We start from the raw sequence: 461,373 nt of genomic DNA, 5'->3' as shown, positions 1-461,373 counted from the left end.
ACGGTCTGGTCGTGTACCTCGATCTGCCAGGCGCCGTTGTTGGCGACGACGATCAGCACCGGCGCCTTGTGGCGGACGGCGGTATCCACCTCGATCGCATTGAAGCCGAACGCGCCGTCGCCGGTCGCGACCACCACCGGCTTATCGGGATAAGCGAGGCTCGCGGCGATGCCATAGGGCACGCCGACGCCGATGCATCCGAACGGGCCGGGGTCGAGCATCAAGGGCGCGCTCAAGCCGACACGGGCGAAGGACAGGAAGTCGCCGCCGTCAGTGATGACGACGGCATCATTGCCGATCGCGTCCTGGATGGCCGAGAGCACACGATTTGGATGCAGCCTTGCGTCTGAGCCGGAAGGCGCCGCCGCCATGCTCTGCTTCAGCTTGGCGGCACGCTCCTGATGGCTGGCGCGCAGCTTCGCCGCCCATGATTTGTCGACAGCCGATTCGCGGTTGCCAGCCAGCGCGACGATCGCACGGAGCGTTTCCGCGGGTGCGGCGAGAATCTCGGCCGCGCCGCGGCGGTTGTCGCGCAGCTCGCTCGCGGTGTCGCTGATGCGGACGAACTTGGCATCCTTGAACACGGCAGGCGAACCATAGGCGAGCTGGAAGTCGAGCTTCCGGCCGACCGTCAGCACCACGTCGGCATCGCCCATCACGGCGCCGCGCATCGCGCCAACCACCGATAGATGATCGTCGGGCACGAGACCCCTGCTCTCGCCTGTGTCGAGATAGACGGCGCCGAGGCGGTCGAGCAGGCCGATCAGCTCGGGCCCTGCGCCGCGCGCGCCGCGGCCGGAGATGACGAGTACGCGGCGCGCCGACCACAAGAGCTCGACCGCCCTCTCGACCTCGGCCGGATCGGGCCGCGTCGCCGTACGCGGCTTCGGCGCGAGATGCTCCTCGAGCTGCAGCGCCTTCGGAACGATGCCGCGCAAGGTGTCGACCGGGAAGTCGATGAAGACGGGACCGGGCTCGCCGCCATCGCCGAAGGCGCGTGCGATCGCCTCATCCAGCTCCTGCAGCACGAGCGACGGCTCGCGCACGGTGCGCGCGTAGCGCGTGATCGAGCGCACCAGCTGGGTGTGGTCCATGTCCTGCAGCCCACCGCGGTTCTCCTGCGGCCGTGGATTGCCGCCGGACAGCACCAGCACCGGCGCGCGCGAGACGTGGGCATTCGCAATGCCGGTGATCGCATTGGTCATGCCGGGTCCTGCCGTGACCAGCGCGACGCCGAGCTCGCCGGTCAGCTCTGCATGCGCTTGCGCCATGTGGACCGCGGCGCGTTCGTCGCGGACGTCGATGATCTGGATCCCCGCCGCGTCGAGCCGCATCCAGATCGGCATGATGTGGCCGCCGCACAGCGCGAACACGCGGTTGACGCCCCGGCGCTTGAGCAGGCGAGCGATCAGGTCGGCGGCACTGTCGGGCGAGACTTTCATCGGACCACTCCGGAAGAGAACGCGATCAGCCCGGCGCGAGCCAGGCTACGAGCAGCGAGACGGTGAGGACGGCGAAGATGTGCGAGACCAGGATCGAGCCGGAGGTGACGCCGGCTTCGAGGCCGTGGAGCTTGGCGATCGTGAACGGCCCCGAGCCGATCGGCAACGCGCTGAGGATGACCGCCGAATGCGACCACAGCGGCGGCATGGAGAAGACGTGAAACGCCAGCAGCGCCGTCACCGCCGGCTGCATCACGAGCTTCAGCGAGACGAGAATCGCAATCGACGTCGCATCGTGCGTCACCACGCGCTCCTGCGCCAGGAACAAGCCGATGCAGACCAGCGCCGCCGGCGAGGCGGCGCCGCCGAGCAAGCTTGTGAAGCTCATGAACGGCGCCGGCAGCGCGAAGCCGCTGAGGCCCACCGCGAGGCCGGCGACGGGCGCGATGAACAGCGGGCTCGTCAGCAGCGAGCGTGCGACCTTCACGACCGTCGCACCCAGAGTGGCGCCCTTCTGCAGATCCATCTCGACCACGACGATCGCGAACAGGAACAGCACGCAGGCCGTGAACAAGGTCGCGATGATCGAGGCCGGCGCGCTGTCCGGGCCGAACACCAGGAGGCACATCGGAATGCCCATGAAGCCGACATTGCTGTAACCCGCATCGAGTCCCTCGATGCTGGCGTTGGCGATGCGGCGGCCGCGCAGCCGGCTGATGACGAAGCCGGTGGCAAAGGTCGCGGCGATGCCGCCGCAGAAGGCACCGATGAAGCCGAACTGGCTGACCTGCTCGACGCCGATCTTGGACATCGCCGTGAAGATCAGTGCCGGCAGCGCCAGATAGACCGCGAAGCGGTTGAGATTGTCGGTCGCGGTGCGATCGAACACACCGAACCTGCCGCACAGGAACCCCGTGAGGATCAGCGCGAAGATGGGAAGAGCGGAGTTGAGAACGGCCTGCATCGCAGCTATCTATCAGACCGCACCACATCGCAACCACTCACCTTACGAAAACCGCTTCTTCAGCTCGCGGTGCAGGATCTTGCCGGTGGCATTGCGCGGCATCTCGCTGTCGGTGATGAATGCGTAGCTGCGCGGCCGCTTGAAGCCGGCGAGACGCTCCTTGGCCCAGTCGACCAGCTCGCACTCCTTCACCGTCGTGCCGTCGCGCGGCACGATCACGGCATGAACGCGCTCGCCCCATTTGTCGTCGGGCAGGCCGACCACCGCGATGTCCTTCACGCCGGGATGCGCGCCGACCAGCGCCTCGACCTCTGACGGATAAATGTTCTCGCCGCCGGAGATGATCATGTTGCTCTTGCGGTCGGCGAGGTGGATGTAGCCGTCGGCGTCGCGGCGCGCCATGTCGCCGACCGAGCAATAGTCGCCGCGGAACGCCTCCTTGGTCTTTTCAGGCAGGCGCCAGTAGCAGTCGAAGGTGTGCGCGTTGGAGGAATAGAGCTCGCCCGCCTCGCCGTCCGGCACCTCGTTGCCGGCTTCATCGAGGATGCGGATCGGCGCGGCGCCGACGCATTCGCGCCCCACGGAGCCGAGCTTGGTGAACTGCTCATGCGGATGCAGCATGGTCACCCAGCCTGTCTCGGTTGCGCCGTAGAGCTCGTAGAGGCCCGACTTCGGGAACATCTCCATCACCTCGCGCTTGGTCTCCGGGCGTGCCGGGGCCGAGGAGATCATCAGCTTGGTGACCGCGCTGAAATCGTGCTGCGTCCGGATCGCGCGCGGCAGATCGAGCATCATGATGTAGTGCGTCGGCACCAGCGAGGTGAAGGTCGAGCCGCCGTCGGCGAGCGTCGTCACCGCGTGCTCGGGATCAAAACTCTTGCGCGAATAGATCGAGTTGACCCCGCCGACATAGCCGAAGGCACCGAAGAAGTTCAGCGAGTTGGCATGGCACATCGGCATCACCAGGAGCGCGCCGTCATTGCGGCTCAGTTTCAGCTCGATCTCGGTGACCATCGACAGCAGCACGGCGCTGCGATGGCTGCGCAGCACGCCCTTCGGCTTGCCGGTCGTGCCCGAGGTGTACATCAAGGTCCAGGGATCGGACAGCGCAACCTGCTGGTCCGGCTCGCGCGACGCCGCCTGTGCGATGATGTCCTCATAGCCGCGATAACCCGCTGGACGCGGCTTGGTGCCGAAATGGATGAAGCGATCGGCCGCAATGCCGAGATCCTTGCGCGCCTCCTCGACGAGGCCGATGAGATCGTCCTGCACGATGATGGCAGACGCTTCGGCGTTCTGGACGATGAACTGCACCTCCGGCGCAGTGAGGCGGAAATTGATCGGCAGCGCGACGAGGCCGGCCTTGGCCGTGGCCGCATAGATCTCGCACCACTCGACGCAGTTGTAGGCCAGGATCGCGACGCGGTCGCCCTTGGCGAGGCCAAGTCCGAGCAGCGCGTTGGCGAGCCGGCAGGCGCGATCGTTCCAGAGCGAAAAGCTCATCGCGCGCTCGAGGTCGCGGGCGCCGGTGCGCTCCGGCGACATGCGCGCGTGAGCCGATAGCATCTGGCCGAAATTCAAGAGATCCCTCATGGTCGTTCCCCTCACCTCTTGATATGCCGAAGGATCAGTGCAAAAGGCCGATCGAGAACCACGGCACCGCCGCGATCACGATCGTGCCGATCAGCAGCGCCAGAGTGTAGCCGAGCATCGGCCTGATCCCCATATCCGGATGAATCCGGCTGATCGCGCACGCGGCGTAGTAGCCGACACCGAACGGCGGCGCGAACAGGCCGATGCCCATCGCCAGGATCACCACCATCGCGTAATGCACCTCGTGGATGCCGATCTGCTTGGCGATCGGAAACAGCAGCGGGCCGAACAGCACGATCGCCGGGATGCCTTCGAGCACGCTGCCGAGCACGATGAAGGCCGCGATGGTGACAGCCAGGAACATCGGCGCGCCACCCGGCAGATTGGTCATGAAGCGCGCCAGCGCGGTGGAAAAGCCGGACTGCGTCAGCGCCCAGGCCATGCCGGTGGCGGCGCCGATGATCAGCAGGATCGCGCCTGACAGCGCCGCGGTCTCGATCAGCATCGATGCCAGCCGGCGCCAGTCGAAGCGGCGATACAGCAGGAGGCCACACAGTGCGGAGTAGACGATGCCGATGGTCGAGACTTCGGTCGCGGTCGCGACGCCGCCGACCACGGCAGCGCGGATGATGAAAGGCAGCGCCACAGCCGGGAGCGCGATGACGAAGCTCTTCGCGATCATGCCCAGGCTGGCCTTGCTGACATGCGACAGGTCCTCGCCGCGATAGCGCTGCCAGACCACGACGCACAGCATGAAGGCGAGCACCAGGCCAGGCAGCAGGCCGCCGGTGAACAGCGCCGCGATCGACACGCCGGTGACCGAGCCGATCGTGATGAGCACGAGACTCGGCGGGATGGTCTCGGTCTGCGCACCGGTCGCCGACAACAGCGCCACGAGATCGCCGGGCTTGGCGCCGCGCTTGACCATTTCCGGAAACAGCACCGGCGCGACCGCGGCCATGTCGGCGGCCTTGGAGCCGGAAATGCCGGAGACGAGATACATCGCTGCGACCAGCACATATTGCAGGCCGCCGCGGACATGGCCGAGCAGGCTCGCGAGGAAGCCGACCATCGCCCGCGCCATGCCGGTCATCTCGATCAGGAGGCCGAGGAAGACGAACAGCGGCACAGAGAGCAGAATGAGATGGCTCATGCCCTCGTCCATGCGGCCGATCACCACCGTCGACGGCGTGTTCGTGGTCAAGGTGATGTAGGCGAAGGTGGCGAGGCCGAAGGCGAAGGCGATCGGCACGGCGGCGAACACCAGGAGCGCGACAAGGCCGACGAAGAAGATCAGGAGATTGAGGTTGCCGAGCGGGATCAGCGCCGGCCCAAGGAGATACAAGCCAATGCCGATCGCGCCGATCAGCAGCGCGGCGCCGCCGACCAGCTTCCATTCGCCGAGCGTGCACAGCCGCAGCACGGCCATGACCAGCATGATGCCGAGCCCGGTCGGCAGCGCCGCCGCGCGCCAAAGGTTGGACAATTCCAGCGCCGGCGTGGTGATGATCGCTTCGTCGGCGGCGAACTCATAGGCGGGATCGATGACGAGGATGAGGAAGGCGAGCGGGGCGGCGATCGCGAGCACATCGAGGAACGACTGCATCTGGCTCGACAGCCGTCCAACAGCCGCCGTCATGCGCATGTGCTCGCCGCGCTGGAACGCGACGGCGGCCCCGAGCATGGCGAGCCACAGAAAGAGGATGCCGGCGAGCTCGTCCGACCAGATCAGCGGCTTGTGGAAGACGTAGCGGGCGCAGACGCCCGCGAACAGCACGCCGATCTCGGCGACGACGAGCAGCGCCGCCGCGGTCGAGACGACCGCGCCGAGCGCCCGCTCGAGCACGCGTGCGATGGACGCGTGCCCGGTTGCGGGAAGGACGGCTGCACTGGAGTGGTCAACGAGCTGCATGGTCATGGCCCGACATCCGCAACCGGGGTTGAGGTCAGCTGATATTGCCAGCGTAGCGCTGCAGCAGCGACCACGCCTCGTCGCCGAACTTGGCCTTGGCGTCCTTGTAGAAGCTGGTCTTGGCGAGCGTCGCCTGGAACAGCTCGGCATCGGTCCTGTTGAAGGTCAGGCCCTTGCCTTCCAGGCTCTTCTGCAGGTCGGCATTGGCCTGGACGATGTCGGCGCGTTGCTTCTTGGCGGCCGCATTGAACGTCGTCTGCAACAGCTTCTGCACGTCCTGCGGGATCGTCTTCCAGATCTTGCCGCTCGACAGCAGCCAGAAGCCGTCCCAGCTGTGATTGGTCAGCGAGCAGAACTTCTGCACCTCGTAGAACTTGGCCGACTCGATCAATGCCAGCGGGTTCTCCTGGCCATCGGCGATCTTGGTCTGCAGTGCAGAATAGGCCTCACTCAAGGGCACGCTGATCGGCGAGGCGCCAAAGGCGGAGAACATGGAGACCCACAGCGGCACGACCGGCACACGGATCTTGAAGTTGGCGAGATCGGCCGGCGTGTTGATCGGCTTGGTGCTGGTTGTGATCTGCCGAAAGCCGTTGTCCCAGACGCTCTCGAAGGGGACCAGCCCGACCTTCTCGATGTTGCGTCGGATGAAGCCGCCGACCTCGCCGTCCATCGCCGCCCACACCTTGTCGTAGCTGGTGAAGGCGAAGCCGACGCCGGTGAGCGATGCGGTCGGGATCAAGGTCGACATCACGGTGCCCGGCATGGTTGCGAGCTCGAGCGCGCCGGAGCGCAACTGAGTCATCATGTCGCTGTCGCTGCCGAGTTGATTGTTCGGAAACAGGCTGATCTCGACCTGCCCCTTGGTCTCCGCGGTGATCGTGTCGACCGCCTCGCGCAGCCGCACATTGACCGAGTGGGCGGCCGGCAGATCGTTGCCGAATTTCAGCTTGAGTGGCGCGGACTGCGCCAGAACGGCGGGGGTTTTCAAGACATAGCCAGCGGCGGCGGCGCCGGCAGCAATGGTCAACAACGCGCGACGGCTGACCTTGAGCATGGCCTCTCTCCCATATGGATCGCATTCTCGCGACTTCTGATGAATTCGTATTCGGAATTCGAATTCAAAGCAAGTGGATTTTCTCGAGGACCTAAAACGTGAGAGGACGGCCCGAAAACGGTCCAAATACCTAACCGTCACACCAGATGTGTCGTCCCGGGCAAGCCGCCAACGCGTCAGTTGTTAGCGAGCGCCGACCCAGGACCTACTCCGCGGCCGTCGTGGCATCGGGAAGTCGGTCGACCATCGTGCCACGCGCATCCTCCTGGGGTTATGGGTCGCGGATCGGCGCGCGCGTTGCGCGCTCGTCCGGGACGACTGCGGAGGGTGGCGGAGCAATCAACGAGTTAGGCTCATCCCACTAATAAGCCTAGATTCAAGGCAGGTAATTCGTGTGTAATGCCAAGCAGAAGTGGTGGCAGCGCAAACGAAGAGCTCTGAATAGAACCATGGAGGGGTGGAGCGGCGGACCGCCCCACCCTGCTTGTGTGTGCTAGGCCTTCATCGCCGCCTTCACCGCCTCCGCCGTGATCGGCAGCGACCGCAGCCGGGCGCCGCAGGCGTTGTAGATGGCGTTGCCGAGCGCAGGCGCGACCACGGTCACCGCGGGCTCGCCGACGCCGGTCGCCTTCTCGCCATTGGCGATCACGGCGATCGCGACCTCCGGCACCTGACTCATGCGCAGCGGCGTGTAGCTGTCGAAGTTGGTCTGCTCGATGCCGCCGTCCTTCAGCGTCGCCTTCTCGTACATCGCCAGCGACAGGCCCCACAGCGCCGCGCCCTCGACCTGGGCGCGGATGTTGTCGGGATGCACCTGCGTGCCGACATCGGTCGCCACGGTGAGCTTCTTCACCGTGACCGCGCCGTTGTCGGCGACCGCGACATGGGCGACGCACGCCGTCCAGCTCGCGGTCGCGCGCTCCTGCGACGACACGCAGGCGACGCCCATGCCCTCGCCCTTCGGCAGCTTCTTGGCGCCATAGCCTGACAGGCCCATCGCCGCGAGCAGCGTGTTGCACAGCCGCTGCGCGCCGCCATCGTTCTTGCCCTTGCCGTCGAGCAGCGCGATGCGGAACTGGGCCGGGTCCTGACCCGACGCGGCCGCGATCTCGTCGATCATGCTCTCGACCGCCCAGAACGTCCAACCCGGCGCCACCGAGCGGAGCTGCCCCGACGGCGTCGCATTATGCGCGAGCTCGTTCTTGATCGCGCGCACATGATGGTTGGGCACGGTGTAGAAGAAGTCGGCGCCGTTGACCGTGAACGAGTCCAGCGGGCCCTTCTTGTCGACCGAGGGCGTCAGGAAGTCCGGGATGCCCCAGCGCGCCGTCGGCCAGGCCGAGACGACGTCGTGGCTGAGCGCGATCAGCTTGCCGTCGCTGTCGAGCCCCGCCTTGACCTTCTGGTAGGTGAGCGGCCGCGAGTAGTCCATCGTCATGTCGTTCTCGCGGGAGTAGATCACCTTGACCGGCTTGCCGACGGCCTTGGCCGCCTGCACCGCCGGCACCATCATGTCGGCATCGAGCCTGCGGCCGAAGCCGCCGCCGAGCCAGGCCTGGTGCATCACGACATATTTCGGGTCGATCCCGGCGGCACCGGCCGCGATCGCGCCGGAGCGGGTCGCGAACTGGTTGCCGGAGTAGATGTGCAGGATGTCGCCCTTGAACTCGGCGGTCGCGTTCATCGGCTCCAGCGGCGCGTGGATGTTGATGCTGGTGGTGTACTCCGCCTCCAGCACCTTGGCCGCACCGGACAGCGCGGCCGTGGCATCGCCGTCCTTGACGAAGAACTGTCCGGAGTCATCCTGGGCCTGAAGCGTCTTGGCCTCGGCGAGGATGCTCGCGGTGCTGACATTGGCGTACGGGCCGTTGTCGTAGCTGATCTTCAGCGCATCCGCCGCCTTCCTGGCATTGGCATAGGTGTTGGCAACTGCGACCACCCACCCTGACGTGGAGCCGGTCTTGTCATCGAGCGTGACCGCCTTGATGAAGCCCGGGACCTTCTTGGCCTCCGAGTCATCCACCGACTTCACTGTCGCGCCGAAACGGACCGGTGGCGTGACCACCTTGCCGTAGACCATGCCCGGCAGCATCGTATCGATGCCGTACTTCGCGGTGCCGTTGGTCTTCGACGGGATGTCGAGCTGCGGCACCGAGACGCCGATCATGGTGTATTGATCGGGCGTCTTCAGCGTGATCGCCTTGAGCTCGTCGGGCGTGAAGCTCTTGGTGATCTTGCCGCTCTTGACGATCTCGGCATAGCTCATCTGCTTCTTGGTCTTCGGATGCATCACGACGCCGTCGCGCACCACGAGCTCCTTGGCCGGCACGCCCATCGCGGTCGCAGCGGCTTCGGTGAGCGCGATGCGTCCGGCAGCGCCGGCGCGGCTCATGGCGTCGAAGTTCATCATCGTGCTCCAGCTGCCGCCGGTGATCTGGGCGCCGAGCACGGGGTCGTTGAACTTCGGATCGTTGGAGGCGAGCTGGACGCGCATGTCCTTCCAGGCCGCCCCGAGCTCCTCGCAGATGATCTGCGCCATGGTGGAGGCAATGTGCTGGCCCATGTCGGCCTTGCCGCAGGTCACGGTGACCAGACCATCGGGTGCGATCGAGTACCACACGGTCGGCTCGAAGGCCGAGGGCGTGGTCGCGGCGAGCGCGGAATCGGCGAGGCCGGCATAGCCGAGCACGAGGCCGGTGGCGGCGGTGCCGACCAGGAAGGAGCGGCGGCTGAGATCAGGGCTGTGGCTGGCGATGCGCTCGCCCGCGGCGTTCTTCACATGTGTATTCATGTGGGGCTCCGCTCGTTCGAGGTGGTGTTGGACGCGGTGCGCATTTCTGCCGCCGCGCGCGAAATGGCCTTCTGGATCCGCGAATAGGTCATGCAGCGGCAGAGATTGCCGTCCATATGCGCTGTGATCTCCTCCTTGCTCGGGCTCGTCGTCTTGGCGAGCAGCGAGGCCGCCTGCATGATCTGTCCCGATTGGCAGTAGCCGCATTGCGGCACCTGCTCGGCGATCCACGCCTTCTGCAAGGGATGATCGCCCTTGTCCGAAAGGCCCTCGATGGTGGTGATCTTCTTGTTCGTGACGTCGCCGAGCATGGTCTGGCACGACCGCACCGCTTCGCCCTCGACGTGAACAGTGCAGGCGCCGCACAGTCCGGCACCGCAGCCGAACTTGGTGCCGGTCATCTGCAAGTCCTCGCGGATGACCCACAACAGCGGCGTGTCGTTCGCCGCGTCGACAGAGACATCTCTGCCGTTGATACTGAGTTTCGCCATTGCCAAGAACCTCCTTACGGGACGGATTTGCTCTGCAGCGAACGCCCATCGGCGTTCCGGCTGATCTCGGCCGCGCGGCGCCCCATTGCCCGCGCGCTGTCCGAACGGTGAATGTCCAGCTCAGTTCGTGGCAGCGACAACAAGGGTTGCGATCGCTGCCACGGCCATCTGGGATCGGCTCTTATCAGCTCCTGCGCTCGGCCTTCCGGCTCGCGCAGGCATACATGTTGATTTCCATGCCGACGGGGACTTCGACGATCTTGGGGGCAGTCCAGCTCATGCTCGTTCTCCCGGAGAGGATGATCATCGCCGCAACCGACGGCCACCTGCGTCTCCGGCAACTCTCCGCACCCGGCGATGGCAGGCTCGACCCACATGTGCCTCGCCCGCGGAGCGAGACATGATTTCGATTAGTTCGTCTGCTTCGTGATCCGGACCAGCGTCTGGTCGACGAAGCTCTTGGCATCCTGGTCCGGCCTGCGGAACAGCTCGCGCTCGACCGTCAGGGTCCGTCCAGGCACGGCCTTCTTGCAGACCTCGCGCAGGAACACGCCGCCCACCGGCTGTTCGTTCGCGGTCGGCTGCTGCTCCTTGCAATCCCAGCCCTCGGCCCCGTAGCGAGACTTCACCTGGTTGCCGAGCAGGAACGCCTTCTTGCGGATATAAAGTCGCGCCTTCGGATCGGTCTCGATATTGAGCCCGAATACCGTGGCCTTGTCGTCGATGACGGCCGTGAGCAGCACGGGATGGCCGGCCACTTTGGTGCCGTCCTGGCTGGTGTCCGGATCGAACTCGAAGTGGACCGCGCGACGCCCCTGTTCATCGGCGGGACAGTCGCGCCAGCCCGACCACGCATCGAGCTTGCGATCGGGATCCTTCACGCAGCTCAGATTGACGTAGCCCTCGTTCGGCAGATCCCCGACAGGCATGCCGACGGTGATGTCGCGCAGATCGTAGTTCGGCACGGCCTGCGCGGAGGCCGCAGGCATCACGGCTGTCAGCAGGAACGTGACGCAGAATGCAGTGCAGGTTGAGCGTTTCATTTCGATGGCTCGCTTGCAGGCTGGGTCGCATTGGCCTTGTAGATGTCGCAGACCCGCGACGTGTTGCCGAAGAAGGTCGTGCACTCATCATAATTGGGCTCGCCGCGACCCTTGATGTGCGCGAGCACGTAGTCTGCGACCGCCTCGATATCGTTGGGGCGCAGGAAGGTGCCGCCCTCGGGCGGCATGCGCTCACCGACCTCCTGGCGGCTCATGCCGTAGCACTTGGTCGTGTCATAGGAGCCGCGCGCAAAGTACGGCATGCCCGTGCCGGGCCGCCCGCAGGTCACGGTTTCGATGATGTGCTCGCGGCTCAGCTCGGTCTTGCGCAGCGACAGCGCGTCGCCGCCATAGCCGCCACCGCCATTGCCGTGCCATTTGTGGCAGCCGACGCAGTTCGCGCGCTTGAACACCGCCTTGCCGGCGTCAGTCGGATCGGACGGAGCCGCGGACTGCGCCGACGCGACCGACGCCGAGACGAGAACGAAGCCCAAGGCCAAGGCGGACGTGATCGCACTGAATTTCATCTGATCTACTTGCCGAATGGGGAAAAGGAAGGAGCGGAGGCAACGCCTCCGCTCCTTGATCTGCTTACAACGAGAAGACGTAGAGCATCGAGCCGGGCTGGATCTTCTTCAGCTCGGGCGTGGATTCGATGAACCACTTGTCCCAGGCACCACCGAGACCGACGAGGATCGCGATGTACTGCTTGCCGTCGACCGAGAAGGTCACGGGAGGCGCGTTGACGCCGCCGCCGGTGTTGAACTCCCACAGCTTCTGCAGCGTCTTGGCATCGAGCGCCATCACCTCGCCCGAGGGCTGGCCGGTGAAGACGAGATCAGGCGTCGACAGCATGCCGCCGAGGTTCGGGAACGGCGTCTCCATCTTGCCGGCGATCTTGCCGGTGGTGACGTCGATCGCGGTCACGCTGCCCGTGATCTTGAACGGCTGGCTCGGTCCGCCGCCGGTCCAGAACTCGCGCGCCTTGAGCTTGTCCTTGGTGGCTTCCTCGACGGTGATCCGGTTGCAGCTCTCGATCACCGGGATGTACCAGAGCTTCAGGTCCGGATTGTACGAGGTTGGCGGCCAGTTCTTGCCGCCCATGTTGCCGGGGCAGATGTCCGCGATCTTGTTCTCGCGATGCGGCGTGACCGATGCATTGTAGCGCTGCACCGGGTTCTTCGGATCGTACTCGATCGGCTTGCCGGTCTCGGGATCGAGTCCCTTGGTCCAGGTCACCTTCTTGACGAACGGAAGGCCCCACAGGAACTTGCCGTTGGTGCGGTCGATCGCATAGGCGAAGCCGTTGCGGTCGGCCTCGAGTGCGAGCTTCTGGGTCTGGCCGTTCGGCGTGGGGACATCGACAAGAACGTTCTCCGCGACGCTGTCATAGTCGTAGGGATCGTTCGGCGTGTGCTGATAGTGCCACTTGATCTTGCCGGTGTTGGCATCGAGCGCCAGCGAGCTGTCGGTGTAGAGGTTGTCGCCCGGACGATAGGCGTTGTCCCAGTCCGGACCGGGGTTGCCGACGCCCCAGATGATGGTGTCGGTTGCCGGATCGTAGGTGCCGGTCACCCAGGTCGAGCCGCCGCCGGCAGCGGCCGCGTCGTTGCTGTCCTTCCAGGTCTCGCTGCCTGGCTCGCCCTTCGCCGGAATGGTGTGGGTGCGCCAGACCTCCTTCTGCGTGGTGAGATCGGTCGCGGCGATCCAGCCGCGGATACCATATTCGGCACCGGCGACACCGGACACCGCCATGTTCTTCACGATCAGCGGCGCGCCGGTGATGACCTCGCCCTTGTCGGGATCGGCGACCTGGCGCTGCCAGGCGACCTGCCCGGTTTCCTTGTTGGTTGCGATCAGGCGGCCGTCGAGCGTGTGCGAGATGACGAGATTGCCCCACAGCGCGACGCCGCGATTGTCGACGCCGCAGCAGGCGATCGCGCCGGCCCAGTCGTGATCCGTCTTCGGATCCATCTTCCAGACCAGCTGGCCTTTGCCACCGCGCGCGTCGATCTTGTACACCGAGCCCCAGCCGTCGGTGACATAGATCATGCCGTTCTCGACGATCGGCGTGCCCTCGAGACCGCCATGGCTCCAGATGCCGCCGCCCTCGACGCCGCCGAGATGCATCGTCCAGGCAACCTTGAGGTTCTTGACGGTGTCCTTGTTGATCTCCTTCAGCGTGGAGAAACGCGTGCCGGAATAGTTCTTGTGGTGATGAAGCCAGTTGCCGGCTTCCTTCTCGGCATTGAGCAGCCGCTCCGGCGTCATCTCGTCAGCGGCGCGCGCCGGCGATGCGAGGTTGAGGCATGCAAAGGCGGCGCTGGCGAGCAGCACCGTACGCAAGGCGGTCCTGACGTGTTTCCTCATCGTTTCCTTCTCCCATCTTTGATTATGAGTACGAACGAACACCGCTCCGCCGGTCAGCGAAGGGTAGCAGGCGACAAACAGGCTTTACGGGGACTTGCGAACCTCGACCTCCGTTTCGATGGATCCTGCCTTCTGGAAAACGATCGTGCAGGTGAAGCGCTTGCCCGGCTCGAGCGGCTCGCGGGTCTGCAGCAGCATCACGTGATAGGCGGTCGGCAGCAGCACCAGCGTGCCGCCCGCGGCGATCGGAATGTTGGGAATGGAGCGCATCGCCGGTGCACCTTCGCCGCGATCCACCGTGTGACGCTCGGAAAAATTGGCGATCGGACAGCGCACGCGCATCAGCGCCTCGGGCGATGACGTCTCGTTCCTGATCGTGAGCAACAGCGGAATGTCACGACCCACCTCGGGCGCCGCGGGAACCCAGGCGTCGGACAAGGTCAGCCCCTCGCCGGCCACCACGGGCCGCGACATCATCGCGATGGACAGGACCGAAAACGCCGCGAACAATAAGCGCGCTACAATCGGCAGACCGCCGAAGAGCGCGCTGCCCTCCGAGGGCGCCGAGCAAGACTGATCATGCTTCGAACGAGCCGGTTGATCCGACACGGACGCCCTCCCCAATATCGGAAGCCGTTTTTAGCTTGGCTTCTCATTTTTGAATTCGTACTCTGAATTCGAATTCGTCGCAAATGGATTTTTGCGCTTGGCGTGCTATTCTTCTCTAAAATGTGATGGCCCATGCGAATCGTGTCTCCCGCCCCCTCCCTGGTCGAGCAGGTCGTCGAAGCGATCACTGACGAGATCGTCAGCGGCGTGCTGACGTCCGGCTCACGGCTGATCCAGGATGATCTCGCCCAGGCTTACGGGGTTTCACGCCAGCCCGTTCAACAAGCCCTGATGCTGTTGCGCGGCTGCGGACTGGTGCAGAGCGCGCCAGGACGCGGACTGATCGTGGCACCGCTCGACCCCAGCTTCGTTCGTGATCTCTACGAGATGCGCGCCGTGCTCGAAGGTCTTGCAGCGCGGCTCGCCGCCGAGCGCGCCGGCGATCGCGCCGGACGCGAAGGGCCCGCCTACATCGCCGCAGGTCACGAAGCGCTCAAGAGCGGGTTGGTGAGCCGCAAGATCGAGACCGACATCGCCTTCCACCGGTTCTTGAGCGGACTCTCCGGCAATCCGCTGATCGACGAGACGATGGCGCCGCATTGGCCCTATCTGAAGCGTGTGATGTCCGATGTGCTGCAGAAGGAAGAAAGCATGTCGCAGACCGTCTGGGACGAGCATGAGGACATTCTGGCCGCGGTGATCGAGGGGCGCAGCGCCGATGCCGAACGCCTGAGCCGCGAGCACATCTCGCGCGCGGCGGGCGTTTTCATTCACCACCTCGAAGCGCAGCAGGGAGACCGGCCGAGGCAGCGGCGCATGCTCTCGGCACGCAAGATGCCGCTATGAGCAGACGAGCCCGCCCAGCCGAGGCAAGAGTGCAGCGCTCAGGATGCCAGCCTCACATGACGGATGAGACATGAGATCCGATTTGCTGCAGGAGGCTCCGTGCCGCCGCTGAAAACACAGCCGAACCTGACCGAACGCGTCTACCAGCAGATCCTCTCGGACATCGTCGAAGGCGAACTGCCGGAATCCGCGCGGCTGATCCAGGACGATCTTGCTCGCGACCTCGGCGTCTCGCGCCAGCCGGTGCAGCAGGCGCTTCTGCTGTTGCGCAATCAGGGCTTTGTCCGCGACGCGCCGGGGCGGGGCCTGGAAGTCGCGCCGATCGACACCGACTTCATCCGCAACCTCTACGAAATTCGCGCCGTGGCCGAGGGCCTCGCCTGCCGGCTTGCGGCGAGCCGCGGCGCCGAGCGCGCGGCCGAGCAAGGCCCCAGGCTGATCGCGGAAGGCCGCCGCGCCGAGCGCGAGCATTCGGTCGAGCAACTGATCGAGGCCGACGTCAAGTTTCACGAGTTTCTCTACCAGGTCTCCGGCAACTCGGTCATCCAGGACACGACCCAGCCGCATTGGCTGCATCTACGCCGGCTGATGGGCGAGGTGCTGATGCGCGACGAGACGCCGCGGCGGATCTGGGATCAGCATGAGGACATCCTGAACGCCGTGATCGCGGGCGATGCGCAGAGGGCCGAGGACCTCGCGCGGCAGCACATCACGCGAACAGCCACGGTGCTGCTCGCGCGGCTGTCGAAGCAGCGCGACCGCGTGCCGGTCGCGACGCCGTCCTGACCGACCGCCGGCGACGTCTCTGTCGCAGCCAGGAACTTTGCCGGCCGCTTGCACGTTCAGGCCGCAGAGAGAGCCCGGCTCTTTTGTCAGCGTCGGCAACCGCCCGCGCCAGCCGACGGATCACCCGACGTGAGCAGCAAGGCCACCGCGCCGACATTCAGCCCCGCCGCTGACATCGAGGGCGTTTCCGACCAGCAGCGGCGCGAAATCCAGGCGCAGAGCCGGCCCAACGCCGCGCTGATTCACGAGACCATTCGCGCCGAAGGCGAGAGCGAACTTGAGCGGCGCTGGTGGGCGATCCTGCTGTCGGGTTTCGCCGCAGGCCTCTCCATCAGCCTGTCGTTGATCGTGCAGGGCGAATTCCACGCCTTCGTATCCGACGAGGCGGCACGACGCCTGTTCGCGCCGCTCGGCTATACCGCAGGCTTCCTGGTGGTGGTACTCGGCCGGCAGCAGCTCTTCACCGAGAATACGCTGACGCCGATCCTGCCCCTGCTGCATCATCGCGACTTGAGGACTCTCGGCAATGTCGCTCGGCTATGGAGCCTCGTGTTGATTGCAAACGTCGCGGGGACTTGGGCCGCGGCGGCGGCGCTGGTCCATACCGATGTGTTCGAGCCGCGCATCATCGACGCCTTCGCCGAGATCAGCCGCCACACCGTCGAGGGGCCGTTCTTGACGACATTCATGCGTGCGATCTTTGCAGGCTGGCTGATCGCGCTGATGGCCTGGCTGTTGCCTGCCGTCCGCGGCGCCCGCGCCCATATCGTGATCATCATGACCTATCTGGTCGCGCTGGGACAATTCGCGCACATCGTTGCCGGGTCGGTCGAATGTGCCTTCCTGGTGATGAAGGGCCAGGCCTCGCTCGGCGACTACGCCGGAGCCTTCTTCCTCCCCACGCTGCTTGGTAATGTCGTTGGAGGCACGACGCTGGTCGCGCTGCTCAACTATGGACAGGTTGCAGCCGAGCTCGATCAGGAGTCCTGAGGCGCGGAGCGTCAGGCTGCGGGCAGAGTGAACGAGAACGTCGCGCCGCCTTCTGACTCGTTGCTGGCAGCGAGTTCGCCACCATGCTCGCGTACGATTCCGTAGCTGATCCAAAGGCCGAGGCCGGTCCCCTCGCCGACGCGTTTGGTCGTGAAGAACGGCTCGAAGATGCGACTGAGATGATCCTTGTCGATCCCCGGACCGTTGTCGGTGACCCGGAACGCGATCTCGTTGCCCTGTCGCGACGCCGCAACGACGAGGCGCGGCTGCTCGGTTATGCGCATCGCGTCGATCGCATTCTCGACCAGATTGACGATCACCTGATGCAGCTGACCTTCATTGCCGGAGATCCACAGATCCGGCTCGACCTCGATCTGAATATCGACGCGGTGCTGCTTGGTGCGGCCAGCCCACAGCACCGCCGTGTTGATCAGCCGCTCGATATTGACGCGCTGGACCTCGCCGAGCTTGGAGAACGACAGGCGGCGCAAGTTCTTGACGATTTCGCTGATGCGCACCGCGCCTTCCAGCGTTCCCTCGATCAGCGGCCCGAAATCCTCGACGATGGCATCGATGCGCAGCTCCTTGCGGAGCGCTGCGACCTCGTCGGAGACTGGCTGCTCGTGGACCGCTTCCAGATAGCCGACCAGGGCGGTCCGGTAGCGCATCAACGTGTGAACATTGCCATAGACGAAGCTGATCGGATTGTTCAATTCGTGCGCGACGCCGGCGACGAGGCGGCCGAGGCTCGCCATCTTCTCCTGCTCGACCAGCTGCCGCTGCGCCCGCTGTAGTTCCTGGTGGGCCTTGTGCAGGGCCTCGTAGGCGCGGCGCAGCTCGCCGATCGGACGTCCCGTCAGCACGACGCCGATGAAGCGGCCGCGATGGTCGTGCCGCGGCGAGCTGTTGATCGCGAACAGGTCGGAGCTCGATCCGCCGGCGGCAAAGCGCAGCTCGCCATCGACCACCTCGGCACCGCTGCGCGGCTTCAGCAGCGCCGCGAGCTTGCCGTGGTGATCGTGATCTATCATCTCGGCGATATTGCGCCCCGCGATGTCCTCGAGCGTGCGGCCCGAGGTGCGCTGAAAGGCCGAGTTGGCTTGTTGCACCGTTCCCCTGGCGTCGCACACAACGAGAATGTCCGAGACCGACTCGATGACGTTGGTGACGAAGGCCTGGGCTTCCTCGAGCTCGGCATTCTTGTGCTCAAGATCGACCTCGTAGCGCAGGAGGTCGGAATAGACCTCGTCCATCTTGCGGATGACTTCGATCCAGACGCCCTCGCGCTCGCTGTCGAATTCAAGCGCGCTACTGCTCGCGATCAGCTTCAGCAGCGTGTCCGCGCCCGATTCAGGAGAGTGCGTGGCCTTTGCCATTTTTTTTCAGATCGTATCTCGATAGTTTGTTGCGCAGTCCGACCCGGGACAGGCCAAGCTCGCTGGCCACGCGGCTGATGTTACCCTCGTATTTTTCGAGGCAGCTGACAATGATCGTCTTTTCGAGATCCTCAACCCTGTCCTTCAGGCTGCCGCTGCCGTTCAGCTTGCCGTTGACGGCGGCGGGGGCCGCGCGGCGCGCGCTGCGGCGTCCGGCGAAGGGCGGACAGCGCAGCTCGTCGGCATCGGCGAGCACGGCCATGCGCTGGATCTCGTTCTGCAGCTCGCGGACATTGCCCGGCCAATGATATTTCGAGAATTCGTCGAGCGCTGCCGGCACGAAGCGCAGATGAGGCCGGTTGAATGAGCTCTTCACCGCGGCCAGCACGCCCTCGGCGATCAGGGGAATGTCCATCGGCCGCTCGCGCAGCGATGGCATGTGCACCGGGAACGCGGCGAGCCGGTAATAGAGATCGCGGCGGAAGCGGCCGGCCTCGACCTCGGCCTCGAGATCCCTGTTGGTGGCGGCAACGACGCGGACGTCGACCTTGCGGACGCGCTGAGCACCGAGCGGCCGGATCTCGCTCTCCTGCAGAACGCGCAGCAGCTTGACCTGGAACGCCGGCGACGTCTCGCCGATCTCGTCGAGAAAGATGGTGCCGCCGTCGGCGACCTCGAACAGGCCGATCCGGTCCTGATAGGCGCCGGTGAAGGCGCCCTTCTTGCAGCCGAACAGCTCGCTCTCCAGCAGCTCGTCAGGCAGCGCGCCGCAGTTCTCGACCACGAAGGCCTTGTTGGCGCGCCCCGAGCCGTAATGAATGGCACGCGCCAGCAGCTCCTTGCCGGTGCCGGACTCGCCGGTGATCAGCACAGAGATGTCGTAGTCGGCGGCGCGACGGCCGAGCTCGATCACGTTGCGCATCGGGCTTGCGGCGGAGTGAACGATGCGGTCGAAATCGTACAGCTTCTTCGCCGCGCCGCGCTTGACGGAGACGACCTGCTTGATGTGCGCCGGCGTCGCCTTGACGTCGACGCCCGCGGTCTCCGTCTCCTTCTGCAGCCGGTAGAGCTGCACGGCCTCGCGCACGATCTCGATCAGACGGTCCGGCTGCCAGGGCTTTGTGATGTACTGATAGATGCCGGCTTCGTTGAGCCCGGCGATGATGTCCTCGGAGTCCGAGTAGCCCGAGATGATCATCCTCACGGGATCAGGCCACCGCTCGCGCACGCGCTTGAGGAAGCTGACGCCGGATTCCTGCGGCATGCGCTGGTCGCAGATCACAGCATGGACGATCTCGCCTTCGAGCAGCCTCTCGGCATCGGCCGTATTACCGGCGCACAAAACCTCGAAGTCCTGGTTAAGGACGCGGCGCAGCGCCTCCTGCGACCGGATCTCGTCGTCCACGACCAATATGGTTCCCTGGATTCCCATCACCCGTCTCAGCAGATCCGCGGCAACTGCTCGCCCGACAGCCAGTCGACGATGCGCCCGCCGCCGAAGCTCGTAGCCATCTGGACGAAGCGATGATCGTCGGCGACCGCCTCGCCGATGTCAGCCGCCTCCCCTCCCAGCGGATGCGCCTTCATCGCCGCGAGCACGGCATTGGCGACGTCAGGAGCGACCACGGCGACGAGCTTGCCTTCATTGGCAACATGCAGCGGATCGAGCCCGAGCAACTCGCAGGCAGCGGCCACGGCCGGCTTCACTGGAATAGACTCCTCTTGCAGACGGAAGCCGAGATTGGACTGCTGGGCGATCTCGTTCATCGTCGCAGCAAGCCCGCCGCGTGTCGGATCGCGCATCAGCCGGATGCCCTGGCCGCCGGCTACGACCATGGCGGCGACGAGTCCGTGCAGCGAGGCCGAGTCGGAGACGATCTCGGTATCGAAGGTCAGGTTCTGCCGCTTCGACATGATCGCCACGCCGTGATCGCCGAGGCTGCCCGATAGCAGCACGCGATCGCCCGGCCGCGCTTTGTCCGCAGAGAGGTCGAGCCCGTCAGGCAGTACGCCGACGCCAGCGGTCGAAATGAAGACGCCATCGGCCTTGCCGCGCTCGACCACTTTCGTGTCGCCCGTGATAATCGCGATGCCGGCCTCGCGTGCCGCCGCCCCCATCGCGTCAGCTATTCGTTTCAGGTCGTCGAAGCGGAAGCCCTCCTCGATGATGAAGCTCGCCGACAGGTACAGCGGCTTCGCGCCGGCCATGGCGATATCGTTGACCGTGCCGTGCACCGCGAGGGAGCCGATATTGCCGCCGGGAAAAAACAGCGGCGACACGACATAGCCATCGGTCGTCATCACCATCCGCCCGGCCGCGACATCGAAGGCGGACTGATCGTTGCCACGCGCCAGAAATTCGTTGCCGAAGGCCTCGTGGAACAGACCGGCAATCAGCTGCGCCATCGCGCGGCCACCGGCGCCGTGCGAGAGGTCGACGCAGCCGTTCTTCAGGTCGAGCCGGCGCTGATGCATGCTCATGAGGCAAGCCTCCGCTGATGGTCGCGGAAGCGGCCATAAGTCCAATGCGCCGCGCAGGCGCCTTCCGACGACACCATGCAGGAGCCGATCGGCGTCTCAGGCGTGCAAGCCGTGCCGAACAGCTTGCAGTCCACCGGTTTCTTCAGCCCACGCAGGATGGCGGGGCATTCGCAGGCCGGATTGTCGGCCACCACCAGCTCGCGCATTGCAAAGCGCAGCTCGGCATCGAAATGCGCAAAGGCAGGCCGCAGCTTCAAGGCACTCGCGGGAATACTGCCGAGACCACGCCACTCGAACTGGTCGCGCAACTCGAAGATCTCTGCCATTTGCTTCATCGCACGCTGATTGCCGCTGCCCGTGACGGCGCGGCGGTACTGGTTCTCGACCTCGTGGCGGCCGTCATTGACCTGCTCGATCAGCATCAGGATGGCCTGCATCATGTCGAGCGGCTCGAAGCCGGCAATCACCACCGGCTTGCCATCGTCGCGCGCGAACGGCGCGTAGGGCTCGGTGCCGATCACGGTCGAGACATGCGCCGGGCCGACGAACCCGCCGATCTCGATCGGCACGTCGCTGTCGAGAATTGCGCGCATCGCCGGGGGCGTCAGCACGTGATTGCAGAACACGCTGAAATTCGCGAGCTCCTTCTTCTCCGCGGCGCGGATCATCACCGCCGTCGGCGGCGTCGTGGTCTCGAAGCCGATGGCGAAGAACACGATCTGGCGGCCGGGGTTCTGCTCGGCCAGCGCAATGGCGTCGAGCGTGGAATAGACCATGCGGATGTCGGCGCCGCGCGCCTTGGCCTTCAGCAGCGACGCGCCGCGCGAGCCCGGTACGCGCATCAGGTCGCCATAGACGCACAGAATGACCTCTGGCCGTTCCGCGAGCGCGATCGCCATGTCGATGCGGCCAGCCGGCAGCACGCAGACCGGGCAGCCCGGTCCGTGGATCATGCGGACATTGCCCGGCAGCATGTCTTCAAGGCCATAGCGTGCGATCGCGTGCGTATGACCGCCGCAGAACTCCATGAAGCGATAGGCGCGCGCAGGGTCCGCCTTGGCGCGGATGGCGCGCGCGAGCCCCAGTGCCAGCTCCTTGTCGCGAAACTCGTCGGCATATTTCATGGTGCGGCCTCCGCGGCTGCTGCCCCCATCTGGCGGAGCAGATCGAGCGTTTCGCGCGCCTCCTCCGGATCGATCTTCGTCAGCGCATGGCCGACATGGAGGATGACGTAGTCGCCGACGGCGATCTCCTCGATCAGCGCGACCGAGACCTCCTTGCTGACACCGTCGATCGACACGATCGCCATGTCGTCGGGTAGCAGCTTGATCACCTCGGCAGGAATAGCCAGGCACATCAGACGATCCCTCCAGCTGCGTTGTCTTGCTTGATCAATTGGAGCCCGGCGACCCAGGCCTGCCCTAAACTCAGTCCGCCATCGTTGGGCGGCAGCCGGCGCGGCAGCCACGCATCGACGCCGGCGGCTCTGCAGCCGCGGACGATCAGCTCCGCCAGATGCGCATTGAGGAAGCAGCCGCCACTCAGCACGAGCATGGTCACGCCGGTTGCGCGCGACGCAGATACGATCCAGTCCACGCAGGCGGCAGCGAGTGTGCCGTGGAATAGGCCGGCGGCTTCAGCGGGGTCCAAGTCGCAGGCGAGCAGTTGAGCGAGGAGCGGACGAAGCGAAAGAATGCCATCGGCGATCGTCCAGCCCTGTTCGAGGACTGCAGTGGTGCGAACCAGCGCCTCGAGCTTCATGGCAGCTTCGCCTTCATAGCTCTGAACCGTGCTGACCCCGAGCAATCCCGCCACAGCATCGAACAGCCGGCCTGCGCTGGTCGTCACGGCCGCATCGGTGCGATCGAGCAACGTCGGCAGATGGCGCGCCTGCGGCTGACTCCTGAAGCGTGCAGCGATCTCGGCGTCATGTCCGAGGTCGTGGAGCACGGCGGCCGCCATGCGCCACGGTTCCCGCGCGGCGCGGTCGCCGCCCGGCATCTTCAGCGGCGCGAGATGCCCGAGGCGCCGGAACATCGCTCCGTCACACAGCAGCAGTTCGCCGCCCCAGGCGTCGCCATCGGTGCCGTAGCCATAGCCATCAAGCACGAGTGCAAGCACAGGCGCGCGCAAGCCATGCTCCGCGATGACCGCGGCGGCATGCGCATGATGATGCTGCACGCCGAATGTCGGCAGTCCCCGAGCCTGCGCGAACCGCGTCGACGCCATGTCCGGATGCAGGTCGTGCGCGATCGCCAGCGGCGCGACGTCGAGGATGGAGGTGAGATGCGCGATCGTCTCCTCGAAGAAGCGGATCGCTGCGGCCGTGTCGAGGTCGCCGAGATGCTGCGACACGAAGGCCTCGTCGCCACGGATCACCGTCACCGTCGACTTGAGGTGAGCCCCGACCGCGAGGAGCGGCGGGAGAGCGCGCGGCAGCCGGATCGGTTCCGGAACGTAGCCGCGGGCCCGACGGATGAAGCGTGGGGAGTCCGCCATCATGGCGACAACGGAATCATCGGCACGAATGACAATGTCGCGGTCATGCGTGACGATCAGATCCGCGATGCCGGCGAGATCGATCAGAGCCTCGTCGTTGTCGGTCAGCAGCGGCTGACCGCTGGGATTGGCGCTGGTGCAGACCAGCGCCTCGTTCCGTTTGCCACCATGCGCACGCAGCGCGTCAAAGACCAGATGATGCAGCGGCGCGACCGGGAGCATCACGCCGATCTTGGCGAGACCGGGCGCTACCGAGGGCGCCAGACGACCGCGCGAGCGCAGCAGAACGATCGGCCGGGCCACCTGCTCCAGCAATCCGCGCTCGGCGGCATCGAGATCGGCAATTTCCCCAGCGGCTTCGACCGAGGCCAGCATCACAGCGAACGGCTTGCCGTCGCGCTGCTTGCGCGCGCGCAGCCGCTGCACCGCAGGCTCATCGCGCGCATCACACAGCATCTGATAGCCGCCGAGTCCCTTGATCGCGACAATCTTTCCCTCCGCAAGCGCCGCCGCGATCTCACCGACGTCGTGGCTGAGCCGGGGCCCGCAATCCGGACAGGAGATCGCCTCGGCATGGAAGCGGCGGCCGCTTGGATCCTCATAGTCCGAGCGGCAGGCCTCGCACATCGGGAAGCTCTTCATTGCCGTCGTCGCGCGGTCGTAAGGCAGGCGCTCGGCGATGGTGAAGCGCGGGCCGCAATGGGTGCAGTTGACGAAAGGATAGCGATGAAATCGACTGCCCGGATCGAACAACTCGGCAAGGCAGGCCGGACAGGTTGCCGCATCCGGACCGATGCGGGTGGTCACCCGGCCGCCCACGCTCTCGCCGATGCGGAAGTCTGCACTCGCCTGCGCGGCGACAGGTTCCACGGCGATGTCGTCGATACGCGCCAGAGGCGGCGCCTGTCGCGGCAGCGCTTCGACAAACGACATGACACTCTCGCCCTCGACCTCGATGACGACACCATCAGCGTCGTTGGCGACGAAGCCGCCAAGGCGATAGCGTGTGGCCAGGCCATGGACATAGGGACGGAAGCCCACGCCCTGCACGGCACCGCGCACGCGGAGCCTGAGACGCGCGCGATCCGCTGCAAATGTCGGGCCCGCCGTGCTCATCCCTGCACCGCGCCCAGCGCGCTCGCTCTGACGCGGTCGGCCTGCTTTCTGATCCAGGCATAGAAGGCGGAAAAACCTTCGCCGGTCTTGGCCGAGATTGTCAGCACTTCGATTTTCGGATTGACGCGGCGAGCATATTCGATGGTCTGAGCAAGATCGAAGTCGAGCACCGGCGCGAGATCGATCTTGTTGATCAGCATCAGCGCCGACGCCGCGAACATATCGGGATATTTGAGCGGCTTGTCCTCGCCCTCGGTGGTCGAGAAAACCACGATCTTGCAGGCCTCGCCGAGATCGAACGCGGCCGGACAGACGAGATTTCCGACATTCTCGATGAACAGCAATCCGCCGCGCAGCGGCGGCAGCCGGCGATAGGCCTCGTCGACCATCGCCGCGTCGAGATGGCAGCCCTTGCCGGTGTTGATCTGGATCGCCGGCACGCCAGTAGCGCGGATTCTCTCGGCATCGTTTGAGGTCTGCTGATCGCCCTCGATCACCGCGACCGGCCGGCTCTGCTTCAGCTCCGAGACGGCGCGGACCAGCAGCGACGTCTTGCCGGCGCCGGGACTGGAGACGAAGTTGAACGCCAGCACGTCATGGGCTGCGAAACGCGCGCGGTTCTCGGCGGCAAGGCGGTTGTTCTTGCCGAGTATGTCGCGCTCGATCTGGATGATGCGTCCGCTCGACAGGCCGGCGATTTCCTGCCCCGCCGGATTGGCCGCGCAGTCGATATGATCGGCAGCGCCATGCGCGTGACGATGATCATGCGCATGCTCATCCTGGTGGTGATGATGGTGGCCGTGATCATGGTGATGATGGCCGTGATGGTGATGATGCCCGGCATGATCATGGCTGTGATCATGTCTATGCGCATGATGATGATCGTGATCGCCGTGATCGTGATGATGATCACCCGCCTCGATCGCGGATTGGCCGTCGCCGCAGCCGCACACCGTACACATCACTCGACCTCCAGCTCCTTGACCCGCATGTCCTCGCCGCCCGTGACCTGCAGCTGATGGCTGCCGCATTCGGAACAGGCATCGTAGCGCCGGCTGATCTCGACGCTGCGCGAGCAGCCGAGGCACCAGGCCGAGCCCTTCTGCTCGATGATTTCCAGCGCCGCGCCGCGCGCGATCGTATGCGCCGTGACCGCCTCGAAGCAGAACCGCAGCGCCTCGGGCGCCACATGGCTGAGCGCGCCGATTTCGAGCCACACCGTCTTCACCTTGGAGAACGCGCCCTTGCGCGCCTCGGCCTCGACGATCTCGACGATGCCCTCGCACAGCGCCATCTCATGCATCGGCCATCTCCCGGACCGTCAGGCCGACGCCGACGCAGGGATCGAACGAGCCGATCATGCCAGAAATGGCATCGCGATCCCTGCCATCGCGAAGCAGCGCGCCCATCAAGCTGGTCACGACTGGTCCTCGCCGATGAAAATTCCACTCCGTCGGGGCGAGATATTCGAAGCGCGAGATGTGGCCTTGCGCATTCAGCTCGACCACGTGATACAGCCGGCCCCGCGCACATTCGACCGCGCCGGCGCCACAGCCGAGGCCAAGCGCATAGCCGGCGACAAGCTGCTCTTCGCAGGAGTCCTCGGTCTCACCGTCTTCGAGCGAGCGCACCAGCCCGGCCAGCTCTGCGATCCGGGCGGACAGCCGTTCGGCGGGCCCCGCCTGCAGGTCGGCGCGCGCCCGACGCGCCCAGACTCCCGTCTCGGGTACACAGCCGTCGAGATCCGGCATCTCGGCAAACGCGGCTCCTTCATTCATCAGCCGGGCGGCAACGGCGCGATCGTCCGCGGCCGACAGCACACCATGCACCGACGGCATGTGCCTCCATCCTCCATTTTCGGCCGCCTTGCGGGCCGCTGCCATCAGCCTTGCGAGTGGAGTTTCCGGCGCCACGATCTCCGGTGCGGAGCCTATCCCCAGATCCTTCAGGGCCGTCTTGATCTGTGACAAGGTTTCCGAGCGGACCTGCGCCGGTGTGCCGACACGGGCGGGCTCCTGCAGCACGGCCGTGGCCTGCAGCAGCCGCTGCAGCAGCGGCTGAGTGCCGGGTTCGTTGGCCATCGGTCCGAGCAAGAGGCCGCGCAGCAGCTCGGCGAACCGCTCGGCCAGCACGGCCTTGATGCGACGATGCCGCGTCAGTGGCACCGCCTGCTCGCCGCGCGCGGCTTCGACCGCGGTGAGCACCGCAACCTGATGCGCGTTGGCGCAGAACGCGAACAACCGTGGCAATGCCGCAAGCAGCATCTCGGCCGGCTTTCCCGCCGCCAGCCGGCCCAGCGGCGGCCGCGTGCGCGGCTGGATCTCGACCGCCGTGATCCGCCGATCGGCAACCGACAGCGTCACATCGATCCGGTTGCGGAAGGCGAGCGTCATGCGCGGCTCTCCGAGAGCGTGCCGCGCAGGAACGCGCGGCGCTCGATGCCGCGCGATACCCGCGCGGTGTCGGCCTCGTCTTCGGGCGCCGTGAGTAGCGCCGCCAGCGCGGCCTCCGCCGCGACACGCGCGGCCGCCATGTCCTCGAACTCCGACATCGGCGAGAACAGCGAGCAGCTGGCGATCCGCCCGACGCCGGCAACATCGCTGATCGCAAATCCGAACGAACCGGCCGGCAGCGCCACGTCGATCGTCGATCCCACATCGCCTTCGGCTGGCGTGACCACGTTCATGAACCACGGCGTGACGAGGATGCCGATCGTGCGCCCAACAACGCTGGTGAAGCCAATGGCGTCGACCGCGAGTGCATCGTGATAGATCGGCAGCTCGCGCATTGCCCGGTCGCCGATCTCGCGATAAATGCCGGCAAGGCGCTCGCCCCATGCAGCCGGCGTGAGCTGATCGGTCCCCTGCCCGGCCGCGACGGCGCTCATGACTCGACCACCATGAACTTGGCCTTCGGCGCGTCGCAGTTCGGGCAGTGCCAGTCGTCCGGCAGTGCCGAGAACGGCGTCCCCGGCGCGATCTGCGCGACGCCATCGCCTTCGGCGGGGTCATAGCGCGTCCAGCAGATGCCGCACTCCAGCAGCATCTCGTCGGCGAGATCGCTGCGTACGCCAAGATTCTCGAACCCGGTGCTCATGTGAAATACGCCTCGATGATCTGCTTGAGGCGTTCGGCCGAGTCCTCGAAATCCTCCGGGGCCGCAAGCGCTACGACCGGCACGCCACCGACTTCCAGCGTGTCGAGAATGATCGTGTCCATCGCGTTGAAGAACTGCACCGACCAGACATGGCGCACGCCGGTTGCGAGCACGCGGCAGGTGCCGTAGCCACGCGACACCAGCTGGATCGGGCCGTTGCCGAGCGTCTCCTGCAGGAAGCTCATGTCGACCGGGCTCATCGGCAGCAGCGTGAAGTTGATGGTCTGCGAGCGCTGGCCCGGCCGCCAGGCGAGCGCGCGCTCGCGGATCTCGGCGAGCACCGGCAGCGCATTCATCGTGCCCTCGGGTGCGGGCCCGATGACGACGTCGTCCGCCGTCAGATCGATCGCGGCGCGCGCGACGATCTCCGGCACCGCGCCGATCTCGATGTAGTCGTGGCTCTCGTCGCGCTCCAGCCGAACGCGCCAAATGCCGGCGAGCACCGACTCCTGGATCTGCGCCAGCGAGCCGTCGGGCAGCGCGACCACGCCGGCGACCTCGCCCTCGCCGAGCACGTCGTCGATCAGCCGGCGTTCGAGGTCGTTGAGGCCGGCCAGCCGAAACAACTGCGTCGGCGCGTCGGCAGTCTGCGCAGCAACGGCCGCGGCAATCGTCGACAACAACTCGACGGCGCGCGGACAGCTCCGCGCCAACTCCTCCGAATCCAGCGTCGCGAGCTTCGCCAGCGCGCCGGATGCGGTCAGCCCCTTGTACTGCGCGTCGAGCGCCTCCTCGCCGATCGGAAACACGCTGACCGGCTGCTCGGCGCCTTCGGGCGCAATCCAGAATCCGGGCTTCATCGGTCAACTCCTGAAGGCTGATGCGCGGGAATGATGCTGGCAACGACTGTCGCCGTCGTGCCGGCCGGGCGATCGATCAGTCGCGAGATCCGATCGACATAGACCGACCAGTCCTGGATCTTGGCGATCACGCCGAGCGTCTCGCTGCCGCGGCAGAAGATCAGCGACGGCTGCACCCGCACGCCAAAGCGCGCGCCAAGCTCGGCCTCGGCATCGCGTTCGATCACCGCGCCCTGCAGCCGGCCGTGAAACGCCGTGATCAGCTCCGGCAGGACGATGGCGACGTCCATCGCCTCCGGAAAGCGCGCGGGATCGCCGGCCGACAACAGCACGGCAATAGCTCCGGCGCGGCTTACGTCGTCGAGGAACGCATCGACCGTTACGGTATCGACCTCCGGCAACTCGCCTCGCGTGCGCGTGGCATCACGCTGCAGCCTCTCCATGGGTGTTCCTCCCTGACCAGTTCTCGTTGTCTGGCTCTGAATGGACAGCAATCGACGTGCCAGACGACCGCCGGCGCGGTGATCACCTCAAGCCGATGATCTCTCTCACCAATTTATCAGCGTTCAGAGTTACGTAAGACATCTGCAAAGCAGTTTTGCAGACGATGTCCGACAACTTTCCTTCCAATTGGATATTTTGTTGTCGGCTACCGGACAGAGGCCGGTGCGCAAGGCTCAGCGCAAATGCTCCGGCAACTGCGGCTCGCGGCCGATCAGGTCGGCGAAGAAATCGTCGCAATTCTCGCCGCTCATCGCGGCTTGCAAGCCGCGAAGGGCGTCGCCGATCAGCCGCGCCTCCTCGTCATCGAGCAGGCGCACCGCGTTGTCGAGATAGACCAGGACTTTTGCGCCGACCGGCGGATTCGACAACAGCAGCACCGAGACGCGGCGCTGCTCGCCGTCGAAGCTGCACAGCGCCGAGACGCCATCGGTCGCCATGATCGTCATCGGCAGGCCCAGGCACATGGTGAACTCCCTCGCAGCAACCAGCTATTCGGCCGGTTCCGCGCGCATCTCATAACTTTGATGATCGATGTCGTTGGTCAGCAGCCGTGCCTCGCCGGCCAGTGGTTCGGGCCGCAACACCGCCGAGACGCCCCACTCGGCCAGCACAGCACATGCTAGCTCGATGGCAGGCTCGATCTGCGCGCGCACCGGCGCCGTCAGCGGCCCGCCCCAATCCTCGAGGTCGAGCGGCTGGCACCCGATCAGCGCGAGACGCTGCGGATATCGGCCGAGCAGATCGGCCGCGCTTAACACCTCCTGGAAGCCTGTCTGGTGCAGGCTCATCTTCTTCGCGCCGGTGAAGCGCGGCACCTCCTCGTCACGGACGAGCTTGAGCTCGCCCGGGGCGAGACCGTAGTCGATGGCGTCGAAAACGATCAGGCCGTCGGCCTCCTCGACATAGTTGACGAGATACAGCCCCTGCGTGCCGCCATCGAGAATGGTGACGTTGTCTGGAACTGCATAGCGGCGGTGGAACTCCTCCACCACGCGCACGCCAAACCCCTCGTCCGCCCACAGGATGTTGCCGATCCCGAGCACCAGGATGCGATCGAGCTTCTTCTCGGCCATCGCGTGGCTCCCCTACTCGCGAAACTGCCGCTCGCCCGAGACCATCGAGGAGATGATGCTCTGGCGCGACATGATGTCTTCGCGGATGGCCGCGTAGACGTGCACCATCACGAACATCACCAGCGCCCACATGCCGAGGTGATGATATGTGTGCACATCCTGGCTGTTCGGCCAGATCGAGAACACCCAGCCGAACAGTTTGTGCTGCCAGCTGTCGATGCCCTCGCCTTCCGAATAGAGCGCAAATCCCGTGACGATCATGAAGGCGACGAATACCGTGAACCCGGTGAACATCGCCGTCTGCGCCAGCGGGTTGTGACCGACATACATTTTCGGCTCACGCTCGATGAACGCATACCAGCGGATCTCGTGCAGCACCTCCTTCCAGAACTGCTTGCGATGCACCGGAATGTAGAAGATCTGCCGCGAGTGGTGGTTGCCGACGAAGGCCCAAAGGATGCGGGCGAGGAAGAACACCGCCAGCACCTGCCCGGCCGCGAAATGCGTGAACCGGATATAGCCCATCACGAAGCTGCCCGATGCCTCGCCTTCCACCGTCGGCAACGGCGTGCCGATCAGATAGCCGGTGACCATCAGCACGACGATCGCGAGCGCGTTGACCCAGTGGCAGATGCGCACCGGGGCTTCGTAGACGTAGACCGTGGGCCGGCCGACGGCGTGCTCGCCGGCGGCATCGGCCGCGATCGCGGCGAGGTTCGTCTCGGTCTCCGCGGGACGTGCGACGGCATCCATCATCGTGCTGCTCCCATTACCTGACCTTGACCGTCGCCATTTCCTGGCCGTCCGGGCTAATCACGTGCGTCGAGCACGCCAGGCATGGATCGAACGAATGGATCGTGCGCAGGATCTCGAGCGGCTTCTCCGGATCCGCCATCGGCGTGTCCATCAACGAGGCCTCGAACGCGCCGATATTGCCCTTGGGATCCCGCGGCGAACCGTTCCAGGTGGTCGGCACGACGCACTGGTAATTATCGATCTTGGTGTCCTTGATCTTGATCCAGTGCGCGAGCGCGCCGCGCGGCGCCTCGGTGAAGCCGTAGCCCTTGGCTTCCTTGGGCCAGCTCTCCGGCTTCCATTTCTCGACATTGGCGGTCGAGGAATCGCCGGCCTTGATGCGCGCGACCAGCTTGTCCTGGAAGTAGCGCATCTGCCCCGCGGCCCAGTCGCACTCCAGCGCACGCGCCGCGGTGCGGCCGAGCGTCGAGAACAGCGCCGTGACCGGCAGGTTCAGCGTCTTCAGGAGCTTATCCGTGGGCTCCTTGAACTCCGGCCGGTTCTGCGCGTAGCCGATGATGTAGCGCGCCAGCGGCCCGACCTCGACCGCGTTGCCGCGCCAGCGCGGCGCCTTGATCCAGGAATATTTGCCGCCCTCGTCGAGCTCCTTGATGTCGGTCTTCGTGCCCTTGGCGTTGGGGCCGAGCTGATAGTTCGGCTCGGTGACGCCGTCCCAGGGATGCAGACCCTTGCTCTCGTCGGGATATTTGTACCAGGAATGCGTCACGAACTCCTGGATCTGCTCGGGATCGCCATGATCGATCGGCAGCACCTCGTTGAGATTGCCGTTGAGGATCACGCCACGCGGCAGCTTCAGGTTCTTGGCCGAATAGTCGTTGGCGTTCTCCGGAATGTCGCCATACGACATCACGCTCTTGCCGGAGAGGCCGCCACCATAGAGCCAATCCTTGTAGAACGAGCCGATGGCGACCACGTCCGGCAGATAGACCTTCTGCACGAACTCGATCGAGCGATCGATGATCGAGGAGACGAGGTTGAGCCGCTCCATGTTGATGGCACCGACCGCCCCGGTGCCGTCGACATTGACGGCGCACGGCACGCCGCCGACCAGCCAGTTCGGATGCGGGTTCTTGCCGCCATAGATGGTATGGATCTTGACGATCTCCTTCTGGAAATCGAGCGCCTCCAGATAATGCGCAACCGCCATGAGGTTCGCCTCCGGCGGCAGCTTGTAGGCGGCGTGGCCCCAATAGGCGTTCTTGAACGGGCCAAGCTGGCCTGACTCGACGAACTTGGTGAGCCGGATCTGCAGATCCTTGAAGTAGCCCGGCGAGGACAGCGGCCAGTCCGACACGGACTGCGCCAGCGCCGAGGTCGCCTTCGGATCGGCCTTCAGCGCCGAGACGACGTCGACCCAGTCCAGCGCATGCAGATGATAGAAATGCACGAGATGGTCGTGCACCTGCAGGCAGAGCTGCATGATGTTGCGGATCGAGTTGGCGTTGTCGGGAATCATGATCCCCAGCGCATTCTCGACCGCGCGGACTGAGGTCAGCGCATGCGTGCCGGTGCAGACGCCGCAGATCCGCTCGGTGAAAGCCCAGGCGTCGCGCGGGTCGCGGTTGCGCAGGATGGTCTCGATGCCGCGCCACATCGTGCCGGTCGAGACCGCGTTGCGGATGACATTGTTGGAGTCGACATTCACCTCGACGCGCAGATGTCCCTCGATGCGCGTGAGCGGATCGACGACGACGCGCTTACCGGAATTGTCGAGATTGAAGCCGTTGGGAGTCTGGATGCCCATCGTTGCCTGCCCTGAACTGAATTAATGATCTTGCTTGGCGCTGGCGTCGTCGCGCTTGGTCGCGAGCCGCTTGACGGCGGTGACCGCGGCATGCGCCGCGACCGCGACGCCCACCGTTCCCGCGGCGGCCATGCCGACCTCGTCCGCGTTGCGCTCGATGCCGAACTGCTTGATCGTGGTGAGCCGGTCGTAGAACGAGCCCTTGTCCCAGAAGCCATCCTCGGAGCAGCCGATGCAGCCATGGCCCGACTGGATCGGGAACGACACGCCACCGTTCCAGCGCACGGTCGAACAGGCATTGTAGGTGGTCGGGCCCTTGCAGCCCATCTTGTACAGGCAGTAGCCCTTGCGCGCGGCCTCGTCGTCCCACTCCTCGACGAACTGGCCGGCGTCGAAATGCGGCCGGCGATAGCATTTGTCGTGGATGCGCTGCGAGTAGAACATCTTCGGCCGGCCCTGGCGGTCGAGCTCGGGCAATTTTCCGAAGGTGGTGATGAAGGTGACGACGCCGGTCATCACTTCCGCGATCGGCGGGCAGCCGGGCACCTTGATGATCGGCTTGTTGGTGATGACCTTGTCGATCGGCGTCGCCTGCGTCGGATTGGGCTTCGCCGCCTGCACGCAGCCCCAGGACGCGCACGCGCCCCAGGCGATGATCGCCATCGCATCCTCGGCCATCACCTTCAACTTCTCGACGAACGGCTTGCCGCCGTCGATGCAGAACATGCCGCCTTCATTCAGCGGCGGATTGCCTTCGACGGCGAGGATGTACTGGCCTTTGTACTTCGCGCGGGTCTCTTCGAGGATCTCCTCGGCCTGCTGTCCAGCCGCCGCCATGATCGTGTCGTCATAGTCGAGCGAGATCATCGACAGCACGGCATCCTTCACCAGCGGATGCGCCGAGCGGATGAAGCTCTCCGAGCAGCAGGTGCATTCCAGCCCATGCATCCAGATGACCGGCGTGCGCGGCTTGGTTTCCAGCGCATTGGCAATGCGCGCCGACGCCAGCGGCCCGAGCCCGAGGCTCGTCGCAGTGAGACTGCAGAACTTATGGAAGCTGCGCCGCGTGATGCCCTGGCGCCGGATCACGCTGTAAAAGGTTTCCGTCGTCGCGCCCATGAGTCCTCCCCCTGCTATCGCGTTGGCGATCATCCGATCGCGATCTGGCGAGAGGGGACAGCAAGATGTGGGCCAGCATCAAAGCCGGATTCGAATCTTAATGATTCCAGATGGTTGGAATGACGGTTGGAGATCGACAAGCAGTTCAGGATCGTTGATCGGCCGAATATCGGAAATCACGCGCTTTGCACCCGACAAGCTTGTTTCCGCCCTTTGCAGCGGGGTCAATGCGCGGTGCAGACCATGCAGGGATCGAACGACCGTACGACATGCTGGATGCTGACGGCACGCGCGCCAGCCTCGCCGACCTCCGTGCCGACCAGCGCCTGTTCGAGTGGACCCGCGACGCCCCGGGCGTCGCGTGGCGAAAAGTTCCAGCTGGTCGGCGCGATGATCTGATAGCGCGCGATCCTGCCGGAGCGCACTGCGAGCCAATGGCCGAGGCTGCCGCGTGCGGCCTCAACGAGGCCGACGTAGTTGCCATCGGCCGCCTCGCGGCTCGTTTCGCAGAACGGCTCGTTGAGCCGCAGTGCCTTGATCCAAGCTTCAATCGAGACTGCAAGCTCGGCTGTCTCGATCAGGCGGGCAATGACGCGGTTGCGGACATTGCTGCCGCTTTCGGAAAGCAGTGCCGTGATCAGCTGTTGTCCGTGCACCGCTTGACGTGCCAACGCGCCAACCTCGACCGGCTCACCCGCAAGCCGCGGTGCTTTGCACCAGCTGTAGGCATCGGGCTTGTCGGCGTCCGGCTCGGTGCGGCTTTCCGCGGGATCGCGCGACGTCTCTCGCATCCACGCATGTGACACGTCCTCGGTGATCTGGCCCGACGGCAGCGCTTCGATCTTTCCATCAGGCGTTCGAAGCCCGGCGCGGAAGCGCGCGCCATCGGCATCGCGATACGCACCGAAGCTCATCAGCAGGCCGGGCCCCGCACCGAGATACGCCAGATCGAGCGCGTCTGCGATGCGCAGGAACTGCGCGAAGTCGCCGCTACGGCCGTCACGCCAGCGATCGAGCTCGTCCGGCGTCGACAACGCCAGCACGTGTTCGAGCTTGTCGGCAAATACGACACGCTCGAGAAAGCCGCGAAACGAAGCCACGATCGCGTTCAGCCGGACGCGCTCACCGAGCTCGATGGCGCGCGTCGTACCGCCCGGCTGGAACGCGAGGCTGTGCGGCCATTTCCCGGCGATCACACCCATGATTTCCAGCAGCCGAGCCCGCGCCGGCAGCGCCTCGCGCGCGGCCGAGCCCTTCGTCGCGGTGAAGCGTTCGGCCGCCGCACCGTGCCAAGAGTGAGACGCGTAGGCCTCGCGGGCGAAGTCGGGCATGAAGAAGATGTAGAAGTGCGTGAGGTGATCCGCGGCATTCTCAGCCGCGTGGGCGATGTTGGTCGCCAGGACGCCATTCGGCGCCACGACCACGCCCATCGCCTGACGCAGGGCGGCTGCGGCAGCGATCGACTGCGACACCGAGCAGATGCCGCAGATGCGCGGGGCGATCACGAGGGCGTCGAGCGGCGGACGTCCTTCCAGGATCTGCTCGAAGCCGCGATAGAGCGGCGCCGTCACCTCGGCGCGCGCGACGCGGCCGCTCTCGATGTCGAGACGGACCTCGAGATCCCCCTCGACGCGATTGAACGGGCCGACCGTGATCCGCGTCATGAGCGATGCTTGTCGCCGGACCGGCTCGGCGGCACCACGACATGATCGGCGGTCGCGTTGACGCGGACGCGGCGCGGTGTCGCCGATTTCGACAGCGCGGCCAACGCGACGAACCAGGCCTTGGGCATGTCGGTGGGGAGGCCCACGGGAATGCCCGCGAGCTTCGCCGTCTGCAGATAGTTCTGCTGGCTCTCGAAGCCCGGCGACGTGCAGGCGATGCAGGCATAGCCGCCCTTGGTGCAGGAGCCGCCGCCGTTCCACGAACGCTGATTGCAGTCGCCGACGGCCTGGGTCGCGCGGCAGCCGAGATGCTCCATCAGGCAGCCGCGCTCCGACATCGTTTCCGCGCTCGCCTTGAACTCGTAGAACTCGTTGCGCGAGCAGCCGTGATGCGCGAGGTGATTGGCGATGAAAGTCGGACGTCCCACCGCGTCGAGGCCATCGGCGGTGAGATCGCCTGCTGTGAGCGCCAGCAACGTTTCCATCATCCAGCCCGGATGCGGCGCGCAGCCGGCGACATTGATCACAGGTAGCCCGCGCTTCGATCGGAACCCCGCGCCCAGCGCACCGCCCGCATCGCTGCCCTCGAACTGCAAGCCGACGGCATCGGTCGGATTGATCCCGGCCGCGGGAATGCCGCCATAGGCGGCACAACTCCCGACCGCGACGACGTAGTTGGCAAGCGGCGCGAGATCGAGCAGCCAATGGTAGATCGAGCGGTTGGTGCCGGCGAGCATGTTGAAGCGGCCGCTCAGACGCGGCCCGCGTGCGACAGAGCCTTCGAGCACCAGGAGATCCAGTTGCTCGCGGCCGTCGCGGATCGCTTCGAGCAGGTCGACCACCTCGTCACCGGTCTGCTCGCTGACCGAGGGATGCCAGATCACGTCGATGCCCGATTGCCGCAGTTCGTCGAACCAGCCGGACGCGCCGCTCTCCAGGATGGACATGGTGCAGCCGCCGCAACTCGCGCCCTGCAACCACAGCATCCTGATCCCGCCCTCCGCGCCGGCCATCGTGGGTCGCTCCGTCCCGTGCGTTCCGCCTTATTTCGCCGTCGGGTTTAGCGTCCTGGCGCGAACACTGGCAAGCGCCTCGACTGATGCATGTGAGGTGCCGCGGCAGCGGCTGATCAGCACGGCGCCGGCCCAGGTCAGGCCAAACAGCCCGATGGCGATGATGCCGAGATAGCCGAGATCGTCGCCCAACGCCGCCACGACATCGTTCCATCCGCCGGTCAGACCCAGCCGCGGCGCCAGCAGCGTGACCGCCTCTACGCCGCCGATCACCAGCGCGATTGCGACGGAGGCTCCTGTGATCACGAGATTATAGCGCCGCTTGCGGGCAGGATCGGTGAGCGCCCAGCGATAGGCGCCGACCATCAGCATGCTGTCGGCGGTATCGACGGTCGCCATCGCTGCTGCGAACAGCGCCGGGAACACCAGCACATGGGCCAGGCTCGCGCCGCGCGCCGCCTCTGTCGCCGACAGGCTGAGCAGTCCGATCTCGCTGGCGGTGTCGAAGCCGAGACCGAACAGGAAGCCCAGCGGATACATCTGCCAGGCGCGCGAGATGACGCGGAGCACCGGACGCAGCAGCCGAACCAGGATGCCGCGTCCCACATCGCCGGCCGATTCCCCGTCAGGCGGGACCGACGGGGAGCGCCAGAGGTTCAGGAACAGAACCAGATTGGCGACGGCAATCAGCAGCAGAAAGCCGGCCGAAACGGAGGTGCCGATGATCCCGCCGATCGCCCGGATGGTGCTGTCCTCGCTCAAGAGGTCAGCGCCGGCCACGAGGCTCACCACGATCGTGGCGATCACGACGACGCTGGAATGGCCCAGCGCGAAGTAGAGTCCCGCGGCGCGCGGCCTGTCGCCCTCCTGCACCAGCTTGCGCACGACGTTGTCGATCGCGGCGATATGGTCCGCATCGACGGCGTGCCGCAGGCCGAGCAGCCAGGCCAACAGCGCGGTGCCGACAATGGCCGGGCGATCGGCGTAAAGCAGAAACGCCCAGGCCCAGGCCAGCGCATTGGCGAGCACGAGGCCGGCCATAAGCACGGCATTTCGTGCGCCGTCCCCGCGGAGCCGAACCGGGATCGAGGCGGCCGGCCGAGGATGATCAATTGGCAAAATCGTCATACTCGGACAGGAGAGCAAGACCCGCGCCAAAAGGCAAGGCTTGCGTCGCCGCGCTCAAATCACTTGCAAATCACCCCCCCGGGGTCCGCGCGGCCGAGGTTCACCGCATTCCCTTGGCAATCCGCTATCCGGTCACGCACAAACATTGACCAGCCCATGTCCAACTCTTTCCCTCCCCGCCCTCCTCTCACCGCGCCGAGGCGCTCTGCGCCGCGATCTCGCGCCGCACGGTCGCCTCGAACTGGCTTGCAGGCGCGGCGAACATCAGCCTCGTCTCTTCGTGGAACGCCGAGAAGATGCCGACCACGACCGGTTCGCCGTTGATCTCGGCGAGAATCGGGGAGCCCGAATAGCCGAAATTGGCGAGGCAATGGACGGTCAGCAGCTTCGCATCCTTGGTCATGCCGGCGCTGCAATTGCGCTGGCCGGTCGGCGAATAGCGCCGCTCCTGGCCGTAGCCGATCTCGGAGATCGTGCCCGCCTGGGTCGCGGCCGCAAGCTCGTCGCGGCTCACGGCCCTTACCGCCACCGGCCTGGACGGCAGCGCATCCTTCAGGATGATCAGCGCCCAATCCGCCGGCGAACGGTCGGCCGACCATTGGTCGTGCTGAGTCGGGATGAAGTCCGGCGCGACAATCAGCTTGTCGGCGACTGAGGAGGCGGCGGGGGTGCCTTTGTTCAGGCCCGCCAGAAAATGGACATTGCCCGGACTCACCTGAGCCAGACCGTTGAAGACGCAGTGCGCCGCCGTCAGCACGACGCGGGGAGCCACCAAGGTGCCGGTACACGAGCCTCCCGTGCTGTATTGCGCCTGGGTCACGACACCGATCGACGATGCCGGCCAGGAGGTGGGATCGACGACATCACCGAAGTGCCGGTCGAGGCCGAGCAGCTGCTCGGGGCGCGGATTGGCAATGCCGGCATCCGCCGCTTCCGGCTTCGGCCTCCACGCCGCGATGATCTGCTCGGCCTGACGCCGCTGTGCGTCGCTAAGCTTGATACGCTGGATCTCGCGGCCGGCCGACCTTACGCCGTTGCGGCCGGCCATCACCAGCCAGGCATAACCCTGCACGACATCCTGGGACATGACCCGGCCGTCGAGCATCATCAGGCCGAGCATGTATTGCGATTGGGCGAAGCCTTGGGCGGCGGCGCGGTTGAACCAGCGCGCGGCTTCGCCGTGATCGCGAGCGGCGCCTTCGCCGTTGAAATAGGCGATGCCCAGATAATGCTGGGCGATGGCGAGCCCCTGATCGGCGGCCTTGCGGTACCAGACCAGCGCCTCCGTCTGGTTGCGCGCGACGCCGACGCCGAAGGCCTGCATGAAGCCGACATCGAATTGTGCCCGCGCGTCGCCCTTGACGGCGAGCGGCTGGAGCCTTCGCAACGCCACCGCGGGCTGTCCATTCGCCGCCGCGGCGACGGCCTCCTCGAGCTCGGCGGCCGCGGCGCTAGTCGCAGCCGCGAGCAACAACGTCAAAAAGATGGCGAGCGTCTTGATCATTGTGTCTGCCGAGGCCCGACCATGATGATGGGAACGCCATCACACATGATCAAGACGGCAGCGGCGTGACCGCGCAGACCGCGCGATCAGGCCTGCTCAGACTTGGCGAACCGGTCGTCGAGCGCATAGCCGGCGCCGCGGACGGTGCGGATCGGATCCTGCTCGCGGCCGGGATTGAGCAGCTTGCGCAGCCGGCCGATGTGGACGTCGACCGTGCGCTCGTCGATATAGATGTCGCGGCCCCAGACGCTGTCGAGCAGCTGCTCGCGGCTGAACACGCGGCCGGGATGCTCCAGGAAGAACTCGAGCAGGCGATATTCGGTCGGGCCGAGATCGATCGGCCGGCCCGACCGCGCCACGCGGCGCTTCTCGCGATCGAGCTCGATGTCGCCATAGGACAGCACGGTCGCCAGCCGCTCCGGGCTGGCGCGCCGCAGCAGGCCCTTCACACGCGCCAAGAGCTCCGGCACCGAGAACGGCTTGACGATGTAGTCATCGGCGCCGGTCGCAAGACCGCGCACGCGCTCGCTCTCCTCGCCGCGCGCCGTCAGCATGATGATCGGCAGCTGCTTGGTCTCGGACCGCGCCCGCAGCCGCCGGCACAGCTCGATCCCTGAGAGGCCCGGCAGCATCCAGTCGAGCACGACCAGATCGGGAATGCGCTCCTTCAGCCGCGTGTCGGCCTCGTCGCCGCGCGCCACGGTCTCGACCTCGTAGCCTTCGGCTTCGAGGTTGTAGCGCAGCAGCGTCGTCAGCGCCTCCTCGTCCTCAACCACCAGAATTCGCGCGCCCATGTCGGAATCGTCTTTCTCAGTTGCCGGGGATCGTGGTCGCAAAACTGGTCATGTCGCCCTTGGGGCGCTTGTCCATGATCTGCTGGCCCTCGATCATATAGAACACCGTCTCGGCGATGTTGGTGGCGTGATCGCCCATCCGCTCGATGTTCTTGGCGCAGAACATCAGATGGATGCAGAACGAGATGTTGCGCGGGTCTTCCATCATGTAGGTGAGGAGCTCGCGGAACAGCGAGGTGCAGATCGCGTCGACCTCCTCGTCGCCTTTCCACACCGTCATAGCCGCCGGCAAATCGTGCGCCGCATAGGCATCCAGCACCGTCTTGACCTGCGACTGAACGAGGTCGGTCATGTGCTCCAGGCCGCGGATCAGCTTCAGCGGATGAAAGTCGCTCTCCAGCGCGGCGACGCGCTTGCCGATGTTCTTGGCGAGGTCGCCGATCCGCTCCAGATCGGTGGCGACGCGCATCGCACCGACGATCTCGCGCAGGTCGACGGCCATCGGCTGGCGGCGGGCGATCGTGAGCACCGCGCGCTCCTCGATGACGCGCTGCAGCTTGTCGACCTCCGCGTCACCGGCGACCACCTTCTGGCCGAGCGCCACGTCGCGCCGCACCAGCGCGTCGACGGAATCGACGATCAGCCGTTCGGCAAGGCCGCCCATCTCCGCCACCAGGCGGGTCAGATCCTGCAGATCGCTGTCGAACGCCTTGGCGGTATGTTCACTGGCCATGATGATCTCCTGAGGGCATTGCTGTCGGCGTCAGCCGAACCGGCCGGTGATGTAATCCTGGGTCCGCCGATCGCTCGGCGAGGTGAATATCTTGCTGGTGTCGTCGAACTCGATCAACTCGCCGAGATACATGAAGGCGGTCTTGTCGGAGACGCGCGCCGCCTGCTGCATGTTATGAGTCACGATCGCGATCGTATAGTTCTCCGAGAGCTCCTGGATCAGCTCCTCGACCTTGGCGGTGGAAATCGGGTCGAGCGCCGAGCACGGCTCGTCGAACAGGATGACCTCTGGACGCACGGCGACCGTGCGGGCGATGCACAGGCGCTGCTGCTGGCCGCCGGACAACGACAGGCCGGAGGCGTTCAGCTTGTCCTTGACCTCGTTCCACAATGCGCCGCCGCGCAGCGCCTTCTCGACGCGGTCGTCCATCTCGGACTTCGAGATCTTCTCATAGAGGCGGATGCCGAAGGCGATGTTCTCGTAGATCGTCATCGGGAACGGCGTCGGCTTCTGGAACACCATGCCGACCCGCGCGCGCAGCAGGTTGAGGTCGAGCTTGGGGTCGAGAATGTTGGTGTTGTCCAGCATCAGCTGGCCGACCGCGCGCTGGCCCGGATAGAGGTCGTACATCCGGTTGAAGATGCGCAGCAGGGTCGACTTGCCGCAGCCGGACGGGCCGATGAACGCTGTGACCCGATTGGTGCCGAGCGCGAGGTTGATGTTCTTCAGCGCGTGGTGGTCGCCGTAGTAGAAGTTGAGGTTGCGCGCGGTCACTTTGGCCGGCGCCTCCGGCAGCGACTTCGGAGGAATGGCGGCCGTCGGGCTGCTCACGGAGACGGACATGTCGGTCATTTCGAGCTCCTCTCGGCGCCAAGGATGCGCGCGCCGATGTTCAGGGCCAGGACGGTCAAGGTGATGAGAAGAGCGCCGCTCCAGGCCAGCTGCTTCCAGTAGGCATAGGGGCTCTGGACGAAGTTGTTGATGGTCACTGGCAGGTTGGCCATCGTCTTGTTGAGGCTCAGGCTCCAGAACTGGTTCGACAGCGCGGTGAACAGGAGCGGCGCGGTCTCGCCGGCGACGCGGGCGGTCGCCAGCAGCACACCGGTGATCAGGCCGGAGCGCGCGGCGCGATAGGCGATGCGGCGGATAACCAGCGAGCGCGGCAGGCCGAGCGCGGACGCCGCCTCGCGCAAGGGATTGGGAACCAGCAGCAGCATGTCCTCGGTGGTACGCAGCACGACCGGGATCACGATCACCGCGAGCGCGAGCGAGCCGGCAAGGGCGGAGAAGCCGCCCATCGGTACGACAACGGCGCCATAGATGAACAGGCCGATGATGATCGAAGGCGCCGACAGCAGGATGTCGTTGATGAAACGGATGACCGAGGTCAGCTTGTCGTTGCGGCCGTACTCGGCAAGATAGGTGCCGGCGAACAGGCCGAGCGGCGCGCCAATGCCGACGCCGATGATGGTCATGATGACCGAGCCGACGATGGCATTGCGCAGACCACCATCGCTGGATCCCGGCGGCGGGGTGTCGGCGGTAAAAACCTGCAGGCTGAGGCCGGCGAGGCCGTTGTAGAACAGCGTGAACAGGATCAGAGCCAGCCAGGTCACGCCGAACGCGGCGGCCGCGAAACACAGGCCGCGGACCATGATGTCCGTACGGCGCCGACGGGTGTAGATCGGATTGACGGGTGCGGGCTGAACGTCGACGGCAGTCATGGGCTTATTTCCCCGCCTTGGTCTCGAGCCGCATCAGCATCAGGCGGGCTGCCGCGAGCACGAAGAAGGTCAGAACGAACAGCAGGAGACCGAGCAGGATCAGGCTCGACTGATGCAGCCCGTCGCTTTCCTGGAACTCGGAGGCGATCGCGGCCGAGATCGTCGTGCCCGGCGCGAAGATCGAGGACGAGATCCGGAACGAGTTGCCGATGATGAAGGTCACCGCCATGGTCTCGCCGAGCGCCCGGCCGAGCGCCAGCATGACGCCGCCGATGACACCGACGCGGGTGTAGGGGATCACGACGCTGCGAACGACCTCCCAGGTCGTGCAACCGACACCGTAGGCGGCTTCCTTCAACACCGGCGGCACCGTCTTGAAGACGTCGACCGAGATCGCCGTGATGAAGGGCAGCACCATGATCGCCAGGATCAGCGAGGCATTGAAAAGGCTGAGATAGGACGGCGGACCGGCGAAGATGTCCTGCAGCACCGGGATGTTGGCGCAGAGGCTGATCATGAACGGCTGGAACGTGTAGGCCAGGAACGGGCCCAGCACGAAGAAGCCCCACATGCCGTAGATGATCGAAGGGATGCCGGCGAGCAGCTCGATGGCGATGCCGATCGGGCGGCGCAGCCATTGCGGGCAGAGCTCGGTCAGAAAGATTGCAACGCCGAGACCCACCGGAATGGCGATCAGCATGGCGATGAAAGACGTGACCAGCGTGCCGTAGATCGGACCGAGCGCGCCGAGCACCGGCGGATCAGCCGAGGGCGCCCATCGCTTGGTGACGAGGAATTCGAAGCCGTAGGTCTTCATCGCCGGCCAAGCGCCGATGATGAGCGAGATGATGATGCCACCGAGGATCAGCAGCACCGAGATCGCCGACAGGCGGGTGATCCAGTAGAACGTCACGTCGCCGAGCTTGAAGGCGCTGAGCGCGCGCGCCCGGTCATAGGGCCCGGCAGCGGCCGCGATATCGCTGACTTCGGTCTGAACCGCCATCTCTGCCAATTCTGCCCCCTGTTGTTTTGACACGCCTGACCCCGGTAGCGTCCCCTCCCCCGGCGACCGGGAGAGGGGAATGGTGTTCGTCGACGATCAGCTCTTGATGTCCGACGACCAGGTCTTCTCGATCAGCTTCACGACGCTGTCGGGCATCGGGATGTAGTCGAGCTCCTCGGCCATCTTGTCGCCCTTTTCGAACGACCACTTGAAGAACTTGAGCGCTTCGGCGGAGGCTGCCTTGTCGGTCGGCTCCTTGTGCATCAGGATGAAGGTCGCGGCCGTCATCGGCCAGGACTTGTCGCCGGCCTGGTTGGCCAGGATCACGTAATAGCCGGGAGCCTTGGCCCAGTCGGCGTTGGCAGCGGCAGCCTGGAAGGCCTCGACGGTCGGCTGCACGGTCTTGCCGGCCTTGTTGACCATCGCGGTGTAGGTCAGCTTGTTCTGCTTGGCATAGGCGTACTCGACATAGCCGATCGAGTTCTTGGTCTGGCTGATGTTGCCCGACACACCCTCGTTACCTTTCGCGCCGACGCCGACCGGCCACTCGACGGCGGTGTTGGAGCCGACCTTGCTCTTCCAGTCGGCGCTGGCCTCGGAGAGATAATAGGTGAAGTTGAAGGTCGTGCCCGAGCCGTCGGAACGGCGGACCACGGCGATCGCATCGCTCGGCAGCTTGACGCTGGGGTTCAGCTTCTTGATCGCGGCGTCATCCCACTTGGTGATCTTGCCGAGATAGATGTTGGCGAGCGTCTCGCCGTCCAGCACCATCTCGCCCGGCTTCACGCCCTCGAGGTTGACGACCGGCACGATGCCGCCCATCACCTGCGGCCACTGCACCAGGCCGTCCTTCTCGAGCTGCTCGGCCTTGAGCGGCGCGTCGGTGGCGCCGAATGTCACGGTCTTGGCCTGGATCTGCTTGATGCCGCCGCCGGAACCGATCGACTGGTAGTTCAGACCGTTGCCGGTCTCCTTCTTGTAGGCGTCAGCCCACTTCGAATAGATCGGGAACGGGAACGTCGCGCCCGCGCCGGTGATGTCGGCAGCGAATGCCGACGTCGATGCGGCGACCAAGCCGGCAGCGACGATAGCTTTGACGAAATTCATAGCTGGTCTCCATGCTTGGGAAGCGAAGCGCCATTTGCACCCGATTGCGCTTCCCGGGCCGCTTTACGGGGCCTCAGTGTGGCTTTTATAAAGGTTCAATGACAGCTGGATGACAGACACAAAGCATTGATAAATATTGAAAATTCGATTCCGACCCGAACTTCTACGGTCAATCTGGCGGTGTTCCATGACGCTCCTGCACGCGGCTTGGGAGAGCGGTGCTCACGCCGGATGCGGCCGGGGCGGGTCACGGTCGGCCGTCATCAATTCGTGTCTCGTTGGTCCAGCCCACGCGTCAGATTCAGTGTCGTCCCGGCCTTGAGCCGGGACCCATAGCCACTGGCCGGTGTGGCCGGGTGAGATTCGTCCAAGCGCGTGCCCCGAACAACTCCCTGGGGTTATGGGTCCCGGCTCAAGGCCGGGACGACAGCGGAGAGCGTGGCTCACAGTTTCCATCTCACCGCTAGGCCTCAGACAAATCATTGCCTTCCCGCGGCACATCGTGCCCGGGTGATGCATCGATCATGTCCCCCTTGAAACACGAGAGGGCGCGGAGAAGGCCGGGAGCCTGCCGCCCCCATGGCCCGCCTGCAGAAGAAAAAAGCAGGCGGCAGTCACCACAGGTTTGGCCGGAACATCCCGGCCTTCCCCGCGCGATGGTTTTACGGTGTCCTTCGTGCTCTCCCTGGGGATCGGCGTTCTTGCCCCCATCGCCCGCGCGTGCCGTCAAGCAACGATCACGGACTTGACCTCAGCGTCGAGAGGCCAGGACCACACGACTTGGCCGTCCGTGCCGACATGCGCTCGTCCAGCGCAGCCGTCACGTCCATCGCAGCCCACCTCCACGTTCGTGACGACGCGTACGTCCCTCTGCTCGAGGCGGGTCGGGCCTACATAAGCACAACTTCTGAAATTTGGCAATATATTTTTATTTTATCGAACAAATTGGCTGACATCAGCCGGTCTGAGGGTGACCCGCCCTATCCTTCAGGATCTCGCGCGCCGCGGCCGCGATGCGCCGGCACAGAGACAGCGCGGTCTCTCTGTCCCTGACATGGAAGATCTCGTCGCTGATCAGGCGGTCGTCGAGCCAGGCGCGAAAGGCCTGCTCGCTGTCGGGCGTGAACGTGCCCTCCTCGTAGATGAAGCCGCAAAGCGGGCCCTCGATCACGTAGTCGGTCTCGGCCGCGAGCTGCGAAGGCCGCGCGCATTGCGCCCAGACGCGGCCAGCGTCGTCGACGAAGGCGAGAACGCCGTCGTCGCGCTGTTCTAATCGCATCTTAATTCCCCACGCAGTTACATAGGAGCGAACTCTCTCCGCGTCATTGCGAGCGCCGCGAAGCAATCCAGAGTCCCACCCACGCCCCTGGATTGCTTCGCTGCGCTCGCAATGACGGAGGAGAGATCGTGGATGTGACTGCCAGACTCGTGGCGGGAGGAAAGGTGACCCGGGATCGCGCTCCTATCCCGGACACTTGATCTCCTTGTACACCGCATCCGCAAACGCCTTGATGCCGGTGTTGATGCGCAAGGGGGAGGTCAGCGTCTGGTAGGTGACGATGCCGCGGGTGATCGACAGCACCTTGTAGCTCTCGGCGATCTTCGTCTTGTAGCATTTGCCGACCTGGATGGCGTCCTCAGTCAGTGGCATGGTCTCTCTCGTGGCTTGTCCAGTTGCTCGTCCCGTTCATTGGGGCGTCGGCTCATCGAATCATGCGTGGCGCGGACGGCGCCCCGGCGCGCGCTGCGCCGGGAAGCGGCGGCTCGCGGTCGACGGCCTTGAGCGCGTCGAGGGCGGCAAACAGTGCCTGCTGTCCATCGCTGACGGCCTGCTCCGTCGTTTCGCCGACGCCGATGACGCCCGGACAATCGGGGAAGGTGACGAGGAAGCCGCCGCCGTCCTCGGCGCCGAGCACGCTCACCTCATAGCCATAGGCGCCGGGATTGCTCATCGCGCCGCCTCGTCCATGCGGTCGATCATCGCGACGAAAGCACGGACATGCGGGGCCCTGATCGGAGCCTTCAGCGGAATGGTCACGCAATGCGGCACCGAGGGATGCAGGAAGACCTCATGCGTGCCGGTGATCTTGCGAAACTTCATCGCGTAATGCGAGGCGATGATCTCGAGATGGACCGGCTTCCAGTCGCCCTGCGGATTGGCGCGCAGCGCTTTGAGACGCTGGTTGTGCGCCCGGCCCTGTCGGGTTTCCGACACACCTGCAGGAGACGACCCGCCATTGTCGGCCTTGACGGGGGCGTCGGGCAGCACCAGGCGAAGGAAGGCTGCGATGAAATCGCCGACGCTGTCGTTGCGATGCGCGAGCCGCCAGTTCTGCGACAGCACGACCTTCACGCCGCTCCGGGCATTGTGGAGCGCGACGAGCTCGTCCATCATCGTCAGCACCCTGACGGCGCTGAGATTATACGGCTCCTGCGTGAACTTGCGGGTGAGGTCGATGCGCTCCCTGCGCAGGCTGGCGTTCCTGATCAGCCAATCGACGATCGTTTCGCCCCAGAACGCCTCGGTGTTGACAGCCTCAGACATGACCGATCTCCGGACCGCGCACGATCGACGCGCAGCCGCTCACCGGAGATCGATACAAGAGCCATGCCACCGCCTGGAGGCGCCAGGGCGAACGGTTCAGCACGGAGGCCGTCAGCGATCGTCCGCCTGCGCGATGGCTCGCGCAGGCGGGATCACGTGATCGATCGGCAGAGGCTCACCAGATCGGGCCGCCCCACGGTCCGCCACCCCAGCCGCCATAGTAACGGCGCGCGTAATAGGGACGACCGTAATACGGCGCGTAGCCGACGCCGGCATAACCATACGGATAGCCACCGTCGTAATAATAGGGATCGTCATAGTAGTAGGGCGTTGCCGCGGCCGCGATGCCAGCGCCGAGCAGTGCGCCGGCGGCCAGCGCGCCGCCGCCCCAGCCCCATCCGCCACCACGCCATCCACCTCCACGCCATCCACCGCCGTGCCAGCCGCCACCGTGCCAGCCGCCGCCGAACCCGCGGCCGCCCCAGCGCACCTGCGTCGTGCTGAGCGGCGCAATTTCGGGCTTTGCGGCGGCCGACAACGCCGTCATCGGGGCCGACATCGCCGGCGCATTCGCACCGGCCAGCAGCGCCCCCGACAGGGCCAGCGCCGCCACGACATTCAAGCTTCGCATCACCAGGACTCCTCGACAGAGATCATCACGCATGACGGCTCCCCGTTTCGATGGGGCGCCGTCGCCCGCCGCGGCTGCGACGGCTTGGAGCACGTGAGTTGCTCGAGGCTGTGAACCGCCAGTCCGCGCGCGCGTTCCACGCAAAAACGCCAGTCGTGGCATGACCAAAGAGCCAGTCGTGGCACGAACATTGGCGCTGTTTCCAGGTCCCTTCGGCACGGCCGGTTAGCTCCCCTCCCCCTTGCGGAGAAGGGTCGGGGTTGGGGGTCTCCGGGCGCTGAACTTCGTAATGAGCAAAGTCGCCTTTGTTGATACAGCACGGATCGCGAGTTACCGAAGAGTTGGGTGATCACCGCTGAGAGCACGTTCCGTGGACCCCCACCCCCGCCCCCTCCCCGCAAGGGGGAGGGGAGCGCACCGCGGTCGCGGCGGGCGCCTGAAGCCCGACTGGGATGAAATGATGGGCTTCAGCCGGACGCTCCTGGCTGCTCAGCCGCGCCGCTTCCTGCCCTGCCCCGCCGCGGCCTGCTTGCGCAGGCTCTCCGCCGCGCCGCCGACGATCTCGGAAATCTGCATCAGCTGCTTGGCGAGGGGGCTGGTCTTGCGCCAGACCATGCCGATGGTGCGCTGGGGCTGCGGCTCGGCGAAGCGCGCCAGCGACACCGACGCCGAGCGCGTCTCGACGGCGACCGCCATCTCCGGGATCAGGGTCACCCCCATGCCGGCGCCGACCATCTGCACCAGGGTCGACAGCGAGGAGGCATCGAGCATCTCGCGCGGCGCCTGCATGTTGCAGAACGACAGCGCCTGGTCGCGGAAGCAGTGCCCCTCCTCCAGCAGCAGCAGCCGCATCTCGCGCAGGCTCTCGCTGCTCGGCACCGCAGCGCCTTCATATTCAGGTGGACGGACCAGAAGGAAGTTTTCCGAGAACAGCGCGACCTCGGTCAGCGACGGTTCCGACACCGGCAGCGCGACGATCGCGGCATCCAGCCGGCCCTCGACCAGCTCCTCGATCAGCTTCGGCGTCTTGGATTCGCGGACATGGATGTCGATCTCGGGATGCTTGCGGGTGAGGTCGCCGATCACTTTCGGAAGGAGATACGGCGCGACCGTGGGGATCATGCCGAGCCGCAGCCGTCCGGTCAGCGTGTCGCGCGAGGCGCGGGCGAAGTCGCCGAGCTCGTCCACCGAGCGAAGGATCTCGCGGACGCGCGCGGCGAGCTGCTCGCCGAACCGCGTCAGCACCACCTGGCGCGCGTTGCGCTCCAGGAGAACGCCGCCGAGCGCGTCCTCCATCTCCTTGATCTGCATCGACAGCGCCGGCTGCGAGATCGCGCAGGCCTCCGCGGCGCGGCCGAAATGGCCGAGACGCGCCAGCGCGTCGAAATAGCGAAGCTGCCGCATCGTCAGGTGGATCATCAGATTATCTTATCGTTGGTCGACATGGAGTCAATTTTGACCCGCCGCAATCTCAGGGTGTACCGACAACGCGTGATTGCTGCCGGCGGTGGGCCCGCGTCACATCATCTTCATCAGATAATCTTATCGTTACGATCATCAATCTCAATTTCCCCTGATCGAAGCAGCCGCGTAGGGTCCCGCCACCCACCCCAGGGGGAACAATGCCGTTCAGGTCAGGAGGCAAACATGGATGACGTCAGCAAGTGCCCGTTTTCGGGCGGCTTGAAGGGATTCAAGAACAAGGACTGGTGGCCGAACCAGCTCGATCTGTCGGTGCTGCATCAGCATTCGAACCTTTCCGATCCGCTCGGCGAGGCGTTCGATTACGCCAAGGAATTCAAGAGCCTCGATCTCGACGCGCTGGTCAAGGACTTGCACGCGCTGATGACCGATTCGCAGGAATGGTGGCCGGCGGATTTCGGCCATTATGGCCCGCTGTTCATCCGCATGGCGTGGCATGCCGCCGGCACCTATCGCATCGGCGACGGCCGCGGCGGCGCCGGCACGGGTCAGCAGCGCTTTGCGCCGCTGAACAGCTGGCCTGACAATGCCAACCTCGACAAGGCCCGCCGGCTGCTGTGGCCGATCAAGCAGAAATACGGCCAGAAGATCTCCTGGGCCGATCTGTTCGTGCTGACCGGCAACGTTGCGCTGGAATCGATGGGCTTCAAGACCTTCGGCTTCGGCGGCGGTCGCGCCGACACCTGGGAGCCGGAGCAGGACATCTATTGGGGTCCGGAAGGCAAGTGGCTCGCCGACGAGCGCTACAGCGGCGATCGCGAGCTCGCGGGCTCTCTCGCCGCCGTGCAGATGGGCCTGATCTACGTCAATCCGGAAGGCCCGAACGGCAAGCCGGATCCGGCGGCCGCTGCCCGCGACATCCGCGAGACCTTCGCCCGCATGGCGATGAACGACGAGGAGACGGTCGCGCTGATCGCCGGCGGTCACACCTTCGGCAAGACCCATGGCGCCGGTGACGCCTCGCTGGTCGGTGTCGAGCCGGAAGGCGCCGACATCGCGCAGCAGGGCCTGGGCTGGGCGAGCAAATACGCCTCGGGCAAGGCCGGCGACACCATCACCTCCGGCCTCGAGGTGATCTGGACCACCACGCCGACGAAGTGGAGCAACAACTACTTCGAGAACCTGTTCAACTACGAATGGGAGCTGACGAAGAGCCCGGCGGGCGCGCATCAGTGGACGCCGAAGGGCGGTGCCGGCGCCGGCACCGTGCCGGATGCGCACGATCCGTCCAAGCGCCACGCGCCGTCGATGCTGACCACAGACATCGCGCTGCGCGTCGACCCGGCCTATGAGAAGATCTCGCGCCGCTTCCTGGAGCATCCGGATCAGTTCGCCGACGCGTTCGCCCGCGCCTGGTTCAAGCTGACCCATCGCGACATGGGCCCGAAGGCGCGCTATCTCGGCCCGCTGGTGCCGAAGGAGGAGCTGATCTGGCAAGATCCGGTGCCGGCGCTCGATCATCCCGTCGTCGACGACAAGGACGTCGCCGCTCTCAAGGCGAAGATCCTTGCCGCGGGCCTCTCGGTGTCGCAGCTGGTCTCGACCGCCTGGGCCTCGGCCTCGACCTTCCGCGGCTCGGACAAGCGCGGCGGCGCCAATGGCGCGCGCATCCGCCTCGCTCCGCAGAAGGACTGGGCGATCAACAACCCGGCTGAACTGTCGAAGGTGCTCGCCAAGCTCGAGGGCATCCAGAAGGAGTTCAACGGTTCAGCCACCGGCGGCAAGAAGGTCTCGCTCGCCGACCTGATCGTGCTGGCCGGCAATGCCGGCGTCGAGGCGGCGGCCAAGAAGGCCGGCGTCGAGGTGACGGTGCCGTTCGCACCGGGCCGCACCGACGCCTCTCAGGAGCAGACCGACGTCGAGTCGTTCGCGGTGCTGGAGCCGACGCATGACGGCTTCCGCAACTATCTCTCCGGCAAGCAGTGGCTGTCGGGCGAGGAGCTGCTGGTCGACAAGGCGCAGCTGCTGACGCTGACCGCGCCGGAGACGACCGTGCTGGTCGGCGGCCTGCGCGTGCTCGGCGCCAATGCCGCCGGCTCCAAGCACGGCGTGTTCACGACGCAGCCGGAGGTGCTCTCCAACGACTTCTTCGTCAACCTGCTCGACATGGGCATCGCGTGGACGCCGGTCGATCAGGGCGAGCACACCTTCGAGGGCCGCGACCGCAAGTCCGGCGCCGTGAAGTGGACCGCGACCCGCGCCGACCTGATCTTCGGTTCGCACTCGCAGCTGCGCGCGCTCGCCGAGGTCTATGCCAGCTCGGACGCCAAGCAGAAGTTCGTCAAGGACTTCGTCGCCGCGTGGACCAAGGTGATGAACCTCGACCGGTTCGAGCTGAAGGCGTGATGCCGAAGCCTGACTGACTAACGAGAAGCGGCGCTTCAGTGATGAAGCGCCGCTTTCTTGTTTGCAGATGTTCTATCGGTTTCGCGTCTCACCGCTCCGCGGCCGAGCCGCCGCCGTCGATCTGGCGGCCCATCAGGGCGATCGCCTTCTGGTAGACGCCGGCGGCGTTCCAGGCTTCGATGGCGGCGAAGTTCGGTTCGCCGGGCTGGTAGCCGGCGCCGGCCTTCCAGCCATTGGCGCGGAGGAAGTTGGCGGTCGAGGCCAGCGCGTTGGCGGCGACGTCGAGATTGCCGACGCCGTAGGCCAGGATGTTCTTGGGCATGAACTGGGTCTGCCCGACCTCGCCATGCATCGAGCCGCGCGTCGCGCCCGACAGCACGCCGCGGTCGATCAGCTTCAGCGCGGCATAGAGCTGCTCGGTGAAGAATTCGGGACGGCGGCAGTCATAGGCAAGCGTCGCGATCGACGACAGCATGTGTTGATTGCCGCGCTGGCTGCCGAAGCCGCTCTCCATGCCCCAGATCGCGATCAAGGGCCCCGGCGGCACGCCGTAGCGCTGCTCGATGGAGGCGAACATCGCCGCCTGCGACTGCTTGAGCTGGCGGCCGCGCGCGACGATTGCCGCCGCCCCGCGCTTGGCCAGGAACTGATCGAGCGACAGCTGGAAGCTGCGCTGGCCGCGATCGGCAGCGATCGTCGCGGACGCGTAGTTGGTCTGCATCAGCGCCGACAGCGCGGTGCCTCCGATACCCTTGGCGCGCGCCTCCTCGCTGAAATCGCGCTTCCACGCCTCGAAGCCGGCCGGCGACGTGCCGCACTGCGCCGCCTGGGCTCCGCTGAAGGCCGCGAACAAGGTCGCGGCGGTCAGGGTGATCGTGATGATGGCCCGGCGCTTGATCATTGATGCTCCTCTGGTGGCGTCGTCACGCGTGCCGCATGACAGCCGCGTGACATCCGGTGACGCCAACGCGGCCCTCTCGACTGGTGCGGTGAAACACCGATAACCTAACTCAGTTGTCGACAAACGCGAAGCGCAGTGCGAGTGAGGTTCCCCGGAGGTTCCTCTCACGCATGTGATCGCGTCGGAGCCTCGCCGGCGAAAGCCCGCATTGACAACCTCTCGGTGCCGGATCTAAAGAAACGAAACGGTTTAGTTCTTAACTTTTGATTCGGACATCGCGCCCACACTGGCCGTGCCCTTTCACGGAGCAGCCCATGACACGCAAGGTCGTTTTCGCGCTGATGCTGTCGTGCTGGACGGCCATGTCACCGGGCGCCGTCTGGGCGACAGCCAATGAAGCGCCGGGCTCCGCAGCGGGCACGACCACCGCGCCCTCGACGGATCCGGCCCTCAGCCAGGAGACGATCGACCGCGAGCTCGACCGGTTCCGCCGCTCGGGAGTATCGCTGCACCAGGCGCTGCGGATCGCCGAGAAGATGCATCCGGGCTCGCGGACCGCCGACATCAGCTTCGAGGGCGGCCTCGATGTCCCCGTCTACAAAGTCCGCACGCTGCGGAGCGGCCAGATCTGGGAGTTCGACATCGATTGCTCGACCGCCAAGGTGCTGAACAGCGTGCTGTTCTCGACGGTGGACCGTCTGAACGAAACCGATCGCAACAGCCTGGCCGCGCTCAATGGGGTCACGCTCAAGATGTCCGATGCGATCCGGATCGCGGAGCGCTCGGCCGCCGGGCGGGCCATCAGTGGCGGTCTCATCAACAAGGACGGCAAGCTGGCCTTCATTGTCGTCGTGGTCAGCGGCAAGGACCTGAAGCAGGTCACGCTGGAGCCGACATCGCTGCGGCGACGCTGACCCCGCGGACGCTCAGCCGCATCGAACGGGCGGCAGACGTGGCCGCCTGCGACATCATGTCTCTGTAAGATGTCTGGTCGCTTCAGCGCTTCAGGTCACAGTTTGGCGTGCAGCGCGAGAAAAATCTTGACGCGCTCGCGCACGAAGCCGGGCATCTCCTTGCGGATGGTCCTCTCCTTCATGCCCATCAGCGCGCGCATCAGGAGCGGCAGCACGATCAGGTCGATGAAGATCTCCGCCGCGGCCTCATACGTCTTTGAAGGCGGGCGCTTCGGAGCGGCAGAGCCGATGGTGTCGGCGAGCAGTCCCGCGACCACCTGGGTGGTACGCTTGCGCGAGACCTCGTGGAATTGGCAGCTGAGATCAGGAAAGCGGTAGGCCTCGCCGATCGTGACGCGCAGCAGGCCGATCGATTCCTTCATCGCTCGGTCGACGATCGCCGTCGCAAGCCCGGCCAGCTTCTCCTGAACCGTCCCGGCCGGCGGCGTGTAGGTCGAGCGCAGCGCCGTCAGCTCGCCGATCGAACGTTCGACGATGGCGGCGAACAGGGCGGGCTTGCCGGCATAGCGCGCGTAGATGGTGGGTTTGGAAGCCGGCGCCCGCTCGGCGATTTCATCGATGCTGGTCCCGTCGAACCCGCGCTCGAGAAACACCTCGCGCGCCGCATCCAGGATCCGCTCCTCGATGTTGCCGGCGAGGGCCTTTGGCGGCCGCCCGACCCGGCCGCGCAGACCGACCGTGCGCGCGACGTCACCACGTTTCACCTTGGCCTGCGTACGGGCCATACTCCAAGACCTCGACTCGACATGTCAGTCCGTCGGCAAGGGATTACACGTTCTCAGCTCTGCAGCAATAGAACGCCAGACGCGAGGCAGCTATGCGCGCGGAGGTGTACATAATTGGACATGCAGAACACGATCGAACATCGACCGACATCAAACTATCAGCTCGCTGAGATCGTCAAGCACGGCCAGCGCGCCGTCGAACGTGTCATCGTGAAAATACAGGCTGCGGGTGATCAGCACGGGAACGCCCGCGCGGACCGCCGCCATCAGCCCATTGCCGGAGTCCTCGACGGCAAGGCAACTCGCCGCCGGCAGATCGAGCTGAGACAACACCTCGAGGTAGACATCGGGGGCGGGCTTCTTGCGTGCCACATCATCGGCGGCGACGACAGCAGCGAACTTGGTTTCCCAGTCCGCCCCCAGCACGGGCGCGAGCAGCGCATCGATGTTGACGCGGGTGGTCGTCGTCGCGATCGCCACCCGCTGCTCGCGCGCCCAGGCCGCGTCGAGCAACTCCCTCACGCCCGGGCGCAGCGGACACCCTTTGTCGGCCATGAGAGCGGCGAACCGCTCCGTCTTGATGCGATGGAGCTTCGCGATGACCGCGTCGCTCAGGGGCGGCCCGGACCGACGCATCTGATCGAAGGCCCGGATCCGCTCCTTGCCGCCGGCGACCCGCAGCAGCTCCTTGTAGATCCGCCGGCCCCAGTGCCAGTCGATGCCGCCGGCAACGAACGCCTCATTGAACGCTTCGCGATGGATTTCCTCGGTTTCAGCCAGCGTGCCGTCGACGTCGAGGATCAGCGCGCCGGCGTCGGCGATGCGGCGCCGCAGATCGTCCAACGGTGAGTTCTTCACCAACGCGAGACTCATCACTTCGACTCCGCTTTGACGTCGCCCTGGCTGTCAGCTTTGGCAAACACGCGGCTCGCCAGCACATCGCTGGCTTCAATGGACATCACGTCGTCGGATGTTAGCACACGGTCGAGCCGCGACACCAGCCGGTTGGCCTGCCTCAACCGGACACGATCCAAGGCATTACGGATCGAGCGGGCATTGGAGAACAGGGGCTGGGTCCTGCGCACGGCGATGTACTTTTCGAACGCGACTCGCGCATCGGGGGTAAACCGGTAGTTCTGGCCGTCCAGCATCATCTCGGCGATGGTCAGGAGCTCGCCTTCCGAATAATCGGGAAAGTCGATGTGATGGGCGATGCGCGAGCGGAACCCGGGATTGCTCTGGAAGAACTTCTCCATCCGGTCGGCGTAGCCGGCCAGAATGACCACGAGGTCCTCGCGCTGCGACTCCATGATCTGCAGCAGGATCTCGATCGATTCCTGACCGTAGTCGCGCTCGTTCTCGGGCCGGTAGAGATAATAGGCCTCATCGATGAACAGCACGCCGCCCATCGCCTTCTTGAGCACCTCTTTCGTCTTCGGCGCCGTGTGGCCGATATATTGACCGACCAGATCGTCGCGTGTGACGCTGATCACATGACCGCGGCGAACGAAGCCGAGCCGGTGCAGGATGCCGGCCATGCGCAGCGCCACGGTGGTCTTGCCGGTGCCGGGATTGCCGGTGAACGACATGTGCAAGGTCGGGAACGTCGTCGCCAGGCCCATCTTCTGGCGGATGCGCTCCATCAGCAGCAGCGAGGCGATCTCGCGGATCCGCGTCTTGACCGGGACCAGGCCGACCAGCTCACGGTCGAGCTGCTCCAGCACGGGCGCGATATCGACGCTCTCGAACTCGCGGCGCAGATCGATGGTGTCGACCGGCGTCGCCTGATCGGCGTCCGCCTGCGTGGCCTGCATCATGGGCTCGTCCTCCGCTTGCCGAAGTTCGCACGGGCTGGCGGCAGATTCTCCCCGCGAACTCCGGCAAGCAGGGGTCGCCGTCTCATTGAATTTTATTGTTGCGGCGGAGCCGGCGCTGAAGTCCCACCGCGCTGGCGGGGACTTCAGCACCGGCTGACGTTATGAGTAGCGCTCGCCCTCAGGGCGCTCGGCCGCGTAGGACCGCGTCGAGTAACGCAGATTGCGGCCGACGGTTTCCTGGCGATCGAGCCGGAAACCCGGCTCAGTCTTCGGCCGGTTCACGATGAAGGACAGCCGCGTCGATTCCCAGCCATGGCTGGAGTCGAACGCCGAGATGCGGATGTAGCGGTCGCCATAGATCTTCCGGCATTCGGCGAGCTCACGCATGATGCCGGCGGCATCGCGCAGGTCGAACATCGGCAGGCCCCACATCTCCCAATAGGTGTTGCGGGGATGCGGATCGTCGGTGAACTCGATGTTCACTGCCCAGCCTTTTTCGAGGCAGTACTGGATCTGGGCCGCGATCTGATCATCGGTCAGATCGGGCAGGAAGGAAAAGCAGCCTTGGGTCACGCGCATGGGAATGTCTCCTGATTTCGCTGCGACACGCGAGCCGGTCTCCGGCCCGCCCAGCGACGAATCGAATGGGGTTTAGGCCGCGGGGGTGACGGTCGGGACGAAGTCCGGAGAGTCCGTCGATTCGTAGTTGAAGGTGACGTCCTTCCAGATCTCTAGCGCCTCGCGCAGCGGCGTGCAGGTCATCGCCGCCTTGGCGAGAATCTCCGGACCCTCGTGGACGTAGTCGCGGCCCTCGTTGCGGGCGAGGATCATCGCTTCCAGCGCGACGCGGTTGGCGGTCGCGCCGGCGGCGATGCCGCGGGGATGGCCGATGGTGCCGCCGCCGAACTGCAGCACGACGTCCTCGCCGAGCAGGTCGAGCAGCTGGTGCATCTGGCCGGCATGGATGCCGCCCGAGGCCACCGGCATCAGCTTGTTGAGGCTCGCCCAGTGCTGGTCGAAGAACACGCCGTGCTCGAGCCGCATCGGGTTGAAGTCCTCGCGGCAGATGTCGTAATAGCCGCGCGTGGTGTTCGGATCGCCTTCGAGTTTGCCGACCACGGTGCCGGCATGGATGTGGTCGACGCCGGCGAGCCGCATCCATTTGGCGATGACGCGGAACGAGACACCGTGCGCGCGCTGCCGCGTGTAGGTCGAATGTCCCGCGCGATGCAGATGCAGGATCATGTCGTTCTTGCGGGACCATTTCGCCATCGACTGGATCGCGGTGTAGCCGATAACGAGGTCGATCATGATGATGTTCGAGCCGAGCTCCTTGGCGAACTCGGCGCGCTCATACATGTCCTCCATCGTCGCTGCGGTGACGTTGAGATAGGTGCCCTTGATCTCGCCGGTCGCCGCCTGCGCCTTGTTGACCGCTTCCATACAGTACAGGAAGCGCTCGCGCCAATGCATGAAGGGCTGCGAGTTGATGTTCTCGTCATCCTTGGTGAAGTCGAGACCGCCCTTCAGCGCCTCATAGACGACGCGGCCGTAGTTGCGTCCCGAGAGACCGAGCTTCGGCTTGACGGTGGCGCCGAGCAGCGGACGGCCGAACTTGTCGAGCCGCTCGCGCTCGACGACGATGCCGGTCGCCGGGCCCTGGAAGGTCTTCACATAGGCCACCGGCAGCCGCATGTCCTCCAGCCGCAGCGCTTTCAGCGGCTTGAAACCGAACACGTTGCCGATGATCGAGGCCGTGAGGTTGGCGATCGAACCGGGCTCGAACAGATCGAGATCGTAGGCGATATAGGCGAAGTAGCTGCCCGGCGAGCCCGGCACCGGCTCGACGCGGTAGCACTTGGCGCGATACTTCTCGGCGGCGGTCAGTCGGTCGGTCCACACCACGGTCCAGGTCGCGGTCGAGGATTCACCGGCAACCGCGGCACAGGCCTCGACCGGGTCGACTCCGTCCTGCGGAGTGACGCGGAACAGCGCGATCACGTCGGTGTCATTGGGCTGATAGGACGGTTCCCAATAGCCCATCTTCTTGTATTCCATCACGCCGGACTTGTAGCGATCCTTGCCGCGGACGGTGATCGATTGGTCGTTCATGTGTTCCTCCTGATGTTCGTTATCGACGTTGACGTCACGCAGCTTCGGTCATTCCCCCGACGCGCGGATCGAGCGCGCCGGAGCGATAGCGCTTGGCCATCTCCGACAGCGGCAGCACCTTGATCTTCGACGCGTTGCCGGCGGCGCCGAATTGCTCGAACCGCTCGCGGCACAGCTCGCGCATGGAATCCATCGCCGGCTTGAGGAACTTGCGCGGATCGAACTCGCTCTTCGACGAGGCGCCGACTTTCCGGAAGATCGCGGTCATCGCCAGCCGGCAGTCGGTATCGATGTTGACCTTGCGGACGCCGTGGCGGATTCCGCGCACGATCTCCTCGACCGGCACGCCCCAGGTCTGCGGCATCTCGCCACCGAACTGATTGAACATGTCCTGCAGCGACTGCGGCACGGAGGAGGAGCCGTGCATCACCAGGTGCGTGTTGGGCAGCCGGCGATGGATCTCCTCGATGACGTTCATGGCGAGGATCTCGCCATCGGGCTGACGCGAGAACTTGTAGGCGCCATGCGAGGTGCCCATCGCGATCGCCAGCGCGTCCACCTTGGTGGCGCGGACGAAATCGACGGCCTGGTCGGGATCGGTGAGCAATTGGTCGCGGCTGACCTTGCCTTCCAGGCCGTGGCCGTCTTCCTGTTCGCCGCCACCGTGCTCGAGCGAGCCGAGCACGCCGAGCTCGCCCTCGACGGAGGCGCCGACCCAATGCGCCATGTCGGTGACGCGGCGGGTGATGTCAACGTTGTACTCATAGTCCGCTGCGGTCTTGGCGTCGGCCTTCAGCGAGCCGTCCATCATCACCGAGGTGAAGCCGTATTTGATCGCGGTCGCGCAGGTCGCCTCGTCATTGCCGTGGTCCTGGTGCAGGCACAGCGGAATCTGCGGATACATCTCCTCCAGCGCGTCGATCATCTTCGACAGCATGATGTCGCCGGCATAGGAGCGCGCGCCGCGCGAGGCCTGGATGATCACGGGCGCGTCGACCGCGGCCGCCGCCTCCATGATCGCGAGCCCCTGCTCCATGTTGTTGATGTTGAACGCCGGCACGCCGTAGCCCCGCTCGGCGGCATGGTCCAGCAATTGTCTGAGCGTGATCCGCGCCATGTTCGTCTCCGTCCCTGTTCGATGTGATGTCGTATGGCGCGGCTCAGGACGCGCGCGACCGGGTGATGTTGCGCTTGGCGGCGTCCACGACGGCTGCCGGCGTGATGCCGAACTCGCGGTACAGCACATCGGCCGGCGCGGAGGCGCCGAAGCCGTGCATGCCGACGAACTCACCGGCATCGCCGAGCCAGCGCGCCCACTCGCCCTCGATGGCGGCCTCGACGCCGATCCGCGGCGCGCTGCCGAGCACGTCCGCGCGATACTCCGCGCTTTGCTTGCGGAACAGTTCGAAGCAAGGTGCCGACACCACGGCCGCGCGGACATTCTCCGCCGCCAGCAGCTTTGCCGCCTCCAGTGCAATCGCCACTTCCGACCCGGTCGCGATCAACGTGACGTTACGGCCGCCATCCGGCTCGACCACAACATAGGCGCCGAGCGCCACCTTGTTGTGATCCGAGGCCTCGGTGCGGAAGGCCGGCAGCGCCTGACGTGACAGGCACAGCACGGATGGCGACGTCTCGGCCCGGAGCGCACAATCCCAGGCTTCCGCGGTCTCGACGGCATCGGCCGGACGAAACACCAGGAGATTGGGAATGGCGCGCAGGCTCGGGACATGCTCGACTGGCTGGTGCGTCGGGCCATCCTCGCCGAGACCAATGGAGTCGTGCGTCATCACGTGAATGACGCGGATGCCCATCAGCGCGGCGAGACGGATGGCCGGCCGGTTGTAGTCGGCAAACGCCAGGAAGGTGCCGCCATAGGGAATGAAGCCGCCATGCAGCGCGACGCCGTTCATGGCCGCGGCCATCGCGTGCTCGCGCACACCGTAATGGACGTAGTTGCCGTCCATGCTCGACGGCGTCACTGATTTGTGCGTCTTCGCCTTGGTCAGGTTGGAGTGGGTCAGGTCCGCCGAGCCGCCGAGCAAATTCGGCAGCACCGTCGCGATCACGTCGATGACGTTCTGCGACGCCTGACGCGTGGCGATCTTCGGCTTCTCAACCGTCAACTGCGCGATGAATTGCGCCATGCGCTCGATGTAGGCCGCCGGCAGTTTCTTGTTCAGCGCATCGTGACAGGGCGAGCGGTCGGCCGTGCCGAGCTTGCGCGCGCGCTCCTTCCAGGCCTGGCGGACGCTGCGGCCACGCGCGCCGATCTCGCGCCAGCTGACCAGAACATCGGCCGGAACTTCGAACGGCCGGTGCGGCCAGTGCAGCGCGGCGCGGGTCTTGTCGACCTCCTCCGGCCCGAGCGGCGCGCCATGCGCCTTCTCCGAGCCCTGCCGTCCCGGCGAGCCGAAGCCGATCGTGGTGCGGCACGCGATCATGCTCGGGCGGTCGCTCTGCCGCGCGGCGGCGATGGCGGCTTCGATCGCCTGGGGATCATGGCCGTCGATGCGGCTGGTCGCCCAGCCCGAGGCGGCGAAACGCGCGGGCTGATCGTCGGAACACGCGAGCCCGGTCGAGCCGTCGATCGAGATGCCGTTGTCGTCGAACAGCACGATCAGTCGGTTGAGCCGGAGATGGCCGGCAAGCGAGATCGCCTCATGGCTGATGCCCTCCATCAGGCAACCATCGCCGGCGATGACATAAGTGTAGTGATCGACCAATTCGTCGCCATAGCGCGCGTTCATCAGGCGCTCGGCGAGCGCCATGCCAACGGCTGTCGCGATGCCCTGCCCCAGCGGCCCCGTGGTCGTTTCGACGCCCGGCGTGTGACCATATTCCGGATGCCCCGGCGTCTTGGCGCCCCATTGCCGGAACGCCTTGATTTCGTCGATCGTGACCGCCTCATAGCCCGTGAGATGCAGCAGCGCGTAGAGCAGCATCGATCCGTGGCCGGCCGACAGCACGAAGCGGTCGCGATCGGGCCAGGCGGGGTCGGCCGGATCGAACTTCATGAAGCGGGAGAACAGCACGGTCGCGACGTCGGCCATGCCCATCGGCATGCCGGGGTGACCCGACTTCGCCTTCTCCACGGCATCGATGGCCAGGAAGCGGATCGCGTTCGCCATTTCGGCGTGGGCCGGATCAACTTTGGCGGCTGCCTTTTGCACGGCGGTGGCGGTCATAGCGTGCGCCTCTTTCGGTCCATCAGTTGCATGATCATCGGGGTGAGAATGAGCTGCATGGCGAGGTCGAGCTTCGAGCCATGGATCACGATCGAATTGGCGCGCGACATGAAGCTGCCGTGGATCATCGACAGCAGATAGGGAAAGTCGATGCCGCGGGGGTTCTTGAGGCGGATGACGACCATCGACTCGTCGGGCGTCGGGATCCAGCGCGCGATGAACGGGTTCGACGTGTCGACTGTCGGCACGCGCTGGAAGTTGATGTCGGTCTCGGAGAATTGCGGGATGATGTAGTTCACATAGTCCGGCATGCGCCGCAGGATGGTGTCGGTGACCGCCTCGGTGGTGTAGCCGCGCGACGCACGGTCGCGATGCAGCTTCTGGATCCATTCGAGATTGATGACCGGGACGACGCCGATCTTCAGGTCGGCATGCTGGGCGATGTTGACCATCTCGGTGACGACGGCGCCGTGCAGGCCTTCATAGAACAGAAGATCGGAATCCGCCGGCAGCTGCGTCCACTCCGTGAAGGTGCCGGGCCTCGCGTCGTAGAGCCGCGCCTCCTCATCATCATGCACGTAGTGGCGCGTGGTACCCGTGCCCGTTTCCGAATAGTCGCGGAAGGTCTTCTCGAGCTCCTCGAACAGATTGGTGTCGGGGCTGAAATGGCTGAAGTGCTTGTTGCCCCGCTCGGCCTCCTCGACCATCTTGCGGCGCATCTCCTCGCGATTGTAGCGGTGAAAGGCATCGCCCTCGATATAGGCGGCCTTGACGTTCTCGCGGCGGAAGATGTTCTCGAAGGTCTTCTTGACCGACGTGGTGCCGGCGCCCGACGAGCCCGTGATCGAAATGATGGGATGACGACGTGACATGACTATATCTCCGGAAGTCTCGCCGAGCGGTGCCGGCTCGACAGCGCGCTCAGCGGAACAGGCCGCGGCGGGCGAACAGGGGCGCATCGCTGGTTTCGAACAGCGGCTCGACGCCCTCGTGCAGCATGTCGACATCCCGTACGAGACGGACATCGCCCATGATCAGGGGCGCCCGCTGATGCGGCGAGCGCGCCGACAATTCGAGGATGCGGGCGCGGCCGCTCGAGGCGGAGCCGCCGGCCCATTCCATGATCAGCGCCATCGGGTGCGCCTCGTACACCAGCCGCAGCCGGCCCTCGCGATAGCCCGGCCTGGAATCGGCGGGATACAGAAACACACCGCCGCGCATCAGGATGCGATAGGCTTCCGCCACCAGCGAGGCGATCCAGCGCATGTTGAAGTCGCGGCCGCGAGGGCCGGCGGCGCCCGACAGGCACTCGTCGACATAGTTGCGGACCGCGCCGCTCCAGTGCCGGCGGTTGGAGGCGTTGATCGCGAACTCCGGCGTGTCCTGCGGAATGCGGATGCCGGACTTGGCCAGAATGAACTCGTGCAGCGTCGGGTGCAGGACGTAGAGGTCGACTCGACGGTCGATTGCCAGCACGAGGCAGGTCTGCGGGCCGTAGACGAAGAAGCCGGCGGCACGCTGCGCGGTGCCGGGCTCGAAGAAACTGGAGAGCACGTCGCGGCCGCGCGGCCGGATCGAGAAGATGGTGCCGACCGAGATATTGTTCTGAAGGTTGGATGAGCCGTCGAGCGGATCGATCGCCACGCAAAGTGGGGCAGCCTCATTGACCGTTTCCGGCCGATCGCCCTCTTCCGACAGGATGCCGGCGACCGGCGCGCGGCGCAGGGCCTCGCGCATCAGATTGTCGGCGACGATATCGAGCGCCTTCTGGATATCGCCGTCGGTGTTGACGGTCGCCGCGCCTTCGTCGATGCCGGACAGCGGCGCGATGGCGATCTGCCGCGCGAGCTCGCGCGCGGCGTCGGCGAGGGCTTCGATGACCGCGGCACAATCGGCATCCGCCCCTTGGGATGCCAGATGGGCCTGCAGTGTCTGATGATGATGATCCATCGGGTGATTGGACGGATGAGTCATGGGCCACTCCCTCGCCATCAGCTCCTCTGCCGGGAACTTTGATGAAGCCGCACGAATGCGTCGTGCCGCGCTGCTATCAACACTCGATTTGCGTGATTAGGGAAATTTCAATATCTTTGGATTGACCAAAGTTTTCCTTATGCGATCGATCTCACCGAGGGTTCCATGAGCCGTCATTTCGCGCGCGACCTCACCATCCGGCAGCTTCGGGCGCTCGTGGCCGTGCAGAACTCGGGTTCGGTGACGTCCGCGGCCGGCCGCCTGAACCTCACGCAGCCTGCCGTCACGCTGCAGATCCGCAATCTCCAGGAGCTCGCCGGGCTGCCGCTGATCCAGCGCACCACCGACGGCATGATCCTGACGGAAGCAGGCCGCAGCGTGCTGGCGCTCGCCGAGCGAGTCGAGGCCGCGCTGCAGGATTGCGAGCAGGCGCTGGACATTCTTGCCGGGCGCAGCGGCGGCCGGGTGGCAATCGGCGCGGTCTCGACCGCAAAATATTTCGTGCCGTTTGCGATTGCGGAATTTTCGCGGCGGTTTCCGAAGATCGACGTGACATTGCGGATCGGCAACCGCGATAGCCTGCGCGAGGCCTTGCGCGGCTACGATCTCGACATCGCCATCATGGGCCGGCCGCCGGCCGACATTCCCGTCGACATGCGCCCGTTCGGCAAGCATCCGCACATCATCATCGCGCCCGCCAACCACAAATTCGCGCGCCGCAAGCGCATCGCGGCGGAGGACCTCGCCGAAGAGGTGTTCATCACCCGCGAGCCGGGCTCGGGAACCCGGCTGCTGATGGAGTCCTTCTTCGACAGGCATGGGCTGCAGCCGAAGACCAGCATGGAGATGGACAGCAACGAGACCATCAAGCAGGCGGTCATCGCCGGCCTCGGCATCGCCTTCATTTCGCAGCACACGGTGGCGCATGAGCTCGGCGAGGGGCGGCTGGTGACGCTGAAGGTGGTGGGCCTGCCGATCATCCGGCAATGGCACGCGGTGCGGCGCGCCGACAAGCTGCTGCTGCCGCCGGCGCAGGCGATGCTGGACTTTCTGGGCAAGGAGGGCGCGCGGTTTCTGCCCCGCTGAGCGCGACACCCGAAGCCGTGACGGTGTCGCCTCTCGCATCGCGGCGCCCTACCAATCGATCTCGAATCGACAGGCGGAGGCGCCGGTGGCTTCGCAACCGATCTCCCGCGCCCGCGCATTCGGATGCACGAGCCTGGCAAATAGCGTCTCGAAGGTTGCGGCGTAGAAGTCGCAGATCGCGTGGTCGCCGTTTTGGCCGCGACACAGCGGGCAATGGCTGATCTCGTAGATGGTCGGGCGGCCCGGCCGCGCTGTGAACGTCCCGGTGCCTGCGAATGTCCACGCATGCGCCGCGATCGCGCGCGACAGCGCCCGGGCAGCCAGCCGCGCCGGCAGCAGCCGAAGCAGGCGCTGCGCCGCCGAGGGGATGCGGTGCGCGAGCAGGTAGGCGCCGGTCAGATGCCCTGCCCTGGTGGCGACGGCGCGGGCCGTGTCGTCATCGAGCGTCCTGCGCAACGCCAGATGCAGCCGGATGACCTCGGCTTCATCGACCATGTCGGCCGGCGGCGCGCTGAGATAGGCATCGAGCCGCGCGGCCGCGAACACGCGGCGCGCGATGTCCTCGCCCAGCAGCAGACGCAAGGCCTCCGCCGTCTGAATGATGGCATTCGGGCCGATGCGCCCGGCCGCATGATCGGAGGCGGCGGCCGCGCGCGACAGCGGAGCATGCTGGGCGCGCGTGCCGTGCATCTCAATGCACTCCCGTCTCGGCCTCTTCGCTCATCTGCTCGGTGCCGCCGCCGCAGGCCATCACCTGCGCCTGCTGCGGTCCGCTCAGCTTGCGATTATGGCTCGTCTTCCATTCCACCTTGCCGGGCTCGGCGCGCTTGCGCGAGGTGTCGAAGCCGAAATCGACCTTGCCCTTGGATTGCGGCCCCCAATAGTTAACGCGGCCGAGATCGTAGAACTTGCGCTCGAAGCCGGACTTCAGAAACGCCTTCAGGCAGCCAAGCAGATACCGCCTGCGTTCGCCGGAGCCGGCCCAGGGGTACGAGAACAGCGCCTTGCGCATGTAGAAGCGGCGGTAATTGTTCATCACGCCGTCGAGCAGCTCACCGCGGTCCATCGCGTCGGGCTTCATGATGGGGGTGACGAAATTGTACTTCTCGTAGTCGAAGATCTCGACCTTGTCGCCGAGGTCGCGGAACAGGTCGGAGAACGGCCACGGCGTGTACATCGCCCAGTTGGCGAGATCCGGCTTCCAATCCCGCGCCATCTGGTAGGTCTCTTCCAGCGTCTCGCGGGTCTCGTTCTCGAGGCCGACGATGAACTGCGCCTCGACCACGATGCCGGCATCGCGCAACAGCTGGATCGCCTTCTTGTTCTGCGCGACCGTGGTCTCCTTGTTGAAGCGGTCGAGCTTCATCTGCGCGGCGGCTTCCGTGCCCAGCGAGACGTGGATCAGGCCGGCCTTGCGGTACAGCGGCAGCAGCGCCTCGTCGCGCAGGATGTCGGTGACGCGGGTGTTGATGCCCCAGAGGATCTTGAGGTCGCGGCGGATCAGCTCCTCGCAGAACGCCACGAACTTCTTCTTGTTGATGGTCGGCTCCTCGTCGGCGAGGATGAAGAAACCGACATCGTGCTCGCGCATCAGGGTCTCGATCTCGTCGACCACCTTCTTCGGGTCGCGGATGCGGTAATCGCGCCAGAACTTCCACTGCGAGCAGAAGCTGCAGGTGAACGGGCAGCCGCGCGCCATGTTGGGGATGGCGACGCGCTTGTTCATCGGGATGTAGATGTATTTGCTCCATTCGAGCACGCTCCAGTCGGGCGTGATCGCATCGAGATTCTTCACCGTCGGCGCCGCCACGGTCGCCACGACCTCGCCGCCGTCGCGATAGGCGATGCCCTTGATGCTGCGGCGGTCGTTCTGCCAGCGGCCGTCCTCGCGGGCGCGCATCAGGTCGACGATGATCTCCTCGCCCTCGCCGCGCACGATCGCGTCGATCCAGGGCGCTTCGGTCAGCACCTGCTGATACATGAAGGTGGCATGGATGCCGCCGAGCACGGTCAGCGCGTCCGGGTGCTCCTCCTTGGCGATCTCCAGCAGCCGCTCGGCCTTGTAGATCGACGGCGTGATCGCGGTGCAGCCGATCACATCCGGCTTCTCAGAGCGCAGGATGCTGCGGACCTGCTCCTCGGAGAGATCGTTGGTCATCGCGTCGATGAAGCGGAGGTCTGTGAAGCCGGCCGCCTTCAGCGCGCCGGAAATATACGCCGCCCAGGCGGGGGGCCAGTTGCCGGCGATCTCGGCGCCGCCGGAGTGATAATTGGGATGCAGCAACAAGATCCGCACGGCGTTCTCCCCCGGTTATCAATTTGTCCTGACATCCTAACGTCAAGCTGGATTGACAAATTGATCTGGCGCAAACGCCGCGCGGATCGCGCTGAATCAGGCCGCCTGCGCCAAGCCCATCTCCGCCCAGATCTCGGACAGCGCCGAGACCAGATGCTCGATGTCCTCGTCGGAGTGATAGGGCGACGGGGTGATGCGCAGCCGCTCGGTGCCACGCGGCACCGTCGGATAGTTGATCGGCTGCACATAGACGCCGTAGCGGTCGAGCAGGATGTCGCTGATCCGCTTGCACAGCACAGGGTCGCGCACCATCACCGGCACGATGTGGCTGGGATTGTCGAGATGGCTGACGCCCGCCTCGTCGAGCCGGCGCCGCAGCCGCGCGACGCGATCCTGATGCCGGGCGCGCTCATGATTGCTGGCCTTGAGGTGGCGGATGCTGGTCAGCGCGCCGGCGGCCACGGCCGGCGGCAGCGAGCTCGAGAAGATGAAGCCGGAGGCGAAGCTGCGGACGAAGTCGCAGACCGTGTTGGACGCCGTGATGTAGCCGCCGATCACGCCGAACGCCTTGGCGAGCGTGCCCTCGATGACGGTCAGCCGGTCGGCGACGCCGTCGCGCTCGGAGATGCCGCCGCCGCGCGGGCCGTACAGGCCGACGGCATGGACCTCATCGAGATAGGTCATCGCGTTGTATTCGTCGGCGACGTCGCAGATGTCGGAGATCGGCGAGATGTCGCCATCCATTGAATAGACGCTCTCGAAGGCGATCAGCTTCGGCACCTTGGGGTCGAGATCCGACAGCTTGTCACGGAGATCGGCGACGTCGTTGTGGCGCCAGATCCGGGTCTCGCAGCGGCTGTGGCGGATGCCCTCGATCATCGAGGCGTGGTTGAGCTCGTCGGAGAGGATGACGCAGCCGGGCATGCGCCCCGCGAGCGTCGACAGCGAGGTCCAGTTCGAGACGTAGCCGGAGTTGAACAAGAGCGCGGCCTGCTTGCCGTGGAGGTCGGCGAGCTCTTCTTCCAGCAGAATATGATAGTGGTTGGTACCGCTGATGTTGCGGGTGCCGCCGGCGCCGGCGCCGCAGCGGTCGAGCGCCTCGTGCATCACCTCCAGCACCTTCGGATGCTGGCCCATGCCGAGATAATCGTTGGAGCACCACACCGAGACCTCGCGCTCGCCATGCGGACCGCGGTAGGTCGCGCGCGGGAAGGCGCCGGCCTTGCGCTCGAGGTCGGCGAAGACGCGGTAGCGTCCCTCGCGCCGGAGGCCGTCGAGCTGGCGGCGGAAATAGTCTTCGTAGTTCATGGTACTCCCCCCTGTGCTGTCGTGTTCGGATCGACCGGCGGCGTGACCGACACCGCGGCCAGTCCGGTGATGGTTTGCGCCTGCGCATCAGCGCGGGCCTGGCGATAGGCCTGGCGGAACTGCTCCTCGAGCCGCTGCCGCGCCAAGGCGGCCGCAGTCTTCTGCGCCGACATCGACGGCTTGGGCGCAGGCACGTGACGCTCGGCCTCGGGCGCCGGCGGCACGACGGCCAGCACCGGCCGCGTCATCGGCGTAATCGGGGCCGGGGCCGGGAGCGCGGCGACGGCCGCCATCGCCGGCTCGACCGGCGCGCCCCAGCGCCAGAGATTGATGACCGGCATCGGCAGCGCCATGAAGCCATGTTCGAGCAGGCCAAGCGCGATCAGCGACGCCAGCAGCGACAGCGCCACGCCGTCGAACGAGGATTTGGCCCCGAGCGCGGCGGCGGCGACCAGCACGGTCGCCGTGGTCGCCGCCGCGATCGAGAACGGAAACAGCAGGTTCGTGGATTTCTTGGCGAAATAGCTGCGCATGAAGCGGACCTGCTGCGGAAGCAGCTCGTCATTCAGGGTGCGTACGCCAAGAAAAAGGTTGATCTTCGCGCTCTGTCTGAGCACCAGCAGTGCCGCGAAGGTCCACCAGCTCAGGCGGTTGGGCGCGCCCGACGTGACCGCGAACACGAGTCCGGCAGTCGCAATCAGCGCCAGCTCATGATAGGCGATCGCCTGCAGCGCGAAGCCGACGCGCGAGGCCGGCGTGCAGTCGCGCGGACATGGCTCGGGCCGCGGGCCGGTGATCCAGCCGGCGAGCAGCGACATCTCCACCGTGCCCCACAGCAGGATCGCGCAGGTAAAGGCGCAATAGGCATTGGCGTCCTCGGCGGCCTGGCTCGACACCGCGACGCCAGACAGGGCCGCGACGAAGGCCGCGGCCGTGCCCCATTTGAACGCGGCCGGAAAGCGGGCGGCGAGCCCGACCAGCGCCAGCACGGCGCCGGTCGAGAACCACCAGACGAACACGACATAGGGTATGGCAATCGCGGTCGCGCCCATGGCCGGCTCCTTGTCACCAGGCGGGTTGCAGCCTGATCTCCCGTGGCAGCTCGTTGTTCTTGGCCGGCAGCATGTACAGCCGGCCGAAGGTCAGCGCAGCCTTGAGCGGCAGCACGGCCCGCTTGAGCGTGCCCATGATACCGCCCTGCGCCTTCGCCTCGGCAATCGCCTCCGAGATCTCGCGCAGCCGCTTCAAGCCTTCCCAGAAGCGCGGATTGTCGATGTCGAGCATCACCGGGAAGACCTGGCGCGAGATCTCCGAGGTGATGCGGAACACCCGCATGTCGTACTCGTCCGGCGGCATGCCCAACGCCTCGTAGAAGGCGGGGCGCATGTGGTCGCGGACATGCATGGTGGCGAACACCGCCAGCAGGAAGAACTTGATCCAGAGCTTGTTGTAGCCGCTCAATAGCTTCGGGTCGGCGCGCATCAGCAGCGCGAACGCCTCGCCGTGCCGGAACTCGTCGTTGCACCACCGCTCGAACCACTTGAAGATCGGGTGGAACTGGCGCTCCGGATGCCGCTCCATCTGGCGATAGATCGTGATGTAGCGGGCATAGCCGATCTTCTCCGACAGATAGGTCGCGTAGAAGATGAACTTCGGCTTGAAGTAGGTGTACTTCTTCGTCTTGGTGAGGAAGCCGAGATCGACGCCGATGCCATGATCCTTGAGGATCTCGTTGATGAAGCCGGCATGGCGCGCCTCGTCGCGGCTCATGAACTGGAACAGCTCGCGGATGTCGGGATTGGTGATCCGCTTCTTGATCTCGGCATAGAGCACGCAGCCGGAGAATTCGGCCGTGAGCGACGACACCAGGAAGTCCTTGAACTCGGCGCGAAGAGCCTCCGGCAGCTCGTTCAGATCCTTGTCGAATTCCGGCGTACGCACGAAGTGCTTGCGGTTGTGGTCGGCGCGCAGCTCGGCCATGACCGCATCCCATTCGCGGCGCACCAGGTCGACGTTCAGTCGGTCCATGGCCGCGAAATCGGTGGTGTAGAAGCGCGGCGTGAGGATCGTGTCCTCCAGCGCCATCTTGGTGGAGATATTGCCGGATCCGCCTTCCATTGCGATCATCTGACCCTCCCGTCCGAAAAGCTGACGTCGTACAATTCCGTGAGTTCGAGATAGCCCGCGACATGCATCATCATGCGCTTGACCGGACCGGCGCGAACGACCGTGGCGGTGCGGCGCAGGTTGAGCTGCTCGCCGAACTTGACCGTGATCGGCTCGCCGTGGATGACCACCTCGTCGCCCGGGCGGATGTTGACGTCACGGTCGAGCGTGACATGGGCATGCAGGGACTCGGAGGTCTGCTCGACCTCGATGCTGCAGCCGATGTCGAAGCTGCGGGGCTCGTTGGCCCATAATCCTCTCATCGCGTTTCTCCCATCGTCATCAGCTCCGTGAACCGGCGCTTGCTGTCGTTACCGAACGGCCCGAGATCGACGCGGCGTCCGGTCGACGGATCGTCAAGGCTCATGCGGCCGTCGGCCCAGCGGTTGATCGTAAAGGCCGGCCCCGAGCCGATCGCGTGACGCTGGCGGTCGAACGCCATGCTGCGCAGAACCGTGCGCAGCAGGCCGTCGCCACCGGCCTCGACGACTCCAACCACCTTGCCGCTGTCGGGCGCCACGACGGAGATGCCACCATCGGGACGGTCCACGAACCGGAGCGCGACGGTCTGCACCGCGGCAACGTGATCGGTGTGGACGGCGCCTACGCCCGTCCAGCGGCCGACGCCGGCCGCGACCAGGGAGAAAAGCACCAGAGCGATGGCCGCGCGGAGCGCGCCCTTCGGAATGACGATGTCGGGTTCGGCGTGATGCTCGACTTGAAGTCCGGCATGGCCCTCGGCTTGGCTCATGGCATCCTCCTCGTCACGCCGCGCTGGCGACCGCGCCGGCCGGCGACGCACCTTGCGGCTGGTCGTTGCCTGCGGCGATCGGCTGCGCCGTCACAGCACCATCCGACGCCGCGACCAGCGCCTTCGCGAGGATCTCGGCCACCTCGCAGGCTTTCGGTACGCCGCGCAGCATCGGCTCGACCTCGTTCAGCCGCCAGGGACGCGCATGCGGCCACAGCAAGAGGTACGACAGCCGCTGCTGCGCGGTCACGCCGAGCGGCAGATCACCGGAGCCATCGGAGAACAGCTTCACGTCGGCGCGCGAGACCTGCTTGAACGGCACGTTCAAGGTCATCGGCAGCACGGCGCCGAACTGCAGCAGCACGCGCCTGGAGGTGATGGTGTAGCGGGTGGTGCGGCTGTAGAGCACCGCGAGGCCGGTGAGCAGCGCGGTCGCGATCGCCAGTGGTACGACCAGCGACGACGCGCTGGCCAGTGACAGAGAGAGCGGCTGGTGATCCAACGCACCCGTCACCACGCGGGCACCGAACAGTGCCGCGAAATAAGCGAGCACCAGGCGCAGGTGGAAGACGCGCAGCAGCAGCGCCTTCACCTTCGGCTGTCCCTGCCACAACAGGCGCTCGCCTGCCGGCAGCATCAGCTGATCATTCCGGCGCGTGCTCACAGCAGCGGCTCCTGGCGCGCGGCGGTCGCATAAAGGTAGCCGGCACCGTAGTAGCCGACGATCTTGTCCTCCTCGAGCTTCGTGACCTGGTCGGCATTGGCGAGGCCGGGCACGTTGGCAAATTGCGAGCCGAGGATGGAATCGACCAGCACCGCCTTCCGCGACCGGTCGACGACGCACATGGTCATCGGCAGCAGCACGTGACGTCCGACGATGCTGTCGACTTCAACCTCGAGATAGCGGATCAGCATCTCGGCGCGATCGACCCACACTTCACGCACCTTGCCGCCGAGCTTGCCGTCGAACCCGAACACCGGCATGCCGCGCGGATCGGGATCCTCCGTTGCGATGAAGATGCTGCCGTCGACGCGCAGCGGCACGATCGCCGGGATGTTGTCCATGGTCAGTTCCGGTTCGTCCTTTCGCGCCGCGTAGGAGCCCGGGCCGACGCCATCGAGCATCGGATTGCCGGCCGGCAGATAGGGCGTGCCCGGCCAGGGGTACATCGGGGTCACCGGTGCATCGGCGCGGTCATTCGCAAAGTTCGGCAAGGTGGCGGTGCGGCCGCCATGCATATGGTAGGTCTTCGGCGATGGCGGCGACGGGAAGCCGTGACCGGTCGACGGGACTTGCCGGCCGGTTCGGCCCTCGGACACCAAGGGATAGCCTTCGCGCTTGTCCTCGCCATGCAGGTAGAAGATCAGGGCTGCGAAGAATATCCAGAATCCGTAAAGCACCACCTGTGCGACATCGATGTAGCTCGTGAAAGACGTCATGGCTTCCTCCCCGACTGGGCTAACCTGGAAATTCCGCGATTCCGAATTGTAATTGCTGCGGCTCCGCCGCCCGCCGCCGCACCAGCGGCCCGATAACCGCCAGCGTGACGAAGAGCAGCGCGATCTCGACGTGGTAGACGATGCTGTAGCCGGTCGCCGGCCCCGCGAGCGCAACGCCAAGGCGGCCGTCCATCGCGAGTTGTGACATCACATCGCGAATGGCACCGCCGCCAGCGATGGCAACTCCTGCCGCCGTCGCCTGCACCGCGCCCCAGGCGCCGAGCGCAAGGCCGCTCTCGCCGTTCTGCACCAAAGCCATCGCAGCCGTCAGCGTGCCCACCGCGAACAGACCGCCGCCGAAGCCGATGAGCGTCGTGCCGATCCTGAACACCAGCGGCGAGGCCAACGGGGCCGAGAAGATGACGGCTGAGAAGGCGAACAGGCCCACGAGCCCGCCGAGCGCGGCGATGCGGTAGGGATCGGAGCCCTTGCCCAGACGGCGCGCGGAGAGGCCGAAGCCGGCGAGCGTGCCCGCCGCGAACAAGGCCGTCAGCGCGGTCGTTTCGCCGACGGTGAGATGCAGGATCTCCGCGCCATATGGCTCGAGCAGGATGTCCTGCATCGTGAAGCCGGCGGTGCCGAGCCCGACCGCGACCAGCACGCGCATCGAGCCGCCGGCCTCGCGGAACTGCCGCCAGGAATCGCCGAAGCGCGGCCGCTCGCGGCTCGCCGATGTGCGCGAGGGATCACGCGCCTCCTGCTTCCACAGCGCGATGACGTTGAGCACCATCTCGGTCAGCGCCGCGCCCTGGATCACCTGGATCAGCCGCATCTCGCTGAAATCGGCCAGGACGCCGCCGAAAGTCAGCGCGCTCGCCATCATGCCGAACATCAGCATCACATAGAGGAAGGCGACAACGCGTGGGCGCGAGTGCTCCGGCGCGATGTCGGTCGCAAGTGACAGGCCGGCGGTCTGCGTCGTGTGCAGGCCGGCACCAACCAAGAGGAAGGCCAGCGCTGCGCCGATGCGCCCGGCAATCACTTGTCCTGGCGAGTCGCTGGCCGACAGCACCAGCAGCGCGAACGGCATGATGGCGAGGCCGCCGAACTGCAGCAGGGTACCCATCCAGATATACGGTACACGGCGCCAGCCGAGCACGGAGCGGTGATGGTCGGACTTGAAGCCGATCAGCACGCGCAGCGGTGCGAACACCAGCGGCAGCGCCACCATCGTCGCGACCAGCCAGGAGGGCACGCCGAGCTCGACGATCATGACGCGGTTGAGCGTGCCGTTGAGCAGCACTACAGAAATGCCGATCGACACCTGGAACAGCGACAGCCGCATCAGGCGCGACAGCGGCAGCTCGGTCGAGGCGGCATCCGCAAACGGCAGATAGCGCGACGACAGCCGCGTCCACAGTTGCAGGAACGATGGCGCGCGCGTGCTCATGACGGGCGGAGCTCCAGCGCCTGGGAGATGTAGAAGCCGTTGGCGATGCGGCAGCTGCGGGCGCAGCGCCAATCGGCGAGATCGTGATTTTCAGCGATCAACCGAGACAGCTTCTGCTCCGCGACCGGCTCGATCGACGGCGCGCGGTTGCCGCGTGGGAACAGACCGCCGACCGCATGCATGACCGCCAGCAGCGGCGTGCGCGGCGCGTAGGTCATGAGAATCGCATCGGAGGTGCGGCCCGAAAGGCCGGCGACGATGCGCACGGCATCCTCGGCGCGGTAATGGATGAAGGAATCCATCGCGACGACGAAGTTGAAGCCGCCGTGCTTGGGATCGAGCATGTCGCCGGCGACGAAGCGGATCGCATTGCGGCTGATGTCGTCGGGCAGCCGGCGCTGCGCGATCTCGATCAGGGTCGGCGAGATGTCGACGGCGACGACGTCGGCGCCGCGCCGCGCGGCTTCGATGGAGAAGCTACCCGTACCACAACCGGCATCGAGGATGCGCGCGCCGCGCAGATCGAGCGGCAGCCACGACAGCAGCGTCCGCCGCATCTCGTCGCGGCCGGCGCGCACGGTGGCGCGGATGCGGCCGACCGGCGCATCCGAGGTCAGCCGCGTCCAGGCTGCGACCGCGGTGCGGTCGAAATAGGTCTCCACTTCACTGCGGCGGGCGAGATATTCCGCTGTCGTCATCGGCCAGCCCCACTCAATCGAAGCCCAGGAGATCGAAAATGTCGCGGTCCTTGAGCGGCACCGCGTGGATCGGCTCGACGCCGGCGAGCAGCGAGGCGGCGAGGCGCAGATATTCGTTCTGGGCGCGCTCGACGTCCGGCGACGGCTCCATCTCGAATAGCGTGCACTTCTTCAGCCGGCTCTTGCGGATGACGTCGAGGTCCGGGAAATGCGCCAGCGTCTTCATCCCGATGCGCTCGTTGAACTTGTCGATCTGGTCGGTCGCCGCGCTGCGGTTGGCGATGACGCCCCCTAACCGCACCGGATAGTTGCGCGACTTGGCCTGGATCGCCGCGACGATGCGATTCATGGCGAAGATCGAGTCGAAATCATTGGCCGCCACGATCAGCGCGCGGTCCGCGTGCTGCAGGGGCGATGCGAACCCGCCGCAGACGACGTCGCCGAGCACGTCGAAGATCACGACGTCGGTGTCGTCGAGCAGATGATGCTCCTTGAGCAGCTTCACGGTCTGGCCGACGACATAGCCGCCGCAGCCGGTGCCGGCCGGCGGCCCGCCCGCCTCGACGCACATCACGCCGTTGTAGCCCTGGTAGACGAAGTCGTCGGGGCGCAGCTCCTCGGAGTGGAAGTTCACCTGCTCCAGGATGTCGATGACGGTCGGGACGAGACGCTTGGTGAGCGTGAACGTCGAGTCGTGCTTGGGATCGCAGCCGATCTGCAGCACGCGCTTGCCGAGCTTCGACAGCGCCACCGACAGGTTCGACGAGGTCGTGCTCTTGCCGATGCCGCCCTTGCCATAGACCGAGAACACCCTGGCAGTGCCGATCACGAGGTTCGGGTCCATCTGCACCTGGACGCTGCCGGCGCCGTCAGGGCGGCGCGGGGCTGCCGCCAGCGGCGGTCTCAAGGTCACGTTCATGCGGCTACTCCCACGCCTTCGAGGCGATCTTCGAGCTCTTCCCCGGCCTTGCGCAGCACGTCGAGCATGTCAGCATCCGGGGTCCAGTAGTTGCGCTCATGCGCCTCGATCAGACGGTTGGCGATCTTCGCGGACGCGGCCGGATTGAGCGAGGCAAGGCGCTCGCGCATCGCGGGGTCGAGCACGAAGGTCGTGGTGATCTGCTGATAGACCCAGGGCGCCACCTGCCCCGTGGTCGCCGACCAGCCGACGGTGTTGGTGACGTGCGACTCGATCTGGCGCACGCCTTCGTAGCCGTGCGCGAGCAGCGCCTCGTACCATTTCGGATTGAGCGTGCGGGTGCGCGTCTCCAGCGCGACCTGCTCGGACAGCGTCCGCACGGTGCCTTCGCCGCGGGTCTGGTCGCCGATATAGACCGGCGCCGCCTCGCCCTTGGCGCGCTTCACCGCGCGGCTGATGCCGCCGAGCGTGTCGAAATAATGATCGATGGTGGTGACGCCGAGCTCGACCGAGTCGACGTTCTGATAGGCGGCGTCGACGCCGGCGAGCACATGGCCGAGCAGCGCGTCGCGGCGGACCGGGCGGCCGTCGGTGCCATAGGCAAAGCCCTTGCGCCGCGTGTAGACGTCGGCGAGCTCGTCCTCGTCGGTCCAGGCGCCGCAATCGATCAGCTGGTTGACGTTGGCGCCATAGGCACCCTCGGCATTGCCGAACACGCGCAGCGCCGCATCGGCGATCTCGCCGCCATGGGCGGCTTGGAACGCCAGCGCGTGCTTGCGCACGTAGTTGAATTCAGCCGATTCATCTGCGGAAGCGGCAAGCAGCGCAGCCTCGGCGAGCAGCTTGGTCTGCAGTGGCATCAGATCGCGGAAGATGCCGGACAGCGTGATCACGACGTCGATGCGCGGGCGTCCGAGCTGTTCCAGCGGGATCAGCCTGGCGCCGCAGAGCCGGCCATAGCTGTCGTGGCGCGGCGCGGCGCCGATCAGCCACAGCGCCTGCGCGATCGGGCCGCCCTCGGTCTTGAGATTGTCGGTGCCCCACAGCACCAGCGCGATCGTCTCCGGCAGCTTGTGGCCCTCGCCGGCATGGCGATCGAGCAGCCGCGCCACCTGGCGCTCGGCATCCTTGAGCGCGAAGGCGCTGGGAATGCGGAACGGATCGAAGCCATGCAGGTTGCGGCCGGTCGGCAGCACGTCGGTGTTGCGCAGCAGATCGCCGCCCGGCACCGGCCGGATGTAGCCGCCATCGAGCGCATGCAGGATCGCAGGCGTCTCACTGTCGGTGGCGAGCAGCCGGTCGAGCTCGACGCGCTTGGCGGCGTCGGTGATGCCGGCGAGGTCGAGCAGCTCGGCCCGCTGCTCCGCCGGCGGCGGCGAACCGACAACGTGCAGGCCGTGCGGGATCAGCGAATATTCCAGCTCCAGCACGTTGGCCGAGAGCGCGGCGATCCTGGCGTTGCGCTCATCGCCCCAGGCCGGCTCGGCGGCTGCGAGATCGACGGTCGCCGCCTGCGCCTGGATCAGCGCGGCGCTATCCGCCCTCACCTGCTCCGTCGCGTCCGGCGACAGATTGCGCCAGGCGTCGAGCGAGGATTTCAGCTCGGCAAGGCCCTTGTAGAGACCGGCGCTGGTGATCGAAGGCGTGAGATAGCTGATCAGGGTCGCGCCGCCGCGGCGCTTGGCGAGCGCGCCCTCGGACGGGTTATTCGAGGCGTAGATGTAGAAGTTCGGCAGGTCGCCGATCAGCCGCTCCGGCCAGCATTCGGCGGAGAGCCCGGCCTGCTTGCCCGGCATGAATTCGAGCGCGCCATGGGTGCCGAAATGCAGCACGGCGTGGGCGCGATACTCCTCGCGCAGCCAGCGATAGAACGCGGCGAAGGCGTGCGTCGGCGCGAAGCTGCGCTCGAACAAGAGCCGCATCGGATCGCCCTCGTAGCCGAAGGCGGGCTGCAGGCCGACGAACAGATTGCCGAACTGCTCGCCCAGCACCATCAGGCTGGCGCCGTCGGTCTGGTGACGGCCGGGCGCCGGACCCCACTGCTTCTCGATCTCGGCGAGATGGCGCTCGCGGCGGACATGCTGATCGACCGGAATGCGCACCGCGACATTGGCGGCGGTGCCGAAGCGCTCGGCATTGCCCTTGAGCACGCGGGCGCGCAACTCGTCGACCGTGGCGGGCACGTCGATCGTGTAGCCGGCGGCGCGCAGCGATGTCATCACATTGTGCAGCGACTCAAACACCGAGAGATAGGCCGCGGTGCCGGCGCTGCCGCCATTCGGCGGGAAGTTGAACAGCACCGCCGCGATCTTGCGCTCCGCCCGCGCCGAGCGGCGCAGTTCGACCAGGCGGGCAACTCGCGCAGAAAGCTGGGCGGCGCGCTCCGGCAGCGAGGCCATGTCACGGCCGGCATCGGCCATCGCCGAGCGGCCGCCGAACACGGTCGGACCGACAGCGCCGTCGAGCTCGGGGATCGCGACCATCATGGTGGCTTCGACCGGCGTCAGGCCGCGCGCATCGTCATGCCACTGCTCGACAGTCTGGAATTCGAGGGGATGCGCAGCGATCAGGGGCACGTCCAGCCCGGCCATCACCTCTTCCGCCGCGCGGGCGTCGTTGTAGGCGGGACCGCCGACCAGCGAGAAGCCGGTGAGCGAGATCACCGCATCCACGGTGGCGACGCCGTCCTTCTGGAAATAGCGTTCGATCGCCGGACGCGAGTCGAGGCCGCAGGCGAACACGGGAACGACCGCGAGGCCGCGCGCCTCCAGCGCCGCGATCACGCCGTCGTAGTGCGCGGTGTTGGCGGCGAGCAGATAGGAGCGCATCAGGATGACGCCGACGCGGCCGGCTGGCTTCGCCAGCGCCGGCAACTGATCGGCGCGCTCAATGATGCGCTGCGGCAGCCGCGGATGATAGAGGCCGACATCCGGATAGGTCACCGGCTCGGCGGCGTTGGTCTTGCCGCGCAGCGCGGCCCGCGGGCCGTCGGCGTAGCGGCCGACGAGAAAGCGCACCATGTTCGCAAAATTCTGCTCGGAGCCGGCGAGCCAGTATTGCAGAGTCAGGAAATAGGCGCGCAGGTCCTGCGCGGTGCCGGGGATGTAGCGCAGCAGACGCGGCATCCGCTGCAGCATCTTCATCTGGCCCTGGCCGCTCGAATTGCCGGAGCGGTTGCTGCCGCGCAGCCGCTTCAACAGGCCGAGCACGCCGGTGGCCGAGCCCGACATTGTCAGCTTGCCGAGCCGCGTCAGTCGCACCACCTCGCCGGCCGACAGGCAGCCGATCATCGCATCGCACTGATCACGGCGCGCCTGCAACGCAGGCAGCACAGGCTGGATGTGGTCCTCCATGAACAGCATCGTTGCGACCACGATGTCGCCGGTCGCGATATCGGCGAGGCAATGCTCGAGCGCGTTCGGATTACAGCCCCATTCGTCGGCCGCGTGCACCTTGAGATCGAGGCCGGGCAGTTCGGCCTGCAGGGCCGCGCGGGCACGCAGGGCAGCCGAGGCGAGATGGCTGTCCATCGTCACGATCACCACCCGGATGGGTGTGACGTCAGCGACCGAAATGCGCTTTGGCATCGTACAAGGTCTCGAGCGTGATCAGGTTGACGTTGCGCTCGCGCGCGAAGCGTTCGGTGTTGCGGCGCGCCTTGCCGCGCACGAAGAAGGGAATCTTGGTCAGCTCGCGCTCGGCGTCGGATGCCCAGGCGAGCTCGGTGGAGGTGACGGTCTCGACCACGCGCAGCTGCGGCTGCTGGGGTGGCGCAGCAGGAGCTGCGCCGAGATGCGACGGGGCGTGATCAGCAAACTCATGATCCTCGCGGAACATGCCGAGCAGATGCTCCTCCAGGCCCATCATCAACGGATGCACCCAGGTGTCGAAAAGCACGTTCGCGCCTTCGAACCCCATCTGCGGCGAGTAGCGCGCGGGGAAATCCTGAACGTGAGTCGGCGATGAAATCACGGCGCAGGGAATGCCAAGCCGCTTGGCGATGTGGCGCTCCATCTGCGTGCCGAGCACAAGTTCAGGGCGCAGTTCGCTGACGCGGGCCTCGACCTGCAGATAGTCATCGGTGATCAGAGGCTCGATGCCGTAGAGCGCGGCGGCCTCGCGGATCTCGCGGGCGAATTCGCGCGCATAGGTGCCAAGGCCAACGACCTCGAAGCCGAGCTCCTGCGTGGCCACGCGCGCGGCGGCAACGGCGTGAGTGGCATCGCCGAAGATGAAGACGCGCTTGCCGGTGAGATAGGTCGAGTCGACCGAGCGCGAGTACCACGGCAAGCGGCTCTCGGCGCGTGACAGAACGGGCTCTGCATCGACGCCGGCAAGGCCTGCGACCTCCCTGATGAAGTCGCGCGTCGCGCCGACGCCGATCGGGATCGTCTTCGTATAGGGCTGGCCGAACTGGCGGTTCAGCCATTGCGCCGCGGTCAGCGCGATCTCCGGATAGAGCACGATGTTGAAATCCGCCTGCGGCAGGCGGGCGAGATCGGCCGGCGTCGCGTTCCACGGCGCCACCACGTTGATCTCGATGCCGAGCTCCACAACCTGCCTGGTCACTTCCGCGAGGTCGTCGCGGTGACGGAAGCCGAGAGCCGTCGGACCAAGCAGGTTGCAGACTGGACGGGCGCCCGCCTTCCGTTCATGGCGGGGGGAGCCATCAGCGGAAGACGCAGCCAACGCCCGTACAATCCGGTAGAAGGTTTCCGAAGCGCCCCAATTCTCCTTGCGCTGATAGGCCGGCAGCTCGAGCGGGATCACGGGAATCGGAAGCCGGAGCGCCTGCGCGAGCCCGCCGGGATCGTCCTGGATCAGCTCGGCGGTGCAGGACGCGCCGACCAGCATCGCCTGCGGCTGAAAGCGCTCGTAGGCAGCGCGGGCCGCGCTCTGCAGCAGGTCAGCAGTGTCGCCGCCGAGATCGCGCGCCTGGAAGGTGGTGTAAGTGACCGGCGGCCGGCGGTCGCGGCGCTCGATCATGGTGAATAGCAGATCGGCGTAGGTGTCGCCCTGCGGGGCGTGCAGCACGTAGTGCACGTCGCGCATCGCGGTGGCGATGCGCATCGCGCCGATGTGCGGGGGGCCTTCATATGTCCAGACCGACAGCTGCATCTCACACCGCCAGTCTGGTTTGCCGCAGCAGCGGCCGGGCGAACAGCTCGGCGAGATCGCCGGCCTGCTCGAAGCCCTGGATGGGCGTGAAGATCAGCTCGATCGACCATTTGGTCGTGAGGCCCTCGGCCTCCAGCGGATTGGCGAGGCCGAGACCGCAGACGACGAGATCGGGACGCGCCTCGCGGCAGCGGTCGAGCTGGCGCTCCACGTCCTGGCCTTCGCTGAGCAGCGTACCCGCAGGCAGCATGGGAAGCTCGGCTGCGAGATGATCGCGATGCAGATAGGGCGTGCCCACCTCGACCAGCTCCATGCCGATCTCGCGCGCCAGGAAGCGCGCCAGCGGAATCTCGATCTGCGAGTCCGGGAACAGGAAGACGCGCTTGCCGGCGAGCTGCGCGCGATAGCGCGCCAGCGCCTTTTCCGCGCGCGCCTTGAGCGGCGCGAGGGTGCGTTCGACATGCGCGCGCGACACGCCGAAGGCGTCAGCCGCCGCGGCGAGCCACAATGCCGTGCCTTCGCCGCCAAGCGGGAACGGCGCTGAGATGCGACGGCAACCGCGCTCTTCCAATGCGCGCGCGGTGTCGCCGAGGAACGGCTGCGCCAGCAGCACGCGCGTCTCCGGCCCGATCGCCGGCAGCTCCGACGAGCGCCGCGGCGGCAGGAAAGCGACATTGTCGATGCCGAGCGCCGCAAACGTCCGCTTGAACTGATCCTCGACAACGTCGGCGAGCGCGCCGACGACGAGCAATGACGGCCGCGCGTTGCGATCAGCGGACGGCAGCACCGGCACCAGCGCGGCGAGGCAGGCATCCTCGCCTTGCGTGAACGTGGTCTCGATGCCGCTGCCGGAATAGTTGAGCACGCGGACGCCTGGCGAGAAACGCTGCGACAGCCGCAGAGCGGCGCGCGACAGGTCGAGCTTGATCACCTCCGACGGACAGGAGCCAACCAGGAACAGGAGCTTGATATCAGGCCGGCGCGCCAGCAGCTGCGCGACGATGCGGTCGAGCTCGTCATTGGCATCGACGAGACCGGCGAGATCGCGCTCCTCCATGATGGCGGTGGCGAAGCGCGGCTCGGCGAAGATCATGACGCCGGCGGCCGACTGGATCAGATGCGCGCAGGTGCGCGAGCCGACGACGAGGAAGAAGGCGTCCTGAATTTTCCTGTGGAGCCAAACGATGCCGGTGAGGCCGCAGAACACCTCGCGCTGGCCGCGCTCGCGCAGCACGCCGTCCGGCGATGATGAGGTCACGGCACAGGCCTGCGCGTGAGCATTCATGACGCGCGCTCCGCACCGGCTTGCGCCATCGCCTGCTCCTGCAGCCGCGCGGCGCGCAGCTTGAGCAGGAATTGCGTGGCGTTGATCGCGTAGGCCGCATAGGCCGCGAGCACCAGCAGCATCTGCTGCTGTGCTGATCCGATATGTCCGATGATCGCGGCGAGATAGGCCGTATGCAGCGCGATCACCAGCATCGAGAACACGTCCTCCCAGAAGAAGGCCGGCGCGAACAGATAGCGCCCGAACACGACCCGTTCCCAGATCGAGCCGGTGATCATGATGGTGTAGAGCAGCGCCGTCTTGAGAACGACCGACGCGGTCGCGAGCCACAGGTCCTCCCCGGTCGCGAGATAGCGCGCCACCAGTCCGAGACTGATCAGGAAGACCAGAAATTGCAGCGGCGCCAGAATGCCCTGCACCAAGGTCCATGGCGTGGTGTCGCGCCGGCGCTTTTCCTCAGGCGTATAAAGCGCTTGCCGCTTTGCACGCGGCGCTGCCTCGGGTGTGAAGCAGAGTTGACTCCACAGCGACGGATCAGTGGCGGACGTGAATTGGGCGTCACACGATGTGTAAAGATGATTTGACAACACCAATTCCGGGTGCTGCGATGACGGCAACCACAGGGACATTATTGGTGCACCGCACTCGGTTTGGTCAGCGCTACGTTGTGCAGTTCGCAGGTGGCGCATCGCAAATCCCCGAGTGCGTGCCCGATGGGGAAACGCTAGACCTGGGCAGGAAGAGTGTCAATCAAAATTGACGTCAAATAATATTGACGCAACGAGTGACGTGCGCTCATATGGAGGGGAGGCGCTGATGACCGAACTCAATGAGACAGCCCGATTTCCGCGAGCACGCTTTCGGACGAAGCGTGGGCAGTCCGGCTTTCACCCGCCGGCGGCATCCCGCGTCAACGTGCCTTTACACAGCACCCGTCATCCCCAGCTCAATGGAGCGATCGAGGCCGAGATCATTCCGCGGCTGGTGATGGCGCATGCCTCCGCGCTCGAGCGCGTGCCGGCGATCATCACGGCGTCGGCGCAGGAAGCGGCCGACTTTGCCGAGCTGGTGCTCGACGCCGACGATGATCGCGCGGTTGCCTGCATCCAGGCGCATCGCGATCACGGCGAGACGCTGGAGCGGATCTATCTCGATCTCCTGGTGCCGACCGCCAACCATCTGCGCCATCTATGGGCCGACGACGAGCGCGACTTTGCCGACGTCACGCTCGCGCTGTGGCGGCTGCAGCAACTGCTGCGTCATTTCAGCTCGGCCTTCTGCGCTGAACTGGCCGTCGCGCCGACCGGATTGCGGGTGCTGCTGACGACGGCCCCCGGCGATCGGCGCGAGATCGGCCACATGATGTTCGGCGTCGTGCTCGCCGGCGAATTCTTTCGCCGCGACGGCTGGGACACATGGATCGAACCTGATACGGCGGATCGTGGTTTCATTGAGACGATTCGCACGCAATGGTTCAACGTCGTCGAGTTCTTCGCCACGAGCGACAAGAAGCTTGACGATCTTGCCTCAAACATAAGGATGGTCCGGCGCGAGTCCTCCAACCAGGACATCGGCGTGCTGGTCTGCGGTCCTGCGTTTATTGAACGGCCTGAACTCGTTCTCCTGGTCGGCGGCGACGGTGTCGTCTCCGACATGAGCAGAGAGGCTTCGCAAGCCCGGCACGTCGTCAGTCTGCTGACCGAACGGCGATAGCTTTAGGGTGCAGTGAAGATGAATGCTGGAACGAGACTTGCCGCGCGAAGGCTCCTTGATTGGGAGGACAACGGCGTTGGTGAGGGCGTTCAGAGCTCCGAAAGAGTCGCTTGGCGATCTCAATGCGGATGTTGCGGCCATGCTGGTGGCTGCAGCCTCCGACATTGCGCTCGCGCTCGACGCCGACGGCAACATCCAGGATCTGGCCTTTCAGCAGGCCGGTCTCCCGCTTGAATTGAAAAACACAGACGAGTGGATCGGCCGATCCTGGCAAGCAACAGTGTCCGAGGAAAGCCAGACCAAGCCAGAGCTGCTGCTTGCCGAAGCCTCGGAGCGCAAGGTGTCGCGCTGGCGCGAGGTGCGCTACCCGGCCGCGCGCGGGCCTGACATCCCGATCCTGTTCGCGGTCGTCGCGATCAAGGGCGCGGCCCGCTACATCGCGGTCGGCCGCGATGTGCGCGCCACCGCAGCCCTCCAGCAGAAGCTGATCGAGGCGCAGGTTGCGATCGAGCGCGACTACTCGCGCATGCGCAATGCCGAATCGCGCTACCGTATCCTGTTTCAGATCACCGCCGAGCCGGTCCTGATCATCGATGCGGCGAGCCATCGCATCGTCGAGGCCAATCCGGCCGCCGCCGCTTTGCTCGACCACGGCGCCGCCAACCTGATCGGCAAGCTGTTTCCCGACGCGCTGCTGATCGACGATCTGGCGATGTCACAATCGCTGTCGCTGGCGATCCGCTCGCAGGGCAAGATCGAGCGCGCCAAGGTGACGCTCGACGGTGGCCGCGACTATCTGCTCGACGGCACCTTCTTCCGGCAGGACACCTCCTCGTTCTTCCTGCTGCGGTTCTCGCCGCAATACGGCCAGCCGGCGCTGCCGAAGGCGTCCGACGTCAACACCCAGCTGGTGCAGTTCGTCGAATCGGCGCCCGACGGCTTCGTCATCACCGACATGGATGGCCGCCTGCTGCACGCCAACGCCACCTTCCTGCAGCTCGCCCAGATCGAGAACATGCACCAGATCATGGGCGAGACGATCGACCGCTGGATCGGCAAGTCGGCGGTCGACTTCTCGGTGATGCTGACCAATCTGCGCCAGCACGGCACCTTGAAGCTGTTCTCCAGCGTGGTCCGGGGCGAGCACGGCTCGCCGGTCGATGTCGAGATCTCGGCGACCACGGTCGGCGCGCCCGGCCAGGCCCGGCTCGGCTTCACCATTCGCAATGTCGGCCCGCGCATCTCCCCCGACGGCGCCGATCACGCCTTCATTCCGCGCTCGCGCGAGCAGCTCGCCGAACTGATTGGCCGCGTGCCGCTGAAGGAGCTGGTGCGCGAGACCACCGACGTGATCGAGCGGATGTGCATCGAGACCGCGCTCAAGCTGACCGGAGACAACCGCGCCACCGCAGCCGAAATGCTCGGCCTCAGCCGCCAGAGCCTCTACGTCAAGCTCAGACGCTACGGCATGGCCGAGCCAAGCGAAGAAGACAGTCAGTTGGAATAGTGGGAAGAGTTCTGCAATGACCGAGATCGCGCCCGTCCCGCTCGCCCCGGAGCTTCGTTCAAGGGGTCCTTCAAGGCTCCAGCCTTCGGCCGTTCTCGAATTGCTCAAGCCGATCACCTGGTTTCCGCCGATCTGGGCGTTCGGCTGCGGCGTGGTGTCGTCGGGAGCGCCGCTGGCGCCGCGCTGGCCAATCGTGATCGCAGGCCTCGTGCTCGCCGGGCCGATGGTGTGCGCCACCAGCCAGGCGGTCAACGACTGGTTCGATCGCCATGTCGACGCGATCAACGAGCCGGACCGGCCGATTCCGTCCGGCCGTATTCCCGGGCGTTGGGGTCTCTACATCGCGCTGATCTGGACCGTGCTGTCGCTCGGCGTCGCCACCTTGCTCGGCACCTGGGGCTTTGCCGCCGCAGCGCTCGGGCTCGCGCTCGCCTGGGCCTATAGCGCGCCGCCGATCCGGCTGAAGCAGAACGGCTGGTGGGGCAACAGCGCCGTCGGCCTCTGCTATGAGGGCCTGCCCTGGATCACCGCTGCGGCGATCATGAGCGGAACGGCGCCGTCCTGGCCAGTGCTCGCGATCGCGCTGCTGTACAGCGCCGGCGCGCACGGCATCATGACCCTGAACGACTTCAAGTCGATCGGCGGCGACCGCGTCAGCGGCGTGAACTCGCTGCCGGTGCTGCTCGGGCCAGAGCGCGCCGCGCGCCTCGCCTGCGTCACCATGGCTCTGGCGCAGGCCGCCGTGCTCGGGCTTCTCATTGTGTGGGGCCGTCCGGCGCATGGCTTGATCGTGGCTGCGCTGATCGCCGCCCAGCTGGTGCTGATGCGGCGACTGATGACGAATCCGCGCGAGCTCGCGCCCTGGTACAACGGGACCGGCGTGCTGCTCTATGTGCTGGGCATGCTGGCGTCGGCCTTCGCGCTGGCGGGGATGGCGGCATGACGACGGCCTCTGCTCCGCTCTCCTGGTTCGGCATCGTCAGGCTCGGCCTGGTGCAGACCGCGCTCGGCGCCGTCGTGGTGCTGACGACCTCGACCTTGAACCGCGTGATGGTGATCGAGCTGGCGCTGCCGGCGATGATCCCTGGCCTTCTGGTCGCGATGCACTATGCGATGCAGGTGCTCAGGCCCTGGCTCGGCCACGGCTCCGATGTCGGCGGGCGACGCTTCGCCTGGATCGTCGGCGGCATGGCCGCGCTTGCCGCGGGCGGCCTGCTCGCGGCGGTCGCCACCGCGTTGATGGCGAGCCAGCTGGTGCTCGGCCTCGTGGTCGCGGTGATCGCCTTCATCATGATCGGCATCGGCGTCGGCGCCGCCGGCACCTCGCTCTTGGTGCTGCTCGCCAAGCGCACCGCGCCGCAGCGGCGCAGCGCCGCCGCCTCGATCGCCTGGATCATGATGATCGCCGGCTTCATCGTCACGACCGCGGTCGCCGGCAAAGCGCTCGATCCGTTCTCCGGCGAGCGGCTGATGCTGGTGTCCGGCACGGTGTCGGCGATCGCCATGATGCTGACCTTGATCGGCGTCTGGGGCATCGAGCAGCCGGAGCTGTCCGTCGAACGGGCCGCGGCGACCGCCGAGCGCGGCGGCTTCATGGAGGACTTCCGCGAGATCTGCCGCGAGCCGCAGGCGCGGCGCTTCGCGATCTTCATCTTCGTCTCGATGCTGGCCTACAGCGCCCAGGACCTGATTCTCGAGCCGTTCGCCGGCAGCGTGTTCAGCATGACTCCGGGCCAGACCACGCAGCTCTCCTCGGTGCAGCACATGGGCGCGCTGATCGGCATGATCCTGATGCCGGCAATGGCCAGCCTGCATGCCGACTGGCGCACCAAGCCGCAGCCCTGGATCATCGGCGGCTGCCTTGCCTCCGCACTGGCCCTTCTCAGCCTCGTCGCCGCCGCCACAGTCGGCCCGGCCTGGCCACTGCGCGGCTCGGTGCTGCTGCTCGGCATCACCAACGGCGTCTATGCCATCGCGGCGATCGGCGCGATGATGAACATGGTCAGCGAAGGCCGCGACAATCGCGAGGGAACGCGGATGGGCCTGTGGGGCGCGTCGCAGGCAATCTCGTTCGGCATCGGAGGCTTCGTCGGCACCGCGGCGGCGGATGCTGCGCGGGCCTTCATGCCCACGACCGCCTCCGCCTATGCGGCGGTGTTCGCCGCCGAGGCAGCACTGTTCGTCCTTTCCGCCTGGCTCGCGATCTGGATCAAGCGCCCACGCGAGCAGACCTCGGCGCTGCAGGCGCAGCCGGCCAATCAGGGAGCCTAGCGATGAGCACCTCGTCCGAGACGTTCGATGTCGTAGTCGTCGGCGGCGGTCCCGCCGGCGCCACCGCCGCCAATGATCTGGCCCGTCAGGGCCATCACGTGCTGCTGCTCGACAAAGCGGGCCGCATCAAGCCATGCGGCGGCGCCATCCCGCCGCGGCTCATCAGCGAGTTCGAAATTCCCGACCATCTGCTGGTGGCGCGGATTTCCTCGGCGCGCATGGTGTCGCCAAGCAACCGCGACGTCGACATGCCGATCGACGGCGGCTTCGTCGGCATGGTCGATCGCGAGCATTATGACGAATGGCTGCGGGCCCGCGCGGCCGAGGGCGGCGCGGTCCGCCGCACCGGGACATTCAGCCACATCGCCCGCGATGCCGATGGCACGGCGGTGGTGCATTACGAGCGCCGCATGGATGATGGCAGCGTGCGCGAGGACAGCGTCCGCGCCCGTGCCGTGATCGGCGCCGACGGCGCGGTGTCGGCGGTGGCACGGCAATGCATCCCGGAGGGCGCCGAGATCCGCTACGTGTTCGCCTATCACGAGATCGTCCGCTCGCCGGAGCGTGGCCATCCGCTGTTCGACGCCACGCGCTGCGACGTCGTCTATCGCGGACAACTCTCGCCGGACTTCTACAGCTGGGTCTTCCCGCACGGCGCGACGACCAGCATCGGCACCGGCAGCGCGCATAAGGGATTCTCGCTGCGCGGCTCGGTGGCCCAGTTCCGGAAAGTCGCGGGGCTCGACGATCTCGAGACGATCCGCCGCGAGGGCGCGCCGATCCCGTTGAGGCCGCTGTCGCGCTGGGACAACGGCCGCGACGTCGTGCTCGCCGGTGATGCCGCCGGCGTGGTCGCACCCGCCTCCGGCGAGGGCATCTATTACGCGATGGCCGGCGGCCGCGCCGCGGCGGATGCCGTCGCGCTGTTCCTCAAGACCGGCGATGCTGCAGCCCTCGCCACCGCCCGCAAGGCTTTCATGCGCAAGCACGGCGCGGTGTTCTTCATCCTCGGCATGATGCAGCGCTACTGGTACACGAACGACGCCCGCCGCGAGCGTTTCGTCGCCATCTGCCGTGACAAGGACGTCCAGCAGCTGACCTGGGACGCCTACATGAACAAGGAACTGGTGAAGGCGAAGCCGCTGTCGCATGTCCGCATCTTCTTCAAGAACATCGCCCACCTCACCGGACTTGCGAAGGCGGCTTAGCAGTTCACGTGATGGATGAGTTGTACCGCAGCCCGCATCTGATCGATGCGATCCTCGCGATCGTAGCGGTGGAATTCGCGGTCATCACCTGGATCTGGCGGCGTACCCGCCGCGGCATCAACCCGGGGGCACTGCTGACCAATCTGCTCGCCGGCGTCTTCCTGCTGCTAGCGCTACGCTGCGCGCTCGCCGATGCGCCCTGGTTCTGGCTGGCCGGCTGCCTCGCCGCGTCCGGCGTCGCCAACGCGGCGGACCTCAGGCAACGATGGCGATAGATCTCCTCGGAGCAGCGGGTGGGGCTCCCAGCTTGCGGCCGCGGGTTCCCGGCGGCTGACCACGCCAACGGTGTCATCCCGGCGAAAGCCGGGATCCATAACCACCGCCGCCTGTGATGATAAAACCGGCAACGCAGACCTTCTCCGCCAACATACATCACGCGGTATGGGTCCCGGCTTTCGCCGGGACGACACTGGTGCGTGTAGATGGTGCGGTGATCGGCGCTCAAGCCTGAGCGTCGGTCCGCCTCCCCTCACTTCTTCTCCGAGAAGGTCTTAAGATAAGCGACGACGTCCTTGCGCTGCTGCTCGTTGGCGAGCTTGAACACCATCTTGGTCGAGCCGGTGGCTTGGTCCGCCTTGCCCTTCTCGGTGAGATATTTCTTCAGGAAGGCGTTGGGGTCGGCGAGGTATTCGAAGATGTTGTCATCGGTCCAGACCAGCCCGGCCTCGCCGGCGTGCTTGTTGAGCTCGGAATAGGCAAATCCCGGAGCGGTCCCCGTCGGGCGGCCGACCACACCGGTCAGAACCGGACCCACAGCATTCTTCGCATCGGGTCCGATGCGGTGGCAGGTCATGCATTGCTTGAAGACCTGCTCGCCTTTCGCAGCGTCGCCGCCGTCCAGCGCGAATGCGGCGCCTGCCGACGTTGCAATCACGACCGCCGCAACCAAACCCGATTTCAGCATCTGCATCCTCCTGATGTGCCGTCTTGTTAGTCCATGTGACTGGCTCCTTACAGGTAACAATGTCATGTGCTCTTGTCATGCCCGCTTCATTCAAATGTGAGCGAATAAGTCGCAGTTCGAACATGCATTGAGCGCAGGAATACCAACCAAAGTCGGATGCTCGGAAATAAGCCTTGACACCGAAGGCGCTGCGTGGACTAACGACATTCTCAAGACTCTCAATACGTTAGCGGGATGCGGCGCAATACCTTCAAAATGTGCGCCAAATCGAGTGACCGCGTTCCCGTGAGCGTCTGTCGAGGGTGCCAAGATAGCGGGTGCCAAGACCATGGCCGAGTTTCACGGTCCACGACCCGACGTGACATTGCTGCTCGACATGGACGGCGTGATCCGCGAGGCGACGCTGTCTCCGAACATGTCGGCGGAGAACGTTGACGCCTGGCTCGGCCGCGCGTGGTCCGAGATCGTCGATGATGCGAGCGAAAAGATCGAGCGCATCATGCAGGACACCAAGCGCACCGGCATTTCCGCGTTCCGCCAGATCACGCAAAGGTTCCCGAGCGGCCTCGAGCTGCCGATGGAATTCACCACCGTGCTGCTCGGCGGCCGCGCCGGCATGCTGGCGATCGGCAAGAACCTGCAGGCGGTCGCCGAGTTGCAGGCGCGGCTGATCTCGGCGCAGCAGACCATCGAACGCGACTATTGGCGTCTGCGCGAGATCGAGACCCGCTACCGCCTGGTGATCGAGGATTCCAACGAGGCGGTGCTGCTGACCAAGGTCTCGGATCTGCGCATCGTCGAGGCCAACCGCACGGCCGCCGCCGCGCTCGGCGTCTCGAACCGGCGCCGCGACAATCTGGTCGGCCGCGAGTTCCTGCACGAGATTCCCGAGAAAGACCGCGAGCCGGTCGAGCTGATGCTCCGGCGGGTGCGCGACCAGGGCAAGGCCCCGGGCATCGTGATCCATCTCGGCGAGGACGCCGCGCCCTGGATGCTCCGGGGCTCGCTGATGACCAGCGATAACGCGCCGATGTTCCTGCTGCAGATGGCGCCGATCGGCAAGTCGATCCAGCCGGGCCCCGTGACCGACGATCCGGAGGGGCTAATCGACAATCTCCCCGATGCCGTCCTGAGCATCGACGCCACCGGCACGATCAAGCGCGCCAACCGGGCCTTCCTGGACCTTGTCGAGATCGGCTCGAAAGAGGCGCTCATCGGCGAGAAGCTGAGCCGCTGGCTGACGCGGCCCGGCGCCGACCTGGCGGTGCTGCTCTCCAATGTCGAGCGCCACGGCATGGTCCGGCTGCTGTCGACCACCATCCAGGGCGAGCTCGGAACCGAGACGGAGGTCGAGATTTCGGCCGCGGCGCATGGGCAAGATGGCCAGCGCCGGATCGGCCTCGTCCTGCGCAACATCGCGCGGCGGTTGTCGCCCACAGCCGAGCATGACAATCTCAGGTCGGCGCTCGCCGGTCTCAACGAGTCGGTCGGCAAGACGCCGCTGCGCGATCTGGTGCGGAGCACCGTGGAGGTCGTCGAGCAGCATTATGTCCGCGCCGCGCTGGAACTCGCCAATGGGAACCGCACCTCGGCGGCCGAAATTCTGGGCCTGAGCCGCCAGAGCCTTTACGCCAAGCTTGATCGGTATAATCTGAGCCAACTCGAAGAAAACGGCGAGGAAACCGAAAAGGGGAGCTAGTTGCCCGTTCCGCTGACGACGCCAGCCTTCGGCCACGCTACTCTTGCGAATTGCGAGCGCGAACAAATTCATCTCGCAGGCTCGATTCAGCCGCATGGCATTCTCCTGGCAGTGAAGGAGCCGGACAATGTCGTCATCCAGGCCAGCATCAATGCAGCCGAGTTTCTCAACACGAACTCGGTGGTCGGGCGGCCGTTGCGCGATCTCGGTGGCGATCTGGCGCTGCAGATCCTGCCGCATCTCAATGGTCCGCTGCATCTGGCGCCGATGACCCTGCGCTGCACCGTCGGCTCGCCGCCACGCCGGGTGGATTGCACGGTCCATCGCCCCTCGAATGGCGGACTGATCGTCGAGTTGGAGCCGGCGACCAAGACCACCAACGTCGCGCCCGCACTCGACGGCGCCTTCCACCGCATCACCTCGTCCTCGTCGCTCATCGGCCTGTGCGACGAGACGGCGACGATCTTCCGGGAGATCACCGGCTACGATCGCGTCATGGTCTATCGCTTCGACGAAGAAGGGCACGGCGAGGTGCTGTCGGAGCGGCGGCGGCCGGACCTCGAGGCCTTCCTCGGTAACCGCTACCCGGCCTCGGACATTCCGCAGATCGCGCGGCGGCTCTATGAGCGCAACCGCGTCCGCCTGCTCGTCGATGTCAACTACACGCCGGTGCCACTGCAGCCGCGGATATCCCCGCTCAACGGCCGCGACCTCGACATGTCCCTGAGTTGCCTGCGCAGCATGTCGCCGATCCATCAGAAATATCTGCAGAACATGGGCGTCGGCGCGACGCTGGTGTGCTCGCTGATGGTCAGCGGCCGTCTCTGGGGCCTGATCGCCTGCCACCATTACGAGCCGCGCTTCGTGCCGTTCGACATCCGCGCCGCCGGCGAGGCGCTGGCCGAGACCTGCGCGATCCGCATCGCGGCGCTGGAGAGCTTTGCCCAGAGCCAGTCGGAGCTGGTGGTGCGACGGCTGGAGCAGCGGCTGGTCGAGGCGGTGTCGCGCGACGGCGAGTGGCAGGCGGCCTTGTTTGATGGCTCGCAATCGCTGCTGCAGCCGCTCGGCGCCAGCGGCGCGGCCCTGCTGTTCGAGGGCCAGGTGATGACCGCCGGCGACGTGCCGTCGACGCAACGCATCCGCGACCTCGCCACCTGGCTCGATCGACGCCGCAAGGCGCCGGACGCGCCGCCGCAGGGCCTGACGGTGACGGCCTCGCTGACGCTCGACGACCCGTCCTTCGCCGACATCCGCTCGATCGCCTCGGGCCTCATCGCCGCGCCGCTGTCGGCGAGCGAGGGCGAGTATCTGTTGTGGTTCCGGCCGGAGCAGGTGCGGACGGTGACCTGGGGCGGCGATCCGCTCAAGGCGGTCATTATCGGCGACGATCCGTCGGATCTGTCGCCGCGGCGCTCCTTCGCGCAATGGCATCAGCTCGTCGAGGGCAAGTCCGAGCCGTGGTCGCCGGCGGAGCTCGCCTCCGCGCGGCTGGTCAGCGAGACCGTCGCGGATGTCGCGCTGCAGCTGCGCTCAGTGCGGATGGTGATTGCTCAGGATCAGCTCGCGACCATCAGCGCGCAGGTGCTGCGCTCGGAACAACCGGTCATCATCGCCGACGTCGAGGGCCGGATCCTGCTGCTGAACGAGGCGTTCGAGCAGCAGCTGCGGGCGTCGCATCCGCACATCCCGCACCTGCGCGACCTCGGCGCCTATTGCACGGCGCCCGCGGAGTTCCGCGCCAATCTCGACGACCTCATGCGCAACAAGCGCAGCTGGCGCGGCGAGCTGACCTTGACCGGCGGCGCCACACCGCAGCGGCCCCTGATGGTGCGCGCCGATCCGGTGATCGCACCGCACGACCGCGTGCTCGGCTTCGTGCTGATCTTCTCAGATCTCACCGAGCGCAAGACGGCAGAGGCCGCCCGCGCCCGTTTCCAGGAGGAGATCGACGGCGCCCGCCGCCCAAGCCTGCGGCTCGATCAGAGCGCCAGCCTGATCTACAAAGAACTCGCCGCGTCGACCGTCGAGAACGCCCAGCTCGCCGCGCTGGAAGTGACGCACGGAGCCGAGGCCGGCAGCATGCCGGAAATGCTGGAGAGCATCCGCAATTCAACCGCGCGGACGCTTGGGATTCTCGAGCACCTGGTGTGGTATCGCTCGCAGAGCGAGGAGTGAGATGGGCGTTTCGCCCGCCCGTCCTGCAGTCTGTAGGGTGGGCAAAGGCGCGAGGCACACGCCTCGTTTGGGCCCCGCTGCTGCGCGCCGTGCCCACCATCTGGCGGCGACGGGGATGCAAGACGGTGGGCACGTCGCGCGCCATCGTGCCACAAACGCCGGATGTGCCCTGCGCATTTGCCCACCCTACGAGGCTGTGAATCTTTCGATGCCTATTCTCGCTGACTATGATTCTCTGAGCGGAGCGGTTTGCTGGAGGTCATGATGGCTAAGGACGAGCTTTTCGATGGATTGCCGGAGCAGTCGGGTCCCAAAGCGCGGGAGCTTCCGAAGGGTGCGCCTCGTCTGCGGGTTCCGGAGCGCAACCAGGTCGAGCTGCGCGCGGTCGATATCGACAGCCTGATCGGGCAGGATCATCCGGCGCGGATGATCTGGACCTATGTCGAGACGCTCGACCTGAGCGAGTTGGAAGACCGAGTGAAGGCGCGGGAGAACAGGCCTGGTCATCCGGCACCGTCGCCACGCCTTTTGCTGGCGCTCTGGCTCTATGCCACCAGCGACGGCGTCGGCAGTGCTCGGGCGCTGGATCGCCTGTGCGAGAGCCATGATGCCTATCGCTGGCTGTGTGGCGGGGTATCGCTGAACTATCACACGCTATCGGACTTCCGCGTCGGCTGTGCCGATGTGCTCGACCGCCTGATGAGCGAACATCTGGCGGCGTTGAGCGAGGCCGGGCTGGTCGATCTCGATACGCTGGCACAGGACGGGGTGCGGATCCGCGCCAATGCGGGGGCCAGCTCGTTCCGGCGCGAAGCGAGGCTGCAGCAGAAGCTGGCGGAAGCAACGGAGGTGGTGGAAGAGCTCAAGCGGGAAGTCGATGCAGATCCAGAAGCCAGCAACCGGCGCATCCGCGCGGCGCGTGAGCGCGCCGCACGCGAGCATAAACAGAAGGTCGAAGCGGCGCAGGCGGCGCTGGAGGAGATCAAGCGCAAGCGCCAGAAGCTCGAGGAAAAAGGCGGTAACGGCAAGAAGCCGAAGGAGCCTCGGGCCTCCACCACCGATCCGCAGGCGCGGCGGATGAAGATGGCCGATGCCGGCTTCCGTCCCGCCTACAACGTGCAGGTCGTCAGCGCTGCAGCTGCGATGATCGTGGTCGCAATCGACATCGACAACAACGGATCAGACGGCGGCCTGATGCGACCGATGCTGGAGCGGCTGCGCGACAAGCTGCAACGCCTGCCCAGGCGCTACCTCGTCGATGGCGGATACTGCCGTGGCGACGACATCGAATGGGCGCATGGCCAGAACATCGAGATCTACTGTCCGCCGCGCTCGCAAAAAAGCGGTGTTGATCCTTATCTGCCCCGAGATACCGATGGCCCTGGTGTGGCGGCCTGGCGAGCGCGCATGGCGAGCGAAGCCGGCAAGGCTCAGTATCAGCTCCGCTCGCTATGCGAATGCATCCACGCCCGCTGGCGCAACTGGGACCTCCGGCAAGTGACGGTACGCGGCATCGACAAGGTTCGCGCCGTCGTGAGCTGGTACGCGTTCACCAACAACCTTCTGCAAGGATTGCACCTCATCGCCTGTCAAAAAGCAGCATCATAGTCGCCGGGAGCGGCATCCGAGGGATCCTCCGGGACAATCCGCCGCACAGAGCCGCCCACAACGGCTATCCCGCGGCGACAGCCCCCTCGTCGCAAACTCAGCCCTGAACTCAAATTGGCTCACAAGCTCTACCGCTCTGGTCGAGCGCGGTAGCTAGGATCCGAGCTATCATGCGAGCCAAGAAACAGCGCGTCCAGAGGACGCGGCCAACTTTCAGCGGCCGAGCCCCGCGGCCGACTGCAGCGCCTGCGACAGCGTGATGTTCAGCTGGAAAGCCGTGGCCGCTTCCTCGACGACGGAGTCATGCTCTGTCATCGCCGAGCCGGCCTGCTCCAGCGCCTCGCGGTACTCGGTCTTGAAGCGCGGAATGTCGGTGATCGCCGGAAACTCGTAGAACGACAGCGCCTCGGGCTGCAGTTCGAGCGAGCGGGCGAGGATCTTCTTGATGATCTGGCCGCCGCTGAGATCACCGAGATAGCGTGTATAGGCGTGCGCCAGCAGCGGATGACCGGAGCCGGATCCCGCCTCCTGGATGGCGCGAACATAGGCGATGGCCTCGGGCAGCAACGGCAGATCGCTCGCGTCGAGCGCGGCGAGATCGGCCTTGATCGCTGGACACCGATGCAGCTCCGGCCGCACCGTCAGTCCGACCACCGGTGACGCCTGATGACGAACGAGCTCCGCTTCGAGCGCCTCATAGACCGGCAGCAGATTGCGCAGCAGCAGCGCATAGGCGCGCACCGTGCCGCGGCCGCGCAACAGCTCGGCGACGACGCCGGTCCGCTCCGCCGTCACGTGCAGCGTCTTGGTCCGCTCGCGCATGGCTTCCAAAAGACCGGCCGGACGCGTGGTGCGCCCGGCCGTTTCGACGTGATTGGAATCAACTCGGTCCAACATCTCTCAACCCGCAGAGCTTCAGCGCGGCGGCGCCAGCCCGTGTTTCACGCCCCAGTCGAACCAATTGTCGACGACGGTGCCCGACAGTAGGATACCGATGCCGCCGGTCAAGGTGCAAAGCACGGCGAACCACCAGGCCCAGCGATGGATCGATTCGGCCGTCGCATTGAAGCCCATCGTCCAGCGCCAGAACAGCGCACCGCGTTCGAAGGCCGTGCCACGGTCGACGATCTGCTCCAGCTCACGCTCGCCGCCGTAACGGCTGATCGCCAGCACCGTTGCGCCATGCATCGCGAACAGCAGCGCCGACCCGTACAGGAAGGCGATCGAGAGCATGTGGAACGGATTGTAGAACAGGTTGCCGTGGGTGATGGAGAAGTTGTTGGTCCAGTCGAGGTGCGGGAAGATGCCGAAAGGCACCGCTTCGCTCCAGCTGCCCATGAAGATCGGCCGGATGAAGCCGAGCACCAGATACAGCCAGATCGCCGACGCGAACGCCCACGACACATGCGTGCCGAGACCGAGCGCCCGAGCGCGGCGATAGGTGCGCGCCCACCACAACAGGATCGATGTCGTCAGGAAGAAACCGGCCATCAGCCACCAGCCGCCCTCCTGCAGCGGCGGGAAGATCTGCAGGCCGTATTCCGGCGCCGGCGGCTGCAAGGACAGCCAGAAGAACTGACGGATGAACTCGAGCGGACTCCAGTTCACCGAGGCCAGCATGTTGAGACCGATGATCTCGATCGCGACGAAGCCGGACATCAGCGAGGCCAGTCCAAGGAAGCCGAGATAGACCGGGCCGACCTGGGCGTCGCCGAGCTTGCCGAACCAGTAGTTGAAGCTGCCCTTGCCGAGCCGCTCCCACACCCCGGGCTCGATCGGGATGCCCGGGTAGATTTTGCTACGAACTTGGATCTGCGTGAAGATGTTCTGGTATTGGGCCATGACGACCTCTCCCTCAACTCATTGCGGCGACCAGATCGGGATCTTACGCCACCATTCCCACCAATCCGACCAGGCGTTGCCTTCCGGCATCAGCCAGGCGGGGCCGGAGATGACGATGCAGACGGCGCTGAAGAACACCGCCGACAGCGCCAGGAACAGGCCCAGGCGATGAATGCCGAGCGTGCCGATGGAGTAGCCGATGAGGTCGCGGAACATGGTGTTCTCATGCTCCGGCGACTTCATCTCCTGGCCCTTGCCCGGATTGGCGGCCGACAGGATCAGCGAGCCGTGCAGCGCGAGCGCGAGGCACGTCGTGAAGAAGAACGTGATCGCGATCATGTGCGCGGGATTGTAGTGGAAGTTGCCGAACTGATAGCCGGTGTTCGACACCCAGTCGAGATGGGTGATGATGCCGTAGGGGAAGGCATAGCTCCACGAGCCCATCAGCACCGGACGGATCACCTCCAGCGTGAAATAGGCGAAGATCGCAAAGCCGAAGGCGAACGGCACGTGATAGCCGATCGCGAGCTTGCGGCAGATCTCGACCTCGCGCAGCGCCCAGGAGACGAACGCGCCGTGCGCGCACACCGTGATGAGCTGCCAGAAGCCGCCCTCCGTCAGTGGCGCGAAGGAGAGCCCGTATTTGGCGTCGGGCGGGTTGATGCTGATCTGCCAGAGATTCCACGTCGGTCCGAGCGCCGTGGCGTAGAGGATCAGCGCCACGCCGACAAAAGTGAAGAAGATCGTCGTCACGCCGAAGAAGCCGACGTAGAACGGTCCGATCCAGAAATCGAAGAGGTCACCGCCGATCAACGTGCCGCCGCGGACGCGGTATTTTCGTTCAAAGCTGAGCATTGCCATCGGTCCTGCCTCCGCTGCCCGTCGCTCGATATGTGACGTGTCGTATCGCGAGGTCGTGAACTCGTAGAGCTCCAGATGATTTTGGAGCTCTAGAGATTGAATTGCGTGGAGATTTGGGAAGCGGGCGAGCAGGGTCTGCCGCCGAGCCTACGCCCGCTTCCCATTGTTGGAGCCGAAGCTCTAGGTGAGTTTCACCGGCGTGACTGGAGCGGAGATCGACGACGTCTTCGCCGCGCGAGGTCCTTCCAGCCAGTTGAAGCGGTTCGTGCTGAGCAGGATGAAGTGAATCACCAATGCCAGCCCGAACAGGAACACGCCGAGAGCCACGAGAACCCTGCGGGGATCGAACAGCAACCACAAGCGCCACATAGTTTTCTCCTTTCGATCAGGTCAGGTAGGAGAGCGCGAGCGTGGCGTAGTGGGTTGCCCCATCCAGCGCCGCCTTGTAGCCCGTCGGCCCCGGCAGCCAGGGACGCCACATCCAGGCGAGAATGTGGGCGACGATCGCAACCGCCGTGAAGACCACAAAGCTCGTCATGAAGATGCTATGGAATTCCCTAGCCTCCGATTCGGTCAGCCCCGACAGAGAGCCTCCCTTATTTGGTTCCACCATAGTAGTACCTCCTGGTGTTGGCCTTTCGGCCGGATGCCGCCCACCGAGATGAGCGGCGTCGAAGCGCCATCCCGTTGCCGGGATGGCATCCGCGCGGCGAGCCGCGCGAATTCCGTGCAAGACTTGCGGGGCCGAACTCATGACCCCGACGCTCGAAACCTGTCGGGACCTCACAGCCCCATGAACGACGACGTCGCGCAGTTCGCGGCCTTGATCCGCGCCTCGCCGACGATCGCGCCGAGCGGCGCCGGCCGGTGGCCGGTGATGACGGAGCCGATCCGGCGCAGCACGCCCTCGACCATCAGCACGGCGAAGCACACCGCGTAGACCAGGAGATAGTCGAGCCGCTCGCGCGATTTCGGCGCGACGTCACGATCCATGCGTTCGTATAACGACATCGTCGTCTCCCTCTCCGCCTCGTCCCTTTGCCTACGCCGCCTGGCCCGTTGCGAGCCGTGACCGCGCCTGCGCGAGAACGTCCTCCGTCACAATGTCGAGCCCGGCCTGGCGCGCGCCGCGCTCGGCGGCGTCGCGCAGCCGCTTGGCTGCGGAAATCCGCACCAGCACGGGCTGGGTCTCGATGATCTGATCCAGCGCGAGCTTCGCGCCGTCGTCCCATGGCAGCTCGCGCTCGAGCCGCGCCGGCGTTGCCGCGATCTGGTCCAGCTGCGTGGCGAGCGGCAGGATGTTGAACAACGCATCGAACAGCGCGTTGCAGACCTCCTGCACGACATAGGTCGCGCCGGCATAGCCCATGAAGGGCGTGCCGGTGTGGCGGCGGATCACCGTGCCCGGGAACGAGGCCGGGATGTAGATCGCGCGGTTTCCCGCTTCCGCCGCGTACATGCGCTCATTGTAGCTGCCGAACAGCACCAGCGGCGGCCGCTCGTGGATGAGCTTGCGGATGGCCTCATTGTCGGTCTTGGCGCCGGCGCAGCGCGATATCGCGAAATGGCAGGGCAGACCGAGCTCGGTCTCCAGAAAATTGCGCAGACCTCGCGCGTAAGTCTCGGAGGCGACGATGCCGAAGCTCGCAGTGCCGAAGAAGTCCTGCGTCACCGAGCGCCAGAGATCCCACACTGGCTTGATCGTGGTGTGCTTCTCACGTGCGATGAACGGCTCGGGATCTAGGCCGGTCAGCTCGCCGAGCGAGCGCAGGAATTTCGTCGTCGAGTGCAGCCCGATCGGCGCCTGCAGATAAGGCCGTTCCAAGGTCTCGCACAACAGACGGCCGAACTCGCGGTACATGCAGATGTTGACGTCGGCATTGACCAGCTTCGCCACATCGGCGACGTGGCTGCCGAGCGGAAACACCATGTTGATCTCGGCGCCGATGCCCTCGACCAGGCGGCGGATCTCGGCGAGATCCGAGGGCATGTTGAAGGTGCCATAGATCGGGCCGATGATGTTGACCCGGGGCTTCTCGCCCTCGGCGCGCGGCTTGCGCTCGGGTATCTTGCGCGAGCCGTATTCGCTCCACAGCCAGCTCAGCGCGCGGTTGGCGCTCTGCCACTGATCCTCGTCGATGGTGCGCGGCAGGAAGCGCTTGATGTTGGAGCCTTCCGGCGTGACCCCGCCGCCGATCATCTCGGCGATCGATCCGGTGACGACCACGGCCGGCAGGTCCGGATCGAGCGCGGCGCGGGCGCGCTTCATCGCCTGCTCGGTGCCCTTCTGGCCGAGCTCGTCCTCGCCCAGGCCCGTCACGACGATCGGCAGCTCGTGCGGCGGCAGGCCGTCAGTGTAGTGCAGCACCGAGGTGACCGGCAGGTTCTCGCAGCCGACCGGGCCATCGATGATGACCTGCAGGCCCTTGATCGCGGTGAACGCGTAGACCGAGCCCCAATAGCCGCCGGCGCGATCGTGGTCGAGGATCAGCATTACACCAACTCCTCTGACTTGCGCTTCTTGGCCTGCGCCGCGACCGTCTTGCGGTACTTGTCGCGGAAATCAGGACGCGCAACGGGGGTGCCCTGCCACACGCCCGCGGCGTCGCCCTCGCCGACGCCTTCGAAGAAGTCGCGCATCTCGTCGAACCGGGCCTTGCCGCCGATGGCGGCATTGATGACCTGCGCCAGCGAGCCGGCGCCGGAGACGCCGAACAGCGGCCGCGCCGAGATCAGATTGGTGAAGTACAGCGACGGGATCGCGCGCGCCTTGGCCTTCTGCACGACGGGAGTCGTGCCGATGGCGAGATCGGGCGCGAACTCGTCGACCGCAGCGAGATCCTGCTCCAGCGAGGCGCGATATTGCACGCGCACGCCGCGGCTCTCCAGCCAGGCGCAGTCGGCCTCCGACCAGCGCGTGCGCGGGCACGCGGTGCCGACGTAGCGCAGGTCGGCGCCGCTCTCGACCAGCAGACGGCCGACCAGCAGCTCAGAGCCCTCATAGCCCGACAGCGTGATGCGGCCGCGGATCGGCGTCGCCGCCAGCGCGCCACGAATCGCCGGTAGCACCGCGTTCTTGGCCGCATCGATCTGCGCACGGCCGACGCCACATGCTTGGCCGATCGCTTCGAGCCAATCCGCCGTGCCGTCGCAGCCGACCGGCGCAGAACCGATGATCGGCCGGCCGGCCGACTCAAATTCGCGGATCGAGGCCGTGTAGAACGGATGGATTGCCGCCACCGCCGCACAGTCCAGCGCGCCATAGAGCTCGCGCCATTCGCGCGTCGGCACGGTGGGTCCGGCGGCGAGGCCGAGCGGCGCCAGCAGCATGCCGATGCCAACGGGATCGGCCGGGAACATCTCGCCGAGCAGGGTGATGGTCGGCTTGTCGCCGCGCGGCGCGCGCGGCGCCTGCACCGGACCCTGCTCCGCCTCGCGCCGCGCATAGTTCAGCATCGCGCCCGCGAGCACGTCCTTGGCCTCGGCATGGGTGGGCACGCCGAAGCCGGGGACGTCGATGCCGATGATGCGGACGCCGTTGATCTCCTTCGGCAGAATCTGCAGCGGCACGCCCGACGCGGTGGGGACGCAGAGATTGATGATGACGACGCAGTCGTAGTTGGCGGGATCGGCGAGCTTGAACACCGCGTCGCGGATGTCCTCGAACAGCTTTCCGGTGACCAGCGTCTCCGAGTTGAACGGGACGTAGCCGACGCTCCGCCGCGCGCCATAGAAGTGCGAGGTGAAGGTGAGGCCGTAGACGCAGCAGGCCGAGCCTGACAGCACGGTCGCGGTGCGGCGCATGCGCAGGCCCACGCGCAGCGAGCCGAAGGCCGGACACATGCTCTGCGGCTGATCGTGCGGGCCGGCCGGATAGTCGGCCGCGTAGCGCGCCAGCACCTCGCTCTTGCCGGCGGCATCGGCCGCCTTCCTGAGCTCGGCCTTGCCGGCGTGGCAGCCGAGCGCCTCCGGCTGCGCCTGCATGCCTGCCGCCGCGCTGCTTTCCGCGCTCACCGCCTGATGGACCACTGCATCGCTCATTGCACGAGATTCCACTACATTCCGCTGCTCAGCACGCACCCGTCACACATTGTCGTAGATCACTTCGAGCGACGGCTTCGCGACCGCCGTGCTGCCGCACATGTCCTCGAGCGTCGCCTGCTCCAGCACCACGTCGCGGCCGACCTCCGAAGCCTTGAACAGGCCGAGCAGGCCGTCCTGCGTCAGGGGATGCGGATGCTGCGGCGGCGCCTCGGCGACGTTGGTCGCGAGCAGCTCGAACAGCGGCGCCCAGGCCGTGCCGGGCCGGCCGATGATCTGATAGCTGGCGCTCTTGCGCCGGATGTCGTCGTCGGCGGGGATGGAGGCCAGCACCGGAATGCCGACCGCATTGGCAAAAGCCTGCGCCTCGCCGGTGCCGTCATCCTTGTTGATGACGATGCCGGCGACGCCGACATTGCCGCCGAGTTTGCGGAAATACTCCACCGCCGAGCAGACATTGTTGGCGACGTAGAGCGACTGCAGATCGTTGGAGCCGACGATGATCACCTTCTGGCACATGTCGCGCGCGATCGGCAGGCCGAAGCCGCCGCAGACGACGTCGCCCAGGAAGTCGAGCAGCACGTAGTCGAAGCCCCAATCGTGGAAGCCGAGCTTCTCGATCAGCTCGAAGCCGTGGATGATGCCGCGTCCGCCACAACCGCGGCCCACTTCGGGACCGCCGAGCTCCATCGCGAACACGCCGTCGCGCTTGAAGCAGACGTCGCCGATCTTGACCTCCTCGCCGGCGAGCTTCTTCTTCGACGAGGTTTCCAGGATGGTCGGGCAGGCGCGGCCGCCGAACAGCAGCGAGGTCGTGTCGCTCTTCGGGTCGCAACCGATCAGCAGCACCTTCTTGCCTTGCTGCGCCATCATGTAGGACAGATTGGCGAGCGTGAAACTCTTGCCGATGCCGCCCTTGCCGTAGATGGCGATGATCTGCGTGGCCTTCTTCGGCGCAGCGGTCACCGGCGCATCCGGCTCGATCGCGGCCTCGGCACGCAAAGCATCGGTCATTGCAGCCAAGTTGGCGCTGATCTTGGTCGGGGCGTTCATGCGGCAGCTCTCCAGTCCAGGACCATCTTGAGACATGACGGATCGTCGAACGCGGTCCGGTAGGCGCTCTCCGCGGATGACGCCGCGGCGCGGTGCGTGATCAGCCCGTCCAGCGACAGCCGGCCGGTGTCGATCAGGTTGCGCACAGCGACCAGATCGTCGTGCTTCCATTCGGCGGCGACGCGGATCGCCGCCTCGCACATGAAGGCCGGCGGGTAGGAGAATGTCAGCGGCGCGCTGTAGAAGCCGGCAAGGATGATCTCGCCCCGTGGAGCCAGGCGCGCGATGAGAGTATCGAGCAGCCCCGCATCGCCGCTGGCATCGAAGATCAGCCGGTAATCGCGCCTCGTGTCCTGAGCGGGATCGATGACGCGATACCCCATCGCGCCATCGGCGCGCTCCGGATTGCTCTCCCACACCACGGGCGGATCGCCGCCCATCGCGATGATCAGCCGGGCCAAGAGACGCCCGAGCACGCCATGGCCAACGACGCATTCAGCCTGGCCATCGCCGCCGATCGACAGCGCGTGGTACGCGGTCGCCGCCAGCGCCAGCAGCACGCCGCGCTCGCCGGTCACCTCGTCGATGGCGACAACGCGCTGCGGGGGAACGTTGAGCCGCGAAGCGGCGGCGCCGAACAGGCTCTTGACCTCGCCGAAGCAGCGCGCGGCGCCCGGCACAAACACGCGCTCGCCTTTCCGGAAACCGGAATGAGCAGCGGCCTGCGCAACGCGGCCTACGGCCTCGTAGCCCGGCACGAGCGGATAGCCCATGCCCGGAAACTGCGGCATGCGGCCCTCGTACAGCAACCGCTCGGTGCCGGTGCTGATCGCGCTCCATTCGATGTCGACGGTCAGGCAGTCCAGGGCATCCGCCAACAGCAGGTGCTGCAGCGACAACTCCCTCGGCCTCCCCAGCACAACGGCGATCGCGTCCATAGCCCAAACTCCCCGGCGACGCCCGCTCTCTTACGGGTGTCAGGTTAGTCCGCCTGCGCAGAGTGTCAACATATATTTACAGATGGAGTGTCAGCTTTCCGCGACAATCACACCGGCGATCAATGGGATGCGGGTGCGAAGCGCTCGCACCTGCGAAAACCCTGCCATGTGGAGAAGCTCGCGCAGGCGAGCCGCGCTGCGCGGCCGTCCCTGCCCCATCGCACGGAGATAGATCTCGAAATAGGCGCTTACCCCATCGCTGCCGGCCGCAGCATCGCTCATCGGCTCGCCGAGCAACAGCACGCCATCGGCGGGCAGCGCCGCGCGCACTTTGGCCAGCAGGCGCGCCACCGCCTCGTCGTCGTGATCGTGCACGACGCGAATCAGCGAGATCACATCGGCGCCCGTAGGCAGCGGGTCGTCGTAGAAGCTGCCCGGCGTGATCGTCGCACGGTCGGCCAAGCCGGCTGTCCCCAGACGCTCCCGGGCGATCGCGGCGACCTCCGGCAGATCGAACAGCTGCAGCCGCAGCTGCGGCGCCGCTCGCGCGGCGGCAGCGAGGAAGGAACCGTCACCGCCGCCGACGTCGAGCAGGCAGCGATGGCCCGTGAGCGGATAGGCGGACAGCACCACGTCGGCGATCATCGGCTGCGTGGCCGCCATCAGCGCGGTATAGGGCGCGACATCGTCGCGCGTCAGCGTCGCCCCTGTGTGATCGAGCGCATAGGGCCAATATTGAGCGAGACGGCGTTCGCGCTCGTGCCCGCGCAGGAGCGCCAAGGGATCGCCCAGATCGGCGTACAACGCGGCGTGATGCCGGACCATGGCGGCAATGCCGGGATTGCCGAGCAGCGCGGCGCCCAGCGGTCCAAGGCCATAACGCGCCGTGCCGCGGCGCTCGAGCAGTTGCAGCGCGCAGGCCGCTTCGCACAGGCTTTCCATCGCCGACTCGGGCATCGCGGCGCGAGAGGCGAGCACCGGGAGGTCGCGCGGCCCGGCACGCAAACCCTCGAACAGATCGAGCTGCACGCAAGCCGCCAAGGTCTGCGAATAGACGAAGCCGGCGCAGAGATCGAACAGCTCCGCCGCCCGCTTGCGCGCGATCGGCCGCGTCAGCGGAAAGGCTGCCGCCCAGCGCTGGAACGAAGCACTGGCCAGCAGCGCGTCGCGCCAGCCGCGCCAGCGATCACCGAAGCTGACCGGCGCCGGCGTGTCGTGGCGAAGGGCGGCGGGCATGGCGGTCAGCGCTCCGGTCGTATCGGGCGCTTGAGAATCCCGACGGCGCAGAGGGCGTTCTGGCGCTGTTCAAACACAGCGATCAGCTCTCGTCATGGCCGGGCTTGACCCGGCCATCCACGCTTGGTGCTGACGGAAAGGGCGTCAAGGATGCCCGGGTCAAGCCCGGCCATGAGGAGCAACTGATGAGCAGACGTTCTCGTCTCACGGAACACGCCTCCCGATGACTTCAAATCACGCCGCCGACGCCGCCAGGCGGCGCGGCACCAGGCGCTTGGCTTCCTGCTCCATCAGGGCGCGCAGCTCGTGCGCATGGGCGCAGGGCGGCATGGTGCGGATGCCGTCGGCGACCAGATCGTGGAGATAGCTCACGGCGCCCGCGAGGCCGTAGCGCAGCACGGCGTTCGGACGTCCCAGGGCGGCATCCTGCCCGACCGGCTTGCCGGCCTCCTCCTCATCACTCGCCGCATCGCGGATATCGTCGGCGACCTGATAGGCCTCGCCGATCTTCTCGCCCAGGCTGCGCCAGGCCTCCGGATCGGCATGCCCCGCTGCCGCGGCGCCAGAGATCGTGGCGGCCGCGAACAACGCACCGGTCTTGGAGCGGTGATAATGCGACAGATCGATCTCCGGCTCGCATTCCCAGGCTTGCCCAGCCGCAATGCCATGCGGCACGCCGACGGCGTCGCCGATCGTCTCGATCAGTCGCGCCAGCCGCAGCGGCGAGCAGCGCGACTTGGCGAGCGTCTGGAAGGCGAGCACGATCAGCGCATCGCCGGCGAGCACCGCAAGCGGCTCACCGAACGCGGCATGCACCGACGGTCGGCCGCGCCGCAGCTTGGCATTGTCGAAGCACGGCAGATCGTCATGGACCAGCGAGGCGCAGTGCAACAGCTCGATGGCCGATCCCGCGGCATCGGTCGCCGCCGGCTCGTCGTCGCCACACGCCGCCGCCACCGCATGACAGAGCCTTGGCCGCACCCGCGCGCCCTTGGGGAAGACAGCCGCCTGCATGGCCGCCGAAAGCCGTGGCGGACATCCGGGCCGGCCGGCCAGCGCGACCGCAGCGACGAGGGATTTTTCGATCCGGGCCATCACGTCCATGCGAGCCTCCCTGCCGCGAGGCCATTCGGGTCCTCGCCTATGTAAATTCTAACTTACACTCATACTGTAAATCATGCTAGACATTTCCTGCAGCAGGTCCAGCGGACGGGAGTGCGAGCAATGGCCGATCACCGCGTGATCGTGGTTGGCGCCGGCATCGCCGGCCTCAGCGCCGCGCTCAGCCTCGCCGCGAGCGGAGTCCAGGTGACGGTGCTCGAGCGCGCGGCCGCCCCGGGCGGCAAGATGCGCCAGATCGCAATCGGCCCGGCCCGCATCGACTCTGGTCCGACCGTGTTCACGATGCGCTGGGTGTTCGACGAGCTGTTTGCGGAGCTTGGCACGACGCTCGAGGATCATCTCACGCTGACGCCGCTCGATATCCTCGCCCGCCATGCCTGGACCGATCGCCGCACGCTCGACCTGTTCGCCGACGAAGACAGATCGACCGACGCGATCGGCCATTTCGCCGGACGCAGCGAGGCCGAGGGCTACCGCGCCTTTTGCCGCGATGCGAGGCGCATCTTCGAGACGCTCAGGGACCCCTTCATCCGTACGCCGGCGCCGAGCATGACGCATCTCCTGCGCAATGCCGGCTTCCGCGATCTCACCGCGATCCGACCGTTCCAGACCCTGTGGAAGGCGCTCGGCGGCTATTTTCGCGACGCCCGCCTGCAGCAACTGTTCGGGCGCTACGCCACCTATTGCGGCTCGTCGCCCTTCCATGCGCCGGCGACGCTGATGCTGGTTGCCCATGTCGAGCAGGCCGGCGTCTGGCTGATCGACGGCGGCATGCATGAGCTCGCCGCCGGCCTGGCCGCGCTGGCGCGGCGCCACGGCGTCGATATCCGCTACGAGAGTGAGGTCGCCCGCGTCGTCACGAACAGCGGCCGCGCCGCGGGCGTGCGCCTCGCGGACGGCGAGCAGCTCGACGCCGACGCCGTCATCGCAACGGCCGATGTTGCCGCGCTGGCGCAGGGCCTGCTCGGCGGCGATGCCGCGCGGTCGCTTCCCGCGATCCCTCACTCCGCACGCTCCCTCTCAGCGATGACCTGGAGCTGCATGGCGCGCGCCGACGGCTTCCCGCTCGTCAGGCACAACGTGTTCTTCTCGCGCGACTACAGCACCGAGTTCGATCAGCTGATCGAGCGCCGCGCGATGCCGGCCGAGCCCACGGTCTATGTCTGCGCCCAGGACCGCGACGACCAGCCGCACGAGGCCGGGGTGAACGAGCCGCTGTTCGTTCTGATCAACGCGCCGGCCACCGGCGACCATCATCGCTTCCCGCCTTCGGAGATCAGCCAATGTGCCCGCCAGACCTTCGACCTGCTGCAGCGCTGCGGCCTGAGCATCGCGACGACGCCGGAATTGACCCGCGTGACGACGCCGGCGGATTTCAACCGGATGTTTCCGGGCACGGGGGGCGCGTTGTACGGCCGCAGCTCGCACGGCTGGATGGCATCATTCCAGCGGCCGGGCGCGCAGACGAAGCTGCCAGGGCTCTACGTGGCGGGGGGCAGCGCCCATCCGGGACCGGGCGTCCCGATGGCGGCCTTGTCGGGCCGGATGGCCGCCGGCAAGGCGATCTCCGACCTCGCTTCGATCGCGCGGTCCCAAAGGACGGCTATGCGTGGTGGTATGTCGACGCGCTGAGCGACGACGGCCGCTTCGGCATCACCGTGATCGCCTTCGTCGGCAGCGTGTTCTCGCCCTATTATGCCTGGGCGCGGCGGCGCGGACCAGCCGATGCCGAAAATCATTGCGCGCTCAACGTGGCGCTGTATGGCGAACGTGCGCGGCGATGGGCGATGACCGAGCGCGGCCGCGGCGCCATCGCGCGGGACGAGGCGAGCTTTGCGATCGGGCCGAGCAGCCTTGCCTGGAATGGCCGCGAGCTCACGATCGACATTTGCGAGGTCACGGTGCCCTGGCCGCTGCCGCTGCGCGGCAAGGTGCGCGTGGTGCCGTCAGCCCTGAACGAGGTCGCGTTCGCGCTCGATGGGCAACAGCGCCACCGCTGGCAGCCGATCGCGCCGTGCTGTCGCGTCTCGGTCGATTTCGATCATCCGGACCTGCACTGGCGCGGCGACGGCTATTTCGACATCAACCACGGCGATGCGCCGCTCGAGCACGATTTCCAGAGCTGGCAGTGGTCGCGCGCCGCGACCCGGAGCGGCGCGGTGATCTCCTATGACGCGATCGCACGCGATCATGCCATTTCCCCGCTGGCGCTGCACGTCGATCACACCGGCCGCCTCGAGCCGATCGCCCCGCTCGTGGACTGCCGCCTGCCAAAGACGTTGTGGCGCGTCGAGCGCAGTGCCCGAGCCGATGCCGGCGCCCCGGTTCGCGTCGTCAGCACATTGGAGGACGCGCCCTTCTATGCGCGCTCCCACCTCGCCGCGCGCGTCCACGGCGAGGACGTCGCCGTCATGCACGAGAGCCTCTCGCTCGACCGCTTCCAAATGCCGATCGTCCAGGCCATGCTGCCGTTCCGCATGCCCCGGTGGTGAAGGTCACGCGGCAAAATCCGCTTCGCCTATCGCCGCACGGATCATCCGCGCAGCGCGCACCAACAGTCGCGCGCGCACCACAGTAGCGCGTGCAACAACAGCAGCGCACGCAACAACAAAGCTGTCGTCCCGAACAAGCCGCGACGCGCGAAGCGCGGCGCGTCGCCGATCCGGGACCCATACTCCGCGGCGGTCGTGATGGGCAAAAAGCCAATCGCTAGCCTGCCTCAATCCGCTCCCTGGCGGTATGGGTCCCGGCTCAAGGCCGGGACGACGGCGGAGTGCGGCGATGCAAGCCACGAATACAAGACGATAGCGACGTGCGAAGCTGCCGTAGTAGGGTGGGCAAAGCAGACGCCCGAAGGGCGGCAGCGTGCCCACCGTCTCTCCGCGAGCGCGGTGTGGGAATGGTGGGCACGGCGCGCGAGAGAGCGAGCCGAACTGATAGATCGTGGCGCGCCATTGCCCGCCCTACTTCTTCTCCACCTCGCGCTCCCGGGCCTCGCGTTCGGCGCGCTGGCGATCGAGGCGGCGGCCCTGCCATTCGAGCACGAGCCAGCCGAGCACGCAGAGCGCGACGACGACGAATTCGAGCAGGCCGCCCATCTCGCTCATGTCGCCTCGCTTGTCGTGCCTGTCAGGACGTCCGCGCCGAGCGCGACAGCTGGTCGCGCCGCTCCAGCCGCTCGAACAGATCGATCACCCAGAGCGCGCGGTCGTGCATAGTCCGCCGGGGCGGCGCCAGCGCGTGCGGGCGATGCGCATCAGCGGCGATGACGGCGTCGATCAGCACCCGCGCCTCGGGGCGCGCGGGCGCCAGCGACGGTTGCGGCTGGGCGAACGACACCAGCGCCGCCTTGCCGAGCAGCCGCAGCTTGCGCGGCATCGACACCACGGCACGCCGCGACAACGAATCGAACTCGGCGCGTGCGACCTCCCGGCCGATCTCGGCATAGATCAGGCGCGCGGCGTGAATGCCGGGCCGGCAGTTCCACGGCAGATCGGCGATGCCGGCTGCGGCGCGCGCATAGAACACGTCGGCGACCGCCAGCAGCCGCGCGGTGACGCGCGCGATCCGGTCGTCGAAGAACGGGGCAGCCCGCCATGTCTCGACATCGAGCCCAGTCTCCCGCAGCCATTGCCTTGGCAGGTACAGCCGGCCATTGCGCGCATCCTCGCCGACGTCGCGGGCGATGTTGGTGAGCTGCATGGCGATGCCGAGATCGCAGGCCCGGCCGACGGTCTCGGCATCGCGCCGGTGCATCAGCAGCGACATCATCACGCCCACGGTGCCGGCGACGCGCACGGCATAGGCGAGCACATCGCTCAATGTGTCGTAGCGGCGGCCCTGCGCGTCCCAGGCGAGACCTTCGAGCAGCGCCTCTGGCAGCGCGCGCGGAATGGCGAACGCGGCGACGGCACCGGCAAGAGCGCGGTCGACGGGGCTGTCGTCCGGGCGCCCCTCGTAGATGCGCTCGAGCCGCTCATGCAGCATCTCCACCGCATCGACCTTGCGGCCCGGACCATCGATCGCGTCATCGGCCTCGCGGCAGAACGCGTAGAGCGCGATGGCGGGATCGCCGACCGCGCGGGGCAGCACCTTCGAGGCGGCGAAGAACGTCTTCGATCCGCCCCGCAACATCCGTCGACAGATCGCGATATCGTCTTCCCAGCTCATCGGCGCTCCAGCTCATGCGGCGCGGGTACGAGATCATCGAGCACGCGCGCGGAGGACAACACGCCCGGCAGACCGGCGCCGGGATGCGTGCCGGCCCCGACCAGATAGAGCCGCTCGACCTCTTCGCTCTTGTTGTGCGGACGGAACCAGGCGCTCTGCATCAGGACCGGCTCGAGCCCGAAGGCGGCGCCGCGATAGGACGACAGGCGCTGCTCGAAATCGTCAGGCGTCAGCAACCGCGAGGTGACGATCTGGCTTGCAAGGTCGGGCAGCAGTGTCTGGCTCAGCGCCGTCTCGATCCGCTTGCGGAACGGTTCGGCGGCGACGGTCCAATCGATGCCGCTCTCCTGATGCGGGACCGGAGACAGCACGTAGAATGCATCGCATCCGTTCGGCGCCAATGACGGATCGGTCGCGGTCGGCCGGTGTAGATAGAGGCTGAAATCATCCGCCAGCACCTTGCGGCGGAAGATGTCGTCGAGTAGCTCGCGATAGCGTGGGCCCAGAAGGATGGTGTGGTGCTCGACATCCTCATAGCGGCGCTTCGTGCCGAAGTACCAGACGAACAGACTCATCGAGTAGCGCGCGCGGTCGATCCGCGCATCGGTCCAGCGCCGGCGCCGGACGGATGGCAGCAGGTTCTTATAGGTCCAGGCGGCGCAGCCATTGGAGACGACAACATCGGCGGCGATGGTCTCGCCGGAAGTGAGCCGCACGCCGGTCGCAGCGCCGTTTGTCGTCGTGATCTCGGCCACGGGCGCCGAACAGCGCACCTCGCCGCCCTGCCCTTCGATCAGGCCGACGAGTCCGGACACCAGCGCGCTGGTGCCGCCCATCGCGAAATGCACGCCCCAGCGCCGCTCGAGATAGGCGATCAGGCAATAGATCGACGTGGTCGTGAACGGGTTGCCGCCGATCAGCAGCGGATGGAAGCTGAGGATGACGCGCAGCCGCTCGTCAAGCACATGCTGCGCCACGAGACCATAGACCGAGCGAAAGCTCTGCAGCTTGATCATCGCCGGCGCGATCTTTGCCATGTCGAAGAGCGACAGGAACGGCACGTCGCCGAGCTCCTCGAAGCCTTTCCTGAAGATCGCCTCGCTCGTCATCATGAAGCGCTCGTAGCCGTCGACATCACGCGGCGAAATCCTCGCCACCTCCGCGCGCATCGCCGCCGGGTCGGCCGAGCAGTCGAAGATAGTGCCATCGTCGAACCGGATGCGATAGAATGGCGAGATCGGCTTGAGCGTCACATCGTCGGACATCCGCCGCCCGCACAGCTGCCAGAGCTCCTCGAACAGGAACGGCGCGGTGACGATGGTCGGCCCGGCATCGAGGGTGAAGCCGTCCTGCCGATGCACATAGGCGCGCCCGCCGGGCGCATCGAGCTGCTCGAACACTGTGACCCGATAGCCCCGCGCGCCGAGCCGGACCGCCGCCGCGAGGCCGCCGAAGCCGGAGCCGATCACAACCGCATGCGGCCGGTCTCCGAGCGCAGCCGGAACAGCGGCTTTGAGGGGGGAGACATCGAGCATGGCAGAAAGCGTAAATTGAAATTGACGCTTTCGCCAGCCAAAACGTCAATCTAGTTTGACATTTCCTGCTGCGCTGCAAGCACTCGGGCCCGCTCGGCGGCCGCGACGATCAGCTCAGCGATCCGCGCCGGCTTCTCCTCATGAGCCAAATGACCTAGCCCATCAATGAGTTCGAGTTGAGCCTGCGGGACCAATTGGCGCACGCGCCGGGCGACGTCGGGGGTGATGGCATGGTCGCGGGTGGCCGCGATCAGCAGCAGCGCCGTCGTCAGCTTCGGCAGATCGCGCACCAGGGGATTGAGGTCCCAGTTCGCCATCATCTCAAGCGCGGCGCCGACATGGCCGGGGCTTCCGACGAGACGGCCATATAGCCGCTCACCATTGGCATCGAGTGTCGACCCGGTCGCCTTGAGCAGCCGATGCACTGCCGCGGGATCCCGCCCGCGCCAGGCGAACAGCCGCGGCACCAGCGGGTTGAGCGCCATCATCTTGGCGAGCGGCGAGAGGAATTGCGCCGCGGCGCCGCCGAACGGCAGATAGGCGCCGTTGAGGCTGACGATCAGTTTGGGCGCGATCAGGCCGTCGAGCGCCATCCGGGTGAGGATCGCGGCGCCCGCCGAATGACCGATCGCGATCTCCGGCGCGATCGCAAGCTGCTCGCAAAGCGTGGCGAGATCGCGTGACATGCCCGGGAGCGACAACCGCTGCCAATTCGGCGTCGAAGTAAAGCCATGGCCCGAGAGATCGGGTGCGACGATCGTGAAGCGCCTGGCGAGCAGCGGCGCGAGATCGCGCCAGGAATGGGTCGCGGCGCCCGTGCCGTGCGCCAGCAGCGCGACGGGTCCCTGGCCCATGACCTGGACGTGCCAGCGGATGCCGCCAGCATCGACGAAGCGGCTGGCATCGCGGTTCGGCCAGGTGCGGCCGTCGATGCTCCAACTCGGCTTGTCACTCATGCCGACGCCCCGTTCGCACGGCGATCGAGGCCGCGCCGCTGCGGCTCACGCACCGGCGGCGCGCGCCAGGAAATCATCGTAGCCCGAGACGACTTTATCAAGCTGTTCAAAATGCGGCATCGCCCCGGTCTGCATCACCTGGATGGTCCAGTTCGGCAGTACCTCGACGGCGTGCTTGCCATTGTAGTCGACGAAATCGCCGCGTACGCCATGCACCATCCAGACCGGCATCGCCAAGGCCTGATACAGCTTCAGAGCATTGGCACTGAACAGATAGCCGGAGACGAAGGAATACGGCGCGTTCTCGGCGCCGGGCTGATGCGTGGTGATGTAGTCGTACTCCAGAAGGCCCTCGTCGATGTCCTTGCGGCCAAACGTCTTCTGCAGGAAGAACCGGATGCTGGCGCGCGACGTCAGCAGCGTGAAGAAGCCATGCTTCCACAGCGGCACGTTGAGGATGTTGCGCACCCACGGCATCGCGCGTGTCGCATCCTTGTGACCGGCCTTCCGAGCCGCGGCTTCGGCGCGGCGATCGAAGCCGGTCGGGCTGAGCAGCGCCAGCGTCCGGAACAGGTTCGGTGCCTCGGTCCCCGCTCGCGCGGCGAACTCGCAGCTGAGCGACAGCGCGATGGCATCGATGCCGGCGTCGCCATGGCGGCGGCGGATTTCGTGCACGGCGAGCAGGATCGCATCGGTCATGATGCGCGGCGTGTAGATGCGGTCAGCGCGATCCGACAGGCCGAAGCCCGGCAGGTCCAGCGCGTAGACCGGACGCGCCGAACGATAATGCTCGAACAGCGGCTTCATCTCGTAGGCGGTGGCTGCCGCATTGACGCTATGGATCAAGAGCAGCGGCCGGTCGGTGGAGCCGGCGGGACCATCGGCATAGCAGGTGATGCGGCCGGTTCGCGCATCGGCGAGCTCGAAGCGCGACGCCGCCAATGGCGGCGGCATCGTCGGGGCCCGCGCACCCGCCGCATGATCACTCTGGGCGGTCGAGGCGACCTGCATGGCGTGCTCCTGTATGACGATTTCGTGTCGACCGGCCGCGGTCAGTGCTGCCGAACGCTCGGGCAAGCATAGCGATGACGTGACGGCTTGTCAGTCGCCGTTGGGAACGCCGCTTGACGCCGGCGGTTCCAGCAACGTCAGCCGCGACCGGCCTGGGCCATGACAGCCTGCGACAGGCGTGTGGCGTCGGCGTGAGGCAGAGCGACATAGCGGGCCTGCATCGCCCCGGCGAGTTGCGCCGCCTTGTCTTGCGGGCGTGGCGAGGAGTCGACCAGCACGACAGGGATGCCGGTCAAGGCAAGCTGCCTGGCGGCCACCAGCGCCTCCGCCTCAGCCTCGCTGCGCCCGCCGCCATCGCGCGCGACATTGGCGCGGCCGTCGGTCATCAGCACGATCGTCGGCGCCTGGCCCTTGGCCTTCACCGCGAGCGCCAGCTCGGTCGCGGCGAAGATCGCGGCCGACAGCGGCGTGCCGCCGCCGCCGGGCAGGCCGGCGAGGCTGCGCTTGGCGCGCGTCAGCGAGCGGGTCGGCGGCAGCAGCAGCTCGGCTGTCCGGCCGCGAAACGCGATCAGCGCCACCTCGTCGCGGCGGATGTAGCACTCGGCGAGCAGCAGCTCGACCGCGCCCTTCACCTCCGCCAGCCGCTGCAGCGCCGACGAGCCGGACGCATCGACGACGAAGATCGTCGTGGTGCCGGATCGCTGCTTGAAGCGGGTGATGCGGATATCGTCCTTGTGGACGATGATGCGCCCGCTCTTGCCGGCGGGCTTCGCCCGCCGCCGCAACGGCTGCCACGGCGCCGCGGCACGTAACGTCTCGAGCACGTTGAGCCGCGCCCCGGCGCGCCATTCGCCCCGACGCGCGCCGATCGGCCGTCCGCGCTTCGGCGCCTTCTGCGCCTGGCCCTGCCGTCCTGCGCTGCTCGCCCGCGCTCGCATCGCGCGCTCGTCCTGCAGGCGCTTCAACAAATCGAAGGGAATGGCGGCCTGCGCTGCTTCGAGCACGCGATCCTCGAGCGGACCGCCATTGGCACGGTCGTCCTCGGCGTTCTCGGCCTGTTCGTTCTGCGGCTCCGGCGGCTCGGGGCTGTCGGCGTCGTCCTCATTGGCAGGCAGCCGCGTGGCCCGCGGCGCCAGCACCAGCCGCGCGGCGCAAGCAATGTGCTGCTCGGCAACGTCAGTCTCGCCGTCGAGCGCCGCTGCGATGCGCGCGATGCGGCAGGCCAGCAAGGGGGCGCGCAGCGAGTCGATGCCGAGCGCGACAGCCGTCGTGGTCAACGCGGCGATCGCCTCCTCTGACAGGCGAACCTGCGGCAGTAGCGCACGCGCCGCTGCAATGTCAGAGGATTTGAACAGGCTCTCACCGAGATCAGCGCGCGCGACCGTGCTGAGATCGACATGACAGGCCAAGCGATCGGCCAATGCAGGAGACACGCGCTCGTCATCGATGCCCTCGTCGAGCGCAATCAGGCCAACGCGAGCTGGCGCGCGGAGCGAGAGGCCATCCCTCTCGATACTGACAGCTCCGGTGTCGAGCGCAGCAGAGAGATGAGCAACAGCGGACGGCGCCATGCGCTCGGCCATCACGGCGATCAGCATGCCACCATTGGCTTCGGCGAGCAGCCCGCGCTGAATCACCGGATGTCTCGCCTGCAAGGTCGCGGCGAGATCGAGCCCCCCGAGCAGGCGGTCGTCGGAGATCGACGGCGGCAGCTTGCGCAGCGGTACCGACGCCGGCATCAGCTCGCGTAGCATCTCAAGCCATTGCTCGCGCACCGGACCTGCCCCGGCTCGCAGCAGTACCGACGAGGATGGATCGATCGCGGCCAGCGCGGCCGCGATGACTGCATCGGCCCAGATCGCGGCGCCGTCGGTCACGACGCGAACAGCTCATTGAGCGCGCGCTCGACCCGCACTGACGAGCCGGAATCGTCGAGCGGATTGCGCCGCAGTCTGTGCCGAAGTGCCATCGGCGCCACCGTCTTCAGATGGCCGTCATCGACCGCCTTGGCGCCGTCGAGCGCCGCCGCGGCGCGTGCCGCGCGCATCAGGGTGAGTTCACCGCGCAGACCGTCGGTGCCGAGCGCCATGCACAGCCGCGCCGCGTTCTCAAGCTCGCGATCGGCGACCTTGACCGAGCCGATATGCTCGCGCGCCGCAAGGATGCGCTTGCGCTGCTTGGCCTCCTCCTTCTCCCAATGCGCGACGAAGGCGGCATTGTCAGTCTCGAACGCATCGCGCCGCTTGATCACCTCGATGCGCGTCGGCAGATCGCTGGGCGTCTTCACCTCGACCGACAGCCCGAAACGGTCGAGTAGTTGCGGCCGCAGCTCGCCTTCCTCCGGATTGCCGGTGCCGACGAGCACGAGGCGCGCGGGATGGCGGATGCTGAGGCCGTCGCGCTCGACCACGTTCTCGCCCGATGCGGCGACGTCGAGCAGCAGGTCGACGAGATGATCCTCCAGCAGGTTGACCTCGTCGATATAGAGAAAGCCTCGGTTGGCGCGCGCCAGCAGTCCGGGCTCGAACGACTTTTCGCCATGCGCCAGCGCGCGCTCCAGATCGAGCGCACCGACAACGCGGTCCTCAGTGGCGCCGAGCGGCAGGTCGATGACGGGCACCGGCACCTGATGGGCCTTGAGCGGCGCCGGCGTCTTGCCCTTGCCGGCCGGCTTCGAACGCGCGCGGCATTCGGCACATTGTGCGGCCGCATCGGCCGGGTCGCATTGATAGGGGCAGCCGACCACGGCGCTCATCGGCGGCAGCAGGGCGGCGAGCGCGCGCACGGCGGTGGATTTGCCGGCGCCACGATCGCCAAAGGCCAGCACGCCGCCGACCTTGGGATCGACGGCGGCGATCATCAGCGCCAGCTTCATCTCGTCCTGGCCGACAATGGCCGAGAACGGAAAGGCAATTCCCATGAGCGTCCCCTGTTCGCGGCAGGTCTCCGCCGCGTTGGCGGCATGAGACCACAATCAGGGGCCGCTCTTCAACCCACTCAGGGATCAGCGAGCGAGGCTCGGCAGATCGAGCCCGTTGGCCTCGGCGCAACCGATGGCGTCGTCGTACCCGGCGTCGGCATGGCGCATCACGCCGGTCGCGGGATCATTCCACAGCACGCGCTCCAGCCGGCGCGCAGCATCGTCAGTGCCGTCGGCGACGATGACCATGCCGGCATGCTGCGAATAGCCGATGCCGACGCCACCGCCATGATGCAGCGACACCCAGGTCGCGCCACTGGCGCAATTCAACAGCGCGTTCAGCAGCGGCCAATCCGACACCGCATCCGAGCCGTCCTTCATCGCCTCGGTCTCGCGGTTCGGGCTTGCGACCGAGCCGGAGTCGAGATGGTCGCGACCGATCACGATCGGCGCCTTCAGCTCGCCGCGCGCCACCATCTCGTTGAAGGCGAGCCCGAGGCGATGCCGGTCGCCGAGCCCGACCCAGCAGATCCGCGCCGGCAGGCCCTGGAACTTGATGCGCTGCCTGGCCATGTCGAGCCAGTTATGCAGGTGCTTGTTGTCCGGCAGCAGCTCCTTGACCTTGGCGTCGGTCTTGTAGATGTCCTCAGGGTCGCCCGACAGCGCCGCCCAGCGGAACGGGCCGATGCCGCGGCAGAACAGCGGACGGATGTAAGCCGGCACAAAGCCCGGAAAATCGAAAGCGTTGGCGAGGCCCATGTCCTTGGCCATCTGGCGGATGTTGTTGCCGTAGTCGAGCGTTGGAATGCCCATGGCGTGAAAATCGAGCATCGCCTGGACGTGGCCGACCATCGAGGTCTTCGACGCCTGCTCCACCGCCTTCGGCTCCGACGCCCGCTTGGCCTCCCATTCGGCGAGCGTCCAGCCCTTCGGCAGATAGCCGTTGATCGGATCATGCGCGCTGGTCTGATCTGTCACGATATCGGGACGCACGCCGCGGCGCACCAGCTCAGGAAAGATCTCGGCGGCATTGCCGAGCAGGCCGACCGACACCGCCGTCTTGGTCCTCGCTGCCTCTTCCATCAACGCCAGCGCCTCGTCGAGCGAGGCCGCTTGGCGATCGAGATAGCCGGTGCGCAGCCGCATCTCGATGCGGCTCGGCTGGCACTCGACGGCGAGCATCGACGCGCCGGCCATGGTGGCCGCCAGCGGCTGCGCGCCGCCCATGCCGCCGAGGCCCGCGGTGAGAATCCACTTTCCTGAGAGATCACCATTGTAGTGGCGGCGGCCGACTTCGACGAAGGTCTCGTAAGTGCCCTGCACGATGCCCTGGCTGCCAATGTAAATCCAAGAGCCGGCCGTCATCTGGCCGTACATCATCAGGCCCATTTTATCGAGCGCGTTGAAATGGTCGAGCGTCGCCCAATGCGGCACGATGTTGGAGTTGGCGATCAGCACGCGCGGCGCATCGGGATGGGTGCGGAAGATGCCGACGGGTTTGCCGGACTGCACCACGAGAGTTTGATCAGCTTCGAGTTTGCGCAAGGACGCAACGATGCGATCAAAGCTGTCCCAGTCGCGCGCGGCGCGGCCGATGCCGCCATAGACGATCAGCTCGCTCGGCTTCTCCGCGACATCGGGGTCGAGGTTGTTCATCAGCATCCGCAGCGGCGCTTCGGTGAGCCAGCTCTTGGCGCTGATGTCGCTGCCATGAGGGGCGCGGATCACGCGTTGATTGTCGAGGCGTCGGTTCATGGGTCCCTCTCATCCAAGCCTGGGAAACGAATCGCGTCCGAGTGCAACGTTCGCCGCGCGGGCCAACGCGCCGCCGGCCACGAGCGCGGCGGCCTTGGCGAGATCGTCGGCCATGTAGCGGTCGCTCTCCAGCGCCGGCACATGCGAGCGCAGCGCGCCGATGACAGCGGAGAGCGCGGCGCTGGTGCCATGCGGCACGCGCAGCTCGATGCCCTGCGCTGCGACCAGCAGCTCGATGCCGATGATATGCGCGAGATTGTCGGCCATGTCGTGCAGCCGCCGCGCCGCATGCGCGGCCATCGAGACGTGATCTTCCTGATTGGCGCTGGTCGGCGTGGAGTCGATCGAGCATGGCAGCGCGCGCTGCTTGTTCTCGGCGAACAGCGCCGCCGCCGTGACCTCAGCGATCATGAAGCCGGAGTTCAAACCCGGCTGCGGCGTGAGGAACGGCGGCAGGCCGAAATTCAGCGCGGGATCGACCAGCGTCGCGATGCGCCGCTCGCTGATCGCGCCGAGTTCAGAGAGTGCCAGCGCGATCTGGTCGGCGGCGAACGCCACCGGCTCGGCGTGGAAGTTGCCGCCGGAGATGATCTCTCCGGTCTCGACCAGCACCAGCGGATTGTCGGTGACGGCATTGGCTTCGTTGACGAGCGTACGCGCCGCCTGCGTCAGCAGATCGAGCGCGGCACCAGCGACCTGGGGCTGGCAGCGCAGGCAATACGGATCCTGCACGCGCTCGTCACCTTCGAGATGCGACAGGCGAATGGCGCTTCCGTCGACCAACTCTGTCAGCACGCGACCGGCCGCGATCTGGCCGGGATGACCACGGAGCGCCTGGATCTCGGGACGGAATGGCGCGGTGGAGGCCATCGCGGCGTCGACCGACAACGCGCCGGTGACCAGCGCAGCGTTGAGCAGATCTCGCGCACGGAACAGACCGGCGAGCGCATAGGCCGTCGAGAACTGCGTGCCGTTGATCAACGCGAGCCCTTCCTTCGGCCCGAGCGTCACCGGATCAAGACCGACGTGCGCCAGCGCCTCGCGGCCCGGCACCAGACGCCCCTCGACGAACGCTTGGCCCTCGCCGATCATCACCGCCGTCATGTGCGCGAGCGGCGCGAGATCGCCGGAGGCACCGACCGAGCCTTGCTGCGGCACGAAGGGACAGACGCCCTGCGCCAGCATGGCCTGCAGTTGATCGACGATCTGTCGGCGCACGCCGGAAGCACCGCGGCCGAGCGAAATGATCTTCAGCGCGATCATCAGACGCACGATTGGCTCCGGCGTGGCGGGACCCACACCGCAGCAATGCGACAGAATCAGATTGCGCTGGAGCAGCGCGGTCTGGTCCGGCGGAATGCGCTTTGAAGCCAGCTTGCCGAAGCCGGTGTTGATGCCATAGACAGGCTCGGCGCCCTGCGCCGCCTTGGCGACGATCGCCGCCGCAGCCTCGACCCGCGGCCAATACGCCGGACCAAGGGCAATCGCCGCGCCCGCGTAAACGCGCGCAAGATCATCGAAGCTGACGTGGCCGGGCTCGGCAATGATCGCGTTCATCGGCCTCTCCACACGCGCTGATGCAAGGGATTGAAGCCCAGGCGGTACACCAGCTCCGCCGGGCGCCCGATATCCCAGATCGCAAGATTGCACCACTTGCCCGGTTCGAGCGTGCCGGTGTCAGCGAGCAGGCCGAGCGCGCGGGCGCCTTCGCGCGTGACACCTGCAATGCACTCGTCGACGGTCATCCGAAAAAGCGTCGCGGCCATGTTCATCGTCAGCAACAAGGATGTCAGCGGCGATGACCCGGGATTGCAGTCGGTGGCGAGCGCGAGCTTCACGCCATGCTTGCGGAACAGCTCGACCGGCGGCTTCTGCGTCTCGCGGATGAAGTAGTACGCGCCGGGCAACAGCACCGCGACGGTCCCGCTCCGCGCCATCGCAACGGCGCCAACTTCGTCAGTGTGCTCGAGATGGTCTGCCGACAGCGCGCCGAACCCGGCCGCGAGCGCGGCACCGCCGAGATTGGACAATTGATCGGCATGCAGCTTGACCGGCAGGCCCAGCGTCTTGGCCGCCGCGAAAACGCGCGAAGTCTGCTCCGGAGAGAAGGCGATGGTCTCCATGAACGCATCGACCGCATCAGCGGCGCCAGACTGCGCCACTGCCGGCAGCATCTCGTTGCAGACAAGATCGATATAGCGCTCCTTGTCGCCGCCGGCTTCGACCGGCAGCGCATGCGCGCCGAGAAAGCTGGTGCGAACGCTGACCGGCCGTTGTTCCCCGAGCGCACGCGCTGCAGACAATTGTCGCAGTTCGGTCGCGGTCTCCAGGCCGTAGCCGGACTTGATCTCGATCGTGGTGACGCCTTCGGCGAGCAGCGCATCGAGGCGCGGCAGCGCGCTGGCGATCAGCTCCGCCTCGCTGGCGGCGCGCGTCGCCGCTACCGTGGACACGATGCCGCCGCCGGCGCGCGCGATCTCCTCATAGCTCGCGCCGGCGAGGCGCAGTTCGAACTCGTGGGCGCGATCGCCGCCGTAGACGAGATGAGTGTGGCAATCGATGAGACCCGGCGTGATCCAGCGTCCCTCGCAATCGATGCGCTCGGGCGCATCGGCATCGGCGGCAAAGTCCGATTGCGGACCCGCAAAAGCGATGCGGCCGGCGCGCGAGGCGACGACGCCATGCTCGATGACACCGAGGCCCGGCCGCCCCTCGCCCAAGGTCGCGAGCCGCGCATTCTGCCAGATCCGGTCGAAACGCTGGGCCATGCGGCCTCCCACCTTCACGAAAGCTTGACGGGCGATATGTCTATACATAAACTCACCTCCGCCGTCCTGTCCAGCGGGCTGATCGATCATGGCGTCACTGCACTTCGCATCCGCGCTCCTGCCCAATGGCTGGGCAGAGGACGTGCAGGTCGTCATCAGCAACGGCGCGATCGCGTCGGTTTCCGCGGGAGTGCCGCCGACTCTCCACGACGAGCAGCATGAGGTTGCGATCCCCGGCATCGCCAGCCTGCACAGCCACGCCTTCCAGCGCGGCATGGCCGGACTTGCCGAGATCAGCGGCCCCTCGACGGATACGTTCTGGACTTGGCGCGAGACCATGTATCGTTTCGCGCTGTCGATGCGTCCCGAGGACGTCGAGGCGGTCGCAACCCTGCTCTATGTCGAGATGCTCGAACGCGGCTTCACGCGGGTCGGTGAATTCCATTATCTGCACCACGATCGCGACGGCACGCCTTATGCCGATGTCGCCGAGATGGCGGTGCGCATCGCCGCGGCCGCGCAGACCTCCGGCATCGGCCTGACCCTGCTGCCGAGCTTCTACGCGCATGGTGGCTTCGGCGGCGCGGCGGCGCATGATGGCCAGCGGCGCTTCATCTGCGACGTCGATCGGTTCGAAAAGCTGCTGACGGCCTCGCGCAAGGCAATCAGCTTCCTCCGCGGCGCCAATCTCGGCATCGCGCCACACAGCCTGCGCGCCGTGGCGCCAGATGAGTTGAATGCCTTGCTGGCGCTCGCTGACGGCGGCCCGATTCACATTCACGCCGCCGAGCAGGTCAAGGAGGTCGAGGATTGCCTCGCCTGGTCGAGCCGGCGTCCGGTGCAATGGCTGCTCGACCATCACGACCTCAATGATCGTTGGTGCCTGATCCACGCGACGCATATGACTGCGGACGAAACGGCGGCGCTCGCGAAGAGCGGCGCGACGGCCGGCCTGTGTCCAGTCACCGAAGCGAGCCTCGGCGACGGCATCTTCCCGGCACGCGACTATCTGCGCGCCAGCGGGCGGATCGGCATCGGCACCGACTCGAACGTGCTCGTCGGCGTGACCGATGAGTTGCGCCAGCTCGAATACGGCCAGCGGCTGACGCATCGCGAGCGCAACGTGCTGACGTCAGGCCCGGATGCGTCAACGGGCCGCACGCTGTTCGATGCCGCTCTTGCCGGCGGCGTACAGGCGCTGACGCAATCCGTCGCCGGGCTGCAGACTGGCGCGCGCGCCGATATCGTCACGCTCGATCTGTCACATCCGTCGCTCGCGGGGCGGACGCAGGATGCGCTGCTCGACGGCTGGATCTTCGCGACGTCGCACGATGCCATCGACTGCGTCTGGGCCGGGGGCGCGAAACTCGTCCAGGGGGGCCAGCACCGATCGCGCGAAGCGGCGCGGCGCGGCTTCAACACGGCGGTGCGGAGGCTGCTCGCATGAGCCTCGCGGAGGATCGCGCCAAGCCGAGCACGCTCTACAAGACGATCCGGCAGGACATCGAGCGCCGCATCCTCACGGGCGAATGGCCGCCCGGCCATCGCATCCCGTTCGAGCACGAGATCATGGAGCACTATGGCTGCTCGCGCATGACCGTGAACAAGGCGCTGTCCGAGCTTGCGCAGGCCGATCTGATCGAGCGGCGGCGCCGCGCCGGCACCTTCGTGCGGCGGCCGCAATTCCTGTCGGCGGTGCTGAAGATTCCGGACATCCGCGCCGAGATCGGCGCGCTCGGCCGCGCCTATGGCTATGAGTTGATCGCATCAGCGCGGCGCACCGCCAACGCGGCCGATCGCGAGCGCCTTGGTGTCAAGACGCCGTGCAAGGTGATCGCGATCCGTTGCCGCCACAGCGCCGACGGCCTGCCGTTCGCGATCGAAGACCGTTTGATTGATCTCGATGCCGTGCCGGATGCGGCGAAAGCGAATTTCAAGATCGATCCGCCGGGCTCATGGCTGCTGCATCACGTGCCCTGGACCGAGGCCGAGCATGCGATCAGCGCCATCGTCGCCGATGAGGCGATCGCAACCAGCCTCGACATCGAGACGGGCGCGCCGTGCCTCGTCATCGAGCGCCATACCTGGCGGCAAGGCCGACCGCTGACGGCTGTCAGGCTGGTCTATCCCGGTGAGCAGCATCGCCTCGTCGCGCGGTTCAGGGGCAGCGAATGACATGCGCGTGGACGCGGCCGAGCACGAGATTTGCAAGCAGGTGGGCAGCGCTTGCAGAGACATGTGGCCGTCGCAGTCCTCGCGGGCTGCGACCCGCACGAATGGTTTTCTTCAACAGCAAAGGACGATGACGATGCGCAAATTCGGGCTTCTTGCACTAACGGCCGCGCTGCTGGCCTCCACCTCGGCGTTTGCCGACGATGTCAAAGTGGGCATCGGCATTTCCGGCTGGACCGGCTTCGCGCCGCTGACGCTCGCAAAGGAGGCCGGCATCTTCAAGAAGAACGGCCTCGACGTCACCATCAAGAAGATCCCGCAGAAGGACCGCCACCTCGCGATCGCCGCTGGCGACGTGCAATGCGCGGCGACCACGGTCGAGACCTGGATTTCCTGGAACGCCAACGGCGTCGCCACCAAGCAGATCTTCCAGCTCGACAAGAGCTATGGCGCCGACGGCATGGCCGTGCGCAACGACATCGCCTCGATCAAGGATCTGAAGGGCAAGACGGTCGCGGCCTCCGCGCCGGGCACCTCCCCCTATTTCGGGCTGGCCTGGATGCTGAAGAAGAACGGCCTCACGGTGAAGGACGTCACCATCGTGAACCTGGAGCCGGCCGCTGCCGCGCAGGCCTTCGTCTCCGGCCAGAACGATGCGGCGATGACCTACGAGCCATATCTGTCGACGGTGCGCGCCGCGCCGGACAAGGGCAAGATCATCGCCACCACGCTCGATTATCCGATGGTGATGGATACGTTCGGCTGCACGCCGAAATTCCTGACCGAAAACCCCAAGGCCGCCAAGGCGCTCGCCGACAGCTATTACGAGGCGCTCGACTTGATCGGCAAGGATCAGGCCAAGGCCTATGAGATCATGGGCGCCGACGTCAAGCAGACTGGCGAGCAGTTCGGCAACTCGGCCAAGTACCTGCGCTGGCAGGACAAGGCGGCCAGCCAGAAGTTCTTCGAGACCGAGTTCAAGACGTTCAACAAGGACGCGGCCGATCTCCTGCTCGAAGTCGGCATCATCAAGCAGATTCCGAACGTCGAGGATCTGTATGATGCGAGCTTCATCAAGTAGCCGCGAAGCTTGCTCTTTGTAGATTCGTCATTGCGAGCGAAGCAATCCAGGGCTCAGTATGCGGCTCCGGATCGCTTCGTCGCGGAGCCTGTCATCGGGCCGCGCTTTGCGCGGACCCGTTGGCTCCTGGCAATGACGGTGATGATACGTTCTGCCCAAAGACGACGTCCATCTGCTCAGAAGCTGTCTCCTCGAACCGCCCGCACCACTCCACGAAAGCCTGCTCCGTGATCCGACCTCTCGATCCCGTCAGCGCCCGATCAAGAACAGCGCTCGGCCTCGCCTTCTTCGTGCTTTTCGTCGTCGCGTGGTCGCTGGCGACGTTCGGCGGCTATGTGTCGAAGACCTTCCTCGCCGATCCGCTGACGATGCTGCGCGAGGGCTGGGACCTGCTGGTCAAATTCGGCTTCCTCTACGACATCGGCATGACCGTCTGGCGCGTGGTCGGCGGGTTCGTGCTCGCGGCTGCGATCGCCGTGCCGCTCGGCCTCTTGATGGGCGCGTACAAGCCGGTCGAGGCGTTCCTTGAGCCGTTCGTCTCCTTCGCGCGCTACCTGCCTGCCTCCGCCTTCATCCCCTTGCTCATCCTGTGGGCCGGCATCGGCGAGCTGCAGAAGCTGCTGATCATCTTCATCGGCTCGGTGTTCCAGATCATCCTGATGATCACGGTGACCGTCGGCAACACGCGGCGCGACCTCGTCGAAGCCGCCTATACGCTCGGCGCCAGCGACCGCGGCATCATCGCCCGCGTACTGCTGCCATCGGCTGCGCCCGATATCGCCGAGGTGCTGCGGCTCGTGCTCGGCTGGGCCTGGACCTATGTCATCGTCGCCGAGCTGATCGGCTCCTCCTCCGGCATCGGCCACATGATCACCGACAGCCAGGCGCTGCTCAACACCGGGCAGATCATCTTCGGCATTATCATCATCGGCCTGATCGGGCTGATCTCGGATTTCCTGTTCAAGGCCTTCAACGCCTGGCTGTTCCCGTGGAAGCTCGCATGACCACGCTCGTCATCGATCAGGTCACCCGCATTTTCCCGGCCCGCCAGGGCCACGCGCCGACGCGGGCGCTGGAGCCGGTCGCGCTCACCATTGGCAACAACGACTTCGTCACCATCCTTGGCCCATCCGGCTGCGGCAAGTCGACTTTGCTGCGCATCGTCGCCGGGCTCGACCATCCGACCAGCGGCCAGGTGCTGCTCGACGGAAGCGAGGTCAGAGGACCCGGCGCCGACCGCGGCATGGTGTTCCAGTCCTACACGCTGTTTCCCTGGCTGACGGTGCGCGAAAACATCGCCTTCGGCCTGCGCGAGCGCGGGGTGCCGGAGGACAAGCGCAACGCTGTCGCCGACCGCTTCATCCAGCAGATCGGCCTGAAGGGCTTCGAGAACCACTGGCCGAAGCAGCTCTCCGGCGGCATGCAGCAGCGCTGCGCGATCGCGCGCGCGCTCGCCAATGATCCGAAAATCCTGCTGCTCGACGAGCCGTTCGGCGCACTCGACAACCAGACCCGCGTGCTGATGCAGGAGATGCTGCTCGGCATCTGGGAGCGCGACCAGAAGACGGTGCTGTTCGTCACCCACGACATCGAGGAGGCGATCTTCCTCGGCAGCCGCGTGCTGGTGATGAGCGCCCGCCCCGGCCGCATCAAGGCCGACATCAAGATCGACCTGCCGCATCCGCGGTCGTACAAGATCAAGACCTCGCCGGAGTTCGTCGCACTGAAGGAGCGCCTGGTGGAGGAGATTCGGGCAGAGGCGCTGAAGGTGGCGGCGGAGGCGTAACGCGCGCTGTTGGCTGGGTGTCGGTTCAGCGGAATGCTCTCTCGACAGCCAATGATGCGGAGACATACCCCTCACCCAAGCGCGCCTGCCGCTCTGTCCTACATGCCCTCTCCCACAAGGGGAGAGGGCGCAATAACAGCCATCGCGCTCCCTCAATCATAGGCCGCGCCTGCATAGCGCAGCAACAAGACTGCGCGATACAGCGCCCTCTCCCCTTGTGGGAGAGGGCATCGGCGGCCCGTCCGCGAACTCGCTTGGGTGAGGGGTCTCTCTCCGCAAGTTTGGCTCGTCGGCAACTAACTGCCATGCTGCCGCCCTTGCCCCAACGTCTCCCGTGTCCTTGGATCGCTCCGCCGCATCCGCTTCAACCACGGCGCCAGATGAAACACACTCATCAGTAGATACATCACGGTCATGTCGCTGAGCGGAGCCCCCGCCGGCATGGCCGAGCAGATCACGTCTGCTCGGCCATCCCTGGCCATGGCGTTCAGCACCGCCATCAGCGCGAAGGTCGGCGTCGCGGCGAGGCGCAGGGCTTCGGCGAGCTCCGGCATCACACGCCGCCTGCGGAGAAAGAACGCCATGGCTCACTCCACGCTCTCAGCGCGCGACGTATTCGTCGCGGCGGCGCCACCACACGCCCTGCTCGTTGCGGCCCTTCGGCGCGCGGTCGAGCCATTGATAGGCGCCCCACAGGCCATCGAGGCCGCGCGCGTAAGCCGAATAGGTGTGATAGACGACGCCGTCCTCGACGATGAACGCACTCATGCCCGGCCGATCACGCATGAAGGTCGCCCCGTCGGTGCCTGCGGTCGCGGCGATCTCGGACACCATGGCCGGCACATCCGATGCTCCCATCGGCGGGCTGGCACGGTAGTTGTACGCGGTGCCCCCCAGGCGCTGCTGCTCCTCGGTGATCGCCACGTCGAAGTCGAAGTTGAAGTCGCTGCTGGCCGAGGAGGCCCACGGGAAGCTCCAGCCCATGCGGCTCTTGTAGGCCTTCAGCTTCGCCAGCGGCGCGCGCGAGACGGCCCACAGCATCACGTCGTGGTTGGCGAGATGGACCTGGAAGCCGTTGAAGCCATCGGCGATCATCGAGCAGGACGGGCAGCCGGCCTGGAAGTCGGGCCCGAACATGAAGTGGTAGACGAGCAGCTGCGAGCGGCCTTTGAAGAGATCGGACAGCGTCGCGGGCCCATCGTCGGTGTCGAAACGATAGTCCTTGTCGACGCGCACCCATGGCAGCGCCTGCCGACGCTGCGCCAGATCGTCGCCGAGGCGCGTGTAGTCCTTTTCGGCTTGCAGCAGGTCGAGCCGTGCCTTGAGCCAGTCTTCGCGAGTTCCCGTGAGATGCATGGTCATGTCCGTCTCCTTTGCGTGTTGACCGCATCTGAGACTAGGATCGCAGCGGGAGGAGCCGGGAGTGACAAGTGTGGCGGGATTTGCATGGACTCGCTGATCTCCGCGGCGGCGCAGGCGCTCGCCGCGGGTGATCCGCTCGGCGCGCTGAATCGCGTTGCATTGCGCGACGATCCGCCGGCGCTCGCCGTGCGGGGCATTGCGATGGCGCGGCTGGGCGACTTTGCGCGCGCGAAGGCGCTGCTGCGGCGCGCGGCGCGCAGCTTCGGTCCGAAGGCGGCGATGGCGCGCGCCCGCTGCGCCGTTGCAGAAGCCGAGATCGCGCTCGCGGCGCGTGAGCTGTCGTGGCCGACGAAGGCACTGGCTGAAGCGCGTGACATCCTGGAGCAGCACGGCGACCGCACCAATGCCGCCTATGCGCGGAGCCTCGAAATCCGGCGGATGGTCCTCATTGGTCATCTCGATGCGGCCGAACGCGGCTTGGCCGATCTCGATCCGTCCCCTTTGCATCCGGCGGCGCGCACGATCTACGAGCTGATCGTCGCCGGCTTGGCCCTGCGCCGCCTGCAGATCAGGACCGCGCAAGCCGCGCTGGAGCGCGCCGCGCGCACGGCGCGGCAGACGCACAGTCCGGAGCTGCATGCCGAGGTGGAGCGGCTCGCTGCAACGCTGTCCGCGCCGGCCGCGCGCCTGATCCAGGTCCGGAACGAGCGGCTGCTGCGGCTCGACGAGGTCGAGGCGCTGTTCCGATCGGACAGCCTGATCATCGATGCCTGCCGGCTCGCGGTGCGGCAAGGCGACCGCATCGTACCGCTGGCGCGGCGTCCGGTCTTGTTTGCGCTTGCCCGCAGGCTGGCGGTGACGCCCGATGATGTCTCGCGGTCGGAGCTGATCACCGCGGCATTCCGCGGCAAGGAGGCCGACGAGTCGCATCGCGCGCGCTTGCGCGTCGAGATCGGGCGCCTGCGTCAGCTCTTGAAGGGCATGGCGGAGATCAATGCCACGCGTGACGGCTTTGCCATGGCCGCTTGCGAAGGCCGCGATGTCGTCGTGCTGGCGCAGCCGAGCGAGGACGAGAACGCTCCGGTGCTGGCCTGCCTCGCCGACGGCGAGGCATGGTCGAGCTCCGGCCTTGCGCTGGCGCTCGGCGCCAGCCAGCGCACGGTGCAGCGCGCGCTCGACGCTCTCGCTTTGTCAGGCAAGGTCCAATCGTTTGGTCACGGCCGCGCCCAGCGCTGGACCTGCCCGGTGGTGCCGGCATTCGCGACCAGCTTGTTACTCCCGGCCTGGTCGTCGCTCGACTAGCGTGCCACCGTCAGCAATGGATGGATCATCACATGGCAAGAGCACAGGCAGAGATCATTCGCGAATACGGCCCGTTCGACGGCGCCGAGCGCGTCAACGGCGTCAGTTATGATGGCGAACAGGTCTGGATCGCGACCGGTGGCAGCATCAAGGCGTTCGATCCAGCCGATGGCACGGTACGCAAATCGCTCGATGTACCATCGCATGCCGGAACGGCCTTCGATGGCCGGCATCTCTATCAGATCGCCGAGGATCGCATTCACAAGGTGGACCCGGACAACGGACGGGTGCTCGCGACGATCCCCGCGCCCTCCGGCGGCGGCGATTCAGGGCTTGCGTGGGCGGAGGGGTCGCTGTGGGTCGGCGCCTATCGCGATCGCAAGATTCACCAGATCGATCCGGCGACGGGGCAGATCCTGCGCAGCATCCCCTGCACGCGCTTCGTCACCGGCGTGACGTGGGTGGATGGCGAACTTTGGCATGGCACCTGGGAGGACGACGTCAGCGACATCAGGCATATCGATCCCGCCACGGGCGAGGTGCTCGATCAGCTCGACATGCCTGCCGGCGCCGGCGTCTCTGGCATGGAATCCGATGGCGGCGAGACGCTGTATTGCGGCGGCGGCGGCAGCGCCACGGTGCGGGCCATCAGGCGGCCGAAGCGGGCGCGCGGCTGAGGCGAAGGCCGCCCGCTTGGCGCGGCCTATTTCGCAATGGACGTGAACGCCGCCTTGCGGAAGTTGGCGTTCGCCTCCTCGCGCGTCTGCAACTGCTGACCACCGCCATGACCGACCGGCGTCGTCGGCGTGACGACCGAGAACAGCACGAAGCCGCCGGCCTTGCGCGGGAAGATGAAGTATTCGGCGACATCGGACTTCTCGCTGTCCTCGCACGACGACATGCCGCGAAACACGACGGCGCTGTCGACCAGTTCGCTGTTGCGCGCCGAGATGAACTTGCCTTTGCAGTCGCGCGCGTCGTTGCCGATGATCGTGGCGGCGACCTCGAGGCCATCGACATTGCGCTGCGGCGGGACGATGCGGACGAAGCCCGTGGCGTTGTCGGCCTTCCAGGCGACACCGCCTGCGGTGAGCCACACAGGCCGGTCGCCGCCGCCCAGAATGGCCGGATGCGACAGCGCCGAGCGCGAGCACGCCGAAATTGATCCCGCTCTTGTAGCTGGCCGACGCGATACAGCTCGAGAACTTGCCGGTGTTGTCATCGGTGTACGCGCCGCCCGACCAGCCAGCGACCGAAATCGTGCCGAAAGGGCCCTTCGCCTGTGCGGCCTTGATCAATGCGGCCGACATCAGCGCCAGGGCCGACATCATCGCCACCAAGAACGCCCTCCGCACCGTCATCATGCATCCCCCATTTTGCCGCATTGTTGCAATTCCGGCGCCTACGTCAAGTAGATGCCGGAAGCGATCATCTACCCCAGGGATAGAGGCCTGCGCACCGCCAAAGGCACAGCCACACAAGATGTCGAGGCTTTCATCCACAGCCCTTCATGGGGGCGTCATCGAATTCCGCTAGCGCTCGCGAGGTCTCAAGAAGGGATCTCACCGATGTCCGCCACGCTGCCCGTCCTGGGCGCCGCCCTCTCCGTCAAATCGATTCCTGCGCACACCGACTGGCTGCTTGAGCGCCAGCGTGATCTCGAGATCCAGGACTTCTTCCGCGCCGACCTGCTCGACAGCGACTGGCGCGGCACCGCCAAGGAGATCAAGTCGATGCTGGACGGGCACACCGGCCGGCTCGGCATCCATGGCCCGTTCTGGGGCTTCACCATCGCCAGCCACGACCCGATGATCCGCCGCGCGGTCACCAAGCGGCTGCTGCAGGGCCTCGAGGTCGCAGAGTTCCTCGGCGCAACGCAGATGGTGATCCACTCGCCCTACACGACCTGGGACTACAACAATATCGACATGCTGCCCGACAATCGCGAGGGGTTGATCGAGCGCGTCCGCGCGACGCTGTCGGATGTGATCGCCTCCGCCGAGCAGGCCAATTGCGAGCTCGTGATCGAAAACATCGAGGACAAGAATCCGCTGGATCGCGTCGGATTGGCGAAGGCGCTCGGCAGCAGCAAGGTGCGCGTGTCGCTCGACACCGGCCACGCCAACTACGCGCATCATTCCACCGGCGCACCGCCGGTCGACTACTACGTCGATGCCGCCGGCGACATGCTGGCGCATGTGCATCTGCAGGACACCGACGGCTACGCCGATCGCCATTGGGCGCCGGGCGAAGGCAACATCCGCTGGGTCGCCGTGTTCCGCGCGCTCGCGAAGCTCACCTCCAATCCGCGTCTGATCCTCGAGCTGCGCAACCACGATCACGTCAAGGCCGGCGCGGCGTACCTCGCCTCGCTCGAGCTCGCGCAATAACCAACGCCTTTCATTTCCTGACAACCTCACGAGAGATTGCCATGACCAAGCTCACCCGTCGCAGCCTGCTCGGCGCCGGCGCCGCCATCGGCGGCAGCTTCATCCTGCCGCGCGTGTCGATCGCGCAGAGCGACAACCGTCCCTCGGTCACCATCGCCGTGCAGAAGGTGACCAACTCCAACGTGCTCGACGTGCTGCGCGAGCAGTCCAATGTCGGCGAGCGCGTGTTCTACTCCTCGCTGTGGGAAAGCCTGATCTCGAAGAACTTCCGCGGCAATCTCGAAGCCGTGCCCGGGCTCGCCACCGAGTGGAAGCGCATCGACGACCAGACCGTCGAATTGAAGCTGCGCCAGGGCGTCAAGTTCCACAATGGCGACGAAATGACGTCGGAGGACGTCGTGTTCTCGTTCAGTCGCGAGCGCATGTTCGGCGACAGCGAGGCCAAGAGCCGCACCACCATCAAGGCGTTCGAGAAGATCCCGACGCCGCGCCCTGGCAAGGAGCTGCCGCCGGACGTCATCGGCGTCGCCCGCCGGATGTGGCCGGATCTCGTCCGCGTCGACGCGGTCGACAAATACACCGTGCGCTTCGTCAACGCGACGCCTGACGTGACCATCGAAGGCCGCCTGATGCGCTACGGCTCCGACATTATGAGCCGGCGCGGCTGGGAAGAGGCCGCGAGCTATCTCGACTGGGCGCGCAAGCCGATCACCACGGGCCCCTACAAGATCGTCGAGTTCAAGCCGGACGTGTCGCTGACGCTCGAAGCGCATGACGAATATTGGGGCGGCCGCCCGCCGCTGAAGCGGATCCGCTTCGTCGAGGTGCCGGAGGTCGCGAGCCGCATCAACGGTCTCTTGTCCGGTGAGTATCAATTCGCCTGCGACATCCCGCCGGACCAGATCGCCGGCATCGAGAAGAATTCGGCGTTCGAGGTCCAGGGCGGCACCATCCTCAATCACCGCCTGACCGTGTTCGACAAGAACCATCCGCAGCTCGCCAATCCCCTGGTGAGGCGCGCCTTCACCCATGCGATCGACCGCCAGGCGATCGTCGACAGCCTGTGGGCCGGCCGCACCCGCGTGCCGAAGGGTCTGCAGTGGGAGTTCTACGGCGACATGTTCATCGCCGACTGGAGCGTGCCGGCGTTCGACCCGAAGCTGGCGCAGGATCTTTTGAAGCAGGCCGGCTACAAGGGCGATCCGATCCCCTACCGCCTGCTCAACAACTACTACACCAATCAGGTCGCGACCGCCCAGGTGCTGGTCGAGATGTGGCAGGCGGTCGGCCTCAACGTCCAGATCGAGACCAAGGAGAACTGGTCGCAGATCCTGGAGCGCGCCCCCACCCGCGCGGTGCGCGACTGGTCGAACTCGGCGGCGTTCAACGATCCGGTGTCGTCGCTGGTCGCCCAGCACGGCCCCAACGGCCAGCAGCAGCAGGTCGGCGAATACACCAATGCCGAGTTGAACAAGCTGTCGGAGTTCCTGGAGACGTCGACGGACCGCGCCGCGCGCAAGAAGGCGTTCGGCCGCATGCTGGAGATCGCCGAGCGCGAGGACCCGGCCTACACCGTGCTGCACCAGAACGCGACCTTCACGGCGAAGCCGAAGTCGATCAAGTGGAAGGCCTCGCCGGCCTTCGCGATGGACTTCCGCAGCGGCAATTACGGAGCGTGACGCCGTGGCGCCGCTGGTCAGCATCTCCGGCTTGAAGGTCGCCTTCGACGGCACACAAGTGCTGCATGGCATCGATCTCGACATCGCCAAGGGCGAGGCCGTCGGCCTCGTCGGCGAGTCGGGATCCGGCAAGTCGGTGACCTGGCTCGCGGCGCTCGGGCTGTTGCCCGCCAAGGCGAGGGTCACGGGCTCCGCCACGCTGGATGGGCGCGAACTGATCGGCGCCGATGGCAAGGTGCTCGACCAGGTGCGCGGCCGGCGCATCGCGATGATCTTCCAGGATCCTGCCAGCGCGCTCAATCCCGTGCTGACCATCCGGCGCCAGTTGTGTGAAAGCCTCGCGCTGCATCGCGGCCTGCGCGGCGAGGCCGCACGGGTCGAGGCGCTGCGGCTGCTGGATCTCGTTGGCATTCCCGACGCGAACAGGCGCTTGTCAGCCTATCCGCACGAATTCTCCGGTGGGCAGGTCCAGCGCATCATGATCGCGATGGCGCTTGCCGGGCAGCCTGATCTGTTGATTGCCGATGAGCCGACCACCGCGCTCGATGCGACCATCCAGGCTCAGATCCTCGATCTCCTGGCCGCCGTGCGCCTCGAATTCAACATGGCGATGGTGCTGATCAGCCACGATCTCGGCGTCGTCGCGGAGAATTGCGACCGCGTCTGCGTGATGTATGCCGGCCGCATCGTCGAGCGCGCCCCCGCCACGCGTCTGTTCGATGATCCCTGGCATCCTTATGCACAAGGCCTGATCGGCGCGCTGCCGCCGCTCGATGGCGCGCGCAAGCGGCTGCAGGCGATACCCGGCACGGTGCCGGATCCGCGCGCGCTGCCGAGCGGCTGTGCCTTCGCGCCGCGTTGTGCCCACGTCGCCGACGGCTGTCATGCGAGCGTGCCGCCGCTGGCGCCGATCGAGCTGGATCGCGCGGTCGCCTGCCTGCGGCCGCAGCGGCTGCCGGTGGAGCTTGCCGCCGAATGACGTCGCCACTCGTCGAGGTCAACGCGATCTCGCGTACCTATCGGATGCGGTCCGGCCTGTTCGGGCGTTTCACCTCCGTCCATGCCGTCGACGGCCTCAGCTTCTCGATCCAGAAGGGCGAGACGCTCGGCATCGTCGGCGAATCCGGCTCCGGCAAATCCACCACCGGCCGCATGGTGCTCGGGCTCGAGCCGCCGGACCACGGCAGCGTGCGCTTCGATGGCGCGCCGATCGCGGCACCTGGCACGGCTGCGTGGCGCGCCCAGCGCGCGCGCATGCAGATGATCTTCCAGGATCCGCTCGGCGCGCTCGATCGCAGGCTACCCGTCGCCGAGCAGATCCGCGAGCCGCTCGACATCCACGACATCGGCACCAAAGCCGAGCGCGCGGCGCGCGTGCACGAGCTGCTGCATGCGGTCGATCTCAACGACAGCCATGGCCACCGTTATCCCGGCGCACTGTCGGGCGGACAGCGCCAGCGCATCGTGCTGGCGCGCGCGCTCGCGACCAGGCCGGACTTCCTGGTCTGCGACGAGCCGGTCAGCGCGCTGGATGTCTCGATCCAGGCGCAGGTGGTGAATCTGCTGGTCGATCTGCAGGCGCGACTCGGGCTGACCATGCTGTTCATCAGCCATGACCTGCGCGTGATCCGGCAGATCAGCCGCAAGGTCGCCGTGATGTATCTCGGCCGCATCGTCGAACATGGCGATGCCGACGATCTGTTCGCACGTCCGCAGCATCCTTACACCCAGGCGCTGGTGTCGGCCTCGCCTGCACCCGGCCGCCGCAGCACTGGTCGCATCGTGCTGACGGGCGATCCGCCCAATCCGGCGGCGCGTCCCTCGGGCTGCGCCTTTCATCCGCGCTGCCGTCATGCGACGGCGCGCTGCAAGACCGAGGTGCCTCAACTGATCGCGCTTGATCCGCAGCGCCAGGTGGCGTGCCATCTCGTGACCGGCGCGCCCTCGCAGAACCAGGACGCCGCGTGATGCTGCGCTTCTTCGCCATCCGCCTGTCGCGCGCGCTGTTGACCATCGCGCTCGTCGTCACCTTCGCCTTCATCGTGCTGCGGCTGTCAGGCGACCCCGCGCTGATGATCATGGGCCCGGAGGCGCCGCCCGAGGTGATCGAAGCTTTCCGCAAGGCTTGGGGCCTCGATCATCCGATCTGGGTCCAGTATCTCGACTACTTCAAGGCGATCGGCCAGGGCGAGCTGGGCCGCTCGATGCGCGACGGCCGGCCTGCGATTCAGCTCGTGATCGAGCGCATCCCGGCAACGCTCGCACTGACAATTCCGGCGTTCCTGGTGAAAGTTCTGCTCGGCATCCCCGCCGGCATCTACGCCGCGCTGCATCGGGGATCGGCGATCGACCGCGCGGTGATGATCACCGCGGTGGCCGGGTTCACCGTGCCGAGCTTCGTGCTGGCGCTGCTGCTGGTGCTGATCTTTGCCGTGCAGCTCGGCTGGCTGCCCTCGGGCGGACAGGAGTCGTGGCGACATGCCATCCTGCCGATCGTCACGCTGGGCTTCGGCGGCGCCGCCGTGCTGGCGCGCTTCACCCGCAGCGCGATGCTGGAGATCCTCGGCCAGCCCTACATCCGCACGGCATCAGCCAAGGGCGTGCCGTGGCGCCGCGTCATCACCGATCACGCGCTACCGAATGCCGCGATCCCGACCGTCACCATTCTCGGCTTCATGGTCGGCAGCCTGATCGCCGGCGCCGTCGTGGTCGAAAGCGTGTTCTCCTGGCCCGGCGTCGGCCGGCTCTTGGTCGTGGCCGTCGCCAATCGCGACCTCGCCGTCGTGCAATGCATCCTGCTGCTGGTGGCGATGACCATGGTGACCTCGAACCTGATCGTCGATTTCCTCTACGGCTTGCTCGATCCGCGGCTTCGCAGCAAGGGAGCCGCGGCATGACCGACGTCGCAATGAAGGCAGTGGCCGCAAGGCGGCTGCGCTGGCCCAATATTCCCCTCTCCGTCACCATCGCGATCGCCTGGATCGCGGCGATGCTGGTGGTCGCGATCTTCGCCGATCAGATCGCGCCCTACGGCTTCACCAAGTTCGACCTGCGCAACCGTCTGTCCCTGCCGGGCAACCCGGCGCATTGGCTCGGTACCGACGAGCTCGGCCGCGACGTGCTCTCGCGCCTCATTGTCTCGATCCGCATCTCGCTCCTGATCGCGTTCGGCGCCACCGCGATCTCGGCCGTCGCCGGCACCACACTCGGCTTTCTCGCCGCGCATTTCCGCGGCCTCGTCGAGCAGTTCGTGCTGATGCTCGCGGATTTCCAGGCCAGCATGCCGTTCCTGATCCTCGCGCTCGCGGTGCTTGCCTTCTTCGGCAACTCGCTGCCGCTCCTGATCGGCCTGATGGGCCTGTTCGGCTGGGAGCGCTACGCGCGCATCGCGCGCGGGCTGGCGATCTCCGCCAACGCGCAAGGCTATGCCGCCGCCGTGCGCCAGCTCGGCGCGACGCCGCAGCGCGTATATCTCAGGCACATCCTGCCGAACATCGCCTCGACACTGATCGTGTCGATGACGCTGGTGTTCCCGGAAGTCATCCTGCTGGAATCGGGCCTGTCGTTCCTCGGCCTCGGCGTGCAGCCGCCGATGACCAGCCTCGGCAACATGGTCGGCTACGGCCGCGAATATCTGACGCGCGCGCCATGGATCATGCTCGCACCGGCGGTCACCATCGTGGTGACCACGCTCGCGGTGTCCGTGATCGGCGACTGGCTGCGTGACAAGCTCGATCCGACGCTGCAGTGAGCGGACTCTAGCGGCGACCCTCCTGACTCGCAGCCGCCGGCTGGTCGCAGACGATCAAGGCATGCCCCGCCTGCTCGCCTGCGAGCGTCGTCCATTTCGAGGCTTGCTGCAGCCAGAGGTCACGCCGGGCGGGATCGCGTTCGGCTTCCTCACGGCAGCTGGATGCAGCCGCCAAACATGCCGATTTCCTGTCCATCCGCCATGGTCCGACACGTCAACGCCAGCGGCACTTACATAGGATATCGCGATTTCAGGTTGTGATCAATTTGTCCTGCGCCCCGGATGGTTCCGCATAGCGCATCGGAAGCGAATGATGTGCGTGGCATGCCGCGACTGCAGCATGGCCGAACGCCACCGCGATCTGGTGCAGGTCGGTGACGACGTCGCCAATGCCATAGAGGCGGTCGACGCCGCAGCGTTGCTTGCCATCGACCTCGAGAAACCCGTCGGACGTATGCCGCGCGCCGAGCGCGATCGCGAGCTCGGAACGAACATCGGCGCCCATGGCCGGATAGACGATCTCGAAGCGTTCGCAACTTCCATCCGCAAAAGTGGCCGACATGACGTCCTCCTCCCGTTGCAGCCCGCGCAGCGGCGGCGTCACGCGAACGCCGGCCCCGGCGAGCTCCCGCCGCTTCTCGTCGTTCTGCTCGTCTCCGACCGGGATCAGCGTGACGTCGGAACTATACACACGCATGAACAGCGCCTTGCCCGCGGCGTGTCCAAGCGGACCGATGATCGCGATCTTGCGGCCGATCGCCTCGAACGCGTCGCAGACCGGGCAATAGCGCAGCGCCCCTTCACGCACCGCCACAGTCCAATCGACCAGCGGCGTTTGCTTGTCGACGATGCCGGTCGCCAGCATGGCGCGTTGCGCCACAATCGGCTCTCCTTTGTGTGCGGCGAGGATTCGATCATCGCGGGTTTCCAGCGCGGTGACCGTGCCGCGAATGATCGGCACGCCAAGCTCCTCGACCTGCCGCTGCATGCGAGCCAACAGCTCGCTGCCAGGAAGGCCGTTCGGAAACCCGGGCAGATTGTGGCTGCGCGGGATAAGCGCCGCGCGCGATGCGCCGCTATCGACGACAACGACATGGCGCCTGAATCGCGCAAGATAGATCGCGGCCATCAGTCCTGCGGGGCCGCCGCCGATGACCAGAACTTCAGTGCGCATCGCCGTCCTCGTTTTGGATCGCGGAACCAAATGTCGAGCGACGGAAGGGTTCCTGTGAGTTGATGCGTCAACCGGCGAAGACAGGTTGGAACACAAACGGAACCATTTGCGGCGGGGGACGTTAACTTATGTCGCTGCTGCGGCGAAAAAGCCGTGCAAACTTGGCAGCGAGGGGGACTTGTTGCGAGGGCGCGTCAATGAGATTTGTGAATTCCACGGATGAGAGCTTGATGGCGTATTACGAAAGCGTCCGCAAGCAGGTGGCAGCTGACAGCCGGATCGGCGGACCCTACCGCCTGATCGGCGAACGGGCCAAGCAATATGCTCAGGAACTTCAGGCCGAGATGCGCCGCCGGCAATTGCGCTTCACGCCGATCGACTGGCCGAATTGAACTGATGAGTCACGTCGACGTCTATCGCAAGTCGGTCGTTGGTGAACTCGCCGGTGCCAATTAATGCGCCCTCTCCCCTTGCGGGAGAGGGCATGCAGGACAGAACGGCATACGAGATTGGGTGAGGGGTATGTCTCCACGGGCGTGACGTGCGGAGAGAGACCCCTCACCCGACCGAACAAGCTGATCAGCCGTCGATGCCCTCTCCCGCAAGGGGAGAGGGCACTGTATTGGGCAGCGTTGCTGCGGCGGTCGTACCAAGAACTCCGCCGCTCACTCCCAGCTCCAGCTCGCGAAATCATTCTCGAACTGCGGCACGTCCTTCCATACGCCCTTCAGCTTCTTGTTGATCACGGTGATCCATTGCGGCTGGAACAGAAAGCCGGCGGCGGCGTCGGTGGCCAGCAGGCGCTGGGCGTCGCCGAGCAGCTTGGCGCGATCGGCCTCGTTCGGCGTATCGACGATCTGCTGGTAGAGTTTGTTGAACGCTTCGGACTGATAGCCGAAATAATAGTTCGGCTCAGTGAACTTCACGAGATCGAACGGCTCGACATGCGAGACGATCGTGAGGTCGAAATCGTGCGGCCCGTTGAACACCTGCGACAGCCATGCCGCCCATTCGAGGTTTTCGATCTTGGCGGTGATGCCGACCTTGGCGAGCTGCGCCGCGATTACCTCGCCGCCCTGCCGTGCATAGGCCGGCGGGGGCAGCCGCAGCGATAGTTGCAGCGGCGTGGTGACGCCGGCTTCGGCCAGCAGCTTCTTCGCCTTCTCCGGATCATACGGGTTGATGTCGGTGGTGTCGACATAGCCGAGCGAGCCCGGCACATAGAAGCTTCCGATCGGCGTGCCCAGCCCGTCGACCGCGCCTTCGATCAGCGCCTTGCGGTCGATCGCGGCGAGGATGGCTCGGCGGACGCGGACGTCGTCGAGCGGCTTCTTCTTGTTGTTGATGGTGAGGATGGTCTTCGCCTTGGAGCCGCCGATCAGCACGGTGAAGCGCGGGTCGGACTTGAACTGCGCGATGGTGCGCGCCGTGGTGCCGCGCGGGAACGCTTCGACGTCGCCCGACAGCAGCGCCGCGACCTGCGCCGCCGGATCGGAGATAAAGCGGATCGTCACCTTGGACAGCTTGACGGCCGCGGCATTGCGATACTCAGGCCATTTGTTCAAGGTCAGCGACGAGCCCTTGGCCCAGCTGCCGAGCGTGTACGGGCCGGTGCCGACCGGCTGCGTCGCATCGGTCGGCGCGCTCTTCGGCTCGACGATCGATGCGGTGGCCTGGCCGAGCAGGAACGGCAGGTTCGGCTCGGAATACTTCAGCTTGATCTCGATCGTCTCGGCGTCGGGCGCATTGACCGCCTCCATCGCCTGGAACAGCGCCTTGTCCTTGTTGGTGCTGTTGGCGGCGCCGGCCTTCTCGAACGAGAACTTCACGGCCGCGGAATCGAACGCCTCGCCGTTCTGGAATTTGACGCCCTTGATGAGCTTGAACGTGTAGCTCTTCAGGTCGGACGAGGCCTGCCAGCTCGCGGCCAGCAGCGGCGACACCGAGCCGTCCTCGTTGATCTTGGTCAGCGTCTCATAGACGTTGTAGAGCGTGACCTCGGCGATAGCGGCGGCCGCCGCGCTGGTCGGGTCGAGCCCCGGCGGCTCCAGGGTCATGCCGACGACGACGCTGTCCTTCTTGCTCTGCGCCGAGGCCGGCACGGCAGCCGCCGCGGCGAGCGCGGTCAAAGCGATGGCGGTCAAAGCGATGATCGATAGTCTTTTCAACATTGTTTATCTCTCCCGGACGGAACCGATTATGCGTCAAAGCGACTTGGAGACAAGAGGCGGATCTTCCCGCGCGGCCAGCGCCGGCAGCGCCATCACGCTTTCCGCATGGTGGCAGGCAGCCGAATGCTGCGCCGCCAGTGCCCGCAGCGCGGGAGCGCTCTCGCGGCAATGGGCGTCGGCCAGCGGACAGCGCGGCGCATAAGCGCATCCTCGCGAGCCGAGGGATTGCGAGGCGATCGCAACGTTCTCGCGCTTACGCCTGACAGCGCCAGCCTGCGCCCGCGGCACGGCGTCCAGCAGCGCGCGCGTGTAGGGATGCGCGCATTGGCCGAACAGATCTTCCGGCCGCCCCCGCTCGACGATGCGGCCGAGATACATCACCGCGACCTCGTCACAGAGATAGTCGACCACCGCGAGGTCGTGACTGATCAGCACGTAGCTGAGGCCGAACTGCTCCTGCAGATCCTGCATCAGGTTCAGCACCTGCGCCTGCACCGATACGTCGAGCGCCGAGACCGGCTCGTCGGCGACGATCAGCTTCGGCTGGGTGATCAGCGCGCGCGCGATCGCAATGCGCTGGCGCTGGCCGCCGGAGAACTCGTGCGGATATTTGTCCATGTCGGCATCCCGCAGGCCCACCTGCCGCAACACGCTCGCGACGCGCGTCCGCAACGTGTCGCGATCCGGGCTCTCCAGCGCGGTCAGCGGCTCGGCGACGATGCGCGCGATGGTCTGGCGCGGATCGAGCGATCCATACGGGTCCTGGAACACCATCTGGAAATCGCGCCGGGCGCGGCGCAGCTCATCGGCCGGAAGATGGTGGAGATCGCGCCCGGACATCAGCACCGATCCCGACGACGGTCTCTCCAGCGCCATGATCAGGCGCGCGAGGGTCGACTTGCCGGACCCGGACTCGCCGACGATGCCGAGGCTCTTGCCCGGCATCAGCGAGAGCGAGACGCCGTTGAGCGCGAGCACTTGTCCCGGCGGCCGCAGCAGACTTTCACGCGGCAGCGTGTAGCGCTGGACGAGATCCCTGATCTCGAGCAGCGGCGCCTGCGACGCATCCCCGATGGCGGCACTCACGCGGTGACTCCCACCGGCTCGCGCGCGAGCGCGTCATCGGTTCGAATGCAGCGGACGCCATGTCCTGCGCCGATCTCGATCAGCGGCGGCAGCGCCGACCGACAGGCATCGATCACCAGCCCGCAGCGATCGGCGAATGGACAACCGGCAGGCAGATCGGCGAGCTCCGGCACCGTGCCGGCGATGGTCGCAAGCCGCGTGCCCTTGCGCGCGCCGAGCCGCGGGCGCGCCTGGAACAGGCCCTGCGTGTAGGGATGGCCCATGCGCGAGAACACCGCGTCGGTGCTTCCGCTTTCGACGACCGTGCCGCCATACATCACCATCATGCGCTGCACGTTCTCGGCGATGACGCCGAGATCATGCGAGATCAGGATCATCGCCATGCCCTGCTCGGCCACGAGGTCGGCGATGAGATCGAGGATCTGGCGCTGGATGGTGACGTCAAGCGCGGTGGTCGGCTCGTCGGCGATCAGCACGTCGGGCTTGCAGGCGAGCGCCATCGCGATGGTGATGCGCTGGCGCTGGCCGCCGGAGAACTGATGCGGGTAGGCGTCAAAACGTCTGGCGGGATCAGGCAGGCCGACCCGGTCGAGCAGCGCGATGGCCTCGCGTTTGGCCTCCGCCGCGGAGCAGCCGGTGTGCCGCAGCAGCGGCTCGGCGACCTGACGGCCGATGGTGTGCATCGGGTTCAGCGCCGTCATCGGCTCCTGGAAGATCATGCTGATGCGGTTGCCGCGCAGCTTGCAGTAATCGGCATCATCGAGTCCGACCAATTCGCGGCGATCGAGTCGGATGCTGCCGCTGACGACGGCGCTGTCGGGCGGCAGCCCGAGCAGCGCCAGCGCGGTGATCGACTTGCCGCAGCCGGACTCGCCGACGATGCCGAGCGTCTCGCCGCGCGTCAACGCTAAGGACACATCGCGCACGGCCTGCGCTGGGCCGCGGCTGGTATTGAGCCGGATGCCGAGGCCTGAGACCTCGAGCAGCGCCTGTTTGTCTGCGCTCATCGCTGCCTCGCCAGCCGCGGATCGAGCAGGTCGCGCAGACCGTCCCCGAGCAGATTGAGGCCGAGCACAGCGAGCGCGATCGCAGCACCCGGATAGACCGCGAGGCTCGGCGACTGGAACAGCAGCGTCTGTGCATCGTTCAGCATGCGCCCCCAGGACGGCTGCGGCGGCTGCGTGCCGAGGCCAAGATAGGACAGCGCGGCCTCCGCGAGAATCGCCAGCGCGAACTGGATCGTCGCCTGCACGATCAGGATCGACAGGATGTTCGGCAGCACGTGCTCGATGGTGATGCGGAAGCGACCCTTGCCGGCGGCGCTCGCCGCCAGGATGAACTCGCGCGCCCAGATCGCGCCGGCGGAGCCGCGGGTGACGCGCACGAACACCGGGATCTGGAAGATGCCGATCGCGGTGATCGACGTCACCATGCCCGGTCCGATCACCGCAGCCAGCATGATCGCCGACAGCACGGCGGGAAAGGCGAAGGTGAAATCGCTGAAGCGCATCACCAGCTCCTCGGTCCAGCCGCGCTGCGCGGCCGCGATCAGCCCGAGACAGACGCCGCAGGTCAGCCCGATGCCGACCGCGATGATGCCGACCAGAATAGTCGCGCGCGCGCCGACCAGCAGCAAGGAGACGATGTCGCGACCGAGCACGTCGGTGCCGAGCCAATGCGCCGCTGAGGGCGGCCGCAGCTTCGAGGCGACGTCGATCTCATAAGCCGACCACGGCGTCCACACCAGCGACAGCAGCGCGGCGCCGAGCACGACGAGGCAGAGCAGCGCACCGACCGTAAAGCTGCGATGGCGCAGCGCGCGGCGCCAGAACGTGTTCGTCGCAGGCGCGACAACGGGCTGGACGATCACGGACGAACTCACAGCTCGTGCACCTTGATGCGCGGATCGATGACCGCATAGAGCACGTCGACCACGAAGTTGACGATGATCACCATGGCGGCCAGCAGCATCACGCAGTTGCGGACGACGATGAGATCGCGGTTGGCGATCGACTGGAAAATGAGGCGGCCGAGCCCGGGCAGATAGAACACGTTCTCGATCACGATCGTGCCGGCGAGCAGATTGGCAAATTGCAAGCCCATCACGGTGAGCACCGGGATCATCGCGTTGCGCAGCACGTGCTGCCACAGCACCTCGCGTTTGGTCAGGCCCTTGGCGCGCGCCGTGCGCACGAAGTCCTCGCGCAGCACGTCGAGCACGGCGGAGCGCGTCACCCGCGCCAGGATCGCGGCCTGCACCACCGCCAGCGCCACCGCCGGCAGCAGCAGCGCGCGCAGCCCGGGCCAGATGCCGTCCTCCCAGCCGGGGAAGCCACCGGCCGACAGCCATTGCAGCTTCACCGCGAACAGCAGGATCAGGAGAATGGCGAACCAGAAGTTCGGCAGCGCGATGCCGATCTGGGTCAGCGACATCACGCCGACATCGCCAATGCGGTTGTGATGGGCCGCCGTGTAGATGCCGGCCGCGAGCGCCAGCACCGTCGTCAGCAGCATGGCCATGATCGCCAGGGGAATCGTCATCGCCAGGCGCTCGCCGATCAGCTCCGCCACCGGCGTGCCATAGGCATAGCTGTTGCCGAGATGGCCCGTGAGCAGGCCGCCGAGCCACTGCACATAGCGCACCGCCAGCGGCTGATCGAGCCCGAGCTTGATGGTCAGCGCCCTCACCGCGTCGGGCGAGGCGTCGGCGCCCATCAGCATCTGCGCCGCGTTGCCCGGCAGGGCATCGAGCACCAGGAAAATGATCAGCGAGGCCCCGACCAGGGTCGCAAGCAAGGTCAGGCATCGCCGCAGCAGAAACACGCTCATTCGAGCCGAAACTCCATTTCTCGGCGGCCGCACGTTCTACAGCTTTGACCCGGGATGCAAGCCCGTTGCCTGCATGATCCCCCCTCGCCGGCGCAGGACTCTCTCATACGGGCGCGGATTATTGGGCTCGTTTGCTTCCTCATCGTCATGGCCGGGCTCGTCCCGGCCATCCACGTCGTCCTTCGTCTGCGGAATGACGTGGATGCCCGGGACAAGCCCGGGCATAACGGAGCAACAAATTGGCGGCGGCTCGTGCCGCCTCGAAGGTCACGGCCCCTGCCCGGCGCAGGACACCGCCGGGCCGCTTGATCCCGGTCAACGGCCTGGCAGCGGCGATAGGCATCATGCGCGGGACCGCAGCAGCGCAGGCGCCCTTGCATATGACCGCACGTCCGAACTTCGTCTGGGGCGCGTCGACCTCGGCTTTCCAGATCGAAGGGGCCGCTCATCTCGACGGCCGCGCCGACAGCATCTGGGACGTCTATCTGCGCGCGCCTGGCCGCGTGAGCCATGGCGATACCGCCGAGGTGGCCTGCGACCACTACCATCGCTATGCAGAGGACGTCGCGCTGATGCGCGAGCTCGGCCTCGACGCCTACCGCTTCTCGATCGCCTGGCCGCGGGTGCTGCCGCACGGCCGCGGCGCCGTCAATGAGACCGGACTCGCCTTCTACGACCGGCTGATCGATGCGCTGCTCGCCGCCGAGATAGAGCCGTGGCTCTGTCTCTACCACTGGGACCTGCCGCAGGCGCTGGAGTCGCTCGGCGGCTGGCAGAACCGCGACATCGCCGGCTGGTTCGCCGACTATACCGCGCTGGTGGCAAGGCGCTATGGCGACCGCGTCAAGCGCTTCGCCACCTTCAATGAGCCCTGCGTATTCACGCTGTTCGGTTACGGCCTCGGCTGGCATGCGCCGGGTGTCGCGGACGAGGCCGCCCTGCACAAGGCGATCCACCACGTCAATCTCAGCCACGGCCGCGCCGTCGACGTGCTGCGCAAGGATGTCATCGGCGCCTCGATCGGCGCGATCCACAACCGGCAGCCTTGCTATCCCTGCACGGCCCACCCCGCTGACGCCGCGGCTGCGCTGCGGCTCGCCGCCTATTGGAACGACGCCTTCCCGTTCCCGCAGGCGTTCGCCAGCTATCCGCCAGAAATCGAGGAGGCCATCGCGCCGTACATCGCGCCCGGCGATCTGGCTGACATCGCGCGTCCCGTCGACTGGTTCGGGTTGAACCACTACTCGCCGCACTACGTCAAGGCGGACACCAACCTGATCGGCGCCAGCTTCGGTCCGGCTCCGGACAGCGTGCCGCGCAGCGCGATCGGCTGGCCCGTCGTGCCGGATGCGTTCCGCGAGACACTGATGGACATCCACCGGCGGTTCCGTCTGCCGATCTATGTGCTGGAGAACGGCACCGCGGCCGATGACGCCATCGATGCCGCGGGCCACATCCAGGACGAGGACCGGATCCGCTATCTCAGGGCTTACACAGCGGCGATGGAACAGGCGATCGTCGCGGGCGCCGACGTGCGCGGCTATTTCGTCTGGTCGCTCCTGGATAATTTTGAATGGGGGGCGGGCTATTCCCAGCGCTTCGGCATTGTCTACGTCGACCACGGCACCCTGCGCCGCATTCCCAAGGCATCGGCGCAGTGGTATGCGGAGAAGATTGCGGCCAAGCGGACGAACGATCCGGCCCGGCCGCACAACGGGCGGAAGATTGAGGGATGAGCGAGCGCGTTCTTCTGGGGGACATCGGCGGCACCAATGCGCGGTTCGCGCTGCTCGACGACGGAACGATCGGCCAGGTCGCCCATCTGAAGGTCGCGGATTTCCCGACCATCGCCGATGCCATCACCGACTTCCTGGCGCGACACGCTGCCGGCGGACCGCCGGCCTCCGCCGTGCTGGACATCGCAGGTCCCATCGAGCGCAACCGCGGCATGCTGACCAACTCTACCTGGGTCATCGACGGCGCCGAGCTGGCCGCGCACTTCAATCTGCGCTCGGCGAAGCTGTTGAACGATTTCGAAGCGGTCGGCTGGTCGCTGCCGGCGCTGCATCCCGACGATCTGTTTGCGCTCGGCGGCCATGCGGCGGTCGAGGGCGCGCCGATGCTGGTGATCGGCCCGGGCACCGGATTCGGCGCGGCCTGCTATCTCCCGAATGATGGCCGTCCGACCGTCGCGGTCACCGAGGCGGGCCACGCGACCCTGCCGGCGACCACGATGCGCGAGGCCACCGTGCTCGCCAAGATGCGCGAGCGCTTCGGCCATGTCTCGATCGAGCGCGCGCTGTCCGGCATGGGCCTCGAGAACGTCTATCAGGCGATCGCAGCGGTCGACGGCGTCGACGTGCCCAAGCGTGACGCAGCGGCGATCACCCACGCCGCGCTCGATGGCAGCTGCGCCACCAGCCGCGCCACGCTCGACATGTTCTGCGCCTGGCTCGGCGCCGTCGCCGGCAATCTGGCGCTGACCTTCTGCGCCCGCGGCGGCGTCTACATCGCCGGCGGCATCCCGCCGCGCTTCCCGGACTACTTCGCGAAGTCGGCGTTCCGCCGGCAGTTCGAGAGCAAGGGACGCTACGACAGCTATCTGCGGTCCATTCCCGTACATCTTGTCACCAAGCCCGACATCAGCTTTCTCGGCCTCAAGTCCTTCCACGAGTCCAGCGTCCCCTCGAGCGGCGGATCTCCCGCAACCTGATCGATGAGCGACATCGTCACGATCACGCCGAACCCGGCCGTCGATGTCTCGACGACCGTCGAGAGCATCGTGCCCGTGGCCAAGCTGCGCGGCACCACGCAGCGGCGCGATCCCGGCGGCGGCGGCATCAATGTCGCACGCGTCATCACGCGGCTCGGCGGCGACGTGACGGCGCTCTATCCAGTGGGCGGCCCAACCGGCCTCCTGCTGAAGCAATTGGTCGAGAGCGAAGGCGTGGCCAGCCGCACCTGGGCCACGCATGACGACACGCGCGAGGATTTCTTTGTCCAGGAGCGCGCCACCGGCCAGCCTTATCGCTTCATCCTGCCGGGACCGACGCTCAGCGAAGCCGAGTCGCAGGCCGGGCTCGCGCTGCTCAGCGGACTCGATCCGTTCCCGCGTTACGTCATCGGCAGCGGCAGCCTGCCGCGCGGCGTGCCGACGGACTACTACGCGCGCATCGCGAAGATCGCGCGCGCACGCGGCGCGCAGTTCATCCTCGATACATCCGGACCTGCGCTGGCCGCGGCGGTCGAAGGCGGCGTCGACCTGATCAAGCCGTCGCTGCGCGAGATGCACGAACTCGTCGGCGGCGAGCTGCCTGATGCGGTGGCGTGGGAAGCCGCCGCGCGAACGCTGGTTGCGACAGGCAAGGCCAGGATCGTCGCGCTGACCATGGGCCATCTCGGCGCGCTCGTGGTGACATCCGAGCGCGTGCTGCGTGCGCAGCCGCTGACGCTGGTGCCGGTCAACGCTGTCGGCGCCGGCGACAGTTTTCTCGGCGCCTTGATCGCCAAGCTCGCCGCCGGTGAGCCCATGGACGAGGCGTTCCGCTTCGCCGTCGCCGCCGGCGCGGCCGCACTGCTGCGCACGGGCACGGCGCTGTGCGACCCGGCTGATATCAACCGTCTGCTGGCTCACGTGCGGCTGCAGACGGCGTGACCGTCTCGACGCCATCGTCATTCAGCTCATCGAGCGACAGCAGCAATCCGCCGACGCGCTCCAGCGACGACATCCAGTCGGCGACGCGGCTGTAATTGTCGACCAGCCAGTTGAACGCGCCCTGCACCAGCGTGAACGCCGCCGCCGCCTGCGTCAGCTCGCCGAGCGTCATCTGGCCGTCGAGGAATTTTGGCGCGCACAGCACGAGTCCGATGATCGGCGCGAGCAGGCTGTTGGTATGCGACACCAGCGTCATGCGCATCAGCCGCCAGCACAGCCGCCGCCATTGCCGGATGACGCGGTCGAGCGCCTGCCACAGCGCGGCAATCACGCCACGTTTGTCCTCTTTCGGCGTCACGCCCTCGCCGATGTCGCGCAGCCGATGCGCGGCCGTGATCAGCTCCGACTCGGACTGGTTCTTGACCTGGATGACGTGGGTAAGCGGCGCACCGACCCACAGCATCGCGCCGGTGACGAGGCCTGAATAGGCGACGACGCTGATGACCAGGTAGCCGGGCAACCACAACTCAAGGCCGGAGATCGCAAAGCTGATCGGACCGCCGACCTGCCATAGCACCTGCAGGAAGATCACCGCCGTCAGCAGCGACGAGACCACGTTGACGGCGAAGTCGACCGGCGCATCGGTGGCGATGCGGACGTCCTCGGCGATGCGGTATTCGGGAATCTTCTGGTCCCCCTTGGTGGTCGCGAGCCGCGCATAGCGGTCGTTCTCGATCCAGTAGTCGATCACCTCCGCCGCCAGCCATTGCCGCCAATTGCGTTGAATGGTCATGCGGCCCCAGACCGAGGCGATCGCCAGCACGACGCTTGCCGCACATAGCGGCACGAGCAGCATGGCCTGCTGACGCAGCCGCGCCGGATCGCGTCCCTCGAGCGCATTGAAGAAATCCCGGGTCCAGGTGTTGAAGCGCAACTGGACATAAAGTTGCAGCGCGACGATGCCGACCAGCACGGCGCACAGCAGCCAGACCCGCCACGCCTTCGCTCCCCGCCAGAAGCCCCGCGCCGTCAGCCAGAACCGCGACCATTGCAGATCGCCATCCTCATTGTCGTCCTCGGCAGGGCCGGCAGAGCGGAGGTCGCCTGGCTCGGCGAATGGCTGGGGAACTTTGCTCATGAGCGCATCTAAGGAGCCACGCACATGCCCCGCTTGATCTTGCGCAAGCCGGCTGCCGTCCGGCGCGGCAAACTCGGCTCTCGCGCTGCGATGCGGGAGACACGCCATGAATGCATCCGGTTATATTCGCTGGTTCAAGGACCTTCGCATCGAGGACGTCCCCGACGTCGGCGGCAAGACCGCGTCGCTCGGGGAGCTGTATTCGGCGCTGGCGGCGCAGGGCGTACGCGTGCCGAACGGCTTCGCCTTGACCGCGGCAAGCTATCGCGATGCGCTGCGCGCCGACGGCGCCGACGATGCGTTGCGTGAGCTGCTCGCCGGACTCGACAAACGCCGCATCGCCGATCTCGCCAAGCGAGCGGCCAAGGCGCGCGCGATCGTGTTCGACGCCACCGATCGTGACGATCTCCGGCGCGAGGTGGCCATGGCGTACAAGCAGCTCGAGCAGGAATATGGCCGCAACGTCGCGGTGGCCGTGCGCAGTTCGGCGACCGCCGAGGACCTGCCCCATGCGAGCTTCGCCGGCCAGCACGAGAGCTTCCTCAACATCAGCGGCGCCAGGCAGCTGTTCGAGACCTGCCGCCGCTGCTTCGCCTCGCTCTACACCGATCGCGCGATCTCCTACCGCATCGACAATGGCTTCGCCCACGACAAGGTCGCGCTGTCGGTGGCCGTGATGAAGATGGTGCGCTCCGATCGCGGCGCCAGCGGCGTGATGTTCTCGCTGGACACCGAGAGCGGCTTTCGCGACGTCGCCTTCATCACCGGCGTCTACGGGCTCGGCGAGACCATCGTGCAGGGCGCGGTCGATCCCGACGAGTTCTACGTCCACAAGCCGACCTTCGCCGCCGGCTTCCGCAGCGTGCTGTCGCGGCGGCTCGGCGCCAAGAGCAAGCGTATGGTCTATGCGAAGCCGGGCGCGCGCGGCGCCACCACGCGCATCGAGCCGACCCCGCCGGCCGAGCGCGCCAGGTTCTGTATCGACGACTCCGACGTGCTGGAGCTGGCGCAGGCGACGATCACCGTCGAGCAGCACTACTCGCAGAAGGCCGGCCGGCCGACGCCGATGGACATCGAATGGGCCAAGGACGGCCGCGACGGCGCGCTCTACATCATCCAGGCCCGGCCCGAGACGGTGGCCTCGCAGCGGCGGCCGGAGTCGGTCGAGACCTATGTGCTGAAAAAGGCCGGCAAGCCGCTCGCGACCGGCCGCGCCGTCGGCGAGAAGATCGCCGCAGGCAAGGTCCGCCTGATCAGAACGGCAACGGACCTGCGCGCGTTCAAGCCCGGCGAGGTGCTAGTGGCCACCTCGACCAGCCCGGATTGGGAGCCCGTCATGAAGACCGCGGCGGCGATCGTCACGGATCATGGCGGCCGGACCTGCCATGCCGCGATCATCGCGCGCGAACTCGGCGTGCCCGCGGTGGTCGGCACCGAGGATTTCAGCAAGCGCGCCAGGACGGGCGCGAGCGTCACCGTGTGCTGCGCCGAGGGCGATGCCGGACATGTCTATGACGGCGCCCTGCCGTTCGACGTCCAGCGTCTGGCGATCGACAAGCTCGACAAGCCGCACACCCACATCATGGTCAATCTCGGCAATCCCGAGCTCGCCTTCAAGACCGCACTCTTGCCGAACGACGGCGTCGGCCTCGCACGCATGGAGTTCATCATCAACCAGTCGATCGGCATTCATCCGATGGCATTGGCTGCGCCGAACAAGGTGACCGCGCCAAAGGACCGCGCGACGATCAAGCAACTGACCGCCCGCTACAGGAAGCCCGCCGACTTCTTCGTGGAGCAGCTGTCGGAAGGGGTCGGCACCATCGCGGCCGCCTTCTATCCGCGCCCGGTCATCATCAGGCTGTCGGACTTCAAGACCAACGAATATGCCAGCCTGATTGGCGGCGCCGACTTCGAGCCCAGGGAGGAGAACCCGATGCTCGGCTTCCGCGGCGCCTCGCGCTATGCGCATCCGGCCTATGCCGCCGGCTTCGCGCTGGAATGCGCCGCCCTGAAGCGCGTCCGCGACGTCATGGGCCTCGCCAATCTGAAGATCATGATCCCGTTCTGCCGCCGCGTTGCGGAGGCGGAGAAGGTGATCGCGGCGATGGCCGGGCACGGGCTCGTCCGCGGCGAGCACGGATTGGAGATCTACATGATGTGCGAGATCCCCAACAACGTCATCCTGATCGACGAGTTCGCGAAACATTTCGACGGCTTCTCGATCGGCTCCAACGACCTGACCCAGCTCACGCTCGGCGTCGACCGCGATTCCGACATCGTCGCGTTCGATTTCGACGAGCGCGATCCCGGTCTCCTGACCATGCTCAAGCTCGCGGTGGAGGGCGCGCATCGCAACCACCGCCATGTCGGCATCTGCGGCGAGGCGCCGGCCAACTATCCGGAGGTGGCACGCTATCTGGCGAGCCTCGGCATCGATTCGATCAGCGTCAACCCGGCCAGCGTCATGCGGACGATGGAGATCGTGCGCGTCGCGGAGCGGGACGCCGCAGCCAGCGTGCCGCAGGCGCTGGCGAGCTAGTCCAGATCGTGGTCCCTGCCGGACGTGGCGCCGTGCTGGACCAGCGCGATGGCCCGTTCGGCGTCGGCGATCAGTTGCCGGATATGGCGCGACTGCTCGGCCAGAGGCCCGGTGCCGTCGCGCTCGGCCAGCCGGTCGAGCTGACGCAGGATCTGCTGCCAGGCGTCGAGCACGCTCTTGAGCTTTGCGAGCTGCATGTCGGCCGACCGCTCCGGTGTCGTATCGACCCGAGCGGCGCGACCGCCAGGAGAAACCGCCGGAAACTTGATGATGTTTGCCAACGGTTCACCCGTGAAAAGCCAGCATCCCCGGTCCGCGCCTTGCGTTCCGGGCGGGCTCAGGCCGCACGCACGGTGCTGAGGAACCTCGAGATCTCGCCGCGCAGCCGCTCGCTGTCGGTCGACAGAGTCTTCGCGGCTGACAGGACCTGCGACGACGCCGAGCCGGTTTCGGAGGCGCCGCGCTGGACGTCGACGATGTTGGTGGAGACGTCTTGCGTTCCGCGCGAGGCCTGCTGCACGTTGCGGGAGATTTCCTGAGTGGCCGCGCCCTGCTCCTCGACGGCGGCCGCGATCGTCGAGGCGATCTCCGCGAGACGCTCGATGGTGCCGGAGATCTCCTTGATGGCGCCGACCGACTCCTGCGTCGCCGTCTGAATGCCCGAGATCTGCTGGCCAATCTCGCCGGTTGCCTTGGCCGTCTGCTCGGCGAGCGCCTTGACCTCGGTGGCGACGACCGCGAAGCCGCGTCCCGCCTCGCCGGCCCGCGCCGCCTCGATCGTCGCATTGAGCGCCAGCAGATTGGTCTGGCCGGCGATGGTGTTGATCAGCTCGACGACGTCGCCGATCCGCGCCGCGGCCTTCGACAGCTCGCTGACACGATCGTTGGTCTTGCGGGCCTGGGTGACGGCCTCGCCCGCCATGCGCGCCGATTCCTGCACCTGGCGACTGATCTCGTTGACCGAGGACGACAGCTCCTCCGCGGCCGAGGCGACCGAATGGACGTTGGCCGATGCCTCCTCCGACGCCGAGGCCACGACGCTCGTCAACCGCTGCGCACGGTCGGCGGTGGTGTTCAGCGTGTTGGCGGAGGCCTCCAGCTCGGTCGACGCCGAGGAGACCGTCTGGACGATCTCGCCGACCGCCTGCTCGAACCGGTTGGCGAGGTCGTGCATGTCGCGGCGGCGCTGCTCGGCGCTCTGCCGCGCGGATTCCTCCTGCGCCTGTTTCAGCCGGGCGACCTCGAGGCCGTTCGTCTTGAACGTCTCGACCGTCTTGGCCATGTCGCCGATCTCGTCGCCGCGCCCGGTCTCGGGCACCGCAATGGCCAGATCATTTCCGGCAAGACGCTCCATCGCGATCTTCAGCCGCGCGATCGGCTGCGACAGCGACTTGACGCCGATGAACAGCGCAATCAACGTCCCGAGCACCACGCCGATGCCGCCTGCCATCATGACGAGCCGGATCGAGCCCCGTGCTTCGTATTTGATGGTTTCGCGCGCCTTCGCGACGCGATCGATGTTCCGGCGCGAGAACTTCTGGGTGTCCTCGAGAACCTTGTCGATGACGGGATCACACGCGCTGTGCGCGCGCTCGGCGACCTTGGCATTGTCCTCGGCCGTCGTCGCCTTCGCGCCGGCTTCAAGAACCGGATCACAAGCCGCGAAGGCGGACTTGAACCCGGCCGCGATCGCGTTGACATCGGCGCTGAGCGATGTGTTCTCCTTGAGCGCGCCGTCCAGCAGTCCTTGAATCTCATCACGTGATTGCGTGCCCGTCTTGAGTCGCCGAGCGTTGCCTTCTGCGGTGCTCTCGGTCAACGTCGCGTAGATCGCGGCATGATAGGTCTCGAGCCGGCGCTGCGAGCGCGAGACCGCGAGGTTGACGGATTGCTCCGCGGAAAGGCCGCTGAAGTCGTCGATCGTCTCGGAGAGTTGCTGGATCCCCAATGCGGCCACGCCGACGACGGTGATCGCCAGCACCGTAACAATGAGACCAATCTTCCACACGATCTTGAGATGATCGAGAAAACCCATTGCCCGTCCCCGCATTCGCCGTTGAAGCGGCCCCTTGGCCAGATGCGGGGACAATTGATGGGTGATGCTTAAGGAAGGCTCCATTTATGGAACCGTGGAACCCCGGGGTGGTGCCTGATTTCAGAGCAGATCCATTACTTTCGTCACGGCCGGCTTCGCGCGTCACCGCGCCTCCTCGAACCCCGCCAGCACCGCGGTCAGGTTCTGACCGAGGATGTCGGAGAGATAGCCGCCCTCCTGCACGAATACGGTGGGAAGGCCGAGCCGCGCGATCGCCGCTCCGATGCGGCGGAAGCCTGGCGTCGTCACCGACAGGCCCTTGAGCGGATCATGCTCGGACGCATCGAGTCCGAGCGCGACGACCAACGCGCCAGGCGCGAAGGCATGGATCGTCTTCGCCGCGGTCTCGAATGCCTTGAGATAGGTGTCGTCGCCGCTCTTCAAGGCGAGCGGAATGTTGAGGTTGGCGCCGAGGCCCGCACCCGCGCCGCGCTCATGCGCATAGCCCCAGACAAACGGATAGTAATGCGTCGGGTCAGCGTGGATCGAGATCGTCAGGACGTCCGGCCGCTCGTAGAAGATGCCCTGCGTGCCGTTGCCGTGATGGACGTCGACGTCGAGGATCGCCACCCGCTCGTGGCGCTGGCGCAGATGCGCCGCCGCGATCGCCGAATTGTTCATGAAGCAGAAGCCGGAGGCGATGTCGCGATAGGCATGGTGCCCCGGCGGCCGGCACAAGGCGTAGACCGCATCCTCGCCGTCGAGCAGCAGCTGCGCCGCCGAGGCCGCGACGTCGGTCGCGGCGCAGGCGCCGGCCCACGTCCCCGGCCCGATCGGCGCCGAGGTGTCGGTCGTGTGCCAGCCGAGCCGTCCGACGATGTGGGTCGGATAGGTCGCGGCGTTGCGCACCGGATGCATGTTCGGAATCATCTCGCTGCCGGCGTCGCTGAGCGCGGCCCATGCGTCCCAGGCCTCCTCCAGGAAATTGAGATATTCCGGACTGTGCACGCGCGCGCGCGCTTCCTGGCCGAACTGAATCGGCGCGACCAGCTCGTGATTGCCGGCCTTCAGGCCTGCCAGCAGTCGATCCGCCCGCTCCGGCTGCTCGGTGGTGCGCTTGATGACGCCGCGTACCAGATAGAATTGCGGATCGTGGCTGCGATGCAGCTCGGTGTAGACGGCCTTCACGCGGACTGGCTCCTTTTTCGCCGGCGCGAACGATTGTGCATGCAGCAACGGCCGAGACAAGCAGAGATGATGGAATGCACGCGGTCCCGTGCGGACCACTTCCAGCCAGCGGAACGAACCGGCTTGCAGACGATGTTGTCAGCGAGTTCACTGGCGCAAGGCGATGCGGCACGGAGGGTTTGAGGAGAGACGCTTTCGGCACCCCTGGATGGCATGAGAGAGCGGCGAAAGTGCGCCACACGAGGCGCAAAACCGTTGCGTGCAAGCCCGAGCAGCCCGGTGCTGCGGCCGCAGCGTTCGCGCCGGCGCCGGCAGACAACGTCCAGACTCTCCAGCATGCAGCACGCAGGATCGATCCAATATTGGCATTGATCGATACAGGCTTCGGCTTGGACCCCGGCCCTTCATCTCATCTAGGACAGTCCTTGAGGAACGTTTAAGAGAGGTGTGCGCATGAGCGCGATCGTAACTACGGCAGGATTGCGCCGCTCGCGCGTGCGGCTGTTCATCGTGACCATGCTGTTCCTGGTCACTACCGTGAACTACGCCGACCGCGCCACGCTCTCGATCGCGGGCCCCGCGCTCGCCAAGGATCTGCATCTCGATCCGGTTGCGATGGGCTACGTGTTCTCCGCCTTCGGCTGGTCCTATGTGCTCGCGCAGGTGCCGGGCGGCTGGCTGCTCGACCGCTTCGGCTCGCGCTGGGTCTATGCCTGCAGCATCGTGATCTGGTCGATCTTCACCATGATGCAGGGCTGGATCGGCTTCTTGTCCGGTGGCGCCGCGATCGTCGCGCTGTTCGCGCTGCGCTTCCTGGTCGGCCTTGCCGAGGCGCCGAGCTTCCCGGCGAATGCCCGCATCGTCGCCGCCTGGTTTCCGAGCAATGAGCGCGGCACCGCGTCGGCCTTCTTCAACTCCGGGCAATATTTCGCGACCGTGATCTTCGCGCCGCTGATGGGCTGGATCGCGCACGAATTCGGCTGGCGCCACGTCTTCACCGTGATGGGTGCGCTCGGCATCATCATGGGCCTGGTCTGGATCAGGACCATGTACGGGCCGAAGGAGCATCCTGGTATCAACGAGGCCGAACTCGACTATATCAAGCAGGGCGGCGCGCTGGTCGACATGGAAGGCGCCAAGGACGAGACGAGAGACGGCAAGACCTCCCAGGGCGGACCGACCTGGTCGCATATCGGCCAGCTGCTGTCGAACCGCATGATGCTCGGCGTCTATATCGGCCAGTACTGTATCAACACGCTGACCTACTTCTTCCTCACCTGGTTCCCGGTCTATCTCGTCAAGGAGCGCGGCCTGTCGATCCTGCAGGCGGGCTTCGTCGCCACCCTGCCGGCGCTGTGCGGCTTCATCGGCGGCGTGCTCGGCGGCTTCATCTCCGACGCCATCCTGCGCAAGACCGGCTCGCTGACCCTCGCCCGCAAGATCCCGATCGTCGGCGGCATGCTGCTGTCGATGGCGATCATCGGCTGCAACTATGTCGACGGCCAGGCGCTGGTGGTCGGCCTGATGGCGCTCGCCTTCTTCGGCAAGGGCATCGGCGCACTCGGCTGGGCCGTCGTCTCCGACACCTCGCCGAAGGAAGCCGGCGGCGTCTCCGGCGGCCTGTTCAACACCTTCGGCAACCTGTCCAGCATCACGACCCCGATCGTGATCGGCTACATCCTGTCGGCCACCGGCTCGTTCAACGGCGCGCTGGTGTTCGTCGGCCTCAATGCGCTGGTTGCGGCGTTCGCCTATCTGTTCATCGTCGGCCGCATCCAGCGCGTCCAGCTCCGAGCCTCCTGAGCACCACGCCCCCTTGCGTGGTCTCAAACTCGAACGGCGGCCTCGTGCCGCCGTTTTTTTGCGTTGTAATAGAACCCGTAAAGCCTGCCGCGAAGACGGTGCGCTCCCCTCCCCCTTGCGGGGAGGGGTCGGGGGTTGGGGGTCCTGGAGTCGCGCTTCAATTGATGCGCAATGATCCCGCAGAGCATCCTGAGCGAGTGCTTGAATACGTGTCGTTCAGCGCATCTCACCGAGGTCAGCGCCCGGAGACCCCCACCCCCAACCCCTCCCCGCAAGGGGGAGGGGAGCGCACCTTCGCTGGAGTTGCCTTCTCTCAATCAAAATCTTATTGCGATTTTTCAGCAATCATGTTTATCTCCTCCCATCCCGCCTCAAGCAGCAGGGGCGTAGCGCGCGATCGTCACGACACGCGAGGCGGGGATGCGATGGCCGCGAGAGATCGCAGCGCCCTCTCACGAGGGTGCGGACGAACGATCCATCGCGGACGTGAAGTCGCAGCGTCCTGATACCCCGAAGCTGGTATCAAACCGCGATGGCGCCGATGCGCCGCGTGGTGATGGTGGCCAACAAGCCGGCGCACCAGGGAGACTGCGTATAAGCGTGAAACCCATCGCGCAGGGAATGCCGGCGTGTTTCGGCTTTGCCTGTGGTACCTGCCGCCTGCACTTTCTTATGCAGGCGGGCCATGGGTGAGGCCCTCACCCGGCATTCCCTGCGCCCTCTGCATGTTTGCGAGGGACGGACTGATCGCAAAGCTCGGGCATGATGTGCCGCGAGATTGCGGTTGCGTGGCCCCACTCCTTTACTTTGCTCTTTGACCCGTAAATCCACCACACCCACCGCCGTCGTCCCGGACCAGCATCGACGCGCGTCAGCGCGGCGATGCGCCGATCCGGGATCCATACTCCGCAGCGGATGTGAGGAGCAAAGTGCCAACGGCCAGCCTGCCTCGAACCGCTCCCTGGGGGTATGGGTCCCGGCGTTCGCCGGGACGACGGTGGAGGGAGCCGATGCAGCCGGGCCATAACCAGACAGCCGGTCGCTGCCGTTCCCAACGCGTCAGATCGATGCTACCAACGCCGCAATCATCGCCCCATCCATACCCTGGAAGCATCAATGTTCGATCTCAACCAGCTGCGCTGCTTCGTCACCGTGGCCGAGGAGCTGCATTTCGGGCGCGCGGCCGTGCGGCTGAACATGACGCAGCCGCCGCTGTCGCGGCAGATCCAGGTGCTGGAGCACATCATCGATGCCGCGCTGCTGGAACGCACCAGCCGCTCGGTGAAGCTGACGCCGGCCGGGCGCAGCTTCCTGCCTGAGGCGCGGCGCATCCTGAAGATGGCGGAAAGCGCCGCGCAGGTGGCGCAGCGCATCGCCAGCGGCAAGAGCGGCTCGCTCAAGATCGGCTTCACCGCGGCCGCCGCCTATGGCTTCCTGCCCGACCTCGTCGCCGCCTGCCGCAGCGAGCTGCCCGAGGCCGACCTGTCGCTGAAGGAGATGGTGTCGGGCGACCAGATCGAGGCACTCGCCTCCGGCCAGATCGATGCCGGCCTGCTGCGGCCGCCGATCGCGCGGCCTGAATTCGCCACCCGGCGCGTCGTCGCCGAGCCGCTCTGCGCCGCCGTGCCGCGCCGGCATCGGCTGGCCTCCGCCGACGCCGTGTCGATCCGCGATTTCGACGGCCAGCCCTTCATCATGTATTCGCAGACCGAGGCGCGCTATTTTCATGATCTCCTGGTGTCGCAGTTCATGCGCGCCGAGGTGCTGCCGCGCTACGTGCAGCATCTCAGCCAGATCCATTCCATCCTCGCGATGGTACGCGCCGGCCTGGGGCTTGCAATCGTGCCGGCCGCTGCCGCGAGCCTCAAGATCGCCGACGTCCGGCTGCGGCCGCTCAAGCTGCGCAATCCAACGCCGGCCGAGCTGTTCCTGGTCTGGCGGCGCGAGCACGACAATCCGCTGCTGCCGGCGCTGGTCGAGCTGGCCGGCCGCCTTGCGGTGCAACAGACGGAAGATTGATACGCCATCCGTATCAATCGATACCGTCATTGGCTTGGACCGGCATCGAACTTGGTCCTACGACAGCGCCGTGAGGAATGCCCGCTGTGCAATCGCCGCGCTCATTCCAAAGGACATTCGTGAAGGACCCGCGCGATGAGCAAGATGACCCCTCAGGAAATGGCTGCGAAGATCGGCAGCGGCCTGCTCTCCTTCCCCGTGACGCCGTTCAAGGCCGACTACTCCTTCGACGAGACCACCTACCGTTCCAACATGGACTGGCTGTGCGGTTATGACGTGGCCGGCCTGTTCGCCGCCGGCGGCACCGGCGAGTTCTTCTCGCTGACGGCAGCCGAGGTGCCCGAAGTGGTGAAGGTCGCCGTCGACGAGACCAAGGGCCGCGTGCCCGTGCTTGCCGGCACCGGCTACGGCACCGCGATCGCGCGCGAGATCGCGATGTCAGCCGAGAAGGCCGGTGCCGACGGCCTGCTGCTGCTGCCGCCCTATCTGATGCACGCCGAGCAGGAGGGCCTTGCCGCCCATGTCGAGGCGGTCTGCAAATCGGTCAAGATCGGCGTCATCGTCTACAACCGCGACAACGCGATCCTGCAACCCGACACCCTGGCGCGGCTGTGCGAGCGCTGCCCGAACCTGGTCGGCTACAAGGACGGCATCGGCGACATCGAGCTGATGACCCGCGTCTACACCAAGATGGGCGACCGCCTGACCTATATCGGCGGCCTGCCGACTGCGGAAACCTTTGCGCTGCCCTATCTCGACATGGGCGTGACGACCTACTCCTCTGCCGTGTTCAACTTCGTGCCGGAGTTCGCCACCAACTTCTATGCCGCAGTGCGCAAGCGCGATCACGCCACGATCCATGCCGGATTGAAGGATTTCATTTTGCCGCTGATCGCGATACGCAACCGCAAGAAGGGCTACGCGGTCTCGATCATCAAGGCCGGCATGAAGGTGATCGGCCGCGACTCCGGCCCGGTCCGCCTGCCGCTGACTGACCTGACCGAGGCCGAGATGGCCGAGCTGACCGCGCTGGTGAAGGCGCTGCCAGTGGCCGCCTCGGCGCAGCAGGCGGCAGAGTAACTGCAAGGCTGCGCTGTGTCCCCTCATCCTGAGGAGCCTGCACAGCAGGCGTCTCGAAGGATGAGGCCACAGCCAGGGCCCCATGGTTCGAGACGGCGCTATGCGCCTCCTCACATGAGGGGAAGCGACGAGTAAGACGAGGCTAAGCTGCGTCCCCTCATCCTGAGGAGCCTGCGCAGCAGGCGTCTCGAAGGATGAGGCCACAGCCGGGGCCTCGTGGTTCGAGACGCCCGCCACGTGGCGGGCTCCTCACCATGAGGGGAAGACGAACGAGAGACGAAGGAGGAGCACATGAGTCACGAAGCCACCAGCACAGGAATCTCCGGCGCGCCGGTCGTCACCGGCATGGAGGTCGTTCCGGCCGCCGGGCGTGACAGCATGCTTCTCAATCTCTCGGGCGCGCATGGGCCGTTCTTCACGCGCAACCTCGTCATCCTGACCGACAATTCCGGCCATACCGGCGTCGGCGAGGTGCCCGGCGGCGAGAAGATCCGGCAGACGCTGGAGGATGCCAAGGGCTTGATCGTCGGCCAGAGCATCGGCGCCTGCAACACCATCCTCGCAAAGATGCGCAGCACGTTCGCCGACCGCGATGCCGGCGGCCGCGGCAAGCAGACGTTCGATCTGCGCGTGATGATCCACGCCGTCACGGCGGTCGAATCCGCTCTGCTCGACCTGCTCGGCCAGCATCTCGGCCTGCCGGTGGCGGCGCTGCTCGGCGAGGGCCAGCAGCGCAAATCCGTCGAGGCGCTCGGCTATCTGTTCTTCGTCGGCGACCGCAAGAAGACCGATCTTCCTTATGCCACTGGCGACGGCGAGCGTGAGGGCTGGTACACCTTGCGCCATCAGGAAGCGATGACGCCGGAGGCCGTGGTGCGCCTCGCCGAGGCTACCCATGACGCCTACGGCTTCGCCGACTTCAAGCTCAAGGGCGGCGTGCTCAAGGGCGAGGCCGAGATCGAGGCGGTGACCGCGATCGCCAAGCGCTTCCCGCAGGCGCGCGTGACGCTCGATCCCAACGGCGCCTGGTCGCTGGACGAGGCGATCCGGCTATGCAAGGACATGCACGGCATCCTCGCTTATGCCGAGGATCCCTGCGGCGCCGAGGCCGGCTTCTCCGGCCGTGAGATCATGGCCGAATTCCGCCGCGCCACGGGCCTGCCGACCGCGACCAACATGATCGCCACCGACTGGCGGCAGCTCAGCCATGCGCTGCGGCTCGGCGCGGTCGACATTCCGCTCGCCGATCCCCATTTCTGGACCATGCAGGGCTCGGTGCGCGTCGCGCAGACTTGCAAGGACAACGGCCTGACCTGGGGCTCGCACTCCAACAACCATTTCGACATTTCGCTCGCCATGTTCACCCATGTCGCCGCCGCCGCGCCCGGCAAGGTCACCGCGATCGACACCCATTGGATCTGGCAGGACGGCCAGGCGCTCACCAAACAGCCGCTGCAGATCAAGGGCGGCCGGATCGCAGTGCCCGAGCAACCCGGGCTCGGCGTCGAGATTGACCGCGGCGCCATCGAAAAGGCTCATGAACTTTACAAGAGCCACGGGCTCGGCGCACGAGACGACGCCGTCGCGATGCAGTATCTGATCCCCGGCTGGACCTTCGACGACAAGCGGCCCTGCCTCGTGCGGTGACGGATGTAATCGGCTAGATTGTGCCAGCACAGTCGCGCAAGCCTGGAGAGTTTTGAAATGAACGCGATCCTCAAGAATTTCATCGCCGGCGAGTGGGTCGACGGCAGCGGAGTGACCCGCAACATCAACCCGTCCAACACCAATGATGTCGTCGGCGAATACGCCAAGGCGGACAAGGCGCAGACCGAGAAGGCGATCGCCGCCGCCAAGGCCGCATTCCCCGCCTGGTCGCGCTCGACGCCGCAGGAGCGCTATGACGCGCTCAACAAGATCTCGGCGGAGATCCTGTCGCGCAAGGAAGAGCTCGGCCGCCTGCTCGCCCGCGAGGAAGGCAAGACGCTGCCGGAGGGCATCGGCGAGGTCGCCCGCGCCGGCCAGATTTTTGCGTTCTTCGCCGGCGAGGCGCTGCGCCTGACCGGTGAGAAGGGCGCCTCGGTGCGTCCGGGCCTCGACGTCGAGATCACCCGCGAGGCGGTCGGCGTCGTCGGCATGATCACGCCCTGGAATTTCCCGATCGCGATTCCCGCCTGGAAGATCGCTCCCGCGCTCTGCTACGGCAACACCGTGGTGTTCAAGCCGGCTGAGCTTGTTCCGGGCTCGGCCCACGCCCTCTCCGAGATCATCGCGCGCTCCGGCATTCCGGCGGGCGTATTCAACCTCGTCGTCGGCTCCGGCTCGGTGGTCGGCCAGACCCTGCTCGAACATCCGGACGTCGCCGCGATCTCCTTCACCGGCTCGGTCGGCACGGGGCGCAAGATCGCGCAGGCCTGCGTGCTGTCGAACCCGATGAAGAAGTTCCAGCTCGAAATGGGCGGCAAGAACCCGCTGGTCGTGCTCGATGACGCCGATGTCAAGGTCGCGGTCGAAGCCGCCGCCAACGGCGCCTACTTCTCGACCGGCCAGCGCTGCACCGCGTCCTCCCGCCTGATCGTGACCGAGGGCATCCACGACAAGTTCGTCGCGGCGCTCACCGAGCGATTGAAGGGCCTCGTGGTCGATGACGCCGTCAAGCAGGGCACGCATATCGGCCCGGTGGTCGACGGCAACCAGCTCGAGCAGGACCAGCGCTATCTCAAGATCGGCCAGGACGAAGGCGCCAAGCTGGCCTGGGGCGGCGAACTGCTCAACCGCGAGAGCCCGGGCTTCTACATGCAGCCGGCGCTGTTCACGGAAGCCAACAACAACATGCGCATCGCGCGTGAGGAGATTTTTGGCCCGGTGGCCTGCGTCATCCGCGCCAAGAACTACGACGAGGCGCTGGCGATCTCCAACGACACCGAGTTCGGCCTCGCCGCCGGCGTCTGCACCACTAGCCTGAAATACGCCTCGCACTTCAAGCGCAACAGCGAGGCCGGCATGGTGATGGTCAACCTGCCGACCGCGGGCGTCGACTACCACGTCCCGTTCGGCGGCCGGAAGGGCTCGAGCTACGGCGCCCGCGAGCAGGGCTCCTACGCGCGCGAGTTCTACACCACGGTGAAGACGGCCTACACCTTCCCGGTGTGAGCCGGTCGTCATTGCGAGCGAAGCGAAGCAATCCAGGAGCCAATCGAAGATTCTGGATGGCTTCGTCGCTTCGCTCCTTGCAATGACGGAAACGAAGACCCGTAGGGTGGGCAAAGGCGCGCAAGCGCCGTGCCCACCGACGGTCGACCAAGACGCTAGACGGTGGGCACGCTTCGCTTTGCCCACCCTACGGACTACGAAGCCGAACGCGAAACGGAGCCAGCATGAACCAGCAGGTCGTGAATCAGGAGCCGCGGATCATCAAGCTCAACGCGCGCGACAACGTCGCGATCGTGGTCAACGATTTCGGCCTGCCTGCCGGCACCAAGCTGCCCGACGGCCTGACGCTGAAGACCTTCGTCCCGCAGGGCCACAAGACCGCACTGGTCGACATCGCCGAGGGCGCGCCGATCATCCGCTACGGCGAGATCATCGGGTACGCGAAGTCGCTCATCGCCGCCGGCGAGTGGGTCGACGAGGCCCGCATCGACATGCCTGAGGCGCCTGCGCTCGACCAGCTCGAAATCTCCACCGCCGTCCCGGCACCGCTGCCGCCGCTCGACGGCTACACGTTCGAAGGCTATCGCAACGCCGACGGCTCGGTCGGCACCCGCAACGTGCTGGGCATCTCGACCTCGGTCCAGTGTGTGAAGGGGACGCTCGAATTCGCGATCAAGCGGATCAACAGCGAGCTCTTGCCGAAGTACCCCAACGTCGACGACGTCGTTGCACTGACCCACGCCTATGGCTGCGGCGTCGCGATCACGGCGCCCGACGCGGTGGTGCCGATCCGCACCTTGCAGAACCTCGCACTCAACCCGAATTTCGGCGGCGAGATCCTGGTCGTCGGCCTCGGCTGCGAGAAGCTCGCGCCGGAGCGGCTGCTGCCGGAAGGCACTGAAGACTCGATCGTGCGCATGCAGGACGAGGCCTTCGACGGCTTCGGCGCCATCGTCGACGCCATCATGACCCAGGCCGATAGACGCCTTGCCGAACTCAACAAGCGCACGCGTCAGACCTGCCCGGCCTCCGATCTCGTCATCGGCCTGCAATGCGGCGGCAGCGACGCGTTCTCCGGCGTCACCGCCAATCCGGCGGTCGGCTTCGCCGCGGATCTGTTGGTGCGCGCCGGCGCCACCGTGATGTTCTCGGAAGTCACTGAAGTCCGCGACGCCATCCAGCTTTTGACTCGCCGCGCCATCAACGAGGAGGTCGGCCGCGCGCTGATCCGCGAGATGGACTGGTATGACGCTTATCTCAAGCGCGGCGGCGCCGATCGCAGCGCCAACACCACGCCCGGCAACAAGAAGGGCGGCCTCGCCAACATCGTCGAAAAGTCGCTCGGCTCGATCGTGAAGTCGGGCTCGGGCCCGATCCATGGCGTGCTGGCGCCGGGCGAGAAGGCCAAGCAGAAGGGCATGCTGTTCGCGGCAACGCCGGCCTCCGACTTCATCTGCGGCACCTTGCAGCTCGCCTCCGGCATGACCTTGCAGGTGTTCACCACCGGCCGCGGCACGCCCTACGGCCTCGCGGCCGCGCCCGTCATCAAGGTCGCCACCCGCACCGAGCTGGCGCGGCGCTGGAAGGACCTGATCGACTTCGACGCCGGCCGCATCGCCACCGGCGAGATGACGATCGAGGAGACCGGCTGGGAGCTGTTCAAGCTGATCCTCGATGTCGCGAGCGGCCGTACCAAGCCGTGGTCGGACCGGTGGGGCATTCACAACGACCTGACGCTGTTCAATCCCGCGCCGGTGACTTGAGGAGGAGCTCGCTCACCCCGCCATGTTCGTTACGTCACGCAGACCCATCCCCGTCATTGCGAGCGAAGCGAAGCAATCCAGAGGCCCGTCCACCATCCTGGATTGCTTCGCTTCGCTCGCAATGACGCGTATGCTGAGGCAACGAGTCTCGACAACGAAGGCCGGGAGGAAGAGCCAGATGTCCAGCTTCAGCCGCTTCGCCGCGATCGTCATCACGGCCCTCCTTCTGTCGACAGGCCTTTCCCGCGCGCAAGACGCCATCCCCGGCGTCCCTCGCGAACTCCTCGAGGACATTGCCACTGGCAGCCGTGTGCTCGCGGATCTCGGCGTCGTCGACGCCTTCGGCCATGTCAGCGCGCGCAACCCAGCCAACCCGCACCACTTCCTGATGTCGCGGTCGATCGCACCGGCGCAGGTCACGGCCAATGACATCATGGAGTTCGACGAGAACGGCGAGCCGGTCGATGCGAGGAACCGCACCGTGTTCCTCGAACGCTTCATCCATGCCGAGGTCTACAAGGCGCGACCGGACGTCAAGGCCGTGGTGCACACGCATTCGCCCGGCGTCGTGCCCTTCAGCGTCAGCCGGACGCCGTTGCGGCCGCTCTACCACAACGCCGCCTTTCTCGGCGACGGCGCGCCAGTGTGGGACATCGGCAAGGAATTCGGCGCCACCGACATGCTGGTGCGCAACAACGCGATCGGCAAATCGCTCGCATCTGCGCTCGGCGACAAATCTGTCATCCTGATGCGCGGCCATGGCGATGTCATCGTCGGCCCCACCGTGCAGGCGGCCGTATTCCGCGCCTATTACACCGACGTGAATGCGAGGCTGCAGGCCCAGGCACTGGGCCTCGGTTCTGACGTGACCTATCTCAGCGCAGAGGAGGCGGCCAAGGCCGACGGCGTCAACATGGTGATCATGGACCGCGCCTGGGCGCTCTGGAAACAGAAGGTGCAGGCGCAGTCAGGCAAGTGATCGCCAGCCGGCTCCCACGATCGCGCGACCTGATTTTGCCGCAAAGTTGACACATGATTTGACTGAGTCGTTACCCCCTCCATCGTCATTTCCCGGACCGATCGCTGCGGATGTCCTTGTCATTGTTTCGCCTCGCCGCCATCGCGCTCGGTGTCAGCCTGAGCCTGCCGTGTCTCGCGCAGGAGCTTGCGAGCGCCCCGGAGGACCGGCCCGACATCGATCTCTACGCTCTGATGTCCGGCAGCTGCGGCGGGGTGAAGGTCGATGGTCGCGAGTTCCCGTGCAAGACGGTGGCCTTCTTCCACAGCGAAAAGGGCCGCGCCCACTTCACCGTCGCCCTCGACGACCCCAACGACGACAGTCACATCATTTCCTTCTCGGGGATCAATGGCCGCAGGTCGGTTCAGAACGTCTACGTGCTGCCGATCGACCGCATGCTCCTCAACTCGAAGCACCGCCCGAAGGTCGACGGCATCCCGGTGCCCGCGGCGCAGAGTTCGTCGGGGGTCTGCCGGCAGGTCGGCAATTTCGCGATGCTGAAGGTCACCAGCGTAACCTGCACGGCCAAGGACGATGCCGGCCGCGCCTATGAGCTGAAGTTCGTCTCCGACGGCACGCCCATCACCCTGCGCCGGGTGCGCCAGACCATGACGAACGCCGAGCACGACCCGTATCAATAGCCGGTCGCCGCGCTGCCCGGCGCGCTCCGCACCGGATGCGAAAATATTTCCGATCCCGTTGAACGTGTGCACGATCCTCCCGACCTATCGGCAAAGGGGAGGAGCGCCATGCCGATCGAGCCGACCGACCTTGATGAAGCCGATGGCCAGCATCAGGACGGCGTCACGCTGTCTCTCTCCGGCGGCGGCTACCGCGCCATGGTGTTTCACATCGGCGCGCTCTGGCGCCTCAATGAGGTCGGCCTGCTCAGCCGGCTCAAGCGAATTTCGAGCGTGTCCGGAGGCTCGATCACGTCGGCCTATCTCGGTCTGCGCTGGAAGGACCTTCACTTCGACGCCGCCGGCAAGGCCGACAACTTCGCGATCATCGTCGACGGGCTTCGCAAGATGGCCGACACCTCCGTCGATATCGGCGCCGTGATCGGAGGCATCTTCCTGCCCGGCACTATCAGCGACCGGGTCGCTGCGGCCTATGACGAGGTTCTGTTCAACGGCAGCAAGCTCGCGGACCTTCCCGACGACCGCACCGGCAGGGCGCCGCGCTTCGTCATCAACGCCACCAACATCCAGTCGGCGGTGCTGTGGCGGTTCTCGCGGCCCTACATGGGCGATTACCGCGTGGGGCTGGTCGATTCACCTGACGTGACGCTGGCGACCGCGGTCGCGGCGTCCTCCGCCTTTCCGCCGATCCTCTCGCCGCTGACCCTGCCGATCCATCAGCCGGTCCGCAAGGTCGACGGCGCCGACCTCAGTCACCCGCCCTACACCACGAGCGCCGTGCTCAGCGACGGCGGCGTCTACGACAATCTCGGCCTCGAGACCGTCAAGCGCTTCTCCACCTTACTCGTCAGCGATGCCGGCCAGCAGATCGCGCCGGAGGAGGATCCGCATCATGACTGGGCTCGCCACGCGGTTCGCGTCCTCGGCGTGATCGACAACCAGGTCCGAAGCCTGCGCAAGCGTCAGTTGATCGACGCCTACAATCGCGGCGACCACACCGGCACCTATTGGGGTATCCGTACCAGCTTTGCCGACTACAAGCTGAAAGAGGATCCGCTCGACTGTCTCCACCGCGATCCGGCACCACTCGCGGCCGTCCCGACCCGGCTGGAGAAGATGCCGCCGGAGGTGCAGAACCGGCTGATGAACTGGGGCTATGCGGTCTGCGACGCGGCGCTGCGGGGCCATATCGACGCGACATTGCAGCAGAAGCTCGGCATCCAGATCACCTCGCCGGCGGGCTTCCCGTTTGCCGGAGGCTACTAGCCGACGCCGGACGAGGCCAGGATGACGCATCGACAGCGCTTCACATGCGACGACGTCACGCCGGGGAGCGACGCCCCGGCGTCGCCGGCGCGCGAGATCCCGGATGATATCTTCTCGACGGCGGAAATCCCGTTTCCGTCGGAACGGCCACTCAACGTTTATGCCTTCGATCCAAGCCTCGGCAAGTTCGTCGGCAATCAGATGGTCACCCATGTGCGCTACGAGAGCCTCGAGCCCGGCCCGATCGGCGAACGTTTCGCGGTGATCGACTACGATGGCAGCCAGAAGACGTTCTATAAGCCGGTCAATCTCGACGATCCCAAGCTGCTGATGACCCATGGACTGCCGCCGTCGGAATCCGACCCGCGGTTTCATCAGCAGATGGTCTACGCCGTGGCGAGCGAGACCTTGCAGCGCTTCGAGTACGCGCTCGGGCGGCGCGTGCGCTGGCGGACGCGACTCGACCGCAGCCATCCGCCCGCACCGCGCGGCGCCTCGCGACGCCTGAGCCTGTTCCCGCATGCCATGTGCGAGGCCAACGCGTTCTACAGTCCGGAGGCGCACGGCATCCTGTTCGGCTATTTCAAGGCCAGCCGCACCAATCCCGGCCGCAACCTGCCGGGACAGACCGTGTTCACCTGCCTGTCGCACGACATCATCGTGCACGAGACCACGCATGCGATTGTCGATGGCATCCGCGAGCACTTCATGGAGCCGACCAACGTCGATGTGGCGGCCTTCCACGAGGCGTTCGCCGATCTCGCTGCGCTGTTCCTGCACTTCTCCCATGAGGAGGTGCTGGTTGATACGCTGCAGAAGACGGGCGGCAAGCTGTTCGAGTACAGGCTCAGGGGCGATGCCGAGCTTGCGCCCGGAGGCACACCCGCGATCCAGTCACAACTCAGCACGGAAAATCCGCTGATCGCGCTGGCCACTCAGTTCGGCGAAGCGGCCGGGCGGCAATCCAGCCTGCGCAGCGCGCTCATGACCCCGGCGACGCCCGACGGGGCGAAGGACATCGCGACCAAGATCGAACCCCACGAACGCGGCTCGATTCTGGTCGCTGCAGTCTTCGACGCCTATTTCACTGTGTACGGCCGCAGGACATTCGACCTGTTCAGGATCTTTCGCGCCGGCGGCGGAAGCGTCGACAAGGCCGACCTCCCGGCGCCGCTCGCGAACCGGCTGGCGATGGAGGCGAGCCGGACGGCGGAGGAATTCTTCACCATCTGCGCCCGCGCCCTGGATTATTGCCCGCCCGTCGACATTACCTTCGGCGATTTCCTGCGCGCACTGCTGACGGCGCATCTGGACTATACGCCCGACGATCCCGACGGCATTCGCGACGCGCTGATGCAGGCCTTCCGGCTGCGCGGCATCGTGGCCGAGAACGCGACGGCGTTCTCTGAAGATGCGCTGTTCTGGCCGAAAGTCGTGCGCGGCAGCCTGCGCGTGCCAGGGCTGACGTTCGGTGATCCGAACGGCCTCACCAAGGAGGAGAAGGATCACAATGGCGACGTGCTGCGCGCCTTCGCCGTGACGCATGCCGAAAAGCTCGGCTTCGATCCGAACGCCGGCGAGATCGAGGCCCCCTCCTTTCATCCGATGTTCTCGACCGGCAAGGACGGCAAGCTCTATGTCAGCATGGTCGTCGAGCTGGTGCAGACCATGCGGGTGCCGTTCGGTCATGGCATCACCGGCACGTTCCCGTTGCGCAATGGCGTTACGCTGCTGATCGCGCAGGATCCGCCCGAGCATGACAAGCGTCCCGACCCGCGCGTGCGCTTCGTCATTCCCAAACTCTACCGGCCGGAGCGCGAGGAACGGGTACGCAACTTCTACATCGCGAGCGGGCGCGCGACCACGCAGCCGAGCCGACATGATGGCGACAAGCGCTTCCGCCTGGACTTCGCGCTGCTCCATGCTGGAGTCTGACATGCCACGCAGCCGCACGACATTGGCGACGTCCAGCAACCCGCGGCCGCACAAGCCTGCCGGCCGAGCCGGAGCAACGCGCAAACGATCCGCGCCGGCAACGACCGTCGCTCCCTCGCCTGCTCTCCCCGTGAAGGCCGCCAGCGGGCTGCGCGTGCGCATGTACCGCATCGGGTTCGGCGACTTCTTCCTGCTGAGCGTTCCAGCGTCGGCCGGCATCAGCCACATCCTGATCGACTGCGGGGTTCACGCCAAAGACCTCGGCAGCATGCGCGCGGCCGTCACCCAGATGGCGAAAGACTGCGGCAACCGGCTTGCGCTGGTGATCATGACGCATCGCCATGCCGATCACATCTCCGGCTTCGGCAGCTGCGCCGACATCTTTGCTCAGATCGAGGTCGAGCGGGTTTGGATGCCCTGGTTCGAGAACCCCGCAAATCCGAAGGCCGCAGCGTTTCAGGCCAGCCTCGTCGCCATGGCCGGCGACCTCGGCCGGCAATTCCGGGCGCGGCTGGCGGCCGGGCCCGATCCCGCGGCCGAGCAGATGCTGAGCATGGCGGAGAACATCACGGGCGGCCTCGGGGTTGCGGGTATTGCCGCCAACCAGAAGGCGCTCGATGTGCTGCATGGCGGCTTCAAGGGGACGCAGCCGGCGCATGACTACTACAAGGCCGGCGATCAGCCGGTGCTGCCCCCCGATCTCATGGCGGCGGGTCTCACCGCGGAGATTCTCGGCCCTCCGATCGACGACGCCCTGATTGGTCAGATGACCAACAAGAATCAGCAATATCTGGCGGGGGCGACCGAGAGCAGCGATTCGCCGGACCGGCTGAAGCCGTTCGGGAGGGCCTTCTGCGGCAAGCGCGAGGACTACGACGACAAGGCCTTTGCGCCCTATGGCTATGACCGCATGCTGCGCATGCTCCAGGGGGCGCAGCCCGACGTGCTGGCCGCCCAGGCCCAGGCCGCCGACAAGACGCTGAACAATCAGAGCCTCGTCATCCTGTTCTCCTTCGGCGGCAAGACCCTCCTGTTCGCCGGCGATGCGCAATGGGGCAATTGGGAGAACTTCCTGTATGGCGGGGCCTATGGCACGCCGGGTCACACCCAGCTCACCACCAAGGCGCAGGAGATCCTGGGCAAGATCGACTTCTACAAGGTCGGTCATCACGGCAGCGCCAACGCGACGCCGAAGGATGCGGTGAAGGCGATGCGGATCGGCTGCGTGGGCATGTGCTCGACCCAGGAGCATGCCTACAACGAGGTGCCGCGCGAACCGCTTCTCGACGCCTTGCGCCAGCGCATGAACGACCAGCTTGCGCGCAGCGACCAGGTCGCGGCCGGCGCGGAGGCTCCGGCAAATCCGCAAGCGGGCCCGCTGCCGAAGGCGTTCAGCGCCCCGCAGCAGCAGCTCTTCATCGACTACATCTTCTGACCTCGCGGAGAGCTCGATTCCCGCAGCACCTCCTGCGTCGCGCGCCCGAGGCGCCGCGCGGCGTCGGAGAGATCCTTGGCGGCAAAGCCCGAATAGCCGAGGATGAAACCGTCCAGGCCGCGCTGCACGATCCGCGCGTCCGACAGCAGGCGGCATTCGACACCGGCGCGCTCGCGAATCAACCGCGCCGCGCCCTTCGCCGTTCCCGGCGGCAATGTCGCAAGCAGGTGCAGGCCCTGGGCCGGCGCGGATAACAGCAGAGATCCCTTGGCGTGCCTGGCGAGCGCCTCGGTGAGCACATCGCGGGCCTGCCTGTAACGCGGACGCATCCGCCGCATGTGGGCTGCAATCACACCGTCGGTCATCAGGTCGGCGAGTGCATCCTGCATGAAGGCTGGCGGAAACCGGTCCTGCGCCGCGCGCGCAGCGACCACGCGGGCCACCAGGGCGGGCGGCACCACGAGATAGCCGAGCCGCAATCCCGCGAACAGCGTCTTGCCGAACGTGCCGAGATAGATCACGCGCTCCCCGCCGATGCCGGCCAAGGCGGTCAGCGGCGGGCCGGCGAAGCGATACTCGCTGTCGTAATCGTCCTCGAAAATATAGGCGTCCGCCCGCCGTGCCCAGTCGAGCAGCGCGATGCGACGCGCCATGCTCATCGCAACTCCCGTGGGGAACTGATGCGAGGGCGTGACGTAGACGGCCTTCGCGCGTGCATCGGCCTTCTCCCCGGCGCTCACAACGAGGCCTTCGCCGTCGACCGGGACAGGCACCAGCTTCGTCCCCGTCGTGCTCAACGTATGGCGCGAGGCGACGTAGCCGGGATCCTCGAACCAGACTGCGTCTCCAGGCGTCAGCAATGCATCGATGCACAGCCGCAGGCCATGCTGGGTGCCGCTGACGATCAGGATGCAGCTCGGATCGCAGCGGACGCCGCGATTGGCGGCAAGGTAGTGCGCGACTTGCGTGCGCAGATGCAAGCTACCCCTCGGATCGGCGTAGCCGAGCGCAGCGGGCGCGGCCTGTGCAATCCGGCGACGGCTTGCCGCGGCCAGCCGCTTCAACAAGACCGGATCGACGAGCGTCACGCCGAGCGCGAACGGCCGGGTTTGCGGAATCCTGATCTCCAGCTCGGCGGCTGGAGCCGCCGTCTGCGGCGTCGGCAACCGAGCAGCGACATAGGTGCCCGCACCGTGCCGCGCCTCCACCAGACCGTCCGACAGCAGAGCCTCATAGGCTGCGACGATCGCGTTTCGCCGGACGCCGAGCTGCTCTGCGAGCGCGCGCGTCGACGGCAACCGCAGGCCAGAAGCCAGCAGACCGCCGACGATGCCGCTGCGCAACGCACCGTGCACCTGCAAAGATTGGCTGCGGATCGTACGGTCGAGTACGATGGGCAGCGCCAGCGCATCGTCGCGGCGCCGCGAAGTGGTTGCCTTATTTTGCATCGAAGTGGCACTCCCGGCAACCACTTTGCCATGGCATGACGTCGCCTGCAAACAGGAGACAAGCGATGACCGAGCGGGTGGCGAGCTATCCCATCGACGATACCAACCGGGTCAAGCGGCGGCATCAGCGCGCGCACTACGACCATGCCACGGTGCACGCACTGCTGGACTCGGCCGCCCTTTGCCACGTGTCCTACGTCATCGACGGCCAGCCTTACTGCACGCCCACACTGTATTGGCGCGAAGGCTCAACATTGTATTGGCATGGATCGAGCGCCAGCCGGATGCTGCGCAGCCTCTCCGAGGGACAACCGGCCTGCCTGACCGTCACGCATCTCGACAGCCTGGTGTTGGCGCGCAGCGCCTTTCATCACTCCGCCGATTATCGCTCGGTGATGGCGTTCGGCCATGCGCGACTGATCGAGGATCAGGATGAGAAGGCTCGCGCGCTGACAATGATGGTCGACCGCCTGTTTCCGGGCCGCACCGCGAGCCTGCGCCCGACCACCGATCAGGAGCTCAAGGCCACGTCGGTGGTCACCATGGAAATCGAGAAGGCATCAGCCAAGATCCGCGCCGCCGGCGTCATCGACGACGAGGAGGACTATGCGCTTCCGATCTACGCCGAGCGGATTCCGCTGCGCACCGTAATCGAGCCGCCGGAGCCCGACGGCCGATTGCTGGCGGGTGTCACGCGTCCCGAGACACTCTCGGTTTTCCGAACTGGGCAGCGGCTGGATGAGGCGCTGACGGAGACGTATGCGACGAGCTATCCGGCGGGGTAGCTCTGTTGGAGATGCCCAGCAAATCCCTCGACAATCACTGCCGTCGTCCCGGCGAAAGCCGGGACCCATAACCACAGGGAGTGGTTTGAGGCAGCCTCGTCTCGACGAATTCGCGTATCACAACCGCCGCGGCGTAGGGATCCCGGATCGGCGCCCCGACGCGCTCTCGCGCGCCGGGGTCCGGGACGACACCGGAGGGGATGATCCACACCTCCTTCAACCATCGCTGTCGTCACGGCGAACGCCAGGACCTCCAAGCACAGGGAGGAGTTCGAGGCACGCTGTTAGTTGCCCGCCCCGACGACCTCTCACCGCTCGATCATCCTGTTCCAGCGCGTATTCCACTCCGCGCGCTTGGTGTTGATGACGTCCCAATCCAGCGTGACGGCGCTCTTCATGTAGGTGTGGAAGGTGGCGAGCTTCTGCTCGGCCGCCGGCGTCGTCGCCTTGGCCATGGTGTTGGACGGAACGATGTTGCCGGCGGCGAGCGCCTTGGCCTGGGCGTCGGGCGACAGCAGATAGGCGGCGAGTTTCTGCGCCAGCTCGGCCTCGGAATTGTTGGCGATCACGCATTGCGCGACCATCAGGACGACCGAGCCTTCCTTCGGCTGCGCGTACTCCACTGCAATTCCCTTCTCCTTCAAGGTCGCCACCGCTGTCGGCGTCAGCGGGAAGATCGCGGCCTCGCCGGTCTGCACCATCTCGGAGATCTTGGCCGAGTTCGGGATGTATTCGAGCACGTTCTTGCCGATCGAGTCAGGAAACGCCTTGAAGCCGGGCTCGACGTTGGCCTCGCTGCCGCCCTGGATGCGGTTGAACATCAGGAAGGCGTGCAGGCCGAAGGTCGAGACCGAGGCCGACTGGAACACGACCTTGTCCTTGTATTTGGGGTCGGCAAGATCGAGCCAGGAGGTCGGCGCCGACCAGCCCTTCTCGTCGAACAGCTTCTTGTTGTAGGCCAAGCCCGTCATGCCGATGTCGATGCCGGCGGCGACGTCGTCCTTCAGCCGTGCGAACGGCTCGAGCTGGCCGAGCGCCTCGCTCGGCTTCAGCTTCTCGCACAGGCCGAGGCCGGCGGCGCGGATCATCACGCCGTCGTCGAGAAACATCACATGCATCTGCGGCTTGTCTTTCGCCGCGATCGCCTTGGCGAGGATCTCCGACGAGGTGCCGGGCACGACGACGATTTTGACGTCGTTCGCCTTCTCGAAATCCGGAAATACCGCCTGCGTATAGGTGCGCTCGAAATTGCCGCCGTTCATGCCGACATAGAGCGTCTTGGTCTCGGCGTGCGCGACGGATGTCGCGAGCATCAGCGCGAAGGCTGAGCCGAGCGCGGCACGGGCATGGATCATGGCGAGGTCTCCTTATCCTGTCTTCAGGGAGGGAGCATCGCCCGGCTGCGATGCGGGTGAGAAACGGCTGATCGTGAATGCGTCGATCGGCGTCGCGGTCCGGCCATCGCGCACCAGTTCGGCGAGGACCTCGCCTACGCCCGGCGCGATCTGGAAGCCGGCGCCGGAGAAGCCGAAGGCGTGGATGAGTCCCGGCGTCGTCGCGCTCGGGCCGATCACCGGATTGCGGTCGGACATCGTCGCCTCGGTGCCGCTCCAGAACCTGATCGCCTGCGCGTGGCGCAGTGGTTCGAACAGCTCGCTGGCGCGCCGCATGATCGCGAGGGCGCCGTCGCTGCGCGGGCGCGAATAATCCGGATCCGCGAGCGGCGCGGCGCGCTCGCCGCCGACCACGACATTGCCGCGCGTCACCTGGCGCGCATAGATGCCGCCGCCTTCGATGCCGATGTTGACGGACAGGAACGGATCAAGCGGCTCGGTCACGATCATCGACGGATAGGTGCGCTCCAGCGGCACCGGCTCGTTGAATGCAGCCGCAAAGCTGTCGGCCCAGGCGCCCGCGCTGTTGATCAGCGTGCGCGCGGTGATGGCGACGCCCTCGGCCTCCAGCGCAAAGCCGCCGTTCGCGGTGGTGGCACCAATGACCCTGGTGTTCTCCAGCACCTCCGCACCCGCGCGGCGCGCCGCCGCGGCAAACGCCGTCGAAACCAGCCGCGGATTGGCATGGCCGTCGCCAGCACAAAACGAGCCGCCGACGACGCCGCCGGCGATGCCGAAGCGCTCGCTGAGCTGATTGTGGCCGACCAGTTCGAGATCGAGTCCGAACGGCGCGACCTCGGCGGCATAGCGCTCCAGGCTCGCCATATCCTCGGGCGTCCGCGCCAGCTTGAGATGGCCGGAGCGCAGGAATTCACCGTCGATGCCGATGAGTTGTTTCAGCCGCGGCCAGATCGCGTGCGAGCGCTGCGACAGCGGCAATTGCTCGGGCGGACGGCCCTGACGGCGCACGCCGCCATAGTTCACGCCGCTCGCCTGCGCGCCGCAGAACCCCTTGTCGAGCAAGGTAACCGAGAAACCCATGCCGCGCAGCGCCAACGCCGCGGAGCTGCCGACGAGCCCGCCGCCGATGATCGCGACATCGCAGTCAATGCGCCGGGTCATGCTGCTTCTCGTCGGTGGACAGGCTGACGGCCAATGGAATCGGCTTGATCGGGGCCTGCGCGCGCAGCCGGCCAACCGCGCCGATGTTGCGGTTCGCCTGAGCGGCCAGCAGCTCCGCTGCAGCGGCGCCGCACATACGCCCCTGACAGCGGCCCATGCCGATGCGCGTGACGGCCTTCAGACGGTTCATCTCGGTGAGCGCGAAGTCATCGATCGCGCGCCGCGCCTCGCCGGCGCTGATCTCCTCGCAGCGACATAGCAGCGTGTCGTCGGCGATGTCGGCGACCCAATGCGCAGTAAACGGAAACGCGGCTTCGAGCGCGTCGCGCAGACGATCGATTGTCGCAAGCGTGCGTTCGAGCGTGGCGGCCCGCGCGGCGTCATGCGGCAGGCCGCGGTCTTCCAGCAGCGCCAGCGCGGCGCGTTCGCCCGCTGCTTTAGCCGCGTCCGCGCCGGCGATGCGCGCGCCGTCGCCGGCGAGATAGACTCCAGCAACGCTGCTGCGACCGCTGGAATCGCGCAGCGGCAGATGCGCGCGGTCGCGGGGGTCGAAGCGGAACGCACAGCCGGCGAGATCGGCGGCTTGCGTCTCGGAGCGCAGGTTGAGGCCATAGCCCACGCCATCGCAGGCGATCGCGTGCTCCCGTCCGCCGGCCCGATAGAGGATGCGTTCAACCCGGCGCTCGCCTTCGATGCGAAGATCGGAGACGCCGAGGTGCACGCGCGTGCCGCGCAGCGCCAGCTCCGCCGTCATGCGTATGCCGCGCAGCACGAGATCAGGCGCCAGTGGCAGCGCCCGCAGCAGATTGAATTTCGCCGACAGCGGCGCGGCGTCGAGCACAGCCACGATCTCGACGCCGGCCTTCATGTATTGCCAGGCGACGAGATAGAGCAGCGGGCCGGAGCCGGCGAACACCACCCGCCGGCCGATCGCGCAGCCCTGCGCCTTCAGCGCGATCTGCGCGCCACCCAGCGTGAACACGCCGGGCAAGGTCCAGCCGGGAATCGGCAGCACGCGATCGGTTGCGCCGGTGGCGAGGATCAGGCCGTCGTAGCTCACGCGATGATTGACGCCGTCGCGGAGAATGTCGGCGGCGCCGTCGCGCAGATTCCACAACAACGTGTTCGGCCGGTAGTCGACATCACGGCCGAGCGCCACGAAGTCGCGATGCAGCCGTACGGCCTTCGGAGCTTCCGAACCGTAGCGCGCGCGGTCATCACGCCCGTCGGGGATAAGCGGCTGGCGATAGATCTGGCCGCCGCAGGCGTGGTTCTCGTCGACCACGACGGGCCGCAAACCGGCGGCGGCGAGCCTGATCGCGGCGCGGATGCCGGCCGGGCCGGCGCCGAGGATCAACGGCGGTGCGCGCTCAGCCATGACTGCGCCTCCGCTGGGTAACGATGTGCATGCCTTCGCTCAGCGGCGTCGTGCAGGCGCGCACACGCTCGCCGGTGTCGAGTTGCACCCAGCAATCCTGGCAGGCCCCCATCTGGCAGAAGCCGGCGCGGGCCGAGCCTGAGAATTCGCTCTCGCGCAGGCGCTCGGCGTGACATAGCACGGCGGTCAGCACGGTATCGCCGTCGCGGCCTTCGCAAGGCACGCCGTTGAGGGTGAAGAAGATCACCGGGCTGTCGGTACGGACGAGGCGATGCAGCAGCGGCATGGTGTCAGCCCTGGCCCACGAGGATTTTGTCGAGTCCGAAGATGCGGTCGAGCAGCAGCATCGCCGCCGCCGTCACCGCGATCATCAGCGCCGACACCGCGGCCATCATCGGATCGATCGACTCGGTCGCGTACATGTACATGCGGACCGGCAGAGTGACGGTGGCCGGCGAGGTGATGAAGATCGACATCGTGAGCTCGTCGAAGGAATTGATGAAGGCGAGCAGCCAGCCTCCGGTGATGCCGGGCAGGATCATCGGCACGGTGATGCGTCGGAACACGATCCAGGCGGAGGCGCCGAGCGTCACCGCCGCCTGCTCGGCGCTGCGGTCGAGCCCGGACAGCGCGGCCAGCACGAGTCGCAGCACGTAAGGGGTGATGACGACGATGTGGCCCGCCGTCAGCCAGACCAAACTGCCGGTGGCGCCCAGCAGTGCGAACAGCCGCAGCAGCGCGACGCCGAGTACGAGATGCGGGATCATCAGCGGCGACAGAAACAGTGCGTTCAGCGCGGCGCTGCCGCGGAAATCGTAGCGGTCGAGCGCGAGGCCCGCGGCAACCGCGAGCACCACAGCAATCGTCGCCGCAATCGCTGCGACCCACAGGCTGTTGAGGAACGAGGCGACGAAGTCCGGATGCGCAAATACGGCCGTGAACCAACGCAACGAGAATTGCGTCGTCGGCAAGGTCAGCGTATTGGCGGGCGTGAACGCGACGAGGCAGATCACGATGAGCGGCGCCAGCACGAAGCCGACGACGAGCGTGTGGAACAGCAAGGCGATCGGGCCGTTGCGGTGCATGCCGCTCACCCCAATGTCCGGCGCGCGCGGGCTTCGACCACACGCTGATAGGCCAGCAAGATGACGAGGTTGATGACCAGCACCAGGATCGCGATCGCGGCGCCGAGCGGCCAGTTCAGCTCGTGCATGTATTCGTCATAGACCAGGGTCGCCGCCATCTTCAGCCGGCGGCCGCCGAGCAGCGCGGGAATCGCGAAGGCTGACGCCGAGAGGCCGAACACGACGAGGCTGCCCGACAGCAGACCCATCGTCACCTGCGGCAGCACCACCCGGCGCAACGCGGTGAAGCGGGAGGCGCCGAGCGTCCAGGCGGCGGCTTCCACCATCGGATCAAGCTTCTGCAGCGAGGTCCAGACCGGGATCACCATGAACGGCAGCATCACATGGACCAGCGCGATGACGATCGCGGTCTCGGTGTAGAGGATCTTGATGGCGCCCAGGCCGAGCGCGCGGAACGCCTCGTTGACGAGGCCTGTAGGACCGAGCAGCATGCTCCAGCCGAAGGTCCGCACCACGACCGAGACCAGCAGCGGCCCGATGATCGCGAGCAGGAAGATCGAACGCCAGGGCTCGCGCATGCGCGACAGGATGTAGGCCTCGGGCGCGCCGATGACGGCGCAGATCAGGGTCGTCAGCGCTGATAGCCGCAAGGTGCGCCAGAAGATGTTGAGGAAGTAGCTGTCGGTGAGGATGGTCGTGTAGTGAGTCAGCGTGGTCTCGTCTCTGACGCCAGTCGCCGTGTCGTAGACGTGGAACGACAGGATCAAGGTAAGTACGAGCGGCACGACCACGAGCGCGGTGAACAGTAGCGCGCCGGGGGCGGCCAACAGCCAGGGCGTCGTGCCGGCGCGTGCGCTGCTCATGCCGGCTGTTCTGCAGCGGGCTTGGCCGCCTTCGCGCTCGATCGGCTCCAGTCGAGGCCGATCGGATCGCCCCCGCGCGCGGGCTCCTTGCCGGCATTGGGCAGGGAGACGCCGATCAGTCCGGCATCGGTCTCGATGCTGAAGAACCAGGCGCTGCCGAGGAAGAAGCGCGCCTTGACGCGGCCGTCGAGCACGCCGCTGCCTGGCGATGTCAAAGTGATCTTCTCCGGCCGGATCGCCAGCACGGCGGCCGCGCCCTCAGCAAGACCGGCGCCGTCGCACGGCAGAAACCGGCCATTCGTCTCGAAGCCGCTGTGGCGCCAGACCCCGGGCAGCCGGTTCATCTTGCCGACGAAGGAGGAGATGAACGGCGTCGCCGGACTCTCATACAGCAGGTACGGCGCGTCGACCTGCATGATGCGGCCCTGCTCCATCACGACGACGCGGTCGCTCATCGACAGCGCCTCGCTCTGGTCGTGCGTCACCATGATGGTGGTGGTGCCGACGCGCTGCTGGATGCCGCGCAGCTCGAACTGCATCTCCTCGCGCAGCTTGGCATCGAGATTGGACAAGGGCTCGTCGAGCAGCAGCACCGGCGGATCGATCACCAGCGCGCGCGCCACCGCGACGCGCTGCCGCTGGCCGCCGGAGAGCTGGCGGGGATAGCGGTCGGCGAGCGCCGCGAGTTGCACCAGTGCGAGCGCTTGGCTGACGCGGGTGTCGCGCTCGGCCCGCGGCACCTTGCGCATCTCGAGTCCGAAGGACACGTTCTGCGCCACCGTCATGTGCGGAAACAGCGCATAGCTCTGGAAGACGATGCCGAGGCCGCGGCGGTCCGGCTTCTCATGGGTGATGTCGCGGCCGTCGAGGGTGATGCGGCCCGACGTCGGCTCGACCAGGCCGGCGATCATCTGGAGCGTCGTGGTCTTGCCGCAGCCGGATGGGCCGAGCAGCGAGATGAACTCGCCCTTGGCGACATTAAGAGTGACGTCGCTGACCGCAGCGGCCTCGCCGTAGCGCTTCGTCAGACCGTCCAGCGTCAGGAAACCCATGCGTCCTCGCGCGGGAGGCTCCCTGCCATTGCCCGGGAGTGGCCGCCCTGGACGGATTTCACGTCGGGCGGCGACCAACCGTCAATCATGAATTCCGATATCCTGAATTTATCTCGCCAGAATTCTGCTATATGAAATCTCCGATCGCTTACTCTCTCCTGCCTTTCGCCAATGCAGATGACGAACGCCGATAACGACTCCACATCCAGTCTGCGACGGGCTTTGAGACTGCTGCGCGTGCTCGCCGAGGGCGATCCCAAGGGGCTGCGGCTGAAGGACATCGCCGAGGCCGCCGGCTGCAGCCAGCCGACCGCGCATCGCATGCTGCAGGATCTCGCCGCCGAGGGCTTCGCCGAGCAGGCCGCGGGCAAGCGCTATCGCCTGGCGCTCGACTTCTATGTGATCGCGGCGCGCGCCGGCCAGGCCAGCGGACTGCGCGATGCCGCGCGACCGGCGCTGCTGCGGCTCTCCGCCACCCTGAGCGACACGATCTTCCTGCTGGTGCGCAACGGCTTCGATGCGGTGTGCCTCGATCGCGTCGAGGGCCCGTTTCCGATCCGCTCCTTCACCGGCGACATCGGCGGCAAGGTGCCGCTCGGCCTCGGCCAGGGCAGCCTCGCCATCCTCGCAAATCTGCCGGAGGACGAACAGGAGGCGGTGATCCGCTTCAACATCCCGCGCCTGCTCGACCGCGGCTTTCTCGACGAGGCCTCGCTGCGCAGCGCGATGGCGCTGGCCCGCGCGCAGGGCTGGGTCAACACCAGCACTGGACTCATTCCCGGCATGGCGGGCGTCGGCGTGCCCGTGCTCGATGCGCAGGGCCACGCGGTGGCGGCGCTGAGCGTCGGGACATTGGCGGAGCGGCTGAATGCGGATCGCCTGCCGCATGTCGTGAAGATCCTGCAGAGCGAGGCACACGCGCTGGCGGGCAAGCTCAACCCGTTCGATGTCGCCTTGCGCTATCCGTCGCGGAGCCTGAGCACGATCGGCGGGAGTTAGCTGCTTTGCATCCCCTAGCAACGTCATTCCGGGGCAAGGCCGGAGGCCTTGAACCCGGAATCCCGATATTGGCTTGCGTTGGTTGTCACCAACCTCGGGATTCCGGGTTCAATCGCGCGCACGCAAGCGTGTGCACGATTGCCCCGGACTGACGGCAGGTGGCTTGGGACGGCGCTACTGTTCGCAGCGTTCAGGTCACCCACTCGGCGCGAATGGCGCGCGGTGCTTCCCTGCTCTCCGGCTCGCGCCAGGAGAACTTGAACAGTCCCTTCGGCTCGACCTGCTCCAGCTCGGCGCAGTCGATGTCGCGCGCGATGACGACAATGAAGGGCGGCGGCGGATTGTTGGCCGTCAGTTGCCGCGGCGGCGAGAACATCGTGCCGACGCTTTCGACCAGCAGCGGCCGCGGCGCCTCGCAGACTTTGACGAGCCCCTTGATGCGTAGAAGACGCTCGCCGAGCCGGCCTGCGACATTGTCGAGCCAGCTCGCGAGATCGGCATAGGCGATGTCGGCGAGCGGGCGGACGACGCAGAGCGCAAGGCGCGGATGCGCGACGGCGAGAGCGGGCACGATCTCGCGCAGCGGCGGTACTGATGACAACGGCGCGAAGGCGGCGGATACGGCTGCGGCGCGATCCGCAACGACGACCGCCTCGGCCACCGGATTGAGCTGCGCGATCGCAACCGCCGCCTCGGCCAACGCGCCGGGTGCTAGATCCGCCTTGGTCGCGACGATGCGGTGCGCCGCGGCCCATTGCGCGGCCGCCTCCTCGAAGGTCGCGACGGCGAGGCCGCGCGTGAGATCGTAGGTCGCGATGACGGCGACGCGCATGCGGTGCTCGGCGAGCGTCGCGAGCTGGCGCAGCACCGGGCCGGGCATCGACAGGCCCGACGTCTCCAGGATGATCCGGCGCAGCAGCGGAACCCCTTCTGGGCGCGGCGCCATGATCAGGCGATCGATGGTGAAGGCGAGGTCGCTGCCGATTTGGCAGCAAACGCAGCCGTTCGACAGCATCGCCATCGGCACGTCGTCGCCGCTCTCGCGCAACAGGACGCCGTCGAGCCCGACCTCGCCGGCCTCGTTCACGATCACGGCGGTGTCCGACGCCGTCTCCGCGCTCAGCACGTCGCGCAGCAGCGTCGTCTTGCCGGAGCCGAGAAAGCCGGTAAGAACGAAGAAATCGATCGTCATGGCGCTCATGGCGCCGCGGCGTCCTTGGTCACATATTTCTCCGGCACGTCGCTCTCCCAGCTCGCCTTCACGAGCTCGCGCACGTCGGCGAGCAGCTCCTCGGTGTCGTAGATGATGCCGTCCTTGATGGTGTATTTCAGGCCCCGATGCCACTCGACCGCGTTGGTCGCATCGTTGAAGCGCATCGCGCCGGTGCCGTAGAGCAACTTGAAGTCGGTGAGCGGATTGTGGTCGTGAACCAGCAGGTCGGCGCGCATGCCGACGTCGACGGTGCCGATCTCGTTCTCCAGACCGCACAGCGCAGCCCCTTGCGAGGTCGCCGAGCGGATCACCTCGAGCGGATGGAAGCCGGCCTCCTGCAACAGCTCCAGTTCGCGAACATAGCCGAAGCCGAAGATCTGATAGATGAAGCCGGAATCCGAGCCGGTGCAGACGCGGCCGCCGCGGTTCTTGTACTCGTTGATGAAGGCCATCCAGAGCCGGTAGTTCTCCTTCCACTCGATCTCGTTCTGGGTCGACCAGCGATACCAGTACGAGCCGTGGCCGCCGCGCTGCGGCGTGAAGTAGTCCCACATCGACTTCCAGGTGTACTCCTTGTGCCAATAGGCCTGCCGCGCCCGCATCAGGTCGCGGTTGGCGTCGTAGATCGTGAACGTCGGCACGAAGGTGAAGCCGATCTCCAGGAACTGCTCCAGCACCTCGTTCCACTTGGCCGAGCCGGGCTCGGCGCCCTGCCGGAACATCTGGCCCGACACCGAGAAGCGGAAATATTCGTCGGTGTAGTTGTAGTCGAGCGGGAAGTTCTGGATGACGCGATCCTCGAACAGCGCCTCCGGCAGGCCGTAATAATGCTCGGCGCTGGTCAGGCCCCATTTCGCGGTCGTCAGCGCGTTCATTCGCGACACCGCCATCTGGGCGTGGTGGCAGCCGGTGCGCAGGCCGATCTGCTTGCATTCGTCGAGGGCGGCTTCCATGATCGCGGGCGGCGCGCCGAAGAACTTGATGCCGTCGGCGCCGCGCTGCTTGACCTGACGCAGCCACTCCCGCCCCTGCTCGGGCGTGTAGATCGTCTTGACCATGTCGTTGACGGCCGGAAAGTAGGCGTAGGCGAGCAGCCGCGGCGCGGCGATTGTATTGTCCTCGGCGCGCTGCTTCTGGTCGAGCATCCAGGACAGGCCGTTCATCGAGCCCATCTCGCGCACCGTGGTCACGCCGTGCGCCAGCCAGAGCTTGTAGACATAGTCGACCGGTGGCACCCAGCCATTGGCGGAGTGATAGGCGACGCCGGCATGGGCGTGGCAGTCGACGAAGCCGGGCGTCACCCATTTGCCGCGGCAGTCGATCTCGTGATCCGCCGGCTCGCCGGTTTTGCCGGCATAGCCGTAACCGACGACCTTCTTGATGCTGACGATGCGGCCATTCTCGACGATGATGTCGACAGGTCCGATCGGCGGCGCGCCGGTGCCGTCAATCACGGTGGCGCTGCGCAGCGCCAGCCGCTTGAACGGCCCGATGCCGCGATCCCTGCTCGTCGCCTTCGGCACGATCGGCGCCGCGCCCTTGTTCCGGATGACGGCGAGCTCATCGCCGGGCAGTGTGGCTTGGTCGGTCATGCCTGCGTATCCTCATCGTCGTCGTGTAGGGTGGGCAAAGCGCAGCGTGCCCACCACGCGTATTTTCCGTGCATCGCGGTGGGCACGGCGCTGCGCGCCTTTGCCCACCCTACGATCCGTCTTCTCGTCATTGCGAGCGCAGCGAAGCAATCCAGGGCTCCAAGGAAAGTCTGGATTGCTTCGTCGCTGCGTTCCTCGCAATGACGGCGTCTGCCGTCATTGCGTCCGATACTTCCGCGCGAACGCTAGGCTGCCGAACACCGTGAACGCCATGGTCACCGCGAGCAGCATGAAGGCGAGCGCGGCGCCCATTGGCCAGTTGTTACCGCGCACGAACTGATCGTACACCGCGGGCGCCATCATCTTGAATCGCGGGCCGCCGAGAAGCACCGCCGTTGCATAGGTGTTCATGCACAAAACGAACACCAGGATCGAGCCGGCGGCGACGCCGGGACCGGACAGCGGCAGAATCACGCGCCAGAACACCCGCGCGCCCGAGGCGCCGAGATTGGCGGCGGCATATTCCAGGTCGCGGGGTATGCTCTCGATGACGGCCGACAGCGTCAGGATCATGTAGGGCAGCACCACCGCGATGATGCCGATGATGACGGCCTTGGTCGTGAACATGATCTCGAGCGGCGTCGAGATCAGGCCGAGTTTCAAGAGACCCGTGTTGACGAGGCCGTCGCGCGCGAACAGCGCCATCCAGCCGGCGGAGCGCACGACGTTGCCGACCAGCAGCGGGAACAAGGTCGCGATCACGACCAGGCTCTTCCAGCGGCTCTCCATGCGGCCGATCCAGTAGGCCGCCGGAAACGCCAGGATCAGCGTCAGCAAGGTGCACAGCATGGAGATGCCGAGCGTCGCCAGGATGATCTGCTGGTAGTAGGGATCCGTCGCAGCCTTGATGTAGTTGTCCGGCGACAGCGCCTGCACCATCAGCTGGGTCGGGCTGAACTGGTTGAGCGAGATCCGGAACATCAGGATCAACGGCCCGATCAGGAGCGCCAGGACCAGAAGACAGGCAGGAACGACCAGCAGCGCCATCGCGCGAGCTCCGATTGCAGATGAGCGGCCGATCGGCCGCGTGCTCCTGCGGCCGAGGCCGCAGGAGCGATGAGGCAAGGCTCAGGCCTTGAACTCCTTGTTCCAGAAATCGAGCGTGCGCTGCGCGCGCCCGGCGGCATAGGCGTAGTCCGGTTTCAAGAGCCGCGCGCGCTCGGCCTCGGTCAGGCTGACCTGCTTGGCAAGATCTTCAGGCAGCGGCGCGTCGGTGACGGTCGGGACATAGCCCATCTTGTCGGCGAAGCCGCCTTGCGCCCTGGCGTCGAGCATCGCGTCGAGATAGGCGAAGCCGCCGGCCTTGTTCTTGGCGTTCTTCGGCACCGAGGCCTGGAACACGATCGCGGGCGTGCCTTCCTTCGGCACGACGTGGGCGAGCGGAATGCCGGACTTCTTCCACATGAAGCCGCGCGCGAGCCACATCGTGGTCAGCCACACCTCCTCCGACTTCAGCGCCGCCGCCAGCGCCTCGTTCGACGGATAGATCTTCACGTCGAGCGAGCGCCATTCCATCAGCTTCTTCTCGGCCGGATCGAGATTGCTGACGCCGCCGCCGCCGGCGAGCGCCGCGGCCAGCGTGTTGTTGGGATAGAGAATGTCGGCGAGACCGATCTTGCCGCGCCATTTCGGATCCCAGAGATCCGCGAAGGATTGCGGCGGCGTCTTCACCTGGTTGGTGTTGTAGAGGATGACCTGCGCCGAATAGATGTGCGGGATCGCGATCTCGCTCTTCAGCTCCGGGAACACCTTGTCGAGCCGCTTCACCTGGGCCGCGTCGATCTTCTCGAACACGTCGGACTGCGACACGATGTAGGCGTCGTTGTCGGACAGGCAGGAGACGTCCATCGAGCCGCGCCGGCTCTGCCGCTCGGCGAGCAGCTTGGTCTTGCGCGGATCGGCATTGCCGACGTCCTGCACGATCTCAAAACCCTTCGGCGTCATGATAGGCTTGTCGATGATATCCGACAGCAACTGGCCATAGTCGCCGCCCCAGGTGCCGACCACGACCTGTCCGCCCTCGGCGCGGGCCGTCGGCATGCCGGAAGCCAGCGCGGCCATGCCGGCGCTGGCGGAGAGAAAGTGACGTCGCGAAATCATGGGAGAACCTCTCGCTTGGGATGAATACTTCTACTTGGATGTTTGCGGCACGAGACGCGGGACCTTGCGGTCCCATTGCAGCGACACGGTATCGTCGGGCTTGAGCGCGGCCAGCGGTTCGCCGGCGTCCGGCGTCGGCCTGACGGCCACCAGCGTCTCGTCGCCCAGCGCCACGACATATTCGGTCTGCGCGCCCATATAGGTGATCGCCTGCACGCGGCCGCGCACCTCGCCCGCGTCGCCGGGCACGATGCCAATCCGTTCCGGGCGGAGCGCGAAGGCGTCGGCATCCTCGCGTTCGCCGCTGACGACATCGACCGGGAGCAGCAGGCCGCCGCCGGTGCGGAACTCGCGCTCATTCGCACGCCGGCCGGCCAGGATGTTGCAGCGTCCGACGAAGTCGGCCACGAACGCATCGACAGGCGAATCGTAGAGCTGCTGCGGCGTGCCGATCTGGCGCACGCGGCCGCCCTCTATCACCACGAGGCGATCGGCCATGGTGAGCGCCTCCTCGCGGTCATGCGTCACCATCAAGGTCGTCAGGCCGAGCCGTTGCTGCAGCGCGCGGATCTCCAGCCGCACCTCGGCGCGCAGCTTGGCGTCAAGATTCGACAGGGGCTCGTCGAGCAGGAAGATGCGCGGATTGATCACCAGCGCGCGCGCCAGCGCCACACGCTGCTGCTGGCCGCCGGACAATTGCCGCGGCAGCCGGTCGGCGAGATGCGACAGCCGCACCAGCTTCAGCGCCTCCGCGATCTTCGTCTTGCGCTCGGCCGCGTTGAGGCCGCGCATCTCCAGGCCGAAGCCGACATTGTCAGCCGCGCTCATATGCGGAAACAGCGCGTAGGACTGGAACACCATGCCGGTGGCCCGCTTGTAGGCCGGCAGAAGCGTGACGTCCTCGCGGTCGAACTTTACGCGGCCGCTGGTCGGCGGCAGGAAGCCGGCGACCATGCGCAAGGTCGTCGTCTTGCCGCAGCCGGACGGACCGAGCAGCGCAACGAGCTCGCCCTGGTTGACCGAGAGATCGAGGCTCTCGACGCCGATCGATGTGCCGAAGCGCTTGGTGAGCTTCTCGAGAGTGAGTTGCGCCATCACACCACCCGCGACAGCTTGACGAAGCGGTCGGTGATCACCATCAGCAGGCCGACCAGCGCGATCTGCACGGTGGCGACGGCGGCGAGCGTCGGATCGATGCGGAATTCGAGGTAGTTGAGCATGGCCACGGGAAGCGTGATCCGTCCGGGTCCGACCAGCAGCATCGACAGATCGAGATTCTCAAAACTCTGAATGAAGGAAAACATCGCGGCCGCCACGATCCCCGAGCGCATCATCGGCAGCGTGATGCGGCGGAACACCGTGAACGGGCTGGCGCCGAGATTGGCGGCGGCCTCCTCCGCGGCGCGGTCGAGGCCTTGCAGGCTGGCGACCACGAGGCGCACCGTCCATGGAATGGCCAACAGCGTATGCGCGGCGACGAGGCCCTCCGTCGTCGCCTTGATGTCGCGGTCGAGGAGATCCTCGGCCAGCACGTAAAACATGTAGAGCCCGGAACCGGCGACCACGCCGGGCACCGCGAGCGGCGCCAGCAGGAACGACGACAGCGCCTTCCGCCCGCGGAATTCGCCGCGCACGATGGCAAGCGCCGCGGCGGTGCCGAGCGGCACGCCGATGGCCGTCGCAAGCAGCGCCACCTGGAAGCTGGTGACAAGGCCGCGCAGGAATTCCGGCTTGCTGAGCGCGTTCGCGTACCATTTCAGTGACAGCGCCTGCGGCGGGAAGCTGACGATCTCCTGCGCGAAGAAGCTGGTCATCACGATCATCACGACCGGCGCGAAGATGATGGCATAGGCGACGACGATCAGGGTCCGCACTGCGAAAGAGCCGATAGACAGGTGTCCCGTAAAACGGAACAGCATCGCAGACACCTCAACAAACAAAGGACAGCTTGTGCGGCGGCATCGTAGTCGGCGGCTCCGCGCCCGCCAAGCCCGCGGGAGGGCTTATCGCGATGCACATGCGCATGGGCACGCGACATGCGGTGCCACGATCCTGGCGCGTGTGTCTCTGATCTCGCCATCTCGGCGCTAAACGAGCTCTTCCTAAAAGCCGGTTGTTCCCGTGTCGAGTTCTCGTCATCTCCACCGCTGTCATGCTCCGCGAAAGCGGGGCATCCAGTACGCCGCGGCAGAAGAAATTGGATCGAGATGTCACGGCGTACTGGATCGTCCGCTTTCGCGGACGATGACAGCCAGGGTCCCATCATCCATTTGCCAGGACATTGGACTCGGTCGTGTCCTGCACACGACTTCTGATTACAGGAATTTTTCTCGCACACCGGAGATCCCCCTTCCGAGCAGCAGCCCATCCGCAGAGGCGTCATTTTGGGCAATGGCTGCTCAATTCTTGCACCGCCGCGATCCAATTTTTTGTGCGTCCAGGGACAAGTCATCCGCGCGGGCGCGCACCTAAGCTTCGTCCGAGCTTGGACCGGGGCGTCGGCACCCATGCACCGCCGGACCAGCGCGACATCATCGTTCGAAGGAGCTGGCAACATGCAGACAAGGCTATTCACTGGAGCGCGGCGCGCGTGGCTTGCCGCACTCGGCGCCATCATCGCGGCAGGACTTCTCGCGCCGATCGACGCGCAGGCCGCAACGCCCGCGGGCTGTGCGGCCCTGGCGGAGAAATATCCGGATTGGAAGGGCAAGACTCTGGTCAACGCCATCAACCCGCACACGCCGGGCTATGAGTCGATCGACCCGAAGGATCCAAGCAAATATGTCGGCTTCGACATCGATCTCGGCGAAGCCATCGGCGACTGCCTCGGCTTCAAGCTCACCTACAAGCCGGTGACCTTCGCCGCGCTGCTGACCACGCTGGCGAGCGGCCAGGCCGACATCGTGATCTCCGATATCTACGCCACCAAGGAGCGCGCCAAGGCCGCCGACTTCATCACCTATTCCAAGGTGTTCGACGGCGTACTGGTCGCCAAGGGCAACCCGAAGGGCATCAATGGCATCAACATGTCGATGTGCGGCGCGGCCGCGGCCGAGAACACCGGCTATGTCGAGGTGCCGCTGATCCAGGAGCTCGGGCCCAAGTGCAAAGAGGCGGGCAAGCCGGAGCCGACACTTCAGCTCTACGACAACAACGCCAACTGCATTCAGGCCATCCTGGCCGGCCGCGCCGACACCTATGTCAACGACGTCAACACGGTCGACCAGGCGGTGAAGGCCTATCCGGACAAGCTGGAGAAGGCGATCGCCGTGACCATCCCCTATTCGGTCGGCATTGCCGTGCCCAAGGACAAGCCCAAGTTCCGCGATGCCGTGATGGCCGCACTGATCGAGGTGCAGAAGGCCGGCATCCACCAGGAGCTGTTGAAGAAGTGGGAGCTCGATCCGGCGAACTTCAAGGAGCCTGATATCCTGACGGCGGACTGATAGGCCTGCGGTTCCAAAAGCGAAGCTGCTGCCGCAGCGACGGTGCGCTCCCCTCCCCCTTGCGGGGAGGGGTCGGGGGTGGGGTCCACAGCGGCAGTCTTTCCTGGGCTACCCCCTCCCCAGCCCTCCCCCACAAGGGGGGAGGGAGCGCAGCATGTCCTGCGCGACCACATGCGTGAGCCGACTCTGATCAACTTCGTAGGGTGGGCAAAGCGCAGCGTGCCCACCATTGCTTCCACACGATGATCACGGTGGGCACGGCGCGTCGCGCCTTTGCCCACCCTACGCACTAAGCACCTCGCAGGCCGCCTCTCATGTCCCTTTTCCTGCACTATCTCAGCATGCCGTATCTGATCCAGGGCATCGAGCTGACCCTGCAGGTCACCGCGCTCGGCCTGATCGGCGGACTTGTTCTCGGTCTCATCCTCGCGGCGATGCAGCTCAGCCGGTTCTGGCTCTTGGCAGCGATCGCGCGCGGCTACACCGTGATCTTTCGCGGCACGCCGCTGATCCTGCAGATGGTGTTCGCCTACGATGCGCTGCCGCATATCGGCATCAAGCTGCCGGCGGTGCTGGCCGCAGGCCTTGCGCTCGCCTGCAACGAGGCGCCGTTCATCGCCGAGATGCTGCGCTCTGGCGTGCTCGGTGTCGATCGCGGCCAGCTGCTGGCAGGCCAGGCTCTCGGCATGACGCCGGGCGTCCTGATGCGCCGGATCATCGCGCCGCAGGCGATCCGCACCATGATCCCCGCTTTCGGCAACGAGGCGGTGAGCGCCCTGAAGAACTCCTCGCTCGCCTCCGTGATCGCCGTGCAGGAGCTGACCCTGCGCTCGACGCAGCTGGCGTCCTCCACCTTCGACTTCTTCTCGATCTTCTTCGCCTCCGGCTTGCTCTATCTCGGCCTGACCGGCGCCATCAGCGTCATCCAGCTCGCACTGGAGTGGATGCTTGATCTCGACCGCACGGCGAAACAGCGCAAGCTGGCGGACTACCTGCCATGGCGCCGCGTCGATCTCGCGACCAAGCTGGAGCTGGCAGAGAAGATCTCCCCGGCTATCGAGGCTGCACCACCCGAGCCTGCCGAGCTGAAGGAGACGCCCACGCTCGCGCTCTCGATCGAAGACCGCGCCCGTCGTGCCGCCACGATCGCCCGCAACAATGTCGCGGTCGAGGTGAAGGATTTGCGCAAGGCCTATGACGGCAACAAGGTGCTCGACGGGCTCGATCTGACCGTGCGCATCGGCGAGGTGATCGCGCTGCTTGGTCCTTCCGGCTCTGGAAAGAGCACGCTGCTCCGCTGCATCAATCATCTGGAGAACTGGGACTCCGGCGAGATCCGCGTCGGCGGCCGCAAGCTCGGCTTCGACGACAAGGGCCGCAAGCTGTCGCCGCGCGCGATCGCCAATGAGCGCGCTAACGTCGGCGTCGGCATGGTGTTCCAGCAGTTCAATCTGTTCGGCCATCTCACTGCCAAGGAGAACGTCGCCGGTCCCCTGCGCTGGGTGCACGGCATGGGCCGCTTCGAGGCCGAACGCCGCGCGCTCGAACTGCTCGAGCGCGTCGGGCTGTCGCACCGCGCCGATGCGCTGCCGCGGCATCTCTCCGGCGGCCAGCAGCAACGGGTCGCAATCGCCCGCGCGCTGGCGCCGAATCCGAGCGTGCTGCTGCTGGACGAGCCGACGTCGGCGCTCGATCCCGAGCTGGTCAACGAGGTGCTCGAGGTGATCCGCCGGCTCGCGATCGACGACGGGCTCACCATGATCATCTCGACGCATCAGATCCGCTTCGCCGACGAGGTCGCCGACCGCGTCGCCTTCCTCAATGGCGGCGTGATCCTCGAACAGGGACCGGCACATGAGGTGCTGACCAACCCGCGCCACCCGCTGACCGCCCGCTTCCTCTCGGTGATGGAGGCCGAGCGGCCGAAGGACGCGGTCGCATGAGCGCGCCCCACCGATTTCTCAACATCCTCGATCTCTGAGCAAAGAGGCCCTCGCATGAAGCACCATCTGCTGCCGGTGTCCAACAAGACCGTTCACTGGGGCTATTTCTCCAAGGTGGTGACACCCGCTCTCACCTTGCGCTCCGGCGACCGCGCCACGATCGAGACGCTGACGCATCACGCCAATGACGACTACGAGCGCATGATCAAGGACGATCCCGGTGCCGAGAGCGTGTTCAAGTGGACGAAGGAACACAAGGCCGTGGCGCGGCGCGGTTCGGGGCCGACCGAAGGCCCGTTCATCCGCGGCTCCGGCGAAGGAATCGGCGTGCATCTCCTGACCGGCCCGGTGGCGATCGAAGGGGCCGAGCCCGGCGACGTGCTGGAGGTGCGCATCCTCGACATCCGGCCCCGGCCGAGCCAATGCGGCTGCCACGCCGGCAAATGCTTCGGCTCCAACGCCGCCGCCAATTGGGGCTTCCACTATCATGATCTGATCGAGGAGCCGAAGCCGCGCGAGGTCGTCACCATCTTCGAGCTCGACACGGCAGGCGAGCCGTTCGCCAAGGCCGTCTACAACTACGTCTGGACGCCGCAGACCGATCCGGACGGCATCGTGCATCCGACCATCGACTATCCCGGCGTGCCGGTCGACCACACCACGATCAAGAAGCGCGAGAACATCCTGCCCGGCATCAAGGTGCCGGCGCGGCTGCATTTCGGCACCATGGGGCTGGCGCCGTCGGAAGCCGACTATGTCTCCTCGATCCCGCCGAGCTATACCGGCGGCAACATCGACGACTGGCGCATCGGCAAGGGCGCGCGGATGTATTATCCGGTCGCCGTGCCCGGCGCCTATTTCTCGGTCGGCGATCCCCATGCCGCACAGGGCGACAGCGAGCTCGGCGGCACGGCGATCGAAACCTCGCTGACCGGCGACTTCGAGTTCATCCTGCACAAGAAGAACGATCTCGGCGGCACCCAGCTCGAAGGCCTGACGCATCCGCTGCTCGAGACCAGCGAGGCCTGGTCGGTCTACGGCTTCACCTATCCGAACTATCTCGCCGAGCTCGGCGCCAACGCGCAGACCGAGATCGCCAACCACTCCAGCCTCGACCGCGCCATGCGCGACGCCTTCCGCAAGCTCCGCCGCTTCCTGATGACGGTGCATCATCTGAGCGAGGATGAGGCGATCTCGCTGATGTCGGTCGGCGCCGATTTCGGCGTGACGCAGGTCGTCGATGCAAATTGGGGCGTGCACGGGACGATCCGGAAGAACGTGTTCCGGTGTGATTGATGTCGACGTGACGCAAGCTCTCGCCCCATGGACCGTGCGCTCCCTCCCCCGCTTGCGGGGGAGGGCTGGGGTGGGGGAACCCCAAGCGACACTGCCGCCATGGCCCCCACCCCTGACCCTTCCCGCAAGGGGGAGGGGAACGCGCCGCGCATGAGGCGACAGCGTCGATTGCCAGAAGCACATGAGAAGAACACTGAGCATCACGGGCCCGCGACCGACAGTGGAGCTCATCTGGCACGGGGGTTGCTTCGACGTCCCGAACCCGGGGCGTGCCATGAGTTTCCGTCCGTTCACCAGCGAATCCTATGCGCAGGGCGAGCGCCCCGAGGCGTGGCGCGATGTGCTGAATGCGGCCGGGCTGCAGCCGGCCGCCAAATCGCCGTTCGATGACGGGCACGCGACCGCCTCGCATCGCAGCGCGCCGGGGATCGCGCTGTCGCGGCTGTCCGCGGGCGCGCAGGCTGTCGCGGCGGTTCCGCAGGTCCAGGAGGACCTGCCGATCGCGCTGCTTGCGATCGAGGATGGCGCCGTGCTCCGCTGCGGCGACACGCATCGCATCATTCCGTCCGGGCATCTCATCTTGCTGCCGCGCACGGCCGATTGGAGCCTCGCGTTCCAGCGGGACCTGCGCGCGATCGTGCTGTCGGTCACCTCAGCCGCCTTGCACGGCCGCATCAGTGGCAAGCTGAAATTCGCCAGGCCACAGGTAATCGCGCCGAGCGGGCTCGCCGACGTCGTCTGCCGCACCATCGAGGCGACCGCGCGGACGCTCGACATGTTGAGCGAAGCCGAATGGAGCACGGTGGCGCAAAGTCTGGTTGATCTCTTGCTCACGCTCGCGCATCAGCAGGCCGTGCCGACATCGGAGACCGGGAGCAGCGCGACCCAAGCGGCGATCCTGCACCGGATCTGCCAGGCGATCGAGCGAGAGCTCGACGATGCCGAGCTGACGCCGACGCGCGTCGCGCAAGCCGAGGGCATCTCCGAGCGATATCTGCAGAAACTGTTCGAGGGCGCCGGCGACAACTTCACGCACTACGTCAAGGAACGGCGTCTGCAGCGCGCCTGGACCGATCTCTCCAATCCGGCCGAGGCGCATCATTCGATCTCCGAAATCGCCTATCGCTACGGCTTCGCCGATTCGGCCCATTTCAGCCGCAGCTTTCGCGCCCGCTTCGGCCTGTCGCCGCGCGAGTTCCGCCAGCAGAAGGCCGAGCAGGCGGTGACATCAGCGGCGCCGCGGGGCCAACGCGGCTGGCCGCAGGACGCGCTGGCGCAACAGCGCGGCTGCCAGACGCAGGCCTCCCTGAAAAGCAGCACCGCCCTGCCCGCCCCGGCCAACGACCAGGACGCGCGGCAACGGCATCATCATCTCGCGGTGTCCGCGGAGCGCGTGCATTGGGGCTATTTCAGCCGCTCGCTGCCGCCACAGCTCGAGATCGCCTCCGGCGACACGATCACCGTGGAAACACTGACCCAGCATGCTTCCGATGATCCGGAGCTGATGATCGCGGGCGACGACGGCGCGCTCAGCGTGTTCGGCTGGAGCAAGACCAGGAAGAATGTCGATCGCCGTGGCGCCGGGCCGATGGATGCCAGCGTGTTCGGCCGCGGCGCCGGCGAAGGCTTTGGCGTGCACATCTGCACCGGCCCGGTGGCGATCAAGGATGCGCAGCCCGGCGACGTGCTCGAGGTCCGCATCCTCGACATCGTGCCGCGGCTGAGCCGCAGCCCGAAGCACCGGGGCCGGGTGTTCGGCTCCAGCGTCGCGGCATGGTGGGGCTATCATTACAACGAGCTGATCGCAGCCCCAGCGCCGCGCGAGGCCGTGACGATCTACGAGATCTTCGCCGGTGATCCCGAGCCGCATGCACGCGCGCTGTACTCCTATCGTTGGGAGCCGCAGACCGATCCGGCCGGCGTGGTGCATGCGACCTACGACTATCCCGGCGTGCCGGTCGCGCCCGGGAGCATCAAGCGCCGCCACGGCGTGCTCGACAACATCCGCATTCCCCTGCGACCCCATTTCGGCGTCATCGCGGTGGCGCCGCGCGAAGTCGATTTCGTCGATTCGATTCCGCCGTCCTATTTCGGCGGCAATCTCGACAATTGGCGACTCGGCAAGGGATCGACTGTCTATCTGCCGGTCGCGGTGCCCGGCGCCCTGCTGTCGGTCGGCGATCCCCATGCGACGCAAGGCGACGGCGAGCTCGGCGGCACCGCGATCGAATGCTCGATGACCGGCACCTTCCAGGTCATCCTCCACAAGAAGACGCAGCTCGCCGGCAAACCCTTTGCCGATCTCACCTATCCGCTGATCGAGACCGAAACCGACTGGGTGCTGACCGGCTTCAGCCATCCGAACTATCTGGCCGAGTTCGGCGCGCAGGGCCAGAGCGAGGTCTACGCCAAATCGTCGCTCGACCTCGCGATGAAGGACGCGTTCCGCAAGATGCGCCGCTTCCTCATGCACATCAAAGGGCTCAGCGAGGACGAGGCGGTGGCGCTGATGTCGGCGGCGGTCGATTTCGGCGTCACGCAGGTGGTCGACGGCAATTGGGGCGTCCACGCGATCCTGAGCAAGCGGCTGTTCGAGGATGCGGATTGACCTCACAAGATTAGTAGGGTGGGCAAAGGCGCGCCCGCTCTGCTGCCGTATCAGATGATTTGTCCCGCGCCGTGCCCACCGCCGCTCAGATGGTGGGCACGCGTCGCCTGCGGCGCCGCTTTGCCCACCCTACTCATTCACTGAAAGAAAGGACCCTTCATGCAGTTCCACATGATCCCTGGCGCCACAAAGCCCGTGGCGCCGTTCAGCCATGCCGTGGAGACCGACGGTTTCGTGTTCGTCACCGGACAGATGCCGGACTCACCGGAGGCGAAGGGTGTGCTGCCGGAGGGGATCGTGGATCAGACGAAGGCGGTGATGCAGAACTTGAAGTACATCCTCCAAGGTCTCAACCTCGGCCTCGAACACATTGTGATGTCTCGGATTTACCTGACCGAGTTCAAGCGCGATTACGCGGCAATGAATGAAACCTACCGTTCATTCTTCCCCGCGGATCGGCTGCCGGCCCGCACCTGCGTCGGCGTCACCGGCCTCGCCTATGACGCGCTGATCGAGATCGATCTGGTCTGCCGACGACCCTAGTTCCAAATGGTAAATTAATCCTCAATGCTTTCGAGGGCCTTCGATCTGAGCTGAGGAGGCAGGCGCCGTTGCCGATTGTGCGGCGGCGCCGGCCGGTGTCAATTTGCCCGACGAATGAGGTGGATCGAAGGGGAATCCCATGCCGTACCAGTTTTCCAATCGCCAGCAGATCCGCAAGCCGGCGGTGACCAGCAAGGGTGGCATCGTCGCGGCGCAGTCGCGGCGCGCGGCCGAGATCGGTGCCGAGGTGCTGGCCGCCGGCGGCGACTGCATCGATGCCGTCGTGGCGACCGGCTTCGCGCTCGGCGTCGTCGAGCCGTGGATGAGCGGGCTGGGCGGCGGCGGCGCCATGGTGCTGTACCGCGCCAAGGATAACAAGGTCGAGGTGATCGACTACGGCATGCGCGCGCCGGACAGTTTGCGCGTCGAGGACTACCCGCTGACCAATGACGGCAGCGTGTCCCCCGACATCTTCCCGTGGCCCCGCGTCAAGGACGACCGCAACCTGCACGGCCCTGGCGCGATCGCGGTGCCCGGCGTGGTGGCCGGCATGGACATGGCGTACCGCCGCTACGCCAGGCTGCCTTGGCAGGACCTCGTCGCGCCGAGCGTCGCGCTGGCCGCCGAGGGGCTGCTGGTGGACTGGTGGACCACCGTGATGATCTCAAGCTGCGCCGCCGACCTGCGCCGTTATGCGGGCAGCGCCGCGGCCTATCTGAAGGACGGCCTGCCGCCGAACCCGCAATGGGGCGCCAAGGCGATCACGCGGCTGCCGCAGGAGCAGCTCAAGGCGACCTTGGCGCATCTCGCCAGCACCGGCGCGCGCGACTTCTACCAGGGCGACATCGCGCGGTCGCTGACCCGCGACATCCAGGCCGCCGGCGGCGCACTCTCGGTCGAGGATCTCGCCGCGTTCGCCGCGCAGGTCCGTGATCCCTTGCGCATTCCCTATCGCGGCGGCGCGGTGTTCGCGACGCCGGAGCTCACCGCCGGACCAACCTTGGCGCATGCGCTTCGGCTGATGCAGACGAGCATCGAGCCTGCAGGCAAGGCTCCGGACGCAGGCGCCTTCATCGCCTATGCGGAAGCGATGCAGTCGGCCTATCGCGAGCGGCTCAACGACATGGGCGATGCGCCCGGCAAGCGTGCGCTCGGCGCCGAATATCTCGCGCCGGCCTGCACCACGCATTATTCGGTCGTCGACCGCGACGGCAACATGGCCGCGGTGACGCAGACCCTGCTGTCCGGCTTCGGCTCGAAGTTCCAGGCGCCGCAGAGCGGCATCATGATGAACAACGGCATCATGTGGTTCGACCCGACGCCGGGCACGACCAACTCGCTGGCGCCGGGCAAGCGCTGCCTCACCAACTACACGCCGGTCGTGGCCGAAACCGCCGACGGCCGTCGCCTCGCACTGGGCGCCTCTGGCGGCCGCCGCATTCTCCCGGCCGTGGCGCAGATGCTGTCCTTCGTGATGGACTATCGTATGGACTTGGACGCTGCGATCCATCAGCCCCGCATCGACGCAAGCGAGGGCGACGTGGTCGGCGCCGACACGCGGCTGCCGGCGGAGGTGATGAGTGCGCTCACGGCGAAGTTCGAAACCGTGCCGGCACCGGTGCAGACCATGCCGATGAAGTTCGCCTGCCCCAGCATCGTGCTGCGCGACGGCGTAACGAACAGCGGCGCGACGGAGATCGCGCATGCCTGGGGCGATGCGGTGGCGGAGGGGTGATTTCCGCGCGACCTGCGGCCATTACGCCGGCAGGCCCGCTCCCGCCAGCCTGTCGGCGAGGAACGTCGTCAACTCCCCCACCGTCCGGGAGTTGGTCCGCCCGCGGGCGTAGGCGAGCTCGACGGGAGGCAGGCGGGGAAGACCGAGATCCTGCCGGATGATGCGCAGCGGCGGCTGCACCAGTGCGCGTGCCAGAACCGTGATGCCCAACCCTTCGAGCGTCGCCGCCTTCAGGCACTCGAAACTCGGACTGACGAAGCTGAGGTGCCAGCGCCGGTCGTGCTGCTTCAGCGACGACAGCGCGAAGCGCCGGTAAGCGCAGCCTTCCGGGAACAGAACAAGCGGGATGGATGCATCATCCGGGCTGTAGTTCGGGCCGCTGACCCAAACCAGTTGCTCCGTCAGCATCGAGGTGCCGGCCCGGGCGCCGACGTCCTGTTTGAAGAACGCGAGATCGAACTCGCCGCGGGCGCTGCGCTTCATCAGGTTTTCTGACTGGTTGGCCTCCACCTCGATACCGACCATCGGATTCTTTCTCTTGAACCGCGCGAGCCAGGTCGTAAAGTCGCGTCCGAAGAAATCGAGCGGAACGCCGAGCCGGACGAATCCAACCAGGACGTCGTCGCGCATCGACGCATAGGCCTCGTCATTGAGCTGCAGGATGCGCCGTGCGTATTGCACGAAGCGGTCGCCCTCGGGTGTCAGCTCCAGCACCCGGCCCTTCCGCCGCGTCAGCAGCGGCTTGCCGACCTGCATTTCGAGCTTGGTCATCTGCTGGCTGATCGTCGATTGCGACCGGCCGACGGTCTCGGCTGCGCGCGAAAAGCTCATCGTGTCGGCGATGACGAGAAACGATCTGAGGCAGTCGATATCGAAGTTCACGACAATCCCCGCTATCGAAAAAGACGATACTCACATCGTCATTATTCACTTTGTCGGCCGGGCCACGCTTCGTAAAGACCAGACTTGCGCCATCGGCTGGCGGAACTCGTATCAGCCCTCCGGGCGCAGCCCGCTCCCGACACAAGGACAGGTCCCGTGGCGATCAACACCGTGGTCTTCGACGCTTACGGCACGCTCTACGACATCCAATCCGTGGCGGCGGTCACCGATGCGGCCTTTCCGGGCCATGGCGACATGATCACGCAGATCTGGCGCATGAAGCAGCTCGAATACACTTGGCTGCGCTCGCTGATGCGGCGCTACGAGGATTTCGAGACGGTCACCCGGCAGTCCCTGATCTACACGCTGCGGATTCTCGGACTTCGCTACGAAGAGGCGCTGCTCGGAACGATCATGGACAAATACGTCCACCTCGATCTCTACCCGGACGCGCTGCCGGCCCTGAACCATCTCCAGGGACGCAAGCTCGCGATCCTCTCGAACGGCGCGCCAGCGATGTTGAATGCCTTGATCCGAAACACCGGGCTCGATCGCCTGCTCGACAAGACCATCAGCGTCGATGCCAGGAGGATCTTCAAGCCCAGCCCCGAAGCCTATTCCTTGATCGAGTCCGAACTCGGCGCCATGCCCGCCGACGTCCTGTTCGTCAGCTCCAATCCGTGGGACGCAATCGGAGCTAAAGCCTTCGGGCTGAACGTCGCCTGGATCGAGCGGGTCACGCCCGAAGCGATGGCCGCGGCTTGCGAGCGCAGCACAGTCGTCCCTCCGCTGACGATGTTCAAGGCGATGCGAACGCAGATGGACGAGCTCGGGCTCGCGCCCGACCACCGGATCCGGGGATTGTCTGAGCTCGCTGGGCTGTTGCCACTGCTGCCGTAGACCGATCCGCAGCATCCCTACTGATAGCACGCCTCCAGCGCCGCGGCGGCGCGGTACAGCGTCATCTCGTCGAGATGACGCGCGATCAGCATCGCGCCGATCGGCCGGCCGTCGGAGGTCTTTCCGACGGGAACGGAAATCGCGGGATGGCCGGTGAGACAGGTCGGCGCGGTGTTGCCGACCATCTCGAAGGCACGGCCGATGATCTCCTCGCGCGACGCTCCGGCGGCAGGCAGCCGCGTCGCCGCCATCGGCGTGGTCGGCATCAGCAGCACGTCGGCCTGCCCGAGCGCGCGATCATAATCTGCCGTGAGCAGACGGTTGAGGTTCTGCGCCTTGCCGTAGTAGCGGCCACGGTTGCGCGACGACATGTAGTGGCCGGTCAGGATGCCGAGCTTCAGCGTGTCCGACAGCTCGCCCGCCCGATCGCGCCAGCGCGCATGGGCATCGAGCAGACTTTCGAGAAACACGCCTTTCATGTTGGTGCCATAGGCGTTGCCACGCATCATCAGATCGGTGGCGCCTTCGAGAAAGATTGGCGTCCAAATCGCCGCGCCGGCGGCATGGAGCGGGACGGAGACCTCGCGAATATCCGCCCCCTTCGCCTGGAGGCGGCCCGCCGCCTCGCGCACACGGTCGTCGACCTCGCTCTCGGCGCCGGCCGTGCCGAACCCTTCGGGCACGATGCCGATCCGCAACCCTGCCGCGCCTTGCGACAGTGCCTGTGTGTAGGGCTGCGCGGCCGCGCCACGCTGCCGCGGATCGAGGCCATCGGGCCCCGCCATGACTTCCAGCATCAGCGCATTGTCCGCCACGGTGCGGGTGATCGGCCCGGCGTGATCGACGGTGAGCTCGACTGCAAAAATTCCCGTATAAGGCACGAGGCCGTGCGTGGGCTTGAGACCGACCGCGCCACAATAAGACGCGGGAATTCGGATCGAGCCGCCCTGATCGCCTCCGGTCGCCATGTCGACGATATCAGCCATCACCAGGGCCGTGGATCCCGATGACGATCCGCCGGCATTGTAGCCGGGCACAACAGGATTTTCGACGACGCCATTGGCGGAGGTGTGACTGCCGCCGGAGGCGCAGTAATACTCGCAGACCGCCTTGCCGAGGATATCGGCGCCTGCGTCCAGCAGACGCGTGACGATGGTCGCATCCATCTCCGGCACGTAGCCTTCGAGAATGGTGGCGCCGTTCATCATCTGCACGCCGGCAACGCAGACATTGTCCTTGATGGCGACGCGCTTGCCCTTGAGCTTCCCCTCCGAAGCGCCACGAATATGTGTGGTGACCGCCCAGGCGCCGAACGGATTGGCCTCCGGCGCCGGACGGACGCCCGGAGGTCTTGGATATTTGACCTCAGGCAGCGGAGCGGTCATGCCATCGACGAGATCATAGGCGTCGAGCTGGCCCTGCATCAGCGCGAGAAACGACAGCGCATCGGCATCATCGAGATCGAGGCCGATCTCACGCGCAGCTTGCTGCAACTCGGGTGCCGTCGGACGGCGGACTGGCATCGATGCCTCTCGTCAAGGTGAGAACCGGTCCATCCGCAACGATGCGGGTGGACATCAGCGTTCATTGTGCGATGAGACTAGCCAGCCCTGAGGTCATTCCATAATGAGTTATGTCGATAGCAGTAATTGGTTTTGACGATTGTGTTCTCACGTGCAGTCGAGACGGCGATAGCTGCCGCCATCGCGGTCTCACATGACGAGTGCGCTGCTATCGTCCCAACAACGCCTTCACCAGCCCGCTCTCCGGATCTGCGAGCTCATCGATCACATCGAAATGATGCCGGTCCGGCGCCTCGACATAGGCCGTGGATGCACCGAGCCCCGTCCAGATATTGGCGAGCAGCTGGGCCTGGCGACGGAATTCGTTGCGCTCGGCGCCGCCGACCCAGGCGGTGACATCAACGCCATCGACGGGCACCAGCAGCGCGGGGCTCTCGCGCAACGCGGTGGCATCGTCGATATGCAGCGTCTCATTCATCGCGGTCCGCCGCAGCGGGCGCAGATCGTGCAGGCCGGAGATCGAGACCACGCTTGAGATGCGCGCCTGCCGCTCGGCGGATAACGGCGCGCCACGGCAGATCATGCGGCTGACGAGATGGCCGCCGGCGGAATGGCCGGTCAGCGCGACCGGGCCGTCGACCTCGTCCATCGCCTTCGCGATGGCCTGCGCGACATCGGCGGTGATGTCGGCGAGGCCGACCTCCGGACACAGCCGATACGACGGCATCGCGACCGCAAAGCCGTGCGCGTTGCCGCCCCGCGCAAGATGCGACCAGAAGCTCTTGTCGAGCCGCATCCAGTAGCCGCCATGCACGAACACGACGAGACCCTTGGGCGTCCCCGCGGGCAGGAACAGATCGAGCCGCTGCCGCTCGTGCGCACCATAGGCGATGTCGAGCTTCGCGCGGCCCTGTCCCGCGAGCTCTGCGCGGTAGGCGTCCGCCGGCGCGACCCACAGCCCTGGCCAGCGTTCGCCGCCGGGGATGTTCGGGCCGTTGGCGTAGGCGTTGTCCCAATCCTTGACGGAATGCAGCATGAGGATCTCCAGATCGAATGAGTGCGCGCGGCTCTACAGCCCGGTGCGCAATTTCCACAATTCGGGGAACAGCACGATCTCCAGCATCTTGCGGAGATAGTTCACGCCCGAGGTGCCGCCGGTGCCGGTCTTGAAGCCGATGATGCGCTCCACCGTGGTGACATGGTTGAAGCGCCAGCGGCGGAAATAGTCCTCGAAATCGACCAGCTTCTCGGCGAGCTCGTACAGCTCCCAATGCCGCTGCGGATCGCGATAGACGCTGGTCCAGGCCGCAGCCACCTCCGCGCTCTCCGCGCGCGTGCCCCGCCAGTCGGTGCGCTGGCCGTCGGCGCCGATGAAGAAGCCGCGCCGGGCCAACAGCCGCAGCGCCTCGTCGTAGAGGCTCGGCTTGGCGAGGATCGATTCCAGCTCGGCGGTCAGCTCGGGGTGATGCGCATGCGGACGCAGCATCGCGAGATTACGGTTGCCGAGCAGGAATTCGATCGAGCGATATTGGAACGACTGGAAGCCGGAGGACTCGCCGAGCTTGTCGCGGAACAGCGTATATTCGCTGGGCGTCATCGTGCGCAGCACGTCCCAGGCGCCGTTGAGCTGCTCGAAGATGCGCGACACGCGCGCCAGCATCTTGAACGCCGGCTGCACGTCGTCCCTCGCGATCGCCGCCATCGCCGCCTTGATCTCGTGGATCGCGAGCTTCATCCACAGCTCGGAGGTCTGGTGCTGAATGATGAACAGCAGTTCGTCATGCGCCGAGGACAGCGGCGCCTGCGCGTCGAGCAGGCGCTCCAGCATCAGGTAATCGCCGTAGGACATACGTCCCTTGAAGTTCATCCGCGCACCTTCGGTGGCGGGATCGTAGGGCGCGTTGCTCACGTCACGAGCTCCTTCTGGCGATATTCGGGCCTGTCCCACAGCTTCTTGGCCAGGACATCCTCGAGGATATCGACGGCACCGCGCACCTCGGCCTCGCCGATGTAGAGCGGCGTGAAGCCGAAGCGCAGCGCGTCCGGCGCGCGGAAATCGCCGATCACGCCGCGCGCGATCAGCGCACGCATGATCGCGTAGCCGTCGGTATGGCGGAAGGACACCTGGCTGCCGCGACGCGCCGCATCCCGCGGCGAAGCGAGCGTCAGCGACGGACAGCGCTTCTCGACCTCGGCGATGAACAGCTCCGACAGTGCGATCGAGGCCGCACGCACATCCTGCATCGACACGCCCTCCCAGGCATCGAGTGCCGCATCGAGGGCTGCGAGCGCGATGATCGGCGGCGTGCCGATGCGCATCCGCTCGATGCCGCCGCCGGGGCGATAGTCGAGATCGAAGGCGAACGGCGCCTCGTGACCCATCCAGCCGGACAGCGCCGGCGGCGCGATGTCGGCATGACCTGGCGCGACATAGATGAAGGCCGGCGCGCCGGGACCGCCATTGAGATATTTGTAGGTGCAGCCGACCGCGAAGTCGGCCTCCGCGCCGGCGAGATCGACCGGCACCGCGCCGGCGGAATGCGCGAGATCCCACACCGTGAGCGCGCCGGCGCCGTGCGCCTTCGTGGTGAGGGCCTTCATGTCGTGCATGCGGCCCGTGCGGTAGTCCACCTCGGTCAGCATCAGCACGGCGACGCTGTCGTCGATCGCGCCTTCGACCTCCTCGGGCTCGACAACTTTCAATGTGGCCCGATCGCCGAGCATGCGGATCAGGCCCTGCGCCATGTAGAGATCGGACGGGAAGTTGCCGCTGTCGGACAGGATCACGCCGCGCTTCGGATTGAGCGACAGCGCGGCGGCGAGCGCCTGATACACCTTGATCGAGAGCGTATCGCCCATCACGACCGTGCCGGGCGCGGCGCCGATCAGCCGGGCGATGCGGTCGCCGACGCGGCGGGGCTGCACCATCCAGCCGGCGCTGTTCCAGCCGCGGATCAGCTCCTGGCCCCATTCGGCCTCGATCATCCGGGCCACGCGCCCCGGCACCGCCAGGGGCAGCGCGCCGAGCGAATTGCCGTCGAGATAGATGACTCCCTCAGGAATCCTGAAAAGCGATCTTGTGTGAGAAAAATCCGCCATGCTGCCTTGCTCTGTTCGCCGTCCTGAATGCATGATTCGGGCCGCAAGAGACCAGATCGCCCCGGCGGGCTCGTCTGCGCCGGCGCGAGATCTGCCTCTGTCATGACCACCGCCATGGAGCAAGTGCGATGAGAGTGTCAGCCTGGCTCGTCTGCCTCGGCCTGATGTGGACGCCGGCCATCGCCGGCAACGACGTGACCGCCGCGCAGGGCGTGATCCGCGCCCAGGAGCAGGCGCTGGCCCGCGACGATGGGGCCACCGCCTATGCCCAGGCCGCGCCCGAGATTCAGGCGCTGTTTCCCAGCGTCGATATCTTCATGGCGATGGTGCGCCAGGGCTATGCCCCGGTCTATCGCCACCGCAGTTTCGAATTCGGCGCGGCGCAGGCTGAGGACGGCACTATCGCGCAGCGCGTCCACATCGTCGATGCCGACGGCCAGGTCTGGGAGGCGCTCTATACGCTGCAGACACAGCCCGACGGCAGCCTCAAGATCACCGGATGCTCCCTGCTGAAGGCCGGACAATCCGTCTGACCGCGGCGCGCGCCGTTACCGCGTCGGTGTCGGCGGGCCGCCGTGCTGCTGGCGCCATTGAAGGAATTGCCGGAACAACGCGCTGCGCTCGGCCGGATCATTCGAGACCTGCCCGCCGGTCTGGCGCACGAAGTTCTCGAACTGTTGCTGCTGGACGTCGGCGACCTGCGGCCGCGACACGTCGGCGGCCTGCGGCCGCGGCATCATGTTGCGCGCGAGCAGCCAGTCGTCCGCGGCCTTGAAGCGCTTCCAGCCTGGGATCGTGGCGACGATGCTCGACTCCTTCCATTTCGGATGTCGCGGAGGCTTCATGAACTCATCGTAGTTGGCGAAGAACGCCTCGACGAAGCGCGCGACCTTGCGATAGCGCTCGGTATTCTCAGGCCAGTTGTAGCTGACGAGCAGCATGCCGATCGCCACGGTCTCGATCGTCTCGCCGGGATTGAGCAGGTTCGGATATTCCTCCGACGATAAGGTCGTCGGCAGATAGAGATCCTGCAGCCTGCGGTCATAGGGGATCGTGACCAGATGCAGCGCGCGGTTCTCGTTGCGGATGTTGCGGGCGAGCTGGAACACCTTGCCGGTCGAGACGACGTACGCATCGGCCTCGCCGTCGATGAGCTTCTGGATCGACTTCGCATCATCGGTCGCGTAGTCGAACGACGCCGTCAGGCCGAGCCGGTTGAAGATCACGCGCGCCGAATAGAAGCCGACATCGGTGGGTGCGATGATGCGCTTGCCGTTGAGATCGAAGATCGAGCGGATCGACGACCGCGCGATGATGTGGACCTCGTTGTGATAGAGCCGCGCGATGTAGCGCAGCTGCGACGTGATATCGGGAATGCCGTATTGCAGGCGGTAGAATTCGGGCACGTCGGCCGCGACCGCGCCCATGTCGATGCTCTTCAAGAAGAGAATGTCGGAGACGTTGCGAACCGGTCCCTTGCCGAGCACCGGCAGCACGCGGACATTGGTCTGATCGTCGAGCACGCGCGCCATGTCCGAGCCGAACACCGAGGTCGCGCCGCCCGCCGGCGCGGTGATGATGGTGACGGTGCCGTCGTTGACGTCGTTCGGATTGGGCAGCCGCCACACGTCCGGACCGCTGCCGGGCATCGGGGACAGAGAGGCCGGCAAGCCCGCGGGACGCGGCGGCGCGGGCTGTGCTGCGGCGCCGTTCGGCTTGCCCGCGGATGGCGCCACCGGAACGATGATGGATCGGGTCGCGGCGGGACGCTGCGGCTGCGCCGGCTGCGGCTGGGCTTGCGGAAACAGCTGTGCCGACGCCTGGCTGGTCATGAGCCCGGCAACCAGCGCGGCCAATGTCAGCTGCGAAACGGCGCGTGAAACGATGGACATAGCGCAATGGCCTCCTGCACCATCGCGATGCCGCCGCAGCGATCCCGACCGGTCCGGAGCCTTCACCTCGCCGCCACCTTTGCATCAGGCCCGGGCGACGGGCGGCCGCGGCCTCGGCTGAGACCTCGCGACAATTCACTTCGCGATGCGAAGCCCAGGGCCCCACAAGCCCTGACCGGCCTCGATCGGGATCAGAGTTGCGTGATCGGATTCGATGGTTTTGCGGCGGAAGCCGGGATTTTGTACGACAGCGTGCATATGGCGCACGATAGGGTCCAACTGTTGCCGATGAGCAACGATTGTCCGGTCAGGCGGTCAGCCGGTGTGGCCGCCGGGCCAGGATCAGCAGCGTGACCACGATGGCGAGGTTGAGCGCATTCCAGGCGATGCCATTGGCGAACGCCGCGGCGTAGGATCCGGTGGCATCGAAGATCACGCCGGACACCCAGCCGCCGAATGACATGCCGAACACCGAGGCGAAGATGATGATGCCCACGCGGGTCGCCGCCTCGCGCGCGGGCATCGCCTCGCGCACGATGATCGCGTAGCTCGGAACGATGCCGCCCTGGAACAGGCCGAACATGCCGGAGATCAGGTACAGCGACGTCAGGCCATCGAAGAACAGATAGAACAGCAGCGCAAAGCCCTGCGCGAGCGAGCCGATCAGCAGCGTGCGCATGCCGCCGACGCGGTCGGCGAGGAAGCCGGAGCCGATGCGGCTGACGATGCCCAGCGCCATCATCAGCGACAGCATCTGCGCGCCGACGGCCACGCCGTAACCGAGATCGCCGCAATAGGCGACGATATGCACCTGCGGCATCGCCATCGCCACGCAGCAGGCGATCGCGGCGATGCTCAGCAGCACGGTCAGCGCGTTAGTGGAGATCGGCAGCGTCAATTGCGGTGGCGCCGCCTGGCTGTGATCATGCGCACCGGAGCCGCCCATCCGCGCCCGCAGCACCAGGAGCAGCGCTGACATCGTCACCGCGCAGAACACGCCGAGCGCGACATGAGTGGCGCGCCAGCCGATCTGCTGCACGCCGTAATTCACCAGCGGCGGCCACACCGTGCCGGCGACGTAATTGCCGGATGCGACGATGGTGACCGCAAGCCCGCGATAGCGCTCGAACCAATGCGAGGCTTCGGCCATCAGCGGCGCGAACGTGACGGACGAGCCGAGCCCGATCAGGAAGTACACCGCCTGGAACTGCCACAGCGTCACCGACGCGCCGGCGAGCAGATAGGCTGCAGCAGTCGTCGCGATGCTGAGCGCCATCGCGGTCACGATGCCGAAGCGGTCGGTGATGCGGCCGACGATCACGCCGCCGAGTCCGAAGCCGAACATCGTGAGCGTATAGGCCAGCGAGACCGCACCGCGGCTCGCGGCGTATTCCGCCTGCACGGTCGGCAGCACGACCACCACGGTCCACATTCCCGCGCCGCCGATGGAACCGATGACGAGCGCCAACGCCAGCCGCGCCCAGGCCTGGCGCGAGTCCGGTGTGAAGTGAGGCGCTTCCTCGAATCTTGTGGCGGGTCCGTGCACGATGGCCGCAACTTCGTCGCCACATGTCGCGCGGTCAAGCCGCAATGCTGCGGCAGACGCCATGCAGAAGCAGCGCAACAGAGGTGCTTCGGCCGATCGTGCGCAGGGCCTTTTATGATCTGCCCGTACAGTATGAGGTGATCAGCGATGCGAGACCAAGCGCACCGGCTCCGCGGAGAGCCCCCTGACCCGGATGGCATCCGGCGATGCCATCCAACCTCTCCCCGCAAGCGGGGCGAGGTGAGCATCGGGCGCGCGGCGGGATCTTTCACAACGCGAACGGCGCGAATTGTGGTCAAGCCGGCACCGGCTGCGTGGAGCGTGGATCAAGAGTCCCGCCCTCTTTGCCGCCGAGCGCCTCATGCGCTAGACTGGACGCCTAAACGGGGGGATCTGCACTGATGTCGCTGGGACTGACGCGGAACATGCTGATGGTGGCGGGGCGGCTGCTCGTGCTCGCTTACTTGATCTGCGTGCTCAGCCCCGGCGTCGCGCTTGCCTTCACCCGTGGCGCCGCGCCCTGTCTCGACGAAGCGTCCGTGGCGGTGGCTCATGATCCCATCGTCCACCATCGCGCCGCTCACGCCGAGATGAGCGATGGCACGATGACGTCGCAGATGCATGCGCATGCGCATGATCACCAGGCAGATGCCGGCGACGAAGCGCAGCCAGTCGCTCCCGCTCCGTCGCATCACGACCACGCCAAAATCCCCGGCCCCTGCTGCGCAATGATGTGCGCGGTCGGTCTTACCGCCTCGCTGCCGGCCGTGACGCTGCCCTCGCGCGTTGCTGTCGCGAGCGAAAGCGCCGGCGAGGTCCGTCTCCCCGGGCGGACGCCGCCGCGTCTGGATCGTCCCCCCATCGTCCTGATCTGAGCGAACCCGGCCGGCCGCGCGCCAAGCGCGCGGACCGATGCGCGTCATCGTCAGATCAAGGGACACCTCATGTTGTCGCAATCCCGGGCGACGCCCGCCGCACGCGCGGCGCGGCCGACACCGTCTTATCCGGTCCTGCCGAGCGCAATCGCGCTGCTCGCGGCCCTGAGCCTCGCCGGCTGCCAGCCGCGCACGATCGCGCTCGCCGGCGCCGATCCGGCCGATCCCGCCGCGCACGTCGCGCCTGTGAGAACATCCGCGGTCGTCACGCCCTACACGCCGCTGCGTCCAACGACCCCTGCGGCGTGGGGACCGCGCTCCGAACCGAGCCGCTAGGAGCCGCCATGAAGGTGATCATCAGGCTCGCGGCTCTGGTGGCCGCAACGGCGCTCGCAGGCTGCGCCTCGTTCTCGCCCGACAGCGGCATGAGCGTCGTCGCCGACATCACCGGTGGCGCGATCGGCAAGGAGGTCGCCTCGGTCAGAACCGATGAGGATGCGGGCCGCCTGCGCGACGCCACGCGAAAACTGCTGGCGCGGCCGCTGTCGGCGGACGCCGCGGTGCAGGTCGCGCTGTTCAACAACAAGGGTCTGCAGGCGGCCTATCATCAGCTGGCGCTGAGCGAGGCGGATGCCGTCGCGGCCAGCCTGCCACCGAACCCGACCGTCTCGCTGATGCGCATCAGCGGTGACGGTGCGTTCGAGGCCGAGCGCCAGGTCGCTGGCGACATCCTGGCGCTCGCCACCTTGCCGCTGCGCTCGGAGGTCGCGCGCGAGCGCTTCCGGCAGGCGCAGCTCAGGGCGGCGCTCGCGACCGTGCGCCTCGCGGCAGAGGTGCGCCGCGCGCATGTCCGCGTGGTCGCCGCCCATGAGTTGGTCGCGCTGCTGCTCGAAGCGCAGTCCGCCGCGGAGGCGACGGCCAAGCTCGCCGCAAAGCTCGGCGAGACCGGCGCGCTCAACCGGCTTGACCAGGCCCGCGAGCAGGTGTTCTACGCCGAAACCACCGCCGAGCTCGCCGGCGCCCGCCGCGTCGCCTCGAGCGCACGCGAGCGGCTGATCCGGCTGATGGGCCTGTGGGGCGACGACGCGAACTTCCGCCTGCCCAACCGTCTTCCCATGCTGCCGCGCCGGCCGCTGACGGAGCCCTTCATCGAGCGTGACGCCGTCGCGCACCGCATCGATCTGCAGATCGCGCGCCGGGAGCTGACGGCGCTCGCAACCGCGTTGCAGCTCACCGAGGCGACGCGCTTCGTCAGCCTGCTCGACCTCGCCGGCATCGATCGCAAGACCGGCGAGCCGGAAGGCCGCGTCATCCGCGAGCGCGGCTATGATGTGCAGTTCCAGATCCCGATCTTCGACGGCGGCGAGGTGCGCGTCAGGCAGGCGGCGGAGAGCTACAACATCGCCTTCAACCGCCTCGCAGAGCGTGCGGTCACGGTCCGATCGGAAGCGCGCGACGCCTATCGCAGCTATCGTGCAGCCTACGACATCGCCGGCCATTACGCCCGCGAGGTGCTGCCGCTGCGCCAGATCATCAGCGAGGAGATGCAGCTGCGCTATTCCAGCATGCAGGTCGATATCTTCGCGCTGCTGCTCGAGGCGCGCCAGCGCCTCGCCTCGCGCCGCGCCGCGATCGACGCGATCAGGGACTTCTTCCTCGCCGAGGCCGAGCTGTCGGCCGCCGTCAATGGCGGCGTCGCGGCCGGTGAGGACCCGGCGCCGCAGACCGCGCGCGCGCTCGCGCCGAACAACGACTGACACGCAACGATTGACAGGAGAGCATGCATGTTGTCACGCCGAACCCTGCTCGGCTCCGCGGCGCTGGCCGGCGCCTCCGCCGTATCCGGCCGCGTCCAGGCCGCCGCGATTCCCGAAGCGCCCACCATGGACAAGGCCGTGATGCAGCCGCCGCTGCATCCATCCGCCGGTGCGGACTATCAGCCGGTGGTGACGCTCAACGGCTGGTCGCTGCCGTTTCGCATGAACGGCGACTGGAAGGAATTCCATCTCGTCGCCGAGCCGGTCACGCGCGAGTTCGCGCCGGGCATGACGGCGCATCTGTGGGGCTACAACGGCCAGTCGCCGGGCCCGACCCTCGAGGCGGTCGAGGGCGACAAGGTCCGGATCTTCGTGACCAACAAGCTCCCGGAATACACCACCGTGCACTGGCACGGCGTGATCCTGCCCTGCGGCATGGACGGTGTCGGCGGACTGACGCAGCCGCACATCAAGCCCGGCAAGACCTTCGTCTACGAGTTCGAGATGAAGCACGCCGGCACCTTCATGTATCACCCGCACGCCGACGAGATGGTGCAGATGGCGATGGGCATGATGGGCATGATCGTCGTGCATCCGCGCGGTTCCGTGCCGCCGCCGGTCGACCGCGACTACGTGTTCGTGATGTCGAGCTACCGGGTCGAGCCCGGCAGCTATCTGCCGAAGGTCAACGAGATGATCGACTTCAACATGTGGACCTGGAACGCCCGCGTCTTCCCCGGCATCGATCCGATGCCGGCGCGGCTCGGCGACCGCGTGCGCATCCGCATCGGCAATCTCACCATGACCAACCATCCGATCCATCTGCACGGCCACAAGTTCAAGGTGACCGGCACCGATGGCGGCTGGCTGCCCGAGGCTGCGCAATTTCCCGAGACGACCACCGACGTGCCGGTCGGCGCGGTCCGCGTGCTCGACTTCACCGCCGACAATCCCGGCGACTGGGCATTCCACTGCCACAAATCGCATCACACGATGAACGCGATGGGCCACGACATGCGCAACCTGATCGGCGTGTCGCGCAAGGAGCTCGCCGCCGCCGTCGGCAAGCTCGCGCCCGAGGGCATGGTGATGGGACACACCGGCATGGCGATGGGTAGCATGGAGATGCCCGCGCCCGACAATACCTTGCCGATGATGACCGGCACCGGCCAGTTCGGCCCGATCGAGATGGGCGGCATGTTCACGACGTTGAAGGTGCGCGATGGACTCGCGCGCGACGACTATCGCGATCCCGGCCCGTATCAGTTCCCGCAAGGCTCCGTCGCCTACGAGGTCGCCGGCGCACCGCAGCCGGTGCGGCGCGGCTGAACGCCGAGCGGCAACACTCCCGCATTCCACCTCAGGAGGACGACACGATGACCAGGACAATCCCCTTGACGACTGCCGCGCTGCTCCTTGGCTTCATCGCCCCGGCCATCGCCGCCGACGCGATCAGCGGCGACGTCAAGAAGATCGACGAGGCCCAGGGCAAGATCACGCTGCATCACGGCCCGGCCAAAAGCCTCGGCATGGACGAGGCCATGACCATGGTCTACCGCGTCAAGGATGCCGCGATGCTGAAAGGCCTGAAGGCCGGCGACAAGGTCAGGTTCGAGGCGCAGGAGGACGCCGCGGGCTACACGGTGACCAGGATCGAGAAGGGCAAGTAGGCCTGCCGCCGCGGCGCCGACGACCTCACGCCGCCCGCACCGAATCCAGGAAGCGCGCGACCTCCTGCTTCAGGCGGCTGCTCTGGCCGCTCAGCGACTTGGCCGCGGCGAGCACGTTGGAGGACGCCGATCCGGTCTCGTTGGCGCCCTCGCGCACGCTGGAGATGTTGGCCGAGACCTCCTGGGTGCCATGCGCGGCCTGCTGCACGTTGCGGGAGATTTCGCGCGTGGCCGAGCTCTGCTCCTCGACCGACGAGGCGATCGCGGCGGCGATCTCCGACATGCGGGCGATGGTCTCGCCGATCTCCTTGATCGCGCCCACGGATTCCTGCGTGGCGCCCTGGATGCTGCCGATCTGCTGGCCGATCTCGCCGGTGGCCTTCGCGGTCTGTTCCGCCAGCGCCTTGACCTCGGAGGCGACGACCGCAAAGCCCTTGCCGGCCTCGCCGGCGCGCGCCGCCTCGATGGTGGCGTTGAGCGCCAGCAGATTGGTCTGCCCGGCAATCGCGTTGATCAGCTCGACGACGTCGCCGATCCGCGCCGCCGCCTTGGCGAGCTCGCCGACGCGGTCGTTCGTGCGCCGTGCCTGCTCCATCGCCTCGCTGGCGATCTGCGCGGAGACCTTCACCTGGCGGCTGATCTCATCGACCGAGGTCGTCATCTCCTCGGTCGCGGCGGCGACCGAATGCACGTTGGTCGTCGCTTCGCCGGAGGCGCTTGCCACCACGGTGGCGAGCTCCAGCGAGCGTCCGGCGGTCGTCGTGAGCGCGTCGGCCGCCTGCTCGAGATCCGAGGTCGCGGAGGAGACCACCTCGATCACCTCGCCGATCGCAGCCTCGAAGGCGCGGGTGAAGGTCTCGACGCGCTGGCCGCGCTCGATCTTGGCCTGCGCTTCCGCGGAAGCCGCGCGCTCGGCGGCCTTCTTCTCCAGCAGCGCCTCCTTGAAGGTCTGCAGCGAGCCCGCCATCGCGCTGATCTCGTCGTCGCGGCCGCTGGCGGGGATCGCGACCTCGTCGTTCCCCTTCGCCATCTCGCCGATCACGCCGGTGAGCGCGATCACCGGCGCGATGACGCGGCGGCGCAGCAGCATGGTGACGCCGATCAGCAGGGCGAGCAGCGCGACGACCACGGCGACGCCGATGATCAGCATCGTCAGAGCACTGTCGCGCGCCGTTCTGGCGCGGTCACGCGCTTCGGCGATCGTGGAGTCGCGCAGCACGAAGAATTTCTCGATCGCGGGCACGACGACCTCGGCCAGCTGATCGGCATTGATGGAGTAGTTGGCGTCGCCCTGCCCGACCGCCATCTCCTTGTCGACCACCGCATTGGCGCGGCCGAAATAGGCTTCGTTGGCCTCCTTCAGCGCGGCCGCCAGGCGCGGCGGATTGCCCAGCTGCTGCACGCCGGACTGCAGCCGGTCGCGGTTGGTCTCGATCCGGCCGAGCGCGCGATCCATGATGGCCTTCTCGGCCCCCGTGATCTGGCGGCGGGCGCTGATCGCCGGCGACAGTGTCGCCGCGCGGCCGCCGGCCGCGATGCGCAGGTCCTGCGCGGTGCGGGCGACGTTGAGCAGCGTGATCAATGACGCATCGGTCGCGGCCACCTGGTCCGCCAGGCCATCCAGAATCGGATCGATCATTCCGGCGACCTGGCCGACGCCCGGCAGGAAGCTCTTGACCACGCTCTGATCGCGCGCGCCGAGCGGGCGCGACAGGTTCGGATCGATCGCACCACGAATGTCGTTGAGCTTGGCACCCGCCTGCACCAGGCCATCGGCGATGGATTTGCCGTTGCTCAGATCGGCGGCCGCGATCTTGGCCTTCTCGAAGCTCGCATCCGACACCTGCCTGATTTTCGCGATCGCCGCCAGTTGCGTGTCCGATGCGGGCTGCTCCTGGAACAGCGGGCTGATATAGGGCGCACGGTGTCCGACCACCTGCTGCCCGAACGACAGCACGGCGCCATAGGCTTCGACCAGCTTGATCGCCTCGGTCCGGTCGACATAGGTCCGGTACTGCGCCGTCACGTTCTGCGCCGCCGGCACGACCGCCAGGACCGTGACCGACAGCATCGAGACAGCAAACAAGCGACCGATCTTCATCGTGGGCGTCCATCCAGATTGATTTTGGATAAATATGGCCGATCGGGCCTAAGCCTTGCTTAAGTGGAACCAACCCCGCAATCTTACGGGGCCGGGCGGGCCTGCGCGGACTTGGATCGTTGGAGAATGCAGCGAACAGCAAACATGCGGTATCTATGGGTTCGTCTCCCCGGCCTCCTCACGCTTGTCATCGTCGCGCTGATGCTGCTGACGCCGAGCCCGGCGGCGGCCGGTGCAGGCTTCTTCGACCTGCGCACGCTGTGCCAGCCGCTCGAGATCCACGGTGGGGTGCCGCAGGAGACCGCCTGTCTGAAGGAGCTGCCGGCCACGATCCGGCGCGATGGACGCAAGCTGACCCTGGGGCTTGCGGGCGGCAAGACCAAGGTCATCACCGACGCCCGGGAATGCGAGCCCGAGGGGCCGGAGGCCAGCTGCATCAGCTACCGGCTGATCGGACGCCTCGGCGACCGCCATTACATCGTGCTGGTCTCGCCCTATGAGTGCCCGTACGTGATGCTGGTCAACCGCAGGACCGGCGCCGAGCTCAACCTTGGCAGCGGCCCGTTCCTGTCCCCCAACGGCAAGCGCTTCATCGCCATCGACCCGCGCGACGACGGCAATTGCGGCATCGACTATCGCATCGGGATGTTCAGCTATGGCGACAGCCCGAAGCTGGAATGGAGCTACAAGCCCGAAGGCTACGAGCCGTACCAGGTCGACACCTGGATCGGCGACAGCCACGTGCGCCTGCAGGCCAACGACGAGTCCGGCAAGGAGGTGGCGACCGACCTGACGCGCACCGCGCAGGGCTGGCAGCTCAGGCGGCCGAACGGGGAAATGAGCCCGGGGGTGACGGCCGGCGCGCCGCCGCAGCCAAGGTGAGCGCAAGGCTAGGCGTGGAAGATCACGGTGAGGCTGGTCATTCTGACGGGAGCGTCGGGCTCGGGCACAACGACGATTGCAGACAGCATCGCGCAGCTCCACGCGGAGCGGACTCGCGTCTTCCGATTTGACAGCGTCGGCGTGCCATGAACCTTCGCCTCGCAACAGGGCTGCAAGCGCGGGACTAGGACGGGGAACAAGCGTCGGGGCTCAGATACTGGGCTCGAACATAGAACAGAAACGAGTGATCCCGCAGCCATATCTGGCGGGGTCTGATGTAACCCTTTTCCAGCAGCTGCTGCACGAAGTCTTCAATCTCGTGGTCTTTTGGCGTTGTCCATGCGGCCTTGATGAATTGGCTGGCGCGCGGGCCGCGGAAGTGGAATTCTGCGCTGAGATATCTTTTGGTTGCATAGTATTCCTGGATCGTCGCGATCAGTTGCTGACGCCGGTCGGGCTTGCAGAGGGCAGGACCGAAAGATCTGGCAAACTCCAGGACCGCATCTCGATTGCGCTCGATTGGACTGCTTGAAAAGCGCTGCTCGAACCCGCCGGGGTCGTCCAGATCAGGCGTGGCCCGTTCCGACGTCGGATCCAGGTCCGAAATCGTCAGCGCACGCCCGGCCTTGAGCGATCCGTCCGCCGCGATCGGATCGCGCGGCCCCAGCAGCGTCCTGGGCTCGTTGACGACCAGCAACGCCACAAGGATGATGATGGCCGCCAATGCGATGCGAATCACGACCGTCATTGCGACCGACAAACACCGCGTATGCCAGACCCAGCAATCCGCACGTGCCGAAAATGATCGCGCTCGGCCCCCTCGACCCCCACGGCACCATGCGACCATCGCCTGAAACAGCACGCCGCCAAAATGGACCAAGGTGGGCGTCATGAAGGCGTTGACCGCCTTCTTCGCGCGCGAGATCGGTATTGAAAGATTGGTCCCGAGCGTGACACCAACAAACATCAGACCGATCAAGGTCGCGGCTGATGTTCCAGCCATGATGTAGAAATTTTCCCAGCCCTGCAACATCGGGGGTTCTCGGCCGCGCCTTGCATCATGCGAAACGTGGCGGAGTGCGCCTTGATCGACATCAAGGGGCCTCGGCATAAGCGGGCTGACTCAGGAATGCGTCCACTGCCGAACTATCAGCGATGCACCTTCTCGCTCCTGACCCGCTCGATGATCGCATCGCGTGTCTCCTCCGGTGTCTTTCCCTTGGTGTAGACGATGATCTTCGCAAGAGCACCGTTCGAGGGATGACGGACGAAATGAGCATTGATGTCGAATTCGCCAGGCGGGCGGTCGTTCAGGTTTCTGGCGTTCAGGATCGCAATGGATTCATCCGGATCCGGAGACGGCAGCAGAAGAATGACATTTTGGTAGGGCGCAAGCGCCCTCCGAACCCGTGCGAGGAGTTCATCGTCCTCGAACACCGAGTGCCCGGCGCCGAAGTCGATGACGCAATCGGGATGCTCAGCCAAGGCCCGCTCGACCGCGTGAGCTTCGAACGGCTTCCAGTACCGATAGACGCCGCGGAGTCCTTCCTTCTCCATGATCCTGCGCTGGACGTCATCGTCGAACCCGATCTCGCGATAGTAATCCCATCGGACCTGATCCAGCGAGCACCGCCGAAGCTGCAACGCCTCCGCGAGAAGCTTTGCCTGCGTGCTCTTGCCGGCTCCCATCGGGCCGATCAGAATGATGTCTTTTCCCACAACGCCCCCGGTACCCTGCAAGACGACTTTATCAGTTCAGAAAGCAGTGCGGCAGCTACTGCTGCCTGGAGCCTGGCCAATTCGTGCAATCGAGAGAGCTTGCAACTTTAGATGTTGTGATGATTTCACGTCAAGTGAAGCCGCCAACGAACAGGGAAATGGACGATCTCACCTGGCTATCTTTCGTCTTCCGCAACTTCGATTTCGATGGCCGGGTGTCGTCCGCTCTGCATGAGAACGAAGTTTCGCGACCTTGCGGTGTGTGCAGGGAATTCCCGAGATCGGGCATGATAACGGTCGTGCGTGAGGGCCGACTTGACGGCCATCCGCCGAATTCCGCTTTTTGCCAAGAGAGACGACGCTGCGACTTGAGGCGGATCAGGAGAACGAGATGACAGCCATTCTCACCTACCGGTCGACGGCGACCTCGCGCTATCGGACGATCCTGGCTCTGGCGACGCTCAGTTTCTGTGGTGGCATCGGGGCCAGTCTGGCTTGGGCATATGTCCTCTATGCTCGAGACGTCTCCAATGTCGACTCGACGGTGACCCTCATCCTGATCTCGATGTTGGCCTTGGCCGGCGTCTCTTTCCTTCTGGCTTGGTTTGCGAAGAAGCGGCTGAGGGCAATCGCATCAGCGAACGCGGGCACGCCCGAGCAGAGGCGGTGAGGATGACGACGGTCTTCCCACCGCCGGCATATCGGTGAGAAGAACCAGTGACGAATGCCGGCGTTCCCTCGCACTGATCAGCTACACGCTCGCGCGCATGGTGATGCTGGTTGGTCGATCGAATCTCTCGTGTGCCGTCTCGGCGATCTTCACGAAGCCCATGCGGCCGAAGACCTCGTGATTTTCCGTCAGCTCGATTCGGGTCTGCAGCTCCAAGGCTTTCAGACCCAACCTGCGCGCCTCCTCGCCGGCTGCGTCCACCAAGCGTCGCCCGATCCCGACGCCTTGCAGACCCGGGCGAACGGCAAGCTTGCCCAGATAGAGCCCATCACCCTTGGGTCGCACAAACACACAGCCGACGAGATCGCCGGCACGATCGGCTAGCAGCAGCGCCCCCTTTTCAGCGTCGTCCTGCATCGACTGTAGCGTGAGCCGCAAGGCCGATGACGGAGGGTCGATTCGCGCGTCCATATAGGCGAATGCCTCGAGGATCAGCGCGCGGACCTGTTCCCACCCCTTGAAATCGGGCGGGGTGCGACGAATGATGATGACGCGCGTGTCGGGGTGTTCTGATGTCATGGCGGCACTAGAGCATATCCGGAATGGCGCGGGAATGGCAGGCGGCCTAAGGCGAGCGCGTGCTGCGGCTGCCAAGCACATTTGAAGCTCTCGCCGGAAAACGAAAGACGAGAGCCTGTCCGAAGCTATGTTCCGAGACTCACAATCTCGCGGTCGCCCTGAAATTTTTTCTTTCATTTTTTCCGAAATCATGTATATCTCTGCTCGTCCTGCTTCCGCCGGAGGGGCGTGTCGCGACCGTCACGAGACGTGGGAGGTGGGATGCGATGGGCGCAGCGGCTCGCAGCATGGCTTCGTGTCGCGCGGACGAACGAGCCGTTGCGCACGGCGAAATCGTGCGGTCCTGACACCCCGATGCTGGTGTCGCCGCGGCAGCGTTGCGCAAGCGCGCTGTCGCGCATGGTGGCCAGAAAGCCCGGCGCACCAGGGAGACTACGTATAAGCCGTTCCAACCGTCGCGCAGGGAAGGCCGGGCGTTCTCGGCCAGACCTGTGGTCACTGCCGCCTGCTTTATTTGCTGCAGGCGGGCCACGGGCGCGGCCGGCGCCCGGCCTTCCCTGCGCCCTCCCCGACTCGAGGGCGAAAGCTGATGCACAACTCGGGCGCAAGGCGTCGCGAGGCAGCCCGGCATGTCCCTGCGAGGCGTCGCCGCGTGGCGACCGATGTGAGCGGAGATGTCGTCATGCCGCACACGTTGCGGGTTTCCTCACGCCGCGTCGCGCCCACACGCCGTGTTAACCATTTGCTAACCATGGCGCGGGCAAGCTCCGCCGCGTCGCGTTGCGCGCGGCCGGCGACCGGACAACCACAGGATACAGCCTTGGTCCCCTTGGCCTTGCTGCCGACGGGCATGGCGGCGGCCCCGGCGACGGCGCGAAGCGCAGGCGACGGCGGCCGTTCGGCCGCAACGCTTGTCCTGCCCGTCCGGAGACATGATCCCTTGAGCACCGTCGGTTCGCGCGCCTTCCAGAAGGCACGGCAGGAAAAGAAGCAGAAGAAGCTGATCGAGACGCAGCTGACGGTGGCATTCAGGGCCTTCCAGGCGGGACGCCAGGCGGAAGCGCAGGCGCAATGCGCGAAGCTGCTGCAGGAAGTGCCGGACTGTTTCGACGCCATGCACCTGCTCGGCGTGTCCCTGGTGTCATCCGCCCGCTTCGCCGAGGCGGCGACCTTCCTGGCGCAGGCCGTGGCGCTCGAGCCGAACTCGGCGGACGCGCATTCCAATCTCGGCTGGGCGCTGGTGAATTGCGAACGCTACGAGGAGGCGCGCGCGTCGCTGGAGCGATCGCTGGCGCTGCGGCCCAACGCGCCGATCACGCTGCGCAACCTGACGATCGCCCTGCTGCGGCTCAAGAAGGGCGAGGCGGCTCTGGCGAACGCAGTGCGGGCGCTGGAGCTGAAGCCGGATGACGTCGACTCCTGGAGCAACCGTGCCGTCGCCGAATTGATGCTGCGGCACTGGGACGCCGCGGCGGCCAGCGCCGAGCAAGCGCTGACGTTCAACCCGACCCATTTCGAGGCCATGGTCAACAAGGGTCTCGCCCATCTCGAGCTGCATCATTTCGAGCTCGCGGAGGCGATCTTCAACGCAGCTCTCGCCGCGCGGCCGATGCATGCCGAACTGCTGGCGCATCGCGGCCGGCTCTACATGCTGTCGGGACACACCGACGCCGCGGAGGCCGATTTCGATGCCGCCGTGCGGCTGGATCCGCAGCTGCAACTGGGATGGCAGGGCAAGGCGCAGATCTCGATTCTCAAGGGCAACATCGCCGCGGCCATGGCGGCCTGCCGGCGCGTGCTCGACGCCAACCCCGCCGCCCAGACCGCCCTCACTCTGCTCGGCGCCTGCCTCGGCCGTCTCGGCGACGTCGCCGGTGCGGTCGCGCGATTCGATCAGGCGCTGGCCGTACAGCCGGACTATGACGAGGCGATCACCAAGAAGATCTTCTATCTCGACTTCCTCTCCGGCGCCGATTTCGCCGTGCAGCAGGCGACGCGGAAATATTGGTGGGTGGCGGTCGGCTCCAAATTCCCGCGCCGCACGCTCGCGCCGCGCTCGCTCGATCCCAACCGGCGCATCGTGGTCGGCTACGTCTCGGCCGATTTCCGCATGCACTCGGCGGCCTTCGCCTTCCTGCCGGTGCTGCGCGGGCACGACAAGTCGCAGCTGCAGGTCAACTGTTACTCGGCCTCGCCGCGGCACGACGATTTCACCGCGCAGTTCAAGGCGATCGCCGACGTCTGGGTCGAGGCCGCCAACCTCTCCGACGACGAGCTCGCCGACCGCATCCAGGCCGACGGCGTCGACATCCTCGTCGATCTCTCCGGCTACACCACCGGCACCCGCATGCCGGTGTTCGCGCGCAAGCCGGCGCCGATCCAGGTCACGGCCTGGGGCAGCGGCACCGGCACGGGCCTCGAGACGATGGACTACTTTTTCGCCGATCCGGTCACGGTGCCGGAGAACGTCCGGCCGCTGTTCGCCGAGCACGTCCACGATCTGCCCTCGGTGATCACGATCGATCCGCTGCTCGACATCCGGCCCTCGCCGCTGCCGATGCTGCAGAACGGCCATGTCACCTTCGGTGTCTACAACCGCATCGACAAGATTTCCGACGAGGCGATCGCGCTGTGGGCCCGGCTGCTGGCCGAGGTGCCGGATGCCGATCTCGTCATCAAGCATCTCGCGCTCAACGATCCCATGGTGCGCGACGGGTTGATCAGCCGCTTCGTCAGCCGCGGGGTGCCGGAGGCGCGCCTGGTCTGCCTCGGTGCCAGCGAGCGCAGCGAGCATCTGCGCTCGTATGACCGCATCGACATCTCGCTGGATCCGTTCCCGCAGAATGGCGGCATCTCGACGTTCGAGTCGCTGTATATGGGCGTGCCGGTGGTGGCGAAGCTCGGCCTCGGCGCGGCCTCGCGCGCGGCCGGCGGCATTCTCACCGCGGCCGGACTGCCCGACTGGGTCGCCGCTGATGATGACGGCTACATCCGCATCGCCAAGACCTTCGCTGCCCAGCCGGAGCTGCTGGCGAAGCTGCGCGCCGAACTGCCCGGCATGGTCGCACGCTCGCCGGCCGGCGACGTCGCCAACTACACGCGCTGCGTCGAGGCAGGCTATCGGCAGTTCTGGCAGACCTATTGCGCGACAGGGGGTAAACGCTGATCGCGTTGGGCCAAATCGTATCGGCGCATGAGCGAGGACGAGACCAAGGCGCTGTTCGAGCCGTTCCGCGACTGGATGAAACGGGAGGGCGGCCAGCCAGCGCGGTGATGACACAACGCCTTGCGGCGGACTTAAGATGCTACGGCTCCCCCGCGCAGCGCCTCCGGCGCATCCGGCTGCGCAAGCGGGTGAGCGGCGGCGAAGACAGGCAGCGCCATCGCGGCCTCGACGACACGACGCACCATCGGTGCCGCGCCAAGCGTTGCTTTCGCGGGACGATCGCGCGGGCTCGCTTGCTTTGCCTCACTCCGCGCCGGGCGCAAAGTCCTGGTCGGCGACGCTCGCGGTTTGCGGCACCTTGATCACGACCACGGCGCGGTTGAGCGCCTGATGGCAGGAATTGCAGGCGGCGGTGAGATCCGCATAGGACCGCTCGAACTGCGACAGATCCTTCTGCTTGATGGCCTGCGCCAGCGCGTCGAACGGCTGCTGCGTCACCGCCGCGTTCATGTCGGCGAACGAATTGCCATCGACCAGCGGCTGCGCACGGCTGACGCGATTGAAAGCGCCCTTGAGATTGCCGAGCTCGTAGGCGCTGAACGCCCAATTGCCGCTGTGCGCCGCGATCCACAGCCTGACGTGGCGCGGCTGGATGGTGGCGATCATCAGATCACTCACAGTGGGCACATAGGCCGGAGCCGGTGCCGGCCCGTCCGCGCGCAGATCAGCTATGGCCACAAACGAGGCAAGCCCGGCCAGGCCTGAGACGGCCAAGGTCAGCCGTACGCTACGGCGGAATGTTTCAAGGAGCATCTTTCACGTTCTCCGGAATCGATTTAGAATGTTTCTAAAGAACTCCGGTCACTGCCGCCAAAGGGTTTCGATGATCGCAGCGATCAGAAAAACTTGAAGCCGGCCGGCGCGCGACTCACACGATCCGGAAACTTGGTTCAGGCGCGCTCTGTTGGCGCGACATGGGACGCCCGATTGGGATGTCGCCGTGATGAAAGCGACGGACGGCGAAGGCGCCAGTCATGTCCTCGAATTCGGCGGACCCGGCACCTACGACCGATCGCTGCGCTCGGTCGCATCTGGCGGCAAGATCGTTCAGATCGGCGTGTTGACTGGGATCGGCCCGAAGCCCGACCTCGCCAGCCTGCAATGGGAGAATGCTGACATCATCGGCGTCACCGTGGGTTCGGTCGAACATTTCACGGCCAAGAATCGATTCCTGAGCGACCACGCGATTCCTCCGGTCGTCGATCGGGTCTATGACTTCGACGACGTCAGCGAGGCGTATGCCCATCTCCGGTCCGGCTCGCATTCCGGAAAGATCGTCGTGAAGCTTTAGGCACGCGCGCGGATCGCGTGGATCATCATCGCGATAGCAGATGTCTTCTCGCGATAACAGAAGCACTCTTGTCGTTCGCAGAGCGCTTCGCCATCAGCTTCATGAGCGATGTCACGTCGACCATAGGACGGGCGGCGCGGCGCCGCGTCCGGGCAGATGGTCCAGCGTCACCGTCGTGCCGTCAGGACGGCGGCGGCGCCGTGAATGTCACTTCGTGCCGATCATCTTGCGCAACCAGGCATCGACGATCGCGGTGGCCGGATAGTTGGGATCGCCGAGCTCGCGGTTGATCTCCATGTGGCCGCGCAGGCCGGTGCCGCCGACGCCCTGGACCTCGGCCGGCGTGCCCGCCTGCGCCAGGGCAGCGCCGAGCGCCTCGGACTGCGCCTTGCCGTCGGCGCGGTCGACATGGAGGATCAGGAACGCCGGCGCGTTCGGCTTTGCGGCCTGCAGCGTCGGCGACAGCGCCCGCTGGCGCGCGGGGTCGGTGCCGAACGCCTGGATGTAGGTGTCGATCATGAAGCGCCCGCTATCGGAGAGCTGGCGCGCCACGTCGTAGCATGCGCCATCCAGCGCGATGATGCCGCTGACGTCGCGCAACGACAGCCCGACCGCGCGCAAGTAGCGCGGATCGGTCCCGACCAGCGCCACGAGATGCGCGCCGGCGCTGTGCCCCATCAGCACGATGCGCGCCGGATTGATCCCCAACCGCTCCGAATTGGTACGCAACCACGCCACGGCCGCGGCAACGTCCGAGGCCTGCTGCTCCACGGTTGCTTCCGGAACGAGGCGATAGTCGATAGACGCGAAGGCATAGCCCTGCGCCAGGAGATGCGCGACCTTCTCAGCCCCGGTCGCGTTGCGCTTGTCACCGCGCTTCCAGCCACCGCCATGCACAAATACGATCAGCGGCGCGGCGACGCCCGCCCTCGCCTGCCAATAATCGAGCGTCTGTAGCGGATCGGCGCCATAGACATATTCTGCGGCCGGCGCGTTTTGACCGTCGACCTCGCGTGCGGCCATCCGCGCTTGCCAACGCTCCAGGAAAGCACCTGCATGCGCCGGTGAAAGCGAGATGGACTGCACGAGCCACAGGCTCGTCACCAGCAGAACGGCAAGTGTCGAACGAAACATCGCATGCTCCTTGGTCGCGTGACGATAGCAGCACGCGGTGTTTAATGGAGGCAGCAGCTAGCGCTGTTACAAATTGCTACGAACGGGCACGTCCGCGAAACTACGGATGACGTCGCTTGCCGTCACCGGGATGTTCATCGCGATCGAGCTCTCCATATCCTTGCCGCAGTGTGCTCGAGCAATGTGAAGCCGGGCGGCCGGAATTTTTATTTTCAGAAATTTCTCTATTTCATTTTTTCGGAAATCATGTATATCTCTCTCCGTCCTGCTTCCGCCGGAGGGGCGTGTCGCGACCGTCACGAGACGTGGGAGGTGGGATGCGATGGGCGCAGCGAATCGCAGCGTGGCCTTACGGTCGCGCGGACGAACGGTTCGTTGCGCACGGCGAAATCGTGCGGTCCTGATACCCCGACGCTGGTATCAACTCACGACGAAGCTTCGCTTCGCGTGGGGATGGTGGCCAACAAGCCCGGCGCACCAGGGAGACCACGTATAAGCCGTTCCAACCGTCGCGCAGGGAGGGCCGGGTGTGTTCGGCCAGACCTGTGGTGACTGCCGCCTGCTTTTTTTGCTGCAGGCGGGCCACGGGCGCGGCCAGCGCCCGGCCTTCCCTGCGCCCTCCTTGTGTCGAGGGCGGATCTGATTGCACAACTCGGGCGCGATGCGCTGCGGGAGATGATGTCGCATGCCTGCGAGACGCATGCCTTTGGACAGTCCCGGTGCGGAGCGGCAGCACGGGCCTCATGGTTCGAGACGCCGCTACGCGGCTCCTCACCATGAGGATTTGGTACGGAGACTGGTGCTGCACGTCATCCATGCGCGGCAGGCTCATGGCGGAGGGCGCGCAGCAGGCGACATGCTTCGAGCCGTCCAACGCAGCCCCTCCCCTCACCCTGAGGAGACCGCCGGAGGCGGTCGTCTCGAAGGGCGAGGCCCGAAAGAATTTCATCCGAACAGCGCGGCAGGAGCGCGCATCCCCGCTTCCCGCAACCTTTCGTTAACCGCCGTTAACCGAACGCTAACCATACACCGGGCAAAAATTGCCCAGTGGGAATGTGCGTGTCGTGATTGGGTGCAGTTGACGGGGGAGAGCTTCCGTGGACGCCAGCGCGGTACCTCAGTTTCGGAACGGTGGCCCTGTGGCCGCCGCGCAGTCGTTTGGGACCGGTAAACGCGGTCCGCGGGAAGGGGCGAAAGCCATGGTCGACGTCACGGCGGGTCAGGGGGCCGGTGCACCGGCCGGCGGTTTTTCGATCGGCGATCTCAAGACGCTGATCATGCGCGGCGACATCGCGCTGGCGCTCGGCATCCTCACCATCCTGGTGGTGCTGATCCTGCCGCTGCCTTCGCTGGTGCTCGACCTCTTCCTGGCGATCTCGATCACCCTGTCGATCCTGATTCTGATGACCGCCCTGTTCATCCAGGCGCCGCTGGAATTCTCGTCCTTCCCGACCATCCTGCTGATCTCGACGATGCTGCGGCTGTCGCTGAACCTGGCCTCGACAAGGCTGATCCTGTCGCGCGGCCATGAGGGCACCGATGCGGCCGGCCACGTCATCGAGGCGTTCGGCAATTTCGTGATGGGCGGCAACTTCGTCATCGGCATCATCGTGTTCGCGATCCTGGTGACGGTGAACTTCGTCGTCATCACCAAGGGTTCGGGCCGCATCGCCGAGGTCGCGGCGCGCTTCCATTTGGACTCCATGCCCGGCAAGCAGATGGCGATCGACGCCGATCTCTCCGCCGGCCTGATCGACGAGAAGGTCGCCAAGATCAGGCGCAAGGAACTGGAGGATGAAAGCGGCTTCTTCGGCGCCATGGACGGCGCCTCCAAATTCGTCCGCGGCGACGCGGTCGCAGGCCTGCTCGTCGTCTTCATCAACATCATCGGCGGCATCATCATCGGCGTCGCCCAGCAGGGCCTGGGCTTTGCCGAAGCCGCCCGCACCTACACGACGCTGACGGTCGGCGACGGCCTCGTCACCCAGGTGCCGGCGCTGATCGTCTCCACCGCGGCGGGCCTGCTCGTCTCCAAGGCCGGCGTCACCGGCGCGGCCGACAAGGCGCTGATCAAGCAGTTCTCCGGCTATCCGCAGGCGCTCGGCATGTCGGCCGCCGTCATGCTGGTGCTGGCCCTGCTGCCTGGCATCCCGACCGTCCCCTTCCTTGCGCTCGGCGGCGGCGCTGCCGCGCTCGCGCTGAAGGCCCGCCGGCATAAGGAAGTCGCCAAGGCCGAGGAGATCGCTGCAGCCGCTGCCGCGCCCGCCGCCGCGGCCAGCGCCGCGGCTGCCGAGGAGCCGATCTCCGCCGCGCTCAAGATCGACGACCTCAAGATCGAGCTCGGCTACGCGCTGCTGCCGCTGGTCAACGCGCCCGACGGCACCGACCGGCTGACCGACCAGATCAAGGCGCTCAGGCGGTCGCTGGCGATCGAGATGGGCTTCGTAATGCCGTCGGTGCGCATCCTCGACAACGTCCAGCTCGAGGCCAACACCTACATCATCAAGATCAAGGAGGTCGACGCCGGCTCCGGCAAGATCTGGCCGAGTCAGTTCATGGTCATGGACCCCGGCGGCAACCAGGTCGCGGTGCCCGGCATCCACACGACAGAGCCGACCTTCGGGCTGCCCGCCACCTGGGTCGACGCGGGACTGAAGGAGGAGGCGACGCTGAAGGGCTACACGGTGGTGGACGCGGCGACCGTGCTGTCGACGCATCTGACCGAGCTGCTCAAGGCGAATATGAGCGACCTGCTCTCCTACGGCGAGGTGCAGAAGCTTCTCAAGGAGCTGCCGAAGGAGCAGAGCGAGCTGGTCAAGGACATCGTGCCGACGCAGATCACGATCTCCGGCATTCAGCGCGTGCTGCAGCTACTGTTGTCGGAGCGCATCTCGATCCGCGACCTCTCGACCATCCTCGAAGGCGTCGCCGACGCGCTCGCCTTCTCGCGCAATCCGGCGTCGATCGTCGAGCATGTGCGCGCCCGGCTCGCACGCCAGATCTGCGCCCAGAACACCTCGCCGATGGGCTACCTGCCGCTGATCGCGTTGTCGGCGAAGTGGGAGCAGGCGTTTGCGGAATCGCTGATCGGCCAGGGCGAGGAGCGCAGTCTCGCGATGCAGCCGTCGAAACTGTCTGAGTTCATGACCGCGACCCGCGACGCCTTCGAGCGCGCCGCGCGCGAAGGCGAATCGCCGGTGCTGGTGACCTCGGCGGCGATCCGTCCGTTCGTTCGCTCGCTGGTGGAGCGCTTCCGCGCTCAGACGACGGTGCTGTCCCAGGCCGAGATCCATCCGCGGGCGCGGCTGAAGACGGTGGGAAGCGTTTAAGAAAGTGGCGCGGAACCTGCGAGTCAGTCCCAAGTTGTTGAATGCAGAACCGGGCCTTGGGACCGGTTTTGCCATTTTTCGAGGCAAACTCGTCTGTGCTTTACCGCCACAGGCAAATGATTTCTTAAATTTGCGTTAGGTGGCTGATTTTTCCGCCGCAGACCGAACTGCCACATAAGCCGTTGTTTATGATGAACTATATTCATTTTATCGACTTGCAATCGCGAAGCATCACGACTTGTCACACACTTGTGATGTTCACTACGAAACGGAATCGAGGTTTCCTACGTTCTTGAAGGCGAGACGATGAACCGGAAACGGCCCGGCTCACACGAATCGGCGAAGCACGGAAGGCAGTAGGAGGCCTCCATGAACCACTCGATTTACAGCGCGGACCGGACGACCCACCTCAAGATCGTGGTGGTTGCGCTCGTGGCTGGCATCGCGGTGGCCGGCCTCGGCATCTCAGCCCGCCTGAATGCAGAGCCGAACTACGCGCAGACAGCAAAGGTCATCAAGGCCGGCAAGCCGGTCGCGGTGACGAGTTCGGAAGCGTCGGTGGTTCGCTGACAGGAATTCCCGGAATTCACGCGGTTCTCACAGCCCCCCCCAACTGGCCGCGTGGATATGTAGTAGACCCAACCCCAAGTCGACTACCGAAAACGCCCGCTCCCCACGGGCGTTTTCTTTTTTGCCGTCGCACTCACTTCCCTGGTGGTACCGTCTCGATCAGCTTGCCTGTAAACACAATCGGCCCCGTCGCCTGCCCGGTCGGCGAGCCGCCCTCCGGCTCGACTGTCACCGCATAGGTGGCGCGGCTGACGACGTCCGGGTCGTAGGACGACAGAACCGGTCGACTGGTGAAATCGCTGCCGCCGATCACGCCGAGCGAACGCGGCTTCTGCAGCTTGTCGGAGACGATCCACAGTTCGAAGCTCTTGCCGGGCTCCGGCGCGGCCCCGACCCGGCGGACCGTGTAGCTGCGGGTCGCGGAGTCGACGGTCAGGATGAAGGCGGGCGACGCCGCATCCTTCTGCAACAGCGCAACGAATTGCGCGGCGGGCTCCGGCGTGGCCGGAACCTTGACCTGCGCCGTCTGAATCAGCGGCTTCGGCTGCAGGCGCAGCGGGAGCAGATCCGGCCGATAGAGCTGCACACCGACGAGCGCCAGCAGAGCCGCGGCAACCGCGGTCATCACATTGGCCACTGCGCGCCACTGCCGCACTCTGGAAGAGAGCCGCACCACGTTGGCATTGTCGTTCGCGCCCTCCCGCGCGCCGGACATATTCCGGCGCGGTGCCCGCAAGGGCGGCGCCCCGCTCGCGGCTCGAGACCGCGCGATCTCGATCGGCGGCGCCTCCGGTCCCTTCAGATCGACGATCGAAGGCTCCGTCTTTGTCGGCTCAATCTTGGGAGACTCCATCTTCGGAGGCTCCACCTCAGGCACTTCGGCGACGAGCGTCTCGAGCTTCGGCGGCTCGGCCTTTGGTCCAACCGGCACGACGTCCGGCGCAGGCCGCTCGGGCGGAGAGACGACGACCGGAGAAACAGCCGCCGGCACGGCCTGAACAGCAGCGGCCTCGGCAGCCACGGCCGGTTCCGACCGCGCGATCTCGGCCTTGATCCGCTGCCACAGCTCCGGGCGCGGTTCAACGAGGCCGACCATCTGGTTCAGCGAGCCGAGACGAAACTCCCATGTCTGGACCAGCGCCGCGAACCCCTGATCGGCGGTCATCATGGTCTCGACCTGTGCGCGCTCGACGGCATCGAGCGTGCCCAGCGCATACTCAGCCGCCAGCGCGATATGGTCTTCGCTATACGCCATCACAGGTCCAAGTCACGTCACCCACAAGGTCTATCGTCCACGTTCAGTCCAAGCCGCCTCTCATCCGATCCCCAGGCATTGGCGGATATCCATCATGCTCCGCCGCAGCCAGGTCTTCACCGTATTCACCGGCGCCTCGAACTTGGTCGCCAATTGCTCGCGGCTCCAGCCGTTATAGTAGGCAAGCAGCACGAGCTTCTGGCGGTCGGGCTCGAGCCGCCCGACGCATTCCAGGAGACGCTTGAGCTCCTCCGACATCTCGCGCCGCGCCAGCGGATCCGGCGTCTCGGCCGCGACTTCCAGCGCGGAGGGCTCATCCTCCAAAGACAGCTCGCCGCGCTTGCGCACCAGGTCGATGGCGCGGTTGCGGGCAATCGCGGCCATCCAGGTAATGGGGGAAGACACCGCCGGATCGAACTGGGCCGCGTTGTTCCAGACCTTCACATAGGTCTCCTGCACGACCTCCTCGGCGAGGTCCTGACGGTGCAAGATACGGAGCACGACGCCATAGAGTTTCGCGCGCGTCGCCGCGTAGAGGCGCTCGAACGCGGCCTCATCCCTCTTGGCAACTGCGGCAAGCAGCCAGACCAGCTCTGCCGGCGTCAGCATTCAGCGTCCCCGAAAATCGCCCCACTCCATCATTCGGACCAGACCTCCCGTAGCACACATCGCGCGCGGCGCTCCAGCCGGGCGGGCGCGACGAAAAACCCGGACCTTGCGGCCCGGGTTTTCGATAGTCTCCGACCATGACGGTCCGGCTCAGGCGATGACGCCGAGCCGGGCGCGCATCAGGCCGATACTGTCCATGTCGGCCTGCTCGCGGGCGCTCTCTTCGGCCTTTTCACGGGCCTGGTCGCGCTCGTCGAGCAGCTCGACCTTCTTCATCTCCTCGAACGCCTCGGACAGCGCGGCCTTGGCGTCCTCGAGCTGGGCGCGCAGCTCGTCGGCCGAGCGCGTCAGGTTCTCGCGGCGCTGGATCGCCGCCTTGGCATAGGTCGGATAAGCGAAATGGGTCGGGTCGTTGATGCCGGCCCGCTCCTGTTCGGTCTGGATTTCCCGCTCGAGCTCGGCCGACATGCGCTGGAAGTCAGCGATCATGCCCTCGATCTGCGTCACCCGGCGGCGTTTCTCATCCACCTGAAATTTCTTCAGACGGATCAGCGTTTCGCGCGACTTCATCGACTCATACTCCCCAGAAGTCCCGTGGACGGCGCGGGACACGGCCGGCCGCCCTTGCTGGGCCGACCGACTAGGCTCGTTACATGGAGGGGATGATTACCCGACAAAGTTAGCTTTCCGTTTCCAAGCGCCCCAGGATCTGCTCCAGCTCCCGATACCCTTGAGAAAGGGTACAGACCTCGTCCTTGCGCTGCCGCAGGAAGGTCTCCAGCGGCTCGTGCAGCCGGATCGCCTCGTCGACCTCCGGGCTCGAGCCCGCGCGATAGGCCCCGAGCCGGATCAGCTCCTCCATGTCGGCATAGGTCGCCATCACCTGGCGCGCCCGCATGATCGTCGGCAGGAATACGGGGTCGGCCGATTTCGGCATCGTCCGCGAAACCGATTTGAGGATGTTGATCGCCGGATAGCGGCCGCGTTCAGCGATCGAACGCTGCATCACGACGTGGCCGTCGAGAATGCCGCGCACCGCGTCCGCGACCGGCTCATTATGATCGTCGCCGTCGACCAGCACCGTGAAGATCCCGGTGATGGTGCCTTCGCCGCTGCCCGGCCCGGCCCGCTCCAGCAGTTTCGGCAGCTCGGTGAAGACTGTCGGCGTGTAGCCCTTGGCGGTCGGCGGCTCGCCAGCCGACAGCCCGATCTCACGCTGGGCCATCGCAAAGCGCGTCACCGAGTCCATCAGGCAGAGAACATCCTTACCCTCGTCGCGAAAATACTCGGAGATTGCGAGCGTCAGATACGCCGCCTGCCGCCGCATCAGCGCCGGCTCGTCGGAGGTCGCGACGACGACGACGGAGCGCGCGAGGCCCTCTTCGCCGAGATCGTCCTGCAGGAACTCCTGCACCTCGCGGCCGCGCTCGCCGATCAGCCCGATCACCGACACCGCGGCATCGACGTTGCGCGCCAGCATCGACAGCAGCACCGATTTGCCGACGCCGGAGCCGGCGAAGATGCCGAGCCGCTGGCCGCGGCAGCAGGTGAGAAACGTGTTCAAGGCCCGCACGCCGAGATCGAGCGGCGCGCCGACGCGCTTGCGCGAATGCGCCGGCGGCGGATTGTTGCGGTAGGGAACCGGCGCCGCGCCCGATGGCAGCGGCCCCTTGCCGTCGATCGGCTCGCCCATGGCGTTGACGACACGGCCGAGCCAGGCCGGCGACGGCCGCACCTGGTTGGCCGAATTAGCGATGACCGCGCGGCAGCCGCGCCTCACGCCTTCCAGCCCCGCGAACGGCATCACCACCGCGTTCTTGCCGGAGAAGCCGATCACCTCGGCAGGAATGACCGTGCTGCCGGTCTCGATGACGATGCGCGCGCCGACCGACATCGCGTGGATCGGCCCGGCGATCTCGACCATCAGTCCCTTCACGCCGACGACGCGGCCATAGGTGTTGACCGCGTCGATGTCGCTGATTTGCTCAGCAAGAGCTTTCATCACAAACGCCCTTCATCGCGGAACGTCCTTCATCACGAAAGCGCCTTCATTGCGAAAACCTTAAGTAGGGGCAGATTCGCTTGCCCGGTTTAACTCTGTGTTTACTCGCATCATTAATCATTGCGTCATGGTCTGGAGTGACTGACGTCGTGCGCTTTGCCGCCCCCCAAAAGCGGTGAGGAACGAGAGTCGGTTAGTTCCATCTCTTCACATGGAGCTTGAACGAGGACGGCTAGGAAAAACTGCTTCTTCGCAACACCTTACGGCGATTCGACAAAAATTGCACGGATAGAGCTTGCGCAGCGGAATCAGGATTTGTTAACCATCTCTCGTCAGGATCCGAATCAGTTGTTCAAAGGCGTTTTGAGTGCCGCGATGGCGGCCGACCTGACGCCCGGAGCGGCGACTATGGGGAACTGGCATGCGCGTTTTGCTGATTGAGGATGACAGCGCTGTCGCGCAGTCGATCGAGTTGATGTTGAAGTCCGAGAGCTTCAACGTCTACACGACTGACCTCGGCGAAGAAGGCGTCGACCTCGGCAAGTTGTACGATTACGACATCATCCTTCTCGACCTCAATCTGCCCGACATGTCCGGTTACGACGTGCTCAAGCAGTTGCGTGTCTCCAAGATCAAGACTCCGATCCTGATCCTGTCCGGCCTCGCTGGCATCGAGGACAAGGTCAAAGGCCTCGGCTTCGGCGCCGACGACTACATGACCAAGCCATTCCACAAGGACGAGCTGATCGCCCGCATCCACGCGATCGTCCGCCGCTCCAAGGGCCACGCCCAGTCGGTCATCCAGACCGGCGACCTCGTCGTGAACCTCGACACCAAGACCGTCGAAGTCGGCGGCCAGCGCGTGCACCTGACCGGCAAGGAATATCAGATGCTGGAGCTGCTCTCGCTCCGCAAGGGCACCACGCTCACCAAGGAGATGTTCCTCAATCATCTCTACGGCGGCATGGACGAGCCCGAGCTGAAGATCATCGACGTGTTCATCTGCAAGCTGCGCAAGAAGCTCGCCAACGCCTCCGAAGGCCGCAACTTCATCGAGACCGTCTGGGGCCGCGGCTACGTGCTGCGCGAGCCGCACGACCTCGACGAGCGCATCCCCGCCTGATCTTTCACTGGGCAACTCGGCAGGCCTCACGGCTTGCTCCTCCCAGACTGGGCCCCGCCGCAAATGGCGGGGTTTTTGTTTGTGGGGGGGTGGTGTTGCTGACGGACCGGCCATTTGCTCCGGGCCAGCCCGCGTTGGAGCCAAGCACTCGCCAAGCGCGCGCTGCGCTCCCCTCCCCCTTGCGGGGAGGGGTCGGGGGTGGGGGTCCCCGGAAATGGTCTGCATGAGAGCCACCGCACTCCAGACAACTAAGCACTAAGCTCGCCGCTTACACGCCCCCCTGCCCCAAACTCTATCCTGAGCAAGTAACCCCCACCCCCAACCCCTCCCCGCAAGGGGGAGGGGAGCCGACCACCATTGCCGCGCCTGTGCGTCTCAAACGAGCAGGCACGGCCGCCCTCGCCTTTCAGCCAACGAACGCGAGCGCCTCGCGCATGAGCGCCATCGACACCACACAGTTCGTCAAAATCCAGCATCCCACATCATCGCGATCTCGCAGCGCCCTGCGCCCGAGTTGTTCGGCATCCTCGCCGCCCTCTAGCAAACTGAGGGCGCAGGGAAGGCCGGGCGCTGGCCGCGCCCGTGGCCCGCCTGCAGAAAAAGAATGCAGGCGGCAGTCACCACAGGTCTGGCCGAAACACCCGGCCCTCCCCGCGCGATGGCTTTACGATTTATAGGCGATCTCCCTGGGGACCGGCTCTCTTGCCCCCATCGCTCACCGGCAGCGTTTTCCGCAACGCCAGCAGGCTTGACCTCAGCACCGGGAGGCCAGGACCACGCCACTTCACCGTGCGCATGGAATCGTTCGTCCGCACGGCCAAGCCATGCTGCGAGCCCACAGCGCCCATCGCTTCCCACACCCGACGTCCGTGACGACCGCGAAGCGTCCCCTCGTTGGGGCGGGACTAAGCGGAGTAGAGCACGTTTTCTGAGAAAGCGAAAGATAAAATTTCTGTATAAGCGAAATTTGTCAGAGCGGCAGGACTCTCATTCACCTCATGGCTAAACCGCCAGTCGCGTCAGCAACTCAAAAGCTTCAAACGTGGATCGTCATATGCGATAGCCCCATTCTCTACGGAGACTTCCAGCATCCGGTTCCGCAATGCTAGCATACACCCCTGTCGAACCACGAGTGCCTGATAGCACCGCATGGGTCGGCGGAGCGAGTTTCGTGCTTGGCGGAAGGGGGGACTCATGAGATTGCGCTGCATCGCGCTGGCGGTTTCGGCCTGCGTCATTCTCACATGCACCGCTCCTGCGTCGGCCGCGGACCCCGAGCCGACCGAGTTCAAGCTGGTGACGCCGCCGCTCAGCATCGACCGGGATCAGAAACGCCCCGCCGCCGAAACGCTGCCGGTGCCCTCGGGCTTCACCAGGGAGCACATCCTGCTCGGCGACCGCATCTTCCATGGCGAAGCCGCGAAGGGCCAGTGCAGCGTCTGTCATGCCATCGACGGCAAGGGCACGCCGAACGGCAACGATTTGACCGCCGGGATGTTCGTGTGGAGCGACGGCAGCGTCAACGGCGTGAAGCGCACCATCCTGCACAACATGGAAGTGGCGCCCGGACGCGATGGCGATCTGAACCTGGCGGATGTCGAAGCGGTGTCGGCCTATGTCTGGGCGATCAGCCATCAGGAGCTGTCGGTGAAGCGCGAGAGCGCGGCCCCGCTGTCGCGGTAGACCGACTCCACGCGGCGAACGTGAGGGAGTTACTAACTGTCAGGTTGGTTCATGGCTAATCGGCGTAGCTTCATGTGCGATAGCCCCGCCTCTGTAGCGCGACAGACCATCTCTAGAGACGCCGCGAATTACCCGTCGCCCAAACGGCACGCGTCCTGTCAAGCTTGATCAAGCGAAACAATAACCGGCGCGAGCATCGGCGCCTGTTCCACTGACGTTCTGATTTTCGTATGATCGAGCTCATGTTCAGAGTCGCCATGGCCGCAATGATCCGTTCCGACCGACGCGCGGCTGTATTGGCAGTCGTGGTCGCGGTGTCGCCTTTCACCGCCTGCGACGCCAGCGCGCAGAGTTCTGTCCCCAATGCCGTGCAGGGATTCTCCCAGAACAGGGATCAGCCAGTCCGGATCGAGGCTGATGCTTTGGAGGTGAGAAAGAAGAGCAACCGAGCCACCTTCTCAGACAACGTCAAGGTGGTCCAGGGCGACACCACGATGAGGTCGAAGAGCCTGGAGGTGCTCTATGCCTCAGGTCAACAGCGCTCGCCGAACGCAAACACCGCCAAATCAAAGCGGCCCCTGCATTCGGACCAGCCCGGACCGAGCGGCAACACCGAGATCAAACGGCTGGAAGCGGGCGGCGGCGTGGTCGTGACGCGCAAAGACCAGACGGCCAGTGGCCAGCGTGCGGTCTTCGACACCAAGACCAATCTCATCAGCATGCTCGGCGACGTGGTGTTGACGCAATGCGGCAACGTGCTGCGCGGCGACCGCCTCCTGGTCGACATGACGACCGGCGTCTCGCACGTCGAGGTCGACAAGGGAAGGGTGACCGCCACGATCAACCGGGGATCGGGCACCGCTTGTCAACCGCCGTCAAAGCCGACGACAATCGCTCCCAAGCCAAGGAAATGATCGCAAGCTCCATGGAGCTCCCGCCGTGTCCACCGCTTGCCATGCTCCGCCTCCGGCGGCCCCGAGGGCCGGCTACAGCCGAGCATCCAGCACGCCGCCGCCGATCGAGGATATCACGACCGTCCCAGCGTACTGGATCGCCCGGTCAAGCCGGGCGATGACGGTTTGTTGTGCCGCGATGTACGCTTCCTTGCACCTGTAACCGCGCCAGGACTTTCGAAACCTCCTGCAGCTTGTCGAGCCCGGATAAGTCTCGCTCATCCGGGCGACCAGAACCGGCACGTGGACGACGCCAGGCGTATCAACGTTTCTTCTTCGCAGTCTTCGGCTTGCTCGCAGGAGACTTCGCTGACTTTTTCGTGGTCTTTGCCTTGGCCTTCTTCGCCGCGACGCTCTTGTTCGCCTTCTTCACCGTCTTCTTCTTTGTCGTCTTGCGGCCGGCTGAGCTCTTCGCCGCGGCGGCGGCCTTCTTCGGAACTTTCTTGGCTGGCTTGTTTGGCGCCTTTCCGATCCTGGTCTTTGCGACCGTACCGGCCGGCTTTCTGGGGGCGGCGGCTGATGGCTTCTTCTTTCTCGCAGCTGCGCCGCCGGGGGTGCTCTCATCGGCGCTTGCTGCTGCCCCGCCGCCTGCCGCCGACATCCAGAACCGCAGCTCCGGCGATTTCTCCTCCGCGCCCTTGATGTAGCGCTCCTGCCAGCTGTCGTCACCCTGCAGCGGCTTGCCGAAGATCTCCGGATGCTCCTTCAGGAGCCAGCGCCACGCATAGTGATCGTAGAGGTCGAGGACGTGGCAGGCATAGGCTTCGGCGAGACCGCGGTGGCCGCGGATGATCAGCATGTTCTCGTCGTTGTTATGCGAGGCGCGGAAGCCGAGATTGTGCGAGCCGGTGACGACGACGCAGTCGTCGCTGAACGGATCGATCACCACGATCTTGTTGTGGATGATGGCGAAGCCGTATTTCGCGAGCTCGCGCTCCCATTTGCCGAACGCGTCCTGCACCGCGCCGGCGGGCACGCCGCGGAAATCGATGCTGCCCTTGGCGCCCTGCTTCTTCGGCGTGCCGGCCTCGCCGACCACCTTCACCTCAGGCGCGTCGCCGCCGGCATCGTCCTCAGCCCCGCTTTCCGAATGGCCGCCGGAATGCAGCGCGGCGGAGAAGTTGGTCGCGCGCACCGGGCTGGTCAGCGCGCCGCGCACGAACAGATCGGGCTTGTCCTTGAGCAATTGCCCGGCGACGTCGAGGATCGAGTTGTTGCCGGGATCAAAGGCGAGGAACAGCACCGCATGCTTGGCTGATTTCATCAGCTCGAACACGCGGCCCATGTCGTTCGGGGTTTTCGGGTTCTTTCCGAGCTTGCCTTGCGTGTTCGGCGAGAACATCGGCTCGATGGTGACGCCGTGGCCGAGATCGATCGGCGTCTGGATCGAGCTGGCATTGTTGGCATGAGCGAAGTCACGCAGGGTTTTCGACTGCAATGCCGACTTCTCGCCGTCGGCGGCGTCGACATCGGCCTTCAGAGCGTCCCAATAGCCGAGATAGCGCTCGGCAAGCTCGGGGCTCTCCACCACCAGCGCGTTGTTGGTCTGGGTGCAGAGTCCGGTCGAGGTCCAGTTGGTCGAGCCCGACAGCACCGCGGTCGGCTTGCCGTTCTCGCTGAGCACCATGAACTTGTTGTGCGGGATGGAGCCCTTGCCGAGGATGCGGTCGATCACGGTCACGCCGGCGGCCTTGAGCGCCTTGCGGTTGTCCTCATCGGCGTCATCGGAGTCCTTGCCCTGCTCGTTGCCGAGAATGACGGTGCGGCTCGACGGATTCTGGTGCAGCTGCGTCTCGAGGCCGTGGGGATCGTTGAGCTCGTAGAGCGCGGCGTGGATGGTGCCGCCGCCGGCATCGGCGCGTTTCAACAGCGAGGTCAGGCCGTCCTGTAGCTGCCCCATCAGACGGATGCGGATCGGATCATTGGGATCGAGGATATGCGGGGCCAGCGCATCGACGCTCGGATGATCGTTCAATGCATGCGTGAGCGCCTGGGTCGCGGTGATGCCGCGGTTGAAATAGACATGGAACGGCGGCCGTTCCGGCGTCAAGGTGACCGGGTTGCTCTCCAGCGGCGCGACGCCGTCGAGCGGCTTGAGCGTCTGGCCGGGCGTGCCGCCCATCGGCACGATCCGATATTTGTAGCTGCCGCCGCGCTTGGCGCCGAGATCCTTCCACCAGAATTTCTGCACCGGCGCCTGGTCGGTTGCGAGCTTGTCGGCGGTCTGCCCGGCAAACCGCGCCAGCGCCGGCAGCACGGTGTCGGAATTGTCGGCGAGATCGATGCGGTGAATGGCGAAGCCCAGACAGCCGTCGAGACGGCGATCGAAGGTCCAGGCGACGACGGCAATGTCATTATTGGCAAATGCAAGCGCGGGCATGGCGGCACTCCTTGTCTGACAAGGAGTATGTCGCGCAGTTGTAACAACGGTTCGACGCATCCGGAACAAGAAAGGGACGGCGGAGGTAGCGGCGGGTGGCGCGTGCAGTGCAGCGGACGGAGACGGACGGCGTCACCGGGCGTGATGCCTCCCCACGTCATTGCGAGGAGCCCCCCGGGTCCCGCCTCCTGGCGAGCCCGAGGGCAGGCTCCGCGACGAAGCAATCCAGAGTCCCGCTCACTACCCTGGATTGGTTCGCTTCGCTCGCAACGACGCTTGGAGAGAGCGCGCCTTACGCCACGCCGCCCGGCTTGCCGCGCGTGACGTAGCGGCCATCGCCTTTCGCGCCGAGGAGCTTGCCATCGCGCACGACGAATTTTCCGCGCAGCATGGTGGCGACCGGCCAGCCTGATATCTCGATGCCCTCATAGGGCGTGTAGTCAGAGCCGTGGTGCAGGCCGGTCTGGCTGATCTTGGCGGTCTTGGCCGGATCCCACAACGCGATGTCCGCATCGTAGCCGATGGCGATCGAGCCCTTGCCTTTCAGGCCATACGTCTTGGCATGGTTGGTCGCGGTGAGCGCGACGAACTGGTTGAGGGTGATGCGGCCCTTGCTGACGCCCTCGGAGAACAGGATCGGCAGGCGGGTCTCGACGCCGGGGATGCCGTTCGGGACCCAGCGGAAGCTGGTGCGGCCCTTCGGCGTCAGCTTGCCGGCCTCGTCGTCGTAGCGGAACGGGCAGTGATCTGACGAGAACAGCGAGAACACGCCCTGCTGCAGGCCTTCCCAGCAAGCCTCCTGGCTCGCCTTGTCACGGGGCGGCGGCGAACAGACATATTTGGCGCCCTCCATGTTGAGGCCCTGCATGTCCTCTTCGGTGAGCACCAGATATTGCGGGCAGGTCTCGCCATGGATCTTCAGGCCTCGCATCTGCGCGCGGCGGATCTCCTCCATCGCCTCGCGGTTGGAGACGTGGACGATCACGATCGGCACGTCGATGAGCTCAGCCAACGAGATCGCGCGATGGGTGGCCTCGCGCTCGACCGGGATCGGGCGCGACTTGCCGTGATAGTACGGCGCGATCTTGCCTTCGCGCTCGAGCCGGTCGGTGAGGAAGCGGATGGCGTCGTAGTTCTCGGCGTGGATCTGCACCAGCGCGCCCTGCTCGCGCGCGACCTGGAGCACGCCGAGAATCTCGTAGTCGTTCAGCGCGAGGCCGTCATAGGTCATGAAGATCTTCAGCGACGAATAGCCGTCGGCGACCAGTGCCGGCAGCTCCTGGCCGAGCACGGCATCCGTGGGATCGGCGATGATCAGGTGGAAGGAATGATCGATATAGCAGGCCTGGTCGGCCAGCGCGTGATAATCCTTCAGCGCCGCGCGCAAAGGCTGGCCCTTCTCCTGCAGGCAATAGGGCATCACGAAAGTGTTGCCCCCGAAGGCGGCGGCGCGCGTCGCGCTCTCGAAATCGTCGGCCATGACGATGCCGGGGCCGGACGGCTGGCTGATGTGGACATGGCTGTCGATGCCGCCGGGCAGCACCAGCAGGCCGCTCGCATCGACGATCTCTTCGGCATCGGTGATGGCCTCGCCGATGGCGGCGATGCGGCCGCTCTTGATGGCGACGTCGGCCAGATAGGTGTCGCTCGCGGTGGCGACGGTGCCGTTGCGGATGACGGTGTCGAATGCAGCCATGTGACGCGCTCTCCCAATTCCAGGCTCAGGCGAATTTGTGAAACAGCGATCCCCATTCGCTGACGCCACGGGGGTCGACGCCGGCCAGCTTCAGCGATTTCCATACCACGGTGGCGATGGTGTCGAGAATCGGAATGCCGGTCTCCAGCTCCAGCCGCGCCGCCAGCGGCGCGGCGCGCATATTGGTGCAGACCACCGCGATGGCATCCGGCTTCTCGCGCGCGACCTCGCGGATCATGGTCTCGATCTCGGTCGGCGTCACCTCGGCGAAGGAGAAATTGTCCTGCAGGTTGAGGTGCCGGTCGCCACGGCAGGCGATGCCGAGCTTGGCGTAATTTGCGATGATGCGCGCCTGAACGTCGTCGCGATAGGGCGTGACGAGGCCGAGCGTCTTGGCTTTTGCCGTGGTCAGGATCTCGTTCAGCGCCAGCATCGAGGTGGTCGCGGGGATGCCGGTGGCCGCGGTGATCTGCTCGCAGAGGCGGACGTCGGCGTCGAAGCCGAGCCAGCCCGAGGAGGTGCCGTTCCAGCCGATGACGTCGACCTTGGCATGCGCGAGCAATTCGGCCGCGCGCAGGATGTTGGAAATGTCGAACTGGGCCAGCGCATCGGTCGATAGCGCGATCTCCGTGACCTTGAAGCGCGAGAAATGCGCCGACACGTTGGGCAGCCCCGCCACCATCGCCGAGGTGATCGGCTCCAGCGCGGTGTTCGACGATGGGGTGAGCATGCCGAGAAGGGTGCGTTTGGTCATGGGTGATCGAGCCCTTTCGCCATAGCCGGCTCCAACATGTGGGGTATTCCTTCGAGAGCAGCCGCGGGCGAGCTGCCCATGACTGCGCCCTCTCCCCTTGCGGGAGAGGGCATGTCCCAACGTGCAGCAAACTCGGTCGGGTGAGGGGTCTGCCTCGACAGATGAGATCGCGGAGAGAGACCCCTCACCCGGTTTCTCACTTCGTGAGAAACCACCCTCTCCCGCAAGGGGAGAGGGTGCACCGCCGGTGCCGAGACGACATCGGCCGCAAGTAGTCTATCGCAACGGTCTTGGGGAAGACGACAGCCGCCACGCATCATGCCAGCGCCCTCTCCTGCTCCGCCCGCTCTCCACGCAACAGCGCCAGGATATGACGCTTCAGCGCGTTGAATTGCGGGCTGGTGATATCCCGCGGCCGCGGCAGGTCGATCGGGATGATCTCGACGATCCGGCCCGGTCGCGCGCTCATGACAGCCACATGCGTGCCCAAGGTCAGCGCCTCGTCGATGCCGTGCGTGACGAACACGATCGTGCCCTGGTGTTGCTGCCAGATCCGCACCAGCTCGGTCTGCATGTCCATGCGGGTCTGCTCGTCGAGCGCGCCGAACGGCTCGTCCATCAGAATCACCTGGGGATTCATCAGCAGCGCGCGGGCGATGCCGACGCGCTGGTTCATGCCGCCGGACAGCTCGGACGGATAATGGGTCTCGAAGCCGGCGAGACCGACCATGTCGATATAGACCTGCGCGCGCGCACGGCGCTCGGCCTTCTGGCCACCGCCCAGCAGAAGGTGAAAGGCGACGTTCTCCCACACCGGCAGCCACGGCATCAGATTGGCGTGCTGGAACACGACGCCGCGATCGGCGCCGGGCGCGGTCACGGGCCGGCCATCGACGGTGACAGTGCCCGCGCTCGGCTGCTCGAAGCCGGCAATCATGTTGAGCAAGGTCGACTTGCCGCAGCCGGAGGGGCCGAGCAGGCAGACGAACTCGTTGCGCGCGATGGAGAGGTTTATATTCGCCAGTGCGGTGACGTCGGCATTGCGCTTCCTGTCGGCGAAGATCTTCGAGACGCCGGAGATGTCGATCGTCGCCATCATCACTCTCCACCGCGCAGGGTGGTGTTGCGCTGCCAGTGCAGCACCCGCGCCATCACGGTGCGGATGACGAGATCGCTGCAGAAGCCGAGCAGGCCGATGCTCGCCATCGCCGCCAGTACCAGATCGTAGCGCAGGAAATAATAGCTGTCCCACAGCACGTAGCCGAGCCCGCTCTTCACTGCGACCATTTCGGCCGTGACCGTGAGCATCCAGGCCGAGCCGATGCCGATGCGCAGGCCGGCGAAAATGCTGGGCATGGCCGCGGGCACCACGATGTAGCGCAGCAGCTTGCGCTCGCTGCCGCCGACCATGGCGCCGGCGCGGATGAGGTTGCGGTCGCAGGTCTTCACGCCGTGGATGGTGTTGAGCAGGATCGGGAAGAAGGCGCCGAGGAACACCAGGAAGATCGCCGGCTTGTTGGCGATGCCGAACCAGATGATGGCGAGCGGGATCCACGACACCGGAGGGATCGGGCGCAGCATCTGCAAGGTCGGCTCGATCACGATCTCGGTCTTGCGCGACCAGCCGATGGCGACGCCGAGCGTCACGCCAAGCACGGTGGCGATGGCGAAGCCCGCCGCGACGCGCGACAGGCTCGCCAGCATGTCGGCGAGCCAATGGCCGCTATAGGTCTGGGTGTTGCCGTCGGTGCCGACCAGCCAATCCGCCCACGCCCATACGACCGTCGACGGCGCCGGCAGCAACGCCGCCGGCAGCGCGCCGGAGCGCGAGAACGCCTCCCAGCCGGCGAGCACGAGGACGGGGACGATAGTGCGGTCGAGCTTGCGCAGCCGGCTCAGCGCCATCATCTCAGTAGCCGAGCTCGGTCTTCGGCTTGCCAGTGGCTGCTTCCAGGAAGCGGTAGTCGAGGTTCTTCTCGACGGCGGCCGTGACGTCCGAGTTGATGTATTTGAGGTCGCGCATCATCGCGGCGATGGCGAGCGCGGAGGAGCGATACATCTTCGGATCGGGATCGAGGTTCTCGACCGCGCCGGTGGCGATCGCCTTGTCGAGGCCGGTGACCTTGGAGATGACGTCGATCAGCGCCGGCTTGTCGGCGGCGATGTGGGCGTCGACCTTCACCACCGCGCGTACCACGCCCTCCAGCGCCTTCGGGTTGGACGCGATGACGTCGGAGCGGGTCAGGATCAGGTTGGTCAGCTTGCCGGCGGCCTGGTCGTAGGGGAAGCCGAAGAACTTCGCCGCCTTCGCCTGCATGATCTGGGTGGCGAACGGCTCGACGGTACAGATCAGCTCGACCTCGCTGCGGCGCAGCGCCTGCAGATGATCCGATGGATTGGGGATGTTGACGAACTGCACGTCCTTGTTGATGTCGATGCCCTGCTTGGCGAAGGCGCCGCGCATGTGGATGTCCTGCGCATTGCCGCGCGAAGCGGCGACGCGGAACGGCTTGCCGTCGGCCTTGTACTTGACGATCAGAGCCTTGAGCGCGCTCCAGTCGCCCTGCGCGATCTCCAGATCATTGGCGAGCAGGATCGCCGAGCCGCCATTGACCTGGCCGGAAATGGCGACGACGTCGAACCCCTTATCGAGCGCGATGGCGTAGTGCAGATAGGTGACCTGCGCGACATCGATGTTCTTCGAGACGAGCGCGGTCAGCGCATCGGTGCCGGTGTTGAAGCCGACCGCGTCGATGGCCACGCCTTCCGCGAACTGCGGCGTCAGCGACATCGGCGTGCAATGCGCGCATTTGGCGTAGCCGAGTTTGATCTTCGGCGCGTCCTCGGCGAAGCTCGGCAGCGCGAGCATCAGCACGGCCAGAATCGAAAGCAGAAAGCGTGTCACGTCCATCTCCAGGGCAGGTCGGTCGAATCCGTCCACGCTCCTTCAGCAAGCGACATGCCATTCTGGATGCGATATGCAATGTTGATTTTTAATAATGAATTCAATATCTAGAATAGCATCAAAATTTGCCGTTCTGCCTGATCCGCGGGCGCTCCGCCCGAATCTCAGGCAGCTCCGAGCGGAGCCGCAGCCCCTGTCATGACCAGCCCGGCACCCCGGCCCCGATTGAAGACGCGCTTCAAGCCTTCGCGGCTGAAGCTGTCATCCGACCAGCCGACGCGGCCGCTGGCGCGGCTGTCGCTACCTGATCAGCTCGTCGCCAAGGTGCGCGAGATGATCATCGACGGCGAGCTCGCCGCGGGCGCGCCGCTGCCGGAGCGGATGCTGTGCGAGACCTTCGGCGTGTCGCGCACGCCGCTGCGCGAGGCGTTCAAGATCCTCGCCGCCGAGGGCCTGATCACGCTGCGTCCGCACCGCACGCCGGTGGTGACGCCGATCGACGCCCGCGAGATCGCCGAGATCTTCGACGTGATGGTCGCACTCGACGCCGCCGCAAGCCATGCCGCAGCAACGCGCGCGACAGCCGAGGACATCGCCAGGCTCGACGCGATGCATGCCGAGCTGGTCGCGCTGCACGGCACGTCGGAGCGCGCGGCCTATTTCCGGCTCAACCAGCAGATCCACCTCGAGATCACCAAGCTGGCCGGCAACGCCGTGCTGCTCAACATCTGGAGCACGCTGCATGCGAGCGTGTTCCGCGCCCGCGCGGTCGCCAATTACGACGCGCGCCGCTGGGACGAGTCGCTCGGCGAGCACGAGGCCTTCATGGCGCTGCTGCGCACAGGCGACGCCCAGGGCTTCGCACAGGCGCTCAGCGCCCACACCCGCAGGACAGGGGATTCCGTACTGCAGATGCTGAATCAGAGGTCCAGCGCATAGACTTTGTTCACGTCGAACCGGTCATGCTGGCGGCACGACAGATGAAAGCTCTCCGCGTCGGGCCCGACCATGATCCTGCAATCGCTCGCCGGTCTTCCGGCCTTCCTGGTGTACTTCTGTACCGCATTGTTCGCGGTGACGGCGTACCTGTTCATCTACGTCCGCGTCACGCCCTACAATGAATTCCAGCTGATCCGGGACAATCATCCCTCGGCGGCGATCGCGCTCGGACTGAGCCTGCTCGGCTTCACCCTGCCGCTGGTCAGCGCCATTGCCCATTCTGCCAACGTGGTGGACTGTCTGATCTGGGCGCTGGTGGCGCTGATCGTCCAGGTGATCGTCTATTACCTCGTGCGCATCCCCGTGCCGGACCTCGCCAACCGCATCGTCGCCGGCGAGCTCGCCTCCGCGATCTGGCTCGGGCTCGCCTCGCTGTCCGCCGGCGCGCTCAACGCCGCCTCGATGATCTACTGACCATGGCCGAGCAGCGCCCCGAGTTCGGCAAGCGCAGGCCGCTGCCGCCGCCCCCGGCAACCCCGCCGGTGAAGCGCTCCGGCCATGTGGCGCTGCTCGTCATGGGCACGCTCGCCGTCGGCGGCACCGCCTACGCGCTGATGCCGCATCAGCCGAGCTGCCAGCAAGACCCCGAGACGCCGACGATGGCCGCCCAGCCGCAAACCGGCGACTGCAACACGCGCCATTCGGGTGGCGGCAGTGGTGGCAGCGGCTCCAGCCGCTGGGGATTCTCAGGCGGTGATTCCGACTCCAGGGGCGGCGGCTCCAGCCATGTCGCCGACGCGTCGTCGGCGCATGTCTCGCGCGGCGGCTTCGGCGGATTTGGGCATGGCTTCGGCTTCGGCGGGGGCAGCTGATTTCCGTCGCGCCATCGCCGCGAAAACACCGCCTTTGTGTTGTTTGCTTGGATTCGGATCTTTGACACAGACTTAAAATCATAAAAAACTGGCCTGCCGACTAATCGGGACACATCCGATGAAACGTTCGCGCCGCGTGGTGCTGACGATGATGGGGACCGCGACGATCGCCGCGGTCTCGATGGGCTTTTCACGCAAGCGGTCGTGCGGCCCCGGGCTCGAAGCCGTGCCCGGGTCACACGGCCGGCTGCAGTGCCGCGCCATCCATGGCGGCTTCGGCCATGCCGTGCACCGCTTCCACGGTCACGGCACGCACAGTCACGGCTCGCATGGTCACGGCTCGCATGGTCACGCCGGCGGCTGACGCATCATGCAGCGCATTCCATGCCCCGAGCGCGACGACTGGCGGCAGACGGCGCAGCAATGCGGATTCGATTTTTGTGAAGTCGACGGCGAGCGCTATTGGGACGAGCGCGCCTACTACGCGTTCAGCCTCGCCGAAATCGAGCACGGCATCGAGGAGCCGACGGCCGAGATCGAGCAGATTTGCCTCGAACTGGTCGCTCGCGTGGTCGCCGACGAGACGCTGCTAAGGCGGCTGCAGATTCCGCAAGCCGTCTGGCCGTTCTTGAGCGAGAGCTGGGAGCGCCGGGACGGCAGCCTCTATGGTCGTCTCGACCTCAGCTTTCAGGGCTTTCGCGACGGCGGCCGGGCGCCGGCCAAGCTGCTCGAGTACAATGCGGATACGCCGACCTCGATCTTCGAAGCCGCCGTCTTTCAATGGACCTGGCTCGAACAGGCGATCGAGCGTCGCATCGTGCCGGGCCGCGCCGATCAGTACAACTCGATCCATGAACGCCTGATCGCGCGCTGGCGCACGCTGGGCGAAGGACGGCGGCTGCACCTCGCGGGCCTGATGGAGGACGCGGAGGACGGCGCTACCCTCGCCTATCTCGCCGACACCGCCGCGCAAGCCGGCCTGTCGACAAGCCTGCTTGACATCAGCGAAATCGGCTGGCGCGACACGGGCGGCGGCTTCGTGGATCTCGACACCAACGACATTGCGCTCGCCTTCAAGCTTTATCCCTGGGAGTGGATGTTCCACGACGCCTTCGGCGCCAAGCTCGCGGGCGCGCCGACGCAATGGATCGAGCCGCCGTGGAAGGCGATCCTGTCCAACAAGGGCATCCTGCCGCTGCTCTGGCAGATGTTCGAAGGCCATCCGAACCTGCTGCCGGCCTATTTCGAGGACGATCCGAAAGCCGCGAGCCTCGGTCCGAGCTTCGTGCGCAAGCCGATCTACTCGCGCGAGGGCGCCAATGTCAGTCTGGTCTCCGACGGGGTCTCCGTCTCGGCCCAGGACGGACCTTATGGCGCCGAGGGTTTCATCCGCCAAGGCCTTGCGCCACTGCCGGATTTCGGCGGCGTGTTCCCCGTGATCGGCAGTTGGCTGGTGGCGCATGAGCCCTGCGGGCTCTCGATCCGCGAGGATGCGAGCCCGATCACGGGCAATCGTTCGCGCTTTTTGCCACACGCGATCCTGTAAAGCGTTAGCAATACGCAGCGAATACGCCTCGACACCCTGGCCGGGACTGTTAGATAAACCAGCAGGCGGAACCCCTGGGGACGCGGCGTCGGCGCACGACCGGATCTGAGGCATGGCGGCGGACAACTCACACCTCGAAGGCTTGCGCATCCTGGTCGCCGAAGACGAGGGCCTGATCGCGCTCGAGCTCGAGACCGTGCTGCAAGGCTTCGGCTGCGAGGTGATCGGCCCGGTCTCGCGCGTCGCGGAGGTGCTGCGCGAGGCGGAGCGCGGCGATCTCGATGGGGCCCTGCTCGACGTCAACCTGCGCGGCGAGCAGATTTTCGCGATCCTGCCGCAGCTCATCGCGCGCGAGCTGAAGATCGTCATCACCTCCGGCTACGACGACGCCACGCTCTTCCCGCCGGAGTTTCGGGGCCTGCCGCGGCTGGCCAAGCCGTTCGACGAGCGCGCGCTGCGCGCGATGTGCCAGGCGACGTTTCTGCCGCGCTGATCAGTCGGGTTGCACGGCCGACGCCGGCACCTGCTCGGGCACAGTTTCCGCCGTCAATGCAAAGATCAGCGTGCAACGGATTCCCTCGGGCTCGAACTCCAGCTTCGCCTCGCCGTCGAGATCGAATCGAACGACACGGTCGATCAGCGTCGTGCCGAAGCCGCGCGCGCCGCCGGCCTCGATCCTCGGCCCACCGCGCTCCAGCCACACCAGCTCGAGCCGGCGGCGATCGTCGCGCAAAATCCAGGAGATCGCGACCCGGCCGAGCGGCGCCGACAGCGCACCGTATTTGGAAGCATTGGTCGCGAGCTCGTGCAGCACCATCGACAACGGCAGCACCAGACGGGCTTCGAGCAGCACCGGCGGTCCCTCGATCGCAATGCGGCCTTCGCCGACGCCATACGGCGCCAGCACCGTCGTGAGCAGTTCGTTGAAGCCGATGCCGATCCAGCGCGTCTGCGTGAGGATATCGTGGGCGATCGAGACCGCCTGGATGCGGCCGGAGAACGCCTTGTTGAACGCCGGCAGCGATGGCGAGGTGCGCAGGGTCTGGCCAGCGACGGACTGCACGATCGCCAGGATATTCTTGACCCGGTGATTGAGCTCCGCGACCAGCATGGTCTGCTGCTCCTCGGCGCGCTTGCGCTCGGTGATGTCGGTCAGGGTCACGATCGATCCGACCGCATCCTTGGCGTCGTTGACCAGCGGACCGCCGGACAGCAGGAAGGAGCGCCCGGACATCCGCGGATTGCGCAGCGCGACCTCGACGCCGTGAAACGGCTTGGTGGCCAGCGCCTGATCGAGGCTCTCGCGCGAGAACCGCGTCAAGGTGCCCTGCTGGCTGGCGCTCTGCGCGTCCAGTGGAAACGCCTCCGAGAACAGCTGCCCGACGGGCGAGCGTTCGGCGAGCTGCTCCGCCACCCAGCTCGCATGCGTGATCCGTCCATCGAGCGCCAGCACGACCACGGCGTCGGTGGCCTGCTCCAGGATCGAGCGCGCGAAGCGCTCGGCGGTGGCGACCTCCTCGGCCCGGCGCTGCACCGACATGTCGGTCAGCGTGACGAGCGTCGCGACGACGCCGCCCATCGCCATCTGACGCATCCACACCGACACCGGCAGGTCGCCGCCATCGGCGCGACGCAGTTGCGCATCGCTGGCCGCATCATCGGCACGCTGCTGCGGCGCCGGTCCGGCAAACAGCGACGCAAAGCTTCGCCCCACGAGCTGGTCCGCATCGAGGCCGCTCAGCGCGCAAAGCCGCGAATTGACGTAGACGATGCTACCCTCCGCATCGAGCGTCAGCGCGCCATCGCTCATCCGCTCGACCAGCACGTGATAGGGCGCGTCCGCGCCCTGGAGCATGATGACCTGAGGCCCGCTCGGGCCCTGCACCACCACGGCATCGACATTGCCGCGGTGAATGGCCTCGACGGTCTCCTCCGCCTCGTTGCGCGGCCGGGCCGCCTGCATCGCCTCTTTTGCTGCCACAAAACCTCCGTTCAGCTCGGAGCAATATCCAGACCGACGAGCACCTTCTCCGCATTGGAGAGGTCGCCGATGATCCGCTTGAGCGGCTCCGGCAGCTGTCTGATCAGCGTCGGGATCGCGACGATCTGGTCGCGCTGCGCGAGCGCAGGATCCTTCATCAGATCGATCACTTCGATCGTGTAGCGGCCAGGCAGATGCGTCTCGCACAGCTTCTTGAGGTTGGCGAGAGCCGCCACCGATTTGGGCGTCTGGCCCGCGACATAGAGCCGGAGATTGTAGCCATCCTGTTCCATCGCTGCGGCCGTCATTTGCGCGAGGCCATCGGTGTCGAGGCGGCGCCGCCGGCTGGCCGCTTGGCCGAGCGGCTCTGCGCCAGGGCGATGCGATCCGCCGAGCGCTGCTCGTCGCGCGCGCTGCTTTCCAGGTTCAGAAGCTCCATTTCCCCCTCCTCGCTCGCAAGCTGAGCCTTCAGCGTTTCGATCTGCTGCTCGATTTCTCTGCGGCGGCGCTCGACGTCCCGCGTCCGGCGCTCGACCTCCTGCATGCGCGAGAGCCGATCCGCGCGATCCCTGGCCTCCTGGGCGAGCCGCGCCGACCCCGTGAGGACACCTTCGGGACCGACATAGACCTCGCGCAGCGCGATGCCGTCGGCGCTCATCAGGAACTCGCGAACCTGATTGGAATGCGCCATGCCGCGCGACTTCAACAGATAGAGCTGGCGATTGTGCTCGCCATTGCTCTCGCGGTTGTAGAGCAGCAGCCAAGTGTCGGTGAGCGAGGAGATCTGCATCTCCGTGGTCACCGTCTCGGCGGTGCCACCGCCCAGATTGGTGAACAGCGCGGTGACACCGCGCGCCTTCAGGAAATCGATGAGCCGCAGCGTCATCGAGTGAACGTCACCGGCGAGACCCGCGCCCATCAGCGACGAGATCGGATCGACGACCACGGCGGCAGGATCGAATTCCTTCACTTCGCGGTGCATCGCGGCGAGATGCGTTTCCAGCCCGTACAGATTGGGACGGCGCGCGGAGAAGCGCAGCAGGCCGCGATCGACCCATTGCTGCAGGTCCAGGCCGACCGACCGCATGTTGCGGATGATCTGCTGCGGCGATTCTTCCAGCGCGAAATAGATGCAGCGCTGTCCGCCCGCGCAGATCGAATTGGCGAAATGCGCCGACATCGTCGACTTTCCGGACCCAGCCATGCCGGAGATCAGGATGCTCGATCCCTTGTAGTAGCCACGCCCTTCCAGCATGTCGTCGAGATCGGCGATGCCCGTCGAGACCCGCTCGGTCCAGGCATCATGGGCGAGACCCGACGAGGTGATCGGCATCACCGTGATGCCTTCCTGGTCGATGATGAAGGGATATTCGTTGGTGCCGTGCGCCGTGCCGCGGTACTTCACAACGCGCAGTCGCCGCGTCGACAACTGATCATGAACGCGGTTGTCGAGCAGGATCACGCAATCGGCGACGTATTCCTCGAGGCCATAACGGGTCAGCGTACCGCCACCGCGCTCGCCGGTGATGATCGCGGTGACGCCCTTGCTCTTCAGCCACTCGAACAGCCGCCGCAGCTCGGAGCGCAGCACGGCCTGATTGTCGAGACCGCCGAACAGCGTCTCGATCGTGTCGATCACGACGCGCTTGGCGCCGATGGAATCGATCGCGAAGCCGATGCGGATGAACAGCCCGTCGAGATCGTAGTCCCCCGCCTCCTCGATCTCGTTGCGATCGAGGTGGATGTGATCGACGACGATCTTCTTCTGCTCGATCAGCCGCTCGATGTCATAGCTCAGCGAGCCGACATTCTTGATCAGATCCTCGGGCTGCTCCTCGAACGCGATGAAAACGCCGGGCTCGTCATAGGCAACGGCGCCGTTGTAGAGAAAAGTCATCGCGAACAGCGTCTTGCCGCAGCCTGCGGCGCCGCACAACAGCGTCGGGCGTCCCCGCGGCAGGCCGCCGAACGTGACCTCGTCCAGGCCGTCGATCCCGGTCGGGGATTTTGCGATCACAGGGAGATCCCGCGTCACGATTCGAGGACGCACACTCGTTTTCATCGATCTTCCCCCCGCCGTCGAGCGAACACGCTCTGGCCACACCAAGGCGTGAATCGACGCTTCGGAAGGAAAAAGGTTCCCGGCTTCGGAAAAAGATTTTGCCGCGCTGCAGATCCACAGCCGGGCGAGCGACGTTTGCGCCGCCGGTCCAGTGACTTAGCGGGAGGACTGCGATCAGCGCGCCGCAACCACTTTCAGGCCGGGCAGCAGCGCGGCGCCGCCGCGCGGACTGCGGACAGGGTTGATCTGGTAGAGCCCGCGCCGCTCCTGATTGGGCCTGAACGCATCGGTGATGCCGACCACGGATTCGGCCGCGCCCAGCAGCAGCGTGCCATCCGGTTCAATCACCTTGGCCATGCGCTCGAAGATCTGAGCCTTGGTCTCCTGATCGAAGTAGATCAGCACGTTGCGGCAAAAGATCACATCGAACTTGCCGAGGTGCGTGAAGTCCTGCAGCAGGTTGAGCTGGCGGTGCTGCACCATACCGCGGATGTCGGCGCTGAGCTGCCAAAGCTCGCCGAGTTGGGTGAAGTACTTCACCAGGAGCTGGATCGGCAGGCCGCGCTGCACTTCGAACTGGCTGTAGAGGCCGGCCTTCGACTTCTCCAGCACCTCCTGCGACAGGTCGGTCGCGACGATCTCGATCCGCCATCCGGCGAGCGCCGCGCCGAATTCACGCAGGCACATCGCGATCGAATACGGCTCCTGGCCGGTCGAGCAGGCCGCCGACCAGATTCTCAAGGAGCGGCGGCTCGCGCGCGATTGAATCAGGGAGGGCAGAATGCCCTCGCGCAGATGATCGAACGGAATCTTGTCGCGGAAGAAGAACGTCTCGTTGGTGGTCATGGCTTCGACCACCTGCGTCATGAGCTGCTCGCCGCCGCTCTTCAGCTTCTGCACCAGCTCGGGAATGCCCGGCAGATTGGCGCGGCGCGCCAGCGGCAACAGCCGGCTCTCGACCAGATATTGCTTGTCGGCAGATAGGTCGAGACCGGACCGCTCCTTCAGGAGCTTACGCAAGAACTCATAGTCCAGGGGTGTCACGAACGGTCTCCAGCAAACAGACGCACGAGCTTCGGAGCGATCTGATTCAAGGGAAGGATGGCCGCGCAGATCCCGGCATTGGCGGCCGCGCCCGGCATGCCCCAGACCACGCTGGTGGCCTCGTCCTGCGCGATGACGCTGCCGCCGGCCGCGACGATGTCCTTGCCGCCGCGCATGCCGTCGGAGCCCATGCCGGTGAGGATCACGGCGAGCGTCGCACCCTGCCAGATCTCGACGGCCGAGGTGAACAGCGGATCCACGGCCGGCTTGCAGAAGTTGACGGGCGGGCCGTTGTCGAGCGCGATCACGGCTTCGGCGCCGTGGCGTGCGACGCGCATGTGGCGGCCGCCGGGCGCGAGATAGATCTGGCCGGGCTTGATGACCTCGCCATCGACGGCCTCATGCGCCGGCCTGCGGCTCGAGCGCGCCAGATGCTCGGCGAGAATGGTGGTGAAGGTCGGCGGCATGTGCTGGGTGATCAACACCGGGAAGCGGTCGATCACTGCGCCGAGCTCGGTGACGACCGACATCAGCGCCTGCGGGCCGCCGGTCGACGAGCCGATCAACAGCACCTTCGGCATCTGTGAGCTGAAGGCGCGGCGCGCCAGGGCCGCGGCCGGAACGGCCGGGACCGGCGTCGGTGCCGCGGCCGGACGCATCGCCGGCGCGGGCCGCAATTCCTGCACGTGCGGAGCGGCGGGAGCCGCCGCGGGAGCGTAGGCCACGGGAGCCGCACGGCGCGCCTTGGCGCCGAGATTGCGGATCTTCTGGATCAGGTCGTAGTGGAAATTTTCGGCGGCTGATGCTTCGCGCGTGCTCTCGGGCTTCGGGATGTAGTCGGCCGCGCCGAGCGACAGCGCCTTGAAGCTGATCTCCGCGTTGCGGCGGGTCAGCGTCGAGGCCATGATCACAGCGAGGTTCTTTTTCTTCGCAAGCAGCTTCGGCAGCGCGGCGATACCATCGAGCTCGGGCATCTCGATGTCGAGCACGGCGACATCGGGGTTGACGCGGTCGATCTGATTGACCGCTTCGAGGCCGGTCCGCAACGACGCCGCCACGACCATGTCCGGCTCAGAGCTGATCCAGCGCGATATCATGCCGCGGATGACGACAGAGTCGTCCACGACCATCACCCTGAGGGGTTCCTGCCTGGTCGAACTTGGAATCGAAGAACTGGCCAACGCGACGCTCATAGTTCACCAACAGGACAGAGGCACAGGACGACGGCAAGCCCGGACAAGCACGGACTATCCGAACCGGTCGGGGGTTCAGATCAGCCCGACTTCCTGGAATTTCGCCGTGACGATGTCCTTGTCGAACGGCTTCATGATGTACTCGTTGGCGCCGGCGTGCAGTGCGCGCGCGATGTGCGCGACGTCGTTCTCGGTGGTGCAAAAGACCACCTTCGGCGCGTCGCCGCCGGGCATGCGGCGGAGATTGCCGAGGAACTCATAGCCGTCCATGACGGGCATGTTCCAGTCGAGCAGCACCGCATCGGGCAAGCCGCGCTTGCAGATCTCCAGCGCCTGCTCACCATCCTCCGCCTCCACGATCTGGAAATCCAGACCTTCCAGGATGCGGCGGGCCACCTTTCGAATGACGCTCGAGTCGTCAACCACCAGACACGTTCTCATATCAGCCTCTCGGGATCAGGATCCAAACCGACCACGCGCTCTCTCACGCGGGGCAACTTACGCCGCGGCTCAGGCCGCCATCTTGTCGACAGCAAGTTCGAGGACGCGATCGACATCGAGGATGACCATCAGCTGGCCATCGAGGCGGTGCACGCCGCCGGCGAGCTTCGCCATGCGCGGATCGAGGTTGACCGGATTTTCCTCCCGGCTCTCCTCCGGCAGCCGCAACACCTCGCCGATCTGGTCGATCAGCAGGCCGTAGGACTCGCCGCGCAGATCGACGCCGACCGCCATTGGCGGCTTGCCGTCGTCGGCCTTGGCAAGGCCGAGCCGCGCGCGCATGTCGACGACGGTGACGATGCGGCCGCGCAGGTTCAGGACACCGGCGATCTCGGCCGACGACAGCGGCACGCGCGTCACCCGTTCCGGCATGAACACGTCCTGTACCCGCGAGATCGGCAGGCCGAACAGCTGGCCACCAATCATCGCGGTGACGTATTCGACGACGGCGCCCTCGGTGGTCTCAATCTTGCTGCTCATCGCACGCTACTCCCTACCCCTTACCGTTACGCCGCACGCTTCGCTGCGTCGGCGCGGGCCCGTTCCTCGATCTGTTCCTTGAGCGCCGCGATCAGACCGGGACGGTCGAACTTGGCGATGTAATCGTAGAGACCGGCCTGACGGCCGCGCTCGATCGCCGCCGGCGACACCAGCGACGACACTGCGATGACCGGCAGGTGATGCAGGTTCTGGTCGGCGCGGATGGTCTCGGCGAACTCGAAGCCGTTCATCTCCGGCATCTCGATGTCGGTGACGACGATGTCGAAGGTGTGCCCGGAGCGCAGCGTCGCGAGGCCCTCGATCGCGGAGGCCGCGGTGCGCACCTTGTAGCCGGCCGACTTCAGCACCGGCGCCAGCATGTTGCGGAAGAACGGCGAGTCGTCGACCAGCAGCACCGACTGCGTCTGCGCTTCGGTGGCCATCTCCTTGCGGATGAACCAGTCGGCGAAGGCCATCGGCAGGAAGTGGCCGACGTCGATCACCTCGGTGGCCTGGCCCTTGATCACGGCCGAGCCGAGGATGCCGTCCTTGGCGCCGGACACCTGGATGTTGAGCCGCTCCTCGACGATGTCGATGATCTCGTCGACCACGAGGCCCATCGCGCGGGTCTCGTCGGCGAACACCAGGATCGGCTGCGATCCCGTGGTCTGCACCGACACGCCTTCCATCTGCACCAGCGGCATCAGCTGGTCGCGGTACTGCACCATGTAGCGGCCGTTACTGATCTCGATCTTGTCGGCCGCGATCTCCTCGAGGCGCGTGACCAGCGCCAGCGGCACCGCCTTGGGCTGCGCCGTGCCGGCGCGGAACACCAGGAGCGAGGTGAGCTGCTCGCCGCCGATGATGTGATGCGAGGCATGCTCGTCGGCCACCGCCTGCGAGGCGGTGCCGGCGGCGCCGAGCGCTTTCGCGATGCCGTTCGGGTCGATGATCATGATCACAGCGCCGTCGCCCAGGATGGTGTTGCCCGAGAACATGTCGATGTGACGCAGCTTGGTCGACATCGGCTTGACCACGATTTCCTCGGTGTGGAACACGCAGTCGACCACGATGCCGAAGGTCTGGTTGCCGACCTGCGTCACCACGATGAAGCCGTTCTCCGGATCGGTCGACGAGCCGTCATCGATCTTGAGCAGCTTCTTCAGGTGCATCAGCGGCAAGAGCTTGTTGCGCAGGCGCAAGACGGCCGTGTCCTTGATGCGCTCGATGCGGTGCTCGGAGTTGGCGCGCGCGCGCACCAGCTCGACCACCGACAGCTGCGGGATCGCGAAGCGGTCGCCGCCGGCCTCGACGATCAGCGCCGAGACGATGGCGAGCGTCAGCGGGATCTTGATGGTGACCGAGGTGCCCTCGCCGGCGACCGACTTGATGTCGATGGTGCCGCCGATCTGGTCGATATTGGTGCGCACCACGTCCATGCCGACGCCGCGGCCGGACACCGAGGTGACGGCGGCCGCCGTCGAGAAGCCCGGCTCGAAGATGAACTTGTGGATCTGCGCTTCCGTCATCTTCTCGAGCTCGGCCTCGGTGACGAGACCGTTCGCCAGGGCCTTGGCCTTGATGCGCTCGGTGTTGAGACCGCGGCCGTTGTCGGCGATGCAGATGATGATGTGGCCGCCTTCATGATAGGCGGAGAGGCGGATGGTGCCCTGCTCGGCCTTGCCGCTCGCGGCGCGCTCGGCCATCGTCTCGAGGCCGTGATCGGCGGAGTTGCGCACCATGTGGGTGAGCGGGTCCTTGATCAAATCGAGCACCTGGCGGTCGAGCTCGGTGTCGGCGCCGTGCATCTCGAGCTCGATCTGCTTGCCGAGTTCGGTCGCGAGGTCGCGGACGATGCGCGGCAGCTTCTGCCAGGCATTGCCGATCGGCTGCATGCGCGTCTTCATGACGCCCTCCTGCAGCTCGGCGGTGACGTTGGAGAGGCGCTGCAGCGGCACCTTGAACTCGGTGTCCTCGTTGCGGCGGGCGATCTCCAGGAGCTGGTTGCGCGTCAGCACGAGCTCCGAGACCATCGTCATCAGATGCTCGAGCGTATCGACATTGACGCGGATCGACTGGTTGGCGACCTTGTCGTTCTCGTGCACCTCGCCATCGGCATTGGCCTTCGGCCGCGCCGCCTTCTTCGGCTCGGCCTTGGCCTCAGCCTTTGGCGCAGCCGCCTTCGGCTCGGCGGCCTTCGGTTCGGGCTTCGGCTCCGGCGCCTTCTCATGCGCGGGCGGGGTCTCGATCGCGGTCTCGCGGAAGGCGCGCTCGAGCTCGTCGAGCGACACCTCGCCCGGACGCAGCGGACGCTCCAGGGTCTGATCGATCAGCTTGCCCTGGGTCACCGCAGGCGCGGGCGGCGGCGCGGCGGGCGCTGCGGGCACCAGCGGCGGCGCAGCCTCGCCGGCTGTCGCGATCGGCTCCGCCGACGCGGACATCGCCGCCATGCCGCGCTCGACCATTGCCTCGAGCTCGCTGATCAGGTCGCGGTCCTCGCCCTCGGGCTCGGACTCATTGGCCTCGAGCTGCGCCAGCAGGTCCTTGATGCGGTCGATGGTGGTGAGGATCAGCGTGACGGCCTCGCCGGTCACCGGCATGCCGTCGCGGAATTTGCCCATCAGGGTCTCGGCGGCGTGCGCCAGCGCCTCGAGCCGCGGCAGGCCCAGGAAGCCGCAGGTCCCCTTGATCGTGTGCACCAGCCGGAAGATGTTATCCAGGATCTTGGCGTTGTTCGGCTCCTGCTCGAACCGCACCAACTGATTGTCGACGGTATCCAGGCTCTCGCTGGTCTCCGTCAGGAACTCACGCAACAGGTCATCCATGAAACTGGCCTTCGCACGCAACGGAACGCGACATGACGCGCCCTTCAAACCGTGGCCAGTTTCGGTCCAAAGCGTTTAATATTAGTTGAGTAAGCGCAAATGAACGGACTCAACAAAGAGATAAGATATCTGCAGACAAATTCGGGCACCCGGCTAAGACTTGCTTAACCATGGTAAACGAATTCAGACGACGGTTGGCGACAGGATGCCGCAGCAGGAGCTGCGACACACCCGATCAGGCGGCCTGCACGACCATTGCCGCGCCGTCGGCGGCCAGCGTCACCTTGAGACCGCAGGCATCGGCGAGTAGGCGCGTGTAGTACGGCTGCACTGCATGGGCGTCGATCGTCGATTGCAGCTCGCCGCCGAGCAGATTGACGATGTTCTGCGGCAACCGCGCGTTGAGGCCGGTGGCCGAGACGCGGAAGCTCATGCTCTCGCCCTCGCCGATCGGATCGATCGTCAGCACGCCGCCGCGCGGGATCGTCTGCTGCGCCACCACCATCATGTTGAGCAGCAGCTTGACCCGGTTCTTGGGCAGCAGCAGCCGCGGCAGATTCCAGGTGATGGAGGTCTTGGCGTCCTCGATATGACCGCGCGCCATGGTCTGGGCGTCGCCGAGATCGATCTGCGCGCCGGCCGAGCCGGCGGCGCCGAAGGCGAGGCGGCAGAATTGCAGCCGGGCCGAGGCGGTCTTGGCGCTCTTCCTGATCAGCTCCAGGGCGAAATCGCGATCTTCCGGCTTCGGATTGTCGTCGAGCACCTCGAGGCCGTTGACGATGGCGCCGACCGGACTAATCAGGTCGTGACAGACCTTCGAGCAGAGCAGAGCGGCAAGTTCGAGCGTATCGGGAGCGGGAATCGGATTGGCGATCTCTGAAGAGGACGTGCCGGACATTCGATGTTCCTGAAATCCGCGAACTTGGACGAATCATGCTTGCGTTAACGCTTGATACACTGCGAAAGCAGGGACCGCCACCGAGCTGAGGGCAGGACACGGGAAAGTACGTGGCGGTTTTCCCCGGCAAAAGCTGCCCAATATCCATGCGAATGGCCGTGTCCGGATGCGCCGGGACGGCGAACCAGAACGAGGACGTCCATGATGCAGGCTGTGTACGGAACGGTCGACGGGAGCGCCCGGTGATGGCGACGGGGCCGACCCCGGGAACCATCGGCGTCGAGGCCGCGGCCGCGCTGATGACGCCGTTGACCGAGCTCGTCGTCGAGGCTGCGCACGCGATCCTCGCGGTGAACCGGCGCGCGATGGCCGTCACCGACAAGTCCGACGGCTCGCCGGTCACCGAAGCCGATCTCGCCGCCGATCGCGTCATTGCCGATGGATTGGCGCGGCTGGCGCCGGACATTCCGGCCTTATCCGAGGAACGGGTGAGCGCCTGCGCGGCGCCGTTCAAGGGCAGCTTCTTCCTGATCGACCCGCTCGACGGCACCAAGGAGTTCTTGGCCGGCCGCGGCGAGTTCACGGTCAATCTGGCGCTGGTCCGCGACGCGAGCCCTCTGCTCGGCATCGTCTGCGCGCCCGCGATCGGGCTGATCTGGCGCGGCCTGGTCGGCCGCGGCGCCGAGCGGCTGTCATTCTCCGAAGCCGGCTTGAGCGCGCCTGCCCCGATCCGCACCCGGCCGATGCCCAAGCCGGGCGAGCCATGGGTCGCCGCGGTCAGCCGCTCACATGGCGATGCCCGCAGCGAAGCCTTCATCGCGGCCCGCCCCGGCGCGGATCGGCTGGCGCTCGGCTCGGCGGTGAAGTTCGGCCGGCTGGCAGAGGGGCTGGCGGACATCTATCCGCGGCTCGGCCCGACCTCGGAATGGGACGTGGCGGCCGGCCATGCCGTGGTGGTCGCAGCCGGCGGCACCGTGACCAGCGAGGCCGGTGTTGCCTTGCGCTATGGCGAGCGCAGCGACAGCTTCATTGTGCCGAGCTTCATCGCCTGGGGCGATCCCCGCGCGGTGACTGCTGTTTGACCTCTATTGCGGCAGCTCTTCCTGCAGCGCCGGCCAGCGGGCCTCGGCCTTTGCGAGATAGCGCTCGGGATCGGCCTTGAAGGCGTCCCGGCTCTCCTCACGGTTGAACAGGAACAGCCGGTCCTCGACCACGACGAAAAACCGCGGGTTGCCGGCGACGGTGACGCCGCGCGCCACGTCGGTCGGGTCATAGCCGCCGAATTGCGGACCATAGACCTCCGGATGGGCCAGGAAGGAGGCGCGGTTGCCCTCGTTGCGAAACCGCCAGACCACTCCGCCCTGGGCCGCCTCGAAGTCGGGCTCGCCCATCCGGGCCTCGCCGTCGACGAAATAGGCCACGGGGTCGAAGCCATCGATCGCGAGACCGCTGTAACGGTTGGCGATGATCCGCTGGGTGGTGGCCGCCTGCGCGACGACCGGCGTGAGCAGGGCCACGAGCCCGATGGCGGCAATTGCGCGGCGAAAACGCGGCATTGCGCCGCTTCGGATCGGTTGTTGCCGTTGTGCCGTCATAGTTGATGCCGATAACATGGGCTAAGCAGGGGCTATGCCCCTTTCCCGACAATCGCCTGATGTGGTTGGCGTCAGGTTAAAGGCGATGGTCGGGCCGCCGCCAGCAGGGGATTTCCATCGATGAGTTTCGCATCACGCCTTGCCGCTACGACGCTCGTGGCCGTTCTGGCCATGGCCGCGTCGGCCACCGCGCAGCAGGCGCCGCCGTACCAGCCGCCCCCGCAGGCCGCGCCTCCGTATCAGGCGGCGCCGGCCTACCCGGCTGCACCGCCGCCGCAAGCCGCCCCCGCGCCCAGACCTGCTCCCGGCCCCGACAGCTTCAATCCGGACGAGCTGGTCAACGCCGGCCACCGCTTCTTCGGCAACGTATCGCGTGGGCTTGCCTCGGTGATCGAGCGCGCGGTCAGTCAATGGGGCCTGCCGAACGGCTACATCCTCGGCGAGGAAGGCGCCGGCGCCTTCGTCGCCGGCCTGCGCTACGGCGAAGGCACGCTCTACACCAAGAACGCCGGCGACCTCCGCGTCTTCTGGCAGGGGCCCTCGCTCGGCTTCGACTGGGGCGGCGACGGCGCCCGCACCATGACCCTGGTCTATAATCTGCCCGCGACCAGCGCGATCTATCAGCGCTTCGTGGGCATCGACGGTTCGGCCTATATCGTCGGCGGCTTCGGCATGACCGCGCTGACCGCCAACAACATCGTGCTGGTGCCGATCAGGTCCGGCATCGGCCTGCGGCTCGGCGCCAATGTCGGCTATCTCAAGTTCACGCCAAGCGCGACCTGGAACCCGTTCTGACGGCAGCTGATACCGGCAGGACACGTTCTCCCGTGACGGATCAAGGTTAACACGGCATTGGGCTGGCAATGAATCAGCCCGCCGTGCATTGTGATTTCGTTAATCATTCCGGACCGGGAGTTGTGCGTCATGGTCGAGCCGATCATGTATTTTGCGATCGGTTTTCTGATCGCCATGCTCTGTGCCCTCATGATCGTGCCCCTGGTGCACAATCGTGCGGTACGGCTGACCACACGCCGGCTGGAAGCGGCGACGCCGCTCTCCATGGCCGAGATCCAGGCCGACAAGGACCAGTTGCGCGCGGAGTTCGCGATGTCGGCGCGGCGGCTCGAGATGAGCGTCGACGCGCTCAAGAACAAGGCCACCGGCCAGCTCGCCGATCTCGGCAAGAAGACCGATGCCATCAACCGCATGAAGATCGAGCTCGGCGAAAAGAACGCCGCAATCTTCGCGCTGGAGGCGCGCGAGAAGGCGCTGAAGGATCAGCTCCGCGCCACGGAAGAAGAGTTCGCCGCCAAGACCGAGGCGCTGCGCGCCGCCGAGCAGGCGCTGAAGGAGAAGCAGGCCGAGCTGGTCCGCCTCACCGCCGAGCTCACCGACAAGTCCATGCTCGCCGACAGCCGGCAGGTCGAGCTGGTCTCGGTCAAGACCCAGGTCGAGGAGCTGCGCACCCGCGTCGCCGAGGCCGAGAAGGAATTCTCCGCGACCCAGGCCCGTCTGGCGCTGGAGCGTGACGAATCCGACACCGCCACCAAGGCGCTCAACGATGCCCGCGCGCGGGTCGAAAATCTCAGCCAGCGTGTCACCGAGCTCGACCGCCAGCTGATCGTCCAGGTCAAGGAGGCCGAGATGCTGGCGAGCCGCGTCGCCGACCTCGAAGGCCGGCTGTCGACCCAGGGCAAGCTGCTCGCCGAGCGCGACTTCGAGAACAATCAGCTGCGCGAGGCCAATGCCGCCGCCGACCGCGCTCTGAAGGAGCTGCGCGAGGAGCTCGCAGGCCATGGCAGCGGCAAGTCCGCCGCCTTCGAGCGGCTGAAGTCCGAGAAGGCCGCGCTCGAGGAGCAGCTGCAGGCCGCCCGCGACGAGCGCACCAAGCTGCAGCGCGAGATGAACGCGATCCAGCAACAGGCCGAGAGCACCTGGGCCCAGGAGCGCATGGAGAACGCGCTCTTGCGCGAGCGCATCAACGACATCGCCGCCGAAGTGGCGAAGCTCGCGATGCAGATCGAGGGTCCGAACTCGACCATCGAAGCCATGCTGGCCTCCGAGCCCGCCGCCAAGCCCGCCAACGCCAACGGCGCTCCCGCTACCCCCGCCGCCGCCGGCGGCGCACCGCAGGGCGGCACGCTGGCCGACCGCATCCGCGCGCTGCAGTCCCACGCCTCGCGGGCGCGCCAGATCGGGGCCTGAGGACGGCTCGCATGTCCGCCTGGCTGGCATCCAGCCCAGGGTGGGTCATCAAACCGCCGATTTCCCGTTCGGTCGGACGCAGCGCGGCAGCCCCGCGCAGTTTTCCTCGCCAACCCCGCCGCAAATCCTTGACACCCCCCGCCCGCGCTTCGTAAATCGCGGGCTTCGACGGACTGCTTCGGCAGCTGCCCGTTACGGCCTTTGGCCTGGGCAGCCACGGGGATCCGGGCGCATAGCTCAGCGGGAGAGCGTTCCCTTCACACGGGAGAGGTCCAAGGTTCGATCCCTTGTGCGCCCACCATTCTTGATTGACCGACGATCCCGGGCGACGGATTGCTTGACCGTTCAAATCTCCCCGCCGCGCAAGCTCGCTCAACAGCTCATCATCGCGCGCAATGCCGGATGAAGGCGACGTCCTTCGGGTAGAGATACGTGTAGGGATCGACATGCTCGAGGGCGTGATGTCGGATCACCCAGTCGCGGACTTCCGGTGCATAGGCCTGCATCATCAGTTGGGTGAGCCCGAAGTTGAAGCTCCGGTCGCTGTTGTGAGCGGCGTGAAACATGAAATAGCCGCGCGGCGCGATGCAGATCTTGTTGAGCGGAACGACACCCAGGACCGTCGTGCAGGCGGATTTGCATTGTCCGTCGATGACGACGCGATCGTAGTGTTGATTCACTTGCGTGTACTTGTAGATGTGCGCCGCGACGTTGCCGCCCGGGCCATGAAGATAATACACGGTCTCGGCCTTGGCCGGCCGGGCCATGGCCAACAGGCCGAGTGATATCCCAATCGCAATCCTTGAAAGCTTCATCCCGTCCCCCATCGCACGCGCCGAGCACAGCCCCCGGTCCCCAAGTGAGTCGATCCGCCGTCGTTCGTCAGCCACAGCAATCGCGAGCATAGCGTCAGCGCTCAGCTGCGATCAAATCGCCACCTGCCGGCCGATCTCCACGACGCTGTCGCGTGGCAGGCTGAAGAAGTCGCTGACGTGGAGCGAGTTGCGCTCCATGGCGGCGAACAATTGCTCCTGCCACGCCGGCAGGCCTTTGCCATCGTCGCGCGCGGTCACCGTTTCGTGCCCGACATAGTAGGTGATATCGTCGAGATCGATGCGGCAGCCGCGCGCCTTGCTGGCCTTGAGCAATTCGGGAATGTGAGGCCGCTCCATGAAGCCGAATGTCGCCTCGGCACGCCAGACATTCGGCGCGAGCTCCTCGATCTTCAGCCGGTCATCCGGGGCGACCCAGGGAATCGAGATCACCTCCACCCGCAGCACCAGCAGATGCTCATGTAGCGCGCGGTTGTGCTTGACGTGCCAGAGCATCACCGGCGGCGCGCCGCGCTCCGTCCGGGTCAGGAACACCGCCGTGCCGGGGACCCTGGGGACCTTCTTCTCGGCGATGTCGGCCATGAACTGCGCCACCGGGATCAGCCGCTCGCGCATGCGTTCGGCCACGGCCGCAGCCCCCCGGTGCCAGATCCACATCAGGCCATAGACGCTGGTCGCCAGCAGCAGCGGCACGTAGCCGCCCTCGGCGATCTTGGTCAGATTGGCCAGGAAGAATGCGCTGTCGATGGTCAGGAAGACGCCCGCCACCGCGCCGGCCGCAAGCAGACTCCACTGCCAGATCTCGCGCATGGCGATGAACAGCAGCGCCGACGTCATCAGCATCGTCAGCGACACCGCGATGCCATAGGCCGACGCCAGATTGTCGGACTTGCCGAACCCGATCGTCAGGCTCACAGTGACGAGCATCAAGAGCCAGTTGACCGCCCCGACATAGATCTGGCCGTAGCCTTCCGACGAGGTCTGCTTGATCGCGAGCCGCGGCATCCAGCCGAGCTGGATCGCCTGCCGGGTCATGGAGAATGCACCGGTAATGACCGACTGGCTGGCGATGATGGTCGCCAAGGTCGCGAGCCCGATCAGCGGCAGCAGCAGCCCGTCCGGGCAGAGCCTGAAGAAGATGTTGCCATCCGTCGGCGCGCCGTCGATCACCAGCGCCGCCTGGCCGGCGTAGTTGATGATCAGGCTGGGAAAGACGACCGCAAACCAGGCGAGCTTGATCGGTCCGGCGCCGAAATGCCCCATGTCGGCGTAGAGCGCCTCCGCGCCGGTCACGCACAGGAACACCGAGCCGAGCACCAAGAAGCCGGTGGCGCCGTTGGACACCAGATAAGACAATCCGTAGCTCGGATTGATCGCCGCGAACACCGTTGGGTGCCTGGCGATCCCAACCAGTCCCAACACCGCGATGGTCACGAACCACAGCAGCATGACCGGCCCGAACAGACGCCCGATCGAGGCCGTGCCGCGCGACTGGATCGCGAACAGCGCGAGCAGAATCACGACGGCCGCCGGCACGACATAAGGCTGCAGCGCGGGCGCCGCCATGTTCAGGCCTTCGAGCGCCGAGAGCACGGAAATGGCCGGCGTGATCGCGCCGTCGCCATAGATCAGCGCCGCGCCGAACAGGCCGAGCGCGACGATCGTCGGCCGACGCTGGCGCTTCACGCCGAGCAATGCCATCAGCGCCAGGATGCCGCCCTCGCCGTCATTGTCGACGCGCATCGCGAACATCACGTATTTCACAGTCGTGATGATGAACAGCGTCCAGATCACCAGCGACAGCGCGCCGAGCACGGCGGCGGCGCCTGTCGGCTGCCCGCCGGTGCCGAGGATCGTCTTGAACGTATACAGCGGACTCGTGCCGATGTCGCCGAACACGATGCCAAGCGCCGACAGTGCAAGCAGGCTGAGCCGGCCTTGCGGCGGTTGATGCGCAAGGTTTGCGTTCATCGAAGCCTTGTCGTCGTTCAATGTCACCCCCGATGTCAGCGAATGGCGCTCGTCCTGCTTCGCGGGCCCCTATCATAGAATCGATCATTGCGCGTTGCGACACCGAGGCGGCGGTCACCGCATCTTTGTCGCGTTCACGGGACCCGACGCAAAGCAGCGTTTGCAGCCGTTCAAAACCGTTGACGAGACCTCCGTTCCAATCCCTGCGGCGTGCTCGAGGTCGGCCGATGCGGCCCCTCTCGAAGCGACGAGTGACCTGGCGGGCGCTGCGAACAGCTACACGGTCAATCGGTCGAAGTCCGACGCGATCCGGGTGGCCGGGAAAATCGACCTGGCCTCCGCCAGAATCTCTTCGTCGGGATAGCGGCCGGAGATGTGGTTCAGCACGAGCTGACCGACATTGCCGGAGGCTGCAAGCGCGGCCGCCTCTGCCGCCGTCAAGTGACCATAGTCGCGCGCGGTCGCGGAATCGCGTTGGAGAAACGTCGCCTCGATCACCAGCAGATCCGCGCCGCGGACGTGCGCCTGCAGACCATCGGTGGTTTCGGTGTCACCGACAATCACGAGTTTTTTCCCGCCACCCGGGGTCCCGAGGACGTCCTCAGGAGTAACGATTCGGCCGTCATCGAGCGTGACCGGGTATCCGTCCGCCAATGTCTTTCGAATCGGCCCATCCGGCACCGCGAGAGCCGCGAGGCGCTCCGGCAGCAGATGACGGCGAGCCGGGCTAACGAATTCAAAGCCGAAGCTGTCGGTGTCGCGATGCCGGACCGCGAAACAGTTGATCGTGAACGCGCCGGCGTCGAGGACCTGCCCGGGTGTGAGCGGCACGAGTTCAAGCGGAATGGGCGCGCGGCCGTCGCCCCACAGCCCTGCGAGCATGCGAATGACCACGTCGATTGTACCCGGGCTGCCATGAACGCTCATGACGTCGGCACTCCGGCGCAGCCGCAGGGTGGAAAACAATCCGGGAATGCCAAGGACATGGTCGAGATGCCCGTGGGTCAGCAGGATGCGGTCGAGCCGGCGAAATCCCGCCCCGCTCGCCAGCAGCTGGCGCTGAATGCCCTCGCCGCAATCGACCAGAATCCGCTGCCCGCCGGCCTGGACCAGAAGCCCCGGATGGTTGCGGTCATGCGACGGGACGCTCGCCGAGGTTCCCAGGAAGATCAGCTCGAACATCGACGCGACGTTACAACGGATCTGGCCAAAAGAGCATCCGCGGGTCTGCCCCTGGCACCTGCGCCGGCTGTCTCATCGGGATCAATTCGACGTCCTTCTTCCACTTGCCAACCTCATCGCGCCGCCAAGCCCGCCCCAAACCACTCCCTGGGGGTACGGGTCCCGGCTCAAGGCCGGGACGACGGCGGAGCTTGGAGCGGCCGCACCGGCAAAGCCGAACAAGCCCTGCTGACAGACTTTGGCGCCTGGCTCTGATACATCTCTCTCATGCCAAGCTCCGGTCCGGACCCGGATGCCGCGCCGACGGCCATCCGCAAGATCATCCACATCGACATGGATGCATTCTATGCGTCGGTCGAGCAGCGGGACAATCCCGAGCTGCGCGGCAGGCCCGTGGCCGTCGGCGGCTCACGCGAGCGCGGCGTGGTGGCGGCCGCGAGCTATGAGGCGCGCAAGTTCGGCGTGCGCTCGGCGATGCCGTCGATGACCGCCAAGCGGCTCTGTCCCGACCTGATCTTCGTCAAGCCGCGATTCGAGGTCTACAAGGCGATCAGCCAGCAGATTCGCGCGATCTTCGCCGAGCACACGCCGATCATCGAGCCGCTGTCGCTCGACGAAGCCTATCTCGACGTCACCGACAATCTGCAGGGCATCCCGCTCGCCCGCGACATTGCCTTGCAGATCCGCGCCAGGATCAAGGCGGAGACCGGCCTCAACGCTTCCGCCGGGATCTCCTACAACAAATTCCTGGCAAAGCTCGCCTCGGATCATCGCAAGCCGAACGGCCAATATGTGATCTCTCCGGAGACGGGCGCGGCGTTCGTCGAGGGGCTGCCGGTCGGCAGGTTTCACGGCATCGGCCCGGCAACCGCCGCCAAGTTCAATGCGCTCGGAATTCACACCGGCCTCGACATCCGCAATCAGACCTTGCCGTTCCTGCAGCAGCACTTCGGAAAGGCAGGCAGCTACTATTATTGGATCTCGCGCGGGATCGATCATCGCCCGGTCAGGGCCAACCGCATCCGCAAATCGATCGGCGCGGAGAACACGTTCGCCACCGACCTGATCGAGTTCGAGCCGATGGCGGCCGAGTTGCAGCCCCTGATCGACAAGGTCTGGCGCCACTGTGACGCGACCGGCAACAGAGGGCGAACGGTCACGTTGAAGGTCAAGTTCGCCGACTTCGACGTCATCACGCGCAGCAGGTCCGTTGCGACGGCGGTCTCCAGCCGCGCGGAACTCGAGCGCCTGTCGCTGGCGCTGCTTCAGGCCGAGCTGCCGTTGCCCAAGCCGGTACGTCTGCTCGGCGTCTCGCTGTCATCGCTGCAGGAGGCGGAGGCGGTCGTCGAGACGCAGCTGGCCATGCCGATCTGAGCCGCGATTGGCGGAGCAAAAAGCGCCTGCGCGGTGACGGCGTCGCGCGCAAGCGATCGCTAGTTCCTCATCAGCAAATCGAACCGCCGCCGATCAACCGCCTCTCGTGCCGTCAGACCTGCCGCGTTGCAGAGATCCGGAGCATAGATCTGGCATGGCTGCTCCTGCCGCGCGATCGCGGCGTCGATACGATTTAGCAGGCTCCTCGGATCCATGCTGGGCGGGGCTGCGATCTTCCCTCTCACCACATGCTTCTCCATCCGCTCATGGGTGTCGTGATCACGTCCAGGATCGCGCCAGCAGTTCGCGCACAGCATCTCGACCGACTCGGAATGTGAGTAGATCACCGCGTCATCCTCAAGTTGATCGCTGAGGTCGGCGAGTTGCCTGTCTGACTCCTGGGTCCCGGCGAAGTCGAAGACTTGATAGCTGCGGCGGATCAGCGTCGCCAGATGCGGGAACACCGGGATCTTCAGCTCACCATAGGTGTGATGGGTCATCGGCGCGCCATCGAACAGAACGACGTCGCCGTAATTCACGCCGAGCCGCTGGTAGAGCACGCTGCGGATGATGCCGTGGCAGGGGCTCAGCCGTTCGATCCAGATCGTCTCCTCCATGCCGGGATCGTCGTTGTCGGCCGAGCGCTCGGCGAGCGGCCGCTCGGCCAGCTTCACCTTGCATTGACCGAGCCGACATTCGGGCAGGCCGAAGCGGCCGGGTGCGATGTCCAATCCAAGGCTTTTCCAGACATCGAGCGCGACGGCGGCATGTCCGGCGCCGGTGGCGCAGATGCCGAGATTCCATTGATAGCTCTGGACGGGCTCGTCCAGCAGGCTGGACGCGACCTGGTTCGCGATCAAGCCGTCGGCGAACCGGCCGCGCGTCTTGTAGAACAGTCCCAACCCATAGTGATATTCGGGGTTGCGCGGATCGATCTCGGTCAGGGCGCGGTAGCTGCGTTCCGCCGTCTCGTCATGCTGACGCGCCAGCATGCGCGCGGCTGTCGCCAGTGCGTTGAGCAACGGCTCATGCTCGGACGTTCCCTGGCCAACGGCCGCCAGGCTACGCAGCCGCTCGAACACTGTGACGAAGAGCGCATTGTCGGGCGGCGGCGCATTGAGATCATCGACATCCCGCACGGCTTCGAGGCAGCGACCGAGCGCGACGAGGACATCGACATCCTGGTCGTGGCACCGGGCGATGTCGCCGACGATCTCAGCCGCGACGTCGCGCGGCAGGCAGAACTGATCGACGATCCACAGCAGCGCCATGGCGGCTTCGCTCTGACGCGGCTGCGCCTTGCGCAGGGGGGCCAACGCTCGCAACGCAGCCTCGGCATTCCCCGCCTGAGCCTCGGCCAAGGCGCCCCGCGCCGATGCTTCGATCTGTTCGGACGATAGCACCACGCTCAGCTCGTTCGATGTCATCGGCGATGCCCCAAACGCTCACCCGGCTCGGTTCGAGCGCAAACCTATTTCACCCCGTGCTCAGAAGACCTGACGCGGCGCGCGCCGCAAGCACCGACGCGATTGCGTTCGCGGCTGGTCCCATGACTATACGGATACACGTGCCCGTACCACACCGACGCCGCTCCCGCCATCAAAAGCCTGGCCTAAGCCTCCGCCACGGTTGAAGAATCGTCGCTGAACTCCGTTTCCCCGGCCTACTACCTTCCGCCTATGAGAGCGCGGCTGAGCTGATGCTGTAATCCCGCTCGGTGCTTGCAGCGCGACTGCACATCCCGGGGGGGTGGCGCGCACACGTCACACAACCACAACAAAGACACATGCGGAGGGAACTGATGAATTTCACGAGCAGGAGATTCTTGGCGGGCATCTCGACGGTTGCCTTCCTGGTTGCCGGCACGCTTGGCGTCCGCGCCAACGATTCGGCGATGAAGGCGGCCGCCGAGCCAGGGGCCTGGGCGATGGCGGGGCATGATTACGGCAACACCCGGTTCAGCCCCCTCAAGGAGATCAACACCGAGAACGCCGGCAAGCTGTCGCTGGTCTATTCATTCTCGCTGGCCTCGCTGCGCTCGAACGAGGCCTCGCCGATCGTGATAGGCAACACGCTCTACGTCTCGACCTCATGGGGACCGAAATACGTCTATGCGCTCGACGCCGCGACCGGCGCACGCAAATGGACCTACGAGCCGGAGATCCCGGACGATACGCTGCAATATGCCTGCTGCGACGTGAACAGCCGCGGCATCACCTACGCCGACGGCAAGCTGTTCGTCGGTCGACTCGACGGCAAGCTGACCGCGCTCGATGCCGCCACCGGGAAGGAGTTGTGGACCGCGAAAGTGGTCGACTACAAGCAGGGCTCGGTGATCACCTCGCCGCCCCTGGTGGTCCGCGACAAGGTCATCACCGGCTTCGGAGGCGGCGAGTATGGCGTACGCGGCTCGCTGCAGGCCTACGACATCAATTCCGGCAAGATGGTGTGGCAGACCTACACGGTGCCCGCGCCCGGCGAGCCCGGCAGCGAGACCTGGAAGGGCGACACCGGCCTGCATGGCGGCGGCGCCGCTTGGCTGGTCGGCTCCTACGATCCGAAGAGCGACACGGTCTATTGGGGCACCAGCAATCCCGGTCCCTGGAACACCGCCGTGCGCTCGACCGGCAATGGCGATTTCGGCAAGCTGACGAACCTCTACACCGCATCGACACTGGCGCTCGATCCGAACACCGGCAAGATCAAGTGGCATATCCAGACCACCCCCGCCGATGCCTGGGACTATGATGGCGTCAACGAGGCCGTGCTCGCCGACCTCAATGTCGGCGGAGCGGCCGTGCCGACCCTGATGAAGGCCGACCGCAACGGCTTTTTCTTCGTGGCCAACCGCGAGACGGGCAAGGTGATCTCGGCGGAAAAATATGTCTTCGCCAACTGGGCGCAGAAGTGGGACACTTCGACCTTGCGCGCGGTCGAGGACCCGGACAAGCGGCCGGGCCCGGGACATCCTGTCAAGGACGTCTGTCCGAACCTGATCGGCGGCAAGAATTGGCAGCCAATGTCGTACAGCCCGGACACCGGCTTGGTCTACATCCCCGCCAACAATGTCTGCATGGACTGGTCCGTCGGCGACGTCTCCTACAAGCGCGGCGTGTTCTATCTCGGTGCGGAATTCCCGACCAAGGAAGGACCGGGAGGGTTCCTCGGCGAGCTCATCGCCTGGGATCCCGTGAACAATAAGAAGGTGTGGTCGATCCAGGAGGATCTTCCCTTCAATGGCGGCACGCTCAGCACCGCCGGCGGCCTTGTGTTCTCCGGCAATCTGCACGGTGATTTCCGCGCCATCGACGCCAAGAGCGGCAAGATCCTGTGGAAGAAGAATCTCGGTTCGGGCATTGGCGCCGGTCCGGTGACCTACTCGGTCGACGGCAAGCAATACGTCGCCGTCGTCGTCGGGCGCACCGCCTCGATCCCGGCCTTCCTCGGCGAGATCGGCAAGAAGATGACGAACGCTGCCCCCGAAGGCGGCGCCCTGTTCGTATTCGCGGTCCAATAACCGCTGAGACGTCCGCAACAAAGGCCCGGCACGGTCGCAAAGACCGTGCCGGTCGACCAAACAAATAACAATCTGGAGGGATCGAGATGCGCACGAATCGTCAGACCGGCTCGAAGTGGCGGGCCAGCGGCGGATTGTCAGCATGCGCGACGATGCTGGCCGCGCTGGCCGCGTCCACCCTGCTGATCTCGACGGCCGGATGGGCCGGTGACGCGGACCCACTGCGCCTGTGCGCCGATCCGACCAATCTCCCGTTCTCCAGCGACATTCCTTCGCAGCCGGGATTCTATCTCGAGATCGGGCAAGCCCTGTCGCAACAGATCGGCCGCCCCGTGACCTACGACTGGTACAAGTCCTATTTCGGCAAGCGGACGGTGCGCGTGACGCTGCTGGGCCGGCAATGCGATGCGATGATCGGGCTGCCATTGTCCTCCGACTTCATGGGACCCGCCGTGATCTTCTCGAAAAAGATCACGACCGAAGCCTACGCGCTGGTCAGCCTGAAAACGCTGACCTTGAGCGGCATCGACGACCTCCGCGGCAAGCGTGTCGCCGTCCAATATCAGACGACGCCGCAAAACCTGCTGGCTGAGCGCGACGATATCGCGAAGGTGACGGTGCTGACGCCTGACGAGGGCATGGCGGCTCTCGCGCAGGGCAAGGCCGACGTCGCATTCGTGTGGGGTCCGGTCGCAGGCTGGCTCAACAAGACGGCCTATGACGGTCGCTTCCAGGTTCAGCCCGTGGAAGGCGCGGGCCTGTCCTGGGATGCCGCGATCGGCTTCGCTCGAACCTCCACCGAGCTGCGCGACCAGATCGACGCCGCCCTGCCGAAACTCGAGGGCCGGATCGCCGAGCTTGCCGCCAAATATGGGCTTCCGAGCGAGCCGCCCATCAAGCTCGGCGCCGCATCTGCTCCGATCCGGCTCGCTGCGCTCGGCAATCCCATCCCAATCGTGCGGCAATCCACCGCCGCGGCGACGGTGACGACGGTTGCGGAAACCGGCGCGAGCGATCCCAAGGCGGAAGTCGTGGTGCTCGGCAAGGAGATCTTCAACGGCACCTGCGCGCATTGTCACGGTCCGGACGCGGTGCAGGCCGAGCGTCGCATCGACCTGCGGCGGCTGCAGACGCGCTATGGCGAGGACATGCGCGACAAGTTCTGGACCACGGTGCATGAGGGCCGTCCCTCCAAGGGCATGCCGGCCTGGAAGGAGGTCTTTACCGACGACCAGTTCGAGAGCATCTATGCGTTCCTGCTGACCGTGCAGTCCTCAGAAACGGCGAATTGAGGAGCGCAGGCGGACCGCACGATCTGGCGGGACGGCCGGAGCGCGCGGGTGACAATCGAGAGCCGGACATGACGTGCTTCCTGATCATCGACGATCATCCGCTGTTTCGCGAGGCGCTCGGCAACGCCGTGCGGTTGGCGCATCCGGACGCGCAGATCTTCGACGCGCTGTCGATTGCCGATGCGCTCAACATTCTCGCGGCGCAATCCGAGATCGATCTGGCGCTCCTGGACCTGACGCTCCCCGATGCCACCGGTTTCTCTGGATTCCTCCGGCTTCGCGCCGCGCATCCGCGGTTGCCGGTTGCGATCGTGTCGAGTGAGGAAGACCAGCATGTGGTGCGCGAAGCGCTCGCGCTGGGCGCTGCAGGCTACCTGCCGAAGTCGACCTCGAAACGCGAGCTGACGGCCGCGATCGAACGCGTGCTCAGCGGCTCGATCTCCGTGCCCAAGGATTTGCTCCCTGCAGCCGATCGCGACGGCAACGGGTCGTCTCGCGCGCTGCAGGATCGCGTGGCGCAGCTGACACCGCAGCAGCTCCGCGTGCTCGACCTGATCAGGCGCGGTTATCAGAACCGGGACATTGCCGCCGAGCTGCAGCTCGCGGAATCGACCGTCAAGGCGCATATCACCGAGGTGCTGAGAAAGCTCCGGCTGTTCAGCCGCAACAAGGCCGTCATCGAAACCGGCAAGATCGAGCTGCCCCTGCCGAGCGACCGTCAGAGCTCGCGACCCGCGCCGCGCAGAAAGCAGCAATAGCCAACGCGTATTTGCTGCAACGCGAGAAGCGACAAGCCTGGCGGTCATCGCAGCGGCGCCCGCGTCGTGATCGTTGATTGCTCCACAGCAAAGCGCTATCGCTGGCGGGTTGGCTCTGCCGTTCGATCGAAGACGATGCGCAGACATCGCAGCGAATGTCAGTCCGCGACTTGCAACCTGGATCTCGATCCAGCCCGGGGGGAGTGGCAGGCACGTGGCTCGATTGCTGATCATCGAGGACCATCCGCTGTTTCGCGAGGCGCTGGAGAATGCGATCAGCGCAGCGCTGCCCGATGCCGAGATGCTCCAAGCGACGTCCATCGACACGGCCATCGGTCTTCTGTCGCCGCCACCAGGGGTCGACCTGATCCTGCTCGACCTCTCGACGCCCGGCACCACCGGCCTCTCTGGCGTCATTCGCTTGCGCAAATCAGCGCCAAGGACACCGATCCTCGTGGTGTCGGCGCACCAAGACCCGCGGCTGGTCGCTTATGTGCTATCCTTGGGGGTAGCCGGCTACGTCTCGAAGTCGTCCACCAAAGAGCAACTGGCCCACGCGATCAACAGCGTGCTGCGCGGTGACGTCCATGTTCCGGGCAGCGCACGCTCGGCCGAGGCGCGACGGACCAGGCTCCCCGCGCAGGATCTGCTGAAACGACTTCACGACCTGACACCTCAGCAGTTGCGCGTGCTCGACCAGATTCGGTGCGGGCTGCAGAACAAGCAGATCGCCTATGAGCTCGGGATCTGCGAGACCACGGTGAAGGTCCATGTCTCGGATATCCTGCGAAAGCTCCAGGTCACGAGCCGGACCCAGGCCATCATCGAAATGGAGAAGCTCGACTTCGTGAACCTGATCGGCGAAGCGCGCGGTCCGGCCGATGCGCCGAGAGACGGCGCCGCTCCGCTCACGTCAACAGGAACGACAACAGTGCGCGAAGCTCCGCCGGCCTGACAGGCTTGGTCAGGATCTCGAGCCCGAAAAGGCTTGCTTCCTTCGCGGCGGCCTCCGAATAGTCAGCGGTGACGATCATGGCCGGCACATCGCTGCCGATGAATTGCCGGATGTCGCGGATCGCGGCCAGTCCGCTTTCATCGCCATCGAGATGCAGATCCGCGATGATGGTTTCCGGTACTGCGCCGAGCGTGCTCAGGCGCTGCAAGGCGTCATGCAGCGAGACCGTCGCCACGACGTCGCAGCCCCACTTTTCCAGCAGGCTGACCATGGCCTCCGCGCCAGCGGCGTCGTTTTCGATCAGCAGGATCCTGGAGCCTTCGAGCCCGCTATACTCGTGGTCGACCTGATCCACCGGCTGCGGCTCCGGAGGCACGGCCGCGGCGTCGACGCGGTCGAGTTCGAGCGTGAATGTGGAGCCGTGGTCGATCCGCGACGCCAGCCGGACCTGATGATCCAGCGCCTTGGCGAAACGCCGGACGATCGAGAGGCCGAGCCCAAACCCGGCCTGATCCTCGGTGCTCGGCTGACCGCGCTGGAATTCAAGAAAGATCGCCTCCTGCTGCGGCTTCGGAATGCCGGGCCCGGTGTCGCGAACCTCGATGCGAACACGGCCAGGTCCCGGGCCGCGGCGACATCCCATTACGACCCCGCCGCGACGGGTGTAACGCAAGGCGTTGGCCAGGAGGTTCTGCAGGATGCGCCGCAGCATCATCGCATCGGATTCCACGGCGAGCGATGTCGGACTGATACGCAACGCCAATCCGCGTTTTGCCGCGATAGGGGCGAACTCACGTTCCAACGGCTCGAATAAGGTCGACAGCAGAATGGGCCGCATCTCCGGACGCAAGGCACCGGCATCCAGCTTGGCGATGTCGAGCAGCGATCGCAGCAGGTCCTCCAGCATGGACAGCGAGCGGTCGACCTGCCCGAGCATGCTCGCCCCGCGCTCGGATTGAACCTCGTCTGCCAAGGTGGAGAGCGTCAGCCGCGCCGCATTGAGGGGCTGCAGCAGATCATGCGTCACGGAGATCAGGACCGAGGACTTCAGCGAGCTGGCCGCCTCGGCCTGCTGTTTGGCGTGATATAGATTCTTATTTGCCGTCTCGATCGAATGTAGCGCGTCGCGCAGCTGCCGCGTCCGCTCTCGGACCTGCTGATCCAGCGCGATCGCCGTCTCGAACAGCGAGAATGCGTTGAATTGCTGGTCCATCGAGCGTTCGACCCGGGACATCAGCGCGGCGTTGATCTTCCTGAGCTTGGCCGCCTCGCGCTGCAGCTCCTCGGAATTGGACGCACTCATCGCGGCGCTCCGGCGCGTCTGCCGATCGCCACGCCCGTCAGCGTCTGATTGACATGCATCGAGCCGTACTGCTCACCATAGGTATGAAAACCGACGATGCGGTTGTCGCGATAGAGCTCGGACATCTCGCGCGCGAACTGGTGCTGCTCGGCGTCGAGGCGCCGGAGGATGCATTCGAAGCCGATGAAGATCGAGACCTCACCGAGGTCGTCGCGGACTTCGGCCAGCATCTCACGGGCGGCCGCGACCGAGTTGCGCGACCGCGCCGCCGTCAGCACCATGCCCTCGTCGATTGCGCAGAAGAAGCGCAGCGATCCATCCGGGCTCACACGCTGGATGGAGCGCGCGAAATACGAGCCGCCGACGCGCACCAGCACCGGATGAGCCGCGAACAAGAACGGGTCGAGCTCGGAATCGGCAATGCCCACAGCGCGGCAATACTCCTCCGCGGCCGGCTCCGCATTGAGCTGCTTGACGATGCGCTGTTCGAGATCGGCTTCCGTCACGACCATCTTGGTCGAGGTCGGCTCGAAATTGTCGCACTTGAACAACCGGAACGGCAGCGAGGTCCTGATCAGGATCAGCAGCGCGGCATCGGTATGGGCCTTGCCCTGATAGAACACCCAGGTGCGCTCGAAGCGCAGGCCGTCGCCAGCCGAGCCGCCCACCAGCGGAATGTTGTCGAGCGAGGCATAGATCGCCGACATGATCGCCTCTTCCCGCTGGCATAGGCCGTCGATCAGGACGAGGCCGAACACGCCTTCGCCGTCGCCATCACGGAGCAGATCCTGCCGCAGCTCGTTGCCGAGATGGCGGCCCTCATCGACGCGAAAGCCCGAAAGGCCGAAAATCGGCTGCGCCACCACGGTGAAATCGTCGGCAGCAAAGGCAAGCGCGACGACGCTGTTGTCCTCCCAGCCATCGGGCGACAGCTCGCCCGCCGTCGTGCAGCCGTACACCGGAACGTTCGGAAGGCTTGCCGTAATTGCGGCGATGAACGCCTGCGGATCGTAGTGGGGCGACAGGAAGATCAGCACCATCGCCAGTCCATCGGCCGGCAACTGGCCGCGAATATCCGCCGCCGCGGCCGCGACCGTCGCAGCTTTCGATTTCGTGGCGATCACGCCGCACGGACGCGTCGGCCGAGACTCGGCATCTGCCACCAGGCACCTCCCCGGACGACATCGTCCGTTTGTTCATTCGTTTTTTTAGAAGATTAGGCGATTTGATCCGCAACGGCAACCGCGTGACTTGATCCAAGACAAGGACGGGAGCCCTGCTCCGGCCCGATGATGTCCGAGGTTGGCTGACGGCACGGTGGCGAGCCCCGCCTGCGCGTCCAAAATGGGGGATAGCATGCTCCGACGCATCGTTCTCATCGTCGCATTTGCGACCATCGCATCGGACGCCAGAGCGCTCGACGGCGACCCGGCCGCGGGCAAAAGCATCTTCCAGCGCATCTGCCAGAACTGCCACTCGCCCGAGATCGGCATCAACAAGGTGGGTCCGAGCCTTTGGAACGTCGTCGGACGGCAGCCGGCGGCTGTGCCGGACTACGCGTACTCCGAAAGCATGAAGAACAACAAGACGCCTTGGACGGCTGCGGCGTTGGACGCCTATATCGCCGATCCGCGCGGCGACGTTCACGGCGTCAAGATGTACTTCAAGGGACTCGCTGACGCGAAGGAACGCGCGGACGTCGTTGCCTTCCTATCAACGCTGAAATAGCGCGGCGCGCGTTGCGGTGATTCCCACCTGGGCTCTTTCGCCGAGGGTGGTGATGTCGTGTCTGATTGCGAAGCCTCAGCGCCGCGCGGGTTACGTCCTGACGACGCGTCTCGAAGACATGGAGATCATATCCTGGTCGCCGAGCCGTCACGATACGGCCACGCCGACGCTTCGCCACGACCCCGGCGGTTTCGCATGGCGCTCTGCGCCGCGGGCATTGCCACGAAAGCTGCGCAGCCTCGGCCGCGGCGAAAGGACAACGCGGCTTTTGCAGGGCGCCGCTCTCACGTTTTCCTGATTCATGCGTCAGATCGCCGCGGATCGAATCCGCCTATGGTCCGCGCGTTTCCAACCCACGGAGGTTTTCCGCATGCGTAAACTGATCATCGCCACCGCCGCCCTCGCGTTCGTCTCGTCGGCCGCTCTTGCCCAGTCCACCGACAAGCCAATGACCACCGGCCAGTCGGCGAAGAGCGGCGATGCCATGAGCGGGGGCGACGACATGAAGATGAGCAAGACGAAGAAGAAGTCGGCCAAGAAGCCGTCGTCGGGCGACGGCATGTCGAAGTAACAGGCGTTCGCGCCGGCCGCCCCTCTCGGGGCGGCTTCGCGCGAGCGTCGATCTCGCGCGGCTTCCGACCGGACCGATGCCGCGCTTTGCAGCCATCGCAGGAAAGCGCGGGTCGCCTCATCCAGGACCATACGCTTGCATCGAGCGGCCGGATGACTGCCAGCAGCCGGGTTCCATCGCGGCACTATGACGCCCGAATCCGGCCGCAATTTCTGGTCGCCAGCGAACGAACTGCAACCCTCAGGCGTTGGACAGCCCCATCGGCTGCAATCGCCCCGCAAACCACGCCGACAATGCCGGGTCGATCCTTGCGCCGACATAGACCTCCGGCGTGATGACGCTCCTGCGATCGAGGATCACAAGGACGCCGATCCAATAAGCAAACCACAGATGCGGGTCGGTCAGCGCCATCAGCTTGTGACGGTCATGCGCGAGCGGCTGATGGTTGGTCGCCTTGCGGACCTCGATGGCCAGAAGGTTGTCGGGCACGGCGCGCTTGTGCACGACGATGTCGGGATAGACGGACTTCGCCAGCTCATCATCTGTCGAGACGATCGAGCCGCGCGGCAGCAGCATGGCGCGGTCGCCGAGCCGGTTATAGTCGCAATCGACGTCCCAGCCGAGGAAATTGCGCTCCAGATGCACCGAGAGCCGGTGCGTCAGGGCGCGCTCACCGAGATCGCGATCCAGGATGAAGCGCTCGCGCGCATAGAACTCCTGCAGCGCCGATATCAGCCGGTTCAATTCGCTGTGCATGCCGCCCAAACAAAACAAACGATGGAGACGTCCCCATCAACACGCGTCGTGCTGAGTCGCCAACCATCAAAATGCGGCAATGACGCTGCCATCAGCCGGCGGCCGATTTGCGGCCGCCGGTCGTGGGCAAACGACTTACATCTGGACTTCGATCAGGCGCGGGCCGTGCTCCGCATTGGCTTCCGCCAGCGCGGCGTTGAACTCGTCCGCCGTGGTGACGGCGCGGCCGGGCACGCCCATGCCTTTGGCCATGGCGACGAAGTCAAGCGTCGGGCGGTCGATCTTGAGCATGTCCTGGGCGCGCTGGCCGGGCTGGCCGGCGCCGACGCCATCGAACTCGCCGCGCAGGATCTGGTAGATCCTGTTGGCGAACACCACGGTGACGACGTTGAGATTCTCGCGCGCCTGGGTCCACAGCGACTGGATCGTGTACATCGCGCTGCCGTCGCCGACGAGACACATGACCTTGCGATCCGGGCAGGCCACCGCGGCGCCGGTCGCCACCGGGGTCGAGAAGCCGATCGAGCCGCCCATGTTCTGCAGCCAGTCATGCGGCTTGGCGGCGGCCGTCGGCGGGAAGAAGCCGCGGCCGGTGGTGATGGATTCGTCGACGATGATCGCATTCTCGGGGATCGCATAGGCGATCGCCTGCGCGATGGTGGTGTGATTGAGCGCGCCGGTCGGCTTGATCAACTCAGTGAGCGCCTGCGGCTTCACGTCGGCTGCCTTGGCGCCGAGATGGCCGGCGAGCGCTTCCAGCGCCGCGGCCGAGTTCTCGCCCCAGGCGGTCATGCGGTGCACCTCGGTGCCCTCCGCCTTGAGCATGCTCGGCTTGTTCGGATAGGCGAAGAAGGCGACGGGGTCGTTGGCCTCGACCAGCACGATGTGCTTGTAGTTCTTCAGGATCGGCAGCGCCTGCTCGATCACATAGGGAATCCGGTCGATCGAGAAGCGGCCGGCGCCGCGCGCCATGCGCGGGTGATAGGTCTGGCCCATCACGCGGCAGCCGGTCTTGCCGGCGATCTGCTGGGCGAAGGTCAGCGCCTGCTCGGTCAGCGCGCCCGCGGTCATCAGCACCAGGGTCTCCGGGCCGTGGGCGTGCAGTATCCTGGCCGCCTTCTCGACCGCGTCGGCCGAATAGCTCGGGCGTTGCGTCTCGGCGGGAACCTGGGCGATGCCGTCGGCCTCGTTCCAGGCGGTGTCGGCGGGCAGAATGAGCGTGGCGATCTGGGGCGGCGCGCTCTTGGCGGCGGCGATCGCTGCGGCGCCGTCGGCCGCCACCGCCTTGGCGCTCGGCGAGGTCCGTACCCAGTCGGACATCGGCCGCGCCAGGCCTTCGATGTCCGAGGTCAGCGGCGCGTTGAAGCCGATATGGTAGGTGGCGTGCTGGCCGACGATGTTGACGATGCCGGAACGCGCCTTCTTTGCGTTGTGCAGATTGGCGAGGCCGTTGGCGAGGCCGGGGCCGAGATGCAGCAGCGTCGAGGCCGGCGTGCCCTTCATGCGGAAATAGCCGTCGGCGGCACCAGTGACCACGCCCTCGAACAGGCCGAGCACGCAGCGCATCCCTTCGACCCGGTCGAGTGCGGCGACGAAATGCATCTCGGAGGTGCCCGGATTGGTAAAGCAGACGTCAACGCCGCCCGCGACCAGGGTCCGCACCAGGCTTTCCGCACCGTTCATCATGTTCTCCCGTCGGTTCCCGTGTCTTCAAGCTGGCGCAGATCAATCATTGTTCGCCCGCGGCGTCAAAGGGCGTCGCCGCATTGCTGCCATCGCCATGGCGCCTTCACCGGCCTATGGTGAACCCTTCCTGGCAAACCTCGCATTGACGGGCCGCCGCCGTGGGATTTGGATCACAGCCGCCGCTCGCATGCGCGACTCACGCTGCCGTGGGTTGCGAAATGAGGCGGACTATGGCCTCTCTGCGACCGATGATGGATGCCAGGGGATGGAAATGAAGCGGTATTTTGCTTGGGGAATTGCTGCAATGGCGACGTTGGCGAGTGCCGCGACGGCACACGCCCAGTTCTTCAATAATGGAGCGGACCCGTTCAGCGCGGTGACGAACGGCTATCAGAGCGGCGTCAGCCCGATTCCGCGCCAGACCGTGATGTTCGACAGCAACTACGCGCCCGGCACGATCGTCGTGAACACGTCGGAGCGCCGGCTCTATCTGGTGCTCCAGGGCGGCCAGGCGCTGCGCTACGGCATCGGCGTCGGCCGTGACGGGTTCCGCTGGAGCGGCGTGCACCGCATCACCGCCAAGAAGGAATGGCCGGCCTGGACCCCGCCGGCGCAGATGCTGCGTCGACGGCCCGACCTGCCGCGCCACATGGCCGGCGGCATCGAAAACCCGCTCGGCGCGCGCGCGATGTATCTCGGCTCGACGCTGTACCGCATCCACGGCTCCAACGAGCCGGAGACGATCGGCCAGGCCGTGTCGTCGGGCTGCTTCCGCATGACCAATGACGATGTCGCCGATCTCTACGACCGCGTCTCGGTCGGCACCACGGTGATCGTCAAGAACTGAGGCCTGACAGATCTGGATGATGTCGGAAGGTAAGAGCGTCCGTCCGGGCCGGAAGCGTCCCCGCTTCCGGCTTTCGTCAAGGACCGCGGCGGTCACCTTGACCACCGCACTCATCCTGCTCGTGACGACGGTGCTCCCGCTGCCGGCCTCGACCGCGGAGATCCCGGCCATCGCCGCGCGCCAGCGCGCCGAGAAGAAAAGCTTCACCGACGCCGAGATCACCGACGGCTTCTTCAAGACCGCATTCGGCGCCGAGTACCATCTCGCCGGCCGCGTCGATCGCATCCGCAAGTACAGCACGCCAGTGCGGGTGTTCGCCGACGGCCGCCGCGCCGACCGCAAGGCGCAGCTCGCCAAGGTGGTCGGCGACATCGCCGCCCGCGTCCGCAACCTCGACATCGCGATGACCGACAGCGACGACGACGCCAATGTGCGGGTCAAGCTGGTGCGCGACCGCGACCTCTACCACACCATCAGCCAGGCCTATGGCAGCGAGCGCGCCCGCGAGATCAAGACCTCGCTCGACCCGCAATGCCTGTCCGGCTTCCGCAAGAACGAGGCGTTCGAGATCGAGCATTCCGACGTCATCCTGACCGTCGACAATGGCGACTTCGTCTTCCTGGACTGCGCCTATGAGGAGCTGCTGCAGTCGCTCGGGCCGATCAACGACACCTCGAGCGTGCCCTGGACGATGTTCAACGACAACGTCTCGATGGGCTATTTCGACGTCTACGACCAGTACATCCTCAACCTGCTCTACGACCCCCGCGTCAAGGCCGGCATGACGCTGGCCGAGGTCAAGGCCGTGCTGCCCGAGGTGCTGACGGATGTCCGGGCGTGGGTGAAGAAGACCAACAATCTGGCGGAGTAGGCGGGGCGGGCGCTGAGTTGAGAGCGCAGTGGAAGAGCACTGACGTAGCCTCAAGGCCCGCCGTCGTCCCGGTGAACGCTTGGCGAAAGCGGGGACCCATACGCAGCGGCCGTGCCATCGGGCACGCTGAGCAACACCAGCTTCTCACAACTCGACGCGGTGATTATGGGTCCCGGCGTTCGCCGGGACGACACCAGTGATTAGCGAAGGAGCTGCGCAAATCAGCTACTTGCAAATCGCCTTCAGCGCCTTCCATTCCTCCGCGCTGAGCAGCGGCGGGCCGCTCGGCGGGCGGTCTTCCGCGCGCATCCGGGCCAGGCGGTCCTCGGTCAGCGGATGACTCGCCCACAGCGCGGGCTGCTTGCCGGCCTCCTTGCCGGTGATGCGAAACAACAATTCGCCCATCGGCCGCGTCGGCCGCCCGAGCTTGTGCATGACCTCGATCGCGAAGCTGTCGGCCGCCTCCTCCGCCTCGCGCGAATAGGACGCGTTGATCATGGCGCGGGAGGCAAAGATGGCAGCGCCCGCGCCGGTAACGTCGCCGAACAGCAGACCGATCAGGAAGGAGCTGCCGCCGTTATGAATCAACTGCCGCAGATTATCGCGGTGCTTGAGGTGGCCCAGCTCATGCGCCAGCACGCCCGCGACCTCGTCGGGGTCATTGGCCGTGTCCAGCAGCCCCCTGAACAGGAAGAACTGCCCGCCCGGCAGGGCGAAGGCGTTGGGAACAGGCGTATCGAGCACCTGCGAGCCGATGCTGTCGTCGAGACCCGCGGGACGGCGCAGTCCGGTCACCAGCTTGGCGAACGCCGCCTGACCGGCCGTCTCGCTGCAGAGCTGGGCATGGTAGATCGTCTTGATTTGCGTGACCGCGGCCTCGCCGAGATGCCGCTCCATCGCAGGCGGCACCAGCGGCGTGAGCCGATCGGCCGCGAACGGAATCACGACCAGCACGAGCGTCACGATCGAGGCGACCGCCGCCAACGACCAGGCGATGATTCGCGCGATGCCGCCGCGCGTCAGCCGGTTCTGGTCGATCTGGCTGCAGCGCGCGATCAGCTCGGCCACCAGCGCCGCGTCGCGGATCTCCAGCCGGGCCAGCGGTGACGCCGACAGACAACTCACACGCAGCGTGCCGTTCGGGCCGTCGACCCGGCGGATATCGGCATACGGCCACGACACGAAATTGTCGGGGCTGCGCATCACGAGTTGATTGGCAAATCCGATCGTCACGTTCTGCCGCCGGTTCGACAAACCGTCGAAATAGGTCGCGGGACCGCCGGGCGGGGCGACCTGCACCGCCCGCGTCGCCTCGGCCGCGCCGGGCTCGGAATCAGAATCCGGCGACGTCGAGTCCATCGGCAAATCCTTCACCGAGCGCACTGGCCAGATCGCCCTTGGCGGCGACGTTGGCCATGGCCTCGATGCCATGCACATGGACCGATTCGAGCACCGTCGCCCATAGGTCGCGCACGAGATAGAGGCGCATCACCACATTGGCCGACAGGACGACAACGATGTAGCCGAGCCCCAGTCCCAACAGGAACACGACGTGGTTGGTCACGGCCTCGGCTTGCAGCAGACCATCGGCCCCCTTGCCGACCAGCCGCTCAACCAGCGTGAACACGCCAACCATGTAGATGGTGAAGGCCGTCGAGAGCAGCATCATCCAGCCGATCAGCTTCCAATAAAGGCCGTAAAAGGCGCTGCCCGGCAGCTTCGAATCCAGACGCACGCCGCCGAACCGGATGCCGGACAGCCACCAGCGCCACTCGATCGCCTTGAGCCGCGCATAGAGGAACGGAAACAGCGGAAACAGCACGAACGCGAGCGGCGCCAGCACCCACAGATACCAGGCGCGCTTGAACAGCTCCCAGCCGCTTCCCTCAAAATCGCCGCTGAGATCGCCGTAATGCGAGTGCCGCATCTTGTATCGCTCGAGCGCGGCGACCCGCCACGGCCAGGCCAACCCCAGCGTCAGCAAGGTCAGCGGCGTCCACAGCATCGCACGCCCCGCATAGGCCCAGCCCGAGCCGTCCATCCAGAACCGGATGCCGCGCCACACCGTGCGCGTCAGCCGGTAGCGTCGCGCGCGATAGATCGCAAACTGGCCGAACGCATAGAAAGCGATGACCAGCGGCACGCCGGCAAATGCCTTGAAGCGCTCGGCCTCGACGCCGATCAGGAAATAGGCAAGATAGATCGGCACCAGGATCGTCATTGCGAACAGGAAGCCGATCAGGAGCTCCTTGCCGCGGCCGGTATACTCTGCGGGATCACCATCGACCGCCGTATTGACCCAGAGATGCCTGCGGATGTCCGTCGCGAGCCAGAACCGGTAGAAGCCGAGGGTGATGAGTTCGATGGCCGCACCACGGCCCACCAGTCTGAAGAAATCACTGCGCGTGCCGGAGAAGGTGGCGGTGAGCGGCGGAAGCGGCGGTGGCTGCCCCGGAGCGTAGCTCATCTGGTTCACGGGTCACGCCTCCGACGCACGCAATGACATACAATATGCCCAAATACCTCGGCAGTTGGTCGCAGCGGCGACTCCGAGGTTCGACGTATTTTGTACGCAAGTCGGCCGGAAAAAAACACCGGCCTGGACGACGATGATCAAAATATCTGCTGTTGGCCGGTTGGCGAACGCGGCTTCCGCGCCCGAACCTCGCGTTTCGGCGCCTCAGGAGGTCTTGTCGAACAATTCCCGCCCGATCAGCATGCGCCGGATCTCGCTCGTGCCGGCGCCGATCTCATAAAGCTTGGCATCGCGCAGCAGCCGCCCGGTCGCATAATCGTTGATGTAGCCGTTGCCGCCGAGCAGCTGAATCGCGTCCAGCGCGCACTGCGTCGCTTTCTCTGCTGCAAATAGAATAGCGCCGGCCGCATCCTCGCGCGTCGTCTCGCCGCGGTCGCACGCCTTGGCCACCGCGTAGACATAGGCCCGCGCGGCATTCATCGTCGTGTACATGTCGGCGACCTTGCCCTGGACCAGCTGGAAGGTGCCGATCGGCTGGCCGAACTGCTTGCGCTCGTGCACGTAAGGAAGCACGACGTCCATGCAGGCCTGCATGATGCCGAGCGGACCGGCCGCGAGCACGGCGCGCTCGTAGTCGAGACCGCTCATCAGCACGTTCACGCCGCGGCCGACCTGCCCGAGCACGTTCTCCTCCGGCACCTCGCAATCCTCGAACACCAGCTCACAGGTGTCGGAGCCGCGCATGCCGAGCTTGTCGAGCTTCTGCGCCGTCGAGAAGCCCTTCATGCCCTTCTCGATGATGAAGGCGGTGATACCGCGCGGACCACCCTGCGGATCGGTCTTGGCATACACCACGAGGGTCTCGGCGACCGGCCCGTTGGTGATCCACATCTTGTTGCCGTTGAGGACGAACCGATCGCCGCGTCTGTCGGCGCGCGTCTTCATCGAGACGACATCGGAGCCCGCCTGCGGCTCGGACATCGCCAGCGAACCGACATGCTCGCCCGAGATCAGCTTGGGGAGGTATTTGCGCTTCTGCGCCTCGCTGCCGTTGCGGCGGATCTGATTGACGCAGAGATTGGAGTGGGCGCCGTAGGACAGGCCGACCGAGGCCGAGGCGCGCGAGATCTCCTCCATCGCGATGCAGTGCTCGAGATAGCCGAGGCCGGCGCCGCCATGCTCCTCCTCCACGGTGATGCCGTGCAGGCCGAGCTCGCCGAGCTTCGGCCAGAGGTCGCGCGGGAACTGGTTGGAGCGGTCGATGTCGGCGGCGCGCGGCGCGATCTGCTCCTGTGCAAAGCTGGCCACCGTTTCGCGGATCGCATCGGCGGTCTCGCCGAGATCGAAATTGAACATGCGCTGCGCGTTGGCGATCATGGCGGCGGCCTCCTGCTATTCTTCTGCTTTGCAACAATTGCCCAAAGCCTTATTCCGTGACGTGGCGCTTGTCACGCCCAACATCCGGCCAAACGGCAGCAGCGCGACACAAGACCGGAGGGCCCGGTCCCCGTCAAACTCCGCGCTTGCCCAGCGCTCCCGGGCAGGATGTAATCGCGTCAAATATCGCCGGTCAGTCAAGAAGCAGGCCATCAGGGAGACGCCCATGCACGGGACCGCCAATACGGCCGAAGCACGCCGGCACGACGCCGCAGCGGCGCCAGCGATCGACGAGGCCGCCCGACGCGCCGCCACGCTGCCGCTGGCCGATTTCGATCCCGGCAATCCCGAGCTGTTTCGCACCGACACGCATTGGCCCTATTTCGACCGGCTGCGCCGCGAGGATCCGGTGCATTATTGCCGCGACTCGATGTTCGGACCGTACTGGTCGATCACGCGCTACGACGACATCATGGAGATCGAGACCAACCACGCGGTGTTCTCCTCGGCCTCGGCGCTCGGCGGCATCACCATCCGCGACGTCGATCCGGACCTGCGCCGCGAGAGCTTCATCGCGATGGACCCGCCGCGCCACGCCGCCCAGCGCAAGACGGTGGCGCCAATGTTCACGCCGACGCATCTCGACGAACTCGCCATCAACATCCGCAAGCGCTCGGCCGAATGCCTCGACAACCTGCCGGTCGGCGAGGTGTTCGACTGGGTTGACCGCGTCTCGATCGAGCTGACCACGCAGATGCTGGCCGTGCTGTTCGACTTCCCCTGGGAGGACCGCCGCAAGCTGACGCGCTGGTCCGACATCGCGACCACGCTCCCCGGCCCCGGCGGGCTGGTCGCAACCGAGGACGAGCGGCAGGCCGAGCTGATGGAGTGCGCGCGCTATTTCGCCAGGCTCTGGCAGGAGCGCGCCAGTCAGCCGCCCAAAAGTGATTTGTTGTCGATGATGGCCCACAGCGAGGCCACGCGGAACATGGATCCGAAGAACTTCCTCGGCAATCTGGTGCTGCTGATCGTCGGCGGCAACGACACCACCCGCAACACAATGTCGGGCAGCATCTACGCGCTGAGCCAGAACCCGGATCAATACCGCAAGCTCAAGGACAATCCGGCCTTGATCGACAGCTTCGTGCCCGAGGTGATCCGCTGGCAGACGCCGCTTGCCCACATGCGCCGCACGGCGCTGTCAGACTTCGAGTTCCGCGGCAAGCAGATCAGGAAGGGCGACAAGGTGGTGATGTGGTACGTCTCGGGCAACCGCGACGAGACGGCGATCGACCGTCCCTACGATTTCATCATCGACCGTGCCCGGCCCCGCCAGCATCTCTCCTTCGGCTTCGGCATCCACCGCTGCGTCGGCCTGCGGCTCGCCGAGCTGCAACTCAAGATCATCTGGGAGGAGATCCTGAAGCGCTTCGATCATATCGACGTGATGGACGAGCCGAAGCGCGTCTATTCGAGCTTCGTGAAGGGATATGAGAGACTGCCGGTGAAGATTGCGGCGTAGGTTTTGCTTGAATCGATGTCGGATTGCGCACGCCGTTGCGGCCCCCTAGCTGCGAGATACAGTGCCCTCTCCCCTTGTGGGAGAGGGCATCTGCGGCCCATCCAAGCACTCGGTTGGGTGAGGGGTTCCCTCCGCGCACCGCGCTTGTGGAGAGAGACCCCTCACCCAACCGGATCTGCTGAGCTTTCCTACATGCCCTCTCCCACAAGGGGAGAGGGCGCATTCACTCGCACCGTCGAAGGTGCACTTACTCATTTGAATTGTTGATCGCCCTTTCAAACAAAGGACCACCCATGACCGCCCAGGCCGCGCTTCGTTCCGACCATGCCGATCTGCTGCGCGAGGCGCGGCTGGAGGCCTATGCGACGCCGATCGAGGACTTCCACCCGGGCGCGCCCCGGCTGTTTCAGAACGACACGCTGTGGCCGTGGTTCGAGCGGCTGCGCAAGGAGGCGCCGGTGCATTACTGCACCAAGGCGCCGATCGAGCCCTATTGGTCGGTCACGCGCTACCACGACATCATGCATGTCGACACCAGCCACGCGATCTTCTCCTCCGACGTCAGCAATGGCGGCATCATGATCCGCGACGTGCCGCCCGGCTATGAATGGCCGAGCTTCATCGCGATGGACGAGCCCCGCCACGGCGAGCAGCGCAAGACGGTGCAGCCGATGTTCACGCCCGAGCATCTCGACGAGATGGCGGTGCTGATCCGGCAGCGCTCAGCCAAGGTGCTGGACTCGCTGCCGCGCAACGAGACCTTCAATTGGGTCGAAAAGGTCTCGATCGAGCTGACGACGCAGATGCTGGCGACCCTGTTCGACTTCCCGTTCGAGCAGCGCCGCAAGCTGACGCGCTGGTCGGACGTCTCCACGGCGCTGCCCAAGAGCGGCATCGTGTCGTCGGAGGAGGAGCGACTGAGCGAGTTGGCCGACTGCGCGGAGACGTTCGGCCGGATGTGGAAGGAACGGCAGGCGAATCCGGGCCGCGACCTGATCTCGATGATGGCCCATAGCGACGCGACACGACACATGACGCCGGACAATCTGATGGGCAACCTGATCCTGCTCATCGTCGGCGGCAACGACACCACGCGCAACACCATGACCGCCTCGGTGCTGGCGCTGCACGAGAACCCGGCCGAGTATCAGAAGCTGCGCGACAATCCGGCGCTGATCGAGATCATGGTGCCGGAGGTGATCCGCTGGCAGACGCCGCTCGCTCATATGCGCCGTACCGCGCTGGTCGACACCGAGCTCGGCGGGCAGAAGATCAGGAAGGGCGACCGCGTCGTGATGTGGTACGTCTCCGGCAACCGCGACGGCGAGGTCATCGAAAATCCCGACGCCTTCATCATCGACCGCAAGCGGCCGCGCATCCACCTTTCTTTCGGCTTCGGCATCCACCGCTGCGTCGGCATGCGCCTGGCCGAACTCCAGCTGCGTATCGTGTGGCAGGAGATTCTCAAGCGTTTCGACCGCATCGAGGTCGTGGGCGAGCCGAAGCGGGTGTATTCGAGCTTCGTGCGCGGGTATGAAAGCCTGCCGGTGCGCATCCCCGGGTGAGCCCCTCCCCCTCACCCCGAGGAGCTTGGCGGAGCCACGCGTCTCGAAGGGCGAGGCCCGGAGAGGCCTCATGGTTCGAGACGCGCCGCCATGGGGACTGTCTGTTCGGATCGTGCCTGGCGCGGCGCTCCTCACCACGAGGGTCAAGCAGCGGGCCGGCCGCAGCACACCAGGCCAAGACCACGCCGAGAGGCGTGTTCATGGAGAGGGGCTAGTTCTCGGTCGAAGCCAAAATGCTTCCCCTCATGGTGAGAAGCCCCGCGGCGGCGTGTTGATCATAAGGCCCGCATCAGATCCCCATACGGAGGAACCACAGGACGTCATGGCCGCTTCCGATACGCTTACCTCAGCCCCCGACTGGCCGCTCGCCATCTACGACGCGCTCAAAGCCGCCGACGTCAGGCAGCTCTGCTACGTGCCCGACGCCGGCCATTCCCGGCTGATCCGCCTCGCGCATGACGATCCGGCGATCGCCACCACCGTGCTCACCACCGAGGAGGAAGGCGTTGCGCTCTCGGCCGGTGCGTGGCTCGGCGGCCAGCGGGCGGTGCTGCTGATGCAATCGAGCGGGGTCGGCAATTGCGTCAACATGTTCTCTCTGCTTGCGAGCTGCCGCTTCCCGTTTCTCACCTTCGTCACGATGCGCGGCGAATGGGCAGAGTTCAATCCATGGCAGGTGCCGATGGGCAAGGCCACGCAATCCGCCTTCGAGATCATGGGTGTCACCGTGTACCGCCTGGAGCGGCCCGAAGATGCCGGCGAAATGACGGCGGCCGCCGCAAGGCTCGCCTATGACAGCGATCAGCCGATCGCGGTGCTGATCTCCCAGCGCATGATCGGCGCCAAGAAGTGGACGGAGGCCAAGTGATGCGTGCCACGCTCGATCGCCGGATCGCCGTGAAGGCGCTGCTGCAGGACCGCGGCGACCTGCTGGTCATAAGCGGCCTCGGCTCGTCGTCCTACGACGTGTTCGCCGCCGGCGACCATGATGCGAACTTCTACCTGTGGGGCGCGATGGGCGGCGCCGCCATGATCGGCCTCGGGCTGGCGCTGGCGCAGCCGTCGCGACCGGTGGCCGTCATCACCGGCGACGGCGAGCAGCTCATGGGACTGGGCAGCCTCGCAACAGCGGCGGCCAAGCAGCCGCGCAATCTCTCGATCGTCGTGCTCGACAATGCCCATTTCGGCGAGACCGGGATGCAGATGAGCCATTCCGGCCTCGGCGCGCGTCTGGAGCTGATCGCAGGCGGCGCGGGCTTTCCCTCCGTCACCACGATCGAGGATGCCGCGGCGCTCGCCGCCTTCAGGCCGAAGCTGCGCGATCTCGCCGGCCCGCATTTCGCCCGCGTCGCGATTGCGACCGATCACGTCGATCGCGCTCTGCCGGCGCGCGACGGTGTCTTCCTCAAGAACCGCTTCCGCGGTCATCTCGGATTTCCCGTCAGCTAGAACGTAAGCGGGACGCCTTGCTCTGTCGCGCCGGCAAGGCAGCCCGGCTGCAACGCTGGCATTCCAAGCTTGCCAAGCGGGACCCGCTTGGTCATAGGCTATCAGGAACAAGTCCAGGGAGAGCCCAGGCCGCGTCACGGCGGCCCGCGGAGCAATACATGACAGATCAGCATCAGCACGACGATTACGCCGACATCCGCGATGCAGTGGCCAAGCTGTGCGCGCAGTTCCCCGGTGAATATTGGCGTAAGCTCGATCGCGAGATGGCTTATCCCTCCGCCTTCGTCGATGCGCTGACCCAGGCCGGCTATCTCTCGGTGCTGATCCCCGAGGAATATGGCGGCGCCGGGCTGAAGCTGTCGGCGGCGGCGGCGATCCTGGAGGAAATCCAGCGCGCCGGCTGCAATGGCGGCGGCTGCCATGCGCAGATGTACACGATGGGCACGGTGCTGCGGCACGGCTCGGCCGAGCAGAAGGCGAAGTGGCTGCCGAAGGTCGCGAGCGGCGAATTGCGGCTGCAGGCATTCGGCGTCACCGAGCCGACCTCGGGCACCGACACGACGTCGCTGAAGACGGTCGCCAAGCGCGACGGCGACAGCTACGTCGTCAACGGCCAGAAGATCTGGACCAGCCGCGCCGAATATTCCGACCTGATGATCCTGCTGGCGCGCACCACGCCGAAGGATCAGGTGCAGAAGCGCACCGAGGGTCTCTCCGTCTTCATCGTCGACATGCGCGAGGCCAAGAAGTCCGGGCTGACCATCCGCCCCATCAGAACGATGATGAACCACGCCACGACGGAAGTGTTCTTCACCGACATGCGCGTGCCGGCCGAGAATTTGATCGGCGAGGAGGGCAAGGGTTTCCGCTACATCCTCTCCGGCATGAATGCCGAGCGCATCCTGATCGCGGCCGAATGCGTCGGCGACGCCAAATGGTTCATCGCCAAGGCCACCGCCTATGCCAAGGAGCGCGTCGTGTTCGGCCGGCCGATCGGCCAGAATCAAGGCATCCAGTTCCCGATCGCCAAGTCCTATGCGTCCATGCGAGCGGCCGAGTTGATGGTGAAGGAAGCGACGCGCAAATACGAGGCCGGGCTCGACTGCGGCGCCGAGGCCAACATGGCCAAGATGCTCGCCGCCGACGCCTCCTTCGAGGCGGCCAATGCCTGCATCCAGACCCATGGCGGCTTCGGCTTCGCCGAGGAATACGACGTCGAGCGCAAGTTCCGCGAGACCCGGCTGTACCAGGTGGCGCCGATCTCGACCAATCTGATCCTGTCCTACGTCGCCGAGCACGTGCTCGGGATGCCCAGGTCGTACTGAGATGCAAACGCGCGCTCGTACGTCAAACCTGTCCTCCTCGCCGCACGCGAATGCGCCAAGACTGCTTCCTCCGTCATTGCGAGCGAAGCGACGCAATCCAGGGTCTTTCCGCGGCGGGATTCTGGATTGCTTCGCTGCGCTCGCAATGACGGAGGATAGACTTTTTTCGACGTCAAGCCCTCATGGTGGAGACCCCATGAGGCCCCATTCCACGAGTTCACACCATGCTGCCGCTTGAAGGGATCACCGTCGTTGCCGTCGAGCAGGCGGTGGCCGCGCCGTTCTGCTCGTCACGGCTGGCCGACGCCGGCGCCCATGTCATCAAGATCGAACGGCCGGAGGGCGACTTCGCCCGGGGCTATGATGCCGCCGCCAAGGGCCAGAGCAGCTACTTCGTCTGGCTCAACCGCGGCAAGGATTCGCGCATCGTCGATCTGTCGAAGCCAGAGGGCCGCGCCGAGTTGGAGATACTCATCGCAAGCGCCGACGTGCTGCTGCAGAACCTCAAGCCCGGCTCGATGGACAAGCTCGGCTTCGCGCGCGAGCGGCTGCGCCAGGACTATCCGAAGCTGATCTGCTGCACCATCACCGGCTATGGCGACAGCGGCCCTTACGCCGACCGCAAGGCCTATGATCTCCTGATCCAGGCCGAGAGCGGGCTCGCCTCCATCACCGGCGGCCCGGAAGGGCCGTCGCGCGTCGGCATGTCGATCGTCGACGTCGCCACCGGCGCAACCGCGCATGCGGCCATCCTGGAGGCGCTGATCAAGCGCGGCCGCACCGGCGAGGGCGCGGACATCCGCATCTCGATGTTCGACGTCATGGCCGACTGGCTGACGGTGCCGCTGCTGAATGCCGAAGCAGGCCAGGCGCCGAAGCGCATCGGCCTCGCCCATCCCTCGATCGCGCCCTATGGCGTGTTCACCTCGAAGGACGGCAAGGACATCCTGATCTCGATCCAGAGCGAGCGCGAGTGGAAGACCTTGTGCGCCAAAGTGCTGGAGCAGCCCGCGCTGCCCGACGATCCGCGCTTCGCCAACATGGTCGAGCGGGTGCGCAACCGCGCGCTCACCGACAAGATCGTCGCCGATCGCTTCGCGGCGCTGTCGCGCGACGAGCTGCTGGCGAAGCTCGCGGCCGCCGACATTGCCTTCGCCGAGGTCAACAGCATGACTGATCTCTCGACCCATCCGCATCTGCGGCGCATCGAGGTCGACACGCCGAATGGCGTCGTCAGCTATCCGGCCCCCGCCGCGATCGTGGTCGGCGACGACAGGCGCTATGGCGCGGTACCCGCGATCGGCGATGCCGCCTCGCCTCACCAGCGAAAGGGATGATCATGACGGAGTCCCTCGATCTCGATCACCTCCGGCAATGGGTCGGCCGCAGCACTGAAGCAACCGACATCGTCACCGCGCAGCTCACCAAGGGCCTGCGCGCCACACTATTCCAGGACATCGGCGAGCCCGCGACCGGCGACATCGCGCCCTACACGGTGCATTGGTGCCTCGGCCAGCCGGTGTTTCCGCACGATCAGCTCGGTCCCGACGGTCATCCGACCCGCGGCGGCTTCCTGCCGCCGGTGCCGCTGCCGCGGCGGATGTGGGCCGGCGGCGAGGTGCAATTCATCGATCCCTTGCGCGTCGGCGACCTCGCCTCACGCGTCTCGACGATCACCGATGTCACGTTGAAGAGCGGCTCGACCGGCCAGCTCTGCTTCGTCGCTGTCGAGCATGTCGTGTCGACGCCGCGCGGGACGGCCATCCGCGAGCGTCAGGACATTGTCTACCGCGACATGGGCGGCGCGCCGGCTGCTGCACCCAAGGCACCGCCGCCTCCGCCGGTCGCGCAGCACAGCGAAGCCCATGTCTCCGATCCCGTGCTGCTGTTCCGCTACTCCGCGCTGACCTTCAACGGCCACCGCATTCATTACGACCGCGACTACGTCACCAAGGTCGAGGGCTATCCGGGCCTGATCTTCCACGGCCCCCTGCAGGCGGCGCTGCTGGTCGAGTTCGCCGCCAAGCTCAAGGGCAAGCCGCCCGCGAAGTTCGCCTATCGCGGCGTGCAGCCGCTGTTCGAAGGCAGCGAATTCTCGGTGAACGCCAGCGACAGGGATGGCGGCCTCGAGCTGTGGACCGCCAATGCCGAGCGCCAGCCGACCATGAAGGGCACGGCGACGTGGTGATACAGTCATCGTCATTGCGAGCGAAGCGAAGCAATCCAGGGCTTTGCCCGGAACTCTGGATTGCTTCGTCGCTTCGCTCCTCGCAATGACGGCAATCCGAGGGACGCCTTTGGCCAAGAAGACAACAACCAAGCCCGTCACCGTCAAGCAGGCCACCTTCGATCTGCTGCGCGCCTTCGGCATCAAGAAGGTGTTCGGCAACCCCGGCTCGACCGAACTGCCATTCCTCAGCGACTGGCCCGACGATATCGACTACGTGCTCGGCCTGCAGGAGGCTTCCGTCGTCGGCATGGCCGACGGCTATGCGCAGGCGACGCGCAATGCCGGCTTCGTCAATCTGCATTCGGCCGCCGGTGTCGGCAACGCGCTCGGCAACATCTACACCGCGCATCGCAACCAGACGCCGCTCGTCATCACCGCCGGCCAGCAGGCGCGCTCGATCCTGCCGCTGCAGGCGTTCCTCTACGCCGAACGCCCGAGCGAATTCCCGCGTCCGTACGTCAAATACAGCGTCGAGCCGGCGCGGCCCGAGGATGTGCCGGGCGCGATCGCGCGCGCCTACTACACCGCGATGCAGCCGCCCTGCGGCCCGACTTTCGTATCGATCCCGATCGACGACTGGATGCATCCGGCGCAGCCGGTCGCGGCACGAAAGGTCAGCCGCGAGCTCGGCCCCGATCGCGCCGCGATAGAGGAGCTGGTCGCAGCGCTCGGAGCGGCCAAGAACCCCGCGCTCGTCGTCGGCCCTGGCATCGACCGCGCCGCTTGTGTCGACCTGATGGTCCAGGTCGCCGAGAAGGCGAAGGCCGGCGTCTGGGTCAGCCCGTTCTCGGCGCGCTGCTCGTTCCCGGAGCGGCATCCGCAATTCCAGGGCTTCCTGCACGCCTCCCCCGGACAGCTGTCGGAGGCGCTGAAGCCGTACGACATCGTCGTGGTCATCGGCGCGCCGGTGTTCACCTTCCACGTCGAGGGCCATGCCGCGATCTTCGACGGCGCGACCACGCTCTATCAGATCACCGACGATGCCGAGGGCGCGAGCGTGCCGCCGATCGGAACCAGCATCGTCGCGACGATGCGTCCCGCGCTGTCGCTGTTGCGCGAACTCTTGCCGGAGTCGCAGCGCGCCGCGCCGAAGGGCCGCGTGATGCCGGAGCCGCCCGACGCGTCCGACCCGATCCCGGTCGACTATCTGCTGCACACGCTGTCGCAGGCTTTGCCGCCCGGCGCCGCCATCGTCGAGGAGATCCCCTCGCACCGTCCGGTCATGTACAAATACATGCCGATGCCGGGCGCGGACTCGTTCTACACGATGGCGAGCGGCGGCCTCGGCTACAGCCTGCCGGCCTCAGTCGGCATGGCGCTGGGGCGGCCGAACGACCGCATCGTCTGCCTGATCGGCGACGGCTCGGCGATGTATTCGCTGCAGGCGCTGTGGACCGCAGCCCAGCGAAAGCTGCGGCTGACGATCGTGGTCATCAACAATTCCGGCTACGGCGCGATGCGCTCGTTCAGCCAGGTCATGCAGGTGCGCAACGTGCCCGGGCTCGAGCTGCCCGGCCTCGACTTCGTCAAGCTCGCGGAGGGCCTGGGCTGCGACGCCGTGCGGGTCAGTCGCTCGGCCGATCTGCCCGCCGCGCTCGCCCGCGGCCTCGCCCACGACGGCACCAGCCTCGTGGAGGTGATGGTCGATTCCGCGGTGCCGCTGCTCTATGCGCAGAAGCGCTGAGCTCGCGTTCGCTGAGCGGACGCGCTGTCAATCTCGGATGATGCGATAATACGTCGCATCATCCGTGGCACGGCCATGGCTGGCCGCCGAATGCCCACAACCCCGCCGCAACGGTGCAACCGGCGGCTTTAGCCGCAAGCGTTTGTTTCGAAAGCTTTCTGCTTGCCTGCGCCATCGCGCCGCAGCCGCTCCGCCGCAAACATCGCGAAATCCTGCCGTCAGGTTGCAGGCCGCCGCCATGCTGCTTGCAAGGTCCGACCATTCTGCAAGCAAAAATCATTATCAAAAGGTTCCATCATCCAATCCAGCGTACCAATGGAGTTGAGCTGATGGCGGACAAGAAGACCCCTCAAACGGCGGCCGGAAAGAGCGAGCTCTATCGGCATGTCAGCATGCTGGCCCTCATGGCCGCGCTGGCAGTCACGGCACTGCCGCACCATGCCAACGCGCAGGCGATGACGACCGCCCTGGCGACCTCCGCCACCACCAGCGCCGCCGCGAAGGCCGCCCAGGATGCCGCCGTGAAGGCCGCGGCCGCCTCTGCCGCCAAGGCGGCCCAGGAGGCGGCAGCCAAGGCCGCCGCGGCTGCTGCCGCCAAGGCCGCTCAGGATGCGGCGGCCAAGGCTGCCGCGAAGGCCGCGACCGACGCGGCCGCCAAGGCTGCTGCGAATGCCGCCGCCAAGGCGGCCTCGACCGCGGCCTCGACCGCGGCCTCCACCGCGGCCGCCAAAGCCGCATCGACCGCGGCGACGACGGCTGCGAGCGCGGCAGCGGCCAAGACCGCCACTGCAGCTGCCGCTGCGACCACCACGACGGCAGCCGTCAGCACCACCAAGCCCGCCGCTGCAACGACGACGACCGGAACGGCCAAGACCGCCGCCGCAACCACGACCACCACGACGACGGCCGCGAAGTCGACAGCCACCGCGGCCACAACCACCGTCGCCGTGGCCAAGGCTGCCGCGACGCCTGCCGCCGCTGCCACGCCCGCCAAGGCCGCTGCCGCAGCATCCAGCAGCACGGACGCGGTCGCCAAGGCCAATGCGGCCGCAGCAGCCGCAGCCCAGACCGCAGCGGCCGCCGAGGCCCAGGTCGCCGCCGACCGCAAGGCCATCGACGTCGCGCGTCAAGCCGAGCAGAATGCCAAGGGCGCCGCGATCGAAGCGCAGGAGCAGGCGGAAAAGAATCCGACCGCGGCCAACCAGGCAGCCGCCACGGCGGCGGCCGCCAAGCTGACCGCAGCCTCCGCGGCGCTGCAGGCTGCCTTCCAGAAACTCGACAAGGACATCGACGTCTCCAACGAGGCCAAGGAAGCCGCCAACGCCGCCAAGGATACAGCGCGCGAGACCGCCGAGGCGGCTGGCAAGACCGCTCAGCAGGCCGGCCAGGCCGCCGGCAACGCCAACAATGGCGGCAATGCCAATAATGGCGGCGCTGCGGCGGGCAATGGCGGCAACGCGAACAACAATAACAACAACCAGCAGAACCAGGAGGCCAAGGAAGCCGCCGAGCAGGCCGCGCTGCAGGCGGCGTTGAAGACCGGCGAGCAGGCCCGCGCGGTCGCGCAGCAGAAGAGCCAGGCCGCGCAGGCCGCAGCCACCCAGAACCAGAAGACGGTCGAGGCCGCGCTCAACCAGAAGATCGGCGCACTCGACGCCGCGGTCGAAACTGCCGAGCAGAAGGTGAACGCCGACCGCCAGGCGCTCGAAAAGGCCCGCCAGGCCGCGCAGCAGGCGACGCAGGACGCGCAGGAAGCCGCCGAGCAGGTCGAGCGCGCCAACACCGCCGCTAACCAGGCCGCATTGGCCGCCGCGCAGGCCAAGGCGCAGACCACTGCGGCCGCCTTCAACCAGGCCAACGCGACGCTGAACGCCGACAACCAGGCCCTGACCCAGGCCCGCGAGAGCGGCGAACAGCAGGAGCAGGCGCTGCGGGCGGCCGCCCAGCAGCAGATCCAGGCCGGCTACACCGCCGCCCAGCAGGCGACCCAGGCCGCCTGGGCCGAGGCGCAGCAGATCGGCAACGCGGCACTCGCCGCGCTCGAGCAGTAAGGCCCCGGCGTTCCGCGTCGCTCTGTCGTCACCCCCCCTGGAGCGGCGCGGGCCCGATAACGACAACAAGGCCGTCACCAGCGGCATGCCGAGCAGCTGGGGGTGGTGATCACGCGGCGGGACTCGACCTCACCCGCCGCGTGCGCTGCCCCCGGCCCCACCCCACCCGACATGCTCATGCCTCGAGCCCCGCCCCCTTGCGGGGCGTTTTTTTAGGAGCGAGCGCGCGCTCGCTTCGATCTGGAGCGCATTCAGTGTCACGTCCTGATGCGGAGTCGATGTGCCCATCCGATCGCGGGGAGATGCTCGGGGTCTCATGGTTCGAGACGCGCCGCTACGTTTGATTTGACCGGTCCGTGGCCTGATCGGCGCGGCGCCAAAGTGGGCGCGTCGACGGGCGAAGCCCGACCGCGGCCTGATCGCCCTCGAGGCGAAGCGAGAGTCTCGCCAGACTCCGCAGCCTCGGCAGTCATCGCGCGGCGGATAGCGGCACGACCGTGTCGCTTCTCCGCCGGGCTCAATGACTCAATACTGCACCCTGACGCCGACGACGCCGACCACAGCCATGAAATTGTTGAGCGCGACGTTGGAGCAGGTCCATTCGGTGCGCACTTCGCTCTTCAGCTGGATGTTGCGGTTCATCTTGTAGACGCCGCCGGCTGCGACGAACATGCGCTGGTCGGTGCGGCCGATGCCGACGAACTGGTCCTGGCCGTAGCCGGCGCGCATGGTGCCGATCAGCCATGGCTCGAATTGATGATCCATCTGCAGAATGGCGTCGCGCGACAGGATGCCGGAGACGTTCATCGCAGGCGTCTCGGAGGCTTGCGAGCGCGCCACCAGCACGAAGGTCGTCGCCTCGGTCGCCGCCCAGGCGAGCGTCGCGTCCGCGATCACGCCGCTGATGTTGGGCATCATGGGCGAATCCATGCGGCGGGTGAGATAGCCAACCGAAGCTTCTCCCGTTAGCGATCCCATGTTGACGACGGCGCCGGCGCGTCCGGCAATGCCGGTGGAGTCGCGCCGCTGCCCGTTGAAATCGACCTGCAGATCGTGGTTGCGGCGATCGAAGCTCATGTCGATGAAGGGCGAAATGTTCGGCGTCAGCACATAGGTGACGCGCATTTGCGCGCCGGGCTGCGTGTAGTTGCGGTCCTGCGTTCGCAGGGGCAGATTGGCCGTGATCATGGCGTCGTTGAACACGACCCGGTCGGCCGATCCCTTGAAGGCGATCTCGGTCGGGCCGATCTTCTGCAGCACGCCGGCGCTGCCGCCGAAGGTGGTGGCGCGCGGCAGCTTGACGGCGCCGGGCAGCGCCAGCGCATCATTGACGAAGCGTGCCTCGCCGGTGAGCGCGGTCCCCTCGGTGACGTCGTAGCGCCCCTGCGCGCGCGCCTCGAAGGTCGGATGGCTGAGCGAGCGGACATTGGTGTCCTCGGTGTAGGCGCCGCGGAAGTCGGCGTTGAGCTGGTGCCGCTCCCATTGCGAGCGCACCGAGACCTCCGTGGCCGCGATCACGACCGGCGAGCCCTGCCCTCCATTGCGCCTCGTCGGATTGGTGTCATAGCCGGCCTGGATCTCGACCGCCGGCTTGACGAGGAACGAGCCGACCGTGATGCCGGTGGGATCATAGGGCTTGGCCTCGGGCGTGACCGGCGGCGGCTTTACAGTGTCGAGATTCCGATCAGGCAGAACGTCGCGATTGCGTAGCACCGCCGCCGGCTGCGCCGCGGCAACGGTCTGCTCAGCCGTCGCGGGACGTTGCGCGACAGGAGCGGCGGCCGCAATCTGCGGCGGGACGGCTTGTATCGCAGCTGACGCGCGGGGCGCCTCCGGTGCCGCCACGACGGCACCGCGCGCCGGCTGGAACGCTGCGAAACCGAAGCTTGCCGGCGGACCGGACTTGCCTGGTGCCGCGAGCGCCGGCGCACCGGCCTCGCGAACGGGCCGTAACAATGCGCTGATGCTGCGCGGATCCTGACGCATCATCAGCGTCCGACTGTCGTTCGCGATCCTGGGAACGTTGTAGTAGATGCTTCGCGCGGTGATGTGACGAAAGAACAGCCGGTCGGCGCGTCCCGGCACGACATCACTCGGCTTGGCCTTGATGACCTGCTGCGCGGACGCCGTGTCGACGACCATCACCGTGAGCAGCAGTACCTCGACGAGCGCAAGCGTGACCCCGCGATGGGATCGGGTCACCATGAGCCGCTTCGTCCGCACCGCGAACGCGCCGGCCTTATGAGGTGCATGAGGTTGCAACGAAACGCCGTGACTTAGCAGAGATGATCGAGAACACGTCGGGGCGTTGCCGACCTCACACGCAGCGAGTGCGCCACCAGCTCCCCTTGCCCGGAAATGATCGGCAAAGGTCGGCGGAAGTTTTGCCGCGCTGGGGAGATTTCATGCGATCATGAGGAGCATTCGCAACAAGGCGCTTCGAAGCGCCGATGCGCGGCCGCTGACCGCACATTCATGAAACTAATTAGTCCAACTTCGAGCCGGAGGCACCGTCCCGCCGCAGCGGCGCCGCAAACGGCGCTCGTCGTCCGGCAAATGTCCACAATCGGCGCGGCTCGCCCAGGCGGCCGGTGCGCGATATGCCGCAGGCCCCGCATCGACATGAATTGCCCGGCGGGCATTCGAGACAGCGCTGCCATGTCGAAATTGCCCGTCGTGTTGAAATGTCGCGGCCCGAGGCCTTGCGCCGTCGGGCAAATCACGACGATTGTTCCGCGCATCCCGCCTCATCACGGAGGGGCGTTGCGCGCGATCGTCACGACACGCGAGGCGGGGATGCGGTGGCCGCGAGACGTTGCAGCGCTTCCTTGCGGAGGCGCGGACGAACGACGCTTCTTGCGGACGTGAAGTTGCGTGGTCCTGGCGCCCCGACGCTGGCGCCAAGTCCGCGACGATGCCTGGGGCATCGCACGGGCGACGGTGGCTCACAAGCCGGACACCGGGGAGAGCGCAGAGTAAGCGTGAAAACCATCGCGCGGGGAATGCCGGGTCGATCCGGCAGAACCTGTGGTACCTGCCGCCTGCATTTTTTTCCGCAGGCGGGCCATGGGTGACGCCGTCACCCGGCATTCCCTGCGCCCTTCGTATCACAGAAGGGACATTGTCGATGCACCACTCGGGCGTCCTGCGCCGCGGGAGCGCGAGGTCGTGTCATCATGAGCTGTTTGAGGTGTGAGTCACGGAGCCTCAGTGACACTGCGATAGGTTGGGCCAAAGGCGCGCATGCACGCTGCTTACAACAAACTCCGCTGCCTCGCGCTCCGTGCCCACCATTCGCGCCGCATGTGCAGATCCGCGGTGGGCACGCAGCCGTCCCCTGGGCAGCCGCTTTGCCCACCTACGCGCTGCCGTCGATGGCGTGCACGCAATCTTTCATCGTCATCCCGGCGAACGCCGGGATCCATACGCCGCGGCCGAAGTCGTCGAGAGAGGTGGTCGACGCACAGGCCTCGAACTACTTCCTGGGGTTATGGGTCCCGGCTTTCGCCGGGACGACAGCGGAGGGTGTTGATGGACGTCGTCCACCCACCGCAGGCATGCATCGCCTCCGCCTACGTCCCGAACTCCTCGCGCATCCTGGCCTGGATCTTGGCCATGCCGCCGAGCCAGCGGTCGTAGTTCTCGGTCTTCTTGCGCATGTAGCCGAGCACCTGGGGATGCGGCAGGATCAGGAAGCTCTCCTCGGCGAGGCCCTTCAGCACGTCCTGCGCGACCTGCTCCGGCGTGAGATCGCCGTCGCCGGATTGGGGGCCCTTGGGGATCGCGCGCAGCATGTCGGTGTCGACACCCTGCGGGCAGAGGATCGAGACCTTGATATTGTCGACCTTGTGCGAGATCGCCAGATTCTCGGCGAAGCCGACGGCGGCGTGCTTGGTGGTCGAGTAAGGCGCGCTGCCGACCTGGGACAACAGGCCGGCCGCGGAGATCGTGTTGAGGAAGTATCCGCCGCCGCGCGCCTTGTAGCGCGGGATCAGGTGCCGCGCCGCCCAGACATGGGCCATCACGTGAATGGCCCAGCTGCGCGCCCACGGCTCGTCGGAGGTGCCGCCGACATTCACCGACAATGGATCGAAGCCGCCGCCGATGCCGGCATTGGAGCAGAACAATGCGATCGGCCCGAACTGCCGCTCGGTCTCCTCGATGAGGTGCTTGATGTCGGCTTCCTGCGAGACGTCGCAGCGGAACGAAGCGCCGCCGATGCTGTCAGCGACCGCCTTGGCGCCGGCCTCGTCGAGATCTGCCACGATCACCTTGGCTGCGCCGTCGCGGGCAAACGCCTCGCACAGCGCCTTGCCGATGCCACGGGCTCCACCGGTGACCACTACAATCTTGCCGGTCACCTGCATGCAAAGCCCTCCGCACGGAATTTGTCCTGGAATGATCTATGTCAGGACGAGATCGAGCACCGCCGTATAATGGAAACTGGCGCCCAGCAACACGAAACCATGCCAGATCGCGTTCTGGAAGCGCAAGCGCCGCCACGAATGGAAGATCACGCCGAGGCTGTAGAGAATGCCGCCGGTCAGCACGCAGGCGAGCACCGAGGTCGGCATGACCGCGATCACCCGGTCGTACATCATGATGCCGCTCCATCCGAGCGCCAGATACAGCCCGATCGACAACGCATCGAACCGGCCCGGCCAGCGCAGCTTCAGCACGATGCCGAAAATCGCCACGCCCCAGACGCCGAGCAGCAGCGCCACGGAGAACACGGTGTCCTTCAGCGCGGCGATGAACGGCGTATAGGTGGCCGCGATCAGCACATAGATCGCCGAATGATCGAACCGGCGCAGCACCCATTTGGTCGGCGACACCGGCCAGAGATTGTAGGTCGCCGACAGGATCAGCATCGACAAGAGACCTGCGACGTAGATCGACACCACGACGATGTCGATGGGGCTTGCATAGATCGAGGTCAGCACCACCAGGACCGTGGTGGCGACGAGCCCCGCGGCGATGCCCACGATGTGGACGACGCCGTCGGCGATCATCTCGACCTTGTCGTAATTCCAACGCATCGCCCCCGTGGCGGCGTGGACGGAGGTGGAGGCGAACTGCTTCAGTTGAAAGACGCTCATCGAGGAACCTGGCGCTGGTTTGCCGGAGACGATCTTGGAAGGACGATTATGGTTTCCAGTGGTCAACGTTCCGTTCAAGCCGTGGTTCTACCTGGAACGGGCGGCAAATGTGAGCTTGAATCCGGCGTTTTGCATCGCCACCTGTCAAAAATCGCTCACGACCTTTTCAATTGGCGAATCTCTTCCCTCTCATGGTGACCTTTTCCGAACTCGTCGAGGAAGCACGGCTCTCGGCCCGCGCGCTGCTCGATTATGGCGAGAGCTTTTTGAATCCCACGATTCGCCTGGGCGTCACCGGGTTGTCACGGGCCGGCAAGACCGTGTTCATCACCGCGCTGATCCATGGGCTCGTACGTGGTGGACGCCTACCGGTGTTCGAGGCACTGGCCTCCGGCCGCATCGCACGCGCCTATCTCGCGCCGCAACCGGACGACGGCGTGCCGCGCTTTGCCTATGAGAGCCACCTGCGCGCGCTGGTCGCCGAGCGGCGCTGGCCGAGCTCGACGGTCGACATCAGCGAACTGCGGCTGGTGATCGAATTCCAGCGCGGCAATGGCGCGGAGCGGACGCTCACGCTCGACATCGTCGATTATCCCGGCGAATGGCTGCTCGATCTGCCGCTGCTCAACACGAGCTACGAGGCGTGGTCGCGCGAGAGCCTGGCGCTGTCGCGCAGCGAGCCGCGGGCGCATGTGGCCGCCGCGTGGCACGCACATCTGGCGACACTCTCCGCGACGGGGCGCGAAGACGAGCCGGCGACACTGGAAGCGGCGCGTCTGTTCACCGACTATCTGCGCGCCTGCCGCGACGATCGCTTCGCCATGAGCCTGCTGCCGCCCGGTCGCTTTCTGATGCCCGGCAATCTCGCCGGCTCGCCCGCGCTCACCTTCGCGCCGCTCGACCTGCCGCCCGAAGGCCAGGCGCCGAGCGGATCGTTGTGGGCGATGATGGCGCGCCGCTACGAGTCCTACAAGGACATCGTGGTCAGACCGTTCTTCCGCGACCATTTCGCCCGGCTCGACCGCCAGATCGTGCTGGTCGATGCGCTTGCCGCGTTCAACGCCGGACCGGAGGCGCTGCACGATCTCGAGGCCGCGCTGACGGGCATTCTGGATTGTTTTCGCGTTGGACGCAGCTCCGTGCTGTCCACCCTGTTCCGGCCGCGCATCGATCGCATCCTGTTCGCCGCGACCAAAGCGGATCATCTGCATCACACCAGCCACGACCGGCTGGAGGCGGTGCTGCGCCGCGCCGTCAATCGCGCGGTGAGCCGCGCCGAGAGCACCGGCGCTGCGATTGACGTCGTTGCGCTGGCAGCCGTGCGCGCGACGCGCGAGGCGCTGGTCGCGCGCGGCCGCGACAAGCTGCCGTCGCTGCTCGGCACCCCCGCAGCCGGCGAAAGCGCCAATGGCGAGATCTTCGACGGCAACACCGAGGTCGCGACCTTTCCCGGCGAGCTGCCGGCCGATGCAGAGGATCTCTTCAAGGGCGACGCCTATCGCGGCCTCTCGAGCGCCGCCGCCGACGGCACCGATTTCCGCTTCCTGCGCTTCCGTCCGCCGCTGCTGGCGCCTGACGCTGGCGGCGAGCCGGCGCTGCCCCATATTCGTCTCGACCGCGCCCTTCAGTTCCTGATCGGAGACCGGCTGCAATGAGCGATCGCGCCAAGCCCCGCCGTCCCCAGACCTTCCGGCTCGACGATCCCGACGTCGTGGTGGTCGACGCCGATGAGGCCGGCCGGCCCGGCCGCGGCACCATCCAGATCACGCCCGAAGCCGATCCGGCGCAACTGCCGGTGCCCGTCGACGTCGTGCTGCCGGCGCGGCGCGGCTTCCGCTGGGGGGCACTGTTCTGGGGATCGGTCAGCGGCCTCGTCCTGCTCGGGCTGGGCCTCGGCGTCACCCGTCTGATCGAGGATCTGTTCGCGCGCAGCGAGGCGCTCGGCTATGTCGGCTCCGGCTTTGCCGCGGCCGCCGCGGTCGCGCTCGCGGCCGTGATCGGGCGCGAGACCTATGGGCTGGTACGGCTGGCCACGATCGAGAAGCTGCATGCGCGCGCTGCTGCCGTGCTGCTGTCCGATGATCGCGCCGAGAGCCGCGCTGTCATCTCCGAGCTGTTGCGGATCGCCCATGCCAATCCGAGACTCGCGCGTCCCCGCGCGGAGCTTGCCGGCCATGCCGACGACATCATCGATGGCGCCGACATGATCAAGCTCGCCGAGCGCGAGCTGATGACGCCGCTCGACATCGAGGCGCGGCGGCTGGTGTCGGTCGCGGCGCAGCGCGTCTCGGTGGTCACCGCGGTCAGCCCGCGCGCGATGATCGACGTGCTGTTCGTGTTTGTCGCGAGCCTTCGGATGATCCGCCAGCTGGCGATGCTCTATGGCGGACGGCCCGGAGCGCTCGGCATGATCAGCCTGCTGCGCCACGTCATTGCGCATCTCGCCATCACCGGAGGCATGGCGGCAAGCGACAGCCTGATCCAGCAGGTGCTGGGGCATGGCATTGCCGCCAAGCTGTCGCAGCGGCTTGGCGAGGGCGTGCTCAATGGCCTGCTGACCGCGCGGCTTGGACTTGCGGCGATCGACGTGACCCGGCCGATGCCGTTCGCGGCTCTGCCCCGTCCGGCGCTGGCCGATCTTGCCAAGGATCTCCTGCGCAAGCAGGAGAACGAGGAGACATGATCAGCCACGCGGCTTGTTGTCGAGATCGCCGGCGAGCCAGCGCCACTGATAGAAAGGCGAGTCCGGCGGCGGCGACAGCTCCGGCGTCCAGCCGGTCAGCCTGTCCAATGCGTAGCTGTCCGTGACCACGCCGCGCCAGCTCCGCTCCACCGTGTCGAGCCGCTCGCGGCGCGCCGTCGTGCCCGCCAGCAGGGGGCCGGTGCTGTCCGGCTCCCGCACGACATAGAGGCCCGGATGTCCTGCAATCAAGCCGATGCCGGGATCACGAAACCCCATGAAGCGGGCGCGCTCGTTGATCTGGACCACCGGCACGCGCCCCCTGAAGAACCAGCGCATCATCGCATAGGTGCGATAGTCGGAGGTCGCGATCCAGCTCGCGCCGGTTTTTTCCAGCTCCTGCTCGACCCGCGCCGCCACCTGCCGATAGCCCGCCTCGGCCCCGATCGGATCGGTGCGGCCGAGGAAATTCCAGGGAGCAGCGACGTAGTACAGGAAAATCAGAACCACCATTGCCATCCCGGTGCCGACCGCGATGCGCGCCCAGCGCACGGACGAGCGGATGAACCAGGCCGGCGCGCCCGCCGTCTGCAGCTTCACGATGTTGATAGCTACCGCGGCAAAGCCGATCGGCCACATGAACATCGGCCAGGTATCACCGATCCGCAGCGTGAGCGACTTCCAGAGGAAATACAGAAACGGCACCAGCACCGCAGTCGACAGCAGGATGGCGACGGGCTCGCGTGCGCGAAAGCCGCGCCAGGCCGTGAGCGTCAGAGCCGTGAGCGTGACCGGAAACAGCACGAAGCCGACTTGCCCGAACTGCAGCCCGAGATAATCACCGAGCGTCCGCACGGAAAAATCACGCGGCGCGGTCGCACGGACGAACTGGAACCGGAACGAGGCCCAGTCATGCTGCGCATTCCAGATCAGCACGGGCGAGAAAACGGCCAACGCAATCAGTGCCCCGCACCAGGGATACGGGCTGGCGAGCCAGCGGCCGCGCCAAGCCGGCACGAGCAGGAACGCCGCCACCGCGGGCAGCAGCATGACGACGGTGAATTTGGACAGCAGCGCGAGCCCGCCGAACAGGCCGGCCGCGAGCCACCAGCGGCCGTCGTCACTCTCTGTCAGCCGCACCAGCGCCCAGACCATCGCCAGCGCAAAAGGGATCGCGGCGATATCAGGCGCGACCTTGGCCATCAGCAGACCGTAATAGAGCGCGGCCTCCGGCAGCAGCACCGCAAGGATCACGGCGCGGGCGTCGTGGGTGACGCGGCGAACGATATCAGCGAGCAGGAGTTGCGACGCGGCCATCGCGACGATGCCGCCGAAGCGCACGCCGAGATTGGTGTCGCCGAACAGCGCGGTCCCGAACCGGACGAACCATGCGATCATCGGCGGATGATCGAGGAAGCAGAGCTGCAGCTCTTTGGACCAGGTCCAGTAATACGCCTCGTCAGTCCGCAGATCCAGCGCGTCAGCATAGACGATTCTCATGATCGTCATACCGGCGATGATCCCCGCAGCCGTCACCCACGCGGCACGCAGCGAGCGCGCAGTCGGGCTGTCGGTATTGGGGAACAAGGCCGTCACGCGGCGCTTTTCCCTGACTCCGCCCGGCGAGTCAACATATCGAGCCGTCGGCATCGCCGCTGTGCCATCGTCCCGCGCCACACTAGGCTGTCCGGGAATAAATCTCTAGCATCGCGGCTCACTTCCACACGGACCGCATGACCCTTTCGACCTCCCATCGTCTCCGGACCACCCTGCGCGGCATCGGCGTGCGGCAGGTGCGCCTGATCTGCGGCATCATTCTCTTCAGCTATCTGCTGAGCCACTTTCTCAACCACGCACTCGGCAACATCTCGCTGGACGCGCTCGCCGCCGGCGTCGGCTATCACCTCGCGGTCTGGCAGTTCCTCCCTGTGGCCGTGCTGTTCTATGCTGCCGTTCTCACGCATGGCGGTCTTGGCGTATGGGCGCTGTACCAGCGCCGACAGTTCAGCCGCACCACCTTGGAGCCGCTGCAGCTGGTGCTGGGACTCAGCATTCCTGCGCTGATCTTCAGCCACATCGCCGGTGTCCGGCTGGGCCAGACGCTGTACGGACAGGAAAAGCTCTACCCGCAGGTTTTGTATTCCTACTGGGCAGGCCCCTCATGGCGTGTCTGGCTGATGTCGACAGCGCTGCTGACGTCATGGACGCATGGCTGCATCGGCCTGCATTTCTGGCTACGGCTGAAGCCGTTTTATCAGCGCGCGGCGCCGTGGCTGCTGGCGTGCGCGGTGCTGATCCCTGCGCTGGCGCTGCTCGGCTTCTACCGCGGCGGCCGTGACGTCATCAGCGCCAGCGCGACCGCCCAGTGGCGCGCAGAGAACCTCTCTTCGAGACAGACGGGCACTCCTGCGGAGCAGGCCGAGCTCGATACGATCATGAACGGCTTCCTGATCGGCTATCTCGGCTTGATCGGTACCGCGCTCGCGGCCCGCTTCGTTCGCACCCTGCAGGAGCGACGCGGCGGCATGGTGACCCTGTCCTACAACAACGGGCGTGTCATTCGCGTGCCGAAGGGGCTTTCGGTGCTCGAGGCCAGCCATCGAAATCACGTGCCGCATGCCAGCACCTGCGGCGGCCGCGCGCGCTGCTCGACCTGCCGCATCAGGGTGATCGGCGATACCAGCGGATTGCCGGCCCCCTCGCCGCGCGAGGCGTTCGTGCTGGCGCAGGTCGGTGTCGACGATCCCTCGATCAGGCTGGCCTGCCAGCTGCGCCCCACCAACGATCTGTCTTTCTTTCAGCTGTTCATGCCGAACCTGGCGCCTGCCGAGCGCGGCGGTCAACGCAGCGGGATCGGGCAGGAGCGCTATCTCGTCAGCCTGTTCGTCGACATGCGCGGATCGACCAGCCTCGCCGAGAAGCGGTTGCCGTTCGACGTCGTCTTCATCGTCAACCGCTTTCTCGGCGCTGTCTCTCAGGCCGTCCTGAGCCATGGCGGCCAGCCCAATCAGTTCGTCGGCGACGGCATGCTGGCGCTGTTCGGATTGGCCGTCGATCCTCAACTCGCCTGCAGGCAGGCGGTCCGGGCCGCTCACGCGATCGCAACGAACATCGCCGAGCTCAATGCCGTGCTCAGCCACGACCTGCAGGACCCGATCGGCTTCGGCATCGGCATCCACGGCGGCGAGGTGATCGTCGGCGAGATCGGCTATCGCGACCACATGGTGTTCACCGCGCTCGGCGACGCCGTCAATGTCGCGTCGCGGCTGCAGGATCTGACCAAGATGCTCGGATGCCAGGTGATCGTTTCCGACGAGGTCTACGCGCGCGCCGGACTTGCTGCGGGGATGCTGCCCCAGCACGAGGTCGAGATCCGCGGCCGCGCCGAGCCGATGCGGGTCAGGACGGCCCTGGATGCGGCCGAGCTGGCAGAGCGGACATCGATCGGTGATGGCGAGGCGGCATAAGGTTTCGTTGAACCTGTCGGAGGCTTGTCCTGTCCTACCAAGACAGGTTGCGGTCAAGCGGCGACGAGCGGCCAAAAAGCCGCAAAGCCGCCACGATATCGATCACTTCGGATTAAAAGCGCCCGCTGTTTACGCTATCAAGCCTGCCGCAACCGCAGTATTCTCATTTTCCGGGGCCGCATGGTTTGCGGGGACCTAAGGCCCGAACTGGATTGATCCCGCGGAGGCAACGTATGGCTAAAGGTACGGTCAAGTGGTTCAACCCGACCAAGGGCTACGGCTTCATTCAGCCGGCGGCCGGGGGCAAAGACATTTTCGTCCATATTTCTGCAGTTCAGAAGGCCGGGCTCGCGACCCTCAACGAGGGTCAGACGATCGAATACGAGGAGATCGCCAATCGCGGCAGAAGCTCCGCCGAGAACCTGAAGGTGTAGCCAACGCCGTTCCGCGCCATTCCGCCTCGCGGCTTTTCGGCGTTCATCGTTTCGCTCACCGGGCCAGCGAGACACGAGGCACCAAGATTTCAAACAGGAGCGGTGCCCGCTCCTGGCCATACTGACGCTTGTTTGTAGTTAGAACCCGCTTCGCGCCATTGCCTCGACCGCCCGACCTGGGGTCAAATGCCGTCGAACCGCGCCGATGAAGAAATTCCAGCGCGCGGAAACAATCGACGGGAGCGACGCCTCATGGACGACAAGGGCATTTTTTACGGCCTGAAAGTGCTGGATTGCGCGAGCTTCATCGCAGCCCCCGCCGCGGCGACCGTGCTTTCCGATTTTGGTGCCGACGTCATCAAGATCGAGCCACCTGGCGCCGGGGATCCCTACCGCAATTTGCCGAACCTGCCCGGCTATCCGCGCAGCGAGCACAACTACGCCTGGTACCTCGAAGCCCGCAACAAGCGCAGCATCGCCCTCGACCTGTCGAAGCCCGACGCACAGGCCGTGCTGCAGCGGCTGGTCGGCGGTGCCGACGTCTTCATCACCAACTTCCCACCCTCGGTGCGAGCCAAGCTCGGCCTGACCTACGAAAGGCTCGGGCCGCTCAATCCGCGACTGATCTATGCGTCGTTTACGGGGTATGGCGAGAAGGGCGAGGAGGCGGACAAGCCCGGTTTCGACAGCAACGCCTATTGGGCGCGGTCCGGGCTGATGGACCTTGTCCGCGCCGACGAGACCACGACACCGGCGCGCTCCGTGGCCGGCATGGGCGACCATCCGTGCGCAATGGCGTTCTATGGCGCGATCGTCACGGCACTGTATCAACGCGAGCGGACCGGCAAGGGCTGCCACGTCGCCTCCAATCTGATGGCGAACGGGGTGTGGGCGGCGTCCGTGCTGGCCCAGGCCAAGCTGTGCGGCGCGACCTTCGTGGAGCGGCGGCCGCGCGAGCGGGCGCTGAACGCGGTGGCCAACCACTACCAGTGCCAGGATGGCCGCTGGATCATGCTGTCGCTGCTCAACGAGGAGAAGCAGTGGCCGATCCTCGCCCGCTGCCTGGGACGCGAGGACCTGATCAACGATCCGCGCTTCCGGACCAAGGCCGATCGCCACGCCCGCTCGGTCGAGCTGATCCACGAATTCGACGCGGTGTTCGCGACCAGGCCGCTTGCCGAATGGCGCAAGATCCTCGACGGCAGCGGGCTGGTGTTTGGCGTGGTCGGCATTCTCGATGATATCCCGAACGACAGGCAGATGATCGAGAACGAGGTGCTGGTGCCGTTCGAGAACGACACCATGCTGACCGTCAACAGCCCGATCTTCATCGACGGCCAGCGTAAGGTCGCGCCGCGCAAGCCGCCCGGCGTCGGCGAGCACAGCGACGAGATCCTGCGCGGCGCCGGCTTCGACGAGCAGGCCATCCGCGGCTTGCGTGCCCGCGGCGCCGTGGCCTGAGCAGCTAGCGCGTCGCGATGAAGCACATGCCGAACCGCGTCGCCGGACCGGTCTGACAGGATAGGTTTGCCGCGCAGGTCCAGCGCGAGAAGCTCTTGTCGTTGTCGGCGCCGTCGCGGTTCGCATAGCAATGCCCGCCCCAGCCGTCATTGTAGACGGTGCCTGACAACTCATCGCTGCCGCGCAGCTGCGGGCGACTGGCGAAGCCGCGCGAAAAGTCCGGGGTTCGGCCCTCGGCAAAAGCGGTGAGGATGTCGCGGCGGCGGACCTGGTCGCCGAAGAAATGCGGCGAGCCGGGCACCACGACCGTATTGGACGGCTTCTCCGCCATCCAGTCGACGCCGGGGAAATGGAAGCCGCCGATGCCGCGGGTCTGATGGCAGCCGCCGCAGCTGGAATCGTTGAGGCGGCGCTCGAAGCCCGCGACCGACTGGATGTTCTGCAAGGCGACGCCCTGCGCGGCCGCCTTCTCCAGCGCTCCGACCACGTCGGCCTCGCTGAACACGACGCCTGCCCCGCCCGCCTCGCTCTGCACCAGCCCATAGGCCGGCAGCATGTCGGAATTGACGAAGCCTGTCGGCGTCGGCGCGACAGCGACCTTGGCGAGGAACTTGTCGGGGATGACGGCCATGCCGCGATCGAGCTCGCCGAGATGCACGGGATCGAGCAGCCAGGCCTTGAACTCACCGGCCAGCGCGGCGTCCGCCAGCAGCCGGTCGCGATCGATTTGATCCTCGAGCACCGCCTCCTCGAAAGTCCGGCTCGCGGCCTGATAGTCGAACACCTTCATCATGTAGTCGGTGCGGAAGTCGCGGATCGCCGATTTCGGCGCATGCGCGATCTGCAGATTGGTCTCGATGCGGTGGATGTTCTCCGGCCTGATCAGCGCCAGCGGCCCGTCCGGCGCGGTCAGCTTCGCAGCCAGCTCAGGACCGGTCAGTTGCAGATCCGATGTCGCAAGCCAGCGTTTGGCGATGTCGGCGCAACTCGGCATGTTGCTCTTCGCCTCTGCGTCGCTGCGCGCCGTGAGCACGATGTTCAAGGTCATCGGCAGCCGTGGCGAGGCCACCTCGCCGTTCCTGGCCTCGGGCGGCGTTGTCCGCGTCAGCCGATACAACAGCCGCACCTCGCCGCAATGCTCGGGATCGACGAAGGCGCGGTCCATGCGGTTCACCACGCCGGCCAGCAGGAAGCGGGCGTCGGGCGAGTCCAGCATGGCGCGGTCGAACAGCTGGAAGGCATAGGCATTGCCGACGCCGATGCTCTCGTTCGGCAGCGTCGCATTGTGCGCCTCGACGTAGCGGTCGAACTCGGCCTCCAGACCCTTACGTACGGGCTGCATCGACGGCAGCGCGAACAGCGCGGCGTCGGTCAGCGGCGCATCGCCCGCCTTTGCGAGCATGCGGCCGAGACCAAACGGGCCGCTGTCGAGCGCGCGCAGCGCTGACGGCTCCAGGATCGCGGTGCCGCGCTCGAGCGGCGGACTCTCGTCGGCATATGCGAGCGAGCTGCAGCACAGCAGGGCCAGGCCAACTACCAACTGTCGCACGACGCGCCTCCTCTTCCGAACCAGACCGCGCGAGCCGACCCCATCATCCTCGCCGCCGCGCGCCGGTTTGCTAGGCGCCGAACATAGCCGAAAGGCGGCAGCGGCGGACAAATGTGCGACGAGGCGCCTCACGTCGCGGTGAGGCGCCTCGTCGAATCCGCTCACGCAAGAGATGGCTCGTCAGCGCGCGACCACAAGCCCCTTCGTCGTGTAGACTACCCAGCGCCCGTCCTGCTTGCGGATCGCATCGACCTTGCCGAGGCCGGGCACGGGATCGCCGGCATAGACCTCGTAAAGCCCGCCGCGACCCTCGATCAGCGCGCCGCCGCGGCCGACATCACGCAGCACCCAGCCTTCCACGACCTTGGGCTTGTTGGTCTCGGCGCGGGGAGCCTCAGCCCGTGCCGCGTCGGTCCGGTTCGGCTCAGTCCTGCCCGGCTGGGCCGGATTCGCGTCTGCCGTCTTCGCAGGCTCGGCCCGGCTCGCCTCCTGCCGGATCGGCACACCGGACGGCGGCACCGCGGCGTTGATCGCGCCGAGCGCCTGCTGCGGCACGGATGCGGTGGTATCACGCGCGGGCACCGGCGTAGCCGCCGAGGCCTGCGCGGCGCGCAACCGCTCCACGGCTTCGCTGAGCCGCTGCAATTCGCTTGGCTTGCCCGACGACTTCGTCGCCAGATCGCCCAGCACCTTCTCGAGCCGGTCGAGACGCTCGGACGATTTGTTGAGCTCGACCAGGCTTGTCTGGTTGGCCTGGTCGAGATTGGCCTTGAGGGTCGCGATCTCATTGTCGATCCGCGAGATCGCCGCGCTCAGCGACGGATCGGCGGCGCCGGTCGAGCTTCCGTCGGCCATGCTGGCACCGGAGCGATCGACGAAGGTGGCTGTCACGAGGCCCCCGGCGACGCCGCCGACCACCATGGCCAGCAGCACGACCGCGGCAATCGCCGGAAGCCCGACCCGGCCAGCCGGCATCCCACGGGACGACGAAGCCTTGCCCGCCGGCGGCAGTGGTCCGCCGGCAGCCGCCGACATGGGAGCCGGCGACGGCTTGGCGCTCGGATCGGATTTGAGCGGTTCGGCCTTCAGTTTGGCCTTGGCCCAGGCGGTGGCCTTGTCAACCGCAGCCCCGGCCATCGCTGCCGCGCTGGCTGCGGCGGCGGAGGTATCCGCAGGCATGACCGGACGCTTGGCCGGCGGCTCGGGCTTGATCGGAGTATCTGGCTTGATCAAAGCATCGGGCTTGGCGAAAAGCTCCGGCTTGATGGCAGCCTCGGTCTTGACGGCCTGCTCCGGCTTCATGACCTGCTCGGGCTTGATGACTGGCTCAGGCCTGGCGGTCGGCTCGGCTTTGACAACCGGCTCGGGCTTGGCAGCCGGCTTGCTCGGCGCCTCCGCCTTGACCGGCGCCTGCGGCTTGGCCGCCGCTTCCGTTTTCTGCGCAGTCGTGCCCAATGGCCCGATCTTGGGCGCGTTACTGGCGAGCGTCGACAGCTTGGGCGTCTCGACCTTCAGCAGATCACCCGCCGCCGTCATGACCTTGACCGGCTCAGATTTGACAGGCTCGGTTCTGATGAGATCAAGGATGGTCGACGGTGACTTCGCGGCGCCCGGCCCCGCCTTGACCTGAGACGTTTTGGCGCCCCCAACCTTGCTCACATCAGCCTTCGTCACCTCAGGCTTGGTCACCTCAGGCTTGGTCGGCTCCGGCTTCATCGCCTCCGCCCTGGCCTGCTCCGACTTGACCAGGTCAAGCCGCTTCGGCTCGGGCTTGCCGGCCTCCGGCTTCGCCGCCTCGAACGCTGCCGGCTCGGCTTTCACGTCGGCCGCGGCCGGGACGGCCTGGACCAGGACGAGCTCAGGCTTGGCCTCCGGCGTTTCGGCCACCAGTTCGGGCGCGGCTTTCACATCGGCGGTGGGCCGATCCGCGAGCGGAGCTTCATGATCGGGCGCGATCATCGCCGGTGGGAGCGGCGCCGAGGCCGGCTCCGCGACGTGGACACCATCGGCGGACGCAGAGGTCTTCAGCGCCGGCTCAGCAGTGGCGATGCCCGGATCGGTCATGCCAAGGCTGGTCTGTTCGGCCTTTTGCTCGCTCACGTTCAAGTCTCCGGATGACGTTGAGCCCTTGGTAACCTTAGTTAGCGTTTGATTGATTGCCAAAATCTTACTTTTGCTGGGCTTACCTCGGTTTTAGGGATTCATCCGGGGCGAATTTGCGCCGACAAGGTGAAGCAGGTGTGGCAAGCGGTGCCCGAATATTCGGCGCGTGCAGCCTTTTCCGCGCAGAATTAGGATCTTCCGATCAGCATAGCGAGCAGCGCGAGACGAGCTCGCGGCACGATTGTGCCCGAGATGATCCGGTTTGATCTCCCTCCTTGTCACGAGAGGGCGCAGGGAAGACAGGGTATCGACTGAATCGGGATAGGGGGGAGTCTCGCGACTCCTCCCCTCCCACACCACCGTACGTAAGGGTCGGCGCCGTCGCGAAATGCAGATCTGACTGTTCGAACCCGTGGCGTTCAGAAATTGGCGTTGAAGCGCAGCTTCACCTGATGCCGCTCGAAATGACTCAGATCGAGCGGACCGCCTGCCGTGCTCCGGCCGGAGACCTGGATGTTCCAGGCGCCGGACAGGGCCATGCCGTGCGCGAGTTGGACATAGAAGGTGGGGCCGGCGAACAGCGCCTGACCGGAATACAGATCGAGGCCTAGACCATCATAGGCACGCAAGTACCGAAGCTCGCCGCCGACGAAGGCCGTCGCGGTAACCCGCGCCGACAACGCGGCCGCAACGCCGATCTTCGAATCATGCAACCAAATGTCCGCGACAGGAAAGCGGGTGGTCTGCACATCGTAGAGCACGTTGAGCGTCGCGAGCAGACGATCGTCGATCAGCTCCCTGTCGGCAACGAGCGTGAAAAGAGCACCGTAGGCGGTCAGCTTCTCGCCGCTATTGGCGTCGATCTGGCTCCAACGCGGCTCGACGATCGCGGTCAATCCGAAGGGGCCGCTGCGCCGGTTGAGCACCATGTAGCGAGCCTCGAACGAGGTGCCCTGCAGGGCGGTGAGCTCGCGATCGGCGAGGTCGGGAACCCCCGAGATCCCGAAATGAGCCAGCACGACGTTGGCGGAGAGCCGCAGATTGTCGGTCGGCAGCATCTTGACCGAGTCGTTCTGCGTCAGCGCCGCGTAGCGTCCTGCCGCCTTGCCGAAATGGCCGATGTTCTCGCTTTCAGCCTCGCGCTCGCCGGCCCTGCCGATGTCGGCCCCTTCCGTGAACCCGAACAGGTGCTCACTGTCGACGTCGGACGCGCGGGCCGCCGGGATGGCGGTCAGCGCCAGCACCAGACGGATGGCCAAGGCATAGACCAAGACCCATCCGATCTCCAACAAACATGGGGCCAACCGATCTGAAGTCGGGATGGTGGTGGTGTTCGCGTTGCACTGCATGAAGAGAAATTGCTGGCCGGACCCAACGGGCAGGACGCTCAGAGATCCTGACGTGTGTTTCGGTTGTATGACCCGGCAGGATCGCGATCAATTCCAATGGCGCAGTCATCCCAAGCATAAAGTGTCGAAGCCGCGTCTGGTCCTGCAACTGGGTCGGCGATCGATCCGGCGCGCGCTGGAGTTGGTGTGCTGCTGACTGCGCGAAGCCCGGACGGGACCGTTGCGGCGGCAGGCAAACCGCGATGAGGGACGGGATGGCCGAATGGCTCGCGAACTATTGGCCCGTCATCCTGGCCGGTATCGTCTTCGGGGCGCTGTTCTCTCTCGTGAAGGAGCTGCTGCGGCGCATTGCATTCAGCGTGGTGCTGTTCCTGATCCTGTACAGAGCCGTCATCAACGCCACGGCGCACGCCGGATTCCGATGGGATCATCTGCTCGCCGGCAGCGCCGTGCTGGGAATCCTCGCGGGCTGCCTCGCACGCCCGGGGCTTGCTGCAGTCCGTCGCAAGCTCCGGTCGGACAGCGATGCCCCGCTGCGCTGACGGCCCTCGACCACACAGCTAGGTCGATCGCCTCCGCTCGATGTCGACGACCCGGTCGTAGAGCTCCTTGACGGTGAGCGGCTTCAAGCGCTCGGCCTGATCGCACAGCCAGATCACCAGTTGCCACGGCGTCATCGCGCGCTCCTCGCCGAAGTGCTGCAGGATCTCGTCGCGGGTCAGAAGGAGACCGTATCTGTCGAAGAGGGCTCGCGCGAAGTCTTCTCCATCGGCGCCCGCAACTCCCAGATCGTGTACCACGTCCGTGTCGGGAGAGATCGACTTGCCGTATCTGGTGACGTGTCTGATGAAGGTGCTGAACTCTTGGAAGGTGACCATTGGGTGCCCTGCAGGAGACCTTGACTCATGCGATCCAGATGGCGCGGCGACGGTGCAGCTCACACGCTCCCTTCATTCTCGATCACGAGCACTCTGGCCATGCCGACGGGATGGGCGACGTGCTCGTCGCCGGCTTGCGCGTGAAAGATGTCGCCAACCCCCAGCGCGTGAACGACCGTGCCCTTGTCGGACCGGGTGTGCATGTCGACCTGACCGTCGAGCACGACGAAAACCTCGGGGCCGTCGTTGACGTGCCACCTGTAGGGCTTATCGGTCCAGTGCAGCCGCACAGTCGCCGGTGACGCGAAACGCTCGATGTCCAGGGCATCCCACGCCCGACTTGCGGAAAACTCGCGTGGCACGATCTTCTGCACGAATCATGTCTCCTTCTCGTCGGAGAAGGTGATAGACCTTGACGTGATCGGACGCAGCTTGCGCTTCGACGGAAGAGACCTGCCAATCGCTGTTTTCGTGCCAATCACTGTTTTGCAATGGACATCGACCGGACCAACAAGCGCATCCTCGCCCTGCTGGAACAGAACGCCAGACTCAGCGCCACGGCCATCGGCCGCGAGATCGGTCTGTCACGGCCGGCGGTGCAGGAGCGCATCCTGGCGATGGAGCAGAGCGGCATCATCCAGGGCTATCATGCGACGACCGGCGAAGCGGCCGGCCTCACCCGCGCGGTTCTGTTCATCCGCATCGCCGAGCGACCCTGCACCAAGGCGCTGGCCTGGCTGTCGTCGCTGGACGGCGTAGCCTCGGTTCTGTCGCTGGCCGGCGAATGGGACGCTCTGGCGATCGTCGCCCTGCCGAGTGTCGCAGACCTGTCGGCGCTGAACGATGCAATCGCAGCATCGGCGCTCATCTCCGAATCGCGCAGCCAGATCGTGCTGCAGAAATATCCCAGGAATGCTTGAACCTGGTGACGGACTGTCGCAAACGCAGTCGCCGAACGAGGAGAGCGTAAATGATCGAGCTTGACCGGCTGTCGCGGCGGCGCTTCGTGCAAGGGATGGCGACGCTGGGTGCGGTGGGCGCGGCGCCGGCGCTCGGGGCAACGGAGACGCCCGCCTCCGACATGCTCGTGGACAAGGGGATCATGGTGGCGATGCGCGACGGCGTGCATCTGGCGACCGACATCTATTGGCCGGCGAGCGGCGGGAAGCGGCTCGACGGGCGGCTGCCGGTCATCATGAACCGCACGCCCTATGGGCGCGAGAAGACCGCCGCGCGCGAGATGACGGCCGACGGGCGGCGGCGCACGCGCGCGGAGGTCGCCGGCTATTACGTGCGGCGCGGCTATGCCTTCATCTATCAGGACACGCGCGGCCGCGGCGGCAGCGAGGGTCAGTTCGTCAAATATCTCGACGACGGCCATGACGGCTTCGACATGTGCCAGTGGATCGTCGCGCAACCTTGGAGCGACGGCCGGATCGGCATGCTCGGGACATCCTATGACGCCCATACGCAGGCCGCGGCGGCCTGCGCCGGGGCGCCCGGCCTCAAGGCCGTGTTCCTCGACTTCGGCGGCTTCTCCAACGCCTATCAGAGCGGCATCCGGCAGGGTGGCGCGTTCGAGCTGAAGCAGGTGACTTGGGCCTATAATCTGGGGCTCGACAGCCCGGAACTGGCCCGCGACCCCGTTCGCCTCGCCGCGCTCAAGGCCGTCGATCTCAAGGCGTGGTTCGCGTCGATGCCGTGGAAGCGCGGCCACACGCCGATCAGCCTGATTCCCGACTACGAAGACTACGTCTTCGAGCAGTGGCAACACGGCAGCTTCGATGGCTATTGGAAGCGGCTCGGCATCTATGCCGCCGGCTTCTATCCGCAGCTGGCCCGAAGCGCCACCGTCCATCTCTCCGGCTGGTACGATCCCTACTCGCGCACGGCGACCGACAATTTCACCGGCACGCGCCAACAGGCATTGCAGCCGGCGCGGCTCATCCTGGGGCCATGGACGCATGGCGCGCGATCGACCACGTTCGCCGGCGATGTCGATTTTGGGCCGGAGGCGACCTTCGAGCACGCCACTGGACAGGACTACTTCGCCTATCGCCTCGCCTACTTCGACCGCCACCTGCGCGGCCTCGAAAACTCGGACCGCGAGCAGCCGCCAGTACGCATCTTCGTGATGGGCGGCGGCAGCGGGCGGCGCAATGCCGAGGGACGGCTCGAGCATGGGGGCCGCTGGCGCAGCGAGGCCGACTGGCCGATCCCGCGCACGCGTTGGACGCGTTTCTACTGCCACGCATCGGGCGCGCTCGCCGAGTCGCTGCCAGAGGCCGATTCCGAGGCGCTCAGCTACGATTTCGATCCGCGCGATCCCGTCCCTACGATCGGCGGCGCCGTCACGTCCGGCGAGCCCTTGATGCGCGGCGGCGCCTTCGATCAGCGCGAGACGATCGCGGTCTACGGCGCCAAGCCGCCATTGCTGCCGCTCGCCGCCCGTCCGGACGTGCTGGTGTTCGAGACGCCGCCGCTCGCGCGCGACATCGAGGTCACCGGCCCGATCGAGGCATTGCTGTGGATCTCGTCCAACTGCCCGGACACGGACTTCACGATCAAGCTGATCGACGTCCATCCGCCGAGCCCGGACGATCCGGAAGGGTTCGCGATGAACCTGACCGCGGGCATCCTGCGCTGCCGCTATCGCGACAGCTGGGAGCAGCCCAGCCTGATGGAGCCCGGCAAGGTCTATCCGGTCAAGGTCAGCGCGCTGCCGACATCCAATTTGTTCAAGGCGGGGCATCGCATCCGGCTCGACATCTCGTCGAGCAACTTCCCGCATTTCGACGTCAACCCAAACACCGGCGCACCGGAAGGGCGCGGGCTGTCGACGCGGGTCGCCACCAACACCGTGTTCGTGGATTCGTCCCGTCCGTCGCACGTGGTGCTGCCGATCATTCCCGAGCAGGAGCCGCAGTGACGGCAGGATGCGCCAGCCGGTCGATGAGCGACGAGGGCCGCTCACCAATGACGGTCAGCCACCCGCTGATCAGCCGCTAACCGCCGCTTCATGCTGCGCAGCCATGTCGGCATCCGCTGCGGTGACGCGCTGGAACGCCGGTCGTGAGGTGATGCGTTCGGCGTAGCGGGTGAACACCTCCTTGCGCGGCACGATGCCGAACATCATGGTCCAGTTCAGCGCGATGCCCCAGAGGATGTCGGCGGCAGTCAGACGCTCGCCGAGCAGGTAGGGTCCCTTCGCGAGCTGCTGCTCCAGCGCGCCGAGCATCGTGTCATAATCGGCGTAGGGAGACTGCGTGACCGGCGCCGGCTCGCGCTTCATGAAACGATCGATCAGCGCCGGCTCGAACGACGAGCCATAGTAAGCGATCCAGCGCAGATACGGTCCGCGCATGGGATCGTCGAGCGCTGGCGTCAGGCCGGCTTGCGGGAAGAGGTCGGCGAGATAGATGAAGATCGCGACCTGCTCGGTGACGATCGCGCCGCGATGGCCGACGGTCGGCACCTTGCCCAGCGGGTTGATCGCGAGGAATTCCGGCTTGCGCTGCTCGCCGGCCTTCATGTTCAGAACATGAAGGTCATAGGGCGCGCCGAGTTCCTCGAGCAGCACGCGGGCGCCGGCGGCGCGGGTCTGCGGCGAATAATACAATGTGATCCTGTCGTCGGCGGTCATCGTGGCTCCTCCCGTGTCCTTCTGCGAAGCCCTTGGCTTGTCGCACAGCATACCTGACAATCCATGTCAGGTATGTTTTAAGGGAGGCATGCGCGCGAGCCGGCTGCTCTCCATTCTCACGACGTTGCAGGCCAAGGGCCAGGTCACGGCGCCCGAGCTTGCGCAAGCCTGCGAGGTCTCGGTGCGCACGATCTATCGCGACATCGATGCGCTGTCGGCCGCGGGCATTCCCGTCTATGCCGAGCGCGGCGCCGAAGGCGGGTTCCGCCTGCTCGACGGCTATCGCGTGCGGCTGAACGGGCTCTCGCCGGCGGAGACCGACGCGCTGTTCATGGCCGGCCTGCCCGGCCCGGCGGCTGCGCTGGGCCTCGACGATGCGATGAGCACGGCGCAGACCAAGCTGGTCGCGGCGCTGCCGGAGAACCTGCGCGCGAATGCCGGACGGATGCAGGTGCGCTTCCATCTCGACGCGCCCGGCTGGTTCGGCGAGTCCGAGGAGCCGCCGTATCTGCGCACGATCGCCGAGGCGCTGCTGCGCGACGTCATGATCGACATCCGCTATCAGGCCTGGCGCGCCGAGAAACGCCGCCGCGTCGCCCCGCTCGGCCTCGTACTCAAGGGCGGCGGCTGGTATCTCGCCGGACAGGTCGAGCGCAGCGTGCGGACCTATCGGGTGGCGCGCATCCTCGACTGTGCCGTCACCGACGAGCGCTTCGCGAGGCCGGACGATTTCGACCTCGCCGCCTATTGGCGCGCCGCGACCGAGCGGCTGGAGGCGGAGCTGCATCCGAACACGGCGACGGTGCGGCTCTCACCGCTCGGCGTGAAGCTGCTGGAGGTGTGGAGCCAGCCCTACGTGCGCGCCCGCATCCGCCTCGCTGATGACGCCGATGCCGATGGCTGGCGCGTCGCGACCATCCCGACAGGAACGACACTGTGGCATGCGGCCGGCGAGTTGCTGCGGTTCGGACCCGAGGCCGAGGTGCTCGACCCGCCAGAGTTGCGCGCGAAGATGGTCGAGCTGGGGCAGGCGATGACGCAACGCTACGCCGCTTCGGCAACCGTGTGAGTTGCAAACATCGCGCTCAGGTCCACCCGGTTCAGCGCGAGCCAGCCTCGTAGCCCGGATGAGCGCAGCGATATCCGGGTTCCCCGATGCAGCGCGTGAGACCCCGGATGTCGCTGCGCTCATCCGGGCTACGAGACCGCGACGACGGACTGAGTTGAGTGTCCCCCGCCCCATTCCGCGTCATTGCAAGCGCAGCGCGCTGCGAAGCAATTTAGGGTGGCGGGCGGGAGCACTATTGGGGAACGGGACCTACAGCACCACCGGCGCGTCGGGCAGCTCGTTCGGTTCGCCGGCGTGCGGCGGATAGTGCCTGGCAAGCTCGCGCGAGACGGCGGCGACGCCGTAGATCACGCCCTGCTCGAAGCGGCCGGCACGAAACTCGGCTTCCATCGCGCGGCAGATCCTCTCCCATCCCGCCGCGCCGACAAGGGCATCGATGCCGCGGTCCGCGATGATCTCGACGTCGCGGTCAGCGAGCAGGAGGTAGATCAGGACGCCGTTGTTGTGCGCGGTGTCCCAGATGCGCAGGCTGGAGAACACATCGAGCGCGCGCTCGCGCGGCGGCTGATTGCGCCACAGCGGCTTGCCGTCGAGCGCGCCCTCGACCGCGAACCGGACCTGACCCGCATGCGTGCGCTCGCCGGCCTTGATCGCCTGCTCGATCCGCGCGAGCGCATCGGCGGTGAAGATGCGCCTCAGCCGCCAATGATGGTGCAGGAGATGCCGGCCGATCCGCCCGATGCTCATGGTCGCGCGCCCCTCCTCACCAGCTGCCCGAAGCGCCGCCGCCGCCGAAGCTGCCGCCCCCGCCGGAGAAGCTGCCGCTGTCGCTCGAGCTGCCGCTGCTCCATCCTGACGACGACGAGCCGCCCGACCAGCCGCCGCGGCGGCCCGGTCCAGGCGTGTCCATCGACATGAAGCTGCCGCCGATGAAGGCGATGACGAAGCCGGCGATGGCCGAGAGCGCAGCGAGCGTGGCCGATTGCACCATGAGCCAGGCGAGCACGCCCATCGCGCCCGCGGTTGCGAACGCGCCCAGCAGGCGACCGAGGAACGTCCGCAAGATGCCGCCGATGACGAGCGAGCCGAACAGCGCCACCGGCGCGAACGACGAGAGCGAATCGAAGTCGAGATCGTTGCCATGCGAGGCCTGCGGCTGCGGCACCGGCAGCGTCTCGCCATTGACGACGCCGATGATGCGGTCGACGCCCGCATCGATACCGCCGGCGAAATCGCCGGTGCGGAATTTCGGCGTGATGACCTCGTCGATGATGCGGCGCGCGGTGACGTCGGTGAGGCTGCCTTCGAGCCCGTAGCCGACCTCGATGCGCAGCTTGCGGTCACCCTTGGCGATCACCAGCAGCGCGCCGTCGTCGACCTTCCTGCGGCCGATCTTCCAGGCTTCCGCGACCCGGAGCGAGAACTGCTCGATCGTTTCCGGCTGGGTGGTCGGCACGATCAGCACCGCGACCTGGCTGCCCTTGCGCGCCTCCAGGTCCTTCAGCTTCTGCGTCAGGCCGGCGATGTCGGACGACGACAGCGTTCCGGTCTGGTCGACGACGCGGCCGGTCAGCTGCGGCACCGCGACGTCGGCCCACACCAGCGTGGCGAGGCCGACGAGCAGAATCGCTAGCAGCGCCTTCAGGGCCGGCAGCGCGCGCACGGTACAGCGCTCCGGTTATTTCGAGGGCGCAGGCGACGGCGCGTTGAAGTCGACCTTCGGCGCGACCGAGATCTCGCGCTCGTTCTCGACGGTGAAGTTGGCCTTCTCCTTGTAGCCGAAGGCCATCGCGGTGAGGTTGTTCGGGAAGGTGCGGATGCCGACGTTGTAGTCCTGCACCGCCTTGATGTAGCGGTTGCGCGCCACCGTGATGCGGTTCTCGGTGCCTTCGAGCTGGGACATCAGGTCGCGGAACAATTGATCCGATTTCAGCTGCGGATAGTTCTCGGTCACGACCAGCAGTCTCGACAGCGCGCCGGTCAGCTCGCTCTGCGCCGCCTGGAACTTCTGCAGCGCCGCGGGATCATTGACCACGTCGGGCGTCGCCTGGACGCTGCCGACCTTGGCGCGGGCATTGGTGACGCCGAGCAGGACATCCTTCTCCTGCTGCGCGAAGCCCTTCACGCTGTTGACCAGATTGGGCACGAGGTCGGCGCGGCGCTGATACTGGTTGACCACCTCGGACCAGGCCGCCTTGACCTGCTCGTCGTTGGTCTGGATGGCGTTGTAGCCGCAATTGGTCAGGCTCAAGGTCATGAGCGCCGCCAGCACGGTCAGCAATCTCCGCATCGCAATCTCCCCCATCATCGGCCGGCCGCGCGGGGAACTCGGTCCGCGCGCGGCGTAGCCTTCGCCTGGGGTCAGATAGGCGACCTCGCGGCAAATTGAAAGGCTGCAGCGGATCGCAGCGTTTGCGTGGCGGTCGCGTCAGCGCGTGTACGTGCTGCTGCGGCTGACGGTGCCGCCATAGGGTCCGGTCGTCGTGCCGGTGTGGGTGCAGGTGCCCCCGGCGCAGCTGGTCTGGCCGCTGTTGGTGACGACACCGCCGCGCGGGCCGGTGTAGGTGCCGCCATGACTGCGGCTGCAGCTGCCGCCGGCACAGCCGCCCGAGGCGGAGGTCGACCACGTGCCGCCGCGCGGACCCATGCCGCCACCGCTGCGGGTCCAGGCGTTGGCGCTCGAGGCGCCCAGGGCCACCACCATGGCGCTGATCGCGACGGCCGCGAACGAGGTCCGAACTGAAAGCATCTGTCTCTCCTGTTGCATCACCAGCGCCTGACGGCGCGAGCAGAGACTCGCCCACGAAGTTTGCGGGCGGTTTGCAGGACAGAGCCGCCATGTAACGTTTTGTAACGGTGTCCAGGCCCGGGTTGCCCGGCGCGGCCGGGTGTTCTTAAAACCATCGCATGGACAGCCGACCCCACCTCCTGATCATCGAAGACGACATCGAGATCCGCAGCCTGCTGCGCGACCATCTCGCCCGCGAGGGTTTTCGCGTCGATGTCGGCGACGGTGGCGCAGCCCTCGACCGTTTTCGCAACACTTTCGGCGATCCCGACCTCGTTGTGCTCGACATCATGCTGCCCGGCGAGGATGGGTTGTCGATCTGCCGTCGGCTGCGCGCGGCGTCGCGGGTGCCGATCCTGATGCTGACGGCCAAGGGCGACGAGATCGACCGCATCGTCGGGCTCGAGATGGGCGCCGACGACTATCTGCCAAAGCCGTTCAGCCCGCGCGAGCTGGTGGCGCGGATTCGCGCCATCCTGCGCCGTGCCGAGCCGGCGCCGCTGGAGAACCGCCGCTTTCTCGTCAATGCCACGCTCACCGTCGATCTCGACAAGCGCGAGATCGCGCATGCGCAGGACGGGGCGCTGCCGCTGACCAGCGCCGAGTTCGAGCTGCTCGGCTGCTTCCTGGTCAGGCCCAACCGCGTGCTGTCGCGCGATCAGCTGATGGATTGGACGCGCGGCCGGCAGGCCGATCCGCTCGACCGCACCATCGACGTGCAAGTGAGCCGGCTGCGCAAGAAGATCGAGCGCGACGGCGAGGAGGAGCTGATCAAGACGGTGCGCAGCGCCGGCTACATCTTCACCGGCTCGGTCAAGGAGCTGTGAAACGTGCTCGGGCGTCTCGGCTTCGCCGGCCGGCTGATGGCGATCGTGCTGTTCGCGCTGATCGCGCTATGGGCGGCCGGCGTCGGCTGGCTGTTCCTGAGCGAGTCGCGCCAGGAGATCCTGAGCCGGTTGTTTCCCGTGCCCGAGCAGATCAGCGCCATCGTCCAGCTGATCGAAGCCGCCGGCCCCGCCGAACGCACGCTGATTCTCAAGGCCGTCAGCAGCGAACGCCTTCACGTGACGCTGACCCAGGAACGCCCTGAAGCCTCGGCCGAGACCATGCGCCGGCCGCTCGCCGAGCATTTCTTCGCCCTGTATCTGCAGTCGCTGCAGCCGCGCGACGTGATCGCATTGAGCCCGCGCGGCCGTCTGCCGCGCTGGCGCGACTGGCACCTCGGCGACTATTGGCGCAACATCAACCGTTCCGAGCGGTTCGCCGTGTCCTTGCGCGACCACGGCTACGTCGTGTTCGAAACCTTCGGTGCGACCGGACCGCGGCTGTTCGGGCTGCCGCCGGGCTTCGGCGTCGGCCTGCTCGGCGCGCTGATCGGCATGGCCGCCGTGATCGCGATCGCGCGCGAGGCGCGGCCGCTGCGCCAGCTCAGTCACTCGCTCGGCCGATTCAGCAGCGATGCCACCGTGGCGCATGTGAAGCCGGCGGGCGCGCCGGAAATCCGCAAGCTGATCACGGCCGTGAACGACATGCAGACCCGGATCTCCGAGCTGGTGCGCGGCCGCACCCTGCTGCTCGGCGCCGTCTCGCACGACCTCAAGACCTACATCACCCGGCTGCGGCTGCGCGCCGAGCGCCTGCCCGAGCCGGAGCAGCGCGACAAGGCGGCGAGCGATCTCGACGAGATGACGCGGCTGCTGGAGGATGCATTGGCGGTCTCGCGCGGCGGCTTCGCGGCCATCCAGCGCCAGCCGGTCGATCTCGCCGCGATGCTCAGGGAGATCGTGGAGGACCGGCGGCAGAGCGGCGCGCACATCAAGACCGAGCTCGGCGGCGAAGCGCTGACCGTTCTCGGCGAGCCGACCGCACTGCGGCGCCTGTTCATCAATCTGATCGAGAATGCACTGCGCTTCGCGACGCGCTGCACGGTACGCGTGCTGCCTGACAGGGCCGTCGTGATCGCCATCGACGACGACGGCCCGGGCATTCCGCCGAATGCCCGCAACGCGGTGTTCGAGCCGTTCTTCCGATTGGAGAACTCCCGCAGCCGCAGCACCGGTGGCAGCGGGCTCGGCCTCGCCATCGTCAAGCAGATCGCCGACGCGCATGGTGCGCGCCTCGATCTCTCGACCTCGCCAGAAGGCGGCCTGCGGGTGCGCATCGCGTTTCCGCAGGCCTCCTAGATCGGCTCAGCTTCCTTTGCGGTCGCGGAGCTGGGTGACGAACATGTCCTGCCAGCTCGCCGGCTTGACCTTGATCGAGCCGACGCCGTGCATGAACTCGGCGATCTTGAGCACGCCCTCGGGCGTGGCCGAGAACCAGGTGTCCTTGTCCTGCAGCATCTCCAACACCTCCTCCTTGGTGGTCTTCACCTTGGCGGTGCGGGCGTAGATTTCGGCGGCGGCGGCCTTGTCGTTGGCGATCAGGGTGCAGGCCTCGTCGAGCGCGTCGAGGAAGGCCTGCACGACCTTCGGATTGGCGTCGACGAAGCGCTTCGGTGCGAACACCACGTCCATGGTGAGACGTCCGAGCACGTCGGCGGAATTGGCGACGCGGTGGATCTTGGAGTCCTTCAGCTCGATGTAGGAGAACGGCGGCGAGGTGAAATGCGCCGTGATCTCGGTCTTGCCCGAGGTCAGCGCCGCCACCGCTTCCGGATGCGGCAGGCCGACCGTCATCGGATCGAGCTTGGCGTAGTTCTCCTTGCCGAACTCATGCGCGGCCATCATCTGCAGGATGACCGCCGACAGCGAGGTCTTGATGCCCGGCAGCGCGATCTTGTCGCTCGGCTTGAAATCCTTCAGCGACTTGATTTCGGGATTGTTGCTGTTCATCCATAGCGAGGTCGACGAGAGGCCGCTGACGCCGACAACCTCGACGGCCGGGATGCCCTTGGCCTTGGCCCACAAGGTGATGAAGCCCGGCGCGCCGGTGCCGGCGATGTCGAGCGAGCCGGCCATCATCGCGTCGTTGATGATGTTGCCGCCGTCGAGCAGCTGCCAGCTGACCTTGAACGGACCGAGTCCGGCCTTCTCGGCCTGCTTCTCCATCAGCTTCTGATCCTCCATCACGATCAGCGGCAGATAGAGGATGCCGTAGCCCTTGGAGAGCCTGATCTCCTTGACCTCGGCCTGCGCTGACGTGGCGCCGAGCAGCGCGGCGAGCCCAATAGCGGCAGCGGCGAGTGTTTTGCTCCAGGACATTCTCGTCTCCCTCTCCTTGTTATTTTGCTTATAGCTCATCAGTGCTGCATGCCCCAGCGCCGCACCGTCTTCCGCTCGATGGTGGCGAACACGACGTTCTCGATCACGAGGCCGATGATGATCACGGTGAACAGGCCGGCGAACACGTTCGCCGTCTCCAGCTGGTTGCGGTTCTCGAAGATGAACCAGCCGAGGCCGCCGGACCCGGAGGACACGCCGAACACCAGCTCGGCCGCGATCAGGGTGCGCCAGGCGAAGGCCCAGCCCACTTTCAGACCGGTGAGGATCGCCGGAAAGGCCGCGGGGATCAGGATGAAGCGCACCAGCTTCAGCCCGCGCAGGCCGTAGTTCAGGCCGACCATGCGCAGGGTGTTCGACACCGCGCGGAAGCCGGAATGGGTGTTGAGGGCGATCGCCCACAGCACCGAATGCACCAGCACGAAGATGATGCTGCCCTTGCCGAGGCCGAACCAGATCAGCGCCAGCGGCAACAGTGCGATCGCCGGCAGCGGGTTGAACATCGAGGTCAGCGCCTCCAGCAGATCGGCGCCGATGCGCGAGCCGATCGCGATGGTGGTCAGCACGGCGGCGAGCGCGATGCCGACGCCGTAGCCGATCAGCAGCGTCTCCAGCGATACCAGGGTGCGCGCCGGGATCACGCCATTGGCGATGTTCTCGAAGAAGGCCGACAGCGTGTCGGTGAAGGTCGGAAACAACAGGGGATTGCCGAGCCACACTCCATAGGCCTGCCACAGCGCGGCCAGCGCGACCAGAATGATGGCCTTGCGGACAGCACCGAAGCGATAGATGCGTTCCAGCAGGGACAGGCTCGCCTCGACCTTGACGTCGCCGAGGGGGGTCTCTGCATTGACGATTTCGGGGCGCAGCGCCAGCGTGTCGCTCATGATCTCTCTCCCGTCCCTCAGTGGTGGCCGAACAGCATGTCGTTGATCCGCCCTTCGAGCGCGACCTGTTCGGGCGAGCCCATCGTGCCCGGCGGCACGCTGTTGAGCTCGGCGCGGACGCGGCCGGGATGCGGCGACAGCAAGAGGATGCGCGAGCCGATCTTGATCGCCTCCTCGATCGAATGCGTCACGAACAGCACGGTGAAGCGGGTGTCCTGCCAGAGCTGCAGCAGCTCGTCCTGCATCTTGCGCCGGGTCAGCGCGTCGAGCGCCGCGAACGGCTCGTCCATCAGCAGCACGTCCGGCTCCATCGCCATGCCCCTGGCGATCGCGACGCGCTGCTTCATGCCGCCGGAGAGCATGTGCGGATAGGAGTCGATGAACTTGGTGAGGCCGACCTTGTCGATGTAGGACTTGGCGCGCTCCTGCGCCTCGGCCGCGCTCAGCCGGCCGCTCGCCGTCAGCGCGAACACGACGTTCTCGCGCACCGTCTTCCACGGCAGCAGCTGGTCGAACTCCTGGAACACCATCATCCGGTCCGGGCCGGGCTCGGTGACCTCGTGGCCCTTGAGGCGGATGCGGCCCTCGGTCGGCTTGAGGTAGCCGCCGATCGCCTTCAGCAGCGTCGACTTGCCGCAGCCGGACGGCCCGAGCAGCACGAAGCGGTCGGAATCGAACACCTTGAAATCGACACGGTAGGTCGCCGTGACCAGCGTGTCCGGCGTCTTGTACTGAAGCGTCACGCCCTCGACGGAGAGCAGCGGCTCGAACTGGGATGGTGTCTGATGGACGGTCATGCGTCCTCCCCTCATATTGCAGTGCGAAATTTCGCCCGGTGCACTTCGGCGCCCTTGTGCGAAGTGATAGAGGAGGAGACTGACGCGAACCTGACTCCGGGACTGAGACCACGACCTTGCGCATCCTGCTGGTGGAAGACACGCCCGAGATCGGCGCCGCCGTGACCAGCCGGTTCGAGCGGATCGGCTACGCCGTCGACTGGGAGAAGGACGGTCGCACCGCGAGCGAGCTGATCGAGGTGCAGACCTATGACCTCATTGTGCTCGACGTAATGCTGCCGAACATGGACGGCTTTGCCGTGCTCAAGCACTTGCGCAAGCGCGGCCTGCGCACCCCGGTGCTGGTGCTGACGGCGCGCTCGGCGGTCGACGACCGGATCGGCGCGCTCGACCTCGGTGCCGACGACTATCTCATCAAACCGTTCGACTATCGCGAGCTGGAGGCGCGAGCGCGCGCCCTACTCCGCCGCGCCGCCGGCCAATCCGACAATCTGCTGACATTGGGGCCGCTGGTGATCGACCGCGCCGGCCGGACCGCGAGCGTCGCCGGCCAGCCGCTCGACCTGACGCGGCGCGAGCTGACCGTGCTGGAGATCCTCGCTGCACGCCCCGGGCGCTACGTCGCCAAAGAGGAACTGGTCGAGCAGCTGTTCAGCTTCGACCAGGATCCGAGCCCGAACGCCGTCGAGCAGTTCATCGCGCGTCTCAGGCGCAAGCTGGCGGCCACGTCCGTCGAGATCAAGACCGAGCGCGGCCTTGGCTATCAGCTCCACGCTTCGTGAGATCAAGACGTCGCTGCGCGCGCGGCTTCTGATCGCGATCGGCGCAATCCTGGCGGTCGGCGCGGTCGTGCTCAGTCTCGCCGCCTGGCAATATGCGGCCACGGCGGCGCGCGATGCCTATGACAAGCTGCTCGCCGGCGGCGCCGTGCAGGTCGCGGAGAACATCTACATGCAGGGCGGCGTGGTGACGCTCGATCCGCCGGCGGCGGCGTTCGCAACCTTGTCGGCCTATGATCTCGTGTTCTACCGCGTCACCGATCCGCGCGGCGTCGTCGTCGCCGGCTATGACGATCTCGCGATCCAGGCCCCCAAGAGCGCGCTGCGCGACGGCGTCGTGCTGCGTGATGGCGTCTACCGCGACCAGCCGGTGCGCATCGCCGCCGTCGCACGGCGCCTCGACGGCGCACCGGGCGAGGGCTGGAGCGAGATCGTGCTGGCGCAGACGGTGCGCGCGCGCGACGCGCTGACCTGGGATCTCGCGTCCAAGGCGATCGGCCTGATCGCGGCGATGAGTCTGCTGGCGCTGGTCGCGACCGCACTGTGCCTGCGGCTGGTGTTCGCGCCGCTGACGCGGATCGAGGCCGAGATCGTCAAGCGCCGGCCTGATGATCTCAGCCCGATCGCGATCACGCCGCCGCGCGAGGTCCGCGCATTGGTCGGCGCCATCGACGGCTTCATGCAGCGCCTGTCGGAGCGGATTAAGCTGATGCAGCGCTTCATCGCCGACGCGACGCATCAGCTGCGGACGCCGCTGGCCGCGATCGATGCGGAGGTGGAGTTGCTGAGCGGCCAGACCAGCGATCCGAAGACGCTCGATCGGTTGCGCGGTCGCATCTCGGACCTCGCCCGCCTCGCCAGTCAGTTGCTGGATCATGCCATGATCCAGCACCGAGCACAGACGCCGCGCTTCGCGCCGACCGACATCAACGCGTTGGCGAAATCGGTGTTGTCGCAGAGCGTCCCGCTGTCGCTGGACCGCGAAGTCTCCGTGAGTTTCGTGGACTCCGACGACGATGTCGTCGTCGCAGCCGATGCCATCAGCCTGCGCGAGGCACTCGCCAATCTGATCCACAACGCGCTGGCACATGGGGCGAGGACGCGGCTGATGGTGAAGGTGGAGCGGACAGCGGAGAGTGTCGCGATCGTCGTCTGGGATGATGGACCGGGCATTCCTGCAGACGCGCAGGCGGGACTGCTGGTGCCGTTCGAGAAGGGCGACGACTCGCATGGATCGGGGCTTGGGCTTGCGATCGCTGTGGAGGTCGCACAAGCCCATGGCGGCCGCTTATGCTTCGACGGCGGAGCAGGTGATTTCAGCGTGAGGCTCGAGCTGCCGATCAGCGACAGCGTAGCTGATCTGTCCCCTATCATATCCAAGTGAAGAAACGTCGAGATTAGACTCGAACTGCCGCTCCGATGCCGGTGCGCTCCCCTCCCCCTTGCGGGGAGGGTCGGGGGTGGGGGTCCCCGAATGACGCTGACTATGAGGAACTAGATCATCAGCGCGGCTGATGCAGTCTAACGTTTGCTCTCGATCAATCCGCGAGCGCGGCGAGATCGATTGGAGCGCTCAACAACGATCAGCGCCCTGGGACCCCCACCCCCGACCCCCTCCCCGCAAGGGGGAGGGGGGCGCAGCGTGCTTGTGGTAAGGGCTCGGATCCAAGAGGGGGCTGAAAAGAGCCTCTGTTCTGCGGACCTACGCCGCCGCCTTCTTCGCCTTCGCATCCCGAATCGCGGCCCACACCTTCTCCGGCGTCAGCGGGGTCTGCAAATTGGTGATGCCCAGTTCGAACAGCGCGTCCATGACGCCGTTGGTGACGCAGGGCGGGCCGCCGATGGCGCCGGATTCGCCGCAGCCCTTGGCGCCGAGCGGGTTGGTCTTGCAGGGGGCGGAATCGTCGAGCGTGACCGCGATCGGCGGCACGTCGTCGGCGCGCGGGATGCAGTAGTCCTGATAGGTCGCGGTCAGCAGCTGGCCGTCGGCATCGTAGGCGACGTTCTCATACAGCGCCTGGCCGATGCCCTGGGCGACGCCGCCGTGGATCTGGCCGGCCACCAGCATCGGGTTCACTGCGACGCCGACGTCGTCGACCGTGGTATAGCGCACGACGCGGCTGATGCCGGTCTCCGGATCGATCTCGACCTCGCAGATGTGCGTGCCGTTCGGCCAGCTCGGACCGTCGACCTCGCCCTCGCTGTCGACCGACAGCTTGGCGGCCTGCTCCTTCTGCGCGATCTCGAACAGGCTGATGCGGCGGTCGGTACCGACCACCGACAGCACACCGTCGCGATACTCGATGTCCTCGACCGCGGTCTCCAGCAGGTTCGACGCCTTTTCCCGGGCCTTGGTGATCAGGTCGTTCGACGACACCGCCACCGCCGTGCCGCCGACGAACAGCGAGCGCGAGCCGACGCTGCCGAAGCCGGTGGCCAGATCGGTATCGCCCTGCACGACGTCGATCTTGTCGAGCGGGATGCCCAGCGTGTCGGAGATCATCTGCGTGTAGGTGGTCTGCAGCCCCTGCCCCATCGCCATCGTGCCGGAATGCAGGATGACGCGCCCTTCCGACGTCGCGTGCAGCGAGACCTTCTCGGTGTGGGCGCGGCCGCCGGTCCATTCGATGTAAGAGGTGAGACCGCGGCCATAGAGCATGCCGCGCTTCTTCGCTTCGCGCTTGCGCGCGTTGAAGCCGTCCCAGTCCGCGAGCTTGGCGGCGCGCTCCAGCATGTGGGCGAAGGCGCCGGAATCATACACCTGGCCGACGGCGTTGGTGTAGGGCAGTTGCGCCGGCTTGATGTAGTTGGCTTTCCGGATGGTGCGCGGATCGATGCCGATCTGGCGCGCAGCAGTGTCGAACAGGCGCTCGACGATGAAGACCGCCTCGGGACGACCGGCGCCGCGATAGGCGCCGACCGGCGCCGTATGCGTCATGACGGTCTTGATCTCGAAATGCACCAGCGGCAGGTCGTAGACGCCGGTCTGCACGAACGGCCCGAGCACCAGCGGGATGATGTTGGCCGCGCCGGAGGAATAAGCCCCGGTGGCGCCGATCGAGCGCACGCGATAGGCCAGCACCTTGCCCTTGGCATCCAGCGCGAACTCCGCGGTCGAGGTGAGGTCGCGGCCATGGGTGCCGCCGACGAACTCGTCGGTGCGCTCGGCACGCCAGCGGATCTTCTTGGCGAGCTTGGTCGCGGCATAGGCGACGATGCCATCCTCGGGATAGAGGTTGGTCTTCTGGCCGAAACCGCCGCCGATGTCGCCGACCAGCACGCGGATGCTGTCCTTCGGCCGCTTCAACACGGCGTCGGCCAGCACGTCGCGGGTCGATGCCGGCGTCTGCGACTGCACGTACAAGAGGAGACGTCCGGTCTTCTTCTCGATCTCGGCGATGGTCGAGCGCGGCTCCATCGCCGAGGGCACCAGGCGCTGGCTCACGATATCGAGCGACACCTTGTGCGGCGCGCTGGCGAAGGCCTCCTCGACCTTGGCGGCATCGCCATAGCTCATCGCCGCCACGATATTGTCGGGCGCCTCGGCCCACACCACCGGCGCGCCGGGCTCGAGCGCCTTGACCGGATCGGTCACCGCCGGCAGCACCTCGTAGTCGACAACAATCGCTTCCGCGGCCTCCTGCGCGATCGCGCGCGAGGTGGCGACCACGGCGGCCACCGCCTCGCCGGTGAAGCGGACGACATCATGGGCCAGCAGCCGGCGTGGCGGCACCGTCATCGGCTTGCCGTCGGGGCGCTTGAAGATCGCCAGCGTCGGAATGGTGCCGACATCGTCCGCGACGAGGTCCGCCCCGGTGTAGATCGCCTCGACCCCCGGGATCTCGCGCGCGGCGGCGGTGTCGATCGAGAGAATTTTGGCATGGGCATGCGGCGAGCGCAGCACGGTGAGCCACAGCGCGCCATCCTCAGGCTTGTCGTCGATGAACTGCCCCTTCCCGGTCAGCAGCCGCTGATCCTCCAGCCGCTTGACCGGCTGCCCTGCACCGAACCGCATATTGTTGGGAAGAATGTTCATTCGGGAATCCTTGGTGAGTTCAATGTAATTGCATGCTGTTTAGCGGATCGCCGTCGCGCTGGCCAAGCCGTGATTGTGCCGGTGCGTCATACCGCATCGTCATGCCCGGGCTTGACCCGCGCATCCACAACCCCGTCCCTCCTGGCATGGATGGCTGGGTCAAGCCCGGCCTTGACGGCCTTTTTCACGCCAGGCCTTATTCACGTTAGGCCTTGTTCACGTTAGGCCTTGCAGCACCTCTGCGACCACCTTGCGCTGCTCTGCCGTGAGCGCTGCCTGCGGCGGCACGGGGTCGCCGACGTCGTAGCCCTGGATCGACAGTCCGGCCTTGATGCAGGCGGCGAGATTGAAGCGGGCAAACGCCTCATTGACGCGCCACAGCTTCTTCTGCAGCACGAGCGCATCGTCCCAGCATGACGCCTGGCAGAGATTATACAGCTCCACGCTCTGACGCGGAATGATGCAGGCCGGTCCCGCCATCCAGCCATGACCGCCGATCATCATGACAGCGGCCGGAATGTGCGACGACGCCGCGAACACCTTGATGGCATCGCCGCAGCGATTGATGATCGACAGCAGTCGGCCGGTGTTGGTCGAGGCATCCTTGATGTAGTTGATCCGCGGATGCTCGGCGAGCCGGGCGATGACGTCCAGCGACAGGTCGGAGCGCTGGAACTGCGGGTTGGTGTAGATCACCACGGGAACGTCGACAGCATCGGCGATGGCACGGAAATAGGCCTCCACGCCGGCGTCGCTGACCGGGAAATAGGCTTCGAGGACGGCCAGAATGCCGTCGGCTCCGCGTTTCTCATAGGCCCTGGCCTGGGCCACCGCGTCGGCGATGGCGGTCGAGGCGACGCCGGCGATGACCGGCACCCGGCCCTGCGCCGCGTCGATCGTCGTCTCCACTACCGTCATGCGCTGGTTGCGGTCGAGATAGGCGAACTCGCCGGTGGAGCCGAGCGGCGTCAGCCCATGCACGCCGGCATGGATCAGGTCGTCGCACAGCCTGCCCAGCACCTCGGTGCGGATTGCTCCCTCGGTACCGATCGGAGAGGCCAGATAGGGGAAAACACCATGAAAATCGGTCATCTGGCCGGTATAGCGGCCGGTCCGCCGCTTTCGCAAGCCGGCGCCACGCGACGGGCCATCGGCGGAACACGCCGCTTGTCATGTCAGCGTCACAAGATCTGCGACGGCAACCCGCCACCGTTAAATCGCGCTTTAAACTTTCCGTTCACTCTGACGCAAAGGGCTCCGGGTACCGGCGCGGACAGCAGCCGGACGCCCCGCAGGAGCGAATCGACCACGACAAAAGGACGAGCGGAATGGCGCCGGACTCGGCAGAAATGGCTCCGGACTTCGCCATTTTCAGTCATTTTTCCGCCGAATTACGCGCCTACCGTGCTCAGTGGAAAGAGTTAGTTCGAGTGCTCCAGCGTAAATTCGCCGTAGGAATTTCGATCGGAGACGAGGGAAACCTGCAGCGAGTGCGACCATGAAGACGCTTTACGATTTACTCGGAGCTCTTCCGGACGATGACGCTGAGGACATCCGCGCCGCCTTTCGCAGAGCGGTCAAGGAAAGCCATCCCGACGTCAATCCGGGCGATCCGGACGCCGCGCTGCGGTTTCGGCAGATCATCCGCGCCAACGACATCCTCGGCGACAAGGAGCAGCGCACGGCCTATGACCGCCTTCTCGGCGCCGCGCGCGAGGAAGAACGACAGGACTCCAAGATCGCCGTCGCCGCGAAGGTGCACAAGGTTGCATCGGGCGTGATGGCGCTGGCCGGTGCCTCGGCGGTGACGCTGACGGGCTATCTGCTGTTCACGCACATGTCGGCGGCGTCGGTGGCTCCGCTCAAGCCGATCGTCGTCGCAACCAACAAGGTCAAGCCGCACGAGGTCCCCGTCAACCCGATCGAGAGCGCATCCGCCGCGCCGACCACGGTCGGCGAGGTGCCGGCGAGTGCTGGAGGCGATGCGACGCCGAATGCGGCTGGCGGCAATGCCTCGAACGGCGCAGCCGTCAGCAGCAGCGGCGCAGAGCCGATGCCGCTGCGGGTCAGCAAGGTGGACGCGGTCTTCACGGCCGAGCAGGATCGCCCGGGTTGCCCGCAGGGCGCGGCTGCCCCGTGCCCATCCGACGCGACGCAGCCCGCGAGCACGGCCTCGAACGAGGCGCGCGCGCTTCATGACCGCGGCATGGCCTCGTACCAGAAGGGCGATTTCGCCGCTGCGCTGACCGATCTCGACGCGGCGATCCAGCTCGATCCGCGCTATCATGAAGCCTATATCGACCGCGGCATCGTGTTCTATCGCATGCGCAAGTTCGACCGCGCGTTTGCCGACGTCGCCGCGGCCAAACGGATCGACAAGTCCAACCGCGCGGTGCTCGACGCCATGGCCAAACGCCAGCCGCTGCGGCCGTTGAAGCTCGACCCGCCCAAGCTGGACGCGAGAGCCGAGGTGAAGGCGGACACGCCCAAGGTGGAAGCACCGAAGGTCGACACGCCGAAAATCGCGACAACGGCGACGCTGTCGCCGCGGCCGTCGACGACGACGCGGGCCTATGCCACGAACGATCCCAGCCGCGTGCCGAGCAATTGACGAAGCCTTAAGCTAATCGCGAAGCTCCGCTGCGCGATCGGGCCTTGCCCATCACCTGTTAGGAAAGGTGTTCCATGGTGGGGCCATGGGACATGGGCAGCTGGCGAAATTCATCCATCCGAACCCGGCGATCCGGCGCGAGTTGGTCGACCTGCTCTATACGTCCCTGCCGCAGGTCATGTCGATCAATGCCGCAGCTATCACCGGTTCGGTGACGCTCGCGATCCTGCATCGCGATCCCGGCTACATCGCCATCGCATGCGCGATCTTCATCAACGCGGTGGGTCGCGTGGTGAGTCTGCTCCGCTACAAGCAACATGCCGCGCGCCTCTCCGATCAAGACGTGATCCTCTGGGAAAAGATCTATGCGGCCGGCGCGACCGCGTTCGGCCTTGCGCTCGGCGCCCTCACCTTCCGCGCGTTTCAGCTCGACGATGCACCCGGCGCCTGGATCGGATTCGGCCTGTCGATGTCCTATTGCGTCGGTATGGTGTCGCGCGCGGCGATCCGGCCGTGGGTGGTGCTGATGGCGACCGCGGTGCTGTTCGCCCCCACCCTGGTCGCTGGCCTGATGCGCCCGGAATTGCCTTACCAGCTCGGTGCCGCGATGCTGGTGCTGTTCTGGTTCTCGATCCGCGAGGCGTCGCGCCATCTCAGCACCGCCTTCATCGAGCGGCTCGAGGCCAAGCATGCGCTGGCGCGCCAGGCCAACCACGATTTCCTCACCGGACTGCCGAATCGCGCGGCGTTTCTGGCCGCGCTCGAAGGCGCGGTCGGCAGCACCGCCATCGTCGCCATCGATCTCGACGGCTTCAAGCCGGTCAATGACCGTCACGGGCATCATGCGGGAGACGACTTACTGCGTCAGGTCGCCAACCGCCTGTCGACCTGCGTCGGATCGGACGGGCTCGCGGCGCGTTTCGGCGGCGACGAGTTCATGCTGCTGAAGCCGGTGGCGAGTGGCGCGCGGGCGCGCGACGACGCCTTGCGGCTGGCGCGCGAGGCCGTGCGCGCGCTGGCGATGCCGTTCCTGCTGTCGGACATCCCCGTCATCATCGGCGCCAGCGCCGGCCTGCTCGTCAATGATGGTGCGCTCACGGACGAGGCGGTGGACGATCTGCTGCGCCAGGTTGACAGCGCGCTCTACGCGGCCAAGCGTGCAGGGGGCGGCGGCTGCACCTGGGTCGACGCCGAGAGCGGCGCCTTGCGGCAGGCGAGCTGAGCCGCGCTTCGTCTCAGTCGATGATCACGCCGCGCAGCAGCGCGTCGATCTGATCCGCATCGAGCTCTCCCTCGCGCCCGATCAGGACGAGCTGCGCGGTGAGACCGTCGGCCGGCGGCACCGGCGACGGCGCCAAGGTGCCGCGCGTCGCCACCGACTGGAACAGGATCGGCTGCGCCGGATGTTCGGTGAACAGCAGGATGCCCTTGATCCGCAGCGTGCGCGGCGCGAGCTTGCCGATCACCTGCTGGAAGCGGTCCAGCGACAGCGGCGCCTTGGACGTCCAGGTGATGGTCGCGAACGGCTCGGACATCACCGGCAGCTGACGCGGCGCCGTGCGCGGCGCCCTGATGTCGCGGCTGAACAGCAGGTCCGGCGCAACGACCCCGCGCGCGATCTCGAAGATCGAGGATGCCGGCTTGACGCGCCCGACCAGCGCGCGCGCCTCGTCGAGCGCGGCGCGATCGAGCAGGTCGGACTTCGTCAGCAGCACGAAGTCGGCGGCACGCAATTGCGAGCGCCACAGCACGTCGTCTGCGACCGAGGGATCATCGCGCAGCCGCTGCGGATCGACCAGCGTCACCACCGTCTCCAGCGGCGCGACCTTGAAGATCACAGGATCCATCAGGTTGCGGATGATCTCGGCCGGATCGGAGATGCCGGACGTCTCGATCGCGATCGCATCCGGCGCGGGGTCGCGCTTGATCACCGACGACAGTGTGCGCAGCAGATCGCCCTGCAGCGAGCAGCAGATGCAGCCGTTCTTCAGGCTGATCACCTCCTCCGTCACCGAGCCGAGCAGCTGCGCATCGATATCGACCGCGCCAAAATCATTGACGACGGCGGCGATGCGCCGCCCGTCGGGATAAGCGAGCAGATGATTGAGCAGCGTCGTCTTGCCGGCGCCGAGCGCGCCTGCGACCAGCAGGACCGGGACGATCATGACAAAACGGGCCGGCGCACCGCCCGACCCGGCCTGGCGTCACGGATCAGCGCACCGTTGGTGATCACAGCCTGGCCATTGACGAGCAGATGACGCACGCCCTCTGACGGCCGGTTCATGTTGAGGAAGTCGGCGCGGTCACGCAGGCTGGCGAGATCGAGCACGGCAATGTCGGCATCGCATCCCGCCTGCAGCCGCCCCTTGCGGCGCAGCGCCGGTGTCGACGGCTCGAGAATTTGCGCCGGGATCAGCGTGCATTTGGCGAGCCCATCCAGCAGCGACACCGTCCTGCGCTCGATCACCCATTCGCGCAGGAATTTCGTGAAAGTCGCCGACGAGCGCGGATGCGACACGGCATCATCCGGCAGTGGCCACGCATCACCGGTGTAGTCGGTGCCGTTCGCGAGAATCCACGGCATCGCGTCGGAGGCGATCGCGCCGCCCGGAAACAGCACGGACACGTCGAGCAGGTCGCGGTGGCGCTGGTTGGCCGCGACGTCGAGGAAATGAATCAGCACCAGCGCGCCGGGATCGTCCTGCTGGCGCTTCAAGAGCTCGTCGCGGCTGCCGAGCCGATGCCGCTCGGCGACCATCTCGATCGCGTCATACCCGGTGCCCATGCGCTGGCAGAAGGCGGGATCGGCGAAGAAACCGGCGCCGACGACGGTGGAGCCGGTGCCGTAGGGATAGGCTTCGGTCGTGACCTTCAACCCCTGCCTCTGCGCGGTCTGCACCAGCTCGGCGCAGCGCTCGACGTCCTGCAGGCTGGTGCTGTTGAAATGGCAGATGTGCATGTGGGCGCCGGTCGAGCCGGCGAGCCCGATCAGCCGCGTATAGGCATCGACCGAGCTGCGCGGATCGACATTCGACATGTAGGCGATATGCGTATAGGTCGGCACGTCGTGCCGGGCGGCCAGGCTGCACAGCTCCGACAGCTCCTTGATGCCGGTGCCCGGCGCATAGGCGTTGGGAAAGGCGATGCCGAGGCCGCCCTGCTCCAGCCCCTGCCGCGTGCGCTCGACGATCTCAGCCGTCTCGGCTGCCGTCGCGACCTCCTCGACCCAGCGCTTGTCGCGCGTCGCCTCGCCCATGCCGGCGATCGTCGAAGCGGTCTGCTGCGTCGTCATCGTCGCGATGCGCGCGAACACCCAGCCGGCCGCGGCGCCATAGTTGAGCGTGCGGCCGATCGCTTCCTGCTCATCATACCAGCGCGCCACCGGCATCACGCCGATCTCGAGCTCGAGCGTCGTGGTGACGCCGTCGAACGCCTGCATGCGGTCGGCCGGCAGCGACTGGCCATGGGCATGCAGGTCGATGAAGCCGGGCACGACGGCGAGGCCGTTCGCATCGATCACCTTGTCCGCGGCCCCGGCGATTTCGCCAACGGCCGCGATCGCGCCAGTCTTGATGGCGACGTCCGCGGTTGCGTCGAAGCGGGTTTCCGGGTCGAGCACGCGACCGCCGCGAATGATCAGATCGTAGTGAGGCATGACGTCAGCTGGGCTCGCGAAGTGGAACTGCTGGAAGTCCTAACACAGATGCGCGGCCGTGAGAACGCGGCGGCAGAGATCGATATTAGCCGAGCCATGCGTGGCGCACTTGTCAGTTCATCGCTGCGGGGCCGCCCTTCCCCTGGCGCGGCGGATGGGTCAGGATTGCAAGCAACAACCTCGCGGCGTCAGCCGTTCGACAGAGGAGACATGGGATGGCTTCGTCCAGCCAGCGCATCGCCAATTTCAGCTGCGAGAAGCAGCCGGCCTCCGGCTCACGCGGCATGGTGGTGACCAACCATCCGCTCGCATCGAGCGCCGGCGCCGAGATGCTGATGCGCGACGGCAATGCGATCGACGCCGCCGTGGCGGCACTGTTCGCTCTCACGGTGGTCGAGCCGATGATGGTCGGCCTTCTCGGCGGCGGTCTGTCGCATATCCGCCTGGCCGACGGCCGCCACATCGTGCTCGACGGCCTGAGCACCGCGCCATTGCGCGCGACACCTCACATGTACGATCTGGTGTCGGACGAGATCGCGCTGGCGCGCGAGACACGCGGCCGGCGCAACGTCGTCGGCGCGCTCGCCGTCGCCGTGCCTGGTGCGCTGAAGGGATGGTGCGAGGCGCTGGCGCGCTTCGGCCGGCTGCCGCTGGCCGAAGTGATGGCGCCGGCGATCCGGCTCGCCGAGCACGGCTTCATCGCCAGCCCCTATCTCAACGACTGCGTGCGGCTGGTCGCGAGCGATCTGGCGCGCGACCCGTATCTCGCCGCGTTGTTCCTGCCTGACGGCGAGCCGGTCAAAGCGGGGGCGCGCGTGATCCAGGCCGACTATGCGGCATCGCTGTGGCTGATCGCACGAGAGGGGCCGGAGGCGCTGTATGGCGGGCCGCTCGGCGCCGCGCTTGCGGCCTACATGGCGACGAGCGGCGGCCTCATCGACGCGGCTGATCTCGCCGCTTACGCGGTGATCGCGCGCGCGCCGATCCGCGGCCTCTATCGCGGCTATGAGATCATCGGGCCGCCCCCGCCGTCATCGAGCGGCGTGCACATCGTGCAGATGCTGAACATCCTCGAAGGCTTCGACGTCGCCGCGCTCGGCTTCGGCTCGGCGGATGGCGCTCATCTGCTCGCCGAAGCCTTGAAGATCGCGTTCGCCGACCGCGCGGTGGCGACCGCCGATCCCGCATTCGTCGACGTCCCGATCGAACGCCTGACATCGAAGGCCTATGCGGCCGAGCGGCGGGCCGAGATCGACATGGCCAAGGCCGGGAGCTTCGGCCCGGGCCTTTCGCCGACTGAATCGGCCAACACCACGCACGTCACGGTCGCCGACGCCGAGGGCAATGTCGTGGCTTCGACGCAAACCATCAACGGTCTGTTCGGCGCCTGCGTGCAGATCCCCGGCACCGGCATGACCGCCAACAACTACATGTACAATTTCGATCCGCATCCCGGCCGCGCGCTGTCGATCGCTCCTGGCAAGCGCGTCTTCACCTCGATGGCTCCGATGATGGCGGTACGGGACGGCAAGCTGCGCTACGCGCTCGGCCTGCCCGGCGGCCTGCGCATCTTCCCCTCCGCCTTCCAGGCGCTGGTCAACCTGATCGACCATGGCATGTCGCTGCAGGAGGCGGTCGAGGCGCCGCGGCTGTGGACGCAGGGTGGTGTGCTCGAGCTCGAGCCGGGCTTTCCCGAACATGTCGCGCAAGCGCTCGCCGCGCGCGGCCACGAGATCAAGCGCGAGCCGGTCGTGGCCGGCGGCATGAACGCGATCGCCTTCAACGACGACGGCACCCTGACGGGCGCGGCGTGCTGGCGCGCCGACGGCACGCCGATCGCGATCTCCGGCGGGAGAGCGCGCGCGGGACTGAGGTTCGCGATCGCCTGACGGGCCGATTTGCATCATCGCACTCCTCATGGTGAGGAGCGCCGCAGGCGCGTCTCGAACCATGAGGCCCGAGCAGTGAGTGGCCTCGCCCTTCGAGACGCCCGCCTTCGGCAGGCTCCTCAGGGCGAGGGGTGAAGTCGGCGGCATTCGAGATGCTAGAGCCTGATCGGCGTAGCCCGGATGAGCGAAGCGATATCCGGGGTCACACGAGCTGCACAGGAGACCCCGGATGTCGCTTCGCTCATCCGGGCTACGATCTCCTACGCCGCCTTGCGCATCATCCGCGCGATTGCCTCGCCGATCACGACCGTGGTGAAATGCGTGTTGGCGCGGCAGTCGGACGGCATGATCGAGGCGTCGGCGACGCGCAGGCCGGCGATGCCCTTGACCGTGCCGTCGGGATTGACCACGCCGTCGGCGTCATCGAAGCCGCTCATCCGGCAGCTTCCCGCGGCGTGCTGGATGTCGCCGGTGATCTGCCGGAGCAGCGCGTCGAGTTCGGTATCCGGCAGCGCCGCCGCCTGCGGCAAGGTGAATTGCGTATCGCCGAGGCGGATCCAGTCGGCGATCTCTTGCAGCGCCGGCTGCAGCGTGATCGCTGCCAGCCGCTTCACCGCATCGCGCATCCGTGCGATGTCGCGCGGATCGGCGAGCATGTTCTCCTCCACGATCGGATCAACGGTCGGATCGGTCGACGCGAGCTTCAAGGTGCCGCGCGAGAAGGCGTTGAACAGACCCGCTCCGATCGCGCCAGGCATGCCGATGCCGCGATGGTTGAACGCGATCAGGATCATGTCGCGCCTGCCACCATTGGCCAGGCCCGACGAGTAGGTCACGCAGCAATTGGTATGGCGCGTGTCGCGGTCGGTCGGACGCACCTCCTCGCGCAACTGGATGGTGGTGCGGAACAGCGGGTGGTCGAAGAAATGCCGTCCCACAGGCAGATCGCGGAGCACGGCGATGCCCATGTCCTGAAGATCAGCCGCGGGGCCGATGCCAGAGCGCAGCAGGATCGCCGGACTGTGGATGGCGCCGGCGCACAGCACGATCTCGCGGGCCGCGATCTCCTTGACGTCGTCTCCCTCGATATGGACGCGCACGCCGGTGGCTCTGGAATCGCTGATCAGAAGACGATCGACCAGCGCGCGGCCACGGATCTCCAGATTGGCGCGGCCTCGCGCCGGCTCCAGATAGCCCTCATTGGTCGAGATGCGCCGGCCGTTGCGGCTGTTGATCGGATAGCAAGCGACGCCTTCGCCGTCAGGACCGTTGAGATCGTCGCTCCAGCGATAGCCGCTCGAAAGCGCCGCGTCGCGCAAGGCCCGATCGATCGGTCCCCATTGCTCCGGCGGCGCGCGATACACCGGCAGCGGCCCGCCGCGTCCGTGCCCCTCGCGGTCACCGAAGGCGAGATCATCCTCGATCAACGAGAACAGCGGCATGACCTCTCCGGCCGACCAGCCCGTACAGCCATTGGCCGCCCATTCGTCGAACGCATCGGCGACGCCGCGGATCGCGATCTGGCCGTTCATCATCGAGCTGCCGCCGAGCCCCTTGCCGCGCCAGTAGAAACGCATCTCTTGTCCCGCGACGCGGCGCGACATCAGCTGCGGCCACTGCCATTTCTCCTGGAAGGCACGGTCATGAATGATCGGGATCGGATTGGGCGTCGCGATCTCCCAGGGCACGTCGGCTGCGCGCCAGTCGGCGCCCGCTTCGAGCAGCAGAACCCGGCGCTGCGGATCTTCAGACAGGCGCGCCGCCACCGCTGCACCCGCGGAGCCGCCGCCGACCACAATGACATCATACATCGATTCAAATCCCGCAGCTCGCACGCGTCGCATTCACGCGGGGCACCTTGCGCCAGCGACGGCGATCCGTGAAGTCCTGTCCTGGTCAGGCCACCAGCATTCCGACGCAGGGCTTCGCGGCCTCCTCGGGAACGAGGCAGGATGCCACGGCGATCACCTCGCGCGCCGATTTCCAGGCTCCGCCCCCGCCGGCCGGACCGTTGGTGTAGAGCGTCTCGACCTCGTTGCCGATCCTGATCGCCTCAGCCATCGTCTCGGTGCGTCCCGCAACGCGGACGCGGACCTCATAGGGTTCACTGCCTTGCGTAACGAGATCGCCATGCAGCGCGTTCAGCCCGATCAGGTCGCAACGCAGCTCGCTGACCGCCACGCCTGTCGAGGCGAGCCGCTCGCGCACGATATCCAGAGCGAGCCGGCCGCGCGCGACGGCACCAGGCCCCGCATAGGAGATCTGGCCTTCGCCGACATAGGAGTCGAGATAGCCGACCGAGGTCTTCAACGCACCCGTCTTGGGCTTGCCACGCCCGCCCACGACCCTGACCCGATCGGCACCAATCTCTTCGACCGTCACCTCCGAGAAGTCTGCCACCACATCAGGCTGAAAATACTGAGTGGGATCATGGATCTCGTACAGCAACTGCTCCTTCACCGTCGCTAACGTCACGCACCCGCCGGAGCCCGCAACCTTCGTCACGATCAGCTCGCCGTCCTCGCGCACCTCGCCAATGGGAAAGCCGAGTCGGGCGAGATCCGGCACGTCCTTCAATCCGGGATCGGCGAAATAGCCGCCGGTGATCTGCCCGGCACATTCGAGCAGATGCCCGACCACCGTGCCCTGCCCGAGCCGGTCCCAATCGTCCATCGCCCAGCCGAACTCATGGATCAAGGGTCCGAGGAACAAGGCCGGATCGGCCGCGCGGCCGGTGATCACGACATCGGCGCCCGCGGCCAGCGCCTCGGCAATCGCACGCGCGCCGACATAGGCATTGGCGGAAACGATGCGGTTGCCCAGGCCGGCGAAGGTGTCGCCGGTGTCGAGCGCGACATCGCCTGTCTTCAGTAGCTCCAGCACATCGTCGCCGGTCACCGCCGCGATCTTCAGCCCGGACAGGCCTAATTTGCGCGCGATCGCGCGCGTGGCTTCGGCCGCGGCAGGTGGATTGGCTGCGCCCATGTTGGTGATGATGCGGATCTTGTTGGCGCGGCAAACCGGCAGCACCGCCTGCATGCGGGCGGCGAGCAACGGATCGTAGCCGGCGTCCGGATCCCTGATGCGCGCCTGCTGCGCCAGCGCGATGGTGCGTTCGGCAAGACACTCGAACACCAGGTAGTCCAACGCGCCGTTCTCGGCCAGCTCGACCGCCGGCTCGATACGATCACCGGAATAGCCGGCGCCGGCGCCGATCCTGATGCTGCGCATCGCCCGCTCCTCCCGAGTGCTCTTGATCGTCTGTCCCCAAGGATAGCCGTCTCGCCAAGGATAGCCGTCTCGCACAGGCCCTGCCAGAGCAGGCCTGCTCGGATGAGGCCATCGCCGCGCCGGCGATCAGCTCGCCCAATTGTCGCGGAACTCGCCGAACAGCGTGATGCCGCCGCAGGCATAGATCGTCTGTCCGGTGATGTAGCTCGCCTCGGCAGAGGCCAGGAAGGCGAAAACGCCCGCGATCTCCTCCGGGCTCGCGACGCGCCCCATCGGGATGTGAGATTCGACCGCCGCCCGCTTGACCGGATCGTCGGTCCAAGCGGCGTTGATCGGCGTGTCCACCGCACCGGGACCGACGGAATTGACGCGGATGCCGCGCCCGGCGAATTCCAGGGCGAGCGTGCGGGTGAGTCCGGCCATCGCGCTCTTGCTGATGGAATAAGCGAGATAGCCAGGCTTCGGAATGATCTGATGCACGCTCGACGTATTGATGATGTTGCCGCCGCCACCGCGCGCGACGAAATGCGCCAGCGCGTGGCGCGCGCACAGCACGGCGCCGTTCAGATTGACCTCGAGGATGGCGCGATAGGTGTCGACGTCGAGCGCCTCGCTCGGCGACTCCCGCTGGAAGCCGGCATTGTTGACGAGGCAATCGAGCCGCGGCCAGCGCGCCAGCACCGTCTCGAACATCCGGGTGATATCGGCCTCGACACCGATGTCGGCCTTCACCGTCACGTGATCGCGCCCGGCATGGCCGCGCGCGGCCGAGGCCGCCTGCACCAGCGCCAGGGTTTCGTCACCGGACGATGACGGCCCGCCATAGTTGATCGCGACATGCGCGCCTTCCTCGGCGAAGCGCACCGCGATCGCGCGGCCGATACCCTGCGCGGCACCGGTCACCAGCGCGTAGTGTCCAAGGAGACGCGGGGCGCGCTCGGTCGATGGGGCGGATGGCTGCATGTCAATACTCCTCGGAAATGATCTCGGCGGTCACGCCTCTTGTCATGCCTTGCGATGACTCGCTTCCGGATGACAAGGCCGGCGGGCTTCTGGTATCGCTCCACGCCAAATCCGTCACCATGCCTGCGTCGCGAGGCGTCATGTATCTCGGCATCGATCTCGGCACGTCCGCCGTCAAGACGATTCTCGTCGACGACGCACAGCGCGTGATCGCAAGCCGCAGCCAGCCGCTCGGCGTCGACGTGCCGCGGCCGGGCTGGGCGGAGCAGGATCCCGCCGCCTGGATCTCGGCCGTGTTCGCGACGCTCGATGCGCTGAAGGCCGATCATGCCGGCGAGTTGGCGGAGGTCGCGGGCATCGGGCTGTCCGGCCAGATGCACGGCCCGGTGCTGCTCGACGCCAGGCTGACGCCGCTGCGTCCCTGCATCCTCTGGAATGATGGCCGCTCGGCCACTGAATGCGCCGTGCTGGAACAGCGCTGGCCGGCGCTGCGGCAGGTGACCGGCAACAAGGCGATGCCCGGCTTCGCCGCGCCGAAGCTCGTCTGGATCGCCGAGCACGAGCCGGAGATCTTCGACGCCACACGCCTCGTGCTGCTGCCCAAGGCCTATGTCCGGCTCGTATTGTCCGGCGAGGCGATCGAGGATGTCTCGGATGCTTCCGGCTCGCTGTGGCTCGATGTCGTCAGGCGCGACTGGTCGGACGAGGCTCTTGCCGCCACCGGGCTTGCGCGCGCGCGGATGCCGCGCCTCGTCGAAGGCTGCGCGCCCGCGGGCCGCCTGCGCGACGATCTCGCCCAGCGCTGGGGCATGACGCAGCGGCCGGTCATCGCCGGCGGGGCCGGCGACAACCCGGCCGGCGCGGTCGGCATCGGCGCGATCCGGCCGGGCGCCACCTTCATCACGCTCGGCACGTCCGGCGCGGTGATCACGCCCGTCGCGTCCGTCACGCCCAATCCCGCGCGAATCGTTCACACCTTCTGCCACGCGATTCCAGCCTTGTGGCTGCAGGCCGGCGCGATGCTGTCCGCCGCCTCCTGTCTTGCCTGGATCGCGCGGCTGCTGGGCGCCAGCGAAGCCGAGTTGCTCGCGCCGCTCGGCACATCGCCCACAGCGCCATCGCCGGTCAGCTTCCTGCCCTATCTCGCTGGCGAGCGTACGCCGCATGACGATCCCGATGTGCGCGGCCTGCTCGATGGCCTGAGCCATGCGACCGATCGCAACGCCATCGTGCAGGCCGTGCTCGAGGGCGTCGCCTTTGCATTGGCCGATTGCCGCGATGCGCTGACGGATACGGGCCTCGTGATATCCGAAGCGGATGCGATCGGTGGCGGCTCGCGGTCCGACCTGTGGCTCGCGATCCTGGCGAACATTCTGAACATCCCGATCCATCGCCTGGCCGAAGGCGAAACCGGCGCGGCCTTCGGGGCCGCGCGACTGGCGCGGCTCGCCGTGACCGGTGAAGACATAGCCGATGTCTGCACGCCGCCGGCGCGCGTGCGCTCCTTTGTGCCGGATCCCGGGCTGGCGGCAGACTATGCCGAGCGGCTGCGGCACTGGCGCCGGCTGTATCGCCGGCCTTAGCGGGCGCCACAAGCGCCGACGTGGCACGTCGATGGTCTTTCATATTGTATTCGGCAACAGCCTCTAGTTTAATGGCGTCCCCGCGCCGACATCAATGAGCCGCGGGAGATAAGACGACGTGCGTTGGGAGGCACGATGAAAGGTCCGATCCTCGAGATGCGCGGGGTGTCGAAGTCATTCTTCGCCATCAAGGCCCTGCAGAAGGTCGACCTGACCGTCTATGCCGGCGAAGTTCATGCGCTGATGGGCGAAAACGGCGCCGGCAAATCCACCTTGATGAAAATCCTCTCCGGCGCCTACCGCCCCGATCCCGGCGGCGAGATCCGCATCGATGGCGAGGTCGTGCGTATCGAGGGGCCGATGGGCGGCCGCAATGCCGGCATCGCGATCATCTACCAGGAGTTGTCGCTGGCGCCGAACCTGACGGTCGCCGAGAACATCTATCTCGGACGCGAGCTGTCGCAATCCGGCCTGCTCGCGCGCAATGCCATGCGCGACGCCGTTGGACCGATCCTGCAGCGGCTCGGCGCCGACTTCTCGGCCGCGACGCTGGTTGCCGAATTGTCGATGGGACAGCGTCAGCTGGTCGAGATCGCCCGCGCGCTGCATGCGCGCTCGAAGATCCTGATCATGGACGAGCCGACCACCTCGCTATCAGCCGGCGAGAGCGAGAAGCTGTTTGCCTTGATCCGCCAGCTGCGCTCGGAAGGCCTTGCCATCATCTACATCTCGCACCGCATGGACGAGGTCTACGCGCTCGGCGATCGCGTCACTGTGCTGCGCGACGGCCGGCTGGTGGGCTCGCTCGACAAGCCGGAGATCCGCGCCGACAGCATCGTGCGCATGATGGTCGGGCGTGACGTGTCGTCGTTCTACAAGAAGGACCACGACCCGCACGCCAAGCGCGACCGCGCGGTGCTCACGGCGGTCGATCTCGGCGACGGCCATCGCGTCAAGGGATGCTCGCTCACGGTGCATGCCGGCGAAGTCGTCGGTCTCGCCGGATTGATCGGCGCCGGGCGCACCGAGCTCGCGCATCTCATCATCGGCGCGACGCCCAGGACGACAGGGCATCTGGAGCTCGACGGCGAGCGTATCGAGATCGAGACGCCGCGCGACGCGCTCGACGCCGGCATCGCCTATCTCACCGAGGACCGCAAGGCGCTCGGCCTGTTCCTCGACATGTCCTGTGCCGACAACATCAACCTCGCGGTGATCGGCCGCGACGCCAGGCTCGGCGGCCTCCTCGACCGCGACAAGGCGCGCGAGCGGGCCGACGAGGCGTTCAGCGCGCTCGGCATCCGGGCGCCCAATCCCGGCGTCACCGTCGGCGGCCTGTCGGGCGGCAATCAGCAGAAGGTGCTGCTGTCGCGCCTGCTCGCGACCGCGCCGAAGGTCCTGATCCTAGACGAGCCGACGCGCGGCGTCGATGTCGGCGCCAAGTCGGAGATCTATTCGATCATCGACAATCTCGCCAAGGCCGGCACCGCGATCCTGGTGATCTCGTCCGACCTGCCGGAGATTCTCGGCATCTGCGACCGCGTGCTTGTCATGCGCGAAGGCCATCTCGCCGGCGAGTTGCAGCAGAGCACGGCATCACCCATCACCCAGGAAGACATCATGGCGCTGGCCACCGGGACGGAGCACGTCGATGCCTGATAACAGCTCAGCTCAAGCCAAGGTCGTAACGCTGCCGTCGACATCCGACAACAAGCAGCAGCGGTTGCGGGTGATGATCCGCGCCGCCGGCATGCTGCCGGTGCTGCTGATCCTGTGCATCGGCTTCCACATGCTGTCGGAGGGGCGCTTCTTCACCGGACAGAATCTCGGCATCGTGCTGCAGCAGGCCGCCGTCAACACCGTGCTTGCGGCCGGCATGACCTTCGTGATCCTGACCGGCGGGATCGATCTCTCTGTCGGCTCGATCCTTGCCGCGGCTGCGATGGCCGGCCTGACATTGTCGAAGATGCCCGAGCTCGGCGCGCTGTGGCTGCCGGCCGCGGTGCTCACGGGCCTTGCCTTCGGCGTCGTCAACGGCGCGCTGATCGCGCTGCTCAGGCTGCCGCCCTTCATTGTCACGCTCGGCTCGCTCACCGCGGTGCGCGGCCTCGCCCGCCTGATGGGCGGCGACACCACCGTGTTCAACCCGACGATCCCCTACGCCTTCATCGGCAACGCCTCGCTGACGATCATTCCCGGCGTGCTCTCGATTCCCTGGCTGTCGGTGATCGCGCTGCTCGTCATCCTCGGCTCGTGGCTGATCCTGCGCCGCACCGTGCTCGGCGTGCACATCTACGCCGTCGGCGGCAATGAGAGCGCGGCGCGGCTCGCCGGCATCAAGGTCTGGGGCGTGCTGCTGTTCGTCTACGGCATGTCCGGCCTGCTCGCCGGCCTGGGCGGCGGCATGCAGGCGGCGCGGCTCTACGCGGCGAACGGCCTGCAGCTCGGCCAGTCCTACGAGCTCGACGCGATCACCGCGGTCATCCTCGGCGGCACCTCCTTCGTCGGCGGCATCGGCTCGATCTGGGGTACCCTGGTCGGCGCGCTCATCATCGCCGTGTTGTCGAACGGGCTCATATTGGTCGGCGTGTCCGACATCTGGCAATACGTCATCAAGGGCCTCGTCATCATCGGCGCCGTCGCGCTCGACCGCTACCGGCTACAGGGCTCGGCCCGCACCTGAGATCAACCGGCGGGCCGCTGATGGCGGCAAGCTTCAACGTTCTTCCACGGCCGCTGGTCCGCCGTGCGCAGGGATTTAAAAAGGACCAGGGAGGAAACCAATGTTGAAGACCATTTCGCTCGCCGGTGCCGCGCTGGCGCTTGTCATGAGCTCCGCGCCGTCCTCGGCCAAGGAGCTGAAATCGATCGGCGTCTCGCTCGGCTCGCTCGGCAATCCGTTCTTCGTCGCCCTGTCGAAGGGCGCCGAGTTCGAAGCCAAGAAGACCAATCCCAACGTCAAGATCACCGCGGTCGGCTTCGAATACGATCTCGGCAAGCAGGTCACCCAGATCGACAATTTCATCGCCGCCGGCGTCGATATGATCCTGCTCAATCCCGGTGATCCCAAGGCGATCGGCCCGGCGATCAAGAAGGCACAGGCGGCGGGCATTCTCGTCGTCGCGGTCGACACCGCGGCCGAGGGCGCCGATGCCACCGTCACCACCAACAACGTGCAGGCCGGCGAGATCTCCTGCCAGTACATCGTCGACAAGCTCGGCGGCAAGGGCGACGTGATCATCCAGAACGGCCCGCAGGTGTCGGCCGTGATTGACCGCGTCAATGGCTGCAAGAGCGTGTTCGCCAAGGCCCCGGGCATCAAGGTGCTGTCGAGCGACCAGGACGGCAAGGGCTCGCGCGAAGGCGGCCTCACCGTGGCGCAGGGCTACCTGACGCGCTACGCGAAGATCGATGCGATCTTCGCGATCAACGATCCGCAGGCGATCGGCACCGATCTCGCCGCCCGTCAGCAGGGACGCACCGGCATCATCATCACCTCCGTCGACGGCGCCCCGGACATCGAGGCCGCCCTGAAGGATCCGGCCACCCCGCAGATCCAGGCCTCCGCCTCGCAGGATCCGTTCTTCATGGCGCGCCGCGCCGTGCAGATCGGCGTCGGCCTGCTCAACGGCCAGAAGCCGGCGTCCACCGTAGAGCTCCTGCCGTCCAAGCTGATCACGCGCGACAACGTCGCCGAATACAAGGGCTGGACCTCGGAGCGGAAGGAGTAGAGCGCGACCCTCCGCTCTGATCGACCTGCTCTGCAACGCCGCCCCTCCCGGGCGGCGTTTTGTCGTTTAGACTGCCTTCGCCAAACGGCTCAAACAACACAGACGTGACGGACCGAGGACGACGGACTCGCGCGCCCGCGACAGATATGGCAAACAACGGCGATGACGGGGGAGTTGGACCTGCGCTGGTGATCTTGCTGCTGGCGGTTCCCCCCGCAGGGGTGACTGCCATGGCCGCGAAGCTCGACGACCTCCTGCCCGCCATCATCAAGGCCGGCGACTCCGGAATGAGCCTCGCCAGGATCAAAACGACGTTCGGCGGCAAGGCGGCTGCGAAAGTCGTCTCGCCGGAGCTGCGCGAGCATCTCGCCTCGCTCACGCGCGAAGGTGCGATCTGGGGGCCACTGAGGCAGGGCGTCGCGCAGCTGTATTTCGCCAGCGGTCACGGCCCTTCCGTGGAGACGGCGAGCCAGGCGATCGTGCGGCTGATCGCCGCCTCCGGCGTCAAGCTGATCTCCAAGCCAGGGCTTGAGAAGAAAATCACCGGGCTGAACAAGAAGTTCTTTCCCGACGGACTGAAGCACGCCGTCGCCAGCCAGGCGATCGTGGAGCTGACCTGCGGTAGCTCGAAATATTATCTGCATCGCGATGTCGCAGCCGACTATTTCGGCTTCGCCGCCGCGGCGTCCGAGAGCGAGGCACCTTCGCATGATGGCGCTGCCGCGGGCGCTCTCACCCTGGGAGACCTGCTCCCGGCCTATCGCCGCCTCAAGGGCGAACAAGGCGGCTTCTCCGCGGTGAAGATCTTCGATCTCATGAAGGCGAGCGGAACGACGAAGGAGGACCTGCATCGCCTGCTGATCGAGGAGACGAAGGCCGGACGGGTCACGATCCATCCGACGACGACGGTCGATCTTCCGAAGGAGGAAATGGATGCCGGCATCAAGCTCGCCGGCTTTCCGGAACCTTTCGTGACCGTCGTCGTCAAGAACGATCCATGAGCAACCCTTACGTCGGCATCCAGGTCAATCCATTCGAGGACGCCATCGTCCGCGAGCCGCGCGACGTGACGTTCTCGGTCAACGGGCTCAACGATGCGCCGCTGAACCGCGTGCTCACCAAGTTCGCCGCGCTCGAGGGAGGCGAACTGCCCCGCAGCAGCCCGGTCAAGTCCGATCGCGCCCAGCTGGTCGTGTCGCCGGATCGCGGCTACGGCAAATCGCATCTGCTCGGCCGGCTGTTTACCGCGCTTGGACGCAAGGCCACCAAGGTCTATTTGCGACCGTTCCAGGATCCTTATAAAGCATGGCAGTCGATCCTGCTGCTCACGCTGCAGGAACTCGACCGTCCCGACGACGGGAGCGCGGAGGCGCCGAGCCAGCTGAGCTCGCTTGCGGTCGGAACCTTGGCGCATATCGTCGCGGACTTTGCTGAGAACGGCGCGCCCGAGATCGCGGCGGCCGTGCCCGCGCTGCGGCGTCTCGCCAGCGGCACGCTGCCTGCGGCCGAGATGCCGGCCCGTCTCGGATGGCTGAGCGCGCTGTTCGCCAGCAACGGACCGATCAACCGGCTGGCCGGGCTGCTCAGGAGTCGGCACATCGACCTGCATGGGCACGAGAAGGCCTGGCTCAAGATTCTCGTCGCCTGCGCCTTCGATGAGGCCGACGGCGAGCGGCGGCGCGCGGCGCTGAAATGGCTGCGCGCCGAGCCGCTGGAGCCGGAGGAGGTCGAGCAGTTGCGTCTGGACCAGGCCGACAATGACGGCCGCGGCGACGTCACTCCGCAGGAGATCAATGCCCTGAGCTTCGGCAGGCTGCAGGGTCTCTGTCAGCTCGCGTCCTACTACCGGCCCTTCGTGTTCTGCTTCGACCAGACCGAGTGCTACGCCAGCGATGCCTTGCTGATCAAGGCGCTCGGCAATTGTATCGAGCAGCTCTATGCCGAGTTGCGCAACCACCTCACCGTGGTGACCGCGAACCAGCGCAACTGGGTCGAGGACATCAAGCCGCATCTTGAGCCGGCGCATCGCGACCGCTTCTCGCAGGAGATTGCGCTCGAGGGCATCACCAAGGCCGGCGCGCGCGAGCTGATCGAGAACAGGCTGACGCTGTGCGGCATGCAGCCCAGGGACGCCGCACGCTTCTTTTCTGACGCGTGGCTGGACGATCTGTTCTCGACGCTGACCGAGCTCGGCGTACGCGCGCTACTGATGCGCGCGGAGGACCGCTTCACGGCGCTGGCGCGGCCCGATGCGGCGCCCCCTTCGCCGCAAACCCTCGACGATCTCTTCCAGATCGAGCTCAACAATATCCGCTCCCAAAAAGCGCTGCAGGTCTACAATCAGGACTGCCTCATGTGGTTCGCCAAGGATGTCGGCCAGGCCATGACCGGGGTGAAGGCGGGTCGGACCTCAGGGCGGCGCTACTTCTCTTTCGAATGGCGCTGGCCGGATCGCAGAGTCTACTTCGCTTTCGAAGGCGGCGATCATTGGCGTCGCTGGAAGGCGATTGCCGACGAGGCGATTGCTTTGTCTGGCCCTCAAAGCGGCCGCCCTGCGCTCACCTATGTGTTCCGCACGCCCGACCTCGCCCGCGTGCCGCGGCCGTCCTGGGCGGTCGCCAAGGCGACGATGGACCAGGCGGGCCGCCACGGCTTCCGCATCGTCGAGTTGACGCTCGATCAGGTCTGCGAGTTGCATGCCGCGCGCGAGCTCTATTCCAATGCGCTGCAGGGCAATATCGCATTTTCGGGTCCCGCCACCCTCGCCTGGCTGCAGACACGCTTCGCGCCGTTCCTCGCCGACATCGCCACCGCCGGGATGCCGATCAAGGTGCGCAGCGTCGATGCCGGCGGACCGGCGGCGAACCCGCAGCGCACGACCAGGCAAACGACAGACGCGTCCCACGCACTCGACGGCGACGATCTGCGGACTGTGCTCGACCTCGTCCGCGAGCAGCGCATCGTCGACATCTCCGTCGTGCTCGACAGGCTCGGGCGCAAGGAGCTGCGCGATCCCTTGTTGCGCAGCGTCGAGGCGCATCCCAATCTCAAGGCCCATCCCGGGCCCAAGACCATCTTCCTGCAATGGCGCATCACAGCATAACGGCGACAGAGCTCACCTTCGCCGTGCTCGATCCCGACTGGCGCGCCAGATGGCTGCGTGGCGAGAAGCCGTCGACCAAGAGCTTCGCGCCGGTCGGCACAGTGCGTGCGATGGGCGTGACGTTCCACAAGGAGGTCGAGAAGCTGGTCGGCTGGCTGACGGCGCGCGGCAGCCTGAGGGCCGCGTCAAGGATCGATACCGTCGATGCGCTGGTCGATCATCTCTGGGCGAATTCGCTGCAGGCCCTCACCGATAAATTGTTCGAAGCCGGCCGCGGCGAGGACGCTGCGGTCTTCACCGAGCGGATGCGCCGCTTCTGCGCCCGGCTGATCGCGCTGCGGGCACGGACGCGCCATTTCGAGAACTGGCAGGACGTCTTCGTCGGTGCCGAGCAGAATCTGGCGCGTATTCCCGTGCCGGTCGGCAACACCGTCGTGGAAATCCGCGGCCGCGTCGATGCCATCCGCATCCATCCTGAGCAGCATCTCGAGGTCGTCGACTACAAGCTCAGCCAGGGCGCGCGGCAGAAGGCCGATCTGGTGCAGCTTTCGATCTATGCGCACCTGTTGCCGATCTGGCGGCCAGGCTGCGAATTCGCAGGAACGCTGGAGTACTATCTGCCGGACTTCCAGGAGGTCTCGGTCGCTCCGGAGGAGTTGAAGGACATCTTCACCGGCATGGTCGATCCGGTACTGCGGGAGATGTTCGACGACACGGCCGTCACGCCGTCGCGTTCCGCGGCCGCGACACCCGATACACGAGCGGTCCCGCCAACGCCCGTCGAAGCAGGCGCGCCTGCGCTGCGGCCTGGCGCGAACCCGCTCGGCAAGGCCGTCGTCGAGGCTTTCAGCAGTTTCAATCTCGCCGTCGACTGCGCCGACGTCATCGAGGGACCGCAATTGATCCGGCTACGGCTCACGCCGGGTCCCGGCGTGAAGGTCGCCTCGCTCGCCAACCGCGCTGCCGACCTGCAGGTCAAGCTCGACCTCGCCGAGCCGCCGCTGATCAAGGCCGGCAAAGGCTTCGTCATTCTCGATCTGCCGCGGCCTGATCCGAAGCCGTGCCTGCTGAAGGACGCGCTGGCCGGGCCGCTCGCATCCGCCCTGAAGAGCACCGTGAGCTTCCCCGTCGGCATCGACGTTGAAGGCAACCCGATCATCGCCGATTTCGCCGATCCCAACACCTGTCACGCGCTGGTCGCCGGCTCCACCGGAAGCGGCAAGAGCGAATGGCTCAAGGCCATGGTCGCCAGCATGCTGCTACGCGGCTCGCCCGAGCAGGTCAAGATCGCGCTGATCGATCCGAAGATCCTGACCTTCTCCGGCGTCGGCGGCAGTCCCTATCTGTGGCGCCCCGTCGCGACCACGCTTGGCGAGGCGCTGAGAATCCTGCGCGACGCCGTCAAGGAGATGGATGCGCGCTATCAGATCCTGAACGGCGCGGGCGTCGTCAATCTCGACGACTACATCAAGGCGGGCAAGACCGACCTGCCCTTCCTGGTGCTGATCTTCGACGAGTTCGCCGATTTGATCCTGGCCGGTCGCGACGACAAGAAGGAGTTCGAGGCGCTGGTCGCGCGCATCGCCGGCAAGGGCCGTGCCGCCGGCATCCATCTGGTGCTGGCGACCCAGCGTCCCGATCGCGCGGTCGTCACCGGACTGATCAAATCCAACCTGCCGCTCAAGGTCTGCCTGAAGGTCGCCAATGCCGTGAATGCGCAGATCGTGCTGGATGAACCCGGCGCCGAGAGCCTGTTCGGCAAGGGCGACCTGCTGTGCGATCTCGGCCGTGGCCTGGTCCGCGCCCAGGGCCTGTTCATTCCGCAGGCGGAGTTCTTGGCTGCGCTCGGCCGTCATTAGTTCGCATCGACTGCTTGTCGGGTTTGCGACAATGAGTCGTCGGTTTGCGTCCGAATCCGCTGGTCCGGAAATTGCGAGAGCAAGTCCAACGGCATCATCAATAGGCGATCCGATGGCTTTCACCGCAGTCTGTCCGACAAGCGCCATCTCCGAAGGCGGCATGGGCCTGTTCCAGGTCGGCAAGAAAAGCGTGCTGCTGCTCTGGCCGGACGGCGGCGCGCTGACGGCATGGCGCGGACGTTGTCCGCATGCCGACGTGCCGCTGACCGAAGCCACTTTCGACGGCAAGACCATCACCTGTCCGCACCATCAATGGGGCTTCGACAGCACGAGCGGCAAAATGCATCACGCATCTCGTGCGCAATGCGCTGCATTCCTATCCGCTGCAGATCGAAGGTGGCGAGATCCAGGTCGATGTCGGCCCGGTGAAGCCGGCGCGGACGCCAGCCTGACGTCGGCGCGCGAAGCGAGGAGCGCGGACAAACGCCGCATCGATACGAGTGGCCGCATGACGAGCGCCGGGGAATGGGTGATCTGGAACGGGTCGATGGGCATCGTCGATACGGTCCGGCTCGGCCCGATTGTCGACGGGGCGGCCGGCCGGCTGGCATCGCTCGCGCCGCCCTATGACGTCGTCGGGCCGTTCAGCCTCGACGAGTTGGAGACGCACGGCCAGATCTCGTTCGGCGCCTGCCTCGTGATGTCGCAGCAGCGCTGGCGCGAGGATCAGGACGGCTTGCGCATTGCGGCACGCGCGGCGAGGCGCGCCTTGCTCGATCAGCTCTCACGGGACGAAGATGACGAAGCCTATCGCGCGCTGCTCAACCTGCCGCTGCAGGGCCGCCTGACGGCGATGGAGATCAACGCGGGCTTCAGGAGGCTCGCCAAATCAGCGCACCCCGATGCCGGCGGCAGCAACGAGCTCTACCGGCGCATATCCGAGGCGCGCGAGGCCCTGCTGGCGCAACTGGACTAGCAGGTTGGAAGCCGCAGGGCGCCCCGTCGAGATGCGCCACTACCGCATCTGGAGATGCAGAGCTGTCCCAGCGGACGATCCTACTTATTAGTTGCTCCGTCATGCCCGGGCCTGTCCCGGGCATCCACGCCGTTCTCGGAAAGTCGGACGACGTGGATGGCCGGGACAGGCCCGGCCATGACGACGCGGGCAAGAGACGAGCACAAAACTGCGTTCGTCAATGACGATGGCTGCGCCGACATGGGCTGGCGCACGGGCCGGCCGGGGCGCTCATGCCCGACCGGCCCCGCCCCAGCCTCTAGAAGAAGCCGAGCTTCTTCGGGCTGTAGCTGACCAGCATGTTCTTGGTCTGCTGGTAGTGGTCGAGCATGACCTTGTGGGTCTCGCGGCCCACGCCCGACTGCTTGTAGCCGCCGAACGCGGCATGCGCCGGATAGGCATGGTAGCAGTTGGTCCAGACGCGGCCGGCCTGGATGGCACGGCCGAAGCGATAGCAGGTGTTGGCGTCGCGGCTCCACACGCCGGCCCCGAGGCCATAGAGCGTGTCGTTGGCGATCGACAAGGCTTCGTCCTCGGTCTTGAAGGTCGTGACCGAGACGACGGGCCCGAAGATCTCCTCCTGGAATACGCGCATCTTGTTGTGCCCCTTGAACACCGTCGGCTTGACGTAGTAGCCGCCGGCGAGCTCGCCGCCGAGCAGATTGCGCTCGCCGCCGATCAAGAGCTGCGCGCCCTCGTTCCTGCCGATGGCGATGTAGGACAGGATCTTGTCGAGCTGCTCGGACGAGGCTTGCGCGCCGATCATGGTCGCCGGATCGAGCGGGCTGCCCTGCACGATCGCGCCGACGCGCTTTAGCGCGCGCTCCATGAAGCGCTCATAGATCGACTCATGGATCAGCGCGCGGCTCGGACAGGTGCAGACCTCGCCCTGGTTGAGCGCGAACATCACGAAGCCTTCGATCGCCTTGTCGAGGAAGTCGTCATCCTCGGCGCAGACATCCTTGAAGAAGATGTTCGGCGACTTGCCGCCGAGCTCGAGCGTCACAGGGATCAGGTTCTGCGAGGCGTATTGCATGATCAGCCGCCCCGTCGAGGTCTCGCCGGTGAAGGCGATCTTGGCGATGCGGGGTGACGAAGCCAGAGGCTTGCCGGCCTCGAGGCCGAAGCCGTTGACGACGTTGAGCACGCCCGCCGGCAGCAGATCACCGATGATCTCCATCCACACCATGATCGAGGCCGGGGTCTGCTCCGCCGGTTTCATCACGACGCAATTGCCCGCGGCCAGCGCCGGCGCGAGCTTCCACGCCGCCATCAGGATCGGAAAATTCCAGGGAATGATCTGGCCGACGACGCCGAGCGGCTCGTGGAAGTGATAGGCGATAGTATCGTGATCGATCTCGGCGATCGAGCCTTCCTGTCCGCGGATGACGCCGGCAAAATAGCGGAAATGATCAATCGCGAGCGGAATGTCGGCCGCCGTGGTCTCGCGGATCGGCTTGCCGTTGTCCCAAGTCTCGGCCAATGCGAGCTTGGCGAGATTGGCTTCCATGCGATCAGCGATCCGGTTGAGGATCAGCGCGCGCTCGGTGACGCTTGTGCGCGCCCAGCCATCCTTGGCGGCGTGCGCGGCGTCGAGCGCAGCCTCGATGTCGGAGGCATCGGAGCGTGCGATCTGACAGACCGGCTGGCCGGTGATCGGCGAGATGTTGTCAAAATATTTGCCGGCGCTCGGGGCCTTCCAGGCGCCGCCGATGAAGTTGTCGTAACGCGCAGCGAAAGGCGGCTGGAACGCCGCATTGACGTCGACCTTGGTCATCTGTCTCTCCCATTCACGCCGATGCACACGGCGTTGGAGAGAGGCTCGTTCAAACCGGGTTTGCAGACCAGTAGGCGGCGGCGGCGCGTCGCCGGAAGTGTCGCAGTTCTGCGACAGCTCGACGCCGGATTGCGGATTGCGCCGCGCTCAGCGCTCCAGCCCGAGCCGCTTCATCTTCCGATGCAAGGTGGCCCTGGACATGTCGAGCTCCTTGGCGGCCCTCGACACGTTGCCGCCAGCGCGCGCCAGGGCGCGCTTCAAAACCGCGCGCTCGGCGGCATCGATGTCGTCACCCGCCGCGGGCACGCCCTTGATCAGGTCGCCGGCCGGCACCGGACGCGCCAGCGCCGAGGCCGACAGGCCGAGCGCCCGACGCGCCGCGCGGGTGGCGCCGACGACAAGATCGTTGCCGTCGACCGCGAGCATCGAGTTGATGTCGCGCTCGCTGTCCGGCGTCAGCACGATGCGCGCGTGCGGAAAGGCCTGGCGGAAATTCTCCGCCTCGATCAGGCGCGCGGCATCGGCGACGGTGGTCGCGATCAGCCGGCCGAAGCCTTCGGTGAGATCGGCGCGGCAGGATGAGACGTCGAGCGCTGCCTTGAGCTGGCCATGCTCGTCGAAGATCGGCGCCGTCGTGCAGAACAGCCTGGCATTGCGGGTGAGATAGTGCTGATCGCGGTCGATGGTCAGCGGCCGCTTCTCGACCAGGCAGGTGCCGATCGCGTTGGTGCCTTCGTGCCGCTCGCTCCACACCGCGCCGATCCACAGCCCCCAGGAATCGAAGGTCGAATCGTCGCCGCGCGCGCCGCGCCGGTCGACCACGGTGCCGTCGGCATCGGCCAGCAGCACCGAGCACCCGACGCCGCCGACGGCAAGAAACAGCCGGTCGAGGCTTGCTTGCGCGATCGCGAGCAGCCGCCCGAGCCGCTCGCGCGCCTCGGCAATCTCGGCTGCCGTCAGTCGGCAGGATGGCGCGTGGGTGGCGGGATCGAGCGCGTGGAGATGACCGGAGCGGCGCCAGGACGCCGCCAACGCCGAAACCGCCGGCGCCCCCTTGGCGACGACGTCGAGCACGCGGTCCGAATGGGATTTTCCGGGCGAACGCCCCATCTCCCTCCTCCGGCTCTCTCCCCTGCCCCTGCGGTCGGCAGCCGTCCCGCGGGTCTTGGCGTCATATTGAGACGACTACAACACCCCGCCTTGATCCGCGTCAAGGCATGCCGGCGACGGGCCAGGCGCAGGCACCAGGCTTCTCCCTCGGGCGGCTTTTGCCGAAAAGGGGCTCCGCGGTTGCCAAAGGCGCGCGCTTCATGGCAAGCACGTGCCGACGGCGTCGCGCAGGTGCAGCGCATCCCGAACTGGAGTTCTCCCATGAGCAGCCTCGTCTACGTTCTCAACGGGCCCAACCTCAACCTGCTCGGCAAGCGTCAGCCCGAGATCTACGGCCGTGAGACCATGGCCGACGTGGAGCGGGACTGCAGGGCGTTGGCGGCAGAGCTCGGGCTCGAGATCCGCTTCCACCAGTCGAACCGCGAATACGAGCTGATCGACTGGATCCATGAGGCGCGCGAGACCGCCGGCGGCATCGTCATCAATCCCGGCGCGTTCACTCATACATCGGTCGCGATCCTCGATGCGCTCAACGCGTTCGACGGGACGGTCATCGAGGTCCACATTTCCAACGTGCACAAGCGCGAGGAATTCCGTCACCACTCCTTCGTCTCCAAGCGCGCCGACGGTGTCATGGCGGGCTTCGGCACCCAGGGCTATCAGCTCGCGCTCCGGCGGGTCGCCAGGCTGCTCGACGAGGGCAAGGCCGGCCATTGATCAGTCTCCCTGTCCGTTTGGCCGTCGCCGGAGCGGGTCTCATCGGCCGGCGTCACATCGAGCAGATCGACGCCTGTCCGGAAGCGGTGCTGACGGCGATCATCGATCCGGCGCCCGCCGCCAACGAGCTTGCGCAAGCGCGCGGCGTCCGCTGTTATTCGTCGCTTGACGCGCTTCCGGCCGAGCACCGGCCCGACGGCGTGGTCATCGCCACGCCGAACCAGCTGCACGTCGCCAACGGCATGGCCTGCCTGGCCGCGGGACTGCCGGCGCTGATCGAGAAGCCCCTGGCCGATGACGTCGCAGCGGCGCAGACACTGGTCGAGGCCTTCGAACGCGCCGGCGTGCCGCTCCTGACCGGTCATCACCGCCGCCACAATCCGATGATCCAGCGCGCCAAGGCCGAGATCGACACCGGCCGTCTCGGCCGGATCGTCGCCATCCATGGCGTATTCTGGCTGATCAAGCCGCACGATTATTTCGCGCCGGCCTGGCGCCGCGAGGCCGGCGCCGGCCCGGTGCTGATCAATCTCAGCCACGACATCGATTTGCTACGCTATCTCTGCGGCGACATCGTCGCAGTGCAGGCGGCACAGTCCAACCAGGTCCGCGGCCATGCCGTCGAGGATACGGCGGCGATGATCCTGCACTTCGAGTCCGGCGCGCTCGGCACGTTCAGCGTGTCCGATACGGTGCAGGCGCCCTGGAGCTACGAGTTCACCAGTGGCGAGAACCCGGCCTACAGCCGGACGCAGGAAAGCTGCTACCAGATCGGCGGCACGAAGGGGTCGCTCGCGATCCCGCAGCTCGACCTGTGGCATCATCCGGATGCGGCGAGCTGGTGGGCACCGATCGCGCGCGAGCGGCTCAGCTATGACATGCAGGAGCCGCTCGCCCGGCAGATTGGGAATTTCTGCGCGGTCATCCGCGGCACGGCCGCTCCGGTGGTCAGCGGTCGCGAGGGCCTGAACACGCTGCGCGTGATCGCCGCGATCAAGCGAGCCGCGGCGTCGGGAGCTCGTGAGACCGTCTGAGAGTTGCAGCCGCCCGGCGCTATGTTGGGCGTGCACTGAGTAGGCTTGCACTGAGTGGACTTGCACTCACTGGACTTGCGCTCAATTGACCGGCGCGAAACGCTGCGCACAGCGCGCGGCAAGCTCGCCGTCATTCACGCCGGTGAAGCCGAAGCCGTTCCAGGCATAGGCCTGCGTTCGCGTCGCCGACGGCGTGGCCGTGTCCAGCATGATGAAGGAATCGCCACGATGCAGCGCGCACAGATACGACTGCCCGGCATCATCGGCGATCAGCACGGCGTCGAGCAGCGGCCAGGCCAGCGCGGAGCCGCGCCATCTGGCGACCAGGCCATGCATCGTGACTTCGTAGACATAGGGACGCGGACCGTCCTCGCCGTCGATCGGCGAGGCATGGCGCTCCAGCGTGAACAGCAGCGGCGGCTGGTCGGCGACGAGCCGTCCCGCTTCAGCTGACAGCAGCGCGCGCGGCGGCGTCCGCCAACGGCTTGCCTTGGCGCGGCCTTCGAGAACGAGCCGATCCGAGACGATCTCGCCATCGCGAAGCCACGGACCGATGGTCAGCCCCGCGACGCGCAGCGGCGGGCCGGCCTGGACGGGACATTGCGCGAGACTGGAAGCCGACTGCTCTGGCGTTGCTGACAGCACGGGATACGCCGAGCCATCCGGCGTGCCGGTCGGCAGGCCGCTGCAGACCAGTCGGTCGTCCTCGATCTCGCAATCGGCGATCAGGCCGCGCTTGGTGAGTGGATATTTCTGGTCGAACACGTGATTGCCGAGCGAATAGAACACTGGCTTGCCGTCGACGCAGGCCGGCGGCTGCACGACATGCGGATGCGCGCCGATGATGAGGTCAGCGCCTTGTGCTACCAGCCACCGCGCCGCGGACTCCTGCTCGGGCACCACCCAGTCGGCGAGTTCCTTGCCCCAATGCACGGACACGAGCACCCAATCCGCCAGCGCCCGCGCCAGCCGCAGCTTCTGGGCCACAGGCCAGGACGGGACCTGATCGATCTGGCCGTCGCGGCCCGGCACGAGATTGAGGCTGATCAGCGCCAGCGTGCGCCCGCGGACCTTGAGGAACGCCGGAGACTCCGCCGAGCCGATCGCACCGAGGCCGGCGGCATGCAACGCCTCGCGCGTCGCCTTCCGTCCGGTCGCGCCGAGATCGCCCGAATGATTGTTGGCGATACCGAGCGCCGTGAAGCCGGCGTGCTTGAGCAGCCCCACGAGGCGCGGATCGACCGCGAAGCACAGCTCCCTCGGCGCGTCGCACGCCTCGGCCGTGCCCACCGTACCCTCGAAATTTCCGACAACGAGATCGGCGCGCCGGAACATGTCGCTCATGCCGTGCCACGGCGACAGGCCACCGCGCGCGGCGATCTCGCGCGCCACCTGTCGCGATAGCATGATGTCGCCGGTGAACAGCAGCCGCGCGGCATCAACCTCCGCCGCCTCCGCGGCTGCCAAGCCGGAGACGACGAGCAGCAGCGCCAGCGCGGCCCGCATCACGGCTGACGCGCCGGACACGACAGCACGTTCGCCGACAGGTGCCGCGCCACCCAATCCGGCCGCACCTGCGCATCGACCACCTTGCGCCAGGCGGCGTCATCGATCGGCTGCGGCGAGGCGAACTCGTAGTAGGAATAGACACCGCCCTTGACGATCTCCGAGCGGCCGCTGTACGGCACGATGTGGTCCCATTCGAGCGGCCGGCCGACCCCGAGCTCGCGCGTCTCCGACGGCGCATCGGCGACGTCGACCACCTTCATCATCGGGTCGGGGTTGGACAGCGCGTATTGCGGGTTCGACAGGCTGGAGAAGATCAGGAAATTGTGCTCGGCGGCGCGGCCGACATATTGGATCAGCCTGAAGTCCTCCGCACTCAGCCCCTCGCCCTTCAACTCCTTCTCGGCGATGTTCTGATATTTGCGGATGGTGTCGCGCGACTCCGTCAGGCGCCGGATGATGCCGTCGCGGAGACGCGCATTGGCCGCGGCATCTGCCGCAAGGCTCCGGCTGTCCCGGACTATCGCGATGGTGGCCTCGAACAGGTCGGCGATCGCCGCGAAGCTTGCCGGATCAGGCTCGACATAGCCGCGCGGCGGCTGCATCACGATCGCCTCGAAGCCGCCCTCGCCGCATTCGGCCACAGTCTTGTCGTTGACCAGCACGGTGGCATGGCGCAGCGTCGCCCATGAGGCGAGGCCGGTCTGCAGGCGCTTGGCGTTCCACACTGGTCCCGCGACCGCCGAAGCCGTCGTGCTGTCGGCCCATTGCGTGGCCAGCGCGGCGATCCAGGAGTCGTAGAGGCCACCGCGCGACCTGCCGCCGGCGGCAACAAAGCGCTGCCGCACGGCGGCGATACGGCCGGCGAGATTGGGATAGGTGGCGAAGTCGCGGCTGAGCAGTTCGCCTGCCAGCCGGTTGCCGGCAATCGCCGCAAAGTCGAGACCCGACGGCAACAGGCGCGAGCCGCCGTCGCGGGAGGTGATACGCTCGGCGTCCGGCCGCTCGGCATGATCGACGACATTGTCGAGCGCCTCATTGTCCCAGCCCCAGGACAACGGGAACAGCCGCGTGCCGCGCGTGTCCGGATGCGAGGCGATGGTCGAGGCGGCGCCGCCCCAGACGAGGTCGAACCGCGACGAGGCGATGAACGGCCGGTAAACGGCGATCCAGTCGGTCGCCGCTTTGCCGACGGCGGCATCGAGGCCACGCAGCATCGCGGTGTCCTCGGCCGACAGCGGCAGCGCGCTGAGATAGCGCACCGCGCCGAAATAGCGCTTCTGCGCATCCGTCGTGTAGTGCCCGCGCGGCTTGAACTGCGCGAAGTCCAGCGGTGCCTGCAGCGCCAGCGACTGCGCAGAGCCGCGGGCCGCTACGATCAGGCGCGCTTCCGCGTTGGAGTCGCTGCGGCCTTCGAGCACGGCATGCGCCGCGGCGAATGCGATGGCCATGCGGCTGCCCGGATGGCGCTTCGCAAGCTCCGCATCCGCCGCCGCGACGAAACGCGCGAGGGCGGGCCCCGCCTGTTCACGCTCCAGGATGATGAACAGCCCGTCGAAGGCCGCGCTGTACAATTCCCAGAACAGGTCCGTGGTCACCAGATAGGGCCGCGTCGGCATCCGGGTGTCAGGCGCGCCGCATTGATAGGATTCGGTATCGTAGAGCTTGAAGAGCTGGTCGATCTCCGGCAACGGCCGGAATAGACCGCGATCCCGCAGGAAGGCCTGCTGGTCGGCAGCGCTCTCCATGTACATCCAGGCATTGGCGACATCGGCGAGCGGCACGGCGATCGGCAGATAGCGCAGACTCCTGGTCGCTCCGTCAGCGGTCAGCGCGATGACGCCGCGGCCGTCGGGCATCTGCGACGGCACCGAATCGAGCTTGTACTCGCTGAGCGCCGGCTGGTCGGAGCCGTCGACGAGGCCCTTGATGCGGATGCCGGGCTGCCCCGGCTGCCAGTCGATCGCAGCGATGCCGTTCGGCGCGTAGGTCAGCGTATGGCCGCAGTCGCGGCCGAACGGCGCGCTCTTGCCCCAATTGTCGACGCCGTAGCCGAGCTTGTGCAGGCACTTCTTCTGGTCCTCCCAGATGAGCTGGTTGCCGGCCGGATGGAACTGCAGCGGCAGCGCCGACGGCGCGATCGTGGTGTTCGGTGCGTCATCGTCGTTCGTCTTGCCGGCGTCGCGCTGCGGCCCGACCACCGTGTACAACGCCTTGCCGGTCTCGGTGACCGTACGCAGGGCGTAGGCGCCGCTGGCGAGCCTCTCGCCGAAGAACAGCCGCAGCACCGGCGCCTTCTCGCCGTTCACCTCGAAGGGCCGCGGGCCGACAACGAGCCGTCGCAAAGGCGCGGCGCTGGAATAAACCGTCTGCGCCGTGAAGCTCGCTGCCTTGGCGTCGAGCTTGAGGATCTGCGATCCGCGCTCGCCGATGGCCAGCAGGAACAGCGCCTTGCCGTGCGGGTGCCAGGTGATCGAGGCGAGCCGCGTCTGCGCGGGCACGTCGATGCGGCGGGCAAATCCCTCGCGGCCGAACGCCCAGAAGGCCACCTGCTGGCGGCGCGATGCATCCTCGACGATGACGGCGACCTCGGTGCCGGCCGGCGACGCCTCGTAGTCGCGCAGCGAGAGCCCCGGCGGCAGATCGAGCGACACGGCCCCGGTCGGCGACCGCGCCACCACCGTCTCCTGCTCGTCATAGGCGAACGGGCCCTGATATGGCTCGGCCGGCGCTGCGGCCTCCTCGACCAGCGGCGTCTGCGCGCTTGCGCCGATCGGGGCGATCAGCAGGGCACAGCAGGTCAGCAGCGCCCGCGAGACGATCGTCATGCGAAATCCTCCGTCTGCCGTTCACGCGGCCGGATCCATGTGTCCACGCGCGACGCCGAAACGTTCAATGCAGGCCAGCCGCCGGTTCGGCAACAGCAAAAGGCCGCCTGGACGAACCAGGCGGCCTTGTCATGACCGAGAGCCGCGACGCGCGCGATCAGCGGCCGGCGCGCGACAGCATCTCGAACCGGTAGTTCACACCGATCATCGCGGTGTGGAGCTGCGTCTTCTGGCTGACGACGTTCGGCCCGCCGGTGATCGCGGCCGCGCCCGGCAGCACGCCGGTGGCGGTGCCGAAATCGGCGTAGTCGTATTCGGCGAAGGCCGACCAGTTGCGGGCGAACATCCACTCGACGCCGGCGCCCACCGTCCAGCCGCTGCGGTTGAACGCGACGCTGGCGGACTGTCCGGTGGCGGTGTTGGCAACCCCGACGGTGGTCCGCGTCCACGCCGCGCCGCCGCGGACATAGGCGAGGATCTCCGGCGTCACGAGATAGCCGGCGCGCACGGTGGCCGTATAGAGATTGCTGGTGCGCGTGTTCAGCGTCAGCCCGGGCGCGAGCGGGCCGGACACGTTGATGTTGCCGAGATCGGCCATCGCCTGGATGCCGACGACGAACCGGTCGAGCTGATAATCGCAGCCGAGCTGCAGTCCGCCGACGACGTCGCTGCCATTGCTGGACATGGCGGTCGGGATCTGCACGGCCGCCACCGGCAGCGGCGCGACATTGCCGCCACCCGCGACCGGGGGCGGATTCTGGACAGGAGGATTCTGCGCGGGAGGATTCTGCGCAGGCGGATTGTTGTTGCCCTGCGGCGGGGGATTTTTCGGCGGCGGGTTCTTCGGCGGCCAGCCCGGCTTGCCCGGGTGATACGGCCAGCCGCCGTGATCATCATTGCCGCCGTGGTGCTCCCAATGATCCTTGTCCGGCTTGCCGCCATAGCCGCCCTTGCCGTCGTCATCGTCGCGCGGCTTGCCGCCCCAGCCGTAACCGCCGCCATGCTTGTCGTCGTCGTGATGATCCGGCTTTATCCAGGCGTAGCTGTCGTGTCCGTCCTTCGCCGGCTGCTTCGACCAGCCGAACGAAGGCTTGTCATAGCCATCGTCCTTCTTGCCGCCCCAGCCGCCGCCCTTCTTGTCGTCGTCCTTGTCGCGGCTGAGCCAGGAGGACCGGTCGGAATAGCCGCTGGACTGCAGCTGCGACCAGCCGCGCGACTTGTCATGGTCGTCGTCGTGCGTCTTGCCGAACCAGTTGTCGCTGTACTTGACGTCCTTGTAGTTGTCGTACTTGTCCTTGTCGTCCTTGTCCTTGTACGGCGTCTGCCAGGGCCATGACGGCTTGTCGCCACCTTTCGACCCGACCTGTGGCCAATGATGGTCGTCGTGATCGTATTTGTCATGATCGTACTTGTCGTGATCATGCTTGTCGTGGTCGTACTTATCGTGGTCGTGCTTGTACGGCGGCTTGCCGTTCGCCCAATCATGATCCTTGTCGCCGTGATAGGGCTTGCCCGGCTTCCACCAGCCGCCGCCGTGATCGCCGTAGTGCGGCGGCTTGTTGGTGGGCGGCTTGCCTCCGCCATTGTTCCCGCCAGGGTTGTTCGGCGGCGGCGGGTTCGGCGGGGGATTCGCAACCACCGGCGGATTTGCCGGCGGCGGATTGTTGACGTTGCCGACCGGCTGCGGAGCAGGCTGCGCGGGCGCGGCGCCGGCATTGGCGAGCTGGCTCCAGTTCTGCTGCTGGCGCGACCACGCCATGCCGGCGTTGGCGCCGGCGTGGCAGCCGCTCCACCTGTAGGCGAACACATCCGGCGGCGGGAGAGGTGGTGGCAGGGCAAGATCAGTCGCCCAGACCGATGTCGTACTACCTGCGAAAGTCGATAGGCAAAGACACACGCCAAATACGCGACGCATCGAACTCATAACTCCTGAACACGTGCCGCAACAAGCGACGGCCGCATCAGGAGGGTCGGATTGTGTCGCGATCTGAATTGAAAATTGTCATTGCTAGGGAATGCGGTTCCCGACGATCCGCCGTCAAACATTCCGTTTGGAGTGTTGCAGCGAAGATGCAGGATTCAGGCGAAAACAAGCGGCGCGACACGATTACGTCGCAGAGTGCGTCGATCACGCGGGCCGCGCCGATCGTTAGCAGGCAAACGCAGACGCCGCGCGATGCCGTCAGACCGCTTGCCACAGGGCGTTTCGCGATCGCCGCTCCTGATGAGTCCGGCCGGGCGCGACGAACTACTCGCTTCGGTTGCTACACGCGATGTTGCAGTCGCATTTGGATCGGTGTGCCGTCAGCACGACATCCGGCGCCGGTGATGATGCGCGTCGGCAACGCCGCGCGGTGATCATGCGCCGGGCGCGGCGCCATCGATCAGGACAAAAGATGGCGCGGCCGCGCCGCAATGCCAGCGAATGTGGCGAGACCTCACCGATCCCACGGCGGGGTCCGGCAAGCGGGGCCGCAATGCATCCGCATTCGCGGCCCGCGCGTCGTCGCAGCGCTCACGCGCCGCGAACCGCTCACGGATTGCGCCGCGAGAACGAGATCGCGTAGGCGGCGCTGCGGATGTCGATCATCGGATCGTCGGAGGCCTCGATGCCGTCGGTGAGCTGGCTCGGCAGGAACAGGAGCTTCTTCTGCGCGGCGTCGCTGTCGTCGACCGCCTTGTCGATCGTGAGCACGCCGAGCTCGACCAGCTTGCGGTCGTCGGGCCACGGCTTGGCCGGATCCTTGGTATCGTCGCCGGCGGCCGCGAGCTGCGCCATGAAGCGGAAGGTCACGGACCCCTGCTTCAGCCGCGCCGGCAGCTCGGCCATCAGGAAGTCCGGCGCGCGCCTGGCGGCGTCGTCCTTGTCGAGATGCACCACCTTCTGCGGCAGCATCTGCCAGCGCACCGCCTGCCTCGCGCCGTCCTTGTTCACGAGCACGAAGGCGTTGACGCCGAAATAGGCCTCGTCGGCAAAGCTGTCCGGCGTCGCGATGGTGCCGAGCGCGGCCGGCGCCGACGGATGGCTGCCGATGAACTGATCGAGCCTGGTCGGCTTGGCCGCGTTCGGCCCGCTGTCGGCGATCGCCAGGAACAGGTCGCGCAGCTCCGCCGCCGTCGAGACGGGGAAGAACTTCAGCGAGTTGATCACGAGGTCGACGTCGCTGCCGTCGGCGAGATGAAACTTCACCGCCATGCCGTGCGGATTGGCATCGCCCGAGCCGTCCGGCAAATTCGGCACGCCGGTGGAATCGGAGAACCGCACCGTCACCGGGATCTCCGCCCCGCTGAACAGCGCCGCCTTGCTCAAGCCGGCCGCCTCCGCCGACGGCTTGAACTTGCCCTCGACCACCACGCCCTTGGCGTGATTGGCGCGGAATCCGGCGTGCACGCCGAACACCTTGTTCATCGCGTCGACGAGCTGCTGCTCGACCGGCGCGTCCTCGGCGACAGCAACGGTCGGCAGCGCGAAGGCCAATCCGGCCAGCATGGCCACGAGCGAGCGTGTCTTCATCAGCGTCATCCTCCTGTTGGGGCGATGCAGCATAGCAGCCTCGATTGACACGCGAGCGACTTTCGCCGTCGCGGGCCGCCGCGCCGCCCGCCGGCGGAGTTCCCGTCGCTCAGCAAGCCGTCGCCGCGCTGACCGTGACGCAATAGCCGTCGGGATCGCGCAGCGCGAATTCGAGAGTTCCCGTGTTGGGATTGCGGTGCGGCTCCTCGTCGAGCGCCTCAACGAGCCGCCGCGCGCGCTGCAAGGCGTCGTCGAACGCCGCGAGCCGGAAGAACAGCAACAGCCCGTTGCCGGGAGCGGCCGCCTGCGGCGACGTCAGCGACGGATGCTCATGCGCGCCCCAGGCGTGGCAGCACAGCAGCACGGTGCCGTCGTCGGCGATGACCTGCCCGAAATAATCATGCGCAGGCGGGATCTCTCGCAGGCCCAGCAGCGCTTGATACCACGCGACGCTGCGGGCCACGTCGGCCACGCCGATGATCGTCCACAGAAGCATGCGATGCTCCCTTGCCAGTCGCTCCCTTGCCAGTCGCTCCCTTGCCAAGCGCGCCGCTGCTTGCGGCAACCGCCGGAATGTCCCTATTGTACGCCTCGCGTGTCCGCCTTGGCGATCGTGACTCTGTCCGACCGCGGCATTGGACACGCACGCGCCCAAGAGGGCGCCCTGACGGAGTGTCGCACGTGTCCGCACCGGAAAGCTTCCCGATCGACAAGATCCACGTTCCCGACAAGAAGCGCAAAGCGCTGAAGCCGGAGCTGGTCGATGAACTCGCCGAGAGCATTCTGGAGTCCGGCCAGCGCGAGCCCATCCTCGTCCGCCGCGACAAGGATCATTTCGTGCTGGTCGAGGGCCTGCACCGCCTCGAGGCGTGCAAGGCGCTCGGCGAGCCCGCCATCAAGGCGCTGCTGATCTCCGCCGAGGAAGCCCGCCAGCGCGAGTTGCCGCCGCCGCCGCCCGATCCCGAGCGCGAAAAGATGGAACGGCTGCGCAAGCTGCGGCTGGAGAAGGAGGAAGCCGATAGGCTCGCCGCGGCGTCGCGTGGCGGCGCGAGCCCCCATGCCGCTCTGCGGCCACGCGCGCCCGCGGAGGCGAACAGCGGAAGCGGCCGCGGTTCGACGCCGAAGCCATCGCGCTCCGGCGCCGCCGTCGCCGCGCCCAAGACATTGTCCGACTGGATCAAGCAGCAGGAACGCAGCGGCGGCCGCTACTGACCACCGGCCGCTCCGCGCGGAAAACCACCTGCGGCGATTGCAGTCCGAACTCGCTTCTCTCTCAGCAACGTCATGGCCGGGCCTGTCCCGCCTGCGCGGCCGTAGCCGCTTCGGCGCGGCGAAGGCTCGGCCATGACGTTGCTGAAGGAGATACGATCCCCCTATCGCATCGCACGCCGTCGCAGCATCGCATCAGGTGCGGTGCACCACGCGTGCGCCGCGGAACGGGGGCGATCCGTCGACGTTCAGATCCGTAGTGCACCAGCATTGACGGCGCCACCCCCGCCCCTATCGTCGTCATCACCGCCGCGCCGGCCCGCACCTCACAGGAGCGCCCCATGCTGACCGCAAGCCTGGCTCCTCTCGACGAGACCATCACCATCGCCGAGCTGACGCGCGATCCCTACCCGATCTACCAGCGCCTGCGCCGCGAAGCGCCGGTGCTGCGCGTCAAGTCGGTGGGCCGGACGTTCCTCACCAAGGCGGCCGACACGAAATATGTGAAGGACAATGCGGCGCTGTTCTCGTCCGACGATCCGAACACGCCGATGAAGCGCGCCTTCCTCGCGCACACCCTGATGCGCAAGGATCACGACGAGCACCGCGCCGAGCGCATGGCGATGATGCCGGCCTTGATGCCGAAGACGATCGAAGCCGTCTGGGAGCCGCTCTACACGAAGTTCGCCAATGAGTATCTCGACCGGCTGCCGCGCGGCGAGACCGTCGATCTGTTCCCGGCGCTCGCCGGCCCGCTGGCCGCGCGCATCCTCGCTGAAGTGATGGGCGTGCCGGATGCCAGCGACGAGGAGATGCAGCGCTGGTCGCAGACCCTGATCGACGGCGCCGGCAATTTCGGCTGGACGCCGGGTCCGTTCGACGCCAGCGACCGCGCCAATGCCGAGATGGACCGCTGCATCCGCGCCAACATGGAGCGTGTCAGGGCGGAGCCGGATTCCTCTGCGCTCTCCTTCATGGTCAACGCGAAGAACCCGATCCCCGAGAGCCAGATCATCGCCAACATCAAGATCGCGATCGGCGGCGGCATCAACGAGCCGCGCGACGCGCTGCTGACGATCCTCTACGGCCTGCTGACCAACCCGGAGCAGTTGGAGGCCGTGCGCGCGGACAACACATGGCGCGCCGCCTTCGAGGAAGGCGTGCGCTGGGTGGCGCCGATCCAGGCGAGCTCACGCCTGGTGATGGAGGACACCGAGATCCGCGGCTGCCTGATCCCGAAGGGCGACACCGTGATGACCATCCAGGCCTCCGCCAACCGCGACGAGGAGCTGTTCACCGACGGCGAGCACTACAACGCGCTGCGCGACCCCAACCCCCACCAGGCCTTCGGCAACGGCCCCCACCACTGCGCCGGCGCCCACCTCTCCCGCCGCACCGTCGGCGCCATCCTGCTGCCGCTGCTGTTCGAGCGGTTTCCGAAGATGGAGCTGGTGGATGCGGCCAGCGTGCGGTGGCACGGGTTCGGGTTTCGCGGGCCGCTGGGGTTGGCGGTGAGGATGGCGTAGCCTCACGCTGAAGCTATTTGTTCTGATATTGCTTCAACACAACCGGTCTCATGACAATCAGCGATGTTTCTTATTCCAACATCGCTAAAATGTCAGTGGACGTCCCCTTTTAAGCATCCTCAAAGAGTGATTCTAAGTCCGCCGATGCTGCTAGCTTGCGAGCCTTCGCACGCGTCTTCGCTTCTGACACATCTATAAATTGCAGAGCACCGTTCTTTTTTCGGCCAATCATTAAACGCCCGAACGCCAGATGGTGTTCATCCGCAAAGCTAGCAAGCCCCTTCACTTTGGCCCAAGTATCGGTCCGACTATCGTCGTGCGGTTCCATTACATCCACGACGAATGAAGTTCCAGACTTTCGTACTATCAGAAAATCGGGATAGAACGGCTTTTCCCCGCCGCTTTCATAGGGAACACAAAGCGCCCATTCACGACGGGGTAAATTACGCAGCCAACAGACGAAATCGGGTGATTGTGCCGCCCATTCTAAACAATCCTCTTCCCAGCTATTCATATTTGCGGCGAAATTGCCAGCAAGATCGACAAACAAGTGATTCTTCCATGTCCGAGCGCCAGGCTTTTCGACGATCGTAAGCGGCAACTCCAGTTCCTGCCTCACCGCTTTACCGCTTGCTTGCACGAGCAACTGGAAGCGCGCCTTCTCCGAAGCGGGCAAGACGGCAATCTTCGATTTGTTTTTCAGCCACCAACTGTCGAAGCAACTACGCGCTACATCTTCAACTTGCGCAAGAGTCCCCGCTCGGCGGATCAGAGCAAACAGCTCAACCTTTGCCAAACCTGGATTCTCGCGATCATGAAAGCGTTTCCAATACGTCCGATGAAGCCCTTCTGACGGAGCGAGCCTGCGGCCCGCCTCCTCGAACAGGTGATCAATATTTTCAGGGGACAAAGCAATGCGATCAGTTTGACGACTTGCCACGCTCATGGTTCCGAGAGCCACGGCAGTCACGTCAACATCGATCCCACTGCCATCACTCACAATCTGTGTCCACGCAGGATCGTCAAGGGCACAGTTATCGCGCAAGTCCTTCAGCTTAGAAGTCAGCCTCTCTCGGATTTCATCATCAGCATCGACATCTATTCCGACATGCGCCAGCATTCCTGCCAAGCGCAACGCCCTTTTCACATCGCTCATCTTTGGCACGCGACTAACGCTATAGGTAGGCAATTTGCTCAGAGATGCGAACACAGTGGCAAGATCAGCATTTCGAGAATATTCGACCGCTTTCGTTGTTACTTCGGAAGGCATCCCCTCCTGCTCATCAGGGCTTCGCAACTTTGCCAAAACTCGCTCCAACGCATCAGAGTCGTAGTGCGGGAGATAAAGATCAACGGTGTTCAGAAGCTCATCACTCTCAACTCTTCTCGCGAGTGGCGCACGGATCATTCGACCGACAAGCTGAGCAATGCTTGTTGGATCTTGCGCGCGACGAAAGCTCATCATGACTTCCGCTCGCGGACAGTCCCAACCGGTAGTCAACGCAGTCTTAAACAGAACCACTTTGACTTCTGCTGCATCTTGTATCCGCGATGCATCGATGCGCCGGATGATTCTGCCGCCATAAGTGATGTCCTGCCTTTCTTGAAAACAGTGCACAATCTCATTCGGCCCGAGCGACCCTATTTGTCGCTCGACCACTTTAACTACCTCATGGAGGGGAGTACGACTCAATACAGTCTCTGTGCCATCCTCCACCTGAACCACGAGTACGGGCCGGACTATCTCGGCCTCTTTCTCTCTTGCACAATATTCAGACCACTTGTCGCGAAACTGCTTCCATCGGCTTGCCGCTTGCTCCAGGAGAGTGAGATCACTTTGAGCGCCTGTCTTCGGGCAGGTTACAACGATCAAATCCTTAAGCAGTCCGCTTGCGCGAGCGATTTCCGCAGTAATACCAACTGGACGCTGAGTCCGCGCCGTATTTCCGAGCAGATCGGTAAAACGCTGCGGCGTGGCACTCATACCAAGGACGAGTGGAACAGGTGGCAAACCGTCTTCCTCGGAGCCGGTAATGAATTTCTGCATGATTGGCTTGCGAGTTCGTTCCGCCACGCTCGCGCCGCGATGAGCCTCATCGATTACTAAGATAAAGTCCATTGGAGAGGCACTGACGGTGTTAGCGACGGTCTGCCAGAAAGTGAAATTCTTCTTGTCCCCCCCCTTCGTTAACAACTTATCTTTCCCGAGCAGTTGGGTATTGATGAAGTATACGTAACCTGCTCGCAGGCGCTCCTCATCGAATGTTTCGCTCTCCACAATAATGACCTTATTGAAGGTCACGTTTTCACAGGCGCCAATGAGCTTTGCTGCGCTCTGGTTGTTCAGTTCGGGCGAGTCGGACAGCCAAAGAAACACGGTGTTGGGGCGCGCGACGACTCCATCCGCACCGCTCAGTATCCACTCGATGACAGCAGCGACTGTAATAGTCTTTCCTGACCCGGTGGGAGCACTCAATACAACCGCTTGCAGCTTACCCTTGCCGACCGCTACCCTCGCCTCGTCAATCTCTTCGATAACGCTAAGCGCCGCATCAGTTTGGAAGGTCTTAAGCTCAACTTTCATGCGCGCTAATCCATCAGTACTTCGGCCACGTTGATCCGAAAATTCTCAAGATACTGCTTGTAGAGCTGATAGCATTTGTATTTCTTACCGAGAGCACGACGCATGAGGGCAAAGTTTTCTTCGCTATCAGTCACCAAGAAAACCCAATCAACGTCACTCCGCCCTGCCAACCGTTCTTTGAAGTGCAAGAACTCCTTTTCGCGTATTAAAACTGCATAGGGAGAGCGCGCCGGAAGGTGCCAGGCAGACGTGCCCTTAGAGTCTTCACGCTCGCCCGACGCCCCAGCAATCAACCAAAGAATTGGAAGAATCGATCGAAAAGCATCTCCTCGGGCTACCTCATCTGGCTCGAGAAAGTCGAGATTGAAATACTCGATATTCTCTTCAAAGCCGTCCGACCAACGCAGATTTTTCTCGTGCCCCTCAATGTCTAGGTAAGTCCCAGCAAGCTCTGTTCCGTCATCGCGTTTACCATTGATGACAAACTTACACCGCGGCCAAGTTACACTCTCACAGATACCCGCAGCTTCGTAATCCGCGTCTCCGGGATATATTTGTTTGCGGCGAAGCTTACCAGCGACGGTAGCACCCGGCTCATTATTAGATACGAGAATGCAACGTCGACTTCCACCAAGCTGGGCATTCAGTAGAGCTGTAGCGTGCAAAGTAGTACCTGAACCAGCGAAAAAATCTAGAACGAGAGCATTAGGGCGACTTCCAATTACAGTCAGGAGCGCATCTCGGGTAGCGTAAAGAGATTTTGGAAAAGGAAAAGCATCGCGTCGCCCGAGAATCTTGTGGAGCATACTGGTCCCGTGAGTGCCTGCGTCGTGGCGAGCGTGCCACCAGACCGTTTTGACATTTTTAGTTTTGCTCTTCGGAATCCAATAGTTGAGGGTCCAGCCTTTTGTGGTTGGGTCTTGCCTGCCTACGACCAGCCGCTTCTCTTCATGAATTTTCTTCATGGAAGACGCAATGAATCGCCAGCAGCGATGATTCCCCTCTTTGTCAATTGGCCAAACGGGCGTCAGACCATTTTTTTTCTTGAAGCTCGGTTGAGCTTCGAGAGGAAGAAGCGGCTCACCAATCTCTTCGACCACCCGCCTCTTTTCATCAATGTAGATTGGATAGAACTGATTCTTACGCTGATGCCGATAGCTAGATTCATTGCCGCGTCGACGCGCATGTCGAAGCTCCCATTGATCTAGTTCGTCCGGCGGAAATGGCAGCTCGTCTAATCCGACATCGTCGGAAAGTTGCTGTTCAAATAAAGATCCATCGTCGGAGGTTTCGTCTGCAAGCTCGGCTGGCTCGTCATCAAGCTCTTCGTCGAACTCTTCTTGAACCATCTCGGTAGAGAGCCCGACTCTTGACAGATCACGAAGCATATTCGCGTTGACGATTGCCTGCCCCGTTTTTGGGACACAAAAGAGTGCGTGCTCTTCTGTTCGGGCAAAATTTCTCTTGCCGGCACCCTTCGGGTTTATAACGATCGTTACAGTGTGACGAAGGTAAGATTCAAATACATCCTCCAGCAGCAGGCCTAAGTGGTGAAGCTCGTTCTCATCTATGGTTACGATGAGAACCCCATCGGGCTTGAGGAGATGCTTCGCGATTAGAAGCCTCTTCTTCATCATTGATAGCCACTTCGAGTGCCGGAAAGTATCGGTCTTATCAACATAGTCATTGTTGTACTTCCAGTCGCGCGCACCGGAGTTATAAGGCGGGTCGATATAGATGACGTCCACGGATGACGGGTAGCAGAAAAGCAAAAGCTGCAGGGCGTGAAAATTGTCCGCCTTAATGAGCGTGTGCCAAGGCTTCTGCGGTCCGCCTCGATTCACCCTGTCAACTGACACCAAGGTGGGATAGATTGGATCACCGAAGCGCCTGACGACAACCAGCTCGTCAATACCGACATCAACGGGCATTTCATTTTGAGTCGGCGCTTCAATCATTGGCCTAAGTGTTGCGACCCCCTTTTGAATCGATTTCACGATCCACAAGATTTCCCCTGAATCCCGTTTGCGGGCAACCGTTTCCCCGACTCTGACAGGCAGGTTTGGGAGTTGAACCGTCTCAGGCAAGTGATTCTCGAAAACCAGTCCGAATTTCTTAGCCTTCTTCAGTTCCCTAACTTCATTGCCTATCGCGATACGGAGGCCGGCGTCCGGGATTCTTGCAATCAAATCTTCAATCTTTGCCATAACGACTTTCGCTTTGCGTATCGGTCAGTTTTTAGTTCGGTCGGCAAACCTGAGCAATGTCAGGCTCGGTGTTGTTGTCTATTTTGCCAGTAAACTTCCGACTAGCTGATGATCGGTCATCGCAAGACTGCTCCGACGCGGATGCTCCCTTTTGTCTCCGGGCAAATTGAGAGAGAATTTCGTCCTCGGTAGACTTGACGGTTGATCTCTGCTGCCTGCGATTCTTCGTAGCATAATACACAATAGTCAGGTGGTGCACCGCCGATAAGCGTTGGGCGATAAGCAGTCTCACGGGCTTCGAGTTGCGGACCGCGAAGCTGAGAAGCGACTCCACTCGGGCAAGCTTATCGAGCGCTTAGCTCTATTGCGGGACGCGTCGTTTCCGCCAGATATCATTCGGTAAAGGAAGATACAAAATGGTTGCGTTAGACTGATCGCGACAGGGACGACATCGATGTCGAGCCGACGGCCCGCACGCACCGCACCCGTGCCCAAACTGCCCGTCGTGGCAGCTTGTCGCATTCCGTCGGGCAACTTAACCCTTGTGCCGTCGGGCAAATCAGATCGATGCTCCCCGCGTCTTCCGCTCACTGAAGGGGCGTTTCGCGATCGTCACGGACCGTGGAGCGGGAGATGCGGTGGCCGCCTGGGGTCGCAGTGCGCGTTTCGCGTACGGACGAACGATCCCCTCGCGGACGGTCAAGCCGTGTGGTCCCGACACCCCGACGCTGGTGTCTTGGTCGGCGACATCCCGATGACGGGGGCAAGCAAGCCCGGTCCCCTGGGAGAGCACGGAGCAGCCGTAAAACCCATCGCGCAGGGAAGGCCGGTTGTTCGGCCAATCCTGTGGTGACTGCCGCCTGCTTTCTTTTCTGCAGGCGGGCCATGGGTGCGGCCTGCACCCGGCCTTCCCTGCGCCCTTCTTTCGAGAAGGGCGTGCCTGAGAGCAAAGCTCGGACGCGGAAACGCGTCGCGAGGCTGAGGAGCCGCGCGTACGGGTCAGAGATGAAGGGTTGAGCGCCTGATGATGGCGCTCCCTAGGGGAATCGAACCCCTGTTTCAGCCTTGAGAGGGCCGCGTCCTAACCGCTAGACGAAGGGAGCGTGAGGTGAACCGCATAGCCTTGAACGCGCCGCGCCGCAAGACGGAAGACGCAATTTTCGTTGCCGACGTTGCGGAACGGTTGTCGGCACCAGCCTCAGGGCGCCTGAAGCCGGGCCTTCGGCGCGGCGCCCGCGGCGGGGTCCATCCGATAGAACTTTTTCTCCTCACCCTGAGGAGCCCGCCCCAAGGCGGGCGTCTCGAAGGGCGAGGCCCCAGCGCGGGTCTCATGGTTCGAGACGGCCCGCGAATGTGGGCCGGTGGGCTCTCACACGCCGATGGGCGCGCGCCTCCTCACCATGAGGGTCTGGCACCGAGGGCGGCGCTGCGCATCGGGGGCGGTCGTCTCGCAAGCGGCGGTGGGGAGGTTGGGCGCCCCCCTGCCCCTACGGCTCCGTGGCGAAGCGGAGGCGGCCGGTGGGTTTGAGGGTTTTGGCGTCGAAGGTGCGGATTTCGGTGGCGCCCCCCACATCCAGGGTGACCGCCAGGCGGTCGCCGGCGGTGCCGGTCGAGACGATGCGAGCGCCCTTCGGCAGCATGGCGGTGAGGTCCGGGCCTGACGCCGTGCTTCCATCGCCGCGGAAAAGGCGATAGCCGATGGCGACCAGGAGAACCGCGATCGCGACCGAGGTGGTCACGCCCGCGATCATCATCATGCGCCGCAGCCGCGCCATCAGCTGGGCCTGCTCGGGCGAGGACGGCTCGGGCGCAACGGTAGTATTCATGGACATCTCGACTTCACAATCCCACGGTCTGATGACGATCATTGTCGCCGGCGACGAAGGCTCGCCGCGGCTCGATCGCGTGCTGGCGGCGCGGCTGCCGGAGCTGTCGCGGTCGCGGCTGAAGGCGCTGATCCTGGCCGGACAGGTGAGCCTGACTTCAGACAGCTTTGGTTCGGGCGCCGTGCGCGACCCCGCTTATCACGTCACAACCGGCGACACGATCACAATCGACGTGCCGGAGGCCGTCGCGCCCGAGCCGCAGGCCGAGGCGATCCCGCTTCAGATCATCTACGAGGACGACGATATCATCGTCATCGACAAGCCCTCAGGCCTCGTGGTGCATCCCGCCGCCGGGCACGAGACCGGGACGCTGGTCAACGCGCTGATCGCGCATTGCGGCGCCAGTCTGTCGGGGATCGGCGGGGTGAAGCGGCCGGGCATCGTGCACCGGCTCGACAAGGACACCACCGGGCTAATGGTGGTCGCCAAGAACGATATGGCGCACGCCTCCTTGAGCGCGCAGTTCGCCGATCACGGCCGCACCGGCGCGATGGAGCGCGGCTATCTGGCGTTCGCCTGGGGGGTGCCGCACCGGCCGCACGGCACCATCAACGCCGCCATCGACCGCCATCCGCACGCCCGCGACAAGATGGCGGTGCGGGCGAAGGGCCGCGAGGCCATCACGCATTACGAGGTGCAGGAGAGTTTTACCGGCCGCGACGGCAAGCCGGTGGCCTCGCTGATCGCCTGCCATCTCGAGACCGGGCGCACCCACCAGATCCGGGTGCATCTCGCCCATCTCGGGCATCCGCTGCTGGGCGATGCCGTCTATGGCCCGCATTTCAAGACCAAGGCGAACCAGCTGTCCGAGCGGGCGCGGGCAGCGCTCGACTCACTCGGACGACAGGCGCTGCATGCCTATTTGTTGGTAATTGAGCACCCGCGGACGGGAGACATCATGCGCTGGGAATCGGAGCTTCCGGAGGATCTTTCTCTTTTGGGAGAGGCGCTGCGAGCGGCGCTATGACGCAGGCCGTTCAGAAAAATGCAATCATGTCAAATTCTTAATGCGCTCACACGGGGTCGTGACCCCCGGAATCCTTCCACGGGGGACGAATTTTGGTGTATGTTGCGTCTGCGTCGAATGGTCGACGCATGGAACGTCGCAAACCGGTTGGCTTTAACCAAGTGACCGTTTTGCCTGGCCCGCCGCTATCGGGGGCCTGAACCAACTGGAGGGCGCTCGATGGCCCGTACAGCTACACTGCCGGTTCTCAACGGAGAATCCGGTCTTGCTCGCTACCTCTCCGAGATCCGCAAGTTCCCGATGCTGGAACCGCAGGAGGAGTACATGCTCGCCAAGCGTTGGCGTGAGCATGACGACAGCGACGCAGCCCATAAACTCGTGACCAGCCACCTCAGGCTCGTGGCCAAGATCGCCATGGGCTATCGCGGCTACGGCCTGCCGATATCCGAAGTCGTGTCGGAAGGCAATGTCGGCCTGATGCAGGCGGTGAAGCGGTTCGAGCCCGAGAAGGGTTTTCGCCTCGCCACCTACGCCATGTGGTGGATCAAGGCGTCGATACAAGAGTACATCCTGCGGTCGTGGTCGCTCGTGAAGATGGGCACCACCGCGAACCAGAAGAAGCTGTTCTTCAACCTGCGCAAGGCGAAGAGCAAGATCTCGGCGCTGGATGAAGGCGATCTGCGTCCGGACCAGGTCAAGCTGATCGCGAAGCGCCTCGGCGTGACCGATCAGGACGTGATCGACATGAACCGCCGCCTCGGCGGCGACGCCTCGCTGAACGCGCCGATCCGCGACGACGGCGAAGCGGGCGAATGGCAGGACTGGCTGGTCGATACCTCGCCCAACCAGGAAGCCATCATGGCCGAGCACGAGGAATACGACCACCGCCGGCAGGCGCTGAACGGCGCGATCGGCGTGTTGAATGCGCGCGAGCGCCGCATCTTCGAGGCGCGGCGGCTGGCCGACGAGCCGATGACGCTCGAGGATCTCGCGGCCGAGTTCGGCGTGTCGCGCGAGCGCGTCCGCCAGATCGAGGTGCGCGCGTTCGAGAAGGTGCAGTCCGCCGTCAAGGGCGCCATCGCCAAGCAGGAGGCGGCGGCGCTGGAGGCCGCGCACTAGACGGCGCGGCTTGCTTGAAGGTGGTTTTTGGATGCGATCGGAGCCGGCGGAGACGCCGGCTTCTTGTTGAGGAAGGTTGTTTGAGAACGGTTGAAGAGAGCTAGTCCGGCGCGGCGCGCGCGAGCTCGGCCAGCGCACAGCCCTCGCAATAGCGGGCGTCCTTGTAGTCGATCCAGTTGTGCGCATAGATCCGCTCCCGCGGAATCTGGTAGCGCAGCCGGAGCAGCTTCGAGAGCACGCGCCACGCGGCGATCTGGGCGTCGGTGGCGGGCGTGGTGACGTCGGGATAGTTGCCGGCGAACTCCACGCCGATGGAATTGTCGCGCACCACCTTGCGATAGGTCGATGCGTTGTCGATATAGCGGTTGTCGTTGCGGTTGGCGCCGTCGCCATGCAGCGTGACCAGGGTTTCCGGCACCGCCCAATACACGGTGCCATCGGTTTCCACCCACAGGGTGACGCCGCGCCGTTTTGGGTTTTTGGCCTGCGCCAGCGCCCCGGCCCGCGCGGAGCCCGCCGGGCCCTCGGTCTGGTGGACGATGATGTTGGTCCAGGGGTGCGCTTTCTCCGGCGCGCCCCACGGCGCCAGCCAGACGATGTTCAGGCCAGGGATGTCCGGCGTGCCGGACGTCCGGGCGAGCGCGGCGAGATCGTCGGCGGACGCCGCGTCCATGAGAAGAAGCAGCGCGACGGCTGCCTTGAGGAAGGTTCGGATCGGCCGCATGGCCGGAACGATAGCACCGCTACTCAGCCGCGGCATCCTGCTTCGGCTGGTGCATGGCGATGGGATGGATCTCTTCGGGCGCCAAAGCGGGCGCGTCCTGGTAGACGGCGAAGCGGCTCTTGCCGTCCTTCTTGGCCGCATAAAGCGCCTGATCCGCCCGCGCCATCACCCGGTCCGGAAACGCGCCGACATCGCGGGTCCATTCGGCGACGCCGATCGAGACCTCGATCGGCACGTCGGCCCCGGCGCAAGCCTCGGCATCGTCGCGGCAGACCTGCAGGATCCGCCGCGCGATCATCGCCCCCTCGCGCACCGAGGAGGACGGCAGCAGAATACAGAACTCGTCGCCGCCGGTGCGCGCCAGCATGTCGCCCGGGCGCAGCCTGGTCTGGGCCATCAGCGTGAAGTGCTGCAGGCAGGCATCTCCGGTCGCGTGACCATAATTGTCGTTGATGAGCTTGAAGCCGTCGAGATCGATCACCAGCAACGCAAACGCCCGCCCCGAGCGCTCGGCGCGGGCGCACTCCTCGGTGAGCCGCTGCATCAGGTGGCGGCGGTTGGAGACGCCGGTGAGGTCGTCGAGCAGCGCCAGATCGGCGGCCTCGTTGCGCAGCCGGTTCACGGCCATCAGCAGAAAGCCGAAGTTCAGCGACATCGACAGGAAAATCAGCACCAGCACCGCGGCCGCCTGGCCGTTGCTCGAATGGCTGAAGTTGAAATCGGCGCCGACAAAGCCCGCAACCGAGCGGCCGGCGAAGACCGCGATGATGAGAAGCGACAACAGCCCGGCCAACCGGGCGCCAGGGTTGATCGGGCCGTTTCTTGCATCGAGCACCAGCCGCGCGATCATGGCCATCGGGATGGCCTGACCAATCGAATAGCACAGGATCCGGAGCGGGCCGTGGTCGTAGACGTCGAGAAAGAAGATGATCGACGCGCAGGTCACGGCGACCACCGCGAAGCTCAGCCGCCAGGAGGCCTTCTGGCCATAGAAGCGCTCGACGCCCATTGCGGCGAGGCAGATGGCCAGCGTCATCAGCGACGCGCCGGCGAGCAGCGGCACGTAGGATCCGAAATAGAACCGGCCGAGCGCGAACAGCGCGGCGGGCGCGCACATGAAGGCGGACGCCGTCCAGTAGCGCGCCGATTCCAGATTCGGATAGCTGCGCATCACGTAGGCCCAGATCAGGCCCAGCGCGAGGAAGTTGACCACGAAGGCGGTCCACAGCGTCGGAACGTTCAGCATCCCGACCGCAGGACGACGCAAGTCCTGTCCTTAACATTCACCAACGCCGTACTCATGGCCTTCCCTGTCATCGGCGGCAACATGAGCGCGGCGCACTTAACGGCTCCTCAATTCCTCCACCAAATTCGCGCCTTGGTTTTGAATCAATGAAGACATCATTTGGCTGCTGTTAACCCCGCTATCGCCGCTCGTCCGAACGGCGCGCGATATCCGAACGCAGCGAGCTGTGGATAAGCGTGAGCACACTGGTGACAGCGTGAGGCATCGCTCCGCGAATCTGTTGGGATTGACACCCGAGGCTGATGCATAGCTGGCCCGCGCCAGCACGAGCCTCGAAGTCGCGTTGCAATCCATCAACTCCTGACGAGGATTCCATGGCGAAGAAGGCGAAGAAGGCCGCCAAGGCCACCAAGAAGACCGCGAAGAAGACCAAGAAGGCTGCGAAGAAGAAGTAGTTGCACTTCCCGGGTGGGAGGGCGACTTCCACCCGGTCTCCGCAGGCGCCGTCCTTCCCGGCCCCATCACGCGCTCCGCCTCGGCGCTGTTCGTAATTCCAGAAATGGGGTGCCCGGGAGGGTTCGTCAATCCGGTCCGCACGACCACCGCCATCGGATCGCCAACTCCGCCCTACTCCGCTTGCCTCCGCTGCAGCTCCGGCGCGCGTTCGAGGCTCACCTCGGCCTCACGCAGCACGTCGAGGGGCGCCCAGGGCTTGGCCCAGAACTTGGCATCGCCCGGCAGCGGCTGCGACAGCGGCCGGCCCGAGGTGACCACGATGTTGATGTGCGGATGGCGCGCCCGCGCGATATGCGCGAGCTCTACACCGCTCATCCGGCCCGCGAGGTTGACGTCAGTCATCAGCAGCACGACCCGGTTGCCCGGCCTGTTCAAGACCAACTCCGCCGCCTCGGCACTCTCGCACGCGATCACGTCATACTCGCTCTCCTCGAGCAGCAGCGAGATCATCTCGCGCTGCGTCGGATCGTCCTCCACGATCAGCGCCGTGGCGCGGAACGGCTGCGACTGTCCCATGCAATACCTCCAAAAAACGTGCCTTCCCATTTGCAGTCTGAGTTAAAAGCAAAGCCGGCAGATGGTTCGGTTCCAATGCGAAAAAGTGACGCAAGGTGATCGCGGCATTTGGAACGCGGGCCGCGAAGCGAAGGGGCAGGATGCGGCAATGACGGCAATCGACAAGGCGGCCGCGGCGATCACCGGCGCGGCCAGCGGCATCGGCCGCGCACTGGCGCTGGAAATGGCCGCGCGCGGTTGTGATCTCGCACTCGCCGACCGCGACGAAGCCGGCCTTGCGAGCGTCGCGGCGGAGCTTGCCGCGTCCGGCCGCAAGGTCACGATGCACCGGCTGGACGTCAGCGATGCGTCGGCGATCGCGCAATTCGCCGCGGACGCCACGGCTGCGCATCCCGCTCTCAACATCGTCGTCAACAACGCCGGCGTGGCGCTGTTCGGCGCCTTCCACGAGATCGAGCAGGCCGAGATCGAGTGGCTGTTCAATATCAATTTCTGGGGCGTCGTGCACGGCACCCGCGCGTTCCTGCCGCATCTGTCGCGCCAGCCGGAAGCGCATATCGTCAACCTGTCCTCGATCTTCGGCATCATCGCGCCGCCCGGCCAGTCCGCCTATGCGGCAGCGAAGTTCGCAGTGCGCGGGTTTTCCGAGAGCCTGCGTCATGAGCTCGCGACGGCGAACAGCCCGGTGAAGCTGTCGGTGGTGCATCCCGGCGGCGTCGCGACCGCGATCGCGCGCAACGCCCGTGCCGGCACAGGCATGACGGACAATGCGCGCCGCGTGCAGGCAATCGAGCGCTTCGAGCGGCTCGCCAAGACCAGCCCTCGCGACGCGGCGCTGCGCATCATCCAGGGCATCGAGCGCAACGAGCCGCGCATCCTGATCGGCGGCGATGCGCGCTTCATGGACCTGTTGCAGCGGTTCATGCCCGGCACCTATTGGAAGGTGATGGCGAAGCGGCTGGAGAAGGCGGCCGCGAAGGAAGGGTGAAACTCAGGATAAGCGAAACTTGTCTCGCGGCGCGTGATGCGTCCGAGTTGTGTACCTTCGCCGCCCTCGTCGAGATGGAGGGCGCAGGGAGAGCCAGGCCTCGGCTGAGGCCTGCGGCCCGCGTGCGAAGAAAATGCACGCGGCGGTCACCACAGGTTCAGCCGGACGGACCCGGCCCTCCCTGCGCAATGGGTTGACACCTTATACGTGGTCTCCCTGGTGCGCCGGGCTTTTTGGCCACCATCCCCAAGGCAACGCGCTAGCATGACCCGGGTTGATACCAGCTTCGGGGTATCGGAACGCCACGATTTCGGCGTGCGCATCGCTCCGTTCGTCGGCGCGGACAAGCCACGCTGCGGAGCTCTGCGCCCATCGCATCCAACGGCCCGCGCCTCGAGACGATCGCGAAACGCCCCTCCGGCGGGCCGGGACGAGCGGAAATGTGCGGCTGATTTGCCCGACGGCACAAGGGCGCATCGTGCGACAAACTAACACGACGGGCAGTTTGCGCATGGCGGGTATGTGGCCCGTTTTCTTCGATCGTCATTCCGGGGCGTGCGCAGCACGAGCCCGCAATGACGGCGTGGATGGGGTGAGCGCTGTAGCGACACTCGAAGCTGGATCGCCCGGCTTGACCGGGGCGATCCAGTATTCACAGCGAGTCATTTCCGAGCAGAGCCGGCACGGCGTACTGGATGTCCCGCCTTCGCGGGGCATGACATCGAAGATGAGGGGACGGCGTGCTTCACCGCCCCATCAATTGATCCGCATAGTAGCCGATCGTCTTTCGGTAGATCACCGCCCTGTTCCACTCGCGCATCGCATCGAAATTCGCCGAGCCCTCGTCATAAGGCTGGCCCATCTTGAAGCCGTTGCTGTGCAGCAGGTTGGCGGTGGAGGCCAGCACGTCGGCGGTGGAGTGGCGGAGGTCGACGCGGCCGTCGCCGTCGAAGTCGACGCCGTATTTGATGTAGGACGAGGGCAGGAACTGGGTCTGGCCGATCTCGCCGGCGAAGGCGCCGATCAGGTCGCGCAAGCCGAGATCGCCGCGCTCGACGATCTTCAGCGCGGCCAGCAGCTCGGTCTGGAACAGCTCGGTGCGGCGGCAATCATGCGCGAGCGTGGCGAGCGTGCGGATCACCGGCAGCTTGCCCATGTCGCCCTTGCCGAAATCGGTCTCGAGCCCCCAGATCGCGACCAGGATCTGACGCGGCACGCCGTATTGCTGCTCGATCTTCGACAGCAGCGCCGCATGCCGCTGCAACATCGCTCGGCCACCATTGACGCGCCCCGCGCCGACGCGGGTCGAGACGTACTGCTCGAAGCTCTTGTTGAAGGTGTAGCGCTGGCGGCGGTCGAAGGCGAGCACGGCGGGATCGAGCGTGACGCCAGACAGCGCCTGGCTGACCGTGCCGGCCGAGACGCCGGCGCTCTGCGCTTCAGCGGAGACGTTCGCGATGAAGGTATTGAAGTCACCGCCGCAGCGCGCGGCCTGCGCGGAGCCGGCCGCGACATAAGCGGAGAACGAGGCCGCGAACAGCAAGGCAAGACGACGGAGCATGCGGGGATCCCTGATGATTCATCCAATCGAAGGCGATCATGCCATGGCGGAAAGCGCGGCGTCAAAATGATGGCAGGCCGCTGTGTGATCCGGCTGTGTCATGGAGCTTGTTTATGGGTAAGATGTTCGACGAACTCGTCGCGTCAGAAAACGCCCGCCGCGCGGCGAGCTGGCGGTTAATGCGCCCTCGCCCCTTGTGGGAGAGGGCATGTAGGACAGCACAACGAACTCGGTTTGGTGAGGGGTCTCTCTCCGCGGGCGACGCTCGCGGAGAGAGACCCCTCACCCAACCGCATTGTCTGATGGGCCGTACATGCCCTCTCCCACAAGGGGCGAGGGCACTGTATCGAGCAGCGATGTTGCTGAACCCGCGTGTACCCCTCCCGCATATCCCCCCTTGATCCTCGTCAATACCGCGCCATGCTCACTTCCTAAAATTCCGCGCAAAAGGAGACGACGCCATGATCGGGATTACGCTGACCGCCGACCAGATCCGCTCGGCGCCACCGGAGGTGCGGCGCTGGATCGAGCATCAGGTGCTGGCGGGACTCGGGCTCGGCCCGGAGGAGGCGCCACCGGCGCCCCCCGCGCTGCCGGTGCCCGGCGCGCATCTGGTCGCCTGCAGCGCCGACGACGCCGGCAAGATCCTGGCGCAGATCCAGGGCGTGCTGCCGGCGGTCAACGTGTTCTTCGAATTCGGCCGCCCGGGCATCGCTCTGGGCCAGCCGCCGGTGATGATGTTCCGCCTGATCGACATCCTGCATCACACCCGGCTGCAGAACATCGGTCAGGTGATGGCGTCGCTGGAGCTGATCAACAAGGCGCTGATCGAGACCCGGAAGGATCCCTCGGCGCGGTTCTGCGGCTTCGATCACGAGGGCCATTGCCTGATCGCGCCGGAGACGCAGCGCGCCATTGCCGGCGTCTGGCAGAGCGTGATCGCCAAGCAGCACGGCGTGGCCGAAGGCGAGGCGGCCTGACAGCGCCGCGGCGCCGCGAACCTGTTCCAAAACGATGCAAGATCCGGTCGGATCAGCCCTGTCCGGACCGGGCGGTTCCGGCCTTGAGTGGGGCGCGATCGGTGCTACGATTCCGCCGTCGTTCACGATCTTCAGGAGATCGCCGATGCCGCGAAGTCAGCACCGAGTGCTGCAATCGCCCCTGTTCCGCCTGCTCGCGATCAACCTCGCGCTCGGGCTCGTGATGGCCGTGGTGCTGGTCGGTGGCCTGCTGCTGCTCGATCCCTGGGGCCTGCGCCACCTGATCTTCGCCGATCACTCGCCGGGCGTCGCCATCGGCCTGCTGCTCGGCTCGTTCTTCGTCACCTTCGGCTCGACCGCGATGGGCACCGCGATCATGGCGCTCGGCGGTAGCGACGATGAGGACGGCCCGCGCGGCGGCACGAGGGTGCATGCACGGGTGAAGGTGCGCGGAAGATGAACGCAAGCCGCTGCTCCACCCGCGGTGCGCTCCCTTCCCCCTGCAGGGAGGGATCGGGGGTGGGGGTCTCCGGGTGTTGACCTCAGTGAGATGCGCACAACAACACGGGTGCGAGCACCAATTCGATCGGTGCTTGGAGACGCTCAGCGAGAGCTGTACGTCTCAGCGGCAGCGCGATTCGTGGACCCCCACCCCCGACCCCTCCCCGCAAGGGGGAGGGGAGCGCACCGGCCCCTGGGGCGAGAGCAGGCTCCGCCTCACCAATGGCCCTTGCGCTTGTTCCAGGCGAACAGCACGTCCGCAAACCGGTCGTAGCCGAAGCGCGTCAGCGGGCGTAGCACGCGATTGCCGAGCAGCGTGGCGAGCCAGCCCTCGCCCGGCGTCAGCTTCCACAGCAACAGCGCGACGTCGGCGCCGGTGATCAGCTGGCCGTCCTCGTCGGTGGCGTGCAGCCGACGGCGGACATCGTCGACATCGGCGCCGAACGCGGCCAGCGCCTCCGGCTGCTCGTTGATGTCCTTGAACGCGATGCGGCCCGACTTCACCAGTGCCAACAGCTTGTTGCGCTGCCAGTCGATGCCGGCGTCGCAGACCGGACAGCGCGTGTTGTACCAGATGGTCAGTTGCGGCATCGACATGGGCTGTATTCGGTGCGAATGGGACATGCGCGATGAACGCACTTTCATCCGGCAAAATCGAGGAGTTTTGGATCTGCTGGTCCGGCCCGCGATCCGTTCGGGCGTCCTGCCGATTCCACGAAAACCATATGACGAAAATGTCAAATTCGGGCGCCGGATAAGCATTTTCTGGCATTGACCGGACCGCCTCCGCCGCCGTAAAGCGCCATCCATGGCGAAAAAACCCGGCTCCAATCCCAAAGGCGAATTCGCCTTCTTCAACGTGACCTATGAGGACGGCTCGCAGCGCTCCAACCGCCGCGTTCCGGCCGAGTTGCTCGGCGGCCTCGACGGCGACGAACCCGCGCGCGGCTTCATCATGGAGCAGGACCGCGACATCGCCGAAAAATCCGGCCGCCCGCCGCTCCAGATCAAGTCGCTGGAGCGCGTTGGGGCAAAGAAGAAGTAGCCGGCCGAGCTGCTGTAGGGTGCGCAAAGGCGCGCCCGAACTGCTTCTGCGACGAAGACAGCCTCACGCGCCCTGCCCAGCATTCGGAGCGTACCACGGGGCGCGGCGGGTACGGCGCGCGACAGCATCTCCGGCTTCACCCCGCACCAGCTCCTTTACCCGCCCTACGGCAGCGCGCGCCATGCGGCTCGGCTGTGCTCACAGAGCGGGGCCAGTTGTCGAGAACACAGGCGCTCAGGCCCGCCGACCGCGGCAATAGGTCTGCCACATCGTGCGATAGGCCGCTTCGACAGCCCTGGTGTAGACGGACGGAGCGCAGCGTTCCGCGATGAGGTCGGGGAGCTGGCGACGGAGCGTGTTGAGCCGGTCCGGCGTCGCGCGCAAGGCGATGTCCACATACTCATCGTCATCGGTGGCGACCCAGTCGGCCATGCCGATCGCCGACAGGATCGCGCCGCCGGCCCGGCTGCACATTCCGTTGCCGAGCTTCGATACGACCGGCACGCCCATGTGCAGGGCTTCCCAGACCGAGACGCCGCCGCCATTGGGAAAAGGATCGAGCCAGATGTCGATCAGCCGGTGCGCAGCCAGATGCTCGTCGCGGGAGGTCGGCCCGATCAGGTCGATACGCTCCGGCGCGATGCCGCGCGCGGCGAAGTCGGCCAGCAGCCTGGCCTGGATCGCAGCATCGCTGAGCAGATAATCCTTGACCAGCAATCGGGCGGCGACGTCGGCGCGCAGGATGCGGGCCCAGACGTCGAGGACGGCACTGGACAACCGGTTCGCCCTGGTGAACGCGCCGTAGGTGACATGGCCGTTGGACGTCACCGGGGCCTCGAGGCTGCGCAGTCCCGAAGGCGGCGGCTCGATGATGATCAAGCTTGGCAGATCGTAGATCTGCTCCGTAAACAGGTGACGCATCTCCGGAGGCGCCATGACCGGATCGCCGAACAGATAATCCATCGTCGCCAGGCCGGTGCCGGTCGCATGGCCCCACGCGGTGACCTGGATGGGGGCCGGCTTGCGCGCAAAGGTGCTCAGCCGGTTGCCGCGCGAGTGCCCGGACAGGTCGACGAGGATGTCGACCTTGTCGACCCCGATGCAATCTGCGAGCTGATCGTCGGACCATTGCGTCACGTCGCGCCATCGATCGGCGGCCTGCCGGAACGTGTCCGTGATCGCGTCCTGAATCGGCGAATTCGAGTAGCAGATCACCTCGACCTGCGACTTGTCATGGCTCTGGATCACGGGGCGGAAGGTGCGGGCGGCGGAATGCTCCTTGAAATCACCCGACACGTAGCCCACGACGATCCGTCGATCGGGATCGGGATCATTGGCATGGTGAGGCGGATGCATCTCGGCGATCTTGGAGCCGATCCGGCGCCACCACTCCGACCGGGCCGCCTGATGCTGAGCAAAGCCGACCTCGCAGAAATCCAATGAGAAGATCCGGCTCTCCAGCGCGATCTCGTCGGCCGGGTCGATCGCGAGCGCGGCATCGAAACAGGCGACAGCGGCCTGCGCATCGCCCAGCAGCGCGTGGCATTGACCGATCTGGTTCAGCGCCTTTGCCGAGTTCGGCTCGATCGCGAGCGCACGCTGGCAGGCCTCCAGCGCCTCGCTCACCTGCTTGTTCAACATCAGGACATTGGCGCGGCCGAGCCAGCCCAGCGCAAATTGCGGATCGAGCGCGATCACGCGGTCGAAATCGTGGAGCGCGTCGGCGTTGCGTTTCAGCGTCAGGAACGTCTCGCCGCGATTGATCAGCGCAATCGTGTCGTCCGGCGACAGGGCCAGCGCCCGGTCGAAATCGGCGATCGCCTCGTCGGCGCGGCGCAGATCCTTGAACGCGCAGCCCCGATTGATCAGCGCGGCCAGATGCGTGGGATGGGCCGCGAGCAGCTGGTCGTAGCACGCGATCGCATCGACGAAGCGGCCGAGATAGTGCAGCGCTTCGCCCTTGTTGATCAACACGTCCAGCCGCTGCGGATTGATCAGCATGGCGTGGTCGTAGCTGACGGCCGCGTCGGCGAAACGCCGGAGACGCGACAACAGCTTGCCGCGCTCCAGATGCGCGTCGAAAAGATCCGGCTTCAAGGCGAGGAGATCGTCGAAGCAGCTCAGTGCCTCGCTGTCCCGCTGCAGCGCGGACAGGACGACCGCCCGCGCATACCGCGCCTCGACGGACCGCGGCTCGACCAGCAGCGCCCGCTTCAGCAGGCGCTCCGCCTCGTCGGACTTGCGGCTCTGGTGTTCGGACAGTCCAAGCTGATACAGCGCGCCGAAATGATTTGGCCGCTTCTTGAGGATCTTCCTGTAGCCGGCCTGAGCCTTGGCCAGATCGCCGGAGCGGTGAAACGCGCTCGCCTGGGCGAACAGGTCGGCGACATCGTCGCGCTTCCGCAAGGCTGGCTGCATGCTGAAAATGTCCAGGGATCGGCCGCCATCGTCATGTTCTGTCACGACAGGGCAGAATGCCGGAATGCGAGCGTCATTCGGTCGCCCGCCGGAGCTTCGGTGAGAGGCGTAAACAATTCATTAAGCATGTTGCGAGGGGCAGTGCGGTGCGAATGCGATCATGCGCCCTTTCCGCGATGCTGTCGTGTCCACGTCCGTCGTGGTCATGGGAAGGCTACTCGGCGGCGTCGACGGCGACGACCGTGCGCGCAGCTTCATCATGGAAGATCGCCCATCGCCGAACAATCCGGCCGCCCCGCCGCTGGCGATCAAGTCGCTGGAGCGCGTCACGGCGAAGAAGAAGTCGCTCAGCCGCGCTCCCGTAGGGTGAGCAAAGCGCGTAAGCGCGTGCCCACCATCAGCAGCCTGCCGCGACGCGCGGTGGGCACGGCGCGCGACACCGCTGCCTGCCTCACCACCGTGCCAGCGCCTTTGCCCACCCTACGGCAGCGCGCTACGCGGCTTGCTTCTCGCGCTCCGGCAAGTGTGCGTTTGCCTTGATGTCCATCCCCCGCGGCCGGTTGATCAGGCTGACCAGCGTGTAGCTGATGATCAAGAGCAGGACCCACGAGCCGAGCTTGGCGGGCGACACCATCGCCCAGCCCTGCGCCTGCGCCGGATAGATCCAGGTGCGCGACAAGGTGCCGATGTTCTCCGACAGCCAGATGAACAGCGACACCAGGATCAGCCCGAGCAGCAGCGGCATCGACCGGTGCACGCGCCAGACCTTGAAGTGCACGGTGGCGGGCGCGAACAGCAGCGCGGCCCAGCCGAACAGCACGAGCCGGAGATCGAGGCCGTAATGGTCGGTGAAGAAGTTGAGATAGATCGCAGCGCTCAAACCGATCAGCCAGCGCCGCGAGGGATGGCCGGTGAAGCGGAAATCGAACAGCCGCCAGACCCGGCAGAGATAGCTGCCGATGCAGGAATACATGAAGCCGGAGAACAGCGGCACGCCGCCCAGCCGGATCAGGCTCGGCTCGGGATAGATCCACGAGCCGGTCGCGGTCTTGAACAGCTCCATCGCGGTACCGACGAGATGATAGATCAGGATGACCTTGGCCTCCTCCCACGTCTCGAGCCCGAGCGCGAGCAGCGCGACCTGGACGCCGAGCATGCAGAGCAGCAGGAAGTCGTAACGCGCGAGCGGCGCCTGCGCCGGGTAGAACCGCCACGTCAGAAGCATCAGCGCCACCGCGATGCCGCCGAACAGACAGGCCCAAGCCTGCTTCACGCCGAAGCGGAGGAATTCGTAGAGGAAGGAAGTGAGGGGTGTTTCGGCTGCACGGGTTGCGAGCCGGGCTTCGGCGGCGATGAAGGGGCGCAGGGGCGGCCAGATGGCCGCGGCGCTTGGGATGTCGCTTGATGAGAATGAAGGAGGATTGTCGTTGTGCATGAAGGGGGGGGGACCGGTGGGGGACCTCATGCGTAGCAGCGGCACCCTGCGCCATGTCAGCGGAAAGTTCGGCCTTCTCCCGGAGCGATGCGGACAAGTACGGACACAGTGGCTGAGCGTCGGAAGCGTCGTGGTGACCACGAGCCCGGCGCCCATGACTGTGCCCTCTCCCCTTGTGGGAGAGGGCATGTGGGAAAGCGCCGCAAGCTCGGTTGGGTGAGGGGCATGCCTCGACGAATTCGACTCGCTGAAAGATACCCCTCACCCAACCGAACGCGTGGATGGGCCGGAGATGCCCTCTCCCACAAGGGGAGAGGGCACTGCATCTAACAGCTTTGAGCAAACTACTTTGTTAACAGAGCAGACAATACGACGCCGCAAGCGGCACGCCTCTGCCAATACCTCAAGTAAAGTCATTAGCGTTAAGCGCGGCGCACGCGACGGCGATGCCAGCCAACCATGGCGCACGCGCCTTTGCTCACCACGTACGTTTAACTCCCATTCTATTGTTCATGATAGACGCGAAGAACTTTCCAAGACGTCTTCTCGACCACGATCACGGGATTTCCACCTGCCATATTCGGCGGCAATTCGTAGGATACCTTCCATACGTCTCCCTCGTCGTCAACAATCGGCGGCATCGCTATCGTATCAAAGGCGGGATAGTGAACCGCGAGATAGCGCTCCGCGATACGCGCAGCTGTAAACTGCGGCGATTTCATCGACACGCTATCTGCCAAGGCACATGGCGACACGATGGTCGCTGCTCCGAGCGATGCCGCAGTCGACAACACCAGCACCAGCGCGCGATTCATACGATCACCTCGGCCTATCAAGACAAACTGCTCTGCCGCGATCCAACCTCTCGCATCGAAAGGGATGCAGCGGGCCTGCTTCCAATCATGGGCCCGTTTGAGACCGCAGAAGCCGCAGCAACTCATCATAGCCGCTTTCCACGCTCTCGTCTCCGCGGAAGCGGCTAAATTCAATATGGTCGTCCTCGAACACCTCGATTTCCAGCCGCTCGCCGACCAAGGTGACCGACAGCCGAATGGAATCCGGTCGTGTCCGCTCGATGAAAAAGTTGAGACGGAGTTCGTCGAGCAGCTTCATGACCGCGAAGAGATTTGACATGGATGAACTTCTCTGGCGGCCGGAGACCGGCCATTGTGTTTCGACAGAGGTCGCGACAATATCTCAGGCATGAGTGAAAAAGCCTACATCCGAGTGCGCTGGCTGCACGATCTCGAGGATGAGCCGGTCGATCTCTGGAGCGAGCTCGATGGCGATCGCTTCGAAACGCGCAAGCTGGAGATCTTTCGGGACGGCAGCATAGGCTTTGCAAGCGCGACCGAGGCGACCGATCGGACGGGGCTCGGAAAGATTGCTGTGCCTCCCCTCGACGAGATCGCGCAGGCCCCTGAGTTCGTGGCCGAGGAAGTTTCGCGAGAGGAATTCGAGCTTCGGTGGAAGACCAGGCACGATTGTTAGGCAAGAGTTGTCGAGTGTTCATTGGCCATAAAAAAACGGCGAACCTTCGGTTCGCCGCGTTGTTCTGATGGATTGCCGGGTCAAGCCCGGCAATGACAGCTAATGCGTCGATTAGTTATCGAGGAACGACCGTAGCTTCCGCGACCGCGACGGATGCTTCAGCTTGCGCAGCGCCTTTGCCTCGATCTGGCGGATACGCTCTCTGGTCACCGAGAACTGCTGGCCGACTTCTTCCAGCGTATGATCCGTGTTCATGCCGATGCCAAAGCGCATACGCAGCACGCGTTCTTCGCGGGGGGTGAGCGAGGCCAGCACGCGGGTGGTGGTCTCGCGCAGGTTCGACTGGATGGCGGCGTCGATCGGGAGGATCGCGTTCTTGTCCTCGATGAAGTCGCCGAGGTGGCTGTCCTCTTCGTCGCCCACGGGGGTTTCGAGCGAGAGCGGCTCCTTGGCGATCTTGAGGACCTTGCGCACCTTCTCGAGCGGCATGCCGAGCTTTTCGGCGAGCTCCTCAGGCGTCGGCTCGCGGCCGATCTCGTTCAGCATCTGGCGCGAGGTGCGGACGATCTTGTTGATCGTCTCGATCATGTGCACGGGGATGCGGATGGTGCGGGCTTGGTCCGCAATGCTGCGGGTGATCGCCTGCCGGATCCACCAGGTGGCGTAGGTCGAGAACTTGTAGCCGCGGCGGTACTCGAACTTGTCGACCGCCTTCATGAGCCCGATGTTGCCTTCCTGGATCAGGTCGAGGAACTGCAGGCCGCGGTTGGTGTACTTCTTGGCGATCGAGATCACGAGACGGAGGTTGGCTTCCACCATCTCCTTCTTGGCCTGACGGGCCTCGCGCTCACCCTTCTGCACCGAGTGCACGATCTTGCGGAACTCGCCGATCTCGAGACCGGTGAGGGCTGCCAGCGACTGCACCTCCTGGCGCAGGTCCTTGATGCGGTCCTTCTCGTAATGGACGAAGTTCTTCCAGCCCTTGGCCGACAGCTTCGAGACACGGTTCAGCCAGCGCGGATCGAGCTCCGAGCCCTGGTAGTTGCGCAGGAAGTCCTCGCGGGCGACGCCGTGGGAATCGGCAAGCCGCATCAGCCGGCTCTCGAACGAGACCAGCTTCTTGTTGATGTCGTAGAGCTGCTCGACGAGCGAGTCGATACGCGCCTGGTTGAGGCGCAGCGACTTCACCTCGACGATGATCTCGTCCTTGAGCTTCTTGTACTTGCGCTCCTGCGACGGCGACAGCGACTCGCTCTGCAGCTGGTTGGCGATGTCCTGCTCCTGCAGGCGGCGCAGCTTCTTGTACTCGGACGCGATCTTGTCGAAGGTCTCGACCACCTTCGGCTTGAGCTCGGCCTCGATGGCGGCGAGCGACATCTGGTTCTCGAACTCGTCGTCGTCCATGTCGGCTTCGGCCGCCGCCTCGCCGGGATCCTTCTCCTCGGCCGGCGCGCCGTTCGGCGCGGCCCGGAACGGCGTCGCCTGCTGCGGCGCCGCCGGCGGCGCAGCCACGGCCGCCTGGATCTCGCCGCCCTCGCCTGCGGCCGCCTCGCCGTTAGCGGGCCCGGCGATCTGCGGGTTCATGCCGCCCTTGGACTCGGGGCCGGCATAGGTGGCTTCGAGATCGATGATGTCGCGAAGGAAGATCTTGCCTTCGTTGAGCTCGTCGCGCCAGATGATGATGGCCTGGAAAGTCAGCGGGCTTTCGCAGAGGCCCGCGATCATCGCCTCGCGGCCGGCCTCGATGCGCTTGGCAATCGCGATCTCGCCCTCGCGCGAGAGCAGCTCGACGGTGCCCATCTCGCGCAGATACATGCGCACGGGATCGTCGGTGCGCTCGCCGGGCTCCGACTTCTTGACCTCGGTGACGGCCTTCTGCGTGATCTCGACGAGTTCGTTGTCGGTCTCGTCGTCGCCGTCGTCCTTGTCCTCGGCCTCGTCGGTTTCCTCGGCCTCGGTCACGTTGATGCCCATGTCGGACAGCATCGACATGATGTCTTCGATCTGCTCCGGCGAGGTGGTGTCGGGAGGCAGCACTTCGTTGAGCTGATCAAAGGTCACGAAGCCGCGCTTCTTGGCCTGCTTGATCATCTTCTTGACGGCGGCGTCCGACAGGTCAAGCAACGGCGAAGGCGCGTCGGCGGCGTCCTTTTCGGGAGCGTCCGCGGCCTTGTCGTCCTTTTCCTTGTCCTTCACCTGCAGCGTCTTTGCCTTCGTGGCCATTCATTGCTCCCGAAACGCGCCCGCTTCGCCCGTGGCATCTTCGCCCTTGGCATCGCGGCGCCCGCCTGCTCTACTCAAACTGTTCTCGACGCGGAAAGGGCGGCGCACATCTCACGTCGCCACCCTCTAGATCTGTCGCTGGTGTCGTCCCGTTTTGGACCGGCGCGCGTTTCTTGCAAAAGCGATACCGGTTTTGCAATCGAATCCGGCGCTCGGGAAGAGCGCGGGTGTCCGACAGCGAAACCAACCCATCTGCTGCAGAAAATGCCCCGGACCTCTTAAACTTCGATTAACCCTGTTTTTGCAGCCAAACCATGGATTTGGCGAGTCTTTTCGCGCGGGCCCGTGACCGCTGACACCAGCCGGGCCGGAATGTGCTCGTCAACGACAGGGCGCCGGGCCGCAGATCTACACGTTTCGGTTGGTACGTCCGGACAGTTCCCCGAAGCCTTCGATCAGCGCTTCGGTGCCATCCATCTCGGCCATCCTGGCCTTCACGTCCCTCAACCAGCCCATGTTCGGCTCGCTCGGGTCCTCTCCCAACGCAAGCTCGGCATCCTTCAATTCCCTAAGTAAGGAGTGCCATTGCCGATGCAAGGCGACGAGCTGGTGCCATGTCGCAAGAACGTCATCGCGCGCCGCGCCGGGCTTGGCGGCCCACACCGCAGGCGTCGTGATCGCCCGCTCAACCCGTTGAAGAAGCTCGGAAAAGCCGCCCTTTTCGAGGTCCGCGCGCATCTTCTCGGCCTGCTCGTTGGGATCCGGCGAATGGTGGTGGTCGTGGGCGAAGGCGGCGATGATGGCGGCGCGGAGCTTGTGCGCCTCGGGGTGGGCGAGCTCGAGCGCTGCGATCTCCTCGAGATGGTCGTGCAGCAGCCAGGGGTGGTTGATCAGGCATTGCAGGATCAGCGCCTCGCGGCGCGAGATCGCCGAGCGCTGGCCGCGCATGATCGGACTCATGGCAAGCTGCGGGCTGGCCGCCATATAGGGGCCGCGGGCCATCGCCGGGCCTGTGGATGGCGGACCGCCGCGGCGGCCGCCCCCTGTGGATAACCGCCCCTGCTGTCCGGAACCGGGACCGCGCGGGGCAATCCGGCGTCCTGATTCGGCACCGAACCCGCGGCTGAACCTGCGGCCGCCGTCAGGGGCGAAGGCTTGGTAAAGGCGGTTGCTGAGGTCCTGCTTGTAATAACGGCGTACCACCTCGTCGGCGATGGCGCCGGTGAGCTGGCCGATGCGCGCCTCCAGCGCGGCGCGCCGCTCGGGAGTGTTGAAGCTGCCGCCCTCGATCTCGCGCGACCAGATCACCTCGGCGAGCGGCTTTGCGATTTTCAGCACCTCCTCGACCGCGCCGCGGCCGCCGGAGCGGACGAGATCGTCCGGGTCCTGGCCCTCGGGCAGCAGCGCGAAGCGCAGGCTCTTGCCCGGCTTGAGCAGCGGCAGCGCGATATCGGCGGCGCGATGGGCCGCCTTCTGGCCGGCGCGGTCGCCGTCGAAGCACAGGATCGGCTCGTCGACCATCTTCCAGATCAAGGACAGCTGGCTCTCGGTCAGCGCGGTGCCGAGCGGCGCCACCGCGCCGGCAAAGCCCGCCGCGACCAGCGCGATGACGTCGACATAGCCCTCGACCACGATCATCGGCGCGCCGTTGTGCGCAGCCTGGCGGGCGCTGGCCAGGTTGTAGAGATTGTCGCCCTTGTGGAAGAGCGGCGTCTCCGGCGAGTTCAAATATTTCGCCGGCACGTCCTTCTGCATCGCCCGGCCGCCGAAGGCGATGACGCGGCCGCGGAGGTCGGTGATCGGGAACATCACGCGGTCTTTGAAGCGGTCGTACGGCACGGGAATGTCCTCGCCGCCAATGAGCAGCCCCGCCTCGACCATGTCGTTGACCGGCACGCCCTGCGCGCCGAGATGTTCCTTCAGCGCGAAGCGATCCGGCGGCGCGTAGCCGAGCCGGAACTGAAGCTGCGTCTGCGGCAAGATCGCGCGATCGGCGAGATAGCCGCGGGCTCTTGCGCCGTGCCTGGAGGCCAGCGTGTCGGCGAAGAACTTCGCCGCCAGCTCCATCACGTCATACAGCGTCTTGCGTTGCCGCGCCTCGCGCGCCGCATCCGGCGTCGCCACCGGCAGCGCCAGGCCGGCGAGTCCTGCCAGCCGCTCCACGGCCTCGGGGAACGAGCAGCCCTCGGTCTCCATGATGAAGTCGAAGATGTTGCCGTGCTTGCCGGAGGAGAAGTCGTGATAGAAACCCTTCTGGTCGTTGACGTAGAAGGACGGCGTCTTCTCCTGCTGGAACGGCGACAGCCCCTTCCACTCGCGCCCCGCCTTCTTGAGCTTCACGCGCTTGCCGACGACATCCGACACCGGAAGCCGGGCGCGCAGCTCGTCGAGGAATTCGGGCGTGAAGCGGGCCATGGGCGGTGTGGCGGTCCTGTTCTGCTGGACTTACGCATATAGGCAGCCGTGTACGAAATGTGAACTTCCTCGGCCTTGTCCGGGCTATTCACAGGCCGCGGGCGACCGTTAAGGCGCCAAAAAGCGGCCCGAGGCGATGCGGGAGGCCTCGTCGACCGGCCAATTGTAGACATAGGTCCAGGCCTCGCGAACCGAGCCGTCGGCGAGCGTCACGTCGAGGCGCTGGCGCAGATACTCCGTCGGCTGCGCAAAGCCCTCGCCGCAGGCCTCGTACATGTCGAACTCGCGCAGCATCGGCTCCGGCTGGCGCAGCCGGAACAGCTCGCCTTGGACCTGATCTGCGGCATCCTCCGAGAGCACGAGACCCGGATAATGCTGGATGCGGTACAGCCGGCCGCAGCAACTGGCTTCCGCGATGAAATCGGCATGGGCCGACAGCAGCCGCGCCATCGGATGATCGAAGCCGCGCATCAGGGTGCCGTAGACGAACAATAGATCAGGGGTCGTATCGGAGCTCATGGCGCTTGCATAGCCGCACCGGCGCGCCAAGGCCAGCTCACGCCGCGCCGCGGGCCGGCACGATCTCGTCGCTGACGACGTGGAATTTGGTCAGCGTCATCCGGCCGAACGAGGTCGACAGCGCGACGTCGGCGGCATCGCGGCCCGTGGCCATCAGGATGCGGCCGATACGCGGGGTGTTGTGGCGGGCATCGAAGGTGAACCACTGGCCAGAGAGATAGGCCTGAAACCAGCCGGAGAAATCCATCGGATAAGGCTCCGGCGGAATGCCGATATCGCCCATGTAGCCGGTGCAATAGCGCGCGGGGATGCCCATGCAGCGGCACAGGGTCAGCGCCAGATGCGCGAAGTCGCGGCAGACGCCGGTGCGCTGCTGATAGACGTCGTGCGCCGACTTCATGTGATGGGCGTGCTCGTAGCCGAAGCTGACATGCTTGTGGACGAAATCGCAGATCGCCTGCACCCGCGCCCAGCCCGCCGGCACCTGGGCGAACAGCGACCAGGCGACGTCGGTGAGCTTGTCGGTCTCGCAATAGCGGCTCGGCATCAGATACAGCAGCAGATCGTCTGGCAGCTGGTCGATCGGCAATTGTTGCGCCTTCGGCTCGACAGCATCGGGCAACCCGCTGTCGCGCACGATGGCGCTGCCATGAAAGGTGACGCCGCCGCTCGGGGCCACCAGCCGGCCGCAAATGTTGCCGAAGCTGTCGTGGTAGAAGCTGATCGGCACCACCGGCTCGGTCACGATGGTCTCGTTGCCGATGAGGTCCTGGCGGCGCGAGGGATGGATCGACAGCATGATCACCATCGGGGTCGCCGCGGGCGCGGCATAGGCGATCTCGAACCCGACCTTGATCTCCATCATTCACCTCTTCCGCCTGTGCACAGGCCTGGCAATATCAGGCCTTGTGATCGACCGCCGGGACCGGCATCGTCATCGAATCATCATCGTGGTTTTCGACGATCCGATCCAGGTTGACCTCTGCTCAATCGTCGTTCGTCGTGGCGCCCGAATGAGCAACGAACCTGATCATGACGCAACCGAGCACGACCGCATCAACACGACTCCTTCAAAGCGACGAAGTTCCGCCGGTCTTTGAGCAGAACGCGGACGGCGCCTCGGCGCTTGTGTTCACCTGCGATCATTACGGCCGATTGCTGCCGCGCGCGCTCGGCGATCTCGGCCTTCCCGAGAGCGAGCTGGAGCGGCACATCGCCTGGGACATCGGCATCGCGGGCGTCGCCGAGCAGCTGTCGCGTGCGCTCGATGCGCATCTGGTGGCGCAGCGCTATTCACGGCTTGTGATCGACTGCAACCGCTCGCCGAAGGCGCCCAACTCGATCCCGATGATCAGCGAGCGCACGACCATTCCCGGCAATGAGGGACTGACGCACGAGGACGCCGAGCTGCGGCGGCGCGCAATCTTCGATCCCTATCACGACCGCATCACCGCCATGCTCGATGCGCGCAAGGCCAAGGGGCGGCCGACGATCCTCGTCGCATTGCACAGCTTCACGCCGGTCTACGCCGGCATTGCGAGGCCCTGGCACATCGGCACGCTGTATCAGCATGACAATGTGCTGCCGCCGCTGCTGTTGAAGGCACTGCGCGCCGAGCCAGATCTCGTGGTCGGCGACAACCAGCCCTATGCGGTCGGAGACAACACCGACTACACCATCCCCGTGCATGGCGAGGGCCGCGGGCTGATCACGTCAGGCATCGAGATCCGGCAGAACGAGATCGCCGAGCCCGAGGGCCAGCAGATCTGGGCGGAGCGGCTGATCCGCATCCTCGGCGAGATCGAGAGCGAGTTGCGCGGCCAGGGGCTCGCCTAGAGCGCTGTTTGGAGCACAACCTCAGCGCCAGATTCTCCGCCCGACGTCATTCCGGGCGCTCAACAATCTCGAGATTCCGGGCTCAAGGCCTGCGGCCTTGCCCCGAAATGACGATCAGTGAGAGCAGCAGTGCTCACTCCGTCATGTCGGAAGCGTCGTGATGCGACAGGAGGCCGGCGAGGCGCCACAAGGCGGTGCGCAGATCGTCATGGCTCGGCAGGCCGAGCGCGAGCCTGACAGCATTCGGTGAGTGGCCATGCGCCACCGCGAACGCGCTCGCCGGCGTGATCGCGATGCCTGCACGTGCGGCGGCGGCCGTCAGCGCCTCGGCGCGCCAGCCTTCGGGCAGATGCAGCCAGACGTGATAGGAGCGCGGATCGGCGTCGATGCGATGCCCAGCCAGGCACTCGGCGACGATCGCCTGCCGGACCAGCGCGTCCGCACGCTTGCGCCGGGTGATCTCGGCCGCGGTGCCGTCCGCGAGCAGTCCCATGCCCGCGGCCAGCGCAAGCGAGGTCACCGACCACGCGCCCGTCCGCACCGTTGCGGCGAATTTCTCGCGCAGATGCGAGGGCACGTAGAGGAAGCCGACCGCAATGCCCGGCGCGAGACGCTTGGCGAGGCTGTCGACGATGATGACGCGCTCCTCCGCCTGCGAAGCGAGCGAGACCTGATCGCTCAGGAATCCGTAGACAAGGTCCTCGATGATCATCAGGTCGTGCTTGCGGACGAGCCGCACGATCTCCTCGCGGCGCGCGTCGCTCATGGTGAGCCCGAGCGGGTTCTGCATTACTGGCTGAATATAGATTGCATTGAGTGCGCTCGTGCGATGCGCCTTCGTCAGCGCATCCGGACGGATGCCCTCGGCGTCCATCGCGATCGGCACGAGCGCGACGCCGAGCCGCGCCGCGATGCCCTTGATCATCGGATAGGTCACGGCCTCGACGCCGAGCCGGCCGCCGACCGGCACCAGCGCCGAGATCGCCGCCGCCAGCGACTGCCGCCCGCTGCCGGCGAACACGAAGTTCTCCGCGCGCGGGCGCCAGCGTTCGCCCGCGAAAAAAGCTGCGGCGGTACGCCCGGCCTCGACCAGCCGGCGCTGCGTGATCGGCGCCAGCACCGGCGCCAGCTTCTCCGGCCGCTGCCAGGCGGCCAGCGACTTCGCGATCAACGCCGCCTGATCGGGCAGCGTCGGAAAATTGAACTCGAGATCGATGCGGCCGTCGAACGCCTCGAGCCGCAACGACGGTGGCACGGGCACCGGCTCGCCTGCGACGAAGGTGCCGCGGCCGACCTCGCCCACGACGAGACCCCTGCGCAATAATTCGGCATAGACGCGGGCTGCCGTGGATGCGGCAATTCCTCGCTCATAGGCGAACTGGCGCTGCGGCGGCAGCCGGTCGCCGGCCTTCAGCCGGCCTTGCGCGATGTCCTCGGCGATGTCGTCCACCAGGGTCGTATACGAGGCATTCATGCTATATTGCACCGAGAGCAATGTTTCGATTGCACCGAGATATCTACTGCGCGATTGCTCGTCGAACAACGCAATCGAAGACCAATAGGTGACTCATGGCATATTCCCTGGCGCAGCGTTGGGCAACTCCGCAGGTTGCTCACGGAAAGAGCAATTTGCTCCAGGTCCCCCATCTCTGGCTGCAGCGCCTGTTCTGGCGCTCCGAGCTCGCGCTGCTCGACAACGAGCAGATGCGCGACTGCGGCCTCGATCCGACCCTGGTCCACGAAGAGGCCAACAAGCCGTTCTGGCGCGACTGACAAGGTGATCGGGGAGAACACTGCAATGCCGACACTTCCGTTCTTTCAAGTCGACGTGTTCTCCAAGGTGGCCTTCAAGGGCAACCCGCTTGCCGTGATCGCCGAGGCCGACGGCCTCGACGATGCGGCGATGCAGACGATCGCCAATTGGACCAATCTGTCCGAAACGACCTTCTTGTCGCGTGCCCAGGATCCAGGCGCTGATTACCGCGTGCGCATCTTCACGCCGCAGCGCGAGCTGCCGTTTGCCGGTCATCCGACGCTCGGCTCGGCCCATGCCTGGCTCGCGCTCGGGGGCCGGCCGAAGGGCGAGCACGTGGTGCAGGAATGCTTCGCGGGCCTCGTGCGCATCAAGCGTGACGGCGATCGTCTCGCCTTCGCCGCTCCGCCGCTTCGACGGACAGGCGCCGTCGACGCGGAGCTGACAGCCAAGATCGCAGCCGCGCTCGGCATCAAGGCTGAGGCGATGCGCGCCGTGCAGTGGGCCGATAACGGCCCGGGCTGGATCGCCGTGCTCATGGACTCGCGCCAGGATCTGCTGAACATCAAGTTCAACGTGCTGGCACTGTCGCAGCAGCCGGTCGGCGTCGTTGCGCCGTGGGATCCCGCGACGGACGGGCGCGATGCGCATTACGAGGTCCGCGCTTTCACCTGGAGCGGCGCCGAGGACCCGGTGACGGGCAGCCTCAATGCAAGTCTGGCGCAATGGCTGATCGGCGCCGGAATTGCTCCGAAGCACTACATCGCGTCCCAGGGCGCCGCGCTCGGCCGCGCCGGCCGCGTTCACGTCGCCCAGGACGGCGGGACCATCTGGATCGGCGGCGACGTCGCCCCGGTGGTGAAAGGCACGATCAGCCTGTAGGCCGCGAGCGACGCGCTCTCACCGCGCCCGCGTCAGCGCCAGCCACAGGCCGCCGCCGATCATGAAGCCGCCGGAGATGCGCGACACCAGGCGGGTGCGTCTGGCTGAGAACATTTTCCGCGCGCGGCCGGCGAGCAGCGCATAGACGGCGTCGGTCAGGCCGGCGACGACCATGAAGGTGACGCCGAGCAGCGCGACCTGCGGCACATGATCCCGGCTCATGTCCATGAACTGAGGCAGAAAGGCGCCGAAGAACACCATCACCTTGGGGTTCGACAGCAGCACCACGAGCCCCTGCAGGAAGAAGCCGCCGCGTGGCGGCGGCGGCGGCGCCTCGCCTTCGGCGATGCCTTCGACCGGGAAGCGGATCAGCTGGATGCCGAGCCACACCAGATAGGCCGCGCCGATCAGGCGCACCCATTCGAACCAATAGCCCATCGTGGCCATCAGGGTCGTCAGGCCCATCGCGACAATGCCGATCGCGATCGCAAGGCCCGTCTGGACGCCGGCGATGTTGATCAGCGCGGCGCGGGTTCCATGGCGCAACCCGTTGGCGATCAGCAAAGTCACGACAGGACCGGGCAGCAGCGCGAGCGCGACGCAGGCGGCGATGAAGGCGAGATAGACTTGCAGGGACATGGATTAAGACTCGCGAAGGAAGACACCATGTCATACACCAGAAGGACATCGCCACGCCATGCGACGCCGAGGCGGCAGACCGCCATGTCCATCCTGCCAGGAAACCTCTCGCCAGCAGATCTCCAGATCGTGCATCGCGCGCTCGGCGCCACCGTCGAGGGACCGTTCTTTCCGGAGAGGGAGTTCGATACGCTGTTCGGCCTGCATCGCTCCGAGGTCAGAGCAATCTACGAGGAATGGCCGTCTCCCGCCTGTCGCTCCGACCGCCTGCTTGCGGCAATGATTGGATCCCTGAACAATCTGCTCGGCTATCCGCACAAGCACGAGGACGCTCTTTGCCGGTATTTTCCTGAAGGTCGCATCGCCCTCTCTGCGACGCTCGCCCGGCTCGCCGCCCTGGACGGGTGACGGGACGCAAGATCCAGGAGCAGCTGCCACCGGAGATTCGGCAGCTTGACATGCAACCGTTTAGTTGCCTAATTTGTCCGCCATGGACGAGGTCTTCAGGGCCCTTGCGGACGCATCGCGGCGCATGCTGCTCGACCGGCTTCATGCGCGGAACGGCCAGACCCTGACCGAGCTGAGCGACGGCCTCGCGATGACGCGGCAGGCCGTGACCAAGCACCTTGCGATTCTGGAGGCGGCCAACCTGGTCACGACGATCAGACATGGCCGCGAGAAGCTGCATTTCCTCAATCCGGTGCCGATCCATCAGATCGGCCAGCGCTGGATCAGGAAGTTCGAGCGCGCCAGGCTGGTCGCGCTCGGCGAGTTGAAAAAGCGATTGGAGGAAGGCGATGACTGAACCGGGACGCACGGTCGACCTTTCCAAGTTCAAGCCGGCGACCGCCTACACGATCTACATCGCCGCCAGCCCGGAGAAGGTCTGGCAGGCACTCACCTCAGACGAATTCAGCCGGCAATATTTCTTTGGCTTCGCAGTCGAGGCTGAGCTGCTGGTGGGCGGCGCCTTCATCGTGCGCACGCCCGACGGCTCCGAGCACATCAACGGGCGAGTGATCGTCTGCGAGCCCCCATTCCGCTTGACCATCACCTGGGACGTCAACTGGCCCGGCCTCGTCGAGGCGCTCGGCCGCACGCTGGTTACCTATGAGATCGAGCAGGCCGGCGATGCCGTGCGTCTCACCATGACCGAAGCACATGAGCGCCCGCTCTCCGATGACATCCTGTCCGGCGGACGCCAGGGCTGGCCGGCGATCCTGTCAAGCCTCAAGAGCCTGCTCGAAACCGGCAAGCCGCTCGCGGTGAAGATGGCGCCGCCGGAGCGCATGCTGGCGGCGTTGAAGGCGCTGGGGATCAGACTTCCCGGTTAGTCGACGGCTAGGACACCGCAGCGATCTGCGGAATGCAGGCCAGCACGCCACCGACCTGGACGGCGTTGCTCAGCATGCCACCCCAGTGCAGCCAGCGCAGCTGGCGCACGGCCGTCGCATCGCCGGAATCCCGCTCGCGGATGCGCGCGTCCATCCGCTGCAGGAACCAGCGCCGGGAGAGCAGCGCGAAGCCGGCGACCGATGCCAAGCCGAAGGACAAGACGGGACGGCCGTCCGCCAGAACAGCCAGAGTGCCGATGCCGCCGGCGATCGCCAGCGCCACGAAGTAGGAATCGAACATGCCGCGCAGCAGCCGCGTTACCGGCACGATATCGAGCCGCACCAGCAGGAAGGCAGGCGCGGCCAGCAGCAGATAGAACATCGGCAGCAGCAGGATGATGGTGGCAAACAGGGCGATGTTGTCCGGCATGATCCTCTCATCCTTCCCGGCCAGGGAAATCGCAGTTGGCGATCGCTGTTTTGAGTTCGTCTCTCACCGCGTCGTCATGGCCGGGCCCGTCCAGGCCCGTCCCGGCCATCCACGTCGTTCAGCATGCTTAGAACGACGTGGATGCCCGGGCCTTCGCCGCGCCGAAGCGGCCACGGCCGCGCTGGCGGGACAAGCCCGGGCATGACGGAGTCAATCAATTCGCAGAATGGTTCGGCGCGACGACCAACGATCCGCAGAGGAAAACGAGCGTGCAAGTCAACGGCTCGCGCGGTCATCACAGCTTTCACCGGGCGCGCTTACGCCGGTGCCACGATCCGGCGATAGAGGTGCCAGGTCGCATGGCCCAGCACCGGCACGGTCACTAGCAGGCCGAGAAAGTATGGCAACGCCGAGACGATCAGCAGCACGGTGATCACCGCGGCCCAGCCGATCATCGGCCCCGGACTGGTCACGACCGCCCGCACGCTGGTGATCATCGCGGTGACGAAGTCGACGTCGCGGTCGAGCAGCAGCGGGAACGACACCACGGTCAGCGAGAACAGCACCAGTGACAGCGCGGCGCCGTCGAGGTTGCCGATGGCCAGAAACAGCAGGCCTTCGTTCGTGGTCAGCACCACCGTCATGAACTCCTTGATGCTCGAGAACGAGGCATTGAGCCCGAGCAGCAGCGCGATCAACAGGCGCACCTGATACATCCAGATGATGAAGAAGAACAACGTTACGAACGCCATCCAGCCGATCTCGCCGCGCGAGATGATGGTCTGCCAGATTCCACTATAGGAGATCGGCTGCCCAAGCTCACGCCGGCGGCTCACTTCATAGAGACCGATGGCGACGAACGGGCCGATCAGCGCAAAGCCCGCAGCCAGCGGATAAGCGAGATAGACCATGCCGAAGGCGGTCACGCACAGCACGATGCTGATGCCGCCGAGCACGTAGATCAGGCCGAAGGCGAGTCCGAACAGCGGCTGCGCCTGGAAGTCGCGCAGGCCCTGAGTCAAGGCCTCGGCAATGTCGGCCGTGGTGATGCGGCGCACCACGGGATCGTTGCGTCCCGAAACGGATGCGGTCATCGGCGGTCCCTCCTGACTGTTTTTGTTCGCATGATGCTAACAGCGGGAGGGCTATGATTTCAATTTCAACTTGTGGGCAGAGCGGCGAAGAAGAGGCCTTAGTTTTGCGCCCGCATCTTTGCGCGCCGTCATGGCCGGGCTGTCCCGGCCATCCACGCCGTTCGGCGGTCTCGGAGAGACGTGGATGCCAGGGCCTTCGCCGCGCAGAAGCGCGGCTTCGGCCGCGCAGGCGGGTCAAGCCCGGGCATGACGGAGTAACAAATCGACAGGTTTGCCAGAATTACGCGTTCACAGTCGGGCGCCCCAGCCTAGCCCCGCGCGCGCAACTCGCGCCTCAGCACCTTGCCGGTCGCCGTCATCGGCAGGCTGTCGGTAAATTCGACATGCCTCGGATATTCATGCGCCGCGAGCTTTACCTTGACGAAGTCCTGGATCTTGCGCGACAGCGTGTCATTCGCAACGAAGCCGGACCGCAGCACGATCCAGGCCTTGACCGCCTCGGTGCGTACGGGATCGGGAATGCCGACGACGGCGGCAAGCGCAACGGCGGGATGCTTGAGCAGGGTGTCCTCGATCTCCGCCGGGCCGATGCGGTAGCCGGCCGAGGTGATGACGTCGTCCTCGCGGCTCGCGTACCAGAAATAGCCGTCCTGATCCTGCGTGCCGAGATCTCCCGTCAGCAGCACATCGCCCGCGAACTTCTTCGACGTCGCCTCGGGATTGCGCCAATATTCGATCATGGTGCAGGGATTGGGCTGGCGCACGCCGATGATGCCGCGCTCGCCGCGTGGCAGCTCCTCGCCCTTCTCGTTGACGATGAGCACCTCGAAGCCCGGCGTGGCCTTGCCCATCGAGCCCGGCCGGATCGGAAACAGCTTTGCGTTGTTGCCGACGACGAGGTTGCATTCGGTCTGCCCATAGATCTCGTGCGCGTCGATGCCGAAGGTCGCGCGCACCCAGTCGAGCAGTTCGGCGCCAAGGGACTCACCCCCGGTGAGGATGCTGCGCAGCTTGACGCCATCATGCTTGACGTCGGCCTGACGCATCAATTTCAAAGCTGTCGGCGGCAGGAATACGTTGCGGACCTGATAGTCCGCCATCAGCTGCATCGCCGCCTGCGGCACGAACTTCCTGGCGCGATAGCCCACCACGGGCACCGCGTGATACCAGGCCGGAAACAGCGCATCGAACAGCCCGCCGATCCAGGCCCAGTCCGCCGGCGTCCACATCACGTCGCCGGGCTTCGGCAGGAAGCCGTGCACCATCTCGACATTCGGCAGATGGCCGAGCAGCACGCGATGGGCGTGCAGCGCGCCCTTGGGATTTCCTGTCGTGCCGGAGGTGTAGATGATGATGGCGGGATCGTTGCTCGAGGTCGCGACGGTCGGGAATTGAGCCGAGGCGCGCTCCAGCGTCGACCAGAACGGCCGGGCGCCGCTGCCTTCGCCGTCGGTGACGTAGATCGTCTTGAGCTCGGGCAACCGGTCGCGGATGCGCTGGAGCTTGGCGAAGCCCGTCGTGTCGGTCACCACGACCTTGGCGCCGGAGTTCTGCAGGCGGAATTGCAGCGCGTCCTCGCCGAACAGCGTGAACAGCGGCACCGAGACGAGGCCGGCGCGGAAGGCGGCGAGATGGACGATCGGCAGCTCGAGAGATTGCGACAGGAACACCGCGACGCGATCGCCCTGCGCCAGGCCGTCGGCCTTCAGCACATTGGCGAAGCGGCAGGAGGCGTCACGCAACTCGTCGAACGACACGCGGCGCGCGGCGCCATCCTCCTCGACGACGATCAGCGCGAGGCAGCCCGTGCCGTCGGCGTGGCGGTCGCAGGTAGCGACGGCGATGTTGAACTGCGCCGGGATGTCCCAGCGGAAGTCGCGATACAGCTGGTCGTAGTCGGACGTTTCCTGAAGCATGGCGGAGGTGTTTCCCTCTCGGTTGTTAGTTCAAGCGCTGGTGCGGGCCCTTACCTCTCCCCGCTTGCGGGGAGAGGTCGGATTGCATCGCAAGATGCAATCCGGGTGAGGGGTTACAGGTCTATCGGCGCACACTCCCCGTGCGGCTGCCCCTCACCCCAGCCCTCTCCCCGTGAAGAACGGGGAGAGGGAGCGCACCGCCGTTGCGGGTCGCTCGTGGGTAACAATCGAGAGATCAGCTCGACAGCGCTGCCTTCACCAGCGCGCTCGCCTTCGCGAAATCCATCTGGCCCGTGTACTTCGCCTTCAGCACCGCGATGACCTTGCCCATGTCCTTCACGCCGGCAGCGCCGGTCTCGGTGACGGCGGCTGCGATGGCCGACTTCACTTCGTCGTCGCTCATCTGCTTTGGCAGATAGGCGGATATCACCGCGATCTCCTCACGCTCACTGGCGGCCAGCTCGGCGCGGCCGCCTTTTTCGTACAGCTCGACGGACTCGTGGCGCTGCTTGATCATCTTCTGCAGCACCGCGAGCACGTCGGAGTCGGTGAGCGGCGGCTTGCCCTCGCCGCGCGCGGCGATGTCGGCGTTCTTCAGGGTCGAGTTGACCATGCGAAGGGTGGAGAGCTTGCGCTCGTCCTTGGCCTTCATCGCCTCCTTGACCGCGTTGTTGATGTCGTCGCGCAGCATGATCTTGCCCTCGTAAATTCGGTTGACGGCTGGTCTAGGCGGTTCGCCCCCGCGAGACAACTCGGTTCCGCATCCGTTCCGCTCGCCGACGACGAAATCCGGCCATTCTCGGCGCAAATTGACCGAAATCGCGTGTGAATCGGCCACTTCCAGCTTTGACGTCGGGCTCTCGTCCCACTATGTAGGGGCCTCATGACACACATCGATACTGACGCTGCCTGGCCGGACCACAAACCGACCGCGCTCCTCGTGCTCGCCGATGGAACGGTGCTGGAAGGCTACGGCCTCGGCGCCGAAGGCCACGCCGTGGGCGAGGTCTGCTTCAACACCGCGATGACCGGCTATGAGGAGATCCTGACCGATCCGTCCTATGCCGGACAACTCATCACCTTCACCTTCCCGCATATCGGCAACGTCGGCACCAACGACGAGGATATCGAGACGGTGAACATGGCGGCGACGCCGGGCGCGCGCGGGGTGATCCTGCGCACCGCGATATCAGATCCGTCGAACTACCGCGCCACACGGCATCTCGACCAATGGCTGCGCGCCCGCGGCATCATCGGGCTCTCAGGGATCGACACGCGCGCGCTGACCGCGCTGATCCGCTCCAAGGGCATGCCGAATGCCGTGATCGCCCATTCCAAGGACGGCACCTTCGATCTCGACGCCTTGAAGAAGGAAGCGCGGGAGTGGCCGGGCCTCGAGGGCATGGACCTCGTGCCGATGGTCACCTCGACGCAGCGCTTCAACTGGGACGAAACTCCCTGGGTGTGGAACGAGGGTTTCGGCCAGCAGGCCAAGCCGGAGTTCAACGTCGTCGCCATCGACTACGGCATCAAGCGCAACATCCTGCGCCTGCTCGCCGGCGTCGGCTGCAAGGTGACGGTGGTGCCGGCGACGACCTCGGCCGAGAACATCATGGCGATGAAGCCGGACGGCGTGTTCCTGTCCAACGGTCCCGGCGATCCCGCCGCGACCGGCAAGTATGCCGTGCCGGTCATCCAGCAGGTGATCGCCTCGGGGACGCCGACCTTCGGCATCTGCCTCGGGCATCAGATGCTCGGCCTCGCGGTCGGCGCCAAGACCAAGAAGATGCATCAGGGCCATCACGGCGCCAATCATCCGGTCAAGGACGAGACCACGGGCAAGGTCGAGATTACCTCGATGAACCACGGTTTCGCGGTCGACCAGGACACGTTGCCGGCGGGCGCGACGCAGACCCACATCTCGCTGTTCGACGGCTCCAACTGCGGCATTCAGCTCGAGGGCAAGCCGGTGTTCTCCGTGCAGTACCACCCGGAAGCCTCGCCCGGTCCGCGCGACTCGCATTATCTGTTCCAGCGCTTCGCCGAGCTGATGCGCGAGAAGAAGCGCAGCGCGGCCTGAGGCCGGCAGACTGATCGACATCACATGCCCGGGTCGCTCCCGGGCATTTCTGCATCCGACCTTGTGATCACGACGCCGCCGTTTCAGGCTCGCGCTGCGGCTGGTTCTTTCATATGATCAATATCATTTAATGGAGATCGGCCGAGATGAGCGAGACTGTCGAACGTGGTGATTATGGCGTGGTGTCGGTGTCGGTGCTGGCCTCGATGCCGGGCCTCGATTTCGTGCGCGGCATCTTTGCGGGAACGCTGCCGCAGCCGCCGATCATGCAGACCGTCACGCCGTTCGACTGCACCGCGGAGCCCGGCCATGTCGTGATGCACAGCGTGCCCGGCTTGCGCCACTATAATCCGATCGGCTCGGTGCACGGCGGCTATGCCGCGATCCTGCTGGATTCGGCGATGGGCCTCGCGGTGCAGACGCGCTGCCCGCAGGGCAGCGGCTACACCACGCTGGAGTTCAAGATCTCGTTCGTCAAGGCGATGACCGAGACGACGGGCGTGGTGCGCACCGAAGGCACGACAATGTCGTTCGGCCGCCGCGCCGCGACCGCCGAGGCGCGCATCACCGATTTAGAAGGCCGTCTGCTGGCGCATGCCACCACCACCTGCCTGGTGTTCGAACTGCCCAAGGCCTAGCTCGGGCCGTCTCACTTGCGTGAGACGTTCCAGTACACCGGCGCCGGCGGATTGAGCATCCCGGTGAGATCGGCGCGCGCCGCGCGGAACTGATAGGCTACCGCGATCGGGATGTAGGGAACCGTCTGCACAGCGCGCAGCTGGATCTGCTCGGCCAGCGCCTTGCGTTCGGCGATGTCGGCGGAGTCGCCGAATGCGGCACGCAGCTTCTCGATCTCGGCATCGCAGGGCCAGCCGAACCACGCCTTGTCGCAGTTCGAGCGCAGGCCGAGATGGCTGATCGGAAGCATCATGTCGAGACCGCCGGGGCCGGAGATGAAGATCGACCAGCCGCCCTGCCCGACCGGCTCCTTCTTGGTGCGACGGCTCACCACCGTCGCCCAGTCCATCGCCTGAACGTCGACCTTGAAGCCGGCGGCCTTGAGCTGCTGCTCGGCGACCAGGCTCGCAGGATGGATCTGCGCGTTCTCGGACGCGTCCAGGATCACGACCGGCGTGCCGTCATAGCCGCTCTCGCGCAACAGCGTCTTCGCCTTCTGCAGATCGAAGGACGGGAAGCCGGCCTCCGTATAGTAGGGCGAGGCGCAGATGTAGAACGATCTGCAGGCCTTGATCAGCCTGCCCTCGCCGCCGCCCCAGGCCTCGATATAGTCCTGCGGATTGACGGCGAGCAGCGCGGCGCGACGAATGGCGGGATTGTCGAACGGCGGCTGGGTCGAGTTGAGCCGGATCTGCTGCGCCACGCCGATCTCGTCCTGGTTGGAGACGACCACGTCCTTGCTCGCTTTCGCCACCGGAAGGAGATCGGTCGGGATGTCCTCCGCGATGTCGAGCTCGCCCTTCTTCAGCGCATCGAGCGCGGTCTGCTGGTCCGGAATGATCAGCCATTCGACACGATCGAACTTCACGACCTTGCCGCCCGCCAGGCCGGAGGGCGGCTCAGCGCGCGGCACGTAATACGGGTTCTTGACGAAGACGAGCTTCGAGCCCGGCACCCACGCGTCCTTCTTGAAGATGAACGGGCCGGAGCCGGTCTGCTCCGCGAGCGGCTGGCCGGCAGTGGTTGCGGCGATAACTCGCGCAGGCACGATGAACGGCACCGGCGCGCCGGGCTTGGCGAGCGCATCGAGCACGAAGCCCCAGGGTTCCTTCAGCGTCAGAGTGAAGCTGGTGGCATCGACGACATCCCATGACGCGCCATGGGCGTTCAGCATCTGCCCCATCGCATCGGCCTGGCTCCAGCGCTTGAGCGAGGCGACAGCATCCTCCGACGTCACGCTCGCCCCGTCGCCGAACTTCAGCCCGTCGCGCAGCTTGAAGGTCCATATCTTGCGGTCGGCGGAGGTGGTCCAGCTCTCGACCATCTGCGGCTTGACCTGGAGCTTGTCGTCGACCGTGAACAGCGTGTCGTAGATCATGTAGCCGAAATTGCGCGCGATCGAATCCGCGGCGATCGTCGGATCGAGCACCTTGAGGTCGCCCGATGGCTTCACCCTCAGCACGCTCTCGGCGCGCGCGAATGTGGGCGGCAGGGCCGCGGCCAGACAGAGCAGAGCGGCGGCCAGAGCGTGGTGTCGTTTCATTCTTCCCCTCCCATGATCGTCGGACGTGACGCTGCCGACGTGTGATCAGCTCGAGATCGACTGCTTGAGTTGCGCGCGACGCGCGCCGCTGCGGCGGATGAACGAGAAGGCGGCGAGCGCCAGCCCCGCCTGTGGCTCGCGCCCGAGGCTGGCCTCGGAAAAGCTGAGCGTGATGCCCTGCAGCCCGCCGAGGCGCGACTCGCCGATCGCCGCCATGACGATGGCGCGATCCTCGGCTGGCAGAGCGCTTGGCCACCCTGCGATGACTACATTGCGCTGACGGTTGAGATTGAGCGCGTTGCCGATCGCGAGACCGAGCCGGGCGAGGCGTGCCCTGATCTCCGCCCGTGCCGCGCTGGAGATGCGATAGATTTCGGGCCAGCGATCGCCGGCGCCGATCAACTCGCTTTCCTGCACCCGGAGAATGTCGGCGAGCGCAACGGTCGAGACGTAGGGTTCGAGGCAGCCGCCATGACCGCAGCGACAGCAGCGGCCGCCGCGCTCGATGACGACGTGGCCGATCTCGCAGGTCTCGACATCGCCGCTTTCGGCAAGCTCGTCGACGATGGCCGCGCCGACGCCATGGCCGACGAACACGAAGAAATACGAGCCGCCGAGCACACCCGTGCCCATCTGCAGCCGATGGCCAACGGCGCGCGCCACCATCGAATTGGTCATGCGTGTCGGGGTGCCCGGCAGGGCGCGCTGCACGACATCAGCAAGCTCGGCAGCATCGAGCGCCACGATCGGGCTGGCGCGCGATTCCGGATCGTATCCGGGAATCGAGACGGCCAGCTGCTCCAGCGCGATGCCATTCCGCGTCGCCCAACCGCCGAGCTCGCCGACGGTCCGCGCGATTGTCGCTGACACGTCAGGGGCGCCGAGACCATCGGGCAGTTCGTGAGGCTGCGCGTAAAGCGTCTCGCCGGCGAGCGTGCCGATGGCGGCATAGAGACGATTGTTGGAGATCTCGATGGCCGCGACCGCGATGGCGCTGCTCAAGGTGACGAACTGGCTCGGACCGCCACGATAGGGCACCGCGCGCCGGCTCTCCTGGATGACGCCCTCGGCTTTGAGATCGCTGATGATACGCGAGATGCTGGCTTCGGTCAGCGCAACACCCTGGGCGAGGTCCGGCCGGAACGAGCCGCCGGAACACCAGAGGTAGCCGAGGATGGCTGCCCTCGTTTCCTGCCGACTCCGGACCAGCCGCAAACCATCCTCCCCGTTCATTCTTACTTATTGTAACGATATGAGGCATGGACGAAGGTGTCAATCGGACGGGAAAACGCCTCGCGGGCGGCCGGAACCTTCGCGACACCGGCCGAGTTCACCGATCGGGGCGTCTGACGGAGAGCGACAATGGCCGACGTGAAAGGCAGTGAGCCGATCGGCATTGTCTTTACCGATGACGGACTGGTGCCGAACAACCCGATGCCGTTCCTCGTGTACCGAGAGGCCATCGCCCTCGACCGCGGCGATCCCGCGGCCAGCATCGAGCGCATGTTCGCCGGCAATGGCTGGGGCGACATGTGGCGTAACGGCGTTTATGACTATCTGCACTATCACGCGACCGTGCACGAGGCGCTCGGCGTCGCCAGTGGCACGGCCCGCGTGCGCTTCGGCGGCGATCAGGGGCGCGAACTCGAGCTCGCGCCAGGTGACGTTGCCATCCTGCCGGCCGGCACGGGACATCAATGCATCTCGGCGAGTGCGGATTTCTGCATCGTCGGCGCCTACCCGCCCGGGCCTCAGATGCAGATCACCAGGCCAACGCCGGAGAACCACGCCCGCGCATTACGGACCATTCCGGAGGTGCCGCTGCCCGAGACCGATCCGGTGCGTGGCGCGAGCGGCCCGCTCACCCGCTTGTGGCACCGTGCGCGCTGATCAGGCGCAATACAGCCGATACAGCGTCTGCAGAACCTCGCGGACCTCGTCGCTCGCCAGGCGGTAATAGATCGTCTGGCCGTCGCGCCGGGTCGCAACCAGATCGAGCGCGCGCATCATCGCGAGGTGCTGGGACAGCGCCGCCTGGCGCAAACCCACCTGCTCGGCGAGGTCCCCCACGGCGCGCTCGCCGTCGATCAGGTTGCACAACACCATGAGCCGCTTCGGGTTGGCCATCGCCGACAGCAGGCGCGCAGCCTCCTCCGCCTTGTGTTCCAGACCCGCAGCCACCGAAGCGGCCTTCGCTTTGCGTGCGACCCGCACTGTCATGATTGTTACTTCTCAGATTTCGCATATAAGAACTAATGCATATGACTGTGGATTGCAACGTTCGCGGACCGCGAGGACCTGAAAGCATTATGACCAGCGAATATGAGGTCTTGACCGCGCTCGCGGGCGGCGTCCTGATCGGGATCGCGGCCGTTCTGATGATGGGCCTGACAGGCCGGATCGCCGGAGTGAGCGGGATCGCCGCCCGGCTGCTGCCGCCTTGGGATGGCACGCTCGCCGGCCGGTTCGCCTTCATCGGCGGCCTGATCGCCGCAACCCTGATGGTGCGGCTCGCGACGGGCAGCCTGCCGCCTCTGCGTCTCCAGGCCGGCCCGATGGCACTCGTGCTGGCGGGATTGCTGGTCGGCTTCGGCGCGGTCTGGGGCAATGGCTGCACCTCTGGCCATGGCGTCTGCGGCATTGCCAGCCTGTCGCCGCGTTCCATCCTGGCCACGCTGGTGTTCATGGCCACCGCGGTCGCAACCACTTTCCTCGTCCGGCATGTGATGTGATGCCGATATGATCATCCTGATCCAGTTCATCATCGGACTTGTCGTCGGACTTGGGCTGCTGCTCTCCGGCATGTCCAATCCGGAAAGAGTGCTGAGCTTTCTCGATCTCGCCGCGATCCGTACCGGTGGCTGGGATCCTAGCCTGATGGTCGTGATGGCCGGCGCCGTCGGCACAGCCTTCATCGGCTTCCGGCTCGTCTTCCGACGGCAACGCCCGCTGCTCGCCGATCGCTTCCATCTGCCGCACACGCAGACATTGGATTGGCGTATCGCCACCGGACCTGCCATTTTCGGCATCGGCTGGGGCCTTGCCGGCATCTGCCCGGGCCCCGCCTTCGTCGGGCTCGGCTACGGCTCGCCGGCAATCGTGCTGTTCGTGATCGCCATGATGATCGGGATGGCCGCGGCGCGCGTGCTGGCGAACCGCCAGCCGTCGCTCGGTGCTGCGGTTGCGGAATAAACGAGAGTACCCCGGCCGCGCGCTCCCACGATGTGGGCGTCAAATCCGCGTCGCGCGCCCCCAGCGCGACAGACATGAAACGCCTACAAAAAAGGGACGCGCCACGTCGTCGCAGCGCGTCCTTAAAGATTGTATCTGGCAATCGGCTCACGCCGCGTTGCTGCCTTCCTGGCGGCTGGCCTCGAACAGGAACCAGGTGCGGCGCTCGGTCTCGTCGATGAAGTTCTCGAGCAAACCCGCGGTCGCTGGATCGTCGTTATCGTCGCACAGCTCGTGCGCCTTCCGCATCGCGGCCGCGATATGCTTGTTGTCCTCCATCAACTCCCGCAACATTTCGCGCGGCGGCACATATTCTTCGTTGTTGTCCTTGATGGTCTGCAGCTTGCTGATCTGGCTAATCGATTTGAGCGTCGTGCCGCCGAGCTTGCGGACACGCTCGGCCAGTTGGTCCGTGGTGGCGAAGATCGCATCCGACTGTTCGTCGAGCATCTCATGGTAGTCATGAAAATGCCGGCCGCTGACGTGCCAGTGGAAATTCTTGGTCTTGAGGTAAAGCGCGAAGGCGTCCGCCAACAGCGTGTTCAGCGCCGTCTGGATCTTGTTCACGGCATCGGGGGACAGATCGGTCGGGGTATCGAGCTCGGGGGCAGTCTTGTCGGACTTTGCTTTACTCACGGGTCAACCTTCCTGTTAGAAGCAGCAATGGACACGGGTGATCGGACCCGTTAACGCTCGCTGACCCCTCCAGTTCCGTTCAAGGAACTGTGTTTGCCGGAACCCGCCATGGACGACTGGATCGACTATTACGATTCCACACACACGATCTATGCGAGCAAGTTGCACCGGGACCTGCACTTTCAAGGGATCGCGCGCGACATCGTCAGCTATATCCCCGCGCCGGATGCTGTTGTCCTCGACTATTCCTGCGGTGAGGCGCTTTCGGCCGCCAAGGTCGCAGACTCCTGCATGACCCTGATCCTGGCGGAACCCGCGCCCGGCGTGCGCGGGCGGCTGATCGCGCGGTTTGCCCCGAACACCAAGATCCGGGTCCGCTCCCTGGACGAGCTGCGCAACATGCAGGAGGCGTCCATCGATCTCGTCGTGATGAACTCCGTCGCGCAATACATGAGCGAGAGCGAATTCGACACGGCGCTGGGCGTCATCAGGCGGCTGTTGAAGCCTTCGGGGAAGTTCGTCCTCGGCGACATCCTCCGGCCGGAGGTCGGCATGGCTCGCGACGTGCTGGCGCTGCTGCGGTTCGCCGCGCGCGACGGCTTCCTCAGGGATGCCCTGGTGGGTCTGGTCGCCACGGCCCTGTCGGATTATCGGCAGCTGCGGACCAAGGTCGGCCTGCAGCGCTACAGCGAGGCCGACATGCTGGCGCGGCTCAAGAGGGCCGGCTTCAGCGCGGTTCGGGCGCCGAAGAATATCGGCCACAATCCCTGGCGGATGACCTTCGTGGCGCGACCGATGGCTGGAACGCGCTGACCGCCCGCTCCTCCCCGCTCTCTCCTGCCACAGGGAGCAATGGGATTAGGGTTAACTGAAACACGCGCTGGCTGACGCGGCCGTGAAAGGTAAGATCACCCTCGGCCCGGTGGCGGAAGCTACGACGCGAAGAGCGGTGCAACGCTCTTGAACCTGGTTCAAGTCCAGGCCGGGCCTCCAATCGATGCTGTCCCGCAGCTCCGGGGCTCCCCACCACGATCCCCGCACGCCATCAGACAAGCCGCAAATCATGCCTCCGTCGCGATCTCGCACTCGGGCAGTTGAAGCCGTGCGGCGTCGCGGGTCGCGGCAGAGATGATGGTCGTCAGCATCCCCGGAAAGCGCGCTTCGAGATCATCGCGACGCAGCCGAATGAAACGGGTGGTGCCCGAGATGCGCGTCTGAATCAGACCCGCCTCGCGGAGCCGGGCGTAGTGATAGGCGAGATTGGATTTGCCGCTGAGCGCATTGAAATCGCCGCAGCGCAGCTCGCCCGCCACGTGCTCCAGTTTGGCCAGATTATACACGATGGCGAGCCGGATCGGATCCCCCAGGCAGTCCAGGACCGCTGGCAGCTCGATCTGATCGCGGGTGGGATGATGGAGGGCTCGACTCATGGGATGACTCTACAGACCAACGACATCGGCCTCAATGTTCAATATCTATTGAACCAATTGACAAACGTGCATGATCGGCCAATAGTTCAATAAATATTGAACAATGGGCGATGAACGATGCTGGTGATCTGGCTGGCTTTGGCGACGTTCGCGATCGGGACCGAAGCGTTCGTGATCGCGGGCTTGTTGCCCGCGATCTCCGCCGATCTTGGAATCTCACCAGCCACCGCGGGTCAGCTGGTGACCGCCTATTCCCTGGCCTATGCGATCGGCTCGCCCCTGCTCGCCGTGGTCCTCAACAATGTCGACCGCAAGACGGTGCTGATCCTGGCGCTCGCCGTCTTCATCGCGAGCAACCTACTCGCTGTCATCGCGCCAGGCTATCCGCTGCTGATCATCTCACGCGTTCTCATGGCCCTCGGCGCCGGGCTTTGCACGCCGACTGCGATCGGCGTTGCGGTGGCGATCTCGGCACCGGAGCGGCGCGGCCGCGCCGTCGCGCTGGTGACCTCGGGCCTCACCGTCGCAACGGTGATCGGCGTCCCGCTCGGCACCTTCGTCGGGAGCCAGGCGTCCTGGCGCGCGACCTTCGCTCTGGTGGCGGCGCTCGGCGCCCTCGCCCTGATCGGCGTGCTCCTGCGGGTGCCGGCCAAGCTGCCCCATGCGGCTCCGAGCCTCGGCAGCCGCCTTGCGATCGCTCGCCATGCCTCCGTCATCTATGCGGTTGTAACGACGATGCTGTGGGCGATCGGCGGCCTGACCGTCTTCACCTATCTGGCGGTTCCGCTGCACGGTCTCGGCTTCACCACCAATCAGATCAGCGTGGCACTCCTGGTATTCGGCTCCGCCGCCGCGGTGGGCAACGTCCTCGGCGGAATCTTGGCCGATCGCATTGGGCCGACCCCGACAATGGCATTGAGCCTCGCCGGCATGGCCGCAGCACTTGGCATGCTGTCGGTGACGGTGAAAACGGCCTCTCCTGAGCTGAGCCATGTCCTCGTGCTGGTGCCGATCGGCGTCTGGGGTCTCTGCGGCTGGAGCTTCTTTCCGGCTCAGGCGGCGAGCTTGATCCGGATCGAGCCTCAGGCTGCGACAGTTGCGCTGTCGCTCAACTCCTCGTTCATGTATTTCGGCTTCGCCCTTGGCGGTGCGCTCGGGGGAATCGTGCTCTCGACCGCCGCGCCGGCCGATCTCGGTTGGGTAGGCGGCCTCAGCGTCGGCGCCGGGCTGGCGGTTCTCATCCTCCGACACCGTCGCGAGCGATTGAAACCGGTATAAAATTGCCCGTTGATGAGGACGTAAGGCTCTTTCCGGCTTGGATAAACTGGTCTAAAGACCCCTCGCGCGCGAGCACCGGTCGCGCCTGGGCCTTCGGGGACGCGCGAAACGCGCGCCCTTTTTTTGTGCCCGATTCCCTGCCCGTTTCTTGTCCGTGAGCCTGAATGCCGAAACGCACCGACATCTCCACCATCCTGATCATTGGCGCCGGTCCGATCGTGATCGGCCAGGCCTGCGAGTTCGATTATTCGGGCACGCAGGCGGTGAAGGCGCTGAAGGAGGAGGGCTATCGCGTCGTCCTCGTCAATTCCAATCCGGCAACGATCATGACGGACCCGGAATTGGCCGACGCGACCTATATCGAGCCGATCACGCCCGAGATCGTTGCCAAGATCATCGAGAAGGAGCGCAACGTCATTCCCGGCGGCTTCGCGCTGCTGCCGACCATGGGCGGACAGACCGCGCTGAACTGCGCGCTGTCGCTGCGCCGGCAAGGCACCTTGGAGAAGTTCGACGTCGAGATGATCGGCGCCACCGCTGACGCGATCGACAAGGCTGAAGACCGCCAGCTGTTCCGCAACGCGATGGAGAAGATCGGGCTGCAGACGCCGAAGTCGCGCCTCGCCAATGCCTCCGCGCTGAAGAAGCAGTATCGCGACAAATATCATGCCGAGCGCGAGAAGCTCACCGGCGCCGCGCGCGACGAGCTCGACCGGCAATGGACGCTCGGCGAAAACGATCGCCGCAAGCGCTACCAGGAATATGCTCTCGGCGAGGCGCTGATGGCGCTGTCCGAGATCGGCCTGCCCGCGATCATCCGTCCATCCTTCACGATGGGCGGCACCGGCGGCGGCATCGCCTACAACAAGGAAGAATTCCTCGACATCATCGAGCGCGGTCTCGACGCCTCCCCCACCAACGAAGTGCTGATCGAAGAGTCGGTGCTCGGGTGGAAGGAGTACGAGATGGAAGTCGTCCGCGACAAAAAGGACAACTGCATCATCGTCTGCTCGATCGAGAACCTCGATCCGATGGGCGTGCACACCGGCGACTCCATCACCGTCGCGCCGGCGCTGACCTTGACCGACAAGGAATACCAGATCATGCGCGACGCCTCGCTCGCGGTGCTGCGCGAGATCGGCGTCGAGACCGGCGGCTCCAACGTGCAGTTCGGCGTCAACCCGGCCGACGGCCGCATGGTCGTCATCGAGATGAACCCGCGCGTGTCGCGCTCCTCGGCGTTGGCATCGAAAGCGACCGGCTTCCCGATCGCCAAGGTCGCGGCCAAGCTCGCGGTCGGCTACACTCTCGACGAGATCGCCAACGACATCACCGGCGGCGCCACGCCTGCGTCGTTCGAACCGACCATCGACTACGTCGTCACCAAGATTCCGCGCTTCGCCTTCGAGAAATTCCCGGGCGCCTCGACCACGCTGACCACGTCGATGAAGTCGGTCGGCGAAGTCATGGCGATCGGCCGCACCTTCCAGGAGAGCTTGCAGAAGGCGCTGCGCGGTCTGGAGACCGGACTCACCGGCCTCGACGAGATCGACATCGAGGGGCTCGGCCGCGGCGACGACAAGAACGCGATCCGCGCCGCCCTGGGGACGCCGACTCCGAACCGCATCCTGCAGGTGGCGCAAGCCATCCGCCTCGGGTGGTCCGACGAGGAGATCTTCAACTCCTGCAAGATCGATCCCTGGTTCCTGGCGCAGATGCGCGGCATCGTCGAGATGGAGGACAAGGTTCGCCGTCACGGCCTGCCGCCGAATGCGGTGGGCATGCGCACGCTGAAGGCCATGGGCTTCTCTGATGCGCGGCTCGCGGTGCTGGCCAACACCACTGAAGCCGAGGTCGCTGCCAAGCGGCAGGCGCTGGGCGTTCGTCCGGCATTCAAGCGCATCGACACCTGCGCTGCGGAGTTCGCCTCGCCCACAGCATACATGTATTCGAGCTACGAGACGCCCTTTGCTGGCCAGCTCGGCGACGAAAGCGCGCCGTCGGACAAGAAGAAGGTGATCATCCTTGGCGGCGGTCCGAACCGGATCGGCCAGGGCATCGAGTTCGATTATTGCTGCTGCCATGCCTGCTTCGCGCTGGCCGATGCCGGCTACGAGACCATCATGGTCAACTGCAATCCGGAGACGGTGTCGACAGACTACGACACCGCCGACCGGCTGTATTTCGAGCCGCTGACGGCCGAGGACGTGCTCGAGATCATCGCGACCGAGCGCCAGAACGGCACCGTCCATGGCGTGATCGTGCAGTTCGGCGGCCAGACTCCACTCAAGCTCGCGCGCGCGCTGGAAGCCGCCGACGTGCCGATCCTCGGCACGTCGCCTGAGGCGATCGACCTCGCGGAGGACCGTGACCGGTTCAAGCGCATCCTCGACAAGCTGCATCTGAAACAGCCGAAGAACGGCATCGCCTACTCTGTCGAGCAGGCGCGTCTCGTCGCCGCCGATCTCGGCCTGCCGCTGGTGGTGCGCCCGTCCTACGTGCTCGGCGGCCGCGCGATGCAGATCATCCGCGAGGACAACCAGCTCAGCGACTACCTGCTCGGCACCCTGCCCGAGCTGGTGCCGGCCGACGTCAAGGCGCGCTATCCCAACGACAAGACCGGCCAGATCAACACGGTGCTCGGCAAGAACCCGCTGCTGTTCGACCGCTATCTCTCCGATGCGACCGAGGTCGACGTCGACTGCCTCTCCGACGGCAAGGACACCTTCGTCGTCGGCATCATGGAGCACATTGAGGAAGCCGGCATCCATTCCGGCGATTCCGCCTGTTCGCTGCCGCCGCATTCGCTCGATGAGGCGACCATCGCCGAGCTGGAGCGGCAGACCCGCGAGCTCGCCCTGGGCCTCGACGTCGTCGGCCTGATGAACGTGCAGTACGCCATCAAGGACGGGACGATCTACGTGCTGGAGGTCAATCCGCGCGCCTCGCGCACGGTGCCCTTTGTCGCCAAAGTGGTCGGCACGCCCGTCGCCAAGATCGCGGCACGAATCATGGCCGGCGAGAAGCTGGCCGATTTCGGCCTGACCAAGCGCGCGCTCAAGCATGTCGGCGTCAAGGAGTCGGTCTTTCCGTTCGCCCGCTTCCCCGGCGTCGACACCGTGCTCGGCCCGGAGATGCGCTCGACCGGCGAGGTGATGGGCATCGACCGCTCCTTCGCCGTGGCCTTCGCCAAGAGCCAGCTCGGCGGCGGCACCCGCGTGCCGCGCAAGGGCACGGTGTTCGTCTCGGTGCGCGAGAGCGACAAGGCCCGAATCACCGAGGTCGTGCGGATGCTCCACGACCACGGCTTCAAGGTCGTCGCGACGTCCGGGACCCAGCGTTTCCTGGTCGATCAGGGCGTCCCGACCGAGAAGATCAACAAGGTGCTGGAAGGCCGGCCGCATATCGTGGACGCCATCACCAATGGCGACATCCAGCTGGTCTTCAACACCACGGAGGGGCCGCAGGCGCTCGCCGACAGCCGCTCGCTGCGGCGCGCTGCCCTCTTGCATAAAGTGCCGTATTACACCACTCTTTCGGGTGCCGTGGCGGCCGCGCAAGGCATCCGTGCCTATCTCGGGGGAGACCTTGAGGTCCGCACCTTGCAGAGTTACTTTTCCGAAAACTGATCGCGTGGCGCGGGCGAATGCCCGCTAAGCGATTGGCAATCATCGGAAATAAAGCGCTCTCGGCAGGAACTCGCCGCTCCGTTTGATGTTGGTCCGGCCTTTGACGGGTCGCTATCATCGGCTTGAGCGGCTATGCTTTTGGGCCCCGAAGGTCCATTCTGGAGATGCTGATCGTGCGCGGCCTTGCTCGCACGACTGAAGGACGAGAAGAGATGGTTGAAAAGGTTCCCATGACTGCGGGCGGCTACGCCGCGCTGGAGAACGAGCTGAAGCAGCGACAGTCGGTGGACCGCCCGCGCATCATCGAGCACATCGCCGAGGCGCGCTCGCATGGCGACCTGTCGGAAAACGCGGAATATCACGCCGCCAAGGAAGAGCAGTCGCATAATGAAGGCCGCATCGCAGAGCTTGAGGACAAGCTCGCGCGCGCCGACATCATCGACGTGGCCAAGCTCTCCGGCGACACGATCAAGTTCGGCGCGACCGTGACCCTGATCGACGAGGACACCGAGAAGAAGGCGGTCTGGCAGATCGTCGGCGAGGTCGAGGCGGACGCCAAGAAGGGCAAGATCTCGATCACTTCGCCGCTGGCACGCGCGCTGATCGGCAAGAAGATGGGGACCACCGTGGAGGTCATGGCTCCGGGCGGCGCCAAGTCCTACGAGATCGCCAAAGTGGAGTGGCGCTGAGCCCTCATTGTTGTTCTCGGGCGTCTGATCGAACAAGGGCTGCGCGAAAGCGCGGCCCTTTCTCCTTTGACGGGTCCCCCGCCGCGCATCCCTCTCGAACCGATGCCATTCGGCAGCACACGGTCAATTCATCGGGACCGGAAGATCCACGGCAGTGACGGGGTTTAGGTAATGAGCTAAGTGCAGGGCGGGAACGGCGCCGCTCGGACGGCGCGGCGCTCGCTTACATCATTAGCTTTGATTGGGGGATGATCAGACATGGAGCAGATGCTCTCGAAATGGCAACCGGCTGCGCTCAGCCTGTTTCGCTTCATCACAGGCCTGTTGCTGTTTCAGTACGGCGTGGCGAAGATCTTCAAGTTTCCGGTGGTTCCGTACTTCGCAAACATTCCGCCGCTGATCTACACGGCCGGCATGATCGAGCTCGTGCTCGGCGCGCTGCTAATGGTCGGCCTGCTGACGCGCCCGGTGGCTTTCATTCTCTCGGGCCAGATGGCCTTCGCCTACTTCCTCGGCCACATGTTCAAGACCGGCGAGCCGGTGTGGCTGCCGCTGTTGAACAACGGTACCGCTGCGATCGCGTTCTGCTTCTCCTGCCTGTATCTGGCCACGGCCGGCGGCGGGCCGATCAGCGTCGACGCGCTGCTGGGCAAGAAGAGCTGAGCCTCCGCTCTCCCGACGGTCATTCCAGAGCGATGCGCGAGCATCGAACCCGGAATCCAGGGTTGAGACGACGATCTCGATAGCCCGGGTCCAGCCTCGTTCGGGGCTGGCCCGGATGACGCCGATCGCTAGCCGCGTCCCTTGACCTCGAGCGGCACTGCCGCCTCGTATTTCGAGCTGTGCAGCACCAGCGAAGTCCGGACATTGCGCACATGCGGCGCCGCAGTGAGGTGCGTGACGAACTCCTGGAACGTCGCCATGTCAGGCGCCACGCATTTCAGAATGAAGTCGACCTCACCCGACAGCATCCAGCATTCGCGCACCAGCGGCTCCGCGCGCACGAACTCCTCGAACGCCTTCAGATCGGCGTCGGCCTGGCTCGACAGGTGGACCGACGCGAACACGGTGACGTCGAAGCCGAGCTTGCGAGGGTCGAGCAGGCCGCGATAGCCGGTAATATAGCCCTCCTCCTCCAGCGTCCTGACGCGCCGCAGGCACGGCGGCGGCGAGATGCCGACCCGCTTGGCCAGTTCCACGTTGGTGATCCTGCCATCGGCCTGAATTTCGCTCAGGATTTTGAGATCGATCTCGTCAAGATTCTTGGTCACGGGGATTGGGGGGCTGGCGGGAACAGGCGGGAGACGGGCTCCCGGAGTGAACGGCAACTCTCTTAGCGCAACCGGCTCAATTCGCGCAATTTTATTACTCTCGATTTCCCCTGTTGACCGGGTCGTGAAGGGAAAATTCGCCGAGATGCGTTGCAATTCTTGCATGGCTCGCCAGATCGCATAGACTTGGATTTGACATTTTCGATGGGGCCTCGGGGCGTTTCTTTCACGCATTCCGCTCGCTGCGTCGTCGATCCTCCCCTTTCCAGCGAGTTCTCGTCGCCATGCAAGCTCCGATCCATGCCAAAGTCGTCATCATCGGTTCCGGCCCCGCCGGTTATACCGCGGCGATCTACGCGGCACGGGCGATGCTTGAGCCGGTGCTGATCCAGGGCATCCAGCCCGGCGGCCAGCTGACGATCACGACCGACGTCGAAAACTACCCGGGCTTCGCCGACGTCATCCAGGGTCCCTGGCTGATGGAGCAGATGGAGAAACAGGCAACCCACGTCGGCGCCAGGATCAGGACCGACCTGGTGACCAAGCTGGAGCTGGCGCAGCGGCCGTTCCGGCTGACCTGCGATTCCGGCGACGTCTATCTCGCCGAGACGGTGATTCTCGCGACCGGCGCGCAGGCGCGCTGGCTCGGTCTGCCATCAGAGGAGACGTTCAAGGGCTTCGGCGTCTCCGCCTGCGCCACCTGCGACGGCTTCTTCTATCGCGGCAAGGAGGTCATCGTGGTCGGCGGCGGCAACACGGCCGTCGAAGAGGCCCTGTTCCTGACCAACTTCGCCTCCACCGTCACGGTCGTGCATCGGCGCGATCATTTTCGCGCCGAGCGCATCCTGCAGGAGCGGCTGTTCAAGCACCCCAAGATCAAGGTCGTCTGGGACAGCGCTCTCGACGAGATCTGCGGCGCCAGTTCGCCGTCCAAGGTCACGCATGTCCGGCTCAAGAACGTCAAGACTGGCGCGCTGACCGAGCTGCCGGCCGACGGCGTGTTCATCGCGATCGGCCATGCGCCTGCCACGGAGCTCGTGGCGGGCCAGCTGAAGCTGAAACCCTCCGGCTACGTCGAGGTGGTGCCTGGCTCGACCGCGACCTCCGTGCCCGGCGTGTTCGCGGCCGGCGACGTCGCCGACGAAACCTATCGGCAGGCGATCACCGCCGCCGGCATGGGCTGCATGGCCGCGCTAGAGGCCGAACGCTTCATCGCCCACGCGGCGAGCGAACGCGCCGCTGCGGAATGAACTGACGATGCCACGATCACGGGATGGATTTACGGATATGGATTGGGACAAGCTGAAGGTGTTTCACGCAGCGGCGGAAGCGGGCAGCTTCACGCATGCCGGGGAGCAGCTCGGGCTGTCGCAATCGGCGGTCTCGCGCCAAGTCAGCGCGCTCGAGCAGGAGCTCGCGGTCTCGCTGTTCCATCGCCACGCGCGCGGGCTGATCCTCACCGAGCAGGGTGATCTGCTGTTCCGCACGGCGCACGACGTCTTCATGCAGCTGCAGGCCGCGCGCGCCAAGCTGACCGACAGCCGCGAGCGGCCGAGCGGCGATCTCAAGATCACGACCACGCCCGGCGTCGGCATCAACTGGCTGATCCCGCGGCTCGGCGAGTTCACCGCGATGTATCCGGAGATCCGGATCTCGCTGATCGTCACCGACGAGGAGCTCGATTTGTCGATGCGCGAGGCCGACGTTGCGATCCGCACCCGCAAGCCGACGCAGCCCGACCTGATTCAGCGCAAGCTGTTCGCGATCAGCTTCCACGCCTACTGCTCGCCGGAATATGTGAAGCGCTTCGGCACGCCGCGCACGCTCGACGAGCTCGACGACCATCGCATCATCATGCTGGCCGACGGCCAGGTCGCGCCGCATCTGCAGAACCGCAACTGGCTGGTCGATGCCGGCCGCAACGGCTCCGGTCCGCGCGAGGCCTATTTCAAGGTCAACAACATCCTCGGTCTGGTGCGCGCCTGTCAGCAGGGCCTCGGCATTGCCGCGCTGCCGGACTATCTCGTCGAAGAAAACAGCCGTCTCGTGCAGCTGTTCGGCGAGTCGGATTCGATTCAGCTCGACACCTACTTTGTCTATCCCGAGGAATTGAAGACGGTCGCGCGCGTGCAGGTGTTCCGTGACTTTGTCGTGAGCAAAGCGCAGCGCTGGCCGGCCTGATCCGCACATCTGACAGTGCATGTCTGACATGCGGCGCACCTGCTTGCTGCGGGGCCGTGTCGAGGACCATAGTGTCCGTGTGCTGAGCGTTGGCGCCGCGCATTGTCCCCCTCCTCCAGTGGTGCAGGCGCTCAGGAATCCCTCTTTGGAAGGTGATTGTGTCGGCCTCATTGGCCAATACCTCCAGCCGGGCTCTTTCGGGCCCGGCTATTTTTTTGGCGGGACCGTTTTATGCCCCGACAACGTCATCACGCCTCGGTGACGTTGACACCGTGGCGCCGACCGCGCATGTAGATCCAATGTCCACGTCGCCGCACGTCAAGCTGTCGTCGAAAAAAGCTCCCCATCCGGGGACCAGTGGACGCGCGCGCTAGACTCTCTTCCGAGTTCACGCCGCACTACCAAGCCCCGCCGCCAGGACGGGGCTTTTTATATGTCCCGTCTCCGGCTCAACACTTGAGGAGATGGACCATGACGACCGCTCGAACACCCCTGCAAGGACTCTGGCTGCCGCTGATCACGCCGTTCCGCCACGGCGCCCTGGACGAAGCGTCGTTGCGCAACCTCGTTCGGCACTACGCTGGCAAGGCCGTCGATGGCCTGGTGCTCGGCGCGACCTCCGGCGAAGGATTGGCGCTGTCGTGGGACGAACGCGCACGGCTCGTCAGTGTGGTCCACGATGAGCTCACGTCCATCGGCCGGCAGCTGCCGATCTGTCTTGGCCTCGGCGGCGTCGCGACATCCGATCTGATCGAGGCGCTCGATCGGACCGCAGCATGGCCGATCGATTTCTATCTCATCTCGAGCCCGCCTTACGTCCGCCCGTCGCAGCGCGGGCTGCTGGCGCATTTTTCCGCGTTGGCTGAGCGCGCCGCGCATCCGATCGTGCTCTATAACATCCCCTACCGTTCCGCCGTCGGTCTCGACAACGACACGCTGCTGCAACTCGCCGCGCATCCGGCCATTGCGGGACTGAAGGATTGCTGCGCCAGTCGCACGCAGACCCGGGAGTTGATCGTGCGCCGGCCCGCAGGCTTCCAGATCCTGACCGGCGAGGACGCCCAGAGCTTCGACGCGCTGCAGGCCGGCGCCGACGGCGCCATCCTGCTGTCGGCGCATATCGAGACCGAAACCTTTGCTGCCCTCCTGCAGCATGTGCAGGCAGGCCGTCACGACGCCGCTGCGGCGTGCTGGATCCAGGTCGAGCCTCTCACGCGGCTGCTGTTTGCTGAGCCGAGCCCGGCTCCGGCGAAGTACTGGCTCGCCCGGACCGGTGTGATCTCGAGCGCGGAGGTGCGGCTGCCAATGGTCGAGGTCGGTGCCGACCTCGCCGCACGGCTCGATGACGAGATCGCGCATCGCACAGCCACGGCAAAGAGCCGCGTCGCCTGAGCCGTCGCCGCACGCAATCGTCGGCTCTGTCGCAACCTTTGGGGGTCGAGGACGGCAGAGCCGGCCCCGCGCGGTTCTTGGTTAATCGGGACTAACGGGGGTCGGCAAAAACGGGATAGCGCGAAACCTGATGTTTAAAGATGATCCGCTATGGATGTTGAAAACGTCAGAGAACGCGGGGGCGTCGTGGCTTTTCAGGATGATCCATACCCTGAGCATCAGGGATTCAGCATCGAGGATATTCTCTGGGCGGTCGGGATCTGGTCGGTGATCCTCACCCTGACCCCGGCGATCGCCTTCTATCTGCTGATGGTCGCCTGATTCGCCGCGCGTTCTGCGCGGCGCCGGCTCACATGGTGCGGATCACGCCGCCTGCTTGTGCATGGCCCCGTTGGCCGACACCGTTCCGCGAATCGCCTTCACAGAACGCTCGATCGCGGCCCACAGGCGGGCGATCTCGGCCGCCGCGCGGCCTTCGGCGTAATATTCGCGCACGCCCTCGCCCTGTCCCAGCGCCATCAGAAGATCGGCGCGATTGGTGATCTGTCCGCCCCACACCGGCGCCTTGAACTTGGCCAGCGCCTCGCGGGCGATGGTGACGATCGGGCTTTCGGCGTCGTCGCGACGCGCCGGAGCGCCGTTGAGGACGACGGCATATGGCTTGCGCGCGGCGCGGCAGGTCTGGATCGTCTCCTGCACCGCGTTGACGTCGAACACGCCCGGACGCGCCGGGATGATCACCATCGTCGCGTTCTTGATCGCATCCTCGACCACGGCGGACACCGTCGGCGGCGTGTCGATCAGCACCCACTCCACGCCGTCGCGACGGGCGGCCGCCACGATCGCGCTCACCGAGTTCACCGCGGTCTTGATCGGCGGCTCGTTGGTGCCGCGCAGCTTGTGCCACAGCGTCAGCGATCCCTGGGGATCGGCATCGATGAGCAGACAGGACTTGCTCGCCTTGATCTGCGCAGCGAGATGGGCGGCCAGGGTGCTCTTGCCTGAACCGCCCTTACGCGATGCGAAAACAATAACGTTCATACCTTGGCCTCCAGATTGACCCCGGTGGCGAAAATGAATCAGGGAAGTGATTCGCGGAAGATAAATTTAGCGATTCGTAAGGCGTAACTCCTGATTGCTGAAACGCGTTGGTTTTTGAGTCACACAGCGCGAGAAAACGGCTGCTTCTCCGTCGATGTGCATCGGCAACGTCCGTCATGCTCGACAGTGTTCCCCTCACGCGGCGAGATGATCCAAGAGCGCCATCATCGCCGGCGCGTCGGGCATCGGCAGCACCGCATCGATGCGATCGATCAGGCGCGCCTGCAGCAGCGGATTGCGCGCCTTGCCGATGGTCCCGAGCGGACCGCGAAAACCGTGGTCCTCCCAGGCCAATTCGAGCAGCGCCTCGCTGGTCAACGCCTCGATGAGCTCATCGGCCCCGCGCTCGATGCTGATCAAAGGATGGGCGGAGAACACCGTCGGCTTGGGATAGATGATCACCGGCTTGGCCGGCGCATTGGCCTCGACGCGCTTCCAGCGCTCGGGATCCTGCAGCACCCACTCGACCAGCTGATTCTCATAGCCGACGATCAGCGGCTGCGCGCCGGCGCCGCCGGCGATGTAGTCGTCGAACAGCTTGCCGGAGGACGGCGGCTTGAAGCCCATCCGTTTAAATACGGTGGCGACGTCGCCGTCGATGCGCGGCAAAGCGTCGAGCGCGATCACGTCGCCGCTCAGGAGATTGGCGGCGAGCCCTGCGAACATGAAGCCGGAGTTGGAACGGTTCGGATCCGTCGAGACGATGCGCGCACGGCCGAACAGATCGGAAACGCCGATCTGAGCCCAGGACTCGCCGGCGATGATCACCTTCAAGAGCTTCAGGAGATCGACGGTGTAGCGCGGACCGCCCGCCGCTTCGGCGAAACCGGCCTTCACCAGCCCGTCGGCGATGCGGTCCCAGGAGTACAGCACGATCGGCGAGTTGAAGATGACCTGATCGCGCGATATCTTCACGCCTGAGCCGCGCGCGACCTCGACCAGCACCGAGGATGAGGGCCACAGGAATTGCGGCTTCTGATCGAGCAGCGCGCGCTCGCGCACCATCTCGACCGAACCGGCGCGGCGCGCGTCCAGCACGAGCCCGAAGCGGCGCTCCAGCAGATTGCGCACGCGCGCATTGCCGAGGAAGCCTTCCTTTTCGCCGCCGGCAAAGCCGAACAGATTCTTCGGCGCGCCGAACTTGCCGGCAATCTCCGGATGCTGATCGAGATAGAGATAGCCGCCGGTGGCCGCCGCCGATGTCGCGAGCAGGCCGATCCCGAGAGCGCGGCGCGAAATGGGCATCTGCCCCTCCTAGACCTTGTCCCGCCCTCGCTCGAGCGACGCGGCCGGCGGCGCGGCCGGGCCGAGATCCTCGTCGAGGGCGCTCTTCAACAATTTGAGCTCGATGTCGAGCTTGTCGAGATCGGCATCCTGCAGGCTCGCCGCGTAGCGTGTGAACGCGGCGTCGAGCCGGTCGATCAGTTCGCGCGTCGAGGCCAGCCGCTGCGGATCGGCCACCGGGGCCTGCTCCAGCTCGGCATAGGCATGGGCGATCTCCGCGGCGCGCGGCAGATAATAAGTGAGGAACCGCCTGACGCGATCGAGCCGCAGCGGATCCTTCTCGATGCCCGCAAAGATGCGGCGGGCGATGACCGCGAGGTGCCGCACGCCGTCGGCGACCTTGCGCTCGCGGATCCTGCCCGAGGCCTCGTCCAGCTGCTCGGCGGATGGCGCGGCCTCGCTCAGGAGCTCGCGCGCGAGCTGAACCTTGCCGCGTGCGGCGCCGCTGGCATCGAGCAACGGAAACGCGGCGCGCGGCGCCAGTGCCGCGATGGCGCCGCCGCCGGCGCCGAGGCCGATCACGCAGGCGAGCCAGAACGGCATGCCGAGACCGATCGCGAGCGCAGGGATCGCGATCGCGGCGATCAGGCCGCCGACGATCCACCCGGTCTCTGACGACGCACTCGGCATCTAATTATATCCACGCACCGCACGGAACGCGTCGGTGAGATTCTTGGTGCCATCGAACACCCGGCCGCCAGTGAGCTTGGCCAATGCATCGAGCTGCTTGCGGTCGGCCTCGTCGCCGAAGGTCACGCCGAACACCGGCACGCGCCCGCCATCGGCCCGCCACGGCTCCTCGAAGGTGGCGCGATCGCCATAACTCTTGCCGTCGGTCATGATCACGATCGCCGCCAGATGCGCGCCACCGTCCAGGGTCGGCTTCATCGCCGCCAGCGCCCGCGCGCCGCATTGGTAGAAATCGGTGCCGCCGCCCGCGTGCAATTGCAGCGCCTGCTTCAAGAGGCCGGCCTGCTCCTGCTCGTCGCCACTGGCGCTCGCGACCCACAGCACGTGGTCATTGAAGGGCAGCACCAGAATCTCATCCTGCTTCGACCATTGCACCAGCATCTCACGCGTCCGCGCCGGCGTCAGCAGGAAACGCATCGCCTCCAGGAGTTGCGTCTCGCCATGGCCCTGCATGCTTCCCGACAGATCGAGGCAGAGCGCGGTCAGCGACGGCCGCCGCAGCGCATCCTGATAGGTCGCCAGCGCAAGCTGGATCACCTTGGGCTCGGGCGGCCTGACCACGGTGAGCGTGCGCGACGGATCGACATTGGTGACGGGATCGGCCGGGAGCTGCGCCGCCCGCGCCAGCTCGACACGGCGTCCGGTCCTGGCGATCCGGGCCTGCGTCTCCGGCTTTAGCAGGAACGCCTGCAGCTCGGCGAAGAAGCTCTCGACCTCCTTGCCACGGCCACGATCGACAAAGCCGAGCGGCGAGTCCGCGACGGAGACGCCATCCTCGGGGTAAACAGCATAGAGCGGCTCGAAGCCATCCGTCTTGAGCTTGTCGTTGGTCTCCTTGATCACGGCCTCATAGTTCCACATCGCCTGGTAGTGCGTACCGTTGCGCTCACCTTCGCGATACAGATCGGCCAGCCAGCCGCTGGAGCCGGACGACCGATCGACGCCGCGCAGCAGCGAGCGCACGGTCGCGACCACGCCCTCGCGCTCGAGATCGCCGGCCTCGATCAGATCGGGCTTGCCGATCGCCGAGGCCAGCATCGCGAGATAGGCCGAGGCGCCGGAGTTGGACTGGGTGGCGGAGGTCATCAGGAATTTCAGGCGGCCGGCCTGCACGGCCGAGAGAATGTCCTTGGTCGTCACCTTGGCGCCGATCCAGCCGAGCTCCTCCGCCTTGGAGCGGCGCACGCCGAGGATCACCGGCATCTGCGCGATCGACTTGACCGACTTCACCCGTCGGCCGGTGTCGAACATGTCGATCCAGATCGAGGCCGCGGGCCACACGGCATCGGCCTTGATCTCCGCGCCAGGCTTCAGCGACAGCGCGATGTCGAGCGAGCCTTGGAAGCGCATGTCGCAGGTGGCGCCACGGGAGCGGCAGAACTCTTGCACCAGCGGCTCGATCACGTCGTTCTCGGATCCCGACAGGATCGAGAATTGCGGCCCGGCGCTCTGGCCGCAGGCCGCGAGCCAGACGGTGGCCAGAACGATCGCAAGGACGCGCCTCATGGCTGCACCGCTCACACCGGCGCCTTGGACAGCACGGCCTTCAGCTCGGCGGTCTGCTGCGCCATGCGCTGCTCGACCTCCTCACGCTTCTTGCGGCCCTCCTGCTGCGTCGTCAGCACGCCGGTGATGGTGTCGATCAGGTCGCGGTTGGTCTTGTCGAGCGTCTCGATGTCGACGATGCCGCGCTGCGACTGCTGCTCGATCGCGATCGCCTGGGTCTTCATCATCTCCGACGCCTGCTTCATCATCTCGTTGGTCGCATCGGTGACGGTCTTCTGCAGCTCCAGCGCCGATTTCTGCCGCTGCAGGCCGAGCAGCAGGATCATCTTCTGCTTCCAGACGGGGATCGTCAGCTCGGTGGTCGCCTGCAAATTCTCGATCAGCGTCTCGTCGCCGGACTGCACGATGCGGATCTGCGGCAGCTGCTGGATGCCGATCTGGCGGGCCTGCTGCAGATAGAAGATGCGCTTCTCGAGCCGATCCAGCGCCTGCACCGCGTCCTGATAGGTCTGCGCCGCCATCAGCGCGTCGCTGCCTTCGGCGGATGCCTTGGCCGCGCGCTCGAGCTCGAGCAGCGGCCCGCGGCGGTAGTCGTCGACAAACGCCTTGCCGGCGCTGATATGCGCATCGAGCTCGGTCAGCGCGGACTTGGTCTGCTCGTGCAGATCGTCGAGCAAGGCGATATCCCGCCGCAACGTCTCCTTGTTGCGGTCGAGCTCGATGCAGATGCGGTCGACCTGCGAGGCGACGTCGTCGAAGGCGTCCGCGAAGCGCCGCACGCGCGCCTCCATCGACGAGAACATCCGGCTCAGCAGACCGGCATCCTTGAGCGTGGCCGGATCGAGACCGCGCGCCTTGGCGAGAATGTCGGTGAGGAGCTTGCCCGTGGTGCCCATCTCGCGGTTCTGGGTCTGAGCGAGAATGCGATCGGCGAATTCGACCACCGAGCGCTGGGCGCGGTCGCCGAAGGTGACGAGGCGAGAGCGATCCGAGATGTCGATCTCGGAGCGGATGCGGGCGACCACCGACTGGTCGGCGTGAACCGCCGGCAGGTTGACGGTCTCAGACATGAGGATACCTCGGGGAATGTGGCCGGGAGCGACCGAGCAAAAGGGCTGAGATCATAGGGGCGCATTTCAATGGTTCGATGACAGCGACGAGGAACCAGATGCGAAGCATGTTCAAGAACATGACACAGGCGACCCTTGGCCGCAGGGCTGGAGCGGGCGAAGGGCTCCGGCCTGACAGCGGCTGATCAATTGGTCGGCCCAGCGGCCATTGGGTTCATGGCATGTCCCGGTGGGCACGATTGGCTGCGCTGTCGTCCCTGCGAACGCAGGGACCCATACGGCGGAATCTAACTTTGGCGCGCAGCTGCCAGTCATCGTCTCATGGAAGCCGGTTGTTATGGGTCCCTGCGTTCGCAGGGACGACAGCTGAGATTTGGGCGAGCGTTGGTGCCCTCCATGACCACGGTGATGCCTCCGTGCAACCGAGATGCTGGTGCCAAGTTGACCATCGACACGCGCCAGCAGCCTCGCAGCGTCGCGCGCTCGAAGTTTTTCGGCTGCCCCCCCCGGACCAATGCGAGGGCGCAGGGAATGCCGGGTGAAGGCCTCACCCATGGCCCGCCTGCACAAGAAATAGCAGGCGGCAGTCACCACAGGTTCAGCCGAGCATCCGGCATTCCCTGCGCGATGGGCTTACGAGTTATACGTGATCTCCCTGGGGATCGGCGTTCTTGCCCCCATCGTCCGCGCGTGCCGTCAAGCAACGCTGTCGGACTTGACCTCAGCGACGAGAGGCCAGGACCACACGATTTCATCGTCCGCAGCCGATCATTCGTCGCGCAACAGCGCCTGATCCGCCACGGCCACCGCATCCCCGCCCCACGTATCGTGACGACCGCGCGTACGCCCCTTCGCTTGGGACGGGATGACCGAATAAGACCATTGATTTGGGGGGAGCGTCAAGATGTTTTCCGATAATCGGAAACAATTCGAATGCCGATGCGCCCTGGTTTGGGCTGAGGCCGAGCTGTCCGCAACATGCTCGGCCGTCGTCCCGGCGAACGCCGGGACCCATACCGCGTGATGTCTGAAATCGGCTTGCGGCGCGTCCCATGTGACACATGAAAAGCGGTGGTTATGGGTCCCGGATCGGCGCCCGCCGACGCGTTGCGTCGGCAGGCTTGCCCGGGACGACATCTGCGCGGGATGGCGCTTAGCTGCTCAGAGCTCGACTGGCCAATGCGGTCGTACCAAACTCAGCGCGTAGGGCGGATTAGCGGAGCGTAATCCGCCGCTATCGGCGCGCACCAAGAGCACGGATCGTCCGTGTCAGCATCCTATCTTAGCGATCTAGACGGAGACGTATCATAAATCGAACCGAGGCGCTGCGTCGTCCGCAGCCAGCGGCTTCCTCTCTCCTTCTTAAAAATTTGACGGATTTGGTTGGACACGGCGGATTACGCTAACGCTAATCCGCCCTACGGCCCCGAGACGGGTGTCATAAGATCCGACGCGAGTGAATGCGAGTTTGTGGCAACGACGTATGACAGAGGAAAACACGATCTCATGAAGAACAGCCCTTCGCGAGTGATCATAATTGAGAATAGAGATCAGAGGCCGATGGGTATACAGATCGAGCCTTGGGCAATGTATGAACAGATCGCGCCCGGATCACGCGCCGAAATCATCTTTGAAAATGATCTGGATCGACCCTTGGAATTCACAACCACCGAGGAAGGTGATGTCTTCATCGGCATCGATGACGACATCACGTTTTCAATCGACGGCCGGGTGGTGTTCAGTTCGCGCCAAGCTGACCCGAGATGAGGCAGCGCGTAGGGCGGATTAGCGGAGCGTAATCCGCCGCCATCGGCGCACCAAGAGCGCGAGTCTTCCGTGTCAGCATGCTCTCATGGCGATCGAGACGGAGACGCGTCCGATCTCCAAGTCGGGGCGCTGCAATGTCCGCAGCCCAACGCACTCCTCGCTCCTGCTTGAGATTGACGGATCTGGTTGGCCACGGCGGATTACGCTAACGCTAATCCGCCCTACGGCCCTGCAAGATGAATTACGATTGATGGCGCCGGACGAGGTGCTCGGCGGCATGCCGGTCCGAGAAGCGCGCGACGGTTTGGGGCAGCTTTGCCCCGAACAGGACGTTCACAGCGTCAAGCAGGGATCGAGAAGCCTTACTGCTCAAGCATCCAACTCTCGATCCATGCGCCGAGCGATATAGAGATGGGTTTCGTAGTCCAGCTCAAAATGTCCTCCGAACTTATCTATCGCGTTCGCGACTTCGCGAAGGACTTCGTCGCGCTTTTCTCGCTGAAGCATCCGGTGATCGGATCGTGATCGGAGATAGTCCGTGTAGCCTGATGTCGTTTGCTGGCGCTTCCAGCGATAGCATTTGTGCTCGATTGCTTCGAATAGCCCCGACTGCTCGAACCAGCTCCTGAAGGGACCGTTTGGAAGGTACCAAGCCTCGGGTGGCGGCTGCCAGCTTCCGATCAGACGCAGATAGGTCTGCTCGAGCTCCTTGAGCAGAGGGGCAGGCAGTCCCACTGGAACGTGCCCAAACACCGCGAGTGTACCGCCATGTGAAAGCACCGTAGCGGCCTTTGAAAATCGAACCCCAGGGGAGACCCAGTGCCAGGATTGCGCGGCGATGATCAGGCGAAAGGTGGGACGGTGTTCAGGGAAGGCTTCGAAAGTCGTCTCCAGGAACGCGACATTGTCGAATCCAGCCAGGCTCTCGCGCGCGCCGCGAAGCATTTCGGGACCGGGATCCGTCGCAAGTATCGAAAAACCGAGCGTGGCGAAGCCCAAGGTGGCTTGCCCCGTCCCGCAGCCGACTTCCAAGATTCTATCGTCGGCTTTCAGATCGGCATATGAGACGACATCGTCGATAAGCGCTTTGGGGTAATCAGGACGTGCGGTCTTGTAGAGGCCTGCCACCGCGTCAAACGTGAAGCGTTGCTCCATGGGATTCCTTACCGGGCACCAGGAAGGCCATTCATTGAAGCTGTTTTTCGCAATTTGCGCAACCTTCGCGGTCCATTCAGCGCATAGGGCTAAGGGCCGGGTCATCCCGGCGAACGCCGGGATCCATACCGCGTGATGGCTGAGACGGCAGGCGGCGCGGCCGCGTAACACATGAAAAACGGCGGCTATGGGTCCCGGATCGGCGCCCGCCGATGCGTTGCGTCGGCGCGGCGGGCATAGGGCGGATTAGCGCCCTACGGGCCCAATCCGCCCGAGCGCCCTGCCCCAGCAAAAACGATCAGTAGCCGGGGCGCGGGTCGCCGCGCCCCGATTGACGACGATGTCAACCGACCTTGTTCATGGCGCCGACAAGTTCGGGCTCGTCCGGTGCGTCGGCGGGCACCAGGGTGGCGGCGGCCGCCCGGGCGCGGATGGGCTGCGGCGCTGGCGCGACGCTGGCGCGGCCGACGACGATGTGGGCCATGATCACGGCGGGAACGCCGAGGCCGAAGACGATGTGGACGGTGCTGATCCAGGGCCGCAGCGCTTCCGAGCCGACGTAATAGAGGCCGAACGCGGTGGCGATCAGCAGGCCGTACATCGCCAGGCTGACGATGCCGGTCGCGCGGTTCTTGCGGGCACGCCAGGCGCGCTGCACGTGCATCGGGCCGAGCGCGCCGAGCAGCATCAACGTCACCATCGCGGCGCCGCCATGCAGGCTCAGCAGATAGGCCGCCGCCTGCTGCCAGGCGTCGCTGTTGAGCTCCGAGCGGGTCTTCATCTGATCGGCGTAGATCCAGAACGCTCCGCTGGCGAACAGAAGCCCGAAAATCCCATAAAGGGCAAACCGAAACGCGCCTTTAAGCCGCATGCTGCAGATCTCCTTGCCAGTTCGGTGTCGTGAGGATGTCGCCGTTCGGCGCGACCAGCATCGCGCTCGCGTCGTATCGCGCGAGCTGCGCAACGGCGCCCCGGGGCGCGATCATGATGATCTTGGTCAGCGCATCCGCGACCATGCAGGAGGGAGCGCGGACCGTCGCGCCAAGCGCGCCCTGAGCCGGCAGGCGGGTGGCGGGATCGACGACAGCGGTCGCCGTCGTCTGCGCCGATCGGAACGGATCGAAGCGGCGCGCCGACGAGCCCAGCGCGCCATTGCTCACCTCGACTTCGCACAGCAGCCGGTCCGGCGAACGCGGGTCGCGGATATGGACGATGCGGGCACCGGTTCCGAACGTCGCGAGATCGCCGCCGGCGTTGACCATGGCCGAACGCACGCCGCAGCTCCGTAATGCGACGATCGCGCGATCGACGGCGAAGCCCTTGGCGATGCCGCCGAGGTCGATCTTCACGCCAGAATCGCGGAAGCGAATCTGGTGATCGGCGAGCAGCTCGATCGCATCGGCCGCCGGCGATGGCGCGCCCGCGACCGGCTGCGCGGCGCCGGCAACGCCGATGTCGAAAGCGCCGTTCGAATGACGCGCCATGTTCACGGCCACCTCGATAACTTCGTAGGTCCAGGGATGCACCGTCACGGCGCTCCGCGAAGCCGCACGATTCAGCCGTGACACGTCGCTTTCGGAATCGTGGAAGCTCATCAGCCGATGCACGTCGGCCACGGCGGAGAACGCCGTCTCAACGGCGCTCTCCACGTCCACGCCCTGCGCTTCGGCGACATCGATCTCGACGAACGTCCCGAGCAGGGCGCGCGCGCGCCGAAGACTAGCGGAAGTGGCTGGCATGATAGGTCAGCACCTTCTTCACGCCCTCGGTCAGATGCGTCGATGACAGCGTGGCGCCGGAGATGTTGCGGATATCCGAGTTGATGCGCAGTTCGTTCTGGCTGCCCTTGCCGACGAACTGGCCGAGCCAGTTGGGATCGTGCACCTCGCCGCCATAGGATTCGCGGTAGTTCAGGATTTCGACGCGGCGCACCCGGCCGTCAGGACCGATCGCGACCGTGTAGTCGATCAGCAGATGCTTGCCGACGACGCTGTCATAGTAGAAATAGCCGCCATTGCTCGCCTTCCACACGCGGCCCGGCTGGACCTCGGCGAAGCTCGCGCCCGGGAAAGCGGCTTTCTGCGCTTCCTCGACGCTCATGTACTGCATGGCGTAGGCCGGCGCAGCGATCGACATGACGGCCGCAGCGGGCGCAGTCCATTTCAGCCATTCGTTCATCGCGTCCACCTCAAATTCCTGTTCATGACATGCCCTCCCCTTGGATCGACATGACGTCATGCCCGACCGCTTTCAGCTGTCCAGGACGCTGCCGAAGCGTCTGTCGCGAATGGACCGACGCCGCTTCCTTGGACTGCGCCGGGCGCCGATCCGACCGAGTTCTTCCGACATCACCAACGCGCTTCCTGCAAACCGTTCTGATTGTCAGAGCCAACGTAGTAAGTGGTCCGATTGCGGCGAATTGCCGCGACGATGTTGGCGATTTGCCGGAGTGGCTGGGGAATAAGAATGTTGCTAAGGATTGCCGCATCTCGAGATGCCTGAATGGACCGCTCGCAGTGAGTCCAGCCGCCTTTTCAGCGAGGCGCAATCGCGCCTGCGGCAGTTTAGATCGATTCAAAGAAAGTCGAACGTCGTGCGACTACGCCGACGCATGTGCGCTCAGCGATCAACACGACAACCGCCTGCGAGCAGGTGAGGCAGCACCGCCGAAGAACTCGGCGTGACCGACGCCGCGGATGCGGCGTCGGTCCGATGAGAGCCACGAAGGACATCGTCCGTCCGCGACTACCAAGGCATCTGGTTCATCGCTTCCCAGGGGTTGCCGTGTGAGGGTGAGGGTGAGGGGACAACCTTGATCTTCGCCATCATGCCCCCGTCCTCATGCTCGAGGATGTGACAGTGATAGACGAACTCGCCGACCTGCGAGAACGGGATATCCACGACGACCGGCTTCGAGGTGCACTGGCCATTGCGCCACTGCTCGATACTGCAGACTCCGCTTTGCGCGTCCATCACCTCCGGCACATTGGGCGTCGCGACGCCGAGCGGAACATTGTCCTGCAGCATGCCGCCGCCGATGCTGCGGTTGAACGACACCGACAACGGCGTGTTCTCGCCGGCCTTGCTGTTGATCGTCCTGAACCGGGTCTGGTGGATGTGGAAGTTGTGGTTCTCCGTCGACAGCTGCACCAGCTCCCAGGTCTCGTGGACCGGACGCTGCCCTGCCGCGAGCGGCAGGCAGACGATGTTCTGCGCCGGATCGAACTGGCTGACCGGCAGCTGCGTGCCCGGCACCGGATTGCCGTTCTCATCGACCTCCTCATAGCCGAGACCGAAGGTGCCGTCGTCGGTCAGATCGGCGAGGCCGAAGAAGATGCGGCGGCGGTGTCCCGCCGGCAACGGCTTGCATCCGGCAGGCAGCGCCGCCGCATTCGCGTAGGGGACCTTGGCGTCGAGGATGCCCGACGGCTGCATCGTCGCCAATGCGTCGCCCCTGATGTCCAGGCCGTACGCGATGTGGTGCCGTGACCCGTGCTGATGGAAGTGCACCTTGGCGAGATCGACCGCAGGCCATTGGTCGCCGCTGCCCATCGTCAGGCCTGCCATCTTGAAGGTCGCGGACGCGGAATGGCCGGGGCTCGCGATCGCCCCCGTCGCGGGATCGCGATAGGTGACGAACACCTCGGTGCGCGAGCTCGGCATCATCACGATCTGGGTGACGCAGACCGGCTTCGAATGGAAGCGCGAGGTCGGCAACGGCGGACAAGGCACGACGCGGAAGCGCGCGCCGCCGAGCCGGACCATCGTATCCATCGTGGTGTCCTGCGGGAGATTCACACTGACGCCGTCCACGGAGATGAGCTGCATGATCATCGGCTTCTGCGACTCGTCCTCGGTCAGCTGAAGATTGTAGGACAGGCTGCCCGACGCATTGGTGAGCCGCCAGACCTCGCCGTCGGAATCCGTGATCTTGATCTTCGGGAAGGTCCGGCCGTTGACGGTGAAGTACCATTTGCCGCCGCTGAAGTTGGAGCCGCCATCGGCGGAGGCATCGACACCTGGACAAGAGCCCTCGCGCACCTCGGAGCTGTCGGCCGGAAACTGGGCGCAGAAGCCGGGATCCTCCTGATTGATCACCTCGCCCGGCGTCGTCTGCGCCGGGCCGGCGTCGAACTGAACCGGGCCACCGGGTGCAACCTGAATGTCCTTCAGGATCAGATGGCGCACGCTCGCATCGGGAAACGGCGTGTCGCGCGCGTCGCCATGGGCGTAGTCCGAGACCTCGCCGACCGAGATGATGCCGGCCAGACCCTGCGAGACCTGGTTCAGCGACAGGCCGTGGATATGCGGGTGAAACCAGAACTGGCCCGACGGGTGATTGCGCGGAATCTCGATGCGGAAATCCGCATAGTCCATCTTGTTGGAGCCGTGCTGATGCGTCGTCTGCGGCACCGGCATGCCGTTGGCCGAGTTGTAGATCTGGACGAAGACGTAGTCACCGAAGGTCTGGTCTCTCAGGGTCGGCGCCCGCGGCTCGACGATCAGGCCGTGGGTGTGCAGGTTGGTCGGATTGCGGAACAAATTGGCCTGGCCGGGATCCACATTGTGGTTCACCTTGGCCGGGTCGAGCTGCGGCAGCTGATTGACCAGCCTTATCTTGAGCGTGTCCCCCTTCTGCAGCGCCAGCCGCACGCCGCCATAGTCCGCCACGGCCGAGTCGGCGGGACAGGTGGTGCCGGAGGCGGGCCGCGGGCAGATCTCATACACCCAGCCGGTCGGGCTCATGGGCGATCCGCCCGGTGGCGCATAGCTGATCGTGGAGATCGGCTTGGCGCGGGCGATCATCAGCAGATCCAGGACGCCGTGCCTGCTCCTGAACACTGTCGGCTCGGCCAGGTCATGGGCGCATGCGGCGGCCCCGGCAAAGGTCAGTGCGGCGAGCAGCGCGACAGCGGACGTCAGTGTTCTTATCATTGGCTTGTGCAGACGCCCGACTAACATGTCTGATCCCCATTTTCGCTCGAGAGACAATCGGTGCGAGGCGGCGCGGCTTCGAGCATCTCGCTCCAGCCGCCTGCAATCAGCGAGCTCGCACCTTGCCCTTTGTCGCTATGGATGTTGGGTGTCTCCTTTGTGACCGTTTCTTTCGTTTTGTGAGAATGCCGGACGAGCTCGTTAAGAATCGATCTAACAAGATGGCTCGACCTCGCAGCGTGCGCAGGGCGGACAGGGTCGACACAAAAACGACAATCAACCCACGTAGTTCGCGTTCTATCTGAATAGTCGCGAAAGATCAGCGGCACCGAGCCGTACTGCTGCATCGGCGGCCAGCCGGCCACAGCCGCCAAAGGAGACCGAAGGATGCTGCCTGCTGCTGTTCTCGCCGTTGTTCTCCCCTGGGCCTGCAATGTGACCGGCATCGCCTGCGGCGCGCCGACGACCGAGATCATCCAGCAGGCCTATGAGCAGGAGGCCCCTTCATCCGGCGTGCGCCACGACAAGGGACTGAAGATCGTCGAGGCGACCTGCGACAAGGGCGATGCGAACGGCCGCTTCCTGTGCCAGGTCTCGTTCGTCTCCGAGGACGATCCCGACAAGCGGCTGTATTTCGATATCGTCTCCGCGGCCCTCACCGAGAAGGGCTGGGTCCTGACCAGCGGATTGTGCAAGCGCTGACGACAGCCGGCGGCCTCGCGCGGCCGGAGGCGCCGCGGGCCGCTGCCGCACGCCGCCGGGCGTTTCCTACCGGCGTGGCCCGAATCATTGCCGGCGCCCCGCGCGTTGACGCTGATGCATCCGAAGCAGCCGTGACTCCGGCGAGAAATAAGGCGCCCCTGCTTGCGCCAGAGGAGGGGCCGTTTGCGTCGACGGCACCTCGGCCATGGTCGTGGCGATAGGAGTAGCCGGCGGCCCCGCCGGCGACGCGAAACGCAGCACCGCGAGATCGTCGCCCTTCTGCAGCGTCACCGACCTCGCCTCCACCCGGCGCAACGTCCAGCCCTGGTAGTCCGCACCGGCCCTGATCCGCAGCGGCGTCTTGCTGCCGGGATCGAGGAAGATGGCGAGGCCATGATCGCCGTTGACCACCGTCCCGACCAGCGCGAGCGACGGCCGCTCCGGCGGGCCCGGTTCCGGCGCCACCGGGACATCCGCGACCGCCGGCGGCGGCGCTTCGGTCGGCGGAGGACGGCGCGAGGGCGAAAACAACGGCCGTTCGCGCGTGGCCGAGAGCTGATCGAGCGGCATGGACCACAGCGGATTGCCGCTTGCCATCGGCGGCCGTGACACGGCCGGCTGCTCCGCCGCCGGCGAACCGGTGCTGCCGAGATTGGCGGCGACGACGCAGCAGACGATGACAGATAGTCTGACGAGACGACTCATTGCGGGCCCTGCCACTGTCCTGAGAGCGTGATCGTGACGCGGAGCTTGCCGGCCGAGGCCGCCGAAACTGCGCTCCCCTCCACGACGAGTGCGTCGATGAACAGGCACGGCATGCCGGCTTCGAGATCGTAGAGGATCGGCTGCAGGGCGGCCTGCTCGGCGTCGAAATTCGCGGTGACGCTGATCTGTCCCTCCTTGGCGCGAGGGCCCTGCACATCGAGCTGCGATGATGACGTGCTGCCGCCATGACGGCTCACCACCTCGCCGAGCCGCTGCAACAGCGCGGCGCCCGCCACGGTGACGGTCGGTCCTTCCAGGAAGGCCGATCCCCTCGCAGGAGCTTCACTGCCAGCTTGACCCGTCGTCGCCATGCCGTGGGCCTCGAGCAGCCGCAGCGTGTCGGTCAACCCCTCCACCTCGGCGCGCTGGTCGAGGATTGTCTCGATCGGAAGGACTGCCGCGATGATCAGCACGAGCAGCAGGCCGGCATAGATGGCTGCGGCGGTCCAGCGCGGCGCGGATGTGCCCAGGGGATTTGCGGTGCTCATATGCCGGGTCCGACATGCGGCTTGATGCCGGCTTCGATGCGGAAACGCTCACCGGCCTCCTCAGCCGAACGCGTCGTCGGCGCGGAGAAGGTCGCATGCGTGAAATGCGCCGACTGCTCGATCAGCCTGACAAGCGCGGGGGCATCCTGAGTGACGCCTGCGATCAGCAACTTGTCCTTCTCGATCCGCAGTTCGGTAAGATAGGTGTTGTCCGGGAGCACACGGGCCAGCGCCTCCAGCACCAGGACATTGGCGGTCGTCTCCTGCTTGCGGCGCATGAGACCGCGCGCGGCCGCGTTGTCACTCCCCTCCAGATCGAGCCGCAGCGCCGCGCGCCGCTCGGCAATCCCCCGCGACAGCATGCTCTGCTGCGCCTCGAGCCGTCCACCAAGAATGCTCGCCGCGGCGAGCGACAGCGCCGCCGCTATCGTCGCAACCACCAGCCCGGCGGTCAGCAGGCGACTGACCCGGCCGACATTGCGCGAGCCGCGCAGTTGCTGCTCGATCAGCCGCGTCGCATCTTGCGCAACGGGCTGACTCGCCAGCGCCGGTGATGCGGCTGCGAACAACACCACCGACGCTGCATGCCAGGACTCGGCGAGCCTGATCAGCGGATCCAATCGCGTCCGCGGGGCCGCGATCACTATGGTCTGGATGCGATCCCCGGATAGCGTGACCGGAGCCGTGTTTCCGAACACGGCCTCCTGCGCCGTCCACGGCGTCAACCGGTCGAGCTGCGATCGCACCATGGCATCGAGAAACTCGACAGCCCGCCGCGGCAAATCCAGCGGCCGCGACAGGAAGCGATCCGGCCTCAGCATGATCTCGATCCGGCTGCCCCGCAGGGCCGCGCGCCAGTTCTCGGGAAGCGCGGGGCTTATCGCTTCAACGTCAGGCAGATGGAGCTGGCAATCCGGCGGCGCCGATCGCCCGGCGCGCGCGATCATCCGCAGAACGAAGACGTTGCGGTCCGTCTCGACCAACTGGATCGGCGGCTTGAGGTCGAGCCGGCCGATGCCATCGACGATAACCGCAGCAACCGAGCCGATAAAGGCCGCCAGCTCGCGGCGTGCCCTGTCCACAAACGTCATCACAGCGCCCTCCCCGTCGGCCTGAGCATCGCGGGATTGCCGGCAACGTCCCGCCACGCCAGGATCTGATAGGGCTCGTCGCCGTCGCTCAGCAGAATGACGGCCTCGGCGGCAGCCCGGCGACCGGCGTCGAAGACGATCGTGATCCACACCCGCATTGCGTCGCCGACGTCCAGCGTCGCGCCGGTGCGGGCCGGTCCGAGCGCCGATGCGAGCGCTTTCGGCTCGCGGCGCAGCCCGGCGCGCTGATCGAGGAAGGTCCTCAAAGCGTCCTGCGTGATCCCGGGCAGAGCAGCCACGACTTCCGGCGCAGCCTCCAGTGCATCGATCTCGCGCCGGCCGCTGAAGACGGTGACAAACGGCATCGCCTTGTCGACCAGCTCCGGAGGCAGGCTGAGAACGAGCCGAAGCTCCTCGACATGGGCGAATAGCGCGCCGCGCGGCGTGTAGTCGACGCCGGCCGTCCGATAGAGATCGCGCTCGGAATCCGCACCGGATTCCGTGAGCGGCGTTCGCCAGGCGACGATGCGCTCGGCATATTCGCCGGCCTTGTCGGCGCGGGCACCGAGCACGCCGAACAGATTTGCCAGCATCTGCTTGGAGGCATGATTGAGATCGATGCGGGCGGCCTCGGAACGGAATGCGACGGACACTTGGGCATGATCGAGCCGGAAGGAAAACGCGCCCGCCGCGGCGCGCTGCGATTTCGGCACGGCGCTCAGCTGGTAGGCCGCGAGCTCCAGGCCTGCTGTTTCCAACGCGGCTGATCGCAAGCGGGCATCGTCGAGCGAGAGGCGTTGGGCCGTGCTGTGGAGGTAGACCGAGAGCGCGCCCGCCAGCCCCGCCAGCGAGATCAGAATCCAGAGCACCGCGACCAGGACGAAGCCGCGCTCGCCAGGATGATCGGAAGACCGATGCTGCCTGTGTCGCGGCATGATCATGGCTCCGTTCGCGCGGCGGCGCGTCCGACGGTGGCGCCTGCGGACGGCGCCTGCCGGTCGCATGTCCGGTCTGCCGGACTGCAGACGCTGTCGGCCGGCGCCGAGACACGGATGGCCACGATTCGCGAGATCGCCGGCGCCTTCGCGTCGGCTGCGTTGCGCAAGGTGACCCGCACCGCGGAGGGCAGCCGCTCGGCGTCATGCCACGACGGCGTCCAGTCGCGATCGGCTCCGGCAAAGGCGAACGACACCCGATAAGGCGCTTGCAGCAGGACGACGGGATCGCCGAGGTCTGGGCCGGACGAGCGACCCGGCGCGAACGCCGCGCGCTTACGCGTGATCACGGCGCTGTCGCCGCTGCCGGTCTCGGCGATGCGAACAAGATCGAGGCCGCGACCACTCTTCGCGCCCAGCGAGATCCGGACAAAGGTGACCGAGGTTTCCGATCCATCGAACAGAACAGACTTGCTCTGCGCGTCGGCCCGGATGAATTCGGAGGCCGCGATATCGGCGCTGATACGATCGAGCGCGACGCTCACCGATTCACTGCGCTGGATGCGGTGCAGGCCGCGATCCCAGTTCGGCAGCCACTGCGCTGTCAACAGGGCCAGGGCCGAGACGAGCAGCCCCATCAGAACCATTGCGGCCAGCGCCTCGATCAAGGTGAAGCCCGATTGGGCATGGTCGGCTCGCGTGATCATCGCCCGGCCTGCTTTCGAAACAGACGAACCGTCTCCAACTCCATCGTCGCGCCGGACGGCGCGCGAACCTGCAGCAAGATCCTTTCAGGGATCCAGGTGGATGAGCTTGTTCCGACATCGGTGGCAAAGGGCTCGACTTGCGCGCGCCAGACATGCGCCATCGTTTCCCCCGACTGCGTCCGCGACGGCGACCAAGATCGCGACGGAAACGCCAGCCAGAGCGCATTGTAGGCCGATTGCACCAGCGCGACGTGCTGCTCGAGCTTGCGGCTGCCGCGCGCCGAGGATCCCATCAGCGCAGCGATGGCGACCATCGACAGCGCCAGGATTGCGAGCGCAACCAGCGTTTCGAGCAGGGTGAATCCCGCGCTCGCGCTACCGTCCAGCGATGCCGGCATTCGAGACAATTTCGATCCTTCCAGTCAGCCAGTTGACGCGGATTTGGTAGCCGGCGTCGAGATGCGTGAGCGAAACGACGCCGCCGCAGGACATGCCCGAGCCGAAGAAGCTGATGCTCTCGAAGGCGGGCCGATCGTCGCAGCTGCGCGGCAGCACCGTCTCGAATCGCACATCATCCGGAAGACGGATTTCCTGTCCGCTGACGCTGGAGCGCATCGAACGCGCCCGGGTGTCGATACGGGTCGAGACCTCGAGGCCGCGATTCATGGCGGCGTTTCGATCAGCCTTCAGCAAAGCAGCGAGCTCAATCGCATAGGCCTCCAGCTGCGACCGGGAGGTTTGTCGCGGCATGGCGGGCAGCAGCACGGCCGCCAACGTGGCGACGATCGCGAGCGCGCACATCATTTCGATCAAGGTAAAGCCGGCCTCGTTGCCGTCGCCCCGCGTCATCGCTATCTGGCACCGACCGTTGCCGTCGACGAAATGTCCGCCGCGAGATCGACGCCGCCCTCCTGACCGTCTGATCCATACGATACGATTTCATACGGCACGTGCTGTCCCGGCGCGCGATAGACGTAGGGATGGCTCCAGGGATCGCTCGGAACGTTGCCTCCCTTGAGATACGGTCCGGCCCAGCCTGGGATGGACGCGGCCGGCCGGACCAGCGCCGCCAATCCCTCGGATGAGGTCGGATAGCGACCGGTGTCGAGATAGAACAGATCAAGCGCGCTGGAAAAACTCTGGATCTGAATCCGCGCGGTCTTGACCCGGGATTCGTTCAGCGATGTCAGCACGCGCGGACCGATCAGGCCCATGATCATCCCGATGATGGCGATGACGACCAGCATCTCGACGAGCGTGAAGCCGCTCTCATGATCATCTCTGTCGCTGCGCGCCTGCCGCGCGGCGCCGCTCAGTCCTGCCTGTGTCATCCGACGCTTCATCTTCCGCTACCCGACGAGTTGAGTGACCGACAACAGCGCGGTCATCACCGATACGATGAGGCCGCCGACGACGGTACTGATGAGTATGATGGCCGCGGGGCCGACGATACCGACGATACGGTCGAGGCTGCGCTGCAGCTTGGCCTCGTAGAATTCAGCGATCCGTCCCGCGAGAACCGGCAATTGCCCGGTCTCCTCGCCGATCCGGATCATCCGCGTGGCCATCGCCGGCAGGATGTCCGCCGACGTCAGCGCCTCCGACAGCTTGCCGCCTTGCCGCACCCGGTCAGCGGCGGCGCGCCAAACCGCGCCGTCGCCGGTGACCGACATGATGTCGACCAGGATGCGCAAGGTCGCCGTCAGGGTCAGGCCGCTACCGAGCAGGATTGCCAGATTGCGGCAGAACACGCTGGTGCGATACGACCCGAACACGGCCGCAAGACCCGGCAGGCGGCACAGACGCGCGATCACCGCGCCTCGAATGCTTGCACGCCCGAGCAGCAGGATACCCGCGGCGACGATTCCGCTTCCCAATAACGCGATCGCCGCGCCGTTGCTGCGGAGGAATTCGGAGATGTCGAGAAACGTCGTGATGGCCGCGTCCGTCCTCGCGCCGAAATCGCGCAGCACGGTCGAGAACTGCGGCAGCACGACGATGAAGAAGAACAGCATCACCAGGAAGGCGGCGACCAGGACGAATAGCGGATATTGCAGCGCATCTCCGAGCTTGCGACGCATCGCCTCCGCCCGCGCCCGCTCCGCGCCGAGCACGTCGAGCACGTGATCGAGGCTGCCCGAGGCCTCGCCGACCCGCACCAGCGCCAGATACATCGGAGGAAACTGCGTCGGATGATGCGCCAGCGCATCGGCAAAGCTCTCGCCCGCAAGAATGCTGGATCGCAGCCGGCTGACGATCGCACGCAGCCGCCCGATATCGGCGTCGCCGGCCAGAAGCTCGAGCGCGTCCTCCAGCCGTGCGCCGGCTTTCAGGAGCAGCGCCAGGTCGCGCGTGAACGTCGTGACACCGCCCGGGCCAGGGCCGCCAAGCCAGGCCGCCATGTCACGTCTGACCGAGCTGCCGATCTTCTCTTCGATCGTCTCGATCGGCAACAGACGCAGATATTCGATCCGGTCGATGACATCCTTCGCTGTCGCGGCCGAGATCGTCCCATGCACGACGTCGCCACTCTCGGTCAGTGCACGATATCGAAATGTGCTCATCGGCTCACCGCAGCGTCGTGACGCGCAAGACTTCCGCGACCGACGTCGCGCCGGCCCGGCATTTCGCAACGCCATCATCGAGCATCGTGGTCATCCCGTTGCGAATGGCGCTGCGATCGATCATTGCGGCGTCAGTCGTACCCTGGATCAGCGACCGGATGTCCTGGTCGAGCTCCAGGACCTCGAAGATGCCGAGACGGCCGCGATAGCCTGTCCCGCCGCAGCTCTCGCAGCCCGCCGGCATGTAGACGGTTTCGCCGACATCGAAGCCGACCGCGGCATATCGCGGATCTGCGGAGAGATCGTCGGCGCTCAACAGATGAGAGGACCTGCACCGCACGCATAGTTTGCGCACCAGCCGCTGCGCGATCACCGCCCGGAGCGTCGAACGCAGCAGGAAGTCCTCGACGCCGAGATCGAGCAGCCGCGGCACGGCCGCCGCCGCGTTCTCGGTGTGCAGCGTGGTAAGCACCAGGTGACCCGTCAGCGCGGCATGGACCGCGACGTGAGCCGTCTCACTATCGCGAACTTCGCCGACCATGATGACGTCGGGGTCCTGACGCACGAAGGATCGCAGCGCGGACGCGAACGTCAACCCGACGGCAGGCTTGACCTGCGACTGGTTGATTCCGGGGATCTCGTATTCCACGGGATCCTCGATGGTGAGGATCTTGCGTGTCGGCTCGTTGAGGATCGACAGCGCGGTCGCCAACGTGGTGGTCTTGCCGCTGCCTGTCGGCCCGCAGATCACGATCATGCCATGCGGCAGCGCCAGCAGCCGGCGCAGCGTTCGATCGTCGTGAGGAGCAAAGCCCAGCTTCTCGATCGACAGCAGTCCGCGGTCCTTCGGCAGCAGCCGGATCACCGCCGATTCGCCATGCTGCGTGGGCATCACGGCGACACGGACGTCCAGCTCGTGGCGGCCGACACGCAGCCGCGCGGCGCCATCCTGAGGAAGCCGACGTTCCGCAATGTTCAGGCCGGCGACGATCTTGATGCGCGAGATCACGGCCCGGGGCAGCACGCCCGAAGGCCCCGCGACCGGCTTCAGCAGGCCGTCCACGCGCATCCGGATCGACAAGCCGCTTCGCATCGCCTCGACATGAATGTCGCTGGCGCGCAGCTCCACCGCCTGCTCGAACAGATCGTTGACGGCGCGCACCACCGGCGCGCCGGTGGCAAGGTCGCGCAGACTCTCGATATCGTCCTCGCGCAGCTGCGGCTCACCCGTCTCGCTGCGGGCGGGCGCATCGTCATCGCCAACAAGCTGATTCAGCGCGGTGCCGATATCCTCCGCAGAGGCCACCACCAGCGCGACCGGTCCGCCGAACACGAGCTCCGCGGCGCGCGCCGTCGCACTATCGCGCGGATCTGCCACCGCGAGACACGGCTCACGGTCGGCCGATTGAAACGGAAAGACCGCCGTCTCCCGGAGAAAGCGCCGCGAAAACTGCTCGGTCAGCGGCTTGGCCGCGAGCAACCCGGCCAGCCCGATCCGCGGCAGGCCGAGCTGCCGCGCGATCGCGTCGGCAAAGTCGGGAGATTCGGGATCGGCGCCCTGCGACGATCTCACCTCACCGTCTTCGTCGGCCAGTCGAAAAGGAGAAGTCGAGCTCATGGCGCGTCTCGTGACAATTGGTTGTCGATCACCTCATCGCGGAGGGCACGGCTGAGAGCCACCCGTTCTCGAAGTCAAAGATGACGCTTGTAAGATCGTTTCATTAGAACAACTACAAACCTGCCGCGGCGCCAGCTAAGCCAGCTCCGCCAGGCCGTGCGCGCCGCCACGCGAGCGCAAGCCGCTGACCCTCGATGATCTGATCGGCCGACATCTTGAACGCGACAGCGTTGCGAATTCGCAGGTAAGGGTCGCGCTGGCGTAGCGGCGCGGCGGCAGCTGCGAGGCTCAGCCATTTGTAGGCCAGGACGTGATCCTGGATCACGCCGTGCCCCTTGTCATAGCTCAGCCCGAGCAGGTGCTGCGCCGCCGGCTCACCGCTCTCCGCCGCCCCGCCATACAGCTCGACGGCCGCCTCATACGACTGCGGAACGCCGAAGCCGTTGTCGTACATGTAGCCCAGCGCCGTCATGGCGCGCGGATGTCCGCGCTCCGCCAGCGGCGCGAGCAGGGCCGCGGCACGGACATAATCCCCCCGCGCGAACGCCGTGTATCCGTCTCCACGTGGCCGGGCATCGGCCGTCGTCATGCCGAGACACAGCGCCAGGACGGCAACGAAGAACGTGGAGCGCCCCCTCATCGGCTGGCCCGCTGCGCCTGGAGCGCGCTGGTTGACACCGGCTTGATCGTTCCGCGCAGCTTCGAGCGCAGCTCCTCGGCGACGTAATGCGCATCGGTGCCGTCACGGATGATCTGCGGACGGATGAAGATGATCAGCTCGGTGCGTCCTCGGCTGCGGTCGTTGTTGCTGAACAGATCTCCAAAGCCCGGAATCTGGTCGACGCCCGGCAAGCCGGTACGCGTGCCCTGATGAGTTTCGCTGATGAGGCCGGCCAGCAGCACGGTCTGACCGCTGGCTACCGCAACCGAGCTCTTGACCTTGCGTTGCGCCACCGTCGGCGTCAGGCTGTTGGCAGTCTGCGGCGAAACGTTGCTGATTTCCTGCTCGATCTCCAGCCGGACATTGCCGTTCTCGTTCACCCGCGGCGCGACCCGCAGGATGATTCCGGTGTTGCGGTAGTCGATCGTATTCACGACCGTGTTGTTGGTCGTCAGCACCGTGGCGCTGCCGGTCGAGACCGGCACCTGATCGCCGACCTGCAACGTCGCCGCCTGGTTGTCGATCACCACCAGCGAGGGATTGGACAGCACCTTCACATCGGTGACCGTATGCAGGGCGCTCAGGATCGCGCTCGGCTGCGATTCCGATCCGATCAGGAAATTGAAACCCGGGAAGGCGCGGCTCAGAAACGCGTTGGTGATCGTTCCCGCCGCCGACGCCACGGTCGCCGGTGCCGAGGTCGATGTGGTGTTGAGGAGCGAGCCCTGATCGGGCCGCAAGCCGAGATTCTTGCTGGTCAGATAGGCCTGCACGCCATAGGTCAGATTGTCATTGAGGGTGACCTCGGCGATCGTGGCATCGATCGCGACCTGGAGCTGCGGCCGGTCGCACTGGCGCAGCGTGGCTTCGATGATGCGGTAGTTCTCCCGGTCGGCGTAGATCAGCAGCGTGTTGTTGACCACGTCGGGCGTGATGCGCACGCCATCCATCAGCGGCTTGCCGCCGGCGGAGGACGCGCGCGCCTCAGAGCCGCCATCGAGGCCGACCTGTGTCGGCGGCGGCGTGCCATTGAAGCCGCGATTGGCAACCACGCCGATGTTGGCCTGAGACGCGCCCGAGAAGCCGGTGGACGCTGTCGTTCCGGCGGCCGACAGCCGCTCGCTGCTCGAGCTCGACGAAGATCCAGATCCCGGGGCGAGGTCCGTCGACGACGCGTCGGCGACCGCGCTGGAATTGCCCGTGAACATCTCGTTCAGCACCCGCGCCATCTGCCGCGCCTCGCCGTATTTGACGCGGTAGACATGAACGCTGTTGCGCAGCGTGCTGCCGGTATCCAGCCGCTTGATCCAGGTCTCCGCGGTACGCAGCAGTGCGGGCTTGCGGCTGATCACCATGACAGCGTTCATGCGGTTGACCGCTTGGAATTTGACCATGTTCTGGCCGAGGCCGCTGTCGCCCGTATCCATGATCTTCTCGAGCTCGGCGACGATCGGTTCCGGATTGCCGTTCTCGATCGGAAAGATCCCGACAGATTGACCGCGCATCCAGTCCGCATCGAAGCTCAGCGCCGCATCGGCGGCGGTTCGCCGCTCGGCCCCTGTTCCCTGGATCAGCAGGACGTTGCGCCCCGGATCCGCCCGCACGGTGCCGGGCTTGAGCGCAAAGCTGTCGAGCAGCTTCAACAGCGTCGGCGCGGAGACGTATTGCAGCGGAAGCATCGTGATGCCGTAGCCGGGCTCCGCCGTCGCGCCGGGCGCGTCCACATTGCCCGCGCCGACCGCCTCGCCCAACGGGATCAGACGATAGCCGGAATTGTCGCGCACCAGGGCTGTCCCGGCCAGGCGCAGCGCATTCTCGAGCACGTAGACCACGTCCGACTTCGGCACCGGACGCACCGACGACAGGCTCACGGTTCCCTGGATCCGCGGATCGATCGTATAGCCCACACCGAGCACGTCGCCGAGCACGACCTTGGCGACCGTCGCAATCGGCGTATTCTCGAAATTCAGCTCGAAGCCGTTGCCGACGGCCTGCGAATGGGCGGCCACCTGCTGCACCGGAAGCGTGGCTGCCGGTGCCTCCGCGCGCGCGTCTCTGGGATCGTCAGTGCCGCCATAGATTTCCGCCCTGGCGCGCCGCGCGGCCGGCGATTGCTCCGGCATGACCTGCCTCGGATAGCGCGGAGAAAGATCGAGGCGCCCAACCTTGTCGAGCACGTCGTCACCGCGATTGTCGTTGCCGAGCGTCGCAGGGTTGCACCCCCCGAGCGCCAACGCCAGCCAGGTCAGCGTCGCGAGTGTGCGAAATCGCAGCCAACCCGGGCCCATCTCAGCTAAATCACTCACTCGTCCGCCCACCCGATCTACCGATGACGTCCTGCATTGCGACTCCGGGACGAGATGCCCTGACGTTCGTCCCGGATCGTTGCTTGCCTAGCGAGGAATGGCCGCTGCTTGCAGACAGCGGCCCCTCTTTGCCCGTTACCAGAGCCAGCCGACACCCGCGAGGATGCGGTCGGACATCGCACCGGTCGCGCTGTGGTCGATGACCTTGGTGTAGTTGATCTTGTAGACCAGGCTCGGGTTGGGGAAGATGGCGAGGCCGACATCGTGGAACGTCATGTCGCCGCTTCCGGTGAGATTGTTCAGTCCATTGGTCAGATCGGAGCCGAGCATGCCCGACGTCTGGAAGTTCTGCCGGGTGTAGCGATAGAACGGCACGATGTCGTAGTCGTTCGGGGCTCTGAAGTGATAGGCGATCTCGCCTGAATAGCCCCACATGCTCTTGCCGACATTGTTCGCGTCGTCGAGATCGTTGTTGGCTCTCAGATTCTCGGGGTTGGAGAAATGCACATAGGCATATTCGCCGCGCAGCTCCAGTCCGGTGTTCGGGACGCGATATCGGGCCTCGGTGTTGAAGATCGTCATTGCGTTTCTGCCGAGCGGCGTCTCCGTGCCATCCGGCTGGGTGGCGTAGGCGCCGCGTGGTGTCACGTTCGGCGAATAGTAGATCGCCGAGCTCCCGGCGAAGCCGGGAAGGAACGACGGCGTGTAGCTGAGACGCAGCGTATACGCGAGCTCGTTGCTCATCTGCCGGAAGTCGCCGACCGGGGCCTTCGCCAACGCGAGCGCCTCGCCACCGGTGATGCCGCCCGCATAGCCTCCGGATATGATGTGCCCGTTGTCGCCGCGGTGATCGAAATCGTCGCCGAAGTCCTCGGCGCTCTGGCTGACCTGGAATTGATAGTTCAAGCCGTCGACGATCTTGCCGTAGAAGCCGGCCGAGGGAGCGTACCAGGTCGTCGGGATCAGACCGTTGGCGAGCTCGGGCCGCTGCACGCTGTAGAACAGCGTCGGCTCATGATACAGGTTGGTGAACGAGATCGGGATCAGGTCGATACCCGGCGAGCGCAAGGTGAAGTGATCGTTGAACTTGACGTCGAAGAAGGCCTGCTCGACCTCGACGGCGCCATGCAGCTTGTCGTCATTGTCGAACGCAGTACCGCCATGCTCCCATTCCAATTCGGCATTGAAGGTGATGTAGTCGTTGACCTGATAGGTCGGCAGCAGCACCAGACGCGCCATATCGAAGCCGTTCTGCCACTGGCCGTTGGCCGCGGGATTCTGCTGCGAACCGAGCTTGATCTCACCATACATGCCGATCCGCATCCCCGGCACCGGCGATGGCGCCGCGCCGAACAGGTCCTTATTAGACGCGGGCGGAGGAGCCTTCAAATCGGCTGCCGGCAGAAACTTCGGCTTGGGGTCCGAATCGGCGAACGCCGCCGCCAGCCGGGATGCCGGAGTTGACGACTGCGGTGCATCGGCGGTCTTTGGCTTGGCGGCATCGACGTCCTTGGAATCCGCGAGCGCCATGGCATTGCCGACCGACTTCGACATGGACGGCGCATTGTCGGACGCCTTCATCGCGCCGCCGCGCAGATCCTTGGCGCCCGTCAACGCAACGGCACCTGACGGCGCCCTGGACGCCAGCGACGCGGACTGCCCGACGCCGGCAGGCTTTTTCGCCTTCGCATCCTTGAGCTCGACCTGAAGCGTGTTGATACGCTGCTCCATGGACTCGATCTTCGCCATCAGCGCCTTGACCGCAGCGCTGTCCGCGGATCGCGACGATCCGTCGTCGGCGGCCTGTGCCGCCGCGCTCAGCGCCAGCGTCGACACTGCGGCAAGCAGATACGATGGCAGCGCGCTGCGGCTCCGAAGCGAACGGTTGCTCCTCCCGACACTCGGAGCGCCGTGGTGTGAAGACGCGAAGCGATCCGCGCTTCTCCCGACACAGCTAATCAAGACCATCAGTAGAACCTCCCCATGATGATGCGCGGAAGAGCATCCCCTTCATCCGCACAGCCGTGAAAATCGAACTCGCACGCAACTGCGAGCCATTCGCGCTAGAAGCATGCGATGTCGATACTTGGGCTCGCCGACGATGCTGGCGTGTCAGCACTTTGGCGGCGGCCTTTGCGCGACGGCGGCGCGCCAGCCTCGATTGCGCCCGCGGATGGCGCTTTCGATTTTGCTAAGTTATTTGAGTTGCTAATAATTATCTTCGATCGAGGGGCCGAGCGCGCGGCGCGGATGCCGCGGCCGCCCGGGCCTGCAAATACGCGGCTTTGGCCCCGGACAAACGACGACGCCACACTTTGTCAGCGATGGCCGCAGTCCGCGAGAAATTGCGGTCGGGGAATGGCACGGCGGAGCCGAGACGCTGAAATCTCGCAAAAATGCAAAGCGAAAGCGCGGAAGATTGCGGCGATACGTCGCTTCGCTTGCTGCATCGAGCGGCGTCTGGACGCCTACAAATACCTGCCGACATCGATCATGGCAGGCGCGTCTGGGATCGCATCGGGCTTTTAAAGAGATTCTAAGGGAGCTCACGACGACCCAAGGCGGCAACTTTCGAAATGTAAACAAATCAGTTGGCGACGATTTTCAATGACCAGGCTTCTTGTTGTCTGTCCCATCATATCGCCGCATTGCGTGACCCTATTGTCAATCGATTAGCCTGGTCGAGGCTGACCTTCGCCGGGATTTCTCGCAAATCCGCAGCGTCAGCTGCCGGGCATTGATCGCGACGAGCAGCGTTCGTCGTTTTTCTCGACGGACCAGACCGCCTCTCTTTGTGAGAGACGAAAAGGTGAGAACGCGAGGGTGAAACGAATGCGCCATGTCGTCGCCGCTGTGATCGGAGAGGCACCATGAACGCTGTCCATCGGCTGGAGTCGGCGGTCGCGCCGTTGCAGAACGTGCTTGGTCAGCTGACCGAGACGATCCTGCGCGACGCCGGCATTGTCAGTCGTCTGTCCGACCACCAGCTCGCCGGCGGACAATGCTTTTCTTTCCATCAGCACGAACTGGAAGACCTGCCCGGCGTCACCCACAACACGTTTGATGCGGATGGTCCTGTCTGGCTCGCGGTCGAGCGGCTGATCGCCGTCGATCCGCCCGAGATCGAGCCCGACCTGACGATGTGGATCGTTGTGCCGTCGGACCCGGATCGTCGTCCGCTGGTTCGACAACGTGTGACGATCACCGTGCCGACCGGGGAGAAGGACCGGCTGATCGCAGCAGGCCACGCGCGCGCCGAACATTGCACATTGGCCGACGAGTCCTCCACCTTTGCCGGGCTCTGGACCATTCGTTTGCACCTCGAACAGCGCCCGGATGTCGTCGAGCGTCTGGAACGCTACCTCGCCGGATCCTGGACGATCTGGGCGACCGCCGAACGGCCCCGCCGCCGGACCATCGCGCTGCATCAGCGGCTGTGCGAGCTGGCCAAGGCAACGAGCGCTGGGCGCATCGATTCGAGTTGCGAGATCGTGTGGGGGATCGGGGTCTCCCGTTGGCGGCGCCACGGGGGCGACTTGGAGCTCCCTCTGCTCGAACGTCTCGTCGAGATCGAACTGCTCGACAACGCCGACTCCGAGATCAGGATCCGACCGCGCATGGTTGCGGCGACGGCCAATCTCAAGGCGTTCGAGCTCCTCACGCCGGCAGCCAGGCTTGCGGGCCACACGGCCGAGCAGCTGCTCGAGCGCGGCGCCGAGCTGTCGCCGTTCCAACCCGCGAGCTTCGAGCCCATTCTCAGCGCGATCGGCTCACAGCTGGATCCGCACGGAATCTACTGCCCGACGATGCCGGACTCGGCCCTGCTGCTGCCCGAGGAAAGCGAGCAATTGGTCGTCTCCGACCGATGGGTCATCTTCGCACGGCCGCGTTCCGACGCCCTGTTGCTGCGTGACATCAAGCGCCTGAAACGCGCGCTGGATTACATGCCCGGCAATGAGGGCTGCCTGGCCGCAATGACCCATCTGCTGCTTGGGGCATCGGATCATGATCTCAATGACGGCGCACGGCGGCGACTCTCCGGCGTCATCGGTGATCCGATAGACATCGCGCCCGCGGCGCAGATGGCCGCCGATCGCGGCGATCTGTTTTTCCCGCTGCCGACGAACTCGGACCAGATGGAGATGGTGCGCCAGCTTCAGAGGTCGGACGGACTTGTGGTCAAGGGCGCAGATGCGGCCGACCGCACCGCCGCCATCGCCAACGTTGTCTGTCACCATCTCGCGCTGGGGCTGCGCGTGCTCGTCGTGTCTCGCAACGAGCTGGCGCTGTCGCTCCTCGCCGACAAACTGCCTTTCGCTGTCCGCGAGCTGACGGTCGACCTGACGGGCTCCGACAAGGACGTGCTGAAGCACGCGGAGAGCGTGGTCAACAGGCTGCTCTCCATCATCGATACGACCGAGCTGCATGATCAGGCCGAGCACGTCAATCAGCTCGAGCGCGACATCCTCGCGACCAGCCACGAGATCGCCGGCCTTGATGAAGAGGTCGCTGACATCGCCGGCAGCATGATGCTGCGCTCCGAGGGAGCGGCCCTGCCACTCGAGGCGCTGGCCGGCTTGATCGCCGATCGAGACGCGTACGCCTGGTTCGCCGATCGGCCGCGGCGATTTTTGAGCGAGACGGATCTGATCGTTGCGGCGGTCGATCAGGCCCGGGCCGCGCGGATCCGACTCGCTGACGATCTCCGCTATGTCGATGCCCCCCTGCCGGACATGGCGAGCGTGCCCGAGGCCGCGGCGCTGGCGCGTCTGCACCGGGATCTGCAGCCGGTCGCGCCGCACACTCAAGACGACAGCGGCGACCGCCGGCTGGCCGGCGCAGCGGTCGAGATGCTCGCGCCGGACGGCGCGGACAGACTCGCGGACGATCTCGAGGCGCTGGCCGCCGCGCATCAGGTGATTGCCGACGAGCCGTGGCTTGCAAGATTGTCGCCGATCGGCGCGCTGTCCCGCGAGATCGGCGTCGAGAGCGGCATCCTGATCGATTTTGCCCGCGACGCGTCGTCCATGTTGTCGCGACGGGCCGACTTCCTCGTGAGGCCCGTGGACGTGCCCGAGGACGCGTTTGCCAGCGAGGAGCTCATGAGAGCGGTCGAGCGGCTGGCGGCCGGCGAAAGGCGCTTCGCGCCGTTCTCGCTCTCCGGACGCGCGTTGAAGCAGACGCTGGACACGATCAAGGTGGCCGGCTTCCCGGCCAATGGCGCCGCCGATTGGGCGCATGTCCGCGATCATCTCACATGGCGGCGCCACCTGCATTCGCTCGACGTGCGATGGCGGTCGCTGGCAGCGGAGATCGGCGTGCCCTCTCCGGCGCAGGATTCCCTGCATGGGCTCACGGGCTACGACCGCATCGTCAGGAGCGTCGAGGTCGCACTCGTCACCGCGACGCTGGCCAAGCGCAATGTGCTATCCGCCGCGTCGAAGCTGTCGCTGGCGGACGGCGAGATCGCCCGCTTGATGGACGACGGCCGCCGAATGACTGCGCTGGCGTCTACGATCAGGCGCATCGCCGCTCGCGTCGGAACGCAGCGCAAGGAGCTCACGCGGCTGAACGCGTTGTTTCAAGACTGCGGTGCGATCAAGGTCCGGGTCGACGCCGAGGTGCTGTCACAGATCGGCCGCGACGACGTCGAGGCACAAGACCTCGAGTCGCGCTGGAGTGCCGTTCGCAGCTGGTTGCAGCGCCTGCACGAGCGTCGCCAGGACATCGAGCTGATCAACGAGGTCCATCAGGCGATCGCCGAAGCCGGAGCGGATGCATTCGCCGGGCGGATCAAGACCGAGCCCGCGACCGCTGACGGCGATCCGGTGTTGCTCGCGGACTGGGTGATGGCCTGGAATTGGGCGGTGCTGATGCGACAGACCGAAGGCCTCGGTCAACAGCAATTGCTGCAGGATCTGTCCGACCGGCGCGTGGCCTTGGAGGCCGGTCTGCGCAAGCTGTTCGAGCAGGTCGTCGTGGCGCGAATGCATCTCGCACTGGCCCAGAACGCCAGCAGCGCCGTTCGGCAGTCGTTTACGAGGTTCATGACAGCCTGGCGAAAGATCGCCGCGACCTGCTCCGGCCCCAGTGCGTTTCAGCTGCGCCAGGTGGCCCGCGAAGCTCTCGAAAACTGCCACGACGGCATTCCATGCCAGCTGATGCCGGCATGGCGCGTCGCCGAGCAGTTGCCGGCGCGACTGAGCGCCTTCGATCTTGTCGTTATCGATGACGCCGCGCAATCAGACTTGCGCGAGCTCACCGTCCTGCTCCGAGGACGCAAGGTTCTCGCCGTGACCGAGGACCGGACGGCTGACGAGATGATTGGGCAAGGCCATGGCGCCGCGGGCCCTGTCGTGCCGACCGCTCTCGGCGGCGTTCCGGCCTTCATTCGCCAGCTCATGCCGCCCAAGGTTGCGCTTTGCGAGCTCCTCGATCTGTTGTTCCCCGGCCGGACGATCCGGCTTCGCGAGCATGCGCGCCGTGACGAACCTGTCGCGCTGCCGATGGCGAGCTCATCGCAACCCTTCACGCGCCTGCAGCCATCGGCTTACGGTGGACATGCTGATGCGTCCGGTGGCGTGACGGCTGACATTCCGCCGGACTCGTCCCTGGTGGTGCGGCCCGCCTATTCGCTGGAGGACGAGATCGCCACGGTGGCGGAGAACCTGTCGCTCGCAAGACACAGCGCCCCGTCCGTCATGCCGGTGCTTGGCCCAGCGCCCGACTGGCTGCGCGGCGCGGCGAGCTCCTCCGGCGCATCTTCGCCGGCTTTGATCGAAACAGGTACCGCCACGACGGCTGCGGAGAGACAGCCGGGGGCACATGCGCCGCCGGCGCTGGACGACGCCGCGGGAACATTCGTCGTCGCTCCCGCCGATGAGAGTGAAAAGCCGGCGAGGAATTCGCGGGTCCGAGCCAGGCGGGCGCAGAGTGACCAGATCATCAAGCATCCGGCGCTCGCGGAGCGCGCACGCGCCGTCCAAGACGATCTCATCACACCGCCGCGCGGCTCGCTGCGGCGATACGTCATGGCCGCAGCGGCGGTCGTCGCGATGGCCATCGTCGGCGCGTCGATCTCCTGGCCACCGGCGGCAAGCCGGCTCGCCGCAGCGTGGCACACGGTCACGACCCAGGTCGCGGTCGCGTGGAATGCGGGCTCTCCCGCAGCGGCGCTGCCGGCCGAGCCGGGGCCGCACAAGGTCGCCGCCGAACGGATGACACCGGACGTCAGGACCACGGCTGCCAACGCCACCACGACCGGGAGCGCGGCCGAGCCGATCATCTCCCATGCCGTGCTGTACCAGGAGGATCCGCAGGATCCGCTCGGCAAGCGCTTTCTCGGAAAGGTGACCTGGCGGGTCGAGCGTGCCGCAGGCAGCGTACCGGCGTCGATCAAAGGCGATGTCGAGATCGACCGACAGATGAAGGCCACGTTATCGCTGCGGCCGAACAAGGAGGCCGACATGCCGGCGAGCCACATCATGGAGGTCAAATTCAACTGGCCCGATGACCCGAGCCACGCCGGCGTCGATTCGTTGAAGGGCGTCAGCATGAAGGCCAAGGAGGCCGGCCGCGGCTCGGCGCTATCCACCTTGACGGCGAAGGTCACGCCGGAGTTCTTCATGATCGCGTTGTCGGCCAATGAGGTCGACAAGACCCGCAATGTCCTGCTGCTGAAAGGCAAGGAGTGGATCGATATCCCGATCGTGTACAACGGCGGCAGCCGCGCCGTGCTGGCGATCGAGAAGGGAGCGGACGGTGAGCGCGCATTCGCGGATGCGTTCACCGCCTGGGGACAATGAAGCAACGGCGAGGCCGATCCACAATGGCTCGCGCGCAATGACAAGCCTCGACGTCCTCAAGCCGCCGCACACCGGAGTGTCCGAGGCCGGCGAGACAGCGCTGGGCACGGTCACCTATCCGGTGCCTTGCGAGCGGTGCGGCCGCGTCGTACGCGTCGCGCTGAACGCGTTGCGCGGCCCGAGCTTCCATCATCTCGCCGAGCAGGCGTCGTGTCCGGAGATCCAGCAGCGACGAAGCAATGGCGACGGCGGCCTGCTGCTGATGATGTGCGGCCCGTTGAAGCAATCGCTTGCAAACCTTTGCGAGGCCGCGGACGTCGAGGCCACCATTCCAGGCGCCGGAGGGTCGCCCCGGGTCGTCTGCAGCATTCCCGGCGTGTCGATCGCTCAATACGAACCGGATGAGGCGCGGCGACGCGCCGAGATCTGGCAGGCCCACGGGCTCGACAAGCTGGCCGGCC

At 65.9% G+C, this 461,373-nt stretch carries 405 protein-coding genes, 3 tRNA genes and 3 pseudogenes (2 of these 411 only partly in view); 161 read left to right on the top strand and 250 right to left on the bottom strand.

Annotated features, from left to right (window positions below; genetic code table 11):
- The 12 genes from BRADO_RS08085 to BRADO_RS08030 all read right to left on the bottom strand — a co-directional run.
- Positions 1-1,442, bottom strand: the 5' portion of a protein-coding gene (locus tag BRADO_RS08085) for a thiamine pyrophosphate-binding protein (protein WP_011924822.1). 271 nt of this gene lie to the left of the window's left edge; 1,442 of the gene's 1,713 nt are visible here — the first part of the coding sequence; it begins with the start codon at positions 1,440-1,442; its stop codon lies beyond the left edge, outside the window.
- A gap of 25 nt (positions 1,443-1,467) precedes the next feature.
- Complete coding sequence (locus BRADO_RS08080) at positions 1,468-2,406, bottom strand: AEC family transporter (protein ID WP_011924821.1); 939 nt, start codon at positions 2,404-2,406, stop codon at positions 1,468-1,470.
- 42 nt (positions 2,407-2,448) lie between these two features.
- Positions 2,449-3,999: an AMP-binding protein gene (locus BRADO_RS08075; protein ID WP_011924820.1), complete on the bottom strand. Its 1,551-nt coding sequence runs from the start codon at positions 3,997-3,999 to the stop codon at positions 2,449-2,451.
- A 34-nt stretch (positions 4,000-4,033) separates the two neighbouring features.
- Positions 4,034-5,917, bottom strand: coding sequence for a TRAP transporter large permease subunit (locus tag BRADO_RS08070; protein WP_011924819.1), 1,884 nt, complete (start codon positions 5,915-5,917; stop codon positions 4,034-4,036).
- Between the two features lie 28 nt (positions 5,918-5,945).
- Complete coding sequence (locus BRADO_RS08065) at positions 5,946-6,968, bottom strand: TRAP transporter substrate-binding protein (protein WP_011924818.1); 1,023 nt, start codon at positions 6,966-6,968, stop codon at positions 5,946-5,948.
- A 493-nt stretch (positions 6,969-7,461) separates the two neighbouring features.
- Positions 7,462-9,759, bottom strand: a complete 2,298-nt coding sequence (locus tag BRADO_RS08060; RefSeq protein WP_041756243.1) for a molybdopterin cofactor-binding domain-containing protein — start codon at positions 9,757-9,759, stop codon at positions 7,462-7,464.
- Positions 9,756-10,250, bottom strand: a complete 495-nt coding sequence (locus tag BRADO_RS08055) for a (2Fe-2S)-binding protein (protein ID WP_041756242.1) — start codon at positions 10,248-10,250, stop codon at positions 9,756-9,758. Before BRADO_RS08055 ends, BRADO_RS08060 begins: the two co-directional genes overlap by 4 nt.
- Positions 10,251-10,434: 184 nt before the next feature.
- Positions 10,435-10,530: a pyrroloquinoline quinone precursor peptide PqqA gene (gene pqqA, locus BRADO_RS08050; protein ID WP_011924815.1), complete on the bottom strand. Its 96-nt coding sequence runs from the start codon at positions 10,528-10,530 to the stop codon at positions 10,435-10,437.
- Positions 10,531-10,660: 130 nt separating this feature from the next.
- Positions 10,661-11,293, bottom strand: a complete 633-nt coding sequence (locus BRADO_RS08045; protein WP_011924814.1) for a hypothetical protein — start codon at positions 11,291-11,293, stop codon at positions 10,661-10,663.
- Positions 11,290-11,787 (bottom strand): cytochrome c, encoded by a 498-nt coding sequence (locus tag BRADO_RS08040; RefSeq protein ID WP_011924813.1) that lies wholly within the window; start codon positions 11,785-11,787, stop codon positions 11,290-11,292. Before BRADO_RS08040 ends, BRADO_RS08045 begins: the two co-directional genes overlap by 4 nt.
- Positions 11,788-11,884: 97 nt before the next feature.
- A complete protein-coding gene (locus tag BRADO_RS08035) occupies positions 11,885-13,663 on the bottom strand; it encodes a PQQ-dependent dehydrogenase, methanol/ethanol family (protein ID WP_011924812.1) in 1,779 nt (592 codons plus the stop codon).
- 84 nt (positions 13,664-13,747) lie between these two features.
- Positions 13,748-14,137 (bottom strand): copper chaperone PCu(A)C, encoded by a 390-nt coding sequence (locus tag BRADO_RS08030; protein ID WP_041757369.1) that lies wholly within the window; start codon positions 14,135-14,137, stop codon positions 13,748-13,750.
- A gap of 267 nt (positions 14,138-14,404) precedes the next feature.
- Here BRADO_RS08030 and BRADO_RS08025 point away from each other — a divergent pair, with 267 nt between their 5' ends.
- From BRADO_RS08025 to BRADO_RS08015, 3 genes are all read left to right on the top strand, one after another.
- Positions 14,405-15,118, top strand: a complete 714-nt coding sequence (locus tag BRADO_RS08025; RefSeq protein ID WP_011924810.1) for a GntR family transcriptional regulator — start codon at positions 14,405-14,407, stop codon at positions 15,116-15,118.
- 99 nt (positions 15,119-15,217) lie between these two features.
- On the top strand, positions 15,218-15,904 hold the full coding sequence (locus tag BRADO_RS08020; RefSeq protein WP_041756241.1) for a GntR family transcriptional regulator: 687 nt from the start codon (positions 15,218-15,220) through the stop codon (positions 15,902-15,904).
- A gap of 129 nt (positions 15,905-16,033) precedes the next feature.
- Complete coding sequence (locus tag BRADO_RS08015; protein WP_011924808.1) at positions 16,034-16,894, top strand: formate/nitrite transporter family protein; 861 nt, start codon at positions 16,034-16,036, stop codon at positions 16,892-16,894.
- 11 nt (positions 16,895-16,905) lie between these two features.
- On the opposite strand, the gene BRADO_RS08010 is transcribed toward BRADO_RS08015, so the two are convergent.
- The 34 genes from BRADO_RS08010 to BRADO_RS07845 form a co-directional block, all read right to left on the bottom strand.
- Positions 16,906-18,270, bottom strand: coding sequence for a sensor histidine kinase (locus BRADO_RS08010; protein WP_011924807.1), 1,365 nt, complete (start codon positions 18,268-18,270; stop codon positions 16,906-16,908).
- Entirely contained in the window at positions 18,245-19,702 is a 1,458-nt protein-coding gene (locus tag BRADO_RS08005; protein ID WP_011924806.1) for a sigma-54 dependent transcriptional regulator, read from the bottom strand. Before BRADO_RS08005 ends, BRADO_RS08010 begins: the two co-directional genes overlap by 26 nt.
- An 8-nt stretch (positions 19,703-19,710) precedes the next feature.
- Positions 19,711-20,751: a hydrogenase expression/formation protein HypE gene (hypE, locus tag BRADO_RS08000; protein WP_011924805.1), complete on the bottom strand. Its 1,041-nt coding sequence runs from the start codon at positions 20,749-20,751 to the stop codon at positions 19,711-19,713.
- Positions 20,748-21,875 (bottom strand): hydrogenase formation protein HypD, encoded by a 1,128-nt coding sequence (gene hypD, locus BRADO_RS07995; protein ID WP_011924804.1) that lies wholly within the window; start codon positions 21,873-21,875, stop codon positions 20,748-20,750. The genes hypE and hypD overlap by 4 nt, the downstream gene beginning before the upstream one ends.
- Positions 21,872-22,108, bottom strand: a complete 237-nt coding sequence (locus BRADO_RS07990; RefSeq protein WP_041756240.1) for a HypC/HybG/HupF family hydrogenase formation chaperone — start codon at positions 22,106-22,108, stop codon at positions 21,872-21,874. The genes hypD and BRADO_RS07990 overlap by 4 nt, the downstream gene beginning before the upstream one ends.
- A complete protein-coding gene (hypF, locus tag BRADO_RS07985) occupies positions 22,108-24,366 on the bottom strand; it encodes a carbamoyltransferase HypF (RefSeq protein ID WP_011924802.1) in 2,259 nt (752 codons plus the stop codon). The genes BRADO_RS07990 and hypF overlap by 1 nt, the downstream gene beginning before the upstream one ends.
- Positions 24,363-25,328, bottom strand: coding sequence for a hydrogenase nickel incorporation protein HypB (hypB, locus tag BRADO_RS07980; protein ID WP_041756239.1), 966 nt, complete (start codon positions 25,326-25,328; stop codon positions 24,363-24,365). Before hypB ends, hypF begins: the two co-directional genes overlap by 4 nt.
- On the bottom strand, positions 25,328-25,669 hold the full coding sequence (hypA, locus tag BRADO_RS07975; protein ID WP_011924799.1) for a hydrogenase maturation nickel metallochaperone HypA: 342 nt from the start codon (positions 25,667-25,669) through the stop codon (positions 25,328-25,330). The genes hypB and hypA overlap by 1 nt, the downstream gene beginning before the upstream one ends.
- On the bottom strand, positions 25,662-26,759 hold the full coding sequence (locus tag BRADO_RS07970) for a nickel-dependent hydrogenase large subunit (protein ID WP_011924798.1): 1,098 nt from the start codon (positions 26,757-26,759) through the stop codon (positions 25,662-25,664). The genes hypA and BRADO_RS07970 overlap by 8 nt, the downstream gene beginning before the upstream one ends.
- Positions 26,756-27,253, bottom strand: coding sequence for a [NiFe]-hydrogenase assembly chaperone HybE (hybE, locus tag BRADO_RS07965; protein WP_011924797.1), 498 nt, complete (start codon positions 27,251-27,253; stop codon positions 26,756-26,758). Before hybE ends, BRADO_RS07970 begins: the two co-directional genes overlap by 4 nt.
- Positions 27,250-27,462 carry a rubredoxin gene (locus tag BRADO_RS07960; protein ID WP_011924796.1) on the bottom strand — a complete coding sequence of 71 codons (213 nt, stop codon included), beginning with the start codon at positions 27,460-27,462 and terminating at the stop codon, positions 27,250-27,252. The genes hybE and BRADO_RS07960 overlap by 4 nt, the downstream gene beginning before the upstream one ends.
- Positions 27,459-28,322, bottom strand: coding sequence for a hydrogenase expression/formation protein (locus BRADO_RS07955; RefSeq protein WP_011924795.1), 864 nt, complete (start codon positions 28,320-28,322; stop codon positions 27,459-27,461). Before BRADO_RS07955 ends, BRADO_RS07960 begins: the two co-directional genes overlap by 4 nt.
- Positions 28,319-28,765 carry a hydrogenase accessory protein gene (locus BRADO_RS07950; RefSeq protein WP_011924794.1) on the bottom strand — a complete coding sequence of 149 codons (447 nt, stop codon included), beginning with the start codon at positions 28,763-28,765 and terminating at the stop codon, positions 28,319-28,321. Before BRADO_RS07950 ends, BRADO_RS07955 begins: the two co-directional genes overlap by 4 nt.
- Before the next feature lie 234 nt (positions 28,766-28,999).
- Positions 29,000-29,290, bottom strand: a complete 291-nt coding sequence (locus BRADO_RS07945; RefSeq protein ID WP_011924793.1) for a HypC/HybG/HupF family hydrogenase formation chaperone — start codon at positions 29,288-29,290, stop codon at positions 29,000-29,002.
- A 24-nt stretch (positions 29,291-29,314) separates the two neighbouring features.
- The gene (locus BRADO_RS07940; RefSeq protein ID WP_011924792.1) at positions 29,315-29,899 is read right to left on the bottom strand and encodes a HyaD/HybD family hydrogenase maturation endopeptidase; all 585 of its coding nucleotides are present in this window, start codon (positions 29,897-29,899) and stop codon (positions 29,315-29,317) included.
- A gap of 12 nt (positions 29,900-29,911) precedes the next feature.
- Positions 29,912-30,655, bottom strand: a complete 744-nt coding sequence (cybH, locus tag BRADO_RS07935; RefSeq protein WP_011924791.1) for a Ni/Fe-hydrogenase, b-type cytochrome subunit — start codon at positions 30,653-30,655, stop codon at positions 29,912-29,914.
- A 13-nt stretch (positions 30,656-30,668) separates the two neighbouring features.
- Complete coding sequence (locus BRADO_RS07930; RefSeq protein WP_011924790.1) at positions 30,669-32,459, bottom strand: nickel-dependent hydrogenase large subunit; 1,791 nt, start codon at positions 32,457-32,459, stop codon at positions 30,669-30,671.
- 21 nt (positions 32,460-32,480) lie between these two features.
- Positions 32,481-33,578 (bottom strand): hydrogenase small subunit, encoded by a 1,098-nt coding sequence (locus tag BRADO_RS07925; RefSeq protein WP_011924789.1) that lies wholly within the window; start codon positions 33,576-33,578, stop codon positions 32,481-32,483.
- Between the two features lie 224 nt (positions 33,579-33,802).
- Positions 33,803-35,242, bottom strand: a complete 1,440-nt coding sequence (locus BRADO_RS07920) for a nickel-dependent hydrogenase large subunit (RefSeq protein ID WP_011924788.1) — start codon at positions 35,240-35,242, stop codon at positions 33,803-33,805.
- Positions 35,239-36,255 (bottom strand): uracil phosphoribosyltransferase, encoded by a 1,017-nt coding sequence (locus tag BRADO_RS07915; RefSeq protein WP_011924787.1) that lies wholly within the window; start codon positions 36,253-36,255, stop codon positions 35,239-35,241. The genes BRADO_RS07920 and BRADO_RS07915 overlap by 4 nt, the downstream gene beginning before the upstream one ends.
- 30 nt (positions 36,256-36,285) lie before the next feature.
- Positions 36,286-37,383 carry a HoxN/HupN/NixA family nickel/cobalt transporter gene (locus BRADO_RS07910; RefSeq protein WP_041756238.1) on the bottom strand — a complete coding sequence of 366 codons (1,098 nt, stop codon included), beginning with the start codon at positions 37,381-37,383 and terminating at the stop codon, positions 36,286-36,288.
- Between the two features lie 187 nt (positions 37,384-37,570).
- The gene (locus BRADO_RS07905; RefSeq protein WP_011924785.1) at positions 37,571-38,887 is read right to left on the bottom strand and encodes a trypsin-like serine protease; all 1,317 of its coding nucleotides are present in this window, start codon (positions 38,885-38,887) and stop codon (positions 37,571-37,573) included.
- An 86-nt stretch (positions 38,888-38,973) separates the two neighbouring features.
- A complete protein-coding gene (gene phoB, locus BRADO_RS07900; protein WP_011924784.1) occupies positions 38,974-39,681 on the bottom strand; it encodes a phosphate regulon transcriptional regulator PhoB in 708 nt (235 codons plus the stop codon).
- Between the two features lie 16 nt (positions 39,682-39,697).
- Positions 39,698-40,414: a phosphate signaling complex protein PhoU gene (phoU, locus tag BRADO_RS07895; protein ID WP_011924783.1), complete on the bottom strand. Its 717-nt coding sequence runs from the start codon at positions 40,412-40,414 to the stop codon at positions 39,698-39,700.
- Positions 40,415-40,444: 30 nt separating this feature from the next.
- Positions 40,445-41,266: a phosphate ABC transporter ATP-binding protein PstB gene (gene pstB, locus BRADO_RS07890; protein WP_041756237.1), complete on the bottom strand. Its 822-nt coding sequence runs from the start codon at positions 41,264-41,266 to the stop codon at positions 40,445-40,447.
- Complete coding sequence (pstA, locus tag BRADO_RS07885; RefSeq protein ID WP_011924781.1) at positions 41,263-42,138, bottom strand: phosphate ABC transporter permease PstA; 876 nt, start codon at positions 42,136-42,138, stop codon at positions 41,263-41,265. Before pstA ends, pstB begins: the two co-directional genes overlap by 4 nt.
- 4 nt (positions 42,139-42,142) lie before the next feature.
- Positions 42,143-43,141, bottom strand: a complete 999-nt coding sequence (pstC, locus tag BRADO_RS07880) for a phosphate ABC transporter permease subunit PstC (RefSeq protein WP_041756236.1) — start codon at positions 43,139-43,141, stop codon at positions 42,143-42,145.
- 96 nt (positions 43,142-43,237) lie between these two features.
- Positions 43,238-44,248, bottom strand: coding sequence for a phosphate ABC transporter substrate-binding protein PstS (gene pstS / locus BRADO_RS07875; protein WP_011924779.1), 1,011 nt, complete (start codon positions 44,246-44,248; stop codon positions 43,238-43,240).
- A gap of 955 nt (positions 44,249-45,203) precedes the next feature.
- Positions 45,204-45,527 carry a hypothetical protein gene (locus BRADO_RS07870; RefSeq protein ID WP_011924778.1) on the bottom strand — a complete coding sequence of 108 codons (324 nt, stop codon included), beginning with the start codon at positions 45,525-45,527 and terminating at the stop codon, positions 45,204-45,206.
- A gap of 183 nt (positions 45,528-45,710) precedes the next feature.
- Entirely contained in the window at positions 45,711-45,899 is a 189-nt protein-coding gene (locus tag BRADO_RS07865) for a hypothetical protein (RefSeq protein ID WP_011924777.1), read from the bottom strand.
- Positions 45,900-45,951: 52 nt separating this feature from the next.
- Positions 45,952-46,200, bottom strand: coding sequence for a type II toxin-antitoxin system HicB family antitoxin (locus BRADO_RS07860; RefSeq protein WP_011924776.1), 249 nt, complete (start codon positions 46,198-46,200; stop codon positions 45,952-45,954).
- The gene (locus BRADO_RS35365) at positions 46,197-46,793 is read right to left on the bottom strand and encodes a hypothetical protein (RefSeq protein ID WP_011924775.1); all 597 of its coding nucleotides are present in this window, start codon (positions 46,791-46,793) and stop codon (positions 46,197-46,199) included. The genes BRADO_RS07860 and BRADO_RS35365 overlap by 4 nt, the downstream gene beginning before the upstream one ends.
- Before the next feature lie 175 nt (positions 46,794-46,968).
- Positions 46,969-47,424, bottom strand: coding sequence for a hypothetical protein (locus tag BRADO_RS07850; protein ID WP_011924774.1), 456 nt, complete (start codon positions 47,422-47,424; stop codon positions 46,969-46,971).
- Positions 47,425-47,913: 489 nt separating this feature from the next.
- On the bottom strand, positions 47,914-48,843 hold the full coding sequence (locus tag BRADO_RS07845) for a hydrogen peroxide-inducible genes activator (protein ID WP_011924773.1): 930 nt from the start codon (positions 48,841-48,843) through the stop codon (positions 47,914-47,916).
- A 228-nt stretch (positions 48,844-49,071) separates the two neighbouring features.
- On the opposite strand from BRADO_RS07845, the gene katG reads away from it, so the two are divergent.
- Positions 49,072-51,252, top strand: a complete 2,181-nt coding sequence (katG, locus tag BRADO_RS07840) for a catalase/peroxidase HPI (RefSeq protein ID WP_011924772.1) — start codon at positions 49,072-49,074, stop codon at positions 51,250-51,252.
- Positions 51,253-51,340: 88 nt separating this feature from the next.
- Here katG and BRADO_RS07835 read toward each other — a convergent pair whose 3' ends face one another.
- On the bottom strand, positions 51,341-52,153 hold the full coding sequence (locus tag BRADO_RS07835; protein WP_041756235.1) for a lytic transglycosylase domain-containing protein: 813 nt from the start codon (positions 52,151-52,153) through the stop codon (positions 51,341-51,343).
- 314 nt (positions 52,154-52,467) lie between these two features.
- On the opposite strand from BRADO_RS07835, the gene BRADO_RS07830 reads away from it, so the two are divergent.
- On the top strand, positions 52,468-53,067 hold the full coding sequence (locus BRADO_RS07830) for a PepSY domain-containing protein (RefSeq protein ID WP_041756234.1): 600 nt from the start codon (positions 52,468-52,470) through the stop codon (positions 53,065-53,067).
- A 95-nt stretch (positions 53,068-53,162) separates the two neighbouring features.
- Here the strand turns inward: BRADO_RS07830 and BRADO_RS07825 are convergent, their stop codons facing one another.
- The 9 genes from BRADO_RS07825 to BRADO_RS07785 all read right to left on the bottom strand — a co-directional run bounded on the left by BRADO_RS07825 (position 53,163) and on the right by BRADO_RS07785 (position 62,961).
- Positions 53,163-53,852 (bottom strand): TetR/AcrR family transcriptional regulator, encoded by a 690-nt coding sequence (locus tag BRADO_RS07825; RefSeq protein ID WP_011924769.1) that lies wholly within the window; start codon positions 53,850-53,852, stop codon positions 53,163-53,165.
- A gap of 150 nt (positions 53,853-54,002) precedes the next feature.
- A complete protein-coding gene (locus BRADO_RS07820; protein WP_173363491.1) occupies positions 54,003-54,725 on the bottom strand; it encodes an HAD-IA family hydrolase in 723 nt (240 codons plus the stop codon).
- Positions 54,725-55,666: a CbbX protein gene (gene cbbX / locus BRADO_RS07815; protein ID WP_011924767.1), complete on the bottom strand. Its 942-nt coding sequence runs from the start codon at positions 55,664-55,666 to the stop codon at positions 54,725-54,727. Before cbbX ends, BRADO_RS07820 begins: the two co-directional genes overlap by 1 nt.
- 162 nt (positions 55,667-55,828) lie before the next feature.
- The gene (locus BRADO_RS07810) at positions 55,829-56,248 is read right to left on the bottom strand and encodes a ribulose bisphosphate carboxylase small subunit (RefSeq protein ID WP_011924766.1); all 420 of its coding nucleotides are present in this window, start codon (positions 56,246-56,248) and stop codon (positions 55,829-55,831) included.
- Positions 56,249-56,320: 72 nt separating this feature from the next.
- Positions 56,321-57,781, bottom strand: coding sequence for a form I ribulose bisphosphate carboxylase large subunit (locus BRADO_RS07805; protein WP_011924765.1), 1,461 nt, complete (start codon positions 57,779-57,781; stop codon positions 56,321-56,323).
- Positions 57,782-57,815: 34 nt separating this feature from the next.
- Complete coding sequence (gene fba / locus BRADO_RS07800) at positions 57,816-58,898, bottom strand: class II fructose-bisphosphate aldolase (RefSeq protein ID WP_011924764.1); 1,083 nt, start codon at positions 58,896-58,898, stop codon at positions 57,816-57,818.
- Positions 58,899-58,941: 43 nt separating this feature from the next.
- Positions 58,942-60,969 (bottom strand): transketolase, encoded by a 2,028-nt coding sequence (tkt, locus tag BRADO_RS07795; protein WP_041756233.1) that lies wholly within the window; start codon positions 60,967-60,969, stop codon positions 58,942-58,944.
- A complete protein-coding gene (locus tag BRADO_RS07790) occupies positions 60,966-61,841 on the bottom strand; it encodes a phosphoribulokinase (protein WP_011924762.1) in 876 nt (291 codons plus the stop codon). The genes tkt and BRADO_RS07790 overlap by 4 nt, the downstream gene beginning before the upstream one ends.
- Before the next feature lie 49 nt (positions 61,842-61,890).
- Positions 61,891-62,961, bottom strand: coding sequence for a class 1 fructose-bisphosphatase (locus BRADO_RS07785; RefSeq protein WP_011924761.1), 1,071 nt, complete (start codon positions 62,959-62,961; stop codon positions 61,891-61,893).
- 147 nt (positions 62,962-63,108) lie between these two features.
- Between BRADO_RS07785 and BRADO_RS07780 the strand changes: the two genes are divergently transcribed.
- Positions 63,109-64,029: a LysR family transcriptional regulator gene (locus tag BRADO_RS07780; RefSeq protein ID WP_011924760.1), complete on the top strand. Its 921-nt coding sequence runs from the start codon at positions 63,109-63,111 to the stop codon at positions 64,027-64,029.
- Positions 64,030-64,077: 48 nt separating this feature from the next.
- Here the strand turns inward: BRADO_RS07780 and bchJ are convergent, their stop codons facing one another.
- The 16 genes from bchJ to bchF all read right to left on the bottom strand — a co-directional run bounded on the left by bchJ (position 64,078) and on the right by bchF (position 82,047).
- Positions 64,078-64,719 (bottom strand): bacteriochlorophyll 4-vinyl reductase, encoded by a 642-nt coding sequence (gene bchJ, locus BRADO_RS07775; protein ID WP_011924759.1) that lies wholly within the window; start codon positions 64,717-64,719, stop codon positions 64,078-64,080.
- Between the two features lies 1 nt (position 64,720).
- Entirely contained in the window at positions 64,721-66,325 is a 1,605-nt protein-coding gene (gene bchE / locus BRADO_RS07770) for a magnesium-protoporphyrin IX monomethyl ester anaerobic oxidative cyclase (RefSeq protein ID WP_011924758.1), read from the bottom strand.
- Between the two features lie 96 nt (positions 66,326-66,421).
- Positions 66,422-67,633, bottom strand: a complete 1,212-nt coding sequence (gene hemA / locus BRADO_RS07765; RefSeq protein ID WP_011924757.1) for a 5-aminolevulinate synthase — start codon at positions 67,631-67,633, stop codon at positions 66,422-66,424.
- Positions 67,630-68,685, bottom strand: coding sequence for a putative photosynthetic complex assembly protein PuhE (gene puhE / locus BRADO_RS07760; protein ID WP_011924756.1), 1,056 nt, complete (start codon positions 68,683-68,685; stop codon positions 67,630-67,632). Before puhE ends, hemA begins: the two co-directional genes overlap by 4 nt.
- A 13-nt stretch (positions 68,686-68,698) precedes the next feature.
- A complete protein-coding gene (gene acsF, locus BRADO_RS07755; RefSeq protein ID WP_011924755.1) occupies positions 68,699-69,760 on the bottom strand; it encodes a magnesium-protoporphyrin IX monomethyl ester (oxidative) cyclase in 1,062 nt (353 codons plus the stop codon).
- Complete coding sequence (locus BRADO_RS07750; protein WP_011924754.1) at positions 69,757-70,062, bottom strand: hypothetical protein; 306 nt, start codon at positions 70,060-70,062, stop codon at positions 69,757-69,759. The genes acsF and BRADO_RS07750 overlap by 4 nt, the downstream gene beginning before the upstream one ends.
- Positions 70,059-70,550, bottom strand: coding sequence for a photosynthetic complex assembly protein PuhC (gene puhC, locus BRADO_RS07745; protein ID WP_011924753.1), 492 nt, complete (start codon positions 70,548-70,550; stop codon positions 70,059-70,061). Before puhC ends, BRADO_RS07750 begins: the two co-directional genes overlap by 4 nt.
- Before the next feature lie 13 nt (positions 70,551-70,563).
- Positions 70,564-71,214 (bottom strand): photosynthetic complex putative assembly protein PuhB, encoded by a 651-nt coding sequence (gene puhB, locus BRADO_RS07740; RefSeq protein WP_011924752.1) that lies wholly within the window; start codon positions 71,212-71,214, stop codon positions 70,564-70,566.
- Positions 71,211-71,990, bottom strand: coding sequence for a photosynthetic reaction center subunit H (gene puhA, locus BRADO_RS07735; protein ID WP_011924751.1), 780 nt, complete (start codon positions 71,988-71,990; stop codon positions 71,211-71,213). The genes puhB and puhA overlap by 4 nt, the downstream gene beginning before the upstream one ends.
- A gap of 19 nt (positions 71,991-72,009) precedes the next feature.
- Complete coding sequence (locus tag BRADO_RS07730) at positions 72,010-73,440, bottom strand: BCD family MFS transporter (protein WP_011924750.1); 1,431 nt, start codon at positions 73,438-73,440, stop codon at positions 72,010-72,012.
- Positions 73,437-74,138 (bottom strand): magnesium protoporphyrin IX methyltransferase, encoded by a 702-nt coding sequence (gene bchM / locus BRADO_RS07725; protein WP_011924749.1) that lies wholly within the window; start codon positions 74,136-74,138, stop codon positions 73,437-73,439. Before bchM ends, BRADO_RS07730 begins: the two co-directional genes overlap by 4 nt.
- Positions 74,139-74,151: 13 nt before the next feature.
- Positions 74,152-75,057: a ferredoxin:protochlorophyllide reductase (ATP-dependent) iron-sulfur ATP-binding protein gene (bchL, locus tag BRADO_RS07720; protein WP_008963070.1), complete on the bottom strand. Its 906-nt coding sequence runs from the start codon at positions 75,055-75,057 to the stop codon at positions 74,152-74,154.
- Positions 75,054-78,644 (bottom strand): magnesium chelatase subunit H, encoded by a 3,591-nt coding sequence (locus BRADO_RS07715; RefSeq protein ID WP_011924748.1) that lies wholly within the window; start codon positions 78,642-78,644, stop codon positions 75,054-75,056. The genes bchL and BRADO_RS07715 overlap by 4 nt, the downstream gene beginning before the upstream one ends.
- Positions 78,619-80,175, bottom strand: coding sequence for a ferredoxin:protochlorophyllide reductase (ATP-dependent) subunit B (gene bchB, locus BRADO_RS07710; RefSeq protein ID WP_011924747.1), 1,557 nt, complete (start codon positions 80,173-80,175; stop codon positions 78,619-78,621). The genes BRADO_RS07715 and bchB overlap by 26 nt, the downstream gene beginning before the upstream one ends.
- A gap of 1 nt (position 80,176) precedes the next feature.
- On the bottom strand, positions 80,177-81,460 hold the full coding sequence (locus BRADO_RS07705) for a ferredoxin:protochlorophyllide reductase (ATP-dependent) subunit N (protein ID WP_011924746.1): 1,284 nt from the start codon (positions 81,458-81,460) through the stop codon (positions 80,177-80,179).
- On the bottom strand, positions 81,457-82,047 hold the full coding sequence (bchF, locus tag BRADO_RS07700) for a 2-vinyl bacteriochlorophyllide hydratase (protein WP_011924745.1): 591 nt from the start codon (positions 82,045-82,047) through the stop codon (positions 81,457-81,459). The genes BRADO_RS07705 and bchF overlap by 4 nt, the downstream gene beginning before the upstream one ends.
- A 115-nt stretch (positions 82,048-82,162) precedes the next feature.
- Between bchF and BRADO_RS07695 the strand changes: the two genes are divergently transcribed.
- The 6 genes from BRADO_RS07695 to BRADO_RS07670 all read left to right on the top strand — a co-directional run bounded on the left by BRADO_RS07695 (position 82,163) and on the right by BRADO_RS07670 (position 88,434).
- The gene (locus tag BRADO_RS07695; protein ID WP_244422986.1) at positions 82,163-83,173 is read left to right on the top strand and encodes a B12-binding domain-containing protein; all 1,011 of its coding nucleotides are present in this window, start codon (positions 82,163-82,165) and stop codon (positions 83,171-83,173) included.
- Positions 83,174-83,312: 139 nt separating this feature from the next.
- On the top strand, positions 83,313-84,680 hold the full coding sequence (gene ppsR / locus BRADO_RS07690; RefSeq protein WP_244422985.1) for a transcriptional regulator PpsR: 1,368 nt from the start codon (positions 83,313-83,315) through the stop codon (positions 84,678-84,680).
- A 16-nt stretch (positions 84,681-84,696) separates the two neighbouring features.
- Positions 84,697-85,623 carry a chlorophyll synthase ChlG gene (chlG, locus tag BRADO_RS07685; RefSeq protein WP_011924742.1) on the top strand — a complete coding sequence of 309 codons (927 nt, stop codon included), beginning with the start codon at positions 84,697-84,699 and terminating at the stop codon, positions 85,621-85,623.
- Entirely contained in the window at positions 85,620-86,951 is a 1,332-nt protein-coding gene (locus BRADO_RS07680) for a BCD family MFS transporter (RefSeq protein ID WP_011924741.1), read from the top strand. The genes chlG and BRADO_RS07680 overlap by 4 nt, the downstream gene beginning before the upstream one ends.
- A gap of 2 nt (positions 86,952-86,953) precedes the next feature.
- Positions 86,954-88,159 (top strand): geranylgeranyl diphosphate reductase, encoded by a 1,206-nt coding sequence (locus tag BRADO_RS07675; protein WP_011924740.1) that lies wholly within the window; start codon positions 86,954-86,956, stop codon positions 88,157-88,159.
- Positions 88,160-88,170: 11 nt separating this feature from the next.
- Positions 88,171-88,434: a hypothetical protein gene (locus tag BRADO_RS07670; protein WP_041756232.1), complete on the top strand. Its 264-nt coding sequence runs from the start codon at positions 88,171-88,173 to the stop codon at positions 88,432-88,434.
- A gap of 254 nt (positions 88,435-88,688) precedes the next feature.
- Here the strand turns inward: BRADO_RS07670 and BRADO_RS07665 are convergent, their stop codons facing one another.
- On the bottom strand, positions 88,689-89,123 hold the full coding sequence (locus tag BRADO_RS07665) for a cytochrome c family protein (RefSeq protein WP_011924738.1): 435 nt from the start codon (positions 89,121-89,123) through the stop codon (positions 88,689-88,691).
- 328 nt (positions 89,124-89,451) lie between these two features.
- Here BRADO_RS07665 and ppsR (BRADO_RS07660) point away from each other — a divergent pair, with 328 nt between their 5' ends.
- From ppsR (BRADO_RS07660) to BRADO_RS07650, 3 genes are all read left to right on the top strand, one after another.
- Entirely contained in the window at positions 89,452-90,822 is a 1,371-nt protein-coding gene (ppsR, locus tag BRADO_RS07660; protein ID WP_011924737.1) for a transcriptional regulator PpsR, read from the top strand.
- Entirely contained in the window at positions 90,823-92,997 is a 2,175-nt protein-coding gene (locus tag BRADO_RS07655; protein WP_011924736.1) for a GAF domain-containing protein, read from the top strand.
- Positions 92,998-93,258: 261 nt separating this feature from the next.
- Complete coding sequence (locus tag BRADO_RS07650) at positions 93,259-94,605, top strand: IS1182-like element ISBrsp2 family transposase (protein WP_050781079.1); 1,347 nt, start codon at positions 93,259-93,261, stop codon at positions 94,603-94,605.
- Positions 94,606-94,818: 213 nt separating this feature from the next.
- Here BRADO_RS07650 and BRADO_RS07645 read toward each other — a convergent pair whose 3' ends face one another.
- The 12 genes from BRADO_RS07645 to BRADO_RS07590 form a co-directional block, all read right to left on the bottom strand.
- The gene (locus tag BRADO_RS07645) at positions 94,819-95,502 is read right to left on the bottom strand and encodes a biliverdin-producing heme oxygenase (RefSeq protein WP_011924735.1); all 684 of its coding nucleotides are present in this window, start codon (positions 95,500-95,502) and stop codon (positions 94,819-94,821) included.
- Positions 95,503-95,520: 18 nt separating this feature from the next.
- The gene (gene pufM, locus BRADO_RS07640; protein WP_011924734.1) at positions 95,521-96,447 is read right to left on the bottom strand and encodes a photosynthetic reaction center subunit M; all 927 of its coding nucleotides are present in this window, start codon (positions 96,445-96,447) and stop codon (positions 95,521-95,523) included.
- An 18-nt stretch (positions 96,448-96,465) separates the two neighbouring features.
- Complete coding sequence (pufL, locus tag BRADO_RS07635; RefSeq protein WP_011924733.1) at positions 96,466-97,308, bottom strand: photosynthetic reaction center subunit L; 843 nt, start codon at positions 97,306-97,308, stop codon at positions 96,466-96,468.
- A gap of 180 nt (positions 97,309-97,488) precedes the next feature.
- Entirely contained in the window at positions 97,489-97,677 is a 189-nt protein-coding gene (gene pufA, locus BRADO_RS07630; RefSeq protein WP_006615514.1) for a light-harvesting antenna LH1, alpha subunit, read from the bottom strand.
- Positions 97,678-97,693: 16 nt separating this feature from the next.
- Entirely contained in the window at positions 97,694-97,921 is a 228-nt protein-coding gene (gene pufB / locus BRADO_RS07625; protein ID WP_011924732.1) for a light-harvesting antenna LH1, beta subunit, read from the bottom strand.
- A 170-nt stretch (positions 97,922-98,091) separates the two neighbouring features.
- Positions 98,092-98,319: a hypothetical protein gene (locus tag BRADO_RS07620; protein WP_011924731.1), complete on the bottom strand. Its 228-nt coding sequence runs from the start codon at positions 98,317-98,319 to the stop codon at positions 98,092-98,094.
- Positions 98,320-98,350: 31 nt separating this feature from the next.
- The gene (gene bchZ, locus BRADO_RS07615) at positions 98,351-99,802 is read right to left on the bottom strand and encodes a chlorophyllide a reductase subunit Z (protein WP_011924730.1); all 1,452 of its coding nucleotides are present in this window, start codon (positions 99,800-99,802) and stop codon (positions 98,351-98,353) included.
- A complete protein-coding gene (gene bchY / locus BRADO_RS07610) occupies positions 99,802-101,349 on the bottom strand; it encodes a chlorophyllide a reductase subunit Y (protein ID WP_041756231.1) in 1,548 nt (515 codons plus the stop codon). The genes bchZ and bchY overlap by 1 nt, the downstream gene beginning before the upstream one ends.
- A 42-nt stretch (positions 101,350-101,391) precedes the next feature.
- Entirely contained in the window at positions 101,392-102,402 is a 1,011-nt protein-coding gene (locus tag BRADO_RS07605; RefSeq protein WP_011924728.1) for a chlorophyllide a reductase iron protein subunit X, read from the bottom strand.
- Positions 102,399-103,340 carry a chlorophyll synthesis pathway protein BchC gene (gene bchC, locus BRADO_RS07600; RefSeq protein ID WP_011924727.1) on the bottom strand — a complete coding sequence of 314 codons (942 nt, stop codon included), beginning with the start codon at positions 103,338-103,340 and terminating at the stop codon, positions 102,399-102,401. Before bchC ends, BRADO_RS07605 begins: the two co-directional genes overlap by 4 nt.
- 90 nt (positions 103,341-103,430) lie before the next feature.
- Positions 103,431-104,576 (bottom strand): methyltransferase, encoded by a 1,146-nt coding sequence (locus BRADO_RS07595; protein ID WP_011924726.1) that lies wholly within the window; start codon positions 104,574-104,576, stop codon positions 103,431-103,433.
- 234 nt (positions 104,577-104,810) lie between these two features.
- Positions 104,811-105,680 carry a polyprenyl synthetase family protein gene (locus BRADO_RS07590; RefSeq protein WP_011924725.1) on the bottom strand — a complete coding sequence of 290 codons (870 nt, stop codon included), beginning with the start codon at positions 105,678-105,680 and terminating at the stop codon, positions 104,811-104,813.
- A gap of 120 nt (positions 105,681-105,800) precedes the next feature.
- On the opposite strand from BRADO_RS07590, the gene crtD reads away from it, so the two are divergent.
- Positions 105,801-107,330 (top strand): 1-hydroxycarotenoid 3,4-desaturase CrtD, encoded by a 1,530-nt coding sequence (crtD, locus tag BRADO_RS07585; RefSeq protein WP_050780966.1) that lies wholly within the window; start codon positions 105,801-105,803, stop codon positions 107,328-107,330.
- A 20-nt stretch (positions 107,331-107,350) separates the two neighbouring features.
- Complete coding sequence (locus BRADO_RS07580; RefSeq protein ID WP_371259361.1) at positions 107,351-108,190, top strand: hydratase; 840 nt, start codon at positions 107,351-107,353, stop codon at positions 108,188-108,190.
- Between the two features lie 471 nt (positions 108,191-108,661).
- Here the strand turns inward: BRADO_RS07580 and BRADO_RS35360 are convergent, their stop codons facing one another.
- From BRADO_RS35360 to hutI, 10 genes are all read right to left on the bottom strand, one after another.
- Positions 108,662-108,805: a hypothetical protein gene (locus BRADO_RS35360; protein ID WP_011924722.1), complete on the bottom strand. Its 144-nt coding sequence runs from the start codon at positions 108,803-108,805 to the stop codon at positions 108,662-108,664.
- Positions 108,806-108,827: 22 nt separating this feature from the next.
- Positions 108,828-109,868, bottom strand: a complete 1,041-nt coding sequence (locus tag BRADO_RS07575) for a phytoene/squalene synthase family protein (RefSeq protein ID WP_011924721.1) — start codon at positions 109,866-109,868, stop codon at positions 108,828-108,830.
- The gene (locus tag BRADO_RS07570) at positions 109,865-111,403 is read right to left on the bottom strand and encodes a phytoene desaturase (protein ID WP_011924720.1); all 1,539 of its coding nucleotides are present in this window, start codon (positions 111,401-111,403) and stop codon (positions 109,865-109,867) included. Before BRADO_RS07570 ends, BRADO_RS07575 begins: the two co-directional genes overlap by 4 nt.
- 50 nt (positions 111,404-111,453) lie before the next feature.
- A complete protein-coding gene (bchO, locus tag BRADO_RS07565; protein ID WP_011924719.1) occupies positions 111,454-112,359 on the bottom strand; it encodes an alpha/beta fold hydrolase BchO in 906 nt (301 codons plus the stop codon).
- Positions 112,360-112,404: 45 nt separating this feature from the next.
- Positions 112,405-113,370, bottom strand: a complete 966-nt coding sequence (locus tag BRADO_RS07560; RefSeq protein ID WP_011924718.1) for an alpha/beta fold hydrolase — start codon at positions 113,368-113,370, stop codon at positions 112,405-112,407.
- A 137-nt stretch (positions 113,371-113,507) separates the two neighbouring features.
- Positions 113,508-115,247 (bottom strand): magnesium chelatase subunit D, encoded by a 1,740-nt coding sequence (locus BRADO_RS07555; protein ID WP_011924717.1) that lies wholly within the window; start codon positions 115,245-115,247, stop codon positions 113,508-113,510.
- Positions 115,244-116,290 carry a magnesium chelatase ATPase subunit I gene (gene bchI, locus BRADO_RS07550; RefSeq protein WP_041756230.1) on the bottom strand — a complete coding sequence of 349 codons (1,047 nt, stop codon included), beginning with the start codon at positions 116,288-116,290 and terminating at the stop codon, positions 115,244-115,246. The genes BRADO_RS07555 and bchI overlap by 4 nt, the downstream gene beginning before the upstream one ends.
- Positions 116,291-116,374: 84 nt before the next feature.
- Positions 116,375-118,045, bottom strand: coding sequence for a urocanate hydratase (gene hutU, locus BRADO_RS07545; RefSeq protein WP_011924715.1), 1,671 nt, complete (start codon positions 118,043-118,045; stop codon positions 116,375-116,377).
- A gap of 9 nt (positions 118,046-118,054) precedes the next feature.
- Positions 118,055-119,602, bottom strand: a complete 1,548-nt coding sequence (gene hutH / locus BRADO_RS07540) for a histidine ammonia-lyase (RefSeq protein ID WP_011924714.1) — start codon at positions 119,600-119,602, stop codon at positions 118,055-118,057.
- Positions 119,599-120,813, bottom strand: a complete 1,215-nt coding sequence (hutI, locus tag BRADO_RS07535) for an imidazolonepropionase (RefSeq protein ID WP_011924713.1) — start codon at positions 120,811-120,813, stop codon at positions 119,599-119,601. The genes hutH and hutI overlap by 4 nt, the downstream gene beginning before the upstream one ends.
- Before the next feature lie 88 nt (positions 120,814-120,901).
- Between hutI and BRADO_RS07530 the strand changes: the two genes are divergently transcribed.
- The 5 genes from BRADO_RS07530 to BRADO_RS07510 all read left to right on the top strand — a co-directional run bounded on the left by BRADO_RS07530 (position 120,902) and on the right by BRADO_RS07510 (position 125,852).
- Positions 120,902-122,260 carry a formimidoylglutamate deiminase gene (locus BRADO_RS07530; protein WP_011924712.1) on the top strand — a complete coding sequence of 453 codons (1,359 nt, stop codon included), beginning with the start codon at positions 120,902-120,904 and terminating at the stop codon, positions 122,258-122,260.
- Positions 122,257-122,988 (top strand): histidine utilization repressor, encoded by a 732-nt coding sequence (gene hutC, locus BRADO_RS07525; RefSeq protein ID WP_011924711.1) that lies wholly within the window; start codon positions 122,257-122,259, stop codon positions 122,986-122,988. Before BRADO_RS07530 ends, hutC begins: the two co-directional genes overlap by 4 nt.
- Positions 122,989-123,121: 133 nt before the next feature.
- A complete protein-coding gene (locus BRADO_RS07520; protein WP_011924710.1) occupies positions 123,122-124,066 on the top strand; it encodes an ABC transporter substrate-binding protein in 945 nt (314 codons plus the stop codon).
- A gap of 230 nt (positions 124,067-124,296) precedes the next feature.
- Positions 124,297-125,070 (top strand): ABC transporter permease, encoded by a 774-nt coding sequence (locus BRADO_RS07515; protein WP_085972853.1) that lies wholly within the window; start codon positions 124,297-124,299, stop codon positions 125,068-125,070.
- Complete coding sequence (locus tag BRADO_RS07510) at positions 125,067-125,852, top strand: ABC transporter ATP-binding protein (protein WP_011924708.1); 786 nt, start codon at positions 125,067-125,069, stop codon at positions 125,850-125,852. Before BRADO_RS07515 ends, BRADO_RS07510 begins: the two co-directional genes overlap by 4 nt.
- 296 nt (positions 125,853-126,148) lie before the next feature.
- Here the strand turns inward: BRADO_RS07510 and BRADO_RS07505 are convergent, their stop codons facing one another.
- Positions 126,149-126,436, bottom strand: coding sequence for a hypothetical protein (locus BRADO_RS07505; protein ID WP_041756229.1), 288 nt, complete (start codon positions 126,434-126,436; stop codon positions 126,149-126,151).
- A gap of 16 nt (positions 126,437-126,452) precedes the next feature.
- Positions 126,453-127,214 (bottom strand): DUF899 domain-containing protein, encoded by a 762-nt coding sequence (locus tag BRADO_RS07500; RefSeq protein ID WP_041756228.1) that lies wholly within the window; start codon positions 127,212-127,214, stop codon positions 126,453-126,455.
- 84 nt (positions 127,215-127,298) lie between these two features.
- Between BRADO_RS07500 and BRADO_RS07495 the strand changes: the two genes are divergently transcribed.
- Positions 127,299-128,516: a hypothetical protein gene (locus BRADO_RS07495; protein WP_011924705.1), complete on the top strand. Its 1,218-nt coding sequence runs from the start codon at positions 127,299-127,301 to the stop codon at positions 128,514-128,516.
- A gap of 32 nt (positions 128,517-128,548) precedes the next feature.
- A complete protein-coding gene (locus tag BRADO_RS07490; RefSeq protein ID WP_011924704.1) occupies positions 128,549-129,193 on the top strand; it encodes a PQQ-binding-like beta-propeller repeat protein in 645 nt (214 codons plus the stop codon).
- A gap of 26 nt (positions 129,194-129,219) precedes the next feature.
- On the opposite strand, the gene BRADO_RS35705 is transcribed toward BRADO_RS07490, so the two are convergent.
- Positions 129,220-129,615, bottom strand: coding sequence for a hypothetical protein (locus BRADO_RS35705; protein ID WP_244422983.1), 396 nt, complete (start codon positions 129,613-129,615; stop codon positions 129,220-129,222).
- A 469-nt stretch (positions 129,616-130,084) separates the two neighbouring features.
- Here BRADO_RS35705 and BRADO_RS07480 point away from each other — a divergent pair, with 469 nt between their 5' ends.
- Genes BRADO_RS07480 through BRADO_RS07455 form a run of 6 tightly spaced genes read left to right on the top strand, consistent with a single transcriptional unit; the run spans position 130,085 to position 136,336 of the window.
- On the top strand, positions 130,085-130,906 hold the full coding sequence (locus BRADO_RS07480) for a sugar phosphate isomerase/epimerase (RefSeq protein WP_011924702.1): 822 nt from the start codon (positions 130,085-130,087) through the stop codon (positions 130,904-130,906).
- 41 nt (positions 130,907-130,947) lie between these two features.
- The gene (locus tag BRADO_RS07475; protein WP_011924701.1) at positions 130,948-132,585 is read left to right on the top strand and encodes an ABC transporter substrate-binding protein; all 1,638 of its coding nucleotides are present in this window, start codon (positions 130,948-130,950) and stop codon (positions 132,583-132,585) included.
- A 4-nt stretch (positions 132,586-132,589) separates the two neighbouring features.
- Entirely contained in the window at positions 132,590-133,564 is a 975-nt protein-coding gene (locus tag BRADO_RS07470) for an ABC transporter ATP-binding protein (RefSeq protein ID WP_011924700.1), read from the top strand.
- The gene (locus tag BRADO_RS07465; protein ID WP_011924699.1) at positions 133,561-134,553 is read left to right on the top strand and encodes an ABC transporter ATP-binding protein; all 993 of its coding nucleotides are present in this window, start codon (positions 133,561-133,563) and stop codon (positions 134,551-134,553) included. The genes BRADO_RS07470 and BRADO_RS07465 overlap by 4 nt, the downstream gene beginning before the upstream one ends.
- Positions 134,553-135,482, top strand: coding sequence for an ABC transporter permease (locus BRADO_RS07460; RefSeq protein WP_041756227.1), 930 nt, complete (start codon positions 134,553-134,555; stop codon positions 135,480-135,482). The genes BRADO_RS07465 and BRADO_RS07460 overlap by 1 nt, the downstream gene beginning before the upstream one ends.
- A gap of 11 nt (positions 135,483-135,493) precedes the next feature.
- Positions 135,494-136,336 (top strand): ABC transporter permease, encoded by an 843-nt coding sequence (locus tag BRADO_RS07455; protein WP_011924697.1) that lies wholly within the window; start codon positions 135,494-135,496, stop codon positions 136,334-136,336.
- Between the two features lie 250 nt (positions 136,337-136,586).
- Here the strand turns inward: BRADO_RS07455 and BRADO_RS07450 are convergent, their stop codons facing one another.
- The gene (locus BRADO_RS07450) at positions 136,587-137,510 is read right to left on the bottom strand and encodes an NAD(P)/FAD-dependent oxidoreductase (RefSeq protein ID WP_011924695.1); all 924 of its coding nucleotides are present in this window, start codon (positions 137,508-137,510) and stop codon (positions 136,587-136,589) included.
- Positions 137,511-137,740: 230 nt separating this feature from the next.
- Here BRADO_RS07450 and BRADO_RS07445 point away from each other — a divergent pair, with 230 nt between their 5' ends.
- Complete coding sequence (locus tag BRADO_RS07445; RefSeq protein WP_011924694.1) at positions 137,741-137,902, top strand: hypothetical protein; 162 nt, start codon at positions 137,741-137,743, stop codon at positions 137,900-137,902.
- A gap of 273 nt (positions 137,903-138,175) precedes the next feature.
- Here BRADO_RS07445 and BRADO_RS07440 read toward each other — a convergent pair whose 3' ends face one another.
- The 5 genes from BRADO_RS07440 to BRADO_RS07420 are packed head-to-tail and all read right to left on the bottom strand — an operon-like array spanning position 138,176 to position 143,596.
- Entirely contained in the window at positions 138,176-139,681 is a 1,506-nt protein-coding gene (locus BRADO_RS07440) for an ABC transporter substrate-binding protein (protein WP_011924693.1), read from the bottom strand.
- Between the two features lie 33 nt (positions 139,682-139,714).
- Positions 139,715-140,767 (bottom strand): ABC transporter ATP-binding protein, encoded by a 1,053-nt coding sequence (locus BRADO_RS07435; protein ID WP_011924692.1) that lies wholly within the window; start codon positions 140,765-140,767, stop codon positions 139,715-139,717.
- Entirely contained in the window at positions 140,764-141,774 is a 1,011-nt protein-coding gene (locus BRADO_RS07430; protein WP_011924691.1) for an ABC transporter ATP-binding protein, read from the bottom strand. The genes BRADO_RS07435 and BRADO_RS07430 overlap by 4 nt, the downstream gene beginning before the upstream one ends.
- Positions 141,771-142,637: an ABC transporter permease gene (locus BRADO_RS07425; protein WP_011924690.1), complete on the bottom strand. Its 867-nt coding sequence runs from the start codon at positions 142,635-142,637 to the stop codon at positions 141,771-141,773. Before BRADO_RS07425 ends, BRADO_RS07430 begins: the two co-directional genes overlap by 4 nt.
- 8 nt (positions 142,638-142,645) lie before the next feature.
- On the bottom strand, positions 142,646-143,596 hold the full coding sequence (locus BRADO_RS07420; RefSeq protein ID WP_011924689.1) for an ABC transporter permease: 951 nt from the start codon (positions 143,594-143,596) through the stop codon (positions 142,646-142,648).
- A gap of 380 nt (positions 143,597-143,976) precedes the next feature.
- Here BRADO_RS07420 and BRADO_RS07410 point away from each other — a divergent pair, with 380 nt between their 5' ends.
- From BRADO_RS07410 to BRADO_RS07400, 3 genes are read left to right on the top strand one after another with little or no spacing between them, the layout of a single operon-like run.
- Positions 143,977-145,332, top strand: coding sequence for a GH1 family beta-glucosidase (locus tag BRADO_RS07410; RefSeq protein ID WP_050780965.1), 1,356 nt, complete (start codon positions 143,977-143,979; stop codon positions 145,330-145,332).
- Positions 145,329-146,309: a glucokinase gene (gene glk, locus BRADO_RS07405; RefSeq protein WP_011924687.1), complete on the top strand. Its 981-nt coding sequence runs from the start codon at positions 145,329-145,331 to the stop codon at positions 146,307-146,309. Before BRADO_RS07410 ends, glk begins: the two co-directional genes overlap by 4 nt.
- A 3-nt stretch (positions 146,310-146,312) precedes the next feature.
- The gene (locus tag BRADO_RS07400; RefSeq protein ID WP_011924686.1) at positions 146,313-147,251 is read left to right on the top strand and encodes a 1-phosphofructokinase family hexose kinase; all 939 of its coding nucleotides are present in this window, start codon (positions 146,313-146,315) and stop codon (positions 147,249-147,251) included.
- On the opposite strand, the gene BRADO_RS07395 is transcribed toward BRADO_RS07400, so the two are convergent.
- A complete protein-coding gene (locus BRADO_RS07395; RefSeq protein ID WP_011924685.1) occupies positions 147,211-148,389 on the bottom strand; it encodes an SbmA/BacA-like family transporter in 1,179 nt (392 codons plus the stop codon). The two genes, BRADO_RS07400 and BRADO_RS07395, sit on opposite strands and share 41 nt — an antisense overlap.
- A 106-nt stretch (positions 148,390-148,495) precedes the next feature.
- Here BRADO_RS07395 and ppsA point away from each other — a divergent pair, with 106 nt between their 5' ends.
- Positions 148,496-150,931: a phosphoenolpyruvate synthase gene (gene ppsA / locus BRADO_RS07390; RefSeq protein WP_011924684.1), complete on the top strand. Its 2,436-nt coding sequence runs from the start codon at positions 148,496-148,498 to the stop codon at positions 150,929-150,931.
- On the opposite strand, the gene BRADO_RS07385 is transcribed toward ppsA, so the two are convergent.
- The 3 genes from BRADO_RS07385 to BRADO_RS07375 form a co-directional block, all read right to left on the bottom strand.
- Positions 150,928-151,212, bottom strand: coding sequence for a hypothetical protein (locus BRADO_RS07385; protein WP_011924683.1), 285 nt, complete (start codon positions 151,210-151,212; stop codon positions 150,928-150,930). The two genes, ppsA and BRADO_RS07385, sit on opposite strands and share 4 nt — an antisense overlap.
- A gap of 56 nt (positions 151,213-151,268) precedes the next feature.
- Positions 151,269-152,966, bottom strand: a complete 1,698-nt coding sequence (locus BRADO_RS07380) for a methyl-accepting chemotaxis protein (protein ID WP_041756223.1) — start codon at positions 152,964-152,966, stop codon at positions 151,269-151,271.
- A gap of 162 nt (positions 152,967-153,128) precedes the next feature.
- Positions 153,129-154,154: a histone deacetylase family protein gene (locus BRADO_RS07375; RefSeq protein ID WP_041757366.1), complete on the bottom strand. Its 1,026-nt coding sequence runs from the start codon at positions 154,152-154,154 to the stop codon at positions 153,129-153,131.
- Between the two features lie 453 nt (positions 154,155-154,607).
- Here BRADO_RS07375 and BRADO_RS07370 point away from each other — a divergent pair, with 453 nt between their 5' ends.
- Positions 154,608-155,957 carry an MFS transporter gene (locus BRADO_RS07370; RefSeq protein WP_041756222.1) on the top strand — a complete coding sequence of 450 codons (1,350 nt, stop codon included), beginning with the start codon at positions 154,608-154,610 and terminating at the stop codon, positions 155,955-155,957.
- Between the two features lie 522 nt (positions 155,958-156,479).
- Here BRADO_RS07370 and BRADO_RS34925 read toward each other — a convergent pair.
- The gene (locus tag BRADO_RS34925) at positions 156,480-156,644 is read right to left on the bottom strand and encodes a hypothetical protein (protein ID WP_157872532.1); all 165 of its coding nucleotides are present in this window, start codon (positions 156,642-156,644) and stop codon (positions 156,480-156,482) included.
- 429 nt (positions 156,645-157,073) lie between these two features.
- On the opposite strand from BRADO_RS34925, the gene BRADO_RS07365 reads away from it, so the two are divergent.
- From BRADO_RS07365 to BRADO_RS07315, 10 genes are all read left to right on the top strand, one after another.
- Positions 157,074-157,976, top strand: a complete 903-nt coding sequence (locus BRADO_RS07365) for a LysR substrate-binding domain-containing protein (RefSeq protein ID WP_011924679.1) — start codon at positions 157,074-157,076, stop codon at positions 157,974-157,976.
- Between the two features lie 135 nt (positions 157,977-158,111).
- Positions 158,112-159,056, top strand: coding sequence for a 5-dehydro-4-deoxyglucarate dehydratase (kdgD, locus tag BRADO_RS07360; protein ID WP_011924678.1), 945 nt, complete (start codon positions 158,112-158,114; stop codon positions 159,054-159,056).
- A 291-nt stretch (positions 159,057-159,347) separates the two neighbouring features.
- Positions 159,348-160,703, top strand: a complete 1,356-nt coding sequence (gene gudD / locus BRADO_RS07355; RefSeq protein WP_011924677.1) for a glucarate dehydratase — start codon at positions 159,348-159,350, stop codon at positions 160,701-160,703.
- 57 nt (positions 160,704-160,760) lie between these two features.
- Entirely contained in the window at positions 160,761-162,209 is a 1,449-nt protein-coding gene (locus BRADO_RS07350) for an aldehyde dehydrogenase family protein (RefSeq protein ID WP_041756221.1), read from the top strand.
- A gap of 224 nt (positions 162,210-162,433) precedes the next feature.
- A complete protein-coding gene (gene garD, locus BRADO_RS07345; RefSeq protein WP_011924675.1) occupies positions 162,434-163,972 on the top strand; it encodes a galactarate dehydratase in 1,539 nt (512 codons plus the stop codon).
- A 178-nt stretch (positions 163,973-164,150) separates the two neighbouring features.
- Positions 164,151-164,951 carry a class II aldolase/adducin family protein gene (locus BRADO_RS07335; protein ID WP_256374598.1) on the top strand — a complete coding sequence of 267 codons (801 nt, stop codon included), beginning with the start codon at positions 164,151-164,153 and terminating at the stop codon, positions 164,949-164,951.
- A 110-nt stretch (positions 164,952-165,061) separates the two neighbouring features.
- Positions 165,062-165,631 carry a hypothetical protein gene (locus BRADO_RS07330; protein ID WP_011924673.1) on the top strand — a complete coding sequence of 190 codons (570 nt, stop codon included), beginning with the start codon at positions 165,062-165,064 and terminating at the stop codon, positions 165,629-165,631.
- 108 nt (positions 165,632-165,739) lie between these two features.
- Positions 165,740-166,897, top strand: a complete 1,158-nt coding sequence (locus tag BRADO_RS07325; RefSeq protein ID WP_041756218.1) for a patatin-like phospholipase family protein — start codon at positions 165,740-165,742, stop codon at positions 166,895-166,897.
- A gap of 21 nt (positions 166,898-166,918) precedes the next feature.
- A complete protein-coding gene (locus BRADO_RS07320; protein WP_011924671.1) occupies positions 166,919-168,832 on the top strand; it encodes a peptidase M4 in 1,914 nt (637 codons plus the stop codon).
- A gap of 130 nt (positions 168,833-168,962) precedes the next feature.
- On the top strand, positions 168,963-170,267 hold the full coding sequence (locus BRADO_RS07315; protein ID WP_011924670.1) for a hypothetical protein: 1,305 nt from the start codon (positions 168,963-168,965) through the stop codon (positions 170,265-170,267).
- On the opposite strand, the gene BRADO_RS07310 is transcribed toward BRADO_RS07315, so the two are convergent.
- Positions 170,255-171,715, bottom strand: coding sequence for a PLP-dependent aminotransferase family protein (locus BRADO_RS07310; protein ID WP_041756217.1), 1,461 nt, complete (start codon positions 171,713-171,715; stop codon positions 170,255-170,257). The genes BRADO_RS07315 and BRADO_RS07310 overlap by 13 nt on opposite strands.
- Before the next feature lie 65 nt (positions 171,716-171,780).
- Between BRADO_RS07310 and BRADO_RS07305 the strand changes: the two genes are divergently transcribed.
- Positions 171,781-172,500: a pyridoxamine 5'-phosphate oxidase family protein gene (locus tag BRADO_RS07305; protein WP_041756216.1), complete on the top strand. Its 720-nt coding sequence runs from the start codon at positions 171,781-171,783 to the stop codon at positions 172,498-172,500.
- Positions 172,501-172,808: 308 nt separating this feature from the next.
- On the opposite strand, the gene BRADO_RS07300 is transcribed toward BRADO_RS07305, so the two are convergent.
- From BRADO_RS07300 to BRADO_RS07270, 7 genes are read right to left on the bottom strand one after another with little or no spacing between them, the layout of a single operon-like run.
- A complete protein-coding gene (locus BRADO_RS07300) occupies positions 172,809-173,855 on the bottom strand; it encodes an ABC transporter substrate-binding protein (protein ID WP_011924667.1) in 1,047 nt (348 codons plus the stop codon).
- 12 nt (positions 173,856-173,867) lie between these two features.
- Positions 173,868-175,016, bottom strand: a complete 1,149-nt coding sequence (locus tag BRADO_RS07295; protein ID WP_011924666.1) for an FAD-binding oxidoreductase — start codon at positions 175,014-175,016, stop codon at positions 173,868-173,870.
- The gene (locus BRADO_RS07290) at positions 175,000-176,394 is read right to left on the bottom strand and encodes an NAD(P)/FAD-dependent oxidoreductase (protein ID WP_011924665.1); all 1,395 of its coding nucleotides are present in this window, start codon (positions 176,392-176,394) and stop codon (positions 175,000-175,002) included. The genes BRADO_RS07295 and BRADO_RS07290 overlap by 17 nt, the downstream gene beginning before the upstream one ends.
- Positions 176,387-176,680 (bottom strand): (2Fe-2S)-binding protein, encoded by a 294-nt coding sequence (locus tag BRADO_RS07285; RefSeq protein WP_011924664.1) that lies wholly within the window; start codon positions 176,678-176,680, stop codon positions 176,387-176,389. The genes BRADO_RS07290 and BRADO_RS07285 overlap by 8 nt, the downstream gene beginning before the upstream one ends.
- Positions 176,681-176,684: 4 nt before the next feature.
- Positions 176,685-177,479, bottom strand: coding sequence for an ABC transporter permease (locus tag BRADO_RS07280; protein ID WP_041756215.1), 795 nt, complete (start codon positions 177,477-177,479; stop codon positions 176,685-176,687).
- A 5-nt stretch (positions 177,480-177,484) separates the two neighbouring features.
- Positions 177,485-178,342, bottom strand: a complete 858-nt coding sequence (locus BRADO_RS07275; RefSeq protein ID WP_011924662.1) for an ABC transporter permease — start codon at positions 178,340-178,342, stop codon at positions 177,485-177,487.
- A complete protein-coding gene (locus BRADO_RS07270; RefSeq protein ID WP_011924661.1) occupies positions 178,339-179,394 on the bottom strand; it encodes an ABC transporter ATP-binding protein in 1,056 nt (351 codons plus the stop codon). Before BRADO_RS07270 ends, BRADO_RS07275 begins: the two co-directional genes overlap by 4 nt.
- Positions 179,395-179,571: 177 nt before the next feature.
- Here BRADO_RS07270 and BRADO_RS07265 point away from each other — a divergent pair, with 177 nt between their 5' ends.
- Positions 179,572-180,393 (top strand): IclR family transcriptional regulator, encoded by an 822-nt coding sequence (locus tag BRADO_RS07265; RefSeq protein WP_041757365.1) that lies wholly within the window; start codon positions 179,572-179,574, stop codon positions 180,391-180,393.
- A 190-nt stretch (positions 180,394-180,583) separates the two neighbouring features.
- Here BRADO_RS07265 and BRADO_RS07260 read toward each other — a convergent pair whose 3' ends face one another.
- The 6 genes from BRADO_RS07260 to BRADO_RS07235 form a co-directional block, all read right to left on the bottom strand.
- On the bottom strand, positions 180,584-181,594 hold the full coding sequence (locus BRADO_RS07260; RefSeq protein WP_173363490.1) for a GTP-binding protein: 1,011 nt from the start codon (positions 181,592-181,594) through the stop codon (positions 180,584-180,586).
- A complete protein-coding gene (locus tag BRADO_RS07255; RefSeq protein WP_011924658.1) occupies positions 181,591-183,198 on the bottom strand; it encodes an amidohydrolase family protein in 1,608 nt (535 codons plus the stop codon). Before BRADO_RS07255 ends, BRADO_RS07260 begins: the two co-directional genes overlap by 4 nt.
- Positions 183,199-183,414: 216 nt before the next feature.
- On the bottom strand, positions 183,415-184,245 hold the full coding sequence (locus tag BRADO_RS07250) for an ABC transporter permease (protein ID WP_011924657.1): 831 nt from the start codon (positions 184,243-184,245) through the stop codon (positions 183,415-183,417).
- Between the two features lie 81 nt (positions 184,246-184,326).
- On the bottom strand, positions 184,327-185,358 hold the full coding sequence (locus BRADO_RS07245) for a PotD/PotF family extracellular solute-binding protein (RefSeq protein WP_011924656.1): 1,032 nt from the start codon (positions 185,356-185,358) through the stop codon (positions 184,327-184,329).
- Positions 185,359-185,388: 30 nt separating this feature from the next.
- Entirely contained in the window at positions 185,389-186,453 is a 1,065-nt protein-coding gene (locus tag BRADO_RS07240; protein ID WP_041756214.1) for an ABC transporter ATP-binding protein, read from the bottom strand.
- Positions 186,453-187,277 carry an ABC transporter permease gene (locus tag BRADO_RS07235; protein WP_041756213.1) on the bottom strand — a complete coding sequence of 275 codons (825 nt, stop codon included), beginning with the start codon at positions 187,275-187,277 and terminating at the stop codon, positions 186,453-186,455. Before BRADO_RS07235 ends, BRADO_RS07240 begins: the two co-directional genes overlap by 1 nt.
- A 636-nt stretch (positions 187,278-187,913) precedes the next feature.
- On the opposite strand from BRADO_RS07235, the gene BRADO_RS07230 reads away from it, so the two are divergent.
- From BRADO_RS07230 to BRADO_RS07205, 6 genes are all read left to right on the top strand, one after another.
- Positions 187,914-188,804 carry an ABC transporter substrate-binding protein gene (locus BRADO_RS07230; protein ID WP_011924653.1) on the top strand — a complete coding sequence of 297 codons (891 nt, stop codon included), beginning with the start codon at positions 187,914-187,916 and terminating at the stop codon, positions 188,802-188,804.
- Positions 188,805-189,118: 314 nt separating this feature from the next.
- A complete protein-coding gene (locus BRADO_RS07225; protein WP_011924652.1) occupies positions 189,119-190,747 on the top strand; it encodes an amino acid ABC transporter permease/ATP-binding protein in 1,629 nt (542 codons plus the stop codon).
- A 54-nt stretch (positions 190,748-190,801) separates the two neighbouring features.
- Entirely contained in the window at positions 190,802-192,043 is a 1,242-nt protein-coding gene (locus tag BRADO_RS07220; RefSeq protein ID WP_011924651.1) for an acetamidase/formamidase family protein, read from the top strand.
- A 274-nt stretch (positions 192,044-192,317) separates the two neighbouring features.
- Positions 192,318-194,651 (top strand): acetamidase/formamidase family protein, encoded by a 2,334-nt coding sequence (locus tag BRADO_RS07215; protein ID WP_041756212.1) that lies wholly within the window; start codon positions 192,318-192,320, stop codon positions 194,649-194,651.
- A 159-nt stretch (positions 194,652-194,810) separates the two neighbouring features.
- Positions 194,811-195,194, top strand: a complete 384-nt coding sequence (locus BRADO_RS07210; RefSeq protein ID WP_011924649.1) for a RidA family protein — start codon at positions 194,811-194,813, stop codon at positions 195,192-195,194.
- Positions 195,195-195,333: 139 nt separating this feature from the next.
- Positions 195,334-196,929 (top strand): gamma-glutamyltransferase family protein, encoded by a 1,596-nt coding sequence (locus tag BRADO_RS07205; RefSeq protein ID WP_011924648.1) that lies wholly within the window; start codon positions 195,334-195,336, stop codon positions 196,927-196,929.
- Between the two features lie 21 nt (positions 196,930-196,950).
- Here BRADO_RS07205 and BRADO_RS07200 read toward each other — a convergent pair whose 3' ends face one another.
- A complete protein-coding gene (locus BRADO_RS07200; RefSeq protein WP_011924647.1) occupies positions 196,951-197,811 on the bottom strand; it encodes a LysR substrate-binding domain-containing protein in 861 nt (286 codons plus the stop codon).
- Between the two features lie 156 nt (positions 197,812-197,967).
- Between BRADO_RS07200 and BRADO_RS07195 the strand changes: the two genes are divergently transcribed.
- A complete protein-coding gene (locus BRADO_RS07195; protein ID WP_041756211.1) occupies positions 197,968-198,711 on the top strand; it encodes a haloacid dehalogenase type II in 744 nt (247 codons plus the stop codon).
- 17 nt (positions 198,712-198,728) lie between these two features.
- On the opposite strand, the gene BRADO_RS07190 is transcribed toward BRADO_RS07195, so the two are convergent.
- From BRADO_RS07190 to kynU, 4 genes are all read right to left on the bottom strand, one after another.
- Positions 198,729-200,234 (bottom strand): amidase, encoded by a 1,506-nt coding sequence (locus tag BRADO_RS07190; protein WP_011924645.1) that lies wholly within the window; start codon positions 200,232-200,234, stop codon positions 198,729-198,731.
- Between the two features lie 208 nt (positions 200,235-200,442).
- Positions 200,443-201,270, bottom strand: a complete 828-nt coding sequence (locus BRADO_RS07185) for an alpha/beta hydrolase (RefSeq protein ID WP_011924644.1) — start codon at positions 201,268-201,270, stop codon at positions 200,443-200,445.
- A 33-nt stretch (positions 201,271-201,303) separates the two neighbouring features.
- On the bottom strand, positions 201,304-202,143 hold the full coding sequence (gene kynA / locus BRADO_RS07180; RefSeq protein ID WP_011924643.1) for a tryptophan 2,3-dioxygenase: 840 nt from the start codon (positions 202,141-202,143) through the stop codon (positions 201,304-201,306).
- The gene (kynU, locus tag BRADO_RS07175) at positions 202,140-203,333 is read right to left on the bottom strand and encodes a kynureninase (protein WP_011924642.1); all 1,194 of its coding nucleotides are present in this window, start codon (positions 203,331-203,333) and stop codon (positions 202,140-202,142) included. The genes kynA and kynU overlap by 4 nt, the downstream gene beginning before the upstream one ends.
- Positions 203,334-203,461: 128 nt before the next feature.
- On the opposite strand from kynU, the gene BRADO_RS07170 reads away from it, so the two are divergent.
- Positions 203,462-203,866, top strand: coding sequence for a DUF4864 domain-containing protein (locus BRADO_RS07170; RefSeq protein WP_011924641.1), 405 nt, complete (start codon positions 203,462-203,464; stop codon positions 203,864-203,866).
- 15 nt (positions 203,867-203,881) lie between these two features.
- Here BRADO_RS07170 and BRADO_RS07165 read toward each other — a convergent pair whose 3' ends face one another.
- Both BRADO_RS07165 and BRADO_RS07160 read right to left on the bottom strand, forming a co-directional pair.
- Positions 203,882-204,982: a TAXI family TRAP transporter solute-binding subunit gene (locus tag BRADO_RS07165; RefSeq protein WP_011924640.1), complete on the bottom strand. Its 1,101-nt coding sequence runs from the start codon at positions 204,980-204,982 to the stop codon at positions 203,882-203,884.
- Positions 204,983-205,532: 550 nt separating this feature from the next.
- Complete coding sequence (locus BRADO_RS07160) at positions 205,533-206,771, bottom strand: MFS transporter (RefSeq protein ID WP_011924639.1); 1,239 nt, start codon at positions 206,769-206,771, stop codon at positions 205,533-205,535.
- 401 nt (positions 206,772-207,172) lie between these two features.
- Between BRADO_RS07160 and BRADO_RS07155 the strand changes: the two genes are divergently transcribed.
- The 5 genes from BRADO_RS07155 (at position 207,173) to BRADO_RS07135 (ending at position 211,073) form a co-directional block, all read left to right on the top strand.
- The gene (locus BRADO_RS07155) at positions 207,173-207,646 is read left to right on the top strand and encodes a hypothetical protein (RefSeq protein WP_011924638.1); all 474 of its coding nucleotides are present in this window, start codon (positions 207,173-207,175) and stop codon (positions 207,644-207,646) included.
- Between the two features lie 69 nt (positions 207,647-207,715).
- On the top strand, positions 207,716-207,982 hold the full coding sequence (locus BRADO_RS07150; protein ID WP_011924637.1) for a hypothetical protein: 267 nt from the start codon (positions 207,716-207,718) through the stop codon (positions 207,980-207,982).
- Positions 207,983-207,990: 8 nt separating this feature from the next.
- Positions 207,991-209,403, top strand: coding sequence for a TolC family protein (locus tag BRADO_RS07145; RefSeq protein ID WP_011924636.1), 1,413 nt, complete (start codon positions 207,991-207,993; stop codon positions 209,401-209,403).
- A 27-nt stretch (positions 209,404-209,430) separates the two neighbouring features.
- Positions 209,431-210,732 (top strand): multicopper oxidase family protein, encoded by a 1,302-nt coding sequence (locus BRADO_RS07140; protein WP_011924635.1) that lies wholly within the window; start codon positions 209,431-209,433, stop codon positions 210,730-210,732.
- Positions 210,733-210,779: 47 nt separating this feature from the next.
- A complete protein-coding gene (locus BRADO_RS07135; RefSeq protein ID WP_173363489.1) occupies positions 210,780-211,073 on the top strand; it encodes a copper-binding protein in 294 nt (97 codons plus the stop codon).
- Positions 211,074-211,098: 25 nt separating this feature from the next.
- Here the strand turns inward: BRADO_RS07135 and BRADO_RS07130 are convergent, their stop codons facing one another.
- Positions 211,099-213,174 (bottom strand): methyl-accepting chemotaxis protein, encoded by a 2,076-nt coding sequence (locus BRADO_RS07130; RefSeq protein ID WP_011924633.1) that lies wholly within the window; start codon positions 213,172-213,174, stop codon positions 211,099-211,101.
- Between the two features lie 144 nt (positions 213,175-213,318).
- On the opposite strand from BRADO_RS07130, the gene BRADO_RS07125 reads away from it, so the two are divergent.
- The gene (locus tag BRADO_RS07125) at positions 213,319-214,056 is read left to right on the top strand and encodes a hypothetical protein (RefSeq protein ID WP_011924632.1); all 738 of its coding nucleotides are present in this window, start codon (positions 213,319-213,321) and stop codon (positions 214,054-214,056) included.
- 184 nt (positions 214,057-214,240) lie between these two features.
- Here BRADO_RS07125 and BRADO_RS07120 read toward each other — a convergent pair whose 3' ends face one another.
- Both BRADO_RS07120 and BRADO_RS07115 read right to left on the bottom strand, forming a co-directional pair.
- Positions 214,241-215,089: a hypothetical protein gene (locus BRADO_RS07120; protein ID WP_041756210.1), complete on the bottom strand. Its 849-nt coding sequence runs from the start codon at positions 215,087-215,089 to the stop codon at positions 214,241-214,243.
- A 116-nt stretch (positions 215,090-215,205) separates the two neighbouring features.
- Complete coding sequence (locus tag BRADO_RS07115) at positions 215,206-215,745, bottom strand: shikimate kinase (protein WP_041756209.1); 540 nt, start codon at positions 215,743-215,745, stop codon at positions 215,206-215,208.
- A gap of 421 nt (positions 215,746-216,166) precedes the next feature.
- On the opposite strand from BRADO_RS07115, the gene BRADO_RS07110 reads away from it, so the two are divergent.
- The gene (locus tag BRADO_RS07110; protein WP_157872530.1) at positions 216,167-216,445 is read left to right on the top strand and encodes a hypothetical protein; all 279 of its coding nucleotides are present in this window, start codon (positions 216,167-216,169) and stop codon (positions 216,443-216,445) included.
- An 81-nt stretch (positions 216,446-216,526) separates the two neighbouring features.
- Here BRADO_RS07110 and BRADO_RS07105 read toward each other — a convergent pair whose 3' ends face one another.
- Entirely contained in the window at positions 216,527-217,024 is a 498-nt protein-coding gene (locus BRADO_RS07105) for a GNAT family N-acetyltransferase (RefSeq protein WP_011924628.1), read from the bottom strand.
- A 940-nt stretch (positions 217,025-217,964) separates the two neighbouring features.
- On the opposite strand from BRADO_RS07105, the gene BRADO_RS07100 reads away from it, so the two are divergent.
- Positions 217,965-220,190 carry a tetratricopeptide repeat protein gene (locus BRADO_RS07100; RefSeq protein ID WP_011924627.1) on the top strand — a complete coding sequence of 742 codons (2,226 nt, stop codon included), beginning with the start codon at positions 217,965-217,967 and terminating at the stop codon, positions 220,188-220,190.
- Between the two features lie 303 nt (positions 220,191-220,493).
- On the opposite strand, the gene BRADO_RS07095 is transcribed toward BRADO_RS07100, so the two are convergent.
- Positions 220,494-221,003: a cytochrome c gene (locus BRADO_RS07095; protein WP_041756208.1), complete on the bottom strand. Its 510-nt coding sequence runs from the start codon at positions 221,001-221,003 to the stop codon at positions 220,494-220,496.
- A 163-nt stretch (positions 221,004-221,166) separates the two neighbouring features.
- Between BRADO_RS07095 and BRADO_RS07090 the strand changes: the two are divergent.
- Positions 221,167-221,541: pseudogene (locus BRADO_RS07090) on the top strand (zinc-binding dehydrogenase); the annotation flags it as partial.
- Between the two features lie 207 nt (positions 221,542-221,748).
- Here the strand turns inward: BRADO_RS07090 and BRADO_RS07085 are convergent.
- A complete protein-coding gene (locus tag BRADO_RS07085) occupies positions 221,749-222,675 on the bottom strand; it encodes an alpha/beta hydrolase (RefSeq protein ID WP_011924624.1) in 927 nt (308 codons plus the stop codon).
- Positions 222,676-223,874: 1,199 nt separating this feature from the next.
- On the opposite strand from BRADO_RS07085, the gene flhA reads away from it, so the two are divergent.
- On the top strand, positions 223,875-226,004 hold the full coding sequence (flhA, locus tag BRADO_RS07075; RefSeq protein ID WP_041756206.1) for a flagellar biosynthesis protein FlhA: 2,130 nt from the start codon (positions 223,875-223,877) through the stop codon (positions 226,002-226,004).
- A 369-nt stretch (positions 226,005-226,373) separates the two neighbouring features.
- Positions 226,374-226,574 carry a hypothetical protein gene (locus BRADO_RS07070; RefSeq protein ID WP_011924622.1) on the top strand — a complete coding sequence of 67 codons (201 nt, stop codon included), beginning with the start codon at positions 226,374-226,376 and terminating at the stop codon, positions 226,572-226,574.
- Positions 226,575-226,707: 133 nt separating this feature from the next.
- Here BRADO_RS07070 and BRADO_RS07065 read toward each other — a convergent pair whose 3' ends face one another.
- The 4 genes from BRADO_RS07065 to fliI all read right to left on the bottom strand — a co-directional run bounded on the left by BRADO_RS07065 (position 226,708) and on the right by fliI (position 230,440).
- Entirely contained in the window at positions 226,708-227,829 is a 1,122-nt protein-coding gene (locus BRADO_RS07065) for an anti-sigma factor domain-containing protein (RefSeq protein ID WP_041756205.1), read from the bottom strand.
- Between the two features lie 60 nt (positions 227,830-227,889).
- Positions 227,890-228,438 (bottom strand): sigma-70 family RNA polymerase sigma factor, encoded by a 549-nt coding sequence (locus tag BRADO_RS07060; RefSeq protein WP_011924620.1) that lies wholly within the window; start codon positions 228,436-228,438, stop codon positions 227,890-227,892.
- 150 nt (positions 228,439-228,588) lie between these two features.
- Complete coding sequence (gene fliJ / locus BRADO_RS07055) at positions 228,589-229,008, bottom strand: flagellar export protein FliJ (RefSeq protein WP_008960735.1); 420 nt, start codon at positions 229,006-229,008, stop codon at positions 228,589-228,591.
- A 109-nt stretch (positions 229,009-229,117) separates the two neighbouring features.
- Positions 229,118-230,440 carry a flagellar protein export ATPase FliI gene (fliI, locus tag BRADO_RS07050; RefSeq protein ID WP_041756204.1) on the bottom strand — a complete coding sequence of 441 codons (1,323 nt, stop codon included), beginning with the start codon at positions 230,438-230,440 and terminating at the stop codon, positions 229,118-229,120.
- A 421-nt stretch (positions 230,441-230,861) separates the two neighbouring features.
- Here fliI and ctrA point away from each other — a divergent pair, with 421 nt between their 5' ends.
- The 3 genes from ctrA to BRADO_RS07035 all read left to right on the top strand — a co-directional run bounded on the left by ctrA (position 230,862) and on the right by BRADO_RS07035 (position 234,160).
- The gene (gene ctrA, locus BRADO_RS07045) at positions 230,862-231,563 is read left to right on the top strand and encodes a response regulator transcription factor CtrA (protein ID WP_006614002.1); all 702 of its coding nucleotides are present in this window, start codon (positions 230,862-230,864) and stop codon (positions 231,561-231,563) included.
- 1,194 nt (positions 231,564-232,757) lie between these two features.
- Positions 232,758-233,246 carry a hypothetical protein gene (locus tag BRADO_RS07040; protein ID WP_157872529.1) on the top strand — a complete coding sequence of 163 codons (489 nt, stop codon included), beginning with the start codon at positions 232,758-232,760 and terminating at the stop codon, positions 233,244-233,246.
- Positions 233,247-233,476: 230 nt separating this feature from the next.
- On the top strand, positions 233,477-234,160 hold the full coding sequence (locus tag BRADO_RS07035) for an LptA/OstA family protein (RefSeq protein WP_244422980.1): 684 nt from the start codon (positions 233,477-233,479) through the stop codon (positions 234,158-234,160).
- A gap of 301 nt (positions 234,161-234,461) precedes the next feature.
- Here the strand turns inward: BRADO_RS07035 and BRADO_RS07025 are convergent, their stop codons facing one another.
- The 6 genes from BRADO_RS07025 to BRADO_RS07000 form a co-directional block, all read right to left on the bottom strand.
- Positions 234,462-236,579: a phospholipase D-like domain-containing protein gene (locus tag BRADO_RS07025; protein WP_011924616.1), complete on the bottom strand. Its 2,118-nt coding sequence runs from the start codon at positions 236,577-236,579 to the stop codon at positions 234,462-234,464.
- 292 nt (positions 236,580-236,871) lie between these two features.
- Positions 236,872-238,275, bottom strand: a complete 1,404-nt coding sequence (gene hydA, locus BRADO_RS07020; protein ID WP_011924615.1) for a dihydropyrimidinase — start codon at positions 238,273-238,275, stop codon at positions 236,872-236,874.
- Positions 238,276-238,300: 25 nt separating this feature from the next.
- The gene (locus tag BRADO_RS07015; protein WP_011924614.1) at positions 238,301-239,029 is read right to left on the bottom strand and encodes an aspartate/glutamate racemase family protein; all 729 of its coding nucleotides are present in this window, start codon (positions 239,027-239,029) and stop codon (positions 238,301-238,303) included.
- Positions 239,030-239,345: 316 nt separating this feature from the next.
- A complete protein-coding gene (locus BRADO_RS07010; RefSeq protein ID WP_011924613.1) occupies positions 239,346-240,125 on the bottom strand; it encodes an ABC transporter ATP-binding protein in 780 nt (259 codons plus the stop codon).
- Positions 240,126-240,127: 2 nt separating this feature from the next.
- Entirely contained in the window at positions 240,128-240,937 is an 810-nt protein-coding gene (locus BRADO_RS07005; protein ID WP_011924612.1) for an ABC transporter permease, read from the bottom strand.
- 1 nt (position 240,938) lies between these two features.
- The gene (locus tag BRADO_RS07000) at positions 240,939-241,940 is read right to left on the bottom strand and encodes an ABC transporter substrate-binding protein (RefSeq protein WP_011924611.1); all 1,002 of its coding nucleotides are present in this window, start codon (positions 241,938-241,940) and stop codon (positions 240,939-240,941) included.
- Positions 241,941-242,132: 192 nt separating this feature from the next.
- On the opposite strand from BRADO_RS07000, the gene BRADO_RS06995 reads away from it, so the two are divergent.
- The 6 genes from BRADO_RS06995 to BRADO_RS06970 all read left to right on the top strand — a co-directional run bounded on the left by BRADO_RS06995 (position 242,133) and on the right by BRADO_RS06970 (position 245,784).
- On the top strand, positions 242,133-242,873 hold the full coding sequence (locus tag BRADO_RS06995; RefSeq protein ID WP_011924610.1) for a GntR family transcriptional regulator: 741 nt from the start codon (positions 242,133-242,135) through the stop codon (positions 242,871-242,873).
- Positions 242,874-242,942: 69 nt separating this feature from the next.
- Positions 242,943-243,347: a DUF350 domain-containing protein gene (locus BRADO_RS06990; protein WP_011924609.1), complete on the top strand. Its 405-nt coding sequence runs from the start codon at positions 242,943-242,945 to the stop codon at positions 243,345-243,347.
- 2 nt (positions 243,348-243,349) lie between these two features.
- On the top strand, positions 243,350-243,745 hold the full coding sequence (locus tag BRADO_RS06985) for a hypothetical protein (protein WP_011924608.1): 396 nt from the start codon (positions 243,350-243,352) through the stop codon (positions 243,743-243,745).
- Between the two features lie 118 nt (positions 243,746-243,863).
- Positions 243,864-244,109, top strand: a complete 246-nt coding sequence (locus tag BRADO_RS06980; RefSeq protein ID WP_011924607.1) for a hypothetical protein — start codon at positions 243,864-243,866, stop codon at positions 244,107-244,109.
- Between the two features lie 6 nt (positions 244,110-244,115).
- On the top strand, positions 244,116-245,291 hold the full coding sequence (locus BRADO_RS06975) for a glutathionylspermidine synthase family protein (RefSeq protein WP_011924606.1): 1,176 nt from the start codon (positions 244,116-244,118) through the stop codon (positions 245,289-245,291).
- A gap of 112 nt (positions 245,292-245,403) precedes the next feature.
- Positions 245,404-245,784 carry a response regulator gene (locus BRADO_RS06970; protein ID WP_041756202.1) on the top strand — a complete coding sequence of 127 codons (381 nt, stop codon included), beginning with the start codon at positions 245,404-245,406 and terminating at the stop codon, positions 245,782-245,784.
- On the opposite strand, the gene BRADO_RS06965 is transcribed toward BRADO_RS06970, so the two are convergent.
- From BRADO_RS06965 to chpT, 9 genes are all read right to left on the bottom strand, one after another.
- Positions 245,785-247,272 carry a sensor histidine kinase gene (locus tag BRADO_RS06965; protein WP_011924604.1) on the bottom strand — a complete coding sequence of 496 codons (1,488 nt, stop codon included), beginning with the start codon at positions 247,270-247,272 and terminating at the stop codon, positions 245,785-245,787.
- Positions 247,273-247,283: 11 nt separating this feature from the next.
- The gene (locus tag BRADO_RS06960) at positions 247,284-247,580 is read right to left on the bottom strand and encodes a circadian clock KaiB family protein (RefSeq protein ID WP_009028388.1); all 297 of its coding nucleotides are present in this window, start codon (positions 247,578-247,580) and stop codon (positions 247,284-247,286) included.
- Positions 247,577-249,334 carry a circadian clock protein KaiC gene (gene kaiC, locus BRADO_RS06955; protein ID WP_011924603.1) on the bottom strand — a complete coding sequence of 586 codons (1,758 nt, stop codon included), beginning with the start codon at positions 249,332-249,334 and terminating at the stop codon, positions 247,577-247,579. Before kaiC ends, BRADO_RS06960 begins: the two co-directional genes overlap by 4 nt.
- Before the next feature lie 174 nt (positions 249,335-249,508).
- Positions 249,509-250,378 (bottom strand): protein-glutamate O-methyltransferase CheR, encoded by an 870-nt coding sequence (locus BRADO_RS06950; RefSeq protein WP_011924602.1) that lies wholly within the window; start codon positions 250,376-250,378, stop codon positions 249,509-249,511.
- On the bottom strand, positions 250,375-251,571 hold the full coding sequence (locus tag BRADO_RS06945) for a chemotaxis response regulator protein-glutamate methylesterase (RefSeq protein ID WP_011924601.1): 1,197 nt from the start codon (positions 251,569-251,571) through the stop codon (positions 250,375-250,377). The genes BRADO_RS06950 and BRADO_RS06945 overlap by 4 nt, the downstream gene beginning before the upstream one ends.
- Positions 251,572-251,646: 75 nt before the next feature.
- Positions 251,647-252,012: a PleD family two-component system response regulator gene (locus tag BRADO_RS06940; protein WP_006613312.1), complete on the bottom strand. Its 366-nt coding sequence runs from the start codon at positions 252,010-252,012 to the stop codon at positions 251,647-251,649.
- A 69-nt stretch (positions 252,013-252,081) separates the two neighbouring features.
- The gene (locus BRADO_RS06935) at positions 252,082-252,552 is read right to left on the bottom strand and encodes a chemotaxis protein CheW (RefSeq protein WP_011924600.1); all 471 of its coding nucleotides are present in this window, start codon (positions 252,550-252,552) and stop codon (positions 252,082-252,084) included.
- Positions 252,553-252,578: 26 nt separating this feature from the next.
- Entirely contained in the window at positions 252,579-255,377 is a 2,799-nt protein-coding gene (locus BRADO_RS06930) for a hybrid sensor histidine kinase/response regulator (protein WP_011924599.1), read from the bottom strand.
- Between the two features lie 235 nt (positions 255,378-255,612).
- Entirely contained in the window at positions 255,613-256,275 is a 663-nt protein-coding gene (chpT, locus tag BRADO_RS06925) for a histidine phosphotransferase ChpT (RefSeq protein WP_011924598.1), read from the bottom strand.
- A 245-nt stretch (positions 256,276-256,520) separates the two neighbouring features.
- Between chpT and cysQ the strand changes: the two genes are divergently transcribed.
- On the top strand, positions 256,521-257,357 hold the full coding sequence (gene cysQ, locus BRADO_RS06920; RefSeq protein WP_011924597.1) for a 3'(2'),5'-bisphosphate nucleotidase CysQ: 837 nt from the start codon (positions 256,521-256,523) through the stop codon (positions 257,355-257,357).
- A 3-nt stretch (positions 257,358-257,360) separates the two neighbouring features.
- Here the strand turns inward: cysQ and BRADO_RS06915 are convergent, their stop codons facing one another.
- The gene (locus tag BRADO_RS06915) at positions 257,361-257,870 is read right to left on the bottom strand and encodes a YHS domain-containing (seleno)protein (protein ID WP_083794832.1); all 510 of its coding nucleotides are present in this window, start codon (positions 257,868-257,870) and stop codon (positions 257,361-257,363) included.
- A 120-nt stretch (positions 257,871-257,990) separates the two neighbouring features.
- Between BRADO_RS06915 and BRADO_RS06910 the strand changes: the two genes are divergently transcribed.
- From BRADO_RS06910 to BRADO_RS06900, 3 genes are all read left to right on the top strand, one after another.
- Positions 257,991-258,665: a DUF1134 domain-containing protein gene (locus BRADO_RS06910; protein ID WP_041756201.1), complete on the top strand. Its 675-nt coding sequence runs from the start codon at positions 257,991-257,993 to the stop codon at positions 258,663-258,665.
- A 129-nt stretch (positions 258,666-258,794) separates the two neighbouring features.
- Positions 258,795-260,075: a hypothetical protein gene (locus BRADO_RS06905; protein WP_041756200.1), complete on the top strand. Its 1,281-nt coding sequence runs from the start codon at positions 258,795-258,797 to the stop codon at positions 260,073-260,075.
- Positions 260,076-260,301: 226 nt separating this feature from the next.
- Positions 260,302-260,376 (top strand) — tRNA-Val (locus tag BRADO_RS06900).
- 82 nt (positions 260,377-260,458) lie between these two features.
- On the opposite strand, the gene BRADO_RS06895 is transcribed toward BRADO_RS06900, so the two are convergent.
- The 3 genes from BRADO_RS06895 to BRADO_RS06885 all read right to left on the bottom strand — a co-directional run bounded on the left by BRADO_RS06895 (position 260,459) and on the right by BRADO_RS06885 (position 264,061).
- Positions 260,459-260,980 carry a hypothetical protein gene (locus BRADO_RS06895; RefSeq protein WP_244422978.1) on the bottom strand — a complete coding sequence of 174 codons (522 nt, stop codon included), beginning with the start codon at positions 260,978-260,980 and terminating at the stop codon, positions 260,459-260,461.
- Between the two features lie 21 nt (positions 260,981-261,001).
- Positions 261,002-262,879, bottom strand: a complete 1,878-nt coding sequence (locus BRADO_RS06890) for a potassium transporter Kup (RefSeq protein WP_011924592.1) — start codon at positions 262,877-262,879, stop codon at positions 261,002-261,004.
- 276 nt (positions 262,880-263,155) lie between these two features.
- Positions 263,156-264,061, bottom strand: coding sequence for a ribonuclease Z (locus BRADO_RS06885; protein WP_011924591.1), 906 nt, complete (start codon positions 264,059-264,061; stop codon positions 263,156-263,158).
- A gap of 267 nt (positions 264,062-264,328) precedes the next feature.
- Between BRADO_RS06885 and dinB the strand changes: the two genes are divergently transcribed.
- Positions 264,329-265,435, top strand: coding sequence for a DNA polymerase IV (gene dinB / locus BRADO_RS06880; protein WP_011924590.1), 1,107 nt, complete (start codon positions 264,329-264,331; stop codon positions 265,433-265,435).
- Positions 265,436-265,494: 59 nt separating this feature from the next.
- Here dinB and BRADO_RS06875 read toward each other — a convergent pair whose 3' ends face one another.
- Positions 265,495-266,862, bottom strand: coding sequence for a prenyltransferase (locus BRADO_RS06875; protein ID WP_011924589.1), 1,368 nt, complete (start codon positions 266,860-266,862; stop codon positions 265,495-265,497).
- Between the two features lie 398 nt (positions 266,863-267,260).
- Between BRADO_RS06875 and BRADO_RS06870 the strand changes: the two genes are divergently transcribed.
- The 4 genes from BRADO_RS06870 (at position 267,261) to BRADO_RS06855 (ending at position 271,957) form a co-directional block, all read left to right on the top strand.
- Positions 267,261-268,952, top strand: coding sequence for a PQQ-dependent methanol/ethanol family dehydrogenase (locus tag BRADO_RS06870; RefSeq protein WP_011924588.1), 1,692 nt, complete (start codon positions 267,261-267,263; stop codon positions 268,950-268,952).
- 86 nt (positions 268,953-269,038) lie between these two features.
- The gene (locus BRADO_RS06865; protein WP_011924587.1) at positions 269,039-270,244 is read left to right on the top strand and encodes a c-type cytochrome; all 1,206 of its coding nucleotides are present in this window, start codon (positions 269,039-269,041) and stop codon (positions 270,242-270,244) included.
- 68 nt (positions 270,245-270,312) lie between these two features.
- A complete protein-coding gene (locus BRADO_RS06860) occupies positions 270,313-271,002 on the top strand; it encodes a response regulator transcription factor (protein ID WP_041756199.1) in 690 nt (229 codons plus the stop codon).
- Between the two features lie 214 nt (positions 271,003-271,216).
- Positions 271,217-271,957: a response regulator transcription factor gene (locus BRADO_RS06855; RefSeq protein ID WP_041756198.1), complete on the top strand. Its 741-nt coding sequence runs from the start codon at positions 271,217-271,219 to the stop codon at positions 271,955-271,957.
- On the opposite strand, the gene BRADO_RS06850 is transcribed toward BRADO_RS06855, so the two are convergent.
- Together BRADO_RS06850 and BRADO_RS06845 are read right to left on the bottom strand one after the other, a co-directional pair.
- Positions 271,911-273,260, bottom strand: a complete 1,350-nt coding sequence (locus tag BRADO_RS06850; protein ID WP_011924584.1) for a hybrid sensor histidine kinase/response regulator — start codon at positions 273,258-273,260, stop codon at positions 271,911-271,913. The genes BRADO_RS06855 and BRADO_RS06850 overlap by 47 nt on opposite strands.
- Complete coding sequence (locus BRADO_RS06845) at positions 273,257-274,423, bottom strand: FIST N-terminal domain-containing protein (protein ID WP_011924583.1); 1,167 nt, start codon at positions 274,421-274,423, stop codon at positions 273,257-273,259. Before BRADO_RS06845 ends, BRADO_RS06850 begins: the two co-directional genes overlap by 4 nt.
- Positions 274,424-274,562: 139 nt before the next feature.
- Here BRADO_RS06845 and BRADO_RS06840 point away from each other — a divergent pair, with 139 nt between their 5' ends.
- Together BRADO_RS06840 and BRADO_RS06835 are read left to right on the top strand one after the other, a co-directional pair.
- Positions 274,563-274,988, top strand: coding sequence for a cytochrome c family protein (locus tag BRADO_RS06840; RefSeq protein ID WP_244422976.1), 426 nt, complete (start codon positions 274,563-274,565; stop codon positions 274,986-274,988).
- Between the two features lie 370 nt (positions 274,989-275,358).
- Complete coding sequence (locus BRADO_RS06835) at positions 275,359-275,559, top strand: hypothetical protein (RefSeq protein WP_011924581.1); 201 nt, start codon at positions 275,359-275,361, stop codon at positions 275,557-275,559.
- 240 nt (positions 275,560-275,799) lie between these two features.
- Here the strand turns inward: BRADO_RS06835 and BRADO_RS06830 are convergent, their stop codons facing one another.
- A complete protein-coding gene (locus BRADO_RS06830) occupies positions 275,800-276,315 on the bottom strand; it encodes a hypothetical protein (RefSeq protein WP_244422975.1) in 516 nt (171 codons plus the stop codon).
- 135 nt (positions 276,316-276,450) lie between these two features.
- On the bottom strand, positions 276,451-277,998 hold the full coding sequence (locus tag BRADO_RS06825; RefSeq protein WP_041757362.1) for an acetolactate synthase large subunit: 1,548 nt from the start codon (positions 277,996-277,998) through the stop codon (positions 276,451-276,453).
- Between the two features lie 274 nt (positions 277,999-278,272).
- Between BRADO_RS06825 and BRADO_RS06820 the strand changes: the two genes are divergently transcribed.
- Together BRADO_RS06820 and BRADO_RS06815 are read left to right on the top strand one after the other, a co-directional pair.
- A complete protein-coding gene (locus BRADO_RS06820; RefSeq protein WP_041757361.1) occupies positions 278,273-278,848 on the top strand; it encodes a L,D-transpeptidase in 576 nt (191 codons plus the stop codon).
- A gap of 121 nt (positions 278,849-278,969) precedes the next feature.
- Entirely contained in the window at positions 278,970-279,719 is a 750-nt protein-coding gene (locus BRADO_RS06815) for a DUF2927 domain-containing protein (RefSeq protein WP_011924577.1), read from the top strand.
- Positions 279,720-279,944: 225 nt separating this feature from the next.
- Here BRADO_RS06815 and BRADO_RS06810 read toward each other — a convergent pair whose 3' ends face one another.
- From BRADO_RS06810 to BRADO_RS06800, 3 genes are all read right to left on the bottom strand, one after another.
- Positions 279,945-281,078: a M48 family metallopeptidase gene (locus BRADO_RS06810; protein WP_011924576.1), complete on the bottom strand. Its 1,134-nt coding sequence runs from the start codon at positions 281,076-281,078 to the stop codon at positions 279,945-279,947.
- A complete protein-coding gene (locus BRADO_RS06805) occupies positions 281,053-282,102 on the bottom strand; it encodes a DUF898 family protein (RefSeq protein WP_011924575.1) in 1,050 nt (349 codons plus the stop codon). Before BRADO_RS06805 ends, BRADO_RS06810 begins: the two co-directional genes overlap by 26 nt.
- 297 nt (positions 282,103-282,399) lie before the next feature.
- Entirely contained in the window at positions 282,400-283,572 is a 1,173-nt protein-coding gene (locus BRADO_RS06800) for an isovaleryl-CoA dehydrogenase (RefSeq protein ID WP_011924574.1), read from the bottom strand.
- A 226-nt stretch (positions 283,573-283,798) separates the two neighbouring features.
- Between BRADO_RS06800 and BRADO_RS06795 the strand changes: the two genes are divergently transcribed.
- The 9 genes from BRADO_RS06795 to BRADO_RS06755 all read left to right on the top strand — a co-directional run bounded on the left by BRADO_RS06795 (position 283,799) and on the right by BRADO_RS06755 (position 295,398).
- Complete coding sequence (locus BRADO_RS06795; RefSeq protein WP_011924573.1) at positions 283,799-285,094, top strand: cytochrome P450; 1,296 nt, start codon at positions 283,799-283,801, stop codon at positions 285,092-285,094.
- A gap of 293 nt (positions 285,095-285,387) precedes the next feature.
- The gene (locus BRADO_RS06790; protein ID WP_041756197.1) at positions 285,388-286,659 is read left to right on the top strand and encodes a cytochrome P450; all 1,272 of its coding nucleotides are present in this window, start codon (positions 285,388-285,390) and stop codon (positions 286,657-286,659) included.
- Between the two features lie 322 nt (positions 286,660-286,981).
- Entirely contained in the window at positions 286,982-287,527 is a 546-nt protein-coding gene (locus BRADO_RS06785; protein WP_011924571.1) for a thiamine pyrophosphate-binding protein, read from the top strand.
- Complete coding sequence (locus tag BRADO_RS06780) at positions 287,527-288,108, top strand: thiamine pyrophosphate-dependent enzyme (protein WP_041756196.1); 582 nt, start codon at positions 287,527-287,529, stop codon at positions 288,106-288,108. Before BRADO_RS06785 ends, BRADO_RS06780 begins: the two co-directional genes overlap by 1 nt.
- 158 nt (positions 288,109-288,266) lie before the next feature.
- The gene (locus BRADO_RS06775; protein WP_011924569.1) at positions 288,267-289,433 is read left to right on the top strand and encodes an acyl-CoA dehydrogenase family protein; all 1,167 of its coding nucleotides are present in this window, start codon (positions 288,267-288,269) and stop codon (positions 289,431-289,433) included.
- A 224-nt stretch (positions 289,434-289,657) separates the two neighbouring features.
- A complete protein-coding gene (locus BRADO_RS06770) occupies positions 289,658-290,770 on the top strand; it encodes a CaiB/BaiF CoA-transferase family protein (protein ID WP_011924568.1) in 1,113 nt (370 codons plus the stop codon).
- A gap of 2 nt (positions 290,771-290,772) precedes the next feature.
- Positions 290,773-291,621 (top strand): MaoC family dehydratase N-terminal domain-containing protein, encoded by an 849-nt coding sequence (locus BRADO_RS06765; RefSeq protein ID WP_085972850.1) that lies wholly within the window; start codon positions 290,773-290,775, stop codon positions 291,619-291,621.
- Positions 291,622-291,730: 109 nt separating this feature from the next.
- A complete protein-coding gene (mdlC, locus tag BRADO_RS06760) occupies positions 291,731-293,347 on the top strand; it encodes a benzoylformate decarboxylase (RefSeq protein WP_041756195.1) in 1,617 nt (538 codons plus the stop codon).
- A 329-nt stretch (positions 293,348-293,676) separates the two neighbouring features.
- Positions 293,677-295,398 (top strand): hypothetical protein, encoded by a 1,722-nt coding sequence (locus BRADO_RS06755; protein WP_011924565.1) that lies wholly within the window; start codon positions 293,677-293,679, stop codon positions 295,396-295,398.
- Positions 295,399-295,923: 525 nt separating this feature from the next.
- On the opposite strand, the gene BRADO_RS06750 is transcribed toward BRADO_RS06755, so the two are convergent.
- The 3 genes from BRADO_RS06750 to BRADO_RS06740 form a co-directional block, all read right to left on the bottom strand.
- Positions 295,924-297,603, bottom strand: coding sequence for an outer membrane beta-barrel protein (locus BRADO_RS06750; RefSeq protein WP_244422974.1), 1,680 nt, complete (start codon positions 297,601-297,603; stop codon positions 295,924-295,926).
- Between the two features lie 1,367 nt (positions 297,604-298,970).
- Positions 298,971-299,765, bottom strand: a complete 795-nt coding sequence (locus tag BRADO_RS06745) for an SDR family oxidoreductase (protein ID WP_011924563.1) — start codon at positions 299,763-299,765, stop codon at positions 298,971-298,973.
- Between the two features lie 36 nt (positions 299,766-299,801).
- On the bottom strand, positions 299,802-300,497 hold the full coding sequence (locus BRADO_RS06740) for a hemolysin III family protein (protein WP_011924562.1): 696 nt from the start codon (positions 300,495-300,497) through the stop codon (positions 299,802-299,804).
- Between the two features lie 191 nt (positions 300,498-300,688).
- On the opposite strand from BRADO_RS06740, the gene BRADO_RS06735 reads away from it, so the two are divergent.
- Both BRADO_RS06735 and BRADO_RS06730 read left to right on the top strand, forming a co-directional pair.
- Positions 300,689-302,152, top strand: a complete 1,464-nt coding sequence (locus tag BRADO_RS06735) for a YcjX family protein (protein WP_041756194.1) — start codon at positions 300,689-300,691, stop codon at positions 302,150-302,152.
- Positions 302,149-303,180, top strand: a complete 1,032-nt coding sequence (locus BRADO_RS06730; protein WP_011924560.1) for a YcjF family protein — start codon at positions 302,149-302,151, stop codon at positions 303,178-303,180. The genes BRADO_RS06735 and BRADO_RS06730 overlap by 4 nt, the downstream gene beginning before the upstream one ends.
- Here the strand turns inward: BRADO_RS06730 and BRADO_RS06725 are convergent, their stop codons facing one another.
- Entirely contained in the window at positions 303,181-304,686 is a 1,506-nt protein-coding gene (locus BRADO_RS06725; protein ID WP_041756193.1) for a glycosyltransferase family 39 protein, read from the bottom strand.
- 224 nt (positions 304,687-304,910) lie between these two features.
- On the opposite strand from BRADO_RS06725, the gene BRADO_RS06720 reads away from it, so the two are divergent.
- The 3 genes from BRADO_RS06720 to BRADO_RS06710 all read left to right on the top strand — a co-directional run bounded on the left by BRADO_RS06720 (position 304,911) and on the right by BRADO_RS06710 (position 308,539).
- Positions 304,911-306,644, top strand: a complete 1,734-nt coding sequence (locus BRADO_RS06720; protein ID WP_011924558.1) for an adenylate/guanylate cyclase domain-containing protein — start codon at positions 304,911-304,913, stop codon at positions 306,642-306,644.
- Positions 306,645-306,877: 233 nt separating this feature from the next.
- A complete protein-coding gene (locus BRADO_RS06715; protein WP_011924557.1) occupies positions 306,878-307,078 on the top strand; it encodes a cold-shock protein in 201 nt (66 codons plus the stop codon).
- A gap of 252 nt (positions 307,079-307,330) precedes the next feature.
- A complete protein-coding gene (locus tag BRADO_RS06710) occupies positions 307,331-308,539 on the top strand; it encodes a CaiB/BaiF CoA-transferase family protein (RefSeq protein WP_041756192.1) in 1,209 nt (402 codons plus the stop codon).
- A 4-nt stretch (positions 308,540-308,543) separates the two neighbouring features.
- On the opposite strand, the gene BRADO_RS06705 is transcribed toward BRADO_RS06710, so the two are convergent.
- From BRADO_RS06705 to BRADO_RS06695, 3 genes are all read right to left on the bottom strand, one after another.
- On the bottom strand, positions 308,544-310,079 hold the full coding sequence (locus tag BRADO_RS06705; protein ID WP_011924555.1) for a hypothetical protein: 1,536 nt from the start codon (positions 310,077-310,079) through the stop codon (positions 308,544-308,546).
- A gap of 189 nt (positions 310,080-310,268) precedes the next feature.
- The gene (locus BRADO_RS06700; protein ID WP_041757358.1) at positions 310,269-312,188 is read right to left on the bottom strand and encodes a hypothetical protein; all 1,920 of its coding nucleotides are present in this window, start codon (positions 312,186-312,188) and stop codon (positions 310,269-310,271) included.
- Positions 312,189-312,610: 422 nt separating this feature from the next.
- Positions 312,611-313,462, bottom strand: coding sequence for a hypothetical protein (locus tag BRADO_RS06695; RefSeq protein WP_157872527.1), 852 nt, complete (start codon positions 313,460-313,462; stop codon positions 312,611-312,613).
- 332 nt (positions 313,463-313,794) lie between these two features.
- Here BRADO_RS06695 and BRADO_RS06690 point away from each other — a divergent pair, with 332 nt between their 5' ends.
- Entirely contained in the window at positions 313,795-314,082 is a 288-nt protein-coding gene (locus tag BRADO_RS06690; RefSeq protein WP_041756191.1) for a hypothetical protein, read from the top strand.
- An 18-nt stretch (positions 314,083-314,100) separates the two neighbouring features.
- On the opposite strand, the gene BRADO_RS06685 is transcribed toward BRADO_RS06690, so the two are convergent.
- Positions 314,101-314,418: a DUF1493 family protein gene (locus tag BRADO_RS06685; RefSeq protein ID WP_011924551.1), complete on the bottom strand. Its 318-nt coding sequence runs from the start codon at positions 314,416-314,418 to the stop codon at positions 314,101-314,103.
- A gap of 59 nt (positions 314,419-314,477) precedes the next feature.
- Positions 314,478-314,792: a cupin gene (locus tag BRADO_RS06680; RefSeq protein ID WP_011924550.1), complete on the bottom strand. Its 315-nt coding sequence runs from the start codon at positions 314,790-314,792 to the stop codon at positions 314,478-314,480.
- Between the two features lie 117 nt (positions 314,793-314,909).
- Between BRADO_RS06680 and BRADO_RS06675 the strand changes: the two genes are divergently transcribed.
- Positions 314,910-315,338, top strand: coding sequence for an Lrp/AsnC family transcriptional regulator (locus tag BRADO_RS06675; protein ID WP_011924549.1), 429 nt, complete (start codon positions 314,910-314,912; stop codon positions 315,336-315,338).
- Between the two features lie 50 nt (positions 315,339-315,388).
- Positions 315,389-317,347, top strand: a complete 1,959-nt coding sequence (locus tag BRADO_RS06670) for a CocE/NonD family hydrolase (protein ID WP_011924548.1) — start codon at positions 315,389-315,391, stop codon at positions 317,345-317,347.
- Positions 317,348-317,416: 69 nt separating this feature from the next.
- On the opposite strand, the gene BRADO_RS06665 is transcribed toward BRADO_RS06670, so the two are convergent.
- Entirely contained in the window at positions 317,417-318,061 is a 645-nt protein-coding gene (locus tag BRADO_RS06665; protein WP_011924547.1) for a glutathione S-transferase family protein, read from the bottom strand.
- An 88-nt stretch (positions 318,062-318,149) separates the two neighbouring features.
- Here BRADO_RS06665 and BRADO_RS06660 point away from each other — a divergent pair, with 88 nt between their 5' ends.
- Positions 318,150-319,130 (top strand): YafY family protein, encoded by a 981-nt coding sequence (locus tag BRADO_RS06660; protein ID WP_011924546.1) that lies wholly within the window; start codon positions 318,150-318,152, stop codon positions 319,128-319,130.
- A 249-nt stretch (positions 319,131-319,379) separates the two neighbouring features.
- Here the strand turns inward: BRADO_RS06660 and BRADO_RS06655 are convergent, their stop codons facing one another.
- From BRADO_RS06655 to BRADO_RS06640, 4 genes are all read right to left on the bottom strand, one after another.
- Positions 319,380-319,877 (bottom strand): TPM domain-containing protein, encoded by a 498-nt coding sequence (locus BRADO_RS06655; protein ID WP_011924545.1) that lies wholly within the window; start codon positions 319,875-319,877, stop codon positions 319,380-319,382.
- Positions 319,878-319,893: 16 nt separating this feature from the next.
- Positions 319,894-320,793 carry a YgcG family protein gene (locus BRADO_RS06650; RefSeq protein WP_011924544.1) on the bottom strand — a complete coding sequence of 300 codons (900 nt, stop codon included), beginning with the start codon at positions 320,791-320,793 and terminating at the stop codon, positions 319,894-319,896.
- Between the two features lie 15 nt (positions 320,794-320,808).
- Positions 320,809-321,420, bottom strand: a complete 612-nt coding sequence (locus BRADO_RS06645; RefSeq protein ID WP_041756190.1) for a LemA family protein — start codon at positions 321,418-321,420, stop codon at positions 320,809-320,811.
- 138 nt (positions 321,421-321,558) lie between these two features.
- A complete protein-coding gene (locus BRADO_RS06640; RefSeq protein ID WP_011924542.1) occupies positions 321,559-321,828 on the bottom strand; it encodes a hypothetical protein in 270 nt (89 codons plus the stop codon).
- 209 nt (positions 321,829-322,037) lie between these two features.
- Here BRADO_RS06640 and BRADO_RS06635 point away from each other — a divergent pair, with 209 nt between their 5' ends.
- Together BRADO_RS06635 and BRADO_RS06630 are read left to right on the top strand one after the other, a co-directional pair.
- A complete protein-coding gene (locus tag BRADO_RS06635) occupies positions 322,038-322,745 on the top strand; it encodes a response regulator (RefSeq protein ID WP_011924541.1) in 708 nt (235 codons plus the stop codon).
- Positions 322,746-322,748: 3 nt separating this feature from the next.
- On the top strand, positions 322,749-324,101 hold the full coding sequence (locus BRADO_RS06630) for a cell wall metabolism sensor histidine kinase WalK (protein ID WP_011924540.1): 1,353 nt from the start codon (positions 322,749-322,751) through the stop codon (positions 324,099-324,101).
- 6 nt (positions 324,102-324,107) lie between these two features.
- On the opposite strand, the gene BRADO_RS06625 is transcribed toward BRADO_RS06630, so the two are convergent.
- From BRADO_RS06625 to BRADO_RS06615, 3 genes are read right to left on the bottom strand one after another with little or no spacing between them, the layout of a single operon-like run.
- On the bottom strand, positions 324,108-325,121 hold the full coding sequence (locus BRADO_RS06625) for an ABC transporter substrate-binding protein (protein ID WP_011924539.1): 1,014 nt from the start codon (positions 325,119-325,121) through the stop codon (positions 324,108-324,110).
- A 38-nt stretch (positions 325,122-325,159) separates the two neighbouring features.
- Complete coding sequence (locus BRADO_RS06620; protein ID WP_011924538.1) at positions 325,160-326,026, bottom strand: ABC transporter permease; 867 nt, start codon at positions 326,024-326,026, stop codon at positions 325,160-325,162.
- A 17-nt stretch (positions 326,027-326,043) separates the two neighbouring features.
- On the bottom strand, positions 326,044-326,823 hold the full coding sequence (locus BRADO_RS06615) for an ABC transporter ATP-binding protein (RefSeq protein ID WP_041756189.1): 780 nt from the start codon (positions 326,821-326,823) through the stop codon (positions 326,044-326,046).
- 116 nt (positions 326,824-326,939) lie between these two features.
- Between BRADO_RS06615 and BRADO_RS06610 the strand changes: the two genes are divergently transcribed.
- A complete protein-coding gene (locus tag BRADO_RS06610; RefSeq protein ID WP_011924536.1) occupies positions 326,940-327,605 on the top strand; it encodes a response regulator transcription factor in 666 nt (221 codons plus the stop codon).
- Positions 327,580-328,986, top strand: a complete 1,407-nt coding sequence (locus BRADO_RS06605; protein ID WP_011924535.1) for a sensor histidine kinase — start codon at positions 327,580-327,582, stop codon at positions 328,984-328,986. The genes BRADO_RS06610 and BRADO_RS06605 overlap by 26 nt, the downstream gene beginning before the upstream one ends.
- A gap of 318 nt (positions 328,987-329,304) precedes the next feature.
- On the opposite strand, the gene BRADO_RS06600 is transcribed toward BRADO_RS06605, so the two are convergent.
- A complete protein-coding gene (locus BRADO_RS06600) occupies positions 329,305-331,638 on the bottom strand; it encodes a xanthine dehydrogenase family protein molybdopterin-binding subunit (RefSeq protein ID WP_011924534.1) in 2,334 nt (777 codons plus the stop codon).
- A gap of 216 nt (positions 331,639-331,854) precedes the next feature.
- Positions 331,855-332,730 (bottom strand): dihydrodipicolinate synthase family protein, encoded by an 876-nt coding sequence (locus BRADO_RS06595; RefSeq protein WP_041757356.1) that lies wholly within the window; start codon positions 332,728-332,730, stop codon positions 331,855-331,857.
- 406 nt (positions 332,731-333,136) lie between these two features.
- Between BRADO_RS06595 and BRADO_RS06590 the strand changes: the two genes are divergently transcribed.
- On the top strand, positions 333,137-334,249 hold the full coding sequence (locus tag BRADO_RS06590) for a J domain-containing protein (protein WP_011924532.1): 1,113 nt from the start codon (positions 333,137-333,139) through the stop codon (positions 334,247-334,249).
- Between the two features lie 85 nt (positions 334,250-334,334).
- A complete protein-coding gene (locus BRADO_RS06585; protein ID WP_041756188.1) occupies positions 334,335-335,471 on the top strand; it encodes a GGDEF domain-containing protein in 1,137 nt (378 codons plus the stop codon).
- A 13-nt stretch (positions 335,472-335,484) separates the two neighbouring features.
- Here BRADO_RS06585 and BRADO_RS06580 read toward each other — a convergent pair whose 3' ends face one another.
- Positions 335,485-336,414, bottom strand: coding sequence for a GTP-binding protein (locus BRADO_RS06580; RefSeq protein WP_011924530.1), 930 nt, complete (start codon positions 336,412-336,414; stop codon positions 335,485-335,487).
- A pseudogene (locus BRADO_RS06575) lies at positions 336,411-337,916 on the bottom strand (amidohydrolase family protein); the annotation flags it as partial. The pseudogene BRADO_RS06575 and the gene BRADO_RS06580, both read right to left, overlap by 4 nt.
- A 203-nt stretch (positions 337,917-338,119) precedes the next feature.
- On the opposite strand from BRADO_RS06575, the gene ggt reads away from it, so the two are divergent.
- Entirely contained in the window at positions 338,120-339,793 is a 1,674-nt protein-coding gene (ggt, locus tag BRADO_RS06570; RefSeq protein WP_011924528.1) for a gamma-glutamyltransferase, read from the top strand.
- 260 nt (positions 339,794-340,053) lie between these two features.
- Here the strand turns inward: ggt and BRADO_RS06565 are convergent, their stop codons facing one another.
- From BRADO_RS06565 to BRADO_RS06555, 3 genes are all read right to left on the bottom strand, one after another.
- On the bottom strand, positions 340,054-341,604 hold the full coding sequence (locus BRADO_RS06565) for a GMC family oxidoreductase (RefSeq protein ID WP_041756187.1): 1,551 nt from the start codon (positions 341,602-341,604) through the stop codon (positions 340,054-340,056).
- Between the two features lie 85 nt (positions 341,605-341,689).
- Positions 341,690-343,024, bottom strand: coding sequence for an acyclic terpene utilization AtuA family protein (locus tag BRADO_RS06560; RefSeq protein WP_041756186.1), 1,335 nt, complete (start codon positions 343,022-343,024; stop codon positions 341,690-341,692).
- 126 nt (positions 343,025-343,150) lie between these two features.
- Positions 343,151-343,987: an SDR family oxidoreductase gene (locus BRADO_RS06555; protein WP_011924525.1), complete on the bottom strand. Its 837-nt coding sequence runs from the start codon at positions 343,985-343,987 to the stop codon at positions 343,151-343,153.
- Positions 343,988-344,127: 140 nt separating this feature from the next.
- Here BRADO_RS06555 and xylB point away from each other — a divergent pair, with 140 nt between their 5' ends.
- The 9 genes and pseudogenes from xylB to BRADO_RS06515 all read left to right on the top strand — a co-directional run bounded on the left by xylB (position 344,128) and on the right by BRADO_RS06515 (position 355,239).
- On the top strand, positions 344,128-345,570 hold the full coding sequence (gene xylB, locus BRADO_RS06550; protein ID WP_041757355.1) for a xylulokinase: 1,443 nt from the start codon (positions 344,128-344,130) through the stop codon (positions 345,568-345,570).
- 135 nt (positions 345,571-345,705) lie between these two features.
- Positions 345,706-347,229, top strand: a complete 1,524-nt coding sequence (locus BRADO_RS06545) for a sugar ABC transporter ATP-binding protein (protein ID WP_041757354.1) — start codon at positions 345,706-345,708, stop codon at positions 347,227-347,229.
- Positions 347,222-348,253 carry a ribose ABC transporter permease gene (locus BRADO_RS06540; RefSeq protein WP_011924522.1) on the top strand — a complete coding sequence of 344 codons (1,032 nt, stop codon included), beginning with the start codon at positions 347,222-347,224 and terminating at the stop codon, positions 348,251-348,253. The genes BRADO_RS06545 and BRADO_RS06540 overlap by 8 nt, the downstream gene beginning before the upstream one ends.
- Before the next feature lie 100 nt (positions 348,254-348,353).
- The gene (locus BRADO_RS06535) at positions 348,354-349,301 is read left to right on the top strand and encodes an ABC transporter substrate-binding protein (RefSeq protein WP_011924521.1); all 948 of its coding nucleotides are present in this window, start codon (positions 348,354-348,356) and stop codon (positions 349,299-349,301) included.
- A 230-nt stretch (positions 349,302-349,531) separates the two neighbouring features.
- On the top strand, positions 349,532-350,302 hold the full coding sequence (locus BRADO_RS06530; protein WP_041756185.1) for a hypothetical protein: 771 nt from the start codon (positions 349,532-349,534) through the stop codon (positions 350,300-350,302).
- Positions 350,299-352,404: a hypothetical protein gene (locus BRADO_RS06525; protein WP_011924519.1), complete on the top strand. Its 2,106-nt coding sequence runs from the start codon at positions 350,299-350,301 to the stop codon at positions 352,402-352,404. The genes BRADO_RS06530 and BRADO_RS06525 overlap by 4 nt, the downstream gene beginning before the upstream one ends.
- Positions 352,386-354,263: a DNA translocase FtsK gene (locus BRADO_RS06520; RefSeq protein WP_011924518.1), complete on the top strand. Its 1,878-nt coding sequence runs from the start codon at positions 352,386-352,388 to the stop codon at positions 354,261-354,263. Before BRADO_RS06525 ends, BRADO_RS06520 begins: the two co-directional genes overlap by 19 nt.
- A gap of 112 nt (positions 354,264-354,375) precedes the next feature.
- Positions 354,376-354,715, top strand: a pseudogene (locus BRADO_RS33760) (Rieske 2Fe-2S domain-containing protein).
- A 56-nt stretch (positions 354,716-354,771) separates the two neighbouring features.
- Positions 354,772-355,239, top strand: coding sequence for a molecular chaperone DnaJ (locus tag BRADO_RS06515; protein ID WP_041757353.1), 468 nt, complete (start codon positions 354,772-354,774; stop codon positions 355,237-355,239).
- 298 nt (positions 355,240-355,537) lie between these two features.
- On the opposite strand, the gene adh is transcribed toward BRADO_RS06515, so the two are convergent.
- On the bottom strand, positions 355,538-357,055 hold the full coding sequence (gene adh, locus BRADO_RS06510) for an aldehyde dehydrogenase (RefSeq protein ID WP_041756184.1): 1,518 nt from the start codon (positions 357,053-357,055) through the stop codon (positions 355,538-355,540).
- 147 nt (positions 357,056-357,202) lie between these two features.
- Complete coding sequence (locus BRADO_RS06505; protein ID WP_011924515.1) at positions 357,203-358,165, bottom strand: helix-turn-helix domain-containing protein; 963 nt, start codon at positions 358,163-358,165, stop codon at positions 357,203-357,205.
- 261 nt (positions 358,166-358,426) lie between these two features.
- On the opposite strand from BRADO_RS06505, the gene aroQ reads away from it, so the two are divergent.
- Positions 358,427-358,882, top strand: a complete 456-nt coding sequence (gene aroQ / locus BRADO_RS06500) for a type II 3-dehydroquinate dehydratase (RefSeq protein WP_041756183.1) — start codon at positions 358,427-358,429, stop codon at positions 358,880-358,882.
- Positions 358,882-359,916 carry a Gfo/Idh/MocA family protein gene (locus tag BRADO_RS06495; protein WP_041757352.1) on the top strand — a complete coding sequence of 345 codons (1,035 nt, stop codon included), beginning with the start codon at positions 358,882-358,884 and terminating at the stop codon, positions 359,914-359,916. Before aroQ ends, BRADO_RS06495 begins: the two co-directional genes overlap by 1 nt.
- An 81-nt stretch (positions 359,917-359,997) precedes the next feature.
- Here the strand turns inward: BRADO_RS06495 and BRADO_RS06490 are convergent, their stop codons facing one another.
- The 5 genes from BRADO_RS06490 to BRADO_RS06470 form a co-directional block, all read right to left on the bottom strand.
- Positions 359,998-361,443 (bottom strand): CapA family protein, encoded by a 1,446-nt coding sequence (locus tag BRADO_RS06490; RefSeq protein WP_041756182.1) that lies wholly within the window; start codon positions 361,441-361,443, stop codon positions 359,998-360,000.
- Complete coding sequence (locus BRADO_RS06485; RefSeq protein WP_011924511.1) at positions 361,422-364,250, bottom strand: DUF3160 domain-containing protein; 2,829 nt, start codon at positions 364,248-364,250, stop codon at positions 361,422-361,424. The genes BRADO_RS06490 and BRADO_RS06485 overlap by 22 nt, the downstream gene beginning before the upstream one ends.
- A gap of 157 nt (positions 364,251-364,407) precedes the next feature.
- Positions 364,408-366,057 carry an outer membrane protein gene (locus BRADO_RS06480; protein WP_011924510.1) on the bottom strand — a complete coding sequence of 550 codons (1,650 nt, stop codon included), beginning with the start codon at positions 366,055-366,057 and terminating at the stop codon, positions 364,408-364,410.
- A 726-nt stretch (positions 366,058-366,783) separates the two neighbouring features.
- The gene (locus tag BRADO_RS06475; RefSeq protein WP_041757351.1) at positions 366,784-367,764 is read right to left on the bottom strand and encodes a catalase family peroxidase; all 981 of its coding nucleotides are present in this window, start codon (positions 367,762-367,764) and stop codon (positions 366,784-366,786) included.
- Between the two features lie 109 nt (positions 367,765-367,873).
- A complete protein-coding gene (locus tag BRADO_RS06470) occupies positions 367,874-368,260 on the bottom strand; it encodes a VOC family protein (protein WP_041756181.1) in 387 nt (128 codons plus the stop codon).
- 185 nt (positions 368,261-368,445) lie between these two features.
- Here BRADO_RS06470 and BRADO_RS06465 point away from each other — a divergent pair, with 185 nt between their 5' ends.
- Both BRADO_RS06465 and BRADO_RS06460 read left to right on the top strand, forming a co-directional pair.
- Positions 368,446-368,976: a ParB N-terminal domain-containing protein gene (locus tag BRADO_RS06465; RefSeq protein ID WP_011924507.1), complete on the top strand. Its 531-nt coding sequence runs from the start codon at positions 368,446-368,448 to the stop codon at positions 368,974-368,976.
- 338 nt (positions 368,977-369,314) lie between these two features.
- Complete coding sequence (locus BRADO_RS06460; protein ID WP_011924506.1) at positions 369,315-370,499, top strand: cytochrome P450; 1,185 nt, start codon at positions 369,315-369,317, stop codon at positions 370,497-370,499.
- Positions 370,500-370,608: 109 nt separating this feature from the next.
- On the opposite strand, the gene BRADO_RS06455 is transcribed toward BRADO_RS06460, so the two are convergent.
- The 4 genes from BRADO_RS06455 to BRADO_RS06435 all read right to left on the bottom strand — a co-directional run bounded on the left by BRADO_RS06455 (position 370,609) and on the right by BRADO_RS06435 (position 377,116).
- Positions 370,609-373,083 (bottom strand): DEAD/DEAH box helicase, encoded by a 2,475-nt coding sequence (locus tag BRADO_RS06455; protein ID WP_011924505.1) that lies wholly within the window; start codon positions 373,081-373,083, stop codon positions 370,609-370,611.
- A 5-nt stretch (positions 373,084-373,088) separates the two neighbouring features.
- Positions 373,089-375,290, bottom strand: coding sequence for a site-specific DNA-methyltransferase (locus BRADO_RS33755; RefSeq protein WP_011924504.1), 2,202 nt, complete (start codon positions 375,288-375,290; stop codon positions 373,089-373,091).
- Between the two features lie 1,028 nt (positions 375,291-376,318).
- Positions 376,319-376,393: transfer RNA gene (locus tag BRADO_RS06440), tRNA-Glu, on the bottom strand.
- A gap of 384 nt (positions 376,394-376,777) precedes the next feature.
- Complete coding sequence (locus BRADO_RS06435; protein WP_011924503.1) at positions 376,778-377,116, bottom strand: hypothetical protein; 339 nt, start codon at positions 377,114-377,116, stop codon at positions 376,778-376,780.
- Between the two features lie 31 nt (positions 377,117-377,147).
- Between BRADO_RS06435 and BRADO_RS06430 the strand changes: the two genes are divergently transcribed.
- Positions 377,148-378,143 carry an RluA family pseudouridine synthase gene (locus BRADO_RS06430; RefSeq protein WP_041756180.1) on the top strand — a complete coding sequence of 332 codons (996 nt, stop codon included), beginning with the start codon at positions 377,148-377,150 and terminating at the stop codon, positions 378,141-378,143.
- A 219-nt stretch (positions 378,144-378,362) separates the two neighbouring features.
- Positions 378,363-379,262, top strand: coding sequence for an RNA polymerase sigma factor RpoH (rpoH, locus tag BRADO_RS06425; RefSeq protein WP_011924501.1), 900 nt, complete (start codon positions 378,363-378,365; stop codon positions 379,260-379,262).
- A gap of 100 nt (positions 379,263-379,362) precedes the next feature.
- On the opposite strand, the gene BRADO_RS06420 is transcribed toward rpoH, so the two are convergent.
- Together BRADO_RS06420 and BRADO_RS06415 are read right to left on the bottom strand one after the other, a co-directional pair.
- Positions 379,363-379,986, bottom strand: coding sequence for an N-acetylmuramoyl-L-alanine amidase (locus tag BRADO_RS06420; RefSeq protein ID WP_041756179.1), 624 nt, complete (start codon positions 379,984-379,986; stop codon positions 379,363-379,365).
- A 19-nt stretch (positions 379,987-380,005) separates the two neighbouring features.
- The gene (locus BRADO_RS06415) at positions 380,006-381,232 is read right to left on the bottom strand and encodes a GGDEF domain-containing protein (protein ID WP_041756178.1); all 1,227 of its coding nucleotides are present in this window, start codon (positions 381,230-381,232) and stop codon (positions 380,006-380,008) included.
- Between the two features lie 302 nt (positions 381,233-381,534).
- Here BRADO_RS06415 and BRADO_RS35700 point away from each other — a divergent pair, with 302 nt between their 5' ends.
- Positions 381,535-381,687, top strand: a complete 153-nt coding sequence (locus tag BRADO_RS35700; RefSeq protein ID WP_244422972.1) for a hypothetical protein — start codon at positions 381,535-381,537, stop codon at positions 381,685-381,687.
- 172 nt (positions 381,688-381,859) lie between these two features.
- On the opposite strand, the gene BRADO_RS06405 is transcribed toward BRADO_RS35700, so the two are convergent.
- On the bottom strand, positions 381,860-382,264 hold the full coding sequence (locus BRADO_RS06405; protein WP_011924497.1) for a response regulator: 405 nt from the start codon (positions 382,262-382,264) through the stop codon (positions 381,860-381,862).
- A gap of 148 nt (positions 382,265-382,412) precedes the next feature.
- Between BRADO_RS06405 and BRADO_RS06400 the strand changes: the two genes are divergently transcribed.
- Positions 382,413-383,252 (top strand): SDR family oxidoreductase, encoded by an 840-nt coding sequence (locus BRADO_RS06400; RefSeq protein WP_011924496.1) that lies wholly within the window; start codon positions 382,413-382,415, stop codon positions 383,250-383,252.
- A gap of 745 nt (positions 383,253-383,997) precedes the next feature.
- Here BRADO_RS06400 and BRADO_RS06395 read toward each other — a convergent pair.
- Positions 383,998-384,813, bottom strand: a complete 816-nt coding sequence (locus BRADO_RS06395; protein WP_011924495.1) for a lytic transglycosylase domain-containing protein — start codon at positions 384,811-384,813, stop codon at positions 383,998-384,000.
- Between the two features lie 461 nt (positions 384,814-385,274).
- Between BRADO_RS06395 and BRADO_RS35600 the strand changes: the two genes are divergently transcribed.
- On the top strand, positions 385,275-385,793 hold the full coding sequence (locus tag BRADO_RS35600; protein ID WP_011924494.1) for a hypothetical protein: 519 nt from the start codon (positions 385,275-385,277) through the stop codon (positions 385,791-385,793).
- A gap of 145 nt (positions 385,794-385,938) precedes the next feature.
- Entirely contained in the window at positions 385,939-386,253 is a 315-nt protein-coding gene (locus BRADO_RS06385) for a hypothetical protein (protein WP_041756177.1), read from the top strand.
- Positions 386,254-386,510: 257 nt separating this feature from the next.
- Here BRADO_RS06385 and BRADO_RS06380 read toward each other — a convergent pair whose 3' ends face one another.
- Positions 386,511-386,885 carry a thiol-disulfide oxidoreductase DCC family protein gene (locus BRADO_RS06380; protein WP_011924492.1) on the bottom strand — a complete coding sequence of 125 codons (375 nt, stop codon included), beginning with the start codon at positions 386,883-386,885 and terminating at the stop codon, positions 386,511-386,513.
- A 217-nt stretch (positions 386,886-387,102) separates the two neighbouring features.
- Between BRADO_RS06380 and BRADO_RS06375 the strand changes: the two genes are divergently transcribed.
- Positions 387,103-387,339: a hypothetical protein gene (locus BRADO_RS06375; protein ID WP_008963614.1), complete on the top strand. Its 237-nt coding sequence runs from the start codon at positions 387,103-387,105 to the stop codon at positions 387,337-387,339.
- Between the two features lie 234 nt (positions 387,340-387,573).
- Here BRADO_RS06375 and BRADO_RS06370 read toward each other — a convergent pair whose 3' ends face one another.
- Positions 387,574-389,757: a tetratricopeptide repeat protein gene (locus BRADO_RS06370; RefSeq protein WP_041756176.1), complete on the bottom strand. Its 2,184-nt coding sequence runs from the start codon at positions 389,755-389,757 to the stop codon at positions 387,574-387,576.
- Positions 389,758-389,941: 184 nt separating this feature from the next.
- On the opposite strand from BRADO_RS06370, the gene BRADO_RS06365 reads away from it, so the two are divergent.
- Positions 389,942-390,127, top strand: a complete 186-nt coding sequence (locus BRADO_RS06365; protein ID WP_157872526.1) for a hypothetical protein — start codon at positions 389,942-389,944, stop codon at positions 390,125-390,127.
- Positions 390,128-390,250: 123 nt separating this feature from the next.
- Here BRADO_RS06365 and BRADO_RS06360 read toward each other — a convergent pair whose 3' ends face one another.
- The 3 genes from BRADO_RS06360 to BRADO_RS06350 form a co-directional block, all read right to left on the bottom strand.
- Positions 390,251-391,192 (bottom strand): DUF817 domain-containing protein, encoded by a 942-nt coding sequence (locus BRADO_RS06360; RefSeq protein ID WP_011924489.1) that lies wholly within the window; start codon positions 391,190-391,192, stop codon positions 390,251-390,253.
- A 503-nt stretch (positions 391,193-391,695) separates the two neighbouring features.
- Positions 391,696-392,007 (bottom strand): YbbC/YhhH family protein, encoded by a 312-nt coding sequence (locus tag BRADO_RS06355; protein WP_041756174.1) that lies wholly within the window; start codon positions 392,005-392,007, stop codon positions 391,696-391,698.
- Positions 392,008-392,092: 85 nt separating this feature from the next.
- A complete protein-coding gene (locus BRADO_RS06350; RefSeq protein WP_011924487.1) occupies positions 392,093-392,326 on the bottom strand; it encodes a hypothetical protein in 234 nt (77 codons plus the stop codon).
- Between the two features lie 69 nt (positions 392,327-392,395).
- On the opposite strand from BRADO_RS06350, the gene BRADO_RS06345 reads away from it, so the two are divergent.
- Complete coding sequence (locus tag BRADO_RS06345; RefSeq protein ID WP_041756173.1) at positions 392,396-392,683, top strand: hypothetical protein; 288 nt, start codon at positions 392,396-392,398, stop codon at positions 392,681-392,683.
- Positions 392,684-392,794: 111 nt separating this feature from the next.
- On the opposite strand, the gene rpoD is transcribed toward BRADO_RS06345, so the two are convergent.
- The 4 genes from rpoD to BRADO_RS06325 form a co-directional block, all read right to left on the bottom strand.
- Entirely contained in the window at positions 392,795-394,906 is a 2,112-nt protein-coding gene (gene rpoD / locus BRADO_RS06340) for an RNA polymerase sigma factor RpoD (RefSeq protein WP_011924485.1), read from the bottom strand.
- 408 nt (positions 394,907-395,314) lie between these two features.
- Positions 395,315-397,321, bottom strand: a complete 2,007-nt coding sequence (gene dnaG, locus BRADO_RS06335; protein WP_011924484.1) for a DNA primase — start codon at positions 397,319-397,321, stop codon at positions 395,315-395,317.
- Between the two features lie 108 nt (positions 397,322-397,429).
- Entirely contained in the window at positions 397,430-397,840 is a 411-nt protein-coding gene (locus BRADO_RS06330; protein WP_041757347.1) for a gamma-glutamylcyclotransferase, read from the bottom strand.
- A 37-nt stretch (positions 397,841-397,877) separates the two neighbouring features.
- Entirely contained in the window at positions 397,878-398,702 is an 825-nt protein-coding gene (locus BRADO_RS06325) for a transglutaminase family protein (protein ID WP_041757346.1), read from the bottom strand.
- Positions 398,703-398,872: 170 nt separating this feature from the next.
- On the opposite strand from BRADO_RS06325, the gene BRADO_RS06320 reads away from it, so the two are divergent.
- Complete coding sequence (locus BRADO_RS06320; RefSeq protein ID WP_011924481.1) at positions 398,873-399,676, top strand: N-formylglutamate amidohydrolase; 804 nt, start codon at positions 398,873-398,875, stop codon at positions 399,674-399,676.
- A gap of 133 nt (positions 399,677-399,809) precedes the next feature.
- Here the strand turns inward: BRADO_RS06320 and BRADO_RS06315 are convergent, their stop codons facing one another.
- On the bottom strand, positions 399,810-401,219 hold the full coding sequence (locus tag BRADO_RS06315) for a PLP-dependent aminotransferase family protein (RefSeq protein ID WP_011924480.1): 1,410 nt from the start codon (positions 401,217-401,219) through the stop codon (positions 399,810-399,812).
- Between the two features lie 86 nt (positions 401,220-401,305).
- On the opposite strand from BRADO_RS06315, the gene BRADO_RS35350 reads away from it, so the two are divergent.
- A complete protein-coding gene (locus BRADO_RS35350; RefSeq protein WP_011924479.1) occupies positions 401,306-401,449 on the top strand; it encodes a DUF1127 domain-containing protein in 144 nt (47 codons plus the stop codon).
- A 25-nt stretch (positions 401,450-401,474) separates the two neighbouring features.
- Entirely contained in the window at positions 401,475-402,311 is an 837-nt protein-coding gene (locus BRADO_RS06305) for a PhzF family phenazine biosynthesis protein (RefSeq protein WP_041756171.1), read from the top strand.
- Between the two features lie 18 nt (positions 402,312-402,329).
- Here the strand turns inward: BRADO_RS06305 and BRADO_RS06300 are convergent, their stop codons facing one another.
- Positions 402,330-402,950: a LysE family translocator gene (locus BRADO_RS06300; protein ID WP_011924477.1), complete on the bottom strand. Its 621-nt coding sequence runs from the start codon at positions 402,948-402,950 to the stop codon at positions 402,330-402,332.
- Between the two features lie 84 nt (positions 402,951-403,034).
- Between BRADO_RS06300 and BRADO_RS06295 the strand changes: the two genes are divergently transcribed.
- The 3 genes from BRADO_RS06295 (at position 403,035) to BRADO_RS06285 (ending at position 404,284) form a co-directional block, all read left to right on the top strand.
- Entirely contained in the window at positions 403,035-403,358 is a 324-nt protein-coding gene (locus tag BRADO_RS06295) for a hypothetical protein (protein WP_011924476.1), read from the top strand.
- Between the two features lie 82 nt (positions 403,359-403,440).
- Positions 403,441-403,755 (top strand): helix-turn-helix transcriptional regulator, encoded by a 315-nt coding sequence (locus BRADO_RS06290; protein ID WP_011924475.1) that lies wholly within the window; start codon positions 403,441-403,443, stop codon positions 403,753-403,755.
- The gene (locus BRADO_RS06285) at positions 403,748-404,284 is read left to right on the top strand and encodes an SRPBCC family protein (protein ID WP_011924474.1); all 537 of its coding nucleotides are present in this window, start codon (positions 403,748-403,750) and stop codon (positions 404,282-404,284) included. The genes BRADO_RS06290 and BRADO_RS06285 overlap by 8 nt, the downstream gene beginning before the upstream one ends.
- A gap of 7 nt (positions 404,285-404,291) precedes the next feature.
- On the opposite strand, the gene BRADO_RS06280 is transcribed toward BRADO_RS06285, so the two are convergent.
- From BRADO_RS06280 to BRADO_RS06265, 4 genes are all read right to left on the bottom strand, one after another.
- Positions 404,292-404,714 carry a hypothetical protein gene (locus BRADO_RS06280; protein ID WP_011924473.1) on the bottom strand — a complete coding sequence of 141 codons (423 nt, stop codon included), beginning with the start codon at positions 404,712-404,714 and terminating at the stop codon, positions 404,292-404,294.
- A gap of 317 nt (positions 404,715-405,031) precedes the next feature.
- Positions 405,032-405,808 (bottom strand): DUF2189 domain-containing protein, encoded by a 777-nt coding sequence (locus BRADO_RS06275; protein WP_011924472.1) that lies wholly within the window; start codon positions 405,806-405,808, stop codon positions 405,032-405,034.
- 308 nt (positions 405,809-406,116) lie between these two features.
- Complete coding sequence (locus tag BRADO_RS06270) at positions 406,117-407,724, bottom strand: acyl-CoA synthetase (RefSeq protein WP_011924471.1); 1,608 nt, start codon at positions 407,722-407,724, stop codon at positions 406,117-406,119.
- A gap of 235 nt (positions 407,725-407,959) precedes the next feature.
- Positions 407,960-408,415 carry a GatB/YqeY domain-containing protein gene (locus BRADO_RS06265; RefSeq protein ID WP_041756170.1) on the bottom strand — a complete coding sequence of 152 codons (456 nt, stop codon included), beginning with the start codon at positions 408,413-408,415 and terminating at the stop codon, positions 407,960-407,962.
- Positions 408,416-408,607: 192 nt separating this feature from the next.
- Between BRADO_RS06265 and carA the strand changes: the two genes are divergently transcribed.
- Both carA and BRADO_RS06255 read left to right on the top strand, forming a co-directional pair.
- Positions 408,608-409,804 carry a glutamine-hydrolyzing carbamoyl-phosphate synthase small subunit gene (gene carA, locus BRADO_RS06260; RefSeq protein ID WP_011924469.1) on the top strand — a complete coding sequence of 399 codons (1,197 nt, stop codon included), beginning with the start codon at positions 408,608-408,610 and terminating at the stop codon, positions 409,802-409,804.
- Positions 409,805-409,950: 146 nt separating this feature from the next.
- Positions 409,951-410,442 carry a PaaI family thioesterase gene (locus tag BRADO_RS06255; protein WP_011924468.1) on the top strand — a complete coding sequence of 164 codons (492 nt, stop codon included), beginning with the start codon at positions 409,951-409,953 and terminating at the stop codon, positions 410,440-410,442.
- Between the two features lie 11 nt (positions 410,443-410,453).
- Here BRADO_RS06255 and BRADO_RS06250 read toward each other — a convergent pair whose 3' ends face one another.
- Positions 410,454-412,025 (bottom strand): ABC transporter substrate-binding protein, encoded by a 1,572-nt coding sequence (locus BRADO_RS06250; protein ID WP_011924467.1) that lies wholly within the window; start codon positions 412,023-412,025, stop codon positions 410,454-410,456.
- A 45-nt stretch (positions 412,026-412,070) separates the two neighbouring features.
- The gene (locus BRADO_RS06245; protein WP_011924466.1) at positions 412,071-413,258 is read right to left on the bottom strand and encodes an ROK family transcriptional regulator; all 1,188 of its coding nucleotides are present in this window, start codon (positions 413,256-413,258) and stop codon (positions 412,071-412,073) included.
- A 129-nt stretch (positions 413,259-413,387) separates the two neighbouring features.
- Here BRADO_RS06245 and BRADO_RS06240 point away from each other — a divergent pair, with 129 nt between their 5' ends.
- The gene (locus BRADO_RS06240) at positions 413,388-413,915 is read left to right on the top strand and encodes a cupin domain-containing protein (RefSeq protein ID WP_011924465.1); all 528 of its coding nucleotides are present in this window, start codon (positions 413,388-413,390) and stop codon (positions 413,913-413,915) included.
- Here the strand turns inward: BRADO_RS06240 and BRADO_RS06235 are convergent, their stop codons facing one another.
- On the bottom strand, positions 413,916-414,245 hold the full coding sequence (locus tag BRADO_RS06235) for a helix-turn-helix transcriptional regulator (protein WP_011924464.1): 330 nt from the start codon (positions 414,243-414,245) through the stop codon (positions 413,916-413,918).
- Positions 414,246-414,334: 89 nt separating this feature from the next.
- Between BRADO_RS06235 and BRADO_RS06230 the strand changes: the two genes are divergently transcribed.
- Both BRADO_RS06230 and BRADO_RS06225 read left to right on the top strand, forming a co-directional pair.
- Positions 414,335-414,757 carry a YeeE/YedE family protein gene (locus tag BRADO_RS06230; protein ID WP_011924463.1) on the top strand — a complete coding sequence of 141 codons (423 nt, stop codon included), beginning with the start codon at positions 414,335-414,337 and terminating at the stop codon, positions 414,755-414,757.
- A gap of 7 nt (positions 414,758-414,764) precedes the next feature.
- Complete coding sequence (locus tag BRADO_RS06225) at positions 414,765-415,217, top strand: DUF6691 family protein (RefSeq protein ID WP_011924462.1); 453 nt, start codon at positions 414,765-414,767, stop codon at positions 415,215-415,217.
- Between the two features lie 147 nt (positions 415,218-415,364).
- Here BRADO_RS06225 and BRADO_RS06220 read toward each other — a convergent pair whose 3' ends face one another.
- Positions 415,365-415,892 (bottom strand): Dps family protein, encoded by a 528-nt coding sequence (locus tag BRADO_RS06220; protein WP_011924461.1) that lies wholly within the window; start codon positions 415,890-415,892, stop codon positions 415,365-415,367.
- Positions 415,893-416,000: 108 nt separating this feature from the next.
- On the opposite strand from BRADO_RS06220, the gene BRADO_RS06215 reads away from it, so the two are divergent.
- Positions 416,001-416,705, top strand: coding sequence for a class I SAM-dependent methyltransferase (locus tag BRADO_RS06215; protein ID WP_041756169.1), 705 nt, complete (start codon positions 416,001-416,003; stop codon positions 416,703-416,705).
- A gap of 103 nt (positions 416,706-416,808) precedes the next feature.
- Positions 416,809-416,885 (top strand) — tRNA-OTHER (locus tag BRADO_RS34920).
- Between the two features lie 68 nt (positions 416,886-416,953).
- Here BRADO_RS34920 and BRADO_RS06210 read toward each other — a convergent pair.
- Complete coding sequence (locus BRADO_RS06210; RefSeq protein ID WP_041756168.1) at positions 416,954-417,322, bottom strand: helix-turn-helix transcriptional regulator; 369 nt, start codon at positions 417,320-417,322, stop codon at positions 416,954-416,956.
- Between the two features lie 117 nt (positions 417,323-417,439).
- Here BRADO_RS06210 and BRADO_RS06205 point away from each other — a divergent pair, with 117 nt between their 5' ends.
- The 4 genes from BRADO_RS06205 (at position 417,440) to BRADO_RS06190 (ending at position 423,581) form a co-directional block, all read left to right on the top strand.
- A complete protein-coding gene (locus tag BRADO_RS06205) occupies positions 417,440-418,600 on the top strand; it encodes an MFS transporter (RefSeq protein ID WP_011924458.1) in 1,161 nt (386 codons plus the stop codon).
- 164 nt (positions 418,601-418,764) lie between these two features.
- Positions 418,765-422,229: a carbamoyl-phosphate synthase large subunit gene (carB, locus tag BRADO_RS06200; RefSeq protein ID WP_011924457.1), complete on the top strand. Its 3,465-nt coding sequence runs from the start codon at positions 418,765-418,767 to the stop codon at positions 422,227-422,229.
- Between the two features lie 212 nt (positions 422,230-422,441).
- A complete protein-coding gene (gene greA / locus BRADO_RS06195; protein WP_041757344.1) occupies positions 422,442-422,918 on the top strand; it encodes a transcription elongation factor GreA in 477 nt (158 codons plus the stop codon).
- 258 nt (positions 422,919-423,176) lie between these two features.
- Entirely contained in the window at positions 423,177-423,581 is a 405-nt protein-coding gene (locus tag BRADO_RS06190; protein WP_011924455.1) for a DoxX family protein, read from the top strand.
- A 128-nt stretch (positions 423,582-423,709) separates the two neighbouring features.
- Here BRADO_RS06190 and BRADO_RS06185 read toward each other — a convergent pair whose 3' ends face one another.
- Positions 423,710-424,189 carry an Lrp/AsnC family transcriptional regulator gene (locus BRADO_RS06185; RefSeq protein WP_011924454.1) on the bottom strand — a complete coding sequence of 160 codons (480 nt, stop codon included), beginning with the start codon at positions 424,187-424,189 and terminating at the stop codon, positions 423,710-423,712.
- Between the two features lie 284 nt (positions 424,190-424,473).
- On the opposite strand from BRADO_RS06185, the gene trxB reads away from it, so the two are divergent.
- The 4 genes from trxB to BRADO_RS34915 all read left to right on the top strand — a co-directional run bounded on the left by trxB (position 424,474) and on the right by BRADO_RS34915 (position 428,083).
- Positions 424,474-425,439 (top strand): thioredoxin-disulfide reductase, encoded by a 966-nt coding sequence (gene trxB / locus BRADO_RS06180; RefSeq protein ID WP_011924453.1) that lies wholly within the window; start codon positions 424,474-424,476, stop codon positions 425,437-425,439.
- A gap of 7 nt (positions 425,440-425,446) precedes the next feature.
- On the top strand, positions 425,447-426,370 hold the full coding sequence (locus BRADO_RS06175; protein ID WP_008962929.1) for a LysR family transcriptional regulator: 924 nt from the start codon (positions 425,447-425,449) through the stop codon (positions 426,368-426,370).
- 471 nt (positions 426,371-426,841) lie between these two features.
- Positions 426,842-427,762 carry a 4-hydroxy-tetrahydrodipicolinate synthase gene (dapA, locus tag BRADO_RS06170; RefSeq protein ID WP_011924452.1) on the top strand — a complete coding sequence of 307 codons (921 nt, stop codon included), beginning with the start codon at positions 426,842-426,844 and terminating at the stop codon, positions 427,760-427,762.
- A gap of 150 nt (positions 427,763-427,912) precedes the next feature.
- Entirely contained in the window at positions 427,913-428,083 is a 171-nt protein-coding gene (locus BRADO_RS34915; RefSeq protein WP_157872525.1) for a hypothetical protein, read from the top strand.
- Between the two features lie 42 nt (positions 428,084-428,125).
- On the opposite strand, the gene BRADO_RS06165 is transcribed toward BRADO_RS34915, so the two are convergent.
- From BRADO_RS06165 to BRADO_RS06145, 5 genes are all read right to left on the bottom strand, one after another.
- Positions 428,126-428,803, bottom strand: a complete 678-nt coding sequence (locus BRADO_RS06165; protein ID WP_011924450.1) for a ParA family protein — start codon at positions 428,801-428,803, stop codon at positions 428,126-428,128.
- Positions 428,804-428,998: 195 nt separating this feature from the next.
- Complete coding sequence (locus BRADO_RS06160; protein ID WP_011924449.1) at positions 428,999-430,108, bottom strand: hypothetical protein; 1,110 nt, start codon at positions 430,106-430,108, stop codon at positions 428,999-429,001.
- A 9-nt stretch (positions 430,109-430,117) separates the two neighbouring features.
- A complete protein-coding gene (locus BRADO_RS06155; RefSeq protein ID WP_011924448.1) occupies positions 430,118-430,777 on the bottom strand; it encodes a 5-bromo-4-chloroindolyl phosphate hydrolysis family protein in 660 nt (219 codons plus the stop codon).
- A complete protein-coding gene (locus tag BRADO_RS06150) occupies positions 430,778-432,343 on the bottom strand; it encodes a VWA domain-containing protein (RefSeq protein ID WP_041756167.1) in 1,566 nt (521 codons plus the stop codon).
- A gap of 11 nt (positions 432,344-432,354) precedes the next feature.
- Entirely contained in the window at positions 432,355-433,413 is a 1,059-nt protein-coding gene (locus BRADO_RS06145) for a toxic anion resistance protein (RefSeq protein ID WP_011924446.1), read from the bottom strand.
- A 1,560-nt stretch (positions 433,414-434,973) separates the two neighbouring features.
- On the opposite strand from BRADO_RS06145, the gene BRADO_RS06140 reads away from it, so the two are divergent.
- Positions 434,974-435,180, top strand: coding sequence for a hypothetical protein (locus tag BRADO_RS06140; RefSeq protein ID WP_157872524.1), 207 nt, complete (start codon positions 434,974-434,976; stop codon positions 435,178-435,180).
- Positions 435,181-435,549: 369 nt separating this feature from the next.
- Here the strand turns inward: BRADO_RS06140 and BRADO_RS06135 are convergent, their stop codons facing one another.
- From BRADO_RS06135 to BRADO_RS06115, 5 genes are all read right to left on the bottom strand, one after another.
- Positions 435,550-436,335, bottom strand: coding sequence for a class I SAM-dependent methyltransferase (locus BRADO_RS06135; RefSeq protein WP_011924444.1), 786 nt, complete (start codon positions 436,333-436,335; stop codon positions 435,550-435,552).
- Between the two features lie 343 nt (positions 436,336-436,678).
- Positions 436,679-437,206 (bottom strand): hypothetical protein, encoded by a 528-nt coding sequence (locus BRADO_RS06130; protein WP_011924443.1) that lies wholly within the window; start codon positions 437,204-437,206, stop codon positions 436,679-436,681.
- Positions 437,196-438,074, bottom strand: a complete 879-nt coding sequence (locus BRADO_RS06125; RefSeq protein ID WP_041756165.1) for an FAD:protein FMN transferase — start codon at positions 438,072-438,074, stop codon at positions 437,196-437,198. Before BRADO_RS06125 ends, BRADO_RS06130 begins: the two co-directional genes overlap by 11 nt.
- Positions 438,055-438,513 (bottom strand): FMN-binding protein, encoded by a 459-nt coding sequence (locus BRADO_RS06120; RefSeq protein WP_011924441.1) that lies wholly within the window; start codon positions 438,511-438,513, stop codon positions 438,055-438,057. Before BRADO_RS06120 ends, BRADO_RS06125 begins: the two co-directional genes overlap by 20 nt.
- Before the next feature lie 567 nt (positions 438,514-439,080).
- Complete coding sequence (locus BRADO_RS06115; protein ID WP_011924440.1) at positions 439,081-441,081, bottom strand: multicopper oxidase domain-containing protein; 2,001 nt, start codon at positions 441,079-441,081, stop codon at positions 439,081-439,083.
- Between the two features lie 576 nt (positions 441,082-441,657).
- Between BRADO_RS06115 and BRADO_RS06110 the strand changes: the two genes are divergently transcribed.
- Complete coding sequence (locus BRADO_RS06110) at positions 441,658-441,972, top strand: hypothetical protein (RefSeq protein WP_041756164.1); 315 nt, start codon at positions 441,658-441,660, stop codon at positions 441,970-441,972.
- An 84-nt stretch (positions 441,973-442,056) separates the two neighbouring features.
- Here BRADO_RS06110 and BRADO_RS06105 read toward each other — a convergent pair whose 3' ends face one another.
- The 13 genes from BRADO_RS06105 to BRADO_RS06045 form a co-directional block, all read right to left on the bottom strand.
- The gene (locus BRADO_RS06105; protein ID WP_011924438.1) at positions 442,057-442,677 is read right to left on the bottom strand and encodes a hypothetical protein; all 621 of its coding nucleotides are present in this window, start codon (positions 442,675-442,677) and stop codon (positions 442,057-442,059) included.
- Positions 442,674-443,225 carry a type II secretion system protein GspM gene (gene gspM, locus BRADO_RS06100; protein WP_011924437.1) on the bottom strand — a complete coding sequence of 184 codons (552 nt, stop codon included), beginning with the start codon at positions 443,223-443,225 and terminating at the stop codon, positions 442,674-442,676. Before gspM ends, BRADO_RS06105 begins: the two co-directional genes overlap by 4 nt.
- A complete protein-coding gene (locus BRADO_RS06095) occupies positions 443,222-444,316 on the bottom strand; it encodes a PilN domain-containing protein (RefSeq protein ID WP_041756163.1) in 1,095 nt (364 codons plus the stop codon). Before BRADO_RS06095 ends, gspM begins: the two co-directional genes overlap by 4 nt.
- Positions 444,316-445,251: a general secretion pathway protein GspK gene (locus tag BRADO_RS06090; protein WP_011924435.1), complete on the bottom strand. Its 936-nt coding sequence runs from the start codon at positions 445,249-445,251 to the stop codon at positions 444,316-444,318. The genes BRADO_RS06095 and BRADO_RS06090 overlap by 1 nt, the downstream gene beginning before the upstream one ends.
- A 2-nt stretch (positions 445,252-445,253) precedes the next feature.
- A complete protein-coding gene (locus BRADO_RS06085) occupies positions 445,254-445,958 on the bottom strand; it encodes a type II secretion system protein J (RefSeq protein ID WP_011924434.1) in 705 nt (234 codons plus the stop codon).
- Entirely contained in the window at positions 445,955-446,356 is a 402-nt protein-coding gene (locus tag BRADO_RS06080; RefSeq protein ID WP_083794829.1) for a type II secretion system protein J, read from the bottom strand. The genes BRADO_RS06085 and BRADO_RS06080 overlap by 4 nt, the downstream gene beginning before the upstream one ends.
- Positions 446,334-446,807 carry a prepilin-type N-terminal cleavage/methylation domain-containing protein gene (locus tag BRADO_RS06075; protein ID WP_041756162.1) on the bottom strand — a complete coding sequence of 158 codons (474 nt, stop codon included), beginning with the start codon at positions 446,805-446,807 and terminating at the stop codon, positions 446,334-446,336. The genes BRADO_RS06080 and BRADO_RS06075 overlap by 23 nt, the downstream gene beginning before the upstream one ends.
- Before the next feature lie 2 nt (positions 446,808-446,809).
- Positions 446,810-447,289, bottom strand: coding sequence for a type II secretion system major pseudopilin GspG (gene gspG / locus BRADO_RS06070; protein WP_173363487.1), 480 nt, complete (start codon positions 447,287-447,289; stop codon positions 446,810-446,812).
- Between the two features lie 18 nt (positions 447,290-447,307).
- Positions 447,308-448,522, bottom strand: coding sequence for a type II secretion system F family protein (locus BRADO_RS06065; protein WP_041756161.1), 1,215 nt, complete (start codon positions 448,520-448,522; stop codon positions 447,308-447,310).
- 4 nt (positions 448,523-448,526) lie between these two features.
- Positions 448,527-450,140 carry a GspE/PulE family protein gene (locus tag BRADO_RS06060; protein WP_011924429.1) on the bottom strand — a complete coding sequence of 538 codons (1,614 nt, stop codon included), beginning with the start codon at positions 450,138-450,140 and terminating at the stop codon, positions 448,527-448,529.
- A 112-nt stretch (positions 450,141-450,252) separates the two neighbouring features.
- Positions 450,253-450,780 (bottom strand): tetratricopeptide repeat protein, encoded by a 528-nt coding sequence (locus BRADO_RS06055; protein ID WP_011924428.1) that lies wholly within the window; start codon positions 450,778-450,780, stop codon positions 450,253-450,255.
- On the bottom strand, positions 450,777-453,089 hold the full coding sequence (gene gspD / locus BRADO_RS06050) for a type II secretion system secretin GspD (protein ID WP_371259360.1): 2,313 nt from the start codon (positions 453,087-453,089) through the stop codon (positions 450,777-450,779). Before gspD ends, BRADO_RS06055 begins: the two co-directional genes overlap by 4 nt.
- A 153-nt stretch (positions 453,090-453,242) precedes the next feature.
- Positions 453,243-454,943 (bottom strand): porin, encoded by a 1,701-nt coding sequence (locus BRADO_RS06045; protein ID WP_011924426.1) that lies wholly within the window; start codon positions 454,941-454,943, stop codon positions 453,243-453,245.
- A 1,034-nt stretch (positions 454,944-455,977) separates the two neighbouring features.
- Between BRADO_RS06045 and BRADO_RS06040 the strand changes: the two genes are divergently transcribed.
- Positions 455,978-460,912 carry a helicase gene (locus BRADO_RS06040; RefSeq protein WP_011924425.1) on the top strand — a complete coding sequence of 1,645 codons (4,935 nt, stop codon included), beginning with the start codon at positions 455,978-455,980 and terminating at the stop codon, positions 460,910-460,912.
- A 37-nt stretch (positions 460,913-460,949) separates the two neighbouring features.
- On the top strand, positions 460,950-461,373 hold the 5' portion of the coding sequence (locus BRADO_RS06035; RefSeq protein ID WP_157872523.1) for a formylglycine-generating enzyme family protein. It continues 1,145 nt past the right edge of the window; the window shows 424 of its 1,569 coding nt (coding positions 1-424); the start codon lies at positions 460,950-460,952; the stop codon falls past the right edge of the window.

It is taken from the genome of Bradyrhizobium sp. ORS 278 (assembly GCF_000026145.1).
Lineage (GTDB): Bacteria > Pseudomonadota > Alphaproteobacteria > Rhizobiales > Xanthobacteraceae > Bradyrhizobium.
This window is presented reverse-complemented; position numbering and strand designations above follow the sequence as displayed.

Bases quoted from the DNA above. Each gene is read 5' to 3' on its own strand.
- BRADO_RS06115 (WP_011924440.1), bottom strand. From the start codon at position 441,081: ATGAGCCCGACCGGCTGGGTGTATGAGATCTGCCCGCGGCCCGCCTCC.
- BRADO_RS06415 (WP_041756178.1), bottom strand. From the start codon at position 381,232: ATGCTGAACGTTCCGACGCTGTGGACCGCCTTCGTGGTCAACTTCCTC.
- pstB (WP_041756237.1), bottom strand. From the start codon at position 41,266: ATGACCGACATGTCCGTCTCCGTGAGCAGCCCGACGGCCGCCATTCCT.
- BRADO_RS06150 (WP_041756167.1), bottom strand. From the start codon at position 432,343: ATGAGGCGCGTCCTTGCGATCGTTCTGGCCACCGTCTGGCTCGCGGCC.
- BRADO_RS07910 (WP_041756238.1), bottom strand. From the start codon at position 37,383: ATGACGATTTTGCCAATTGATCATCCTCGGCCGGCCGCCTCGATCCCG.
- BRADO_RS06850 (WP_011924584.1), bottom strand. From the start codon at position 273,260: ATGAGTGCGTCCAATTCCGAGGAGCTGCAGCGCGAGGCGGCCAAGCTC.
- BRADO_RS06710 (WP_041756192.1), top strand. From the start codon at position 307,331: ATGGACGACAAGGGCATTTTTTACGGCCTGAAAGTGCTGGATTGCGCG.
- BRADO_RS08010 (WP_011924807.1), bottom strand. From the start codon at position 18,270: ATGGCAAAGGCCACGCACTCTCCTGAATCGGGCGCGGACACGCTGCTG.
- BRADO_RS06295 (WP_011924476.1), top strand. From the start codon at position 403,035: ATGTCCATCCTGCCAGGAAACCTCTCGCCAGCAGATCTCCAGATCGTG.
- BRADO_RS06600 (WP_011924534.1), bottom strand. From the start codon at position 331,638: ATGAACATTCTTCCCAACAATATGCGGTTCGGTGCAGGGCAGCCGGTC.
- BRADO_RS07025 (WP_011924616.1), bottom strand. From the start codon at position 236,579: ATGCCCGCGCTTGCATTTGCCAATAATGACATTGCCGTCGTCGCCTGG.
- BRADO_RS06740 (WP_011924562.1), bottom strand. From the start codon at position 300,497: ATGAGCGTCTTTCAACTGAAGCAGTTCGCCTCCACCTCCGTCCACGCC.
- BRADO_RS07230 (WP_011924653.1), top strand. From the start codon at position 187,914: ATGCAGACAAGGCTATTCACTGGAGCGCGGCGCGCGTGGCTTGCCGCA.
- BRADO_RS06645 (WP_041756190.1), bottom strand. From the start codon at position 321,420: ATGCGGAGATTGCTGACCGTGCTGGCGGCGCTCATGACCTTGAGCCTG.
- BRADO_RS06125 (WP_041756165.1), bottom strand. From the start codon at position 438,074: ATGCCAGCCACTTCCGCTAGTCTTCGGCGCGCGCGCGCCCTGCTCGGG.
- BRADO_RS07650 (WP_050781079.1), top strand. From the start codon at position 93,259: ATGATGGCTAAGGACGAGCTTTTCGATGGATTGCCGGAGCAGTCGGGT.
- pstC (WP_041756236.1), bottom strand. From the start codon at position 43,141: ATGGCGGTTCAGACCGAAGTCAGCGATATCGCGGCCGCTGCCGGGCCC.
- BRADO_RS06775 (WP_011924569.1), top strand. From the start codon at position 288,267: ATGACAGATCAGCATCAGCACGACGATTACGCCGACATCCGCGATGCA.
- BRADO_RS06155 (WP_011924448.1), bottom strand. From the start codon at position 430,777: ATGCCGAGTGCGTCGTCAGAGACCGGGTGGATCGTCGGCGGCCTGATC.
- BRADO_RS06230 (WP_011924463.1), top strand. From the start codon at position 414,335: ATGACCAGCGAATATGAGGTCTTGACCGCGCTCGCGGGCGGCGTCCTG.
- dapA (WP_011924452.1), top strand. From the start codon at position 426,842: ATGACGACCGCTCGAACACCCCTGCAAGGACTCTGGCTGCCGCTGATC.
- BRADO_RS06250 (WP_011924467.1), bottom strand. From the start codon at position 412,025: ATGAAACGACACCACGCTCTGGCCGCCGCTCTGCTCTGTCTGGCCGCG.
- puhA (WP_011924751.1), bottom strand. From the start codon at position 71,990: ATGACGTCTTTCACGAGCTACATCGATGTCGCACAGGTGGTGCTTTAC.
- BRADO_RS06885 (WP_011924591.1), bottom strand. From the start codon at position 264,061: ATGTTCGAGCTGATCTTCCTGGGAACCTCGGCGAGCGTCCCGTCGCAT.
- BRADO_RS07940 (WP_011924792.1), bottom strand. From the start codon at position 29,899: ATGGCCGAGAAGAAGCTCGATCGCATCCTGGTGCTCGGGATCGGCAAC.
- gspM (WP_011924437.1), bottom strand. From the start codon at position 443,225: ATGAGCACCGCAAATCCCCTGGGCACATCCGCGCCGCGCTGGACCGCC.
- BRADO_RS06585 (WP_041756188.1), top strand. From the start codon at position 334,335: ATGGGACATGGGCAGCTGGCGAAATTCATCCATCCGAACCCGGCGATC.
- bchM (WP_011924749.1), bottom strand. From the start codon at position 74,138: ATGACGACAGCGGAATATCTCGCCCGCCGCAGTGAAGTGGAGACCTAT.
- BRADO_RS07015 (WP_011924614.1), bottom strand. From the start codon at position 239,029: ATGACCAAACGCACCCTTCTCGGCATGCTCACCCCATCGTCGAACACC.
- BRADO_RS07490 (WP_011924704.1), top strand. From the start codon at position 128,549: ATGGCAAGAGCACAGGCAGAGATCATTCGCGAATACGGCCCGTTCGAC.
- BRADO_RS06280 (WP_011924473.1), bottom strand. From the start codon at position 404,714: ATGCCGGACAACATCGCCCTGTTTGCCACCATCATCCTGCTGCTGCCG.
- BRADO_RS07305 (WP_041756216.1), top strand. From the start codon at position 171,781: ATGACCGAGCGGGTGGCGAGCTATCCCATCGACGATACCAACCGGGTC.
- ppsA (WP_011924684.1), top strand. From the start codon at position 148,496: ATGAATGCATCCGGTTATATTCGCTGGTTCAAGGACCTTCGCATCGAG.
- hutU (WP_011924715.1), bottom strand. From the start codon at position 118,045: ATGAACCGACGCCTCGACAATCAACGCGTGATCCGCGCCCCTCATGGC.
- puhC (WP_011924753.1), bottom strand. From the start codon at position 70,550: ATGAGCCAAGCCGAGGGCCATGCCGGACTTCAAGTCGAGCATCACGCC.
- BRADO_RS06160 (WP_011924449.1), bottom strand. From the start codon at position 430,108: ATGCCCATTTCGCGCCGCGCTCTCGGGATCGGCCTGCTCGCGACATCG.
- BRADO_RS33755 (WP_011924504.1), bottom strand. From the start codon at position 375,290: ATGGCAAAGATTGAAGATTTGATTGCAAGAATCCCGGACGCCGGCCTC.
- BRADO_RS07070 (WP_011924622.1), top strand. From the start codon at position 226,374: ATGAACCACTCGATTTACAGCGCGGACCGGACGACCCACCTCAAGATC.
- BRADO_RS06940 (WP_006613312.1), bottom strand. From the start codon at position 252,012: ATGAGAACGTGTCTGGTGGTTGACGACTCGAGCGTCATTCGAAAGGTG.
- BRADO_RS07155 (WP_011924638.1), top strand. From the start codon at position 207,173: ATGTCGCTGGGACTGACGCGGAACATGCTGATGGTGGCGGGGCGGCTG.
- BRADO_RS07440 (WP_011924693.1), bottom strand. From the start codon at position 139,681: ATGTTGAAAAGACTATCGATCATCGCTTTGACCGCCATCGCTTTGACC.
- chpT (WP_011924598.1), bottom strand. From the start codon at position 256,275: ATGTCCGGCACGTCCTCTTCAGAGATCGCCAATCCGATTCCCGCTCCC.
- BRADO_RS06300 (WP_011924477.1), bottom strand. From the start codon at position 402,950: ATGTCCCTGCAAGTCTATCTCGCCTTCATCGCCGCCTGCGTCGCGCTC.
- BRADO_RS07335 (WP_256374598.1), top strand. From the start codon at position 164,151: ATGTCCAGCTTCAGCCGCTTCGCCGCGATCGTCATCACGGCCCTCCTT.
- BRADO_RS07930 (WP_011924790.1), bottom strand. From the start codon at position 32,459: ATGGGCATCCAGACTCCCAACGGCTTCAATCTCGACAATTCCGGTAAG.
- bchC (WP_011924727.1), bottom strand. From the start codon at position 103,340: ATGGACGCGATCGCCGTTGTGCTGGGGAGGCCGAGGGAGTTGTCGCTG.
- BRADO_RS06140 (WP_157872524.1), top strand. From the start codon at position 434,974: ATGGGTATACAGATCGAGCCTTGGGCAATGTATGAACAGATCGCGCCC.
- BRADO_RS06835 (WP_011924581.1), top strand. From the start codon at position 275,359: ATGCGTAAACTGATCATCGCCACCGCCGCCCTCGCGTTCGTCTCGTCG.
- hemA (WP_011924757.1), bottom strand. From the start codon at position 67,633: ATGAACTACGAAGACTATTTCCGCCGCCAGCTCGACGGCCTCCGGCGC.
- BRADO_RS06960 (WP_009028388.1), bottom strand. From the start codon at position 247,580: ATGACGGCCGCAGCGATGGAACAGGATGGCTACAATCTCCGGCTCTAT.
- BRADO_RS07560 (WP_011924718.1), bottom strand. From the start codon at position 113,370: ATGCAGGTCGCCTCGACCGCCCAGAGTGATCATGCGGCGGGTGCGCGG.
- BRADO_RS08080 (WP_011924821.1), bottom strand. From the start codon at position 2,406: ATGCAGGCCGTTCTCAACTCCGCTCTTCCCATCTTCGCGCTGATCCTC.
- BRADO_RS07620 (WP_011924731.1), bottom strand. From the start codon at position 98,319: ATGTCGTTATACGAACGCATGGATCGTGACGTCGCGCCGAAATCGCGC.
- BRADO_RS07945 (WP_011924793.1), bottom strand. From the start codon at position 29,290: ATGTGCCTGGGCCTGCCGATGACGATCATGGCGACCGATGGCGTCTCG.
- BRADO_RS06890 (WP_011924592.1), bottom strand. From the start codon at position 262,879: ATGAACGCAAACCTTGCGCATCAACCGCCGCAAGGCCGGCTCAGCCTG.
- BRADO_RS06865 (WP_011924587.1), top strand. From the start codon at position 269,039: ATGCGCACGAATCGTCAGACCGGCTCGAAGTGGCGGGCCAGCGGCGGA.
- BRADO_RS07680 (WP_011924741.1), top strand. From the start codon at position 85,620: ATGACGACGGCCTCTGCTCCGCTCTCCTGGTTCGGCATCGTCAGGCTC.
- BRADO_RS06065 (WP_041756161.1), bottom strand. From the start codon at position 448,522: ATGAGCACATTTCGATATCGTGCACTGACCGAGAGTGGCGACGTCGTG.
- BRADO_RS07730 (WP_011924750.1), bottom strand. From the start codon at position 73,440: ATGAGCACGCGCGCGCCATCGTTCCTGCAACTGTGGACGCGGCTGTCG.
- BRADO_RS06165 (WP_011924450.1), bottom strand. From the start codon at position 428,803: ATGAACGTTATTGTTTTCGCATCGCGTAAGGGCGGTTCAGGCAAGAGC.
- BRADO_RS06750 (WP_244422974.1), bottom strand. From the start codon at position 297,603: ATGGTGACCCGATCCCATCGCGGGGTCACGCTTGCGCTCGTCGAGGTA.
- hutC (WP_011924711.1), top strand. From the start codon at position 122,257: ATGAGCCTCGCGGAGGATCGCGCCAAGCCGAGCACGCTCTACAAGACG.
- BRADO_RS07330 (WP_011924673.1), top strand. From the start codon at position 165,062: ATGTCCTTGTCATTGTTTCGCCTCGCCGCCATCGCGCTCGGTGTCAGC.
- BRADO_RS34915 (WP_157872525.1), top strand. From the start codon at position 427,913: ATGGATGTTGAAAACGTCAGAGAACGCGGGGGCGTCGTGGCTTTTCAG.
- BRADO_RS07970 (WP_011924798.1), bottom strand. From the start codon at position 26,759: ATGACGCTCGCCTTCCGCAACCGGATCGATGTGACGCTGTCGGTTGCC.
- BRADO_RS06080 (WP_083794829.1), bottom strand. From the start codon at position 446,356: ATGCCGGCATCGCTGGACGGTAGCGCGAGCGCGGGATTCACCCTGCTC.
- aroQ (WP_041756183.1), top strand. From the start codon at position 358,427: ATGAGCAGCCTCGTCTACGTTCTCAACGGGCCCAACCTCAACCTGCTC.
- BRADO_RS07925 (WP_011924789.1), bottom strand. From the start codon at position 33,578: ATGGGCGCGACGACGGAAACCTTTTACAGCGTGATCCGGCGCCAGGGC.
- BRADO_RS06355 (WP_041756174.1), bottom strand. From the start codon at position 392,007: ATGAATCGCGCGCTGGTGCTGGTGTTGTCGACTGCGGCATCGCTCGGA.
- BRADO_RS06345 (WP_041756173.1), top strand. From the start codon at position 392,396: ATGAGTGAAAAAGCCTACATCCGAGTGCGCTGGCTGCACGATCTCGAG.
- BRADO_RS07990 (WP_041756240.1), bottom strand. From the start codon at position 22,108: ATGTGCCTGGCTATTCCTGCCGAGGTGATCAAGCTGCTACCCGACGAC.
- BRADO_RS07860 (WP_011924776.1), bottom strand. From the start codon at position 46,200: ATGAGCAATCCCGGCGCCTATGGCTATGAGGTGAGCGTGCTCGGCGCC.
- BRADO_RS06350 (WP_011924487.1), bottom strand. From the start codon at position 392,326: ATGTCAAATCTCTTCGCGGTCATGAAGCTGCTCGACGAACTCCGTCTC.
- BRADO_RS07290 (WP_011924665.1), bottom strand. From the start codon at position 176,394: ATGGCTGAGCGCGCACCGCCGTTGATCCTCGGCGCCGGCCCGGCCGGC.
- BRADO_RS06475 (WP_041757351.1), bottom strand. From the start codon at position 367,764: ATGAAGACACGCTCGCTCGTGGCCATGCTGGCCGGATTGGCCTTCGCG.
- BRADO_RS06765 (WP_085972850.1), top strand. From the start codon at position 290,773: ATGACGGAGTCCCTCGATCTCGATCACCTCCGGCAATGGGTCGGCCGC.
- BRADO_RS06270 (WP_011924471.1), bottom strand. From the start codon at position 407,724: ATGCTTCAGGAAACGTCCGACTACGACCAGCTGTATCGCGACTTCCGC.
- tkt (WP_041756233.1), bottom strand. From the start codon at position 60,969: ATGACCGCCACCGCCGTGCAAAAGGCAGCCGCCAAAGTTGATCCGGCC.
- BRADO_RS06385 (WP_041756177.1), top strand. From the start codon at position 385,939: ATGCCGCGAAGTCAGCACCGAGTGCTGCAATCGCCCCTGTTCCGCCTG.
- BRADO_RS07245 (WP_011924656.1), bottom strand. From the start codon at position 185,358: ATGATTTCGCGACGTCACTTTCTCTCCGCCAGCGCCGGCATGGCCGCG.
- BRADO_RS06970 (WP_041756202.1), top strand. From the start codon at position 245,404: ATGGCGGCGGACAACTCACACCTCGAAGGCTTGCGCATCCTGGTCGCC.
- BRADO_RS06915 (WP_083794832.1), bottom strand. From the start codon at position 257,870: ATGACGGCACAACGGCAACAACCGATCCGAAGCGGCGCAATGCCGCGT.
- BRADO_RS07865 (WP_011924777.1), bottom strand. From the start codon at position 45,899: ATGCCACTGACTGAGGACGCCATCCAGGTCGGCAAATGCTACAAGACG.
- BRADO_RS06905 (WP_041756200.1), top strand. From the start codon at position 258,795: ATGGTCGAGCCGATCATGTATTTTGCGATCGGTTTTCTGATCGCCATG.
- BRADO_RS06715 (WP_011924557.1), top strand. From the start codon at position 306,878: ATGGCTAAAGGTACGGTCAAGTGGTTCAACCCGACCAAGGGCTACGGC.
- BRADO_RS06520 (WP_011924518.1), top strand. From the start codon at position 352,386: ATGGCGCATCACAGCATAACGGCGACAGAGCTCACCTTCGCCGTGCTC.
- BRADO_RS07140 (WP_011924635.1), top strand. From the start codon at position 209,431: ATGTTGTCACGCCGAACCCTGCTCGGCTCCGCGGCGCTGGCCGGCGCC.
- hutH (WP_011924714.1), bottom strand. From the start codon at position 119,602: ATGAACGCGATCATTGCCGAGCCCGGCCACGTCAGCTTCGATGATCTT.
- kdgD (WP_011924678.1), top strand. From the start codon at position 158,112: ATGAGCAAGATGACCCCTCAGGAAATGGCTGCGAAGATCGGCAGCGGC.
- BRADO_RS07480 (WP_011924702.1), top strand. From the start codon at position 130,085: ATGTCCGCCACGCTGCCCGTCCTGGGCGCCGCCCTCTCCGTCAAATCG.
- BRADO_RS06810 (WP_011924576.1), bottom strand. From the start codon at position 281,078: ATGGACTCGACGTCGCCGGATTCTGATTCCGAGCCCGGCGCGGCCGAG.
- pqqA (WP_011924815.1), bottom strand. From the start codon at position 10,530: ATGAGCTGGACTGCCCCCAAGATCGTCGAAGTCCCCGTCGGCATGGAA.
- BRADO_RS07010 (WP_011924613.1), bottom strand. From the start codon at position 240,125: ATGGCGACGATCGACATCTCCGGCGTCTCGAAGATCTTCGCCGACAGG.
- BRADO_RS06470 (WP_041756181.1), bottom strand. From the start codon at position 368,260: ATGCTTCTGTGGACGATCATCGGCGTGGCCGACGTGGCCCGCAGCGTC.
- BRADO_RS07590 (WP_011924725.1), bottom strand. From the start codon at position 105,680: ATGGACGTGATGGCCCGGATCGAAAAATCCCTCGTCGCTGCGGTCGCG.
- BRADO_RS06735 (WP_041756194.1), top strand. From the start codon at position 300,689: ATGGTGACCTTTTCCGAACTCGTCGAGGAAGCACGGCTCTCGGCCCGC.
- BRADO_RS06620 (WP_011924538.1), bottom strand. From the start codon at position 326,026: ATGAGCGACACGCTGGCGCTGCGCCCCGAAATCGTCAATGCAGAGACC.
- BRADO_RS06275 (WP_011924472.1), bottom strand. From the start codon at position 405,808: ATGACCGCATCCGTTTCGGGACGCAACGATCCCGTGGTGCGCCGCATC.
- pufL (WP_011924733.1), bottom strand. From the start codon at position 97,308: ATGGCAATGCTCAGCTTTGAACGAAAATACCGCGTCCGCGGCGGCACG.
- BRADO_RS07465 (WP_011924699.1), top strand. From the start codon at position 133,561: ATGACGTCGCCACTCGTCGAGGTCAACGCGATCTCGCGTACCTATCGG.
- BRADO_RS06435 (WP_011924503.1), bottom strand. From the start codon at position 377,116: ATGAATACTACCGTTGCGCCCGAGCCGTCCTCGCCCGAGCAGGCCCAG.
- hybE (WP_011924797.1), bottom strand. From the start codon at position 27,253: ATGAGCGCCGTCGCGGCCGGGCAGGGGACCGATCAGCTCACGCCGGCT.
- BRADO_RS07150 (WP_011924637.1), top strand. From the start codon at position 207,716: ATGTTGTCGCAATCCCGGGCGACGCCCGCCGCACGCGCGGCGCGGCCG.
- BRADO_RS06670 (WP_011924548.1), top strand. From the start codon at position 315,389: ATGATCGAGCTTGACCGGCTGTCGCGGCGGCGCTTCGTGCAAGGGATG.
- BRADO_RS06330 (WP_041757347.1), bottom strand. From the start codon at position 397,840: ATGAGCTCCGATACGACCCCTGATCTATTGTTCGTCTACGGCACCCTG.
- bchJ (WP_011924759.1), bottom strand. From the start codon at position 64,719: ATGCACGGCACGCGCGCCCAGCATGCTCCGCTGTCGCGCGCGGCCGCC.
- hypB (WP_041756239.1), bottom strand. From the start codon at position 25,328: ATGTGTACGGTGTGCGGCTGCGGCGACGGCCAATCCGCGATCGAGGCG.
- ppsR (WP_244422985.1), top strand. From the start codon at position 83,313: ATGCTGGTGGCTGCAGCCTCCGACATTGCGCTCGCGCTCGACGCCGAC.
- BRADO_RS06540 (WP_011924522.1), top strand. From the start codon at position 347,222: ATGCCTGATAACAGCTCAGCTCAAGCCAAGGTCGTAACGCTGCCGTCG.
- BRADO_RS07395 (WP_011924685.1), bottom strand. From the start codon at position 148,389: ATGAGCAAAGTTCCCCAGCCATTCGCCGAGCCAGGCGACCTCCGCTCT.
- pufB (WP_011924732.1), bottom strand. From the start codon at position 97,921: ATGGTGGAACCAAATAAGGGAGGCTCTCTGTCGGGGCTGACCGAATCG.
- greA (WP_041757344.1), top strand. From the start codon at position 422,442: ATGGTTGAAAAGGTTCCCATGACTGCGGGCGGCTACGCCGCGCTGGAG.
- BRADO_RS07575 (WP_011924721.1), bottom strand. From the start codon at position 109,868: ATGAGCTGGGAAGACGATATCGCGATCTGTCGACGGATGTTGCGGGGC.
- BRADO_RS07095 (WP_041756208.1), bottom strand. From the start codon at position 221,003: ATGCTCCTTGAAACATTCCGCCGTAGCGTACGGCTGACCTTGGCCGTC.
- BRADO_RS07005 (WP_011924612.1), bottom strand. From the start codon at position 240,937: ATGATGGCGCTGAGCCGGCTGCGCAAGCTCGACCGCACTATCGTCCCC.
- BRADO_RS06820 (WP_041757361.1), top strand. From the start codon at position 278,273: ATGAAGCGGTATTTTGCTTGGGGAATTGCTGCAATGGCGACGTTGGCG.
- fba (WP_011924764.1), bottom strand. From the start codon at position 58,898: ATGGCGCGGATCACGCTCAGACAATTGCTGGACCATGCCGCCGAGCGG.
- BRADO_RS06135 (WP_011924444.1), bottom strand. From the start codon at position 436,335: ATGGAGCAACGCTTCACGTTTGACGCGGTGGCAGGCCTCTACAAGACC.
- BRADO_RS07675 (WP_011924740.1), top strand. From the start codon at position 86,954: ATGAGCACCTCGTCCGAGACGTTCGATGTCGTAGTCGTCGGCGGCGGT.
- BRADO_RS06085 (WP_011924434.1), bottom strand. From the start codon at position 445,958: ATGATCACGCGAGCCGACCATGCCCAATCGGGCTTCACCTTGATCGAG.
- BRADO_RS06110 (WP_041756164.1), top strand. From the start codon at position 441,658: ATGCTGCCTGCTGCTGTTCTCGCCGTTGTTCTCCCCTGGGCCTGCAAT.
- BRADO_RS07605 (WP_011924728.1), bottom strand. From the start codon at position 102,402: ATGAACGCCCCGACCAAGATCAGCGCCAACTTGGCTGCAATGACCGAT.
- BRADO_RS06190 (WP_011924455.1), top strand. From the start codon at position 423,177: ATGGAGCAGATGCTCTCGAAATGGCAACCGGCTGCGCTCAGCCTGTTT.
- BRADO_RS07115 (WP_041756209.1), bottom strand. From the start codon at position 215,745: ATGGGAGCCGGCAAGAGCACGCAGGCAAAGCTTCTCGCGGAGGCGTTG.
- bchL (WP_008963070.1), bottom strand. From the start codon at position 75,057: ATGAACGTGACCTTGAGACCGCCGCTGGCGGCAGCCCCGCGCCGCCCT.
- pstS (WP_011924779.1), bottom strand. From the start codon at position 44,248: ATGAATTTCGTCAAAGCTATCGTCGCTGCCGGCTTGGTCGCCGCATCG.
- BRADO_RS07105 (WP_011924628.1), bottom strand. From the start codon at position 217,024: ATGACATCAGAACACCCCGACACGCGCGTCATCATCATTCGTCGCACC.
- BRADO_RS08075 (WP_011924820.1), bottom strand. From the start codon at position 3,999: ATGAGGGATCTCTTGAATTTCGGCCAGATGCTATCGGCTCACGCGCGC.
- BRADO_RS06930 (WP_011924599.1), bottom strand. From the start codon at position 255,377: ATGGATGACCTGTTGCGTGAGTTCCTGACGGAGACCAGCGAGAGCCTG.
- BRADO_RS06055 (WP_011924428.1), bottom strand. From the start codon at position 450,780: ATGAGGGGGCGCTCCACGTTCTTCGTTGCCGTCCTGGCGCTGTGTCTC.
- BRADO_RS07460 (WP_041756227.1), top strand. From the start codon at position 134,553: ATGCTGCGCTTCTTCGCCATCCGCCTGTCGCGCGCGCTGTTGACCATC.
- BRADO_RS07500 (WP_041756228.1), bottom strand. From the start codon at position 127,214: ATGACCATGCATCTCACGGGAACTCGCGAAGACTGGCTCAAGGCACGG.
- BRADO_RS07220 (WP_011924651.1), top strand. From the start codon at position 190,802: ATGAAGCACCATCTGCTGCCGGTGTCCAACAAGACCGTTCACTGGGGC.
- bchZ (WP_011924730.1), bottom strand. From the start codon at position 99,802: ATGCTGATCCTCGACCACGATCGCGCCGGCGGCTATTGGGGCTCGGTC.
- BRADO_RS07820 (WP_173363491.1), bottom strand. From the start codon at position 54,725: ATGAGTCTCGCGTTGGTGAAGAACTCACCGTTGGACGATCTGCGGCGC.
- BRADO_RS06120 (WP_011924441.1), bottom strand. From the start codon at position 438,513: ATGAACGAATGGCTGAAATGGACTGCGCCCGCTGCGGCCGTCATGTCG.
- BRADO_RS06785 (WP_011924571.1), top strand. From the start codon at position 286,982: ATGGCCGCTTCCGATACGCTTACCTCAGCCCCCGACTGGCCGCTCGCC.
- BRADO_RS07125 (WP_011924632.1), top strand. From the start codon at position 213,319: ATGCGGTATCTATGGGTTCGTCTCCCCGGCCTCCTCACGCTTGTCATC.
- BRADO_RS07870 (WP_011924778.1), bottom strand. From the start codon at position 45,527: ATGCGATTAGAACAGCGCGACGACGGCGTTCTCGCCTTCGTCGACGAC.
- BRADO_RS06690 (WP_041756191.1), top strand. From the start codon at position 313,795: ATGGCCGAATGGCTCGCGAACTATTGGCCCGTCATCCTGGCCGGTATC.
- BRADO_RS06455 (WP_011924505.1), bottom strand. From the start codon at position 373,083: ATGAAAGTTGAGCTTAAGACCTTCCAAACTGATGCGGCGCTTAGCGTT.
- BRADO_RS07210 (WP_011924649.1), top strand. From the start codon at position 194,811: ATGCAGTTCCACATGATCCCTGGCGCCACAAAGCCCGTGGCGCCGTTC.
- glk (WP_011924687.1), top strand. From the start codon at position 145,329: ATGAGCGAGCGCGTTCTTCTGGGGGACATCGGCGGCACCAATGCGCGG.
- BRADO_RS06320 (WP_011924481.1), top strand. From the start codon at position 398,873: ATGACGCAACCGAGCACGACCGCATCAACACGACTCCTTCAAAGCGAC.
- BRADO_RS07825 (WP_011924769.1), bottom strand. From the start codon at position 53,852: ATGGCCCGTACGCAGGCCAAGGTGAAACGTGGTGACGTCGCGCGCACG.
- hypE (WP_011924805.1), bottom strand. From the start codon at position 20,751: ATGAGCATGCATCAGCGCCGGCTCGACCTGAAGAACGGCTGCGTCGAC.
- BRADO_RS06285 (WP_011924474.1), top strand. From the start codon at position 403,748: ATGACTGAACCGGGACGCACGGTCGACCTTTCCAAGTTCAAGCCGGCG.
- chlG (WP_011924742.1), top strand. From the start codon at position 84,697: ATGACCGAGATCGCGCCCGTCCCGCTCGCCCCGGAGCTTCGTTCAAGG.
- BRADO_RS07280 (WP_041756215.1), bottom strand. From the start codon at position 177,479: ATGCACCGCAACGGCCCGATCGCCTTGCTGTTCCACACGCTCGTCGTC.
- BRADO_RS06370 (WP_041756176.1), bottom strand. From the start codon at position 389,757: ATGCAGCCAGCCTTGCGGAAGCGCGACGATGTCGCCGACCTGTTCGCC.
- BRADO_RS06380 (WP_011924492.1), bottom strand. From the start codon at position 386,885: ATGCCGCAACTGACCATCTGGTACAACACGCGCTGTCCGGTCTGCGAC.
- crtD (WP_050780966.1), top strand. From the start codon at position 105,801: ATGGCCGATCACCGCGTGATCGTGGTTGGCGCCGGCATCGCCGGCCTC.
- BRADO_RS07715 (WP_011924748.1), bottom strand. From the start codon at position 78,644: ATGCCAAAGCGCATTTCGGTCGCTGACGTCACACCCATCCGGGTGGTG.
- BRADO_RS06225 (WP_011924462.1), top strand. From the start codon at position 414,765: ATGATCATCCTGATCCAGTTCATCATCGGACTTGTCGTCGGACTTGGG.
- BRADO_RS07835 (WP_041756235.1), bottom strand. From the start codon at position 52,153: ATGATCAAGCGCCGGGCCATCATCACGATCACCCTGACCGCCGCGACC.
- BRADO_RS06240 (WP_011924465.1), top strand. From the start codon at position 413,388: ATGGCCGACGTGAAAGGCAGTGAGCCGATCGGCATTGTCTTTACCGAT.
- BRADO_RS06530 (WP_041756185.1), top strand. From the start codon at position 349,532: ATGGCCGCGAAGCTCGACGACCTCCTGCCCGCCATCATCAAGGCCGGC.
- BRADO_RS06205 (WP_011924458.1), top strand. From the start codon at position 417,440: ATGCTGGTGATCTGGCTGGCTTTGGCGACGTTCGCGATCGGGACCGAA.
- BRADO_RS06770 (WP_011924568.1), top strand. From the start codon at position 289,658: ATGCTGCCGCTTGAAGGGATCACCGTCGTTGCCGTCGAGCAGGCGGTG.
- BRADO_RS06665 (WP_011924547.1), bottom strand. From the start codon at position 318,061: ATGACCGCCGACGACAGGATCACATTGTATTATTCGCCGCAGACCCGC.
- BRADO_RS06560 (WP_041756186.1), bottom strand. From the start codon at position 343,024: ATGCGCAGCATCAGGATCGGCGCCGGCGCCGGCTATTCCGGTGATCGT.
- BRADO_RS07670 (WP_041756232.1), top strand. From the start codon at position 88,171: ATGGATGAGTTGTACCGCAGCCCGCATCTGATCGATGCGATCCTCGCG.
- BRADO_RS07830 (WP_041756234.1), top strand. From the start codon at position 52,468: ATGACACGCAAGGTCGTTTTCGCGCTGATGCTGTCGTGCTGGACGGCC.
- kynU (WP_011924642.1), bottom strand. From the start codon at position 203,333: ATGGCGGATTTTTCTCACACAAGATCGCTTTTCAGGATTCCTGAGGGA.
- BRADO_RS07130 (WP_011924633.1), bottom strand. From the start codon at position 213,174: ATGAAGATCGGTCGCTTGTTTGCTGTCTCGATGCTGTCGGTCACGGTC.
- ctrA (WP_006614002.1), top strand. From the start codon at position 230,862: ATGCGCGTTTTGCTGATTGAGGATGACAGCGCTGTCGCGCAGTCGATC.
- BRADO_RS06375 (WP_008963614.1), top strand. From the start codon at position 387,103: ATGGCGAAAAAACCCGGCTCCAATCCCAAAGGCGAATTCGCCTTCTTC.
- BRADO_RS07570 (WP_011924720.1), bottom strand. From the start codon at position 111,403: ATGCTCGATGTCTCCCCCCTCAAAGCCGCTGTTCCGGCTGCGCTCGGA.
- BRADO_RS07450 (WP_011924695.1), bottom strand. From the start codon at position 137,510: ATGCGCACTGAAGTTCTGGTCATCGGCGGCGGCCCCGCAGGACTGATG.
- BRADO_RS06745 (WP_011924563.1), bottom strand. From the start codon at position 299,765: ATGCAGGTGACCGGCAAGATTGTAGTGGTCACCGGTGGAGCCCGTGGC.
- BRADO_RS08025 (WP_011924810.1), top strand. From the start codon at position 14,405: ATGCGAATCGTGTCTCCCGCCCCCTCCCTGGTCGAGCAGGTCGTCGAA.
- BRADO_RS35600 (WP_011924494.1), top strand. From the start codon at position 385,275: ATGATCGGGATTACGCTGACCGCCGACCAGATCCGCTCGGCGCCACCG.
- acsF (WP_011924755.1), bottom strand. From the start codon at position 69,760: ATGATCGCAATGGAAGGCGGATCCGGCAATATCTCCACCAAGATGGCG.
- BRADO_RS06325 (WP_041757346.1), bottom strand. From the start codon at position 398,702: ATGGAGATCAAGGTCGGGTTCGAGATCGCCTATGCCGCGCCCGCGGCG.
- BRADO_RS07510 (WP_011924708.1), top strand. From the start codon at position 125,067: ATGACCACGCTCGTCATCGATCAGGTCACCCGCATTTTCCCGGCCCGC.
- BRADO_RS07530 (WP_011924712.1), top strand. From the start codon at position 120,902: ATGGCGTCACTGCACTTCGCATCCGCGCTCCTGCCCAATGGCTGGGCA.
- BRADO_RS35360 (WP_011924722.1), bottom strand. From the start codon at position 108,805: ATGAGCGAGATGGGCGGCCTGCTCGAATTCGTCGTCGTCGCGCTCTGC.
- BRADO_RS07185 (WP_011924644.1), bottom strand. From the start codon at position 201,270: ATGCTGCATTCCGTCAAGGATTGGGACAACGCCTACGCCAACGGCCCG.
- BRADO_RS06395 (WP_011924495.1), bottom strand. From the start codon at position 384,813: ATGCTCCGTCGTCTTGCCTTGCTGTTCGCGGCCTCGTTCTCCGCTTAT.
- BRADO_RS07780 (WP_011924760.1), top strand. From the start codon at position 63,109: ATGAGCCGTCATTTCGCGCGCGACCTCACCATCCGGCAGCTTCGGGCG.
- BRADO_RS08030 (WP_041757369.1), bottom strand. From the start codon at position 14,137: ATGTCGCGGCCCGTGGTGGCCGGCGAGGGGCTGACCTTGTCCGACGCC.
- BRADO_RS06245 (WP_011924466.1), bottom strand. From the start codon at position 413,258: ATGAACGGGGAGGATGGTTTGCGGCTGGTCCGGAGTCGGCAGGAAACG.
- BRADO_RS07165 (WP_011924640.1), bottom strand. From the start codon at position 204,982: ATGCCCGGCAGCGGTCCGGACGTGTGGCGGCTGCCCAATCCGAACGAC.
- BRADO_RS07110 (WP_157872530.1), top strand. From the start codon at position 216,167: ATGACAGCCATTCTCACCTACCGGTCGACGGCGACCTCGCGCTATCGG.
- rpoH (WP_011924501.1), top strand. From the start codon at position 378,363: ATGGCCCGTACAGCTACACTGCCGGTTCTCAACGGAGAATCCGGTCTT.
- BRADO_RS07265 (WP_041757365.1), top strand. From the start codon at position 179,572: ATGACGAACGCCGATAACGACTCCACATCCAGTCTGCGACGGGCTTTG.
- BRADO_RS06145 (WP_011924446.1), bottom strand. From the start codon at position 433,413: ATGTCTGAGACCGTCAACCTGCCGGCGGTTCACGCCGACCAGTCGGTG.
- BRADO_RS08070 (WP_011924819.1), bottom strand. From the start codon at position 5,917: ATGACCATGCAGCTCGTTGACCACTCCAGTGCAGCCGTCCTTCCCGCA.
- BRADO_RS07960 (WP_011924796.1), bottom strand. From the start codon at position 27,462: ATGAGCACCGGGTTCGAGAATCTTGGCGTACGCAGCGATCTCGCCGAC.
- BRADO_RS07215 (WP_041756212.1), top strand. From the start codon at position 192,318: ATGAGTTTCCGTCCGTTCACCAGCGAATCCTATGCGCAGGGCGAGCGC.
- BRADO_RS07190 (WP_011924645.1), bottom strand. From the start codon at position 200,234: ATGCCAGTCCGCCGTCCGACGGCACCCGAGTTGCAGCAAGCTGCGCGT.
- BRADO_RS06265 (WP_041756170.1), bottom strand. From the start codon at position 408,415: ATGCTGCGCGACGACATCAACAACGCGGTCAAGGAGGCGATGAAGGCC.
- BRADO_RS07365 (WP_011924679.1), top strand. From the start codon at position 157,074: ATGTTCGATCTCAACCAGCTGCGCTGCTTCGTCACCGTGGCCGAGGAG.
- BRADO_RS06755 (WP_011924565.1), top strand. From the start codon at position 293,677: ATGGCGGACAAGAAGACCCCTCAAACGGCGGCCGGAAAGAGCGAGCTC.
- BRADO_RS06910 (WP_041756201.1), top strand. From the start codon at position 257,991: ATGAGTTTCGCATCACGCCTTGCCGCTACGACGCTCGTGGCCGTTCTG.
- BRADO_RS07035 (WP_244422980.1), top strand. From the start codon at position 233,477: ATGATCGAGCTCATGTTCAGAGTCGCCATGGCCGCAATGATCCGTTCC.
- BRADO_RS06130 (WP_011924443.1), bottom strand. From the start codon at position 437,206: ATGCGGCTTAAAGGCGCGTTTCGGTTTGCCCTTTATGGGATTTTCGGG.
- bchY (WP_041756231.1), bottom strand. From the start codon at position 101,349: ATGAGCGATGCAGTGGTCCATCAGGCGGTGAGCGCGGAAAGCAGCGCG.
- BRADO_RS07285 (WP_011924664.1), bottom strand. From the start codon at position 176,680: ATGCCGCTGCTGCATCGCCTCGTCCGTACCGACAGCCCGGTGATCTTC.
- BRADO_RS06825 (WP_041757362.1), bottom strand. From the start codon at position 277,998: ATGAACGGTGCGGAAAGCCTGGTGCGGACCCTGGTCGCGGGCGGCGTT.
- BRADO_RS07915 (WP_011924787.1), bottom strand. From the start codon at position 36,255: ATGGCCGGCGCGGAGGGCGGGATCAGGATGCTGTGGTTGCAGGGCGCG.
- BRADO_RS07420 (WP_011924689.1), bottom strand. From the start codon at position 143,596: ATGAGCGTGTTTCTGCTGCGGCGATGCCTGACCTTGCTTGCGACCCTG.
- BRADO_RS07065 (WP_041756205.1), bottom strand. From the start codon at position 227,829: ATGGCGTATAGCGAAGACCATATCGCGCTGGCGGCTGAGTATGCGCTG.
- BRADO_RS07250 (WP_011924657.1), bottom strand. From the start codon at position 184,245: ATGGCGCTGCTGGTCGTTCCTGCCTGTCTTCTGGTCCTGGCGCTCCTG.
- BRADO_RS07520 (WP_011924710.1), top strand. From the start codon at position 123,122: ATGCGCAAATTCGGGCTTCTTGCACTAACGGCCGCGCTGCTGGCCTCC.
- BRADO_RS06615 (WP_041756189.1), bottom strand. From the start codon at position 326,823: ATGACCGTCCATCAGACACCATCCCAGTTCGAGCCGCTGCTCTCCGTC.
- hutI (WP_011924713.1), bottom strand. From the start codon at position 120,813: ATGGCCCAGCGTTTCGACCGGATCTGGCAGAATGCGCGGCTCGCGACC.
- BRADO_RS07705 (WP_011924746.1), bottom strand. From the start codon at position 81,460: ATGAATGCTCACGCGCAGGCCTGTGCCGTGACCTCATCATCGCCGGAC.
- BRADO_RS06935 (WP_011924600.1), bottom strand. From the start codon at position 252,552: ATGAGCAGCAAGATTGAGACCACCGAGGGCGCCGTCGTCGAATACGTC.
- BRADO_RS06830 (WP_244422975.1), bottom strand. From the start codon at position 276,315: ATGCACAGCGAATTGAACCGGCTGATATCGGCGCTGCAGGAGTTCTAT.
- BRADO_RS06460 (WP_011924506.1), top strand. From the start codon at position 369,315: ATGCTGACCGCAAGCCTGGCTCCTCTCGACGAGACCATCACCATCGCC.
- cybH (WP_011924791.1), bottom strand. From the start codon at position 30,655: ATGATGGATGCCGTCGCACGTCCCGCGGAGACCGAGACGAACCTCGCC.
- trxB (WP_011924453.1), top strand. From the start codon at position 424,474: ATGCAAGCTCCGATCCATGCCAAAGTCGTCATCATCGGTTCCGGCCCC.
- cbbX (WP_011924767.1), bottom strand. From the start codon at position 55,666: ATGCAGGCCACGCAGGCGGACGCCGATCAGGCGACGCCGGTCGACACC.
- BRADO_RS07505 (WP_041756229.1), bottom strand. From the start codon at position 126,436: ATGGCGTTCTTTCTCCGCAGGCGGCGTGTGATGCCGGAGCTCGCCGAA.
- katG (WP_011924772.1), top strand. From the start codon at position 49,072: ATGGATGACGTCAGCAAGTGCCCGTTTTCGGGCGGCTTGAAGGGATTC.
- fliJ (WP_008960735.1), bottom strand. From the start codon at position 229,008: ATGAAGTCGCGCGAAACGCTGATCCGTCTGAAGAAATTTCAGGTGGAT.
- phoB (WP_011924784.1), bottom strand. From the start codon at position 39,681: ATGGGCGCGCGAATTCTGGTGGTTGAGGACGAGGAGGCGCTGACGACG.
- BRADO_RS07040 (WP_157872529.1), top strand. From the start codon at position 232,758: ATGAGATTGCGCTGCATCGCGCTGGCGGTTTCGGCCTGCGTCATTCTC.
- BRADO_RS07645 (WP_011924735.1), bottom strand. From the start codon at position 95,502: ATGTTGGACCGAGTTGATTCCAATCACGTCGAAACGGCCGGGCGCACC.
- BRADO_RS08055 (WP_041756242.1), bottom strand. From the start codon at position 10,250: ATGGCGAAACTCAGTATCAACGGCAGAGATGTCTCTGTCGACGCGGCG.
- gudD (WP_011924677.1), top strand. From the start codon at position 159,348: ATGAGTCACGAAGCCACCAGCACAGGAATCTCCGGCGCGCCGGTCGTC.
- BRADO_RS06405 (WP_011924497.1), bottom strand. From the start codon at position 382,264: ATGGGACAGTCGCAGCCGTTCCGCGCCACGGCGCTGATCGTGGAGGAC.
- BRADO_RS07205 (WP_011924648.1), top strand. From the start codon at position 195,334: ATGCCGTACCAGTTTTCCAATCGCCAGCAGATCCGCAAGCCGGCGGTG.
- BRADO_RS08065 (WP_011924818.1), bottom strand. From the start codon at position 6,968: ATGCTCAAGGTCAGCCGTCGCGCGTTGTTGACCATTGCTGCCGGCGCC.
- BRADO_RS07135 (WP_173363489.1), top strand. From the start codon at position 210,780: ATGACCAGGACAATCCCCTTGACGACTGCCGCGCTGCTCCTTGGCTTC.
- BRADO_RS07085 (WP_011924624.1), bottom strand. From the start codon at position 222,675: ATGTTTCGTTCGACACTTGCCGTTCTGCTGGTGACGAGCCTGTGGCTC.
- BRADO_RS07000 (WP_011924611.1), bottom strand. From the start codon at position 241,940: ATGGACGTGACACGCTTTCTGCTTTCGATTCTGGCCGTGCTGATGCTC.
- bchI (WP_041756230.1), bottom strand. From the start codon at position 116,290: ATGGGAATTGCCTTTCCGTTCTCGGCCATTGTCGGCCAGGACGAGATG.
- BRADO_RS06635 (WP_011924541.1), top strand. From the start codon at position 322,038: ATGGACAGCCGACCCCACCTCCTGATCATCGAAGACGACATCGAGATC.
- BRADO_RS06305 (WP_041756171.1), top strand. From the start codon at position 401,475: ATGCCGACACTTCCGTTCTTTCAAGTCGACGTGTTCTCCAAGGTGGCC.
- BRADO_RS06985 (WP_011924608.1), top strand. From the start codon at position 243,350: ATGGCCGAGCAGCGCCCCGAGTTCGGCAAGCGCAGGCCGCTGCCGCCG.
- BRADO_RS06175 (WP_008962929.1), top strand. From the start codon at position 425,447: ATGCCACGATCACGGGATGGATTTACGGATATGGATTGGGACAAGCTG.
- BRADO_RS06235 (WP_011924464.1), bottom strand. From the start codon at position 414,245: ATGACAGTGCGGGTCGCACGCAAAGCGAAGGCCGCTTCGGTGGCTGCG.
- BRADO_RS07495 (WP_011924705.1), top strand. From the start codon at position 127,299: ATGGACTCGCTGATCTCCGCGGCGGCGCAGGCGCTCGCCGCGGGTGAT.
- BRADO_RS06565 (WP_041756187.1), bottom strand. From the start codon at position 341,604: ATGTATGATGTCATTGTGGTCGGCGGCGGCTCCGCGGGTGCAGCGGTG.
- BRADO_RS07260 (WP_173363490.1), bottom strand. From the start codon at position 181,594: ATGAGCGCCATGACGATCGATTTCTTCGTTCTTACCGGCTTTCTCGGC.
- gspD (WP_371259360.1), bottom strand. From the start codon at position 453,089: ATGGGCCCGGGTTGGCTGCGATTTCGCACACTCGCGACGCTGACCTGG.
- rpoD (WP_011924485.1), bottom strand. From the start codon at position 394,906: ATGGCCACGAAGGCAAAGACGCTGCAGGTGAAGGACAAGGAAAAGGAC.
- bchB (WP_011924747.1), bottom strand. From the start codon at position 80,175: ATGCAGCTGTCGGTCTGGACATATGAAGGCCCCCCGCACATCGGCGCG.
- BRADO_RS06730 (WP_011924560.1), top strand. From the start codon at position 302,149: ATGAGCGATCGCGCCAAGCCCCGCCGTCCCCAGACCTTCCGGCTCGAC.
- carB (WP_011924457.1), top strand. From the start codon at position 418,765: ATGCCGAAACGCACCGACATCTCCACCATCCTGATCATTGGCGCCGGT.
- BRADO_RS07225 (WP_011924652.1), top strand. From the start codon at position 189,119: ATGTCCCTTTTCCTGCACTATCTCAGCATGCCGTATCTGATCCAGGGC.
- BRADO_RS06485 (WP_011924511.1), bottom strand. From the start codon at position 364,250: ATGACGATCGTCTCGCGGGCGCTGCTGACCTGCTGTGCCCTGCTGATC.
- BRADO_RS06975 (WP_011924606.1), top strand. From the start codon at position 244,116: ATGCAGCGCATTCCATGCCCCGAGCGCGACGACTGGCGGCAGACGGCG.
- BRADO_RS06545 (WP_041757354.1), top strand. From the start codon at position 345,706: ATGAAAGGTCCGATCCTCGAGATGCGCGGGGTGTCGAAGTCATTCTTC.
- BRADO_RS07905 (WP_011924785.1), bottom strand. From the start codon at position 38,887: ATGATCAAGACGCTCGCCATCTTTTTGACGTTGTTGCTCGCGGCTGCG.
- BRADO_RS06215 (WP_041756169.1), top strand. From the start codon at position 416,001: ATGGACGACTGGATCGACTATTACGATTCCACACACACGATCTATGCG.
- BRADO_RS06105 (WP_011924438.1), bottom strand. From the start codon at position 442,677: ATGAGTCGTCTCGTCAGACTATCTGTCATCGTCTGCTGCGTCGTCGCC.
- BRADO_RS07955 (WP_011924795.1), bottom strand. From the start codon at position 28,322: ATGAAGCCCGGATTCTGGATTGCGCCCGAAGGCGCCGAGCAGCCGGTC.
- BRADO_RS35700 (WP_244422972.1), top strand. From the start codon at position 381,535: ATGCATAGCTGGCCCGCGCCAGCACGAGCCTCGAAGTCGCGTTGCAAT.
- BRADO_RS06725 (WP_041756193.1), bottom strand. From the start codon at position 304,686: ATGACGATCATGAGAATCGTCTATGCTGACGCGCTGGATCTGCGGACT.
- BRADO_RS07475 (WP_011924701.1), top strand. From the start codon at position 130,948: ATGACCAAGCTCACCCGTCGCAGCCTGCTCGGCGCCGGCGCCGCCATC.
- BRADO_RS07455 (WP_011924697.1), top strand. From the start codon at position 135,494: ATGAAGGCAGTGGCCGCAAGGCGGCTGCGCTGGCCCAATATTCCCCTC.
- BRADO_RS06420 (WP_041756179.1), bottom strand. From the start codon at position 379,986: ATGCGGCCGATCCGAACCTTCCTCAAGGCAGCCGTCGCGCTGCTTCTT.
- BRADO_RS07350 (WP_041756221.1), top strand. From the start codon at position 160,761: ATGAACGCGATCCTCAAGAATTTCATCGCCGGCGAGTGGGTCGACGGC.
- BRADO_RS07595 (WP_011924726.1), bottom strand. From the start codon at position 104,576: ATGCCCGCCGCCCTTCGCCACGACACGCCGGCGCCGGTCAGCTTCGGT.
- kaiC (WP_011924603.1), bottom strand. From the start codon at position 249,334: ATGAAAACGAGTGTGCGTCCTCGAATCGTGACGCGGGATCTCCCTGTG.
- BRADO_RS06580 (WP_011924530.1), bottom strand. From the start codon at position 336,414: ATGATCGTCCCGGTCCTGCTGGTCGCAGGCGCGCTCGGCGCCGGCAAG.
- BRADO_RS06090 (WP_011924435.1), bottom strand. From the start codon at position 445,251: ATGCCGCGACACAGGCAGCATCGGTCTTCCGATCATCCTGGCGAGCGC.
- BRADO_RS06685 (WP_011924551.1), bottom strand. From the start codon at position 314,418: ATGGTCACCTTCCAAGAGTTCAGCACCTTCATCAGACACGTCACCAGA.
- BRADO_RS06060 (WP_011924429.1), bottom strand. From the start codon at position 450,140: ATGAGCTCGACTTCTCCTTTTCGACTGGCCGACGAAGACGGTGAGGTG.
- BRADO_RS06980 (WP_011924607.1), top strand. From the start codon at position 243,864: ATGAAACGTTCGCGCCGCGTGGTGCTGACGATGATGGGGACCGCGACG.
- BRADO_RS07235 (WP_041756213.1), bottom strand. From the start codon at position 187,277: ATGCTGTTCCGTTTTACGGGACACCTGTCTATCGGCTCTTTCGCAGTG.
- BRADO_RS07310 (WP_041756217.1), bottom strand. From the start codon at position 171,715: ATGCAAAATAAGGCAACCACTTCGCGGCGCCGCGACGATGCGCTGGCG.
- dnaG (WP_011924484.1), bottom strand. From the start codon at position 397,321: ATGGCCCGCTTCACGCCCGAATTCCTCGACGAGCTGCGCGCCCGGCTT.
- BRADO_RS08045 (WP_011924814.1), bottom strand. From the start codon at position 11,293: ATGAAACGCTCAACCTGCACTGCATTCTGCGTCACGTTCCTGCTGACA.
- BRADO_RS06720 (WP_011924558.1), top strand. From the start codon at position 304,911: ATGACCCTTTCGACCTCCCATCGTCTCCGGACCACCCTGCGCGGCATC.
- BRADO_RS35365 (WP_011924775.1), bottom strand. From the start codon at position 46,793: ATGTCTGAGGCTGTCAACACCGAGGCGTTCTGGGGCGAAACGATCGTC.
- BRADO_RS06795 (WP_011924573.1), top strand. From the start codon at position 283,799: ATGCACGGGACCGCCAATACGGCCGAAGCACGCCGGCACGACGCCGCA.
- BRADO_RS07120 (WP_041756210.1), bottom strand. From the start codon at position 215,089: ATGTTGCAGGGCTGGGAAAATTTCTACATCATGGCTGGAACATCAGCC.
- BRADO_RS07145 (WP_011924636.1), top strand. From the start codon at position 207,991: ATGAAGGTGATCATCAGGCTCGCGGCTCTGGTGGCCGCAACGGCGCTC.
- BRADO_RS06505 (WP_011924515.1), bottom strand. From the start codon at position 358,165: ATGGGGCGTTCGCCCGGAAAATCCCATTCGGACCGCGTGCTCGACGTC.
- BRADO_RS07380 (WP_041756223.1), bottom strand. From the start codon at position 152,966: ATGGGTTTTCTCGATCATCTCAAGATCGTGTGGAAGATTGGTCTCATT.
- BRADO_RS06290 (WP_011924475.1), top strand. From the start codon at position 403,441: ATGGACGAGGTCTTCAGGGCCCTTGCGGACGCATCGCGGCGCATGCTG.
- BRADO_RS08060 (WP_041756243.1), bottom strand. From the start codon at position 9,759: ATGAATACACATGTGAAGAACGCCGCGGGCGAGCGCATCGCCAGCCAC.
- BRADO_RS07410 (WP_050780965.1), top strand. From the start codon at position 143,977: ATGACCGCACGTCCGAACTTCGTCTGGGGCGCGTCGACCTCGGCTTTC.
- BRADO_RS07170 (WP_011924641.1), top strand. From the start codon at position 203,462: ATGAGAGTGTCAGCCTGGCTCGTCTGCCTCGGCCTGATGTGGACGCCG.
- dinB (WP_011924590.1), top strand. From the start codon at position 264,329: ATGCCAAGCTCCGGTCCGGACCCGGATGCCGCGCCGACGGCCATCCGC.
- BRADO_RS06430 (WP_041756180.1), top strand. From the start codon at position 377,148: ATGACGATCATTGTCGCCGGCGACGAAGGCTCGCCGCGGCTCGATCGC.
- ppsR (WP_011924737.1), top strand. From the start codon at position 89,452: ATGGCCGAGTTTCACGGTCCACGACCCGACGTGACATTGCTGCTCGAC.
- BRADO_RS06525 (WP_011924519.1), top strand. From the start codon at position 350,299: ATGAGCAACCCTTACGTCGGCATCCAGGTCAATCCATTCGAGGACGCC.
- bchO (WP_011924719.1), bottom strand. From the start codon at position 112,359: ATGAGTGACAAGCCGAGTTGGAGCATCGACGGCCGCACCTGGCCGAAC.
- BRADO_RS06875 (WP_011924589.1), bottom strand. From the start codon at position 266,862: ATGACATCGAACGAGCTGAGCGTGGTGCTATCGTCCGAACAGATCGAA.
- gspG (WP_173363487.1), bottom strand. From the start codon at position 447,289: ATGACACAGGCAGGACTGAGCGGCGCCGCGCGGCAGGCGCGCAGCGAC.
- BRADO_RS07445 (WP_011924694.1), top strand. From the start codon at position 137,741: ATGGCGTATTACGAAAGCGTCCGCAAGCAGGTGGCAGCTGACAGCCGG.
- adh (WP_041756184.1), bottom strand. From the start codon at position 357,055: ATGACCAAGGTCGACGTCAATGCGGCGTTCCAGCCGCCTTTCGCTGCG.
- BRADO_RS06675 (WP_011924549.1), top strand. From the start codon at position 314,910: ATGGACATCGACCGGACCAACAAGCGCATCCTCGCCCTGCTGGAACAG.
- BRADO_RS06990 (WP_011924609.1), top strand. From the start codon at position 242,943: ATGATCCTGCAATCGCTCGCCGGTCTTCCGGCCTTCCTGGTGTACTTC.
- BRADO_RS06255 (WP_011924468.1), top strand. From the start codon at position 409,951: ATGAGCGAGACTGTCGAACGTGGTGATTATGGCGTGGTGTCGGTGTCG.
- BRADO_RS06515 (WP_041757353.1), top strand. From the start codon at position 354,772: ATGACGAGCGCCGGGGAATGGGTGATCTGGAACGGGTCGATGGGCATC.
- fliI (WP_041756204.1), bottom strand. From the start codon at position 230,440: ATGAAAGCTCTTGCTGAGCAAATCAGCGACATCGACGCGGTCAACACC.
- BRADO_RS07320 (WP_011924671.1), top strand. From the start codon at position 166,919: ATGACGCATCGACAGCGCTTCACATGCGACGACGTCACGCCGGGGAGC.
- BRADO_RS07275 (WP_011924662.1), bottom strand. From the start codon at position 178,342: ATGAGCAGCGCACGCGCCGGCACGACGCCCTGGCTGTTGGCCGCCCCC.
- BRADO_RS06535 (WP_011924521.1), top strand. From the start codon at position 348,354: ATGTTGAAGACCATTTCGCTCGCCGGTGCCGCGCTGGCGCTTGTCATG.
- BRADO_RS07300 (WP_011924667.1), bottom strand. From the start codon at position 173,855: ATGATCCATGCCCGTGCCGCGCTCGGCTCAGCCTTCGCGCTGATGCTC.
- pstA (WP_011924781.1), bottom strand. From the start codon at position 42,138: ATGACTGCCGTCGACGTTCAGCCCGCACCCGTCAATCCGATCTACACC.
- puhE (WP_011924756.1), bottom strand. From the start codon at position 68,685: ATGGGCGCGACCGCGATTGCCATACCCTATGTCGTGTTCGTCTGGTGG.
- BRADO_RS06995 (WP_011924610.1), top strand. From the start codon at position 242,133: ATGACCAGCCCGGCACCCCGGCCCCGATTGAAGACGCGCTTCAAGCCT.
- BRADO_RS06360 (WP_011924489.1), bottom strand. From the start codon at position 391,192: ATGCACAACGACAATCCTCCTTCATTCTCATCAAGCGACATCCCAAGC.
- pufA (WP_006615514.1), bottom strand. From the start codon at position 97,677: ATGTGGCGCTTGTGGTTGCTGTTCGATCCCCGCAGGGTTCTCGTGGCT.
- BRADO_RS06780 (WP_041756196.1), top strand. From the start codon at position 287,527: ATGCGTGCCACGCTCGATCGCCGGATCGCCGTGAAGGCGCTGCTGCAG.
- BRADO_RS07295 (WP_011924666.1), bottom strand. From the start codon at position 175,016: ATGACCCGGCGCATTGACTGCGATGTCGCGATCATCGGCGGCGGGCTC.
- BRADO_RS06800 (WP_011924574.1), bottom strand. From the start codon at position 283,572: ATGATCGCCAACGCGCAGCGCATGTTCAATTTCGATCTCGGCGAGACC.
- hypD (WP_011924804.1), bottom strand. From the start codon at position 21,875: ATGAAATATGCCGACGAGTTTCGCGACAAGGAGCTGGCACTGGGGCTC.
- BRADO_RS07850 (WP_011924774.1), bottom strand. From the start codon at position 47,424: ATGCGAAGCTTGAATGTCGTGGCGGCGCTGGCCCTGTCGGGGGCGCTG.
- BRADO_RS06590 (WP_011924532.1), top strand. From the start codon at position 333,137: ATGAAGACGCTTTACGATTTACTCGGAGCTCTTCCGGACGATGACGCT.
- BRADO_RS07400 (WP_011924686.1), top strand. From the start codon at position 146,313: ATGAGCGACATCGTCACGATCACGCCGAACCCGGCCGTCGATGTCTCG.
- BRADO_RS07270 (WP_011924661.1), bottom strand. From the start codon at position 179,394: ATGGGTTTCCTGACGCTGGACGGTCTGACGAAGCGCTACGGCGAGGCC.
- BRADO_RS06655 (WP_011924545.1), bottom strand. From the start codon at position 319,877: ATGAGCATCGGGCGGATCGGCCGGCATCTCCTGCACCATCATTGGCGG.
- BRADO_RS07060 (WP_011924620.1), bottom strand. From the start codon at position 228,438: ATGCTGACGCCGGCAGAGCTGGTCTGGCTGCTTGCCGCAGTTGCCAAG.
- BRADO_RS07430 (WP_011924691.1), bottom strand. From the start codon at position 141,774: ATGAGCGCAGACAAACAGGCGCTGCTCGAGGTCTCAGGCCTCGGCATC.
- BRADO_RS07750 (WP_011924754.1), bottom strand. From the start codon at position 70,062: ATGAGAGGATTATGGGCCAACGAGCCCCGCAGCTTCGACATCGGCTGC.
- BRADO_RS07240 (WP_041756214.1), bottom strand. From the start codon at position 186,453: ATGGCGCAACTCACTCTCGAGAAGCTCACCAAGCGCTTCGGCACATCG.
- BRADO_RS07790 (WP_011924762.1), bottom strand. From the start codon at position 61,841: ATGTCACGTCGTCATCCCATCATTTCGATCACGGGCTCGTCGGGCGCC.
- BRADO_RS06945 (WP_011924601.1), bottom strand. From the start codon at position 251,571: ATGAGCGTCGCGTTGGCCAGTTCTTCGATTCCAAGTTCGACCAGGCAG.
- BRADO_RS07785 (WP_011924761.1), bottom strand. From the start codon at position 62,961: ATGGCGAGGGAGTGGCCCATGACTCATCCGTCCAATCACCCGATGGAT.
- BRADO_RS06095 (WP_041756163.1), bottom strand. From the start codon at position 444,316: ATGACGTTTGTGGACAGGGCACGCCGCGAGCTGGCGGCCTTTATCGGC.
- cysQ (WP_011924597.1), top strand. From the start codon at position 256,521: ATGGCGACGGGGCCGACCCCGGGAACCATCGGCGTCGAGGCCGCGGCC.
- BRADO_RS08005 (WP_011924806.1), bottom strand. From the start codon at position 19,702: ATGGGAATCCAGGGAACCATATTGGTCGTGGACGACGAGATCCGGTCG.
- BRADO_RS06040 (WP_011924425.1), top strand. From the start codon at position 455,978: ATGAACGCTGTCCATCGGCTGGAGTCGGCGGTCGCGCCGTTGCAGAAC.
- BRADO_RS07370 (WP_041756222.1), top strand. From the start codon at position 154,608: ATGAGCGCGATCGTAACTACGGCAGGATTGCGCCGCTCGCGCGTGCGG.
- BRADO_RS06210 (WP_041756168.1), bottom strand. From the start codon at position 417,322: ATGAGTCGAGCCCTCCATCATCCCACCCGCGATCAGATCGAGCTGCCA.
- carA (WP_011924469.1), top strand. From the start codon at position 408,608: ATGACACACATCGATACTGACGCTGCCTGGCCGGACCACAAACCGACC.
- BRADO_RS06660 (WP_011924546.1), top strand. From the start codon at position 318,150: ATGCGCGCGAGCCGGCTGCTCTCCATTCTCACGACGTTGCAGGCCAAG.
- BRADO_RS06790 (WP_041756197.1), top strand. From the start codon at position 285,388: ATGACCGCCCAGGCCGCGCTTCGTTCCGACCATGCCGATCTGCTGCGC.
- garD (WP_011924675.1), top strand. From the start codon at position 162,434: ATGAACCAGCAGGTCGTGAATCAGGAGCCGCGGATCATCAAGCTCAAC.
- BRADO_RS07665 (WP_011924738.1), bottom strand. From the start codon at position 89,123: ATGCTGAAATCGGGTTTGGTTGCGGCGGTCGTGATTGCAACGTCGGCA.
- flhA (WP_041756206.1), top strand. From the start codon at position 223,875: ATGGTCGACGTCACGGCGGGTCAGGGGGCCGGTGCACCGGCCGGCGGT.
- BRADO_RS07255 (WP_011924658.1), bottom strand. From the start codon at position 183,198: ATGACCGACCAAGCCACACTGCCCGGCGATGAGCTCGCCGTCATCCGG.
- BRADO_RS08035 (WP_011924812.1), bottom strand. From the start codon at position 13,663: ATGAGGAAACACGTCAGGACCGCCTTGCGTACGGTGCTGCTCGCCAGC.
- hypF (WP_011924802.1), bottom strand. From the start codon at position 24,366: ATGAGCACGGCGGGCCCGACATTTGCAGCGGATCGCGCGCGTCTCAGG.
- BRADO_RS07805 (WP_011924765.1), bottom strand. From the start codon at position 57,781: ATGAACGACCAATCGATCACCGTCCGCGGCAAGGATCGCTACAAGTCC.
- ggt (WP_011924528.1), top strand. From the start codon at position 338,120: ATGGCTTCGTCCAGCCAGCGCATCGCCAATTTCAGCTGCGAGAAGCAG.
- hydA (WP_011924615.1), bottom strand. From the start codon at position 238,275: ATGGCTGCATTCGACACCGTCATCCGCAACGGCACCGTCGCCACCGCG.
- BRADO_RS06625 (WP_011924539.1), bottom strand. From the start codon at position 325,121: ATGTCCTGGAGCAAAACACTCGCCGCTGCCGCTATTGGGCTCGCCGCG.
- pufM (WP_011924734.1), bottom strand. From the start codon at position 96,447: ATGGCCCAATACCAGAACATCTTCACGCAGATCCAAGTTCGTAGCAAA.
- phoU (WP_011924783.1), bottom strand. From the start codon at position 40,414: ATGGCCAGTGAACATACCGCCAAGGCGTTCGACAGCGATCTGCAGGAT.
- BRADO_RS07950 (WP_011924794.1), bottom strand. From the start codon at position 28,765: ATGGAGAGGCTGCAGCGTGATGCCACGCGCACGCGAGGCGAGTTGCCG.
- BRADO_RS07325 (WP_041756218.1), top strand. From the start codon at position 165,740: ATGCCGATCGAGCCGACCGACCTTGATGAAGCCGATGGCCAGCATCAG.
- BRADO_RS06860 (WP_041756199.1), top strand. From the start codon at position 270,313: ATGACGTGCTTCCTGATCATCGACGATCATCCGCTGTTTCGCGAGGCG.
- BRADO_RS07920 (WP_011924788.1), bottom strand. From the start codon at position 35,242: ATGACGCGGATCACGGTCGGCCCGTTCAATCGCGTCGAGGGGGATCTC.
- BRADO_RS06400 (WP_011924496.1), top strand. From the start codon at position 382,413: ATGACGGCAATCGACAAGGCGGCCGCGGCGATCACCGGCGCGGCCAGC.
- hypA (WP_011924799.1), bottom strand. From the start codon at position 25,669: ATGCATGAGATGGCGCTGTGCGAGGGCATCGTCGAGATCGTCGAGGCC.
- BRADO_RS06075 (WP_041756162.1), bottom strand. From the start codon at position 446,807: ATGACGCGGGGCGACGGCAACGAGGCCGGCTTTACCTTGATCGAAATG.
- BRADO_RS34925 (WP_157872532.1), bottom strand. From the start codon at position 156,644: ATGGCCCGCCTGCATAAGAAAGTGCAGGCGGCAGGTACCACAGGCAAA.
- BRADO_RS06555 (WP_011924525.1), bottom strand. From the start codon at position 343,987: ATGCAGCCATCCGCCCCATCGACCGAGCGCGCCCCGCGTCTCCTTGGA.
- xylB (WP_041757355.1), top strand. From the start codon at position 344,128: ATGTATCTCGGCATCGATCTCGGCACGTCCGCCGTCAAGACGATTCTC.
- BRADO_RS06895 (WP_244422978.1), bottom strand. From the start codon at position 260,980: ATGCTCGCGATTGCTGTGGCTGACGAACGACGGCGGATCGACTCACTT.
- BRADO_RS07845 (WP_011924773.1), bottom strand. From the start codon at position 48,843: ATGATCCACCTGACGATGCGGCAGCTTCGCTATTTCGACGCGCTGGCG.
- BRADO_RS07810 (WP_011924766.1), bottom strand. From the start codon at position 56,248: ATGCGCGTGACCCAAGGCTGCTTTTCCTTCCTGCCCGATCTGACCGAT.
- BRADO_RS06595 (WP_041757356.1), bottom strand. From the start codon at position 332,730: ATGACCGATTTTCATGGTGTTTTCCCCTATCTGGCCTCTCCGATCGGT.